We start from the raw sequence: 461,373 nt of genomic DNA, 5'->3' as shown, positions 1-461,373 counted from the left end.
GCCAACAGTTCGGGCATTTTTTTCATATGTTCGTCCATCGACGTTCCGTCCGATAGTTCATTGATCAACTGTTTGGAACGGACCACAGCGCGAGGTCCACCTTTCAACATCTGCTCAAGCAACTGAAGGATGAACCTATCCATATCTTCTACCGACTCGAAAACCCGATCGGCTAAACCATTTTCATATGCCTCGTTCCCATTGAAATGTCTTCCTGAGAAAATCAATTCCTTCAGCCGCGAAGCTTTCATACGTTTCATCAGCAAAGGCGTAATACTGGCGGCTACCAGTCCAAGTCGGGTTTCACTCAACGAAAAGCGGGCATTGGACACTGTATAAGCTATATCACAGGCGGCCAACAATCCGGTTCCACCACCGAATATATTACCGTATGCTGCTCCAACGACTACTTTCGAACTTCGATAGATAGCCATTAACATGTGAGTGAGCAAGCGGCTGTCCTCCAGATTTTCAGCTTCACTTAGAGTAGCTGATTCTTTCATCCAGTTCAGATCGGCACCGGCACAGAACGATTTTCCCTCACCGCGAATTACCACAAAACGGTAAGAAGGCTGTTCCTCTGCCCATTGAAAAAAACGGTGCAACTCGACAATCAGCTCTCGGTTGAGCGCATTATGTACTTCACTTCGGTTTAACCAGAGGTTCAACGTTTTTCCTTCCGGTCTCACCACCAGGGTTTGGTAATTTTCCATAGATCAATGCTTACGCAAATCAATCAGGTTATGCAAATACAGATTTCTCTGTTCATCTCTTTTTGTCAATCCTTTCAACACTAAGCCTACATACGGTAAATACCTGTTTTGGGTTCACCGAACTTCCGGTTTAGTGAAACGGAAATAGCCAATCCCAGCACACTGCGTGTTTCGGTCGGCTCAATAATGCCATCATCCCACAACCGGGAAGTGCTGTACAAAGCACGACTCTCTTCTTCGAACTGACTGACCAAATCAGGTGCGCCGCTCTTTCCGCCTTTCTTGCCGATAGACTGTAGCACCTGGGATGCCTGCTCTCCTCCCATCACTCCAATACGGGCGTTGGGCCACATAAACAGGAAATTCGGATCATACGCCCGGCCCGCCATTGCATAATTGCCGGCACCATATGAACCACCAATAATCACTGTAAAACGAGGGACATTGGCCGTAGCCACCGCATGAATCAGTTTCGCACCATTGCGGGCAATGCCCTCCTGTTCATATTTTTTTCCGACGATAAAGCCGGTAATGTTCTGCAAAAACAACAACGGAATCTTCCGGAAGTTGCATAATTCGATAAAATGAGCCGCTTTTAAAGACGCCTCCGATGTTAGAAAACCGTTATTGGCAATAATGCCTACCGGGAAACCCATTATTTTGGCAAAACCAGTAATAATAGTGGTTCCGTAACGCTCCTTAAATTCCTGGAACTTGCTGCCATCGACCAATCGGGCAATGATTTCGCGCATCCTGACCGGCTTTTTCAAATCGACAGGAGCCAGACCATACAGATCTGAAGCATTGTATAACGGTGCTTCCGGAGGTGTTACATCCAATACCTGCTTATCGGGCAATGGCAAGGTTTCGATGATACTGCGGCACTTTTTCAATGCATCAATATCATTCTCCGCCAGGTGATCGGCCACTCCCGAAATTCCCGTGTGCACTAAGGCACCACCCAGTTCTTCCGCATCCACATCTTCGCCGGTAGCCGCTTTCACCAAAGGCGGACCTCCAATGAAAATGGTTCCCTGGTTCTTCACCATGATAGTTTCATCACTCATGGCCGGGACATAGGCACCGCCAGCTGTACAAGAGCCCATCACGACTGATATCTGCGGAATTCCTTCGGCTGACATACGGGCCTGGTTGTTGAAAATCCGGCCAAAATCGAACCTATCGGGAAATAATCTCGCCTGTTCCGGCAGAAATATTCCTCCCGAATCGACCAGGTACACACACGGCAAATTGTTTTGCATGGCAATCTCCTGTGCCCTGATGTGCTTCTTCAGTGTTTCGTGCACATAAGTGCCACCTTTCACCGTTGCATCGTTGGCAATAATCACCACTTCACGACCATGAATACGACCAATGCCAGTAACAATTCCCGCTGACGGAAACTGGTTGTTATACTGATCGTATGCCGCCAACGTCGAAAGCTCCAAAAACGGAGTTTGTGGATCGATCAGCAAACTGATGCGTTTACGCGCCGGCAATTTGCCTCTGTCCAGATGCTTTTTCACCGCGGGTTCGTGCTCACGTTCAACGGTCTGACGAAGTGCTTCCCGATAGGAACTCAGCACATTCTCATACTCCCCAACCTTTTCTTTAAAGTCGGGTGACTGCTCATCTATTTCGGATCTGATCTGTTTCAAAATTTGCCGCAATATAAGAGTTTCATGTCTTAAATAAATATAAAAGTTTTTTGTTCAATAAAATTTGTACAAAAATGGAACAAAAGGACAGTTTTTTATAAACAGATATTGAAAATCACCCTCATAAATCGAGACATGAGTAACAAATTGACTCAGACCACCTCAAATGAAGTAGAACAGATTAATGAGTTTGGGGATTACGAACCCGTGTTGCCAGCAAGAAGATCAATACAGCAACGGTCAAAGAAAACATTCCGGCATGATAATAACTTCCGGTTTGTGTTTTGCTCAGACTAAAAATCAGGGGAGCAACAGCGCTGCCAAAAACAATCATCGACATATTAAGACCGGAGATAGCCCCCAGATGTTTTCGTCCGAAAAAACGGGGAAACGCTACAGCCGTAAGGACGCTGTATATACCACTGACCACTCCGTTCCCTGCAATCAACACATAGTAGGCCCATCCGTTACCAAGCAAAATCAGGCCAACCGATGCCAATATTCCTCCAGTTGCCATGATTAAAAGAAGATATTTCAGCTTGATAAAGTCACTGATGTAGTTACCAACAATGGAAACAACAACCGAAATAACGGTTGCCGGAAGAAAAATTCCCAGGGCTTTGGATTCGTCCATTCCAACCGTCTTAAAAATGGAAATGATGTGGAAGGTTAACCCTGTAATAAAAAATCCATTATACATGTTGGCAATGGAAACGCCCCAAAACGCTATTGTTTTTCGAGCCTCCTGCAACGTAAACTGTTTCCGGTCCGGCTTAGGCTTCTCGTTCTCAGCTAAAGGTTCTGTTATCTTACCATCAGGCTCCAGTCCACATATTTCCGGGTTGTCCCGAAAGAAAACCAATACAAGGACTGTAAAAAGCAATAGCAAAACGGCCAGCCAACGCCACATTCCGTCCCATTCGAACCGGTTAATTCCCCAAGCCAGAAAAAGCGGTGCCAGCGAGAAACTGAAGCTAACGAAAGCACTGCTCAAAGCATTGGCCATCCCCCGCTTGTGGTCAAACCATTTCATGATCATATTACGGGAAGCCAACGTCATGACCCCCTGTCCGGAAAAACGAATCAGAAAAAATAGAAGGCTCATAACCACTACGGCAAAATAGGACAATGGCATAAACGTAAGTCCTTTCCCCATTAAAACGATAGCCGGAGAAAACGATGCCACTATCAAAGCAAAAGCCAGCATAATGGTCGCTCCGCTCATCACCAACCGAACTCCGTAGCGGTCATACCATTTTCCCGCAAGGGTAAGGAACAGCGAACTGCCGATGGTACCAAACATGTACGCCAAACTGAGTTGATCACGGGATACGTTGAGCTCACCAATCAAATGGTCGGTGAACACGGAAACGCCCATGGTTTGTCCCGGAACGCTGAACAGCATTCCCAATGTTCCCATTAGAACAATAAACCAACCATAAAAAAAGGGCCAGCGATTGGCCTGAAACGGAATTCTTGCGTAGTTCGGCATAGAAAATAGATTAGGATGCAAAGGTATGGAATTGGATTTCTTACGTGCATTTTTTTCCATCGACAGGCCCAGCATTAACGAAAGCTTTATAAGAAGTTTACTTTAGGTATATATTCGTTTCGAAGAGAATGACTAACTGCCTATTTAAGCGGAATAAATGCGGGAATTCTGTTGAAGGAATTATCTTTGCAGTAACTACATCAAACTTAAAACGAAAACATAAAAAGCGAATAAAAGGGAACGGGAATGACAATTTTTCCGGTAAATAAAAATGCATACTTAAATTCCTGTCCATGGCAACAAAACAACAATCCGGATTCAGGTATTACTACCACATTTTAGGATGGGTCCTTTACTTCGGGCTCAACTACATGTTGTTCAATACCTACTTTATTCGTTTCAATCTACCACTTCAACTGGTGATGTGGGGTGCAGTATTCGTTATCTTTTATGTGAACTATCTGTTTCTCATTCCTTATTTCCTTTTTAAAAAGCGATACGTTCTCTATTTGACTTTCCTGGTAATTGTTACGGGAACTATACTGGCGCTAACCTACACTATCAAGATGGACATGATGCCTCCACCAAATTTCGGAGATCGATTACATCAAATGCCATTTCATTCACCCGATATCACCTTTGGAGAACACAACGCACCACCGGGCGGGCCGCGAATGCGTGGCATCTATCTGGATCTGTACAACATGCTGATGTTCATCATGGCAGCTATCGGTATTCGTTTTTTTGAATTTTGGTCGACCGAGGAAAAGCACAAAGCGGAGCAGGAACGGGCACAAGCTAAAACAGAATTATCATTGCTGAAACAACAGGTAAATCCGCATTTTCTGTTTAACTCTCTGAACAGTATTTATTCGCTGGCCTACCGGAAATCGGAACTGACGGCAGAATCGATTCTAAAGCTTTCGGATACGTTGCGCTACATGTTGTATGACGCAGAAAAACATCATATTTCGCTGAAAAATGAACTGGAGCATATCCGGAATTACATCGAACTGCAAAAACTAAGGCTGACTGGTTTGACCGATGTTCAGATGAATATCCAAGGCGTCGTCAATAACAAACAAATTGAACCACTGCTGTTTATACCATTTGTGGAAAATGCGTTTAAGTTTGGTGCCGACGGTATTCACAAATCATTTATTCATATTTTCTTCGACATACACAACGATTCCATCGAATTCCGCATCATAAATAAAGTGGTGAACGAACATCCCAACGAAAGATATAAAGGAACTTCAGGCATTGGACTATATAACACACGAAGACGTCTTGAGATTTTGTATCCTGAAGCACACCTGCTGAAAACGGAGAAAAAGAACGGATTTTTCGAAGTACAGCTAATACTCAACCTGAACAAAAGTTAAGTCGTTGCGACAAAAACGAAACACCGCCGACCGCAAAATATTCCGGGCAACCGGAAAATTAAGCTGAAAGTTAAAGTAAAACATTAGCATATGAATTGTTTGGCAATCGACGACGAACCGCTGGCCCTGAATATTATTGAAGACTATGCCAATAAGGTTCCGTACCTGAACCTCATCGACAAATGCACCAATGCTTTCGATGCGCTGAACATTATGCAGCAGCAAAAAATCGACTTGATTTTTCTGGACATTGAAATGCCGCACCTGAATGGCATCGATTTCCTGCAAAGTATTGAAAGGCGACCATACATAATTTTCACCACAGCCTACCCCGATTACGCCGTTCAGGGATTTGAACTCAATGCAGCCGATTACCTGTTGAAGCCCATCGAATTCAATCGTTTTTTGAAAGCGGTCAACAAGGTTTACGGATTATATAACCTGCAACGGGAAGATGCTGTTAGTGTAGCCCCGGCTCCTCACAGAGAAAATACCGGGACACCCGATTACTTACTGATCAAAGTGGAATATGCTACTGTGAAAGTGGAATTCAACTCGATTTTCTATATCGAAGGATTGAAGGACTATGTGAAAATTCATAACGGCAACAAACCGCTGCTGACCAAAAGCACGATGAAAAACCTCGAAGAAAAGTTACCTTCGAATATGTTTACCCGTGTTCACAAATCGTTTGTTGTCAATTTGTCGCAAATCGAGTCTATCGAAAATAACCGCATTCTCATCAACGGAAGACGTATCCCGATAGGAAGCCAGTACAAAAACTCTTTCTTCGAACTAGTCGACCGGTTCCGGTTGTGATTAGTTGTATTTCCGTTTTTGGAACCAAACATCGTTCAGGGTAAAGTTGAAGTGAATTTTCATGTAGCGCTCCCTGATGAGATTGTTATTGGTTGTTCCCGTTTGTCCGCCTTCCAGCGAAATATTGAGCATACTTCGGTTGTTCCTTAACGGGATACCGATTCCGAACGTCATTCCCATCGAATTGATGGGCTGATTATCGATAATCATATAAGAGCCGGTATAGAATCCTCCCAACCGGTAATGCATCCTTTTGAACCCCCGATCAATCAAACTGGTTCGAGGCGTATAATCGAGTCCAAGTGAATACCTGGAATTGTCCTGAGTACGAATATCCGAATTGTTGAACGAAGCCGAAGACCATTTACTCAGGGTATAATCCAACGCTGCCGAAAAACGATTGCCCTGTTGAAAGGCCAAACCTACTCCGTACTGCCCGGGCATCAAATATTTCTGGTCCGAACTGTATGTCAAAGGATAGGTTGTGCTATTATACACCAGGGTCAAATCATAAGAAGAAACCAAATTGACCTCCGGACCGTAGGTCAATCCCAGGCTATACCGGTTTTTTCCTTTTTCGATGGCGTATTGCAAACCAAAATCGGCGTAGAGATTCCGGATATACTTTTTTGTGGTAACCGTATAATCCGAAAGCGACGAGTTATCACTTCCGGTTTCCACCTGGTTAATGGAGCCAAACAAAACTGAAGTATTTACACCAATGGAAAGATTCTTCGTCAGATGAAAAGCATTGGCAATATAAAACTTGTTGATTCCTCCACTGCCTGTGAAATTCCGGTTATAGGTAGTTCTCGTCCCCTCAATTATTCCCTGGGTATCTATAGTGTAACCAACACTGCTGTAGGGTATAATCCCCAACGAGGAAGCCCACCATGAATTCACACGAAACCCAAACGCGATATAATTGAAGTTTCCATCTATTCTGTCTTGGTTTGAGCCGGAGGATTTATAATCGGTATACTTCATAAACGCTCCAAACTCGTACAAAAACGACAAACTATCAATTCCGGAATAAGAAGCAGGGTTTAGACTGTTCAAAAAAGTACCGGAAGGAAGGGCAATCCCCGCTCCGCCCATAGCCTGATTTGTCCCAAATCCGGGAGCCTCAATGGTACCGGTCCCGAACATGGAATAGGGCGAAGAGGTGATTTGCCCGTTTGCACTAAAGGTAAAGAGTGTAAGTATAAGAGAAATTAATATATGATTCTTCAGCTTCATCCTGCTATCGTCGTTAGAAAGTCATGTAATATATCTTCAGTTTGGGTCCGTTTTCCACCTTCTGGTCGGCCTGAATAACCAACCCGTCGAGTCGGCTCAGGTACTGAGTCGAACCCCAGCTAATCAACAATCCGTTTTCGGTGTTATATAAACCGTCGCTGAATGCATTCTGAATAAAGTCGGTAATATCGATGGTGAATTTGGTATTTTCGTTATAGAGTTCATCCGAGGAAGGGGAAAGGTGTAACGTTGTTCCATCGCTTGACGTAAGGGTGCTGATCGCTGCGTTGACTTTATTGGTCTGGATTAGAATAAGAGAATCCGGAAGAGCCTGCGGGTCATATGTATTGACAACCGGGCTAAATTCCAACTCCGCTTTCATGATAATTCCCTGCTGATTAATCAGCTGAATATCATTCAGGCTAGGAAACCTCATTTTAGTCATTAACCCGGTTCCACACTGCACAAACGTTTCGCCATCCGTCGAGGTGGATGATATGTCTTCCCTCTGGGTAACCAACGATTTCAGCAAAGTTTGGCTCCGATCGGCCTGTATCCGGTTATAGGCCGGATCGACTGACGTATAGGGAAAGTCAGCGTAATAATCGTCCTGCCCGTCTCCATTGGCATTGGGCCGGTGATAATAAACCCGCATCGCCAGATTGGTCGCATCGGCCTTAAAGCCATAAACCACATTGCTTTCCGTAGTATCAGGAACAATGGCAAGGCCGTGAAAGTAATTGACTAAACTGGAACTGGAAGTCATATAATCGTCGTCACCTTCGTTCATTCTGGTAAAGAAATCCCTACCCAGCGCATCATCTATTGGAATGACCAATGAATCACTGGCTGCTGTTCTTTTTAAAAAGTGAACACTCCCAAGCACTTCCGAAGAATAAGGAGTGTTTCGGTTGTTATAAATTCCGTTGTCCCACTCGTTACCTTTCAAACGCTCTGCGATGGAATGAACCGTAATGGTTTGCCACCGGGTTGTGTCGCCGTAATAGTAGCCGTTGTACCGCAGAATCACGACGGTCGAATCGTAAACATTGTCGCTGCTTTCCGAGAATGAAGTGGGAATTCCCAACTCAAAATAGGAAGTAGCCGTTACGGTGCCCAGATTCGGATCCACGTAATGACCAACCAGTGCCGTTCCGGTATTGGAAGTATTCAGTGAATCAATTAATACAGTTGACATCTTAATTTGAAAAGTGTCAATCATCGTAAGTGTGGAACCCCCATCGATAAATTCGCTTCCCATCGTAAATTCGTTCGAACCCACATTGCAGGCTGTCATCATCCAGCTTACGCCGGAAACTACCACAGCACGGAGCAGCCATCGAAAAATCAGATGTTCAAATTTTCGGGGGATCCCGGTTCTCTTCCTACCTTTTTCAGTCATTCGCATATCAAATCTTCAGGATAATCTCGCGAACAAAGCAACCGAATAAATACCGTTCGAAAAACGATAATATACGAACACACAAAATCAGAAGACAAACGGCCATTTTTCTACTATTACAGCCTCCTTCATCCCCGCAAAACCAGTGTTTGACGTTTTGTCGACCAAATTCCTCTTTTTGTCGAGCAAGGCCGGCTGTACATCTACTTTGTTTTTAGCCCTGCCACAACAAGGCTATGTTTGCCTTCGAATGATTAACTGATAAAATGATTTCCCCGATGCGTAAGAAAAAATTCGTATGGTATTTTGCCTTCTTAGTGATTGCTTCAGGCACACTGGTTTCCTGCGGAAACAGCAGTGATAGTGAATTAATAGGTAATTCAGTGAAGTTATCCGATTTCGAGGGTGTTTCAAGAAGTGATGCGGTTGGCTTTACGATTGGCGACCGGGGTTACGTTGGAACAGGTTACGATGGTACCGACCGTCTGACCGATTTTTGGGCATATGACCCAGCTAAAAATACATGGATCCAATGTGCCGATTTTCCTGGTGAAGGCCGAAACGGAGCCGTTGGATTTGCTGTAGGTGATAAAGGATATGTTGGAACAGGTTACGATGGAATTGAAAAACTGAAAGACTTTTACCAATATGATCCGTCAACCAACACCTGGACCCAAAAAGCCGATTTTCCGGGAACAGCCCGTTATGGAGCCATTGGTTTTGGTATTGATTCATTAGGATATCTCGGAACCGGTTATGATGGCAATTACCTAAAAGATATGTATGCCTACAACCCGACAACCGATACATGGAAACACGTGACCAGTGTGGGTGGAAGTAAACGCCGGGATGCTGTGGCTTTCGTGATTAACGGAAAAGCATACGTAGGTACCGGTGTCGACAACGGCATTTACGAAGATGACTTCTGGGAATATGACCCGGCAACCGATACCTGGACGGAAAAAAACAGGTTGTCAGATGCAACAGCCCAGAGCTTCGACGACGATTACGCCATGACCGGTTCGAACCGTGTAGCATTTGCCATTGGCGACCGTGGTTTCGTTGCCACAGGCGGTCAGGGAGTAGCCGGAACCGATATCTGGGAATACAATTCCTCTACCGACCTTTGGGAACAGATACACGATTTTGAAGGAAGTGGCCGCACCGAAGCGGTAGGCTTTGCAATCGGTAATGTAGGCTACATCACTACTGGTCGCAGCAGTAGTTACTATTTCGATGATTTGTGGGGTATTCATCCCGATGATACATATAACGAATATGACTAAACGCAAAACGGTCATCATTTCTGAAATACTGATTGGACTGTCTATAGGAATTCTGTTTCTTATTGGAGTGCAGAAGCATGGAGCGAAAAGAGGATTCGCTGTACAGGTTGTCCGTTACCATAACGAGTGGGGTTACCTCGTTAAGCACAACGGGCAACCTGTCATCGAGCAAACCTACTACCCCGGTCTTCCGGGAAAGATAGCGTTCCAAAGCAAAGAAGCAGCACAAAAGGTTGGACAATTGGTAAAAGATAAATTGGAGAAAGGCAAATTACCTTCAGTACACATGAATGAACTGGATTCACTTCATGTTTTACCAAAGGGTTTTCACCAACCTCCCCCCGGTTTTAAGGCGCAATAATCAATCGAGACCCTTTTATTAGCTCATATATTTCATATCGATCCCGGCGGCAGTTTGTAGTAGTTCTGCCCCGGGATTTTTCTTTTCCCTTTCTACACCTCTCAGATTAAAAATTAAGATTTATTTATACTATTTAAGAAATCCGGACTGGTAATTTAACGAAGTTTGATAAGAACAAAAGTGCAAAAACCGACGAATAAGAATAGATGCATTCTCACAAATCAGTAAGAAAAGCACATTGGTCATCAAACAGGAGATTAACAGACACCTATCTAAATAGTCAACAATAAATCAAAAATGAAACTGATGAAACATCTATTTCTAATCATGTTCCTCTTTGCAGGAATTTCAACGTTTGCGCAACCTGCCAGTCAGTATCGCATCGTGAATAAGATTCATGTGCCCGGAAATAACTTCTGGGACTACCTGACTGTCGACTCACAGGGACATCTCTACGTTTCTCACGGTAACGTTGTTCAAGTCATTGACCCCAAAAACAGTAGCGTTTTGGGTACCATCGAAAATCTGGATGGTGTTCATGGCATTGCCCTGGCAGAGAATCTAAACAAAGGATTTATCTCCAGCGGAAGGGATTCGATCGTCGCAATCTTTGATTTAAAGACCTTAAAGGTGATCAAAAAAGTGAAAGTCACCGGCGCCAATCCCGATGCCATTTTGTATGACCCATTCAGCAACAAGGTATTTACCTTCAATGGAGGCAGTTCCAGTTCCACGGTAATCGATGCTGCTACTGATAAAGTGGTTGCAACCATTCCACTTCCCGGAAAACCCGAGTTTTCGGTCACCGACAAAAAAGGAAAAGTTTATGTCAACATCGAAGATAAATCGATGATAGCATGCATCGATGCGAAGGATTTAAAGCTGGAGAAAAGCTGGTCGATTGCCCCCGGAAAAGAGCCCAGCGGTCTGGCAGCCGATTTTGCTACCGGAAAATTGTTCAGTGTTTGCCATAATCATCTGATGACCGTGTTTGACCTGAAAACCCAAAAAGTGGCGGAGACATTACCGATTGGCAGTGGACCAGACGGCGCCGCATTCGATGAAGGATTGCACAGAGCATACAGTTCGAACGGAGATGGAACACTTACAGTGGTTGCCGAAGACGGAAATCATTTCAAGGTATTGGAAACGGTTCCCACCCAACGGGGAGCACGAACCATGTGTGTTAATCAGAAAAACCACCATATTTTCTTACCGACAGCCGAATTTTATCCATTGGCTAAAGGAGAGCGATGGCCGAAAATGAAACCGGGAACATTTACAATTTTAGAGGTATCACCGCGTTAATCGTTCCCAAAAAATAAATCCAATTAGAAAAGTCACTCAGCCCGGGTGACTTTTTTTGCATTAATGGAAGAATCTTTGTCCGGTACCAGAATAAAAACCAATCTTTTCGATTCACGCTTTTGGTAATAAGATCAGGACCGGCTGGAAGAACTTCCGAACGACTTTGTGAACGTTGTTTCTCCTTTGTGGGCTTTGTGGTTAGTTTTTCTTACCACTAGGGGCACAAAGTTTTCCACCAAGAACCAAAGACAAAAATTGTAGCGTTCGTTTTTTAGCGACTTTTCGGAAAGGTTAAGACCAACACCACCCCAAAAACAGAGAAAACACCAGCAAACAGGAAGGCGATATCTGGAGATAAACTCCAAAGTGAACCGGTTACGGCTGCGCCCAGGAAAGAACCGAAATACTGCAGGCTAACTACGATACCATTTCCGGTTCCCCGCTGTTCGTTATCAATATCGCGGTTTAGCAACATGGGAACGATGGTCGACACAGAAAAGGAACCCGTCATGAGAAGGACCGTTCCGGCGATGATTCCGGGAAACGATTGCCCGTAAAGCAACAGGAATCCAATTCCCTCCAACAGATAAAGAAAGAGCATCACCGGCTTGGCTTTCCCTTTCGATGCCAATCGTGAAAAGAAGGTCAGAAAAGCCATGGCCACCAAAATGGCCGGCGTCAGGATCATCCACATCTGACTGGTTTCGAGCTTCCCTTCCAGCAAAATGGGCAGCATAAAAAAGAAAGCCATCATCAAGAGGTTATTGACTGTGAGCAACAATCCCCGCATAAACGTTTTCCGGTTGAACACCGTTTGGCCTTTTTTCTTTTGGTGGTGTCTTCGACGCACATTCGGATCAACCTGCTTCGTCCCGAATAGTACCCAGATAAGGCAAATCACCATCAAACCAGCGGAAAAGACAAACATCCGGTCGACCTTCAGGAAAATGTGAATCAACGGCCCGATGGTATAGGACAACATGGTAAAGGTTCCCAGAACGGCTCCCAGCCGGGTCAGCTGCTTGTCACGGGTTTCGTCACTTGCCACCGACGATATCCAGGAATACCCTACCGTGACAATGGCACCACTCCCCTGCAACGCCCTTGCAAAAATGAGCCAGTAAACCGAGGGTGCATAAGCAGCCGTGAGCAATCCGGCAATCAGCATTAGCAGACCCGCTACCATCACCTTTTTGTATCCGATGCGATCACTCAGGGCACCGAACGGAATCTGCAACACCGCCTGTGTCAACCCGAAAATTCCCAATGCATAACCGGTCAGCCAAGGAGCTCCTCCTTTCAGGTTCAATGCATAAACCGACAGAAACGGAATGATAATGGACATCGAGAAAAGGCGCATTCCTAACGTAATGGAAAGAACAGAAGTGAGATAACGGGAGGTTTTGCTCATGGCAGGTCTTTTTCAGATATGCGTGAAACGCATCAAAATGATGGGACAAAGGTACTTCTTCCCTAAAAAGATTGAAAACCCAAAGATCCGATTTAAGCATTTGGTAACAGGATTAGCTATGTTCTCAATCTATCGGGTTTCCTTTAGCCTCATTATGTTCCTGTTCCGGTCTTACCCGGTTATGGTCACGTTGTTATCTCTGCAGTCCTACGTATTAACAAACTTATTCGTGGAATTCTGGTAGTACTGCTTCGGCAGATTCAACTCATCGAAGTAAGTAACCGTCAATCCGCGCAGCCCGTCGCTGGTCATATTGCCGTTAGCGTCGTAACCAAAGCTGCCGTTGTCACTGATTCTGTTGTAGGTACCGGAATGCGGCTAAGCCGGTTACCTGCATAGGTATAGCCTAAACTTTCCCGGTTGCTGCCTCCGGAATTCTTCCGGGTCAGGCTGGTGATATTTCCGTTTTTGTCGTACCCCACCGGATTCAAATCGTAGGCACTGGTATTGGCCCCGCTTCCCGAATAGGTGCCGTAATCGCATTGAAACTACTGAAGCTTTTTTAGGATAATAAGAAAAAATCTATTGCTTTCATTGATTTGCCAACATGAGATATTAAGAGCAAGTATGGCTTACAGAACTTGACTGATTTCAAACAAAGAACAAACAAAAAAGCCCGGCATTACCGAGCTTTCTATTTAAATTATAAATTAAAATATGCCTCTACTCTGGCATTTTTATCCATCCATCAGATGGTACATTCCAAAATTTAGATGAAGCTGGCTTATCTAGAAGGATTTTGCTGTGTTTTGGCTGTTCAGGATCAAATTTAATAAAGAATCGATGCTTCACAATGTTATCGTAGTCCTCTGAAACGAGTAGACTCTCTTTGTAGTGGATTCCAGAAACTGTATACTCATAATTAACAGTATAGCCATTTCTAAAATTCATTCCAAAATCAGTTACAATGCCAACAGTAAATCTACCATGTTTCTCTATTCGACTACTTGTCACTTCGCAATATAACATATATACTGCATAGGCAAGTACTAACACTACGATAAACGCAACTTTCTTTTGTTTATTAGTCATTATCATTCTTTTATTTTAGTTCCAGCGACACCTATGGTCGTTCCAGTCATTATCTCATAAAAGTATTTTTGGGCTTCTGTTTCAGAATTTCTTAACATTACTCCTGTTGCCTTATTTTTAGCTATCCCAAAACCATAACCAGCAACAAAATCTAATGCGGCTCGTTCCGGTGTTTTATTTAAACCAACAACATCAATAGAAACCCCTGTTCCTGGTTGCACTTTTACATCGATAGCAGCATCTATTACACTTCCTACACCAGGTGTTAAGAAAGCATCTGTGGCAACCGTGAGAGGGTCAATCTTACCATCATTTGCAATCACCTGAACTCCTGTACTAATAGCTCCTTTAAGAAATGCCCCTTCTGTACTAAAAATTGTGGCTGGAGCTAATTCCGGTGAGGCTGCTACCACTAAAGGAGCAGATACTATTGTCGTTGCTACTACAGTTGCTAATTTTACGCCGCTATCTGTTTTTTCCAAATTTGCACTTTGCTGTTCATTGTGCTGGGCAATCTGATCCATCTCTTCAGATGTATTGGCTCGACTCATATTCTTCATATTGAATCCTAATGCATTTGCCATAGAATTAATCCAGTCAGAAATAGAAAAAACTGAAGGTTCTTTGTCATCATCTGGTTCTTGACCATTCATCCCCATATAATCGATAAATCGGATTGGATTGTCGCAACCATAAAGATATGACGACTGAAAACTGTACTTCTCCGCAAGTGGATCAATCGTATGAAACCTCCCCAACTCCGCATCATAGAACCTGGCGCCGTAATCATAATTTTCAAAGAACTCGTCGTTTAATTCCTTACCGTTATAAAGGTACTTATTTTTGTCCAGATTGTTCTCCGTAAACAGACTGCCAAACGGGTAGTACTCAACCTCCTGGTCGACTACCGCCGTAGTGCCACTGTAGTGGAACGTTAGGCGGGTATTACCCAGGTGGTCTTTCAGGTAATAATAGTACAGCCCAGCCGACGGGTCGTAGTATCCTTCGGAAGTCAGCACCTTCTTCAGGGTGCCGTTTTCGTAAATAAAGGTACCATCGTAGAGCGTGGTAGAAGCAGTACCCGAAACAGTAGCTGTTTTGCTCCACTTATTACCCCCGGCATCATACGTGTAGTCGACCTTATTCGTGGAATTCTGGTAGTACTGTTTCGGCAGATTCAGCTCATCGAAGTAAGTGACCGTCAAACCGCGCAGCCCGTCGCTGGTAGCGTTTCCGTTGCCGTCATAGATGAAAGTGCCACTTTTATAGATTCCATTATACGTACCGGAAATGTGGCTAAGCCGGTTACCTGCATAGGTATAGCCTAAACTTTCCCGGTTACCGCCACTGGAATTCTTCCGGGTTAAGTTTCTGATGTTCCCGTTTTTATCGTAGACTACCGGGCTCAAATCGTAGGCATCGGTATTGGCCCAGCTTCCCGAATAGGTACCGTAGTCGGCTCAGATTAGTCAGTTCAAACTAATGCCAGCTAGTACGACCGTATTAAGATGGATAAAAAACTGATGAATGTTTTCTACATTTCTTTGGATTGTCCTTTAGGGAGTGCTAATTTTCTGTTGCACAAAGTGTCATAAAATAATATATGGGAGTTTCAGCATCTTCATAATGAAAACAAGAACTACCTCTACCTCCACAGAGATGATTTTCTCAAGTATTCTTAGGATACAAATGGTACACATAAAACAAAACCCGGCACAGTGGCCGGGTTTGTAACTCTGAATGTTTATTTCATTTTAAACAAATAGACAAATAATAATGGTTTATTTGTTTTTTTAGGTATAATCCAATCACCTTGAGTCATCATAAGGGTCTTTTCTATCAATTCATCATATTTACGATGGTATCCAATTCTTTTTCCTATTCGTATTTCCTTTATCTCGCCATTCTCAAGTAATATATATACCAATGCGGCTCCATTGACTTCGACAAAGTTTAATTGCTCTCTAAATTTACTTAAAAGTAATTCATTCAAAGAATCAATACCAAATTTATATTCAGGAACTTTGAAGGAAACGTCAATCTTATCCTTATTCAAGTCCCAATATACAGTAGAATCAATCTCATTATTTGTTTCATAGAATACTCCTAAACAAGTAGAATCTGCATCAAAGAAGAGTATGCTATCTTTTTTTTCTGCAATTTGTCCAAAGCTCAACTTCATTAAAATTGAGAATAGGACACAAAGAACAATGCTTTTAATAGTCATATCCAAGTCGTTTCATTACAACATTAGTACGTTTTTTGATTGCTTCATCCACACCTGGTTTTCCATGTCCGTGAGGCAATCCTCTTAAATAGAGAACAACATGTACAAACTCATGAGCTACACCAACAGCCCTATGATTTAAAGTGCCTTTTCCATTAATTATTACTTGAATGTTTCCATCCTGAGATCTTTTACCTGATAATGATTCATTACCGGGTAATAAAGTGACACCAAGATTTCCTTCTATTGTTTTTCCATCTCGTTCACCTAGATTTCTCAATTGTTGCGCAGTTTCTGGCCCAAGATCTCTAATATCAAAATCAGTCGGCGTTTGAAATTCATTGCTTTGAATGTTTCCTTCACTATCCTTATAAGTTTCTTTATCAGATATATTCACTTCCACCATATGTTCATTGCTTGCAATTTCATATAAGTCTTTGAGCACGATATCATCTGAATATTCAGCTTGATCTCGAAAGGACTCCGGATCAATAGTCCCGTTTTTAACGTCGAATTTAACATTTGCATTTTGGTCTAATGAATGGTAAATAGCCAATATCGCATCTGGTGTTGCCTGAATGCTATCGCCATTGATATCAATAAAAAGTACTGGATTATTAGCACCATATTGATATGGAGAAAAATCATAATACTTCTCAGCAAAGGCATCTTGCGTATGAAACCGTCCCAACTCCGCATCATAGAACCGAGCCCCGTAATCATAATTTTCAAAGAACTCGTCGTTTAACTCTTTACCGTTATAAAGGTACTTATTTTTATCCAGATTGTTCTCTGTAAACAGACTGCCAAACGGGTAATATTCAACCTCCTGGTCGACTACCGCCGTGGAACCGCTGTAATGGAAGGTTAGGCGGGTATTCCCCAGGTGGTCTTTCAGGTAATAGTAGTACAGCCCGGCCGACGGGTCGTAATACCCCTCGGAAGTCAACACCTTTTTCAGGCTGCCGTTCTCGTAAATAAAGGTACCATCATAAAGCGTAGTAGAGGCAGTACCCGAAACAGTAGCTGTTTTGCTCCACTTGTTACCCCCGGCATCATATGTGTAGTCGACCTTATTCGTGGAATTCTGGTAGTACTGTTTCGGAAGATTCAATTCATCGAAGTAAGTAACCGTCAATCCGCGCAGCCCGTCACTGGTCATGTTCCCATTTGCATCATATCCAAAGTTGCCGTTGTCACTGATCCCGTTGTAGGTACCGGAGATGCTGCTAAGTCGGTTACCTGCATAGGTATAGCCTAAACTTTCCCGGTTGTTACCTCCGGAATTCTTCCGGGTGAGGTTGGTAATGTTCCCGTTCTTGTCATATACGACCGGGTTCAAATCGTAGGCGCTGGTATTCGCCCAGCTTCCCGAATAGGTGCCGTAATCGGCTACGGTCAGCCGGTTCAGTCCATCGTAAGTAAAACCGTACCCTTTTTTGCTGTTGCCCGACAACCGCCACATGGTTCCGCTGATGTTGCCGTTGTACTGCGCTCCTCCTCCCAGGGTGCCGGTCATATCCGTGTTGTAATACAACTTCATGGCAAACAGCTTGCTGTTGCTTACCGTGGCTGTGGGGTTATTAATTTGGGTCAACCATCCGCGGATGTTATAGGCATAGTCGATGTCCTGGTAGCCGTTGTGAAGCTCTTTCTTCGACATCCGTCCCAACTCGTCGTAGGTAAACTGTGCAACGGTCGTCAGTGAAGTCGTGTTATAACCGTATTTCACATAGGTAGGCCGCCTCATGTGGTCGTAACCATACTCCTCGTTAATCGTAATAGCGGTCGATGACGAAGTTTTCCGGTGGTAAGTTTGCCGCTTAACCGGGTCGCCGGTAAAATTGTAAGCCGTCGATACCCGGTTGTAACCTCCTTCCGGGTTGCGCTGGAACTGTTGCAGTAGCCTACCGTACTTGTCGTAGTAGTTCACCGTATAAAGCCAGGCACCGGTATTCAGCACCTTGGTTTTCACTCCCGTTACCAGCCCTCTGACATTGTTCGTCTGGGTTTGATCTGTGTAAATCGAAGCGTAGGGATACCCCCACGTTGATGGTACAGTATAATTGTCGTAATACGTATAAACTTCCGAGGTACGTGACGCCGGGGTGTAATTGCTGCTGTTGCTCACATTCGTTCTCAGGGTGGCGTAGGCAGTCGATTCGGTACAAAGCCCTGCCTCCACCGGGCGGTTTAAATTATCGTACAACGTGTAATGATACCGGGTAGAACTCACCGCCCGCAATTTGGCATCCTGGCTCAATACCAACCGGTCACGCTTATCATAGATTAAGTATTCCCATCCCGCACCGGGAAGTTTTTTCTCTTTCATCCGTTTCCAGCCATCATATTTATACTGGTAGCACAACTGATCCAGTTCCGTGGAGCTAACACTTCCGTCATCGGCAGTTGCTTTCGGAGGAATGACGCAACATAACAGGTTTCGGTCGTTGTAAACATAGTACGTCGAAAAGGCGGTAGTACCTATGTAGCTACGTTTCAACACAACACGTCCCTGCTTGTCTTTATACTCTACCGTTCTGCTTGTGTTATCCGATTGCGCATTGTTCTCGTCCCAGGTAGTGGTCTTAAACAATGTCCCTGCCGCATAATAACCCGCAGACAGGTTCAGCACATCTGAAATATTTACCGTGTAGCACCTCACTTCATTTGCGCTATTGGTATCATATTCATAATTCACCGTATGCCCCCCTCCTGTCCGGTAGATATTTCCCGGGGCCGACACTTCCAGGACCCTGTTAAGCGGAGACGATTCGAAACGTTTCTGCGAATATGCATAGTCATCATCCGTTGTACCATAATAACCGGTCCAATCAGCGGCCACTGTATCGGAGGGAGCCGACAAAAAAGCCATATTCCGGGCCTTGCCAAAAGGCAAAAAATCCTTTGCCTGACGGCCATAAGTGTCGTAGCGGACAGGAGTGATCAAATCTTTACTCCCGTCGCCTGAAGCTTTGTAGTCGTTAGTTTGTGATAACCGTCCAAGACCATCAAAATACTCCAGGTGGGTGCGTTTTTGAGTATAGCTAAGCGGATCTACAGATGATTCAGTGGTTTTTCCTGATACAAGCACCGTCTCCGTTGCGATATAGTTCTGCGTTGAACTCTGACCATACGTATTTTCTATCCAGAAAATACCAATCAGTAATAGCATTAATTTATATCTTGTTCCCATTATATTTTTACTTAAAAAATTGCCATTTTATTGATTTATTCCACCAGACTGAGTAATATTTACTGTTTTGCTGATTCCCGGCACAGTAATGGTTATTGCCCCTTCCCGGGTGGTTGACGTATTGGCAGGACAAGTGATCTGTATGGTCGCATTACCACTGCCACGATGGATACTGGATACAATCCAGCTCATGCTTGAGCTAACAATCCATCCGCCATTGGAAGTCACAGTACACGATAACGTTTCTCCACTTGCATTAAAAACCAGCGAAGTGGGGGACACACTCAATTGCAAAGACGCCCCCTCCTGTGTAATTGTTACCGTTTTTGTAATCCCTCCGCCAGTCAGAGTAACTACTCCGCTACGGGAGGAGGTGCTGGTATTGGCAGAGCAGGTGATTGAAACTGTTCCATTGTTAACCCCCGAGGCAGGGTTCACCGATATCCATGTCTGGTCATCAGTAGCGGTCCAGGAAACAGTGGAAGTTACTGAACCTGACTGTGTGCCTCCGCTGCTATTAAAAGTCAGGCTCGTTGAAGAAATGGTTAAATCTGCTCCGGTTTCACCATAGTGATAGGTATATCTTTCCTTAATAGCACTGTCATCATCCTTGATCGTCCTTAACCGACCAAAGGAATCATATGCAAAATAAGTGGCAGTACCGCCCGGGTCGGTTTGAGAAGTCATGCCAACCAGGGGCTTGTAGGTATAGATGGTGACCATGTACCTCGAATCATTCATCAGCGAGGACAGTTGACTCTTCAGGTAATTAAGGTCCGTCTGGATATTACTGAAAACGGTACTATTGGTAAATATGTGACTCTGCACGGCTGTTTTTACCGATGAAGGAATATCTGCCTGGGCAATGTTTACAATCCTGGCTACCGGATACATACTGTTGTATCCCCACAAGTACGAAGTGGTTATCCCATTCTTATCGGTCACCTGTAGCAGGTTGCCATAGCTGTCGTAGTCATCGAAATGCATTCCCGGCTGGTAAGTACCATCTACCAGCATCGACAAATCAGAAGGCAGAAGATTGCTTCCGTAATTCTCCACCTGCCCGTCGACTATTCCGGATTCAACCTTTTTTTCTACTTTCAGCTTCACCTGCCTGTTTTCCGATATTAAAGAATTTACCACAGCAGAACTGGTCGTAATACCGGATGGGTGATCGGAAGGATAATAATAGTGGGTTTGCAACAGTTTACCATCACTTCTTCGTTTTTTTACCTCAGTCAACTGTGCGTGTACCGGATTGCCGTAAACATAAAAAGTGGTGTCAATAACATTCCCGTTATCATGATAATAGGTCTCCACACTTTCAGACAGGTAAAACCATTCACTTCGGATGATGCCCCAGTAAGGTGCCTTAAATACATCCAGATAATCCTGGACATTGTTTTCACTGTATTCCACCAAAAATAGCCCGGCAACTCCATGTTCGTTGGCATTATCGGAGGTATAGTGGTTTTCCATGGCATACTTCACATTTCCCGCATTATCTTTTTTGACAACTTTCAGTAGTTTACCCCGTTTGTATGCTTTACTGATGGATTGTGACAAGCCCGATACAACCTGGTCAGGATAAGTTGTGAAGTAGTACTGTGTACTACCGTTTCCCCCGTTTTCGCCCTCCTGTACCATTACATTTTGGTAGCCGATATAGCCGTCGCTACCGAATAACGGGGCACGATTTGAACTGGTCCTCCCGGCAAACGTACAAAACTGCTCATTAAACAAAGTTCCGGTAGGATACAATACCGATACTTCGGCCTGCATTGTACTAAAGTCATAATTGATAGGGCCGTAAATCATTCCACTGGACCGATCGGATTCATCGGCCATACGATAATCATACGTCAGTACTTTATCGTTCCCGTGACTGATTCCGTCGTATTGAACGGATCGTTTCAGCCTGTTCCCTCCTGCTGTCAGATTCTTATTGTAAATAATATTTCCGTTTGCATCCTTTTCGTAAGTTTTGTAGTTAACACTAATGGAAGCAGAGTGTCCCACAGTATAAACCTGAGCAGTGAGCCAGTAAACCCCTGCAGACAAGGCTAGCTCGGTCACTCCACTCGTATTATTCTGTTTGACACTAAATATTGGAGGAAACACTGATTTTACAGGGCTAATCCTCACTTCTCCTTCCTCTTCCAGGGGATAACCATTGTTGCTTATGGCAAAATTCACAACAACCGTCTGGTCATCGGCAAGGGTTATCATTTTATTCACGGCAAGGGTTGTCGAGCCTTCCGGTACGGCTGCGGTCGAAGTAATTGTTCCGGAAGCAACCGGTACAGACGGATTGGCTTCTCCCTTTACATACCCATAATCGTTGGGCTCATACGTATAAGATATCTCTCCTTTCGTCGGGAGTGTAACACTGGTCAAAAGTCCAAGTTTACTGTAATTAGCATCGGGATTCCGGTTTGCGTATCCCTGGAAATATGCATTATAAGAACTGTTGGGAATATTGGACGGCGTAAAGGTGGTGTTGGTCTTGCCATTATAAAAACCCCAGAAATCCTGTGATTTGGAAGAATAAGAAGGAACCGTTACACTCTCATCGTACCCGAATATATAAGGTGGTTTTAATACCTGTCCGTCACTTCCCGATTCAGTTACTCTTTTTAATACAAGCCGACAGGTTTCATTGTTACCGGTATTACCCAGATAATCATAATCGAAACTAAATTTCTTAACCCGCTTATTCTGAGAATCTTTTATGACAATTGAATCTAATGAACAGGAGTTCGATCCTGTGATTCTGTCACTTCTCGCTGTATTACTGTAGAATGAAATATGACAACTCCGGCTATCAATCGAACTTAACTTCCAGGTAGTTACAGGCATAAAAGTTGTTTCCGATACCGAATAAAACATCTCCGGACAACTACCGGCAAAATCTAACAGTTTGAAACGGGTTTCTGATATTCCAGGTAATTTGGCAATCGTTTCCGAGGTATAATTGAATTGTATAACATCACCGGTATTGGTAATTATCTCGCGGAGAAACCAACCGGAGGTGTAAGTCTCGGACTCCGCGATATTACTGGTACTATTAGAATATTCATAGGAAGTCCTTTCCATACCATAATTCACATCAGAGTCTCCGGTGATATGCCCGAAGATATATTTATTCCCTGCTTCATCCGTTATATCCCATCGGTTTGACGACTTATAGATAAGGTAATGTCTGTAGGGATTAGACACATAATTCCCATTATCAAGGTCAATTATTGAGCCTGTAAGGTTATTGGCACTAATAATATAGTCATCCGGAAGGCCGTCATATAATCCGTCGGCAAACATTCTTAATGTGTTCTTATCACTTGATATGCCCGAAGTAAAACTGCTGTATGCTGACGGATTTCCTATAGGATCGGGTATTCCCAGATAGTCCCGGACCCAATTATAGCCATAATCAGGGTCATCATCTGGCTTCCCCCGAACAATATGAGAAATCATACCTCCGGCATTGATACTCCATCCCAGTCCAAGCCAGCCGGCAACTTCTTCAACTTTAAAACCACTGTAATGGTACGAAAGATTGATCGGGAATTTAAAATCACCCTGATTGATTTCATAAACGGGGATATCAACCGATGGTAAGCCGTTGTACAGATTAACCTGGCTGAAATCAAGTTGCTGAAAAGAAGCAACAGAAGGTGAGGGTGGTATGATTACCGGATTGGTCAACAGGCTTTGAGCGTAACCAAAACGACAACTAAACAATACCACTAAAAACAATACAGTTAATTTAAATTTCATGAGTTTCTGTTCAGTTTTATTAAATAATAAGATTAATGTCATTCAGACTTTCCGGAAAAGGAAGAGCCGTTTCAAAAAACATTATCATAAGAAGCTTTTGTACTACCGGAGGCTTCATACAACTCCCCGCCTCCAACCCCTTATAACTACCAGACGAAGATCCTTATAAGGATCGGCGGCGGGTAGTACTAACTACCATCCGTAGGTAGTTACCAGTACCTGCTTCCGGTAGTACTAACTACCAGCCACGGGTAGTTACCTTATCCCTCGACCGGTAGTTATAAGTACCAGACACGGGTAGTTGTAACTTCCCGTTCCGGATACCGGATAACGGGATGTAACGCCGGCAGGAGGTTGTTAACCTCCTACCACGGCGATATCAGCATCCAGCCGGCCGGATGACAGCTCCTTATGGCCTTTCATTATCGACCGTACTTCCACATGATAATCGCCTGCTGCCAGGGCCGGGGCCAGAAAGTGCAGCTCGCCGGGTTTATTCAGTGATATCACCTCCACACGGCTCTCCGTGCCATCTCCGGCAATAAAGAAGATGCCCTGCGTAGGGTCAGCTGCATCGTACTTGAGGTAGCTGCCCCGCAACGTGGCCAATCCGCCCGAAGTGAGCTGGTCGTTCACACTGCCCGTAGCTGCATCCACCAGTTGGTCGATAACCGGACCCACCTTTTCGCCACGAACCTTTTGCGTCTTCACAGAGCCGACCACTTCGCGGAGTTCCGTTCCCGGGCTCAGGTTAAACTTAATACTGTGACGCGAAGGGTCATACGAATCGTCCAGACCGTTAAATACACCCTTAATGCTCATGCTCAGGTTAAATACAGGGGTCGTGATACTGTTGCCCAGGGCGGCCTGTTCACAAATCACTTCCCGTTCCATTTTCAGTACCGCCATAATATCGGTGGCAGTCAGGGTAGAGCCCCGTGTCAGCATCAAATCGATCAATGCATCCTGGTCGAGGCTGATGGCGTTCGTGGTAACGGCCATGTAATCGTTCGGATCGCTTGTCAGATGGTTCTCGAACAATGCGTAGTTCAATACATCGTTTTCCATTATCAGACTGGTTTGGTTATTTATCGATGCCTGTTGCGTGAAACGATCTCGTGGAAAGATTTTTCAGTCTTTTTACCCCTTCCCTAAAGGGTGAATCCTGAAAAATCAAATTTCCCTTTAAACTCCGAATTTCTGCGGGCAAAGCAGTAAACAGGATTCTTTCTGAATCCGATTCGTTTCAAACTACAGGTTGATTAAAATAGTTTGGTATATCTTTCACAGAAGGAAAACAGATTTCCTTCTATCGACAAAAGTTTTGAGAGGACGCGATTATTGAAACGTTGGAGATAAACACGTTCTCCGGATATCCCAATAACCGGATAGGTAGCATTAATAATGAATTGGCGGGAACCGATGATAGGCGGCCCGGGTCGGATGGAGACTTTTAACTTACTTTTTCATATCTTTGAGGTTTAGCGGGAACTGCAATTCCCGGTGAATAAATTAAAGGTTGGCCCTCCGGTTTTCCGGGGGGCTTTTATAGCTCTTTCCTTCATCTTTCAAACAAAGGACCTCTAAATAATACTGATTAGCGTACTCACCCCCGGATACACCGGCAATGAAATGCCAAACATAACGCCTTCATCCTCGATGAAAAGGATATTCATGACCGTTGATTCGCAATCACTTATGGAAACAGTTGCTGCAATTTTTTTTTCATCTGTCCGGCTTTTTATCAAAAAGGTTAAATAATTGGTTCTTCGAATATGTTTACGGCAGGTAAAAGCAGCAAGGTAGGCTTGACCATTAACATATTACAGTTCTTTATACCGAAAATTGCCTTTTGGTTACCCTTTTTTTCCAATTAATTTATAACAAAATTTACACAATCGTCATTCACTATTTCTATCTCCCTATTTTTCTGAATCTTATTGGCCATATTCGACATAAGGTGTTTCTTAGCATACTCATTTCGTATCAGAAAAATCAAGTTTTTTCACCCTGTATCCCTAAAGGGTAAAGCTTCATTTTTCTGTCTTCTCTTCCGTACCCCGGATGCACGATTGAATAAAACACCCTCCACATTCACAAACTACCCAATCATGGTATTTCCGATTTTGAACATAGGCAGGTACATCGCTACCAGGATAAGTGCCACCAATCCTCCCACAAAAACAATCATCAACGGTTCCAGGAGTGAACTCATCAACTGGGTATAGTGATCGATATCTTCGGAATACTGACTATGCAACTTCCGGAAAATGACATCCAGGTTATTGGTCTCTTCCCCCACTTTAAGCAATGCCACCATCCGTTCATCGAAAAGCGAATACGATGCCAGGGCTTCATTGAGCAACATTCCCTTGTAAATCTGGCTTCTGACTGAAACAAGAATTTCTTCCAACGGTAAAAATCCCACCATCTTCCCCACCATATCCAGTGCCGTGATTAACGGCGTTTTGGCCGAGGTCATGAGCGACATGAACTGACAAAAGCGTGCCAGATAGATTTTTAACAGCAACGGGCCCACAACCGGCACGTGAATCACCAGGGAGCTAAGGGTTCGAAGTACCTTTTTGTTTTGCCGGATAAAGAAAACGGTGACGCCGATGGAAATGAATACGAGAAGAATGAGCCACCAGTAGCTTCGCAACCCGTTCGAAATATCAATTACCGACTGTGTAAAGGCGGGTAAGTCTGAATTGAAGCGCTTGAAGGCATCGGCAAACAACGGGACAATGAAGTTCATCATGAAAATAACCACAATAACCGCCGTAATGAGGATAATGAACGGGTACGAGAGCGCCCCGAAAACCTGTTTCTGTAGTTTGATTTTCCGCTCGTAATAGTGTCCCAGTTCCCTGACCACTTCCGGCAGTTTCCCACTCTCCTCCCCGATTTTCACGCTATAATATTCATACAGCGAAAACTGTCCGGTTTGTTCCAGGGCATCCGAGAAGGAACTCCCTTTGATGAGCTTGTTCCCGATATCGGTAAATACCGCTTTCAACCTGACATTGCTCTCCTGGGAGGAAAACAACTCAATGGCGCTCTTCAAATCCAGACCCGCCTGGAGAAGTAAAAATATCTCGGCATAAAACTCCTCCTTCTTCCTGTCTTTCAGCAAGTGTCCTTTCGTTGTGAAGTATTGCTTTAGCAACGAAATATCAGCTCCCTTTTGCCTGTTGGCCTGACGGGTTCCTTGTTTGGAAACAGGCTTCCCTGATTCGATACTGGAAAGTTTAATCGCCATAACCTCTTGCCTCCCATTGTTTAAATTGCGGATAATCTTTGCTTAGTTGAATGGTATATTGCTCGTTGGTAGTAGGTACCTGGAAGGATAGGATGCGAACCAGTCCCTTTGTTCCGGTCACTTCTCCGATGTTCAATTCACGGCTGCTTAACCGGAATGTATCGACATGGGCACCGTAGCTTCTGATAATGTATTCGGGTTCGAATTGATAAGTAATCGTGCTGAAAGCTTTTTTTAAGGTTAACTGCTCATCCCACCAGGCCTCGTTGCTCGTACGCCAGTCGTTTGTAAGTTGGGTTTCCAGAAGCAGCACTCTTCGATCCTCACCGGCATTTAACCGAATTTGCCGGAAAAGCCGGTTGAAATTCATCACGGCCGTGAAACCTATCAGCAACAGAAGGCTGGTCAGCGCGATGGCGATGATCTGCTCCATCAGGGTAAATCCTTTTAGTCTTCTATAGATATTCGTTTGATTGCCTGAATCTCCATCCCTGAATTTGACGCTACTCTCCCCCGGCCCCTCTCTACACGTAGAGAAGGGAGACCGCCCGAAATAATGGCGATCGTGTGAATCTGATTTACTATATAAATGAATCCTGACCATTTCTTACCTCTTTCTTTCGTTCATTTCGTATCCCCGAAAGCACCATTAGGTAATAACGACAGATGCCATGGGCAGAACTTACACCACGAGGCTCACAAAGAAAACTCAAAGACCACTAAGTACTTTGTGCACTTTGTGAACCAGATCAGTGAACTTCCTGGTAAACAGAGTCCCCAAAAGCATGCATACATTATTATATCTATTCGGTTGTATCATCACTGTTTGTTTTTTTCAGTTGACACAATTGTCGCATCTTTATTTGGTAATAGACCGATAAAGCACCATTCATGTGATAACAACGGATGCCATGAGCAGAACTTATACCACAAGGTTCACAAAGAAAACACAAAGACCACTAAGTACTTTGTGCACTTTGTGAACCGTCTTAGTGAACTCTGTGGTAAACTGATCCCCGAAAGCATGCATACCTTATATACCTATTCTGTTGTTTCATGATCGTTCGGTTTTATCTGTTTCAGCAGTTGCCGCTTATACAGTACTTCCTTCTTCTCTTTTTGTATCGCCTGGTAAGTAACGATGTATAGCTTTTTCTTCTCACCGAATGGAGTCAATGTTACTTCGATTACCAAATCGCCATACTCTTCCGATACCGCTTCATAGGTGTTCTGTTCCTGTTGTTTTTCTACCAGGTTGTTGACAGCCAGATAAGCCCGGTGCCGGGAGTACAGCACGGAACTGTTCATGACCTGGTTAAACAGCACGGTTGTCAACCCGACGGCCAGAGAGATGAGAAAAAATCCGACCACCACTTCAATCATGGTACTTCCCCGGAGTGTATGTAAACGTTTTACTGGCATATCGCTACCTGTTTTAGTTGAAATGGTTGATCGGAAACAGAGAAAGAGCCAAATAAAGCAGGTGTACTGGTATTATCGATGATGCCATCGACAATGATATTCTCGTAAAAAGCCCGGGGCGTATCAATGACAAACCGGTTGCAGTATAACCGACCGTCGATACGGCCGGTAAAATGGACATCACCATTCACATAGACCGTTCCGGCCAGGTGATCGTCTTCATCCAAAAACAGCAAATTGTTCTTGTGCTCCTCATTTTTGCCGTTCAACGCTATGCCGCCGATGACGGTACTTTTTTTCCCAAATGTTATCTTCCCGGGCGTCCGGTTATTCAGGCAAACCAGAAAAGAGGGGTAGTTCAGCCGGCAATCCTTCCCAATCGTAATCTCTTTTGTGGCAAAAGCCTGAAAACGCCCTGTCACCTTATCCTCCACCCGAATCACCCGGGCTATCAGGATGGTATTCTCCAATTGGGCACCCGGAGATACAACAAGGGTATCCCTTGCCAATACAACAGCATTTCCTTCCAGCTGAACATTATCCAGGTAAGCAGAACCTCCGCAATTTATCACACAAGTCTTATGATGAAACGAAAACTGATGCAGGCCATTTCTTTCGACCTTGCTAAGCGCTATCACACTGTCCTGCTTTGTGAAGTCGCCATTCAGGTAGGCAGCCGCAAAATCCTGAAAATGTTCTGAAAGAGCCGGCAGCCGGGTATCACTGGGAGAGACATTTCCGTCTACCAGTTTTTCCCCTTCAAACGTCCTCCCCCTGATGTTTCCACTCCGTATTCCCAGATGGGGCAGTTGACATTTACCCATCAATGAACTCTGTCCAACCAGCGATAAATATTTATTCTGATCCGTCAAATACAGGGCGTAAGATGGTTCATCTTCAGCTGCCAACAACTCGGTGTATTCCTTCTCCATCCGGTGCCATTGAGTGCGATAATTCGCTATCCGGAGCATTCCCCAGGGGCGTACCCCTATCTCAACAAATACACTGTCTTCAAAAAGGGTAAGCTCTTTGGTTTCTTCTGGCCGAACAAGGGAAGGATCGGCATGCAACCACTCTGCCGCTGACTCAATTCGATCATTCAGTTCCACATTTTTGATATACTGAACATCCTCTTCATTCCACAACCGTTCCAGAAGAATAAAGAATGAGGACAGAACACTCAGCAACAGGAGGACCAAAATGGCAAAATATAGCGCACCGCCTTTCAACCCATATCCCGGTCTCTTCCTAAATGGCTTATCCCGATATGTTGAAAACAGTATTTTCATTTAAGCATTTACCTAGATATTTTTCATATTTAATGAATCCGTTATGCGAAACTCACTAAACCAAGAAAAATCAAGCTTTTTTACCCTGAATCCCTAAAGGGAAAACTTGATTTTTCAGGACTAGTCCTTTAGGGTCGGGGTAAACGAATTGATAGTTGAATCCGAAACCTGAAAAATGATTCTATACGGTTATTCATTTTTTAGAGGAATGAAACAGTCGATGAAACAAATGCTTTTTCGCTATCTTCTCTCCATTGCGGTACCGCTCCACCCGGACGGAGTCGTTACTGACAAATGTGATTTGTTTCCCATCCAGTTCACCTTTTTTATATTGCTCGATACTTGCCGGCTGTCCATGGAAATAAATCCGGCGCTCTCCATCCAGTATTCCCTTCCGATAGGTTGAAGATTCTGTCAACTTACCTGCCTTATCCCATTTCCGCCACAAACCATCTTTCAAGCCATCTTTGTATTTTCCGGAAATCATTAGCTGGTTATCTCCATCAAACTTCTGGTATAAACCGTCCAGCGGATGCCCAACGACCATTCCCTGTGTATAGTGAATTCCGCTCAGGTAATACCCAGCGTACATTTTGGCCGGATCTCCTTTTGCTGCTTTTTTATTTCGCTCAATCAGAATATTCGCTTCCACCGTACCATTGCCCGATACCACACTGATTTTCCGATGAGTGATTTCCGGGACATCGGAAGTTGACCGGCATGACGTGAACCATAAAACCAGAAAAAAAACAACCGCTAAATTTCTCATTTGACAAATATCTTTTATGATAAATCCAGTTAATTACCTATAGTCATAAAATCTGAAATTAACTCTACTCTCCCCCGTCCCTTCTCTACCAGTAGAGAGGGGAGACCGCCCGAAACCAGGGCGGTGGGGTGAGTCGTATCTCTAACACGAATGAATATTGACCATTTTTTGCCTCGTTTCTTACATTAAGTTCGGAATGGCACATATTCGGATATTTCATTATATCTTTTACTTCATTAACACTCTATTTTTCACGCACCCGGAACCATCTCTTTTTACCCTGGTTTTCCAGCTGAATAGAATCTTTCGCAATGCGGATCACAGTCAGTTCATGCGCTACATCTCCCTTATGCACCAACATATCTTTGGTCCCGACGCGAAGAAACCCCATGACCTTCGCCTTTTGCTTCTCACTCCTTACCATTCCCCGGTAGGTAATCACGGGCCAGTTAACCGGTTGGGAATGCTCATCGGTAGGCTGATGACTCACTTTCGTTTTCACTCTCCCGCCTGAAGCACTTTTTAAAAACGGATCGGGATAATTCAGAGACAGCTTAGGCTTCTCTTCGTTATTGGATACATCGATTTCTTTCGTCACCTGCTTTCTGAAAGAGGAGTTGACCTGTTTCCCATGCAGGTTCGTATAAATACGGTAAAATATCAATCCCCAGATGAGCAGGACCAACGGCAACAAAAGATAGATCAGTTTCTTATTCTTCAACATAGCAGTCAGGTTATTTCATACGATTAGTTGACCCGAACGGTGAGCGTATCGACGCTAGCCCGGGCTCCTACATTCCCCGCCTTATCGACTGAAAGAACAGTCCAGTAGTAGGTCGTCCGATCTGCTAAAGTAATTTGTGCCTGTTGGTCGGATGAAGCAACCGCATCCACCAGTGTCGACAAATTCTTATCGGAATAAACCTTTACCGTATCCTGTGCAATGCCGCTACCCGAATCACTGCTGTTCCATGCAAACTGAACCGACGTGGAAGCAACCGTAGCATTATTCTCCGGAGAGGTCAATACCGGAACGTTGGGCGGCGTTTGATCGATCACCATCGACTGAATGGTGTAGGAAGTTTCCGAGGTCTGATTCTGAGCCTGCACGCCCCAAAAGAACGTGCCTTCCGACAATGTTCCTTCATAGCTGGTTCCATCAACGCTGACTGGCGCTACGACCGTCTCTCCTTCCCAGGAGCCTTTGTATATGGCAATTTGGTAATTATCGGCATTGTACAAGGCATCCCACACAAAAGATATGTCAGTACTGTTGGTAATCTTTGCATCGTGCGGCGATACGAGCTGCACTTTTTGCCGGGTCAAATCGTCACTGCTGTAAATCGTTAAATGTGAAGAGGACCATCCGGACTGATACACACTATTCTCTGCTCTGACCCGCCATTCAAATTCTGCCGGGAATAAACTATACGTGTATTTATTATCCGTTACCAGGGTATCGAGTACTAAATTCTCTGCGTTGGCAAATGATGGAGTGACGATCTGTAATCGGTACGATGAGGCTCCTTTGACCACATCCCAATAAAAAGTCTGCGTAAGAATATCGGTTTCGACCTGATCGGCCGGAGAGACTAGTTCGACCGTACGGTTAGAAATATCGTCCTCGAAAAAGGAATCGCATCCTGCCATCGCAACCAACAATGTCATTCCCAGGATAGTATTCAGAATTCTATTTGTTTTCATGAGGTTCCTCGTTAGATATTGATTCTACAAGTTGAATAGATTGCAAAAAAATGGTTCCAAGCAACCGTTTCCGGTTGGTTCTTTTATCGACTTCCAATTGAAACTGTACTGAGCGAATCTTAGCCTGATGATCATTATTTTCCATATTCGAAATCACAGCCAGTTGCTTTTTAAATGCTCCCTGAAAATTCACATCGATGGTTTCGATCCGAATACCATCGCCATCAAAGACATGTTTTTGAGGAATATCCTTCAGAACAATGCCTGATTTGCTGCACAATTCGTTCAGTTCATCCATCACGAGAACCGAGAAATCCTCACTGTTGGCCTCTCCAAACATGTTGTTGAGTCTTTCGAGATGAGCCTTGAGTTCAGGAACCCGTGTGGCCATGTCTTTTAATTGCACCTGCTGGCTCTTCAATGTCCGGTATTCATGCAACAGGGCAAATGTTTTCGCAAATGTCAACCGGTAAGCCAGCCAGGCAAAAATGACCAGGCCGATCAGTGCCACTATGAATTTCCGTTTATTGGTCCAGTTGCTCAGCATAGCTTAAAATTTAATTTCCAGTTCAAAATTTCCCGTATGGTGCTTCTCGTCTACCGAATACGACACCAGTTCTACCTCTTTCACCCAGTTTTCACTGCGGATCTTTTTTATCCACTGGCTAATCGCTGTCATATGTCTCGAGGTTCCCTCCACGGAAATGGTCTTTTCCTGGTAAAGAATAGCTTTCCCCTCTTTCGGTTTTTGCATCAACGGCTGAAGCTCCATTTTGGTGAGTCGAATCGATCCCGGCAGTGTCGATGCCAGCCTGTCGGCATAAAATGAAAACCGGGTAGATACATCGTTGCCAATGTATTTGTCAACAAAGAATTGTTTCTTTTTCAACTTCGATTCCAGTCCGGACAATTCGGTGAGATAATTTTCATTGTTGGCTACCTGCATCCTTAATCCGGCATACCGGCCGCGCAAATTGTCCCAAACAAAGTAATTTACGGTCAGGAATAACAGCAGCACGCCCAACACAACGATGCCTCCCTTTTTCAGCAAATACCCGTAAGTGTACTCTTCCCGTGGCCTACCCAGCAAGGGGATATCATCCATATCACCAGACAAAAATTGCAGGCAAGCAGCCAAAAGAGCAATTACGCTTGAGGATACCAGCTCTCCTTCTATGGAATATGTAACACGCGACTCATCACTGTTGGCCAAGAACGAATGAAGCTTTCCATCCTTCAGGAGTAGCTTCCAACGTCCGGTGATGACCTCACTGCTTACAGAGGCCAGCAACGGAATGATTGCTGCCACAGGAAACGGCGCAAATTTCAAATCGACTACATTGACACCATTTTTTACGCAAAAATCGAGAACCGTCTGCAAGAGCTCCGTTCGCATAATAGATACCAACTCTCCGGTCCCATCTCCTTTTGCATACCGACGAACGATAAAGTCCGAATCATCTGACTGAAACGAGCTACCATTCTCCGAAACCTGGCCTTCGGACTCAGTATCCCTGATTAATATCCCGACGCCATCGAGATGCAGCACCACCGGGACATCCGGTTTGAAATAGCTTTTAACGGCATCCCAATCACGTTGACTTTCGGTTTGCGAAACAATTTCGATCTCCTTTTTGGTCCGCTTCAGTTCCATTGCCGAAAACCGCCAGTCATCACGGGTGAGAAACGTAATGCCTAACCCGATAACCCGGGACGTCCTCTTTAATATATGTCTGTCAAGATTTAACTTCAAAACGTCTTCCTTATTTAATGATCGTCGGTTTGATAAACAGATCCAGTTTCGACTTTGTATTGGATTTATTCCGGCTCGAAAATAACCACCTAATGATCGGTATTCTAGCCAGGAGTGGCAGTCCACTTCGGGTATCCTTCACTTCCTTCTCTTCCAGTCCTCCCAACAAAATCATTTCCTGATCCTTTACCCGGATGAGGGATTCGAATTTGCGCGAGACCTTTCCGGGAGGTGCATATTCAGAAATACGACTGGTAAAATCCGATTGCTCCACTTTGATATCGAGGGTCACTTCATCGTTGCCCGCCACAATCGGGCGGATGGTTAGCGCCAACTCTGCATTGACAGGTTTATAAGTGGTGGCCACCTGCGACTGCGTGTTGATGGAACCGTAAATGGTATTCATCTCTTCCTTGTAGTATTCGGTATTTCCGATACTCATCGTGGCTTTGTGTCCATTCAGCGTGGATAATTGCGGTGTAGACCGAAGATCGATCACCCCGTCTTCCTCCAGTGCTTTCAGCGTCATATAAAAGTTCGACTTCACTTTTCCCAGGTTCACCCAACCAAAGCCGTTCAGTCCATCAATCAAATTATTAATCGCTTTCGAACTCAGGGTCATATCAACCGATGGAAAAACAGTTCCCTTGGTCGTGACAGGCTTATCGGATAAACCAGCGGTAATTCCAGTGGCCAGCGCTTTGCTGTTTTTATTATCGATAATCAATACTTCAATCAGGATTACAGGGATCAACTTATCGACCTGATGAATAAACGTGGCCAGACGATTAACCCGTTCCTGCGGACCCGAGAGAATAATACTATTGATATCGGGATACTCCTTTATCTCCACACCGGTTTTTAGCTGCAACGGAATAATTTGAACTAACGAATCAACCGTACGGTATTTTAGCTGAATCATCTTCACATCCTGTAAAGCATCAATATTCCGTTTCCCTATCCAATAACGACCGTCAACAATTTTAAACGTCGCATCAGTGCCTGCAAACAATTCATCAATCAGCGAAGCAAACGAGATGCGATCATAATCAATCGACACTTTAGCTGTCAACGGTCCCAACAATTTGTAAGGTTGATGACATACATCAAACAGTTTTTCCACCACCTTGTCTAACGAGGCGTTGGCCGTATGTATTTTCACTGAATCTTTTGTTAACGCCTCAATATCAATGGTTCCGTCAGCAACAGAATGGACATTTCGCCCTGGTGGATGCGGAGTGCGTATGGCTGTCGGTCTCTTTGTCTCTTTGGGTTCCCAGACATAAAAACCACCATCCGTTTTGGTCACCGTAAAACTGTTCTCCATTCCCAGCTTATCCATCGCATCGGTCAGGGGCATATTCTGGATATAGGAACTAATGACTTTTTTACTAAGCTCCGGCGTCACAACAATGTTATTGCCTGTTTTCCGGGTAATTTCTTTGGCCAGGTCCTGTATCGGAACCTGCTCAATCGACATATTGACATGGTGGGAGAGCGTATCCAACTCTACTTTTAACCTGTCGGAAAGGGGTACCGGCGAGTGCTTGTTCTTTCGGATATTGATGATACTGCCTGCCGCCTGAAGATCAATGTCATAATTATCAACCAGGAATTGTAAAATATCCCGTACCCTGACGTGAACGAAATTGTTGGTGACCGTAAAATTGAGCGTCGGATCGATGTTGATGTTCAGGCCCGTTTGGTTGGCAACTCCTCGTAAAAATTCCTGCACCGGGGTAGCATTAACCGTGATATCGATGTTCTCATTGAGCGCCGGAATTTTATTGGATAACGAATCCAGTAATTGAATGACCGGTGTGTTCTCCGTTTGTCCAAGTACAGTTACTGGCCTCGCCATGAAAACCAAAACCAGCATCATCAGGGGTAACAGTAAAAAAAAGCGTTGTCGTAAATTCATATATCGGGATCAGTTCAGTACAGATTCTATCTGCACCAGGTTTAATCTTGTGTTCTTTTCATTTTCTTCTTCTGCAGTTTGCTCAACCGGAAAGAATGGAATACACCTCTTCCAGGGAAGTCGTTCCATCGACCAGTAATTGAAAGGCTTGATCAGACAATGTTTTAATTTTCTCCTTCTCATGATATTCGGTTGCATTCAATTCATTCCTGCGAATCATCTCCCGCAGATCATCATCAATCGTAATCACCTCGTACACGGCAATACGCCCGTGATACCCCGTATAAAAACACTCAGGACATCCCGCAGCCGTAAAATGGCTTTCCGGGAAAACTTCCGGCCGGTAGTTCCAACGTACATCGGTTGCTCTAAACGCTTCTTCTTTTTTGCAGTGCGGACAAAGTTTACGTACCAGCCGCTGCGCGATACTCAACTTTACGGTGGAAGAAATCAGGTAAGGAGGAATCCCCATATCGATTAACCGGGAAATGGTACCCCATGCAGAATTCGTGTGTACTGTCGATAAAACCAGATGGCCGGTCAGCGCCGCCCGAACTGCCATTTGGGCCGTATCTCCGTCGCGAATCTCACCGACCATGATAATATCCGGGTCTTGTCGCAGGAAAGTGCGGAGCGCACTGCCAAACGTTAACCCGATGGCCTCCTTCAACTGAACCTGGTTAATGCCTTCCAGCATATATTCAATCGGGTCCTCGATGGTTAAAATGTTCGTTTCATTGCGGTTCAGCAACTTCAGCGTAGCATATAACGTTGTGGTTTTACCCGAGCCGGTCGGTCCGCTAATCAAAATCAATCCGTTGGGATTTTTTATTCCTTCCAGGTATTTAGACAATTGTACTTCGCTAAATCCCAACCGGTCAATTTGGATCTGAGTAGCATCGCGGTTCAGCAAACGCAACACGACTTTTTCGCCATACAAGGTGGGTAACACCGACACCCTTAAATCGAACTTGACTCCTCCCTGCTCGTAAATGATACGCCCATCCTGTGGCAGCCGCTTTTCAGAGATATCCAGATGCGATTTGATCTTAATTTTATTCACAATGGCCGGATATTCGGTAGTAGGTATCACATACCGCTCTACCAGCTTGCCGTCGATGCGGAACCGGACCCGGCACCGCTCCTCGTAAGGTTCCAGGTGAATATCACTGCTCTTGATTTTGGCCGCTTCCTCCAGGATCATCGACAACAGATCCTTCGATTGGGAATTGAGCCATTCTACATTCTTCCGTTGGTGATTATTGGGATAGTGCCGGTTCAGTTGCCGGGTAATCCAATCCGATGGCACCGGTTTTAACGCCACCTCTTTGCCCAGCAATACCTCCAGCTCGTTTTGCAGTTGCGCAACATCTTTCTCCTCCTCATAAAAGAAATGAAGCTTACCATTGGTGTGTCCCGCCGGAATAATCCGGAGATACCATGCCTGGGCCGTCGATAACAACTGCCGGTGTTCGGTACTTAATTCAAAAACTTCCTGATAATCCATAAATCACCTTTCCAATGTATAGGTCGACCCAATCGACTTTCGTTCCCATCCATAGCAGGGAAAATTGGTATATAATCAGCCCGGCTGCCAGAAATCCGGCAAACGGTATTGTGGCATCTATTGACTTACTTATCCTGGTCACGATTATCCATACAAGCAGCGTTAAAAAGCTAACCAACGAAATGAACACCAGGTAACCGGCGAGCGTAAAGTTTACCCCGATGATGATGAGCATCACCACATCTGCCGGGCCAAAACCCGAAAACAGATCGCCGCTGTTCTTTTTCCCAAACCGTATCCAGGCCCACAAAACGAATACCTGTAACCCGATAGCCACCAGATTAACCGGCCCTTCCCAAAACAACTCTTTTCCGACCAGCAAATAACGTATCCCGGCGGAGAGTATGAACGCTGCCAACAGTAACAAAACCGGTATTTCCCGGGTACGGAAATCAGATACGGCAATGAGAAGCAAAAAGAGAACCGATAACAACAGCAACCCAACCATCAATCCTTGGTGACCTGTTTCAGGTTATTATCCTGGTCAATCTCCCAGACATTGAATACGCCGTCACCATCGAAATCAACCACGGCCGTAGCTTTCGCCTTGAAGGTATTGGCCGTTGCCTCGGTAATAGTTATCTGGTAATTGGCATTCCCTCCGTCGGTGACCAGTTTCTCCTGTACAAAATCGAGTTGGTCAATCTCATTCGTGTATTTCGAATGCAGGTAGAAATAATTCTTTTCCAATGTATACAGATGGTTCAACTGCATCTGCGCCTCCGTACTTTTTGCCCTGGATATCAGCGGCATCAGGTTAGGCAATGCAATCAGCAACAAGATGCCGATAATGACCAGAACAACTAACAGTTCCGGCAATGTAAAGCCTTTCAGCTTCCTTGAGGTGATGGAAAATTTGTTCATCGTATTTTGGTTTATTCGGTGGTTCTCTCCAAATGAAAAGAAAAAAGAGTTGGTTCATCCGCCACAGACAACGCAACTATCTATTAATACCCAAAAGACAGGAATTGTTACCCCCGTTTTTGTTAAAAAATCTCATTATTTGGACTGTTGTACAACCTGAAATTTCATTTTAAAGAAAAGATGAAAGCATTAGCTACCTTTTATCTTCACCCCCCGGGAATACGACTCTTTGTATATGTTTCCCAGGTTGTCAATTGCACCGGTTCCATTCAGCTCCCCTCTCCAAAACCATATAAGGACAAGACCAAAAACCTTGTAAGGATCAGCTCCAAATGGTACGAACCTTTTTCGGAAAAAGGTTATAAGGATCTGACGCAAAACCTTAGAAGGTTTTTTCACAAATGGTTACCTTATTCTTTGGAAGATGGTTATAAGGATCCGACACCGGCAGTTGCAACCTTTTGCCAGGGCGAACGGGTTGCAGCTTTAAATACTGGGATGAGACCGCAGGGTTTATTCGGTGGTTCTCTCCAAATGAAAAGAAAAAAGATATGGTTCATCCGCCACAGATAATTCAACTATTTATTAATACCCAAAATACAGGAATGGTTACCCTGCCTTTCATAAAAATATCTCTATTATTGAGCTTTTGTATAACTGGAAATTTCTTTGTAAAAATCGGCCATTTTTCGATAATAGATTATTTTTCTACCAAATAGCCCTATACTAATGATTACTCACAACTGATAAAACCATAGCTCACTAACAAACAAAATTTTAGACAACTACACAAATCTTTTCGTCTCAAGTGCCAAGTGTCAATAGCCAACACATCGTTAATAAATACCCTTTTCTTGTCGGCATAATTATCTACTTTTTCAATTAATGTTTCGGTTTTTTTTGTTAAAGAAGCCTCCCATTAATGAGAGGCTTCTTATCACTAAATAACACTTTTTCTATAGAGATCTAAATAGTCAAAACTATTTTTTTCAAAAGCTTCCTCCAAGGAGTCTATCCCATTTTCAAATTTAAAATCTCTTTCCCTTTTAGTAATTGGGATAAGCCAGTAAAACTTAACATTTTTTTTAATATCTGAATTTTCAAGGTTCGGCCCATCTAAATAGGGTAAAGAAATCAAACCATAAGAACAGGTCGATTTCTCAACCAAAGGTCTACCAAAATTTACTGTATGCCATAGATCCAAGAAATTGTTTGTTCTATGATAATAGGCAACAATAGTTAACAACTCAATATAAGTATCGTCTTTCTCTTTTGAAAAAAGATGTAGCTCAATGGGGTTTTTATCATCCATCTGAGACATGCAGCATGTTGCATAGGTCCACATCTTTCTTCTCTCCGTCGGTTCAAACTCTAAGATACAAAATTCATTTGGCAATTTTTGATAGGGACCATCCAACCACCTTTTTTCCGTAGCTTTCGCTTTCCAAAAGGACTCATAATGTGCCCTAATAGACGTTTTATAATCAATCAAGTCCATATTTCTTCTTTTGTTGTTTTGAATAGTGGGACATCTTTCCTCCCTGCGAATTTGATTCTCTTGTAGATTGTTTTTGCATTTTAGTTCTATCTTTTGCAAAGGCTTTTCTTTCCCCTGGAGTCATTGCGTAGCCTGGCTTTCCCCCGTTACCATCTCCTTCATAATAATGTTGCACTAGCGGGATAGTATGATCAACAACCTGATCTTTCTCTGCCCCTAAAACTTTTCTATCTGCCGCTGTAGGTGTTCTTCCATAATGTTTACTTCTATTATAGGCTTCCGTCGGAACTTGCACCTTATCACTGCCCAATTCCCCAACTCCACTTTCTACATTTTTTACAGGTGACGTCTCAGTTTCAACAGCATCGTCCGCACTAGTTGAAGAAGCGTTAGCGTTAATATCCTCTGTTACATTAACAGCATCAAGTGCAGGAGCCATAATCATAATTGTTTGATTAAATCCTCTAATCATATCCTCTCCCGGACTTGAATTTGTGTTTCCTGGATGGGGGGCTGAACGACCTGCCTTCATAAGCAAATTCAAATAAAAAGCAACAGCTTGCTCAAAAATTCCTGGTTCTTTCTTCTGAGGGTCACCAGCCAACATCCCATCCGGATCAATAAATCTAATGGGATTATCAAAACCGTATACATACGGGCTCCAACGTCTTGAGACTTCAGATTTGGGATCAACAACACTCCACCTCCCGAGTGCCGCATCATAAAACCTGGCCCCGTAATCATACCAGTCCAGTGTTCCGTTGCCAATAGCATCATCCTGCAGCTCCTTGCCGTTGTACAGGTACTTGTTGTCCGACGAACCTGCTATCTTCAACGCCATACCAAACGGGTAATAATCCGTCTGCTGGGTTACCGTACCCGAACTGTTCACTTCCAGTCGAGTATTACCCAGGTGGTCTTTCAGGTCGTACAAATACACCGGAGTCGAAGGCGTAGTCACCATTCCCTCTTCGTTCAGGATATATTTCAATGAACTTCCCTGGTACACAAAGTTACCGGCATAATACAATGCAGTACCAGAGGGTTGTATCTTCTCAACCTTTGTACCGTCGGCTGTGTAAATATAGGTAATGTTCTGGCTTCCCGCAATCACCTTCCGTGGCAAGTTCAGGTAATTATATTGTATATCTGTCAGACCCTTGTTTGCATCAGTCGTCAGATTTCCGTTTCCATCATAAGTATACTCCGTGGTTTGCGATACACTTTCGGTAAAGCCCACATTGTCGTTGGCCGAGTCGTCCACCTTCTTCAACTGATTTCCCTGATACGTGTAGGAAAGGTTGTCGATGGTGCCTGTTCCTTTCAGTGAACGACTCAAGTTCCTGATGTTACCATTCTGATCGTATAACGAAATATTTACATTGTTGGCATTCGCATTTGTAGTCAGGCTACTTCCTTCACCGTAGTCGGCAGCCGTCAGCCGGTTTAACCCGTCGTAGATAAAACCATAGCCTTGTTTTCCCGTGGGAGACAAGGCCCCACTGTTATACGGTGTGTTCCACACCATACCCGAGATATTTCCGTTATACTGTGGGTTAGCCGTTAGTCCCGAGGGCGTTGTGTCGTAATACAAGGCCATGTTCCATTTCTCCTTGCTGCTACTACTTGGGTTCACATCTGGGTTATTGATACGACTTAGCCACCCGCGAATGTTATATGAGTAGTTCAGTTCTTGTGCTCCTGCACCCGGTGCACCGTGTAACGTCTTCCTCTTCAGGTGACCCTGTTCGTCATAATCCAAAGAGGCAAGCGTCACTTCAGCATTGCTATTCAGTTTGTACTTGATCTGGGTCATCCGCCCCATATGATCATAGCTATAAGTTTCTAATACGGTATTGCTATTTCCAAGAAAGGCCTGTAAAGTCTTGCTCTGCAACACTCTCCCTGTAAAATCATATTTTGAACTGGTTACTTCATAGTTACCACTACTCTGCGGATAAAGATCCTTGAGAGTTTCAATCACACGGTAGCGGTCGTCATAATAGGTTGTAGTCAACAACCAGACTCCTGAAGTCGTCAGCTCATTTCCGTTCAGCACTTTCTTTCGGGTCCCGGTTACCTGGCCCCGCACATCATCGAAATAATAACTGCTGCCGGAACTATCACTGTAACCACTAACATTTGCACTAGAGTTAAAAGTCTTGCAGCCGGGGTAACTGTAACCATCATAGTAAGTCACACTCAGCAGATTGCTCTCCGATATGCCAAACTTACCAGAAAAACTGTTCGACAGCGTATAACCGATACCTGACGTACTACTATACTCATAATAGATTCCGGAATAACTGTCTAGGTAGGACTGAAGACTGGAACGACTATCTGAAAGGCTTTTAATCCCGGTCATCACCGGTCGGTTCAGCGCATCATACTTGATGAACTGCCACTGACCAAGCGCCCGCTGATTACTGTCCTGGCTGGCGACTAAACGATCTCTATTATCGTATACCATATACACCGGACCTTCCCCTGGCAACTTCTTCTCAATCATCCTCTTACGATCATCATAAGTATATTGATAACAATAATCCGCAAGCTCACTGCTACTTACCGTGTTGTCTGCCATAGCATCGGGAGTAAGAACAAAGCGGAGCATTCCCAGGTCATCATATACATATGCAGTACGCGATGGTGTAGAACCATTCCACGCCACCTTCATCACTATCCGTCCTTGTTTATCCTTGAACTCCTCGGTTCGACTAGTATTCGAAGATTGCGTATTGTTCTCGTCCCAGGTAGTGGTTTTGTATAGTGTTGCTGCAATATAATAACCTCCATCGGTTAGCACTCCATTCGTCACCTTCCATAACTTTACCTCGTTAGCTGCGTTAGTCCCATAAGCCTGCTTTACCGGATGCTGGCCAGGCTGCCATGCATATCCAGGAGCGCCTTGTTTGAGAACACGATTCAGAGGAGAACCATCATACTCTGTTTTTGCAAAAGCTGTGGTTCCATCGTTGCTACCGTAAAGTCCCGTATAATAACCTACCTGTCCCACTGAATCAGCAGAAACATAGGAACCATCAGAATTCTCTCCCGGGTATGCCAGAAATTTCATCGCTTCACGTCCCACTGCATCATAACGAACAGGTTTCACCAAATCATCTCCCATTGGAGATGCACCAACCCTTACGGTTTGTTTGGTGCGTCCCAAACCATCTATATACTGAACCGTGCCAATAGTCTTATCGTAAGTCAATTCGCTATTATGGGTTACCCCTGCGGTTTGTACCTCTCTGGTGAAAATATAATTCTCCGTTGAGGTTAATTGATAAGTGATGCCAACAAAATTTCTCAAATTAATCACGAACTCTGAATTAAAGCCTGATATCGGAACTCCTGACGGACCACTGACATACAATCCCCCACTCTGAATATAGGCAGTATAAGTATTTGCCACCAATCCAAGGTTAATATCCGGTAGTGCTGGAGTAGTATTTAAGTCTTTTATCCTTCCCGTTTTCATTGGGCACGACGCAAATCCCGCACTAAATCTCACATCCAACGTATCGTTTTTGATACTTACCGATACAGCTCCTCCACCTGATACCGCGCTTGTCATGAAATCAGTGAAGTACCAGGAAACGGAATAATCCTGAAAGACGTTGGCTAAGCTTATATTTGATGACAAAATAAGGACCAACAACAAATAAAACCTATTTATATATTTCTTACTCATAACTTATCCGCCTTATTTATAGTGATATTCGAAAGATTTAACAAAATTATAATCATTGTCTTGGATGGTCTCGAGCCTGCCAAAACTATCATAATCATAATATGTCTTCAGGCCATTCAAATCCATTTGAGAAATCATCCCAACCAGAGGCTGAAATACATACATCGTTGGCCAACATGAGGGTCTGTCAGATTTAAGTGCTGAAAACAACTGAGATAACAATGATTCAATATCTGACTGATTGGTAGCCTTTCCTAAGACATTTACAAAATTTGAACAAACAAAATCATCTCCCGTACCACTCACACTGGAGAACTGCGCATTCTCAATTTTTGCTACTACATAAGTGTTGTTGTAACTCCACAAATAAGTGGTCGCAATTCCATCCCTGCCAGTAACTTGTCTGAGATTACCATTACTGTCATAATTATCGCAGGTAAACTCTGTGGCAAAACTACCTCCATTATTACTAGTTTTAATGTTCGATAGTGCCACCAATTGACTACTGTTGAACAGACCAAAATTCCGCTCCATACTACTTATTTCATCTGTATTATGAAATCGTGTTTCTTTAACTATATCAGAAACATCGTGATTGGATATCATTTTACTGTAAACAGCTGTGCTGGAATAGTCACTTGGATAGTTATAAACTGTCTTTATTGAGCTTCCGTCGCTGGTATTCTCAGTTATTGTTGATTCAAGATATGTACCATCATATATACCATATGTATAATCGTATGTTTTTACTACCTTATCCGTTCCAGAATAATCTGTAACAATCTTTTTTTGCAGCTTTTTGGTACCGATAGAAACATAGGCATCGAGATAATCATAATACGAATCCATATGTACTTGAGAATAATATGTTCTATAATATTCAGCAGCCGAACCAACCCAATCATAACATTCAAGAGTTCCAGCTCCCAGAGAATGCTTAAATACATACAGTCCTGTTTTGGGATAGGACACTTTAAAGTCTGAATATTGGTAAACCGTTTTTTGCACGGTATCATTTGCATTATTGAGAGAAACTACTGACTTGAGTTGTCCTCGTTCCCAACTATTATCGACTGGATATTGATGACCAAGCTCAATAATACTATTCGCAGAGTAAAGTGGAGCATTATATACAAATGAATAAATCTTCTTTCCATCATCATCCGGGTAATTGCTTTCCTCAACAACATCATAAAATACCGGAGCCCCATTATTGTAGGTAAAAGGTATTATAGGATCGCTTGACAAGTTCGCTTCAGTATCATATTCCCCAACACCACATGCTCCAGACGGGTCGTATCCTACCGAACCTTTGACTTTTGTATACCCAAATTTCGAATAATCTAAGAATGGGGTTAAGTTCCTCGCAGATAAATAGCTAAATTCTTTTTTTATTGGTGAACTATTTGAATTACTCTTATATGCTAGACTTTTAACCCTCAATCCTCCAATAGTACTACCTAAAACATAACCAGGTAAATAATTATTTTCATATTCAAGTTCAAGCCAACCACCTGTAGGATATGTCACCTTATTCAATATAAATGCTTTCGTGGTCGAAGCAATCACATTCCTATCTCCTAAAACAAATGTAGGTATTGTAACATTGAACTGGCCAGGTACCTGGCTCGGAATCAATCCACTATTGTTCGCACCATTAAAATATCCCCAATAATCGACAGATCTATTGTTGCTTAGTATTGAGGAATACACTTCTTTGTATGCAGGTAACTTTACAGATTCATCGTATGAAAAGCTATATTGATCAAGCGTACTGGCACCATTTGATTCGATAACGTTTTCGAGTTTTAACCTTCTCTCATATTTAGTATCAACATTGAGCTCATCCGGGCTTACAAAATACCCCTGAGAAAATTTGGTTTCTTTTATTATCCGATCTGATTTATTGAGAACAATAACATTGTCCAATCTACGTGAACCGACATCAATTCTATCATCTTTCGTATGAAAAACAACACTCCCTCGCTTAAACACAATTGAATCCACACTTAGTCCAGTCACTTGCTCCTCCGGAGCAGAAGTATATGAACCAGTGGAATTCCAGTCTGTAACAATACCAGCAATATCCCCTGGTGCCGAGGCTACCGCCTTATAATAATTCATTGTTTCATGAGCACACCATGTAAAAACTGGTTTTTGACTATAATAGAAATCTACTTCATCAGCCGTGTTGTTGTCAATAATCTTTGTTGGTAAGTAGGATGACCTGAATGAAGCTCCACCGGAGCTTGTTGACACAGTCACTTCACTATTGGCAAAATAATATGAAATACCTTTTGAATCCGTAATAATAAACCCGGTAGCCTCCTGGCTCATATCGGTTGGTATCCGTTCAATTCGTAGTCCCAAATCTGAGGGAGAAGTTTGCAGCTCATTATTAATATCATAGAAAAACATCCCGGATTGCCCATCTACATTAAAATGATACTTCTCTTGTTCATTCTGTGCATACCCGTTTGATAGTTGCCAAACATAATCATAATTGTTGTGGAGTGTGGCAATTGCCTGGCTGGAAGAACGCACGGGAGCAGTGCGAACATTTCGGGAACCATAATAAGATTGTCCTTCTACTGAGATAGCGCCACCAAAGTTAAGTGACCAGCCCAAGCCAACCATGCTTGCTACCTCGTCAACTTTTATCCCTCCAGTATTATAAGAAATACTAATAGGAATAACAATTCGTCCTTGCTTTATTGTATAGATTGGAATATTAATATTCGCTGTCCCACTTGTATAATCAAAGGAAGCATCGGAGTATCTAAACAAACTGGAAATATCAGGCGATTTTTCAATAATTTCCGGTTTCTTATAAAATTCCTGGTTTACAGTCTGGGCTTTAGCGATAAACGGCAAAAACCAAATTACAACCCCTAATAATACTTTTAAGGGAGTCTTAATCTCGTTTGAATTCATATGTTACTTTTTGAAAATAGCGCTTTCTTTTTTGCAATAAAGTCTCGCAATGGACTTTTGATTTAATTATTTACATTACACAGCTCAATAACTCATTAGTATCCTGCTCGAATGATTTTCCCATCGCGAAGCGGTTAGCGATGCTGTCCTGTCGTGAAAACTAATAAGATTCTGTACTGAGTAGCCTCGGTAGTCTCCAGCCTTAAATGTTAGTACCAATATACGAGTAGTGAGTTCTACTTGTATACTCGCAGTAAATGTCATTTATGCTTACATAAGTCCTACAGTCGTATTATTACGTAAGACTAACAAATATGACCAGCAACATCAAAACGGAGTTCTCTGGACACGCAAGGAATGCGTACCTGGGACGAAATGTGTTTTCAACCTACTTTTTCATATCTTTGAGATTTAGCGGGAACGGCAATTCCCGGTTAATAAATTTTGTTGGGCCCTCCGGTTTTTCCGGAGGGTTTTTACTTTTGGCTAAAACATATCACAAGAACCTTTCCGACCAAAGCGATCTCAATTAATCGAAGGGTTGTAAATTCAATGAAATATATTTTAATCTGACAAACTAAATAAAAAGACTGGTTGCCTTTATTGGACCTGTCATCCGCCTAATAGCAGCAATTTCTCTTGGAACCTATTTTTCATTATTAAAACTTTAGCATCAACTAGGTAAAGCTGAATTAATTAATAAAAATAGGTTTATATCAGGTAAGATTAGTAAGGTAAGCTTGGTCATCAACATATTACAATGATTAATACGCTTACACTCGATTTGGTAACCCCCGTTTCTCAACTTTTTTATTTCAAAATTTCGCCAAACAACCATCAACCAATCTTATCCATTATATAACTGTGCTTTAGCGAAACTCTCCACGATAAATGTTTTTTAACACTCCCATTTATTTATCATCTTTTGAAAAAAATATTAGTTGAAATCTTCCTTACTTAAAAGATAGCGCTGTCTTAATAAAGACACTTTCCCTATCTGAACCATTTCCAAAATAAACCGTTTTCCTATTCTAACTATTAGTAGAATAATCGGATGAAGAAGATTGCGACATTGGGCCCAAAAGGAACCTTTTCGGATAAAGCCACAAAAATATTTAGCACTCAATTGAATGAGGAATATGAGATCGAGTACTACCCTTCCATTAAAAAAGTGCTGAATGCCATTGGCAATAAGTGCGATTACGGAGTTCTGCCCATCGAAAACCTGACCGAAGGTTTCGTATCTGTTGTATTGGATTTCCTGGTTTCATCGGAGCTTAAAATTGTCAGTGAGATTATGCTTCCCATACAGTTTTCATTTGTTGGAAAAGCAGCAAATCTAGAGAACCTACAGCATTTGTATGTTCAATACGTTGCCAAAGGACAATGTGCCGATTTTATTGATTCGCTGGAAAACGTGGAAATCATCACGACACAAAGCAATATGGAATCACTTGAAAAAGTAAAGGAGAGCAACCATGCCGATGGAGCTATTGTACCTTCCGATTCCTATTCCGAGACTGAATTTTCCCAGGTAATTGAAAGCGTAAACGATTACCCCAACAATGCCACCCGCTTTCTCGCTTTCACCAGTAATGCGACTATCGACAATTATTCTTCGGATGAAAATTATAGAACTTCCCTGATCGTTATTGACGATAACGACCGGGCCGGCTTACTGGAAAGTGTCATCGTCTCTTTCGCCAGACGAGACATCAACCTGACTGGTATCGTTTCGCGCCCAACGGGACAGGTTTTTGGCAAGTACCACTTTTTCATTGGCTTTGAAGGGCACATCCGGGAAGAAAGAGTGACCGCGGCATTAAATGAGATAGAAACAATGAACAAAATAAAAGTGTTGGGCTCCTATCCGAAATCTGGCATCCAGGATGAATAATGATGTTTCATTTCAAAAAATATTTCGAGATTCTTTCTGACGCATCCTTGAAAACATAACATTCGTTTTCAAATTATGATTGGAATCCCTTATTTTTATATTCTAACGGAATAAATGGGAACAAAAGCCCGACATCTCACATAGGAAAATAAAGGTTCACCGGTAAATCAAAATAAGTAAGAGAAAATTCCGAATGAGTATTCTGAATAAACGAAATATTGTCCTTTTGTTTTGCATGCTGACATTTTCCGGCGTGACTTTTGCGCAAAAGAATCCGCTTGAGCGACTCGATTTCCTCATTGGAGATTGGGTTGGCACCGGAAAAGGCTACAACAATACTCAATCGAAAGTAGAAATTTCCTTTTACTACATCATGAAAGGAAAATTCATTGAAATGAACGCGGAATCGAGGTTCGCATCTGGTGGAAAGAACGACAAAGGCCAGTTTCACCAGGAAAAAGGGTTTTTAAGTTACGACAAGGACCGTAAGCAGATAGTATATCGTCAGTTTAGCAACGACGGCTACGTAAACCAATACTACCTGAACGATACCATTTCAACAGCCCATACCTTGGTTTTCGATACGGAAAAAACCGAGAACTTTGTCCCGGATGGAAAAGCCAGATGGATTATTCAAAAAGAGGGAGACCGTCAACTAAGCACCTCATTCAATGTCGCTTTCCCCGAACAGGAATTCGTCAGTTTTGGCGTACAACAATTGACAAAAAATCCATAAAAAAGCCTGCCGGCAGGAACACTTCCCTCCGACAGGCTTTCACTATATTTTATGTTCTTTTCTTACCAGGAAAGAACCGTTTCGCCATTATTGGCATCCAGTGTCAGCGTTTGTGTGTTGCCTTCACCCTTTTGCAGGCTCACCGCTTTTCTTCCGACTTCTACTGAATTCATTGCATCGAAACCGTGCAATACAATCTCAATTTTGTTGAACTTCGACGTGTAATTTCCTTCGGCTTTGCCAATGGTAATTTTCTTTGCCATCGGATCAAAAGCGAATTCTCTTTTCAGGAAATGACCGTCCTGGTATTGGTAAGTCGTTCCGTCGTCTTCGTAATACAAATATTTATTGGGCTCGGAACCACTGTAAATATGCAGTCTCAGTATGCCATCGCCTTCTTGAGCCGTATTTTGAACGGTCGATTGCATCGGAATAATGGCGCCTGCCTTTACAAATACCGGCAAGTCTGACAGTGGTGCATCAACAATGACCGACTGCCCCCCATCGTATTTTTTGCCTGTGCTCTTGCGGTACCAAACGCCTTTCGGCAGATAAACCCGCCCGAAGTTCTGTTCGCTGGAAACCGGCGCTACGAGAATGGAGGGACCGAAAAGATACTCATCCTGGAAATCCGGGTTGTAAATATTCTTATCGAACGTGTAGTTGATGGCCAGTGACCGGGCAATTGGCATACCCGTTTCGTGCGCCTGGTAGAATGCCGAGTAAATGTATGGCAGTAATTGATAGCGCTCATCAATATACTTTCGTGAAATCGCTTCCACATCTTCGCCAAACGTCCACGGTTCGTGCGCTCGTGAGTTATACTCCGAGTGACTGCGAAAAAACGGAGTATAAGCGGCGATGGAAATCCAACGGGCAAACAATTTGCGATTCGTCGTTCCTCCCATAAAACCACCGATATCCGCACCAACGTACGGAACTCCGGCCAGTCCCATCGAATTGATAAGCCGCGAAGCCAACAGCATATGTTCATCGGAAGCCACATTATCCCCTGTCCAGATAGCCGAGTAACGTTGTATTCCGGCGTAAGCTGCACGGGTGAGCACCAACGGACGTTTACCATCCATCAGTTTGGTAGCACCCTGATAGGTACTGCGGGCCATTTGCATACCATAAACATTGTGGGCTTCCTCCATTGTCCCCTTGTGACCTTCCATATCGAATTCCACCAGATTGGGAACCATATTTCCCCACGAAGCCGGCTCGTTCATGTCGTTCCAGAATCCGGTAACGCCGTCCGCAACCAGTCCTTTGTAAAGATTTCCCCACCAGGTCCGAACTTTCGGATTCGTGAAATCGGGGAAGTTGCAGGTACCCGGCCAAACATCGGCGGACCAATTGGTTCCGTCGGGATATTTCACAAAGCAGTCGTTCTTCAAACCGCTGTCGTAAGCCCAATAGCCTTTTTCCTTCTTCACACCCGGGTCGACAATGGTCACGATATGGAATCCCATGTCTTTCAACGAATCAATCATGGCCGACGGCTTCGGGAAACGCTCTTTGTTCCAGGTAAACACCTTATAGGCGTCCATGTAATGAATGTCGAGGTAAATCACATCGGCCGGGATTTTCTTCTCGCGGAACGTGCGGGCCAGGTTCAATACTTCCGTGTCCGGGAAATAGCTCCAGCGACTTTGCTGGAAACCCAATCCCCAAATGGGTGGCATCTTGATTCGCCCGGTCAGGTCGGTGTATTCTTTCAGCAAATCAGCAACCGAATGACCCCCAAAGAAGTAATAATTCATTTCGCCATCGACCGCACCAAAACTGGAAAACCGGTTGTTCGATGCACCAAAATTGAACGTTGCTTTGTACGTGTTGTCGAAGAATATTCCGTAGGCCAATTGGTTATGCAAGCCAATATAAAATGGCAACGAAGTATAAAGCGGGTCACCGTTCGTGGCATAAGCCGGGTTGTCGGTGTTCCAGTCCACGTAGGCCGAACCACGACGATCGAGGTTACCGGTTTTCTCGCCAAGTCCAATGAACCTCTCATCAGGCTGCAGTTTTTTGTAACAAGTGGTTCCGGTTCCCAGCCAACTGATGCCCAGGCCCGGATCGTCTTCATTCAGCAACTTACCGTCTTTATTGTAAAAACGGACCAGTACCGGATTTTTATTCACCTCTACTTTTAACTCGCCGGTCGATAGCACCAGTTTGTCTTTTTCGTCCTTCACGGAAGTAAATTTTCCCGAAGGCTCTGTAATCACGGCATACGAGGGCGTTGTGCTAAACTCGTTCTGTGTGGCGCGAACCCGAACAACCTCCGGGCCATAAACCGTTAACGAGAGTTTGGCGTTGCCCGCCGAAATCAAAACGCCGTGTGGAGTTTCTTTCCAGGAAGTAAAATTCCCAATCTGTACACTTAATCTTCCTGCTGCAAATGATGGCATGCTCATAACGACTGCAAACATAACAGCAAAAATCGTTTTCCGGATTGTCTTCATGTGTTTTAGTTTATTGACATTTGGCAAACAAGACATATCGATTTCTGATACACATCGCATTGACATGCTTCAAAATTCAATATTTCCTTAATACCAGTATTCTCTTTTTCAGTGATAAACACCGGTAATATTCCACTAAGTTGTCTGGTTTGGCAGGTAGTTGGATGTGCCAGTTCTGAGGATCAAAATTAAGGCTTTGGCTGAATTATCTTTCATAATTTTAAAGAAACCTTTTCATGTGGGCCACACAAATACGCGGTTATTTTTCAGATGTATGTACAAACGGGTCGGTTCTCTTCGAATGTCAAAATAGCTCCAATTGCCCGTCATCCAGGCTCTTCCTCGTTTTCTTTTTGTCGTCAAACACCGTTCGTCCGCCAAAACCTTTCGACTCTTTTCGCTCCTGCTCAATATACTTTTCAAACTTTTCGGGATTGGGAACAAAATCCTTTTCAAGTTTGAACAGTAAATCAGAAAGTTTCTTGATGGAATCCTTCTTTTCGGTCTCCCCGATTTTTGCTCTCCGAACAGCATCCTGCAGAAAATGGATCGATTCGTCATAAACGGAGGTTTGCACCGGGAACGGGTGTCCGTCCTTTCCGCCATGTGCAAAAGAGAAACGAGCCGGATCGTGAAAACGCGAAGGTGTTCCGTGAATCACTTCACTAACCAGGCTCAGCGAACGCAGGGTCTTCGGGCCCAGTCCCCGCAGCAGCAACAAATCATCGAACTTCTCGAACTGGCTATCATAGGCCATGGCCAAAATCGTTCCGAGACGCCGCATGTCCACGTCCGTCACTTTTACATCGTGATGCCCAGGCATTAAAACCTTTCGGATTTCGGGTAACATCCTACCGGGATTTTCTTTTCCTACATTCAGAATTCCTTCACGGGAAGACGCAGCGTCATGCGCTGTCAGATTCAGTATCAATCCCTGATTGTGTCCAATAACCGATGTGTGCGGCTCATCAACAAAGGAAGATACTTTCTCCGAAAGCCAGTGATAGCGACGCGCCATGTTATTCCCCTCGTTCATTCCCTGTTGCACCACAGCCCAGTTTCCGTTCTGCGTCAGGATGAATGAATGCAGGTACAATTGAAAACCGTCTTGGAGCGCTGTATTGTCCACTTTTGCGGTCAGCTTACTGGTTCGCACCAATTCATCTCCGTTTAAACCGGTACGTTCTCCTATTTGCAGCAATTCATCGGGCGTCTTCCGCGAATGCTTTCCCCGACCTCCGCAGACGTAAATTCCCAACTCCCGTGAAACCGGATTCAACGCATGTTTCAAAGCGCCCATCACGGACGTGGTTATTCCTGAAGAATGCCAGTCCATTCCCAGTACTGCACCAAACGACTGAAACCAAAACGGATCACTGATACGCCGGAGAAACTCGTCCGGGCCGTATTCCTCAACGATCGCTTCCGTAATCGCCAGTCCCATCGTCCGCATGCGCTGGTATAACCATGCAGGTACCCGCCCGTAATGTAGTGGCAAATCAGCCTGTCCCAAACGTTTCATTCAACCAATGATTTAGATTAAAATCAATGCTACAAAGTTAAAAACGGTTCGCGTCAAAGCATAAAATTATTCAACCTCAAACACTTTCCCGATAAATTACCTCTAAATGATAGATTATAACTTCAAAAACAACAATGAAAAAACAATAATAAATATTTAAATAAACAACTAAAGGACAATTAATTATCATAAGATCAAACAATAACAAGCAATACTCCTAAAATATTTACCTGGACAATTAAAAATTTAGTCCAACGCATACAAAAATGACGTTTTATGAAATCAACTTCACATAATTCACATTAGTCACATAATAATTATATGATTAATCAAAGCGCTACGAGGCTCAAATTTAAAGGACTCATTTATCTGATTAACTTAACTAATATAAAGTATCATAGCAAATAACCCTCTTACTGGATCAACAGAATAACACTTTCGATAACTCATAAACCTCCTTTATCCATAATTTTAGATTTTCGATAAAACAGGCATTTACTTCTGCCTCATATAATTCTTAACTTTTATTTAGCTTTTTTTAAAGCCGAATCAATTTCCTAAACCACTTTCCATCCGATCAATCCTCATGGGACTGAAGAGGCGAAGCTATAAATCATAACTTAACTTATAGAATATTTATACACGTTGCACGAGCATGACTTTTAGCATGAATTCTCACGCATAGCCTGCCGCTAAAACAAATGCTCCGTTTTGTATAAAGGATTGACGAAAATGACAGTTGGCACCACATATTAAATCCTTTGCATTGTCGCTGTCCGGATCATAATCTCACTAATAACCTGTAATCCTCATGAAATTTCGTTCTCTTTCCTGGGCTGGGTTACTCCTTCTGCCCACGTTTCTCCTGTCATCATGTAGCACTCCACTTAAGAATATTACCTATCTATATAATTTAGGGAAAGCAGACTCCACGTTACAAACCGTTTCGCCGGATATTTACACCATCCAGCCCAACGACAACCTCTATATCAGTATCATCAGTGATAATCCGGAAGCCGCTTCCTTTTTGAATCTCTCCCAACCCGATCGTAATTATACATCAGAATCATCACTGGAACTCATCACCTATATTGTGGATGACAATGGAACTATTGTGCTTCCTTATTTAGGAAAGCAACAGGTTGGAGGTAAAACGACCAACCAGGTGCGAGATGACTTACAAAAGCAGATTAACAATATTATGGAAAATGCTTCGGTCTTTGTTAAACTGGTAAACAGAACGATAACTGTGCTGGGAGAGGTTAACCGCCCCGGCCAGTACCGGGTTAACAGAAATTCGATGACGATTTTTGAGGCTTTGGGAACCGCCGGAGACCTCAGCGATTTTGGAAACAGGAAAGATGTCAGAATTATCAGAGGAGAGGGCGAAGAAAGAAAAATAGCAACACTAAACCTAACTAACAGCGATATAACGCATTCAAAATACTTCTACATACTCCCAAACGACATTATTTACGTACAGCCCAAAAACCGCATCTACGGCGCTAAAACACTTCCTTTCGCGACTCTCTTTACGGCAATATCTACCGCCGTACTACTATATACTTCCTTTAGGCCTTAATCGTTCACTTCATACATAAGACCCAGAAGGAAATTTATACTTCTCTTAATAATTCGCCCAACACTTTCCAGAAAAGAGCACATACATAACGCATGAGTTGGTGTCAATATTTAAGACAATTTCCTCTCTTTTAATCATCTTCTTTTCTCCATTTTTAATAGCTAACTCAATTTTAACATACAAACCTAAATACAATGAAAATAAACAATTACCAAAATCTTGAGCAATTCATACTACCCCAAAAAACAATAAACTATCGAAAATATTTTGCTCTGCTAATCTCTCATTGGAAATGGTTTGTGATAGCAATAATCTTCACTTCTATTGGAATTTGGTTGTACTACAAGTACACCCATCCTATTTACGAAGTCTCCGCCTCAATACTGATTGAAGAGCAGCAGAACCAAAACCCACTAATCACAGCAGCAGATAAACAGCCTAACGTTTTCCAGGGATTTAGTCTCTTCAATGGAAACCAAAATATTGAGAACCAAATCCAAATATTAAAGTCATGGAGTCTTATTTACAATACTCTTGAGCATTTCAACTTTGAGGTCACTTATTCTGAAAGAGGTTTTTTCAGGACAACTGAATTATATCATGATCTACCTTTTGAGATTGAGTTTGATGATAGACATTCACAACTGATTGATACCAACTTTGACCTTAAGTTCCTATCTGACAATAAGGTCAAAATAAAAACAAAGAGTAGAAAGGCCATCCGTTACGACTATCTAAGAAAAACTGAATTATCCGAACCACATGCTGTAAATAATAGTCGAACATTCGACATTGACGAGCAAATAAAATCTGCCGATTACTCATTCAGAATTATCCCAATTTCATCTCTTCCTTTACAAGGGAGATACCGCATCAACTTTAACTCATTAAATGAGTTAACGAATGAATATTTGGAAAAACTAACCGTTTATCAGGTATCACTAAAGAGCAGTATACTAAAACTTAAAACAACATGTGAGAATACCGAAAAAGGGATTGCCTTTCTGGACATGCTTATGCGGGTTTACCAGGAACATAATTTAAAAAAGAAAAATACTATTGCTACTAAAACTATTTTCTTCATAACATCTCAACTATCGGAGGTTCGCGATTCTCTGAAAGCCTCACAAAAAATAAGAGAGCGGTTTCAAAGTAACAATCAATTACTTGATGTGGGCTACCAATCTCAGCAACTATTGGACCAACTCGTAAAGCTGGAAGACCAAAAAAACCTATTAGAAACTCAACATCAATACTACAAATACCTCGAGAATTACTTGCTCCAAAATGGAGATTTGGAATCACTCGTCGCCCCTTCCACAGTGGGCATTGATGACCCTCTTTTAGTGAATCTACTTCAAGATCTGAACCAACTGAATATTGAATTATCGACACTGGCAGCGACAGTTCATGATCCGGAGTATCCCAGGATGAGACAACTTCGGATCCAAATGGAAACGACCAAACGTACATTATTGGAAAACAGCAGAAGCATCATGCATCAATCTGAACTGACGCTTCAGGACATTTCCAAGCGAACTGACTCTTTAAGAAAACAGACAAGAAGCTTACCTGCTGTTGAACGAGACTACGTTAACATCGAGAGAAGTTATCAATTAAACAACAACAACTACAACTTTCTTCTTCAGAAGTTATCTGAAGCACAAATTGCCAAAGCCTCGAACACGCCTGATAATGAAGTCATCGATCCAGCAAGAATTATAGGAGATAAACCGGTCAAACCCAACAATATCAAAACAGGCATTGCTGCTTTACTTCTTGGCATTTTTTTTCCTTCAACGCTCATTATTATTAGAAACGCACTTGACAACAAAGTGCGAACGTTGGATGACCTAAAACTTTTGACAGATTCGCCAGTCTTAGGGCAAATACCCCATGACGAACAAGTTTTACCTAGTCAAATTCCTTTACTAGAACATCCTAATTCTCCATTGGGAGAATCGTATCGAGCTCTTCGAACAAAACTTAAATTTATACAAAATGGAAATGAACACAACGTAATTGCAGTGACATCAACCGCCGCAGGAGAAGGAAAAACCTTTACAGCTCTCAATCTTGCAGCCTCTTTCGCATTATTGGGAAAGAAAACTGTTTTTTTAGATCTCGATCTCAGGAATTCACGGATAGGGAAGAAGATGGGTTACGAAAGCAATAGAGGAGCGAGCAACTACATTCTCAATGAAATGTCTATCAACGATATAACCTTCAACACTCCACATCCTTATTTGCACATCATTCCAGCCGGAAGCATTCCCCCAAATCCGGGAGAGATGTTGGCTGACATCCAACTTATGGAGCTAACAGCTCTTCTTAAGCAAGAATACGAAACAATAATCATTGATTCAAGTCCACTTCTTGTTGCTGATGTTTTTCAATTCAGTAACCTATGGGATACACTTCTTTTTGTTACCCGTCAGGGAATTACATTGAAACCTGCGGCCAAAAGTGCTTTGCAAGAGATATCCAGTCAAAATACAAATCGCTTAGGATTATTACTTAATGACATATCCATTAACAATCAATTTGACCGTTACAATAACCATTCATATGGTTATGGATATGAGAATAACTACAAGAAAAAAATTAGCAAAGAGCTGAAACCTCAAAGACGCTCACAAAAAACAGAAGTCTAATAACCACTGAGCATCAGCCAAATAAATATCGTGGAAAGAATTATTTCAAAGATTTTAAAAACAGACTTCAATAAAAACGTTCTGATATTATCTGGTGGTACGGCCATTTCGCAGGTTCTCCTGGTGGCATTTTCACCTATTTTGACACGAATATATACTCCGAATGCTTTTGGCTTGTATGCTGTATTCCTGTCCTTAATAGCGATAATTGGCAGCAACATTTGTCTAAAATATGACTTAGCAATCATGCTTCCAAGGAAAGTTGAAGATGTATATAAATTATCTTACTTGGCGAACTACATAAATATAACTTTGTCCACAATCCTCCTCATCATAATCATCATCGGCCACAATTTCATTATGCCGTTGTTACATATTCAACACTCGAATATTTATTTATTCTTTCTTTTGCCACTAGCAATATACTTCGTTGGCTTCAACTCCATTCTGGTTAATTTAAACAATCGTTTAAAAAACTACAAACCCATGGCTGTCTCAAACATAGCTAAAAACGGCACCATGATTCCAATTCAAATTTTCTTAAGTTTCTTAAAAGCATTTTCCCTGAGTGGACTCATCATCGGTCAACTCGCTGCATACCTTTCAGGCAATAGAATATTGAAGATAAATTCGTCTTTCAGTTTCAGACAAATGTTCCAACATAAACTGCACGATTTTAAAAATGTCTCTTTGAAATATCGTGAATTTCCATACTACGCATTTCCTGCAGGAATAGCGAACTCAGCTAGTCTGAACATCGCCAGCCTCTTAATGACTTCGATATATTCGATAAGCTTTGTAGGTTTTTTTGCACTCGCATATAGAATCCTCAGTGCCCCCAGTATTCTCATAAGTCACAACGTTGCCCAAGTTTATTATCAAGAAGCCTGCGAGGAGATTCGAACGAAAGGAAATTGCTATTCAGTATTCAAAAGCACTCTCAAAAAATTGACGATTTTGGCAATTTTTGTTTTCGTCCCATTATTTTTCTCAAGTGAATATCTATTCCCTCTAATATTCGGGAATGAATGGAGTACAGCAGGAACCATTGCCAAATACTTAACTATTGTGTCTGGTGTCAGATTCATCGCTTCAAGCTTATCTTATACTCTCAATGCGGCAGAGAAACAAAAATTGAGTCTGGTAAACAACTCTTTTCTATTAATTACAAACCTGGTTATCTTCTATCTGGGATACATTTTTAAAATCGATTTTATCGATTTCATAAAACTGTACAGCCTCGGAATAAGCTTTTTATATTTAATATTCCTTTTTTCATTTTTCCTCATTGCAAAGAAAACACGAAAAATCCCGGAATAAATAATTTACCAAAAGTCAAAATGGAGAATTTCATATCCGTCATAACAACCGTCAAAAACGGCTCCAAATACATAATTGAGATGTTGGAAAGCGTTAAGAGTCAATCACACAATAATTTTGAACATCTAATTGTAGATGACGGCTCTACAGATGACACGGTAAATAAACTGTATGACTTTCAAATCCGGAATACCGACTATCCGCTTAAAATTTTTCAACCAGGCAATATTGGGCGAGGCAGAGCATTGAATTATGCCGTATCCAAAGCTAGAGGTAACTGGATTGCCGTTATCGATTCTGACGATTTATGGCATCCCGAAAAACTTACCATACAAAGTGCGATTGTACAAAACAACAACGTAGATGCACTATTCACTAATACACAACTTTTCAGTTCAAAGTCAGAAATCATTATACACGAAGCTAGTACTCCAGATGCATTAGTAATCCTAGGACTAGATAATCTACTAAAGCATAACAGATTATCTCATTCGTCAGTTCTTATAAGGAAACAGCTTTGCTGCTATGATGAATCCCGACATTCTCAATTTGATTATGAGCTGTGGCTGCGACTTGCTTCACAGAACAGAATCATTGCCAAAACAAATACAAAACTGGACTTTCACAGAATACACAAGGACCAATCATTTGAAAATACATCAGGGAAAAAATACTATTGGCGTTCCTTTAAATTGAAAACCAAATACACCTTGTCAGAGCGCCGAATTATTATACTGATGTATAACACTTTTAAGTTATTTTACGACCTCTTCCTACCAAGAAATATTCGTTTAACGGTTAGAAAATTACTTAATCCAATAAACTAACTCATGCTCAGCAACTTTACCATCGCATACAACTCTTTTTACTTTACTGTCGCGACCATTGTCTTGTTCTTAATACTGCTATTTTATAGCGACTACAACTACCGGAGACAGACAAATATATTTCTCATCATATCTACCTCTGTGCTTTATATCCTAATATTTGGAAGTAGAGATTGGAATATTGGAAGTGATACATACAGATACATATATACAATGAATAAATTCTCAAGTCTATCTGCACTAAAACTCTATCAAATAAGAGATTTCGGAATTTATAGCATTTCTGTATTTCTAAATACAATAACATCAAATAAGCAAGCAATTTTATATACCATGGCAATACTTTACGTGATACCGCTTGCATTTGCATTCATAAGTTTAAAAACGGACCATACATTCTTGTTATTTTTTTGCTTTGTTAGTTTCTTCTTTTTCAAAAGCATGGGGGCAAACATTTTGAAGCAGGGGGTTGCAATTTCATTCTTTCTACTTGCCATTGTACTAATAACTAACAATTACAAACCACACCTACCGATAATATTCATGTCCGTCGCGTTTTTGTTTCACGCCTCAATTCTCATCCCGATAACATTTTTTCTGGCATCTAAGTACATCAAAAAAGTTCAGATACCACTTATTGTCTACCTACTTGCAATTATACTCTCTTATTTAAATACCGATTTAATCAAATTCTTGAATTCAGTTCCACTCTTAAGTGAGCTTGTCAATGACCGATTACAAAGCTACATGCTGAGTACTAATATTGCCATATACAGAACCGGCTTCCGACCAGACTTTGTAATATTCAATTCGATATTTGTTTTGGTCGGCTTATATTTCTATAATCAACAACGCATCAAAATATTCTATCCAAACTATAAACGTTTCTTATTTTCATATATTCTAACCAGTTCGGTCTTTTTTCTCATGTTTCATATTCCTTACTCTGACCGTTTTGGTGTACTATCATGGGTATTTATTCCTTTTCTGCTTAGTCCTTTTCTATCTAAGTACGGAGAATACAAATACGGCCCTCTAAAGCTATTCGTCTTCAGTCTATTATCATTTATTCTTCTTAATATCGTCTATTTCAAAAACCAAATATAATTTTCTCAGAAAAATCTAAACATCCCCTTCTAAAACCAACTGAAATGAAGATTGTGATTATCGCCAGCAACGATTTCTCACTGATTAACTTTCGTAAGGAGCTAATCCTGGAGTTTCGTAACCGCGGCTTCGACATCGCTGCAGCTGCCCCATCTGAACTTCCTATCGTAAGTCGGGAGTTGAACCGGCTTGGTATCAAATATTATCCACTCACACTCCGTAAAAATGGGAGGAATCCGTTCAGAGACATACTTTTCTTTTTCTCGTTGTTGCGTATTCTCATAAAAGAAAGACCCGACTATCTTCTTACATACACCATTAAACCTGTCATTTACGGGAATCTGGCAGGTCGTTTTTTTAAACATCTGAGGCGCTATTCTATCATATCAGGTCTGGGATATATAGCCAGCGAAAGTGAGGTCAATTCCAGAAAATTGGTTTTGCGTATTATCGATATTCTCTACCGTGCAAGCCTAAAAAACGTCGATGGATTGTTCTTTCAGAATTACGAAGATGTGGCTTTCTTCCTGAAAAAGGAATATATCAATTCACCAGCCATAGCACAGGTAACCATGGGCTCAGGCGTTAACACACGATACTTTAGTCGGGAACCGCTGCCGCATGGTATTTTCCGTTTTCTGCTTGTTTCACGACTTTTACGCTCCAAAGGAATTGCCATTTACGCCGATGCGGCAAGGATCGTGAAAGAAAAGCATCCAACCGTAGAATTCGAAATACTCGGTGGTTACGACTTAAGCTGTGAAGACGCTATCACCCCCGAAGAGGTCCAGAACTGGGAACAGGAAGGTCTTTTTCACTACCGCGGAACCACCAGCGATGTGCGGCCTTACCTGAAAGACTCAACCGTTTTTGTGCTTCCCTCCTACTACCGTGAAGGAATTCCCCGCTCGATTATGGAAGCGATGGCCACAGGACGCCCCATCATCACTACCGATGCCATTGGCTGCCGGAACACGGTGAAACATGGACAAAATGGATTACTTGTGCAACCACGCGATGTGAAAGGTCTGGCCGACGCTATGATTTACATGGTGGAACACCCCGAAGAAGTGAAAGCCATGGCTGACAAAAGCAGACAAATGGCTGTGGACGTTTTCGAGGTAACCGAAGTTAATAAAGTGCTGCTCGAATACATGAATTTAGGAGTACATGTACCGGTATCTTTTCAAACCTTTGCTTGATTTTGTGCTGGCTTTGGCTGGTATTATCCTGCTTAGTCCTGTCTTCCTAATTGTACTTATATGGTTGACTATCTTGACCAAAGGCAATCCGTTTTTCATTCAGGAAAGGCCGGGTAAAAACGGAAAGCTATTCCGGCTTTACAAGTTCAGAACCATGAACAACAAACGGAACAAAGAGGGTGAACTGCTGGCCGATCACCTACGAGTAACCCGGACCGGCAATTTCCTGCGTAATTCCTCACTCGACGAAATTCCCCAGTTAGTGAATGTGTTGAAGGGCGAGCTGAGTTTAATAGGCCCCCGCCCGCTGCTGAAACAATATCTTCCGTTGTACAACGAACGCCAGGCAAAACGACATGACGTAAAACCGGGGATTACGGGTTGGGCACAGGTAAACGGAAGAAATGACTTAAGCTGGGAAGAAAAATTCGAATACGATGTGTACTACGTTGAGCACCTGTCGCTCAACCTCGATCTGAAAATACTTTATCTCACTATTACCAAAGTATTCAAAAGGGAAGGAATTTATGCTCCTCACCGCGAACGAATGGATTATTTTAAAGGAACCACCACATGATAATTAAAACACTGAAGGCCGGAACCGAATCTGATTTTCGGGAATGGCAAGGGTTATGTGCGAATATAACCGACTGCGACATTTGCTTCTACCCGCAATATGCCTTGCTAAGTGAAACAAATGACGAAGGAGAAGCAACCTGCTTTGTTTATCAAAAACATGATAATGACTATATCCTGTTTCCCTTCCTGAAAAGAAAAATCAACAACATCAGCTTGTTCTCCCAGCTCAGAGAAACGTATTACGACATTGTATCGCCGTATGGCTACGGAGGCTATCTTAGAAGCGACGGATGTACAACTCCGATTGACGATTTCCTCAAAACCTTTCATATGTATTGCCAGGACCAACACATTGTTTCCGAGTTTGTGCGTTTCCATCCCTGGTTGAAAACACACGAAGGTTGCGACATAGAAATAGATGTCAGCTTATACAACCAGGTCGTCGCCATCGACACAGCTAAAACTGCAGAAGAAATGTGGAGCGATTTCGATCGAAAATGCCGCAACCGAATCCGAAAAAGTGCCAAAGAAGGTGTCACCATCGAGATAGATAGTTCACCGAAAGCTATCGAAGTATTTCTACCACTATACACCGAGACCATGTCTCGAAATGAAGCGAATCTTTACTATTATTTCTCAAAGGATTACTTTCGAAACATGGTGAAACTGCTGGACGGTAACATCACCTTTTTCCACGCCCGCCTTAACCATGAGATTATTGCATCGATTCTTGTTATTACCGGTGGTGCATTTGCTAATGCTCATTTGGCCGGCACAAATACAGCCTATCTTCATCTCTCGCCCATGATGGCTCTCTTTCATGAAGCCGCCATTTGGGCCGGCAAACAAGGTTATCGTTACTTCATATTAGGAGGTGGTCGGTCATCTTCTCCTGATGACAGCTTGCTGAAAATGAAAACCAAATTTGCCAAAGAGACGATTTCGTTTCACACGGGAAAAAAGATCCACTTACCCGAGGTTTACAAAGAGTTATCGCACCTGAAAAAAATCCATATCCAACAAAACAAACTGGATATTCTACATACAGAATATTTTCCCGAATACCGAAATATTCGCTTTCACTCACCTACTTATTCATCTGCATTATAAAAACCGATAGTCATATGGAAACAGAGAGAGATAAAAACTGTCAGTTTGCACATGCTGAGGAGATGTTTGCCAAAGACCCCATCGGGTTACGAATCAACTTAGCCATAGTTGCTTTTCTACGGAAAATCAAATTTTACTTGTATTTCCGCAAGGTCAAATATTTTCTGGGATTCCGGACCCATTATTCCGGAGCATCCGCAACCCCCAGGCTCATTACAGAACCGAAACCACAAGTTGTCAAAAAACCAACGGGCCCGCTTAGACAGGGTGATTGGGTAAGAATCAAATCGAGAGAAGAAATACTGGAAACCATTGACGAGAATAACAAGCTGGAAGGATGTGTCGTCATGCCCGAGATGTGGCAGTACTGCGGCACCGAAACCAAGGTAGTCAAACGCGTTGAATACTTCCTTGACGAAGCCAACTACAAAATGAGGAAGATGCGAACCACTGTTTTATTGGAAGGTTTGCATTGTTCCGGGAAAATGCCCGGCTACAAAGCCGTATGCGACCGAAACTGCTTTTTCTTCTGGAAGGAAGCGTGGCTGGACAAAATCGATGCTCCGATAAACGAGAAGCCTCTGAACATAGATGCGAACCAATAAACAGATCAAATCGAAACGAACACAAACCTCAACAGATAAGCACAATGGAGAAGAAAATATGGTTATCATCTCCCCATCTAAGTGGCCATGAGTTGCAATATATCGTTGAAGCAATTCAGACCAATTGGGTGGCTCCTTTGGGCCCCAATGTCGATGAATTCGAGCAAGTGTTGGCCCGCTACAACCAGGTGCAGGATGCTGCAGTGCTAAGCTCCGGCACTGCAGCGTTACACCTGGCCTTGATTATCCTCGGAGTAAAAACCGGTGACGAGGTACTCGCATCCACGCTTACCTTTGCAGCCACCATCAATCCGATTCTTTATCAGTGTGCTCACCCCATTCTTGTCGAAAGTGAACCCCAAACCTGGAATATGAGTCCTAATTGGCTGGAAACAGCCATAAAAGCGCGGTTGAAAAGAGGAAAGAAACCCAAAGTCATTATTCCCGTGCATGTTTATGGTATGCCAAGCAAAATGGACGAAATCATGGAGATTGCCAATTATTACCAGATTCCGGTAATAGAAGATGCGGCAGAAGCATTGGGCAGTCGCTATAACGGACAGGCACTGGGTTCTATAGGTGCAATGGGAATTCTCTCATTCAACGGGAATAAGATTATCACCACTTCCGGCGGAGGAGCGCTTTTATCAAACGATAAAAAATTAACAGCGAAAGCCCGATTCCTCTCCACACAGTCCCGCGATCCAGCTCCGCACTATCAGCACAGCGTTATAGGCTATAACTACCGGATGAGCAATGTAACAGCAGGCATCGGACTCGGACAAATGGAAGTCATCGACCAACGTGTTGTTCAACGAAGGAAAAATCAGCTATTCTATCGCAAATTATTTTCCGGTATATCGGGAATATCCTTCCAGGAAGAGCCGGACGCTCGTTTCTTCTCCAACTACTGGCTGACGGCTATTACTATCGATGATCGTCAAACCGGAGGTATCACCTGCGAGATACTTCGAAAAGCATTTGCAGCAGAGAATATTGAATCGCGACCACTATGGAAACCGATGCATCTGCAGCCGATCTTCCGCAGATATCCATTTTATGGTGACGGAACATCGGAAAGATTATTCCGCAAAGGACAATGTCTGCCCAGCGGTTCCAACCTAACCGACGAAGACCGGTTACGCATCGCTGGTGTTATTAATCGCTTATTCGACAGGAAAGAGATTCGCCATACAGCTATCCCATCCCAAAATACAGAATCACTAAAGTAAAATTCACAATCAAAAGATTATCAGCATGAAATAAAGCTCTACTCTTCCATTAACTGAAAGTTCTAAAACATTATACCAAACACTCCCTCCCTCAGGATAATGCAAAGAATTCCCTCATTATCTAATTTAAGTTACCTAAATTCGCTATGCTTCGCCTACTCCAAAAATTCCTGGTCCGACACATTGTCCCGCGTGGTCTGGTGTTAGTCATGGACCTGTTCGTCACTGCTATCAGTTTCGTTCTCGCTTATCTCCTCCGGTTCAATCTGGATCCCGCCGTTGTTGATATACAACGGGCAACGAGTCATTTCCTGGTTGCTCTTCCGGTTTACATCGGAGCCTTTCTGTTCTTTGGTTCATTCAGTGGAATCATCCGACATACAACTATTCAGGATGCTGTTAAGCTGGTTTTGGCCATGTCAACGGGAGTCACTACCCTGTTGTTCCTGTCCACTGCCGCGCGAACTTTTCCGGATATGAAATTCCTCGTGATTCCCTATTCAGTTATACTCATTCACTATTTCACCACCACTGTTTTATTGGTGGGAAGTCGGATGGCTGTTAAGGGAACTTACCAATACTGTTTTCTCCCGAGCAGCCCGCTCAAACGAGTAATGCTATTCGGTGCGGGAGAACTCGGACTCATTACGCTCAACGTATTGGAACAAGACCATATTTCTGGCTATAAAGTTGTTGGATTCATCGATGACAAACGAACCCTTAACGGGAAAACGCTCAACGGCATCCCCATCTATTCTGCCCGCCAGGCATTTCGTCGGGTGGTGAAAGCCGAACAAGTTCAGGAAATTATTATTTCTATCAATCAGCCCAATATTTCGCCGACGCGGAAAAAAGAGTTACTGGAAATGTGCCTGGATAATAACATCCAACTAAAACAAATTCCTGCCGTAAACGATTGGATGAACGGCCAACTGAATTCCAAACAGATCCGAAATGTCATGATCGCCGACTTACTTAGCCGAGAGGCTATTCATCTGGAAATCGACAAAATCAAGGAAGGCCTCAAGGATTCGATCATTCTGATAACCGGTGCAGCCGGTTCAATTGGCTCCGAAATTGTGCGTCAGCTCATGGCTTTCGATATCCGTCATGCCATTCTGTATGACCAGGCTGAGACACCACTGTATGATTTGCAAAACGAACTAAAAGTAAAATTCCCGAAAACTTCTTTCGACCTCATCATTGGTGACGTACGCGACCCGTTCCGCCTTTACCAGGTATTCAATAAATATCAACCCGATATCGTTTTCAATGCCGCAGCCTACAAGCATGTTCCACTAATGGAAGCACATCCTTACGAGGCTATTCGGGTGAATATCGGCGGAACACTATTGCTTGCCGATTTGTCGGTACAGTTCAAGGTGAAAAAGTTTGTGATGTTATCGACCGACAAAGCAGTCAATCCCACCAATGTGATGGGAGCATCCAAACGAATTTGCGAAATATACATTCAGGCATTATCCCAAAAAGAAGGTATTACCACCCAATTTATCACCACACGCTTTGGCAATGTACTTGGTTCTAACGGATCAGTTGTTCCGCTTTTCCAAAAGCAAATTGAAGAAGGAGGTCCCGTTACTGTCACTCATCCCGATATCACCCGTTTCTTCATGACCATACCGGAAGCTTGTCAATTAGTTCTCGAAGCTGGCTTCATGGGCAAAGGCGGCGAGATTTATGTGTTCGACATGGGTAAACCGGTGAAAATATACGACCTCGCAAAAAGGATGATCTCGCTTTCCGGGTTTGTTCCTGAACAGGACATTGCCATCAAATTCACGGGATTACGCCCCGGAGAGAAACTCTATGAAGAACTTTTGGCGAACAAGGAAAATACGCTGCCTACCCATCACCCGAAAATCATGATTGCCCAAGTTCGTAAGTATCCTTACGACGAGGTAAATGAAAGCATCAGAGGGCTGCTTGCTGCTGTTCAACTCGAAGATGAAGAAAAACTAGTCAATCGCATGAAGTTATTAGTTCCGGAATTTATTTCTCAAAACTCTCGATTTACCAAATTCGACAAGGAACAACCTGTTGGTCCGCGTTTAGAAAAAAGCAAAAGAAAGTCCAAAAAGAAAATACCAATCACCTGAAATACCTAACACTTAGAACTTAATTCTTCCCAAATACATCCTAAAACCAATTTCGTTGTCTGTCATCCGGAATGCAGCTTCCCAGGCTGCGTTCCGGATTTTTTTATGCTATTTTTCAGACAGAGCGACTTTCTGTTCAGATACATTCCACCCTTCCGCTACCAATCTCACATCTTGCATGTCGACCTGACCAAACTGCTGACTCAGATCTAAATTGACCTCCTTCTCCTCGCCTGGTAACAAAGTGAAATAATTTCGATTGAAAAAGACCGGTAATACCAACTCACCCTTTTTCTCATTCACTATTTTTAAACGAATAAAGAAAGCAGTCTCCTTGCCGGGATTCAGAATGTGCATGCTGTATTTTCCTTCAGCCGTTTTTTCCGTTTTCACTTTTACAGAAGTCGGTTTTAACTGATCCAGCTGCTCATACGATTTGGGATTCTTCGATAGCCAGTAGAGATTCTCATCAACGTCCTTTCCATCTTTGTCTTTCAATGTCAGCTTCAGAAAGTAAACTTCGTCTGGATCCTCAGCTGGCAGTTTTACTTTCTTCAACAACGTCACCGAATTCGCATCGACATCCGTTTTGACCGATTGCTCGCCCAACTCTTTCCCATGAATGGAATAAAGTGTTGTTATGGCGGTCAGACCTGATCGCTTAAACGGTGTTTGATTCACAACGCATGCCACAGAATCATTCAGATTCAACTGAATATGTACCGGTTGTGCTGCTTCTTTGTAACCAAAATATCCGCCGGTATAATCGAGATAGTAATCGTAGAAGAAACCCCGCAAAGCCGTCCACGGATTTTGATTTTTCCAAACCAACATACCGGTGTAATCACTCCACATCCGGAAGTTAAAACCTTCCTGAAGTGCCCGGTACTGCTCATAGCTCACAATTTGCGCCTTTCGGCAGAAATCGTTGATGTCTTTCACTTTCCCATAGCGGTCTGGGAAATCGTGTAAAGGAATGTATTTATGGTATTTCCACGACTCAGGAACCCGGTTACCTTTCGGTGGAACCAAATCCTTGGCAGGAATAAATTTCTTCAGCGATTCAATGTTGGTCATCCCAATGGAACCAATCTCCGGATTAAACGGATAAGATTTTGTTTTAAAAATCCAGTCAGGCTCCAGAATGCCATAAGGCCCGTCCCCATTTCCGCCAATCGTATTCCGCATCAACTGTGTCCCCGTCGATTCTTCCAGATAAAGTCGGGTTCCGTCCGTTTGTGGAATGACATCATCCCGCAATGCCGCATTGATATCATCAGCCGGCGTATATTCATTTCCACCGCACCACAAGTAAAGGCTCGGATGGTTTCTTAGCATTTTTATCTGGTCTTCGGCTGATTTCAGGAAGAGAGAATGATCATCCGGATAGGCATGCCGACGCACCTGCGATTCCTTTTTGAGCGGATCAGGCCAGCGACCGTTGCAATCGCCGGTTACCCAAAACTCCTGCCACACCAGCAAACCGTATTTGTCACAAGCATCGTAAAATTCAGGCCGTTCAGTGATGGAACCTCCCCAAACCCGAATCATATTCATGTTCATCTCTGCATGCATTCTAACTTCCGCGTCATACCGCTCCTTCGACAACCGCAGCATCGCATCCGACGCAATCCAATTTCCTCCTTTGATGAATATTTTCTGTCCGTTCACCAGAAATACTCGTGCTCCAACTTTCTCGTCAAAATAACTGCCTGTTTCCCGAATGCCAAATCTTACCGGCTGTTCATCAGAAACTTTTCCATCCTCCACGAAAGAAACCTTAAGCGTATACAAAGGATGTCTTCCCATTCCATTGGGCCACCATAGTTTCGGGTCGGTTACCTTTATTTCATCCAGACCAACTTCCTTTTCCTGGTAAGGTTGCAATGTTACCTTACGGGAATAAGTCTTCCCGTTAAGGGTAACCTGCAACACACCGCTTTGCTTGCGGTTCGTGGCATTTTTCAACTCCGAAGAAACCTTAACAAACGCAGGCTCCTGTTTCGCACCCGGTGTTCTTTTTCCGGGAACACGAGTTATTACATGTGGATTCAATACATCAACCGCGCCGGTAACCTCCAGGCTGACCTTGTCCCAAATTCCGGTATTGCGATCATGCATTGGGCAGATCCAATCCCAGCCGGCTGTGCATTGCATTGTCACATTCCGGGCGATGGTTCCGTCTCCGCCTTGCCCACGCGATGCATCACCTTCTGGCGAAGGAGGTTCGACCAATACCGCCAATCGGTTCACTTCACCCTGATGGTACAAACCGGTGATGTTGTATTTTTCCCGTAAGAACATTCCTTCGTGGGTATCCTTATTCACTCTTTTCCCGTTAAGGAAAATATTAGCCGCATAATTGATTCCCCTGAATTTCAACCAGACCTGTTCGCCCTGTTTCACGTTCAATTCAGGCAATTCGGTATAAAACCAATAGGTGTAATAGTCTCTTCCGACATCGTGAATGTCCGGTATTTCTTTGTTGTTCAAACCCACAAATGGATCGGGCACCAAATGATTGTGCAACAGCGTGGTTAACACGGTACCGGGAACGACAGCATCCATCCAGCCGGTGCGCTGATAGCCTGGCGAAGTAATCACAGTACCATCCACCCGGACGTCGACTTTTCGTTTGGCCACCCAGTTCGAATCCAGGCTAATATCATGCTGTTGCGCTTTCGCCGAAGGCAAATAAATAACACTGAAACACAAGAAAATAAACAGGAAATACGTTCTCCTCATAATTAGTTAGTTTAAGCGTACAAATGGATAAAATTCACGGAGACAAAATATGGAATCGACGGTGAATCCAAATAACATTTAAAAAGTAATTGCTTTCAACTTAACAGGAATGTCATACAGGACAGGGGTATTACGAACCCAATGGTTTTCAACTTTCTTAAGCAATATAAATAACGGAATCTCAACATGTAATACAACATATTTGCCATAACCCGAAAGGACTGTATATTTGAGGCGCATGTGCAAAAAAGAAGAGTAACTGCAATAACGTAAGGTAACCTATGAAAAAACAGCAACTTCACCTACAGGAGGAACAAGTTAATTTAGTTATTAACAGAATGTTGGCGATTGGAGGAGAATCATTGAATGTTTCGTCTGCCGGAAGCCTGCTGCGCGAAATCATTCTGGCATCGGAAACGGGCGCGACCCGGGAAGAGATGCTTCAGTTGATTTGCGGGATCACACATTTCGACACAAATGACGACCGCACTCAATCCATTTATAAAGCAGTCTGCGAAGAACCGTTTGAACAGACCTATCATCCGTTTGAAAATACAACGCTCATCAACCTAAGAAAAACGCTTGGTGATATGCCCGAAGGAGACTAAGCCGGGACATATTCAGCGGATTTTTTCACAGATGAACAACTTTTCCGGAGCGGGCACTCTCGCGGGCAGCATCCAATATTTCGACAACAATCAGGTTGTTTTCCAACGATGATAGATCGGTTGGTTTGACCATGATATCACCTCTTATCACTGCCTCAAACCAGGCAAATGGGTCGTTATAAGGTGCCGGCCTTTCGGAAAGCTCTTTCTTTGTCTCAGCATTTTCTCCTGCTAAGCGGTAGTCAAATTCATGCCGGTCGGCTGCAAACAGCTCCCCTGTGCGGCCATAAATCTGCATATCTTTCCGGCTGAAAGGCCAGTTCCACGAAGCCTGAATGATTCCCTGCGTACCCGGATAAGTTAGGATGATGGTCGCTTCGTCGTCCACGTTGGGATAAACATCCGGTTTCATAGTTTGCAACGTAGCTGAAACGGTCAGTGGCTTTTGATTTTTCATTAGCCAGGTAATGAGATTGGCTCCGTAACATCCAAAATCAACCACAGCCCCGCCCCCATTTTGTTTCGGGTCAGTCAACCAGGCAAGAAATTCCGGCTGTACTTTGATCTCCTTCGGCCCCTCGTGACCGTCACAAACAATCACTTTGCGAATTTCACCCAGTTTCTTTTCATCCACCGCCATTCGATAAGCCAAATGATTGGTTGGATACCAGGTTGTCTCATAATCAGTCACCAACTTGATTCCGTTTTCACGAGCCAGACAAGCCATCTTCTGTGAATGCTCTCCATTCACGGCCAACGGTTTCTCTACCATCACGTCAATGTGCAGTGGTGCACAAACTTCCACCACGTGTAAATGATCGAATATTGGTCCGAAAGCAGTTACACCGTCCGGCTTGGTTTGAATAACCATTTCCTCCAATGTTGGATAAACCATGCTCATCGGGAATCCATACTGTTTTGAATATCGTTCGGCCACTTCCCGGTTGCTTTCGGCAATCCCTACCACTTTTACATCACCTTTTTTCATCGCATCCAGAATCCACCCCACGTGACCATGAGTCAGCCCGGCAATGCCCAATTTTACGTGAGGCATTTTTTTCTCCTGTGCAGAACTTTGATTTACCATCAGTGTAAAAATGATTAGAATAACAGATATCAGTTTTCGGTTCATCGCTTAGTGGTTAGGTGGTGAAATAACAATAACCGAAATGTACGAAAAGAGACGGGGATCTCAATAAAAAAATGTCCGGCTTAACCGGACATAATTTTCACTCAAATATTTCGATTCGGCTATTTACCACCATTTGCTTTCAAATCATCCAAACAGTTTTGATCGAGCGTCGGAATTGGATTGGTTCCGAACAAATTCCCCACAACACCTCCGCTTTCAACTTGCCAATTCATCAAACAATTCGAATTATCGCAATGGTGCAGATGAGATGTGTCCTCATGATCGGTTTGCATCGGCGAACCATTGTTAACCAATCCCAGAACATGTCCAAACTCATGTTCATAAACAGTTGCTTCCAGAACATATCGCTGAGGGTCTGTTGGCTGAGCAGTTAATGATTGAATCGTCTTTTCAAATATGGCGACTGATGTGTTTCGATACGTGACCCCCAACACCTTCGATTTGTCCGTGTCTTCGGTATATCCGCCATCGAGAAACAAAAAATATCCAGCCAGTTTCTGACCTTCTGTAAAGTTGGTCCTATTGTTCTCTTCTATCTTCGCTATGTCATCCAGCGTGTACGTAGTCTTTCCTCCGGGCGCTATTTGCGTATAAATGAACGAAATTCCGGAAGGCTTATTCAAGCGGTTTTCCAGAAATGTTTTCAGTTTCGAAATTGCATCAGCGGTTGGTTTGTAACCATCCATGTACTGTATTTCAACAACCAGTTGAGTGTAAGTATCGGATGCCAGGAATTCATGTGCCGAAGCCCCCGGCCCAAGGTTATGATTGAATGAACCGTTGGCTGGAGCAAACGGATTGACGGAGGTTGAAGGCGCATTTGAATTGTCGGAAGAACACGCATTCAACACCAAAAGTACAGCAACCAAAAGAAAGCCGGATGTAATCTTCCGACGATATGGGTTAAGAGCAAGTTTACGCATGTTTTAATTAATTATCTATCCGGAATGTTAAACGGGATTTCATGTAAAAATGTTTTGACAGGAGATTGTTGTAAACTGAGAATGTTTATTTTCGGACACCAAAGACCGGAAATAACCAAAAGCAGAAATGATATGCCAATAGTCGATCTTTCCAAACCCATTCAGTACAACCCGAATGACCCGTGGTTTATGAAAGTAAAAGTTAAACATAAACCACACGGGAAAGCCAGGTGGCTGATCCGATTACTGGGACTGCCTTTTAAACTATTCCCCAAAGGCTTTACCGGATGGGCTGATGACACCATAACGAAAATGGGCGTTCATGCCACCACGCATATTGATGCCCCCTGGCACTACGCGCCAACGACCAACGGTGAAAAAGCCAAAACAATCGATGAAATGCCACTGGAACTGTGTTATGGCGACGGATTGGTTATCGACATGGAACACAAGGCCGATTTCGATCCCATCACGATAGAAGATATTACTGATTTCCTGACTCAAAATAATCTGAAACTCAAAGAGGGAATGATTGTCCTGGTCAAAACCGGAAGAGATAAATTCAACGGGACCAAAAATTTTCACAAAATCGGAACAGGCATGGGTGCCGAAGCCACCGGATGGCTGATCGATAAAGGCATCAAAGTGATGGGAATCGATTCGTGGGGCTGGGATCTGCCTCTTCCCCATATGATTGAAAAAGCGAAAGAATCGGATAATTCGGAGTTATTTTGGGAGGCCCACCTCGTCGGAAAAGACAAGGAATATTATCATATGGAACAGCTGGTCAACCTGGGAGCTCTCCCCTATTCCGGCTTCAAGGTCGCTGTTTTTCCATTGAAGATTGTCGGAGCATCTGCCGCACCTGCGCGGGTTGTAGCAATTTTTGAATAGGTGAAATATTAATTTGGTAACAGTTAATTATCAACGATGCATCAGCAAATCTACACCATCCGCAATGGCAGACCAGAAGAGTTTGATACTTTAGGTCAAATCATGGTCGAAGTTTATTCCCAACTGGAAGGATTTCCGAAACAATCGGAACAACCCGAATACTACAACTTGCTGGCCAACATCGGGAAATGGACGAAGAAACCACACACTGAACTTTTGATAGCCGTTTCACCGGAAGGTAAAATTGCCGGGGGCGTTGTTTATTTCAGCGATATGCGATATTATGGTTCCGGAGGCACCGCCACGCAGGAGAAGAATGCATCGGGCTTCAGGTTACTGGCTGTTGCGCCTTCCTTCCGGAAACAAGGCATCGGCAAACTTCTGAGCAATGAATGCATTCGAAAAGCCAAAGCTCTAAAGCAGGAGCAAGTAATTATTCACTCGACCAAAGCGATGCAAGTAGCCTGGAAAATGTATGAAAACCTTGGCTTCGAACGTTCAGAAGATTTGGATTTTATGCAGGAAGAGCTTCCCGTATTCGGCTTTCGCCTGAAATTAAAATAACCTCCGTTAAAGTCCCACGGCAAAGGTTTGGTTGATAATATTCGGATATTTAAGTACCTTATAAAGATAAAGCCAAACCAATAAACAAAAACAGTATGGGACTATTTTCATCGCTTTTGGGCAAAGCCGGAACCGTGGAACCGGAAGAGCTCTTGAAGAAATACGAAAAGCTTTTGATTGAAGGCGAAGGTATTGAACTCGGATTCAAACTATACCACGACGTATTCATCTTTACCACCAAACGATTAATACTAATCGACAAACAGGGACTAGCCGGGGATAAGGTCGAATACAAATCCATCGCTTACAAAAATATTTCGAAGTTCAGCATCGAAGCTCCCAATGCATTCGATCCGGATGCTGAACTGAAGATTTGGGTTGCCGGAGAACAAACGCCCAGTGTTAAGAAACAGTTCAACAAATCAGTGAATGTGTACGACGTCCATCACGTGCTGGCATCGTATGTATTGAAATAAACAACTGATACTTCTATAGCTAAATCTACTTCAGGTTTTATGAAGAAACTAATCGTTGTCTTCCTGACTTCATTGTTCTTTTTTTCTTCCTGTAAAACAGGAAAAGAAACGCGAATGAACCAATGGAAAGAAGAAATTCGGGAAACTGAGCAGACATTTGCCGAGATGGCTCGGAAAGAAGGTATTCCCAAAGCATTTCTCACCTATGCGGACGATAATGCAGTCATATTGCGCAATAAGCAATTAATCAAATGGAAACAGGCAATACAGGACTTTTATTCCCGACAAATAACACCTAAAGAACAAGTTAGTCTCACCTGGAAACCTGATTTTGTGGATGTTTCCTCATCAGGCGATTTGGGATACACCTATGGCAGTTATCAATACACTGTGACCGACTCGCTGGGAAACACGAAAACATCCGAGGGAATTTTTCACACAGTTTGGAAACGCCAGTCCGATGGTTCGTGGCGTTTTGTTTGGGATTAAATAAAGAGTTTATCCTCCTTTGATTGATAATTCATTCCCTACAACAACTTTTGTTCATTTTCTCCGTTCAAAATAAACACGGGGAGAAAAGCCCAAATTGGCTATATACCTTGGATGAAGTAGAATAACAGCAGATCGATTTATGACTCATTCAACAGAGATGAACAGTACGAATTTTAATTATGAACTTTATTTCGATTTGTCACCCGACTTATTGTGCATCGCAGGATACGACGGATATTTCAAGAAAATAAATCCAGCCGTTTCAAAGTTACTGGGATATAGCATGGAAGAATTGTATGCCCGCCCAATTAATGACTTTGTATATTGTGCCGATAAGCATGCTACGGATAAGGCACGGGAGGAGCTTACCAGGGCAAAACCACTTCTTCATTTTGAAAACCGGTATAAAACCAAAAGTGGTGAGATTGTATGGTTATCCTGGACTTCCTATCCAATTGAAAGTGAAAAACTAATCTTCGCTATTGCTAAAAACATTACTCATAAGAAAAGACAGGAAGCCGATCGAAGCGCTTTGCTCTCCCACCTATCCAGCTCCAACAACGATTTAAAACAGCTAACTTACACCACCTCACACGATTTGCGAGCGCCCGTTAACAATGTACTGGCGGTACTCGATATGCTTGATATTTCGAAGTTTACCGACGAAGAGGCTATTGAATTAGTTAAGATCTTAAAATTATCGGGCGAATACCTGAAAGAATCGTTGGATAATTATGTCGATGCTTTAAGCGAAAAACATCAGGCTCATTCCCGTTTAGAAGAAGTAAATTTGAGCGAAACACTGAACAAAGTGCGTAAATCGATACATTCATTAGTCGAGACATCCGGGACATTTATTCATGCCGACTTTTCAGCTTTGAATACCATCCGGTTTAACCGGACATATATGGAAAGTGTATTCCTGAATCTGATGACGAATTCAATTAAATACGCCAGATCCGATAGTCATCCGATCATTCATGTTCGTTCAGAAAAAGCCGATGGAAGAGCTCTGTTGACATTTAGTGACAACGGTTTGGGATTCGACATGGAAAAAGTGAAAGACAAAATTTTCGGTTTGCGTCAGAAATTTCACGACCATAAAGAAAGTAAAGGTATTGGATTATACCTGGTACACAACCACATTACCAGTCTGGGCGGAAAAATCGAGGTTGAAAGCGAACCCAACAGGGGAACCACTTTCACCATGTCCTTCAAGGCCTAATCATATCTGCACGCTCATCAAATACCTGAAATTAGTTTAATTTTATCCGCTGATCCTGGCTTGCGTCCTGGAAATATAAACACAAATAGATAAGATGATGAACAAAACAACGAGCTTGATTTTGGTTTTCTTTTTCTTCATCGCCGGAGTAAAAGCACAGCCGGAAAAGACAGATTACGGCAATAATCCCAGGGCTGGCCATTATGCTAACGTGAATGGAATACAACTTTATTACGAAACATACGGAAGTGGTGAGCCTTTGGTTATGTTTCACGGCAATGGAGGTTCCATTAACGCTTTCCGTAACCAGATTCCTTTCTTCGAAAAACATTACCGCGTGATTGCTATCGACAGCCGTTTGCAAGGAAAATCGGGCGGTTCTCCCGATACGATCTCCTACCGGCTAATGGTTTCCGACTTCAATGCCCTGATGGAACAGTTGCATGTCGATTCGGCCTTTGTGCTCGGTTGGAGCGACGGCGGTATCGATGGTTTGCTTCTAGCTATTGAACACCCCGACAAGGTAAAGAAACTGGCCATTTCCGGCGCCAATACGGTTCCCGATTCGACAGCTGTTCCTTATAAGGATATTCTGGATATGAGAAATTTTGTGGAACATGATAAGAAGGCAACACCAACAGTCATTGCTCTCAATAAGATGATGCTGTACCAGCCTCACATTTCCGATCAAAATCTTCATACAATAAAATGTCCGACACTGGTGATGGCCGGCGATCACGACATCATCAAGCCTTGTCACACGATTCGGATATTCAAGGCCATTCCCAAAGCAGAGTTGTGTATTTTCCCCGATTCGAACCACGGTGTTTGTATTCAACACCCGAAAGAGTTTAACGAAACGGTGGAGCGTTTTTTCAGGAAATAAAATTTCGACAACCCAAAACGGATAGAACATTCTTATCATTATTAAAAAAAGTTAAACAGGTGACGAAAAAGCTATCTCACCAAGTATACGAAAACAAAAGACATTATTACTTGTTCGTTTAATCGGCACGCCTTCCGAAAACGAATAAAAGATAATATCATGAATGTATCCGAGCAGCTTCTTCATATCTTAAAACAGGAAGGAGTTCAGCACATTTTTGGTGTCGCCGGAGATGCACTGAATCCGCTTATTTCTGCAATAGCAAAGCAAGACACCATCGAATGGATAAGGGTAAAACACGAGGAGAATGGTGCTTATGCCGCTTTTGCACAAGGTGAATTGGGCAACAATCTGGGTGTTTGCGCCAGCACGGTAGGGCCGGGAGCCCTTCATTTAATTAATGGACTCTACAATGCCAAAAAAGAACGCTCTCCGGTATTGGCCATCACCGGTCAGGTTCCGGTTGCTGTGCAGGGCACCAATTTCCACCAGGAAGTAAATCTCGAAAAGGTATTTGCCGATGTGTGCGGTTACCAGGCCATCATTCGCTCGCCTGAACAAGCGCCCAAAATTATCCTCAAAGCGATACGAACGGCGGTGAATGAAAAATGCGTTTGCCGGATTGAACTGCCGGCGGATGTAGCCATGATGGAAGCCGAAAGCGAAGAATACATTCAACATGCATTTCGCTCCAATTCAGTCGTCCTTCCTCCCGACACACAATTAGAAGAAGCATCGAAATTAATTGCCGATGCGAACAAAACTGGTATCCTTGCAGGAGCAGGTTGCCGGGGAGCTAAAGAAACCATAGAGGCATTTTCCAACCGAATAAACGCCCCGATCACTCACACGCTGAGAGCTTCGGACATTTTTGACCACTCGATGGAAAATGTGGTCGGGCTAACCGGTTTAATCGGCAATCCTTCGGGATACAAAGCCGTTATGGAACCCGATTTACTCATCATGCTCGGCACCGATTTTCCCTACACTGATTTCCTGCCAAAGGAAACCAATGTTATTCAGATTGATATACGTCCGGAAAACATTGGGAACCGAATACCTGTAACGTTGGGGCTGCACGGAGATGTTCGGGAAACGGTAGCACTTCTGCTGGAAAAATGCCCGGAAAAAGAAGACCGCAGTTTTCTGGAAGACCTGAAGAAGGAATTTCGCGAATGGAAGAAATCGATGGAGCAAAAAGCCGATGACAAGCGGGAGCTCGAGCCCATTCACCCGGAGATATTTGCCCGGAGCATCAGTGAGCAGGCTGCCGATGACGCCATCTTTGCACTCGACACCGGTACCTCAGTTATCTGGTCGTCAAACTTCATGAATTTTCATTCCGAAAGAAGAATGATCGGTTCGTTTAACCACGGCTCCATGGCCGTCGGTCTTCCCGCTGCCCTCGGCGCTCAATTTCAGTTTCCCGAAAGGGAGGTATGGGCGATGGTTGGTGACGGAGCATTCAACATGACCCTCCACGAATTTTCTACGGCTGTAAAGCACAATCTGCCCATCAAGGTCATTGTGTTTAAAAACGATGAGCTGAGCTTCGTTAAAATCGAAATGGAAGAAGTAGGTCTGGCGCCCAACCTCGACGCGCTGCACGTCGACAACTTCGACTTTGTAGCCTATGCACAACTTTGCGGAGGTGACGGCATCAAAGTAGAGCATGCCCGCGACGTTGAAAAAGCAGTGGCAATGGCCAAAGCTTCTAAAAAGCCTTTCATCATCGAAGCAATCGTCAACAGTGGCGAGTTGTCGCTTCCACCCCGAATTGGTTTAACCGAAGCGACCGGTTTCGGCCTTTCGAAAGTGAAAGAGATCATTCAGTCGCTGGGCGGAAACCGGAAACAATGGGAAAATCTGAAGAAAGAAATAGAAGGTTATTTTGACTAAAACACAGATATGAGAAAATCCATCACGCTGACAGTGATAGCGACCGTCGTTGTACTACTTGGGCTAAGCCTGATAAAATACCCGATATACACACTCATCGGCATTGTTGTCTTTTTCGTGGGTGTCGGCATTTACGATTTGGCACAAAAGAAACACTCCATTCTCCGGAACTTCCCGGTAATTGGTCATGCCAGGTATCTATTCGAAATGATTTCTCCCGAAATTCATCAATATTTCATCGAGTCGGATACCGATGGTAAACCTATCGACCGGAACCATCGGGCTTATATTTATGAGCGTGCCAAAAAACAAAACGAAACACATCCGTTTGGTACCGAACTTGACGTAGAGGAGGACAATTTCAAATGGCTACAGCACAGCATCTATCCGGCTCCAAAACTGGATAAACCACCCCGGGTTACCGTTGGCGGAAGTGCTTGTCAGCATCCATATTCAGCCAGCCTGTTTAATATCTCGGCGATGAGCTTTGGAGCGCTCAGCAAAAATGCGGTGATAGCACTGAACAAAGCGGCCGCTGCCGGAAACTTTTTCCACGATACCGGCGAGGGTGCTATTTCGCCCTATCACCGGCAGGGCGGAGACCTGGTGTACGAAGTAGGTACGGGTTACTTTGGCTGCCGGACCGATGACGGACACTTTTCTCCTGAAAAGTTCGAAAAACAAGCGGCTCTTGACGAAGTAAAAATGATTGAGATTAAGCTCTCTCAGGGAGCCAAACCAGGCCATGGTGGTGTATTGCCGGCGAAGAAAAACAATGAAGAGATTGCGCAAATCAGAGGAGTGGAACCTCACACCACGGTTCTTTCGCCTCCAGGACACAGCGCTTTCAGTAATGCCCGCGGTCTGCTGGAATTTGTTCAGCAGTTGAGAGAACTCTCAAAAGGCAAGCCGGTCGGGTTCAAGCTGAGCATTGGCAGCAAAGACGAGTTTGTTGAGATATGCCAAGAGATGGTTGAAACAGGCATCAAGCCCGACTTCATAACCGTTGACGGCGCGGAAGGTGGTACCGGGGCTGCCCCCATCGATTTCTCCAATTACGTGGGTATGCCCTGGGAATTGGCACTGGTTTTCGTAGTGGATACACTCCGGGGATTTAACCTTAAAGATGAAATCAGGATTTTTACGGCCACCAAAATATTCACGGCTTTCGACATATTCAAAGCACTCAGCCTGGGTGCGGATGTATGCAACTCGGCACGCGGTATGATGCTGGCGCTGGGATGCATTCAGGCACTAAAATGTGATACCAATGAATGTCCCACCGGCATTACGACCAATAAGCCTGGATTAATGAAAGGATTGGTCGTGGAAGACAAATGGAAACGGGTGAAAAACTATCAGTCTGAAACCCTCAATGATTTTCTGGAACTATTTGCTGCTGCTGGCTGTAGCAGCCTTGAACAACTACACCGGGGATTAATATACAAGCAAATACAGGGAAAAGTAAAAACGTACGAAGAGCTTTACCCTACAATTGAAGCGGGAAGTTACCTGAAAGAACACCATTGATATTCTGCAAGATAAAAGACACACCACATCTATAAAACAAGCCGCCGGATAGTTATCCGGCGGCTTTCGGCGACTTTTAAACGTTGTATTAAACCAAATAAAAATAGTCGCTATACCTTGTCACATTTCTAATGTCCATTCAACCATATTACTTTCAATGAATCTTAAAAGAGATATCGCATAAACTGATCTTCTATATACCTCGCAAAATCCATCTTCTCAAAACTGTATAATGAATAGAAATTGAAAAAAGATAATTAACCCGATCTTTTTGACGAACACACTGAATTTTTTGATGAACGTACATATCCGGTATGCGAATGGAAATCTTGAAGAGCAAAATGAGTCATCTTGAAATAGGTTGGCTTGAGTATTTTTAGATTTTTTTCTACTTTAGTCCTAAACAGCTAAATTTTGAAGCATCCATCAAATTGCTTGGTTCATCACAGAAACATAACAGATTAAGCGTATAGTTAAACATCTTCAACCGACAAACTATAACTATCTCATTCAAGACTTATGAAAAAAGAAATTCTGCAATTCGGAAAACAGTTCCTGCTCACCGCCCTCATCATGTCCCTTTGCTTACTGCTCTTCGATTTATGGGACCCGATGAAACAGATGATAACCGGAGACTTCGATTCAGGAAAGGACCTTACCTCTTACATTTCGCTAAAAACCGATATTCCGGTTATTGTAGCGGTATCCATTGTTATGGCCAGGGCCAGTATGCGCAGGAAAAAAGCCGCAAAAAAGTAAAACAACGAACCAAATCCAACACTATGAAAAAGTTATTATTTCTCTCAACGTTCTTGTTTCTATCAGTCATCGCCACAGGACAAGTCAAAAGAATCGCGGAACAATTTCCAATTACAACGATAAAATCCACTGAGTTTATTGCTGCCGACTTCCAACCTCAAAAAGTGAAAACAGCATATAATTTGGCGCTGAACTTAAGCTACATTCACCATATCTCACATGGCTTAAAAGACAAATGCCTGACATTGCCACTCGCAATGATTGACGGCAAACCAGTCCCCGAAAAAGAGCTAAAAAAGCTAAGGCTGGGTGGAATCAGCAATTATGACTTCCAGTCAGGAGCCATTGCAACAGCTCTTTTATGGTAGCCGCGGCGCCTACGGAATTTTTAAAATTGTATTGAAAGAATAAATGGCCAACTTATCTGCCATGAAAACAAAAATCGCTCACCTCGTATCCTTCGCCATTATCGGAATACTAATTTTCTTCATCTATCGTTCTTACTCCAACGAGAACGACTCGATGGTGCAACTCCACGCTTCCGCACATCTGGAGGGTCACCACATTGTGATTGCCAATCAGGATTCGTTTGACTATCTGCACATGCAACTAATGGTAAATAAATACTACAAGATAACCGGCTACAATCTGAAATCGGACGAAACGTGTTCCATTGGCCAGGTAGAGTTTTTTCTGAATCCCCGACGAAGAATGCCATTGAACGTGAAACCTGTGAAACTTTCCATTTGGTGCAATTTGTACAACGGGAAAAAAGGATATTTCACTGCGGATTTGAAGTGAACTGAAAAACAAAGAAAGAAAAATGAAGCCCAACAGCTCGAATTAGATAATCCTGGAAACGTATTTGGGTTAATTCGAATCATTCCTTAATTTAGGCTACACTTCTAACTAAACCTTCTTGGAATGAATCTATTAGCGCAAACCATAGCTGGGTCACTTCTGCTCGCAGGAAGCGGTCTGTCTGCTCATGCTGGAAATCCGCCAGCCACTCGCCCCAACGTCATCATTATTTATTCGGATGACCAGGGTGCCATCGATCTTAATTGTTTTGGTGCCACTGATTTAGTGACACCCAATATGGACAAGTTGGTAGAAAGCGGTGTCAAATTCACTCAGTTTTACGGAGCGCCAATCTGTTCACCATCTCGGGCAGGATTGCTTACCGGGAAAACACCACAGAGAGCTGGCGTTCCCGGTAATGTTAGCGCAAGAAGTCTCGAAGCCGGAATGCCGGGAAGCCAGTATACCATTGCCGAAATGTTTAAAGATGCAGGATACAAAACGGCGCACATCGGAAAATGGCATTTGGGACACGCCAAAGACAAACAACCGAATGCCCAGGGATTCGATTATTCATTTGGTCATTTTGTGGGCTGTATCGACAATTATTCCCATTTCTTCTACTGGGACGGTCCTAACCGGCACGATTTGTATCGAAATGGAAAGGAAGTGTTTTACCCGGGCCGGTATTTTCCCGACTTGATGGTTCAGGAAGCTTCGAAATTCCTGGATGAAAATAAAGACCATCCGTTCTTTATGTACTATGCCATGAATACGCCACACTACCCCTATCAAGGCTCGCCAAAATGGCTAAAATATTACCGGGAGAAAGGAGCGAAATACCCGCGGGATCTGTACGCAGCTTTTATTTCGACCATGGACGAAAAAGTAGGCCTGCTTTTGAATAAGTTGGAAGAACTGGGCTTACGCAAAAATACCATCATCGTTTTTCAGTCGGATAATGGTTATTCTACCGAGGAACGGGCGCATTTCGGCGGAGGAAGTGCCGGCGTTCTGCGCGGTTCTAAATTTAGTTTGTTTGAAGGAGGAATCCGGGTTCCGGCAGCGATTAGCTGGCCAGCCCGATTGAATGCCGGCGAGGTACGTAACCAGGTCGCTGTAAATGGTGACTGGATGCCAACATTAGCCGAGCTATGCAAAATCAAACTCGGCACCCATAACCTTGACGGGAAAAGCCTCGTCCCCATCCTGAACGATAAAAGGCACCCGACATTGCACTCTGCTTTCTGCTGGCAGAATGGAAAACACTGGGCGGCGAGAAATGGCAAATGGAAGTTGCTTGGCAACCCCGTGATTTCCGGAGAGAAATTTGCACCGAAAGATTCCCTGTTTCTGGTCAATCTGGAAACAGATCCGGGAGAAATGACGAACCTCACAACACAATTTCCGAAAAAAGTACAAGCGCTAAAACAACAGTTCGAAAGCTGGCAAAAACATAATCAGGAAGATTAGCGATTTTTTTTAGAAATCAGTAAACGAAGTTCCCATGGTTCCTACGATTTATTGGAATATTTATCAATAAGCTGTGCTTTCTCAGAAACATTTGAGATATTGCCGCCACCAAACGTGACTCAAAAAAAAGAGGAAAGTCATTAATTGATCTCAATTAGATCAATTTTCTCAATAAAAGAAATATGGAGTTTTTCAGAATAATTAAAGTAAAAACAACGGAACAACTCATTCAAAAGCACATACAATTAAGCAACCTCGAGAAGATTAGCAATGAACTATTTGCGATTAACAATCCCGAAGGTGATAAATTGAAAATTGGTGGAATATGGGGAGAATTTACATTGAGTATAAGCCAAATAAAGGGTGGAGTTCGATTTGCTCTTTTGGAGTGTCCTAATGCACTGTGCTGGACCATTACAACAGGATACCCACCCGACAGGGACTCAATAGTTATACATTTAACCATCAATCGTCAACGAAAACAGTCCGAATTCATTGATGAAATTAACGAGTTTTTAAACGATCATAGTTTTTCATTGGAAAAATTTTTTTCAGAATTACAGGAATGAATAAAATGAAGTGGGCGGGGTGTAGCTTGCGCTTTCAGGCAAACTGAAAATGATTATCTTTATTTGAACATAAGCATTAAATCACTCTCCTTTTCAGGAAACGTATGAAACAAAAAGTATCCCTGGTCTTGTCGGGTGGCGGAGCCCGTGGAATCGCTCACATTGGCGTAATTGAAGAACTGGAAAAACAAGGACTTGAAATCACCTCCATTGCCGGAACTTCGATGGGGGCACTGGTAGGTGGCGTTTATGCCCTGGGCAAAATGGAGGAGTACAAAAAATGGCTCTACACGCTCGACAAATTCAAGGTCTTCAACCTGGTTGATTTTACCCTGAGCTCGCAGGGACTCATCAAAGGCGACAAGGTGCTGAACAAGATGAAGGAATTCATTCCTGATGCCAAAATTGAGGAACTGCCCATCCACTATGCCGCTATTGCGGCTGATATTCTGAATAAGAAAGAAGTCGTTTTCCGGAAAGGAAGTGTATTTGAAGCGATACGAGCATCCATGGCCATTCCAACTGTTTTCACGCCTGTAAAAACAAAAAACGGTTTGCTGGTCGATGGGGGCATTATCAATAATATTCCGCTCAATCACGTTAAACGGGAAAAAGACGATCTCCTGATTGCCGTCAATGTAAACGCCGATGTTCCGGTAGACAAACCTGCCGTTTCGAAAAAAGAAGAGAAGAACAACCGGTCGGTTTACCAGGAAAAAATAAAGGAATTTTACCAACAGTTGCATCTTTCGTCATCAGACAACAAAGAAGAGAAGCTGGGATATTTCGATCTCATCAACAAAACCATCGCGATGATGACCTACCACATCGGGCAAGCCAACCTGAAAAATCACCCGCCGGATATCTTGATGGAAATATCACACGAATCTTGCAGCACGTTTGATTTTTACCGGGCTAAAGAGCTGGTCAGTATGGGCAGGCACGCCGCACAAAAAAGCCTGAAAAAGTACCGGGAAGACAGTTCTAAAGCTAAATCTCATTAGTTTCAATGATTTTCTGTTTTTATCTTCCGAAATAGATCTACCATTACATACCCAGTTGTCGTTTTACTAATGTAACCAAAAGGACATATTCTCAAAACCCACTCCACAATTTAAGACTCAGCAATGCAAATAGTCAGATAAGACCACCTGTTCCACAATTGCAAGAACAAATAAAAAAGATTAAATCTCCACTACTTTTCCTATTTCAATGAAAAACAAAAACGCAGTGTAATTCGAGATTACTACTAAAGAAATAGGAACATATTCAGCCACTTAATACTTTTGAGTCTCTACCATCAAATACATAATGAAAAATAAATACAATAGATAACGGGAAACTACGTTATAATATGAATGTCTGAAAGAGTAAACACTGGACAGTAACTCACCGCAAAAGCAATTATTAAGAACTGTAAATTAACTATGCAAGAAACATCGCAAATGAAATACTCGGTTCAATTGAGTTTCGAAGAAATCGGTCTGCCACCTTTTGAAGATATTTTAGTATTAGGGAAGAGATGCTCACAGGGGAAAATTGGTGTTAACAAATCATTTGAGTTTCTAATCCCAAACGAGTTTAAAATGTTTGAGATTGATGATGAAAACGTAGAAGCCGTATTTATCAACAAGAAGATTCTAAAAAAAATGGATGAGAACAGAATCATCAGGGTACTTCAGTCGAAAGTCTTCCCGTTTATATCCGATAATGAAATCTTAAAAGTAAATTTCAAATTGAAAATATTTTACGATGCAATTGAGGGAGAGTTCTAAATGAAAATTGATCAGTTCATAAACCGACGTTTTACAAGCGTACATCCCTACGACGGGATCAATATTATCGAGAGTAAATTATTGGAGAATGGGTTCCTGGTCGTCATGGATGAAAAAATGAATTTTTGTGGAATCCTTACCCCGACAGACCTAATTAGGCGCCCGCATAAAATTGTTATAGACTGCTTAACTCCCAAAGAGGCCATCGCAGCAGATGCAACTATAACTGACGCCATGGAAAAGTTCGAAAAATGCAAATGCTCCATTCTTCCGGTCCTCAATGGGGAAAATTTTGCAGGAATTATCTATAAAAACGAACTAATCAATGCTCTCAGGAACAAAGTTACAGAACTATATAAGCGTTCGATGATTTCAGAAAATATAAAAACGTCTTTTTTACAAAGTCTTTCTCATGAAATCCGCACTCCTATGAATTGGATACTTGGTTTTCTGGAAATCATTACGGAGATGGATGAAGAAGAATACCGACGAGAAGGGAGAAATCATTTGGAAATTGTACAAAAAAGCGCCAGCAAGTTCCTTCAGATCATGAACGACCTGATCAACATATCAATTATAAATTCGGGGGATGATATTCGGGTTGAACATGAGCTGATTGACATTGATGAATTGTTTAATGAGTTGAAAACATACTTCGAAAAATCAACTCCGATTTTACTAAACAGAGAAGTCCAAATAGTGATAAAATATGCGGAAACTCCATTCCGCATATACTCTGATGGAAACAAAATAAAACACATCCTCTACCATTTAATTGATAATGCCATCAAACATGCCCGAGCGCAAACAGTGGAAATAAACTATCTTATTTTTCAAAAAAATCTTTTACTCCAGGTTTCGAATCACGGACAGCCTATTCCTGAAGAACGACAGGACAAATTATTTGAAATGTTCGAAAAACAAGATATTAAAAACGAAGACTACATGAGCAGTGGTTTAGGAATCGGCTTATCATTGGTTAAAAAACTAACTGAATTGCTTGGTGGCAATATTAGCTTTGTTTCGAATGAATTACAGACCAAATTTTCCATTTCAATACCTTATGTCCAGGAAGCCGAATCCGGTCAAATTATCTTGTTACAACCGGTCAATAAAGAAGCTGGCACCCCAATTCTCCCTATCGATCTGTCTATTTGATATTTTTGTGATATCTTTGTTTGCCGCAAGAAAAAACACCAGACTATGCAAAGTGACCAAAATAAACTACGGTGGCAGATTGTTCTCATAATTGTAATGGCTTTTTTCGCCATCTGGAACCTGTACACCATTTTCATGAAACCAAACGTTTTACGGCACTACGGGTGGCTGGGTATTTCTGTTGCCATCATTGCGGGCACTTTCGTGATGAGGAAAGAAATAAAAAAACGGATGAACCAGAAAAAATAAACCGGAAGTCATGCTATGTTTCGATGGCTTCCGGCTCTCTTATTTCGTGTGGCTAAATATCCTTACTCCGATTCAATTTCCCGCAGCAATTCCCGGGCGGCATCGCGCAATGGCTTCTGTTTGACACGCCAAATCATAATACCGACACCCAGTCCCCCCACCAGACAGGCAAGATAAAACAACTGAAAATCCCATATCGACATCGAACCATCCTGATGCCCATCCAGCGAATGAAATACAAGGCCCATATCGACCAACAAAACAGGTATCAACGCATACAGCTTTTTGGGTTGGAATAAGCGGTAACGCTCGGCAGCTTTCTTCAACATCACCATCGTTGGCAGCCCGTAATCAATCGATTTATACTCATCCTGAAATCCTTTGAATATAATTGCAAACACAAGAAAACCCACTACATAACAAACACCTCCGACCCGGTCACCCCAGGTCAAATCATGGTCGGGATTCACAACAAACACCAGCAGGTATAGTAACGACATCCCGCCCATCAGCCATTGAAATATGCGCGAAATACGAACATTTCGGGCATCTTCTTTTTTCAAGCCTGACATCAATCTGTTGATATCCAGCAAGTGATTGTATTTATCGCTAATATTATTTTTTGTATTCATGACAGGTCTCAATTTTAACATGTAACACTCTTTTCCTGCCGTCTCCGACAGCTTTTCCAACATCATGCATCGCGAACAAGCTTCTCTTTCAGCTGATTCTTAATCCGGTGAATTTTCACTTTCACGTTCGGCTCGGTAATACCAATCACGTTGGCAATTTCCTTCATGGCCAATCCTTCCAGCAAAAGCGAAATCAGCGCTTTGTCGATAATCGAAAGCTGGTTGAGCTCTACCTGCAGCTGTTCGAACAAAGCTTCCTGTTCCAGTTTACCTTCCAGCTCGCTATGATCGTACAGGATATTCATCGCCGAACTGTCCGTGTTGATCATCAGTTTGGATTGCCGGTACGATTTTCCGCTGAAGCTGATGGCCGTATTAACGGCGATGCGATAAATCCAGGTATTGATCGACGATTCTCCCCGAAATTTGTCGAGGCTTTTCCAGATATTCACCAATATTTCCTGGTACAAATCCTTCTGTCCTTCGGCGTTGGAATGATAGTACCGGCAGATTCGCACCAACCGCTCTTCATTCTCGGCAATCAAATCTTTAAAGTGTTCCTCTTTGGTGTGCATGAATGTTGGTTTTGCTTATTTAGTCAGCCCGGTTGTAAAAGGGTTACATTTTTTCTTTACAGGAAATATCCTGCCCATCATGTGAGATATATCAACGCAATTTTAAGCATTCTTAAAGAAAGAGTCTCGGCCAGATTTAGTAAGTTTGCAGAACTCCTTTAATTTAAACAGTTAACAGGGGTGACAATAATACATTGATAATTAAATAATCTGCCGGTGTTTTTTTTCGGAGTATTATCGAACACATTGCCTTATCTTTTCCTCGTCGTTCTCTACGTCGTAGGATTGGGATCGTGGTTGTTGGGTAAACCGAATGTCGAAGAAAACACAGTAGATTCAATCGCGGCAAACACGATTAACATTGCAGAAGAAAGTGATGTAACTTCCGGGGATACCGTTCATTTTTTCAGTGACATTGCAGGCATTCATTTCGATCAGACAGAAATGCAAGTATCTGAAGAAAAGTCCTACACCGCTGGAATTGTGCATAAAATAGTGGACGCACCTACTCAGTTTCCGAAGCATCATCTCGCTTTCCGTTTATTCTCCCGGCCTCCGCCAATCTTTGGCTAAATCATTCCCAAAGTTCTTCCTTCGAGAAGAAAGTAATTGTTTGAATTATAATTGACCGACAGGACAGTTCGCCATATTCCTGATAATCTGTATTTTTGTATGGCAGTTGTCCACAAAGCAGCAACAAATGATTGGCCTTTTAGGTATCAGCCATAAGACGGCATCCCTGGACATCCGGGGACAATATACATTCCTGACAGAGGAAATTCAGCCTTTTTACGAAGAGGTGCAACAGGCTACGGACATCACCGACATGGTGGTGCTGTCGACCTGTAACCGGACGGAGATTTATTTTTCACAGAGTAAATATCCGTCAAAGAAAGCTTTTGAGCTCATCTTAGCGCAAGTCAACCAGTTTAAAAAACCGGAAAATTCACACGCCGAATATTTCTACCGGAAAAAAGACGAAGATGTTGCCCGGCATCTGTTCGAGGTTATTGCTGGTTTTGATTCCATGGTGATTGGTGAAGATCAGATTATTGGACAGGTGAAAGACGCTTACCTGCACTGCACCAAAGCCAACATGACCGACGCCGTGTTGATGCGGCTTTTCCAGAAATCATTCGAAGCAGGCAAACGCGTACGTACCGAGACTGCCATCAAAGTAGGTGCAACTTCGGTGAGTGCCGCAGCAGTCGAAGTTTGCAACAACCTGGTTGACGACCTTTCGCAAAAAAAAGTACTCCTCATCGGTGCCGGTGATACGGCCGGAATAGCACTCCAAAGCCTTGTAAAAAAAGGCGTGACCGATTTTTCAGTGAGTAACCGTACCCTTGAAAAAGCCGAACACCTGGCAAAACGCCACAACGGTAGTACCATTCCTTTTGAACATTACCCCAATCACCTGGCATCGCACGATATTGTCATGGTGGTAACTTCTTCACCTGAATATCTTATTAACCAGGAAATGGTTGCTACCGCGAAAAAAGAGCGGAACGGACACGAACAGATTTTCATCGATTTGTCGGTGCCCCGGAATGTGGAAGAAAGTGTGGGAACGTTACCCGGCGTGCAACTATTTGGTGTCGACGACCTGAAGCAGAACATTGCCGAAAATACCGAAAAGCGCTTGGTGGCAGTTGAAAGTGCCCGTCCCATCATCGACGAGGTGGTAGCCGAGTTCTGTGATTGGTATGCCAGCCGTTCGCTGCGTCCGGCCATCAAGGCTATCAAAGCCAATCTGCAGCGGGTCAACCAGGAAGAGCTGAGCGGTTACAAGAAGATTGATTCGGAAGATGTACAGCGCCAGGTAGATGAATACACCAATCATCTCACGCAGCGTTATGCCCGCATCCTGATCAAAAACCTGAAGGAGATTACCGACAATGGCCGCGACGCTGAATCGTTACGGGTGATTAACGAACTATTCAAGGTAAACGAATAAACCCATTCCGGCCCCGACCGGAATCAACCCGATGAAAGCTCTTATTTTATGAAAAATAAAACTGTCAGGATAGGAACACGCGGAAGCCAGCTTGCGTTGTATCAGGCGAATGCCGTAAAGGAAGCGCTCGAATCAACTTATCCGGACCTGCCCGTCGAAATCAAAATCATTCACACCAAAGGAGACAAAATACTGGATGTCGCCCTTTCGAAAATCGGTGACAAGGGATTGTTTACCAAGGAAATCGAAATGGCCATGGTGGCCGGCGAAGTCGACTTAGCGGTTCACAGTTTGAAAGACCTCCCTACTACCCTTCCGGAAGGATTGAAACTGGCTGCCGTACTCGAACGCGCCGAATACCGTGACGCACTGGTCAGCCGCGAAGGGAAAAAGCTGGATGAACTGACGACCGAAGATATTCTGGCCACATCAAGTCTGCGCCGCCGGGCTTCGCTCCTGCGACATAACCCGAATTTTCAAATCAACGATATTCGCGGCAACGTCAACACCCGTCTTCGCAAGATGGAAGAAGGCTACTGCGATGTGATGATCATGGCCGCTGCCGGTTTGCAGCGTATAGGCCTCGACGATTATATCACCGAAATCCTGGAGCCCGACCAGCTGATGCCGCCGCCATCGCAGGGTATCATCGCCATCGAAACCAAAGAAGACGATACCTGGATTAACGAACTGATGGCCGGCATCAACCACGAAGAAACCTGGTTGGCCGGAACCGCCGAACGTGCTTTTCTGCGCACGCTCGAAGGCGGTTGCCAGGTGCCCATCGGCTGCTATACCCGCCGGGAAAACGGGCAAATGACCATTACCGGCTTCGTATCATCAGTAGACGGGACAGAATACCTGGAGGATTCCCTCACGGGAAATGAAAAAGACGGTGAGCACCTCGGTATCCAACTGGCTACAACGCTGCTGGAAAGAGGCGGAAAAACCATTTTGCAGAATATTCGTCCGGTAGAATAGCAGAAAGAAGGAAACATGAGTCATAGCCAATTGCAACATAAGGTATTTATCTCCACCCGGCCCAAAGGCAAGTCGGAGGACCTGAAGCGATGGTTCGCCGCAGAAGGCGCCACGTTATTGGAACTCCCGATGATCGAAATCCAACCGGTTCCGCTAAGCGGAAAGATGAACAATACGCTGGAGCACCTGGACGAATTCGATTGGTTGGTATTCACCAGTCCCAACGGCATTCGCTGCTTTTTTGAACAGCTAAAAACCGTTCAGGGCAACTATTCCCTGCCGGGAAAAATGAAGATTGCCACGGTCGGAAAGAAAACAGCGAGCAAGTTGACACCATACAGCCACTCTGCCTGTTTCATCAATCACGGACAAACCGGCGATGAATTTTCGGAAGAGTTGTATGAGCAAGTTTCGGAAGGCGAAAAAGTGTTGCTGCTGGTTGGTAACTTAGCCCGTCACCTCATCGAAGAGAAACTTGCCGGCAAAGCAAAAGTCGAACGACTGGAAGTATACCAAACCGTGATGCCGGAAGTAATGAACGAAGATATTCTGCGACGTATTGAAGCAGACGATTACGAGCTGATCATCTTCACCAGTCCGTCGGGCATCGATAACTTCAGACAACTGACAAAAAATACGGTGGCATCTTCCGCTTTGCGGCTTGCCTGCATTGGGTATACCACAGCCAAAGCGGCAGAAAAACACGGAATCGCCCCCGTTGTGGTCGCTTCCATGAGTAATTCAGAAGGATTAATGGCCGCCATTGCCGGTCATTACAACATAGCATTTAACGAATAACATAAAAAATCAATTATTATGGCATTTCCTACCACTCGTCTGCGCCGTCTGCGCAAAACACCGGTTCTGAGGAACCTGGTTCGTGAAACCGTTTTAACCCGCGACGATCTCATCATGCCGCTTTTCGTTTGTCCGGGTACCAATGTCCGCAATCCCATCAAATCGATGCCGGGCAACTACCAGTTGTCGGTCGATCAGTTGGTGGAAGAGTGTAAACGTCTATACGGTATCGGCATCCAGGCCGTTCTCCTTTTCGGGATACCCGAACACAAGGACGAAACCGGTTTGGTAGCCTGCGAGCACAACGGCATTGTACAGCAAGCTACCCGTGCCCTGAAAAAGGCCGTTCCGGATTTGTACATCATTGCTGATATTTGCAACTGCGAATACACGACGCACGGTCACTGCGGAACAGTTGTCGATGGCGACGTAGACAACGATCTTACGCTGGTTACACTGGCCAAACAATGTGTTTCGCTGGCCAACGAAGGCGTCGATATGGTCGCACCAAGCGATATGATGGACGGCCGCGTAGGCGCCATCCGCCAGGAGCTCGATAAAAACGGTTTCCATAACCTGCCCATCATGGCTTACTCGGCCAAGTATGCGTCGGCATTTTACGGACCGTTCCGCGATGCCGCCGAAAGTGCGCCGCAGTTTGGCGACCGCCAGACCTACCAGATGGACCCGGCCAATGCCAACGAAGCATTGCGCGAAGTAGCGCTGGATATTGAAGAAGGTGCCGACATTGTGATGGTGAAACCGGCCTTGAGCTACCTCGATGTGATTCAGCGGGTGAAAACCAATTTCAACATGCCCATTGCAGCCTACAACGTGAGTGGCGAATTTTCGATGGTGAAAGCCGCCGCCGCCAACGGCTGGATTGATGAAAAACGAATTGTACGCGAGATACTGACTTCCATCAAACGCGCCGGTTCCGATATCATCATCACCTACCACTCGCAGGATATTGTAAAAGATTTGTAAGACAAGTCAAAGATTAGATAGTCTGGCTCCCGGGTTGTAAAAGCCCGGGAGTTTTTTGTTTTTAGCCATTGAGTTTTCAATTGCCCCGGGCTTTAGCCCGAGGAACAAGGGCCCCCCATAAACACCGGAAAGTTGTTCTGGGCACCGGCCCAATATCCCGAGAGGGATTAAACCATTCATCACCGCCGGTGAAACCGGTGGAACACCAATCTCCTTAATCTCCAACGCCGAAGGTGTTGAATTATTCAAGCCAACAATATCGTTGTTCAACCCGCTTCGGGGTTGTTGCAAAAAACGAGGCTTCTCAACCCCCAATTCCATTGGGGGTGATGAATATATATCCGGCGCTGCCGGAATAAAACACTTGGAAATAATTGGGCTAAAGCCCTTTTAGTATTGAGGGTCCCTCTGCCCCATGGCTGAAGCCATGGGCAATTGAATCTACCCAATTATCCGGCTTGACTCTTCTCCAACGTTTAAAACATTGGAAAAAGATTGCCTACAAAAAAAACCGCCCAACCATTTACGGTCAGGCGGATTCAATCTGTTGAGCAATATATCGAATCGAACGTATCTATATGTATTTAGTAACCAGCTACCGGCATCAAGCAGCAGCCGAATCATCATCGGCCAGGCGCTTTTTCACCACCGCATTATTATCGGCAATAATTTGCGTCAATGTGCCGGCTAAACCACCATATTTGGCTTCGTCATTCCCCGAAACAACCCGGAGATACGGCACCAGCTTTTTGTTAATGACGAGGACAAGCTGTTTTTTCAGTGTAGTAGCGTTAGCCGTTTTGCTATCCAGGTCCTTTTCGGATTCATAGGCTGTACGGACATTCTCGAAATCATCCTGGGCAACTTTCAGCGAAGCAATCAGTTCGGCACATCCCGAAACTGCAGCAACAGACGTTTCCAGGCTGGCATCGGACAGTTCTTCCAGCAACGAACCGATCAGCGACGACTCGGTTACATAATTCTCCTTGATAATTGACAAACTATACCTGTCGAGTATAGCAAACAGCTTCTCAGCGGCTGTCCGGACCAATGGGTCGGGATGACCGAGCGCTCCCTGTACCAAATTATACAGCAAGCGGAATTGATTATCGCGGACTTCATCTTTTTCATCGAGTTCCGATTCGGCTTTCGAGCGATTAATCGCTGTGAGAAGTTTCTTTTCACCCGCATCCACGAGGTTAAAAATGGTGGTCAGGTGGGCATCATCGGCTATACCTGCGCTATTCCAGGCATTGATCATGCGTTTAGCAGTGCCGTCTACTTCGGCATTTCTACTTTTGTTGTTAATTTTTGGAATCATAAATCTGATTTAAAAGTTAAATTTCATTTTTTGGTTTGTCAATCCGTCTGGTAAAACACCCTGTAATTGATTTATTACTTAACAGATACACTAATTTATGGTAAATATCCGAAAAATCATAGCTATTAGCCATTCTATTGTTTATCTGTAGTCGATTCAACTATATTCGCCCCTTTCAGTCCATTGCTTTTATTCGCTTCGCCATAAACAGGCTATACACAAACGTGCGTGCCACGTCCAATCCATTAGAGAAGCCTTGCACAAATGTGCGTGTGTCGTCTAATTCATTAGGAAAGCCATCAACAAATGTGCGTGCCTCGTCCAACTCTCAGGGAAGACGTACACAAACGTGCGTGCCTCGTCCAATCCATTAGAGAAGCCTTGCACAAATGTGCGTGTGTCGTCTAATTCATTAGGAAAGCCTTTCACAAACGTGTGTGCCTCCTCCAACTCTCAGCGAAGACATACACGAATGTGCGTGCCCCGTCTAATCCACAGGGAAGCCCTGCACAAATGTGCGTGGCTGAATCCACCAACATTTCACCCAGGTCTCACTTTCGTTTTATGATAAAAAACGTTACTTTCAATGGCGAAAAACCGATGGATGATAAGCAGAAAACCAAACGATGAAATCCAATTCACCAATGACTACTTTTGAAAGGACATAATAAGTACACGATACATCCCGGTATGGAGGATTAAGGACAATGTCAGACACACCTATTATGAACAATGAATTGTCTACAAGCTAGATATTAATATAAAAAGTTAAAATGAAAGAAATTTATGAAAACTATATCAAAGCACTGCAAGAAGAAGAAAAGCAGCAACTTGACGAAAACCAGGATTTAATATACTCCTTCATTGATTATTGTAAAGATTTTGGAGTTAAACTTTCATTAGGCAATTTTCATTACGACCGAACAATTGGGATAATAGCCGAATATCCAGAAATAGTAAAAAGTCTTCACCCTAACCTTAATGTAGATAAAGAAAATCTAGTTAATTACACTCAATTAGAAAACGAATTCAATCAAAAATCATTCAACTCTGGTTATTTCTACTCAAATAAAACAATTGCAATGGCAAGTCATTTCTTCAGAAGAAATTCCCGCAAGCATAATGGTTTTGCTCCACGTTTTATTGATATCTTTTGTTATACAAACTATCCTGAATGTGAAAAATTCATTTCCCTTGATTATGATCGACTAAGGGTAAACATTGACTCGACAATGTGTCTTGAGCGCGATACATGGTATGGTGCAAAATTTAATAGAAAGATAAATGAAATTCCAGATGGCATCGTGAAATTAAGGCCTCCTCTAGAATTTGACTCAATGGATATTGATATACACTTTGCGAATGCATATTCTTTAGATATTAAGTGGTATACAAGTAATAATATCAAAACTTTTCAACTAGAGGAGTTCAAGCAAGAAAACTCTCAGGTCAACATTGATGGCAAAAAATATCACCCAGTAAAATACCTACATGCGGAATATGATTTATTAAAAAAAACATTTAGACATTTCGATGGTGCTATTCATTTTTACACAGAAAGAGAATACTTAACAAGAAGGGATTCCGATTTAAACCACAATGACAAATTTGAATCACATATAAAGACGCTTTCAACTAAATTATTTAAACTTAATGGAGCAATAAGTATCGACAACTGGGTTGAACTATCAAGTCATTTTCTTACTGGTAATGCTTTAGTTTTCGAGTACTTTGAGGGCCAGCTACCATCTAGAATTTTGGAATTAATTGAGTTAATAAGAAATAAGAATTAGCATTCCTATAACACTTTGACAAATGCCATTGCTGGCATCTGCCAAGACTTAAGACTCATGCACCCCACTACGACTTTTCCAATTCCTGCTCAAATGAGTGATTTCGCCAATATCAAATACCTATCAGCCAACAGAAACCATTGCAGATGCCCCCAATCATTCCTAACTTGTTCTGTGAAAAGCAATCTGACAACAGAACCGAATGATTGAAAATGTATGATCCCAGCCGACACCACCGAAGAAGCATCCGTTTAAGGAACTACGATTACGCCGGGAAAGGGCTATATTTTATTACGCTTTGCACGGCTCAGCGGAAGAACCTATTTGGCCGGATTATCAACGGAGAGCTGTTGCTGAATCCATTGGGAGAAATAGCCAAGGAAGAATGGGCCAAAACACCCGAAATCAGGAATAATACCTCACTGGGCGAATTCATCATCATGCCCAACCACATGCACGGCATCATCAGCATCGATTATCAAATCAGCAACCCCGGAAAGGATGAAATCGGAAAATTTCATTCCCCATCCCACACCATCGGCGCCATCATCCGGGGCTACAAAGGAGCCACCACCAAACGGATTCATCAGCTCATTCGGGAAATAAAAGAAAGCGGCGGCGATAGGACGGGCGAATCGCTATTCGAGCCAGATACGGGCGAATGGCTATTCGCCCCAAAGGAAAATCCCACTTCTCAGGAGAGCGAATTGGCCGAATTGGATACGGGCGAATTTCCAATAGATCGGGCTAAGGAAGGATTGGATACGGGCGAATTGCAATTCGCCCCAACGGCGCTCCTATCGGGAGAGGGCTCCATCTGGCAGCGCAACTATTACGAGCATATTATCAAATCAGAAAAAGCTTACCGGAATATCTCCAACTATATCATCAATAATCCCGCAAACTGGAAGAAGGATAAGCTGAAATAATCGACCGGCCCGTACGGGCGAATCGCATTCGCCCGAAAAGAGAATACCGCCCCTAAAAAGAGCGAAGCGAAATCCGAACGGGATTCGGAGGAATTGGGCGAATATCAATTCGCCCCGACGGCTTATTCTCTATCATCTACTTTCCATCCTTCCCATTAAATTCCCCAGTCGACTGAAACAACAAAAATATTACAACCCCGAGCCGGCATATTTGTTATTTTTGTGGATTAAACGAGCGGAAATAAAATATCATATACATGGAATTTACCAAAAGCATACAGGCCTTTCAGGAAGCGCTGGAGTACATCCCCGGCGGAGTGAACTCACCGGTGCGTTCGTTCAGGAGCGTGGAAAGCGATCCGGTCTTCATCGAAAGTGCCCAAGGCTCCAAAGTCCGTGACATCGACGGCAACGAATACATCGATTATGTAGGTTCGTGGGGACCGATGATTCTCGGTCACTCCCACCCCGACGTGCTGAAGGCATTGGCCGAAACCATACAGAAGGGCACCAGTTTTGGCGCTCCCACCCTGCTGGAAACCGAAATGGCCAAACAAGTGCGGAAGATGATGCCGTCCATCGAGAGTGTGCGAATGGTGAACTCGGGCACCGAGGCCACCATGAGTGCCCTGCGCCTGGCCCGTGGCTATACCGGCCGCGATTTGGTCATCAAATTCGAAGGCTGCTACCACGGTCACAACGACAGTTTCCTGATTGCTGCCGGCTCCGGCGCTTTGACTTTCGGAACACCCAATACACCGGGCGTCACCACCGGAACAGCACACGACACACTCACGGCCCAATTCAACGATTTGGATTCGGTTGCCGCCCATTTTGAAAAACACGGCGACAACATTGCCGCGCTCATCATCGAGCCCGTTACCGGCAACATGGGCGTGGTGGTTCCGACGAAAGAATTCATGCAGGGCGTCCGCGACCTGTGTACAAAACACGGAGCACTCCTCATTTTCGATGAAGTAATGACCGGTTTCCGTGTAGCCAAAGGCGGCGCACAAAGCCTGCTGGGCATTGAGCCCGATTTAACGACCTTAGGGAAAATCATCGGTGGCGGATTGCCGGTCGGCGCTTATGGTGGTAAAAAAGAAATCATGGATCACCTGGCACCGCACGGCCCCGTTTACCAGGCCGGAACCCTTTCGGGAAATCCGCTGGCCATGGCCGCCGGATTGACGCAGTTGCGATTGCTGGACAACGACTCGATGATTTATGACGATCTGGAGCGGAAAGCCGGCATGCTGGAAGAAGGCCTGAAGAACAACCTCCGCAAACTGGATTTCCCGGCCGTGGTGAACCGCGTCGGGTCCATGTTTACCCTCTTCTTCACGAAAGAAGAGAAGGTGACCTCCTTTGCCGATGTGATGAAATGCGATACGAAGGTCTTCTCCGATTATTTCAAATACTCGCTGGAAAGCGGCATCTACATGGCGCCGTCGCAATTCGAAGCCGGCTTTGTTTCGGCCGCTCACAGCGACGAAGACATTCAGCGCACCATCGAGGCCAGTTACAACGCATTGCAAAAAATCAAACAGAAAGGCTAATACCCTGATGCAGACAAACCCGACCGAATCCACTTTATTACGTACCCTGAAAGGCGAACCGACCGAGCGGCCCCCGGTGTGGTTTATGCGCCAGGCCGGCCGTGTGTTGCCCTCCTACCTGGAGATTAAAAAGCAATACACGTTCTGGCAGATGATGCAAAATCCGGAAGTGGCGGCCCAGGTAACCCTCCTTCCGGTAGACGATTTAGGCGTCGATGCGGCCATCCTGTTTTCAGATATCCTGGTAGTTCCGTACGCTATGGGCATGGGCCTCGACTTCACCGACGACGGTCCTGTTTTTGAAGAGCCCCTCGCCTTCCGGGAAAACCCGGTTGCCGGCCTCTTTCCCGATCCGGCGAAACTGGATTACATCTACGCCGTGATTGACGAAATCAACCGCACCAAGCCGGCTAACATCCCGCTCATCGGCTTTTGCGGGGCACCGCTCACCGTGCTGTTGTTCATGCTGCAGGGATTGGGACGTAAAGGTGATTTCCCGGATGCGATTCGGTTTATTTACGAAAATAAGGAAACCACAAAGCAGCTGATTGACGCCCTCACGGAGATGTCCATCGAGTACATCAAGGGACAAATCGCCCATGGCATTGATGTGTTTCAACTGTTCGATACCCACGCGGGCCTGCTACCATTCGATGTTTACGAAGAACTCTTTTTGCCGCCCGTGCGGAAAATCGCGCAGGTAGTCCGCGAAGCCGGACTGCCGTTCATCTTCTTCCCGAAAGGAATAGGTACCGGGTTGGCCGGTATTTCACCCGAAGAGGCAGATTTCCTCAGCATCGACTGGCAAACACCGCTGACTACCGCCCGAAAACTGGTCCATTCCGAAATCGGGCTGCAGGGGAATATCGACCCGCGGCTGCTGTTTGCACCGCAGGAAGAGATCGAAAAAGAACTGAAAAAATACCTCCGCTTTGGCGCGGAAAATCAAAACTGGATTTTCAACCTGGGACACGGCTTTATGCCCGGCATCCCGTTTGAAAACGCCCGCTTTCTGGCCGACTGGGCAAAGAATGCCGACTGGAAACGGTCATAAATGCATCAAGAATGAATAACGAATTATTAGAAAAATACAACCGTCCGGTACCGCGTTACACTAGCTATCCACCGGCCAATTTCTTTACCGAAAGCTTTACCGAAACCGATTATCGGAAAGCACTGGCTGAGTCGAATGGCTGGGAACCGCAAAACATCTCGTTCTATTTCCACATTCCGTTTTGCCGGAAAATGTGTTTTTTCTGCGGCTGCAACTCCTTCCCCATGAAAAAGGATGAAACCGTGAAGCGATACATGGAGGCAATGAAGAAGGAGGTGGAAATGGTGAAAGAATACATCGGCCCCGGACGGAAAGTTTCCCAAATTCACTACGGCGGTGGTACACCCAACGCTATTCCGGTTCATTACCTGGAAGAGTTGAACCAGCTGTTGTTCGATAATTTTTCGTTCATCGAACAACCGGAGATTGCCATCGAATGCAACCCGGCCCATCTCGACGAAGAGTCGGTAAAACGATTAAAAGGAGCCGGATTCAGGCGCTTCAGCATCGGTATCCAGGATTTCGATATCGACGTATTGAAAGCCGTTAACCGGGATCCGTCCCAACTTCCGGTGGACGAACTGATTCAACTGCTGAAAGAGGGCGACGAACCGGTAGATGTGAACCTCGATTTCATTTACGGCTTGCCCAACCAAACCGTCGACAGCTTTATTTCGGCCATCGAAAAGGCCATCACGATGAAGCCCGACCGGTTGGTCACTTTCTCGTACGCCCATGTTCCGTGGGTGAAGAAGAGCCAAAAACGCCTCGAAATGATTGGTCTTCCAGGCAACGAGGATAAGATTGCCATGTTCGACCGGGCCAGCGAACGGTTGATTGAAAGCGGTTACCACGCCATCGGGCTTGACCATTTCGCGTTAGCCAACGACGAACTGACCATTGCCCACAAAGAGCGCCGGTTGCACCGGAATTTCCAAGGCTACTGTACCCGCCGGACCACCGGACAGGTTTACGCTTTCGGCGTATCGGGAATCAGTCAGCTGGAACAGGTATATGCACAAAACAGTAAATCCATCAACGATTATATGCAACAGGTGGAAGACGGTCACTTGCCGATTGCCAAAGGTTACCGACTCAACGACACCGAGCGCATTGTTCGCGAAGTGGTGACCGAAGTGATGTGCAACCGGCAGGTTCGCTGGGACGACATGGCTGAGCGCTGCCGCGTTTCGGAAGATTCCGTCCGGTCGGCTGTGGCCTACGAAGAAACAAAACTTGATGAGCTGCAAACCGATGGTCTGATTCAATTCGATAACGAAAAAATACACGTCACCGAGGAAGGAAACCTCTTCATCCGCAACGTGGCCGCCACGTTCGACCCGTTGATGGGCGGCGAAAATGAATCCAAGTTCTCCAAACCAGTCTGACAAATGAGCAATACACAAAATACCGATGTCATCATTATCGGCGCAGGCCTCACCGGTCTGACCACCGCCCATTACCTGAAAAAGCAGGGTAAAAATGTTCGTGTCATCGAAAAGAATACCCACACCGGGGGGGTGATTCAAACCGTACAGGAGGATGGCTTTACGTTCGAAACCGGGCCGAATACCGGAGTGCTGGGCAATCCGGATGTAGCCGAACTCTTCGAAGAACTGCAGAAAGACGTGACACTCGAAACAGCCGATCCAGCTGCCAAACGACGCCTCATATGGAAAGGAAAAGACTGGCATGCGTTACCTTCCGGCCCTATTTCGGCCATTAGCACGCCCCTCTTTACCTGGTACGATAAGTTCCGGATTCTCGGCGAACCGTTTCGGAAGAAAGGTACCAAACCGAATGAATCGGTGGCCGATCTGGTCCGTCGCCGGATGGGAAAAAGCTTCCTCGATTATGCGGTCAATCCGTTTATCTCGGGTGTATATGCCGGTGCCCCGGAATACCTCGTCACCGAGTTTGCCTTGCCCAAACTGTTCAACCTGGAACAGAACTATGGCAGCTTTGTGGGCGGCGCCATGAAAAAACGGAAAGAGCCCAAAGAGCCGCGGGATGAAAAAGCGACCCGCGAGGTTTTCTCGGCCAAAGGAGGTCTCGCGTCATTGATTAAGGCGCTGGAAAAGTCAGTAGGACTGGAAAGCATTACGCTGGGTGCCGAAAACACACAGGTTCAGCCGGACCGGGACGGATTCACCGTCACGACCACCGCAGATGGAGAAACACAAACCATCCGGGCACCCAAGGTTATTTCAACCGTTGGCGGACATGCATTTGCCGGTCTTTATCCATTTCTAGCAGATGAGGAACTGGCTCCCTTCCTGGAACTAGAATACGCGACTGTTTCGCAGGTCATCCTGGGATTTAAGAACTGGAAAGGAATGCCGCTCAATGCCTTTGGCGGCCTAATTCCCGCGAAGGAAAACAAGAATATGCTGGGTGTACTATTTACCTCGTCGTTCTTTCAAAACCGTGCACCGGAAGGTGGCGCTGTCTTATCGGTCTTCATGGGCGGTATCCGCCATCCGGAGATGATTGATTACAGTGACGAGCGAATTCAGCAGGTGCTGGAAAAGGAACTGGTCCCGATGATGAAACTGACGGAACTGAAACCGGACCTTCAGCACATTTACCGCTACCGGCACGCCATTCCGCAATATGGTGCCAGTTCGAAAGAACGCTTTGAGATGATCGATCGCCTGGAAGGAAAATATCCCGGGTTGATTCTGGCTGGAAACATCCGGAACGGTATTGGGATGGCCGATCGCATCAAACAGGCACGAATGATAACCGAAAAAGAAATTTGATGAAAGAGACAGCCCGGATAGCGGAGCTTTACAGCGAATTGCAGGAGAAAATGTGCGCCCGCCTCGAACAGGCCGACGGCAAAGCCACGTTCAGTCGCGATATATGGAAAAAAAACATTGGCGGTGGCATGACGCGGGTAATTGCCGGCGGAGATAAGATTGCCAAGGGAGCCATTAACTTCTCGCACGTGGAAGGCATCTACAGTGCCCAAATGGAAAAACTGCTTGGCGAAAAAGCTTCGGCATATGCGGCTACCGGGATCTCCTCCATTCTGCATCCGGTAAACCCAAACGCTCCGATTATTCACATGAACGTTCGCCATTTCAGTCTCGACAACGGCATACAATGGTTCGGCGGCGGCATCGACCTCACACCGCATTACATCGACAAAGCCGGAGCACAGCAATTTCACCGGAAACTGAAGGAAATCTGCGACCAGTATTCACCTTCGTTCTATCCCGATTATAAAAAATGGGCTGACGACTACTTTTTCATTCCTCACCGTGATGAAACACGGGGCGTGGGTGGTATTTTCTTCGACCGGTTAAAACCCACCGAAGAGGTACCTTTTGAAAAGTTGCTGCAATTCACCATCGATTTGGCGAGTGCGTACCCGGAAATGTACGCCAGACAACTGGACAAATATGCCGATAAGCCATTCACCGAACGAGAAGAAAAATGGCAGCGAATGCGGCGTGGCCGATATGTGGAGTTCAACCTGGTATATGACCGGGGAACCAAGTTCGGGCTGGCCTCGGGTGGAAATACCGAAAGTATTTTGGTGAGCATGCCACCGGAAGCCGTTTGGGAATACAACTACACACCGGAATCCGGTTCACGCGAAGCAGAAACCCTTTCGTTACTGAAAAAAGATATCGACTGGGTGAACTGTTTAACAGATTAACTTGTTTCCTAAACAAAAATTTAACTACCTAAAATTGCTTTCATGGCCGTAAAGAAAACAGCTGTTCTCCTGATGAATGTCGGAACACCCGACGAGCCGAAGGTTGGCAGTGTTCGTCGCTACCTGTTTCAGTTCCTCAACGACCGAAGGGTGATTGACATTCCCTGGCTACTGCAAAAGATTCTGGTGAACCTGATCATCGTTCCGTTCCGGGCCCCAAAATCGATGAAATTGTACCAGCAACTTTGGACTGAAGAAGGCTCGCCACTGGTTGTTTTTGCCAACAGCGTTCAGGAAAAACTGGAAGCACGCCTGCCGGGAGGTGATAAGGTATTCGTGGCCATGCGATACGGTAATCCGTCACTAAAAGCCGCTTTGAAGCAAATTAAGGAAGGCGGATTCGAGCGCATCATCCTGCTGCCCCTTTTCCCGCAATACGCTTCCTCCTCCACCGGAACTGCCATCGAAGCGTTCTGGGCGGCTGTACGGAAATGGAATGTCATTCCCGATGTACAGGTCATTAGTCAGTTTTACGACCGTCCAGATTTCATTCAAGCTTTCGCCGAACGCATCCGTGAACAAAAGCCGGAGGAGTACGACCACATCATCTTTTCCTATCACGGTCTCCCCTTGCGTCATCTCGACAAATCACACCCCGGCATCAGCAACACTACCTGTACCTGTCATGAAGCGATGCCGGCACACGGGACCTTCTGCTACAAAGCCGCCTGTTATGCTACTTCTCGCAAACTGGCAGACGAACTCGGACTCAAACCCGGTGATTATACGGTCTCCTTTCAATCGCGCCTATCGGACAAATGGATCAAACCGTTTACCGATAAATTATTAGAAGAACAAGCCAAACAAGGCGTGAAAAAGCTATTGGTGGCAGCTCCGTCGTTTGTCGCCGACTGTCTGGAAACCCGCGTGGAAATCGGCATCGATTACAAACGCTTCTTCACCGGCAACGGTGGCGAAACACTCACGATGGTGGAAAGCCTCAACGACCAACCGCTATGGATTGATGCACTGGAAGCCATGGTGAAAGAAAAGATGAACTAAAACCCAAGCTTATATTGACAAGATAATTGACACGGTTGTCAAAGTTTTTGATAAAATCCGTGTAATACACAACATACTATCACTTGATATACATGCCCTTATCGATAAGGGCATTTTTTTTGATTAACTTTTCCAAAGAATTAAGCTGGAAAGCTTCAGCACGAAATCCTGTTGAAGCACTGAGGTACGAATAAATCAAATCAGTAGCGACTGCTCAATTGAATCAAACAAACGAGTAAAATAGAAAAAAATGGATGTTATCTTTTTCAAACTCGCTTTACGGAATATTTTGAAAAACAAAATGAATTCCATTATTAATATTTTGGGATTCTCTATAGGAATTGCAGCTTGTCTTTTTCTATTTCTGTTTGTAAAATATGAATTTAGTTTCGATAAGTTTTTCCCAAACCATAATCGAATTTATCGGGTAGTCAGTACAACCAAGACTAACCGGGGCGTCTCATCATCTGCATTTGTATATTATCCGGTGGCACCCGATATGAAATCAGAAATACCTGGAATTGATGCATATTGTCGTGTGACCATGGAAAATCCTGCGAAGGTATATTCTGGTAACGCCCTTTATTCAATAAATAATCTTCGTTTTGCGGATGACAATTTCTTCCCTTTTTTCCATTTTAAATTGCTCACAGGAAATCCAACAACTGTACTGAACAATGCAGATAAAATTGTACTGAGTGAACATACAGCCAAACAACTATTCGGAAATTCCAACCCGATTGGTAAAACACTCAAATACAACCATAAATTACTCACGGTTACCGGAATTGCGGCCAATCCTCCTCGCAACACCCACCTCACTTTTGATGCTATTATCTCATTAAAATACATCGGACAAAGCGATGATTACAAAGGATGGGATGGCGGATGGACAATGCTTTCGTACCTGGAACTCTCAAAGGGCACTTCCCCTCAACAAATAGAGAAGGCATTTCCGGATTTTCTTCAGAAAAAGATTAATGACAAATGGAATCGTTCGGGGTGGTCCTATTCTGCATCATTGCAAAATATTGAAAATGTACACTTATCAGATGGCTCCATTCAATACGATTGCTCTTCAAATCGCAGCAAAAGCAGCATCTATATTATTGGCAGTATCACCCTGCTGATTTTATTACTGGCCATAGTCAATTATATTATTCTATATACCGCCCAGAGACTTGCAAAAAAGAAAGATTTGGGTCTTCTTAAAATCTTTGGTGCAGAAAAATACGCACTGATATTTCAGACTTTCATTGAAGTCCTGATATTAACAGCGACCGCTTCGTTAGTGGGAATTATCCTCCTTCAGGTGTTTTTACCTTTCCTGAATACCTACCTACAAACGACTGTCTCTATGCAGGAATCAGTCTTATCTATAGTAGTCTTTCTACTAATTATCATTTCTCTTTTATCACTTGTTGTCTCCTTTTTTTCATCAAGAAAAGTGATAAAAACAAAATCAATTGAAGCATTAAAGAATACAACAATGACGGACGTATCCGGAAAAATGAGAAACAGACTACTGGTTTCTTTTCAATTTGCCGTCGTCATTCTTTTGCTTGTTTCCGTTTTTGTCGTAGCCAGACAAAACAGTTTTTTATTGAATCATGAATTAGGTTTTGACAAGAATAATGTTCTTTCTGTCTACTCTGACGACGAATTCATCAACAATGAACTGAATGGGTTCAAACAGGATTTACTCCAATTAGCTTCTGTTCACGCCGTAAGCCTAAGTAGTCAGCCTGTAGGTAACGGATTGACCGCAAATGGATACAAATTGGAAGGAGAACAACAGCGAACTATCATAAATGCACTCTACACCGATGCAGACTTTTTTAAATGCTTCGACGTCCATATTATTAGAGGCAGAAACTTCAGGGAAAATAAAAGCCTCGACAAAAATGCCGTATTGGTTAATCAACAGCTGGTAAAAAGGGCCGGATGGAAAAACCCAATTGGTAAAGAAATTGACCGTGATGGAAAACTAAACGTGATTGGCGTCGTAAATAACTTCAATTTCAAACCATTGACCAGCAGTATCCAGCCATTAATCATCATGTCAAATCCATCGTGGGATGGATGGGGCTACCAGGTAGTTAACGTTCGTTTTCAAACAGCCGATATACAAAGTTTGCTCCATCAAATAAAGAAACTCTGGACGAACAGGTTTCCGGAAACTCCTTTTCAGATTTCATTTCTCGATGATGCGTTGGCATCCAACTATCAATCTTATCAGGCCCAGCAAAAGACTATTGGTTTTTTCAGTTTACTGGCTATGTTCATTGCCCTAATCGGCCTGTTTGGTCTGACCGTATTTACAACGCGCCAGCGTACCAAGGAGATCGGTATCCGTAAAGTTAACGGGGCGAAAGTTTCAGAGGTAATGACCTTGCTCAATATGGATTTTATCAAGTGGGTCGCTATTGCTTTCCTAATTGCCACGCCGGTTGCCTGGTTTGTCATGCATAAATGGTTGGAAAACTTCGCGTACAAAACCAGTTTGAGCTGGTGGATCTTTGCCCTGGCTGGCATACTGGCATTAGGAATTGCCCTATTTACCGTTAGCTGGCAAAGCTGGAAAGCAGCAAGGAGGAATCCGGTGGAAGCGCTGAGATATGAGTAACGAAATCCCGAATGAAGCGTCGCGGTAGAAGCATTGCGATATGAATAACTAAACAAACAAAATGCACAGATCATGAAAAAATTGGTTCTTATTTACCGATCGATCGCCAGGAATCTGAAACTCTCACTAATCAACGTATTAGGGATGGCTTTGGGACTTGTCTCTGCCGGCATCATTCTTGGCTATGTGCATCAGGAATTTAATTACGATTCCGAAAACCCGCATTCTCAGGAAATCTACCAGGTTATTGAGAAAGACGGCGAACATTTAAACTCCTATACCTATGCACCATTAGCGGAAGCATTAAAATCCAACTTCCCGGAGGTAAAAGCAACCACCCGAATCGGTTTTTTCTACGGATATCTGGCTTGCTCTGCCGGTGAAAATAAATTCAATGAAAACCAGGCCATTTTTGCTGATCCTGACTTTTTCAGCCTGTTTTCATTTCCCATGGTGAAAGGAGACAGGGAGCAATGCCTTCAAACACCCGATGCAGTCGTATTATCAAAAACTGCTGCTAAAAAATACTTTGGCAATAAAAATCCGATTGGGCAGCACTTACTAATCGGCGGGAATAATGAATTCACAGTCACCGGTGTTTACGACGATTTCAAAACCAATTCGAACTTCCGGGGGAACATCGTATTGCCACTAAAAAAGATATCTCAACTGACCCAGATATGGGTCGAACCAAGCTGGAAATACGAAAGTGATATATTCACTTTTGTCCGCCTGGCTGACAACACCAAGGTGCATGAATTCTCTGCAAAAGCGAAGAATCTTATTTCAAAATTCATCCCAAGCAACAAAAACGAACTACTACTGCAACCGTTAACATCCATCCATGTCGACCATAGGACAGCATGGGAATCAACGCCTCAGGCCAATGTGAAGTATCTGTACATATTAGTCGCTGTTGCGATTATCATTCTCGTCATTTCTGCGGCGAATTTTCTGTTTCTGTACATCGGCACCATGAGTCAGCGAAGTACTGACACTTCTATCAAAAAGGTTTGCGGCGCCTCAAGAACAACTCTGTTCAAAGAACATCTGCAGGAAGTTTCGGCCATGATGTTTCTCAGTCTTAGTGCGGCAATCCTCCTGTTTGTGTTCTATCGCGGTTACCTGACAAAAGTTTTTCCTCTCTTACCCAACATTAATCTTTTCGATTGGAAGCTCAGCATTATTCTCCTGATTACTGTATTTCTTGCGTCTTTATTACCGGCCATCTATCCATCCTTTATTCTGGCTTCACAGAAACCCGCCAGTATTTTCAGGAACCAGGGCATCTTCATACCAGGGAAATTCAAGCTGATCAATTTACTTGTTATTGGCCAGTTCCTACTAAGTATCATATTGCTTATCAGTACTTTTTCCATCCATAAACAAACGAACTACCTGGAGAACAAAAAGACCGGATATGCAAAAAACGAACTGTTAACCATACCGCTCAACATGCACATCGGTGAAGGAATCTACAGCGACAAGTTTGATGTATTTGCGGGTGAGTTAAAGAAGTATCCGGGGATTAAAAATGTAACGATGGCGTTCTCTTCACCCGCTTCAGTGGAAACAGATGAAGATGCTCCCAGCTGGGAAGGAAGAACCAAAGATCAGAAAGTAGAGATGAATTGGGCCTCGGTATCCTATGATTATTTCAAAACTCTGGGAGTTGAAATCGTGGAGGGACGAAGTTTCAGCCCCAGTTTCCCTTCTGATGTTACCAGTTTCGATACCCATAAAAGTGCTTACATTTTAAATCAAAGTGCAGTGAAAGCAATGGGCATCACCAATCCCATCGGTAAAGAATTTGAAGTATGGGGATTTAAGGGACCCATCATTGGTGTTGTTCGGGATTATAATTTCCGTTCGTTGCGTTCGGGTATTACACCCATATTTTACCAGATGAACCCGTTCTACCTGAATGAGATTATCGTCCGGATAAATCCATCTGATCCTGCTGTTTTATCTGACATCAGAACGGTGTGGGATAAATTTGTTCCGGAATATCCGCTGGAGTTCAAATTCGTCGACGACCAGATCAAAACCTTATACCGACCGGAACAAAACCTGGCCGGTACATTGAACCTGTTTGCCATAATGGCCATTCTCATTGCCTGTACGGGGCTTTTCACGCTGACTGTATTATCAGTCCTTCAACGTACCAAGGAGATCGGTATCCGCAAAGTAAACGGTGCCAAAGTTTCCGAAGTGATGACCATGCTCAACAAAGATTTCATTAAGTGGGTGGGGATCGCCTTTGCAATTGCCACACCCATTGCCTGGTTAGCCATGAACAAATGGCTGGAGAATTTTGCCTACAAAACCACTTTAAGCTGGTGGATTTTTGCCTTAGCGGGAATACTGGCATTGGGAATTGCCCTGCTCACCGTCAGCTGGCAAAGCTGGAAAGCGGCGACACGTAATCCGGTGGAAGCGCTGAGATATGAATAATTAGTAATTAATAATTAGTAATGAACAATGAGTGAAAATGAGAATGTAGTATTAACCAAGTCGTACAATTTTGCTGTCAGGATTGTCAAAATGTACCAGCATTTGTCCTCTAAAAAGGAGGAATTTGTTCTGAGTAAGCAAATTCTGAGGAGTGGGACTTCTATTGGAGCAAATATAGAAGAAGCGATTGGTGGTATCTCTAAAGCTGACTTCAGGGCTAAAATGAGCATTGCCTATAAAGAAGCCCGCGAAACTGATTATTGGTTAAGATTATTAAAAGATACTGATTACCTGAAAGTAGAGTCATTTAATTCGACCAGGAATGACCTCAATGAAATACTCAGATTACTGTATTCGATTGTAAAGTCATGCACGTAACAGTCAATTACTAATTATTGATTATTAATTATAAACGGCTGGCAAAGCTGGAAAGCGGCGACCAAAAACCCCGTAGAAGCGCTGAGATATGAGTAACTTTAATGAGAACCTAAAAATATGATCATGAAAACTCAAATCAAATTTAAAAAGTACACACTAGTTGTCATGATGGCAACATTGCTTTCGTGCAACGGATTTGCTCAAAAGGGCACTCCAACAATAATCAAAACCTTTGATATGAATCAACCGGGAACATTGAATTCCCAATCTTCCGGTGGAGGGATTGTCGTCGAAGGAACCGACCAAAACAAAGTGATTGTGGAGGCATTTGTCCGGAAAAACGGGAAGGTATTATCACCTACAGATCCGTCACTCGCTGATGTTCTGAAAGATTTCAATCTGGATATACAGAAAAATGGTTCGGTCATCACGGCAAACGTTGAGCGCAAACGAAATTTCAAATTTTGGAACAACGTCGGCATTTCTCTAGAGATCATCGTGCCGAAAGAAATGTCCTGCAATGTAGCGTCCAGCGGCGGTGGATTAAAAATATCAGATGTAGATGGGACCCATGACCTGGCAAGCAGCGGAGGTGGAATACGAATAGAAAACGTTACCGGAGCCACAAAGGCAAGTTCTTCCGGCGGAGGTGTTCAGGCTATCAATCAGAATGGTGATGTTCGCTTAAGCTCCAGCGGAGGCGGTGTAACTCTGGATGAAGGTCACGGAAGTGTTTATGCACGCAGTTCCGGCGGAGGTGTACGCCTGAAGAATGTGCACGGAGATGTGGATGCCAGTAGTAGCGGAGGCGGTGTAACTGTCACTGGTGAAACCGGAGCTATAAGAGCTACATCCAGCGGAGGTTCTGTACATGTTAACATCAGTAATTTAAGTAAGAAACTTTACCTGGCATCCAGTGGCGGTGGAGTTGACGCAACGATTCAAAATGGAGACAAGTTGGGTATGGATCTGGATTTGAAATCAGACAGAGTGCACATCGACCTGCATAACTTTTCCGGCACATCAGAAAAAGACCGGGTAAAAGGAACGATGAACGGTGGCGGAATCCCCGTTTACATGCATGCGTCCGGTGGAAACGTCAATGTGCAGTTTCAGGACTAAATTAAAGATAAAACTGAAAGGCAGCGACAAAATCAGACCGAATCAACACGATACAAATAGCTGAAAGAAATCATAATAAGAAATCAAATGCTCAACCTTTCCAATATCAAAATGGCCCTTCGGAATGCGCGAAAAAACAGTGCATTATCATTTGCCAAACTTTTCGGAATCAGCATCTCCTTTGCAGTGATTTTGTTCGCTGCCGGTTACGTCTATTACGAAACCAGTTTCGACAAATTTGTTCCCGACAAGGACAAGATTTTCCGCATTTACATGAAAGGAAACCTCAACGGAGATGAGGCTGATTATGCGGTAACCAGTGCCGCCATGGCAGAAACTGTGGTTCATGACATTCCGGAAGTTACTGAGGCAACGAGGCTCCGACCTGACAGAAATGCCGATATCCATTACCACGACGAGATAATCAAAGGCGGTCCGTTGCTCTTTGCTGATCCGAATTTCTTCTCATTTTTTCATCTTCCGGTTAAAAAAGCATCTTCTAATCTGTTTGGCTCGAAAAATGATATTGCGATATCCGAAAGTTTGGCCATTAAATTATTTGGCAATGCCGATGCCGCATTGGATAAAGTGGTCAAGTTGATGGACGAAGACTGTGTAATTACAGGTGTATTCAAGGATTTTCCCAAAAACTTTCACTTGCAATATCAGGTTGTTCAGTCCATTGAAAAATCCCAACCTGAAAAACAGGATCTAGGTTCTCAATCATACTATACCTACATCAAAACAAATACAGCAAACCCCGATGTTGATAAGTTGAGCTTTCAACTAACCAAAACCGTCTACACGCACAGCATGCCTGAAATTGATGGAGACAAAGCGAAAACATGGGATGATATGAAGGCGAATGATTCGCTTTATCTCTTTTATTTGGTGGAACCGCTAACAGCCATTCATTTCAGCAATCACAAATTCGACCCGGCTGTTACAGCCAGTAAAACATATGTATACGGGGCCATCATTCTGGCCTTACTGGTCTTGCTAATTTCATCTATTAATTTCACGAATCTCACCATTGCCAATTTATCCACTCGCCTGAAAGAGATTGGCATTCGGAAAACGACAGGTGCTTTTAGCGGACAAATTGCCTCACAGTTCCTGTATGAATCATTGATTTTCTGGACGATTGGATTTTTTCTGGCTATCTTACTCTATGAAGTGGGCGGAAAACCACTGGCTCATTATCTGAATCTGAGTGTTGAAATTTCGCCGATTTTATTGATAAAGATATTCCTGCTTACTTTCCTCGCGTTGTTGCTATTTAACATGCTAACAAATATTTTGCCCATCTACTATGTATCCAAAAGAAAGGTGCTCAATCTCTTAAAGGATGAAAAAAATAGTCACCACCGCTTTACCGTCAAGAACAGTTTTGTTTTCCTGCAATTTGCACTGTCAGCTCTGATCATTCTCAGCTCCATCATTGTGCAAAAGCAGATTAGCTACATGGTGAATAAAAACCGGGGATATGATGGCAACAACGTTCTCATGTTCAATCTGTACGGCATGAAAGATGCCAACCGCAAAAGCTTTATCAACGACCTGAAAACCTATGCCGCCATAAAGGATGTTACCACCAGCGATGTCAATTTCGGGAAAGATGACCCAGGCATGACTAGTGCATACTTCGAGACGCAAAACGAAGATAATTTTGTACACACTAGCGCCATGCAGGTAGACGATGAGTTCCTGAAAACATTTGGTTTGAAGATGAATCAAGGACGTTTTTTCGATACGAATCACCCTACTGACGATAAGGCCGTCATCTTAAACCAAACCGCTGCTAACGAATACAGAAAAAAAGGTTCTCTAATCGGGAAAGAACTGTTAATGAATAATTCCCGGTTTCGTATCATCGGAATTATTAGCGACTTCAACTATCGTTCGCTCTATCACAAGATTCAGCCCTTGATAATGCTGAGAACAGAAAACAACGGACATATCTTTGTCAAATACCGGACAAATGAACTATCCGATGTGATTGCTATCCTGCAGAAGCAATGGAAAAAGTACAACATTAGTCAACCTCTTCAATATGAATTTCACAACGCTGTCCTGGCTAGTCAGTATGGCAGAGATCAGCAGGCAAAAAAGCTATTACTCATTCTGTCCATCCTTTCGATAGCCATTGCGGCGGTCGGTTTGTATGCCATCAGTCTCTTTACCATCATCAGCAAAACCAAAGAAATTGGTATCCGAAAGGTAAACGGCGCTAATATCTCGGAGGTAATGACTTTACTGAACAAGGATTTCGCCAAATGGGTAGCCATTGCTTTTATTGTAGCTACACCGATTGCCTGGTATGTCATGAATTTATGGCTGGAGAATTTTGCTTACCGAACCGGACTCAGTTGGTGGATATTTGCCCTTGCCGGGATATTATCCTTCGCTATTGCTCTGCTCACGGTCAGCTGGCAATCATACAAGGCTGCAACCCGCAACCCGATAGATGCGTTGCGGTATGAATAAAAATAATGGACAATTAGAAATGAGAAATGAACAATCTTTCTCATTTGATTTAGCAAAATGATAACGACCTCAAATAGAACTATGAAATGATTGGATACTATATAAAAACGGCTTTGCGGAACATGCGAACCAATCCGAAATTCACATTGATCAATGTGGCCGGATTTGCATTTGCTATTTCTGTTAGTCTGGCTATCACTCTTTTTCTGTTAAAAGAAAATTCATACGATCGCTACAACAAAAACTACCGCCAAATCATCCGGCTCACCGATGCAAAAAAGAATTCCAGCGAAATCGACTACCGGGTAAAAGACATTCTTCTTCAGCATTTCCCGGAAGTTAAACATGCGTGCTACGTAGACTGTTACAATAACTCGGTTGAAATAAAATACGGAAAGGAAGGAGTTTATTTGCATGCGGGGGCCATGTCGGTTGATCCGCAGTTCTTCAATATGTTTTCCGTTCCGGTTCTTGCCCAGCAAACCACTACTCCTTTTCAGGATAAAAATTCGGTAGTCATCACAGAACGTACAGCTAAAAAGCTTTTCGGGAACCAAAATGCATTGGGAAAGGAACTGGAGGTTTATGACATCTATCCGGTAACCGTCAGTGCTGTCATCAAGGATTTTCCAGCCAATTCCAGTTTCACGGCCAACTTTATCCTGAATGCTCAGAACGATAATTTTAAGTTCAAGCAAGCTATAGGAAACTCAGACGATTTGAGTACGTACCGATGGCCTTTTGAAATCTATGTGCAACTGAAGAAGAATGAAAAGCCGGAGCAACTCATCGCGAAAATCAATGCGCACAAAGAATTGCTAAAACCGTATGTTGAAAAAGCCGGATTCCTGCCACTGAAGGATATTTATCTGCATGATCCAACCACCGGTGGGTCGAACCGGAAAGGGAATGCCAAATTGTTGCAACTGTTTGCCGCCATTGGTCTTATCATTCTCATTCTGGCCGTTATCAACTACATCAACCTCACGGTTGCACAGCAGGCCAAACGAACCAAAGAAAGCGGAATCCGCAAAACCATTGGAGCCAGTAGGAAACAGATCATCGGTCAGATGGTAGCCGAATCGACGCTGATAAGTCTTACCGCGTTTCTTATTGGGGCACTCCTGTTGCGGTTCATGCTTCCGATGTATGAAATTGCCTTCAACACGAAACTTGATTTCAACATTCTGTATCACTTCCCGAATTCCATTGTTCTTCTCTTTTCCATTCTGATTTTAGGATTAGTGAGTGGCATCGGTCCCGGAATTGTTTTATCAGGTATTAATCCGGTAAAGATCTTAAGTGGCACAACATTCATCTCCGGAAAGAAAAATTACCTGCGTCAGTCGTTGACCGTGTTTCAATTTGCCATCTCGGTGATACTGATCGTTTCGGTGCTCATTGTTCGGCGCCAGATTCAATACGTCAAACATCAGGATTTGGGATTCAATCAGGAACAACTGTTACGCCTCGACATTCCCTGGCTGAAGGACCAGGACATGAATAAAACGTCGGTCCTCGCGAGCGAACTGAAAAAGTCGCCTTACATCAAAAATGCGAGTGTAAGCCAGGGAGTCCCGGGAGATATCCGGTTAGACCTCGGATATAAAAACGAGTCTGTCCCCACCATCATGGCCGACAGTTCATTCATCAAAACCCTGGGGCTCCACATCATCAAAGGAAGAGTCCCGCAGACTAGCGATTTTGGTAAAGTTTGTCTTATCAATGAAGCAGGGTATAAACATTTCGGATTCACAAACCTGGATAACAAGCGTTTTAACAACTACGGAGGCTATGACATCATCGGTGTTGTCAATGATTTCCACTACAGTTCCATGCGAAAACCTATCGGGCCAGCATTTATCATTCTAGCTTCCAAAGGGTACGCAAATGCAATTAGTATCCGGCTGTCTGCTAACCACATTGGTGAAACCATGAAGTTTATTCACAAAACCTGGCAAAAAGTTATGCCAGGCTATCCTTACAAATATGAGTTCTACGACGACTGGTTCAATTCCATGTACAAATCCGAAGAACGGCTGGCACAAACCATGAGCATCTTCGCACTACTGGCCATCGTTATTTCGTGTATGGGTATGCTGGGACTGGCCATCTTTGCTGCTGAACGACGAACCAAAGAAATCGGTATCCGTAAAGTCAATGGCGCCAAAGTTTCAGAGGTAATGGCTATGCTGAACAAAGATTTCATCAAGTGGGTAGGCGTTGCTTTTATTATTGCAACGCCTGTTGCCTGGTATACTATGAATTTATGGCTGGAAGACTTTGCCTACCGAACCAGCTTAAGTTGGTGGATTTTTGCCTTTGCTGGATTACTGGCTCTGATGATAGCCCTACTGACAGTAAGCTGGCATTCGTACCGGGCTGCGACCCAAAATCCAATTGAGGCTTTGCGATATGAATAAAAATAAAGAAACGAAAATTGTAATCGCTCACATTCAAATTTGCGAATCATGATACGATACCAGATACGACTGATACTTCGAAATTTTAAAAGACAAAAGGGTTCTTTCTTCATCAATATGGCTGGACTTTCGGTTGCTTTTGCCTGTGTTATCCTGATTTCCATATGGGTGAAAGATGAACTGAGTGTCGATAAATTCCATAAAAACGATCAGCAACTTTACCAGGTACTGCAAAACCAACAATCAGGAGACCAGATCATCACACAAGGATGGACACCCGACATGCTAGCCAGAACCCTGGCAGAAGAAATGCCGGAGGTAGAAATGGCTGCCGCCGTTACTCCATCATCTTTTTTTGGAAAATTCGCCCTTTCAACCGGAGGAGATGATATTATAAAAGCAGCCGGACAATTTGCGGGAAAAGATTTTTTCAAAATGTTCTCCTACGGTTTAGTACAAGGAAACGCTGGACAGGTTCTGACAGATAAAAATGCAATTGTCATTTCGAAAAAACTCGCCATGGCTTTGTTCAACACAACGGAGAATGTCATAGGAAGAACCGTTACCTGGCAATTGCTCAATTTCAAAAAAGAAGTTGTGGTCTCAGGTATTTTCAACGGAATACCCAAAAATTCCTCAACGCAATTTGATTTTGTACTACCGTTCGAAGCCTGGCTTTCACTTTCGAAAGAAATAGGCCGGGGCATTCAGTGGGGTAACAATGCTCCGCTTACATTCCTCCTTTTGCATAAGGGCACGAATGTGGACCAATTCAATCACAAGCTTGCCGGTTTTATGAAAACCAAAATAGCAGGCTCAACCGATGTCCTGTTTGCCGTTCGATATTCCAGCGAATACCTTCACGGGAAATACGAAAACGGAATACAATCCGGCGGAAAAATAGAGTACATAAGGCTTTTCTTGATCGTCGCACTGTTTATTCTGCTCATCGCCGGAATCAATTTCATGAATCTGTCCACCGCTCAGGCTTCCCGCAGATTTAAGGAAGTTGGTATAAAAAAAGTAATGGGCAGCAAGCGAAGAGCATTGGTACTGCAATTCATGGGTGAAGCCGTTGCCATATCAGTACTGGCATTATTTCTTTCATTCGCCCTGGTTGCCCTATTCCTGCCTCAATTCAACCAGATTACCGGAAAACACCTAAGCCTGAGTTTTCATGCTGGTTTTATCCTGCCAGTCTTTATTTTTAGTCTGATAACCGGTATGTTATCTGGTATTTATCCCGCGTTGTATCTGTCCGGATTCAATATTTTAAATATTCTGAAAGGAGAATCTTCGAAATCTTTCAACGAGCTTTTGGCTCGCAAAGGACTTGTTGTCTTTCAATTTAGTATATCGGTCATTCTCATTGTTGTCATGTTGGTTACCTATAAACAAATTGAATTTGTCAGGAATAAAAATCTTGGCTACCAGAAAGACAATGTCTTATTCTTCAGCAAAGAAGGAAATATAGCTCAGAAACAGGAAGCCTTTCTATCCGAAATCCGAAAAATACCGGGAGTCATCGATGCGTCCACAATGGGTGGAAACTTACTGGGAAGTTTTTCAACAACGTACGGAGTCGGCTGGGAGGGGAAAGATCCCAACACCGATATACGGTTCGAAGCAATTCCAGTGGATTATCATTTACTTGAAACAATGAAAATTCAAATGAAGGAGGGGCGTAGTTTTTCAGATAAATACGGAGACGAAGCAAATAAGATAATACTGAACGAAGCGGCGGTAAAAGTAATGGGTCTTAAGCATCCCATTGGCCAGACAATTCAATTCTGGGGGCAGGAAAAACAAGTTATTGGTGTTGTCAAGAACTTTAATTTCCAATCACTACATAGTGCGATCGCCCCGGCAATTATTCGGCTGGACCCGGGCAAAACATTAAATGTGATGGTCCGGATTGACCACGCGAGAGAAAAACAGACTCTTGCCTCGCTTAAAAAACTTTATGACGATTTTAATCACGGATACCCGTTCGATTTCCAATTTATGGATGCAGCCTATCAGGCACTTTATGTCTCAGACCAACGAGTATCTTCCTTGTCTCGTTATTTCGCAGGCCTTGGAATCTTTATATCGTGCCTGGGACTATTCGGTCTCGCCACCTTTGCTGCCGAACAACGGTCTAAAGAAATCGGCATCCGTAAAGTGAACGGTGCCAAAGTTTCGGAAGTAATGGCCATGCTGAACAAAGATTTCGTCAAATGGGTGGCCGTAGCTTTTGTAATTGCGACGCCTGTTGCCTGGTATGGCATGAATTTATGGCTGGAAGACTTTGCCTACCGAACCAGCTTAAGTTGGTGGATTTTTGTCTTAGCCGGATTCCTGGCTCTGGTTATTGCTTTGCTGACAGTAAGCTGGCATTCTTACCGGGCTGCGACCCGAAATCCAATCGATGCTTTGCGATATGAATAATCTGACAATTAATCCGTAATATGCATACAACCGAATAATCAATTCCATAACCTGACAAAACGTGAAAAACCATGAAGACTAACAGATTTTTTTTACTGATTGCACTTCTGTTCAGCGTCCTGTTTTCGGCAGAAGCACAGCAAGCAAAAGTAATTGTCCCTGATTTGTCGACAGTTCAGGACAACCAGAAATGGTCAGCGTTTAACCACGGAATCTCTTATAACGGAAATGTGCACATGGATGCGAAACCGGGAGATGGTTTGCTCATTCTGAATGGTGTTGAATTTCAAAACGGCACCATCGAAGTGGATATCAAAGGGAAAAATGTTCCGGGGCAAAGTTTTGTTGGTCTGGCTTTTCATGGCGTAAATGACAGCACATTCGATGCCGTTTACTTCCGTCCATTTAATTTCAGAAATCCGGAAAGAAACACACATTCAGTGCAGTACATTTCTGCCCCACAATACGGCTGGTATAAACTCAGAAGCGAGCATCCGGGAGAATATGAAAATAATGTTACGCCTGTACCCGAGCCGGATGAATGGTTTCATGCAACGATTCAGGTTGCCTATCCGGAAGTGAAAGTTTATGTCAACCATTCATCTAAACCTTCATTAGTAGTTAATCAAATCAGTACACGGGAAAAAGGATGGATTGCCTTTTGGGTTGGCAATAATTCAGAGGGATGGTTCAAAAACCTAGAGATTAGTCCGGAAGCAAACTAACCTAACGCTTGATCAATGAATATCCTGTATCATTTCCATATGACCATCCGGACACTCAGACACAACCTGAGGCCCACTCTCCTTCTTCTCATTTCCATGTCGGTCGGATTGGTCACCTTCATCCTGGTTTCCGGATACGTATCCTACGAACAGCAATACGACCGGGTATTTCCCTATGCCGGAAATATTTATCGTATTACTACCGATTTATATTCCGATGGCAAACTTCAGATTTCCATCCCCGAATGTGAACGGGATATGGGAAGTTCATTGAAAAAAACGTACCCGGAAGTTACCGAAACCGGATTTCTGGCTCAAACCAATAATCCGCAATACAAAATCGGTGAGAATATTTTCAAGGATACCAAAGTCTATTTTGCTTCGCCGGGCCTGCTGAATATCTTCTCTTTTCAGCTGCTACAGGGTGATGGCTCCCGGGTTTTGACTGCTCCCTATACGGTTCTTCTATCGGAATCGACAGCCAGAAAGTATTTCGGCAACGAGAATCCGGTTGGCAAAACCATTACCAAATATCCGGCTTTTGAATACCAGGTGGTCGGTGTTTACAAGGATATTCCCCGGCAGGCGCACTTTCATCCCGATATGCTGCTGTCGTTTCACGACCAGATGCATCTTCCTCCTCCCATGAAAGCACCGTGGGGAGAAACCGATTTTTACACTTACCTGAAAGTACATCTAGGGACTGACTTGCAAGCTTTGGAGCAGAAGATGAACCAACTGGCGATGGCGCATAAAAAGGATTATTTCGAGAAAAATAACCAGTTGCATGTGTACCATTTGCAGCCGTTGAAAGATATTCATCTGAACTCACATCTGAAACAAGAGCTGCAAACCAACGCCCGAGCCGATTACCTGTACATTCTGCTCATCATCAGCTTGCTGATTGTATTGGCGGTCGGACTCAATTACATTCATTTTTCTTTTACCCGGGCGCTCAATCATGCCTCAGCAACCGGATTGAAAAAGGTTTTTGGTGCCAACCGGAAAACACTCATTGGGCAATCGTTGACCGATTCGCTCGTCATTCATTCGATAGCAACAGCAGTTGCTTTCCTGATCTGCATATTACTTCTACCATTTATCCAAAACCAGTTTGGCATCACGCTCGATTTCTCACTGCACAATCGGTTATTCTGGTTTGGTTTGGGAAGCATCCTCTTAATAAGCATGATTGTTAACGGCATTATTCCCGGTTACCTGATAGGACGATTCAGCAGTCTCGATCTGTTTAAACTCAAATACAAACCGCTGATGCCCGGTATTTCCTTCCGGCAATTGTTTGTCGTTGGTCAATTTGCCATTGTCATGGTCATTATCACTGGGATTATCGGCATCAACAAACAGGTGAACTTCCTGAAAGAAAAAAACAAGGGATTCAACCTCGAAAACACCATCGCCGTTAAAGTTCCTCAAAACTTCCTTCGAACCTCACAACGCATCAACAATCTGGATGCTTTCGAACAAGACCTTTTACGGAATCCCAGCATATCAGGTATTACACAAAGTAACCGGATGCCGGGAGAAACAGCTGCCTTTAACTTCAGCTTTGCGGAAAAAGGAACCGAACGGTCAGGAAAAGCAGCGGTTCTGGTGGCCGGTGTCAACTATCTCAAACTTTTCGACATCAAACTTTTAGCCGGAAACGATTTTGAGCCACACGCCGAAAATGTCGACGAAGGTTGCATCATCAATCAATCGTGCCTCAACTTTTTAGGTTATAAGAATCCGCAGGAAGCAGTGGGCAGAGTTCTAAAACTAACGGACGAGAGTGCCCTGCAAAATATCGAATTGAAAATCAGGGGTGTTTGTTCAGATTTCAATTTCCAGAATATGCGTGAACATCCCGGTCCGATGATTCTTTTCGACTGGACGAAGAACATGATATGGGGCAACTATTTTGTGAAGCTCAAGCAGGCCAATATAGCTTCTGTCATCCCGTTTATACGGAAGAAATTTCAGGCTACATTCCCGAATTATCCGTTCGAATACCTGATACTGAATGATTTTTACAATCAACAGTTTTTCAAGGAATATCAACTACTCAAAATGCTGCAGGCGTTTGTTCTGGTGGCCATTCTCATCAGTACCATCAATCTGTTTGCCATGGCCTGGTTTATTGCCATTGCCCGAACCAAGGAAATCGGCATCCGTAAAGTGAACGGGGCCAAAATATCGGAAGTGATGACGATGCTCAACAAAGATTTTGTGAAATGGGTAGCCATTGCCTTTGTCATTGCCACGCCGGTTGCCTGGTTCGCCATGAATAAATGGCTCGAGAACTTTGCTTACAAAACCAGTCTGAGTTGGTGGATTTTCGCGTTAGCCGGAATACTGGCCATTGGAGTTGCCTTGCTCACCGTTAGTTGGCAAAGCTGGAAAGCAGCTGCCCGAAATCCGGTAGAAGCATTGCGAAATGAATAGCAAAATCTGTCAAAAAATAAGATAGTAATCGTCTGATTATCATACACAGCCCCCAACAAAAGCAATAAACAAATCTCTGAAAATAAACTAACTAAATCGTACGGCATATTAATTGAATTGTGATTGTAGATGCTTTATCAAACCGATCTTAACCTGATTAATCTGCATTCAAATGAACGGGCTCAACTGGAAAATATCTCTTCGCAATCTCTGGCGAAATAAAACATTCACACTCATCAACGTTCTCGGACTTACACTTGGCTTCACTGCCTTTATCATCGTATTCCTGTTTATTCGCTACGAACTGAGCTGGGACAAAACCAATGATAAGTACAACCGAATTTACAGGGTGCAGCGGCATTACTCCAGGACCGCATTCGCCATGGATGGGAACGATATATCGCCCCACACTTATGCAGTCACGGCTTCCCTTTTGGAAAAATATCCGGAGTTTGAGCGGGTCACAATCCTTCGTGAAAATTCCGGAAAGTTTCTCTCAGCCGACAGGGAAAACCAGTTTTATGACGAAACGGGTATTTGTGCCGATTCCAACTTCTTTGATGTTTTCACCTATCACTTTATAGAAGGTTCCCCAAAAGGAGCCCTCAACGCTCCTTTTTCCATTGTGCTCTCACAAAAATTGGCCGATAAATTGTTTAAAGGAGAAAAAGCCCTTGGAAAATCAGTGACCGTTGAAAAGAAATTCGATGCGAAAGTAACCGGAGTATATACCGATCTTCCTTTCAATTCCAGTCTGCGGCCATCTTATATTATCTCTTTTTCCACGTTGAAACGGACGGTCAACATCGGACGTGACGATCGTTGGACGGGTGACTGCATGTGCTATGCCCTACTCAAGCCGGGAGTCGATTACAGACAGACAGAGCCGAAAATAAGAAACAGCCTCGCGGCATTTAAAGGCCTTGAATACGAGGAGCTACAACTTTGTCCGCTATCGAAGATCCACCTCAGCTTTAACAATCGGAACGATTATTTTATCGTCCTATCCTTGTTTGGACTGATTGGCTTCTTCATTCTTCTCATGTCGGCGTTTAATTATATGAACCTGACCATTGCCCAGGCATCAACGCGAGGCAAAGAGATTGCCGTAAAAAAAATCAACGGCGGCAACCGGTGCTCCCTGGTGTTCCAATTCCTCGGTGAAACACTTGTGTTGACGACCACTTCAATTGTGCTGGCCTTTATCATTACGCAACAAGCTCTTCCTTTTTATAATAGCATTGTACATACCCATCTCCATTTCGCCCTTATTCAAGACTGGAAAATTATGCTCCTGTTCATTCTCGTTTCTGTAGTTATAGGTTTGCTTTCAGGCGCATATCCGGCTTTGTTCATGTCGTCGCACAAAATCGTCTCACTATTCAGCGGTGAGTACTTTAAAGTTGGGAAAGAGAACTTTAGCATCCGAAAGATACTGGTCACTTTCCAGTTTGCCATTACCATTTTCCTTATATGCATTGGTTTGTTTTTTACCGCACAGATCCATTATATGACGAACAAAAACCTTGGATTCGACAAAAACAATCTGTTATATGCACGACTCACATCATCGGTGAACGACCTAAACTTCGAAGACTTGCGGAACCGACTGCTACAGCATCCCGAAATCATCAATGCTTCTATGTCAAAAACACTGCCCTTTGTCAATTTGGGCGGCGGCATGACCAACTGGGAAGGAGCAGCTCCCGATGAGAAAATTAGTTACCGTCCCAATTGGGTTACTTACGATTTTGTCAGGAACATGAAAATTCCGATTATTGAAGGACGGGACTTCTCCCGGGAATTTCCTTCCGATATCGATCATAGTTGCCTCATCAACGAAACAGCCCTGAAGTGCTTTGGCTGGAGCGACCCGATTGGAAAACGCATTCACAACGGCCAATGGACTGTAGTCGGTGTCGTAAAGAATTATATCTTCAAGGATATGCACAACGGAGTAGAACCCGTTGCACTTATATTAACTTCGGGCAAGATGTCGGGTGACTGGGTCTTTGCCTTCCGTTATACAAACGGAAACCGTGACAAAGCAAAACAAATCCTGGTCAACGAATTCAAACGGTCTTTTCCAAACGACCCGTTTGAATTCCATGATATCGACAACGCCTTCAAAAACGAGTCAACCTTCAAAATATACCATGTAATTAGAAATTCAACCCTGGTTTTCACGTTCTTCAACATCGCGATTGCGACTATTGGATTACTTGGTTTGGTATCATTCACCACTCTTCGCCGTAAAAAGGAAATCGGCATCCGGAAGATTAATGGAAGTTCCGTTTCCCAAATCTTCTACGCCTTGAATAAAGAGTTTTTTATCCTTTTGGGGATATCGATTTTAATCGCCTGGCCGGGAGCTTATCTTATTTACAACATATTTCCCGGAGCTTTTAAAATCGCGCTGCAACCCTGGATACCGCTCTTCTCGGTTCTAATCATTCTTGTCATTGTTGTGGTTACCACTGGTTACCAAACCTACAAAGCCTCAACACAAAATCCGGTAGAAAGTCTGAGATACGAATAAATAGCATAACATAATAAGATGTTTGTCGCTTATGCTATCAACAATTAGCCTTATTTAAATTCTGCAATATCGATTTATAAGAGGCTGCTATGTCCTAAAAATAACACGCCCCTTTTGTTGTTAAAAGAAAAAACGGTAGCTTTATTTCCAATTCGACCAAAGCATAGCTATCTAGCACACCAGCCTGCGCTTATACGTTAATCTTATCTTTCATAAGGTTTGAATAGTTTACATAAAATACCTATAAAATGAAGAAAAAAGCATTATTAATTTTGAGCTTCTTCCTGGTGCTATCAGTTGCAAAGGCTCAAAAACCATCTAATTTTTACACGACTAAACTTTCCAACGGATTGGAAGTACTGGTTATTGAAGACCACAGCGTGCCATTAGCTACCGTTGAAATCACAACCAAAAACGGCTCCTACACCGAACCGCCCGAGTTCAACGGATTAAGCCACCTGTACGAGCACATGTTTTTTAAAGCCAATAAAGACTATCCCAGCCAGGAAGCCTTTATGGCCAAAGTTCATGAGCTCGGTATTGTTTTCAACGGCACAACCGGAAACGAGCGGGTAAATTACTTCTTCACCCTTCCCAAGAGCAAATGGACGCAAGGTTTACACTTCATGAATTCCGCCATCCGTTATCCCCTGTTTCTTCCGAAAGAAATCAAAAAAGAAAATATTGTTGTCGATGGCGAGTTTCAGCGGCTCGAATCAAATCCCTTCTTTTTGTTATCCGATTCAATGAAGCATGTACTGTGGGGGGATTTATATTCTCGTAAAAATCCCATCGGTATCCATCACATCATCAGGACTGCTACACCTGAAAAAATGCATACCATTCAGCATAAATATTACTGGCCCAATAATTCCATGCTAATCGTTAGCGGAGATGTCAACCACAAAGAGGTGTTCGCTAAAGTTAAAGATATTTTCTCCAGTTGGAAACCCTCAGGTTTTGACCCGTTTAAGAAATGGCCCATCCCCGAATTCCAACCGCTTGATTCCACCAACTATTTTGTGGTTACATCACCCTACGCACGTGTTCCTATCATGATGTTAGAATGGCAGGGACCCGATACCCGTCGCGATGTGCATGACACGTATGTGGCCGATGTTTTCTCTACTATCCTGAGTCAAAACTCAAGTAAATTTCAAAAAATGCTGGTCGATAGCGGATTGGCCCTGCAGGCAAATGTTGGTTACCAAACACTAAAACATACCGGACCGATTAGTGCTATCGTCGTTCCTAATCCAACGAAAGTAGCCGCCTGCGCCGAAGCAGTGAAAAAACAAATTTCCATGTGGGACTCGCCCGACTATATTACGGATCAGCAATTGGAAAACGCCAAACGTCAGCTCGAAATTAACCATCTTCAAGAGTCGGATGTAACTTCCGATCTGTCGCATACGATGGCTTATTTCTGGTGTTCAGCCTCTTTGGACTATTACTACAATTACATCCCGAACATCAAGAAAGTGACCAAACAGGATCTGATTAATTATGTCGACAAATACATTAAAGACAAGCCCTACGCTGCCGGATTGCTGATTAATACCAAATCGGAAGCCCTGTTGCATCCTGCGACTTTTTGGAAGAAATAATCACAATTGCCATTATCAAAATTAAAACACTATGAAAATTCAAAAATATATATTCGTTATGTTGCTTGTGTCCTTATCACTGGGGGTACAGGCCGGAAATTCGGTAAAAGAAATGACGGTAAATGGCTTGAAGGTTGTTTTTATGCCGTCGTCGAAACAAACCGTTGCAGCGATTATGTTCTTCAAAGGAGGAACTGCAAACTATGATGAAAAACAGCAAGGAATAGGGGCGTTAACCCTGGCTGCTACTTCGGATTGTGGCACACAGAAATACGCAAAAGATGCCTTTAAGAATATGGCCGACAAATACGGTGTTAGTGTAAACGGTTCAGCAAGATATGACTACGGAGCCATTAGCATGGAATGCGTTAAACCCTATTTTTCAGAGGGATGGAAGTTGTTTTCGGAAGCTGTCAATCATCCCGTATTCGAGCAAAAAGAACTGGGCTTATTGAAGCAAAAGCTGATTGCCGGTATTCAAAACAGGAAAAGCAATCCGGATAATACACTGTCTGATATGTGTATGAAAAATACATTTCAGGGTACACGCTACGCCTACCAGGTTCCCGGAACGGTTGAAACAATGAACGCTTTCACACAGGATGATGTTAAAAACTATTACAACAAACTGCTAAATACCAACCGAATGGTACTGGTTGTTGTAGGAAACCTTAAAGAACAGGACATCAGGAAAATGGTCGAGAAGGATTTCGGCAACTTGCCATCAACTCCGGTTAAGCCAATGCCTGCAGCCATTGCAACCACCATCGATACCAACTCGCTGCATACCGAAAGCCGGAAATTGTCGACCAATTACATCCAGGGAATGCTGGGCGCACCAGCCTTTACCTCTCCCGATAGCTATGCTTTCCGGTTAGCTTTCAATATCCTGAGGAATAAACTATTCGAAGAAGTAAGGACCAAACGCAATCTGTCGTATGCTCCGCAAGCTTTCTCTTCCACTGGTTTTATTCCCTATTCTGCAGTATATGTCACAACAACCAAACCGAATGAAGCGGTAACCGTAATGGTGAACGAAATGGATACTTTGAAAAACGACGGCTTTACCGACGTCGATTTGAGAAATTCGAAAAGTGAGTATACTACTTACTATTTCATGGGAAAACAATCGACCTACAACACGGCCTACTCGTTGGGAGTTGCCAAAATAAAAGGTTCCATAGATATGACAACTCACTTTATCGACCACATTGATGCAGTGACATTGCCGCAAATGCAAAAAATATTCACCGAATATGTCAATGGAATTAACTGGAACTATCTTGGCGATGAATCAGTGATTGACAAAGACGTTTTCAATAGAAAAGTCGAATAGAAAAGCATCGTTTATTCAAACAAAGTCAGCCGATAGACACCCTTTCTGTCGGCTGATTCTTTTTTATAACTGCCAGTCGTTTTTATTTTTGGCTTTGCTGCTCACCGGTACGGTTTCCAAATGTTCGGCAAGGTTGCGAACCAGTTCATTAACCGAACCGTCCTCGTTTAACCCGAAACGACTAATGCTGGTGTTCTCCGGCGCATCCCAACGGGAGTAAGAACCATTGTCGAGATTGTGCAGCACTGTCCAAAAAGCGCGGATTAAACCTCCGTGGCTCATCGCAAACACCTTCTGTCCTTCGTGCTTTTCCTTTAGCAGGGAAAGAAAAGCATTGGCCCGCATAATCAAATCTTCAGAGGTTTCAGCTTCTTCCGGCAAATCCATCTCTTTCCAGTTTTTAGGAAACGGCTTTCCCTGCCAATCCGCCAGGTAACGTTCCCGTAAAAGCGGCTCGGAAATAATCTCTTCTCCGGGATGAAATTGAAGAACTATTTCCGTCGTCTTCATCGTCCGTCGCAGATCGCTGGAATATATCACATCGAACTCTTCATTCTTTAAATATTCAGCCAAAGCTCTGGCCTGCATCATTCCTTCTTCGCTGAGGGTTCCGGGAGTTTGTCCCTGGCAAATTCCTTGCGCATTCTCTACCGTCTCACCGTGTCTAATCAGCCAAAAATCAATCATTATTTTTCTTTTGCTTGTTCGCCAGCTAAGGAAATCAACATTCGTGTGTTAAGTGCAAAATTATCATCAACACTACCTTAAATCACGAAAAGTCCGCCACACGAAATCATTTCTTCTCTATACTTTTAAGCACTTCGGTGTAGTGCTGCATATCTTTATTATCCGGTTCCGCCAGGCGGTATATCGTCAGTATTTTCTCGAGGTGAGGAATATCTTTCTGCGCGGCCAACTGTTTGGCATACGAGTAACAAACAATGCCGAGGAAGCCCCCCAGACGCTTGTAGGCCATGCGCTGCATCGTATTCGGTTCTGTAGCCATTTTTTCGTGCAAAGCCGAAATCTCCTTCTTCCACCAGTTTTCGTCTTTCGAAAACAAAGATTGAAGGAACAGCTGCCGCCGGTTGAATTCAAACTGCAGGCTGGCTGTTAACTGCGACATTTGTTCCCGGTAGGCAGGCCGGCGGGCCAGTTCGTTTGTCAGGGTATCGAACGAACCAGCATTGTCAAAAGCTTTCACCGATGCCATGTTGCGGGAGATACAGGCAGCCTGCAACAGGGCTCCTGCTCCGGCCAAGGAATCGATTCGTACCTGCTGTGCTTTAACGTACGGCCGAATCTGCTGCTTATTGTCTTTTTTTCCGGATTGAGCCGACAACCGGAACCAGCCAAACACGTTTGTTAACCGGCTTTTATCCGGCCAGGCATGCGACGCTTCCGTCAGCTCGATATGGACGTTGGAAGGTGTCAAATCCGGCTTGAGAATATACTGAACCATCTCCGGGAAATTGAAATCATCCATCCCAATGAGTCCCATAACAGGGCAGCTTATAGTCGTCAGTTGGTCCGGACTGGCGAAAGCACCACAGGCCATTACCCCGTCAACCGGATGATTCGCCGCGTACCCCAACATCATTCGCGCCCCTCCGGAGAAACCAGCCAGGTAAATTTCTTTCCCTACCGGGAAACGTTTTTGCACATCGGCAATCAATTGCTGCATCTCCTCCATGTAGTGCGGGTCGTCATTCTGAATGAGATTGGAAGCCACCAACACAGCCGGATAAGTTGTGGCCGCTTCCTTCAAATGTTCCATTGCCGTTTGTCCCGAGCCATGCGGATCGATGGCAACCAACAGTGGTAAACGAGTATCCGCTGACGAACGGGCAGGAACAAAAACCTCGTAGGTATGCTCCGGGTTCGATTGGCAGGAATCGGTTCCTTCTACCGCCGGAACCGGTTTACTACTTTTATTAGTAGAATGGCAGGCAAAAGTGACGCCCGAAAGGGATAACACTAGGAATAATTGGACAACAGAAACAGGACGCATAATTCTCATCATGATTTTTTCGATGGCTAAAGGTAATCAAACCACACAAAGGAGATCCTTCTTCCGCCTGCCTAAATCCCCCTGCCACCAGGAAAGAAAAAGAAATATTAAATTTTCTCGCCCGCTTCCCAGTTTGTATTCTTATTCTAGTCCGGGCTTTCCATAATTTTCTAATTTCGCAGCCTGACTAATTACCTGCATTTCACAAGACATCCGAAACGAATAAACGGTTCGAATGAATGCTTTTTTAAGCTCCTCCTGGAACAGCTCACACTGTTACTGTTGAAAATTCGTAACTCCTTCAAGTCTTTGCACCGGGATGCGGGAATTTTAACTTAATTCTATGAAAATAAATAATTTCACCCCAAAAGTTTTAGCCTTTACTTTGGGACTTTTTGTAATGGCATTTGGCGTAGCCCTGTCGGTAAAAGCCAACCTTGGAGTTTCGCCTATTTCTTGCGTTCCGTATGTTTTTAGTTTGAAATATCCGCTGACACTGGGCGAAACCACCATCATTATGAATGTCTTCCTCATTTTGCTACAAATGGTATTACTGCGAAAAAGGTATCAACTGTTCCAACTGATTCAGTTTCCTGTTATCTTCCTCTTCGGCATTTTCATTGATTTTACCCTGCATCTCATTTCATGGCTTAACCCGGTCAGCTATGCAGGACAGGCTTCCACGTGCCTACTAGGTTGTGTTATCCTGGCATTTGGCGTGTTTCTTGAAGTAAAAGCAGGACTCACTTATCTGCCCGGCGAAGGTTTGGCAATGGCCATTACCCAAACATTTAAAATTGAATTCGGAAAGACAAAGATTGGTGTCGACAGTTCGCTCGTATTAATTGGCATCGTCAGTTCGTTAGGTCTTTTGTCCGGAATCAGTGGAATCAGGGAAGGGACAGTTGCTGCAGCCGTACTGGTTGGTTTTATTGTCCGGTTCCTTAACCGAAAGATTAACTTCCTTGATGTATGGCTGAATATTAAACCGGAAGAAGAAAAGGCAACCCCCAACAAGGATGTCAAAGGACCGGTTGCTCCCCACCTGGTAATTACCATTTCGCGTGAATACGGAAGCGGCGGTCGCGAAATAGGAAAAGCGGTGGCCGAAAAGCTGGGATTGAAGTTCTATGACAAGAACCTGATTGAGCTAACGGCAGGGAAAAGCGGTTTCACCCGCGAGTACATCGAGCAACACGAACAGAAATTGGCGCATACCCTGTTGTACGATTTGTACGAACAGGAATATGCCTACATCAACGAACGCAAACCTCCGCTGAATGCTTTATTCCTGGTACAAAGCAAAGTCATCCGCGAAATCTTCCGGAAAGAATCCTGCGTGATTGTCGGGCGATGTGCCAATTTTATACTGAAAGACCAGCCGGGCTGCGTCAATGTATTTGTTCACGCCAACGGCGAATTCAGGAAAAACAAAATAGTAAACGAATACGGTGTTCAGCCCGACAAGGCCGACAAGGTGCTGGAACGGACAGACCGAGAACGTTCGAACTACTGTACGCACTACACGGGCAAAGTATGGAACGACGCAACCAACTACCATCTCACGGTCGACAGCTCGCTGCTGGACATCGAAGCTACAGCCGACCTGATTGTCGAAACCGTGAAGGCGAAACAGCTGACACTGGCTTAACCGCAAATGATCTTCACCACCGGGCTTGTCACTACGCAGGTCCGGTGTTTTTTTCTTTTTCCTGGAGAGAATTACAGGGTAAGATTCGCGGCATTTGGGGCAATGCACACACCGGTACAATGAATTAACACATATTTTACCCCGAAGTGAACCACCGGACGTAATTTTGCACAAAAATTTCAATCGGTGAACACAGACAAACTAAAAGGCCACTCAGCCCTGCTTGCCGCCCTGTACCGGAAAGGACCTGTCACCTGACTGAAGTTCGCCCAGCCACTTTCCACGGGGGAACCGGGTGCCAACCTGCCATAAAACTACCTGCTTCATACTTATATCGTATCTAACAGATAATTTCCCCTCAAAATTTTAATCCTGATTATTTTCAATTTTAATTATGGTTAGAATAATTTTTAATCTGGATTAAATTATATTTTAATCAGGATTATTTCATAAATTAGTAATTATAATCAAAGTAAAATAACTAAACCTTTCTACCAAAACCATGGCACTTCAATACAAAATCATCTCGACCGTAAAACGCGGAGCAGCTGAGGATAACGTAAGAATCTGGTTTCCCAAGTTAACCGGCTCCCGTAAAATCGAACTGCAACAAGTTGCTGAGATAATGGAAAAACGCTCGACAGCATCGGAAGCTGACATTCAGGTGGTAATAACGGGCCTGGTGAATTTAATACCCGAGTTACTGCTTGACGGCAATACGGTAAAAATCGATAACTTTGGTTCCTTCCGGTTGCACGCAAAAGTGAGTACCGAAGATTCACCCGATAAGGTAACGTCGCGCAACATTAATGACTTGCGGATTAGTTTCCTTCCTGATAAGCGAATAAAGCAAGCGTTGAAACGGGCTAATTTCAAGAAAAAGAAGGAATAAATTACCGCTTCCGTGCACGAGACAAAACCCGTACGCCCATTAAAATAAAAATACCACCGGCCAGCCATGCTACCACCACATTGTCGTTAATGAGCTGTCCTCCGGAAAAGAAAATATAAAATCCGAGCACAGCCAGCAGACCGCCAATGGTAAAGTTGACATAGGCATACTTCTTCGAACTCCGTGGAATATAAATCCAGTGCGGATAGGTTCCTCCGGTAAAATAGCCATCTACATACATCTTACTAATCCATTCAAGATGTTGGTCGATGTAACTTCCGGTTTCCGTTTGCCGGTCAATCTTGCTCACCTGCCACATTTCAGTTGGGGTATTCCGGAAAGCGGCATAGTTGGGTGATAACTTTTTCAATTCGCTCAGACTTTCATCGACAGCGAGCAAATCTTCCCATTTCACGTTCCGGACGAAATCGCTTTCACTCCGAATCGCGTCGCGGCTCAATAGAAAAAGTTCGCCCCGGGGAGTCCGGTAGGCGAACGTCACCGGTTTCTTTTCGCGAACAACATGATACGTAGTAATAAAGGGAGATATGGAACGCATAATTTTCATAACCAATTGCTTTTAAGCTTTTACTAATTGCTACGAGTAGAGGCCCCGGTTAGGTTTCGGCATATACCGTTAAAAAGGAGTAAAACATGGTGAATTAGAAGTCGGCACAAAAAAGCCCCGGATATCGACTTTGTATCCGGGGCCAAATTCTTTTTTTTTGATAGAAACTTATTCGTCCCAATCGAGCCAGGCCGAAACCAGCCAGAAATTCATTTTGTCTCCCTCGCGGGGTTGTGCTTTGGGAATGCTGAAGGTAATCTGATGCGTGCCGGCTGCAATGGAATCCAGCGGAATAGTAACCGGTGGCACATCCGTTCCGGGGCACCAGTTGGAGCGCGAGTAATCGGACGAGGCGATCGGCTCTTCCATCTCTTTTACTTTGTATTTGCCCGCTTTCCAATCGAGGTATTGCACCTTTCGCTTTTCGAGCCAAACGCCGGAGCTCGGATTAAATCGCCGGAATGATGCACAGTCGGTGCGCCAGGGAATGAAATCGTATACTTTTTTCCCGTCCAGCGAGATGATGTTTTCCTTTTGCACAAACTCGTCACCGCCATCATCGCCTCCATGCCCTGTAACGATGTACTGCAAACGGACATTTTTTGCCCCTGACGGGATGTCGACATTCACATTAATGTTCTTCCGGGCAAAAATATCCGGGTACCCTTGCGGACCGATGTAATAAACGGTATTCAGCACCGGTTCGGCATGGGTTGGCTTTTGTGCGTCGCAGGGAATATCACTTTCGTCGAAGTCGAGCGTGGCACTCAGCTGGTAGCCTTCCTTCGTCCAGGTATCCACCCACACACCAATCCACACGTCGCCTTCCAGCTGCGAGATACGGTCGGTGACATCTTCTTTCCACTGAACTTCCTTCGCCCATTTGTCGATGTAAACCGGCTTCCGAGCCGATGTCGAATCGCTGTAAAAGCCTACGCCAAACGGCGTCATAAAACGCATGAGTTCAAGAACCGGCTGGTAATCGTCGCCAGCAACGATGCCTTGCAATCCTTCCAGTTCTTTTGCCGGCTCAGGAAAGCTCTTCTTACCCGTCCAGATATTCAGGAAGTTCGTCGACGAATTCTGAGGAATCACAAATAGCGAACCGGACTTGTCCCACCGGTCGCCATGTGATTTCAGGGTAACCGTTGCCGTTACTTTCACCGACCGTTGAAAATTAGGCACATGGATTTTCTCCAGCAACAAGCGTCCGTCACCCAGATGAATGATACCGTTGGCATCCGGTTGAACGCTGTCTTTTGGGTATTTTCCCGGCACAAAATTGACTACCTGGTTATCGAAAACCAGATACGTTTGGTCGCCTACGGCCGGTATTTGTTTGGGCCCGCACGACGATAGCAGCAATAGAGCCAACAGATAAAGAAAGCTTCTTTTCATAGGATTCAACAATTGTTTGGTTAAGAATATTACAATTCAAAATCGAGTTTTCGCACCAGTTCAATGCCCTCCGGCGTTACCTCGGCCTGCATCGGGATAATTTCAACTCCTTCCCGGTAGGCCTCTCTAAGTGCCTTACCATATTCCGGGTCAATCTCATCAGCCGGGCCAAAACGTTCTACATCCATGCGCTGGATAATGTAAAGCATCACCGCACGCATCCCCTGTTTCTTCACTTCCATTAGTGTATTCAGATGCTTACGCCCGCGGGTGGTTACAGCATCCGGGAAAAGTGCATCAGGTCCCACTTTCATGGTTACATTCTTTACCTCAATGAAACAGGTTTCTCCCTCTTTTTGCGCCATCACATCGAAACGACTGTCGCCGAATTTCACCTCCCGTCTCACAGTCTCATAACCGCTCAATTCGGGAATTCGGTTATTACGGACTGCCTCAAAAGCAATTTTATTGGGATTGTTGGTATTAATTCCGACCCAACGTCCGTCAATTTTAATCATCTCCCAGGTGAATTTTGTTCTTCTTTTCGGATCGTTCACCGGTGTAAGGTGCACCTCCGCCCCATCTTCCAGGCAACTTTTCATTGTTCCGGAATTGGTACAATGGGCCGTTACTTCAGTCCCGTCATCTAATTTTACATCAGCCAAAAACCGTTTGTAACGCTTAATTAAACGACCATGTACCAGTTCTTCTCCAAATCTCATGTATTACTGTTTTTCTCTTATTTGTATTACAACTACCGATATTTCCTCCTGATAGGCTAACGATATGTTCAAAACTACACAATACCTTGTTTTCCATAGAAAACTTTATAAAGTTTGTGCGTCCGCCCAGATACAGTTTGATGAAAAATTTACCTCAATCGCGGAGATTTTATTAATCAAAATGTTATTTTTTTGTGGGAAGACTGTTTTAAATCAGGAGAATGCCGTAACTTGAAGATGTACATAAATAAAATCTAACCCTTTTCAATAGCATGCTTTACCCCCAGACAACTGAAAGACGAATGAGACTTCATCCGGTTACATTACTCTTTTCAGGTCAGAAAGAGACAGAATCCAAATTTAAGAAACAGTATTTCAGCGATTCGTTACCACAATTTCGGTTTGCGTTTCTGCTGTTAACGATTCTGTATGCCGGATTCAGTATTGTTGACTACCTGTATATTCCCAATCGCTTAACAACGTTCCTGTTCATCCGGTTTGGTATTGTACTGCCCCTGATGGCCGGGACTTTGTTTCTTTCCTATTCCCAATATTTTGAAACAGTATGGCAGGGCTTATTGACCCTTTGTTACATTGTTGCTGGTGCCGGGATTAGTTATATGCTCATTCTCGAGCCGGAGAACTTTACTTACTATGGTGGTCTCATGCTGGTATTTGCCGCAGGGTACTTCTTCATTAAACTGCGCTTTTTATATGCTTCCATAGCCGGATGGATTGTACTGATAGCGTTTGTTGCTGGAAAACTCATTGCACAACAGACGTTCTCGGAACTATTGGTCATCTCTATTTTCTTCTTCACTGCTATGAATCTGATTGGCATGTTCGGCTCCTACTACCTTGAATACTACTCAAGAAGGAACTTCTTTCAGCATCAGCAAAATCTGGAGCAACAAAACTTGCTCAATGAGGCTCACCAAAACCGCGAAAAGGAAGTTCAACAGCGCACGCTCGAGCTCAAACAAAGAAATAACCGGTTGGAACACGAACTGGAACGCAGTCGGATTATCGAAAACGAATTGATTCGTGTAAAAGAAAAAGCGGAAGAATCCGATCGATTGAAAACAGCTTTTATCACCAACCTAAGTCACGAACTGCGGACACCACTAAACTCCATTATCGGATTTGCTTATTTGTTGTCCGACGACGATATTGAACAGAAAGAACGCTTCGAATACCAACGAATTATACATCAGCAAACTGACCAGATGCTCAGCCAGATCAATGATATCGTTGAAATTTCGAAGATTGAAAGCGGAAGATACGAGATCGACTTTGTTCAGTGCAATCTCAAAGATATATGCCTGGATGTTACTGAAACGATGAGAAAGCAACTGCTGCCTGAGGTCGGGCTGATTATTGATGAAAAATCGGAAAATCAAATCATTCCTGATGTTAAAACCGACTGCGACCGGTTGACTCAAATCCTGAAGCAATTGATTTCGAATGCGATTAAGTATACGCAAAAAGGAGAAATCAAGGTGGGATATGGCATCAACCAACGGGAGCGCCTGCTGGAATTCGATGTCAGCGACACCGGCATTGGCATTTCGGAAGAGAACCGGCAGAAAATATTCCAACGCTTCACTAAACTCGATCCGTTTGCCCAGGGAACCGGATTGGGACTTTCGATATGCAAAGCGCTTATCGAGCAAATGGGTGGCAATATCGACCTGGAATCGAGTCCCGGAAACGGAACGACTTTCCGGTTCAGTATTCCTTATGCACCTGTTGAAGCGCCGGTTAGTTAGCTCTGAGTTACCTTTAACCAGGCGCTGAATTGCGCATTATCAGACGGTGAAGCCATAGGCAAAATCCCTTCGACAATTTTCCCGTTAATTATTTTGGCTGGAAACCGAGACATTTGTTCTGTCATATCACGGTTGAACTTACCCGGTTTGCCAAAATTTATTTCCCAACGTCCTGCACTTTCAGGAGAAATCAATTGGCGCAATTTTAGCGTCAACGCTCCCATGTTGTAACGACAATTGATTTCCAAACAGGGATGCAACCGAAGGGAATTTTCTGCATCACGATAAAACAACAAATCAACTCCGAGCCAACCATGATATTGCCTCGAAAAATCACTTTCGGAAAGAGCCTCTTGCAACAAATGCCTGACAACCGGCAAATAAGTAGACAAAAAGCTAATCTCCTCAATCGAGAGACCGGGAGGTTTTTCACGAATATAATTCCCATGGTAACGTCCGGAAGCATCAGTTAAAAAAGAAGTCTGTCCGCGATAAGCAACCTCTCCCTTCCCTTCCGAATAGAATTGCAATGACAAATCGGCCACCTTGTCAAGCCTCGGTTCTACCATCACGAAGCCCTGCTGTTTCAAAAATCCTGAAATAACCTGATGATTCGATTGGTTGAACTCATTTTCTCTCAGCATTTGAATCCCCCTTCCTGAGGCACTCCATGGAGATTTTACTACCACCCGTCCCCACCGACTTTGCAACGCGATGATTTCATCTATTTCGGTGCAGGAAACCGGACATTTGTCTTCCGGTAACAACCAGTCGTTTTTCCCGACAACGTTTAAAACTTTCTTTAATACCCCGGCTGCTGCCTTCCGGCTGTATATATCACGAGAATTTTCCGTCCAATCGGCTACCGGCAAGCTTTTAAATTCGTTGGAACAACCATTTTTCAAAGGTCCCAACCTTTTGTGAACCGCAGGACTCCATCCCCACGGATACAAAAATCCTTTCGGTTGCTGACAAAACTTTTGATCAGTGAGTGCCGCATTTTCTTCCAGGAATGTTGGAAGCTCCTTCCCTGTTCTTTTCCATAAGTTTACAAAATCTTCAGAGGGAACTTCGTGAACCAAAACAACATCCCTGGAAGAAGCGAAGAACATCAGCAAAGTGCTCAAATCCTTTTCAAACTGAATCAATCGTTTGGGAGGCATATAATTGGGATCGCCATTCGCAATCGCCAGCTCATTCGTCGGATTATAGAGGTATACATCGGAAAACATGGAACAAAAGTACAATGATAAAACCAGAGTATCTCTCGCCAAACAATACAAGAGCCTTCTTCCTCCTCAACGCAAGAATTTCACACCTCAGGAAGAAAATCAAGACAAAACATCTGCTCTTTCAGAGGCTTTTATACAATTCATAATAATCATTTCTCATCCGGGGCAGGTCAAATCGCTCCTTTACAAGATTTCGGGCATTCTGCACAATGAACTTTGCATAATTGCCGTCATTAAGAACTTTGAGCACTCCTTCGGCTAAGTCGTCTTTATCTTTTATTTCAGTAAGGTAACCTGTTTCATCAGGAATAACAGCTTCTGCTATACCTCCGGCTTTGGTTGTAACCACCGGCACTCCCACAGCAAATGCCTCATAAATGGTTAAGGGAAGCCCTTCGTCTTTCGACGTCATTAGCAACAAACTCAACTCCGAAAATATCTGTGGAACATCTGTCCTAAAGCCGGCAAATATAATGTGCTCTTCAATATTTTTTCTTTTACAATAAGCTTGTAATTCCTCTTTTAGTTCTCCGTCGCCAACTATCACAAACTTTACTTTTTTATTGGTCTTCTGAAGAATCAATTCGGCGGTGTCAATAAAGGTAAAAAGATCCTTCTGCGGAGTAAGCCCGGCAATGTTCCCCACCAGCAAAGTGTCATCCGACAAATGGTACTCGTTTCTTAAAGCGCCCGCATTTTTCTGCGAAACAAAAAAGCTAACATCAATACTGTCATAAAGGGTTACCACTTTGTCCATATCTTTCGCAATACCTTTGAAAACATCTCTCACGGCATTTGAAACACAAACAATCTTATTGACTCGCTTATGGTTATACTTTATTCGCTTGAAAATATTCTTAGCTATCGGATTGTTTCTCTTTCTCGAATAAACCAGTTTAACGTCCGGATACTGTCCAATGATGAGCAATATTAATGAGAAAGCCCTTGAATCGTGAACATGCACAATATCAATTTGCTCATCCCGAATTACCTGCTTAATTTTCTTTCGGAAAGACGTGGCTAATTTCGTATCCAGAGGAGCCGTATAGTAGTTAATATTTCGGCTCCGACATTTTTCTGAAAGGACGGACCCCTCCTGGCAAAGAATAGTTTGTTGCACGTCTGTCATCGGCTCTAGTAACCCATGAGTGGTCAACATCTGCGCATCTCCGCCTCGCCACTCTTTGATGGTTGAAATATGTAAAATATGCATCTCACCCCCTATGAAGTTATCTTAAATATATTGTCTGCCTCTGCTCAAATAATTCGATGATTTTGTCGTAGTAGTTCTTCCATCCCAAAAATCTCCGGGATGCAAAGCTAAAATTATTTTGCATTCCTCTCCGCCAAAATAATTAACCTTACATTGGTAAGTCTTATGCCTTAACATACATTTGCATTATTTAGTAATGATTTCGGATTGACTTTTATGTATCAAATACTTGTCAGATAGGAAATTCATAAAAATTCAAAAGAGACAATAAATGAATCTCACACAATATATAGTGCTGATTAATTTAGAAATGAAAAAAATAATACCCGTAAAATGAAAACACCTCCTTTTTTGATATGCCATCATCCATTCGCCTCGGAAGACGAACCGGCTGAATTTATTTTGCACAATGCCCATCCCCGTTTTCTCGCGAAAGCGGAAGCGCTCGATTTCGAAGAACTGGAAACCCGCCCCGATAAGCCTTTCGGCGACGTTCTGTATATCAACAGTGAAGGAACGATGGAAATTTACCGACTGACAATCAGCGAGTTTTACGACCGGGCTGATGATAACGATTTTCTACAGGTATTGCTCCAGGGCGGACACGATTTCTATGTGAGTTACCTCGATCAGGTGGCTGAAGATGAAGGCGAAAAGCCCGGACATCCTGTTAAAGATTTCAACAAAGAACTTCCGGGATTGAAAATCCTCCAGGCTCCTGATAGAATCACATTGGTTTATAATGGCCTCGTTGCAGACTTTAACAGTGAAGAGGAACTGGATGAATTTCTCGAACAGGATTTAGGAATCACACAATCCATGCTCGATCAGGGAATCATCAACAAATTTGAATAAATTCCTCAAAAACATTAGCCCCCGGCATTTCATTCAAATGCCGGGTTTATTTTGCCTTAATCAACGCGATTACCCCCTCCTATCTGATTTTTCTGATATAAAAAAGATTGATTTCCTAATCCAAGTCCCCTTTTTTACTTTTCACAATCCTTACATTAATATTAAATATTTCATTTTTACATTACATTTTGTCATGCATTTGGCGGTTTTTTAAAGAAATATGTATATTTACAACAACAAAAGCTTTCAAAAAGAGTTATTATAGATATCAGATAAATGAATTATTATGTGTGGAATTGTCGGTGTATTTGACCTGAAAGTAGATTCGCAGCAGCTGCGACCACAGGTTTTGGAAATGTCCAAGAAGATTCGCCATCGCGGTCCGGATTGGTCCGGTATTTTTTGCGAGGACAAAGCCATTTTGGCTCACGAAAGATTATCCATTGTCGATCCTTCATCGGGGGGACAACCGTTGTACAGCAAAGACGGTAATTTGGTTCTGGCTGTGAATGGTGAAATTTATAATCATCAGGGGATTCGCGACCGCTACAAAGACTCATACGAGTTCCTCACCAAATCAGATTGTGAAGTAATTCTTCCCCTTTACCGGGAAAAAGGAAAAGAATTTCTGGAAGAGTTAAACGGAATTTTTGCCTTTGCTCTTTACGATAAAGAAAAGGATGAATACCTGATTGCCCGCGACCACATTGGTATTATTCCATTGTACATGGGCAGGGATCAGCACGGAAACTTTTATGTTGCCTCCGAGTTGAAATCGCTGGAAGGCGTTTGCAACAAGATTGAGGAATTTCTGCCGGGCCATTACTGGTCAAGTAAGGAAGGCGAAATGAAACGCTGGTACCAACGCGACTGGATGGAGTATGACAATGTAAAAGACAATCCTGCCTCCATCGACGAGCTACGCGACGCTTTGGAAGCAGCGGTTCACCGTCAGTTGATGTCCGATGTACCTTACGGCGTATTGTTGTCAGGTGGCCTCGATTCGTCGGTTATTTCCGCTATAGCGAAGAAATACGCGGCACACAGGGTGGAAACGCAGGATGAAAAAGATGCCTGGTGGCCACAGTTACACTCTTTCGCCATTGGTTTGGAAGGTTCGCCCGATTTGGCTGCGGCACAAAAAGTAGCCGATCATATTGGTACCGTTCACCATGAAATTCACTTCACCATACAGGAAGGATTAGATGCGGTGAAAGATGTGATTTACCACCTGGAAACCTATGACGTAACTACCGTACGGGCTTCCACTCCGATGTATCTCATGTCGCGGGTCATCAAATCGATGGGCGTAAAAATGGTGCTTTCCGGCGAAGGTGCTGATGAAATTTTCGGTGGCTACCTCTACTTCCATAAGGCACCCGATGCCAAATCTTTCCACGAAGAAACCATTCGAAAACTAAGCAAACTGCACTTGTACGACTGTTTGAGAGCAAATAAATCATTAGCTGCCTGGGGAGTTGAAGGACGTGTTCCATTTCTCGACAAAGAATTCCTGGACGTAGCTATGCGCCTGAATCCGGAAGAAAAAATGGCGAAAAATGGCCGTATGGAGAAATGGGTAGTTCGTAAAGCATTTGAGGATTATTTGCCGGATAGTGTTGTATGGCGCCAAAAAGAGCAGTTCTCCGACGGTGTAGGCTACAGCTGGATTGATACACTGAAATCAATTGCAGCTGAGGAGGTGACAGACGAACAATTGGCCAACGCCAAATTCCGTTTCCCGGTTAATCCGCCGATGTCGAAAGAAGAATATTTTTACCGGGCCATTTTCAGTGAGCATTTTCCGTCGGACCAGGCCGCTGCCTGTGTTCCGTCGGTACCGTCAATCGCTTGCAGTACAGCGGAAGCACTTGCTTGGGATGAGTCATTTCGGAGCGGTGCCGACCCGAGTGGGCGTGCGGTGAAAAATGTTCACCAACAGGCTTACGAATAATAAAAAATCTGACCCCAAAATTAGTTTATCAACAGCTGCCCGTTCCTGCTTCGGGTGGCTGTTTTATTTTTGAGGCAAGTCCTTTTCCATCAAAACACTTAATGTCCCGTCTATAATGGCTGTTCCGGTTTCACGGAAACCAACCTTTTGGTAGAATTTCCGGGCTGCCATTTGTGGTTCTGATGTCTCCAGGTGGAATTTCTCATAGCCACGCGATACGGCCTCATTCTCCAATTGAACGTATAATTCCCGCGCCAGTCCCGTTCCCTGGTAATCCGGATCGACACGCATTCGCTTAATTTCAGCCAAATGCCCGGTTGTTTTCCGAAAAGCTCCCATCGCCACAATCCTACCTTCTTCGTCGCCTACCAGGAAATAGCCATTATCGCCACCATATATCGTATCCAAATAGGGTAAATCATTGTCCCAAGGCCCTTCTCCCCGGTACATTCCAATAGCCTCGAGCGCTTTTTTATGCAATGCTACTACCTCATCGAAATCCTCGTTGCGGTACTTCCTGAATTTTACCATCGTGCTTTCTTCAATTAACTGGATTCACTCCTATTAAAGTCTATTTCATCCAGATTGTTTAGTCAACTGCCGAGAATGTTTCGATAGCAAACATTGAGAAAGTATTACCTGCATAAAACCAGAAACCCCTCCGATTAGTTATCAGAGGGGAGCACGGTTGAATACTAACAAAACACCCAAACTTGTTAATATTCCAACTCTTGACACTAAACAAGAGCTGCCGGTTTTTCTCCTGTCAAAAGAGGGTACCAGCGAACCCAATTCACATAAATATCAACATGCCAAAGATTTGCTACCGTGATATGCCCAATACCTGAGGTACACAAATCACCCAACCGGTAATCCGGCTATTGGACTTAATAACAGAAATACGATTGACGAATCGCCAAAAAGAGAAGAGGTTTGAGCCCAATAAATCAATTAGCGCTGTCTCCACGGCATTATCAGCATTTTAATAAAATTGCCAAAAAGAAAACCAATGATTGCCCCGACGGCCATACCCGTTCCAAACGGTATTTCGGATGATGCGAACAACTCCAAAACAAATCCGCTCCCGGCACAAAACGCAACCGTGATACCAACAATGCTGCTTTTTTTATCATTGACTGACATGATTAGTTCAATAGCAAGTAAAAAAATAATATGTTAGTTAGTTTTCGATAAATAAAAATAACACACTCTTGGATATTTAGCAAATTTAAGATAAGCTAGAGGGTTGTTTTTTGTCAATTTTCAACAACTTATTTTTCATAATATTATACGTTTAACGAAAGGATCCGCACATTCACGTAACAGATCAGTACGTTCATCAAAAATTTGGCTATTTTCTAATATTTTTTTTAACACACCGTTTGTAATCCCTCTAAGAAAAACAACAACTCAACAACTTGCCAAATTAAACTGAAATAAAAAAACCCCTCCGAACCAGATTAGTCAGGAGGGGTGGTCAAACGAAAATGGAAACATTTGAGCCTGCTACGCTTCCATTGGACCGATACTAAAAACGTTATTATGTCTGTCATCGATTATCTACTCTCTCATGCAGCCCTGAAGATGCATCAAAAAAGATAACAACTCTTTGCAATTACTATCAGCATTTATGAAATCATCCGAGAAAAAACTTAGTCATTCCCGTCAGACATGGTCTTAATAGTTTGTTTTCCTGAAGATAAGACAAGATATTCATTTTTCAAAATATTGTTTATAGAATATCTAAGATTGTTATAACACAGTAAAGAAATTGAATCAACGCCGTACCCTAATAATAACCGTTGCAGCTAGTACTTCTAAAAACGAAAGCGGAATCCCAGACAGGAACTCCGCTTATAAAAACCTAAAAACTTTGCGAAAAGAGAGATTGGCTACTTATTATTAAACGTACAACAACCTGATTTATTGATATGAATCAAAAAAAAATCAAGTTGGCACACATGGTAGCCTTATTTCAATAACCACATTGTTCCATTAATATTATCATCGCCATTGAATTGTCTCGCAACAGCATCCTGCACATTGGCAGCATTGGTGTTATATTCATCTTCGGGATACATCCAACGCACCGGAACCTGGCCATTATTTCCAACCGCACCGCCGGTCAGAAATTTTGGATATCCTGTTCGGCGATGGTTATAAAACTGTTCCCAGCCAGTCTGGAAATAAAACTGGATATATTTCTGCGTGATAATGTACCGAATACGCTCATCGAAAGTCGTAGCATTATCAAAATTAACCATTGGTTGATTCAGGTATTCAGCGATAGCATCATCTCCCAAATATGCAGCATATTTTTCTGCATACTTTCGGTAGAAAAGAAACGATGCTTTGATTCCTTCATTATAAAAGGCCTTTGCTTTCGCCAAATCGCCACCTTCAATCCAGCCACGAACCGTCGCTTCCGCCAGAATAAACTGCAGCTCTTCGTACCCCATCAATTTGTGAGGCTCGTTCACCGGGTCGTCAAAATAACGCGGATTCACCATGGAAACATATCCTTTGTTTCTCTCGTCGGAAATCGCACCGAATGTCAACGTAGGATCGGCACCACCATATGCGTCAAAATCGTTTACAGGAAGACCTGCAGATACAGCATTCGGATTCGGTTGACAGAAAACAAACAATCTTGGGTCCTGGCGGTCCTTCAGCAGTTGAACGAAAGTGGAATCCATCCCGACCGAGCCGAATTTACCCAGGAACTCAAAATAGCGGCTTCCCTTTTGGTCAAGATAAACCAGTTGGCCAGCATCGTCGATACTCTCCATCAACGGCTCGTTTTGATAGATATTCCGAAAACGCGCCGGAATATCCAACGTAGCATCATTCGCTTTATTTGAGAGGTTCATCAAAATACGTAACCGGAAAGAGTTAATCAGCTTACGCCATTTTACAGGATCACCTCCGTAGATAATATCTCCGTCAATATAGGTTACACTTTTCAAACCTTCATTCGCGGCTTTCAGTTCATCCAGCAAAGCCGGAATAATCTTCGATTGCTCATCGTATTTTGGTGCATATACCCCATCTGTTTCCCCTTTTAAAGCATCGGAATAGGGTATATCCCCAAACCGGCGGGTCAACTGGTAAAACTGATAAGCACGGAAGAAATGAGCCAGATAAGTGTATTCAGGTGTACCCTGCTTGTCTGCCTCTTCCATCATCTTTGTAATATTCCGAAGCTGATTGTAGCGGTCAAAATTATCGCGATCCCAGGTATAGTATTGTTCGTTGCTGGCCCCATCGGAGCTAACCATTACCCGCGACGCAAACATCGAACCGGTTCCCTGCCCGTCGAACGCATTCCATGCTATATCTTTCAACAGAAGTTTGGGATGGGTAACCGGAGCATTGTTAGGATTATCATTAATATCCTGCAGTTTCTCACACGAAAACAGCGTGCCGGCCAACAGGAAGAGTAATATCGATTTTTGTAAGAATTTCATGATTTGCATTGATTAGAATTTAACACCCAGTCCAAAACCAACATACCGTGCCGAAGGATCCTGCAAGTGATCATCATTACCAAAGTCAGGATCAATCAACTTTGCTTTTTTCCACATAGCGAGGTTCCGGCCAATCAGCTGCACATACGCTTCTTTTACAACCGTTCCGGCAAAAAGTGAGGAGCAATCGTACTTAATTGAAGCCTCACGGAGTTTGATAAAAGAAGCATCGAAAGTATTCACTCCTAACCCCTTCGCACGATAACCATACGTCATCGCCCAGTTAGAATACTTCAGTCCTTTCTCATTCCTGGCGAACACTCTGGTATCCGAAACAATATTACCGTCAGTGTCATACTGAACATCACCGCTGACCACGGCAACTCCGTCCGGAACATAGAGCTTACCTGCATATTCAGCATCGCGGTTGGCTACCGACTCCGGATGCTTTCCACCCCACCAGAGTTTAGCAACGGTAAGGGAAGGCATAATTCCGCCTACGCGACCATCAACCTGTGCGTTGAATTGCCAGTGTCCAACGGTAAACGTATTATTAAAACCAAACTGCCAATTCGCATTGAGATGGCCCAATTTCCGTGCAAACGGGTCACGGATAGGCAAACCACTCGCCTGATCGATAATAGTCTGTCCGTCGGGAGATTTTTCCCAAACAGTGGCATAATAGCTGTCTACACGTTCGTCTTTGTGCAGATAACCAAACTTATCAGCACCGCCGTAAATTTCGCTGAGCACCTTCTTGTTGGTAGACCAGTTAATCGCCATGTTCCAGCGCATTTTGCTGGTCAGTACAGGAACTACGTTCACCATCAACTCCACACCGGTCGTGTTATACACGTTGCCGTTTACCTTGCGGGAATCAAATCCGGACGTAATAGAAATCGGTAGATCGATGATTTGGTTTTCGTCTTTTACCTGGTAATAGGTCGCATCAATACTCAGCCGATTTTTGAAGAGTCCAATATTTCCACCTAGTTCCCATGACGTAGATTTAGCCGGCTTAATTTCACTGTTGGCCAAACCGGACGGATATGACATACCGGGAGTCGAACCATACATCGCAGTATTGGAGTAAGTATTGTACAGACTGTACACGCTCAAATCGGTCGATACCTGTGCCCAGGTTGAACGCACCTGTGCATGACTCATCCAGGAAGGTAATTTTGCAATGTTGTCGAAAACAAAACTACCCGACACCGAAGGATAGAAATACGAGTTGTTATCGACCGGAAGCGTCGATGACCAGTCGTTACGACCTGATACCGTTCCGTAAAATGCTTTAAACAGCTCGATGTTCACACTACCGTATACACTCCGGGTTGCCTTCTTTTCAATTCGGTTTTCAGCTTTCACCGGCCCCAGGCTGTTACCCAGGTTAAAAAGCCCACCTGTAATCAAACCATCCGTAGAAGCATATTGGTAGTCGTAATCGTAGCTAAAAGAAGAAGCTCCGGCAAACGCATCAAGGCTGAATTTATCGGAAAAGCTCTTCGTATAAGTTGCCAGAACATCGAAGTCGTAATAGTTCCACTTGGTTTTCCAGTCCTCAAAATTTCCCAGCACACTGTTCCCGTAATAGAGGTAACTTTTCGGTGTTTTCCGGTTTTCGTACTGAAAACGGTTTCGTACCGCACCACGCGCCTGTATAGATAAATTAGGCAGAAGCTGGTAATTTAGCGACACATTACTGTTGATAACGTTCCTGTCATAACCTTGCGTACATTCATAAGCCATGAAATACGGGTTATTGTACCACAGATAATTCCAGTTGGCCTGCTTGTAGTTTTCGCGACCTTTCATCCAGTAATCACGCATATCACGAACGTCAACATCGTAACCCATCCACACCACAATCGTGTACATGTGGTTCAGCGGGCCATAGCCGTGGCGAGGATAATTATCGGTGTACACTTTGTTATACGAAAGCTTGGCATCCAACGTCAGGTTATTCGAAATCTTATAGTGCGAGCTCATGTTGATGCCGGTGCTTTTCAACGAAGAGTTCGGCACCATACCTTTTTGATACATATGGCTTCCCGACAGGCGGACAGAACCTTTGTCGTTAGAAGAGCTGATGCTGAAATTGGAATTGGATACGATTCCTGTTTCCAGGAAATTCTTCAGGTTATCGGGATGCGAAACCCAGGGCGTTGCGACACGTTCGTACCGGTTCGAGTCATCGTATTTTGTTCCTTTCACCGGCCCTTTCCATTGAATCAGCTCGCCCGTTTGCAAATCTTTAATCGGGCTGTTCCACTGAACGATTTTGGTGCCCTGATCCAGCTTCGGTCCCCAAATCAAGTCGTCATCGTGAATACCGCCGCCGGCTCCATCGACAAATTTGTACTGTCCGTTGGAACCGTTACCATATTCGCTTTGCACTTTCGGAAAAGCGACAAATCCGGCGGAGAACATTTCGCTGTTGCTGACGGAAATATTCAGTTTCCCTTTAGCCGCTGTTTTTGTGGTAATCATGATAGCGCCATCTTTACCCCGTGAGCCGTATAAGGCCGAAGCTGCTGTGCCTTTCAGCACGTTAATGCTGGCAATATCATCACTCGAAATGTCATAAAAGTCAGTCGAGATAGGAATACCGTCCAGTACTATCAATGGCTTTTTCCCGCGAAGGAGAAAATCAGGTGCCTGAAATAAACCAGTTTTGGTGTGAACAGTCAACCCGGAAACTTTTCCCGCGAGGGTATTCATCACGTTCACATCTTCCACCTGGGTAAGTTGTTTACCGGTTATCTCCTGCGTAGCATACCCAAGGCGCTTCTTCTCGGTTTTAATCCCCAATGCGGTGACAACTACTTCGTCAATTGCTTCAGTATTTTTCTTCAGGACAACATTAATGGTTTTCTGTCCATCGATGGGAATTTCCTGAGGCTTGTATCCGATAAAGGAAAATACCAGCACGCCTCCACCCGGCGCCTGAATGGTATAGTTTCCGTCGATATCGGTTATTGTTCCGTTGGTGGTGCCTTTTATCACCACATTCACGCCCGGAATCGATTCTCCTTCCGGACTTTTAACAGACCCTTTTATTTCTGTTTGCGCAAAGGCCTGTTGTCCCGTAAGGAATCCCAGAAAGGCCAGAAACAGAAAAAGCTTTTTTTTCATATCTTTAAAACAGTTAATAAATAGGTTATTTGAAATAGCTTATTTGCATAAAAAAGGGGTTGTTGCAGCAACCCCTTTTGTTTATTTCATATTACATATCCTTCAGTTTTACCTGGTTAAATTGAGCTAGCAGCGCCTCCGGATTTCTCCTGTTTTGCTGAAGAGCATCCTCGAAACTTTGGCTTCTCTCGCTGAGGGCCGCAATGGCAATGGTCAGGACTCTTTCGAGACTTTTGCGGGCATTCGCCGAATTCATTTCACCACGCGCTACCTGTTTTGAATAGTATTTGTCAATCTTCCGGACGGCGTTGTATATCGATGGTTTGCGAATCACAATGCGCGTTGCCGGATTTCCCGGAGCAATCGGTTCCTTATCGGTATAACTTTCGTTGAACATATCCTTCAACGGCTCGAGTGGTGCGTCGAAACGCTCTCCATTTTCAACCGGAGACTTTCTCTTTTGATAACTATTCAGATCCGGAGAATAAAACTCCCACTTATAAGCTCTCGCAACCGCTTCCTTTTCTGCCGGATGTTTGGTTTTGAATTTCGTTCCGTTCGCATTTGCTGCAAAATCCTGTCCTAACAGCATATGCAACGGCAAGACGAACAGTAAAATCAACAATACCCCTTTCATTTCGATCAGTTTTAGTCAAAAATCTTTAAATCAGGCGGTAAAAACAGCATCATATACATCAGCCAGCATTATTTTTACCGGTTCAAAATTACGGCGGGAAAAACTGGAACGTATTAATTGCACCTTATTTAGTTATGACGAAAGCATTGAAAGGTTATGAAGAATCTATTTCAGAATTAAGTCAAAACTGTTAACAATCGATAGTCTCCATCCAAAACAGGTTGAAATACTCCCGAAGTAATTTTCTCATTTGCGCCAATCTTATTAAAACTTTACCCGGCTTTCCTCCGAATGGTTATTTTAGCCGCCAATAACAACAAACCAACTGTAGTATGAAGTCTTTCGCCACCTTGCTCACCCTTTCTATCGCGCTTCTGTGTATGGCCTGTCAGCCCGTTCCAAAAGCCGTCCGACCCGTCGAAGTGATTCCTCAGCCCTGGCAGCTGACCACCAAAGAAACGCCCGACTTCATTCTAAAGACCTCAACACCGGTTATTATTTCCGATTCCACCATGCTTCCGGCAGTGGAACAGTTGCGGCGTACAACCAAAATGAATCTTCCTGCCAGCTTTGCCAGCAGTTCACCTACCGGGAAGAAAGTCATCCGTTTTCAATACAATCCGGCGCTCGACTCACTCACCAACGAGGGTTACACCCTTTCGATAGATCAAAAACAGGTATTAATACAATCGTCCGGGGCAGCCGGGCTTTTCTATGCGGTCGAAACCATCCGGCAGCTTCTTCCGGCAACGGTGGAAAAAGATACGCTTCCGGCACTGGCGCTTCCGGCTGTCGAAATCACCGACAAACCCCGCTTCCGGTGGCGGGGCATGCACCTCGATGTGTCGCGCCACTTTATGCCCGTCGATTTCATTAAAAAGTACATCGACTACCTGGCCATGCACAAACTCAACGTTTTTCACTGGCACCTGGTCGATGGCATTGGCTGGCGAATCGAAATCAAATCACATCCCAGGCTGACCGAATGGGGCGCCTGGCGGGTGGTTAAACCGGGGAAAATGCCCTGGCAGGATTTCGAGGTATGGAAACCGGGCGATAACCGTCCGAAATACGGCGGCTTTTATACCCAGAAACAGATCAAAGAGATTGTTGCTTACGCGAAAAAGCGCTTTGTTACCGTGGTACCTGAAATTGAGTTACCCGGCCATTCCGAGGTAGTTTTTCAGTGTTATCCGCAACTGCTCGGCAAGGATAAAAACGGGAAACGACTGCCGAACACCGGTGTTTACTGCGCCAGCAACCCGGCGAGTTATCAGCTGCTGGAAGATGTCATCGACGAAGTGGTTCAGCTCTTTCCGTCGAAATACATCCACATTGGCGGCGACGAGGTGAATAAGAGTAACTGGAAGAAATGTGTTTCCTGCCAGAAGCTGATGCGCGAAAAGCATCTGACGCCCAACGGTCTTCAGAGTTACTTCATCAACCACTTCGACAAATACCTGAAATCGAAGGGACGGAAGCTCATCGGGTGGCACGAAATCCTGCAAGGCAAGCTCTCTCCCACGGCCAGCATTATGTATTGGGGCGGCGAAGACGGCGTGAAACGGGTACTCGACAAAGGCCACCCCACGGTGCTGACAACCGGTTCGGTGCTCTACTTCGACCATTACCAAAGCCTCAGCGATAACGAGCCCAGGGCATTTGGCGGTTATTCTCCGCTAAAGAAGGTATACGATTATGAGCCGCTGCCAAAAAATGCCACACCGGCTGATGCTTCGCGCTTATTGGGCGTGCAGGCCAATGTGTGGACCGAGTACATGCCCAATGCCAAACATGTGGAATATATGGTGTTTCCGCGCATGGCCGCGCTGTCGGAAATTGCGTGGCAACAAAAAGGAACCAAAAACTGGCACCGTTTCCAGTCCAAAATGGAACGAATGCTGAGCCGCTACAGGGAACTCAACATCAACTATGCACCGAGCGCCTACCGGCCAACCATTAACTTCTCGGTTAGCCCGGAAAATAAGAAACTGAAAGTGGACATCACCACCGAACTTCCGGCCGGCATTATTTATACAACCGATGGCTCAGTGCCAACGCTCAACAACGGCATACATTATACCCAACCGTTTTTGCTCGACCACTCCACTACCGTGAAGGCGATTTCGGTAAAAGACAGTGTTGCTTTGGTGAAGCCGGAAATCAAAAAGGCCATTGTTCACAAAGCACGGGGAGCGAAAGTGATATTGAAAAGCAAGCCAACGGCCCAATACAGCGCACACGGCGGACAAACACTGACCGACCTGGATTTTGGCGGCGACAAATGGGGCAACGGCAAATGGATTGGCGTCATTGGGAAAGATTTCGACGCCATTGTTCAGCTCGACTCGGTGATGAACGTTCACGAGGTGGGCCTGAATTGCCTGGAAGATTCGGGCGCCGGCATCCGCTTCCCGGTAGGCATGGATGTATGGTTATCGGAAGACGGGCGAAACTACCGGCATGTGAAAAGTTGGAAACAAGCCGAACCGGCGAACCCGAAAACATCGCCGGAAATAAAGGTAAAAACCATCAGGGTTGATTTCCCCGAACAGGCGTGCCGCTACATCCGGGTAAAAGCAAAATATGCGCATGTTCCGCACCAGGGCGTATTTATTTTCACCGATGAGATTGAGGTGTACTAGGCAAGGCCGGTGAGCGCCAACAAAACTGCACTGCAGCGACTTCCCGGGTAACCCGGAATGGTTCCTGCCAAACAGTGACGACCACCGGGGCAACAAAAGAAGGCGAATACGCCCTGTTGGAGATTCCTCCGGGTGCTGAAGAATGCGAACACAACCTGCGGGAGGTTCCTCCGGTTACTGAAGAAAGCAAATACACCCTGCAGGAGATTCTTCCGGGTACTGAAGAAGGCGAACACAACCTGCGGGAGATTCCTCCGGGTGCTAAAGAAGGCGAACACAACCTGCGGGAGATTCCTCCGGATGCTGAAGAGGGCAAACACAAACTGCAGGAGATTCCTCCGGACGCTGAAGAGGGCAAACACAAACTGCAGGAGATTCCTCCGGACGCTGAAGAAGGCGAACACAACCTGCGGGAGATTCCTCCGGGTACTGAAGAGGGCGAACACAACCTGTGGGAGATTCCTCCGGTTACTGAAGAAGGCGAACACAACCTGCAGGAGATTCTTCTGGGTACTGAAGAGGGCGAACACAACCTGCAAGAGAATCCTCCGGACGCTGAAGAAGGCGAACACACCCTGCAGGAGATTCCTCCGGACGCTGAAGAAGGCGAACACAACCTGTAGGAGATTCTTAATAATAAAACCAGATCGTCCGGTAATCGTGGATATTCTCGCCGCGCGAAGCCAGCTCTTCCAGGTAGTCGTAAATGGGCACATCCACGTAGTTATAGGGCGGAATGGGCTTGATATTCTTTTCCCACGGATGGAACTCATACACCCGGGAGCCGTCCGGCAAAATCATCACCAGGCGCCTGTCCTGGCCGGCACGCAGATGGTTTTTTCCCAAACGGGGAACATTAAACACCGGCTCATCGGTGCGGTCGAGGCCGGGCAGCAGACGAGCCTCTTCCTTTCGCTCCTGCAGAATGCGGGCAATGGGCACCATGTATTGCTTCGTCTCTTCCTTCCCTTTCATGTTGAAGGTGTAATACGGGTCGACACCGATTGATTTCAAATCCTTGCGCAGTTTGGCAGTTTCGAACCGTCGCGAATTCTCGACCGTAAACACCTGTTGGTTATAAACACTGATGCCCGCTTTCCGCAGTTTCTGGACAGCATGCATGGATTCAGGCGTAATTTCGTACGAATGTTCGAAATGCGTAACGATGGACAGGTGCAACCGGGGCGGCTGGTGATATTTGGCCAGCATGGCCACCAGCTCGTCCGTAAAACGCATGGGCAGAACCACCGGCGTGCGCGAGCCAATCCGGATACGGTAGATATGCTTCTTCTCCGAAAGGGTCGCCAGGATATTTTCAAGCTGCGCATCGCGCATCACGAGCGGGTCGCCCCCGGTAATCAGCACATCACCGATGCTCTTATGCCGGTCGAACCACGACAAGGCATTCTGTAACTTCTCTTTCGATGCCATGGCCCTTGGTTCGAGCACCCGTTCAATCTCCCAGTTTCGCTGGCAGTATACACAAATCTGCGCACAGGTGTTGTACGGTTTCATAATGGCAATCATGGGATAACGGCGGGTCACCAGGTCGACCGGAGAGCAATCGTGCTCACCCATAAAATCGAATGACAATTTTCGTCCCGGCCGGAGCTCGCTCATTTTATCCACGTACTCTTTGGGCGGAATCACCTGCGCCCGGATAGCATGATCGTATCCAACCGAGATTTGCGAATCCATCAGGCTAAGATAATAGGGCGTGATTCCGAAAGCAATATGATTCTGCACGGCACGGTCGATCGTTTCCTGCTGTTCGGCCGAGAGCTCAATCAAATCAGCCAGCGGTTTCGATGATCGAATCACGTTTCGTATCTGCCATGTGTAACTGCCCCAGTCTTTTTCAGTACCCTTGAAGTGCCGAAGGATGCGCGAGCGATTTTCGGTTCGCCAGCCAATCACTTCCTCTTCCAGTCCGGAAGGATATTTCTTGAAATATTTCAGCATGCCGGAACCCATTTCGTCGAGGATCTCCGTTCGCAAGTGAGCCGCCTCCCGGCCTTCCATTCGGAGGAAGTCGGGGATTCCTTTCTCCACCTCTTTATCTTCCAGGTAAATATGTGACTTGCCGGTTACGCCGCGAAAAAGGTTGATAAACTCCAGGATAAACCCGACCGATATCTTCTCTTTCAGCTCGGTTCGTTGATTCCGGGCTAATTTCCACAAACTATCCAGCGCCGAGAACTCGGTCCGAAACTCGTTGATTGGCCCAATGATACTGCGCAATACCCGTATGCACTCGCGCACAGTCGATTTTTCGAGAATATGCAGCTTATTGTCCAAATCGAAAACCTTCCGCTCGGTCCGGTCCAAATAGGCATAAAAGCTATCGCGGGCCTGTTCCAAATCGTCTGCTTCCGCTAAAATCCGGTAAATATCGTTATTGGCATCCCACAACCGTTGCAAATAGCTCTCATAATCGACATCGAAATGCGATTTAAACAGGCTTACATCATCCGAAAAGATATCATCCTGCACCTTGCTTCCTGCCCATTTCAATTTCGGTACTACCTGTTTTTCCTCTCTCCTGCCGACAGAACTTTTCCTCTTATTCACTGCATGCACCATGACGTAATCTTTAAAGGTTAGCAAAAAGAAATTTCCACCTAAACACTGCTTTATACAATTTACTATAAATCTGATGATAAAGCAATTGAAAGAGTACCCCTAAAATAATTCGTTTCAGCGCTTCGCGGGAAAAACCAGAACAGAAGAATCAGGCTTTTTGAAGCGCTCTTTTCCGTTTATAATGATGGTAGACAGGATAGCCGAACACCGCCAGCAGGATAACCGCTGTACCGGCATAAAAACCGCCGGTCATCTGTTCCGACTCGCCGAAGATAAAAAAGGCCAGGAGAATGCCGTAAATCGGTTCGAGGTTAATGGTCAGGGCAACAATATACGCGGACAACTCGCGCATCACGTCAACCTGAACCGCGAACGCAAAAGCCGTACAAACAACAGCCAGCAACAGTAAATAAAACAGGTCCATGCCGGTCATCTGCAGAGAGGAAAAGTTTAGTTGTCCGCTCACCGCCAGAAACACAGAGATACCGGCAAATCCGCCCAGCATCTCGTAAAAACTAATGACCGACGCGCTGTTATGGGCAATCAGCTTTTTATTCAGCACAGTGAAAAGCCCGGCCAGGAATGCTGAAGTCAGGGCGACTAAGATTCCAGCCGTATACTGTGTCTCGAAACGGAACACCATGTAGAGTCCCGCGATGATCATCAACCCGATAAATATATCGAGCAGGTTCAACCGACGGCGATAAAACAACGGCTCCAGGAAACTGGTAAACAATGTAGTGGAGGCAAGACAACCTAATGTTACCGAAACATTCGAGATTTTAATCGCCCCAAAGAAGGTAATCCAATGCGCCCCAACAATGAGCCCGACGCCCAGAATCTGCAGTAAATCCTTCCGGGAAACGCGAAAACTCTTCTTCCGGATACGGAAATAGAGATAAAACGAAACAGCTGCAATGAGCATGCGGAACCATACCAATTGCGGGGCTGGCAACGTAATCAATTTCCCCAAAATCGCAGTGAATCCGTATATCAGGACCACAAAATGCAACTTGAAATGGCTCCTCAGCGTTTCGCTTTTCATCGTCAGGTTATCTGTTTCTGCAAAGGTAATGCTGAATGGCAACTGCCAAAATAAATTTACATCCGGCAGACAAAATTTTATTCCTACTTCAGAAACTTCTCACGGCGCTGCAGATTGGTCAATCCGGCCAGGAGGAAAATCACGCTGCCAACGGCCAGGAAGATCCGGTTCTTTTGGGTAATCTGACTCCAGATTAACTCGTTCATATTGTCCGGAATGGAGAACGGATTCAGGAAGACATTCCACTGGGTACGACTAAGGACATCGCTCAGTATTAACAGCGCAATGCCGACGATGACCATGATAACCGCTGTTCCGTTTCCGTTTTTCACTACCGTTGAAACCATGAAGGACATGCAACCGAGGAAAACCACGGGGAACATCAGCTGAAATGACATGGAAAAAATGGGAAACGGCACCAGCGCATAGTAACCCAGCACGCAAAATACCATTAAAAACAGCCACACCAGGACGAATATCATCACCAGGCGGACCAACCATACTTTGTACCGGTAATCGGGTATCCCGAAAAGGATTTCCAGGATACGTGCGTCAGCGTCGTTCTGAATGCCAAAAGCAGTAGGATAAAAGATGAGCAGCACCGCCGGGAAATACAAAATTCCATAAACCGACGACATGGTGTAGCCCGGCTCGTTAAAGACCAGATTAATGGCCAGCAGAATGTAAAAAACCAGCGATGCCAGGAAAAACCACAGGAACCGTCCGGCAAATATGATTTTCATGTTGTACCGCGCCATGCGAACAATCAAATCCAACCAGCGGTTTTTCACGATTCTATCGATATATCTTGTATTCATCTTCAAGCGTTCATTTAGTTGAACTGAATCAACTGTTTTCTTTCTGAATTCCTTTCAATAAGCACAAATAAGCCTCCTCCAGTACCGGTTTCACCACTACGGCATCCGGAGCCGGTTGAGTTGCAGAGATGTACCGGACTTTAATCTGGTCGCCATCGCGCATATGGTGTACTACCCGGTCTTTTCCTTCCATGGCATCAAACTCTTTTGCCGGAATCAAGAATTGCCAAACCAAGCCATCGGCCAGTTTCAGCATGTTGTTGGGATGACCCGTATAACGCAGTTCACCGCGGTTGATGACAGCTACCTGGTTACACGAACTGGAAATATCCTCGATGACGTGTGTCGAGAAAATGACCACGCGCTCACGACTCAATTCTACCAACAGGTTCCGGAAACGGATACGTTCGCGTGGATCGAGTCCGGCAGTCGGCTCATCGACAACCAGAATGCGCGGCAAGTGCAACAGGATTTGTGCTATTCCAATCCGTTGCTTCATTCCACCCGAAAACGAACCAATTTTGTCGTCTTTCTTATCCCAAAGATGAACAGCTTCCAGTACATATTGAACGCGCGCTTCACGTGCCTCTTTGTCGGACAAGCCTTTCAGCATAGCCTGGTAATCGAGGAATTCCCATGCTGACATATTTTCGTACGTACCAAATTCCTGCGGAAGATAACCAATCAGTCCCTGCAGCTCTTCGCGCTTAAGCTGTGTATCCACACCGTTGATCCAAACCTTACCGTAGCTTTGGTCGTAAATTCCGCAAATCACACGCATCATCGTTGATTTACCGGCGCCGTTCGGTCCCAGCAAGCCAATCATACCGGTACCTATTTCGAGTGAAACACCACGCAATGCCTTGAATGGATCGCGTTTGCGACCGATAACCGGGATTTGTTCGACCAGTTTGAAGAACAATCGGCGCAGGCCGGCAAAACGACCTTTTAACCGTTCGATGTTTACCTTGTCGCGATACAGTTTGTCGGCCGTTACTTTCACCGCCAGAACGAAATACCACAGCACGGCGATCATCACCACCGAACCGATGTTTTCCCATTTCAGATAAAACAGCACCAATGCCACTGCCGGAAGTCCCCAATACAGCAGGCGATGAATGATAATTCCCATTTTCACAGGCCGGTCTTTTCCGCTTTGCGCGGAAGAATAAGCCAGCAGCAGTTGTACTCTACGCCAAATGGATAACGACATCAGGAAAACAAAGTGCGCCATGACGAACATCCACCAACCGCTGTCGAGATAAGAGAACGTGAAATAGGTCAGGAAGCCCAATAGCGGCAATTCCCAGACAAAATCGTCGAAATCGCGCCACGAATGGTACGTTTTCAGTTCGCCTTTGCGTTCGCGAATGTTCCGGTTACCCTTCCATTCACGGATAAACCGGTTGCCTCGATCGTAAATCTTCACGAGGTTCTGTATCCTGATTTGAATCGGCACATCCGAATCGATAACCGTTTCGGTGGCTTTTCGCAGACTATTTTTCACGAACCAGGTAGTTCCCGGAATCAATACAGTCAATCCAACCAGATCGACCATCTGCCACATGAATGTATCCACTTTCGTGAAGATGAGAATACAGCCACCTACGTAAAGCAAAATCTGAAGGATTTGAATCCGGAGATCGAGCTTGCGCACCCAGTCAATCGCATTTTCCAGGCCAAAATAGAAGGTCGGTATGAAAATAAGCGTCAACAATGTACTGACGCTTAGGCCGCCGATTACGGTAATAGCGAACGGTGCACCAATTGCTCCGACATATTCATTATCGCCCATCGCCAGTGGCAGCATGGCCACGATAGTGGTAATAGCCGTAATCAGAATCGGGCGAATACGCGACATTCCGGCCGTAATCAGGGCGCGTTCTTTCCGGTAACCACGCTTCCGCAGAATACCGGTATAGTCAATGAGAATAATTCCGTTGTTCACAACAACCCCAAGCAATATCAGGAAGCCCGTTAAGGTATTTGCATTAAACAGGCTATTTCCGGTAAAAATGAGTGCAAGGAATGATCCGATGGCCGCCAACGGGATGGAGAACATCAGCACAAAAGGTGTAGACAACGACTCGAATACCGAAGCCAGAATCATCAGGATCAGGATAAAGGCCGCCAAAATCAGGAAATAGAACTCCTGCAAATCATCTTCTTCATGAATAACCTGGACAGCAACACCCGAAGGCAGGTTGTAATTGGCTACGATCTGGTCCACTTCCACGCGGTAAGCATCGAGCAAGGTCTTCGAATCCTGCGCCTCGTCGATGAAACGGTAGCGCACTTCAATCTGTTTTTCCTGGTTCACCCGGTCAATTTGTGCGTACCCGGAAGAGAAAACCACATCGGCTACCGACTGCAATTCGTGGGTGCCACCATTCGCATCAGTAATGAGCAAATGCCTTAAATCATCGGCCGAGCGTTCTTTCTTGTCCTTCGCGTCTTCATCACGAATAATGATATCGTATTCGTCGGTTCCCTGTTTGAATGGAACGTTGGTATTGATTTCCGGATTGAAGGAATTCAATTCGGAAGCGATATTGGACAAAGGAATGTCGTAAGCAGTCAGCAGCAGCGGATGAAACTCGAGATGAACTTCCGGCCGGTTGTCGGAATAACTGACCTGCACCCGGCGCATTGACTCCAAACTTTCGAGATAATACTGAAAATCGGAAGCCACATTCTTCATGGTTTCGAAATCCTGTCCTTTGATAAGAATGCGTTCCCAGTTGGTTCCCACTCCCAACAAACGCATGAAGCTGGTTCCGCCTCCACCAAAGGAACCGCCACCTCCGCCACCGCGGTTTCCGGCGGAAGCCGGTTCTTCATCGACACTTATTTCAGCGCCGGAAATATTTTCAACGCGATTTTCCACATCGCTCTTGATTTCGGCAATGCTCCGTTTGCTGGTCTTCTTGTAGTCGTCTTTCAGCGTAACTGTAACGACCGCGTTATCTTCTTCAATTTTACTAACCACATCCTGCTTTTCCTCAATCGGTTCGAGACGGCTTTCGATTTGTGAAACAACCTTGTCGGTCGATTCAAGCGTTGAGCCCGAAGGCATGGTCACATAAATCTGAAAATCGTTGGTCTCAACTTCGCTGAGGTTATTCACGCTCACCGCCAATACAATAAATATGGTCAGGAAAAAGAAAACCAGTGCACCGATAATCGTCCGGGCCGGACTTCGGAGCGTATTCTTCAACACCATCACATATCCCTGAATCAACGGGTTCCGCATGGAAACCTGGTTGAAGTTGATGGAGGTACTCTTCTTCCTGGAAAGGAAATAGTGGGCCATCATGGGCACCAGCAACAGCGCCACAAACAAACTGATGGTAAGCGTGGAAATGATAGAAACCCCCACATTTTTCCCGATAAGGCTAATCAGATAGTTGTCGGAAAAAAGGAAAGGCAAAAATACCGTGATAGTGGTCAGTGTAGCCGCTACAATCGAACGCCACACTTCTGTAGTACCCTGAATGACTGCCTTCGCCGGAGGAAGGCCCTGGGATCGTAATCGGTATATGTTTTCGAGCACGACGACGCTATTGTCGAGCAACATCCCGATGGCCAGCGCCATTCCCACCAAAGTCAGACTATTGATGCTGATATCGGCCGCGTAGAAGAAGTTGAACGCCGAATACACCGAAATGGGAATGGCCAGAGCAATGACCGAAACCAACTGGAAGTTTTTCAGGAAAATCCAGAGTACAAGCACGGCCAGAAGTCCACCCACCAGCGCCAGTTCAATAATCTGGTTGATGTTGTCCTCCATGGTTTGCGCCGTGTTGTTCTGGACAACAATCTCAATATCTTTCGAAGCCAGTTTTTCATTCAGCTTCTTAACCACATCCAGCGTTTTGTGCGAGACATCAATCAGGTTCGCCTGGGCATCGTTCACCAACCGGACTGTCACCGCATCCTTTCCGTTGACACGGGAATAAGAGGTCTCTTCCTTCACACCGAAATAAACATTCGCCACATCCTTTAGCAGGATGGGACCGTCGGCAATCACCAGGTTTTCCAGCGACTTGATATCGGTATACTCGGCATTGACATGCACGATGTACTGCCGGTTCGATTGATACACATTTCCGGCGAAAGCCCGGGTACGATAACTCTGGGCAATTTTACTCCGAATAGTGGCCGGCGTAATGCCATACGCCTCACACATCGCCTTCTTCAGTCGCACTTCAACCGATTTCTCCCGGCCACCATAAGCCGTTACACCCGCAACTCCGTCGATGTTCTCCAGCTCAGGTACAACCTCCTGATCAGTTTCATTTCTTACCCTGTCGACACCACCAGAACCGCGCACCTGAAGCTCCATGAACTGGTTGTTCATCTGGTCCAGATCCACCTTCATCACGGTTACCCGGAATTCTTCAGGAAGCGACTGTTTTGCTTCATCAATCTTCTCCTGCAGCTTCAGATAGGTATATTTGAAATTGACGTTCTTCTTGAACTCAACGACAATGGTCCCCCGTTGCGATTGTGCTGTCGACTGCAAATTCTCGATTCCCTGCATGGTTCCAATCGCTCCTTCCAAAGGAATGATGGCCTGGTTCTCCATGTATTTGGGGTCCACCTCTGTCTGAGTATTCACCTGAACGAAAAGCACGGGCAGCTCAGCATTAGGAAACAGCTCCATCGGGAGATTTTGCCAGGAGATATATCCCAGCAAGCTCAGCCCGATGAATAACATGCTGATAAGGGTCTTTCTGTTTATAATAAATTTCATTCGTTCGCAAGTTTAGCTTGTCCGAAGGCCTGATTCGGTGCCTTTCGGACCGTCCTTATCCCGGTATTCGTCACTCCTCTTCGTCGGTCACTGTATCCAGACTACGAATCGTTTTTCCGGTAAACAGATCGTACACACATGGAATTACCACCAATGTCAGAATGGTGCTGGTTACCAAACCTCCGATAACCGCCAATGCCATCGACGACCGCAACGAAGCGCTCTCTCCGAAGCCAAATGTCAGCGGAAGCAACGCTAATATCGTCGTCAAACTTGTCATGATGATCGGACGGATACGTTGCTGTCCCGCCACCGCGATAGCCTCCCGTTTACTCATGCCGCCGCGCCACAGTTGGTTGATGCGGTCGACGAAAATGATGGAGTCATTGACCGCAATTCCCACCAGCATAATCACACCGATTAGCGCCATAATATTGAATGGCTGTCCCATGATGAAGAACAGCAACACAGTTCCAACCAGCGAGAACGGAATAGTCAGCAGAATAACGAAGGGATGAATCAGCGACTCAAACTGAGAAGCCATGACCATATACACCAGAATAATGGACAAAAGGAGCGCAAACTCGAGACTATGCATCGAATCCTCGCGCTTTTGCTCTTCGCCGGCAATTTTGATTTTATAATCGTTGGGCAACTGCATGCCGGCCAATTTGCTGCGCATCTGACTCACAACTTTATCCAGCGGCACGTTTTTATCCAAATCGGCCATCACCTTCCCAATACGGTTTTGGTTAAGACGATAAATCTCTTTCGGCGAAACCGATTCCTTCAGCCTGGCGATTTCATCTAACCGGATAACTTGTCCGTTGCTGTTGAGCTCAATATTATGAAACTGACGTAAACTCATCTTTGGAGTATGAATAGTGATGTCGCGCATTTCGCCTCCCTTCTCCATCTGCCCTGCATCCTGTCCTTCCAATTGAGCAGTAATCTGGCTGACCACCTGCTCCACACTGAGGTTATGCATTCCGGCCATCAAGCGGTCGACTTCCACATCGACTTCCGGATAACCGTCTTCGATGTTCGTCCGCATATTGTACAATCCGGGAATATCCTGTACCCGTTTCATCACCTGCCGGGTGAGTGTATCAATCACGTTCAAGTCTTCTCCCTGCACTTCCACCACTACCGGCGCATCTTGCGTACCCAAAATGCTTTGCAGCGCTGTTTCATCCTGCACGAAGTTGACTTCAAACTGCGGATTATCTTTGTACCATTGCGAAACCGCTTCCACCACATTCCGTGAATTGTATTTCGCGTTCGGCTTCAGCACGACTTTTACCTCAGCCGTATTTTCTCCTTCAAAAACACTTTGCGTTGTTTCGGACAAATCAGAACCCGGACCGATGCGGGAATAAATAGACTGTACATTGTCGCCCAACAGTTCTTTCAGCAGAGCTTCCATTGAAGCAACTCCTTCCGACGTTCGCTCGAGCGGTGTGCCTTCGGGCATTTTTACCTCGATGGTGAATTCGCGACTATCGGCTTTGGGCATAAACTCGCTTCCGATAAAAGGATAAAGCAAAGCTGAAATAACCAGCAGAGCAATTCCTCCGCCAATCACCCACCACCGACGTTCCAAAATCCGCGACAGGAAAGTTCCGTATCCTTTTACCTGAACGGAACGAAACTTCAATGTTGCTTCTTTCTTCCGGTAGATGCGGTGATACATCATCGGAATCAGAAATATGGCTACCACCAGTGAGGATAGCAGCGAGAAAGCTACCGTCCACGCCTGGTCGCGGAATAACTCGCCTGAAGCGCCGTGCAGATAAACGATGGGCAGGAAAACCACGATGGTCGTCAACGTTGAAGCCGTGATGGCTCCTCCCACCTGCGCCGTACCAACGATAGCCGATTCGCGCACAGACAAACCGTTTTCGTGATTCCGGAAAATATTCTCCATCACTACAATGGCGTTATCGACCAACATACCGGCTCCCAACGCCAAACCGCCCAACGTCATAATATTCAGGGTTAACCCATTAAAGTACATCAGGTTGAAAGTGGCAATAATCGATATGGGAATCGCCAAACTGACGATAAGCGTGGTTCCAAATCGTCTGAGGAACAGGAACAACACAAACACAGCCAGTACAATACCGATGAGCAGGGTGTTCTTCACCTCATTAATAGCACTCTTGATAAACGTTCCCTGGTTGCTCACTACCGTGAAGTGGTACCCCGGAAGCGCTTTGGTAATCTTGGCCAGTTCTTCGTTAATATCCTGAACTGCTTTTACGGTATTGAACCGCGTTTCCTTGTAAATCGCCAACCCAATACAGCGCTTCCCGTTAACACGGACAATGTTTTCAGGCTCTTTATTCTGATAAGAAACATGAGCTACTTCCCGCAAGAAAATAGGCGCTTTCTGCATTGTCTCACTGCCAGCCACCGGCGCTTTATAACCGACAACCAGGTTGTTGAAGTCGTCGATATCGCGCAGCATGCTCACGCCTTTTACGATGTACTGCATACCGGTTTCGGTAATGGAACCACCGGAAATACTCCGGTTGAAAGCCTCGATCTTCTGACTCAGTTCGTCCATCGTCAGGTTGAAAGCTTCCAGTTTATACGGATCCGTGTCAATGCGTACTTCCCGCTCTTCCTGTCCCGCCAACTCTACCTCGGCGATACCTTCCAGCCGAATCAGTTCGTTCCGGATATAGTTTTCAGCCACTTTCCGCAAGTCATTCATATCGGTAATCGATTCGTTGGAAAGACCAACAATCATCACCGGCGCTGTATTCGGATCGTGCTGAGTAATATTCAGCTCATCAATTTCGCTGTTCTGCGAGTAGTTGGACAAAGCTTTCTGCAAATCCAGAAAAGCTTCGTCCATATCTTTTCCCCACGCATATTCGACCGTTACCTGCGCCGAACCCGTGCGGATAATCGAAGAAACCTGTGTGACTTTGCTTTGGCGGATGGCCAGCGCTTCGATGTTTTTCACAAACAGCGTTTCCATCTCTTCAGGCGGACGTTCACCCGATTTTATCTCCACGTACAGGCGCGGCGAGTTCAAATCGGGAAACAGGTCAATTCCCAGTCGTTGGTACGAGATGATACCGAGCAACAGGATTGCCAGTACCGCCATCAGCACCGTAACCGGATAATTCACCGAAAAATTCGTTAGTTTTCTCATAGAAATATGATTTTCCTGGTCAGCGGAAGCTGCCGGAATAACTACTTAACTACCTTTACTTTCGACCGGTTACGTAATGTCTCAAAACCTTTGGTTACTACCCGGTCGTTTGCTTTCAGGCCGGAAGTTACCTGCACCTCGTTCGCATTTTCCAGTCCGGTTTCGATAACCCGCTGCTGTGCCGCACCTTTCACGACGATATAAACGGTTTTTCCGCGGTTACCCGAAACGATAATGTCTTTGGGAATGACAATAGCACTATCTCTCCGCGCTACCTGTATATCAGCTTTCACAAACATTCCGGGACGCAGTTTCAGGTCGGGATTATCGATGCGAATTTTCCCAATGAACGTCCGGGTTTCGCTGCTCACAACCGGCGACAGTTCACTGATTTTACCCGAAAGGGTATCTTCCGGAAGGGTATAATTGGTAATATCAACGTCTTGTCCGACCTTCACGACAGAGAGGTTTTTCTCGGGCAGATTCACCTCCATATTGAGCGTGTTGTAATCCATCAGGGTAGCCACCGCTGTTCCTGAAGCGACACGTGTTCCATTGGTGTAATCAGGTAAGTTGACCAAAATTCCGGTAAACGGAGCCCGGATATCCATCTTCGCCAACTGCAACTGCGCGTTTTCGTAATCCTGCTTTGCCTGGCTCAGTGATACTTCCGAGTTTTTTACTTCACGAAGGGTGACGCCACCTTTTTCGTAAAGCGACTGCTGCTTCTCATGCTCCAACTTGGCAATCTCGTAATTCAGCTTCTTGGTTTCGAGCGAAACTCCGTTTTTGTATTCCTCATCTTCCAGCTTAACAATTGTTTGCCCCTTCTGCACCTTATCACCTAAACGGAAAGGGTGTCCGGTTTTCGGATTGCGTTGCAGGTAATAGTCACCGGCCATCTCCGTGTTTAACGTGGCTTCGCTTGCTGCCTTCGTCGTTCCAGTCGTGCTGACATACTGCACAATCGAGCTTTTCTTCACATCTTGAACTGAAACCGGAATGGCCAGTTCGTTATCCGTTTGGTTATTCTGATTGCCGCATGCTGCCATTACAGGTAAAAGAGCAGCGAGCAGCCATTTATTCGAGATCTTCATGTTTCAAGATTTTTCAGGAATGGTTATTTCGTTTGGCTATCGCGATATTCTTTTAGAAATTCTTCCGGTACAACCGATTTTTTTGTTTCGAAGTCGTATAGCGTCTGTACCTTCAGGTTCAGCAGCTCAATCCGGTAATTAATGAGCGATTGGGCATAAGCCATTTTCTTCTCCGAAAGCTGTGTTTGATACAAGTTCAGGTCCATACTACTCAGGTCACCATTCTGGTAACGCTCCAGGTTGATATCGTAAGTCATCTGAGCATTCTTCTCTGTGATTTTAGCAATTCCAATCTGGTTCTTCATGTTTTGAAGTCCCCGCACCACCTGGCGAATATCCAGTGTAATCTGAATTTTCTCGTTGTTCAGGTTCAGTTCCTGCGTTTTTATTACAGCTTGTTGCGCTTTAATATTCGCTTTCTTTTCCCCCCAATCCCATAACGGAATATTGAACGCCACATTCACTCGAGGGTTGCGCGTCGGATTTTTATACACATCCTTCAACTCCTGATTATCACCCAATAAACCGTAAGTAACATTAACACTCCCACGGAATTCATTGGCTGCCTTCACCTGAATCAGGTCGAATTGCGAGTTCTGCACGCTAATCTCCCGCTGACGAATCTCCATGCGGGAAGCCAAACCGTGCTGAATCGCTTTTTGCTGATCTACAGTTACAGGTTTCACTTCCACATCGGTCATCACGGTGATATCTTCATAAATATCCATGCCGATGTATTGCTTGAACTGGTCTTTGTAATTCTCCAGGGTTACCCGCTGGTTATCCCGGTCAGAGCGTGCTGTCTCCAGGTTCACCTCGGCCTGGTACAGCTCCTCCTGAGCGGCCAGTCCTGCATCCACCTTGTTTTTGATAATATCGTAACTCTTCTGAGTATTTTTGTATTCATCTTCTTTAATGTTCAGGCTCATTTGCGCCAGGTACACATTGTAGAAGAACTGGGATACATTCTTCTCCAGGTTCAACCGTTGCATGGCATAGCTCAACATGGCATCTTCGTTGTCCAGCTCCAGCTGTTTCAGTTCCATTTTCTGCCGGTTATAGGTGAACAACGGTTGTGTAAGACTCAAATACAAGTTGTTATAAAATGATTTGTCCCGAACACCTGTGTACTCACTGTAACTGTTTCGCCAGCCAAACTGGTTGTTAAGCGAAATAGTTCCATCTGTGAATAAAATCGGTTGCTCAACCGTAAATGTTCCATACGTTTGGAAATTCTCGGTAGTATTCCACTGTGAAATCAAATCGTTGAATTCCCGACTTTGGTTGTACTGGAGAGGGTTCAAACTCAGTGAAAACTGGGATTTCATTGATGCCCGCTTCGCATTAAGCGACTCACTGGTCCGTTCCAGGTTCAGCCTCGAGGCTATCAAATCAGGACTATGTTTTACGGCAATAGCCATAGCATCATCGAGGGTCAGTATTTTTTGCGCATGCAATGGCAACGTCACTCCCAGCAACAACAATAAAAAGAGATACTTTCGTTTATTCATGGATTTACAGGTTATTTTTCTTTGACCAGTTTCACAGCATCGGCATAAACGATACTGGCATCGGTTTTATTCGTTAATTCAATTTTCGCGGTATCAGGTGAGAAATAGTAAGCTCCCAGTTCAACCCAGCCGCCACCGGTGCTTTTAATATCAACCGCCGGATGATCTTCTCCATCATCGTGATGAATGGTGTAAGTGTATTCACCTTTATCCTCACCCCGCCAACGCATATTGATTTTCGGGACGTAGGCATATACGGTGTAGTACCCGGACTCCTTAACCGGAACGTTCCAGATAGCTTCGCGGTCTCCGGTTCCTCCTTTGGTGTAATACGCCGACCGAACCGTTTTCCCATAGAAATTGGTATTGGTCGTTAAGGTCCATTCCACCGGCGGACGCCAGAAGTTCAAACCTTTGTACTTCTGATCCTCGTTATCCACGAGCTGAGCCTCAAAAATCTTTTTCAGGAAACTACTCGACTCGGGTTGTATCAATTTAAATTCAGGATCTTCATTGTCAACAATCGTTTCATTTGGAGCTGTTCCGTCCTCATAATCGATCACCTCTTCTCCGTTAAACGGAGTCCGTTTTTCGTCCAGCTCAATTTTCTCAAAACGCTGCGTCAAAACAGACGGAATATTAGCTGATGCGAAGGTGTTGGTCATCATCATGCGGGGTTCTTCGTTGAGCAAGATGCCAACCCGTTTGGTTTGATGAGGCGCGATAGCAACAATCCGCTCCACCGTTTCTTCATCTCCGCCTCCACCAAAACGTCTTCCTCTCCGGCCCTGTCCTCCCAAACGGAAGGTAAATTTCACCACACCGGGTTCTTTTCCGGTATTCGACAGGTGGAATGTCACCATGGTCGGCGTGCGGTCGCCATCCTTTACTTTAACAGCTTCCACATCGGTTACCAGGTAGCCTGGCAGCTCTTTCGAATTGTACCATGAGGAAAGATAATCGTCGAGTTGCAGATTGAACGAAGAAGCCAGATCGGTTTTCAGATCATTGATACCGGTTTCCCGGAAACGGCTTTTCTCCAGGAAGGAGTTCAGCACATTGTCGAACTTATCTTCCCCGGCAGCCGCCTTCATCAGCGCAAACAGGAATTCACCTTTCGTTTGGATGATGTTATCCACTATATCCGGGTCCTCTTGGTCCTGCAATACCCGCGCAAACGATTTATCCTGAAGCTCCATGTTCCCACGCTCATCGCTCGACATTCCCATGAAATTACGCATGAATCCAGGCTGATCATCTGCCGTTCGTTCAACCAGATACGATTCGAGCACGCGATTCATGATAGGATACTTCGGCGAATTGATCTCATTCGCATAGGTGTAATAATCGGGAAATAGAAAATATGGATTCGGATTGTCATCAAAGTTCCGTCCGGGTCCTCCGAACCGCATACGGAATCCGCGGCCTTCATCCTTTGCCAGGAGAGCCCGGTTCACAAAATCACGGAACAGATTTTCCTCCGACTCCCGTTCTGTAACACTTTCATTGGTATGCCGGCTCCGTCGCTCCGCCCAGCGTTTCGACAAAGCGAAGTTCGCTCCGGAAACCATGTAACCACCCTCCGGCAGGAAGACCATTTCGGGTTGTACCTGCTCACGGGCAACCGTCCACAAATGCGAATAAGAGTAAAATTGTACCGGTACTTCCACCAGCTCGAGTCGATGAAACGGATACCGGAGTTGCAATTTCGCCTCGAACGTATTTTTCAAATCACGAATAACCGGTGCCAGTGAATCCTTCACTTCCGTGAAGAACTCGTCGAATCGGTTATGTCCTTTCAGGTAAGTTAGGCTGTACTGAACGCTGTCGACCGTGATGGAACGGGTTTGGTAATTTCCCATCACCAGCGAAATTTGTTGCAAAGGCTCTTTATCACGGAAAGTGATTTTACCGTCAGCCCCAATTGTTTTTTCGCCCTGCGACAACACTTTCAAACTATCGTTCGCCGGTTCTACGGTAAGTGAGAAACGAGTGAATTCCTTGTGCAACCAGCCCAATCCTTTTGAGGAGTAAGGAATTCCGGGCATCGGGTACCAGCGGGTTTCAGGAGTCAACAGCACATAATTGCTTCGTACAAATGCGTGCCGCTTATCGATGGTCGCATTGTCATCCAGGGTAATCTTATCGAGTCTTTCCCGGTCGTAATCCAGGTAACACAGCGACTCGTCAATGGTGCCGGCATATTGCACTTTTACCTGCAATGAATCACCCGGTGCGACAGCATTTTGCGGTTTAATTTTCAGCAACTGCTGATCACGTTCGTATCCGGCACCTTCCACATTTGTCACCTTCAAGCCGGGATTCAACGTCAGAATGATTTCTTTCACCGGTTCACTGGTCGTATTTTTCAGTTGCATATCAGCAGTAGCGGCAATCGAATTTCCGTTATGCTTCACGTCCAAATCACAACGGGTCATTTGCATCACCGGAGCGTTAGCGTACTGGTCATTCAATGCAATCATTTCCTTCCGGTGATTGTCGAACTGACTCACCCGGTTCACATAAAAAAATCCTAGTACCAGCGCAAAAATCAGCGAGCCGGCTCCGACAACGGTCACAACTCCGTTTACGGTTTTCGATTGATTCAACCGCTTCAGCAACAGAATGGTCAGACAAATGAAGCCAACACCGAGGAAGAAATAGATTCCGCGTTGCATCAGCAAGCTGTTCAGGTTACCAAAGCCCACGAAGTCGGACCAGGTTAGTGGCAACCGGTAAGCCATATAATCGAACAGGAAATGGAATTTTCCTTGCAGATAGAAAAGCGTTGCAGCGATATAGCCCAACAGCAGGATAAAGGTCAACGCTTGGTTCCGGATAACCGACATCAGTAAAAAGGCCAGCCCCAAAATGAACAGCAATGTAGGCACACTTACCAGGAAGAAATAGTAAAAATAGGGCATCAACCGAAACGCACTATAGGGCGAAATCAGGTTGAAAACGGCCACCATCACCAGCGCGACTACATTTAGCAACAAGAAAACATACAGGTTCCCCAGTGTTTTCCCGATAACGTAATCGGCATTCGACATGGAACGCATGTAGATAACCTCCGTGGTGTCGAGCTTTTTATCCCTTTTCAGGAAGTCGGATGCCAGAAAAATGGCGATAATGGCCTGCGCCATATTAATAATGTACAGGTTCATGAACGGAACCTTAGCAGGCAGCGCAACCATATCGTCGAACGGAAATCCGACTTTAGTTTGATAAAAGAGGTTGAAAAAGAAGACAAATACCAGCGCCAGGATGGCAAAAATCCGGAAAAACCAACTGCGGAACAGCGTTTTGGATTCGTATGTGGCTACGGTACGAATATGGTGAAGTGATGCCATGATCGTTGTTTCTTTAGCGTTAGGATTTTAAGATAATAACCGGCAGACCCTTATTCTTCATGCCAGCGTTGATTTAGTTCATGCTCCATGAAGTTCACGTAAGCATGCTCTAGGTTCGGTTCAATCTGTTCCCCGGCGTAACCATTCACGTCACGGGCAACCACCTGTACTTCCCAGCCGGACTCAGCCGGAATAGAAGATATAATGGGATACTTTTCCTGTATCTCCTGGTATTCCGTTTCGGTAGCCGAAATCTGCCACACATTTCCACGGGCCATTTCAATCAGCTTATCCGGAGCACCATGATAGGCCAGAGAGCCTTGGTTCAGCAGGGCCATATCGGTACAAGTACTGGAAATATCGCCCACAATGTGCGTGGAAAGAATGATAATGACTTCCCGCTCACTGATAGACGATAGCAAATTCCGGAAACGGATGCGCTCCTCCGGGTCGAGTCCGGTAGTCGGCTCATCCACGATGATGATTTTCGGTTCGCCAATCAGTGCCTGCGCAATACCGAGACGGCGTTTCATACCACCTGACAGCTTGTTGGCCATGCGGTTACGGGCTTCATACAGCCCAACCTCTTCCAGCATCTGTTCTACCGCACTCATCCGGGCTTTCCGTTGTTTGATACCCGCCAGACGAGCACTATAATCCAGGAATTCCCAGGTAGTTAGTTTCGCAAAGAAGCGGAAGTCCTGGGGCAGATAGCCCAACATATTCCTGATTTCGCGACGATGCTTCTGTAAATCGAGGCCATTGACCAGCACCTGCCCTTTCGAAGGTTTCATCAGGGTAACCAAAATGCGCATCAGGCTCGATTTACCGGCACCATTGGGACCGAGCAGACCAAACATGCCGTTTCCGATCTCGAGCGATACCTCTTTCAGAGCATGATTCCCATTCGGATAAATCTTATTCAGATCTTTAATCTCAATGTTCACACGTGTAGTTTTTGAAGTGTTAACAATCGATTTTGTATTAGCTAATTCTCGAAAAACGATCCCTGCGATGTGAAATACATTCAGATGTATAGCGCTGAATAAGCTTTTAGTCAGAAGCTTGCATTTTCACAGGAAAGGAACGTCTTAGAAAGATTAGTTTCTTTGATACTATTGGTAGTAAAAGGTTTAAAAACGTTACATAATAAATTTAACGGATTTTAAAGGTAATCATAATTTCATCTTTAACCACCTGAAATTCAACGAATCGATAAAAAGAAAAAAGAAAAATCAGCTAAAACACATGATTACAGTTGGTAAGCCGTATTTTTGCCCCGAAATTAAGATTAGACAAAATGAAACGAACATTAATTTCTATCATCCTATAATACACAAATGAGGATGGTTAAAATTGATGTGAGTTCCTGAATGTGTAGAGACTTTTTGAACATTCAGGAATCAAAAAATTTCAGACAGATGAAAACTGGTAAATATCTTCCTATATTTCTATTTTTTGCCGCCTTTTTCCTCTATACGGCTGGTATCCGCTACAATCCGATATACATTCTCGATGAATCGAAAAATGTGGAATGTGCCCGGGAAATGTTTACCCGTAACGATTTGATAGTTCCTACGTTTAATGACCGGTTGCGCACCGACAAGCCGCCATTGCACTATTATTTTATGATGGCCGCTTTCAAAGTTTTTGGGGTGAACGAATTTGCTGCCCGTTTCTTTTCGGCTATCATGGGAGCACTGACGTTGCTTATCACATTTTTGTTTACCCGAAAATATGCCGGAGAAAAAACGGCCCTGCTTACCTGGCTTATCCTTATCACATCGCTGAATTTCTCCATCGAGTTTCATTTAGCGGTCCCCGATCCCTATCTTATATTTTTCATGACGTTAACCCATTGGGCTTTTTTCGAGTTCTACCAAAAACGAACATGGCCCTGGCTCATCACGATGTACGTATCGCTTGCCTTGGCAATCCTCGCCAAGGGACCTGTTGCTCTTGGCTTCGCCGGCCTAAATGGGTTGCTGTTTTTAATTCTGAAACGCGATTTCCGCTGGCAGACCATCAAACAATTCCGCTTGCTTTTGGGAGTTGTCGTAACCGGAATCATAGCCATTCCGTGGTATGTTAAAGTTGGGTTGGCGACTAACGGTGAATGGACACGCCAGTTCTTTTTCAAACATAATCTCGACCGTTTTTCCAGCGAAATGGAGGGACACGGTGGCTTCTTCCTGTTGACCGCTGTTTTCGTCTTACTGGCCTTTCTCCCGTACACTGTTTTTCTTTTTCAGTCCTACCGGGAAGCATTTCGCCAACGCAAAAGCAACGACTTGATTTTGTTTGCAATGATTGTTTCGGTGGTCATCATCGTTTTCTTCTCGATATCTTCCACACAGCTGCCCAACTACCCCATGCCGGCTTATCCGTTTGTAGCCGTGCTCATTGGTTATTACCTCAGCAACGTCAAACTAAAAATGAAAGGCCCGTTATGGATCAATCTGGGCGTTGGTTTACTCATCCCGATTGGCGCTTTCGTTGCCATGAAACTGGATAAAAGTCTTGTTCCGGTAGCCAACCTGGCCTGGTTATTTTTGGTGATTCCTGCCGGAGCCGCATGGGCATTGTACGATTTCTACAAGCAACGCAGTCAACAGCGAATTTTCACGGCACTTTCCGCTGGTTGGATCATGGCCGGACTACTCTTTTTCCTGGTAGCCTTCCCGGCAGTAAACCGGCAAAATCCGGTACAAAAAGCGCTTACGGTGATGGATACCAGTCGCCCAGTTGCATTCTACGGACGATTTAATCCAGCCTTTGCCTTTGCCCTGAAGAAACACATACCCGAAATGAAAACGCCGGAAGAGGTCAGTACTTTCTTCCAGAAGCACCCGAATGGTTATCTCATCTCAATTACAAAAGTACAGGATGAATTGAAATCGCTTCCGCTAAAAGAGATTGTTCACCAGAAGGATCTGTTCGAAAACAAGACTACGCAGGTTTATCAATGGGTAAAATAGAAAGCTCAAGCCTGTAGGTTCATGCTTTCGCCCTTGACAACGAGGTACCAGTGATCGGGTTTCATTTCGTGTTTTAACAGGAAATACTGGCCATTCAGAGTCTCTACCTTGAAGTAATTGGCAGCAGGCCATTCGGCGTGACTGTCGGTCTGATACCAGCGATCGAGTATTTCTTTGATGTCGAAACAGATATTGCCCCAATAAAAACAAATGGGGTATTCGTCTGCTTTGTAGCCGGAATAACACTCAACCTTAACCGGTATCAAATCGTTCATCGTGCCAAACTAATTTTGGTCGTTCATCATCAAATCTCTTAGTTCCATCGCGTTTTTCACAGCATATCCTTCAAAATCGTTATTGAAGAATACCCAAACTTCTTTTCCCTCATTTATCCAGTTCTTTATTTTCGTTGCATATTCCTGTAACTCTTCCGTGCGGTAATCGGTAGCATACAACTTTACATTACCATGAAGACGGAGATAAACGAAGTCGGCAGTAACCACCTCGGCCCACGGATAGCGTTTCCCTGAATCGGCCATCACAAAAGCCATATTATTTCGCCTAAGCAAATCAAAAAATTCGTCGCGCAACCAGGAATCATGTCTTACCTCGATGGCAAACTGATACTCACTAAACTGTTCACCCAGGTAATTCAGAAAATCGGTTAGCCTGGGCAAATCATAATGTAAACCTGGCGGAAGCTGAATCAACACTGGCCCCAGACGTGTGGCCATGGTATCAAATACATCGAAGAAATTCAGCACAGCTTCCTCAGCATATAACAAACGTCGCTGGTGTGTAATAAAACGACTCATCTTCGGACAAAAGCGGAAGTTTTCCGGCGTGCGGTCCATCCATCCGGAAGCAGTTATCTTTTTAGGCAAGTGGTAAAAGCTGGAGTTCAGTTCCACGCAATCGAACTGTGTCAGATAATGTTCAAGGTATTGGGCCGGTTTCACTTCCGGAGGATAAAACACACCATTCCAGTGCTTGTAGCTCCATCCCGAAGTGCCGATATGTAAGTTATTGAAATCCATCTCACCAATCTTTTTTTTCGCCGCTACCGGTAAAGTTATGAAATCGGGAGGGGAATCTGTAATTCACCACCGGTGCATTTTGCAATCCCTTTCCACTGCCAGTAGCTCCGCATCAACAGAGCTGAATAGTAGAGTAATGAAAATCTGACAATTTCAAGATTTCAGCATCTCCTCAACAAGTTTTTCTGTCCGGTCTACTAAAAGCGCATAAGCTTTTTGCATCGCATCTTCAAATGTAGTCTCATCGTTTTTAATCGCCTCAACAGCAACGATGGGCAAATCGTTGATTTCGCCAGATGTTAATTCGCAAATACCGGACACAACGCCGAAAGGTTTATTGAATTGCAGAGCCCGTTCCATGGTACCCTTGACCACTTTTCCTTCCAGTGTTTGTCGGTCGAATTTTCCTTCGCCCGAGATGAGCATATCGGCTTCCTGCAGCAGCTGATCGAAGTGCAGAATTTCCATGATGGTTGTTATCCCTTTCTGTGGTTTTGCTTTCAGGAAAATCATGGCACCGGCTCCCAATCCGCCAGCAGCACCTGCTCCGGGAATGTTAGCCACATCAAACTTCCACTCCTGTTTTATCAATTCGCTAAAATGCTTCAAGCCACTGTCCAGCATTTCAATCTCTTCCTGATTAGCCCCTTTCTGCCTTGCAAAAACATACGCGGCTCCATTCGTTCCGTATAACGGATTTTCTACATCGGTAACCAATACAAACTCCGTATTAGCCACTTCCGGATGGACTTCACCACGAATGGACACAATCTTCTCCAGAGAAGAACCTATTGGCTTTAGTTCGTTGTTATTCTTATCGAAAAAACGGTACCCCAATGCCTGCGCAACACCCAGACCACAATCGTTCGTTGCACTGCCCCCCACAAACAGGTAAACTTTTCGGGCACCTCGCTGCAAAGCATCAATAATCATTTCACCCGTCCCTAGTGTAGTTGTGGAAGCGGCATGTTGTTCCTCTTCCTTCAACAACAGCAAACCGGAAGCTGAGGCCATTTCGATATAAGCCGTATCCTCCTGCAAACCGTACCATGCTTTCACTTTCCGAAATAAAGGCCCCGTCACTTCGTGATAAATTCGCTTGAAATGAAGTTTCGATTCGATGGTTTCCAACGTCCCGTCACCACCGTCGGCTAAAGGCAACATATCGACCTGTGCCAAAGGTATCACCTTCAGAATTCCCTCCTTAACGGCATTACAAGCCTCCATGGCAGTCAGGGAACCTTTGAATTTATCAGTGGCAACTAAAAACTTCATCAAATTAGCAACTTACCGTCTGTTTCTCCAGAATTTAGCTTTCTTCAATAATTTTACGAACGGTACTTCTGTAACAATTCCAGCATTTTCCGATCGAGCTGGTTACCGCGGAAGTTTTCGTATTCCACATCTTTCCGGCCTGAATTGAAGATACCGAAATCGCCCTTTAGGTTCCAGAGGCTCCATCCCCAGCCCATTTCACGCCACAGCGAAAGAAAGTCCTCCATCCAGCTCAGGCAGATTTCATGCGGAGTATATTTATAACATCCCCATTCGCCCACATGCACATTAACCCCTTTCTTCATCAACGGACGCCAGGGATCGATCTTTTCCTTTCTGAGCACTTCTTTATTCCAGCTTTTACCGTTCTTGTCAGTAAACGGCCAGGATGGCTCCGGCCAACTATCGGGAGTGTAACCGGGAACCCAACTCGCCCAGTAGTGTGAAACCTGCATCGGGTCGTAGCCACGACAACTCTGCACGAGACCCAGTTCTGCGATTTCCGGAACCGGATCGCGTCCCACATTAATTCCGTCAGCAAATATCAGACGTCCCTTGTCTTCCTCACGAATGGCTTCCACCAGTGCTCTAACAACACGAGCATAGTTTTCGTTCGATGTGACGGGAGGCTCATTGATTAGGTCGAAACTTAAACGACGGTTCGGAATTCCTTTGTAACGCCGGGCAATATAGCGCCAATGGTAAATGGCCGCCTCAAGAGCTTTCTCCTTCTCGGGCCCATAGAACAAATCGATGGGTTCCAGTCCCCGACCATTGATGCAGTAGCCCGGAATCCGGTGAAGGTTCATATTGATATGAACATTATATTGATGTCCGAAATTCACCGCTTGGTCGATATCAAGGAAGACCTTTTCGTTGATATCCATCCATTTGTCCACTTCCGGTTTTGACCAGTTCCAATACGACATGGGCAGACGGGCAAAATTGAATCCCAGCTCCTGCATCAGGGCAAAATCCTCTTCATCATATTTCCGGTTGGGTTGATTTCCCGAAAACTTGGCCAACAGATTAAAACCATACCAGCGGGGGATCTTCCCCGGGCGAATATCCCTTGCTTCATCGAAAGCCAAAGCACTGCCCGAAGCAAGGAGTGTTCCGGCTGTTGCCAGTCCGGCTCGTCTCAAAAAGTCGCGTCTTTCCATCGTATGTTGGTTTTGTTAGTTCAGCTTATCAGGAAATCGTCTTTTTCTACGCCTAACTTATATTTCCTTTCAGAATATTCCCTTCAGCATCGGTTATCAGGTAAGGCATCCAGTATTCCAACGCGGCAGGGCCTTCGGGAAGTTTATCCATGTGCAACAACTCAGCTGCAGTAAGCCAGCCACCGACGGACGCATCTTCCAACAGCTCCCTGGCTTTGTCAACATCTTTACGTACTCCCAAACCTGCGAGATAGAGCAACGCCTGGTTAAAACGGGCCATTTCATCGCCACTGTCAGCCAGTTCGGTTAATTGCTCCAGACAAGCTTTAAAATCAGGTCCGTTCAACTCTCCTTTTTTCAGGAAAGTGGCCTTATTCAATTTAGCCGCGCGCAATCCACCATCCGCAGCTGTGTTCAACCATTTCCAGGCATCCGCCGGATTGCGTTTTTCCAGTTCAGGCAAGACCAATAAGGTTGCCAACAGGTTAGCTGCCGGCAGGAATCCGTCTTTCGCTGCCGGCTCCAGAAATGAAATCGCTTTCGAATAGTCGGCCTTCTCATCTTCTCCCGAATACAAACGCCCCAGCATAAAGCGCGACTCATTATCGCCGCCATAGCCACCTTTGGCAAAACATTCGGCCGCCTTCACCGGATCGGCTTCCGTTCCTTCGCCATCCAGATAAAGTTCGCCAAGCGTTCGCCAGGCTTCAGAGAAACCACTTTCGGCTGCTTCGCGGTAAAGCGCAAAAGCTTTTTCCTGATCTTTCGGGACACCTTCGCCATAGAAGTACATTCCGGCCAGATTATATTTGGCTTCCACAGAGCCTTCCTCAGCAGCCTTCTCAAACAATTGAAATGCCTCTGAATAATTTTTCTCCAAACCTTCGCCCATGTAATAGAGCACACCAAGGTTATATTCGCCCAAAGCAAAACCACTGTCCGCCGCCTTCTGATACCATTTGGCCGCTTCTTCCAGGTTCACCTCAACGCCTTTGCCCTGATGATAGGCGTTGCCTAAATTATTCATGGCTTCCGGAATATCTTTTTCCGCCGCAAGGCGATACATCTCCACAGCTTTTTCCACGTTGGCATCTGTTCCCCGGCCAGCTTCGTAAAGCACGCCCAGATTAAACAGAGCCCGGGCATAACCTTCGTCGGCTGCTTTTTGGTACCAGTTAAATGCCTTTTCGGGATTTTTCTCTACCGTGATGCCATTTTCGAAGTAAACGCCTACACGGAACATGGCACCGGGCACGCCTTTCTCAGCCGCATCCATAAACCACTGGAAAGCTTTTTCCTTATCGGACCAATAGCTCAGTCCTTTCTCATGCAGAATGCCCATCAGGTAGGTAGCACGAGGATGCCCGGCTTCGGCCGAACGACTGAAATAATCGGCCGCAGCATGCTCGTCTTTCTCGGTGATTTCTCCGGCCAGGCAGAGACTGGCGTAGCGGTATTGCGCCTCAACGACCCCCTTATCCGCCGCACGTTTGGCATAGTCAACAGCTTTCTTCGTATTTACTTCAACATTCTCACCCTTTTCATACAGATATGATAACCGAAGCATGGCCTCGGCATTACCGCCCAGTGCAGCTTTTTCGAGCCATTCGGCACCTTCCGATTCTGCTTTTTCGAGGTATTGGTTCGCAATAATTTCCTGTGCTGGCGCATACCCTTTGTCGGCTGCCACCTGGTACCATTCGTGCGTTTCGCCCAGCTCGTCCAACAGGCGTCCAAGCAGAAACATGGCCTCCATAAAATTGGCATCGGCCGCTTGTTCCAGGTATTTCTTCGCCAGTTCGATATTTTTCTCAACCCCCAGTCCTTCGAAAAGTATTTTTCCCATTTTCATGGAAATATCAGCCGGCAGAGGATCATCAATTTTTGAGAACCAATGATAAGCCAGAGCATAATCCTGCTCCGTTCCCCTTCCTTCGTAATAGAAACGACCGACTTTACCGCAGGCTTCCGGATAATCTTTTTCAGCGGCTTTCAAATACCAATCAAATGCTTTTGACAATTTTACGGGCACCGACAATCCTTCTTCGAAAACCTCCCCGATTTTATACATCGCCGGAGCATAGCCGGCCTTCGCCGATTCGTACCAGTTATCAACGGCCTCTTCCAAATCGCGACGGCCGCCTTTCCCAATACGAACCAGTCGTCCGAAATTATACTTCGCAATAATGTCTCCCCGCTCAGCTCCCCGTTCATACCACTCAAAAGCTTTCTCATCATTCTCCTCGAGGCCGATGCCGGTTTCGCGCATTTCTCCGATGTAGTTACAACCATCGGCACCGCCCGCACGGGCCGATTCGAGAAACCATCGAACCGATTTAGTGGCATCTTTTTGCCGGTTCTCGCCCGTATAATACCACTTCCCAATGGTTAGGGCGGCATCCGAAAAGCCATTCTCCATCAACTTCCCGAAAGCTTCGTATGCCGTCTCCCATGAGTTCTCCTGCTCATAGAAGTCGAGGAATATCATTGCTGGCTTATAACCGGTAACGAACGCTTTTTCGATGCGTTTCAGGCCTTTTTCCGCCTTGCCTCTCTTCAGCAATTCCAGACCTCGCAGAAATAATTTGTTTTCGGGGAAACTATTTTCAGTCATTGTTTATCGATTTAACAGACTCTAAAAATAACGTAACCAGTTAACAGAATGAAAAGGTTCAGTAGAAATTCTGTCATGTTTTTTTTGAGAGGCTGCTTCTTCGTTCACCATCTTTCCGATAATTTCGTTTTATTTTTCCTGCCGAATCGTTGAAAGATTTGAAGCCAATATCCCAGTCCTTCTCATCCAATACAGCTTACAACAATGAATCATACTCCCATGACGCCAACCGGTACCAGGGCGTTGGTGGCCGGCCCACACCAGGGTGTAACCACCGGTGGGGATCGTCCGCTAAGAGGTGGGCAGACTTCGCTGAGTGGTGGGGATCGTTCGCTATGTGGTGGGCGGACTTCGCTGACTGGTGGGGACTGTTCGCTATGTGGTGGGCAGGCTTCGCTGACTGGTGGGGACTGTTCGCTATGTGGTGGGCAGACTTCGCTGACTGGTGAGGAGACTTCGCTAAGAGGTGCGGAAAAACCGCCCGGATGAAAAAAGATATTGGCCGCAGTATTGCGGATATTTCGAACAACCGGTTAATTTTACCCGAAACATCAGGAGCATGGAACCACTGAAAATTATTGACCGTTACTACCGAAAAAATACTCAGGCATACCAAATTCTGGTCACTCACAGTCATTTGGTTACCGAAAAAGCGTTATGGATTGCCCAGCGTCATCCGGAACTCAATCCCGATTCGGATTTTATTGCCGAAGCCGGCATGCTGCACGATATCGGCATTATTAAAACCCATGCTCCCGATCTCGGATGCCACGGCGAACTTCCCTATTTGTGCCATGGTTATTTAGGGCGCGAAATACTGGAAACAGAAGGCCTGAACGACCATGCCCTGGTATGCGAACGTCACACCGGAGTGGGCATTACGGCAGAAGAAGTGGTAAAGAACAAACTCCCTCTGCCTGAACGTGATTTTGTTCCGGAATCGGTAGAAGAACAAATCATTTGCTTTGCCGATAAATTCTTCTCCAAAAGCAAGGACCTGAAAAAAGAAAAATCGCTCGACGAAATCAGAAAATCAATGGGGCGGTTCGGACAGAAAAATATTAACCGTTTTAACGAATGGTGCGAATTATTCCTGTAAAACAGGAACAATAACAACAAAACAAAAGGCAGGAAATCTCCTGCCTTTCTTCCTTACCTAAACTTTCTATCAGTGACTATGTTCGTGCTCTGCCCCTTCGAAGTACAAAGCGGCAAATTTATCGACTACATCGTTCATCATCCCGATGTATTTCAAATCAGTAGTTTGCTTCGCCTTCATGGCATACACGCATAATTCGTGCAGTAGTCCCAGCATTTTTGTATTCTTCTTTTGTTGTTCAGGCTCGTCGCTCAACTTGATACGCTGAAACATAAAGTACTGTGTCGCGGTATCCTGTATTTTGGTTGCATGCTCGTCTTTATTGGTTACCCAACGAACCAACTGGTTATAATTAACAGGAGTTTCACCTGATAATTGGGTTACCATTTGCATACTTTTTTCCACTGTATGGATGTCTTCTTTTAGCAGCTGAATACGAAGCGAATCGCCATAAATTCCACAGGGAATTTCACAGTGGGCCTTCGCCTCACCCGAAAACATAGCAAGAAGAGCGAATAGGGTAATAAACACCAATTTTTTCATAATATCAGGTTTTAATCGTTAGTTAATTTGCGTACTATTAACACGGTAAGTCATTCATTGTTCAACAATAACAGAATACAGCTGTTTGAAAACAAAAAACAAAGCTTGGCACTAACTAAACGACAACGGGGACGCATATTTTTCTCATTAAGCCTGATAATTATCGGATTAGTGATTGCGTTTGTCATGCCTCGTTTCAGCAGACGAATTCTGATGTACCGCACACCGGGGTACGACGATTACAAACTTTTCGATAACCAGAAAATTGACACCGGTAGTGTTGAGCCATGGTCTGTGCTTCCAAAGAAAAGCCAGATTCCGCTTAGCGAAAAACAGAAACTCTACCTTGCAGCGGGCCACACTTTTAGCTTTGTAGTTGTTCACCAAAACCAGATAGCTGAAGAATACTACTCGCAGGACGCGGGTGCTAAATTCCGGCCCAACTCATTTAATCTTACGCAGGGAATTCTTTCCTTACTGGTCGGAAGCGCCATTCAGGATGGCTACATTAAAAGCGTCGACCAGCATGTCAGTGATTTTTATCCGGAGTTCTATGAGAAGATGAACCAGGGCATTACTATCCGGAACCTTCTGGAAATGACATCCGGACTACAACCTGCGCAAAATATGATCAAACGCTGGCCCTTTTCCCTTCAGGCTTATTATGCCAAAGACCTGAACAAACGAATCCTGAGAATGAAATCATTGGAGCCGCCGGGCGAAACCTGGCATTTTACCAGTGCCAACGCGCAATTGCTGGCCATGGTCATCGAAAGGGCCTCAGGTATGAAAATATCAGACTACCTTGAAAAGAAACTCTGGATTCCCCTGGGATGTGCTGAGCCGGCTCTTTGGTCGGTTGATGACGCCGGAAATGTGAAAGCATTTTGTTGCTTCTTTGCTACCGCGAAAGATTTAGCGCGTATTGGTCAGCTTATTCTGAACGAAGGCTACTGGGATGGCAGACAAATTGTATCGCGGGATTACCTCAGAAACATGATTACTCCGGTAGAAGGATTGCGCAATGCCGCCGGCAAAGAGGTTAACAGCTGGGGCTGGTACTGGTGGATTACTAATTACCGTGGGCGGCAGGTTATTTTCAGCCGTGGTCAAATGGGACAATACCTGATTATCGTTCCAAAAGAAAACATGATCGTTGTGCGTCAGGGCGAACTAGGCTCGCCCGATTTCACGCGCATCAATATTCCCGAACTATACCAGTTGCTTGACATTGCATTTCAAACGTCCGGCGTGGTTCTCTGAAAAGATATCCTAATTATTATCGTAGAAACTTTGACGTTTGTTCAGTTTCAAATCCTTCAGCAGCGCCGAACTGGCCCTGATGGTGAAACTGTAACTTCGGCGGTATCCGAACGGAATCAGGTTGAGAGACATCTGCCAGCAGTGCAGGTCGCGGAACACATTAAATTGCGTAAACGTCACCTGGTTGTTGCCAATATCGTAGCCCGATGAAAAGCCGATTTTCCACTTTTTCGTCAGGTTCACGTTACCCGAAAAATCGACCGTGGAAGTAATATTAGCATTTATGTCGGGCCTGGTTTTACTGTACCGGAAGCTGTAATCGAGGCGAACATCCCACGGCAAATTGAAGTCTGCATACTCTGGGTATTCCCCGGGCAGAATTTTTCCCTGTCCATCATCCACCGCTTCCTCGCCCGGGGTTTTCCCGTTCTTATCATCGTTTTTCTTCGACTTAAAAGAAAGGCCAAATGAAAGGTTTGCCGATGTCAGACGAGCTAACTTACCCGTCTGGTTCACTTCGAAGGTATTGATACGTCGCCCGTCGACCATGGCATACGGATCGAAAATAGCCCCAAAGTTGATGTTGGTTCCCGCCACTTTGGTCCGGCCTCGCAAACTGATGTTCGATAAATTCAATGAATCGGCTGCCAGATTATACGAGCCACTCAGCGAAAGCTGGTCGAGAAGCTTGATTTTTTTGTAAGCATCCTTGCTGGTGGTATCTTTCTCCGACTTCAGCTTTTTCATTTCCAGCGTATTGTTCAGGCTAAAGCCGATGGAACCGGAACGTCCGCTTCCCGCCGTACCGTAAAGGGCACCATCGTGATACGGATACCTGATTAATTCAGGTCTTCCAAGGGAGTCATAAACAGCCACAGTTCCGTACATGCCATAGCGAGGATCACTGAAATCGGGGCGCATACTGAAGCTGATACTGGGCGTCATCACGTGCCGGATACCCTTGATTTTGCTGTTCGGATTTTTCGGAACATACGTACCATACAACTTGGTAGACGCTCCCACGCTGAACGAATAATCGTAATCGCGTGTAAAGCCGTATATGGTATCGGTAACCTGTAATCTATTGGTATCGTAATTATAATCTTTCCGTATTTGTTTGGTGTACCACCGCTCGGTATAGTTAAACGACGGACTAACGGTAAAGAATTTCAATGCCTTGAATGAAGTGCTAATCGGGATATTCTGCTTAATTCCGTTTTCCCAGTCGGTAATAAAAGAGGAATTCAGCAGGTCGTATTCCTTCATGTTGGTCCGGTTCTGAATATCGGCCGTATAACTCACACCAATCTTCTCGTACCACTTTTCCCTCCCTGCACGGTTCTTCGACTTGAACGGATATATACGATTCATATTGATCGTCATCTGCGGCAGCGTCAGGCTAATGGTCGTATCACGACTGTTCTGCGAATGTCGCAGGTTAGCCGACATGGAAAACGGCGAATTTTCCCACCGCTTGGTATATGAAATACTCGACTGTTTGGTGTTTGTCAGGTAATTCTGTGTTGAATACGAGTTGTTTTGGTCATACGAACTGGTAGAGAAGTTCACACTGGCACTGAACGTCTGGTTTGGACTGGCCTTGGGGTCCATCCGGTGGCTCCACGTAATGGCAAAATCATTCTGCGTTTTGTACCCGGGAAGACCTTTGTCACCAAAAACGTTCTTGTAATATTTCAGGTCAAAGCTTCCGCTGAACTTGTATCGAAGCTTGTAATTGGTATGAAATTTTATTCCCCGGGAGCCTTTCGAATAAATATCGCCTCGAAGCGCCACATCGAAATAGTCGCTGGCCGCCCAGTAGTAACCGAAATCGCGCAGGAAGAAACCACGGTTCTTCTCTTCACCGTATGAGGGCATCAGAAAACCGGAAGAATATTTCGGCGAATTCGGAAAGAATCCAAACGGAATAATGGCAAAATAAAGTGGCAAATCCTCCACCACCAGATAAGCCGGACCAGTGATGATCTTTTTATTGGAAATTACCTTGGCTTTTGTCATTTCCAGGTAAAAGTGCGGATGTTCGGCATCACAGGTCGTGTATTTACCATTTTTCAAACAGTAAGTCGAATCGTTAACCAGTTTGGTTCTTTCGGCCTGTACATAACCTCCCTGCTGTTCGGTGGTCACACCAAATACAATTCCCTTTTTTGTTTTGAAGTTGTACCTAATCTTATCTGCCTGAAACTCTTCGGAACCTTGCTTGAAGTTGGGTTTTCCCTGAATGGTTCCCGTTGAGTCGGGCATACCGACTGCATACACTTCGCTGCTATCGAGGTTCAATTCGATGTAAGCCGCCTTTAATTGAATATCTTTATAATTGACCTGGGCATCACCATACATGAACACCTTTTTCCCGGTGATGGAAAAATCCAGCGAATCGGATGCTGTATAGGTGATTTCTGCGTCAATGGATTGTACTTGCTGTGAAGATTGCTGATCTTGCTGTTGATTCTGACTCAGCGAATCAGGAACCGAAGAAACATTGGTTACGGGCTGCAGCCGGGGATTCACATTACCCGAGCGCAACTGAGGTGTTTTCCGTTCAACCGGTTCCTGAGCATAAGCCATCAACGAATTAAACAACAGGATGACAAAGAAAAGATATAATCGATGATTTTTACCCAAAATCGTGTCTATTCAAATACGTTTAACCTACCGAATCAGCGATAAAATTATGTAGTGCAAAAGTAAAAAAACCTCCTTTAGAATTGGGGTCTCCCTAAAAATTATTTAATCTTTCTATTTTTGTAGTAGTTATGATAAAGCAAGCGACAAAATGTACATTATAAATTCCCTCTACCTCAATAAAATAAAAGATCTGAAAAAGATCGTCCTTCTCTTAATGGGAATGGCCGCTCTGTTCACGGAGCCCGCTTTTTCCCAGCCGGGAAACGATCCAAACTACAAACTGAAAACAGTTGTTTTGGACGCAGGTCACGGCGGTCGCGACCCCGGAGCCATGGTCGGAAAAAAGATGGAGAAGGATATAGCTCTCGGTATTATTTTAAAATTAGGTCATTATATCGAGAAATACATGCCGGACGTTAAAGTCGTGTATACCCGCGACGGCGATTTTTTTGTTCCATTGTACAAACGTGCTGAAATCGCCAACAAAATAAAGGCCGACCTATTTATCTCCGTTCACGCGAATATTTGTGGTACGCCGTCTATTCATGGTACCGAAACCTATGCGCTGGGATTGCACCGAACAGAAGACAACCTCGAAGTTGCCAAGAAAGAGAACAGCGTAATTTTGCTCGAGAAGGATCACACCACACGGTACGAAGGTTTTGATCCCAACTCCTCGGAATCATATATTATGTTTGAATTGGTTCAGAATGAATTCCTGGACCAGAGCCTGATGTTCGCTTCCGATGTGGAAGACCAGTTCAGAACCAGGGCTGGAAGACGTGACCGCGGCGTTCGCCAGGCGGGTTTCCTTGTACTCCGCGAAACATCAATGCCCAGCGTATTGATTGAAACCGGCTACATGAGCAACAAAAAAGAGCTGAACTACCTCGAAAGCGATAACGGAAGAGCCATTATTGCATCGGCCATATTCCGGGCATTCCGAAAATACAAGGAAACCATCGAGGCACGCAGCAAGTATCACACACAGCTTGTTGAAAACAAAAAGGAGGAAGTCAAGCCCGCCATCGACTCGTTGGCTGTTTCCAAACGGGACACTGTTGACCTGTATAAAGGAGTCGTATTTGCCATCCAAATCGCCGCTTCCAAACGAGAACTGAAACTCGAACCGGAGAATTTTAAAGGGGTCAAATATCTGTATCGAATCAAGACAGACGATATTTATAAGTACCTCACCAGTGCATCGACCAACGAAGATGATGTGCAGAATCAACTGCAAGAGATTCAGAAAAAGTACCCGGATGCTTACGTGGTAGCATACGAAAACGGACATCCGGTTTCCATGCAAAAGGCGCGAAGAAAAGTCGCTGCAGAAGCATCAAAGTAAAATAGTGCTTTTTTTATCAGGATTTTCCTTTTTACTTTTGTTTAGACTCTATATCAATCTTAGCCACGCATGAAAATTAGTAAGACCACAAAAATCGGTATACTCACTGTGGGTAGCCTCGCGATACTTATCTGGGGAGTCAACTTCCTGAAAGGACGTGACCTGTTCAAATCAGAGAAAATATATTACGCCCGGTATCATAACGTTGGCGGCCTCGAAGCCTCATCGGATGTAAGGCTGAACGGCTTCAAAGTAGGTTACGTCAGCGACATCTATTTTAAGGAAGATCGCTCCGGTGATCTCATGGTCAAACTGGCCATCAACAAGAACTTCGAAATCCCTAAAGGAACCGTAGCTGAAATTGTCAGCACAGACCTTCTGGGCTCACGTTCCGTAAAGTTGACGATGGGAAAAAGTCAGCAGTATTACCAACCATACGATACACTTCGTACTTCCGTGGAGGCTGACCTGAAGCAACAGGTAAGTGAGGAGTTAGCCCCGATTAAAGCAAAAGCTGAAAACTTGCTAGCCTCGCTCGATTCAGCGATTACTGTAGTTACCTATGTATTTAATGACAAAACCCGGGACAATCTGCGGGAAAGCTTCGCCCACATCAACAATACCATTCTTAATCTCGAACAAACATCCAGGAACCTGAACTTGCTGGTTGCCGCCCAGAAAGAAAACATGGCCTCGACCATCACCAATTTGAAAACGATAAGTGAGACGTTGAACAACAACACCGACAACATTAACAATATCATGAAAAATCTGTCGAACGTAAGCGACACACTATCAGCACTGCAGCTGCAAGCCTCGTTGAGCAAGTTCGACGATATGCTCACCAACCTGGATGAGATTATGACCAAAGTGAATAACCAGGATGGAAGCCTGGGATTACTGGTAAATGACCCGATGCTGTATAACAATCTTAACCGGATAACTCAAAACCTGAACCGGTTGTTGATCGATTTACGTCAAAACCCGAAACGTTTTATCCACTTCTCAGCGTTCGATCTGGGCAAAGAAATTTACCTTACCCCGAAGCATACTTCGCAACCTAATGAGAATGTGAAATTTAGGGTTCTATTGGTAAGCAGCACTTCAGCAATACCTATGGAATCAGCTCTATTTAAGCCATTTAATGATGTTGAAGAGGTCAAATCAGGTAAGTACTTTAACTATTTTATCGGGAATACCTCATCGATTGAGCAAATTAGAACCATTTTAAATAAGGCACAAAATGTCTTTCCCGACGCCTCGATCGTGGCATTCAAAAATGGGAAAAAAATCAGATTAGAAAGAGCGTTAAAAAAGGTTAACAAATAAATTTCATTCCAATTTCATTTTTTTTAAATTCGATAGCTGAATAAAATCGGAAATAGCCTCCCGGTAACCGAGCCTGCCGCATCACTACCGGGAAGATTCCAAAAACCAGCTTAGCGAATGAATTCACAAAAATCTACTTACCAAGATTTTGTGGCTCATGCTAGAACTCAAACAATTGACTACTAGATAGTTAATTTATTTTTGTTTTTTTACTTTTTTAATAAACTGAAGTCTAAACCGATACTAAAATGCAAGAGTCGATGGAATTTTTTTCAGGCTAATTTTTTATAACCTTTGTCTTGGGAAATGGAAATAATAACAAAGTTGAACTTCTTTTAAGCCTGCTGCCTAAATGAACAACGACCATGAAAAGGCCTGGGAAAATTGCCTCAGGATTATTAAGGACAACGTTCCTGCCATTAGTTTTCGGACATGGTTTGAACCTATTGTTCCGGTAAAATTGGAAGAGAATGTATTGACGATTCAGGTACCGAGTCCGTTTTTTTACGAGTACCTCGAAGAGCAATACATTGACATTTTACGTAAGACCCTGCGAAAAGAGCTCGGGACTGGGGCCAAGTTGGAATACAGTGTTGTGGTGGATAACAACAATACTGTTAACAGCAAGCCTTATACCGTGAAGCTGCCGACAAACAACAACAAGAAGATTAAAAACCGGCCGCTTTCAGCTCCCCTCACGCAAGAGGAAAAATCTATCAAGAATCCGTTCGTGATTCCCGGCATCCAGAAGTTGCACATCGATCCGCAACTAAAAATGGATAATACCTTCGATAATTTTGTGGAAGGTGAATGCAACCGGCTGGCCAGGAGTGCCGGTTTCGCGGTAGCACAAAACCCGGGAGGAACAGCTTTCAATCCCCTGATGATTTACGGTAATTCGGGACTTGGGAAAACCCATTTAGCGCAAGCCATCGGGATTGAAGTAAAAGAGCGGTACCCCGAAAAAGTAGTGCTCTACGTAAATGCCAACAAATTCCAGACACAGTTTGCGGAAGCGACGCGGAACAATAACCGTAACGATTTCCTGCACTTCTATCAAATGATTGACGTATTGATTATTGATGACGTGCAGGAATTCGCCGGCAAGGAAAAGACACAGGAAACATTTTTCCACATCTTTAACCATCTGCATCAAACCGGAAAACAGCTTATCCTGACGTCGGATAAGCCGCCGATTGAACTGAAGGGACTGGAACAGCGTCTTTTGTCGCGATTCAAATGGGGATTGACTGCTGATTTGCAGATCCCCGATTTTGAGACCCGCATGAACATCTTGCGGAAGAAAATCTACAAAGACGGTATTGATATACCCGAAGAAGTCCTCGAGTACATTGCTTCGCATATCAATACCAACGTCCGTGAACTGGAGGGAGCCTTGATTTCGCTCCTCGCCCAGGCAACCCTGAACAAAAAAGAGATTACGCTCGATCTGGCCATCAAGATGGTGAACAAGCTGGTGAAAAATACCCGGCGCGAAATCTCCATCGATTTTATTACAAAGGTAGTGTGTGACTATTTTGGTATGCCAATCGACAGCTTACAGGCCAAAACACGGAAACGTGAAATTGTACAGGCCCGGCAGATTGCCATGTTCTTTTCGAAGAGCATGACCAAATCGTCGCTGGCGTCCATCGGTTCGCAAATTGGCGGAAAAGATCACGCGACCGTGCTACATGCCTGTAAAACGGTGAGTAATCTGAAAGATACGGACAAAAACTTCAGGGTATACATCGACGAAATTGAACGCAAGCTGAAGATGTAATGCTTCATTAAGTGATTAAAAAAGCAGGCCTCCGGGTCTGCTTTTTTTTATATTTTCGTGTCCGTAAAATATCGCAAATCCATGCACTACCTGCTACTAAGTATTTTATCGTCGACGCTTATCTTTTTCATATTCAAATTCCTGGAAAAGTACAAAGCCGACCTGTTTCTGGTCATCCTGCTGAATTACATTACCGCGTCGGTATTAGGATTCCGGCTGGTTCCTCATTTGCCTTCGGTAACCACGATTATCAAAGCTGGCTGGCTGCCCTATGCCCTATTAATTGGTATCCTCTTCATTGCCATCTTCTTTTTGATAGCCCGCTCTTCGCAAAAGGCCGGGATTACCATTACGGCGTTGGCGGCCAAACTCTCGATGGTCGTACCCATTCTCTACTCCATCCTGTTCTTTGGCGAGCGGGTAACCATTTTCCGGATAATCGGAATTGTCACCGCCATCCTGGCCGTACTTTTAGCTATCTATAAACGAAACGGAAAAACCAACTGGAATGCCGTTTTATTGCCAGTCGTCATCTTTCTGGGTACCGGAGCTGTCGATTCGATGGTGAAATATGTGCAACAGGTTTATGTTCGGGGAACCACAACAGCGGTCTTTACCACTATCCTGTTCGCTACTGCAGGAATTATTGGCTTAGTGGTAACCCTCTTTAAACGTCCCGGCTGGAAAGAGTTCTTTCGTCTTCCCGTTATTGCCGGAGGAATTTTCCTGGGAGCAGCCAATTTCGGTTCGCTCTATTTCATGATTCATGCCCTTTCGTACAGCGGATTGGCCAGCTCGGTGGTTTTCGGTCTGAATAACATGTGCATCGTTGCCTTCTCTACTATTCTCGGCATGCTCTTCTTCCGCGAAAAGCTGAGTACTGTTAACTGGACCGGGATTATTCTCTCATTCATCAGTATCTTTATCCTCGTTTACATTTGATTCATGGAAACAACCGATACATATCTGACCATTGCCGAACCATCAGAAGGACTTTACAAGGATAAGGGTAGCAAGTTTATCGCTTACGCTTATCCCGTTTTCACGGAAGAAGAAATCAAGGAAATTCTGAACGAGCTAAAAAAAAGTCATCACAACGCTCGTCATCACTGCTACGCCTGGCGACTGGGAGCCGATATGGAACGTTACCGGGCCAACGACGATGGTGAACCTTCGGGCACCGCTGGTCGTCCCATTCTCGGACAAATTCGCTCGAAAGAGCTCACCAATATCCTGATTGTCGTGGTTCGCTATTTTGGCGGAACGCTGCTCGGCGTGAGCGGGCTCATTAAAGCTTACGGAACCGCCGCCGAAGATGCACTTGAGCAAGCCGAAATCACCGAACGCGTTGTGGAAGATTTGCTTGAAGTGAAGTTTGAATATCCTGCGATGAACGACGTGATGACCATCATCAAAGACGACAACCTGGAACAGCTGGAAACGCAGTTTGAGCTGTCGTGCCGCATTGTGCTGGCCGTGCGTCAGTCGTTGAGCGAAACCATCACCGAAAAGTTATCGTCACTGGAACAGACTAAGGTCGAATACATTGGGGTTCGATAAACAAATTGTGAATAAATTTTGAATTGAAATTGAAATATTTCAAAACCAGTTTCCCTATCTTTGTCTCTAATGAAAAAAGATCAGCCATTAGCAATTGATGACATTCGGTTGTACGAACCATTTCGCTTTCGAAATAAACTCAGGCGATGGGAAGGGCGTTCTCTTCATTTCTTCGCAGATCGATCATTTCGACTAAAGATATTTCTTTCAAAAGAAACCAACAGAGCCATTTTCAATTGGAACTGTTGGTTTTTTTTTGTCCGCAATTTTAAAACACCATTCAATAACTTGTAAACGTAGCTCCAATGAACGCACAAAATCTGATTTCAATTACCGACTTTTCGAAAGAAGAATACATGCGCATCATGGAATTGGCAGCCGATTTCGAAGCCAATCCCGACCAGCGACTTCTTGACGGAAAAGTGGTAGCCACCCTTTTCTTTGAACCATCCACCCGAACCCGCTTAAGTTTCGAAACGGCCATTAACCGCTTGGGTGGAGAAATCATTGGTTTTACCGATTCGTCATCTTCCAGTGTCACCAAGGGGGAATCATTGCACGACACCATCAAAATGGTGAGTAACTACGCCGACCTGATTGTGATGCGTCACCCGCTGGAAGGAAGTGCCCGTTACGCTTCCGAAGTGTCGGACGTGCCGGTCATCAACGCTGGTGACGGTGCCAATCAGCATCCCACTCAAACCCTGCTCGACATGTATTCTATCGTGAAAACGCAGGAGACGCTCGACAACATCAACCTGTTTATGGTAGGTGACCTGAAGTACGGCCGGACGGTGCACAGTCTGCTCATGGCGATGTCGCATTTCGACAACCCTATTTTCAACTTCATCGCTCCGCCGGAACTGGCCATGCCCAATGAGTACAAAATGTACCTTCAGTCGAAAGGCCTGCGCTATTTCGAGCACACTGAGTTCACCGACATCATCAGCGAAGCCGATATTATTTACATGACGAGAGTCCAGAAAGAGCGCTTCCCCGACCCGGTTGACTACGAAAAAGTGAAAAACGTTTACATCCTGCGCAACAAAATGCTGAAACACACCAAGGACAACCTGCGCATTTTGCACCCGCTGCCCCGCGTGAACGAAATCCATACCGATGTAGACAGCAATCCGAAAGCCTACTATTTCGAACAGGCCCGAAACGGCGTTTACACCCGTATGGCCATTATCGCTCATTTGTTGAACCTGAAATAATTCCCGAACACAATGAAAAAGCAATTAAACGTAAGTGCCATTAAGCAAGGTACCGTTATCGATCATATCCCCACCACTGCCCTTTTCAAAGTAATTTCCATTCTGAAGCTCGACGAATGCAAAGACATGGTCACCTTTGGAAATAATCTCGACAGTAATGTGATGGAAGGAAAAGCCATCATCAAGGTGGAAAACCGTTTCTTCAAAGACAAAGAGATCAATAAAATCGCACTGGTAGCACCACACGCCAAACTCAACACCATCAAAGACTACGAAGTGGTGGAAAAATACGTCGTCGAAATTCCGGATGAAATTCAGGATATCGCACGTTGCTTCAATCCGAAATGCATCACGAACAACGAAAATATCGACACGCATTTCGAAGTAATTTCCAAATCACCGGTAGCTTTGAAATGCCATTATTGTGAAAAAATCACCCATCAGGATCAGATGGATATCAAATAGAATTATCATCTTTGGACTTCCGGTTGAACCGGAAAACGAAATGCTAATTTTTTGATACTATGCAAACTGATTTTCAACATATCCTGAATGGCATAAAAACGCTGTTCGATGCATCGAAGAGCCGTGAGCAACTACTGGCCGACATTTGCGCCAAACTGAAAGAAGAGGTCTACCATTACGATTGGGTGGGCTTTTACCTGTTGAATGAAAGCAACAACGAACTAGTATTAGGTCCGTATGTTGGCAAACCGACGGAACACACCCATATCCCGGTAGGAAAAGGCGTGTGTGGACAGGTAGCCGAAAGCGGTGAGAGTAAAGTGGTGCAGGATGTGAGTGCCGAAAACAATTACATTGCCTGCAGCATCGATGTACAAAGTGAGATTGTGGTTCCGGTAATGAAAAACGGAAAATTCGTGGCCGAAATCGATATCGATTCGCACTCGGCCGGCCCGTTTACCGATGAAGATGAGCAATTTCTCGGAACCATTTGTAAAATGGTTGCCGAACGGTTTTGACGAGCTGACCGGATTCGGTCCTGAAAAAAAAAATAGAATTTTACCCGAAATGAAGGAGGCCCGTTGCCTCCTTTTTTTTCGTCGGAAACAAGCCGTCTGCGCCGAAACATAAAAGTATTACCTCAAAAACATGTTTGAACGGGTATCTTCCATTCAGAATAATCCTAAAACATGTTTGCTCAGACATATTCGGTTAAGAATAACGCCAAAACACATTTGCTCAACCACATTCTATTCAAAATAATGCCAAAACATACTTGCTCAGACGTATTCTGTTCAGAATAACGCCAAAACATGTTTGCTCAGACGTATTCTATCCAGAATAACGCCAAAACATACTTGCTCAGACATATTCTGTTCGGAATAACACCAAAACACATTGGCCCGGCATATTTTCGGACAAAAAAACAGCTGCTCCAATCCTCGTTCTACCTGCAAGTGCGCAAGTAAAAGGACTAAAACAGCTGTTTTTGCTTTTCTGTGGAGAACTGCCGGCTAACGAATGCGGTCGATGGAGCGGACCAGCGCCTCGTCGCGGCCAATGCTGCGAATAGCCAGGTATGTCAGCACCACAGCGATCAAGGGCATCACCAGGCTGGGTTCAAAGCTGAATTTTCCACCGAGCAGTTTGGCGCTGTGCGATGCGAAATAGTAGATAACGCCCGACAAGCCAATCATCAGCAGGATATTGAAAACCGACAGCCGAATCTGACGAATCCGTTTCTTGAAGGAGAAAATAGTAACCAGGTTCACCAGCACAATAATTCCCAGGAAAACCTGAATAGCAAGACCGCCGTAGAGAATCTCCGGGTCTTTGGCTCCCTGCAGGTAAATTCCCGCTTTGTCGAAAACGTAAATAGAACCGTCGCTCCCGACTATTTCGGCAAACGGCACAAAAAACAGGGCCACTATTAACAACAGTGCTCCCAACAGATAAATGGACTGTATTCGTTGTAACATGGTTATTCTTTTTCCTGCAAAATTAATCTTTCGCCGCTAAGCATCAACAGAAATCGACCGATTAGTTATTGTTCAAAATCAACGGCAGACCGTTATCTCCGGCACCAATCACAATCACCTTGGAGTTTTGTGAATTAGCCAATTCCAACGTCGCCTCAATACCGCGCTGCTTCAATATTTTATCCGTCAACGATTTATTGATGATATCGTTGTACGCGGCGATACCTTCAGCCTGAATCCGTTTCCGTTCAGCTTCGCTTTTCTCTTTCTCCAGACGGAATTGATAAGCCAGCGCTTCCTGCTCCTGTTTCAGCTTGCTTTCAATCGCCATTTTAATCTCGTTAGGCAGATTAATGGAGCGAATCAACAGAGCACGTAAGTCGATGTTATTTTGCTCCATCACTTTCCGGGCTTCATCGATAATAGCGGACTCCACCTCTGACCGTTTGGTCGAATAAATCTCCTCGGCAGTGTAGCGGCCCGCTACGCGCCTGACAGTTGAACGAATTTCAGGAATAATCAGCTGGTCAATGTAGTCCTTACCGAAGGTTTCGTGCAGGTATCCAATGCGATTATGAACCGGATTGAAACGAATGGAAACGTCCATTTTGATGGACAAACCATTTTTATCGAGCACGTCCATTGTTTCTTCACGCTTCTTTTCCTTCACGTCATAAACGAAGAGTTTGTTCCAGGGAGCAATCATATGGAATCCGGGGAGATAGACATGTTCCTTATCCAATCCCGTCGAAAACTTCCGGAAGATAACGGCGCGTTCGCCAGGTTCGATAGTAAAAAACATACTACTACTGAAAAAAACAACAACGACAACAACAATAGCAGCAAGAATAAGATAGGATCGTTTAAAATTCATACGGTTATTTTAAGTGATTAGTTTGAAATTTCTGTTTGAAACGAAAAATGGTCAGGTCAGTCAAAAAATACTGAAAAAGCAGGTAATTCGTGGCTTTGAAATTATGATTATTTTTCGATAGTTTTGGATATATAACAATTTTGAACAAATCTATGAAAAAAATAAAAGCATCTGAGCTTATTATCAATCCCGACGGGACTATTTTTCATCTACACCTCAAACCTGAGAATCTTGCAGAAAACATCATTTTAGTGGGAGATCCGGGACGTGTGAAGCTGGTTTCCTCATTTTTCGATAACATTGAATCGACATCCGAGAACCGGGAATTTGTATCGGCTACCGGCACATTTCGCGGCAAGCGGATTACCGCTTTATCGACGGGAATCGGAACCGATAATATCGACATTGTAGTAAATGAGCTGGATGCGCTGGTGAATATCGATTTGGAAACCCGTACCATCAAAGAAGAGCATACGGCGTTGAACATTGTTCGGATTGGCACATCGGGTGCACTTCAGGGCGATATTCCCGTTAACAGCTATGTTGCTTCGCAGCGCGCCATTGGTTTCGACGGTTTGATGAACTTTTACGCCGGACGTGAAACTTTTGCCGATGTCGAATTCGAAAAAGCTTTTAAAGAACACACGAGTTGGAACCCGCTGTTGACTTCACCGTACGTAGTCGAAAGCGATTCGGAGCTTTTCAGGAAGATTGTCGGGGAAGATATGGTACCGGGAGTAACTATTTCGGCACCGGGATTTTATGGTCCGCAAGGCCGCGAGCTTCGTCTGCCGACCGCTGATCCGGAATTGAACGACAAAATTGAGTCTTTCCGTTTTAACGGAATGAAGATAACCAACTACGAAATGGAGTGCTCGGCCATTTACGGACTGAGCCATCTGCTGGGTCACCACGCCCTCACTATTTGTGCCATCATTGCGAACCGCGTAACGCGAGAAGCGAATGAAAACTATAAACCAGTGATTAAAAACCTGGTGGAAACCGTGCTTGAACGAATTGTTATGTAAATCCGAACAATGGATAAGCAGTTACAGGCCATGATTTCGCTGCTGGAAGACCCGGAAAAAACGGTTTATGAAGCAGTGCTACAGGAGTTGATGGAAATTGACCCATTGTTAATTCCCGAGTTGGAAATAGCCTGGGAAAATGCCAACACCCTTCAACAACAGGATCGGCTGGAAAAAGTGATTGCGCACCTCCGGTTCCGCAAAGTAGCTGACCGTCTGAGAAAGTGGAATGAATCGGAACTCCCCTCCTTTCTGGACGGCTGGATCATTGTGAGTCAAATTCAGTATCCCGATCTGGACTCGAAAGACGTGGAGACCCAGGTGCAGCAAATTGTCACAGATGCGTGGCTCGAGATGAATGAGTCGTTGACTTCGCTCGAAAAAACCACCATCCTGAATCATGTGCTTTTCGAACTGTATCATTTCGATTTAAATGTGGCTAATTTTGGCGCGCCGCAAAACTGCTTTATCAACGATTTACTTTCATCAAGAAAGGGAAATCCGTCCACGCTGACCTTATTCTATTGCCTGATAGCCCGGAAACTGCAATTACCGATTTATCATTTGAATTTGAAGCGGGTATTGTTTTTGGGCTATTACGATCCGGAGATGTCGAAGGAAGCTTTTGGCACCACGTCTTCTCCGATCCTTTTCTACATCAATCCGGCAAACAAAGGAGCCATCATTGGTCACAAGGAGATGGATTACTATCTGAGTCGACAGCAATTGGAAATGGGTTCGGACATTATGATGGACGACCGTTTTTGTCTGAAAGGACTCATTGATAGTTTGCAGGATGCCTACCGGGCAACAGGCGATGAAGAGAAAATAAAACAGCTGGATGTATTAAAAGAGATTATCACCGCATAAAAAAAGAGCTTCGAAAATTCGAAGCTCTTTTTTGTATCTGGTATTGTTACTTATTTCGCATAATTCACTGCACGTGTTTCACGAATCACCGTGATTTTCACCTGTCCGGGATACGTCATTTCATCCTGGATTTTCTTGGCGATATCGTACGAAAGCTCTTCAGCCTCCTTATCAGTCAGCTTGTCACTTCCCACAATCACGCGCAACTCACGACCGGCCTGGATTGCATAAGTTTTCATAACACCCGGATATGCAAGCGCCATAGCTTCCAAGTCCTTCAGACGCTTGATGTACGACTCAACAGCTTCACGACGGGCACCCGGACGAGCACCTGAAATCGCGTCACAAACCTGAACGATTGGTGCCAGCAAGCTGGTCATCTCAATCTCGTCGTGGTGAGCACCAATGGCATTGGTCACAAGCGGCTTCTCTTTGTATTTTTCGGCCAGCTTCATACCTAGAATAGCGTGTGGCAATTCCGGCTCGTCATCCGGCACTTTACCAATATCGTGCAACAGTCCGGCACGCTTGGCCTGTTTCGGGTTCAACCCAAGCTCAGAAGCCATGATGGCACACAGGTTGGCGGTTTCGCGCGAGTGCTGCAACAGGTTCTGTCCGTAAGACGAACGATATTTCATTTTACCGATCAAACGAATCAACTCGGGATGCATTCCGTGAATACCCAGGTCGATACAAGTCCGTTTTCCAGTCTCGATAATCTCCTCTTCAATCTGCTTCTTCACCTTGTTCACGACCTCTTCAATGCGGGCCGGGTGAATACGTCCGTCTGTTACCAGTTGGTGCAATGCCAAACGGGCAATTTCGCGGCGTACCGGATCGAACGCTGAAAGTACAATGGCTTCCGGCGTATCATCGACAATAATTTCAACACCGGTAGCTGCTTCCAACGCTCGGATGTTACGTCCTTCACGACCGATAATACGACCTTTGATTTCGTCGTTCTCGATGTGGAAGATGGTAACTGAATTTTCCACAGCTGTTTCAGTGGCAACCCGCTGAATAGATTTGATAACAATCTTTTTGGCCTCCTTATTGGCAGTCATCTTGGCTTCATCCATAATTTCCTGGATGTACGACATTGCCTCGGTTTTGGCCTCATTTTTCAGTGAGTCGGTCAATTGAGCTTTTGCTTCTTCAGCAGACAAACCGGAAATCGATTCCAGTTGTTCCACCTGCTGTTTGTGCATTTTGTCCAGCTCTTCACTCTTCTGCTCAACCATTTCCATCTGAGCGCTCAGATTCTCGCGAATTACCTCTACCTCTTTCCGGGTAGTTTCAAATTCCTTCACTTTACGCTGCAACTCTTCTTTGCGTTGCAGGAAAGTGCTTTCGCGCTGTTTCAGTTTGTTCTCAGCACCGGTAATCCGCTGATTTTTCTCGTTGATATACTTTTCGTGCTCCGACTTGAGCTGAATAAATTTTTCTTTTGCCTGGAGCATCTTCTTCTCCTTCAGCATCTCGGCCTTGGCTTCGGCCTCGCCGATGAGTTTGTTTTTCTTTTTCTTAAGTGCCTTGTCCCAAACATAGTAGGAAATCACTCCTCCTAATATTAAGCCAATAACACCAGCTATGATTGTCATTGTCATGTCACAATTTATTAATAGTTCAATTTTACCAAAAAACCCGCAATTTCAACTTCTCTCAATCAAATTCCTTAATTGAAAGAAGACAAAATGCGGGCAAATATCATTAATTAAACTGACTTAATTAACTTTCCTTTTCCAGATATTCTGCTAAAAAATCGTTTAGTTCTTCCAGTTCTTCAACCAATGGCGAAATATCATTTCGTTTCTCAACTTCAAGCATCTGAATCACAAACTGCAAAGTTGCCATCGACAAACAATCCTGGCTGTCTTTATTGGCATAGCGCTGCTTGTATTGCAGTACCTTGTCGTTAATAATTTTCGCCGCCTTCCGTATCTTTTCCTCGTCGTTGCGGTCAATTCGCAACGGATACCGACGGTCGGCTATATTAATATTGATTGAAAGCTTATCTTCCATTTCAGCAGGTGGTATTACTTATTCAACATAGCAATACACTTATCTATTTCCCGCACTATTCGGTTAATCTTGATACGGGCATCGTGCGATTGACCATCAGACGCCAGTAACGACTTAGCAAATTTCAGTTGTTCGTTTCTTTCAGCCAACTCTTCGTTGCGACTGCTCAACAACCTGATTTGGTCCTGGAGTTGAACCTGTTCTTCCAGGAGACGATAGTTCTCACTTTTCAACGTTTCACAACGCCGAATAAGCTTATCGATTTTCTCCTTAAACTCTCCTAATAAAACAGTTTCGCGTTCTGTCATACTTCAGGATTTCCTACACAAAGTTAATATTTTAATCAAATCGAAAAAATTTCATTCCACATAATACTAGTATGGTCGGTGTAAAGTTTTTATTTTCGTGAGATAAACTGAAAGGGAAAGAGAATGAAGCTATTTACCCCGCTTTTTGTGCTGCTATGGATATGGTCATTTCAGATTTATGGTCAAGAGGCCCCTCCACCACCCGATGAACCACAGACGTTGATTCCTCCCATCAAACCGCCGATTTCCCTTTCGGGTAATTTTGGAGAACTACGCCCCAATCACTTTCATTCGGGACTCGATATGCGGACCGGCGGTCATACAGGCGTTCCGGTTCATTCGGTTGCTGATGGGTATGTTACGCGTGTTGCCATCTCTCCCACCGGCTATGGCCGTGCTGTTTATATTAATCATCCAAACGGAATCACTTCGGTGTATGGCCACCTGGAGCGCCTGATGCCACGTTTACAAAGATATGTAAGACGAATTCAGTATAAACGTGAACAGTTTGCTGTAAACCTTACCATTCCCCGTGATTCGTTTCCGGTGAAACAGGGAGATGTCATTGCCTGGTCGGGAAATGCAGGAAGTTCAGGAGGTCCGCATCTGCATTTCGAAATCCGTGACACACAAACTCAGCGCCCGCAGAACGGCTTGAAATGGCACTTCCCGATAAAAGACAATATGCCACCCAAAATGATTTCGCTTTACGCCTATTCCTTTCCTTCAACCGGCATGTACAATCACAAGCGATACTCAACCGTCTACTATTCGTCGGAATATCACCTGAAAGGAAATCCGGTTTTAAAAGTGAGCGGTCCGACTGCCTTTGGTATACAGGCTGTCGATTACCTGAATGCAAGCTGGAGCAAATGCGGTATATACAGCGCGTTACTGGTGGTCGATCAGGATACCATCTTCGGTTTTAAGATAAACGATATCTCTTTTACTGAAACGCGTTACGTGAACAGCCTGGCTGACTATGCCGAGCGCGAACGATACGGACGTTGGGTTCATCGGCTCTTCCGCCAGCCGGGAAATAAGCTCGACATATACACCATCGATAAAAACAACGGCATTGTCGATTTCACGGATGACAAGATCCACCAGGTGAAAGTAATTACCGCTGACGCTTATGACAATAAGTCAACACTTGAATTCCAGGTGCAAAGCACACCGCCCGATAGTACACAGCGACAGAATAACGGCGCCCGGATATTTTCGTACGACAAAGACAATTACTTTCAGGCAGATAACCTGAAATTGAAAGTACCTGCTGAAGCCTTGTATGATGATTTGGCATTTCATTTCAAGGAAGAAGCCACACCCGATGGATGCTATGCCCCCTTGCAGGAAATTCAGGATAAATATACGCCGCTACAAAAGCCTATTCGCGTGTCTATTAAGCCGGACAGTCTTCCTGATTCGCTGGAAAGCAAAGCACTGCTCGTCATTCTCGACCCGGATGGCCAGAAATGGAGCGCCGGTGGTGGATATTCCGATGGCTGGATCGTAGGTTATCCGCGCTATTTTGGAAATTTCAGCGTGGCAGTGGACACCGTTCCTCCGACGATTCGTTCGCTTAGTATTAAAGAGCACAAACACCTCGTAAATCCAAAGCACATCCGTTTCAGAATCAAAGATAACCTTTCGGGAATCGCAACCTACCGGGGCGAAATCGACGAAAAATGGGCACTATTTGCCTACGATCCCAAATATGACTTACTAACTTACACGATTGACCCGACCCGTCTGGAAATGGGAAAAACCCACCAGTTGAAACTCACGATTGCCGATGCAAAAGGAAATCAATCGGTATATACGGCAACCTTCTACAAATGAAAGAAAGTATTACCGCATTAGGTCTAATGTCAGGCACTTCGCTCGATGGAATCGACCTGGCATTGTGCCGTTTCGAACTTAGCAAATCGGGCTGGTCATTTGTCATCGAGGCTGCCGACACCGTTCCTTATTCTGCTGAATGGCAGAAAAAACTGAGAGAAGCGGAAAAAAGTACAGCGCAGGAAATCTTGCTACTTCATAACGAATATGCACGGTATACCGGAGAAGTCATCAACCGATTTCTGCAAGGAAAAACGGCACCGGAACTCATCGCATCGCACGGTCACACGATTTTTCATCAGCCTGAAAAACAGTTCACGTTTCAACTGGGAAATGGAACGATAATCGCTGCCGAAACCGGTATTAAAACCATTGCCGACTTCCGGAATATGGATGTAGCATTAGGGGGCCAGGGAGCTCCTCTCGTCCCGGTAGGCGACCTAATTCTTTTCAGCGATTATGAGTACTGTCTCAACCTGGGTGGCTTTGCCAACATCTCATACGAAGAAAAAGGACAACGCATTGCCTTCGACATTGGTCCCGCCAACATCGTGCTCAATTATCTGGCCCAACAAAAGGGACAGGAATACGATATGGATAGCCTCATCGCAAAAAGCGGACAGGTAGATAATGCTCTGCTGAACGAGCTGAATAACTTGCCCTTTTACGCAGAAAAACCACCCAAATCGCTGGGCAAAGAGTGGCTTGACGGCCAACTCATTCCGTTGCTGACGAAAAGTTCTCTATCGCTACCCGACCAAATGAGGACGCTTTATGAACATGTTGCTATTCAAATTGGCCAGGCCATCCGCCATCCGGGAAAAATGCTGGTTACCGGAGGTGGCGCACACAATCCCCTGTTGATGAATCGCATTGCCGCATGTTCTAAAGCAGAAGTCATTATTCCCGAGAAGGAGATCATCGATTTTAAGGAAGCACTCATCTTTGCCTTCCTGGGCGTATTGGCCAACCGGCAAGAAATCAACTGTCTTTCTGCTGTTACCGGAGCTTCCCGCGACAACACCGGCGGTACCATTCATTTACCATAAGACAGAGAAAACCTAACAAATATCATATAAAAAGGTCGTACAGTGCGCATTTGCCGCAGTAGCGCATTCATTTATTTTCCTATTTTTGTCAAAAACGAAAAAATTCCTTTCTATTATGCTGAAGAAAACGCTCTTACTGACTAGCCTGATTTGGCTGGCGCTGCAGGTTCACGTAGCCGACGCCTGTACCAACTTTTTGATTACCAAAGGTGCAACGGTCGATGGCTCAACCATGATAACCTACGCAGCTGACTCACATACACTTTACGGAGAAATGTATTTCTGGCCGGCAGCCGATCATAAGCCGGGCGAAATGGTCGATGTCACTGAATGGGATACCGGCAAATTTCTGGGAAAAATCCCTCAGGTTGCCCATACTTACCAGGTAACCGGAAATATGAACGAACATCAGCTTTCCATCGGTGAAACAACTTTTGGTGGCCGCGAAGAATTGCAACACCAACCCGGTGCCATTGTCGATTATGGAAGTTTGATTTACCTGACGCTTCAACGTGCCAAAACAGCTCGCGAAGCCATTAAGGTAATGACCAACCTGGTTGCCCAATACGGATATGCCAGCGAAGGAGAATCCTTCTCGATTGCTGACCCGAACGAAGTGTGGATTCTGGAAATGATTGGTAAAGGTGAAGCTGAAAAAGGTGCGGTTTGGGTAGCTCGTCGCATTCCCGACGGATACATTTCCGGACACGCCAACCAGGCTCGTATCACCACTTTCCCGTTGAACGACCCGGATAACTGCCTATACTCAAGCGATGTGATTTCGTTTGCACGGGAAAAAGGATGGTTCGACGGAAAAAACAAGGACTTTAGCTTTTCAGGAACCTACGCTCCCGTAAATTTCGAAGGCGCTCGTTTCTGCGATGCACGTGTTTGGGCTGGTTTCCGTAAAGTTGCCAGCAACATGGACCAATATCAGGACTATGCCATGGGTAAAATTATTCACGGAGCCAACGGTTATGCAACCAACCGCATGCCGCTTTGGGTAAAACCTGATACGTTGTTAACAGTAAAAGACGTGATGGGCATGATGCGCGACCACTTCGAAGGAACTGCTTTGGATATGACCAAAGATCCAGGTGCCGGTCCATTCAAACTGCCTTACCGCTGGCGTCCGTTGACCTGGCAGGTTGATTCGACGACTTACGTCAACGAGCGTGCTATCTCAACTCAACAAACCGGCTTCTCGTTCATCGCTCAAATGCGCTCTAAATACCCCGATCCAATTGGTGGCATTATGTGGTTTGGCGTTGATGATACCTATTCTACCTGCTATATGCCGGTATATTGCGGTATTCAGAAAGTTCCGGAACCTATTCGCGTAGGAAACGGCGACATGCTGACCTGGTCTGACAATTCTGCTTTCTGGGTATTCAATACCGTATCGAACCTGGCTTACCTGCGTTACGATTACATGATCAAAGACATTCAGAAAGTGCAGAGTGAACTCGAAACCAAATTTGTCGATTTCACCCCTGCAGTTGATGAAGCTGCCATGGACCTCTGGAACAAAGGCGAGCACGATATGGCCCGCAAATTCTTAACGGAATATTCCGACAAGCAGGTGAACCTGACAGTGAATCGCTGGACACAGCTGGAGCATTACCTGATTATCAAGTACAAGGATGGTAACATCATGAAAGAGAAAGATGGTAAGTTCGAGCGCAACGAAAGCGGTAAACTTCCGGTGATGCCAGCTCAACCCGGTTACCCGGAATGGTGGTACCGCAACGTGGCCAAGCAAACCGGTGACCATTTAAAAGAAAAATAAGCTGAACGCAAAAGTGGATTTTGGAGCTAATATTTTACGATTCAGAAAAAAATCCATATTTTTGCCGCGAAATTTCCGTACGTAATCTCTGGCAGAAAACCTGTTAATATTGCGTTCGTCAACTATCTAAAATAAATACGATGGATCTCATTAAAGTAGCAGAAAACGCATTTATAGGCGAACAGAAAGAACTTCCGAAGTTCGGTCCTGGTGATACCATCACGGTACATTACAAAATCCGTGAGGGTAACAAGGAGAGAGTTCAGAATTATCGTGGTACGGTAATTCAGATCAAAGGTTCCGGTTTGACCAAAACCTTTACTGTTCGGAAAATATCGGGTAACGTAGGTGTGGAAAGAATTTTCCCGTTCAACTCTCCTTTCATCGACCAGATTGATGTAAACCGGAGAGGTAGCGTACGTCGTGCCCGCTTGTTTTACCTGCGTGGCCGGACTGGTAAAAAAGCCCGGATCAAAGAGAAAAGATTCTAAGATTTACACTGTTATTAAAAAGGCTTTCCTATCGGGAAGCCTTTTTTTGTATACAAATAATTGGTTCCTATTTACGATTGGTAAGGGAATGATTCTTCCGAATAAAAGTCTTATATAAACAAGTATCCGACAGCTCAAACCGGATGAAATGTTTAAGAAAAGGATCAGGTTTTATCGTATTGTAAACGGGTTAAAATATCTAATTTAGCCCAAACAATTTAACTCAGACATTATGGCTTTCCTACCGAAAGAGCGGGTCTTTTCCCTGCGATGGTTCATCGACTACATGTACATCATTGTCGGCTCGTTTATTCTGGCCGTTGGATTTGTCTATTTCATCTCGCCCCATAAAATTGTTCCGGGAGGCGTATACGGTATTGCCATCATCGTGCACTATCTCACGCATGGGCTTTTTTCCTTCTGGCCCGAAGGTGTTCCCATTGGTCTTTTCGGATTAATATTGAACATACCGCTAACCTATGCCGGAATCAAAATTCTGGGTCCCCGCTTTGGTGTCAAAACCATTGTCGGATTTGTCCTGTCATCCGTTTTTATGGATGCCATAACCTACATGCGTGTAGACGGCGATGCACCGTTGGTTCACGATGTACTGCTCTCCTGCATCTTCGGAGGGGTGCTGATTGGTTTCGGATTGGGGTTGATTTTCAAATCGAAAGCAACTTCCGGTGGCTCCGATATAATCGCCATGATTATCGCCAAATACACCAACATGCCACTCGGACAGTTGATGATTTATGTCGACTCGACCATTGTTTTGATGGCATTGCTTGCATTCAAAGACTGGCAGATTCCTCTTTACAGCTGGCTGGTCATTTACATCACCGGAAAAGCCATCGACCAGACCATGGCCGGGGCCAATTACAACAAAGCGCTCATCATCGTTTCCGACAAACATGACGAGATAAAGGATAAGATACTGGTCGATTTGGAACGTGGCGGTACCTATCTGAAAGGCGTTGGCATGTTTACGAACCAGGAAAAGGAAATCATCTTCACGGTAGTAAGCCGGCGCGAAGTAGCCATTCTGGAAGAGCACATCAATCTGGTGGACCCGGACGCTTTTATTACCATCATGGACGCCAGTGAAATTCTTGGAGAAGGCTTCCGCTCGCTACGCACGAAAATGAGCGACCAATAGCATAAAAGCACATTACAAAGGACAACAGTTTACCTCTTGCTACGAAAAAAGGAACAATAAACGATGCTTAGCTGCACGTTATTGTTCCTTTTGTTTTCTATAAAAGTGACCTGTCTGTATTTTTCTGAAATGTGGCGCGTTCTAATTATTCCCGGCCTGAGGCACGAGGCATCTTACCCAATCCACCTCAAAGTAATGTGGTAGATTTTGGTGATGCACTTCCTCGTGCACGCTCGAAAGGAGATTCAGGAACATATTATCAAACGAAGAATCAACCTTGCTCTGATGAACCACGGCATTGTTGATTTTCCACGTTAGTGTTTGTCCGTCCCATTCGAGTCGATATACGTGAAACTTCTTAAAGTTCAATCCGGTAATCGTTTGATGTTGCCAAACCGGTTCTCCTTTAATTTCGCGGATAACTCCCATGCTCACCTCATTTTTGCCACTGCGCAGAATATCGATCTGCGGAAACGCTCCGTCGCCTTTCAACGAGAAAGCCGACACAATCTCGGCACACGGATTCACGCGTATCTTCGCCTCTATAATACCTTGTTTTATCCGGAAACTGTTGCCGGTATTCAACATCGAAGAGGTATATTGGAATTCTGCAGGAATCAATCCGTACTGTGGATTCCAACGCATTCCTTTCGACTCTTCCTTACGGGTAACAATCGATAAAATTCCGCCATGTACCTGGAGATTCTCTTCACCGTTCAGGCATTGCAACTCATCAGCTTGCGAGTAGTTGTTTCCAAAAACTTCCTTACCAGGATAAATCCCTGAATTCCAACGCTCGAAGTTAACGCCGTCGCGGGTAAACTCATCATCGAAAGCGACTTGCCACTTATCGAAAAAATTGAGCTCTCTCGCTTTATGCAAAGCAAAATATTTCTTAATCAGCTCACTGTTCTTCAGCTTAGCCAATTCCTGCTCCAGCTTAAAGTCTTCCGATTTCTCATAGCGCTTCTTGTCTTTCAGGAAGGCAACCCGCTCCCGGAAACCTTCGTCTTTCACCAGGTCTTCCAACTCGTTCAGCCGCTCAAGTTCCTTCGAATCGTGCACCCGCTGATAATTGAGATATTCGCCTGATTTGCTGAACTTATGGTAAAATTTGATTTCCGGATCTTTGCTTAATTTTTCATATTCCGCCAGCAAACGGTAATCACCGGTAGTTTGATAGCGCTTACTATTTTTCAGAAATTTCTCTCTTTCCAGGAACTCATCCGACTGCACCTCTCCGCGCAACTCTTCATAGCGCTGAGTCAGATTCTGTTTCTCAACCGTTTTCAGGTTACTGTACTCACCCGATGCGAGAAATTTCTCGTAACGCTTAATCTCATTTGGGTCCGAAGGCTTCTCTCCACTCTCCTCCGCTTTCATATACAACCGATAACTGTCGGAAGCGAGCGTGTTGTAATACGATTTCAGTCGCTTATCATTTTTCAACGCCTCAAACTCCTTTCGTTTGGCAGCTTCGGGAGAATTATTGTAATGGAGCTTCTCCACGTCTTTCCGACGTTTGGTAAACTCTGGAGTGGTTACAATTTCTTTGAGTTCGTTAAACCGGGCCAGCTTGTCGCCTTTTTCAATCTTTTTGAAGCGCGCCAGTTTCTCTGAACTCAATGTTTTGAAATACTGTTTCATCGACTTGGAACGACTTAAGTGTTCCAATTCACTCAGTATTTTTTGCTCATGGCTCCCTTCAAATTTCAATTGGGTCAGCTCTTTTTTCCGGGCCCTGAACTCAGCAGATTTTAGTTCAGCATCCAGCTCACGGTAACGAGCCAGTTCGTCCGATTGCTCCAATTCCTGCAGCTCATCGCGCATGCCCAGCAACTTGTTCCACTTTGCATCAATTTTTGCCGTACCCGGGATGAGTCCCAGCTTGTATTTCAAACTAAAACCTGACATATTTTATACTGATTTCGAGCGTGTAACCGGATAAACCGGCTTTTTTAATTAGCTTATGTTATCAACTATCTAACGTGAAAACGATTCAAATATTTCGTTTCGGGGCCACAATTTAGAACTTCCCTCTGATTTAAAAAGCTAATTTTGCATAATTTTAAATGGAAATCGAACGACCATGGCAACACAACTTCCCGAAAGTTTTACCCAACGAATGCAAGCTCAGTTGGGGGATGAATTCGAAGCATTTCAACAATCGCTTTCGGAAGCAGCTGTCAGTTCCATCCGGGTCAATTCAGCGAAAAGCAAAAATCCGGTAAACGGAAAAGCTGTCCCCTGGTGCCAAACCGGTTTCTATCTTGATGAACGTCCTTTCTACACGCTTGACCCGTTTTTACACGCCGGTGTCTATTACGTCCAGGAAGCCAGCTCCATGTTTCTCGAACAGGCTTTCTGTCAATTGCCTAATGAGCCATTAAAAGTGCTGGATTTATGCGGTGCTCCGGGTGGTAAATCGACTCACATTGTTTCTCTCCTTCCGGAAAACAGTCTGCTCGTTTCCAACGAAGTCATCCGCAGCCGGGCAGTTATTCTTTCCGAAAATCTGAAGAAGTGGGGAAATCCCAATATTATAGTCACGAACAACGATCCGAAGGACTTTGCCACATTCGAAGGTCAGTTCGATGTGCTGGTCGTAGATGCTCCATGCTCCGGCGAAGGTCTGTTCCGGCGCGACGAAAACGCCATCGCTGAATGGTCGCCCGAGAATACGACGCTTTGTGCCCAACGACAACAGCGCATTCTCGCCGATGTTTGGCCGGCATTGAAGCCCGGAGGTGTACTCATTTACAGCACATGTACATACAATCCGGGCGAAAACGAAGAAAACCTGAAATGGTTGAACGAATTTGCCGAAGTCGAAAATACTTCCCTTCCGGTGAAAGCAGATTGGGGCGTTACCGAAACAGAAGCAGCCGGGCTTTCGGGCTACCGGTTCTATCCGCATAAAACCAAAGGAGAAGGCTTTTTCATGGCAGTTGTCCGCAAGTTGGACGGCGAAACGTCCCGCATACCCAAAAAACTGAAGAGTGCTGCCTTCTCTGTTGCATCAAGTAGTGAGAAAGCTCTGGTTGAAGGCTGGCTTACCGGCGATAATCTCGACATATTCAAACTGAACGAAGCGCTGTTTGCTTTTCCTTCGAAATACGCTGCCGTGTTAACCTGGCTGCAAAAAGGCCTGCGGATTGTACACGCGGGCGTCAAAATCGGGGAACAGAAAAAGAAAGAGGTCGTTCCGGTACACGAACTAGCGCTTTCTCCCATCCTGCAAAGAGGCACATTTCCCGAAATCGAATTAACGCTGAACGATGCCATCAAATTTCTGCACCGCGATGAAATCCGGCCCGAAGCGAAAGAACGCGGCTGGCACCTACTCACCTACCAGGATATTCCGTTAGGATGGGCTAAAAACCTGGGCAATCGTTTCAACAGTAACTATCCAAAAGAGTGGCGCATCCGGATGGACATTACCGAATACATGGCCGGAAAACTGGAAGAAGAAAAAGCAAAGTTTCCGATAAGATAAACATTCGTAACAAGACGCCAGACAATAGAAATTTCTCCAAAATTCGGTTAGCGATCCACTCTTCCTCTGCGAATCGATGAAAAAATTGAGACGTTAAGTTAAACCTTCATCTGGAATCCTTATCCAATTACATGTCATTCAGACAATAGTGCAAAAGATCTACAATTCTGAACCATTCAACGTTTCACCTCAACTAAACACCGAACAATGAAAAAAAGAAGCATCCACTATTATATGCGAATGTTGCATCGCTATGTAGGCTATTTCGTATTAGGCTTTACCCTCATCTATTCCATCAGCGGAATCATTCTGGTTTACCGGGATACCGATTTCCTGAAAAGGGAAACAACGGTAGAGAGAAAACTCCCCGTAAATCTTGACGAAGCGGCATTAGGCAGCGAGTTACATATGAGAGGTTTCAAAATCATCAAAACGGAAGGTGACCTGCATTATTTTGCCAACGGCACCTATAATAAGGCCACCGGAATAACCAGTTACACGGTCAAAGCACTTCCTACGATTCTTTCGAAGATGAACTCAGTTCATAAATCAGTCAGTCAAAATCCATCACACCTGTTTGCCACGGTCTTTGGAATATTACTACTCTTTTTAGCCGTCTCGTCTCTGTGGATGTTCAAACCCCAAGCAAAAAGCTTCAAGAAAGGAATGATAGTCGCAGGCTCAGGTGTGGTCATTGCCGTTGTACTTCTGTTTATCTAAAACCCATTGCCATTCCATCAATTGTTGTGTAAGGGAAACTAAAAATGGAGGGGTGAGTGTCGTTTTTTCAAACCTGCACATTCCAGATCCATGTCGTAAACATAAGATTTACAACCTCATTCATTAGCCAATATTTTAAAGGCCAATGCCGGGGTACTGGTTGAAATTTCATAAATTTGAGTGAGAGACCTGCTAAGGCATTAACCAAATTAATTGCTAACGATGAAACATTCCCATTCTAATGCCATGTCGATGAGCCGCCGTTTCTTTTTAAAATCCTCTTCAGCATTGGCGGCATTATCATTTATTCCCAACAGCTTAAAAGCCTTCTACCAGGATGTCCGGGAAAAACTCTTCGTCAAAAAGCAGATGATCCCCATTCAGCTGGAGATCAATAAAAAACCCTATTCACTGACGATTGACAGCCGGGCGACGCTTCTGGATGTGCTCCGGGAAGAGTTAAACCTGACCGGCAGCAAAAAAGGGTGCGACCACGGTCAATGCGGTGCCTGTACCGTACACATCAACGGGGAACGGACCCTGAGTTGTCTGACCCTGGCGGTGATGGCCCAGGGAAAAGCCATCACCACCATTGAAGGATTGGCCGACGGAGACAACCTGCACCCGATGCAGGAAGCGTTCCTTGAGAACGACGGTTTCCAGTGCGGTTACTGCACTTCCGGGCAAATTATGTCGGCCGTTGCCTGTGTCGATGAGGGACACACCGGTTCCGTAGAAGAAATCAAGGAATACATGAGCGGTAACCTCTGCCGGTGTGGTGCTTACAACGGCATCACCAAAGCCATCCAACAAGTATCCAAATGAATTGTCCATGAAAAATTAACCCGATGAAACCTTTCGAATATACCAAACCCAAAACCGTCCGCGAAGCGTTATCCTCAGCAAACAAACATACTCAATACATTGCCGGTGGCACCAACCTGGTAGACCTGATGAAGAAAGAGATTGATGAGCCGGACCAGGTTCTCGACATTACCGCTACCCTGCCCGATACCATCGAAGAAAAAGACAAGGGTGTGGTCATTGGAGCCATGGTTCGCAACACAGCCATCGCGGATAACAAAGCTATCAAAGCCCACTGGCCGTTACTCGCCAAAGCGATTCTGAAGGGAGCTTCACCCCAGATTCGCAACATGGCTTCGGCCGGAGGAAACCTGTTACAACGTACCCGCTGTCCATATTTTTACGACTTGACACTTCCGTGCAACAAACGAAAAAATGGCTCCGGTTGCGGCGCCTTAAAAGGGAATAACCGGATGGGTGCAATTATTGGCTATTCCGATGCCTGTGTGGCCGTCCATCCCTCGGACATGTGTGTAGCACTCGCCGCTCTGGATGCAAAAGTCAATATCCGGAAAACTGATGGTTCGGAAGAGACGATGAACTTCCTCGATTTTCACCGGTTGCCCGGAAACAATCCCGAAAAGGATAACAACCTTCCGGAAAACGCCTTGATTACTTCCATCTTTGTTCCGAAGAACAACTTCAGCAAGCATTTCGAGTACCTGAAACTGCGCGACCGTGAATCGTACGCTTTCGCCCTGATTTCGGTAGCAGCTGCCTTGGATATGGACGGGAACCAAATCAGCGAGGCACGGCTGGCATCAGGTGGTGTAGCACACAAGCCCTGGCGCTGGACAAAAGCAGAAGATTTCCTGAAGGGAAAACAGGCAACTGCCGAAAACTTCGCCGAAGCTGCGCGAATTGCAGCTGAAGATACCGCTCCCCTATCGACAAATGCCTTCAAAGTTCCATTACTGAAAGGTGCGATAGAAACTGCATTACACACTTGTCTCACGAATAAAGCATAAGGTGATGAGCTACTTTTTTGACTCGAAAAACACGAAACAAATGCCGAAAGGTCGTGTGGAAGGGATTGCGAAGGTAACCGGCAAAGCAAAATATTCAGCAGAATATGATATTCCTGATGTAGCATACGGAGTGATGGTCGGAAGTACCATCGCCTCCGGAAGAATTCTGAAAATGCAGGTGGAAGAAGCGATGAAGGCTCCCGGCGTGATTGATATTCTTTCGCATGAAAACAAGCCTTATGTATCCGGTTTCTCCGGAATGAAAGAGATGCCGGACAATCGGTTCGGACTACCTATTTTCTATACCGACAAGGTTTACTACAACGACCAGCCCATTGCCATGGTGGTGGCAGAAACCATCGAGGATGCCATGTTTGCCGCTTCGCTGGTTAAAGCGGAATACGAGGAAGCAATACCCGAAACGGACTTCGCAAAGAAAGTCAAAGAGGTATCGCTGAAAGAGACCGAAAACGACCGGGGCAGCGTTGGAGCGTGGGAAGATGCTCCTTATATAGTCGACCAGAATTACACCATTGCGACGGAGGTTCATAACCCAATGGAGATGCATGCCACCATTGCGCAATGGAAACCGAATGACAAACTCCTACTGTACGATAAAAACCAGGGGGTCAACCGGGTGCAGTCGGTCATCAGCAGTTTGTTCGATATTCCAACGGATAACATTCATGTGATCAGCGAATTTGTTGGAGGTGGCTTTGGAAGCGGCTTACGTGTCTGGCCTCATACCATCGCTGCAGTAATGGCTGCCCAGCAGGTTAAACGTCCGGTGAAAGTGATGCTCACGCGTCCGCAGATGTTCACCATGGTAGGCTACCGGCCTGAATCGTGGCAACGGGTAAAACTGGGAGCCGATAAAGACGGTCAATTTATGGGAATCATCCATCAGGCCAGGAACAACTCTTCCAAAATACAGGGCTTCTCCGATGGAATTACCCGCGTCACCCGCAAAATCTACGGCTTTAAGAATGTGAAAACAGAGGAAGCCATCGTCGACCTCAACTTACCCATGCCGACCTGGAACCGCGGTCCCGGTGATACAACCGGTTGTTTTGGTGTGGAAAGTGCCATCGATGAATTGTGCCACGAGCTGAAACTGGACCCGGTGGAAGTTCGCCTGAAAAATATCGCTCCTTACGAAATGGAAACCGGTCTGCCGTGGTCGACCAACTATCTGAATGAGTGCCTGGAGAAAGGTGCCGAACTCATTGGCTGGAAGAAGCGTAATCCCGTTCCCGGTTCCCTGAAAGAAGGCGATTACAAAGTTGGTTACGGCGTTGCCGTGGGCATGTGGGGCTCCGGCCGTTCGTACACCGGCGCCTCCATCGATATGCAAAAAGACGGAATTATCACCGTTCGCACAGCAATGACGGACATCGGGACCGGAACAGGAACCGGCATGCAAAATGTAGCCCACACGGTTACCGGTATTCCCAAAAGCAAAATCAAGATCGAGCTTGGAGATTCAGACTTCCCAAAAGCCCCAAGCCAGGGAGGTAGCCGGGGAATGGCCTCCGTCAGTAGTGCAGTTTATGCCGCCAGTCTGGCACTGAAACAAAAGGTGGCGGGTTATGCATGGCCCGATAAAGATGCCAACGCCTTGAATATAGATGACATCTCGTTGTCCGATAAAGGCATTAACTATAAGGACAGTTTTGTTCCTTATGCCGATATTTTCAGTAAGAATAATCTCAATGACATCAAGGTCGAGGAATTTGCCGGACCGGGTGAAGAGCGCAAAAAGTATGGATTCTGCTCTTCCGCAGCACATTTCTATAAAGTGAAAGTGCACGAGAAAACCGGTAAAATCAAAGTCGATCGAATGGTGATTGTCGTCGATGCCGGACGGATTATTAATCCGAAAGCAGCCGCCAATCAAGTGATTGGTGCCGGTGCCGGTGGTATCGGTATGGGCTTGCTGGAAGAGCAGCTCGTCGACTCCAAAACCGGCCGGTTGATTGGAAACGATTTGGCAGGTTATCACTTTGCCGTCAATGCCGACGTGCCGCTCATCGAAGTTTCCTTTATCGGCAAACCCGACCCGAACATCAATCCGTCCGGAGCGAAGGGCCTTGGCGAAGTAGGCATCATTGGAGCAGCGCCGGCCATTGCCAACGCTGTTTTCAACGCTACCGGGAAACGGGTACGTGACCTACCCATCACGGTCGAGCGATTTTTCAACGCATAAATAAATTGGAACTGATAGAGAGGCCGGCAATTTTTCTGCCGGTCTTTTTTCTATGAAAGTCAATTAAAGTAACCTTACGGTAATAACGAAGAATGCGCCGCTCAGAAAATTTACCACAAGGATCACAAAGAACGCACAAAGTCCACAACGGAGTCCGGGTGTTTATTAAAAAAGATTCCCGTGACTGCATCATCTAATTTTTATAAATTGATTTAAAATTAGATGATATCCCAAAAAACTAACCTAAACGCAATGAATGAAAATGAATTGTCTAAAATTGCTTTTGAAGCAGGGCTTAAGGTTCATAAGGCACTAGGACCTGGTCTACTGGAAAGTGCTTATGAAGAATGTCTATATTTTGAGCTTTATAAGTTAAATCTAAGAGTAGAGAAACAAAAGGCTTTACCGTTAATATACGAAGAGGTGAAACTGGATGCAGGTTATAGAATTGACTTACTGGTTGAGAACAAACTCGTCTTGGAAATAAAATCTGTCGAAGCGTTGAATGATTTACATTTAGCACAAATTCTAACTTACCTCAAGTTGAGTCATAGTCGCCTTGGATTACTAATGAATTTCAATACTGTTTTATTCAAAGACGGAGTCCGGCGTGTAATTAATGGTTCAATTTGAAATGATGAATAATTCTTACCGAAGATCGATAACTCTACCACTGATAAGCTCGTCTTTCGGGCTCTGTTGAAAACTTTGTGCTTTGTAGTAAAAAACTAACCACAAGGAGCACTAAGATTTTTCACAACGTGGTCTTGGTGTCCTTTGTGAAAAATCTTCGTGTACTTTGTGGTAAAGTGAGTATCCGAATGAAAAATCACCGTTAACTTTCCTTTTCATCGAAGAAACAAGCATGTTCATCGAAAAAAATTGCCTGCAAAGCCCGGTTGAATTTACTTTGGTTACAGATTGTTTAACCACTAAATTCAATAGCCATGAAAACAAAAATGCTCCTGTTAACTCTCCTGCTTGCCGTAATCGTCAGCAGCTGTATCGTCAAGTCGCTTCATCCTTTCTATAAGGCAAAAGATGTCATCTTCAAAAAGGAACTGATAGGAACCTGGCTCGACCAGGAATCGAATAAATGGACCATTAAGCAAACAGTACATCATCCAGGAGGGCCAATTCCGGGCAATCCTGCCGATTCGTTGCAGAATAATTATTCGGTTTCGTATACCGATAAAGATGGCACATCGAAGTTTGTCGTCCATCTGTTTCAGCTCAACCACCAGCTATACGTCGATTTTTACCCGGACGATCTCAATGTTCCTGATCTAACCGCTTTCCATTTGGTAAAGGCACATAGCATTGCCCAAATAGGAATATCGAAAGACAGTTTGAGCATCAAATGGTTCAACGAGGCCTGGCTGGCTGATTTGCTTAAAAACAATAAAATCCGTATCTCACATGAAACTATTCACAAAAAGTATCAGGATGATTCCTATATCTTAACGGCATCGACGGATGAGCTGCAAAAGTTCCTGATAAAATACGGAAACGACCCGAACGCTTTTGTAGATAATCCCGGTGCTAAAGACAAGGAAGAAATCATGTGTTATTATTTGAAACGGGTACAGCCATGAGCTTCGACAAAATAAAAACGATCTACCGGAACAGGTTGGTACAACACATCCTGTTCTGGTTGGTTTCGTATTACGTTTTGCTAAACCTGTTTACCCCTTCCGGGAAAATTGAAAAGATTGACATTATCTATACGGCCCTGTTTCTAGCTACCATCATTCCCGGTATCTATATCAATCTATCCATTCTGATACCCCGGTATTTAAGCCCCAAAAGATATTTCCTTTACGGAATACTACTGGTAGCAGTCATCGCGACCTCCGCCGGTTTTAACCTGCTCTTTTTCGATAAATGGGTTAGCTACCTCTTACCTGGATACTACTTCATTTCTTATTACGAGTTCTTCGATATCATCAAATTTGTGGTGGTATTTATCGGGATTACCAGCCTGCTCAAGCTTTCCAAAGGTTGGTTCGAACTGTCGGAAGCCAAACACCGCCTGAGCCAGTTGCAGAAGGAAAAGGCAGAAACCGAGCTGAAAGCATTGAAGGGACAAATCAACCCGCATTTCCTGTTCAACAGCCTGAACAGCATCTACTCACTTGCGCTGAGCCATTCCGAAAAAACACCGGAAATTGTATTGAAGCTTTCCGACATCATGCGGTACATCATTTACGAAGCCAATGTCGACCGGGTTATATTATCCAAGGAAATACAATACCTGAAAGATTACATCGAACTGCAGAAACTGCGGACCGACAACCGGGCAACCATTACCTTTGAAATAACCGGTGACCCGGAAAATGTCCGGATTGCCCCGTTACTCTTTTTCCCGTTAATTGAAAACAGTTTCAAACACGGCATCAAAGGTGCTACCAGCCAATCGTTTGTTCATATCGATTTGCAGATGATGGAAGACCACGTTACCTTGATCGTGGAAAACAACAAGGGCATAACCGACGACGTGGAGAAAAAGGAATACAAAGGAATTGGATTAGCCAATGTGAAGAAGCGGCTTGAAATGATCTATCCCGGCGCCCATCAGCTAAAAATTACAGACGGTGAAGAAACCTTCAAAGTGGAACTAACCATCAACCATGTCAAATGAAAATCAGGTGCTTAATTGTTGACGACGAACCGCTGTCGCAGGATGTACTGAAGAAATACATCGCCGACAGCCCCATGCTCGAACTGGTCGACATTTGTTTCGATGCGTTTGAGGCGAACGACAAGTTGCAGAACGACGATATTCAGCTCATTTTTCTGGACATCAACATGCCCAAACTTTCGGGAGTCCGGTTCGTTAAAACATTAAGTAACCCGCCGCTGGTTATTTTTACTACCGCCTACCCCGAATATGCCATCGAAGGATTTGAAGTGGATGCAGTTGATTACCTCGTCAAACCATTCTCGTTCGAACGATTCCTGAAAGCCATCAACAAGGCGGCGGAGAAAATCAATTTCGCGAACATGAAAACAGCGGCAGGCAACCGGTTTATTTTACTCAAGGCAGATAAGAAGGTATACAAGGTCAATTTCGACGAGATAGATTATCTGCAGTCGTTTGGTGACTACATCAAAGTATTCACCACTGAAGAGTGCCTGGTGGTTCACGATACCGTCAAAAATATGCTGGAACAATTGCCTGCAGAAGAATTCCTGCGCATTCACAAGTCTTACATTATCGCGCTAAGCGAAATCCAGTACATCGATGGCAACCAGGTGAAAATAGCCGACCAGCTCATCCCGATAGGAGCTAATTACAAAGATGATTTGCTGAAAACCCTCGGAGAAAAACCGTAGGGTATAGAAAACAAACAGGGAACCAACATATCGTGGGGTTGAAATCCCTGTTCGACATGATGATTCCCTGCTTAAAAGTTAAGCTTATCGCTTAAAATTCCTTATTGCTTTTCAGGTCGGTCAGTTTGCCCTGATGGCACAACTGAAGTTCCCTCTTAAGTTCCGGTTGATTTCTTTTGGTCTGTTCTGCCGGGTCGAGACTAGTCAGGTCCGGTTTTCCCGCATTTACCCAGGCCGTGTACCAGAAATCGGCTGTTTCTATGATTGAACTCCGAAGCTGTTTCTCCACCATTCCGTTCAACGCCTTGTTGTAAGCCTTGGCATAGGCCACCGAATGGATGGGCTGATGATACTTATTTCTACGGATTTTGCCCGAAGCATCCCGCTCGAACACATCCCCTTTGAAGTGTTTCTTCAGTTCCCGGTCGGCCAGCAACAGCGTATCGGCCAATTGGTGCGAATGGCGGAGAATCTTCCACACCTCCTGGTGAATATTCTTGATATACTTCGCCTGACCGCAGTTGTAGTTGTATTGGTCACCGAACATTTCGGGCAGTTGCGATTCCCAGAAGGAATGAATCCCCCGTTGGCCGGTGAGCTGACCATCGTGGTTCACCGACGTATGCAACGGCATGTGGGCATCGCCGATATAATGCCCCAGGTCAGCCGCCAAAAACAGAATTTCGTTTTTGCTCTTTTCCTTAAAGGCGGTGGTCAACTTCTTCATCATGTCCTCAATGTACCAGGGCAATATTCCGTTCTTCTGCAGAAACTCCGGTGAATATTTCTCTTCTGCCTCCTTCAGGGTAGCCGGAAGACTATCCAACGCTCCATAGTTTTCCATGTCGATATAATGCCGGGGTTTTTCCGCCTGGTAACGCAACGTATATTTACGGATATCCGGAACTGTCGACTCCGTAGTCATGAAGTCGATATGATTGAAAAAGAAAGTCTGCATGGGAGCAGGAAGTGCTAACACCGCAGCGCGGTCGATGTGTTCGTGCCCAAAGGTTCCCCACGACATCAGGAAAGGTGCCAGGAAGACAAAGGGAACAATCCGGCTCCAGTAACTCTTAAAAAAACGTTTCATTCTTGAAAATTTATATCCATCGAAGATTTCTGGTTCCAAAACTAATCCAAAGTTGCAATAATCGTTCTCTATTAAGAATTATTTAAAATAATGGTCATCTCTATAACGCTTACGCCCCCTCCGGATACTCAAATCAAATTTACTGGCAACGAACTTATTAAGATAAGATATCCGAAGAGAAAGGGAAATAACGGGGTGAGGAGTGTGTCCACCTCATTTGTGACGAAATATTAGTATTTTGAGGCAAAATCAAACTAACAAGACGAAGATGAATCAGAAAAATCACAACAAAGGGATCAAACGTCGCGACTTTTTGAAGACCAGCGCTGCCTTTGCCGGTACCGCCATGTTCATGGGAATGGGAACATCCCGGTTATTCGGTGCGACCGGTCTGTCGGAAGTATCTATTGAAAATGTCACGCTGAACAATGGTGTGAAGATGCCCATCCTCGGGTTCGGAACCTACGGACTGAACGGTGAAGTATGCAAGGATAGTGTTGCCGATGCGATTTCACTCGGCTATCGTCTGCTCGATACAGCCACGGTTTACCGGAACGAAGAATTCGTGGGTGCCGGCATCAGGCAAAGTGGTATTAAGCGTGAAGAACTGTTCATTACCTCCAAGGTGTGGGTCGATGATTCGGGTTATGAAAAAGCGAAAAAAGCCTTTCAAACATCGTTGGACAAGTTGGGAACCGACTATCTCGACCTCTATCTCATTCACCGGCCACGCGGCGATGTAAAAGGTTCGTGGAAAGCAATGGAAGAGCTATATAAGGAAGGCAAAATCAGGGCGATCGGGGTCAGTAATTTCGAGCCACACCAGCTCGATGATTTGATGGCCGGTTTTGATGTTACGCCCGCCGTCAATCAAATCGAATCGCACGCGTTCTTCCAGCAGAACAAAGCCCATGCCTACATGAAGCCGCACAAGATACAAATGGAAGCCTGGGCTCCTTTGGCCGAAGGCCGCAACGGACTCTTCACCAACGAAACGCTGGCGGCCATTGGCAAAAAGTATAACAAAAGCAATGCACAGGTGAGTTTACGGTGGCATTACCAGCGAGGCATCATTGCTATTCCGCGCTCGTCGCAGAATGCACACCGGATGGAAAACCTCAACATTTTCGATTTCGAATTGACCGAATCCGATATGCGGACCATTGCCCCCCTCGACCTGAACAAAACGCAGTTCCCGGAGTGGAGCTAAGGATGTCATCCCTCAGAGGGATGACATCCTTTAAGAAGCGCCCGGTTCAATTACATAAAAAACCACATGAACTTACCTCCCTACGATACGTTCCCGAACATTTCGGGTGACAAAGTCTCCCTGCGACAAATTCTACCGTCCGATATTCATGCCATTATTGATATATCCTTCTATGACGCCGTCAAAGCTTCAACCACGGAAGAAGCGACGGAAATGCAGGAGAAAATCGAAAACGATTACCAGGAAGGTAACTCCATCCACTGGGGCATTATCGATAATGCATCCGGCCATATCGTTGGCACGTGTGGTTATTACCGGGGATTCTACGGAGGCGCAGGAGAACTCGGGTGTGTTCTGCTGCCTCAGTTCCGGGGACAAGGTTTTATGACCGCCGCCCTGCAACTGGCCATTAACTTTGGCATTGAGCACATGAAGCTCAGCCGCATCTGGGCGGCCACAGCAACCGAAAACCATAGCGCAAGAAAGCTATTCGAACGACTCAACTTCAAAGAGGTAAGAGATACACCGGACGGAGAAGTTGAGTTGGAGTTGGTGCGAGAAACATGATTGCCCGTCATAATCTACTCACCCAACCCTCTCTAACATAGAGAGGGGCAATTCAGACGCAGTCTGGATGGGGTGAGTAGAAATCATCAGCCAATCCATAATCGAAGCATTATACCGCGTAGCGGTTTGGGTATTGTAGAACAGAGGCGATAAGCGCTGACATTTCCCCGTAGGGGATGCACCAATCATCAATTCCGGTTAAAGGTATTTTTAATGTATAACTCCTACGGAGTAACCCACTTCAATTCAACGCTCGGCTACAATACCGGATGCCCTGCGGGCAATCGCTCTCTTGGTTACTGGTAAAGACGGATGATCCGAATCCGTCCCGGTTGGTTTGGGTAAACATCAACCGTCTCATCCGACAAAATCTTTTTCTACTCACCCAACTCTCTCTAACATAGAGAGGGCTTGAGACACTGCAAGTTCTCTACACTATAATTCCAAAATATAAGAATTTCACCAGCAAAGCTATTGGAACCGAACGTTGATGGAACCACCGGCCCCGCCCCTCTTTACTCGTAGAGAGGGGCAATTCAGACGCAGTCTGGATGGGGTGAGTAGAAGTATGCGGCCACTCAATTAGCCAGCGAATAAATTTCCACTCCGGTTCATCTCTTTTCTCCTGCCCGGCTTCTTCTCAGGCTGCCCTGGCATTATCTCCATTTGTCCACAAACCCGTGTGCATAAATAGCCACTGCCGCACATTCGGTTTGCAATAAGTTTTGTTAATTTGACCAGCATAAAACGGACTCCTGGAATTGAACCACATCAAAATGTGAAACCCGGAAGTCCGGATTGCTATAGACTCGACAGACCAGATTTAAAGTGATAAACAAAAATGATATATGATGAAAAATCTATTGTTCTTAGTTCTTGTATTCGGCTTTTATTCAGCATCTGCACAAATATCCTTCAGGACCGGGAATTCGCAGTTGGATTTGGATTTAAATGTCATCAATGCACATGCCAGTGCCGATTTTGGCACCTTTAAAGCAGATATGAATGTATCGTACAACGTTGCCGAAAAGAAAATCGACTATATGAGAGGGAGCTTACACATGGCACCTGGTGAGATATACCTGGCATTGGAAATCTCGAAGATAGCAAGAGTCCCGCTGGACAACGTCATATCGGCCTATAGAACCAACAAAAGCAGAGGCTGGGGTTATATTGCCCGACAAGTAGGTATCAAGCCCGGCTCAGCCGAATTCCATCAACTAAAGAATAATGCAGGTTCAAAGAAAGGGAATGGAGCAGGCAAAAAACCGTCCCATGCAAAAATGAAAAACAAGGACAGAGGGAATTCGTCAAAGCATAAAAAGCATTAACACTTTGCAGAGCAATGGCAGAGAAATAGCAGGCCCGACCGGACAGGGTCCAACGGGCTTTTCTTGTGCCTAAAAACCCTCTTCAAAAACTTATACGGTTCTCTTGTCATCTTTATACGGTTCTCATCAAATCTTTATACGGTTCTCCCTACCTCCTTTATACGGTTCTCCCTACCATCTTAATACGGTTCTCGTCGGAGCTTAATACGGTTCTCCTTTCCGCTTCCTCCTGAGAAAGGTAAAAAACGAACTGGAATAAGCAGGCAGTGACAAAGCACGAAGGGAAAGTCGGGAGGGAAAAAGGGACGAAAAAACTCCCGGAACTGGCGGGTTCCGGGAGTACATAAGTGGATTAACGAGGAGTGAACGAAGCCTTGGCAACGGCTTCTTTCATCTCCTTACCGGGACGAAACCGGATGTTCACCGCTTTGATTTTATCGGCGGTACATTCGGCCTCCGTGTCGACACCTTCGCTGCTAACGGTTAACAGGAACGAGCCCCAGTCGCCCATTTGCACCGTGTAACCATCGAGCAACGAGCTAATGATAACGGTCTGCAATTCGTCCAGTACCAGGCTGGCTTCTCCACGGCTTAAAGTCGTGTTCTTACTAAGCGCTTCAGCTATCTCCTTTTCACTCTTCTGCCCTACCCGTTGCGGGGTGATGTACCATCTTTTCGGAGCTTGCAGATCGCGTGGGTTTACACGCTGGGTCTTACTATATAATATAGACATATTAAACGTTTTAAAAGATTACTGGAAAATCCGGTGATAACCCGGAATTGATATCTTGGTTGGCAAAAAAGCAGGTTGGCTAGCGGCGCTCAGGTACTCCACTCACGACGAATAAATACCGGCATGGAATTACGCAATGTGGTCGCAAGTGGAGTTCGGCTTTCGATTTAATTGTCATAATCTGTTGGTTTCTTTCGGAATATAAATTAGGAATAATTCTTCAAATCATACCCTTAAACTGCCGAACAACATATCAAAATGTTCGAAAAATAAATCTTCTGCCTTGCTTTTACTCCGCCGTTTTCGTCCTTTTTAATGCTGGTTATCAACTTTAAGTTAATAAATAGCCCATATCATGCGATGGGGATATGGTATGTTTTTGCTAATTTGAACGTCGTAAAACTGGCGGATGAAATTAAGCCACACGATATGATGAAATCAGAATACTAGGAAAAATATCGATTCGATATAAAAGATTACTAACCAACACTAAAAAAATATGGCAGACAACGAAAAATTGAGAATGAAATTCAAATTGCATCAGCTAGAATTCGAGTTAGAAGGGGATCAAGAAGTAGTAAAAGAACAATTTGAAACCTTCAAGTTATTTATCACAAATGACTTGTTGCCAAAGATCAATGTGCAAACGTTACAGGAAGCCGAGCCGATAGAGGATAAACCTATTCCGCAGATAGAACAGCATGCCAATACTGTAATTGACCTGAATGAAATTCCAACTTTACAAGATGTAAAATTAAGAGACTTAGCCAAGAATGAAACGGATTGGCTGTTGGTTTATATTTACTATGCTTCTGAGGGAGGAACTAAGGAATTTACTCGTGCCAACCTTTTACAATTATATAGAGATAGTAATAGGTATACGGACAATAAAAGAAAGAGCTTGTCCCAATACATCAAAAATATTGTAAAAGCTCAGTACATTAAATCTACCAATGACACAAACTTTATCCTATTGGAGAAAGGAAAAATGAAAGCTCACGAAATATTTGATGGAAAATCGAAAAGCTCGATGGGCAACAAAGTCGTATCTACGACAAAAAAAATCAGTATAACCAAAAAGGAAAAATCAAATAGAAAGCAAGTCAGCGTAAAACAAGGATTTAAACTTGATCGCAACTTAAATTTACACCCAGAAGGGAAACAAAGTTTGATGGACTTCGCAGAGGGCTATAAGATGAACTCTATGAAAGAGCGTATTTTAGTCATAGTCTACTATTTAAAAGAAATTCTTGAATTGGAATCTATGAATCCAGATCACATTTACACAGGGTTTGAGAAATTGAATATTCGCGTTCCCAAGAGCCTTTATCAATTGATTAGCGATACTAAAAACAAAAAAGGATGGCTTGAATTTGACACGATGGAAAACATTGGATTATCCATACAGGGTAGAAACGCTATAAAATATGACCTAGCCAAACACGAATAGTGAATGAAAGAGCTTGAAACATTTATTGAAAAAGTTGAAGATTTTGACCAACTGCCTTCAAGTAAGCAAATAGATTTATTTGCTTATTTTCTTTTAATCAAAGAAAAAAAAGACGGCTTTATTGCTAAGGATATCTTAGATTGTTTTTTTTCGTCACATCTTCCACCATACTCAAATATCCCATCATACTTATCATCGAGATCAAAAGGTAAAGGGAAAAAGTTTATCAAGAAAAACAGTAACCGATATTACCTCGAAAGAACATTCAAACAATCCTTAGATGAACAAATAGGGGCTCCTGCTCTGCCCTCTGAGGTACATTCAAACTTTTTCCCAATAGAGTTATTCGACAATACAAGGGGATATTTAAAGACAATAGCCAACCAATCCCTAGCAAGTTATAACATAGGCATATATGACGGTTGTTCTGTTTTGACTCGAAAACTCATCGAGATTTTAATTATTGAGTGTTTCGAAAGGCATGGTAACGAGAGCCTAATAAAAAGAGAGGACGGCAATTTCTATTTCCTCAGCGACCTTATTGCGGAGTTTCTTAAAGAGCCTGCATGGAACGTTGGAAGAAATGCGAAAACCAGCTTACCTAAGATCAAAAACATAGGTGATAAATCTGCCCACAACAGGAGATACATTGCACGCAAGAATGACTTAGATGACATTAAAGATGACGTAAGAATTGTTATCGAGGAGTTGATTCACCTAGTTGATTATGAAAACTGGAGAAAATAACAACCGTACATAAAAAAACAACCAAACCCATACGCCATGAAACACACCGGTAACTTACTCATTCTCGCACTCCTCTTCCTGGTCTCCTGCCAGCAAAAGGCAGAGCAGCGGGGTCAATCGATGTACTCTTTCCCGGAGCAAACCCAATCGCGTTGGATTAGCTTTGAGAACCCGCACGGCGAAAAAGGCAAAGGCGGCATGGAGAACTTTGGGGCGAAAGGACATCCGCAGGATAGCATCGGCGCCGGCGCCACCCGGGTGTTAATGGACATCAAAGGCAGCGGCGTCATCAACCGGATGTGGGTGACCATCAACGACCGGAGTCCGGAAATGCTGCGTTCGCTTCGAATCGATATGTATTGGGACGGTGAAAGCAAACCGGCCGTCTCCGCTCCTTTCGGCGATTTCTTTGGCGTAGGTTTGGGCCGGATGACTGCTTTCCAGAATGAACTGTTTGCCGACCCGGAAGGGCGCTCGTTCGTTAGTTTCATCCAAATGCCATTCAAAACCGGGGCAAAGATTACACTCACCAACGAATCGGACCAACCGGTTTCGGCCCTGTTCTATGACATCGATTACCTGCTGACACCCTGGAAAAAGGACAACCTCTATTTCCACTGCTACTGGAACCGGGACACCGCCACCACGCCGGGTGTCGATTATACCATCCTTCCCGATGTATCGGGCAAAGGCCGCTTCCTGGGAACCAACATCGGGGTGAATGCCAACCCGGCCTACGGAGATTCGTGGTGGGGCGAAGGGGAAGTGAAAATGTACCTCGACGGCGATACAAAATATCCCACACTGGCCGGAACCGGAACGGAAGATTACATCGGTACGGCTTGGGGCCAAGGCCAATTCATCACGCGGTACTCGGGCTGCACCATTGCCGACAGTAAAAACAAGCAATGGGCCTTCTACCGCTATCACATCCCCGACCCCATCTATTTTGATTCCGATTGCCGGGTAACCATTCAGCAAATCGGGGGAGCTCCGAAAGCCCAGGTAATCGACCTGCAGAAAAAAGGAGCAAATCTGATACCGGTGACCATCCACGATGGCCGTACGCTGCATCTCATCTACAAAAAGGATACGGTAGTGAATCTGGCAGCCATCCCCTATAATGGTTGGACGAACTTTTACCGCTCCGACGATGTCTCCTCTACCGCCTACTTCTATCTCGATCAACCAACAGACGATTTACCGCCCTTAAAGCCGAGAGCATACCGGGTATATCATTTAAAAGCGGGTAAGGAATAAGAACATTTCAAAGCCCAACGTCAAACCAAATAACTTGATGTTTGCGAGTTTTCCACTACATTTAGGTTCCTAACTAAACACCAAACGTTATGGCTAAAAACTCACGCAGGCAATTCCTGGCCCAGACGGTACCCCTCACCATCGGTGCGGCGATGGGAATCACCCAGGCAAATGCGATGGGAAGCGCTACAGCTACTCCATCTGAAAAGAAGAAGAAAGTGGTAGTGGTTGGCGCCCATCCGGATGACCCGGAAACCATGTGCGGCGGCCTCATGGCCTTGTACGCCGATGCCGGGCACGAAGTGGTTTCGACTTACCTAACAAGAGGCGAAGCTGGTATCGAAGGAAAATCGCACGAAGAAGCGGCTAAAATCCGCACCGCCGAAGCACTAACGGCCTGCAAAATTCTGAAATGTCGCCCTGAGTTCCTGGGACAAATCGACGGAAATACCGAAATAACGAAAGAAAGATACGCACCCATCTATGATTTCCTGGAAAAGGAAAACCCGGATATCATTATCACCCACTGGCCCATCGATACGCACCGCGACCACCGGATTTGTTCCAACCTGGTGTACGATGCCTGGTTACGGATGAAAACCAAACCTTCGCTCTATTTCGGTGAAGTGATGACCGGCGCTCAGTCACAGAACTTCACGCCTACCGATTACATCGATATCACCAGTGTGATACAGCAAAAACACCAGGCTTGTTATACCCACGTCAGTCAGAAAGTCGACGAATGGTACCCGAATGATCATGCGAGAATGGAAGTATTTCGCGGAATGGAGTTCGGATGTGACTATGCCGAAGCATTTGTACAGCACGTAAGAAGTCCGGAGAATAACCTGAAGGAAACTTGATGATCCAACTACCCGTTTCTATTGCCCTTCGAAAGTAATGCACGGCATCCGCAACGTGGGCGATACAGAACTGAAATACCTGGTGATAAAGAAGTATCGGAAGTAATAGGGCTTATCAGGTCCCTGGACATAAATTTCACAGTTTACTCTACTACAATTAATAAAATGAAATACTTGCCAACCATCATATTATTAACGATAGTTGTACTCAACGTATTTTCACAGACCAATGAAACGATTAAACAAGATTCAACTAATTACGGTGAGTCGATCATAGATTATTTTGAAACTCCTCCTGAATTCCCGGGCGGGATGGATTCCTTGTGGTGTTTTATAGAGACTAATCTTAATTTCAATATAATTAATTCGCAGAAAGATTTCGGAAAAGTCTATTCGGTCTTTGTGATAAAAAGCACAGGGCAAGTATCAAGCATCAAAATAAATCCAGAATACACCCGCCGCGCTCCCGGATTTTTAAAAGACAGTATAATTGAAAACGAAATCAAACGGGTCTTACAGCTAATGCCACGTTGGACTCCCGCAACACAAAGAAATATTCCAATTAGAATAAGCTTTTCACTCCTTTTTCAAATCCCTTATACCGATTTTAAATGTAAACAGCTAAGTAATCCCACAGCCCGCTATTGGAAGGTTGATAAACCTGCCCGGTTCGTATATAAAGGCGTAAAAGATACCCGGAAAAGCATAGCGATGTTTGTCAGTGAACACATGATTTGGCCAAGTCAGGATGATTGTGTCGGGAACATCTTAGTCAGGGTATTGGTAGATAAAACAGGAAAGTTATCTGATTATACAATTATCAGAGGTCTTGATGGATGTCGCGGATTTAATGAAGAATCTTTGCGCCTGATCAAATTAATGCCTGATTGGACCCCCGCGGAAATTAATGGGAAACCTGTAAAATCATATTATATAATTCCGATTAAATTCATGTTTTAGCCAACACCTAAAATCTTTACTCCAACTTTCTCCATTTTTTTAAGTCCATATAACTAGTCAACTCCGTCTTTAAGCATCGTTTGATTTTCTTTCGAATGGTGAGTTTGCCAGGTATTGTCATCGTTCAGTCAGATGGTTGTCACGCCACACTTGCTAAAATGCAGGACATCTAACGTTCCACTCATTGTATATCCAATGTCCCAGTGTCGTTTGGGTCTTCAGGAGCTCTTTCACTGTACGGTTCAATATGAATCCCGATATGGGTCTGGCGCCCGAATTTCGCCCGAATCGACCTTTCGATGGCCGTGGCAATATGGTGCGATTCGACCACCGTCAACGTTTTTTCAACCTTGACGTGTGCCTCGATGGCGATGATATCACCAATCTTGCGGGTCCGTACCTGGTGAAAATCTTTCACACCGGGGGTCGTCCGGATAATCCCGGAAATCACCTCCTCCGTCTCGTCAGGCAGAGCCTCCTCCAGTAGCTCCCGGATACTGGGATGGGCAATGTCCCAGGCCACCTTCAGAATAAAAAAACTAACAATAACGCCCGCAATCGGATCGAGAACCCGCCACTTTTCCCCCAGCAGGATAGCCCCCGAAATGCCCAACGCGGTCCCCACCGAAGAAAACGCATCCGACCGGTGATGCCAGGCATTGGCAACCACGGCCCGACTGTTGACCCTTGAACCGATGATCTTTGTATACCAATACAAGCCTTCCTTGCTAACAATGGAAATCAGCGCTGCATATAACGCAATATAACCCGGTTGTTCGATGACGACGCCATGAAACGACGCCACTATTTTCCTGGCTCCGGTCCATAAAATCCCGATGCCCACAAACAGCAACGCAAAACTGATAAGCATTGTGGCAAAGGTTTCATACTTCCCATGTCCGTACCGGTGATTCTTATCCCTCTTTTTCCCTGAAATCCTCACAAAAACCAGTACGATTATATCGGTTATCAGATCCGACAACGAATGGACGCCATCGGCCAGCATCGCTGAACTTTTACCGACGACTCCAGCGACGATCTTTCCGGCTGTCAGCAGCAGATTGACTGCCGAACCAACCAATGTGACATGCTGAATGGTTCTGACTCTGTTCTGTTCCTCCATCGCAGACTATAATGAGTTTATCAACCTGACAGGTCTGAGAGCCCCGGACACAGAGGACCTGTTACCTTGACTCCTCACCCGGCTCATCCGGTTCTCTGCCAGGCATAACACTTTAGATGTAAATTTACGTTTTTTCGCTGTTAGGTGACGTACGCATGAGGTGAGTCTGCATACATTTAAACTCTCTTCATCAAATCCTTCAGCACCTTTTGAGCCAGCTCCTTCTTACTTTGGCGGCCATTCAGCCGGTAGCGGGCTGCCACCACCGGTCCGGTCAGTAATTGGATAAGGCTACTCAGGTTGCTCCATACCTTCGGAGCTACGCCGATGATTTGGGCGATGGTATCGAGGTACGTCAGCGTTTGCACCCGCATCGGATTGACTTTTCGTTCCTCACAAAGCTGACGGTGTTTCTCCACTTCCCTTTCCATTAACTCCGGAGACGGAAGCTGCGTATGCCCGGCAATCACTTCGGCAATGTACCTTCCCTGCATCTCGAGGGCCGGTAGAATCGGGCCCACAATATAGCACATGCCGCACATGGCAAGATTCGGCGTTACCGGAGAAAATATCTGCTGATACAAGGGAACGTAGTTGTTCTCCACTCCCGTGAAGGCCGGTTTCATAAAAGGGATATCAATCTGGTAGCCGGTGGCGAAAATGAGGGTATCCACCGTTTCGGTGCTGCCATCTTCAAACGTGACCTCATTGCCGGAAACCGATTGGATCACCGGCTTGACGTCCAGCTTCCCTTGTTCCAACCGTTTCAACAACAAATCATTCGGCACAAACCGTTGTTTCTCCAAATCGAGAGAGTGGTCGGGTGTCCCAAAATATTGCCGGATGGCCTCATCATCATACTGTTTGTAAGCCTTCATCAGCTTGCTTCGGAAAGCTTTTTCCCGCACTGCTTTCGGCAGGCTGGCCGACAATTTGGTCAGCTGCAAATCATACGCCTTGTTATCGATGAACCGGGGCACCAGCCACGACGGGCTCCGCATGGAGAAAAACGTCCCGGAAGCTACATCCGCTACTTCCGAAGCAATATCGATGGCACTGCTCCCCGCTCCCACGACCAGCACCTTCTTGCCTTCGAAGCTTTCCGGCGAGAAATAGTCCCGGCTATGCAAAACCTTTCCGGGAAATGTGTCCAGTCCGTCAATTTCCGGCATGGATACTTTCTCGTGGCGGCCATTGGCAATAATCAGCCAGTCGAATGTCTGTGTTTCGCGATTTCCACCCGATTCAACCTCAATAATAAACCGTCCGTCCGGTTGTTTGTCAGCACGAATAACGCTTGTATTGAATTGAATGTATCGGGTCAGGTTGAATTGTTCGGTGTAGCTCTTCAGGTAATTTGAAACGACTTCCCGCGAAGGAAAATCAGCGACCTCCTTTTCAAACGGGAAATCAGAAAAGGCCATCATCTGCTTCGAGGTATTGGTAATCAACGAGCGGTAAGCCGCCGTGTCGCATTCCTGCTCTTTTTCGTTGATCTTCCATAATCCCCCAAACCGGTCACTACGTTCAAAAACGACCGGCTGAATACCGTATTCCAATAAGCTTTTCAAACAGGTCAGGCCGGCTGCTCCGGCCCCGATGATGGCCACACTTTTCATGTGTTTATCTTTTCACTAATTCGTTTCTGTAATCGGCGTATCAACACCGTGTTTATTTATCTCCGTCACCCGGCAATAGTTCCTGAAGTTTCTTATCCATCCCCAACCCTTTGGCTATTCCGGCCACGACAAAAAACACCGCTTTTTGCAACCAGATAGGAATTCCGTATAACCACGTATCACCCAACTGCGCCAGTATCGCCATGTGAAAAATATTGGAAGGCGTTCCTTTCGGGGATGCTTTCCCGGCAGCCGCCAAGGCATGATTAAGCCGTAATGCTTCTTCGAATTGTTTGGCCGGCGTTACTTCCACGGTGTACGTCACTGGTTCGGACGATTCATTCCAGAAGGTATGCGGACATTCGGGTTTCACCAGGTAAGATTCGCCGGACGCTAGCGTTAATTGCTCTTTGTTCTTGCCGACAATCAGGTTGAGTTGCCCTTCCACCACACGAAAATGCTCACTAAAATGGCCGTGGTAATGATACGGCGCCCGGTTCATTTGCCGCGCTTTCATGGTACTGCGGATTTTAAACAGCTCGCCGTTGCTTTCCGCCGTACTGACCAATATTTCAACCTTCACACCCGTGACCGGGTTCTCCATTTTTCGTGTCATCCATTCAGGCTTGTTGTGCAAATATAGAAAAATCGGATAAAGGAGCTCGGCATCTGAATTCCGGTTTCAATCGACCACCAAAATCACGCTGTGTTCCATTAAATGTGCAGGCGAATAGTGTCCTTTGGGTTTTCTTTGTGTTCCTCGTGGTTAATTCTTTTACCACTAAGAGCACTAAGTTTTTCACAAGGCAAAAGATGAAAGGCCGAACAGCGTTTAAATTGACTACCGGTGCTTTCAGCCTCAGCAGTCAAACACCGGTATCTTCTTGTATCTTTATCCTGAAATAACGAAACCAACCAACATGTCCATTCAGTCCGAACTGACTCATCAGCTATACCATCAGGGCATCGATTTCGTGCAATTTGTCGATGTTTCGAACTTACCGGAAGAACAAAACATTGCACTCTGCACCACTTGCCTGCGCTGTCTGGTGATGTGCCCGTGGACGCAACGGTATGCACAACAACTCACCAAGTTTCGTTAAGAGACAAATGAACTTCTTAAAATTTCAAACAAATGTTTTCTTCCCATTTAAACAAACAAATCTTAGTAATAATTTGAGAATATCACCTAAAAAAGGTACTTTTCTCTAAATTTTACTAAAATTGACAATTGCAACCTACATAAAGAAACTTTTATCAGAGGAAGTATACTCTTTTTCATTGGAGGAGATTCGCCGGGTTATCGGAAAAACAGAAATTCCTCTAAAAAAAGAGCTCGAACGTTTAACGGAAAAAGGAGAAATCGTCAATCTCCGAAAAGGATTTTATCTAATCATAACTCCGAGATATTCTTCAGCCAAGAAACTCCCCATTCAGCTCTATTGCGATAAGCTTTTTAACTACCTGAAAAGAAATTACTATGTAGGTTTATTCTCAGCAGCCAGGTTTCACGGTGCCAGTCATCAACAAATTCAACGGGATTACCTGATGACTGAAAAACCAAAATTGAACGATATATCAAAAAATAATATTGATATCCGTTTTTTTACGACAAGTAATTGGTCTGACAAGAATATTCAAATAAAGAAATCAGATGCAGGAATTTATCGGATTTCAAGTCCGGCCCGGACCATTGTCGATTTAATACATCACCAAACAAAATTAGGCGGAATCAACAGGATGCTTGCCACCATTGAGGAGCTGACAGAGGAATTAACCCAAGATGATGTAGCGGAACTTTTAAGCTGGTATCCAAACAAAAGTACATTGCAAAGATTGGGGTTCCTCCTTGAGGAGCTCGAAATGTATGAGAACTATCAGGAATTGATATTTAATCACTTAAAACAAAAGAACTTTTTCCCGGTATTGTTAATTCCCGGGTCAAAAAAAAAGCCGGGTGCCGTGTATAATAAGTGGAAAGTAGACGTCAATGTGAAATTGGAAAGCGATTTATGATACCCAAGCCCTATATAGCCCAATGGCAGGAACAGGCACCATGGACTGAATTTTCGCAGGTCGAACAGGATTTGATTATTTCCCGAACGTTAGTGGAAATATTCTCGGACGATTTCTTACACGATAATCTGGCGTTCAGAGGAGGAACTGCTTTGCACAAGTTTTACCATCATCCTGCACCAAGATATTCTGAAGACATTGACCTGGTTCAAATCAAACCAGGCCCGGTAAAACCAATAATGGAACGGCTCAATAAAGTGATTACGTTTTTTGACGAGCCGAGAAACACACAGGTGCGGGGACATGGAGCAAGGGCTTTATACCGTTTTACATCGGAATATGAAGAAATAAGGATGCGGTTAAAGTTAGAAATCAACTGCAAGGAGCATTTAAATATATTAGGATGGAGCGATTTTCCCTTTGAAGTAGAAAGTGAATGGTTCTCGGGTAAGGCCAGGATACGAACCTATTCAATCAATGAATTACTGGGAACCAAGTTGCGTGCATTGTACCAGCGAAGCAAAGGCCGTGACTTATTTGATCTGGATTATTCAAGGCGAAATGTCGACCTGAACAACGAGGAAATCATCACTTGCTTTAAGGAATACACGTCGTTTGCAACTGGCAAAAAGCCGCCGAGCAGGAAGGAGTTTTTATTGAATATCGAAGAAAAAGAAAATAGTGCGGTGTTTACAGGTGACATGGAAGGCCTTTTGCGGCCTGGAGTTACGTACAATCAAAGTGAAGCTTTTAAATGGTTAAAATCAGAATTAATAGCACGCATTTAATTGAACCCACCGGTACATGACAAAGTTTTCACACAACCATTAAGCCAGTATCACTGCACCACCTGTCTGCGCAGTCTGGTGATGTGCCCGTGGACGTAGCGGTATGCACAACAGCCGGTAAAGGCATGTATGTCGTAAGAAAAAGTATGTCCCCCGAACATATTTCAGGGTGCCCCGCACCAAAAAGTATGTACCCGGAACATGTTTTAGGGTGCGCCGTTTAAAAAAGTATGCATGCTCAACATATTTCCGACATCGCTCCGGAGAAAAATATGTATCCTCAACATATTTCAGGGTGCCCCGTTTGGGAAAGTATGCATGCTTAACATGTTTTAGCCACTGCTGCGGGTCTATTCGGGTCTATTCGGGTCTATTCAATGAACTGTGCGAAGGCTTGATGAACCAACCACTGTCAGGGTACAAGACCACTGACAGGGATTTGGCTAACCGGTGGGGACCGTTCGCTGTGTAGCGGGCAGTTGATGTCCGGAACATTTTGGCCTTTTTTGATTAAATTCGGCCTTCATGGAAAGCCTTAAAAACACACTCCTCCTGCTATCGCAATATGGCATGGGCACCGGCGACGAAGCGCTGGGACTGCAACTGGTAACCAACTATCTGAACCTGATGAACGAAGAGGCGGAACCGCCCCGTTTCGTTGCCCTCTATAACGGCGGCGTCAAACTAATTTGTGAAGGTTCGCCGGTGATTGACATCCTGAAGGAGCTGGAGCAAAAAGGCGTGAAACTGCTGGCCTGCAAAACCTGCCTGCGGCATTTCGATCTGATCGACAAAATGGAAGCGGGAATCGCCGGTACCATGATGGACATCGTTCAGTTGCAAAAGGTCGCCGACAAAGTGATTAGCCTGTAACTGGCTTTAACCTGATGGTCGCAGGGCACCGATAACAGAAACGTTGATGCATTGCACATATCAGAACTCATTCTTTTATAAACATCGTTTGTCTGTCCTTTTGTCTTGCCACAAAAGGACCAAAAAGTCAAGTCAAAGTGATCCTTCAACCCGCGTCACGATTTTGTCTTTGCGAGCCCACATCCTCTAATCCCCGCACAAAATCATTCCCGCTGTCGCCGGCCCGGCCTACTTTGACTGGCCCACGCACCTTCCGATAAAATCGTTTTTATCCTGCATTGTGCGCAATATCTATTTAATCCCGTAGGGATGACATATTGGTAGCCCCGGGTGTCAACCCGGGGATATGGAATATAGGAGGGAAAGCGGTCGTGCGATGGTTCCGATTGAAAAGGTTGGGTTGTTTCGAACGCAATGGAGATGTAGTTTGTCCGTCCTTTTGCCTTTTAATAAAAAACGCTACTTTCAACGGTGGAAACGAAACCGCGAAGCAGGACATATGAAAACTCTGAGCAAGATGAGAGCCTCCCACCGAACGACGATGAAGATATGTTTGTGTCTTCTCCTGCCCTTTTTTTCCATTCATGCGGCCCGGGCACAGGAACGGGTGAAAGCTGGCGTTGAACTGGATGTGCTGCCTTATTTGACCGGAGGGTACTTTGGTGCCGCCTGGGCAGGGAAAGGACACTTGCGCACCCGGGCGCTTTTTGCCAAAGTGCATATGCCCGACTTTATCGTGCGGGATGGATTTACGAACAATACCATCCGTTCGTATGCCTTGCTGGAAGATTATTTTCTGAAAAAAGAACAGACCGGTTTTTGGCTGGGTGGCGGCCTTGTTTTGTGGGATGGAAAGATTCAAACCAACCAACGGCTCGAAACGGCATCGTATCAAACTTATCTTTTGAACGGAAGCATGGGGTATATCTTCAATCTTTCGCAGCGGTTTTATCTCAGTCCGTGGGCCGGATTGAGTCTCCGCGTGGGAGGCGACCGCCATATTCCGGTTGATAATAAAACCTATGACCCGCCACTCCTCGACCCGGAAATGTCGGTTAAGTTTGGATATCGGTTTTGAATGGCTGAGAAAATTGATCGGAAACTACTCTCACTGGTGTAACTTTGGGCCGCCCTGTTGGCTCTCCTCAACCTCGCTAGCAATAAATCCTCCGTGCCTTGCGTTTGTTTTATGATAAAAAATGCTAATTTGAGCTTCCTAAACGTGAGAAAATAATGGCATACAAAATCATAAAACAAAAGCCTGACCAAACGTGAGATATATTTATATCATGATTTTTAATGGTGCTCTTTCCAATCCTATTTGGAGTATAAATCGCGCCTCTTCTTGCCCCCAAAAGAAAAAACACACAAAATTGTAATTACGTTAGCTTATATTAAAAATACTACTGCCAAAAGTTCAAAACAACACTAATTAAAAATTCGATCACATGATTATAGGACTCATTTTAAGATACATAAAAACATACCAAGGGATAAACTATATTCCGATTACTTCTAAAGACAATTTTTGTGGTTTTGTCGGCAATAATGGCATTGGCAAAAGTACGATACTTGAGGCATTAGATTGTTATTTCAATGATAAACCATGGAATTACAACATAGTAACCAAACGAAGTGGGTTATCTGTCACCAAACCATTGATTACTCCAATATTTTTAATTGAAAAAGATAAGATTGGAGCAAGTAATAAGCCAGCATTTGAAGCTTTAAGTAACACCGTATGGACTATCACAGAAGATGATGTAAATAACGCTCATCGAGTCCATATTAAATCATTTCTCAATCAAAGGGAATTACTTTCAAGAGAATATAATTCGGATGACTATTTCCTTATTCCTTTAGGGGTAGATTATAATAATGATTGTGCTTTAAGCATTTTTAATTGTAACAAAACTGCACTAGCATTATTACCGGACTTATCTCCTGAAACTAATAGCCTAAATATTGACCAGTTAAATATTCTCAAACCGCTCATTGAAGAAGTAAAAAACGTATTTCAATATATCTATATCCCGAAAGACATAGATCCAACGACTTTTACTAAGCTTGAAACGACCGAGATTCAAGCTTTAATGGGCGAAAGTTTAAATGAAGTCCTTGAACAGAGGGTCCCGCAAACGCAAATATCTGAGATAAATAGAAGCCTAAATGATTTTTTGACTAATCTTTCTCGTGAACTGGGTAATTATTCTTTTAGAACTCCGACTGATAGGCAACAGAATCTAAGGAAGAATGACATTTATAGATTGATCATTGAGGCTTTTTTTTCTATTCGAAAACTTAATAAAAGAGAAGGAGAACATTGGCTAGAGATATCAAGTCTAAGTAGTGGCGAGAAACAAAAAGCTATAATAGAAGTTACCCACAGTTTAATAAAAAATCACAGGGAGAATAGTGACAATCTATTAATTGGAATTGATGAACCAGAAAGTTCACTTCATATGTCTGCTTGTTTTGAACATTTCTTAAAAATGAGTGAAATCTCGATTTCAACCCGTCAGTTTCTATTTACGACCCATTGGTATGGATTTCTTCCTATAATTGAAAAAGGAAGTGTTACTGCAATCACTAAACCGAACTCAAATCATCTCTTTGATTTAATTAGTCTTGAGAATTACCGAGAAATGGTAAAACAACAGATAAGAGAATCCCGAGGAGTTTTACCATACGATATAAGATTGAAAAGCATGAATGATTTCATCCAATCAATTGTATCTTCAATATTGGATGACAATCCTTTTAATTGGATTATTTGCGAAGGCAGTTCTGAAAAGATTTATTTTGATTTTTATTTCGCTGATTTAATAAATGGCTCCAATCTAAGAATTATTCCTGTTGGTGGAGCAAATGAGATAAAACGTATTTATGAACACCTAGTTGTTTCAATTGATGAGTTTAGACGAGAAATAAAAGGCAAAATTGCTTTTATTATGGACACTGATGCAGATTTGCTGCAGTTTGAAACTAACAATACATCAAATGTTTTCATTAAACGATTAATCAACAAGGAAGGAGATACACATCTTATTAATATTAATTCAAACCCTAAAGCACCGCCAACAGAAATTGAAGATTCTCTAAATGGCAAAGCATTCTACCAAGTTTTAAAAGAGTTTAAAAGTAATTATGAAGAACTCCTGTCATTTGTTGAAGAAGACGATACCAAAGAAGAGGTGGTTTCTTTTTATGCTTTAGACTTAAGACCAAGTGAATATCAAAACTTAATACGATTTTTTGATTCTGACAATAATAAATATGATTTTGCAAAAAAATACATTGACGTAGTAAAATCTGAAACAACCAATTACGAAGTCATGAATTGGATAACTGAAATTAAGGATTTTTTTAATCAATAATGTGAGCTAACAATTGCACATTCTATTACGGCTATTATGCTCAATCGTTCACCTATTTCAGATACGCCTACTACAACCGCTACTTCTCATCCAAATAGCTAAATTCCCGCACCAACCGAAAACCGGTTTCGTCGTTTCGCGTTGCTAATGATGGCATGCCTCCGAGGGATGACATCCTTTTTTGCCACCGCCAAAGCATTACCGATTAAATTTCTTTAACAAAAGAGTTGTAATGGAAACTCAACTTTTTTCCGGGCCATATGTCTCAGTATTATCATTCAGAACAATCTTGAGGAGACGAATATGAAAAGATTTTCAATGCCTGGTCAACTGAAATACATTCTTGCCATTGTGTTTTTGGCAAGCCCGTTTCTTTCCGGCAATCTACTGGCCCGGGATAACCATCACCATCCATGCCTGCAAATGAAGGATTCGACCCTGATGAAGCGACAGGAAATGATACACTCCCGGAGTCATATGGTGATGCCGTTCGACATGAATAAAGTCACCCATTACTTTATCAAAACCAACAACGGCGGCGTTTTACGGATCAAGGCAAAAGACCCGGCAGATACGTTGCAAATTTCGCTGATCCGAAAACACCTTCACAAAGAAGGAATCTTGTTTTCGAAGGCCAATTTTAAAGACCCAAAAACCCTTCACGGGATGCATATGCCGGGACTCAAAACACTTTCGGGAGCAAAAGGCAAGTTTACGGTTGACTATCAGCAACTGCCGGACGGCGCAAAGCTCACATTTGCTTCGAAAGATGCTGCCGTCATCGATGCGCTTCATGTATGGTTTGATGCCCAGTTGAGAGACCACGGCAGCGATGCCAAAAGTAAGGAATAGATACTGCTAAGGATTTGCGATGGTGGCCTTTTAAGGAAATCTTATCGGCTTGCGTTGGATGTTCAGGTTTAAGAATGAAATGCCTGCCAATCATGAACCGAGTTGCCCATAGGGCATCAGGTATTGTAACAGAAATATCGCATCGGAAGCCTTTACGCCGTAGGTGTTACACGTTATTATTTATCTAATCGGACCGGAAATAGGTATATCCCCTACAGGGAAATACCTGCGCTCGTTGGCCTGAGGCTACAATACTGCAACCGCTACGCGGTATTCGTCGGTGGTCATTGCACGAAATGGTCATTTAGAGGTTGGTGTGTACGTGTGGCGCAGGGACTTTATATTCAATCATGACCGCTCCGATGTGCTCGGGGGTGCGCCTCTGTCTCTGGCTGTGTTCTTATCCCGGGGTGGCGTCGTTCCTCCTTACCCCGGGCTATGAAGATTTTACCCCTCCGGGCCGAAAAGCATTTCGCCCCTTCGTCCTTCCCCGCAACGACGAAGCCTATCGGCGTAAATCCGTGAATAAAATCCGTAGCCATCCGTGGAAACTTACGACAACCGCTGCTTGTAATCCGAATAACTGAACTCCCGCATCAAGTGAAAGCCGGTTTCGTCGTTCCAGATACCGATAGCCGGATGGGCCACGCCGTTGAACATGGTCGTTTTCACCATCGTGTAGTGAATCATATCCTCAAAGACAATCGAATCGCCGGGTTGCAGCTCTTCGTCGAACGACCAGTAGCCCACAAAGTCACCGGCGAGGCAAGAGTTTCCGCCCATGCGGTAGGTCGGTTTGCCATCCACCGGGTCAAAGTGTGCGCCCTGAATACGCGGCTTGTATGGCATTTCGAGGCAGTCGGGCATGTGAGCCGTAAACGACACGTTGAGCACCGCCGTCCGGATGCCTTTGTTTTCCACTACATCCACCACGGTCGATTTCAGCACACCGGTTTCCCAGGCAAACGCACTGCCCGGTTCCAGGATCACCTGCACATCCCATTTTTCGCGGAAAGCTTTCAGGAGGTTAATCAAATGCTGCGTATCGTATCCTTTGCGGGTCATCAGATGGCCGCCGCCCATGTTCACCCATTTTACGCTGGGAAGGAAACGGGCAAAACGCTCTTCGAACGCCGCCAGTGTTTTCTCCAAATCAACCGAGTTCGATTCACACAACGTATGAAAATGGAGGCCTTCTACCCCTTCGGGCAACTCGTCACCCAGTTGTGATGATAAGATACCCAAACGCGTTCCCGGCGAACAGGGATTGTACAAATCGGTATCTACTTCCGAGAATTCGGGATTGACCCGCAAGCCCACGGATATCTTGCGCGAATAGTTTTTCACGGCCGGCAGGAACCGCTCCAGTTGCGAAAGGGAATTGAAGGTGATGTGTGATGAACATTCGAGCACCTCGTCGAAATCGTCCTCTGTATAAGCAGGCGAATAGGTATGCGCCAGCGACTTCATCTCCTCCACTGCCAAACGGGCCTCGTACGCTCCGCTGGCCGTTGCCCCGCTGATGTATTCGCGAACAATAGGGAAAGCGCTCCACATGGCAAAGCCTTTAAACGCGAGAATGATATCCACACCCGCCGCGTCTTTCACGCCCCGGATGAGTTCGAGATTTTTCCGCAACAAACCTTCGTCGAGCACATAACAGGGCGAAGGAACTTTACTCAGATCGATAGCCATAACTTAACTGCCGTAATTATTCAAATGAAGCAGCAAAGTTACGTTTTTCCCGGTAGGATAGAACAGGAAGGAAATAGATAAAAACAAACCGGGCACCAGCAACGACAGAGAGTAACGTTATAAAGCAGGAAGTCGTTGCGGCACCCGGTAGTATTGAATAGGCCTTTCGTAAAAATCGGGGTTGGGTTTTGATCAGAACGGTCAAATTGTAGCAGTCGCGTTTTTTCCCCTCCAAACCTCCCCGAAAGGGGACTTTAAGTCTCCCTTCAGGAATGGTTTTTAGGGGTCTAATCCAGGTTACTGTTAAATTCTCAATTCCAATCTTTTCAACCAGACCTTACAGAAAGTCCCAGGTGGTTCTATTTTACGTCCGAAAAGTACTTCATGAACTGGGCACGTTCGTAAATCATCGGTTTGTGCACGTTCTGCTGGCTCAGTTTGCCAATCAGTTCACTTACTGAGTTGTAGTTGTGTGCTTTCATCCAGTTGGTCATATCGGTCAGCATTTGCGGAATGATGCCCATTCCGTTTTTGTAGATAGCCGAAGCCAATTCCACTGCGTTGGCACCTACCAGTAGGTTCTTCAGGATGGTTTCTCCATCGTGGATACCGGTCGAAGCCGCCATGTCGCAGGCCAGTTTTCCCTTCAGGATGCCAATCCAGCGAAGGACCATGGCATTCTCGTCGGGGTTGCTGTAAATGACCGACGAGGTGATCTTCATCTTCTCGAGATCCACATCCGGGCGATAGAAACGGTTGAACAGCACCAGCGATGAAATTCCGGTTTCCGACAGTTTGATGGCAAAGTTGGCCATCCCCGAGAAGAAATTGCTAATCTTCAGGGCCACCGGAATGGTGATGTGCTGTTTGACGGCTTCCACAATGTCGAAATAGATCTGTTCGATATCGGTACCGGTATAGTTCCCGTCGGAAGGCATGATGAACATGTTCAGTTCGAGCGCGTCGGCACCCGCTTCCTGGATGCGGCTGGCAAATTCGGTCCACTCCGATGCCGACACACAGTTGATGCTGGCGATGATCGGGATGGACGTCTTCTTCTTGCTTTCGCGAATCAATTCCAGGTAATGGTCGATGCGGTGTTTTTTGGTGTAGAACCCGATGTAGTTTTCCACGTCGTCGTACGAGCCATACATGTTGTTCATGCGCTGCTCATCGATGTCCATCATGATCTGCTCTTCGAAAAGCGACTTGAGCACGACAGCTCCTGCGCCGTTGATTTCCAGCTTTACGACATTCTCAACCGAATCGGTCAGGCCGGAACTGGCGGCGATAATGGGATTGCGCAAATCCAATCCCATGTATTTTGTCGAAAGATCGGTCATTGTCTTTAATTTTTATAAGGTTGCATTAGAACTAACATATTCAAATTTAGGATTTCGAAAGCTACATGTAAAGCCTCCGCTTGCTCACCCCTAAATCCCCTGAAGGGGACTTTAAGCCGCCCCTTTAGGGGAGGTTTGGAGGGGTGAATCGCTCGGAGTTACCAATCGAAATTGTGATTTGAATACTTCATTCTCCACAACCTCGGTTAACATTATTTTTCAGACAAATATTTATCGATGCCCATGGCCGCTTTGTGACCGTTGGCAATACCGTGAATGACATCAGGTCCCTGGATGATATCACCACCGGCAAACAACCATCCGGCACTGGTTTGGAAATCGTCGTTTACGAGGATACGACCACGTTGATCCATATCCAGCTGCTCTTTGAACGCTTCCGGCAGGTAGGAAAGATCCATTCCCTGACCGATGGATTCAACCACCATGTCAGCCGGGAAGAACTTCTTCTGCTCTTCGTCGAACTTCGGAGCAAAACGACGGTTCTCGTCAAATACCGAAACACATTTTACTACGTGCAAGCCTTTCAGCTTATCGCCTTCGGTTTCGATTTCAACTGGTCCCCATCCCGGATCGATAACGGCGTTCTCTTCGCGGGCTTCGATTACCTCTTCCCGGTCGGCCGGCATAATGTCTTCCGATTCGAGCGAAGTGGCCAACACACCTACTTTACCGTATTTCTGTTTCTGCAAGCGGGCCAGCGAACGGGTGATATCCATCGCTACGTTACCACCACCGATTACCACGATATTCTCTTCTACCGGAACTTCTTTGCCCAGCACGATATCACGCAGCAAATCGACTGCCTGGTAAACTTTCGGATGGTCGGTTCCGGGTACGCGGGTACTGCGTCCCATGTGCAAACCGGTTCCTGAGAAGACTGCGTCATACTGGTTGTGCAACTCTTCCAGTGTGATATCCTTACCGATGGTCACATTGTATTTAATTTCAACGCCCAATGAAAGGATGTAGTTGATATCCTTGTCGAGCTGTTCGTACGGCAGACGATATTCCGGAATACCGAAACGCATCATACCACCGGCAGCCGGCAATTTTTCGTAGATGGTACACTGGTAACCCATGAGGGCCAGATAATGTGCAGCCGACAAACCGGAAGGTCCTGAACCGATAATAGCAACTTTCTTCCCGGTAGGTTGCAAGTTCTCGGTATTGAGAATTTTCTTGTACTCCTCTGCCGGGTTCTGGTCAGCGATGTAACGCTTCAGCCAGCGAATTGACAACGGATCGCCATGGTGACCAACGGAACAAACGGTTTCACACTTGTGGGTACAAATACGACCGCAAATTTCAGGCAGCGGGTTGGTATCGTACAGCACGCGCAAACCTTCGTTCAAATCGTCGTTACGGATGGCCTTGATGTACTCCGGAATTCCCATGTGAGCAGGACAGGTAGCCACACAGATACCACATTCCACACAACGGTCGGCTTCCTGCTCAGCTTGCTCTTTCGAGTATCCCTGTACGATTTCGATGAATGACTGGTCGCGTTTTTCCGGTTCCAGTTCTTCCATCGCTTCGCGTTTCGGATTGTACAGTTCGTAGCCGTTACCCGGTTTCTTGTAACCTTTCTCGCGGTTGTCCCACGATTTGTTCTCAGCTCCGGGTACGAAACGGAAACTATCCGGATCTTCATCTACCCAGGTATATTCGTTACTCAGCGAAAGCGAATTGGTGGTACAAACATCCACACACAGACCACACCAACAGCAGCGTCCGTAGTCTACACGGGGACGCAAACCACTGTCGCCATCTTTGGTATCGACACCTTCAACAGGCACCAGGTCGATGGCAGCATTCTGACAAATGGACTCACAAGTACCGCAGCCAATACATTCGCTGATATCATTCTTATGAAATCCCCGGTACCGGTCGGCGGCCTCACGGTTCAGCGGATCCTTGATGGTCACGGGTTCGCGGACCACATGTTTCCAGGCTGTGAACGGGGACAGTATATCATTTAACTTTGCCATAATTATCGTTCAATTTCAGGTGGATACGTATGCAATGAAACCATTAATCCGGCCACATCGGCGATGTTGGCATTCACAATCATCTTCTCGAGGAGGGCCACAGCGTGCGTATAACTCGGTCCGCGTACATTGATTCGGCGTGGGTATTCCGTTCCGTCCGAAACCATATAGTAACCGTACTCACCGCGGGTACATTCAGCGCGACTGTAAGTCTCGCCGGCCGGCACTTTCCAGTGCAGTACGTTCGGAGTTTTCGCACGGATGTCACCCTTATCGGGAATCTTCGTCATGATCTGACGAATCAAATCGACGGTCATCAGTAAGTCGCGACGACGAACATCAGCACGGGTGTAGATATCAGAATCTTTTCCTACGACCGGTTCGAAATCAAGTTCCGGATATTTCAGATACGGGTTGTCCTTGCGAACATCTTTGGCCACACCCGCTGCACGGGCATTAGGACCGGTAATTCCGAAGGGATTGATCCAGGCCGGGTCGATAACGCCCATACCAACGGTACGCTTCTTGAACACGGCGTTGTCGAACATTACCTTCTTCACGTCCTTCATGAACTTCTCGATTTCGTCGAGGTTCTCAGTCATCCGCTGACGGAAACCATCAGGCAGCAAACCGCGAACACCACCAGGCAGCATGTACATGTGATAAATACGGCCTCCGGTCAGTTCCTCAAAGCGATCCAGAATCAAATCGCGCAGGTAAATCGTCCATTGTCCGATGATACCCTGTCCGAGGGAACCAGCTTGTCCGCCAATCCATGCGAGGAAACTCTGCAGACGAGACATCTCTAACACGAGGGTCCGCAACCATTCGGCAGCTTCCGGTACTTCAATGCCGGCCAGCTCTTCCATCGCGGAAGCGAAACAGTACTCATTAAAATCGGGTTCAGGAACCGCTACACGGCATACAATCGGGAAACACTGAATGTATTTCCGGCGCTCCATCAGCTTTTCGAAACCACGGTGCAGATAGCCCACGTGTGTTTCGCAATCCATTACTTCATCGCCCAGCAAAGTCAGCTCCAGCGACATATTTCCGGTGATACCGGGGTGCTGAGGGCCGTGCCAGATTTTCATGAACTTGTGCGAATCGTAATCCACGTCAATCTTGCCCTCGCTATTTTTTTCGGGGAAGAGGGTTCTGTCCTCATTCCATTTCAGCAGCTTCTTACTCATTGGGATAAAGCTTTTTCTTCATGTATTCCGCCGGATCGTGTGTTTCGCGTCCCGGACGGGGGAAATACGTTTTCTCCGAATACTCTTTGGTATCGAAATCGCGCCGGTAAGGCGGAATTTCTTCCCATCCCTCGAGGATGAACGGCTTGTCCACGTCCGGACTGCCGGGGAAGTTGATACCAAACATTTCGCGCAATTCGCGCTGATATGTGCGAGCCTGCTCCCACAAGTGGTGGATGGAGTACATCTCAGGGTTTTCGCGGCTAATCATCACGCGAACACCCAAATCCACTTTCTTTTCAGGATGGTGAAGCAGGTAAGTCAGCTGAAAATGCTCGTCTTCAATCCAGTCGACTGCCGTAAGCAGCACCAGGTGAGCGAAACCTTCATAGTCCCTCAGGTGCGTAATCAAGCCAACAGCCACCTCTTTTGAGGCAATCAGAAAACCGAGGTTTTCCCGTTGCTGGTGATAGCTGACCACCTGAAAGTGCTTTTGCAGATTTTCTATAATCGTTTGCATAATCTTCTTTTTTACAGGTTCAAACCAGTTTACCAGTTATAATCGGGCATATCCCAGTCCTTGATGATTTTCTTCTGGTTGCCTTTGTACCACTCGAAGTTCTCGGCATACTTGTTGGCTCCCTCTCCTCTTCCTTCGCGGATGATATGCTTCAGTTTATCGAAACCGGCCAGCAATGCTTCCGGACGCGGCATACAACCAGCGATGTAAACGTCAACCGGCATGTAATGGTCGAGACGGTTAATGGTGTTGTAACTGTCCCAGTACATTCCGCCGTTGATGGTACAGCTTCCAAGCGCTACCACAAATTTGGGGTTCTGCATCTGTTCGTAACTGCGGACCACACGTTTCAGGGTTTTCACCGAAAGGTAACCGGAGATAACGAACACCGAAGCCTGACGGGGTGTCGGCCGCCACTGGATACCAAAACGGTAAGCGTCGAAACGGGGCGTCATGAGCGGGCGCATTTCAATCGCACCACACCCGGTTCCGAAACCAAGCACCCAGAGTGATTCGCTTCGGGCCCAGTTGGCAAACTTTTCGATGATGCCACTGGCCGACTTGCATGATTTGGGACGCGCATCACAGAAGTAATCCTTCAACGGATCCACCTCAATTGGATTACCTTCCGGTGAGATGACGGTCCTTTTTTCTATATATTCTTTACCCATGTCAACTAAGCTTTAAAAGTATTTGACTACCAGGATGGCGGCCACCCCAATTAACAGCGGGATACCCAGGTACCACCGCACCGACTGGTCGACACGGAAACGCGGGTAAGCGATTCCAACAAATACCGACCACATGTATATGAAGAAGGTTTTGATAACCAGTTCGCCCCAGTTGGTAGCACCGCCAAACAGCAGGTTCATGAACAGGATGAGCTTGGCTGCCGGGAAAATGGCCCGGTTGAGCTGCAGGACACCCAGCAATGCTGAATGGTACTCGGTTGGCGGGCCAATCGGAATTTCCTGCGGTGCAATAACCACGTCGAATGGTGAGCGTCCCATCATTGCCAGGAACGACAGCATCATCGCGATAGCAGCCAGCGGATTGGTAAAGAGCGTCCAGTGAAGGATGCTTCCCTGCTGAGCAGCGACGATTTCGTGAATATTCAGGGTATGATACTGAACAGCCAGAGCCAAAACCCCCAGCGTCAGCGGAAGTTCCATGGCTGTAGTCTGTGCCAGTCCGCGTGAAACACCCAAAGCAGAATAAGGGTGACCACTTTCGCCGGCTCCCAGTGCCATTCCCAGTACACCAAAGAACTGGAAGTAGAGCACAAAGGTTAAGTCACCGGCGAACGAGAAGTTATCGAATACCGGCGAGCCGTAGATAACAGGCAGGAAGAGCAACAAGCCAATTCCTCCGGTTAACCGGAAAACCGGGCCAATGTAATACATGATCCCATGGGTAATCCGGGTACGGAATGTATAGTTCTTAATTAAGTCGATGTATGGCTGGTAAAACCGTATGCCATGCCGGCGCCCTACCCTGGCTCCAATCTTGCGAACCACACCGGAAAGAATCAATCCGTAGTTGGTCACAATAAACAGGGTGAGCAGCGCATATAGTATTTTCGTTACAATAGTTCCCATTTAAAAACCTCCAAATGATATTAGGTAGATGATAACGATGAATGCCATAATGTGAACCATATAGGTCTGTCCGTCACCGTTGTAGATTTTCCGGAATTTATCGCCTGCAGCGTGCGCCCATTCGGCAACACCTTCCCACCAGCCGGTGATTTTCGGTTCTACCAGAATACCAAGGGCTTTGCGGTAGTGCGCATAGAAATTATAGGCGTAATGTGAAGTTTCCGGTTTGAACGGACGCTCAGCAGCAAATACAATGTTGAACTGTTTCACTTTCTGTGCCCGGCGGTTATTAATGATTAGCCAAACCAGGGCGACCAGGAAGATGGTTATCACGATATAGAAGATGACCAAACCATTCCAGTAACCATAAGTACTGGTGGCATGCTGGCCGGTCCACTCCAGCGCTCCTACCGGGAAGTATGGCGTGATGATCTTACCAATCGGCTTGAGCAATGAGTTCGGGATAGCTGAGAAGTACAGCAATACGCCAATAATCATGTATTGCGGAACCAGCAACCAGAACGGAGCCTCTTTTACTTCACGATGCTCGTCCTTCAACTGACCGAGAAAAACGGTGTGAATTAACCGGAAGACATAAAGGAAGGCTACAATTCCTGAGAAGAAAATCAGGGCTCCCTGCAGGTACCATTGCTTCATCATGATGGCGTTGTAGAAAATCCACTTTCCGGAGAAACCGGATAACGGTGGCAAACCAGCCAATACGATGATACCGATGAGTACCGAGAAGAATGAGAACGGCATCCGCTTAATAAGTCCTCCCATGCGGTACATCTCTTTTGTTTTCACGCGCCATACAACTCCGCCAATAGCGAGGAAGAGCAACGATTTAAACATGAAGTGAGTCACCGAAATAGAAATGGCTGACAACCATCCCAGGTGCGACATCAGCGACAGACCGAACAGGATATAACCGAGCACGCCTACACTGGAGTAAGCCAGCAAACGCTTGGCATCTTCCTGGAAAGCAGCCATTAGGTTACCCATGACGGCGGTGATGGCACCAAGCCAGCCCAGCAGGTAAATCACGCTGACGTCTCCTCCAATCAATTGGTCGCCCATGGCCAGGAACAATGTTACCAGACCGAAAACACCAGCTTTCAGCAGGATGGCTGACACCATGGGAGAAACATCTGTTTCTGCTTCGGCGTGTGCACCCGGCAGCCAGATATGCAATCCAAGTGACGCGGTTTTCGTCATAAAACCAACTGCCAGCAGAATGAATACCCAGGTCGGATAAACCAGCACATGTGAAAGCGTACTCATATCGAGGTTGAACTGTCCAACCGAAGCGATGGCAAAACCAGCCAGCATCAGGTAAGCTCCTCCCATCGAGAAGATCATGTAACTCAACGCGTGCGGCATCGATTTCTTACCACGAATGATGAGGAAATAGGAACCAACGGTCATCACTTCCCATGCGTAGAAGAATGCGATGGTGGTTTTTGCTTCAATCAGGCCAATCAAACCGGCAAACATCATCAGGGCAAACGGATAAAATCCGCGACGCTGACCTTTGTAAGCATAACCGGCAATCAGGGTTACGATACCTCCCACCATGAAGATGGCGCCAAACACCGCTCCAAAACTGGAAAGTGTTGGGTAGAGGTAATAATAGTAGTATGCCATGGCCAGAATAGCCAGGGTATTTTTTACATACACCGGAAGGAAGTCAATCAGCACGAATGCCAGAGCGACCGCCAGCGGGATGTAGTTAATCACTTTTGCATAAGGATGAATCGAGCTAACGAAATAGCCAATCACGAAGGTGGCAGCTCCGAAGACAACTACCGGCAATACCTTGTTCCATTTTACTTCGAAAGAAGGCAGTTCCGCATTGTCCAGTTTCAGTGCATAGCCCAACCAGCGGAAGAGGTAAACACCTTCGAGCAATGAGCCAAGCAGCACGCCAATAATCCAGAAATACTGGTTTGAAGAAGCCAGCTGCAGCATCATATCCCATTTTCCGAAGAAAGAAGGGAACGGAGGGAAACCAATCAACGTGAAAACGAATACGCCGAAAAGAATCATCAGCAAGCGGTTGTTACGTAATACAGCCCACTCTTTGATTGACGAACGCTTGACGATTCCGGAAATCCAGAACAATCCGGCTTTCGCCAGGAAGTGACTAATCAAAATGCTGTACGCGATGAACGTAGTGCGATCACCCAGGAATTCAGAAAGTCCCAGGATGGTCACCAGCAAACCAACTTGTCCGATAGATGAATAACCCAACAAACGATTCGGGTTGGTTTGTTTCAGGCCCATCAGGTTCGAACCAATGAAGGTAGCCAGACCAATGCCGGCCAAAACCATATGGAACTGCGGAGTTCCCAGCGGCAACAGTTTGTACATCACGAAGAATGATGCAGTGGCTGTTCCGGCCGAAATCAATGCAGCAATGCCCGAATCGGCACTTTCGTATACATCCAGTCCCCAACCGTTAGCCGGGAAAGGTTTCAGTTCGAGTACAATGGAAATCAGTACAAAGAAGACAGCCACTCCAAATCCTTTCACCGAAAGGGAATGAACGGCCAGGAAATCATCGATATTCAGGGTACCGGTAAAATAGTACATGAAAATGATTCCCAGCAACAGGATTCCGGAGATAATTCCGGTGGCCAGCATGTATTTAAAGCCAGCGGCGATGGTCTTCAGGTTTTGACTGAAGATAATCAGACCGGCCGTTGCGATGCTGCTGATTTCGAGAAATACAAACAGGTTGAACAAGTCGCGGGTCATGATGATCACATTCAGACCGAGAATCATTCCCATCAGGGTGACATAACCGTTCGAACCAATTTTCTTCAACTTATCCCAAAGATAAACCGCTCCGAAAAATCCGGCCACGTTTATCAGGGACGTAAACAGTGCTTCCTCTTTTCCCATCAACAGGTTGATGGAGAATGGCGGTTGAAAGCCTGCGGTATAAATATACTCGGCAGCCCTGTCGTACAACCAGAAACCGGCCAGCCATTCGAGGGAAATGAAGGATGCAAAACCGAGCGCCAGCAGTGAGAGGAAGCCAGCCGATGAGTTCATTTTCTTACCAAACAAACCCAGGCCAAACGCAACTCCCAGCAACGTAGCGATGATGTAGATAGGTGCTACCATTTCAAGTCTTTATAATTTTGAATGTTCAACGTTTTCTTTTCGTTATGAAGCTTCATGGCGTAAACCAGCATCAAAGCGGTTACACCCAGGCCAATCACGATAGCTGTCAATACCAGCGCCTGTGGCACCGGGTCAACAATCTTATGTGCGGTATCGGTTTGCAGATCGGGCTGGTTCAGAATCGGAGCTGTCTTGTTTCTCACGTAACCCAGCGCCACAATAATAATGTGTGTGCCCGTGTCGAACAGTGAGAAACCGATCACCATCTTCAGGATATTCTTCCGGGTGAGAATGCCCCAGATTCCGATCAGCAGAATCAGGAAACCAACGACCAGACTGATATATTCTATACTAAAGAGTTGCATTTATCCTTCTTTTTGAGATTCTTTCAGATTACGGACGATACCGGTCAGTTCAGAACCAACTTTCAGTCCGATAAGAATGTAGATAATCGGGATGGCGCCGGCACTCAACAGCGTACCGAATTTTCCCATCGCCAGGATATGGTTATCAAGGAATCCGCCGGCCAGCAGAACACCTAACAGGCCGATGAAAACAAAGGAGATTCCCGAAATCGATTCAACCACCGAAATCACTTTGTGGCTGAAATGTTTCTGCGGTCGTGACAACAGCAGGAGCGCAAATGCCGATGCAATGACTGCACCTCCCTGGAAACCTCCACCCGGAGTTAAGTGTCCGTTGATGAAAATGTACACGCCTAAAAGCAGAATCATGGGAACCAGCAACCGTGAAGCCGTTACCAGGATTTCTGTCGATTTGAAGAAAACCGACCGGCTATCTTTCGTATAGGTTTCCGAAGCCTTCAGAAAAAGGCCGATAACCGCAGAGGCCAGAAACAGGATGGTTACCTCACCCAGCGTATCGAAACCACGGTAGGTAACTACCACCGCCGATACGAGGTTGGCTGCTCCCACCTCTTCTTTTCCGTAGTTGGCATAATGCTCAGCAACACCGGTCAACGCGTCTTTCGCTTCGTACGAGTGCAGAAGTGGAAAAATCGCTGCGGCAAATCCGAGCAATACCAGCAGTATTAAACTATTCCTGAGCATTATTTCGTCTTATTTTATTATACACATAGAAGAAAATGAGGGTTGTCAAACCACTTCCAATCGACGCTTCGGTCAGCGCCACATCAGGAGCAGCCAGCAACACGTACAGCACCGATGCAAACAGACTGGTAACACCTGCCGCAATGATGGCTGTTTTCAGGTCCTTATTATACACCGCGATGACAGCGGCCACCAGCATAATAATTCCCAGTACAATGGCTATAATCAGATAAATCATTGGGCATCGTTTACAGGTTCAACTTCTTTGTTTTCGATATCCTCTGCCAGACGGTCAACCGTTGTCTTATCCGAAAGCGGCACACCCGAACGATAAGCATTCCGTGCCAACACGTGCGATGAAACCGGGTTGGAGATACCAACAAACAGCATCAGGATGACCAGTTTTCCGACCCATCCGGGGAAAATGAAAATCAATCCCAGCAGGGTGAGGACAGTTCCGAAGGTTGACGCTTTGGTTCCCGTTTGGATGCGATTGTATAAATCGGGCATCCTGACCAGACCAAGCGCTCCAATTAAAAGAGCAATCGAGCCCATCAGGGTAATCACAGCGCCAATTATTTTCAGTATTTCCATATCACAAACTTTTTTCAAGGAATTTGGCCACAACAATTACCCCGATGAAACTCAGCAAGCCGTAAACGACAGCCACATCAAGGTATATAAGCCGGTTGGCGAAATACGATATCAGGGCAATCAGCCCGATGGACGCAATGGTCATTACATCGAAGGCAATCACGCGATCAGCGGTATTCGGGCCTTTGATGAAACGGTAGAGCGAAAGCAGTACCGAAAGCAGAATCAGCACCACGCTGATGGTAAGAATTGTGTTAACCATAAATCACCTCCAGGTATTTTTCGAATTTCTGAACAATGTCTTTCGTAGCTGCCTCAACATCCTTATCTTGTACATCGATCCAGTGGATGTAGAGGTACTTCTTCTCGATAGCCAGAGTAAAGGTACCAGGCGTAAGTGTGATGGAATTGGCCAGAATCATCCGGGCCATTTTTGATTTCAGTTTGGTCTTTACCTTCACAATCCCCGGGTTGATGGGAAGCTTTGGAGAAATCACCCGGCGGGTAACATCCAGGTTCGATTTCACCAACTCAAACGCAAAAACGAAGAGATAAATGAAGGTGTAAAGAAACGCTTTGGGGGTAAGCCGCATATCGGCAAACACGTCACAACGCGCACAGAAAAACATCGGAATAACCAGCGAAACGATTAAACCGGTGACGATAATGGGCGTCGTAAAAGTGCCGTTTAGCAACAACCAAAATCCAAACAGAATCAAGAAAGAAATTCCTATGTTCTTAAAATTCATTGGTTTGTTGTTTTATTTAATAACCTAAATATCTTGATGTAATAATACCTACATATATGGATGCTTATAGGAAATCGAATATGACATTCAGAAAGTCAAAAAACCAAACATACATATGTTGAAATAGCCTTGTGTACATCTGTAAATAGATGTATGTTTACGCGCGAATTATCACATGAAACGGAGAAATTGTAAGGAGCTGAATGATTGACAATAGCACAAAAACATCATGCCTTTTATGCCAGAATAAGTCAGCCTGTTTTGAAAAACTATCGGAAGAAGAGTTGCTTTCGGTCGATGAAAGACGGGTTGAATTGCACTATCGCAAAGGGGAAGTTATCGCCAAACAGGGCTCATTTGTCACCCATATATTATTCCTGAAAAAGGGACTCACTAAAATCTATCGGGAAATCGATAAGGACAATAACCTCATTCTGAATTTCTACCCGAGTGGCAAACTGATGGGGCTTTCGTCATTGTACATGAACAGCATCCTGCAGTTCTCCATTGCAGCTGTCGAAGATTCCGTGATTTGTGCCATGGATATCCACATTTTTGAGAAGTTCGTGCGCCAAAACGGTCAATTTGCGGCATCCATCATTCATGCCATCAACCAACACTTTGCACACCGTACCGAAAAACTAGTCTCGCTGACACAGAAGCAGATGAACGGCCGTTTGGCAGAAGCATTTCTTTTCTTCGCCGACCAACTTTACAGAAGCGATTCGTTTCACCTCTCTCTTACACGGAAAGATATCGCTGAATTTACAGGGATGTCCGTGATGAGTGTGGTACGGGGAATCAAGGACTTCAAAGAGAACGGAATTCTGGAAGACAGCAATGGCGATATCACCTTGCTGAAACGCGACATGCTGGAAAAAATCAGCCAAACCGGTTAGTCCACTATTTCCACGACTTTTTAATAATTAAATCAAAACCCGAGTTTGTCGCCTGATTGGTTGCCTGCAGATACAACCAACGCAGAATTTGGTATTCCAGGGTAATCTTTTCCGGCGCAATAATTTTAGTCTTCTTATCGAGAGCAAAAGTCCGCTGATACCCCAGGTACAGGTTCCTGGTAATGTATTTTCCAACGGTAACGCTGCTGGATGACCAGTTTTCACCTCCGGAAATCTCCAGCACATCGAGGTTGAGTGTCGACTGCAGCGCATCTTTCAACACCGACGACACCTGACCTAGCGCCAAATTCTTTGCCACACCGGATGCACTGTTCACGCTCGAGCTTTGTGCTGAAGTAAGCTGATTGGATGACCGTCCAAACAGAATATACGACAGGGCATCTTGCTCGGTAATTTGCTGACCATCGAGACGAAACTCAAAGTTTGGTTCAAGCGCTCTTCCGGTTATGTGCAGAGTAATTTTCCTCAGCTGTTTCTCTACGTCTCGGAAGGAATAGGCAATGGTAAAATCAACCATCGGGTTAATCTCATCGCTTCCCGTAAAGGTTAAACTACCCGATTCAAAATCGAATCGTTTGCCATACATCTTATAAAACCCGCGCTGCACACTTAGTGTACCAAAAAGATCAACCGGTTTTCCTTCCTTCACTGCACGTAAATCTCCTTTCAGTTCAAAGTTCATGTCCTTCCCTTTGATCCAGAAGTTTCCGGGAATGCTGACCGTAAAAGTTCCAGTCAGTTGACGATAAAAATCAACTGACTGGAAAGCTGAAATCGTATCATTTACAGTCACCTGTTTCTTACCGGTTGTATCCGTTACCGACGCATCGTTTATGGCCTGCACTAACAACGGCGGATTTGGATCGTTCGATTTTACCGCCATCCTGGCTCGCAGGGCATCTGCATTCAAGTGTGCCTCTTCAACAGTCAGATTTCCGGAGAATTTGGGCTGCTGCGGAGTTCCCTCCAAAAGCATATTTGTATTGATAACCGCATCCAGCAGGTCGGAATTGGCCACTGAGAATTTTTCACCACTGATATTCAAATGAATGTATTCCGGCTCAGCCCCCAATTGCGATTTCAGCTTCACATAACCATGCATTCCCAGGTATCCCTTTCCGGATTTCATCCCAAGGGTATCAATGGAGAACCGGTTTCCCTGAAGCCCGCTTCGTAGTATAATATTCCGATAGCTCAACCCGTACTCTTTATCGTCAAACTGCCCGTTATCAAGATGTACGTGCCCACCAATCTTGACATCGTCGATGGTATTCGAGAGCTGCACATTGGCCGAAAACAGTCCGCCAACTTTCATGCCCTGCTGAGCAATAAACCGGTTAAAACGTGCTATTTCCAGACTATCAATCCGCAGGTAACCATGCACCGGTTCGGTTTTCCGAAGCAGGTAAATGCTGTCGGCAAATGAAAGATGCAACGGGAGATCCAACTCCGCGGTCAGGAGAGAATCCTTTTCACCCAGCACACCCAACTGCAATTTCAATCTCTCATCCTGAAAATTCACATCAGCTGCAATTTGTTTCAGACTGATGGTGTCGAGCGCCGGCTTTTGAATATCCAGGAAACCCTGTATTTCCGGTTTGGTGCCACTACCAGTCAACCGGATTCCGGACGAAACAATTCCTTTTAAGTTTTGCGGAACACCTTTGAAAGGAGGAATTTGCGACAAATCAACATTATCGAGAGACAGGTTTAAATCTTCATTCCCATGAAAAGCGAAACGGCCGTCCAGCGCGATTTTTTGCTTAGCCGACGCCAATACCAGGTTCCTCACCACAATGGAATCACCGGACGGAATTATCGAAGTCGAATCGCTTCCTCCATTCCATTCCGAGTGGATCAAACTCAAATGGAGTCGCTTCAAATCAACCCGGAGAGCATTCTTAAAAAAGACGTTTGCTGCCAAATTTGCCTTCAGCGAATCATTCATCACCAAATCAACCTGATTATCCAGACGTCCATTTTTAAATTGAGTTTTCAGTCCTAACGATTGCATGGCAATACCGCCGATATCCATCGAGCTAGCCTGCAAATCGGCTTTTCCGCGGTAAAGACTGTCCTGAAGTAATGCCTGGACTTTTCCTGCCAGCACCCCCACTGTAATGGAATCATACCGGAGATGTTGCAGATCGATATTTCCCGCAAACCGGAGCGAATCAGCCGGACCGGTTACTCTTCCGGAAATGGTACCGGTCATTTTCGATGGCGGCAATCCGAGTGGTTTGGCCAGACTATTAATATCACGAGCCTGAACAGTCAACGAAAAGTCGTTACTCAAATGAATGTTCCCCTTCCCCTTCGCGAACAGATGAAAGGCCGGAACCTCGAAGAGCAGGCTATCCAATTGGTAATTGCCAGCATTGTAACGCATCCGGGTATGAAAATCCGTCACCGGTTGCCCCAACAGAATCGTATTGTTTGACCGTATTTCCGCTTGTGCTTTCAAATCGTTCAATTTCATCCCTGAGCCCTTCAACCGAAGATCCAGATTCACATCTGATTTCAAGGAATCTTTCGGCAGGAAATCAGCCAGGTCGACATGCCTCAACCGGGCATTAATTTGGTAAGCAGGATGGGTAAACAGCTCTTTAAGATGAGCTGTACTCTCTATCTTTCCAAGCCATGCATCCGCATTCAAACGAGCATCTACATTCCCGGCTCGTTTGTCCAGGTTCACGGAGAAATTTTTCACGGTATAACCGGAATAGTGAGCATCGTTTAACTGTCCATCCAGCTTAACACGATTGGTTTTTATGTCAAAGCCATCACCAACGACGGCAAAACGTCCGGAAATCAATGAATTCAACGTGCTATCTCGCGTCCAGGTTGCTGCATTGATACTGTCGATTTTTAGGTGAAAGTTGTACTGCGGATTCGTGCGCAAATCTTTGAACCAGCCCTCGAGGGCAAGGCGCTGCTGTGCCTCATGAACCTTGAGTTGCATCTGGTTTTGCTGCATGCCTCCTTTCAGCAAAAGCTGAATATTAGGCTTACCGTAAAGAGGCTGCTTAATAAACGGCTGCAAATCCGCCAAATCAAGCGGTTGAAAAGCCAGCTGCAAATCAGCTAAATTGAGTGAATCGAGCGGCAACATTCCGTTACTGGTCATCCGCGAACGAGTGGTTTGAAAGTGCAGATCGCTCCACTTCAACCGCCGTTTCACCATCTCCAGTTTTCCCGTCAGGCTGTCGATTACTGCATCCGGTTGTTGCGTTTGCAGGTGAAACTGCTTTAGATTTAGCGCCAAGTCTTCCGGTTCGAACCGGACAGATAATGCTAAGCTAAGCGCCAATTTGCGCGGAATAATCGCGACCGTGTCAATCGGGACGACCGTTCCCTGAAAGTCTTTCAGACGAAAGTCGGATATATTAACCGTCCAACTACTTCCGCTTTTCGATGTCGAATCCGGCTGCACTTTTGTCGCATCTGCCGGAAAAATGTGCTCCAGGTTCCAGGTCGAATCTTTTTTCTGCACAGCAAAAACACGAAGTTGCGCCAACCCGACGTAATCAACGTTCACGTTCTTTCGGAGGACAGACGCCAGAGAATATTTTACTTCCAGCTTTTGAAAAAACAACAATGTTGTATCATTCCGCGAAAGCGAAAAATTCGTCAGGTAAAAATCTCCCAAAAGGTTTCCCCGGATGGAATCGAGTTTCACTTCAGCATGCAGCATCTCGCTCCCTTTTGACGACACGACGGATGCCAGCCATTGATTCAGCATCCCGGTACGGATCATCAGCAGTCCGGCAAGAATCAGAATAATGATTCCGCCAACGATCCAGCTTACTATTTTCACGATTCTCCTTACCATATTAAAATGCCTGTCCGATAGAGATGAAAAACTGCGTTCGAAACTTATTCTCAAACACTGGTGTCGCTAAATCCAACCGAATTGGGCCGATAGGCGTCTTCACCCGAACTCCCAATCCGACATCATATTTGAGGCCTCCCAAGTTGTAGTTAAATGCTTTGGGCCACACATTTCCAAAATCCATAAAAGCGGCGCCTCCAAAGATTTCGTAAACCGGAAAACGAACTTCTGCACTTCCTTCCAGCACACTGTTACCACCAATCGGCACCCCATTCTCGTTTACCGGCGAAACCTGATTCCGGCCCCAACCCCTCAATGAGTTCGCGCCTCCGAGCAAGAAACGGTCTTCCAACGGACTTTGTCTGTCTCCCTTTATCGGCCGAATAACACCGGCCCGTAACCTTGCAGCAAACACCCAATTCTCGTTGAACGGAATATAGTGCCGGACGTCTGATTCTACCTTGACGTAGTGATATTTCGACTGAAAACCAACGCCCATGTACGTCACGTACGTGTCAAGCTTCCAGCCGTCGGTCGGATCGAAAACGTCGTTGGTTGTATTTCGGCTAACGCCTACAGTGATTCCTGATTTATTGTGAATCGAGTCCTGCGGATTGACCGTTGAATCGACGGCTGCCGCAGCTTTATTGGTCAGCCGGTCTTTTTCCAGCGAATACATCAAATAGCCGGCAGTACCGGAAGAAAATGTTTGCTGAAATGTGACGCCGGTTCCCAGCCGGTCGACTTCAAAACCGGTTTCATTTTCACGGATATAAAACGGGTTCAGGATAAAATCGAGGTTATCGCGAAAAATATCAGGCTGAATGAACTTGGTGTCAAAACTGAACGGGAGAAAATGAGAGTGCTTCCCATTGAAAATCAATCGCCGGGCGCCTCCCAGAAAATGTAACCGGGTAACTTCAGCCGATACCCTGATCCGATCTTCCGAACCATATCCCACTCCGGCCTGCAACGACCATCGCGGATTCTCTTTCAGATACACGGTAATGGGAATACTGTCGCCCTGAATGCTATCGGTCTGTGCCCGGACAACCACATAGCTGAACAGTTCGGTATCGAAAAGCTTTTGTTGTGTTAGCTGCAGCTGCTTTTGCGAAAAACGGTCTCCAGGAGAAAACTTGAGTTTGTTACGAATAAATTTCTCCGGAACCAGTGAATCTCCTTTAAGGGTTACTTTTCCGAACCAAGCTTTTGGACCCGGTTTCACCCGAAACCGGAGATCGACAGAATGTGCCGAAGTATCGACCTGAATATCACGCTTCACACTCACCAATGGATAACCTCTATTGGTATAAGCACTGGTCAGTTTGTCTTCCGACTGGTAAACATCCTGATCGACAAATCTTTTTCCTACCTTGACAGGAAACTTCTTTTGCGCGTCATTTATAATAGTTGAATCTAAATGCAACGAATCATTGTGTACTTTCACCTGATTAATGAGGTAAGGTTTCCCCTCTTTAATTTGGATCATGACAGTGATTCTCCTACCCACCCGGTTCGAATCCAGGGAATAATGAATCGCCGGATGCAAAAAACCATTTCGCTGATAATAGCTTTTCAACCGCTCGATATCGTCGTCAAGCGTATATTTAGAAAAAGTCGGCCCCGGCTTCCAAAACTGTAACTTATCGAGAAATGTCGGACTTTCGGTGTTCATTTGCCCGGCAAGGTCTTCGTTGCTCAGCGTGGTATTTCCTTCGAATACCACCTTCTTAACTACCGTTTTTGTTTGAGCGAATGACTCAAACGGCAAGAGAAGAATAAACGTCAATAAAATAACCCTGAAGACTCCCGGCATATAAGTGATTTTGATCGATTTCAAAAGGGTGAACCAATCGCTGAAGTGACGACAGTGAAACACTGCTGTAATCACCCATTTTAAACGGTTGAGACACTAATTTAGTTCAAAAAGTGCCAATCGGGAAATAGGCTTGAGAAGACTTGCTGAAAAATAAATGATGAAGCCAAAACCAGCACAAAAAAAAGAGCCGCCTCAGAATGAGACAGCTCTCTTATCTTATTATCGTCGAATTTTTTACAACTCCAAATCAACGTCATACAATTCATTCCATGGTAAACCGTGTTGGTTCAGTTCTTCCAGGAACGGATCCGGATCGAATTGCTCAACATTGTATACGCCGGGCTTTTTCCATTTTTCCTGCATAAACATCATGGCACCAATCGTCGCCGGAACGCCTGTTGTATAACTAACAGCCTGCATGCCAGTTTCCTTGTATGCTGCTTCGTGGCTGCAGTTATTGTAAATGTAATAAGTCTGCTCCTTACCGTCCTTCAATCCGCGGATACGACATCCAATTGAAGTTTCGCCATGGTAATTCTCGCCCAAATCGCCGGGATCGGGCAATACAGCTTTCAGGAACTGAATCGGAACAATCTCCTTCCCTTCGTACATGATGGGCTCAATACCAGCCATACCGATATTCTGAATCACCCGCAGGTGCGTCAGGTACTCCTGGCCAAAGGTCATCCAGAAGCGGGCCCGTTTGATGGTCGGGAAATTTTTCACCAACGATTCCAGCTCTTCATGGTAAATCAAATAGGATTCTTTCGGGCCAATATTCGGATAATTCAACGGCTTATGAATTTCGTGTGGTTCGGTCAACTGCCAATCGTCATTTTCCCAGTATTTTCCTTTCTGGGTCACCTCACGAATATTGATTTCGGGATTGAAATTAGTAGCAAACGCTTTACCGTGATCGCCGGCGTTACAATCGACAATGTCGAGATACTGGATTTCGTCGAACACGTTTTTAGCCGCATGCGCAGTGAAGATACTCGTCACACCCGGATCGAAACCGCATCCCAAAATAGCAGTCAGTCCCGCTTCTTTGAAACGATCGTGATAAGCCCACTGCCATTTATACTCGAATTTGGCTTCATCCTTTGGCTCATAGTTGGCGGTATCGAGATAGGAAACACCCGTTTCGAGACAGGCATCCATGATCGTCAAATCCTGGTAAGGAAGAGCGACGTTTACCACCAAATCAGGCTGAAACGAACGAATCAATTTCACCAGTTGCGGTACACTATCAGCATCCACCTGAGCCGTTTGGATCCGGTTTCCACCAATTTTTTCAGCAATCGCATCACATTTTGATTTGGTGCGGCTTGCCAGCATAATTTCCGAAAATACCTTTGGAAGTCCGGCCATTTTGTGAGCAACCACTGTTCCTACACCTCCGGCGCCAATGATCAAAACTTTACCCATCAAAAATATCTGTTTATTTAGGTTCAACAATTCTAAAACAGCGCAAAGTACGCATTTTTTCAAGGCAAAAAGATAGGGAATTTAAAACAAGAATGAAACCGCAGTATCCAGAACATCGACGGAAAATTGAACAAACAACGAAAGTCAACTGTCACAATTATTACCAGACAGTTACAATTTGTTAAATAGTCACTGAATTTTAATCAGTTAAAATATCATATAATCGAAAAAGTTACGTTGTAATGAAACACACCCTTTCAATTTAGTACGTAATTTATGGATGTCGGAGTGAGCAAAATGTTGGAAGAATGGAAGAATTTTTTGGATCATTCCCGTGACCCTGAGTTCCTGCTAACCAGTCGCGGAGAGTTGGTCTATTGCTCTCCGTCTGCCTTTCAAATTGCGAATTTACGTTCGTCTGATTTACCGGCAACGGCCGACAACTGGCTGCAACTTATCCACCATTCAGAGCGTGAAATCTTGCTATCGAAAGTTAAAAGCGCTTTCGAGACTACTTATGTTCCCGTTCCGAAAACTATAACAATCACCAACTCCAAAGGGGATTCCGAGAAATATTTTGCTGTTTCGCAGCTCATCTCATCAGCCGATGCTGATATGAATTTGCTACGGGTCACCTTGCGGGAAGATAAAACCCGGCAAAACCAATCGGATGAAAAGCAAGAACTGCTGGATAAAATTATCGAGTTGGTCAACGGTGACACTTCCCTCGACAGAAAATTAAATGAGTTTCTGCGCCTGACGTGTCCTCAACCGAATATCAAAAATCTCTTCATATACTTTAATCGAAAGAATACAGACAACCCGGTTTACACCTGCGCATCGGAAAAAGAGCAGTTTCAGATTGTGACAGAGCAAAACAAAGCGTTCATCAATATCTGGAACGAGTTGCTCTATCACCTGAAACCGGCAAAAGAGAAACTTCATATCCAACGCCGGGAACTACCGGAAAACATTGCTTCCAGGCTAAAGGAAAAGAGAATTGACGAGCTTTATATTTTCCCCATTGTACCACAAAACAACGTGGCTGCCTACCTGGGGATTATACCGGATAAACCGCTCACTTTCGACGAATCACTGTGGGAGGAAATCAGTCGTGTGCTTTCACTCGCCTGGCTTATAGACAACAAGCGCAAGCGACTTATTCATTATAAAGAGAAATTGGATTGGTTGCTAGACACTTCCGGACAATGGTATTGGGAATACAATCCATCCAAATCAAAGTTTGTCATCGATAAGCACTGGATGATAAAGTGCGGCTATGCGCAGAATCACTGGCCGAAAGAGGAGTTTATCCGCTATGTCCATCCCAACGACCGCGATGCGTTTATCAATCAGTTAGAACTTTCTTCTGAAACCCGCAACCAGTTTTTCGAGACTGAATTCCGTTTTCAAAAATCAAACGGAGAATACCAGGCGATTTGCTGCAAAGGAAAAACCATGTTCAGTCACTACTCGGGCCGCCCCCGGATTGTGGGCGTATTAAACGAAATTGTTCCATTCGAAACCGTACAGGAACGCTTCGAGCAGGTTTTTCAACTCAGTCCTTCCTATATGGTCATTACACAAATGGCTACCGGAATAATTGTCGATGTCAACCAGCGCTTCCTTGACCTTATCGGGAAAACGAAAGACAAAATAATTGGTACCGACTTTTTTAAGTTGGGATTCATTTCGCAGGAAACCCGTGAGAATATTCGGGAAAAATTGCTGCGGAAGAAAAAAGTTACCAATGAAGAAATCACCATCGAAGTCGGAGAGCAAAAAAGATTTGGATTGTATAGTGCTTCAATCTTCATGAGTGATGGAGAAATGCTGGTGCTGTCCTCTGTCCAGGACTTTACCGAACAGAAAAATATCAGCAACGAACTCAAACAACACCGGGAAAACCTCAATGAATTAATAAAGCATAGAACCGTTGAACTGAACAAAAGCAAACTTTATTACGAGACGCTCATACAGGAGATGACGGACTACATTTGTCACTCCCTTCCCGATACGACTATACTGTTCGTCAACGATGCCTATTGCCGGTACCTCGGTCAGCGCCGGGAGAATCTGATAGGAAAACAGTGGATACACTTCATCCCTGACGCTTCAAAGGATTACATCTATGAACAAATCAAAATAATTAAAGAAACCAAAAAGGTCCACACATTCGAAATCAATGTACCAGCAAGGAATGGGAAACCGGAAACCTGGGTACAATGGATCAACGTCCCGATTCTGGACGAAAACGGTGAAATAAGTGAGATCCAATCCAGTGGCCGCGACATAACCAACATCAAACAGATACAAGCCGAATTAAGTGAAGCCAAAGAGAGAGCAGAAGCGTCAGGAAGGCTTAAATCCGCATTCCTGGCCAACATCTCGCACGAAATCCGCACGCCGATGAATGTCATACTTGGTTTCACCAATTTACTTATTGACAACGATCTGGATGAGGAGGAACGCGAGGAATTTGCCGGTCACATCACCAATAATGCTAATTTGTTGCTCCGCGTACTCGACAATATTTTGGAAATCTCCCGGATAGAAGCCGGATCTACCGCGATTGAGATAGCACCGTGTGATATCAATAAAATGCTGGAAAATCTTTGCCTGGAATATGAGAAACTGGCAAAACCTGGCGTAAAAGTATATAGTCGTCCTTCGCTCAAAGGTCCTTTCTCCTTCATGACCGACAAAAGACGCATGAAGCAGTTGCTCACCAACTTAATGGACAACGCCGTTAAATTTACCAGTGAAGGACATATCGAATGCGGATACAAACTACATCCAACTAATCATAATTTCGATCAAATTGAGTTTTACATCAAAGATACCGGAATAGGTGTCCCTTCCGACATGGTTCCTTTAATCTTTGAACCATTTCGGCAAGCCGACAACAGCCTTACCAGGCAATTTGGTGGAACCGGACTGGGATTATCTATCGCTAAGAAATTAGCCGAACTACTGGGCGGAACCATGAATGTCAATTCAGTTCCGGGCAAGCAAACAATTTTTTCCGTTACTTTTCCGTTTCAACCTTCAAATCAGGAAACAACAAAAAAGATGATACATAATACTGCCGACAATAAGTATCACTTTGTGCCCGACTGGCAACAGCACAAAGTATTAATTGTGGAAGATGTGGAGTCGAATTACCAATACATTTACAGTGTTCTTGGTAAAACCGGAATCCAAATTGTCTGGGCTTCAGATGGCAAAGAAGCAATTGAATATTACAAACAGAATCCGGATATCGACATGATTCTGATGGACATCAAACTTCCGATTATGAACGGTCTTGATGCAACGCAAAAGCTCAAAAGACTAAATCCCGACATACCGGTGATTGCCGTTACAGCCTATGCCATGGCCGAGGATAAGGAGAAGTGCCTGGAAGCCGGTTGCGATGATTTCATTGTCAAGCCCGTCAACCGCTTTGAATTGCTGGCCAAGATTGAGAATCACTTCGAATCTCAGGAATCATAACCGGCTTTTGCAGTGTTGGAAACCTAAAAATAATCAAATAAAGAGTTGACCTAAACCAAAACAAGACAACCTAAAGGTATCCGAATGGCGTGGTATACTCAAAGCTTTTGATCGAGGAAAAAGTGCTTTATTTCAAAAACACTGAAAATAAACGTTATATTTGCACTGATTCTGATTTGAGATTAAGCGCACATATACTAATTCCACTTTCGCATTAGTTATTCACTGCTCTTTTTAAGATCCCGTTTCGGTACCGTTTTGCACGATCCGGCAGTAGCCTGCTGGAGACCGATCAATTTAACGAACCGAATTTCAGTAATCAACATACATCTGATGATTCCGTGTAACGGAAAAGACTTGTGAAACAAAGTCAGCTTTTACAATCGGAATACAACTAACCGAATTATTCGGCATTACGAAAGGAAAATACAAACAGTCAGGTATATTATCAATTAAATTTATTTATGGGTAGATCACAAGAAACTTTCAACAAAAAAGAAGTACGAAACAAAAAAGAGAAGAAGAGAAAAGAGAAAGAAGCACGTAGGCAAGCCAGAAAAGACAATGACAAGAAAAGCAGCCTCGACGATATGATTGCTTACGTTGATGAAAACGGTATGATTACGGATACCCCTCCGGATCCGGACAAGAAAACCAAGACAAAAGCCGAAGACATTGAGATCAGCATTCCTAAGAAAGAGGAAATGGAACAGCTCGATCCGATCAGGAAAGGAAAAGTGACCTATTACAACGATTCCAAAGGTTATGGTTTTATCAGGGATACCGAAACACAGGAGAGTGTATTTGTCCATGTAAACAATGCACTGGACGAGATCAATGAAGGCAGCAAAGTTACCTTCGAAGTAGAACCTGGCCCTAAAGGTCCGGTTGCCGTCAGGGTAAAATTGCTCGATCAGTAATTTACCGTAGCACGCGTTAGTTGGAACAAAGCACTATGGCTGGTTCACTGACTGTTTTCCGGCAAATAACTTCGTTTCTGACAACAGGAGACAACAAAACAACTTCAAAAAATAAGCCGTCACCCGAAAGACAATTCGTACCAGGTGACGGCATTTTTTTTGCACTAAACCTGACTGTTCCCGGTTCGCCAAATTACAAAGCCCACTTATTTCAGTTGAAAGCGAACTTTCATTAAATTCCCTCGTAATATTTTTCACGATTGGAAACGTTGTTCAATGGAAAAACAAGAGATTGCTGCGGCCCGACTAAAAAATCAACAAATCACTTCACCAACTGAGACATCTCCCTCTGAGATAGTGAAATGGCTTGGAGCCATCCAGGCACAGGATCTGCCCATGGCATTATGGGCTATCGGGCTAAGAACATTTGATTCAACTCATGATTCGGTACGAGAAGCATTCAACAAAGGAGAAATAATCCGCACTCACCTGATGCGTCCAACCTGGCATTGCGTTTCAGCTGACGACATATACTGGATGCTTGAGTTGACCGGTCCTCAAATAAAAACAGCACTCAATGGACGCCACAAATCTTTAGGCATAACCGATGGAGTGCTGAAGAAAGCGAAGAACATCTTCATCAAACATCTGGAGAAAAACGGCCCGTCGTCCCGCACCGAACTGGTGTCTCTGCTGGAGAATGCAGGCATTCCGAACGAAGATAACCGTGCAGCACACCTCCTGATCCATGCTGAGCTGGATGCAATTATCTGCAGCGGTCCCCTGAAAGGTAACAAGCAAACCTATTCTTTGCTGGAAGAAAGGGTTCCCAATAAAAAGAGACTTTCGTACGAAGAAGCTTTATCAGAACTCGCCATTAGATATTTTACCAGCCACGGCCCGGCAACGTTGGATGATTTCGTTTGGTGGTCAGGATTGAAAAAGAACCAGGCAAGTCTCGCACTTGAAATGACTAAAAGCCAATTACATTCAGCAACAATCCATTCGAAGGATTACTGGTTTTCCCAAAATCAAACGTTTTCCCAACCAGACAACGAATCTGTTTTTCTCCTTCCTGCATTCGATGAATTCATTATCAGCTATCGCGACCGAAGTGCCGTCATCCCTTCAGAACATTATAAAAAGGCTATTTCCCGTAACGGTTTATTCTGGCCTGTGATTGTAGTAAACGGACAAGTTGAAGGATTATGGAAAAGGACGATTAAGAGAGATAGCATCGACATCGCAACCGATTTCTTTCAGACAGTCGACCAATTTGTTATGTCACAAACAGAGAAACAGAAACTAGCTTTAGCTGATTTTCTCGGAAAAGAAATGAACAGCTAAACGATTTCTTTACACTCCCCATCATAAAATTAGGAAGTGGTCAAACTTTATTTATAAAGGAGTTGTTTTTTCATCAGGAGACCTGCCTACCCCAAGCTGACCTGGAATTAACATTCAATACTAATTAAAATTCAACGAGATGAAGAAAATTCTTTTTTTAACCGGTGATTTCGCAGAGGATTACGAAACCATGGTCCCTTTCCAAATGCTTGTAATGGTAGGATATGAAGTTCACGCTGTTTGCCCCGGCAAGAAAAAGGGCGAAACGGTTAAAACAGCCATCCACGATTTCGAAGGCGACCAAACCTATTCAGAGAAACCCGGACACAATTTCGCCCTGAATTACAGTTTCAAAGATGTTAAGGCTGAACAGTACGATGGATTGGTAATTGCCGGAGGAAGAGCCCCGGAATACCTGCGCTTGAATAAAGAGCTGCTGGAAGTTGTAAAGCATTTCTTTACTGCCGATAAATCCGTAGCTGCCATCTGCCACGGAGCACAGATTTTAACAGCGGCCAATGTTGTAAAAGGAAGAAAGCTGACTTGCTATCCGGCCGTTGGCCCCGAAGTAAATCTGGCGGGCGGCGAATACCAGGACATCCCGGTAACAGATGCTTATGTTGACGGAAATTTGGTTACGTCGCCGGCATGGCCCGGTCACCCGGCATTCATCCGCGAGTTTTTGAAAGTAATGGGCGCGAAGATTGAAATCTAGACCGCTCTACATAATAAATTTTGAGAGGAGACCGGTGAGACTCAGAAAGATGATTCTTGCCGGTCTTGTCATTCCCCGGAAATAAATCAATGCCGGACATTACCTATCTTTGAGCCGGTAATTAAAATAGATTATTATGTTTATTGCAGTCTTAGTATACAAAGTGCCAATTGAGGAGGTGGAAAAACACCTCAACGAACATGTTGAATTTCTGAAAGAACAATACGAGGCAGGAAACTTCATTGCTTCCGGAAGAAAGGTACCACGTACCGGCGGAGTGATCCTCTCAAATATGGACTCAAAAGAAGAACTTGAAAAGATACTGTCGCAGGATCCATTCCATATCAATGATGTCGCTGACTATGAAATCGTCGAATTTGTCCCTACCATGACAAGTAAAGAACTCGAATTCCTGAAACAGCGATAAAATGAATAAAAAAGACCAGAGTTGTTTGATCCGGATTAACATCCGGCCCAAACAACTCTGAAGTCTATCTTTGGAAAAAAATATTATTCAGTCAAGCCATTTCTACCTTCCCAATAAAAATGTAACCGGAACATCCAGTCGTTTGTGCCAGGAACGTTCCGAATGATCTGCACCGTCAAATTTCAACGTCTCCCAATTCGATTTGGAATATCCCCGCTCCCGCATGACACTATCCACTTTCTGTTGAAGAGGTTCATACATCGCATCGAGGGTTTCAGTACCATAATCGAAATAAATACGATGTGAATCCGGCGATGGCAGATGCTGTCTCATGTAGTCAACAAACGCATCGGGAATGGGATTATCTTTCAACGAAAATGTTCCAGGCCAATGTGTCGACATACAAGCTGCCCCACCAAACACATCCGGGTACTCACAAATTGCATACATCGAAATAAGCCCTCCCATGCTAGATCCCATCACGAAAGTATGTTGTGGATCGGTATAAGTAGAATACGTACTGTCGATGTACGGTTTCAACTCCTTAACCAGAAATTTCAGGTAGTTATCTGACTGTAATCCGATCGGGAATAAGGGTATGTTTTTAGCCTGCCACACTTTATGAAGCAATGAATCCTGGAAAGAAACCGGTAAAGACTCAAAAGGTTTCTGCGGAAAATAATCACCGTGACGGTCCTGTCCTGTATTCCAAATACCCACCACGATGCATGGTTCTATCTTTTTCTCACTCATCAGCTTGCTCACAACCTCGTCAACGCACCACGCTTGTTTATTCCAGGTCGTTGTCGAATCGAACAGCATCTGACCATCGTGCATATATAGCACGGCGTACTTTTGATGCTTGTTGTATCCTTTCGGAAGCCAAATATCGACATTGTGGGCTGCAATATAGTTTGACGGAAATTTAGTTATCCTTTCCATATGTCCGCTGCAGACTTTGGGCATTGGATCTCCATGAAGCAAATCGGCGTACCGCTTTTTCAAATCAACAAAGTCACGTATTTGTTTCCAGTATTCCTGCTGATTCTGAATATTTCCATGCCAATCCGGATCAGGCAACTCTTTCCGGGTTTCAGACCACGGCTTATTCTTAAAGAAATCCTCATCAATTTTGCTGCCTTTCAGTTGAGAAAATGGGGCCAGAAAAATATAACCATCAAATAACTGGCTCAATGTAAAATTGGGATAACCCATGCTGTAAGAACTGCTGTCGGGCAAATCTCCCCACGGTGTTCCAACCAGGTCAAAACCAACCGATCTGTCGTGATTCAACTGCATCAGCTCTTCAATCTTTCCGTTGGCAGGGGAACAAAGCGAGGGAGTTTTGCCCGGTTTATTGTAAAACGGGCAGTGCAACAAAATATTAAAAACCTTGCCGGGATAATTTTGGTACAACCGGTTACCCAGCCATTCTTCATTACCGCTTTTGTACTTCGTAAACGCATGCGCAACTCCCACCAGCAGCAAGGCTTTTTCATGCCGATCCAGCACCTCTTTTTTAACTATTTCAGCACGAAACTTATCCGGGGTTCCTTTATAAAAAACCTTCGCCATGTTCTCAGGTGTCCGTTGTCCGCTGAATCCCTGCCAATGATATTGGTAGCTGAGATTCAATATTCTGAATTTTCGGGCATTGGCAGGCAAGCTTCGATTGAAAGTCCACGCAGCTTTGTATATATTCTGGTAGGCCTTGTAAGCCCATCCAACATTGTAATAGTACATCATGTCACGCGCCACCTGAGGATTGTATTGTGGCGCTGTGATTAACGAATCCAAACGCGACTGCATTTCCGCAGCACCGAACTCCATTCCCAGGTTGTACACACCTGCCTTGTATAATTCAGGAATCAAACCGGCCACCATATTAAGGTTATTCTGCACGGCATGGTCCTCTCCCAGCATAACGATATCATACTTCAAAAACTTATGAATGATATAGTCTTCCGGACTTTCTTTCAGATATGAAAAATATTTGGCTGCTGAAACTTTCAGTGGCTGTGCATCGACCTGCTGAAGAAAAATGATCAGCAACAAAAGAATGCCTGATAATTGTTTTCTCATCTTTCGGATTTTAATGAACATCAAATCATGCTTACCTTATAACTCAATGATGTATGGAGTCAGCGGAGGAATATTCAACGAAGACTCAAAATTGATCTTGTCTCCCGTTAAAATGTTCGTTCCTTTTCGCACTCCTTTCAGTATCTCATCAAACCGCGTTACGTCCAGTGACTGAGCTTCGGTATTGTTGTTTAGAACTACCATCACTTTGTCGTTTCCCGCGATACGGAAGTAAACATATACATTGTTCTTGGGAACAAAATGCACCAACTTCCCGGATGCAATAGCTTCGCTGTTTTTCCGCCAGTTCAGTAACCGCGTGGAAAAGTCAAGCGCTTTTTGCTGTTCAGTCGTCAGGTTCTCGTCTTTAAAAACATTGACTGTATCGCTGGCCCATCCACCGGGCATATCTTCCCGGATAACTCCATCAGGCTTCAATCCTTTCATCAATATCTCGGTGCCATAATACCACTGCAGTATGCCGCGAGTGGTCGCCAAGAAACTCAGCGCCAGTTTTAACTGGTCATAATCACCATTTAAGTCTCCCAAAATCCGGTCGACATCATGGTTATCCGGAAAAATCATGTTCAATTCGGGGTGGCCGTATAAATAATCCTTCGTCAACGTATTAAAAACCTCACTTACATTGCCTCCTTTTTTGAAAGCACGAAGGGTAGCATAATAAAGGGGGAAATCAGTAATGCTATTTAAATGAGACCGATAACCATCCGGATTCGTTTCTTTTCTGTTCCAGTAAATTTCGTGCGAAACATCAGTTGCCCAGACCTCTCCAACAACAAACATTCCGGGATATTCTTCCTCAATACGTTGTCTCCATCTGGCAGAAAAAGTTTTGGAAAAATAAGGATAGGTATCGATTCGCAGGCCATCCAAATCGGCGTATTCCACCCACCAAATCGAATTCTGAATCATGTATTTTGCCAGAATCGGACTGTCCATGTTCAAATCAGGCATGTTGGTATCAAAATAGCCACGAACCTGGCTTTTCATATCCGATTTAGAAGCATATGGATCCGAAATTGTCGCATTACTAAAAATGCATCGGCCAATACTGTCCATACTATTAATCCAGGTTGGAGACGGCATATCTTTCATCCAGTAATGTACAGAACCACAATGATTAAACACCTGATCCATGATGACTTTCAATCCTTTCTGATGGGCAGCGTTGACAAACGCTTTGTAATCGTCATTTGAGCCGTAACGTTTATCGGTTTGGTAAAAATTCGAAATGGCATAACCATGATACGTATAAGCCGTCTGGTTGTTCTCCAGCAAAGGCATGGGCCAGATGGCTGTCATTCCCAATTTCTTGATGTAATCGAGATGTTCGGTCATTCCTTTTAAGTCACCACCATGCCGGCCGTAATTAATCGAGCGGTCAGCCTTTTCGGCATATCCGGCTACTGTATCATTGGTTGAATCGCCATTCGCAAACCGATCAGGTGTTATCAGGTAGATGGCATCATTCTCCCGAAAAGGAGTCTTAACGTCAGCATGCTCGCGACGTTTTTTCAGTTCATACGTTCGATCAATATTCCCGCTTTTTGTTCGAAACACAATGGGAAACTTACCAGGCTGAGCCGTCTTTGATACCTTCAGGTTGATAACCAGGTAATCTTTGTTCGGCATCGGTTTTATATTTGCCAGTTCTACTCCTGGTTTATTAATGGAAACCGAAGCTGAAGCAATATCTTTTCCGTAGACCAGTAATTGCAGTGTCGGATCGTGCATTCCTGTCCACCAGAAAGGCGGCTCAATTTTATCGACTCGTGCCTGTTGGGCAAAAAGGACAAACGAAGAAAATAAGAAAACGAAAAACAGTGCTGTTCTTTTCATTGGTTTAAAATTTGGAATTCGTTATTCATTTTTCAATCCTGCTACTGATCTGCAGTTCTCAAATACGAATAAACGACATCCAAAGAACAAAACGAACTCATTTTCACAGACAACCAAGCTCGAAGCACGAACGACAATTAGACCTAAAAGCCGGTTATTCATGCAATATTCCTGTTGTTTGTGAAAAACAGAAAGGCACACTGACCTTTTTGCCTAATTTTATCATTCAGAAAACTGAGTCGATGGAATTTTACTCAATTACTCAAAATATCGCCCGAAGAACCGGGATTCCCCGATGGGGATTGCATTTCATCTACTGGGTGCTATGGGGCTGTTTTTGGGGTGTTATGTGGGGCACCTTCGATAACAATTACGAAAAAACCTTCTATATTCAACTGCTGGAACTTCCATACAAACTCATTTTTGTTTACAGTATTCTCTATTATTTCATGCCCGTTTACCTGGAACGTCAGCGCTATCTACTCTTCATTTTATATTATTTGCTGATTCTGGCTTCTTTAAGTATCCTGGTAAAATTCACCTGGTACTTTTTCATCGAGTCCATTTATTTCCCCGAGCGCCCACACAGCATGCTCCGGCTGACCGATCAGCTGAATATTATTCTGACCCTCAATACAGCGATGGTCATCCCCTTTGGCATCAAACTAACTGAATACTGGCTGTTTCAGCAACAGAAAAGCAGTCGACTGGAAAAAGAAAAGCTCCAGGCAGAGCTAAAATTTCTAAGGACACAGGTCAATCCTCACTTCTTATTCAATTCTTTAAACAGTATTTATGCGCTTTCGCTGATGAAATCAGAACTGACTTCAGATACGATTGCCCGGCTGTCGGAAATTATGCGTTACCTAATTTATGAAGCAGACGCCCCGAGAGTGAGCATTGACAACGAAGTGGAATTCATCAAAAGTTATATCGAGTTTGAAAAAATCAGGTTAAACGAAGAGGTTGATATTTCTTTTTCTATGGTAAATGATCGCACGGGAACAATTCCTCCGCTACTCTTTATCCCACTCATCGAGAATGCTTTCAAACACCTGAAGGCTTTCGGAGCAGAAAAACCATGGATTGTCATCCAAATGGAGTTGAGCAACGAACGAATGAAACTTCTGGTGGAAAACAGCGCTGGCAATGTCTCCGTCAAAAAAGAAAATGGTGGTATAGGTATCAGTAACCTGAAGAAAAGACTGGAACTGCTTTACCCGAATCACTATGAACTTTCGCTAAAGCAGGAAGACGAAGTTCACTACGCTATGCTAAGCATTACTGACAAGGAACTTTCTCACCCCCAACCGAAATTGTAAATTACCAGTGAATGAAGATCAGATGCCTCATAGTAGACGACGAACCGCTAGCCCGTGCAGTGCTCCGCGATCACATCAGGAAAATCGATTTTCTCGAACTCGCGGGTGAATGCCGAAATGCACTGGAAGCCACTTCTGAAATACTGAAAGGAGGAATCGACCTGGTCTTTCTCGACATCAATATGCCGGTCATGTCAGGGATTGAATTGGCCAAACAAATCAAGGAAATGCCGACGCTGATTTTTACGACGGCTTATTCAGAACATGCATTGGAAGGTTTTGAGCTGGATGCCGTCGATTACCTCGTTAAACCCATTACCTTCAATCGTTTTGTTCGTGCAGTCAATAAAGCCGTCAAATGGCTTTCCAGGAATGATAACAGCTTAAAGGAAATGGAAGAAGCAAAAGAATCCGTCGCTCAAGCAGACGAGAGCTTTGCCTATTTCAAAGTGGAAAACAAAATGGTTCGTCTTATGCTAGCCGACATCATCGCGGCCGAAAGCCAGGGGCATTATGTGAAAATCTACACAGCAAAAGAGAATCACCTGGTTTATCAAAGCATCAGTCAACTGGAAGAGCGTTTACCTTCCGGCATCTTCATTCGCTGTCACCGTTCCTTCATCATTAACATTCGGCACATCAGGGCAATGACCTATCATCATATCGAAACAGATATTTTGAAAGTCCCTATCGGAAGAAGTTACAAAGCTTCAGTCCAACACATTATTGCGAAATAGAAAACATATATCATCTTGACGTTTACAAATCAACATTCTACCTTAGTAGAACGATAAACTTTCTTACGAACTCCTAATCATGAATACCATGCGAAACCTGTTGATTTCACTAATGATATTTCTGGGCATTGGTGCCATCGCCGGCGGCTTCGCATTGATTATTTCACCATCTGGTCAATTACTCGAATTGCCATTATCAATTTTGGAAAATTCACCTTTTCACAGCTTTCTCATCCCCGGAATCATACTACTTTCCATACTTGGGGTCTTCCCACTTTTGCTCGCCTTCGCTCTGGTGAAAAAACCCAAATCATCCCTGGCCTCCAAAATTAATTTCTTCACCGACATGCACTGGGCATGGTCATTCAGCATATATACTGGCTTTGCACTCATAGTATGGATACAGGTGGAAATGGTAATCATCCAGTCAGTTCATTGGTTGCACACATTTTATATGCTATATGCTGTAACCATTCTGTTTGTCGCTCTTCTACCACCTGTTAGAAGCAACTATAAACTTTAGCAAACAAAAATCATCGCTCTCCTTTTAACTCATTTTGATTTCTCTTCATACATCATCCCCTTGTTTTCCACTCCGAAAAGCATAATTTTGTGCCAAATTTCACTCGATGCAAATACTGTCTCCCAACGAATTTCTTGACAAAGCAGAAAATACTCCGGTAGTTGACGTTCGCTCTCCGGCCGAATACGCCGAGGGACACATTCCGGGAGCGGTAAACATTGCCCTTTTTGGGAATGAAGAACGAGCCGAAATTGGAACAATTTACAAGCAACAGGGAAGAACGGAAGCCATTGAGCGCGGTTTGGACATTGTTGGACCGAAGATGTCCGGGTTTGTGAAGGAGGCTCAAGCGTTAGCGGGTAATGGAGAATTGTTGGTTCATTGCTGGCGTGGCGGCATGCGTTCGGAAAGTATGGCCTGGCTGTTTGAGCGCATGGGCATTCAGTGTTTTACATTGAAAGGAGGCTATAAGGCATATCGCAATCTACTGCTGGATGAATTCGCCGCAATTCCAAACTTAATTGTACTGGAGGGATTTACTGGTAGTGGGAAAACGGAAATGATACAGGAACTGGCCCGCCAGGGCGAGCAGATTCTCGATCTGGAAGGGTTGGCCAACCACCGGGGTTCGGTTTTTGGCGGCGTTGGACAAGCCGACCAGCCTACCACTCAACAATTTCAAAACGATTTACTAGCAGCTTTGCGAAAACTCAACTGCGAAAAACGCATTTGGGTCGAGGGCGAAAGCAAAAGCATCGGGCACGTGTTTTTACCTGATCCCTTCTGGAAAGCGATGAATCAGGCCCGAATCATTGAAATAGAGGTTCCGGTGGAACAGCGCATTAAACGAGTTGTCAAGGACTACGGACAACTGGAAAGATCCAGAATGACAAACGCCATTAACTCACTGCATAAACGTCTGGGAGAAGAACGGACAAATCTCATTCTCGAGTTGTATCAAACGAATCAGTTGGAACAGGTGGCTGCGATGTTGCTCAACTACTACGATAAAGCCTACCGATACAGCCGGGATAAATACAAAAAGAGCTACGCAAGCATCGATTTGAGCGGAAAAAATATTCGTGAAGATGCCACGAAGCTGGTGAAGAAAGCAAACGAATTAAAATTATAGAAGGAAAATGGAAAAAGGTTCAGATAACAAAATACCAGTTGAACCCCTTAGGCTCACTCAATATTCGCATGGAGCGGGATGTGGTTGCAAGATTTCTCCAAAGGTTCTTCGGAACATTCTAGCCGAGACGAAAACCGAAGTTGACGATCCCAATCTGTTGGTTGGCAACGGAACACTTGACGATGCGGCGGTGTATGCCATCGATGATGAAAAAGTGCTCATATCTACCACCGATTTCTTTACGCCTATCGTTGACGATCCCTACGATTTTGGCGGCATTGCATCGGTGAATGCGATCAGCGACATTTACGCCATGGGTGGCAAACCTTTGATGGCCATTGCCATTTTGGTTTGGCCGGTAGACAAGCTTCCTGCCGAAACAGCGGGCAAAGTTCTCGAAGGAGCCAAACGAGCCTGTGCACAAGCTGGTATTGCCATTGCCGGCGGTCACAGCATCGATGGCCCGGAGCCTGTCTTTGGATTGGCCGTAACCGGAATCGCTTCGCGTGACCACGTTAAAAAGAACAGTTCAGCGAAAGCCGGATGTGAACTGTACCTTACCAAACCATTGGGCGTTGGCATTTTAACGACTGCACAAAAACAAGGTCTTCTGAAAGAAGAAGATTTGGACGTCGCCCGCAACTCGATGATTACGCTGAACAAGATTGGTCAGGAACTGGGGGAATTGGAGGGAGTTACGGCCATTACCGACGTAACCGGATTCGGATTACTGGGACACCTCTCTGAAATTTGTGAAGGAAGTAATCTGAGTGCCACTGTAGAATTGGCTAAAGTCCCGGTGCTGAATAATCTTGATTTCTATATCAAACATAAAACCTTCCCGGGAGGAACATTTCGGAATTTCGATAGCTACGGGCACAAGATTTCTCGTCTGACGGAAGAGCAAAAAGTAGTGCTGTGCGACCCACAAACCAGTGGAGGACTTTTGGTCGCGGTTGATCCGGTCCACCGGGATAAATTTCATGAAGTGACCGAGCGATATGGAATGCAGTTGGAGGCTTTCGGCGTTTTAACCGAACCGAAAGAATTTGTTGTGGAGGTAAAATAAGCCGGCGAAACAATCGCAACCAGAACTAACAACAGCCATTTCCTCCTGCCAATACTCCCGGATGGTGACGGCTGTTGTATTCAAACTGCAATGTGACATGCTCGATGCCATATTCATGATGCAGCAGTTCTTCGATTGTATGTCGTACTTCAATGGTTTGGCTGGTTGGAAGATCATTTTGCAGATTGACATGCGCTTCAAAATACAGACTGCCTTCGGATAACGCCCAGGAATGAAGATGATGCACGTTATTTATTTCCGGCAACGTTTCCAGTTTCTGCTTTGCTTCCACCAAATCAACTTCCGAAGGCGTAAACTGCATCAGCACGGAGGTCGACTCTTTCAGCAACCCTATGGTATGGTACAAAATATATACACTGATGATGACTGTCACCAACGGGTCGATCCAGTAAATCTGCCAAACCTCAATCACAATGGCACCAATAATAACAGCCAGCGAGGTAAGCGCATCGCCTAACAAATGCAAATAAGCAGCCCGAACGTTAATGTTACTTCCTTTGTCTTTTTGCAGAAGAAGCACTGAAATGGTATTCGCTATCAATCCAATAATTCCGAGCCACAACATAATGCCACCATCCACAGGAGTCGTGTCAGCAAAACGCTGAGCTGCTTCCACGATCAGGTAAACCGAAATCGCAATCAGGGCCACTGAATTGATGAACGCCGCCAATATTTCGCTTCGCCGAAAGCCAAACGTCTGACGGGGAGTACCCGGCTTTTTTCCAAGTCGGTAAGCAATCCACGCAAGCAACACAGCCACACCATCACTCAAATTGTGCAATGCGTCCGAAATCAGCGCTAAACTGTTAGAAAGAATTCCTCCCACAATCTGAGCAGCTGTTATGAGAAAATTCAAAATAATCGTCAAAAAAAGCTTCTTCCCGGTCATATTATCAACCGAAGCTTGCTCATGGTGATGATGGCTATGATGATGTGAACTCATATGAATGCAAATTTAAAAAAACCCCGGTTCCATCGAACCGGGGTTGTAACCCTTAAAACACCAACGCAAAGGAAATCAATCAAGAATTAAACCAACTAACCTAACTTAACAAACCATAGAAAAAACTACTGTACTCATTATCTGTAACGTAACGGGGGTGAAAAAGTTTATAGATTAGCATGAAATTTGCAACTGAGACTTAAAAATTTTTCCATGCTGAAAACTTCAACGAAAGTGAAAAACCGAGCTTGGGAAAACTTCAAAAGAACCATGCATAATCCTTCGATTTTTTCTATTTTCAGACAATTAAAACAAACTCAAACCTGAAATCCATGAAACAATTAAAACGACTGATTATTGCACTCCTTGTTATATTACCACTGATTGGCAAATCACAAAACGTAGTATTGAAAACTATCGACGATGTACGTTTTTCAAAAATGATACACGGAGAACGTTTCGGTCTTCAGAATCTTTCATTGAAAGACATTCAGGGCTCTCCCTTTCTAAACGACCAGTTTGTAAAGGGGACCGTCGTCACAACCAAAGGAGACAAATACGTTGACGTACCGATGCGATATGACCAATACCAAGATGAACTCCAGTTTGAGAAGGACGGAAAGCCAATGACATTTTCTCCAAAGAGTATCGTAAAAAGAGCCGAATTTGGTGACCGAACATTCACATATACCAGTTACCAGTTCACTGGTAATAAAACAAAAGAGGGATACTTCGAGATTTTGGCCGACGGTAATGTCAGACTCCTGGCACAGCACACCATCAAGTTCTTCGACAAAGAAAAGGAGAAACCCTACGTTGATCCAAAACCAGCCCGTTTTGACTGGCCTATGGAGGATTTTTATATTCAGGTAGGCACTTTTCCCGCTCAACATGTCACCAAGAAAAAGAATTTGCTGGGAGTTTTCCCGAAACACAAGAAAGAAGTGGCAGAGTATTACAAATCCAACAAACTGTCACCCAAAGACAAAGAGGATTTGATAAAGCTGGTTAATTATTACAATTCCCTGAACTAATACGCCCGATTAATGGACTATGTTCTTATCACTATCAGTGCCATCCTGATGTTGGTTGGCCTGATAGGTTGCATTCTGCCTGCATTACCCGGTCCCACCCTTTCCTATCTGGGCCTGGTTGTCCTCAGTTTTTCCGACAGGGTAACCTTTTCCACTCGGTTTTTCATCATCTGGGGAATTGTTGCCCTGGTGGTTACCATTCTCGACTATGTGATTCCTATCTGGGGAACCAAACGATTCGGCGGTAGTAAATACGGAGTCTGGGGCAGCATCATCGGACTGTTCGTTGGACTATTTTTCCCACCAATCGGCTTCATTCTCGGTCCATTTGCCGGAGCCATCGTCGGCGAAATGTACGCAGGAAAGCGCTCCAAAGAAATGTTTCGGGCAGGATTTGGTTCGTTCATCGGATTCCTGGTAGCCACTTTCATCAAAATTCTGATTTCAGGCACGATGTTTTTCCTGTTCTTTAAAGGACTTTTCTGGTCCTGAACAATTTTGACAGGAAAAAAAACGAATGTCCAAATCCGGAAATTTCAGTTTATTTTGAACTATATCTCTCATTGTAACGTATATAATAGTACCCCCTTCAATAATCCACGTTACAATATTCACTTATGAGAGGATTCATTTCATTTTACCGCAAACGCATTCTCAGGATAACAGAGTTCCTGGTAATTTTTTTGATTGTTCCGATTTTGTTGTTTACAAAGGTCATCGACGTCTCCTTTTTCCCTATACTTCTTCTGGGAGCAATTATTTTTATGATTCAACTCATCCGCGATCCATCTTTTCGTCTTAAGCGACTATGGAACTGGGGAAAAGCCAGAAAGTCTATCGGACGCATCCTTCTCTACTTTGTTCCGGTGGCATTACTCATGACGTTGGTCGTCTATTTCTGGGAACCGGATCACCTGTTTTACCTACCGAGAAATCACCCGTGGCTCTGGTTAGGGCTACTCGTGTCCTACCCGCTTTTCTCTGTCATTCCGCAAAATATTGCTTTCCGCGCTTTCTTTGTTCACCGCTACCGGAAACTGTTTCAAAGCAACAGCACCATTATTCTGGCCAGTGCCACCATGTTTGCCTTTGGCCACATCATCTTTCACAACTGGTTGGCCGTTGTTCTCACGTTTATCGGCGGCATTCTCTTCACCAAACGATACATTGAAACCAAATCACTGGTCGCCAGCATTATTGAACATTCTCTTTACGGCGTATGGCTCTTCACCTGTGGATTGGGCGTGTTTTTTACCGAACAGGTTGTATAAACCTATATTTAGGGAGAAAAAGCTCAGTTTAAAAACATTATCTTTAACGATGTAGTTACCAATTATCCAAAATTGTTGTGTGAACGATGTCTACCCCATCTGAAAACAAACTGAATATGAATCAACTGATTGAAAAATTTGAACGGTTTGTCATCTGGGCGATGCTTCTTCTTCTCGGAATCGTCGTCATCGTCTCGGTATTCGAGTTCGCTGTCCTGATTTTCAAAGTAATTTTCATTGAACCACATGAGAATGCTATCGCTTTCGACATCAACCATCTCGATTCAGTTTTTGGCTTATTTTTCAGCATCCTGATTGGACTGGAATTATTTGAAACAGTGAAAGTTTACCTGAAAGACAATATTTTCCACGCCGAGATTATCCTGCTCGTAGCTATCATTGCGGTTGCCCGAAAAGTCGTGTTGCTCGATTACTCAGACACAAAAGGCCTAACCATGCTGGGAATTGGCTTTATTATTCTGTCTCTGGCAACCGGCTATTATTTATTGAAAAAAGGGAACAGAATCAAAAATGGAAAGAAAGACGTGTAAGTAGTGGGGCTGCAGGTGTGCACAGCCCCATATACTCGGTTAGGTCCGGAATGGATTTTTTCACCTAATCCTCCCCCAAACGGGAACACGAGGTTAGGTCGCCCATATTTATTTATCCGGCTCCGAAGATAGAATAATTTTTACTTGGAACAATATTAAATATGAGCATTTTGGTTGCACTTATACCTGATAAAAGTTACGATATCTTCCGGCGTGCCGGCTGCAACCACTTCTCCTAAACGACTAAAAAACTGCACGTCCGGCTCATCCATGCATGCGAGAATGACGGGCTTTTTCATTTTGATAGCCATGCTCACTTCCGACGATGTTCCGGGGCCTAGTCCGATAGCAACAACCACCTCCGACGAAAGCACGTTAACAGCATTCCGAGCGTGACCGATGCCGGTAAAAACCGGAATTTCGACATATTCAGACATTCCCTTTTTATCACTTCCCGGAAGGATACCAACGGTTAATCCGCCAGCTTTGGCAGCGCCTTTCATTGCGGCTTGCATGACTCCTTCCGCCCGGCCACCTGACAATACAACGTAACCAGCTTTAGCTAGAGCCGCACCGGTTGCTTCTGCGAAAGCACAGACCTCTTTTCCGGCCGATTCGCCGGGTCCCATAATTCCGATAATCGTTTTCACTGAATTATTTTTTGATACCAGCAGACAGAAAAAACTATACGTCCAACAGCGTCACGTAATCCTTCAAAACCTGACTACCAGGTTCTTTTATTCTTTTCCCGAAATCCTCCAGCCAGGAAACCATGTCTCTTTCAGCCGCCAGTGATTGCAGGACAGGGAGAGCTTCCCGCATCATCAACGAAAGTCCGGGCATTCCTTTGGAAGCCAGGTAATCCTCTTCTGACTTATACAATGCACAATACATCGCTTTTAGTTCATTAATTCGACCAAAAGCTTCACGCGTAAACCCCGAATCACGCAATACGCGGAAATACTGATACAACATCTGCGGCTGCGAGATGGCATACTGGTATGAATGTTTAGTCGACGCTCCGTTAATCATATTAAAGGCAGCCTCTGCTTCCAATACATGTTTGGATTTGGCGTAGGCCATGGCCAGGTTGAACCAGTCGTGACGGGCATTGGCCAGCTTACAGGCTTTTTGAAAATAGTTGATAGCCTGATCAAACCGCTTCAGTTTATACATCGCCATCCCGGCAATCTGCAAAGCTTCCAGCCGAACTTCTTTGTTGGTCGATTTGAGCAACAAACGAACTTTACTGAAAGCCTCCTCGCGTTTACCATCGTGATACAACTGCCAGGCTTCCCTGATTTTTCGCTCGCGGTAATTCTTTCTGATATTTAGTGGCATAGGAATCTTTTTTTTAAAACTACAACCTTCTCAGCCGAGGTGAGCTACTTCGCTCTAGGCATGATTCGAGATATATTTGTCCAGCACTTCCTGCTTCATGTTACGCTCCATATTGAACGTTCCCTGCTCTTCTGCCAGCACTTCCCAGGTAATCTTCACTTTTCGGAAACAATTGGAGGCAACGTCCGGTTTTCCCAAATCATCATAAATCCAGCCAAGCTGATATAACATTTCCGACAGGATTTCCATTCCGGCAATACCGGGCTTCCACAGCTCCTGAAGATTCTTTCGGAATTCATTGTCTGAAAAAGAGAGATAATAATCCGGATCATTATCCAGCATGCCTTTCAAGGAGTCGGTCGCGTAATGCAGTGCTCTTTCGCTTTCGCCTTTATCGCGAAATCCCAGCAAAGCAGCAATCACCCGGCCAAGCTCTTCAAACTGGCGCACCAGAAAATCTTTACGTTGAATACCCATGGAAATGATATTTTATAACGAAAGTAAGGAATTTTTACCATGAAAATACCAGGGCCAATCACCAACTATTGGGGATACCTTAGCTTAGGTGTAGCAGGGGTAAGTTTCGAACCTGATCAAATGACCTTCGAACTTGGTTGGTTGAGCTTCCGCCTCGATCAAATGAGCTTTGAACTTAGTCGGTAGAGCTTCCGCCTCGATCAAATGAGCTTTGAACTTAGTCGGTAGAGCTTCCGCCTTGAGCAAATGAGCTTCGAACTTCGCCGGTTGAGCTTCCGCCTTGAGCAAATGAGCTTCGGACTTCGCCGGTAGAGCTTCCGCCTTGTGCAAACGAGCTTCGAAGTTACTTGCTTAAAAAACAGAGATGCCCAGTTTGGTCGTAAAACGTTCCAGCGCCTCCATGGCCAGCACCGAATTGCCCGACACATCCAGTTCGGGGCTCCAGACGGCAACACTCAGTAACCCGGGAATGATCCCAACAATTCCGCCGCCTACACCACTTTTACCAGGAAGACCAACGCGAAAAGCAAACTCTCCGGCCTCGTCGTACAAACCGCAGGTGAGCATTAAGGATGCCAAACGTTTGGAGCGACTTTCGTTCAGGATCTGTTCTCCGGAGTGAGGAACAATACCATGATTGGCCAAAAACAGCAGGCTGCGCGAAAGGTCGCGGCAACTCATCGATAGCGCACACTGGTGAAAATAAATGTCCAGCAGCTGATCCACTTCATGATGAATATTGCCAAAGCTCTTCATGTAGTAGGCCAAAGCCCGGTTCCGGTCACCGTGAATCCGTTCCGATTCGGCTACTTCGGCATCGTAATCAATCGCGTCATTCAGCGTTAGCATGCGCACAAACCCGAGCAGCGACTGGCGTGGATTGGGCAGAAAATCCATCAACATATCCGAAACCACGTGTGCTCCGGCATTGATGAACGGATTACGGGGATAACCGCCTGTAGTTTCCAGCTGGGTAAGCGAGTTAAACGGTGTCCCGGAAGGCTCACGTCCGACCCGTTTCCATACCTCATCGCCTTTTTCGCGAAAAGCCATGACCAGCGTAAATACCTTGGAGATACTCTGAATAGAAAACGGCACATCTGCGTCACCAATAACATATTCCTGGCCGTTCAACAGCGAAACCGACATACCAAACTGCCGGGCGGGAACTTTGGCCAAAGCCGGAATATAATCGGCGACGTTGCCCTTGCCATAAAACGGTTCTACCTCGCTGGCAATTTCGCTCAGTATAGCCTGTAAATCGATGTGCGTCATGAAATGCTAAATTAGCTGATTCACCTTTCCCGTAAAGGATTTTCATCTGTTTCTAAACAGTCTCTTTACAGGGAAAAAGCTGATATTCCCCCACCCTTTTTTTGGTGAAAAATCACTAATCGGAAAAACTGTATCGAATCTTGGGTGAACGATAATCTCTTGTTAAATTTAAAGCTGATCAAAAAAATAAAAGCAGATGTCGAAAATACCTACACGCGAAGAAGCAATGGAGTTGCTGAAGCAGTATAACGATTCGGACAGCCTGGTCCGGCACGGAATGGCCGTAGAAGCCGTGATGAAACATTTTGCCGAAAAGATGGGTGAAGACCAGGAAAAATGGGGCATCATTGGCTTAGTCCACGATTTGGACTACGAAAAATATCCGGAGCAACATTGCACCATGACGCGCCAAATTCTGGAAGAACACGAATGGCCGGAAGATTACATTCGAGCCATCATGAGCCATGCCTGGGGAATGTGCACCGATGATAAACCGGAACTCCCCATGGAAAAAGTGCTGTACGCCACCGACGAACTGACCGGACTGATTACCGCCGCAGTTTATGTTCGCCCATCACGCAGCATTCTCGACCTGACCGTCAAATCGGTAAAGAAAAAGTGGAAAACCAAATCGTTTGCTGCCGGCGCCAACCGCGAAGTCATCATGCAGGGAGCCGAAATGCTGGGCATGCCATTGGAAGAACTGATGGCCGAAACCATTGCCGGAATGCAAAAAGAAGCCGATGCACTCGGACTTCGCGGAGAGCTCTGATATTCTCACAGCATTTCCGGAAAGTTTCGACTAACTTAGTCTCATCATAACTAAACCAATACACCATGCATTTCAGAAAAATGGCAGGCGTTGTTCTGCTCTCATTGTTTTCGTCATTCGTTATGGCACAAAAAGATTATCAACCCACGCCCGGCAACCTGGAAGCCCGTCAATGGTTCCAGAATGCCAAATTCGGAATGTTCATCCATTGGGGCGTTTATTCCGTGTTGGGTGACGGCGAATGGGTGATGAACAACCAGCATATCGATAAGAAGACGTACGAAAAGCTTCCGGCTTTTTTCAATCCCATCGCCTTCGATGCTGCCGAATGGGTAAGAATAGCCAAAGAAGCCGGGATGAAGTACATCACGATCACGTCCAAGCACCACGATGGATTCTGCATGTGGGACACGAAGCTGACCGATTGGAACATCGTCGACCGAACACCATACGGAAAAGATGTACTAAAGCAACTGGCGGATGAATGCCACAAACAGGGCATTAAACTTTTCTTCTACTATTCCCAGCTCGACTGGTACCAAAATAACTATTACCCCAGGGGAAATACCGGTCATTATTCCGGTCGGCCGGAAAAAGGCGATTGGTATGCTTACCTCGATTACATGGACGGTCAGTTGACCGAATTGCTGTCCAATTACGGTGACATTGCCGGTATTTGGTTCGATGGCTGGTGGGATAAACAGGATGCTGACTGGCGGCTAAATAAAACATACAGCCTCATTCACAAACTACAACCGTCATGTCTCATTGGTAGTAATCATCATCAGGCGCCGAAACCGGGAGAAGATTTCCAGATGTTCGAAAAAGATTTGCCCGGCCACAACACAACCGGTTTTAGCGGCGAGTCGGAAATTGGACAATTGCCATTGGAAACATGCGAAACGATGAATCATTCATGGGGGTTCAACCTACAGGACAATAATTACAAATCAACGAAAGACCTCGTTCATTACCTGGTAAAAGCTGCCGGATACAATTCCAACTTCCTATTAAATGTAGGCCCGATGCCTAACGGGAAAATACAACCGGAATTCGTGAAAACACTTGGGGAAATCGGGAAATGGATGGACCGGTACAGCACAACGATATACGGAACCCGGGGAGGTCCTGTTTCGCCACATAGCTGGGGTGTAACTACCGTGAAAGACAACAAGGTTTTTGTACATATTCTCGATATGCAGGATACTAACCTCCTGCTCCCGGATTTTGGTAAGAAGGTGAAAAAAGTCTATTTCTTCGATGACAACACGCCGGTAAACTTTCAGCAGAACAAATTCGGAACAACGCTCAGTATTCCGCAAAACAAAAGAAAACCTTACGATACCATTCTCGTCATGGAAATTTGAAAAAGCATACATATGAAACAAAAAGAGGCTTTCCGCATCTGGAAAGCCTCTTTCTTTAATCGTTATATGCTGTTCAGTTACTCAGCTGGTTTATTTCCCAATAAAATCTGGTTAATCAATTTCTCGAACATAGCCTTGGTTTCCTCTTTGCTGCGAGCAATCCCGCTCGTCATGGTCGGTTTACCATCCATCGGGACCCACAAAAATGCAGGAATACCACGGATACCAAATACAGCAGCCAACTCCTGTTCTACCTGGGTATCGACTTTGTAAAACTGTACTTTACCGGCATATTTCTTTGCCAGTTCATCCAGAATAGGAGAAGCTTGCTTACACGGTCCACACCAATCGGCGTAAAAATCGATGATGCAAGGTTTGCTTCCTTCGTATTTCCATTCATTCGGATTTTTCTCATAGTTCATCACCTTCTCCAGGAACATGGCTTTGGTCAGCTTGACTGGCTGAACATCTGCGTCACCCTTCCCGTTACCAGGTACTGCTGCCATCACTCCCTGAGCCATAAAGGCAACCAACGCAACTAACACAAAAATTTTCTTCATAATACTTCGAACTTAATATCTTACTTTCTCATTCAGAAACGTCTCAATCGCTTCCAATATTGTTTTACATATCTACATTAATACATTTATCATGCCAAATATGTTCAGCCTTTAAATGCCTCAATGCGCTCTAAATCATCCCAAAATAACAAAATAATACCCGGGAAATCAACTCTCCCGGGTATTTTTAATGCTAATGACAATTATTTTTTTTAACAAAAATTCTTAGGGACATTAAAAACAGAAGATTTTCAGCTTTTTATTCCTGCATTTTTAACAGTTCTGAATAGAGATAATACCCACCGTCGAAAACAACGTGGGCATTAGCAGGTAATTGTTCAAGACCGGCAACCTCGACGAAACCATTATTCCGATATCCCGGTTCAACCTGAATGTGCCCGAAAGTAACACTCCCTGACTTTTCCGGATCATCTTCAGTATAGAACAGTATTGAATTGTTGTTTTCGTCATAAATCAAAGCAGCCTCCGGAACACATTTTGCCATATGAGCGTCCACCCGAATCATGGCAGCGACAAACATGCCCGGCAAAAGTTTATCCGGCAACTCAACAGGTTGGAGTATTACGTTTACCACTTTGGCTGTTTGTTCGACCATCCCACCAATTGCCGTCACCTTTGCAGCATAAGGCTTATCGCCCAAATTAGAAGGAATGAACATGACATTCTGTCCCACTGAGATTTGGGGAATATCCTTCTCCAAAACCGAAATCTTCAACACCAACCGGCTTAAATCCAACACTTCGAATAGCATCTGATCGGGTGAAAGGATTTGCCCGACAGAGAAATTAATTTGATTGATTATCCCATCAATCGGACTAACAACCGGGATTTCACTCTGAATACCATCATTCATCAATTTCTCAGGCTCAATGCGTAACAAACGCAAACGCTCGTGCAGCGATTGCGCGGTTGCCTTTTCCGACAGATAAGAAGCTTTCGCTTGTTCCAACTGCTTCCGCGAAGAAATATTATCGACTTCCAGTTGCTGCAGACGCTGATATTCTTTTTCCAGCATCTCCAGGGAGTAAACACTTTTCAGGTAATTCTCCTGCATCGTGATCAACTCCGGGCCGGTCAGCATAGCCAACACCTGTCCACGCTTGACTTTCTGCCCCATTTTTACATGAATGCGTTTCACACTGCCCGATGAAAAGGAATTGATTCGTGCCAGTCCATCTGGGGGTAACGCCACCATTCCCCTGGCCGGAATCACGTCCGACATATTTTTCTCCATCGGCTGACCAAACGTTATATTGGTATGGGCAATCTGTTCACGACTCAACTGCAACTGTCCGGAAGCGCCGGCTTCCTTGTTGTTACCGTTTTTATTTCGGCCACAGGCTGTAAAAATCAGCACGACTGTGGCAAGGATGATAAAAAGTTGATTTCTCATGGCTATTTTGTTTCCGGGGAACCCATTACTAAATTCAATTGTAAAACCGTCTCATTGTATTGCTGAAGGATATTGAGATAATTGAAATGCGACAGAAAAGCTTCGCCAGCCATTTTAGAAAATCCGACATAATCGGTTTGCCCCAACTCCCGACTCTTGACAGCAGCTTTCAGCAGTTCCCGGGCTCGGGGAACAATCTCTGATTCATACATATTCACGCTTTTGGACAGCTGCTGCAATTGCATAATCAGCTGCTTTTGAAGCGCCCAGTCTTGTTGCTGTTGCTGGGCTGCCTGATACGTCAGTGACTCACGCTCCAGCTTCAGTGCTTTGGTCTTCGACGTTTGCGACCAAAACCAGATAGGAATCTCGAGGCCGACACTCCAGCCGTCATATCCTTTGTTTCCATCGAAACTCTGATCGAAATACCCGACAGAGAAAGCCGGAGCCCAGTTGTTCCCGGCAACCTTGACTTCCGCATTTTTCAAGGACACATTCTGCAACATCATGCGATACTCCCATGATGTCGAAGCCGTATCGGGCAACAGACCAACAGGCTGAAAATGCTCCAATTCAGCAGTTACAGGCAAAATCCGTTCTTCGGAGTACAACAAGACCTGCAACTGTCCCAGCTGTGTTTCAAAATTTGTTTCGACGGCCAACAACTCTTGCCTGTACCGCAATGCTTCGGCTTTTAACAGGTTATACTCGCTGAGGCCAATGGCGCCACTTTTCAATTGCCTGTCAGCAGCTTTTTCAAGCGCTCCAAACAAGCTGTCACGTCGGCGAAGCAACCGAAGTTTCTCTCCCGCAATCTGGCTGCGAGAGTATAGCATCTTCACCTGCGTTGTCAGCATCGATTTTTCTCTTCCGAGCGCTAGTTCACTTTGACGGATATTTTCGTTTGCCAGGCGGGCATTGGCCCCGTACATCGTTGGAAATTCAAAGCGTTGCCGCACCTGAAAATTGTAGTCGTTATAATTGGTATTTATCTTTCCCTTGTCATACTGAAGCATAACCGGATCCAGTGAAAAAGATGATTTCTTCATCGCTTGCGCCCGTTTCACCATCATCGACTGCGCTTTCACCGAAAGGTTATTATTCAGCGCCATCTCCACTGCCTGGTCCAGCGTAACCGTTTGGGTCGGCTCCTGTGCCCAGCTTTTACCTACCGGGAAAAGTAAGAGCAGCAGAACAACCGTAACCACCGGTTTCTTTTTCCGTTTTAAAAGCTTCTTCCACTCGCCTGAATGAAACAGGTAATAAATAACCGGAAGAATCACCAATGTCAGGAATGTGGAGGTGATCAAACCTCCGATTACAACGGTAGCCAGCGGCCTTTGAACCTCGGCCCCCGCAGCTGTAGAAACCGCCATCGGTAAGAAACCCAATGCATCAGTTGAAGCCGTCAGCAATACCGGACGCAAACGCATACTCGTTCCTTTCAGTACACGCTCATAAATATCGGTTACGCCTTCCTGTTCCAATTGGTTGTAGTAGGATATCAAAACGATACCGTTCAACACCACAATTCCGAACAGGGCAATGAAACCGACACCAGCCGAAATACTAAAAGGCATTCCACGAAGGAACAAAGTCCAAACACCTCCCATAATCGCCAGCGGAATGGCTGTGAAAATCAGAGTTGCCTGTTTCAATGAGCTAAAAGCAAAATAAAGCAGGATGAAAATCAGCACCAGTGCGACCGGCACAGCAATCGATGAACTCTTCTTTGCCGATTGCAGGTTTTCGAACTGACCACCGTAGCTGAAATAATAACCCGGCGGCAACTTAACTCCGGCCTGCAGTTTGTTATTAATTTCGTTGACAAACGACTCCACATCGCGGTTCCGGACATTGATACCAATTACAATCCGGCGATGAGTGTTGTCACGACTAATTTGCATCGGGCCGTTCTCCATGGTTACGGTTGCGACCTGACTAAGCAGAATTAATTCGCCCCCCGGCTTATTAATCCGCAAACGCTCCAAAGCCCTGATATCTTTTCGGTAAGCTTCGTCCAAACGAATAACCAGATCAAATCTTCGCTCACCTTCAAATACCAAACCGGCTTTTTCGCCCGCAAATGCAGTCCGTATGACATTATTCACATCAGTAATATCGAGGCTGTAACGGGCCAGTTTATCCCGATCAAAACGAACCATCATTTGCGGAAGCCCGGTTACTTGTTCCACACGTACGTCGCCGGCTCCCTGCACATTCTGAATTATCGTCGCAGCTTCGTTTGCTTTCTCGAAAAGCAGATTCATGTCATCTCCGTAGATTTTCACAGCCACATCTGCTTTTACACCGGTCATCAACTCATTAAATCGCAACTGAATGGGTTGAGAAAAATCGAATGAGGCTCCGGGAATTACATCCAGTGCTTTCTTCATTTTGGCCACCAATTCTTCCCGATTATCGGCACTCACCCATTCCTTCTTGTCCTTTAAAATGATCATGATATCGGCATCTTCTACCGCCATCGGGTCAGTTGGAATCTCTGCTGTTCCAATTTTCGATACTACGGTTTTCACCTCCGGAAATTGATTCAGAAGAATCTTTTCAACCTGCGTAGTAGTTTTGATGCTTTGTCCCAGTGAAGCCCCCGGCGCAATGGTCATCTGGCAGGCCAAATCGCCCTCTTCCAGTGTAGGCATAAATTCACCCCCTAACTGTGAAAATGAGAACATGGTTGCCACAAACAAAACGATGGTTACCAACAAAACCATCACTTTGTGTCTCAACGCCCATTTCAATACCGGCTGATGTGAACGGTTCAAAAAATCAATGATCCGGTCGGCCAGGCTATGTTCTTCTTTAACCTTCCGGGAAAGAAAAACAGCGCTAATCATCGGCACATAAGTCAACGACAATATCAATGCTCCCAGCAATGCAAAACTGACCGTTTGCGCCATCGGCTTAAAGTTCTTTCCTTCAATGCCGGTAAAAGCAAGAATCGGCAGGTAAACAATCAGAATAATGAAAACGCCAAAAGCAGCTGAACGTCCAACCCGGTGCGTGGCCGTCGAAACAGTGTCGTCCATTTCGGCGGCCTTGAGTATTTTGCCGTTAAATCGCTGATGTAGTAAGTAGACAATTCCTTCTACCACAATAACGGCACCGTCGACAATGAGACCAAAGTCGATGGCCCCCAGGCTCATCAGGTTGGCTGTCACCCCGAAAATGTTCATCATAATGAACGCAAACAACATGGAAAGTGGGATAACCGACGCCACGATAAGTCCGGAACGGTAATTTCCAAGCAATAAAATCAGAATGAATATGACGATGATACCTCCTTCCAACAGATTTTGCTTGACGGTATCAATCGTTTTGGCAATAAATTGCGAACGGTCGAGATATGGCTCGATTTTCAATCCTTCGGGAAGGCTTTTCTGAACCTGGGTTATTCGTTTCCGAACCTCTTTGATTACCTGGGAAGTGTTGGCTCCTTTGAGCATTAAAGTGATACCACCGACTGTTTCTCCCTTACCATCTTTAGTCATTGCGCCAAAGCGCGGAGGTGATGAAAGTTTTACGACAGCCACATCCCTAATAAACAGCGGATAACCATTAACATTCTTGATAAGAATGTTGCCTATGTCTTTCTCGTCGCGCACCAGCCCCTCGGCACGGATGTAATACCGGTGCGGTCCCTTCTCGATATAACTTCCACCTGTATTTTCGTTATTCCGCACCAGCGCGTTGTAAATCTCGGTGATGGTTACATTCATTCCTACCAAATCGCGAGGCTTCACGGCGACCTCATACTGTTTTACCTCACCACCAAAACTGCTGATTTCAACGATTCCAGGGATTCCGGCCAGTTGCCGTTTCACGATCCAATCCTGAACTGTACGGATTTTCATCGGATCAAATGCCTTCTCATACCCTTTATCAGGAACCAAAACATACTGAAATATCTCACCGAGTCCGGTGGTAATGGGCATCATCTCCGGGGTGCCATATCCGGTAGGAATATCCTGTTCGGCCCTTTTGATTTGCTCACTCACCATCTGGCGGGCAATGTGCGTATTGATTCGATCTTCGAATACGATGGTTACCACCGAAAGGCCAAAACGCGAAATGGAACGAATCTCCTTCACACCCTGAATATTGGCCATCACTACCTCGATGGGGAACGTGATAAACTGCTCAACCTCCTGGGGTGCCAATGAGGGAGAAACCGTTGTTACCTGCACCTGATTATTGGTGATGTCAGGAACGGCGTCTATGGGTAATTTGGTAAAGTTGTAAATCCCCAATCCAATCAGAGCAAGGGTCAATAATCCGATGACCAACTTATTTCTGATGGAAAATTCAATAATTCTATCAAGCATAGGAACATCTGTTAGGCTAATTTCACAAACAATTATTCGACTGCTTTGACGAAACGTTCATCTTCTTCAACTTGTCGCTATCAAAGTTAGCTTCCGGAAAAGGATTCAAGCCAACAAGCAGCCTTTGGTTATGAGAGCTGATCATATCAGACCTCATTGCAGTTTTAGGTTAAAGTCCAGTTTTAGTCAAACAAAACACGTACATGTTTTCACATTTGCATTTTTCATGACAAACAATTGAAAACAAGCACAGTCAATAGAAAATTAATAATTTACATTCTGGAGTTCCTGTGGCGCAAACAAATAGTTCATTGCTAAAAACCAGCTTCCTGATTTGCTTTAATTCCGGGCAAAATTCTTTCATTATTAGCATTCGTTTGGTCAAGTTTCAACTACTCAATTAAACAAATCAAATAAGGAAGAGGGTTGTTAGGTTTAGAAACTATTGAACCAAAAGTTAAAAAATTTAGCATAACAATACAAGAGCTCAGGCTTATGTAGACTGATTACAGCAAAATAAAATAGCTGCATTGAGATAAAATTGCCAGTCCTCCGCCCTCAGTATCATGATAGTCATACCAAATGTTTTGCTTAATTTAGGTGAATAATAAATCGGAAACTGCAAAAGCAAGCACATCCAAACTACATACTTGCAGTCATAAGCAGTTAAACCACTTCGATAATTTATTGTTTCTGACATCGACAAAAGTTTAAGAGCCAACAGGTATGAAAAATCCACACATCAAAAAGCGCAATACCCGAAAAAAGAAAGTCTCTCAAAAAGCCGGTCTTCCACCTGGCAGCATGGTTTTTATTGGTGACAAACACGAAGAAGCCCCCGAACTAACCATCATCGATTATGACGCTTCGAAGTATGAAGTAAATACCAAAGCTACCCTGCAAGATGCATTGATGCGGAAAGAGACCAATCCGGTTAGTTGGATTAACATCGACCAGCTGCACGATGTGGAACTGATGGAAAAATTGGGTAGCCATTATGAGATACATCCTCTTTTGATGGAAGACATCCTGAATACAGATTTGCGTCCGAAAGTAGAAGATGAAGATGAGTATGTGATGCTGAGTTTGAAAATGCTTCAATACGAAGAACAAACTGACAACCTAACAACTGACCAGGTCAGTCTCATTCTCGGCAAAAATTATGTTATCAGTTTTAGGGAAAAGCCCGACAATATTTTTGAACCGATCATCAACCGCCTTTCGTCTTCCAAAGGAAGCATCCGTTCGCGTGGAGCTGATTACCTGTTTTATTCGTTGACCGATGTAATCGTCGACAACTATTTCACCATTATTGAGAATATCGGGAACCAGTTGGAAAAACTGGAAGAGCGAATTTTTAACCACCCGGGAGAAGATGCCCTGCAGGAAATTCATCGCATCAAGAGCGATTTACTACAGCTCAGGAAAATAACCTATCCGATTCGCGAATCGATGCGAAAGCTGGAAAACGATGATATTGATTTAATTGAAGACAAAACCCGCAAATATTTCACCGACATTTACGAGCACATCGTTCAAATTATCGAAACCATTGAGTCCTACCGGGAAGTTGTTTCCGGGCTGAAAGATTTGTATCTGTCAAGCATCAGTTATCGGATGAACAAAGTGATGCAGGTGCTCACCATTATTGCTACCATCTTCATCCCGCTCACATTCCTGGTAGGTGTTTACGGAATGAATTTCGAAAACATGCCTGAACTTCACTGGAAGTACGCCTATTTCGTGCTATGGGGCATCATGATCAGTATTGTGGTTATTCTCTTTTGGTATTTCAAAAAGAAAAAGTGGATTTAGCAATTGAGTCGAACGCATATTAAAATGGCTTTCATCTCCGGGATTCGTTGATTTTTGCTGATTCTATAATTCTCGCTATATTCGGTGCCGCGCCTATCGCTGTGCATAACCTGTAGTTTATGAAAAAAATAAAGATAGACCTCCACTGGCAAATTCTGATTGCTCTTGTACTTGCAGTTATCGTTGGTATATTTTTCAAACCCGTAGTTCCCTATGTGAGCTGGATGGGTGATATTTTTCTCAGGTTACTGAAAATGATTGTCATCCCACTGATTCTCACCTCCATTATTTCGGGGATATCCAGCATTGGCGGGCATGGAAATTTTGGCCGACTTGGTTTAAAAACCATTGCATATTATGTAGTAACAAGTATGTTGGCTATTTCGACCGGTTTAATCCTGGTCAATCTGGTAAAACCGGGTATCGGTGTAGATATTACAGCGATTGAGAATGTTGACAAGCTGCAGATTCAGCACAAAAGTTTCAGCGAAACGCTCATTGACATTGTTCCTGACAATATTTTCAAAGCAATGGTCGACAACGAATTGTTGTCCATCATTTTTGTTGCCATCATCATTGGGATATTCCTGGCCAAACTGGGAAGTCAGCACCGGCAACTGTTGGTCGACCTGTTTACTTCCGGCTTCGAGCTGTTCATGAAGATTACCATGTTCATCATTAAGCTGGCCCCTTACGGAGTGTTTGGTTTGATTGTAAAAGTAGTTGCAGACCAAAAAGATTTTGGCGATTTGGTATACCGGCTCGGAGCCTTTATGCTGACCGTCCTCGTCGCGCTGTTCATTCACGCTTTTATCACGCTGCCACTACTGGTTAAATTTGTGGGGCGGGCAAAGCCGTTTAAGCACATGAAAAATGTGACGACACCTTTGTTGACGGCTTTTTCCACTGCTTCATCGGCTGCTGCGCTGCCTTTGAATATGAACGACACCCACGAAAATTCGGGTGTTTCGGAAAAGATTACCAATTTCACGCTGCCGATTGGTGCCACGGTCAACATGGATGGCACTGCCATCTACATCGCCGCCGTCGTCATGTTTATCGCGCAGGCACAGGGAGCCGCCATGGGCTTAAAAGAACAGTTCATTATTCTAATCACGGCTCTGCTGGCCAGTATTGGCACGGCTGCCATCCCAATGGGCAGCCTTGTGATTATCACGATCTTGCTGAATGTCCTGGGATTGCCTTTTGAACTGATTGCGTTGGTTCTTCCGGTCGACCGGATACTGGATATGTTCCGAACCGCAACCAATGTTTGGAGTGACTCGTGCGGTGCGGTCATTATCGCCAAATCGGAAGGAGAAGAACTGAAAGTATAAAAAGAAAAAAAGCTGCCTTTCCAGACAGCCTTGTTCCTTGTTATTCTTAAAGTTTCTATTGTATAATCCTCCGCGATGATCTGGGATGAATGTGACGCTTGATCTCTTCCGGCAGATAATCTCTCGCCTTTTCGGGATGAACTTTCGCAAACACCTCTGGGCACGCATTCCAAATATCCTCCAGCGCCTCCCATAAATCATTTTCGGCACGAACGCTTTCGCTTGTACTAACCTCTTTTTCATGAATGGTTTCGGCCAAATCGACCTCCATACGTTGCAGGTTTTCAGACAACAACCGGAAGTCGTCAACAATTCGGCCCGGAAATCCACGTTCTGTTAGTTCAGGCAAATGCAGATTGATATACCGGATCAACCGGGAAATTCCTGATTGAACTTCCCAAAAACGTTTCTCAGATATTCCGTCACGTAACAAACTGATGTTACCATATTCGTCATCGTGCTCTTTGCTAACATCATTTGATGAACGCAAATACATCTCTGTAATATTAAGCAACGGACGAAGGTGTCCGGTCATTATCAATAACTTCTTCTGCTTTTCAGCCACTTTTCTGTCAAACAAATCCAAATCCGGCAACTCCCGAATGGCATTTATCCTTTCTTCAAGTGCTTCCTCAAACTCCTGATTAAAATCGGACGAATAATGCTCAAAGTCATCATGGTCCCGCTGATAAGTCTGATAAATATACTCAGCTACCAGGGGCATATCATCCAGCGTAAATTGATACTTCAATCGCGTCATCACAAGTAATCGTTAGTTTTTCCACATACTATTAAAGTACAGACAGGCTACCGGAAAAAACTCTCCTCCCCCTGAAAGAGAAACGAAGCCTGTCAAACACACTCCATCTCCATTCGTTTTCAAAAAGAAATCTGACAGGATTTATGCCGGAATAGAATAAAGAATCAACAAAAAAGATTGTCTGCCTTGAGTACAATCAAAAAATATTCAGTTTCACTGAAAACGAGTATTTATATGTAAAAAAATAAAAGGGAACGAAAGACCTGGGGACGTAATCGCCAATAACTTAATTAAGCTGCAAACAGTGAGTAAACTGTTTCAATTAACTACAGGAAGTAATAAATTGCCCAAAACTTATCGCATCATACAGTTGAATAAAAAACGAACGTCACCGGGATCTCGTTACCCTTTTATTTAATCTGGTCTATACGAAAGAACGCTAATTAATATTTCGGTTTAATCTGTTAGTTCTTAAATTTACGGCAAGCATTCAACAAAGTCAACGAAAACACGCAAAAGATGAAGCAAATAGCTTCCATTTGAGAATTTTCTGCATGCAGCATTGAAACCTCTTGCGCGGTTATACGTTATGATGAATGACCAACCAGACCGAGTTAGTCAAGAATCGTTAATTTTACGGATGGAACAGTTTATTAAAAATCTCCCAAAAGCCGAGCTACACCTGCATATTGAAGGTAGTTTTGAGCCTGAACTTATGTTTAAAATTGCTGAGCGCAACCAGCTGAAATTACCTTACGCCTCAGTGGAAGAGCTACGGAATGCATATCAGTTTACCCAACTGCAGGATTTTCTTGACATTTATTATGCAGGAGCTAATGTTTTACAAACCCGTCAGGATTTTTACGACCTAACCTGGGCATACCTGCAAAAAGCATATGACAATAAAGTACTTCATACCGAGATATTTTTCGACCCACAGACGCATACCTCGCGTGGAGTTCCTTTTCAACTGGTTGCTGAAGGGATTATCGATGCACTGACCGATGGCCGGAAAGAACTTGGCGTTTCGTCCAATCTTATCATGAGTTTTCTGCGTCATCTTTCAGAAGAATCGGCTTTCGAAACACTGAATGAAGCGCTTCCCTACCGGGATAAAATTATCGCAGTAGGTCTCGATTCGTCGGAAAAAGGTAACCCACCCGAGAAATTCGAACGGGTATTTGACAAAGCCCGGCAAATGGGATTTCTAACGGTTGCCCATGCAGGAGAAGAAGGTCCTGCCGAATATGTATGGGGCGCTCTCCAGGGATTGAGCGTTTCCCGCATTGATCATGGTAACCGGAGTCTGGAGGACAATGATTTGGTTGCCCTGCTTTCAGAAGAACAAGTTCCGCTAACCATTTGTCCATTGTCGAACCTGAAGTTGCAAGTTGTAAAAGACATGGCCGACCATCCGCTGAAAACCATGCTGGACAAAGGGCTGAAAGTGACTGTCAACTCAGATGATCCCGCTTATTTCGGAGGATACGTCAACGAGAATTACCTGGCCGTTACCAAAGCACTTGAGCTGAACAAGGACCATTTGTACCGTTTGGCACGAAATTCTTTTGAGTCGGCTTTCCTCCTTCCGGAAGAAAAACAGCGTTACCTGGCCATTCTCGATGCCTATTTTCATAACAGTAACCGGAAACTTTCAAACTGAAGCATCGTACAATCCGGTACATGAAAACGTCACGTTACATACGGTTTATTCCCGTTATCGTTTTAGCGGGAATCATTGCTTCATTTTCATTTCCAAAAAATGAAAATCATAGCAAACAGCCCCAAAAGAAAGCATCGGATATGAATGAAAAAGCTGAATACGATACTGCGACATTTGGTGAAGGTTGTTTTTGGTGTAGCGAAGCAATTTTCAGCGAACTGAAAGGTGTGAAGAAAGCCACTTCCGGCTATTCAGGAGGTACGGTTAAGAACCCAAGTTACCGGGAAGTTTGTACCGGGAAAACCGGGCATGCAGAATGTGTTCAGGTTATCTATAATCCCAAGGTCATTTCGTACCCGGAATTACTCAAAGTCTTCTGGGAAACACATGATCCAACTACGCTGAATCGCCAGGGGCACGACGTGGGAACACAATACCGATCGGTTATTTTCTATCACAACGAAAAACAGAAAGAGTTGGCCGAAGAATACAAGCAAGAGCTGAACAGTGCCGGTATTTGGGATAACCCGATTGTAACAGAAATCACAAAGTTCGAGTCATTTTACCCAGCAGAGAATTATCACCAGGATTATTACGAAAACAACACCAATCAACCTTATTGTCAGCTCGTTATTACTCCAAAACTGGAAAAATTCCGAAAAGTTTTCAAGGATAAATTGAAATAGAATTTTACTGCCTAGTCGATTACCAGATCCGACAGTGAACGTTTCGGAACATGGTGTACGCCGTCTTCATCACGGTAGTAACGTGTATCGTTGTCTTCTCCTACATCTTCAATCTGTATAACCTCTGCGGGCTTTCCGAGTGCAACAACATCCATGATGTCATACCGTTCGGGAATTCGAAAGAGTTCGCGCAATGCCGGTTTGTGAACAGCTCTTAGGACACATCCGCCCAATCCTTTATCGACAGCACCGAGTAGGATATTCTGCATGGCAATGCCATCATCACAAAAACACTGCTCTGCAATTTCCCGGTCGAGTAACACAATAATATAAGCTGATGGACGCTCTCCTTTTTTTGGGCCAGGCCAATCCGTCAGATAACTAGCCCATGCCAGGTGTTCGAAAACCTTTTCGTTCACTTCAGGTTCATGGCAAAGCTTATATTTCAATGGCTGTGCATTCCTTCCGGAAGCGGCATACCGTGTTAGCTCAACCAGATCAAGCAATACTTTCCGGTCGATCCGGAACTCCTCAACAAATCGCCGGTAGCTGCGATTCCTCATCATTAATTCCCGAAGCTTCATAACAATCCGTTTTCGTCAAATTTAAGCATTCATTGGGTAAGGCTCAAGGTTTTAGCCATACAATCCATCATTCCGATTTTTATTTACCTGACAGAATGCTTATGTTTACAGAGCATACGAATGTCTCTTTGACCTATAAGTATCTGATGGATATTGCTTTTCTGATCATCATCGGCATTTTTACCGGTCTTGTTACCGGCCTCACCGGAGCCTCAGGCGTTATGGTTGTGGTTCCTCTCATCCACCTCCTTTTGAAATTTACCATCCACGAAGCGATTGGTACCAGTCTCGTGGTAGATGTGCTGACACCATTGGCCATTGCTTACACTTTTTACAAGAATGGTAATATCGATATGAAGTCGGGTGGTTTTGTAGCGCTGGCTTCCATTATCATGGCATTGGTAGGGGCACGTTTCTCCGATAAAATCCCTGACCATGGGTTAGGTTCCTCTTTTGCGTCCCTGTTGATTATTCTTGCTATCGTTATTTGGATCAATGGTATTCGTCGCGATCGTCACCAGGACGACAGTGACGGACAAGATTCCGAAATTCCTGACATTCCGCTTTGGCGAAGCATAGCAGGAGTGTTATTGGCAGGTGGCAGCGGTTTCATGACTGGCTTTATGGGTGCAGGCGGCGGAACCAATATTCTGCTGATATTACTGTTTGTCAACAGATTTCCGATTCACAAAGCACTGGGAACGTCTATTCTGATTATGTCTTTAACAGCTGCGTCAGGAGTTATTGGTCATGCCAGCATGGGTAACGTTAACATTTCGGCAGGAATGACCATTGCGATGGCCGCTATCTTCACGGGCATCTTCTGCGCCCGTCAGGCAAGTAAAATCAGTGAAAAATCTTTATCGAGACTGATGAGCATCGTCTATCTTGTGTTAGGAATCCTGATGCTGACGATCCAGGTACAAACCAGCTAAAAAAATCCCCCTGACAGAAATGCCAGAGGGAAAGTCTTGTTTATATGTAACGGATTGCCTTTTCTCGATTAGGTTGTATATACTGAGTTGAATAATACATAATCTGTGGTCAAATCACTTCCCCAACCAGTTGCGGTAGCACGTCCGTCGTTCAGGTCAAGCTTAACATAGATGTGTGATTCCCGCAGAAGTTTCTTCATATAATGGCGATCATAATCCTGTGGAGCGCCTTTCTCCAATACCTTAATCTGCGTTTCTTCGTCTCCCAGGTAAAGATCCACTTTCTCATAATCGAAAGGAACACCTGCATTTCCTGCTGCGCAAATAATCCGTCCCCAGTTTGGGTCGCGACCAAACATCGCTGCTTTTACCAGGGATGAGTCCGAAATCGTCCTAACCAACTTCCGGGCTATCAACTCATCAGGAGCATGCGTAACCTGGTACTGCACAAACTTCGATGAGCCCTCTCCATCCGAAACAATCAGCTTGGCAAGGTGAATCATCATGTTTTCCAAATGTTCGTAAAATACCTTACAACCCGGATCTTTCTCTTTGGTCAGCATCTCGTTTCCAGCCATTCCGTTAGCCAATACAGCAACCATGTCATTGGTCGAAGTATCGCCATCAACAGTGATCATATTAAATGAACGATCGACCGCTTTTTTCACCAGGCGCTTCAATAGCTTAGGTTCAATAGCCACATCGGTTACCAAAAATGACAGCATGGTCCCCATGTTCGGATGAATCATACCCGAACCTTTGGCGATACCCCCCAGATTGACTTCATAACCATTTACATCGAACTCGATAAACCCCTCTTTGGCAAAGGTGTCCGTTGTCAGGATGGCATTAGCTACAAAAGAGCCGGCATTCGACTTATTCGTCAACTTGTCGACGTTTTCTTTAATCCCTTCCACAATATCATCGGTCGGGAAAGGTTCGCCAATAATTCCGGTCGATGCAACAAGTACCAAATCCTTGTCGATTCCCAGTTCGTTAGCATAGGTTTCAGCCATGGCTTCAGCACCGGCAAGACCTTGCTCACCGGTACAGGCATTGGCATTTCCAGCATTTACCACAATGGCTTGCGCCTTGCCGTCGGCAATATGTTTGCGCGATACCTTAATAGGCTCGGCAACCACCTGATTCTGCGTAAAAACCGCAGCTGCGCTGGCAGGCACTTCCGAATAAATAAGGGCCAGGTCACGCCGCATCGACTTCACACCGATGTGCGCCCCCCAACACTTGATTCCCCTTACATTCGTAATATTCTTAATCATTGTGTTTCGTTGTTTTGACTCCATCTTATGTTTTTTCTTTTGGCACTAGTTTTCAACAGATGCCTGAAAAGATTTTAGATTAATTGATTTAAAAGATTCATTACGGATTTACAGGAACTTGCTTCAGTCCAGCAGTTTCGTCCAGTCCTAACATGAGATTCATGTTTTGGATTGCCTGGCCCGCAGCTCCTTTCACCAGATTATCAATCGCACTTAAAACAATGATGTTGCCGGTTCGCTCATCGAAAGTTATGAAAATATTGCAATAATTCGATGCCCGCACATCTTTAATGGACGGTGCTTCCGGTGTAATCCGCACAAAAGGATGACCTTTGTAATACCGCAGATACAATGCATTCAGATCGGCTGTCGTCATCTCCTTAAACGGACGCGCGTAAATGGTCGATAAAATTCCCCGGTCGACCGGCAGCAGATGCGGTGTGAACTGCAGGCTAACCTCTTCCGAAGAAAGTTTATTCAGTGTATCCTGAATCTCAATGGTGTGGCGATGTTTCTTCAGGCCATAAGCCTTGAAATTATCATTTACATTCGGGAAATGCGTCACCTCTTTCGGCTTCACTCCTGCCCCGGTAACGCCGGTCTTGGAGTCCACTATAATTCCTCGGCTTTCAATCATTCCTTCGCTCAGTAGCGGAGCCAGTCCCAAAATGGCCGTCGTGGGGAAACATCCCGGATTGGCCACCAATTCGGATTGTTTAATGTTTTCACGATTCAATTCCGGTAAACCAAATACGGCGCTGTCGAAGCCCTCATGATAAACATGCTCCTTCTGGTACCATTCATGGTACACCTCGGGGGAATCGAGCCGGAAGTCACCTGACAGGTCTACGATTTTGAAAGGCTTCTGATGATATTTTTTGACAAAATCCATGGAAACACCATGCGGTAATGCCAGAAAAACCAGGTCAAGGTCAGTCTTTTCCAATTGCGAAGCGGGTTGCAGTACGATATCAACAATTCCCCGAAAGGAAGTATGAATATCTGAGAATTTTTCGCCGGCGCGGCTTTCGGAAGTAATCAACGCAATCTCAACCTCCGGATGGTTAACGAGAATGCGGACGAGTTCGGAGCCGGTATATCCGGTGGCTCCTATGATACCTATTTTTTTCTTACCCATGCTCTCTCAAGTTTTTTAACGAAATCTTCAACACCCTGAGCACCTCTTCGAGCTCCGGATAAGTAATGTTCAACGGCGGTACCAAACGCAGAATATTTCCGGCGGTGGCGTTCGCCAGCACACCATTCTTCAGCATTTCAGCCACGAGCGGCTTCGTTTCGAAATCAAATTCAACACCAACCATCAACCCTTTTCCTTTGATTTGCTTAATGGAAGGTTCATTCAATTCCGACAGTTTATCGTTCAGCCATTTTCCTTTTTCCACGGCTGCTTTCAACAGGTTCTCTTCTTCGATGGTCTGAATGGTCGCCAGGGCAGCGGCACAAGCCAACGGGTTTCCACCGAACGTGGTTCCGTGGTCACCATAGTTCAGCGCCTGGCTCACTTTTTCATTCGAGAGGATGGCTCCTACCGGAACACCGCCGCCAAGTCCTTTGGCCAGTGTCATAATATCGGGCTGTACGCCAAAATAGTCTTTCGCGAACCAACGGCCTGTCCGTCCCATTCCACACTGGATTTCATCGAAGATGAGAACCAGATCTTTTTCGTCACACAAGGCGCGCAAATCCGTAATAAACTGCTTTTCGGCTACGTTGATTCCACCTTCTCCCTGGATGGGTTCGACGATAATCGCAGCGGCTTCGTTATCCACCAGCTTTTTAACCGACTCAATATCATTGAAAGTGGCCTGAGTAAAACCTTGCGGGATGGGTTCGAATCCTTCCTGCATCGCCTTTTTACCCGTGGCAATGGTGGCCAGTGTCCGGCCATGAAATGAACCGCTCATGGAAATAACTGTTCCGCCATGTCCCTTGCTATGAGCATATTTTCGGGCAATTTTAATCGCTCCTTCTACCGACTCGGCACCGCTGTTGCTAAAAAACACGCGATCGAGGCCGGACATTTCTACCAGCCTCTGCGAAAGCTCCGCTTGTGGCCGGCTCAGGTAGAAATTGGAGATGTGAATGAGTTTCCCGGCCTGTTCGCGAATGGCATTCACCACGTTGGGATGATTGTGTCCAACGTTGTTCACCGCGATGCCAGCCAAAGCATCCACATAGCGGTTACCTTCCACGTCCCAGACGGTTGCCCCGTCTCCTTTCTCTAGAACAATCGGATATCGTCTGAAAGTTTGTAAATAATACTTCTGATCGACGTCATGATACGCCTGATTGTTTTTTAACGTCATGATTATTTGATTATAGTTGTGCCAACCGGGTTTTTCCCGATTAGGTCTGATATCTGTTCGGGTTGGGTTCCGTTAATAATACGTGCTGAACCGGCTCCGTCAGCCAGTGCAATGCGACAGGCGTCCATCTTCGGAAGCATTCCTCCCTGAATAACACCATCCTCAACCAATGACGGAATTTCCGCCACATGCAGTTTGTCGATAAGCGTTTCCGGTTTGTCTTTGTCCATCCGTAAACCGTCCACGTCTGTCAACACGATGTACTGCTCAGCATGTAATGCCCCGGCCAGGTGACCGGCAAACATATCGGCGTTGATGTTGTAGTCGTTTCCCTCTTCATCCGACGCAATACAGGTAACAACCGGGATGTACCCTTCATTCAGCAACTGTTCGGGCAACTGCGGATTGATATGTTTTACATCTCCCACTTGCCCCAAATCGAAACTATTCCATTTTCCATCAACCATCTTCCGGTGAAGGCGTTTGGTCGCAATGGCCATCTTTCCGTCCTTTCCGGAGAGGCCAACCGCTTTGTATCCCAAACGATTGACCAGACTGACCAGGCTTCCATTCACTTCGCCCTTCAAAGCCATTTCAACATATTTGAGGGCTTCGGGAGTGGTTTTGCGGTGACCGTCGATGAACTCCGACTCAACGCCCACTTTACCCAGAATGTCTTTAATAAAAGGTCCTCCGCCGTGAACGATGACCACATGATAGCCCTTTTTCGTCAATGAACACATGTGCTCCAGCACCTGCTTCTTCAGTTCATCATCGGTCATAGCATTTCCGCCGTACTTAAACAGAATCAGAGGCTTTTTCCTTTTGATCATAAATTTTAGATTTTCTTATTTCTGAATGCAATACTCATGCACTGATGAAAGGCAATTTTGAATCCGGTAATTTGGTCGATTTTCAACCGGTCAATTGAATAAAAACAATGCAAATTTACTAATAATTCGGCAGTTAGCCATAAGCAGCGCCGTTTGGAGAGGCAGGAAATTGCTGTAGAGGTATCGTTGCGAGCAGGTTACCGGAATTGAAATTTTTTCAAAAATCAGAGGATTTTCGGCCCAATTGGAACCAAATTCCAATAAAAATTGAAGAAACGAAAAAGAAATAAAATACCCCGAATCCCCCATCAAAAATGAAAAGGAAACGGGGTGAATATTTTAGTTGAAAAAGAAGTTTGATTTACCAGAGAAAAATCCAGGCCAGGATGACTACTCCGAGCACAATCCGGTAGTAACCGAAACTCTGGAAAGTGTGTTTCCGAATAAAGTTCATCAGGAAAGCGATGACCAGCAATGCCACAATAAAGGAAACGACAAAACCAACTCCCAACACAAGCAAGTCGTGGCTATTTAACGAAGCATGATGCTTCAGCAACGAGTAACCGGACGCAGCAATCATGGTCGGGATGGCCAGGAAAAAAGAGAACTCAGCTGCCGTTTTCCGGTCAGCTCCCAGCAACATGGCACCAATGATGGTGGCCGCCGAACGGGATGTTCCGGGAATCATGGCCATACACTGAATCAAACCAATGAGCAAAACCGTTTTGTAATCCATCGTAGCGACATCATGAAAACGGGAAGGCCGGTCTTTCCGGTCAATAAAAATCAGGACAAGACCTCCAATAATCAGCATCGTTGAAACCACAACCGGATTGAACAACTTTTCTTCGAGGTAGGAACCAAATGCGGCACCCAAAATCAGGGCTGGCACCACGCCGGCAACAGCCCGGAACCAAATATCAAAAATGCGTTTGTTCTCTGATATATTAAGGCTTTTGGGAATAATCTCCTTCCGGAAATAGTAGATAACTGAGAGGATGGCACCCAACTGAATCACCACATCGAACATGTTGGTGAAACTCTCCTCGAATGTTACGAACTGATTCGCAATAATGAGATGCCCGGTAGACGAGATTGGCAGAAATTCGGTAATCCCTTCAATGATTCCGAGGATAATGGATTTAATAATATCTGTCATGGAAAACGAAATTTTTCATTTGTAACTATTTCCGGTTACCCGAAAAAACAGCTTACCGAATGGAAGACCACCCAAAGCGCCGCCTAAAATACAAAACTGGAAGAAAAGATAAGTTACCCGGCCCAAAATTTAGGAAAGATTTAAGGCCAAACCATTAGAACAATTTGCGTCAATTGCTTTTTTTGAAAATTGTCGGAATAACAAGAACCTTTCTAAAACCTTTATGATCGTTATGAACATTTTCTATATTTATCGGCAACGTTGTCACGTTTCGGCAACGCAGACCTAATCTTCAACTGAATATTAATCCATTAAATAAAAATGATGAAAAACTTGCTTTTCCTGGTGCTTGTCTGGACTGTTGCGACGGTCAACGGACAGACTAACAGTCTGAACCTGATCCCGGAACCGGTTGACGTGGTTCCTGCGGACGGATTTTATGCCCTAACACCCGGCTCTTCCGTTTCCTACAATGCCGATGATGCAAAACATGTAGCCAACATGTTGGTATCAAAACTAAACACTCCAACCGGTTTCGACCTGAAAGAAGAAAAAGGCAGCAATGGGACGATCCAATTCAATCTGAACAAAAAAGCAGATAAAACATTGGGTGATGAAGGTTACACTTTGAATGTAACCCCTAAAGATATAGTCATTTCCGCCAATAAACCGGCCGGACTGTTCTATGGAATGCAAACCCTGCTGCAACTCTTCCCGAAAGAAATTGAAAGCAAAGTAAAAACAAATGCCGACTGGAATGTTCCAGCTGTTTCTATCACCGACTACCCACGGTTTGCCTGGCGTGGTTTAATGCTCGATGTCAGCCGTCATTTCTTTACCAAGAAAGAAGTCGAAGAATACATCGACCAGATGGCCCGGTTCAAATACAACACGTTCCACTGGCACCTGACCGATGACAACGGATGGCGAATCGAAATCAAATCGCTGCCCAAACTCACCGAAGTGGGTGCTTGGCGGGTAAAACGTTACGGACACTTCGGCGATCGTGAAGCGCCCAAACCCGGAGAAAAAGCAACCGAAGGCGGTTTTTATACCCAGGATGACATCCGTGACATCATCCAATATGCCAAAGACCGCTACGTAACCATTATTCCGGAAATAGATGTCCCCGGCCACAGTATGGCGGCCATTGCTTCCTACCCGGAACTTTCTTGTACAAAAGACACCAGTGTTAAAGTAAATCCGGGCTCAAGTTTTGCCAAATGGTACGATGACGGAACGTTCAAAATGTTTGTCGACAATACATTGGACCCGGCAAACGAAGATGTTTACAAATTCCTGGACAAAGTTTTCACCGAAGTAGCTGAACTCTTTCCCAATCAATACATTCATGTTGGCGGCGACGAGTGTTATAAGGGTTTTTGGGAGAAAGATCCGGGCTGTCAGGCACTCATGAAAAAGCTGAAGACTACCGATGTGGAAAAACTTCAGGGGTATTTCATGAACCGTGTGGAGAAAATCCTCGAATCGAAAGGAAAACGTCTGTTAGGTTGGGACGAAATCCTCGAAGGCGGAATTACCCCCAATGCTACCGTAATGAGCTGGCGTGGAATGAAAGGCGGCATCGAAGCAGCCAAAATGGGACACGAAGTGGTGATGACTCCTACCACCTACGCCTATCTTGATTACTGCCAGGGAGACCCAACCGTTGACCCGCCCATTTACGCCAATCTGCGTGTATCGAAAGCTTACAGCTTCGAGCCGGTGCCGGATGGCGTCGATCCCAAGTATATTCTTGGAGGGCAAGGTAATTTGTGGACAGAACAAACCCCGACCTTCCGGTATGTGGATTACATGACATACCCTCGTGCCTGGGCATTATCTGAAGTTTTTTGGTCTCCCAAATCAGCCAAAAACTGGAACGATTTTGCCCGACGTATGGAGAACCAGTTTTCGCGTTCCGATGTTGCTGAAGTGAATTATTCCAAAGCGGTTTATGATGCTGAAATCACCACCCAAAAAGAAAACGGCAAATTGATGTTGGTAATGAGCACTGAAATACCGGACCTGATAATTTACTACACCATCGACGATACCATGCCTGACAATTTCTGTCCGAAATATACCGGTCCCGTTGAACTACCGAATGGCCCAATTACTTTGCGGGTAGTCACCTACCGGAACGAAAAACCCATCGGTCATCTCATCACACTGAAGAGAAAACAGTTGGAAGAACGTGCCGGAAAATAAATAACAAACTCAACAAAATTGAACAAAGGGTTGCAGTAGCCATTGCGCGCTGTAACCCTTATTTTTTAAGACAAATTGTTGTTACAACAGATAATAAACTACTTTGACATTCCGTTATTATACATAACTTATAAAACATAACCCGAAAAACGAAGCACAACCATTGGTACAAAAATCACTGGAACTAAACATTTAAAAGCCATTACCCGTTAACGAAGCGGGAAAACAATAGCAAACCTCTACCGAAATTCCATTAGTACTTGAAAAACAGGCTTCTGATATTAGTTTATCTGCTTTTGACATTCACCGTCTACTCTGAGCCGGCAGTTTCACAAACTGAACGAAAAGCTATGTCCATTGGTGAAGCCAGAGCCGACCGAGACAGCAACTTCATCCCTGATCGTCTCGGACAGTGGGTCGAAGTAAGGGGGCGCGTTACGATTCCTTCCGGACTACTCATGAAAAGCCAGATGATCATTGCCCTCCAGGATTCCACCGGTGGAATAGTTGTCTACAACCGCAACTTCCCTGATTTTCCGGTAAAAGAAGGCGACAGCATTGCTGTGTATGGAAAAATAGGTCATTATTGGGGACTAACCGAGATAGATTCATCCAAAGTTACCATGCTCGATTCGCTACATCGAAGAATCTTACAGCCGATGAAACTGGTAACTCAGTCACTCGAACAAATGGAGGGGAGGCTTGTCAACCTGAAAGCTCGCATCGTCAACGAAGGACGAGGTAACCGGGGAGATTTTTTGATACTGGAATACGACAATGGAAAACAACAGATAAAGGTATTCAGCAGCGACTTCAACAAATCGCTGGTCGAACACTTCAGAAAAGGCGACGTTATCGAGATTACCGGTATTGTGGCGCAGCGGGACGACAGCCCTCTTCAAGACCAAAACTATGAAATATGGGTGCGAAGTAACAGCGATATCCAAATCGTTCAACACAATGCCGACTTCTATCTCAATATTCTGTTATTGGTTTCAGGCCTGGGCGTCATTGTTCTGCTCATTTCCATATTCCTGAAAATAAGGGTCAACCAGCGTACCCGGAAACTGCAGGAATCGGAAAAACGTTTCGTTGCCTTATTGGAAACCACGACGTCCGGAATTATCATCATCGCCGGTGAACGAGTGGTTTATGCCAACCATGCCCTGGAAGAAGTCCTGGGGTTCTCCCGGAAACAACTGATGTCGAAAACCGAGTGCATTAAAGTAGCCCGAAAGAAGCAAACTGAATACCGGTGTTTGTCGGATATTGTAGAAAACTTCGACAAAAATGATATCGAAACGCGGACGATTGTCAAGAGCATCAGCAAATCAGGAAAGCAAGTCTGGCTGGAATTGTCGCTAAGTGATTTTACCTGGCAGGAAAAATCAGCTATTTTAGTAACCGCCACGAATGTCACCCAGCTTAAAGAAACCGAGGAACAAATCGTAGAAATCGGAAATAATTACCAGCTACTGTTTGAAGAAAACCCGCAACCGGTATTTCTGTACGACCTCGAAACCCAAAAAATTACAGCCGCCAACGATGCTGCCATCAAAACATTCGGCTATTCCAAAAAGGAATTTTCTCAACTTACGATAGCGGACCTGGAACCGAAAGACAATTCGGCAGGCATTATGGAAGAAACCTCGAAAAAGTATTCGAAATTTCACCATGTGCACATCCGTCCTTTCTTGCTGAAAAGCGGCCAAGTGGCTTTTATGGAAACCTTCACACGAAGAATCGAGTTTTCGCATCGTCCGTCAGAACTGATTCTCGCTAACGATATTACCGAACATCTGGAAATGGAGGTGAAACTACTGGAAAGCGAACGACTATTCCATACACTGGTCAATCATTCGCCGGTAGGTATTTTTCGCACCGATGCAGAGGGAAAAACCATCTATGTCAATCCACAGTGGTGCAAGCTCTCCGGTATCGACAAGCAATCAGCTTTAGGATACGGCTGGTTGAAGGCGGTTATGCCTGAGGATATTCAAACGGTAAAATACAACTGGAATATCAGTGTCGAAAACCAACAACCCTCACAGGCAGAATACCGCTTCGTCAGGCCTAATGGGAAAGTTGTCTGGGTAATGGGAATGACCATCCCGGAATACAACATGCACCAGAAACTGGTGGGTTATATCGGAACAATTATCGACATAACGCAGCGCAAACAAGCCGAACTGGAACTGGCCCGCAGCCACAAACAAATTGAACAATACAACCGCGATCTCAAGCTGGCAAAGGACAAAGCCGAAGAAAGCGACCGATTGAAAAGCGCCTTCCTGGCGAATATGTCCCATGAAATCAGGACTCCCATGAACGGGATTCTCGGATTTTCGGAGCTGTTGCAGGAATCGGAAACCAACAGCGAACGCCTCGAATACATTCGGATTATTCACGAAAGTGGAACCCGCCTGATGACCATCATCAGTGACCTGATCGATATCTCCAAAATTGAAGCCGGAGAGGTGACCATTTACAAGCAGCAGGTCGACGTAGAAGAGGTGATGAAAGAGCTGCTCGATTTCTTTGTGCCCGAAGCCGAAAAGAAGGGCCTTAAAATCAATTATACCAGCGACCGGAAAAATGATTCTTCCATTCAAATTAACACCGATAAACTGAAGTTATACCAGATTTTAACCAACCTGATTAAAAACGCCCTTAAATTTACCCATGAGGGCGAAATTAACTTTGGTTACACCATTAAAGACAACCGGATAATTTTCTACGTGAAGGACACCGGCATTGGTATTCCAAAAGAAATGCAGGACGAAATTTTTGAACGCTTCATCCAGGCTGAACAAACCCGCACCAAAAACCACGAAGGAGCTGGTCTCGGATTGGCCATATCGAAAGCATATGTTGAAATGCTTGGTGGAGAGATTTGGCTGGAAAGGAATAACGAGGATGGCGCCTTATTCTTTTTCAATCTTCCGTACGAGAGCGGTGATCTGATTTAAAATCACCGTACCTCCGGAAAACAAACATGCTGGTTTCTCCATAAATACTGTCAAAATTCCTTTCCCTTTTTGTAATTTCAGAACCGAAAACTAACGAACAACATCATGAAACTAACGACACTGCTGGGTGGTTTGCTCATGCTTTTCGTGAGCACATCCGGAACCTTCGCACAATCAACTCCAAATCTGGCCGAAAAACTGGGCTACGACAAAAATGCCAAATTGCTAATCATCCATGCCGATGACCTGGGCTTGTCTCACAGCACCAACGCCGCAGTCATCAGTGCGTTTGAAAAGAAAGGAATTACCTCGGGAAGCATTATGGTCCCCTGTCCGTGGTTCCCGGGAATAGCCGCTTTCGCGAAAAACAATCCCAAAGTAGATATTGGCATCCATCTCACGCTAACGTCCGAATGGGAAAATTTCAAATTCGGACCTGTAACATCGAACGATTTGGTACCGAGTTTACAAAATAAAGAAGGCTACTTTTATCCGACGGTTGAAGCATTTGAAACAAATGCCAAACCAGAGGAAGTGGAGAAAGAAATGCGTGCCCAAATCGACCGTGCGATAGTTTTCGGAATCCACCCTACTCATCTCGATAATCATATGGGTTCGGTTATGGTAAACCCTGCTTTTTATCAGATACTAATTAAGTTGGGACACGAATACCGAATTCCTGTGCTAATTCCCAAAGATATGTTGCACGCAGCAGCTCCGCAATTTCTGGAACAGATTGCCAAAGAGAATATCATGGTCGACCATTTATTCATGCTGAATCAAGCGCCTGCAGAAGGGAACTGGCTACAGCCCTACCGGGAGTTTATTGAAAATATGCAGCCGGGCCTTAATCAAATCATCGTCCATCTGGCATACGACAACGATGAGAGCCGGGCAGTCATGATCCATCATGATGACTTTGGTGCGAAGTGGAGACAAAACGATTATGACCTGATGACCAGTGACGAGATGAAAGCTCTTCTCGAAGAAAACAATATCAAACTGGTTACATGGCGTCAAATCCAAAATGTCATGTATCCGGATAGTGAACAATAAAAGCCTTTCCAAGCAGATCAGGAGAATAATAAGTTTCTTTTGATCTGCTTTTTTTAAACAGGTCGGATTCTGTTTTCATTACGTTTCCAGATACTCCCCTCTCCTTCTTACTTCTGAATATCAACAGATTGCCAAACACCTCTTCAAATTTCAACTTTACGGGAATAAAGGTTATCAACACACTTGTCCGGATAATTCTGTAACTGTCGCATTTACAGGTCGGAAACATTTTGTAAATTATTATACCGAACTAAATAGCGATGAAAAATCAACAGAAGAATGTCTCCCCCGGACAAAGAGTAAATGGCACCCCGCATACACAAATCGGCTTGCTGATTGAAACCTGGCAGGGAGAAATTGTTGAGTATACGCCGCAGGTCCGCCAACTTTTCGGAGAAATTCCCGAAAAGGTCGATCTTTTTTTTGCCACTCCGGCCGATTACGAGCATTTTTCCAATCAGTTGGAAGATAATGGTCAAGCTAAACAGCTGATTCGCTCAACTGAAAATAAGATATTGCTAATTCAGGGAATCAGGTACAATGACTTGAACCTTCTTAGTATTGAACCTTTTACCCCCAAGTCACAAACAACACCCCAAAAGCCTTCAATAATTGACTTGCTGGAAGATTTTCCGGAGATCTACATGCAATATACTGCTGAAGGAAAGCTTGTTCATTTGAATAAGATGGGATACAAAAAGCTGGCGGTCTCCCCGAATTATCCCATACAGCAGTTAAACGTATTCGATCTGCTTACCGACAAAAGCAAACAAAAACTACACTGCCGATTAAAAGCAATGGCCAGGGGACAGGAATTCTGTCCTGTTGAGTTGGAATTTATTCACCAAAACGGGGGTATCATTCCGGTGCTGGCCCATTCACATTTGCTGAGTGAGGTAATCGGTGAAAAAGGAAATTTTCTGAGCATCCTGTTCGATATTTCTTACCAGAAAAAGAGTGAACGCCGCGTTGGTGCTATCCGCGAAAAGATAACTGTACTGGCACGTACGGCGATGCATTTCATCCGACTGAACAACACAGATGAAGTATTCAATTACCTGGAAAGTATGCTGAAACCTCACCTTCCGGGATATATTGCTGTATATTTAAAAGTTGACCAGAAAGACAAAAGTTATAACATTCATGCCATTACCGGCATCCCCGACAGAGTGATTGACAATGTAAGTGAAGAACTTGGAGAAAATCTGTTTCAGAAGAAATTTGATCTGACACGCGACATTCAGAATTTTCTATCCCACAGCCGGGTACAAAAACACAAAGATGGCTGGTCGTCCATCACCCGGCAGAATCTTCCGGAGGAACTAGCCAGTAAACTGGAACAAAAACTGTCCATTACCGATGTGTACTCGGCAGGAATTGTACAACAAGGCTCGATATACGGCGGTATTCATTTTCTGAAACAGGAAAGCGCAGCTCCACTCGAGCGAGAGTTGATTGAACCCTTACTCCACCAGGCCAGCATCATACTGCAGCAGCTGGCACTGAACGAGCATCTTCGGATAGCCAAACAACAAGCGGAACAAGCTATGCAGGAAAAAGCAGAATTCATGTCCATCATGGGACATGAAATACGCACACCACTCACATCAGTCATCGGATTGACAGACTTACTCCTCGATCAAAAGCCCAGCAAATCGCAGCTGAAGAACCTGCATACACTCAAGTTTTCAGCGGAAAATCTCCTGTTCCTCATTAACGATCTGCTTGATTTCAACAAGATAGAGGCAGGAAAAATTAAACTGGAGAAAACCATTATCGACCTTCCTGGTCTGGTGGAAGATTTGACAGGCGCTTTCGGGCCATCAGCCAAGCCGAAAGAGGTGGAACTATTATCCGAAATCGGTGAAGATGTTCCCCGCTGGATCAAAGGTGATAAAACCCGGTTAACACAGGTATTGAATAACCTGACCAGCAACGCGGTGAAATTCACAGAACAAGGGTCGGTCCAAATTTCGATTACAACCGAAAAACAGACCGAGCACTACGTTCATCTGAACTTTTCGGTGAAGGACACAGGTATCGGTATTCCGGAAAATAAAATAAGGGAAATATTCAAGCTGTACACCCAGGCCGATGTCAGCACGCAGAGAAATTACGGAGGTACAGGACTGGGCTTATCCATTTGCAAGCGCTTAGTCGATTTAATGGGTGGCAATATAGCTGTCAAAAGCAAAGAAGGCGAAGGTTCGGACTTCCAGTTCACACTACGATTCGAAAAAGTGCCGCCGGAACTCGTCATGCAGGATAAACGAAAGAAACGCCAGGCGGACACAGCAGAGGCAGTCGATTTTTCAGATAAAAGAGTGTTGATGGTGGAAGACAATGACATTAATTATTACCTCACCACTCAGCTTTTCAAAAAATGGAACCTCACCATCGACCGGGCAGAAAACGGCCTGGTGGCACTGAAAAAGATCAGTCGCAATACATACGATTTGATTCTGATGGATATTCAAATGCCGGAAATGGATGGCCTGGAAGCAACACTACACATCCGGAAACTATCGGATGAAAAAATTCAGAAGATTCCGATTATCGCACTGTCGGCCGCTACGATGGACGAAACCCGGCGTAAAGCACAGAGTGTTGGAATGAATGACTTTATGACGAAACCTATCAACCCGGCGGAACTCTATGCCAAATTGGTTCGCTTCCTGGTGACCACCCGTAACGACTAAAAAAGGGCACCGTTTCGGATGCCCTCTGTTATATTCTTCAACGAATCACTATTCAATTTTTCTGGCCATTTTCAGGCCTTCCGTTGTTGTGTAATATTTTGTAATCATATTCGGAACTTCCCAAGAAGGTAACTTTCCCTTCAGCAGATATTGCAAATATTTTTCGGTTACCTGGGCAAAATGAGCTTCATGCCCAACCCGATATTGGTCCGGAATAACCACTTTCCAGGAACGGTCTCCGGTTTTCTCCAACGACAAACCGGTTATCGGCATATCCTGAATCACAGCTTTTTCCAAATTACCGGCAAAGGTTCCCAAATCGACATCTGCGTGAGCCTCAACATACAAGGTTGGCTGATAATTTTCTTCTTCACCCTGCCGGATAACCAAATCGCAAAGCTTACCCCGCATAAACGAATAATGTGTGTCACCTCCTCCTTCGGGCGCCTCGTAGTTCCATTCTACTTTCACCCGCACGTTGACGTCTTTCAGCTGATAGGTCATTTCGCCGTTGGCCATTACCTCCAATTGGTTCTCCACCATGTACTTTTCGAGGTAAGAAGGAAAATCCGGCATACCGGTCACTTTTTCAAATTCATCCGCTGTAAGCTGCGTCGGCCAATGGCTTGACTTTAATATCTGTACGTCTTCAGACTTTAATGCCTGATTGGGGAAACAGGTCCACTGTACCAAATCGACCAAATGCGTTCCCACATCAACCAAGCCTTCTCCCTGCTGCTCTACATCAAAAAACCAGGCTGGCCGTTGCACCGGTTTCCCGGAAACGCGCTTGTAAAAATGATGAACGCTCTCCTCCACTACGGCAGGTTCATCAGGAGTTCCCTTCTGAAGTTCCCCAAAAATATCTGGAAGGCGAGACAGTTCTTTTTGCAGTCGCGTCGTAACTTCGTACCGTTCGGTCATGATATCGTATAACAACACGCCCTTCTCTTCCGCTTTTTTGAAAGCAGCTTTTAACTCCGAAAATTTCTGCGGCGAGATGACCATCGGTTTGTCGGCCAACACATTTAAACCGGCACCAACCGATTGACTGATGTATTCTGTTTTTGCCTGATTATTCCCGGCCAGAACAACCACATTTCCCGGTTTTTCTGCCAGCATTTTCTGCAGAAAGTCCGATCCGGTGAAAACGATCTCATTCCACGAAGTTGGATTTTCAGCCCGGTTATTATAGCCTTCCACCTGAGACAGGTAAGCCTGAACGTCACTCCCCTCGGGTGCAAACACATGAACGTCGGGCGAGATTTGCTTGTACATGGTCTTTTGTACCAGGCCGGCATGGAAGTGGCCGGGATCGAGCACCAAAAGCTTCACTTCTCCGGCAGCACCGGTAAAGGCACTCTCCTGTTTCTTCTCTTTCTGTGTAGAGCCACCACAGGCATACAATGCTACCAAAGCAGCCGCTCCAATCCATTTAAAAACATTTTTTTTCATTGTATCAGGTTTAGTTACAATTCGGTTGTTAGTATTGTTTCCGGAATGATATCGCCGGAGATGAGCTTCATAAAATTATCATAAAACAGAACAAGTTCCAATCAATGCCAGAATCATATTCCCTGATAGTCTTCTGTTTATAATTTTTGTAACTTATATTATCATCTCAAATCCAAACCATGTGCGACCGATATATTTTCGTGCAAAAGGCAGGCGTTATCCGGAAACGGTTTCAGGTTTTCGTACCCGAAAATATACAATGGACACCATCCTACAACATCGCTCCCGGAAAGTACGCCCCGGTCATCATTTCTCAGCAACCGGAAACGCTACTACACTACATTTGGGGCTCTGTGCCGTTTCCCACAAAAGACAAAAACCTATTCGTCAGCCATATTGACGCAAAAGATCTGGAATTGCCTGCACCTAACACTTCCATCCGATACCTCATTCAGCAACAGCGTTGCCTCGTTCCAGCCGATGCTTATATCCAGGGAACTAAGGGACATGGTTTAAGCAAACCATTTCTGGTTTATCTCCGGAAGAAGGCTCGTCCTTTTGCTTTCGCAGGAATCTATGACACCTGGCTGGATGAGATAACTGGTGAACTGATTCATTCATTCGCCATCATCACCACAACCGCCAATGAATTACTCCGAAGACTTCCGTGCGATCGGGCGCCGGTCATCCTCCTTCATGAACAAGAGAAAGCCTGACTCAATCCATCCACTCCGTTAACCGAAATAATGGCCATGTTACAACCCTTTCCGGCCGAGCACATGAATGCCTACCCCATCGCTCCTACCATTAAAAATCCACAGGCAGACGATCCCGGATTGATACATCCTGCAGGCCCGAGACTCCTGTCCGAAAACAAAAACTGATTACAACGGCTTGATCTTTATATTCCGAAAATGTACCTCGTTCCCATGGTCCTGCAACAGGATATGCCCATCCTGAAAGTTCCCGAAGTTCTTGTATTTTTTGTATTTACTGTAGGCGACCAGCGCATTCCACATCTGGTTATTCCTGACATATTCTACTTCTTTTACCCCATTTAAGAAATGCTTCACTGTATCACCGTGAACTTCTATTCTTGCTCGGTTCCAGGCACCAATTCCGTTGAAACGCTTCACCATCTGGGCCGGATCAAAACACTGAGCATTGGCCGGAATCAAATCGTACAAAGAGGCCAGTGTCCGGTTGCCATCAACTCCCAGCTTAGCGTCGGGATGCCGCTGGTCGTCCAACAACTGATATTCACATCCTATCGATGACCCCAGCCCTTTATTCAAACCGGTCTGCACAAAATACTTGATGCCGGAATTGGCTCCTTCGGTAAGTTTGAAATCCACTTCCAGCACGAAGTTCCGATAACGTTGGCTCGTAATAATATCGCCGCCATTAGCCGATTCTTTTCCATCCGATGCATTAACTGTCAAAACTCCATCCGCAATGGACCAACCCTTATCAGGAAAATCTTCACCACGGGCACTTCGCCAGCCATCTGTGGTTTTACCATCCCACAGCAATTGCCAGCCATGCGCTTTTTCCCATTCAGTGAGCTGATTGTTCAGGTAGCTCACCTGTCGCACATCAGGCATGGGTTCACGTTCCGCTTCCAGGTTATCCGTCATGATGCGAATGTTCCGCCAGCGAATTTGTTTGCCGGCACGCGTCTTATCATCGCCAATGGAATGTACCTGCAAAGCGATAAAACCTTCCGGAGTCATGTCATCCACCAGATTGGCACAAGGCACACCGTTTAACCAGGTCCGGATGGTGTTCCCAATGGCTTCGACCCGGTATTTGTTCCATTCTCCCTTTTTGAAAGCGGTTTTTCCTTTCGGATTATACTCCATCGGATAGAGCCAGCCACGACGGGCCTCGTCATAAATACCAGCTGACCATGCCCGATCCGAGTCATCACACTCTACCTGGTAGCCATGTACGCGGCCATTCTGATAATCCGGCGTACTCAAACTGCGAATCTGGACACCCGAATTCAGGCCTTCATCCATTTTCATTTCGTATTCGAGGATAAAGTCGCCATAATTCTTTTGCGTAGCTAAAAAGGAGTTGGGTGAGCCGGTAATCGTGGTTCCGATAATTTCCCCGTTAACTATTTCAAAGGGAGCTGTACCGTTTATCTGTTTCCAACCGGATAAATCGTTACCATTGAAAAGACTCTGCCAGTGACCATTTCCGGCGAAAGCCGGCGCAGATATCAAACAAAGAAGCAGGAAAAAAAATGTGCGTGTTCTCATGTGTTTGGTTTGTTAGTTGATTGGTTAGATGGAAACGAAAATAACAGAAAATCATCGTTTTCCAGTCTCCGAAACGATTTTTTCATTTACCATGAAGCAAAAAAGCAATTATTCCGGGTACGAAATAATTGCTTTTCACAATATAACAAAATGACTACTTAACTCCTTCAGACTGCTTGCATGGTAACCGCTTCGGAGGAAGCTGATTCCCCCTGCTTGTCAACGCTCTTCATAATATAACTATGCGCTGCGTTATCTTCTACTACGTCCTCATAAACAAAAGGTTCCATAGTTGTTTGCGGACGGTAAGGCATTTGTCCCACTTTTTCGCCATCACGCCATATTTCATACCGATCGAGCGGCGACGCACCGGCATAGGCCGTTTGCCAGGTCAAAACCGCCTTTCGGGTACTCCCTTCATTTCGTTGCTCAAGAGCCACTTCACGCGGAGCCGACAGCGGTTTTTGATTCATCTGAAAATAGTTAGTTTCACCATTTTTCACCACATTCGCCATCTTTTCAATCTTTTCCCGGTCGGATTCCGACAAGCTGTCTGGCTCGACCTGGGCAGAAGCCAGATTTTGCGTCAACTGACAATCGCGGTGCTCTTCACTGATGTGACCGATTCCGATAATGGCTGTATGAATGCCGGGAGTTGTGAGCGAATACTGAACCAGTGGAGTGCTGGGCAGCGACGCACTTCCTACAGTCCGAACCACATGTTCCGGTTTGTTCGACCAGGTAGCAGGCTTTGTATACATAGCACCATCCGCAAAAACTTTCATAGCAATGATTCCCATATTTTTGGCTGCTGCCACCGGAATCACATTGTTCTGCATGTTGAAATTCAGCTTGTCGTTAGCATTGATGGCCACCAACATACCGTCCAGCAGTTCGTATTTATCCCGCTGTATCATGGCCATCATCAAAGCAGCATCGTAGTGGCCCGAGAAACCGATGTGGCGAATCAACCGCTCTTCTTTCGGATTCAGCCCCGTCAGGTTGGTACCATCCCGCACATCGCGTAAAGCGGCTAAAGCTCCAATCCGTTCTGCATCCGGGTCCGGATTATCGAGGCCTTCATACACCGCATCCAATTCCTGCCAGGTCGATAAGCTATGAATCAACACCATATCGAGGTAAGCACCTTTCGGATAATTGCCTTTTCCATCGCCAAACATCTGCGAGAGCGAACGACGGACGTCATCCAGTGTTTTTGAACCATCGGGGCCATTGGTACCACTCCGGACACCTTCCACGTTATCGCCACCTTTTGCATAACGAAGGTGTGTTTTGGACGTCAGAAAGATATTCCGGCGAGCCCTTTCCCGGTATCCGGGCAAACCGGGAACCATATCCAGCTTGCGGAAAGCTTTTCCATAATTCATCTGGCTTGGGCCATATACATTCGATGTATCGTAATAATTCACGCCCAGTTTGTGTGCTTTCAGAATAATAGCGACCGGATCGACATCCGACGGCGTCCACTGAATGGATGCCTGACCGCCCAAACCAAGGGTGGTAACTTCAAAGCCCGTACGCCCGAATACCCGCTTCATCGGATTCTCGACAGCCAGACTGCCCCGACTGATATAAGGAATCATGGAAATACCAAAAGCGGCTGTTGCTGAAGTACGGATAAAACGGCGGCGGGAAATGTTTTTGGTTGATTTTGCTGCCATCATGAACAAGTTTAAGTTGTTTTTGAACAATGTTTAGTTAGTGCCTGCAAGAAAACCACATTTTTCAGGTCTTTGATAAGAAAATGTCAAAGACAAGGCTTTCGAAGTTTTTGAATTCAGGGAGTTTACTAATGGTAAATGACCGATTCAAAAACGAGAATAACGCAGTATCTGGCGTTTTCCTGCAAAGACTAGTTAAGCTACATTCCGGGAATTAGAGCCATTCGAACTTCGGCAGACGGGGTAAGTCTCCTCATCGTCATGCCTCGGTTGCTCTCTTTTATTTCTCTCCGGAGACTTCAACTTGTATGAACAACAAAAACACAGGAAAGGTTTACCTTGTCTTCTGTCAATCAAGACAAAGCATAAAAATCAGTACTATCAAAGGGATTAGAGAAATTCGGCTACCGGATGCTCTTCGAAGTAACGATATACCTCGTCATAGTCCTTGGTTTCCATCAGGGCCGCCCGCATGTGCGACGCATTAGGAAAATGATTAAGATAGATTTTATAGAAACGTTTCAGGATATTGAAGTTCTTCTTCCCACCCCAGGTTTGCTCGAAAAGACGGGTATGAAACAGGAGCATATCTACCCGTTCGGAAGGTGTCGGTACCGTTCTTCCAGGTTGAAAGAACCAGGGATCATGAAAGATTCCGCGTCCAATCATCACGCCATCCACACCAGTTTGCGCTACGCGATCCATTCCCTCCTGCCATGAATTCACATCTCCGTTTCCCAGCACGGGAATATTTACGTTGCGCTCGTTGCGTACCTGAACCGCTTTGGCTATTTCGTTCCAGTCGGCCTCACCATCCGATTGTTGTTTTTGCGTACGGCCGTGCAACGTCAACGCTGCCGGATGCGTATCGATTAACTGATTGATCCAACGTTCTGTTTCGTGCTGCCGAATCCCGGTCCGGGTTTTCACACTAACCGGAAGGTGTGTTCCTTCTTTGGCCGCCAGAACAATTTCCTGCGCCAGCGCAGGTTGGTCGATTAAGGCACTGCAGGCGCCCTGTTTCACGATATTCTTTACCGGGCAGCCCATGTTGATATCGAGACCATCGAAATCGTAGTTTTCGGTAATGAACTGCGCCATATTGCGGTAAATCTCCGGCGTTTTTCCCCAAATCTGGGCCACCAGCTTAATATTGAGTCTGCGTAGCAACTCACGCTCCGATTCATTCACAATCAATCGCTCACCAACCCTCTCCCTGCCTACCGGATGGTTCAGGCCTTCGACCGAAGTAAACTCGGTGAAAATCACATGCAACTTCCCCGGATCGGTCATTCTCATCACCACTTCCCGAAAAACCGTTTCGGTCACATCCTCCATCGGAGCCAGGCAAAATACGGGCTCCTCAAACCGGGTCCAGAAATTCTCCACTACTTGCTGCATGTCTCGAAAAACTAAGAATCAATCTTAATAACGGAATGCAAAAATAATCCATCCGCCCGAAACTGCAAACCGGAAGCGGGAACGAAGCGAAAGGTTGGGCTACGGACTACTAAGATTATACCCCCTACGGGGCTATGTTCGCAGCTCAAAACAACGAAGCCTCAGTAAACACAAGGAAAACAAAGGAAACACTGGGTGCACAATATGAATCAATGAATATGGCTGACATATGCGGCTCTGTCAGCACCAACCTGGTAGGGTCACGATATATCGTGACCGGACAGTAAACATTTACGGGTTGCGCTACGCGCTGTACCGTTTCTGTTGTTAAAAGAGTTTTAAGTCTTATGAGCTAAGTCTTAAAAAAATCCATAAAACGCCGTCATTGGTAGGGAGCAAAGAATGAACGACTGCGGCAATCTCTTGTTATAAATTTTCCAGAATGGCTTTCGACCTTTGACATTACAAGATTGCTTCCTCCCCAACGTGTGCCGGGACAGGCTGTAAAACACAATGTCGAACTACTTTTTCCTTATGCCTTTTAACATTTCCTTTTGCCTTTGCCTCTGCCTGAGCCTTCGTCTTTTCTCCCTCTCTCAACTCCACTCTCCATGCACCCTCAACTTCTCAAACTTCTCATCAGCCAGCTCGATAACCCTTTTTTGTTCTTCGGGTCCTGTTACGCAGCTGTCGATCAATTGCTGAAGTTGCTTACTTTGCTCTCCGATTCCGATGCCGGGATCCAATTCTTCATTGGTCAACTCACGAATCATCCGCGCCACTTCAGCCGATGTCGATTCGTTCGCTTTCTTCATATCCAGGTTCAAATAGTCAATCAATGCATTGAAACCACAAAGTGTCCGATCCAAAGCATAGGGCTCTTCGTCAAATCGCTGTCCGTCTAATGGCATAATGGGCATAATGGTCCTTTTTTAAGTTCTACCCGAAAATTTACTAAATAAGGGTAAGGATGGCAAATGGTATTCACACAAAAACCATTACACCTATTCGACTTTAACTTTTACTACCTCTAGTCTTCTGTCAATCTAAAACAGGAGATGCCAATAAACCTGAAATCTGAGACTCCAAACTATTTCAGCTGACTAGGTTCACTTCCTTACCGGAAATAAAGAAACATACCAGTTGATGAATCCACAATACGCAAATTCTGACAAGGGGTTATCACTTTCTTCCATCCGGCTTCTTTTTCCTTCTTTTATTTAAAAGCAATATCGATAAAAATTTACACCAACGCTACTATTCTATCTAATAGCAATTTCCGCTCCCTAATTGAGAACACACCTCAGCAGATATCTTTTAACACGCTATTCCTATCTGTTTTTTATATTGCATATAAATTAAACTGATCGATCAACATAAAGCATATTTGAATAAATGAAAAATACATTTTTGCATTATTTACGCAATTTAAAATGCTTATAAATATATCTACTTAACAAATAAAGTAAATTTGTCTCCACAATTTTTGATAAAAAATTTTGTTTTAGATAATGTTTGAGTGTTGACAAGGCAGCACTTCCCTATTTTGTATAGACTCTGTTTTTTGAAGCTTATCTCATAAATGGGACTGAGGAGGCGAAGCTGTATTCGCTGTTATTCTAAAACACCGGAAAAACAAGACAACTAACAAGTTTATAATCAGCAATAAATTACACTATCCTCCATTTCAATCTCATAAACACTTACACATTCTATCAACGCTTTACAACTTCGGCCAAATACAAAATCAAATTGCTATTCTTACTTTAATACCAGCCACAATGAACGGCAAACAAAACATTACAAGCCAGAATTTTACCAAAATAGTAAAGAAACTTAAGGCCACCGGACAAATCGATACTTATACACAATTTGCTAAAACAATAGAGTATAGTCCACAGTCACTTAACGAGATATTAAAAGGGCGACGGGATGTAACTATCGAGGTGCTACGCAAATTATTTATAACCTATCATATTGATCCGGCAGAAATATTTAATATTAAACCTTTTAATCAAAACAAAGTTAAGGACACGGACAGTCAAACATCACTGCCAACACATCTGTCACTCCAGACAATCAGACTGATTGAAAAGCTACAGACGTTCGAGTGGATGAAAAACTACAACAACCAGGAGTTCTACGATAACCTGCCTACATTCCAAATTCCATGGGAAGGCTCCCCCTCCGATGATTTAATCTGCATTCGCTACAACGAAGATATGATGCATCCAACCCTTCAATACAACGACTGGTTGGTTATTCGCAGCAGACAATCGGCCAAAGAACTGAGTATTGGCAGGATTTACATTATTCTGAGTTCGCATGGCCTGCTTATCAGAAGGTTGAAGAAAATTTCCGGCGACAAGCAGTTTCTTTTGTTGCAAAGCGACAACCTTTACCAAATCAAACAAAAGGTAGAGGTACAGGACATACTGGCAATCTATGAGGTGGAAGCACGTTTTACCCATACGCTTTCCATTCCATCGTGGGAAAACACCAGGCGGCTGAATCATCTATTGGAAGATTATCAGCTTCTGCGCTTAGCTCCCGGGGGGTTAGAAAAACGACAGCACTAACCATTCACTTATGTTTATCATTAACGAAGAAAATTCTCAAACAACCGTTATCCACCAGCATTTGAAGATCATGAAAACCGTATTCCGATTGATAGCAGCGGCTGGCCTTTTTATTCTGGCTTCGTGCACAACGCCGCTGAGGGAGATTACCTACCTGAACAACCTTCAGATCCAGGATTCAGTTATCCAGACCCATCGGGTAACACCTTACCAGATTAGGCCCAACGACAACTTATATATCAATGTCATCAGCGATAATCCCAAAGCATCAGCTTTTTTGAACCTGGCCCAGCCCGACCAGATTTACACCTCCGATGCAGCCATCGAACTCATCACCTACATTGTCGACAGCAACGGGAACATCGTGCTCCCCTACATAGGGAAAGTCCACGCAGCGGACAAAACGGTAGACAAACTGCAAACCGAACTGCAGGACAAAGTGAATACCATGCTGGCCAATTCTTCAGTGCTGGTCAAGCTGGTCAACCGCACCGTAACCGTGCTGGGCGATGTGAATCGTCCCGGGCAGTACACCATGCGGAAAAACAACATGACGGTTTTCGAAGCCCTGGGCCTGGCCGGCGACCTGAATGATTACGGGAACCGCAAAAAGGTACAGCTCATCCGGAAAAACGGGGATGAAGAGCAGGTGACCACCATCGATTTGACGAATGCAGACCTGCTCGCATCCAACAATTACAGTATTCAACCCAACGATGTTATTTACATTCCGCCCAAACACCGGGTATTTGGAGCCAAAACGCTACCGTTTACCACGCTGTTTACAACCATATCGACCGCGGTGCTGTTATATACCGCTTTCTCGAAATAGAAACAGGCACCAATCATTTATTCAACCGAAAGCCGACTCCTCAATATTTCGCATTCAATGAAAGAACAACAACCACAACCGCAACCGGTCTTCATGCCATTTTTCGAACAAGAGGAGAAGATCGATTTCAAAAAATATTTTTTCCTTTTTTTATCGAATTGGTACTGGTTTGTACTGGCTGTGTTTTTCACCATAGGGGCCGCATGGGTATACCACCGGTTCACCAACCCCCTTTATGCGGTATCAGCTTCCCTCCTCATCAACGAGGATAAAGGAAGCAACCCGCTGGAAGGTTCCGGCGGTAGTGGATCGCTCAACGCTTCCGACGTCTTTCAGGGCTTTGGGCTGTTCCAGGGCAAACAGAACCTCGAGAACCAAATCCAGATATTGCAATCATGGACCCTGGTTAGCAAAGCCGTTAACGAGATGAACGCGGAAGTCTCCTATTACGAAGTCGATATGGGGCTGGAAAAAGAGCTGTACAACAATGCCCCTTTCCGGATTGAATGGTTATCCCGGCACCAGCAACTCGTTGGCGCTACTTTCGAATTCGACGCCCAGCCCCACAGCGGCAGGTTCATCCTGAACGTGACCGGGGAAAAGCCTCGAACCTGGGATTTCCGGCACCGGCAAGCCATTCACCAATACAGCGATTACTCGGTCACCCTTCCGGTACGCCTAAATGAAGTGATAGAGAGGTCGGAGTTCGCTTTCCGGATCATCCCGGTCAATGGTGCTACACTGCCCGAAGGGACTTACCGCTTCCGGTTTAACACCCACGGTGCCCTGGTCGATTATTTCCGGCATAGCCTGACAGTAGCCACTGTGAACAAAGACGCCACCCTGCTAAATCTCAAAATGGAGTCGGCCACGCCTTCCAAAAGCATCAGTTTCCTGAACAAACTGATGGAGGTGTACCAACAACAAAACCTCGATAAGAAAAACGAGATGGCCACCCGTACCATCCAGTTCATCTCTTCGCAACTGGGCAGCGTCAGCGACTCGCTGACCGCTTCGGAAAGGCACCGCGAACAATTTCAAAGCCGGAACAATCTGCTGGATCTTTCGTACCAGTCGCAACAGCTACTCGACCAGATGGTCAGCCTTCAGGAACAGAAAGAGCAATTATCGACGCAAAAATCATATTACACCTACTTGCTGAACTACCTGAAATCGAACAACGACCTGAAACAGATTGCAGCTCCCTCTACAGTAGGCATCAACAACCCGATGCTGGTGTCGCTGTTGCAGCAACTGGCCGGACAAACACTGGACTTAACCACACTGGAAACAACGGTCATCGATAAGAACCACCCTACCCTTCAGCAGTTGCGTTCGCAAATCGAGGTAACGAAAAAGGCACTGATAGAAAACAGCCGGACCATGCTGCACCAGTCCAATATGGCCATCGGCGACATCGACAAACGACTGGCCAAACTCCACGGCGTAACGGAAAAACTCCCGGAAGTAGAACGGAACTTTGTGAACATCGAGCGAAAGTACCGCCTCGATAGTGATACCTATACATTCCTGCTCCAAAAGCTGTCAGAAGCCAAAATTGCCAAAGCGTCCAATACACCCGACAACGCCATCATCGACCCGGCTATGCTGGCGGGCAGTGCTCCCATCAGCCCCAACAAACGAATCGATTACCTGCTGGCGCTGTTCCTGGGACTCGCCGTGCCGGGCGCCATTCTTCTCATCAGCGATTGGATGGACGATAAAATCCGCAACGAAGAAGAAGTAAAAAAAATGAGCGACATCCCCGTGCTGGGAAATATTCCACACGCACCGGATGGCGATACGAAAAGAACATCGTTACTCGACACCCCCAATTCACCTTTGGGTGAAGCTTACCGGGCGTTGCGACAAACACTGAAGTACTTTATCAAAGGAAAGAATAAAACAGTACTGGCCATCACCTCCGCCGGCGCCGGAGAAGGAAAAACATTCTCGGCCCTGAGTACCGCCGCCTCATTTGCACTGATGGGGCACTCCACCGTCGTGCTCGATCTCGACCTGCGCCGTTCTACCCTGGCCAAAGAGTTGCATCTGCCAGGTCATATAGGCGTTTCATCTTACCTGGCGGGAACAGACGCCATCGATGATATCGTCTTCAGCAGCCGTCACCGGAACCTGAAAATTATACCGGCCGGAGAATTCCCCCCGAACCCGGGTGAACTGCTGGCCGATGAAAAAATGGGCGAACTCATTAGCACTCTGAAAGAGCGCTTCGATCGCATTGTCATCGACTCTTCGCCGTTGCTGGTCGCCGACCTGTTCCAATACGCTTCCTGCGTAGATGGTTTTATCTTTGTCGTCAGGCAGGGACTCACCCGGAAACCGGCATTGGAAAAAGCAATGACCGATTTGAAAAGGCATCAGTTAAAAAATATCGGTATCCTCTACAATGATGTTATGCAAAGCCGAACGAAAAATGGCTATGGTTATGGATACGGGTATGGGTATGGGTACGAATATGTTTACGGATTCGATCCGAGCGCTAAACAACGGAAAGACGGAAAGATGCGGATCAGCAAGTGGATGAAGGACAAGCTATCGAACGATGCCCGGCACAAAAATCAGAACCGGGAGAATTAAAGGCGAAGCTGGGCGGAGCGATATCCCAAACGTAGCATCCGGGGCGATAGTCTTTCTTAAAACTTAAAACATAACACTTAAAACTTTTCTAACGACAGCAACAAGAGAAACCACAGAAACGGCAAAGCACGTAAACTGAAATGACCGAAGTCTATCGTCTAATATCTGGCATCCTTCATCTTACAACTTAACACTCTCTTTCAACAACAGAATAATGTCAACGGAAAATTACCTGGTGCCTACCCGGGCTATTGTGACAACCTCTTTGCAGGTACATGAAAACCGGGGAACCAGATTATCCATACAGCTCATAGCAAAGGCGCTGGAGGCAGAATGGAAAAAAAACAGAATTCCCTTTTCGCTCCTCAGTTTTCAAGCTGGCCGCACCAACAGCTTCCAGGAAAAAGGAATACATTACGTTTGCTTCGGCAGACTGGTGATCACCCTGTTGCCCCATAACTACCTGGATGACGAGCACCGTCTGGAAATGTATGATCTGCTCGAAAGGCTCCGGTATCCGGTCGGAATGTTGTTGGCCTTTGGTGGACGAAGGTTGTTGGCCGAACGCATCTTCGCCCCCGACCACACGTCGCCGGTCACAAACAGGCAAACGTCGTACGGAAGAATGATGCAGAAGACGGGAAGATGAGAAGGTGAGCAAGGGAAAATATGTGAGTGGGCGATGGGAGAAAAGGCGAAGGCTCAGGCACAGGCGAAGTGGAAAAAATGAGCGAAGCGAAATCCCGACCTTGCGTCGGGGGTGAAAGTCAAAAGTCTCTCGCTGTTGTTGTTTCATGGATTTTCTTAACACTTAAAACTTTTCTAATAACAGCAACCTCTCTTCGGACGCTATATCTGTCATTTTTTTGAACAATAAGTCATTTTAGTCGAATATTTTTATTAACTTAATGATTCAAAAGGTTATGCCAACAACTATTTTTAACCAAATTAAGTGTTATGAATAATTTGATTTCGTTAAACCTAACGCCAGAAGAGGATGAGGCCATCAAACAGGCCATCTCCACATTAAACGCAACCCTGCTCCCGAAGTTAATTACACTAACCAAAGAGGAGCGCATTGAGTTACCCAAGATGGGTGATAAAACACTGGCCTTTACGACCAAGGCCAATGAATATACGGCACAGAATGATACACTGGTGCCTCCTTATTTTTCGGTCGAAGAATTCACAACCGACCTGAATGCAACAACCCGGCTGCGTGGGTATGAACAACAACTGGCTCCGTTGATGCAGGCACTCGACGACAGCATCATGGCAGCCGGTTCCGAGGCCTACCAGGCAGCGCTATTATTCTACAGCATCATTAAAACGGCAGCCGAAAATAACGTTCCGGGCGCTAAAGTCATCGCCGATGAACTAAGCCAGCGATTTAGCTGGCGGACGCGCTCAACTGATGAAGCGGCCGAATAGCTAAACCTGAACCGACCCGGTTTTTTGCATAACCTCCGGGAAGGTTTGTCGCAACGGGCAGAGAATGGGTGACGATGGGAAAAGGCGAAGGCACAGGCGAAGGAAATAGTTGAACGAAGCGAAACAAAAGTCGAAGGTCAAAAAGCCTGCAGTGAGCAACCGCGGCAATCTACTGATGTCAAGGCTTATACGTATTCATCCAACGAACGAAACCATCACAACAACAGTAACAGCGAAGCGTACCCCTAAAGGTAGGAAATTCCACCTCAGGGGTAGGAAATTCCACCTCAGGGGTAGGACGATGCACCCTAAAACAGGAAAAGGCTACCTAAAACATAGAAAAGACTACCCTAAAGGTAGGAAGTTGAACCCCTAAGGGTAGGAAATTCTACCTCCGGGGTAGGACGACGCACCCTAAAACAGGAAAAGGCTACCTGAAACATAGAAAAGCCTACCTCAAAGGTAGGAAGTTGAACCCCTAAGAGTAGGAAATTCCACCTCCAGGGTAGGACGACGCACCCTGAAACAGGAAAATTCCAGGTTAAACACAGAAAAAGCCTACCTCAAAGGTAGGAAGTTGGCCTTTCAAGATAGAAGGCTCAAGCCTAATTAGAGGCAATAACAATATCGAATCAGAACATAAAATGAATAACATCCAACCAATTTTACAAAAGATTGATTCCAATAAAGAAATTGTGGGAATTATCGGTCTCGGATATGTAGGCCTTCCGCTTGCTGTAAACTTCGCAGAAGCCGGCATTAAAGTTATTGGCTTTGACAAAAACCCTGACAAAGTTGACAAAATCAACCATGGCACCAACTACATCAAGGACATCCGAGATGCTGTATTAAGAGAAGTAGTAGATAATATCACACTAAGCGCTACTACAGATTTTAGCAGGATTAAAGAGTGTGATGCATTACTTATATGCGTACCGACTCCGTTGGATAAATTTCGGAAACCCGATATGAGCTATATCGAAAGTGCCTGTATTGATATCGGACGTTACATGAAGCCCGGCACATTTATCAGCCTGGAAAGCACCACCTACCCTACCACCACTGAAGACTTTATGCTTCCAATCATCGAACGGGAAAGCAATTTCAAACACGGAAAAGATTTTTGGCTGGCCTATAGTCCTGAAAGGGTTGACCCGGGCAACAAAAACTTTCATACCCGAAATACACCGAAAGTATTAGGTGCAATGACAAATGAAGGATTGGAAATCGGACAAGCATTGTACACCAAAGCCATCGATCACATTCACCCCGTAAGTTCGCCACGGGTAGCAGAGATGGTGAAAATTCTGGAGAACACCTATCGGCTGGTGAACATTAGCCTCATCAACGAATTAGCACTACTGGCCGGCAAAATGGATATTAACATATGGGAAGTAATAGAAGCTGCCAAAACAAAGCCATTCGGATTTCAGGCATTTTATCCGGGACCAGGAATTGGTGGTCACTGTATTCCACTAGATCCTTTTTATCTTGAGCACATCGCCAAGAAGTATGATTTTGATTTGAGTATGATACATGCTGCCGGCCATATTAATATGCGAATGCCTCATTACATGTATATTAAAATAGCCACTGCACTTAACCAGCACAAAAAAGCGGTCAATGGTAGCAACATTCTCTTTATGGGGGTTGCCTACAAACCCAATATAGACGATGAACGCGAATCTCCGGCACTGGAGATCATGGATATTGTAGCGCACAAGAGAGGTACTGTCTATTACTACGACCCCTATATCAATAATGTTAAAACCCCCAACGGCCTATCTTTTAAATCCATTGCTCTAACAGATGACTTTATTCAGCAGATGGATTGTATCGTGTTAACAACCAATCACGAGATTTTTGACATGAAACAAGTCAAAGAAAATGCTCCGCTTATCGTTGACATGAGAAATATGATAAAAGAGTCAAATGAGAAAACATATAAACTATAATAATTTTAGAAAATCACCAAGAAATAATATCGTTATTCCCTGAAGCACTATAGCCTCATACAAAATAAATAGTTACTGTTCCACAAAAATCAATACACTTGAATACTAATCCAAGCAGAAAAAAAGCAGTAAAGTGGAATTTAATATTTCAATATCTGTCATTTAGTCTTGGGATAATCAAAGGATTCTTGATTGTCCCGATTTATCTAAGCTATATTGATAAAGAAGTATATGGATATTGGCTTGCTACAGGTAGTATATTGGTCTGGATTAACATTATCGACCCGGGAGCAGGCATTGTTTTACAACAGAAAGTTGGCTATGCATTTGGAAAAAAGAATTTTGAAAATCTCAGTAAACTAATTGGCACCGGCATTATAATAGGTACAATTATTTGCGGCATAGCTTTAGCTGCAACTTATTCTCTATCATTCCTAATACCTAAATTAATTGGTTTTGAAAGCTTTGATCAAAAACAACTTATCATTAATGCTTTTAATCTAGGGGCAATTGGAGCATGCTTTAGTTTAATAGCTTCTGTTTTAAAAGGCATCAATTTTGGGATGCAAAACACCAAAATCCCAGGAATCATCGAAATTAGCTCATCATTCTCAGGAATAGTTGTAAACGTGTTGATGCTATATCAGGGGTATGGCTTATATTCAATTGCTTTTATGCTTCTGATAAACGGAGTTCTAACTTGCCTTGGAAATTTAATATACTTGCTTATATCAACATCAAAAAAACATATTCAAATTAAATATGATATTAATGACACCCTTCACTTATTTAGGGAGTTTACTTATACATTCTTTTCAAGATTAATGAATACGCTTACCAGCAATTTTGATTTAATCGTCATTGCTCGCTTTATCGGTCCGGAAATGGTAACCGTAGTGGAAATGACTAGGCGACCATTTAAAATTATCGAGGGCATGCTATATAAACCATCAGTAGTTCTTTCTCCTGCAATATCCCACTTACACGGAGAAAATGTCCCGGAAAAATTACATGACTTATTGATTAAATATTTTCATTATCTGATATGGGCATATTGCTTTGTAATTTCGGGCTTTATTCTGTTCAACAAAGATTTAGTCAGCATATGGTTATCAAAAGACATGTTTGCCGGTAATTTACTGAGCTTATTCATAATACTGGGGATTTCTTTAAAAGGCTTCTTTGCCGGAATAGGAAACCTTAACTTTTCGCTGGGGGATATAAAAGGGAGCAGCAAAACAATCGTTTTTCAAAATCTAATATATGTGCTATTAGTTATAGTTTTAGGAAAATTATGGGGAATCAATGGAATATTATTAGCGCTTGCTCCGGCTGTTTTATTTACTTCTGGATGGTACTATTTATGGAAATTCTACAGAACAGAAATATTGACTCATAAAGAGCTAAATTATGTTGTCAGAAATATCTCTTCTGCAATTATTATCGCCATCATATCTTACTACATCTCAAATCATCTAAATAGCACTTCATGGGTTCAACTAATCATCTCTGCATCTATCTATTCCCTTCTGTTCTTTGCATTTTTTTATTCCATATCTACATATTTTCGTGAATTACTAATAGGCTTTTTAAAAAAAATATACTAAATATGAAGGTATTATTCCTCTCACAAGGAAAACAAATCGAAGATCACCCAGGGTGGCAAGACGCCTTGGAAAAACTAAAATTAGAGGGTGAGATATCCGAATTTACGAACCTACCCTATATTGGATACGCTCAGAATCATGGGTGGGAGGCATTTTACAACGAAGTTGTGACTAAATGTAAGCAAGAAAATTATGACCTTGTTTATTTTCACTATTTTCACTTAAGAGGTAAACCGTCTCCTAAAAAATGTTTACAAAAATTACTGGCGCTTCAGAACCGTCCTGTCATTATAACGAGCTGCGGAGATGGCTTTTCGGATAATTGGAGGAGCCCTGGCTACCCTAATGATTTTAAAGAGATTTCGCAACTGGCAGATATTACATTCAGCACTCAGATCGGAAAAGCTGCAGACAAAATGCTAAAATGGGGAGCGAAAAATATTGTATATATCCCTCACGGCATGTGTCAGGTACGTTTCAAAGCACACAAAATAAATCCGGAAAACCACAATTTTGACTACGATGTTGTATTTATTGGAAGCAGAAATAAAGGTAGAAACTTCATGTCAAGAAATTGGAAAGCTGCAAACGAAAGAGAGAACTTAGTGAAGGCCCTACATCAAAGATATGGTAATAAACTTGGCTTATTCGGAAATGGCTGGAACTATTCTTCATCTCAGGGGCCAGTTCCTTTTAATAAACAACAACACACCTTCATGAAAGGCCGTATCATTGTCGGCGGCAATCCCTATTCTTATTCCGATTACTATGCATCAAACAGACCATTTTTTGAAATATCCTCAGGAATTCCAACCGTAGAACTTAGCGTTCCTCGCCTTAACAAAATATTTAGAGATGGAGATCATGTCTATTTCGAAAATAATTTCAAAGATTTAATAAAAAGAGTAGACCTACTACTAGACAAAGACCCCAATGAGCTTTATTCCCAAGCTGCCCAAGCCGGTCAATATATAGAAGAAAAGCACACTCAGTACCACCGAATGAGATTTAAAATTGATACAGCAAAGCGATATATACAAAATGACTACAAACTAAATGTTAGTTTTCCATTCTTTCTGCCAGAAGTAAATCTTGCGGAAGAATATCAATTCGCCGTTAAAACAAAATAAAAGAACCTTCCAAAACAAAGATATATCACTCTGATTAAAAAGAATTTTAAAATCGACAAAATGAATATTGGCATAGCCGGTCCAATTAAAGTATCATCGCTAAAGGATTATCTGGAAGACCTTAAAGACGGAGACCTAGAGCTCGGATTGGGCGGTACAGCTATAAATATTTTAGTAAAATCTTTATTAGAAGAAGGAAACAAATTAACTGTTTTTACCCTGGACCCTCGGGTCAAGGAAAAATACGCTATTGAGGGAAAAAATTTAAAGATAATCATCGGTCACTTCAGAACATCGAATAAAAAAACCCTCGATTTCTGCTATCATGAACACACGCAAATTAAACGTTTCATAGCAGAAGAAAAAAATAATCTGGATATCGTCAATGCTCACTGGAGTTATGAATATGCTATCGGTGCTATAAGGTCTGGTATTCCTCATGTTGTTACATTTAGAGACAATTCACCAACGATATTAAAACTCACAAAACATCCCTACAGGCTCACCCGGCTTTTCATGGACTTTTGGGTGAGGAAAAAGGCTAGAGCAATCTGTTACAACTCACAATATTTGAAAGATAGGATAAAGCGTCCTGGACTTATCATTCCCAATCCGTTATCAAATAACAGCATTCATACGAAACGTACCTATCCAGGAGAAAATCACATTTTTCACATTTTCTTTATTGCCAACGGATGGAATAAGATAAAAAATCCGGAAGCAGCTATTTCAGGTTTCAATAAACTAAAGAATGAAATTGCTCAAATGCAGCTGCATCTGGTTGGGCAAGATTATGAAAAAGATGGCTCCAATTATAAAACTGCGCAAAAAAAATTCAACCTGAACGACATTCATTTTCACGGAAAGGTATCTCACGAGCTTCTTTTGAAGATGCTCCATGATTGTGACATTCTACTGCACACATCGAGAGAAGAGAGCTTCGGAAATAGTCTTGTTGAAGCGATGGCGCAGGGAATCCCGGTCATTGGCGGAAAAAAATCTGGAGCTGTCCCATGGCTTTTGAATAAAGGGGAAGCAGGTTTGCTGGTCGACGTTGAGAGTCCAGATGAAATTTTTAAAGCTTTAAAAATATTGATTACTTCTCAAAAAGAATACGAAAAATATAGTGAAAAGGGGTTAGAAAATGTCCTACAAAGATTCACCCCAACAACTATTGCCAAACAATATCTATCATTGTATAATACAAGTTTGAAAACCGGCCTATGAAAGTGCTGCATCTTTTTAATCAAATCGAGTTTTCCGGAGCGGAAATCATGTATAGCAATGCTGCGGAATTGTTTCAACAAAACAATATAACCTTGTACGCATTTAGTACTGGAAAAGAAGAGGGAAACTACATTAATGTATTTAAAGATAGAGGTATTAAAACCTGGCACAAGCCAATAAATTTCTACCCACTAGCTTTAAAAGGAATTCGATACTACATCGCTCTGTATAAATTTATAAAAAGAGAAAAGGTTGATATTTTACATATACACAGGAGTAACTTATATTTCGCCGCAGCGGTTTCGCGGATGGCCGGTATATCATGTGTAAAAACGCAACACAGCACATTCCGAAACCGGTGGTTTACTCTCCCCATTGCCATTGTCCGTCGATTAATTTCACGAAATTTATTAGATGTAACTTTCCAAACCATTGGGGAAACGGTTTATAGGAATGAACTAAATTACTACAAAAATCCCTCTGTTCGAATAAACAACTGGATCGATACTGAAAAGTTTTATCCTGTAATAGACGCTCAGGAAAAAATTGCTATCCGCAAAGAATTAGGCATTCCGGAGGACGCATTTGCACTGATTTCAACGGGTAGTTGCAGCCATGTAAAAAATCACAATGACATAATAAAAGCATTGGCAGTAATTAAAACTAAAGCCAACTTTCTATACGTTCACCTCGGTAATGGATCATTGGAACAAGAGGAAAAAATCCTTGCAAAAGAATTGGGAATTGAAAAACAAATCCTTTTCCTGGGTACAAAAGAGAATGTACGGGATTATTTAATCGCTTCAGACGTATTTACAATGACTTCGAAATATGAAGGGTTAGGAAACGCAGCCTTAGAAGCGATGGCCTGCGGAATACCTTGTATTTTGTATAATATACCCGGACTACGTGATTTGGCTGTTGAAGAAAACAATAACATGCTTATTGAATCCAATTTTCAGGAACTTGCGCAAAAAATAATTCACTACCAAGAAAATCCAGTGGTAGTAAAAAAGTATGCTGAACACGCGCTAAAAAATGTTATGAGTAATTACTCCATGCAACGAAATGCCTCAGAAATCGTTTCTTTATATAAAACGATAAGGAAATGATTTCGCTAGTTGTATATAGTAAAAGAAAATAACCACCAAGCAAGTAGACTAATATTTCAACAATGAACGTGTTCCTCTACATAGGAATTGTTATCTATATATTTCTGACAACGACTGTTGCAGCAAAGCTTGGCATCGAGCATGTCGGTAGCTCCGCATCTATTATGCTGCTCCTTTTATTCTTGTATCGGCTAATCGGATTTAAAAATAAAAATTGGTTATATACTTCGAAAGGCGAAATATCGATAATTATAGTCTTATCGATTATAATTACCATCGAATTTATCCTAAATTATACAAGTGCCATAAGAAGTGTCATTTTCTTTCTCATGGTTCCAATGTTTCTCTCAATTTTATTAAGAGAACAAGGTCTCAAGACTAAGATGAATGTCTCCTATATTGTTCTTTTCTTTTTTATAAGCGAATGCCTACTGGCAATTTACGAGAGAATCTTTCAGATCAACGTTTTCCCTTATAAAGATACGATAACTGGGAATACTTCAATTGAAAGTTGGAGCTTTCGAAGTTCTGCATTTTTAGGACACCCTCTGAGTAACGCATTAAGCATTTCTATAATCATGGGATTCATTTTGACATCCAATATAAAACAAATATATAAAACCTCACTGTCTATACTAGGTTACATTGCCCTTTTAAGTTTCAATGCCAGAGGTGCTACTATAATCTGGACACTCATCTTAACATCGCACTTTGCTAATATACTGATAAGCAAGAAAACTTCAAGCACAACGAAAATATCCTACATTGCGATACTCATCATAATCATTGTTTCCATTTCTAGTTTGATATTGAATCATAATTTTGGGGGTCGACTTATACACCGAGACATTATAGATGGGAGCGCTATGACGAGAGTAAAGGTTTTTGACGCTTTTTCATTTATTAACAATACAGACTTTTGGATTGGCAATCCCAATAACTACATTCCCGTGATGGAAAAACTGGGAGCTGCCGGTGTGGAAAATTCCTATATTGTTATAATCATGAACTATGGACTCATAATGTCTGTTATATTGTTCTTCTATTTATTTTCATGGATAAAGAATCAAGTCCAATATCAGACTCTTTATAACAAGGCGATTATTATCGTCTCTTTTATTTTAGTTGGCTCTTTAAATAATGGACTTGCTGGCCCCAATGCCTGGGTCTTCTTTATCCTCTGCAGCCACTCATTTCCTTTTGTTTTTCAACCAACATTTAAACTATTTAATATATCAAAATCCAATCTCAACAAACCATACACATCTATTGATGCAGCACGTAGCAATTTTAATTACTTCTCATAATCGAAAAGACAAAACAATAGATTGCATCAAATCTATTAATGTCAGTAGCCAACACTTAAGGAAAAATCCGGACATTTTTTTAGTTGACGATGGTTCGAGTGATGGCACAAGTGAGGCTTTAAAAAAAGAATTTCCAAATGTATATGTAATTCAAGGTGATGGAAATCTATACTGGAACCGTGGAATGCATACCGCATGGAAGGCAGCCGTAGAAACAAAAATACATAATTTCTACTTGTGGCTGAATGATGATACGATTTTAGCCCCAACAGCATTAACAATCCTACTGCAAGCATCGGCAACATTTCATGATGAAGCCATTATTGTAGGAAGTACCAGCGCAACACACGATCCGTCGAAGATTACCTATGGAGGACGCACATGGAAAGGAAAGTTAATTCCACCGACCAACCAACCCATTGCCTGCAAATACTTCAATGGGAATATGGTACTCATTCCCCAGCAGGTATATCAAAAAGTGGGTATGAATGACCCGGTTTACCACCACTCTCTGGGAGACTTCGACTATGGATTGAGAGCTGCTAAAGCAGGCATTTCTATGATGATAGCTCCAGGAATTATGGGAACTTGTGATGCTCATGAGCAATTACCAACCTGGTGTAACCCGGAAAAAACTTTCAAGAAAAGATGGAAAGCATTCCGCACACCCCTGGGACACAATCCTGAGGAATATTTTATTTTTGAGCGTCGCCGCTACGGACTAGGAGTCGCGTGTTTTCATTATATCACGAACCATCTACGGGTTTGTTTTCCTCAACTTTGGAAAGGTTAATTTCCAAGTTATTAATTAAAAATAATCAGCCAAGTACTAAATCACACTGAATCAAAAACTAATAAGAATGTTAGCCCCCATTTGTCTTTTTACTTATAACCGACTAAAAGAAACGCAGCAAACCATTGCTGCACTTCAACAGAATGATTTGGCCGCTCAAAGTGAGCTATTGATTTTTTCCGATGGCCCAAAAAATGAAAATGTCCGGCCATCCGTAGCCGAGGTGAGAGAATTCCTGAAAACCATCTCCGGGTTTCAGTCTGTACAAATCATGGAATCTCCGGAAAACAAGGGGTTGGCTAATTCCATCATTTCAGGTGTAACACAAGTCATTAAACAATACGGAAAAATAATTGTCATAGAGGATGATTTAATTACTACCCCCAATTTCCTGCATTTCATGAACGAAGCTTTGGATTTTTATAAAAGCGATAAAACAATCCAATCGATTAACGGATTTACCCCACACATTAAAAAGAATAAAGAGGACGTATATTTTCAAATTAGACCGTTTTCATGGGGCTGGGCAACGTGGGGCGATAGATGGGATAAAGAAATTTTTGATAAGAAAAAAATCTGCGTTGAAATAGATTCGGATAAAACTATTTTAACGAACCTAAAAAAAACTTGTGGTGACGATATTCCGAAAATGTTAATGGATTCGCTTCAACAAAAGAACAATTCCTGGTATGTAAGATGGGTTTACGATCATTTTAAGAACCAAAAGTATTCTGTATATCCATCGTCTTCATTTATAAGTAATATCGGTTTTGGCGAGAATAGCACTCATTGCAAAGGAATAAATTCATACGTTTCTCAAAGTGTGGATATTGAAAAAACCGAATTTAAGTTTAAGGATTTTGATTTCCCAGATTCCTCAATTTCAAAAGAATTTTTAAAAAACTTCTCATTCATTAATAAGCTAAAACTTCGCGTTCAATTACTAGGAAGTAAAACCGGAAGAAACGAGCTACTAAGTGAACTCAAAATCAGAATTCATTAATTTCTATGATTAGAAAATTGAAACAACTAAGGAATTTCTACCTCTCTCATATTAAGTGGAGAAAATATGAAATTGGAAAAAACTTCCACGCAGGTCGTGGTGTTTTTCTCTGGGCCAAAAATAATATCACAATTGGAATTAATTTTTATATTGGAAAATACTCCATCATTGAGTGTGACACTAAAATAGGAGACAATGTTATTTTTGCAAATCACGTCTCTCTTGTTGGTCGGTATGACCATCACTACCAACAAATTGGAAAACCGACTCGTTTAGCAAGCCAGATTAGAGAAAAAGATTATAATTGGAAAGGCCTTTATCAAAAAACCATAATTGAAGATGATGTTTGGATTGGATTAGGTACAATCATTTTATCTGGAGTAACTATTGGAAAAGGGAGTATCGTCGCAGCAGGTTCTGTTGTTACTAAAGATGTTGCTCCCTATTCGATCTATGGTGGAAATCCTGCCAAAAAGATTAAAAATCGATTTGATACGGAAGAAGATTTAAAGGAACATATAAAGCAATACAAACTTCAAGGGTTTTAAAATAAAGTCCCTTTCTTAACTAACAGGAAGAGATGAGGTAAAAACAACTTATCAATTGATAAAACCGCCTAATTTCGTAGTTTTGTTTCCCGTTCACAGCCGTGAAACAACCGGAAGCAGGCAGTGCCCATTTGTAGAAGCATTTTCGAAACAGATGAAATTATCAACCACGGACCTTTACCACCAGTCGTTAAATGACCTGACTACTGGAAAACTATTGATTACCACCATCAATGCCCACTCGTACAACGTGGCGCAGCAAGACCCCGATTTTGTGGAAGCCTTGCAGCGAAGCGATGTTCTTCTGCCTGACGGGGTAAGTGTGGCCTGGGCAAAGCGGTGGCTCACCGGCCAACCCGTGAAGAAAATTGCCGGCGCCGACCTGTTTGCCTGGGAAATGAACCGGCTGGCAGCTGCAGGCCAGGGAAAAGTTTTCTTTTTGGGGAGTACAGAAAAAACGCTTGCCAAAATAAAAGCCCGGGCTGCCCGGGAATATCCTAAGGTGGAAGTACATACCTATTCTCCACCCTACAAGCCGGAATTTACGGAGGAAGACAACAGTGCTATGCTGGCGGCTGTCAACGCAGTGCAACCGGATGTCCTTTTCATCGGGATGACGGCCCCCAAGCAGGAGAAGTGGGCCTATCGACACAAAGAACAACTACAGGCAGGGCACATCGGATGCATCGGCGCCGTGTTCGACTTCTACGCCGGCACCGTCAACCGGGCTCCGCAATGGATGCTCAATCTGGGACTGGAATGGTTCTACCGCCTCATCCGGGAACCTCGCCGCATGTGGCGCCGCTACCTGATTGGAAACACGAAGTTTATACTCTCTATTATGAAGGAAAAAGTTCAAATTAGTAAGCATAAAGAAGAAAGACGCTAGACACCAGAGGTAAGAGCGTGAGAAAGTGTGAGCGTGTGAATGGGAGAGTTTCCCATTTTCTCACCTTCCCATATCTAAACTAAACCATCACTTATAAACAACAACTAACCTTCCGTTCCCAATCGCAGACGGAAAAAACAACCTATTTTTAATCAATTAGCCTTCCTCCTATGATCAAAGAACGAGAACCTATTCTGGAGAAGATCAGTGTCGCCAATCAGACGATGCTCAGTTTCCTCTCCTATGCTGGTGCCTTGACCCTGTACCAATGGTTCCTCCATCAGCCCGTCAACTTCACGAAAGAAGAAAAACTAATCGGATTGATTATCCTGCCGTTGTGGTTCCTACTGCTCGAAATTAAAGAGTTGGGACGTATGATTCGGACGACCGGTTATTTGGCCATCTTCCGTAGCTATGCAACCCTTACCATCATCGGAACGCTCATACTGGCTTTGCCGGTTTACCTGATTCCGCTGGATACCGTTAGTATTGATGAACTCCTTTTGTTTGCCATCGTCAGCACGTTTGTGTTGTACGTGAGCAAAATATCGTTCTATACCTTCTTCCGGTACATCCGGAGAAAAGGGTATAATTACCGGATGATCCTGGTGGTGGCCGACCAATACTCCGACCAACTCATCCGGCAAATCGCCGAAACAAGGGACTGGGGATACCGGATTTGTGGTATCATGACCGATGCCCCGGCTATCATCGACTGCTTTGGCGACGACTTTACCATCGTCTCGCCTAAGACCAATATGGATCAGTACCTGGTGAGCCAAACCATCGACGAAGTGCTCTACTGCAAAGGGGAAAGCGATCGCAACGAGATTCAATATATCCTGAACGCCTGTCGGGAAATCGGAGTCGTGTTCTACCTCCAATCTGAATTGAAAACATTTAGAGAGTTGAACCTACGTCTCACCACCCGGAATTACCAGCCACTGTTTGCCTATCAAAATATTCCGGAAAACTACTTCCTGCTGAAGCTCAAACATGCCTTTGATTTTGTGTTTTCATTAATCGTAGTCATCCTGCTGTCGCCTGTTTTTCTGCTCATCGCGATAGCCATCAAGTTTGACGATAACGGGCCGGTTTTCTTTTCACAGGAGCGGGTTGGACTGAATGGACGCCGCTTTCAGTGCATGAAATTTCGTACGATGGTAATAGAAGCCGAAGCGATGAAATTGCAGCTGGTAGGTCAGAACGAACAGCAAGGACCGGTATTCAAAATCAAAAATGATCCGCGAGTTACCCGCGTGGGAGCTTTCCTCCGGAAAACTTCAATGGATGAACTGCCTCAGTTTTTCAATGTACTTCATGGAGACATGTCGGTCGTAGGACCCCGCCCTCCCATCCCGTCCGAGGTAAAACAATATGAGCGCTGGCAGAATCGCCGATTGAGCATGAAGCCAGGTATTACCTGTATCTGGCAGGTTTCCGGAAGAAATAACATCCCATTTGACCAGTGGATGAAGATGGATTTGGAATACATTGATAAGTGGTCGCTGAAGCTCGACTTTAAACTGATTCTAAAAACCATCAAAACAATTTTTACGGCTTCCGGACAATAATAAACATATTATTTTGTTCGTTAACTATTCAGTACGAAAGAACCAAACCAACCGGACCGGGAATATCCGATGTACACAACGACAAACATAACAAGAACAATCTTCACATCGAAGCAGCAGACTTACGGATGTGTAATTCAATCTCCTTATGCACATTAAAACAATTGCTACTACACTGGCACTGCTTTTAGTTCTACCACTCACCGGCGCTGCACAGTCGTATACCAGCCGTTACTACCGGCCCCCGTTTAAGACTTACTGGGAAGCGGGACTCAGCGTTGGCGCCTCCACATACACGGGCCATATCGATAAAGAGAATCCCAACGCTTTGAAGAATCCGTGGAATACCACCATGGATCCAACGATTGGAGGTTTTATCGAATACCATGTCCAACGTTTTTTAGGTCTGCAGGTAGCTCTCTTTTCAACCCGGCTGACCGGTACCTGGAACGAGAACTATCCTTATCCGGTAAACTATGACCCGGCAAGAGACAAATTTCCACCACTCACCTTTATAACGGGTGTGACTTGTTATTCGCTTTCTGCGGTAGGCTACTTTAGTTCCTTTTTTGTCACTTCCAACCCCAAACCCAAACTGGATGTCTTTGCAAAAGCCGGCATCGGGCAGCTCACTACCAACTTGATTGACGCCTGGGAAGGTTTGCCACCGGATGACAACCAACGCCGGATGGTGTATCTTTTCTCAGGAGGCTTGAAATACCATATAGACGATCACTGGCGGGCCGGCCTGGAAGGACAGTGGAATTTGGTGAACACCGACCGGTTGGATGGCCTTAATGATTATCAAATTGAACAAACAGAATATTGGAAATACCCCTATTTCAAAGCCAAGGAGCATTTCATGACCATCCAGGTTAAGGTTAGCTATACCTTTGGAGAACAAACCAAATGGCGCTATTAAACCGGTTTCAGGTTGGAAAAATTGTTAATATTTAAGTGTTAAGACACCAGACTGACTTGCAACCTTTGACCCCAACACTGCGTCCGGGATTTCGCTTCGCTTAACTTTTGCCCTTTTCCTTTTACCTGCGCCTCTGCCTGTCCCTGATCCTTCTCTCCCTTTTTATTGTCGCAAGGCGGCGCAGGACCATTAATACTTCGTTCCACGTCAGTAGCTCCGTGCCCCGAATGGGTTCTACCTTGAGGCGGCGTCATCCCGGCTATCGCCGTTCTTCCTTCCCCAAAGTTTTGGAATGATGGCCCTCAGGCCTTTGACTTTTGCCTTTTCTCACCTTCTCAGCTTTTCAGCTTCAGGTTTCGCTCTGCCCAACTTTCGCCTTTCTCTTTGCCTCTGCCTTTTCTCTCTTTCTCCCAATCACCCACTCTCCGCTCCCCTATTCCCCTATCTGAAAGCATTATAAATCACATCCAACATTTCCTATTTTGAATAACTCCAACTATTTTCACAACATCCATTCATTTTAATAAATGACTATGTGCATGTGAAATGAATGGTTCCCCCTCTAAAACCGAACTTATGAAAAAGGCAGGAAATCTCCTTTTCTCCATGACCACAGCCGTCATCCTCATGACGGTTTTCGCTGTTTCCATAGCATGGGCCACCTTTATCGAGCGCGACTACGGGACAGCTACGGCTCATAAAATGGTGTACAACGCCGTTTGGTTTCAAATCGTTTTGTGGCTGGTAGCCATCAACATCTCCGGCAACGTATTGAAATACAATCTGGTCAACCGGAAGAAATGGACCATCCTGCTGTTTCACATCGCCTTTCTCTTCATCCTGGCAGGAGGAGCCATTACCAGCTATTTCGGCTACGAAGGAATGATGCACATCCGTGAAGGAGCGTCCTCCAACCAGCTGCAACTGAATGAAACCTACCTCACCCTGCAAGCCGATTACATGGGCGTAAAAAAATCGGCATCCAAAGCCATCAGCCTGACGCCGCGGGGTAACAACCAGTACACTGAATCACTGGAAATTGGCGGCATCAAAGTCCGGATGGAAACCGAGCTGTACATTCCCAATGTCGCCGAGAAACTGGTGCCCACGACGAATGGCATCCCCGGCATATCCCTCTTCATCATGGATAGTCGCAAAGGCGGACACGAAAGCGAACTGTTACAGGGAGAAGAAACCACTGTCGATAACCAAACCTACTCCTTCCATTCCGGGCAACCGGGTACCATCACTTTCAGTGCGAAAGACAACCAACCGGCATTCACCAGCACTGATACGGTGCTAATGACCGGCATGATGACCCGGGACACGACCGTATTGCTGCCCGGCGTCCTGCATCTGGCGAAGGAAAAGACCATCTATCGCATGGGCGGACAAGTGTTCGTTATCAAATCATTTCTTCCTTCGGCACAAAAAAGCATGACCAGCGTAGCAGAAAATAACAGCGGCGTGCAGGGACTGGTGGTTTCCCTCTCAACCGACAATCAAACGAAGAGACTCAACCTGCTGAATCGTGACGGTGAAGCCGTTCCGGTACAAACACAACTGGGCGACCTTAACCTCACGGCTTCTTTCGGAGCCAAATCCGTAGAGCTGCCTTTCTCGGTTAAGCTGAATGATTTCATCCTGGAACGCTATCCCGGATCGAACAGCCCATCTTCCTATGCCAGCGAGGTGACGGTTCAGAATCCCGACGGTTCGTCCTTTCCCTACCGCATTTTCATGAATCACATTCTGAAATACAAAGGCTACCGCTTTTTCCAGGCCTCCTACGACCGCGATGAGCGGGGCACCATTCTCTCCGTCAGTCACGACTATTGGGGAACATTTTTCACCTACCTGGGCTATTTGCTCATGGGAATCGGGATGGTCCTAACGCTGATGAACCGGAACAGTCGCGTGCACGCCCTTATCCGGCAAGGTGTTGAAATCAGAAAGCTGAAGCGCAATTCATTGGGGTTCATCATCGTTTTCGTCCTGCTGACCTCTGCTTTACCAGCTTCACTCAATGCCCAAACGCTTTCCGGCAGCAAAGCTCAACACATCAAAGAACTCAACTTGTTGCTGGTCCAAAACCGCAACGGACGTGTCGAACCGTTTTCGACTATTTCTTCCGCGCTAATGCGAAAGATTCATAAAAGCGAGAGCTACCGCGACATGTCTTCCACGGAAGTGATACTGGGCATGCTCGCCAATCTGGCGAAATGGCAACAGGAAAGATTCATTAAGGTCTACAACAAAGAACTGGCTTCACAACTGGGAAGCTCAGGCGAATACATCAGCTTTCAGCAGTTGTTTGAAAACGGCCGGTACAAGTTGCGGGAGCTCGCCAACAACGCCTACCACAAAGAGCCCGGCCAGCGGAACCAGTTCGACAAGGAAGTCATCAACCTCGACGAACGGGTGAATATTTGTTACCAGCTGTTCAATCACTCCTTTCTAAAGCTCTTCCCCTTACCGGGAAATCATAGCGATAGCTGGGTAACCGAACAGACACTGAAGCAAATCGGGAGCAATGAACATACAACCGAACCGCTGACGATTTACACCAACTATCTGCAGGCGGTGCAGCAGGCGCAAACCAGCGGCAACTGGAGCCAACCCGACCAATTACTCCTGGCCCTGAAACAATATCAGCTGACCAATGGTGGGAGCATCATTCCTTCCCAATCGAAAATCAGGATGGAGAATTTTTACAACCAGGCCAACCTCTTTGGAAAACTGGCAATCGTCTACGCCCTGCTCGGCTCGCTGCTGCTCCTGATTCAATTGGTTATCTTCTTCCGCCCGCAAATGAAAACGAGGCGCATCAACCTGGCCGGCATGGTGTTCTCGCTGCTCATCTTCGCTGTTTATACCTTCGGCCTGATTTTGCGCTGGTACATCTCGGGGCATGCACCCTGGAGCAACGGCTACGAAACCATGATTTTCGTGGGCTGGGCAACGGCGCTCGCCGGACTATTCCTTTCGCGCCAGTCGGGCATCACATTAGCCGTCACCAACCTATTGGCCGGTATCATGCTGCTGGTCGCGGGAATGAGCTGGCTCAACCCGGAAATTACACCACTGGTTCCGGTGCTGAAGTCCTACTGGCTGATTGTTCATGTGGCAGTAATTACCTCCAGCTACGGATTCCTCTCCATCGGCGCACTGCTGGGATTCTTGAACCTGTTCCTTATTATCATTCGAAATCCGAAAAACAACCAGCGCCTGAGCCTGCACATCCGTGAAATCACGGTAATGAACGAGATTACCTTAATTATTGGAATGATTCTCCTTACTGCAGGCTCCTTCCTGGGCGGAATCTGGGCCAACGAATCGTGGGGACGTTACTGGGGCTGGGACCCGAAAGAAACCTGGTCGCTGGTCACCATCCTGGTCTATGCCGTGGTGTTACACTTGCGGAAAATTCCGGGAATGAAGAACAACGCGATATTCAACGGTCTGTCGGTATTGAGTTTTGGCTCCGTACTGATGACGTTCGTCGGAGTAAACTATTATCTGTCCGGACTGCATTCGTACGCACAGGGAGAAGCACCGCCAGTTCCCAACGCCGTTTACATCACCGTCATTGTCATCGTGGGGATGATGGTAGCAGCTTACGTGAAGGAAAAGAATTCACCCCTTGCCCGATTGAGTGAGTAACTAAAAAACGAACTTATGTCGCCAAAAGCACACAAAATATACATTGGAACATTTGTCATCATCGTAGTGGTCATCACCGCTGCACTGACCATCGCAGGCTATTCCTACTACACCACGCCCATCGTTGACCGGTTCCATCATCCCGACTACAATCTGCTGAAACCAAGTGGTATTCTGGGACATGGCTACGGCATCGTGGGCACCTTGCTCATCATCACCGGCATCGCTACCTACATGATGCGCAAAAGGATGCGGATATTTTCGCGTTGGGGACGTTTAAAACATTGGCTTGAATTTCATATCTTTCTGTGCACTCTCGGAGCCATTCTGATTCTATTCCACACTTCCTTCAAGTTCGGAGGCATTGTTTCCGCCAGTTTTTGGAGCATGGTCGCCGTTGTCATCAGTGGTGTCATCGGACGTTACATCTATATTCAAATCCCACATACTATCGAGGGTCGCGAAATGAACCTGCATGAAGTACATTCATTGCAGGAGGGAATCGGACAGAAGCTCCGGACCGATTACGGCGTGGAGGAACAGGTTTTTGCTTCGCTGAAGGCAAACCGACGTGCCGCTATCCGGTTGCTGAAAAAAGAGTCGCGAAAAAAGGGCATGCGCGGAAAAGAGATACGCAAAGCCATCCGGTTGCTGAAAACAGAGGATAAACTGACTGGCCGGATCAAACGGCTGGAAAAGATGCAGAACCTGTTCCGGTACTGGCATATCGCACATCAGCCCTTTGCGTTGATTATGCTGATTATTATGGTTATTCATGTAACCGTCACCATATTATTCGGATACCGATGGATTTTTTAGTGGCAGAAATATGGTTGGAAAAATTAGTCTTGTATGGTGGGGTTTTCCTCATCATAGCCATTGTTTTGGGCATCTATTTACTGAAGCTGAGGCGGGAAACACGGCTTGCCGAATCAAAAATTGCGCTGGCAAAGAAAAGCGGCTTGTATGAGCCGGTTTCGCTGCATCCCGTCATTCACGTCAATAATTGCATCAAAAGCGGTGCCTGCGTTAAGGCCTGTCCCGAAACCGATGTACTCGGCATCCGGTCAGGCCGCGGAACCGTCATCAACGCCTCACACTGCATTGGACACGGAGCTTGTTTCCATGCCTGCCCGGTGGAAGCCATCACCCTGAACATTGGAACCGAAAAACGTGGCGTCGATCTGCCCCACGTCAGCCAGACCTTCGAAACTAACGTGAAAGGCATTTTTATTGCCGGCGAACTGGGTGGCATGGGATTGATCAAGAATGCCGTGGAACAGGGACGACAGGCCATCGAGAACATGGCACATCATCTCCCGAAAAAGCACGATGCCGCTTTCGATCTCATCATTGTGGGTGCCGGTCCGGCCGGAATATCTGCTTCGCTAACCGCAAAGAAACACCAGTTGAATTTCGTAACACTTGAACAAGATTCATTGGGTGGCGCGGTTTTCACCTATCCACGTGCCAAAGTGGTGATGACGGCCCCGATGTATCTGCCTCTTCATGGTAAGGTAAAACTCTCCAATACCTCGAAAGCTGAGCTGCTAAATCTCTGGATTTCCGTTTTAACGAAAAATGCCATCTCCATCCGGGAAACGACCAAAGTGGAAAGTATCGAAAAAGAAGGCGACCACTTCAAGGTAACTACTTCCCAAAACGAAAGCCTGACAGCTGCCAGAATATTGTTGACCATTGGACGCCGGGGAACTCCGCGAAAACTAAGCGTTCCAGGTGAAGATTTGGAAAAGGTGCGTTACCGCCTGCTCGATCCGGAAATCATACAAAACAAACGAGTTATGGTCGTTGGCGGAGGTGACTCAGCGGTCGAATCGGCCATGATGTTGTCAGAACAAAATGACGTAACTTTATCATACCGCAGCGGAAGCTTCAACCGGATTAAACCGGGAAACGCTACCAAACTAGAAGCGGCCGTTGCCGAACAAAAACTAACCATCAAATACTTTACGAACGTAGCGGAGATTCAAGAGGAACAGGTCATTCTCAAAAACGGTGAGACCAACGAGACAGAAGTTGTTCCGAATGATCTCATTTACATTTTTGCCGGGGGTGAACTACCCACGGAATTTTTGAAGAAAACCGGCATCACTATCACACGAAAATTCGGTGATGTGATGATGAAACACTAACAACCTGACAAAGCCCATATGAAGAAGGTGCTCATGTGCATAATCGCCCTGATTGTATCGGTTCCTGCCGTTTGGGGACAGATATCTCCCGGCGAGTTAGCGAAGGCACATGCGAACCTGGAAGGCATTCGAAACTGCGTAAAATGCCACGAACTGGGTGACAAGGTAACCAACGAAAAATGCCTTGCCTGCCACACCGAAATTGCCACCCGTATCCAACAACACGAAGGATATCATGCTTCTCCGGAAGTGCAGGGAAAAGATTGCTCCAGCTGCCACAACGATCACCACGGCCGCGATTTCGATATGCTCAACCTCAACAAAACCACATTCAATCATAACCTAACCAGCTTTCAGCTTCAGGGAGTACACAAACGAACTGACTGCCAGGCCTGCCACAAAAAAGAATTCATCACCGATACCAAGCTGAAAGACAAAAAACTGACGTACCTCGGGCTTTCGCAGCAATGTCTTTCTTGCCACCAGGACTACCACCGAAAAACCCTTTCTGATAACTGTACGGAATGTCACGATTTTGAGAGCTTCAAAACGGTTCCGAACTTCCATCATAACCAAACCGATTTTCCCCTGAAAGGGAAACACGCGGAAGTAACCTGCGTTGATTGCCACAAAAAGGAAACCATCGACGGACAGCCGTTCCAGCACTTTGCTGACGTACCGCACGCCAATTGTACCAGCTGTCACGAAGATGTCCACCACAACAAATTCGGGCAAAACTGTACCCAGTGCCACAGTGAACAATTGTGGGCACAAATCAAAGGCATGGCCAACTTCGACCACAACAAAACCGGATTCCCGTTGCAGGGCCTTCATTCGAAAGTCGCTTGCCAGCAATGCCACAAAAACGATTATGCAGCTCCGTTACCACATAATCGTTGCAATGATTGCCACGCCGACTACCACAAAAGCGATTTCACACGAACGAATCCGGCTTCCGATTGTAAAGACTGTCACACGGTTAAAGGATTTCAATTCACCAATTATACCATCGAAAAGCATAATTTGAGTAACTTTAAGCTGAACGGTGCCCACATGGCTACTCCCTGCTTTTCCTGTCACAAGAAAGAAGATCGGTGGCGTTTCCGGAATATTGGCAGCAATTGCATCGATTGTCATCAGAACGTGCATAGTGGATTCATGGATGACCAGTACACGCTAAAGGACGGCTGCAACTCCTGTCACGATGAAAATGCGTGGTCGGAAGTATCTTTCGATCACAGTAAAACCGGATTTGCCTTATCAGGAGTTCACGCTCAAACCAATTGCGGAGCTTGTCACTATGCCAAAGGAGACAACGGAAAAACCATTCAACGGTTTGCCAAATTAAATCCTTCGTGCACCGAATGTCATCAGGATGTTCATCACGAACAATTCGCCAAATACGGCAAAGAAGGTTGTTCACATTGTCACGGATTTGACGACTGGAGTGCATCGAAATTCGACCATAACCAGTCGCGGTTCAAACTCGAAGGCGCTCATGCTTCTGTCAGTTGTGTCTCGTGTCATCCGCAAGTAAAATCGAAAGATGGTTCATATACCAAATACACCTATAAATCCATCGAATGCGCTACCTGTCACAACTAATATGGTTCCTGCTGTTGCCCGTTCAGTTATGGGCACAGTCGCCTCACGGAGACAACTTCAACGTTAAGTGTGAGGTGTGTCATTCTCCGGAAGGATGGAATCTGATTGAACATCCAAAATTTGACCACGATACCACCAGCTTTGCTCTGACCGGTACCCACAAAAGTGTAGCCTGCCGGCAATGCCATGTTTCACTGGTCTTTTCACAGGCACCGACCAATTGCAACGCCTGCCACAACGATATTCATGAAAATACCGTCGGGCCGGATTGCGACCAATGCCACAATACCACAACCTGGGCCGTCAACGACATCATGGAAATACACTTACGAAGCAGGTTCCCATTGACCGGTGCGCATACCATGGCCGATTGCTACGACTGTCACAAATCAATATCGTTGATGCGTTTCGATCCCATCGGGGTGGAATGTTACGACTGTCACAAGGAAGATTTCATGGCTGCGAAAAATCCCGACCATATCGCTGGTGGATTTTCGACCGAATGTACCGATTGTCATTTCATCAATGCCGTTAACTGGGCGTCTGAAGGCTTCAACCACGATTTCTTTCCGCTGACGGAAGGGCACGCTATTAGCGACTGTGCGGCCTGCCACCAGAATGATATTTTTACCGGTCTCTCACCCGAGTGCTATTCCTGTCACGCTCAGGATTACAATAATACCACCGACCCGGATCACGTCACGGCCGGGTTCTCACAACAATGCCAGGATTGTCACACGACGCATCCGGGCTGGAGCCCTGCCACATTTAACCACGACGATTTTTATCCGCTGACCGGTGCGCATGCCGACATCGCCAACGATTGCCTGAAATGCCACGCCAACGGATACAGCAATACACCCACCGATTGCTACGGCTGTCACAAAACGGATTACGACAACACCACCGATCCGAACCATCTGGCAGCGAATTTCCCGACAACCTGCGACGACTGCCATACCGATGTAGCATGGAAACCGGCGACATTCGACCACGATGGTCAGTATTTCCCCATCTACAGTGGAACACACAGTCAGGCCTGGACCTCATGCAGCGATTGCCACACGAATTCGAGCAATTATGCCGAATTCTCGTGCATCGATTGCCACGAACATGAAAAAACCACGACGGATGATCATCACACGGACGTGAGTAACTATGTGTACAACAGCGTAAATTGCTACGAATGCCATCCCAACGGAAGAGCTGGAGATTAGAGAAAAGTAACCGAAAAAACCTTGTTGATGATGAGAAAAGCAATCATCCCGTTCATGGTCCTGGTATTGGCTGGATTCTTCGCTAAAGCGCAGGAAACGAAACAGCTGACCGGAAAAGTCTCATACATCAGCGCACAACATGTTTACGTTCGTTTTACCTCTACCGAAGGAATCAACATGGGCGATACCCTGTATGTCAAATCTAGAGGAAAGCAAATTCCGGGGCTGGTGGTTGTACAGCGCTCTTCCATCTCGTGTGTAACGACCGTTGTTGGCAGTTATTCGCCCAAAATGAATGAGCAGATTCACGCCATTCTCAAGCCCAAAGCCACCATCACCGAGGAGAAAAAGCCTGTTCCAGTTCCCCGGAAACCCGTTGCTGTTACGCCGCAACCGGCAAGGGCACAGCCGAAGTTGATACAGGAAAAATCGCGGTTATACGGCCGTGTTAAACTGGCTTCGTACTCGAACTTCTCCAACACCGATGCAAAAAATCAGCAACGGATGCGGTATTCACTTTCGTTGAATCAACAGAATATTGGCAACTCACATCTTTCATTCGACAGCTACATCACTTACAATCATCGCACAGGTGGCTGGAATGCTGACAACCAAAGTATTTTCAACAGCCTGAAGATTTACAGCATGGCCGTAGGCTATAATTTCAGCAAGAATACCAGTCTTTGGTTTGGCCGGAAAATGAATACCAAAGTTTCGAATATCGGGGCCATCGACGGGCTACAGTTCGAGACCCGCGTCAAAAATTTCACTTTTGGTATTGTCGGCGGTGCGCGTCCCGATTACATGGATTACGGCATCAATACCAACTTGCCGCAGTTCGGCGCATATGTCAGTCATGAAGCGAAGGGAAAAGAGGGAATGGTGCAGACTTCGCTGGCCGTATTCGAGCAGATGAACGGTTCCAATACCGACCGCCGGTTTGTCTACTTCCAGCACAGCAATTCACTGCTAAAAGATTTCAATTTGTTCACTTCGGTTGAAATGGATTTGTACCAGGTAAAAGACAGCGCTCCGACCAACACGCTCGACCTGACCGGATTTTATATTTCGGCTCGCTACCGGGCTTCGCGCAAGGTGTCGTTTTATGCTTCGTACGATGCGCGGAAGAATGTGATTTACTACGAAACCTATAAAACGCTGGTCGACCTGATTACCGATAATGCCACGCGGCAAGGCGTTCGCTTTCGTGTGATGGTGCGACCCATCAATTACCTCATTGTTTCGGCGCAGGCCGGTTACCGTTCCCGGAAAGGCGACCCCGATCCATCAACCAATTATAACTTCTTCATTACGCACAGCAAAATTCCCTGGTTGGAGTCGTCGATGACACTGAACGTGACCAAACTAAAAACGAGTTACCTCGACGGTTTGCAATACGGCGCCAACCTGTCAAAATACCTGCTGAATGGGAAATTGTACGGGTCGCTCTCCTACCGCATCATCGATTATAGCTTTCTCAATTCCAACTCCGGCATCAATCAAAACCTGGCCGGTTGCTCGTTTGCGTGGTATATCATGAAAAAGCTGCAACTATCGATGAACTACGAGGCCACCATCGAAAAGAGCAACGTCTTCCACCGGATGTATTGGGGATTGAGTCAGCGGTTTTGAAAAGATCTTGCACGAAAGCTTTACCATTACATCTTACTCCGTACAAAGGTCAGCCTGGCTTTCTTCCTTCCAAAAATTGAGTAATTATCCTTCCTTTGACACCGGAAAAAAATCAAACCTCACATATGGCTTTGAACTAAAGACCGTCACTTTTTCATCACGAAAGTGAGCGATATAACTCTCTTCTTCATCATTGGAATAATAGGTTACTGATCTTCCTAAGTCGGTCATATACGCAAGAAACCTTCTACTCATCACAAAGTGATCCCCGTCACGAATTGTAACGAATAAATCTCCGTCACTCAGTTCGAATTCACATGTTAGTCTGGCTTCTACTGTCATCCACCTGCGTTTTTGTAGTTCAGCTAAGTGATCCATCACAGATTGATTAACATATACTCTTGTAAGATATCATACAATTTCGACATGAAGCTAATAATACCAATTAAAACTCTCGATATTTAAAATAACTTAACATTTACATTGTTACTTCTTGCTGAAGAAAGTAAAGGACCATCAGGAATGACAAAGGGAATTAGTAGTTAACTAATCATTCATTAACCGGAAAGAGTTCGATTTTCTCAAAAGGTCTGACAGGATCGAGTATGACTATTTTTCGTTCATTAATGCGGGCAATAAGTCGTCCATCATCTGTTTCTGAGAACAACGTGAAATTGCCTTCAATGGGGGCCGTGTATAACTTGAAGGCCATATTCAGAATAACCTCGTCACCATCGGAAATGACAATGACTAAAGCACTATCGATGAACTTAAAATCGCACTGAAATCCTTCTCTTGTCGCCCATTTATGTTTTTCCAATTCATATAAGTACTTCATACTCAATATGATTTTATATATAACGAAAAAACATAAAGGTTATTATGTACGGTATGTTATCAATTGAATTATGAAATCACCACCGAGAAAGAGCAACGTGTTTCACCGAATGTATTGGGGGCTGAGTCAGCGGTTTTGAAAAATAAAAAAGGCTCGAAAAGTCAGGCCTTTTATTTCTAAAGGAGAAAATCCTTTTTATGATACAATTCTACTACTCATAAGCTTTTCATAAAATTTCCTTCCGACCGGAGTAAGTTTCATTTTATACAGTGCAGGATTCTTAGAAAACAGAATATATTCTAAAATTTTCCTACTACTAACTCCATTCTCTTTCAATAACTCCATATCAAAAATATCCTCAACGCTTTCGCTTCCAGTTAAAATAATTTCTTCAAAAACTATCAAGCCTTCTTGCTTCAAATCTTCACTGCCCTTTTGTAATTCAGACCAACAGTAGCCATCATCTTTAATAACACAAAACTCAAGCGAAGTAAGTGATTCAATATCTTGTTCAATTAGTTCCTTATATAGAACTTTAAGGATCTTATCGTGTATCAAATTCAATTCAAAAGCCTCCATAAATAAGTTTTTATTTTAAAGATAACCATTAAAATCTATCTCTCTGAGAATACCCTAGACACCAAACTTTTCATTTGAAATACAAAGAATTACAAACTCAACTTTTTGACTTAAGATTATGAGTTCAGCTTTCCATTTTCTTAAAAGGAATAGTTGGAAGCACTCAAGCAAATCACAAAAAAGAAGAGAAGATAAATGCCCTCTACTTTCGGTACAAGGTGAAGGACGCTAACCCCCTTCCTGCCTGTTTCTCATCCCGTAATACAAGGCATTCAGGTAAATGATCTCAAGTACCAGAATAACCAATACACCGGCCAGGTATAATTGCCGGCTAAAAGGCAAATGAATTTGTGTGGAGATAAAAAACAGGGAAGCCGTAACCAATAATGAAATACTGACCGGTCGTTTTAATCCCGGCAACCGCTCATGAAATACCAGCAACCCCATCATCAGGCTGATAGAAGTTAAATAGGTGGCCACTGCATAGCCCAGCTTTTGCAAAGGTATTTCGTGATGGATTTCAAAAAATGAAGTAAAGCTAACGGCGATGAGGCTAAGTGATATCAGCGTCGGAATATATAACAGTTCCAGCAGTGTAGCACTGAGAAAACCGCTCTTCACCTCCATTTGCGCTACCAGTGTGAAAAATATCCACCAAAGGGTAAAAACAATGGCGATAGCAAGCGCAAAATTCAGCCAGGCCGTAAAATCCAGCTCTTCCATTTTACTGACCCCATTTACCACCCCCAATACCACTTCGCCAAAGATGATAATAGCAAATAAGCCCAGGCGTTCGAACATGCTTGACGAGAGTTTCAGATCGGTTGAGTTGCGACGCAGCATTATATGGGCAACAAAAGGAGGAGCATAATTACAAAGGATAACAACGGGAACAATTAGTTTCAACCATTTTCCCGGGAGCATCAGGCTCAAACCCATTAATGCAAAAGCAATCAGATAAAAAATGGTGTACGGCTTGTTGTACCGCCGGTGAGACTTATCGTAAAAACCTACACTCCACCACATATAGGTGACAAAGAGCTGCATGACCATCAACACAATCGTGATATTGAAATAGCCTTTTTCCGGCGACTGACCAATGACTACGGCCAGTGCCGCGATAATTATCATCTGCCAAAGCGTCATCAACCGGGTTCGCAAGCCCTCATTACCGTGCATGTCGTGATGCATACTTCCATTCAGCCAACCCCAGAAAATCAGGATAAACAAAAAGGCATATCCGATAAAATAATCAACGCTGATATGTTGAGCCAGCTGATGCGTGATCCTCGAAATGGCAATCACATAAACCAGATCATAAAAAAGTTCGAGCCAGCTTACTCTTCGTTCTTGCTGCTGTTCAGCAAATTTTCTGGGAGGTCCCCACCATGCTGCCGATCCGGTTCTTGCTTTCATAGAAATATCTTTTTAAGCGGAATGAATGGAAATAGGTTTCACAGGAACTAAATATACAATGATCTCATCTTTTGTCAAATACAGTCTCTTTTCCCTGGAAAGCATGGTTGTATGGAAAACTCGGCCGAGAGACATAAAAACAGCCACCGCTGTCCTGTCTCATTTTCCTATCTCACAAATTATAAACTAACTGATTGGTAATGCTGTAGTAAAAACGGTCGATGGGAATGACCGGACGAAAATCGTATAAACCATCGAAGGCAACTTGAAACTGAAGGTGTTTGGACATTTGGATATCCAACTGCATCGACGGAGCAATTCGCGGATAGATGATGTCTTTATCAGGAACAAACTGCAAATAATTGATGAACACGAAGTCTGAGTTATCGGTAAGGCGTCTGGTGAATTTAAAACTACTGTTGATTTTAATTTTGTTCCGCAGGATATATTGGTCAGCCGGATTAACCGAAGGATTGACAACGCCCGTATTCCATTTTTCCCTTTCATAAAAAATACCTCCTGACAGATAAATCATGGTCAAACTGTCTCTTTTCAGCTCGAAACGCAAATTGGAGCCCGCCAGCCACCGGCTTTTCATGCCCAGAATACCGTCGTATTGATATTGTGCATAAAATTCCGGGGAGATTTTCTGATTATAATCCATTCGATAGCGGAGGTGCGTATAGCCGGCATCCCACACGTCGGTTTTTCCGGTTCTTGTCAGGCCAAACTGCGCGAGGAGCATCAAAACATCTTTTTTCATGAAATAGGATGTAGACGAACTCGACGTAAAATGCAAGACATGGGTCTGCGATTCATTCAGGTCGAGGCCGGCTTTGATATTTCCATACAACTGATGTTGATGAATACTGTCGATATGGAGCGTCAGCTGATCCACATCCAATATCTGAGCATCAGCCATTTCCGGAAGAATCATTACCGACAACCATAAAAATACGGAAAACAAAAAAGCATAGATTTTTTTTGCTCGTCTACCCGAAATCATATCGTTCATTTAAATTCAACACCGACTACTGACCTGCTCCTTTTCGGGAATGTCCGGAACACGAGGTTATCCTGAGACATCGCCATCTGCAGTTAAAACAGGTTAGATCATTTTTAGTTCTGCTTTACCTGCCGGGCATCTCGTCTACTGTTTCATTAGGACAATATTATCTAAAAAATCGGCCACCGAGTATATTGCGGTCGGAGTTAGCAAGTTGCTAGTAAATTATTGAAAACTGAATAATTTTCAGGGAAACCTTCCGCTATTCACTTTGTGGCCTCGTTGTTAAGCCCTGGTATACCCGGGTATCGCGTTGATAAATATCGTCCCGGAATTGCATGTTCCCCTTTGTATCCGTCCAGGCGGTTAAATACAGCAGATAAACCTCCGGCTGCTTTTTTAAAACGACTTTGGTTGTTTGGCCGGAAGCAACTGTCTGGTCAATTTTTTCCTGATTCCAATCGTCCTGATTGCGTAACAAGTAAGCTGCCAGAGCTAACGGATGTTCCACCCGGATACACCCCGAGCTAAAAGTACGTTGACTACGTTCAAATAACTCCCGGTGGGGTGTATCATGAAGGTAAACGTCATATGGATTCGGGAATATAAATTTGACCGCCCCCAGCGAATTATCGTCGCCGGGTGCCTGGCGATATGCATACCTGGATACCTGTTCATCATTCCAGTCAATATCTTTGGGGTCTAGTACTTTTCCTGCCACGTCAGAAACGGTAATATGCTTCTCATTTAGATAATCGAGATTTTTCAGAACTTCCGGAAGAATATCGTTTTTCAAAACGGTAGACGGAATTGTCCAAACCGGATTGAAGACCAAATAGCGCATGGTGGAATGAAACACAGGCGTTTGCCTGTACGAACGTCCCACAATTACCGGGTAGGTTCCTACTCCTTTATAATTATCAAAAACAGATAGTGAAAAATCAGAGATGGTAACCAGCAGGTAATAAGAAGGCAAACGCTGCGGCAACCATCGCAAACGCTCCATATTAACCTGAATCTGCTTAATCCTCTCCTCCACCGGTACGTTCATCTCAGCCAGGGTTTGAGGTCCGATATTGCCCAACGCCTCCAGTCCATTCCTCTTCTGATAGTGGATGACAGCGGCTCTTAATGTATTATCATAAAAAGTTGAATCTGCATCTGTTATTCCGGAATAATCTCCGGTAACTGTCAATCGCCGCCTGACCATGGCCACTCTGTCATCACTCATACCGGGTGTAATCATTTTCCCGTCCGGAATGCGCTTCCATCCGCCGTTTGCTTCCATCCCGCGGTAACGCTGCAACTGGTATTTCAATCCGTGGTAATACGGTAACATCGAAATCAATTCAGCATAAACCTCTTTTATCGTCGTTCGGGATAAACGGTACAGGTAGTTCAGCGGATTTTTCTCGTTAAGGATAACATGCCATTGCGGATCGATTTTTACCGGGTCCGTTTTTCCCGTCTGAATATGACTAACGTACAACAGGAAAGCATCACTGAGCAAGATGTCCAGTCTGGCGCGATCATGCACATTGCGACTTGAAAGTAATGTTTTTATCCGTTTCAGGTGATAATCGGTTGGCTGTAGCCCATCAACATCGCAATGTTCCAGTTGCGACACAAACCCATTGATCTGCTTCGTTTTTACCCAATAAGGTGCATAATGGTCATGAAGATATGCTTTCTGTAATTCGGATATATTAAAAACTTTTCCTCCACCAACTAATGTCTGTTCACGTATCAGACATTCGATATTTGACTTTATCTCTTCATTCAGGTTGGCTGCTTGTACCCCCGATGAGACAAGTGCCAGGCCGATGGCTAGAATATAATACAGTTTCAACTTCATAAATTACACAACTGAGGAACGGCCTCAATATTAGCAAATTTTGAACCAATAAGAATAGCCGGGTATGGAAAACCCATCAAGAGTATTTTTCAGGATGAATAAGGTAAGGTACTATACCGTTTGAAGGTGAATAAAACAAAAACTGCAAGCTCCTATTGATGCAGAACTTGCAGTTTTCAATGTGAACCCAAGCGGAGAAGTATCGAACTTTTTAGTTGAAGATTATGATGCTGTATTGAGTTTTATGAATGCAGAAACGCAAAGAAAGAAACTCAAACTTTAATTGTCGGAACGATGAAAAGTAACTAACTCAGTAGTTATTTTTTTTGTATAGAAAGATTTTACGTAACTTTAAAACACTTACTCGAATTCAATTGTCAATGAATTGCATTAACCATCCATCCGAAACTGCTGTATCTCAATGTCAGGTTTGTGGTAAGGGATTGTGTGTTGAATGTACCAATAAGTTTTCAAAACCAATTTGCCCGGATTGTTTTTCAGATTCCCGGCAAAAGCAAAAAAGAACAGTTGTAGCTGAGATACTATTGACTCTTTTAATAGGATTGCCCATAGGTATTATCATTGACCTGTTGGTAACTGATACTTATAAAACCCCTGACAGCTTCTGGGAAAGCCATTTTTTCTTAATTTATATGGGGCTTGGCATTGTATCGGGATGGAAAACCTTAACACGGATAACGCCGCAAATATTTCTTTTTCTGCCGGTGCTGGGATGGGTGCTTTATTTTTTTATAAAGGCGGTCCTATCCTTGTTTGTCGGGCTGGTTGCGTTTCCTATACGGATGATAAGGAATTTGTCCCTGTTTTTTTAATAAGTAACATCCTGTTTATTAAAGTTGAAGTTACATAGATATGTAACTATTTTATCATTTCCAGCTTACTTGTCCCTTGTGCTTTTTTTTAGCAAGAAGTAATTCATTATAAATAATTCTCAAAGCCTATCTTACTATTACAATCCATTAAACTTTTGGCCAAGTTATTCATCGCCGTCCGGAAAAGTCAAGGGCGGCTGTTTTTGTTTGTTTTATGTTGCCAGCCGTCCTTTGGATGCGTTCAGTTTGTTTTAAGGAAGAAAAAACAAACGGACATGCACCCTTGACAAGTATCCATCCGGCTCAATTCGGTATGCCAAAATTTAATGGCGTGCCGGAAGCCAAAATAAATCCCAAAGGCATGGGTAACTTCAATGACTAATTTATTTTCGCTTAATGAAATTACAGTTTCTTATTCACGTAAATCAAAGTTGACGGATTTACCAAAAATTACCTGTTCAAAAGATGTATATGATTTGGTTTATCCTTCCTGGATTGTAGATATTGACCACCGCGAGTCGTTTAAAATATTGCTGTTATCGAGGGCAAACCGGGTAATTGGAATCTCAAACATGTTTACCGGTGGTTTGTCAGGAGTAGTTGTTGACCCAAAGCTGATATTTCAAACTGCCTTGAAATGTAATTCAAGCTCGATAATACTAATGCACAACCACCCAAGTGGGAACCTGGAGGCAAGTGATGCCGATTTAAAACTCACAAACAAAATTGTTGAAATCGGTAAAGTACTTGACCTTCCGGTTTTGGACCACATTATTTTTACCAGCGAATCGTATTATTCCCTCGCTGATAAATGGGAAATGTAGCGACCCTCGATAAATTAACGAAAGGCAACTGCCGGGTTGCCTTTCGTGTTAGCCCTTAAAACGGATAAGGATTCGGTCACAGTTTTCTGCTTGGTTGGGCTTTCACCAAATCCCCGTTTTTCACCACAAATCTCTGGTGCCTTCCCCCATTCTTTTCGAACAGCTCAACAACCAGTTGTTTTTTATCAGGGATGGTAAATTTCTGAAATGCAAAAACGGTACTTTCTGTTTCTTTACCCTTTACTGAGGTCAGAAGATTGTATGACCGAACAGGTTTTATAATGGTTTCTTGTATAGCAGTCCGCTTGACCACTTTTTTATCGACAATTTTGAAGACAAGGAAATCAATATCAAATGGGATAGCGGTGGTATTCCTGATTTCGGTATGCAGAAATAAAAGTCCGTTGTGGCTAAAAATCCCACGGAGTTGGAACTCAATGCCAAACTGTTTGCTATTAATATGGTTAATCCGCTTTCGGTTTGTTTTATGGATTTTCTCCATTACAGAACGAACGGCTTGGGGCGACTCGTTCCCCAACTCAGAAAGATGTACCTCTTGCGTATTTTCCGGTTTATTGCCCGGCTTTTTATTGTGAAGAAAATCTTTCATTTCAATGTTCAGCTTTTCGGGGTTTTCCGAATAGTTCACGATAAAGGAGTAAAAACTGCCTTCATCGGTAATCACTGAAAAGTTGGTTTCTTCTTTAAAACCATTAATGGCAGCTTTTATCCTGACCACATTTTCAGCGCCATCGGCTTTGCCTGCAATAATATTGGATGAGCCAAGGTCAATGTAGGAAACACCCGAAGGGAAAATAAGGTGTACCGTTTTGTCAAAGGTCACTTCGATACAATACGAAGGGATAACCCTGTCTTTTGAGATAACTTTGGTAAAACTGTTTTGGGCAAACGATGATAGTGTCAAGGTTACAAGAAATACAAATGTGAAGAATAACTGTTTCATGTTGATGGATTTTTGAATCATACAATCTGGTTTTAATTGGAAGGCATTAACAACAGGCGGTGTCCGGCTTTAAGGGTGACTTTAGGTGTCCGCAGTTTTTTTGAAACATACTGCGAAGCCCCCTGGATAAGACTCCTGCCTACATCGGCAGCCAATTGCTGACCAGCGGTTGTCCCCTGGTTGATGCTGATGCTTGTACCTGCGCCTTGTCCCATTGATGCGGTAACCTCTTTCAGGGCGTTGGTTTCCACAGAGCCGGGAATAAAAATTCCAGGCTGCCCGTCCGTGTCATACACCGAAATTTCCACAGGGATTATCCTGCCCCTGTATTCCAGCGAGCTGATGGTAATATCCAACCGTTCGCTCTGGATAACAGCAATCCCGGTAACCATTTCATTTCCGGGGATTATTACCCCTTCTGCCTTTATCGGTTCCAGCAAACGTATTTTTACATTTTGGCCTGAAACAATTATCTGGTCATTATGGATACAGGCTTTAATCGTATTAGAGGGAATTTTAACCTTGTTATCTCCTGCCGTATAAAAGCTTGTATTGAAAGGCTGGGAATATCTGTTTAAGAAAACGGAATCTTCCATTTGTTGATGAAGTGCGCTTGTTTCATTTATTCCCAGTTTAGCTACATGAACAAGGTTTTTGTTTTCCATTGGAAGTAATTCCATAGCCGGAACGCCTATTTGTCGCCGGTCCGTTTGCTGAATTTTTTCCTGTGTGTTAGGCATATACTTTGCAGCAAATTTGTAACTTTCCTCCATTAATTTGAGTTGTTGTTCTACCCGGCTGACACTGTCAGTGGTTTCTTTTTCTTCCAATTCTGCCTGTAACATTTCAACCTGTTTTTCAAGTTCCATTTCGCGTGAACCTGGCTTTGGATGGTTATAAAAACTGTTTAAATCACTGTTTACTTTTTTGTATGCCTCAGCCGATGACCGGATAGAGGATTGCGGTGCTTTTTGTGAGGCGTTTCCCCCGATGCTGCTGGTGATAATCCTGTTTTTTGCCGTGTCAGTCTTAACGCCGTAATCTTCGAGGGACAATGTTTGCCGGTTTTTCTTTTGCCCGAAAAGTTCCATCTCGTAAGCTGTTTTTTTGTCCCCGATGATTTCGTTTTTTGGTATCGGTAAATCGGTGTTCAGCCCTTTCTTTTCTTTCTCTTGCCGGGACGAAGGCATAAAGATAAAATACATTGCCGCTGCGAAAGCGATGAACATCATCGGGAAAATGACCATCTTTTTGCGCTTCTGCAGTTGTTCCGGGGTCAGTATTTTGCGTTGCCCCGTTTTATTGTTGTTTTTTTTCATTATTTGTGATTTTATGTGAAACCGTGTCCTTGGAGTTCTCCAATATTTTCAAAGGAACAATATGCTTTGGTTCTGAAAGTTTTGGCCCATTTCGGAAAATGTCCGAAACGGAACCCAAAACCAAAACAGTAAATACAATAAGCAAAACCCAAACAGTTAGCTTGCGTTGCCTTTGTGTAAGCTTTTCACAGGCATTCTTTAACCTGCGCCGAAAAGAAGTACTGATGCCGGATATTCCTTCCATTACAGGAATACTATCTGTCCCACGTTGACATATCTTCATTTTCCTTTATATTGAAATTTTCAATGATAAACCCGTGCGGGTTATTGTCGCTGCGCGAAGTATTGCGCAACCGGCAGGATGTAACCAGCCTGCGTTCAGTAACTGTCATTTCCCGGATAATATGTTGCCGTGCATAAACCGTAGCTTCGTAAGGATAGTTATTAAAGTTGCACGAAATGCTGTCAACCCATATCCTTTGGGTTACGTTGCCCGAAATCACCCGGTTGAAATACCCGCTTTCTACCAAGTCTTTGTAAATGGTAAAAACACTTTTGTCCGAGAGGTAAAAGGCACGGTTGATGTTGTGTTCAATGGCATCCTTGTCTGGCGAAAGTGTAAAAAAAAGTTCATGAAAACGCCTGATATGGTCTTTGGCCTCCACCGGCCTGTTTTGTGCCAAATCCTGCGAAAGGGCCAGTATCAGCGATTTTCCCTGGTCGAGTACATAAATTTTTTGACGCTGGGCCTCAGCATAGCTGTACGAACTCCAGAGAGCATAAACAGTTACAATTGTACTGGCACAAACAAAGATGATGGCGAACAGCCGTATCAGCTTAAAACTGCTTTCTATATTCTTTAAAGGTTTAAATTCCATAATTTTAAATGATTCGATTATCGTTTTAATATTTTTCCTGTAATATTCCCGGAGGCAGCGCCAGCCGTTCCAGATGCAACAGAAGCCCCTTTCATTGCAGCGCTGTTTACGTTTCTTCCATAATTTCCCATGCCACCGGCCTGTACAATCCATCCGGCCACACTTGGGATGGTAAAATACCCGACAATTCCGATAAGCATAAAAGTAATGTACACCCCGTCAGTACCCTGTGGGATATAGTTCGGGTCGGCAGCCATTTCTGCAATGTCTTTTTGAATCATCAATGCCTGGAGCTTAGCCAGCACGGAAGAAAAAATATCGGCCACTGGTAGCCAGAGGTAAATGCTGATGTACCGTGTAAGCCAGGTAACAAGTGTATTCTGAAAACCATCATAGACACTGAATGCAAATGCAATTGGCCCAAGAATGGACAGTACAATTAAAAAGAAAGTCCGCAGACAGTCAATTACCAAAGCGGCAGCCTGGAATATCAGCTCCAACAGATTGAGAAAAGCCTCCTGAATAGATTTTTTCAGGTTATACCAGCTTCGCTCGGCATACATTCCGGCGATGGTTACAAGGTCTTTTGGCCCCCATCCCAGTTCATCGATGGCCTTGTCAAATGCTTCATCACTCACAAGGTAAGCTTCGTCCGGGTTTCGCAGCATTTTCTCCCGTTCAATTGTGTCCTTATCCTTTTTCAGTTGTTCCAGGTCCAGCACCTGCGATTCCAGTATGCCGTTTGTCCCTCGCACGATTGGGCTTAATACGGCATTCATTGTTCCAAGGACGATGGTGGGGAAAAACAGGATGCACAGGCCAATGGCAAAAGGGCGTAGCAAGGGGTAAACGTCAATTGGTTCTGCCCGAGCCAGCGACTGCCATACCCGGTAAGCCACATAAAACAAAGCGCCCAGCCCGGCTATACCTTTGGCAACCGCTGTCATGTCCGAACAAAGGGGCATCATTTCGCTATAAAGCACCCGTAGCGCCTGGTGTAAATTGTCAAATGTATCCATAAACAAAAATTTTACCAGTACCGGTCTTCAGCATTTCCGTAAAGCGCCAGTATCCGTGCTTTGTCACCTTCCTGCTCTGCCCGGATGAGCGATATGGAAATGTTCTTGTTGGTATAGTACCGGGTGAGGTTCCGGTAATGTTTCACCGCGTTATAGCACCTGTCAACAATATCCATGCGCTCTTTATCGGTCATGGAAAGCCCGGTACTGCTAATGACGTCTTTCATCTCTTTAAGGGTAGCTGCCCCTTCTTCCAGTAGCTTTGTATAACCAAAGGCAATAGCTCCCAGCTCCTCTGCGGTGTAATATTTATCCTGCAACATCAACTCAAAAGAGCTGACATATATATCGGAAATCTCACCAATCATGAGCAGTGTTTGCTGTACTTTATAAGCGTCTTTTACAAGGTCGTGTACCGCTTTGAGTTTGTCGTAATACTCCTTTCCCTGCTGGTAAACTTTTTTTACTTCCTGAAAGTTTTTTATTACGTTGGATACCGTGCTTGATGTCTGTACAATCTCGTTGGCAGAGTTGACGATACTTTGTGCAAGGTTTACCGGGTCGGTAACCACAAACTGCGCTTTCAGCCCGGATGTGCCAAGCGCAATGAGCAGTGCGGATATCAATAATTTTGTTTTCATACATTGAAGTTTTAAATGTTAATAGGTAGAAGATTCCTGTTTGCTTTCGGCCAGCTGTTTGATGGCCATTTCAATGTTCCCGCCCAGCTTTTCCGTCAGGCGGGTGAGTTCGAGTTTTTCAGTTTCTTCGGTTGTATATGTAAAATATTCCTGCGCAGAAACTTCTGTGGCATAGACTGCGGACTGGACCCCGCCCAGTCCAACCCACACCTCCTTGTATTTCCGGCCGGGGTCGTTGTCCATGTTGATGGAAAGAATCTGTTCGCGTTCTTTTTCGGTCAATCCAAGCAATCCCTGTATTGCATCGAACTTGTTCATATACTTGCGCTGGTCGAGCAGGATTTTGCAATCCGAATTATTGATGATACTTTCCTTTACAATGGGAGAACTGATAATGTCGTCCACTTCCTGGGTGACCACCACCGCTTCGCCGAAGTATTTTCGGACTGTCTTGAACAGGTACCGAATGTACTCGCTCATGTTGGCAGAAGTCAGCGCCTTCCAACATTCTTCAATCAATATCATCTTTCGGATACCTTTCAGCCTCCTCATTTTATTAATGAAAGTTTCCATGATGATAATGGTCACGATGGGGAGCAAAACCTTATGGTCACGGATGTTGTCCAGCTCGAATACGATAAAACGTTTGTTGAGTAAATCCAGTTGCTTGTCCGAGTTCAACAGAAAATCATATTCGCCCCCTTTGTAATAAGGTTCGAGCACGTTTAGGAAATTATCCACGTCAAAATCCTTTTCCCTGACATTTTTCGAACGCAGTTCTTCCCGGTAATCTCCCCTGACAAACTCGTAAAAAGTATTGAACGAGGGAACGGTACTTTTATCTTTTTTTATAAGCCGGATGAAACTGTTCACAGCGTTGGACAAGGCCACTTCTTCCGCTCGCGTGGGGACTTCGCTGTCTTTTTTCCAAAGGGTCAGGATAAGCGTTTTGATGGATTCCCTTTTTTCAATATCAAACACCCCGTCATCGGTATAAAAAGGATTAAAAGCAACCGGGCTGTCTTCGGTATAGGTGAAATAAACCCCGTCTTCGCCCCTTGTTTTATAGTGGATTAAATCACACAGCCCTTTATAGCTGTTCCCGGTATCCACGAGTAAAATATGCGTGCCCTGTTCATAATATTGCCTGACCATGTGATTGGTGAAAAAGGATTTACCGCTTCCCGACGGGCCAAGGATAAACTTGTTCCGGTTGGTGATAATTCCCTTTTTCATGGGTAAATCGGAAATATCCACATGCAATGGTTTTCCGGTGAGCCGGTCAACCATTTTAATCCCGAACGGTGACAGGGAATTTTGGTAATTGGTTTCCCCGGTAAAAAAACAACAGGCTTGCTCTATAAATGTATAAAAGCTTTCTTCTGCCGGAAAGTCTGCTGCATTGCCGGGGATGCCCGACCAATAAAGGGTTGGGACATCGACGGTGTTATGGCGCGGCTGGCATCCCATCAGTGAGATTTGGGAACCCACATTGTTTTTTATCATTTTCAATTCCTGTGGGTTGTCCGACCATGCCATCACGTTAAAATGGGCACGTACCGAAACCAGACCCTGTGCATGGGCTTCGTTCAGGTACAAATCAATCCACTCCTTGTTTACAAGGTTGCCACGCCCATACCGGGCCAGCGACTGCATATTGCGCCCCATCTTTTCAAACCGTTTCAGGTTTTCTTCGTGGTTGTCGATAAACACAAACTGGTTATAGATGTGGTTACAGGGCAAAAGCAACCCTACTGGCGATGCAAACGACAGGCGGCAACTGCTCCTGTCTGTAGAGAGCCGCTCATACCGGCAGTCCGTGGCTACTTTCCCCGGTAAATCGCTCACATCCGAAAGGGTATGCAGACAAAGGGCATTGTCCCCGATATGCATCTGGCCGGGGTCGATACGCATGTCATTTAATACCGGTTTGCTGTTCTGTGAAAGAGCAAGATATTTTTCGATAATACCGCTCTCTTTTTCTGCACCTGCAATTTCCGCTGAGGAAAGCCTTTCCAGTGTTACGAACCCACTATCGTTCATAATGCGTTCAAACTGGCTTACCGCATCCAGGAACCGGTTTGCAGTTTCCTTATCGCTAACCTCCTTGGGGACGATAAAACCCCGGGCAAGGCTGTTGAACGTACTTTGCTGCCTTGAACGTTCTTTGGTTGTCTTTGTCAGCATCAGGTAACAATAGTGGTTCAGGAAAGGCCGTTCGTTAAAATGCCTCTGGAAGCTTCGTGAAAGAAAAGATATTTCTTTTGACTCCGGTATTTCCGGGGTATAATTTTCCTTGCAGAACCAGTCCTGTTTTAATACAACCGAATAATCGGGCAGTACTTTCAGGGCTTTGCACCACGCAGAATGCAATGTTTCATACCCGGCAGCGCTGATGGTAAAGAGTTCGGGCAACCTAACCCTGAAGGCAACGGTAATATCCGCATCTTTTGAAAGGATACAACCATTTTCCACCGCTAGCAGCGGGAATTTTTGTTCCAGTGTGCTTTTTTTTAAAATACTTCTCATTTGGATGAATGTAATTTTAATGCGATTGTTGTAACCTGGCACGACTTAGCAGTTTCTGAACTCTTCGCCGGTTTATCAACCTGCGGGGGTATCGTTTTACCGACTGTAGTTTCATCAGCCCATGGCTGCCGTATTTCCTGTTAAGGGAAAAAGTTTGCCAGATAAGCAATGGGGCGGTAATTAAAGTGAACCCAAAACAAGCAGTTTGCGGAACACCACTCATGTACATCACCATAAAAAGGATGATGATACCAAGCAGCCCACCGGCAAATATGAACAGGTACTGGCTTTTTAGCCCCTTAAATTCAACTGGCTTGTTTATGCCTTTGTTGATTGTGAATTCTGCCATGGCTTACAGGAAAAATGACCTTAAAATGGTAGCTGCCACAATCAGGAAAATACACGCCCCGAACCAGGAGGCTGCAACTTTTGAAGTATCCGGGTCCCCGCTGCTGAACTTGTTGTAAACTTTTACGCCCCCAATGAGGCCAACTACGGCACCGATAGCGTAAATCAATTTGGTGGCCGGGTCAAAGTACGAAGTGACCATCTGGGTAGCTTCCGTGATTCCGGCGCTGCCATCCCCCTGGGCCAGAAGACTGACCCAGGAAAGGACAAATACGAAAAACGAGATTACTTTTTTTACCATTTGCTTGCAATTTTATGCCGGGTAGGCTATACCCGGCGGTTAATACTTGCGCAAACCTATGGTTAAATTGAAAGGCGTTGTTTGGGTGTGGTTAAGGTTTCCCCGGTTGTCGTTGTTTGTCCGGGGGCGGAAACAGATAAGGAGATGATGAAAGAGAAAATGGCATGGGTAGGAAGTTCTTTGTTATCCTTCTTCTTTTAGCCTTTGTTCAAGCTCTTATACCAATAAAAGAAAGCTTCGGGATTCGTCTTTTTTAGTTTGTTGATTTTCTTAAATTCCTGTTCCTCAATGAGCCATTCCCTGATTTCCAACGGATTTTTAAACCTTTCTATTTTCTGGTTTTCCCCGTTATTTATTAAGGTAGTCAGGTAGGCCACTTTCGCTGCGGCTGTTATAGCTTCATCTATTGCAAAACGCTCAACCGTAAAATTTGTAAAGTTTTTAATCCCCAATTGTAGGTGATTGAATTCTTCTGATTTTAAGTTCCTTTCGGCGAGTGTGTAACAAGCTTCCCGGGTATCTTTTAATACATCATCCGTATTTACTTCCAGGTTTCGGTAGCCAATTTCTTCCTGAACCACTTTTGAATAACTGTTCCTGGTTACATCAAGGTCGGTTATCCTGTCAAATAGAAACGCAATATCGTATAGCTGTTTTATGATTTCCACCGGACGGTTCTTGGAGTAAAGGATACCGGTTGTTTTTGGTGCAAATGCGGTTAGTTTATCCCCAAGGATTGCTTCAAACGTTGGCAAAACAACCATTGTGTCTTCGCCTGAAGTTGCCAGCCAATTGTGTTTTAAAGGGTATTCCCTGGTTTGGGGATACGGGTCCGGAGCGTACAATAAATCCAGCAAAACAGGTTCTTCACGCCCATCAACAACGCTTTTATAAAACATTTTAAAATGGCCGACCGGTGCGCCGGGAATATGTTTCCTGTCGTTGTCGTCTTCCCAGCGGATAAACATATCCAACCCGCTTATCTTATCCAGGACGTCCCTGATTTTACTTTCCGCTTCAAGGATAATAATATCTATATCAATCGAAAATCGTCTGGGGGTTTCTGTTGCCAACAGCAATGCTGTCCCTCCTTTAAAAACAAATTCCAAATTATTCAACCGCAACTGTTCCAGGAAAGTCAAAGCATAAATTACTTTTTCAATCAGTTTTGGGTCAATGCGTTTCCCTAATTTACCTCTCAGGTTGGTAATCCATTCTATTGTATGTGATTTTCTATCTATCATAGGGTGTATAATATCGGCACAATCACTGTTTTTTTGCCAGACTTATATTAATTAGTTTTTCAACTTCATTTTCCCTGTTTCTGCGAAGGGCATAACGTTTCATCTTCAGTTCGTTTATTGCAAACTTTTCCATTGCAATATTCATAATAAACTCGGTTTCGTTTTGCTGTGCTGAAAAGAGGTTGGTGTCGGTCAACATGTCAACCAGAAGTTTTTCCAAAGCCGGAATGACTATCTTTTGTGTCTCCATTAAAGGAGCTTCTGAAACCAGGTTTTTGACAATAACAACTTCATCCAGATTTTGGATATACCTGTTAAATATTTCTTCATCCGGGTTCAGAAAGACATTTTTGAGCGTTTCATTGAGAAACCCGAAAACAGGTTCGGAAGCATCTTTTTCCACTTCGACGACCATATAATGTTTAAATGGCTGGTGTTGCATCAAATCGTTCAGCCAGGCGCTGTCCCATACACAAAAAATGATGTATGGAAACTCCCGTTTTATTTTGTTGTGTATTTTTTTTAAAGAGCTTGAAACTTCAGGGTTGAACAGGGATATGCTGCCCAACTCATAAATCCCCTTGGATGGGGTGCTGATTTTTCCCTTTTTTTTCAACTTCGACAAATACACGTTAATCGTATTATCAGACCAATGAGGAAAATCTTCCTTTATTGATGTGACAAGCTTTTGTTTGGAAAGCCTTTCACTTTCTCTGAAGTAATGATTAATATGTTGTTCCAGTGTTTCAGCCAAAATTGTTTTTGTTGCAAATGTAACACTATTCTTTATAAAACTGGCAAATTACGCAACTATTTGCCAATCTTATATCAATGTCCTTCCGCAAAAAACTTCACAAATATTTCCCTAAATCAAACCCCTTCACATCATCAGTTTTGAATTCTTGCCTGGCTGATTTTTTAAGTTCTGCCTCGCACCTGTCCAAAATATCGGCAACCTTTTGTTCCCCGCCTTCCACCTGGCTTATTAGCTGTTTAAGCAGGTCGGTTTTGTTTACCGTTCTGATTGTTTTAGCTGCTTTTATAATGTGAGCCTGTGACAATTCATGCAGGTGCGATTGTATGGATTCTGACATTTCGGACAGGTCGTCAAAACTGGCTCCCGTAGCCAGCACTGGGATAAGTTCAGTATCTTCAAACAGGAGTACGTCCTCTTCATTTTCCTCCTCATCTGGCTTACGTGGTGGCTCAATATCAACATCAATATTTAACCGGGCTTCTTCACGGGTGTAGAATACCTGTTCCATTTCATCTGGTGGAATCATACCTCGTTTATCTGCATTATCCTGGGCAGAACTAACGGTATATTGCCCCAGCCGGGTTTTACTTAGTCCAATAATGCTTTCGCCATTTTTCGGTGTTTCACCTTCAATTTCCACAGGTTTTCCGCCTTTTGTGCTATTAAACAAGAAATATCCTGCCCAAAGGATGCAACAAGCCACAATTACAATCACTGCAATATCATCTGCACCTATCATCATTGAAACGGTTGTTTGATATTCTCATTAAAAAGCCGGATAATTTCATCTTTAAATTGCTCAAAATGTGCTGCGATAATGGCTTCCACATAACCGCCTAAAGTAGCTTTATCCCCTCCAATGGTTGCCATTATGTTTTTGAGTTGGCTAATCAGTTCTTTACTGAGATATACCGTGCTTTTTTCACTTTCGCTTCCCCTTTGAATAAACGTATTGATATAATCGGATATATGGTTTTCCGGTACAGGGGCATCCTTTCTTTTTCGCGAATTATCTGCCGGTGGGTGGTTTTCATCTTTTTTGGGTTTGTTGCCCCCCGAAGCTACCATTTTCATAAACTCGTTATCATCAACTTCTTTCATAGCTTACAATTTCAGGTTTCCGGTAATTTCATTCAGCAATTCAACAATGTTGCTTCCTCGGGCCACTTGTTTGTCTGGAGGAAACAGCGTGGAGCGAAAAGGGCGTTGCCCGGCGCCGAGTATTTCTTTGCGGTAACGTTTGGAATCGGGGACCCTGGTTTTTAACAGGGGCAATTTCAGGTTTGCAATGCCTTTGGAGTAAATATCGTATAAAGCCGTTTTCTCCCGCTTATCGACAAGGTTCCAAAACAGGTACAACTGCTTTTGGGGGTTATCCTTAACCATTTCACTGATTGCCCTGGCGAAATTAAGGCTGCTTTCGAGCACCACCCGGTCGGCGCTTATGGGAACAAGAAATACATCCATCTCTGACAATAATTTATACATCCCTGAGGTGTTGACGGTGCCCGGAACATCGTACAATACCAGGTCAATTGTTTCTTTTGTCTGTCCAAGAAATTCTTTCACAATGTCCATCGCAGAATCGGCGGAAGCCTTTAAAATTGGATAAGCTTTTTTATCCAACCGGGTAAACTGTTCATAAGCAAGGGTTTTTAGCTGCCTATCCTCTGAAACGGTTTCTATTTCCCGTTCCCGCATTTGAAGGATACTGTATTGCGGGTAATCGCAATCCACTACCAATACATTTAACCCTTTCTCATAATGGAGATAACTTGCAGTTAATACGGTAAAAGTTGTTTTGCCAACACCACCTTTCTGGGTGGCATAAGCCATAAATAATGGTTTGTTCATTTGTTTTTCCATTGCTTTAAATGTTTATGGTTTTCATTAAATATTTCAATATTTGGCTGAATATTTATCGTTGTAAATGTGTATTCCAACAAGCGTTAATTCCATCAGGCAGATATTTATTCATACATTCCTTTAATTCTCTGTTCTTTTGTTCCATTGTCAGGATATTTCTTTGCCTGTCCATTTGCTCAGATAACTATCCGTTTCAATAATTAAGCTATTGCACATTTACGCACTTCTGCAAATGCGTAAATAAGTATTTGTGCAATCATCCACATGTTCATTTGTCTGGCAAAAAGCACATTTAACCAAATATTTTTCAAAGTATTTGTCCGCATACAAACACAAATACTCAGGCAAACAAAACTGAAAAAAGGCACTCTTGCCAAGCATTGGTCAAACTGGCCGGCTCTGTCTGTATTTGTCTATTTCATAGAATTTTAACCCTATTTACTTTTGCTGCCATGAATGGAAGTCGGGAACATTGGACTTTTGTCGGGAATTACCAACCGAACGATAGTGAAGGAATATTTGCGTCGGCAAATAGCAAGGTGTGTTTTGAGCCTCCCGAAATATTTTCGGTGGCTCAAAACTTCCGCCTCCTGGAGGCCGGTATTTTTGGCTCCGAAGTCGCAAAATTTTAAAAAATGAAACAATGGTTAAAGCTGAAAGAAAATACAAAGGAGGGCGCAAGCCCAAACCTGACCCGGTTGTGGCAAACTACACGGTCAGGTTTAATGCTGTGGACCATGCCCGTTTTTTGGCATTGTTTGAAAAATCGGGGATGAAAACCAAAGCCCATTTTATTGCCGCCCGTGTTTTTGATGAAAGATTTAAGGTAATCCAAATCAACAAGGCCGAACAGGATTATTACAGCAAACTAAGCACCTTTTACAGCCAGTTCCGGGCTGTTGGGGTCAATTATAATCAGGTGGTAAAAGCCTTCAATACGCATTTTACCGAAAAAAAGGCGTTGGCTGCACTCTATAAACTGGAAAAACTGACCATTGAATTTATCCGCCTAAACCGGCAAATCATCGAACTCACCCAAAAATACGAACAACAATGGTTGCAAAAATAAACATTGGTAGTTCTTTGTTCGGGGCTTTGTCTTATAACCAGGAGAAAGTGGATGCGGGGGAAGCCAAAATTCTTTGTTCAAACAAAGTGCTTTTGCCCACAGACAAATCCCTGACCCTGGCGTTTTGCATGAGAAGTTTTGAAAACCAGCTGCCCAAAGACATCAAAACGGAAAAGCCTGTTATTCATATTTCGCTGAACCCACACCCGGATGATAACCTTAGTGACGGACAACTTTCCACCATTGCGCAGGAGTATCTGGATAAAATGGGGTACGGCAACCAGCCTTTTGTGGTATATAAACATGAAGATATTGACCGCCGCCATATCCATATCGTATCGCTGAGGGTTGATGAAAACGGCAAAAAAATCAATGATAAATTTGAGTTCAGACGGAGTAAGGAAACAACAAATGAATTGGAACGGAAATACGGGCCGCTCCCTGCTGATAAACTAAGCCGCACTGAAACACCGCAACTCCCAATAGTCGATTACAAAAAGGGAAATATCAAGAAGCCAATTGCCAACCTTACCAAAGAACTAGCCGCTTCATACCGGTTTCAAAGCATCGGGGAATATAAAACACTTTTGTCGCTCCACAATATTGGTTTGGAAGAAGTCAAAGGTGAGTTTGACGGCAAACCCTATCACGGCATTGTTTATTTTGCTTTGGATAAAAAAGGGCGAAAAAAAGGCCAGCCGATTAAAGCATCTCTTATCAACGAAAAGGTAGGTGCTGAGTATTTGAAAAAACGTTGTGGCTACAATACACAATCCATCAAAAAAGCCAGACTAAAAGAAACTACGAGGCCGGTTATTGAAACTGTTTTGCGCATATCAAAAACACGGGAACAATTTGCACGGCAACTTCAGAAACAGGGCATTGATGTAGTATTCCGGGAAAACCAGGACGGACGTATTTACGGTGTGACTTTTATCGACCACAACCAGCATACGGCGCTTAACGGTTCCCGTTACGGCAAGGCATTTTCAGCCAATGCCCTTAATGAAAAATTCAGGCAGGAAACTTCCCAAAATACTCTCTTTGAAAGCCCTGAAATAAGGAACAAAGAAGAAGGGGCCGCAAACGGAATCTTCTCATTTATCGATTTCACCGGACAGGGGGAAAATTACGAAGAAGAAGCTTTTATCCGCCGGATGAAACGAAAAAGAAAACGCAAATAAAAAACGATTATGGCACAGGAAGACGATTTAAGGGCATTGGGCAAAATCATCGATTTTATACGGGCAGTCAGTATATTGTTTGTGGTCATACATTTTTATTGGTTTTGCTACGAGATGGTATCTGAGCAGAATCTGGATATTGAAGTTGTGGACAAAATACTGATGAATTTCCAGCAAACAACAGGCTTGTTTTCATCACCACTTTACACCAAACTGTTTGCCAACTTCCTGCTGGGCTTGTCCTGCCTTGGCACAAAAGGCGTTAAAGCCGAAAAAATCACCTGGACAAAAATAAATGTCAGCCTGGGTTTTGGCCTGTCCCTGTTTTACCTGAATTGGTGGATTCTGGAACTGCCCTTACCGGTCACAAGCAAATCAGCCTTATATATATTATCCGTTTCTTCAGGTTTTATCCTGATGCTGGTTGCCGGGACATGGATGAGCCGCCTGCTGAAAAGTAACCTGATGAAGGATGTGTTCAACAGCGAGAACGAGTCTTTTATGCAGGAACAACGGCTAATGGAAAACGAATATTCGGTAAACCTGCCAACCCACTTTGTTTACAACGGGAGAAAGCGCCGGGGATGGATTAACGTGGTCAACCCTTTCCGGGCTTCCATAGTACTGGGAACGCCCGGTAGCGGGAAGTCTTATGCAGTGGTCAACAACTACATCAAACAACAAATTGAAAAGGGCTTTGCCATGTATATCTACGATTACAAATTCCCTGACCTCAGCGAAATTGCTTATAACCATTTATTAACCCACTTAGACGGTTATGAAGTCAAGCCCAAATATTATGTGATAAATTTCGACGACCCGCGAAAAAGCCATCGGTGTAACCCTATTAACCCCGCATTTATGACAGACATATCGGATGCGTGGGAAAGCGCCTATACCATTATGCTAAACCTGAACCGCACCTGGATTCAAAAGCAAGGCGACTTTTTTGTGGAATCACCGATTATCCTTTTGGCAGCCATCATCTGGTTTCTGAAAATTTATCAAAACGGCAAGTACTGCACTTTTCCCCATGCCATCGAATTCCTGAATAAGAAATACGCCGATACTTTTACTATCCTTACCTCATACCCGGAACTGGAAAATTATTTATCCCCTTTTATGGATGCCTGGGAAGGTGGCGCACAGGACCAGTTACAGGGACAAATTGCCAGTGCTAAAATTCCGCTTTCAAGGATGATTTCACCTCAACTCTACTGGGTGATGACAGGCGATGATTTTACGCTCGATATTAATAATCCCGAAGAACCGAAAATACTTTGTGTAGGCAATAATCCCGACCGGCAGAATATTTACAGTGCTGCCTTGGGCTTGTATAATTCCCGGATTGTAAAGCTGATTAATAAGAAGCACCGGTTAAAAAGTTCTGTGATTATTGACGAGTTGCCGACGATATATTTCCGGGGGCTGGATAACCTGATAGCTACTGCCCGGAGCAACAAGGTAGCCGTTTGCCTGGGATTTCAGGATTACAGCCAGTTGACCCGCGACTATGGTGATAAGGAAAGCAAAGTTATCCAGAACACGGTCGGGAATATTTTCTCAGGACAGGTGGTTGGAGAAACAGCCAGGGTACTTTCCGAGCGTTTCGGGAAAATCCTGCAAAAACGGCAGAGTATGACCATTAGTCGACAGGACAAAACCACATCTATCAACACTCAACTGGACAGTATTATCCCGGCAGCAAAAATCAGTAACCTCACACAAGGAGTATTTGTTGGCGCGGTGTCGGATAATTTTGATGAACGGATTGAGCAGAAAATTTTCCATGCTGAGATTGTTGTGGATAATGAAGGGGTAAAACGGGAAATCGCCCGGTATAAACCAATACCTGCAATTGTTGATTTTACCGACAAGCACGGACAAGATATTTTGGAACGGGAAATTCATGACAACTACAAACAGGTAAAAAATGATGTCATCTCAATTGTGGAGAGCGAAATGCAGCGCATTCAGAATGACCCCGGGTTGGCACATTTGGTGAAAGCGGGTAAATAAATCAAATTTATCCAACTTTGAGTTAAAGCTTTTCTATCGAGAATAAAGTTTTTCCCGTAAACTGTTTGAGGTATTTAAGATATAAAATGTGCCTATTAGTATAACACCTTGTACACATAAGGGTACAATTTACAGGCTACACATATTCCAAAAACAGCTTCCAAAAAAGAAAATAAGGATAGAATTCCTGCAACAATAATGGAACTCAGATTTAGGCCAAGAAATGCGGTTAAAAAAATCACAAGACTAAAAATAAATCCAATACGTGCAGCAAAAATTTTCGGTCCTGCATTAATCAATTGTTCCTCAATGGGCAGCCATTTAACGATGCTTTTCGAGGAATTTCCTAAAATACTGTATTTTGAAAAATTACCGCTTCTCATTAGGAAGTCAACAGCCAGAAATGCCGGGATGAACCATTGGCCGGTAAATCCAAAAAGTATTAATAGCAAAACAGTGAAAGCGCCATTTACACGGGCTACTCTTTCATTTATTTTTTTATCCGAAATGGGACATATTGCATATGTTTTCATTTTCTTTTAATTTATTGTTTTTATTCCTTTTTTCTCATTTGTCGTAAGTTTTACATAACCCTGACACTTACTTTGGATTTTTATTTATGATAGAAAACTATTTTTCAACTTTTAGTTGTCTCTGATGATTGAACTCAAAGTTTCCCGATTTAATAAATTCCAGTGTCTGTTCAATGGTTGGCCGGTCGCCCCAAAAAGTGCCGGGATAAATAAACCTGACAATACCTTTTGGATCGATAATTACAGTTGTCGGTCGGTTAATGTATTCGGCATGAACTGAAAAAGCCAGCGGATCGGTGCCGAACTTTGCTCCAACTGTGCCTGCCCGGTCGAGCAGGTGCGGCCACCAAATTCGGCTGGTGTAGGCATCTTTGAACGATTCTTTTGCAAACCAGTATTTTGGTTCAAGCTCTTTTCCCACCATCACTCGTCCACGGTAAGTATCATGTATTTCAAGCGTAAATACCTGGGCACCTGCATTTTCAAAATCATCTTCCATTTCCATTAAATCGTGAAACTCGCCATGGCAAACGGGGCACCAGTCGGCAAATACCCAAATCAATACCACCCATTTATTATTTTTGTAGTTGCTTAATTGCCATTGTTTTCCTTCGGTATCGTCCAAAGTAAAATCAGGCGCAGCATCGCCAGGATTAACGGTTTCAAAAGTTGTTTCATCCAGCGCCTGCCATGCTTCCAGATTTTTTCGGGTTACTCCCATTCTATTTTCAATCTGGTAAATCGCCAGTTCGCACTGGTGTTGAACATCACGGGAAGGGTCGTTCTCTAATTTTTCCCTGAGCAAGTTTAACGACTGTTCCGATTCCATTTGCCCCAATGCAATAACCGCCTGCGACCGCACGATTGCAACCGCATCGTTTTTAACAACACTTTCAAGCTCGGGTATTGCCTGTGTAGCCCGCAAAATGCCCAGTGCCTTTGCACTAACCTGGCGTACATAGGGCGAGGCATGAACCAGTCCGGCTTTAATGGCAGCCGTTTCATTAAGTCCTGCACGCACCAAATCCCTGACCGCCAGCAACCGCACTTTCCAATCGTCGTTATCCAAATCGGCAATGCCATCTTTCTTTAAATCCCGGTCAACGGTCATCGAGTTTTCATCGTTTAAAGGATGAAACGGGTGTGCAGCAAGTTTGGAAAAGATACCCGGAACACTTCTGTTTTTTTCTTGTGCTTTGATATTCATACCAATGAAAACCTGTATTACTATAAGCGGAATAATTATTTTTTTCATTTCAGTCTTTAAAAGGTTAAAACCTTGGCATCACTTTTCAGGTAATCGGTCAGCGGTTTGCCCATTCCTTTTACCTCGAAATTGAGGTTTTTGAGCTCATCGACTACTCCATACGCTGTTGCGCAGGCAATACAGGCCTGAATTTCAACCCCGTCGTTTTGCATGGCTTTTAGCTTTGCCTGAATTTTCAGATTTTCGGAAACCATTTTTGCAGATGGCCCCCAAATTACTATTGTTACTTCTTTGAACCAACCGGCAGTTTTGGCAGCATGTGCATACATTAAAACCATTCGTTCAGCCAGGTAAGGATCATCGCTTGTCCAAACTATTACCAGTTTATCAGACGTGTTTTCGGATTTTTCTTGTTGCCCCATAACTTTTGTTGTATTAAAAAACAAAATTGTGGTTAAAATGGCTAATAAAATTTTGGTTTTCATTTGTATAAGATTTTTGATTTGTAAATAGTATTTCAATAATTATTCGTTAAAGACTGTAGCCAAATCTAGTAATCCATTGATGGTTTTAGTGGGTTTTATTCCCCACGTATCAAAAACAGCATCCGGACTTCGTTGTATCCATACCGAATTCATTCCGTAAGAAATTGCACCGATTACATCAAAAGGGTTTCCTGAAATGAGCCATGAAATGGTTTTGGACGATTTTGATTTTAGTAAAAAATGTTCATACACAGCAGGATTTGGCTTGAACGTTTTAACATCGTCAACACTCACAACATCTTCGAAAAAATGAAGGATGCCTGCATTTCCAAGTAAGCCGTTTACATCGGCAGCGCTTCCGTTTGAAAAAGCAAATAAACGCAAGTTTACCGATTTTAATTTTTCCAGGCTGTCGCGAACATCTGTGAATGCTGGTAAAACCTTGTATTCGCGCATTAAACGGTTCCTTTCTTCAGGTTGAAGATTGCATTTCAATACTTCACAGGTAAAATCAAGGGCATTTCTGTTGCATTCCGAAAAATCAACATAATTTTTCATCAGCCCCCGACGAAACGTATATTCAAGTTGCTTCGCCCGCCAGGAGTCCATAAAACTTATAGCCTTGTCGCCTACAAAAGTATGAACCAAATTTGAAATACCATGCGTATCAATCAAGGTACCGTAAACATCAAATGCAAGGGTTGTAGCCATTCGTAGTTAATATTATTGTTCGTTTTTCAGTTCTCTCAATACAGCCATTAAAAGGCCGGCGCTCAATCGAACTTTGTAATCAGGATTAATGTATTCAAATTGTATTTTCCCGGAAGTATCAACCACAAAAACAGACGGAACCGGAAGGAAGCCATCATTCAATCCATCCGATTTTTCATTCAACATTCCGGAGTATTTTTCAGGCGCTTTAAATGCTATTCCAAGCGACTGGATAAATTTTCCGTCGGCATCGGAATACAAACTGTAATCCAATTTATCTTTCTCATCAGTTGCCTGCAGGTTTTTGGGCGAATCGGGGCTTATGGCCACAATTTGATAGCCCAATTTAACTACTTCGCTTTGCACTCCCTGTATTTCTGAAAGATGGGCATTACAAAACGGGCACCAGCCGCCACGGTAAAACAACAGTACAGTTGGTTTTTCAGCTATAATTGCTGAAATCTTGTGACTGGTCGCATCAGGCGCTTTCAGTTCTGCTTCAGAGATGGTTTCCCCAATAAGCAATGGTGAAATATCTTCGGCTTTTTCTGCGATTTGGGCGCTTGCTGCAAAAACAGCAAAACCAAGGAAAATAAAAATAAGTGATACATTTTTCATTTTATTTATTTTAATGTGTTAATAATCTTCATTATTGCAATGAATTTATTTTGATTGTGGTTAAAGTTACCCTCGATAAGAAGATACTCCTTTTAATAGTATCCACTGGCAAGTCTAACTTTTGTGCAATTTCAATGAATTTCGAACCGTTTAGAAACATGATAAATGGAACACGATATTCATCAGGTAGTGAATCAATGCATTGATTAATATCAATAAGTGAAGGATTAATTTTCATTGATTTTTCATAAACTGTTATTTGCAGTCGCAAGCACTTTCGGGTGCTTTCCATTTAAAGTCTTCAATAACTTTATCAAGCGGAGTATGTGTAATGTGGTTCACGTAGTTGCTAATGGTTTTTTGGCCAATGCCAACCACCAGTTCCAGTACATTTTTTTGCGTGTAACCGGCAGCCAAAAATTTAGCAATGTCTTCTTCAGACGCCCAACCTCTTTTTTTCACTAAAAGCGCAGTAAATTGCCTGAATGTTTCAAGTTTCGAATCTTTCAATGGCAGGTTGGTGCGCAGGGCTTCAATCATTTCTTCAGGCAATTTATACATTTTACCAACCATGGAATGAATGGCCATGCAATAATGGCAACTGTTGTTATAACTAACCGTTAGCCAAACAATGTTTTTTTCAACCGGGCTTAACGAGGTGGCATCGAACAAATCGGCCATTTGCCGGTAGGCTTTTAATACTTCGGGCGATTCAGCCATTATTGCATACAAATTTGGGATAAACCCGTTTTGTTTTAAAGCTCCCGAAAGGGTTTCCTTTGAACCTTCAGGTGCTGTTTCAAGTGTGTGTAATTTAAATTCTGTCATTCTAATTATTTATTTAAAAATTAATTCTAAGCACATGCTTAGTAATATGATAAAAAATTTATTTGATTTGCTTTATTGCAACCGCAATAAAATCGGCTAACTGATTTTTATCCATTGTTTTTTTAGCTACTGAAAGACCCTGCATTACTCCTAGAAAAAAGCTGGCTTGCTTCTCTACATCTGTATTAGGTGATACTTCTCCCTTTGAAACAGCATTCAGTAGGACATTTTTTAGCATTTCACGGATAAAGTCGTAATACCTGTTAATTTCAATAGCAATATCTTCATCTTTATTACCTATCTCAGCAGCTGTGTTTACCACAAGACAGCCCCTCGAACTATCATTCTGGTTAACTTTTTGAACTGAATTTTGTAAAAATTGTTCCAGTTCAGCCAACCCTGCATCTTTTTGTAATAAGACCTGAAACCGGTGTTTCTTTACATATTCCCGATAATTTCGAATGGATTCAACAAATAGGTTTTTTTTGTTCTGAAAAGAAGAATAAATTGAAAACTGGTTAATGTTCATTTCCTTTTCCAACATCCTAACCGATGTCGCTTCGTATCCATAATTCCAGAAAACCTGCATAGCACGTCCCAATACAATATCATCGCTATATGATTTATTTCTTGGCATATTCAAATATTAAAACACAAAACTAAGCAATTGCTTAGATATATCCAAATACATTATATATTTCAAAGAAATTATTTTTCCCAGAATTTGTAATTGACAAGGTTTCAATAAGGAACACCTTTATTCCGTTGGTTTGTAAATGCTTGTACGTACCAGAGTAATTCGTCGATGAAACGGTTGGTTGACAATTCGATTCTTTCGTTTTTAGGATTCAGGCGGTCGTCGAACAATTCACCGATTACCGGAAATGGTAACATGGAAGAAATGGCTGGCATTCCCAATTCACCAACAACTACCCTGAGATGGACAGCCGCCCTCACTCCGCCAAATGAACCTGCAGAATAGGAGGCAATTGCAGATGGTTTAAAATAGTACTCCCGTTGAAAATGGTCGAGCATATTTTTTAAGGCTGGAGGTAAACTATGATTGTATTCGCCGGTAACTATCAAAAATCCATCGGATTCACTTAACATTTTTGAGATTTTTTCCATGGATTCCGGCGCTGTTCCAGGTTTGAATTCTTTATACATTTTGTCGAGCAGCGGAAGTTGATATTCCAGCGGGTCGATGAAATTCACTTTGATATTTCTTTCCTGTAGTTTTTGTTCGAGGTACTTTACTGCTTTTATACCTTGTCTGTCGGTGCGCACCGAACCATAAATAATACTGATTGTATGTTCCATATTTCTTTTTTACGAATTGTCGCTGACTCCACTCTTTCCTGACAAAAAATCTTCCTCCTGTTTCGATGGGCATTTTGCAGAACCATAAGAACAGTAAACACAACAATCTCCGGCCTTTGGACGAAAAACGGTTTTGCAGTTTTCGCATTCATAAAAAAACTGGCAGCCATCGGTGGGCATTTCTTCTGTTTTTTGGTAGCCACAATTGGGGCAGGTAAGGGTTGAAAATGGTGTAATTTCCATTATTCTTTTGTATTTAATAATTCCAGACTAATTTATTTTCACGCTGATTTCACTGATTTTCCCAGAATCGTATTCTACGTTTATCTGCGGTAACTGCGGGGAATAATTAAAATGTTTAACTGCCTGAATTTACTCAATTAATATAAATCTCCAAATCAGGGTGAAAAGTAAACCAGGCATAAGTAAAGTAGTAGCCGTTTTTTTAAACCTGACACTCCTGCAAAACCTTTCGATTGAATTATTCCTTATGCCCTTCATGGCCGCCGCCATGCTCCAGTATGTCATGGAGTGCTTCAACCGTATGTGTATAATCAACATAAGCTTCCACAAATGCCCTGCCTTGTTCTTTTGAATTATTTTTTACTTTGTTGAGTTCGGCTACTTTTTCGTATTTTTCACGAACCACTTTATCGATATGGCTATTCAATTTTACCAAAAAATCATCCACATTACTTTCGGCCAGGGCTTTATCGGTCATTTGAATAATTGGTTTGGTGGTTCCGGCCGGTTTTAATCCGGTGTAAGGAGCGCCTTCGGTTTCGCGGTGCAGGCGGACGAGGGTTTCAAAAAAATGCTTTTCAACAATGGCATAGATTTCCTTATCGCCATTTTTCAAACTGTAAGTTTTGCTGAACAAAGGCATGATTTCCTCTTCCTGTTCATCAGTAATCCATTTCAGCACCAAATTGACGTTATTTGTTTCGAGTGCTTTTTGGGCATCTTTAATTACCGGGCCATCATACGAATCGCAATGGGCAGAAGCGGGAAGTGCAGCAAATAACATTAAAAATAAACCAAATACAATCGGGAGCATTGTTTGCAATTTGCTTTTACAGGATTGAAGTCCTTTGAGACTTTCCGTTCTTAATTTAAACTCTTTTCTTTTCATGATAAAAATTTTTAATTGTTTCGAATTGAAATTTCTTAGCCCAAAAGTACAGGAAGATATATCGTTGTGCGACCTACTTTGTAATGTAGTACCCATTTAATAGGATTTTGAAGTCCCATGTTGTACAATGGGACTTTATCGGAAATGCAAATTTGTTGCTGAATAATAATCGTTTAGCGTTTACGCCTGAATTCGCTGGGGGTCAGCCCGGTAAATTTTTTAAAAACCCGGTTAAAAGCTGATTTGGAATTGAACCCGCACTCAAAAGCAATTCCGAGGATGGAATATTTCCTGAATTCAGGATTGGTAATCCTGGCCTTCACTTCATCAACCCGGTATCGGTTGACAAAATCGAAAAAATTACTGCCAATATTTTTATTAATCACCTGTGATAAATGATGCGGCGGAATATTCAGTTCAGCAGCAAGTTGCGGAAGGTTCAAATCAGGGTTTAAAAAAGGTTTTTTTTCAGCCATGTAAAGTGTGAGCCGATTGGCATACTCTTCAGCATCGGTCTCTTTTAGAGTTGAACCCGCATATTTATCATCTGGTTTGCTGCTTGTTACAAAGTGTCTTTCTTCGGAGTTCGTAAAAATCTCATTCTGCTTTAAGCCAAAATAACCAACCAGGATAATAAATACCGACAAGGCCAACGATAAACTGTTGGTGCAAAAATTCCAGGAAAAAAGATGAAAAACATGATGGATAGCTGCTGCAGCCATTAACAGGGTCCATACTGCCCCAAATGCATAAACCAGATTTCGCAACCATTGGAGGTTAATGTTTTCTGCTGAGGAAAAATTGTCAAAAATTTTGATATCCAGTTTTTTGAAAAGTGCAAGGGAAAGCAAAAAGTAAACCGGCCCGGACAGTGCGGTTAATATCAGAAAAAAGTTAAATACTGCTGACGAACCATGTTCCCCCACAGGGTGGTCCAGTCGGATTTTCCCGGCCCAGCTGGGGAAAAAAGAAACGACAATCAGGAATAAGTTGAATAATACAAAAGGCGTCAGGTGTAAAAAATCAGCAGGTTTAATCCTGTACGATTCAGTTACCAGTGCCCGGATATACCCGTACAGGAATGGCCCGTGCAATAATAACAAAGAGATAAATGCAGCCGATAAAAGCGGATAACCGGTAAACAACCAGGACGCCGACAAACCGTAGGTACCAGTATAAAATCCCAAATACAACAACCAGTAAATCAAAATTTTGTCGTGAAGCGCCTTATTTTTTTTCTGAACGAGCAATACCGTATAAAACAAGGCATTAAAGGCCGCAATAAAAAAAATGTATTTCATTTGCCTGAATTCTTAACTCTTGGTTAGGCAAAAATAGCTAATTATCTGCTGGAATCTATTTTACTTATAAATCTCCGTTTCAGGGTGAAAAGCAAACCACGCAAATGCAAAGTGATTGCCATGTGGCAACGGACGAAGTTCCTTTCCCTTCAATTTCCCTGCAATACATTTTCCTGTAATGCTCCAAACCGAGTTGGTTTCCTTATCAACAAAGCCCTTTTTTGTTTTATTGAAGGTGAGCAGTTTATCATCCAAACGCGGGTCAAAAACGGTAACAGAACCAATTTGTTTCGATTGGGCAATATTGTTTTCATCGAGTACCGATACTGTTTTTTCGGTATGAAAAAATACCACCGCCTGCCCCTCAAAATTGTCGTTTATTGCTCCTTTTTTGCTGATTTCTGAAAGAGGGTAAATTTTGTATTTTCCATCAACTTCAATATCGATTACCCGTTCCATTGCCGGAAGCCTGTCGTCAACCTCTCCATTAAACAAGCGGGGTTGTTTGTTTTCAAGGTTATCGTAGCTGATGTATGGATTGGTTCCGTATTTCCGGGAAATTCCTGTTTCAGTTGAAAGTACAAGTCCGTTGGGGTAGCTTTCAAAAAACTCGGCAATCGAAATGAGCATTGATGGAATAATTTCCAGTTGAGCGCCGGTTAATTCGCCCACCAGCGCTTCGCCCAAAAACTGCTGCCACCAGCTTTCGGTTTGGCGGTCCCACATTACCAGGTCGCTGTTGCGCAACATCCCTGAAACGCCAAAATCGAGAAGGTATTTTTTCCCTTCGAATTCAAGCCGCCGGTCGAAAACCAGGGCCGCGTTACACAGCGGACAATACGTAGCTGAAAACGAAACCCCGTACAATTCATCATTAACAATCTCGTGGTACATCAACACGCTGAGCGGGTAGGCTTTTGCTTGGCCGTTTATTTCGACAGCAATTACCGGCTCATGTTCAAAATAGGTTTCCTGTGCTCTTTCTTTTTCCCAAAATTTTGGGGAATCAATGGGCGGAATACCATCGGGTTTCATCAACGCAGTAAATTCATTAAGCGGCGCAGAATGTTTTGTGGTATCGGTTTTCCAGTTGAGCTCGATGTTTCGAGGGTTGTTTTGTGCACTCATAAAAAACGGGATTGAAATTAGGAACAAAGTGAATGTTTTCATTTTCATAGTTGTGACATTTTAATTTTTCCTTCGCGTCTTTGTGCCTTCGCGTGAACCTTATTCTCTCGCAAAGCCGCTAAGTCGCAAAGTTGTTTGTTTCTATCTCCCGCAGATTTCGCTAATTGTCGCAGATTTTTTTTCTGCGTTCATCTGCGCCATCTTCGGGAAATAATTCTTTGTTTTAGACCAATGCGACGTCTGTTATAATTTCCAATAATGCAGTTCCATCGTGGTGTAGCACATTTTTCATGGTCTTTTCCAACTCTTCTTTTTGCGTCACACGGATTCCCAAAGCCCCGCAACTATTCGCGAATTCAGAAAAATTGGGATTGTGCAGTCCGGTTGCAAACACATCAAAATGCCCGGCGCGTTGTTCTTTGGAGATTTTCCCAAGTTCGTTATTATTCAGTAAAATGAGCTTGATATCCATTCCATATTTTACCGAAGTGGTGAGTTCGGCCATGTACTGCGCAAACCCGCCATCGCCGGCCACTGCAACAATCTGCCGCTTGCCCCGTGTGGCTGCCCATGCCCCTAATGTGGCGGGAAAGGCAAAACCGATTGAGCCAAGGTAACCGGACATTAAAAAGCTTTGATTCCTGCTTTCAAAATATCTGCCGAGAGAATAGGCATTGTTACCAACATCAACACAAACCACTGCATCGGTGTCGATAAGCTTTGATAATTTATCGAAAACAGCAATGGAACTTATTCCTTTTCCACGGTCTTCGAGTAAACGTTTTTGTTTTTCTTCGCGCCAGATTTTCCAGCGTTTGGTAAGTTCGGGTCGTTGGTCAACTTTACTCAAATTACTTTCGAGCCTTTCCTTCATTAAGGAAACGGTTACCGAAATTTCGCCCCAAACCGGTGCGTCTATTTTATGAAATTTACTCAAAGCCATCGGGTCAAAATCAACCTGAATGGTTGGCTTTTTAGGTGTTATGCCGGTGTGGTTACTGAACGAAGCGCCCAAAACGATGAGCAAATCGCTTTCATTCATCATCCATGAAGCCACGGGCGTACCGCTTCTTCCCAGCACTCCGGCGGCCAGCGGATGGTTATCGGGAATTAACCCTTTCCCTTTAAACGTAGTCAATACCGGAGAGTTGAGCTTTTCAGCAAAACTGATAATCGCGTCCATATCGAAACGTGCGCCGTGCCCTACAATAATGACCGGACGTTTTGCATTTTCAATCAGGGTGATTGCCTTTTTGATACTTTCTTCCGGAGGTGTTATTTTTAGCGAACTGATGCGGCCCTCAGGGGTTTGAGCTTTCTCAGCGCCTGCCGGTATTTCCTGTACTTCATCCGGAAAAGTAAGGTGCGAAACATCTCTTTTCAGAATGGCATGTTTAAGAGCAAGGGTCATTAATTCAGCGTGTTTGCTGTTATTCTGAACCCGGTGGTTAAATTCGGCCACGGTTTGAAAAGCCCGCACCAAATCCACTTCCTGAAAATTTCCTGTTCCCACAACCTGTGTTGCCACTTGTCCGGTAAGGGCGAGTATTGGGGCACGGTCAACTTTGGCGTCCCACAAGCCGGTGAACATGTTGGTTGCGCCCGGCCCTGCAATGGAAAAACAAGCTGGCGGCTTTCCGGTCAGTTTGCCATATGCGCTGGCCGCAAAAGCGCCTGCTCCTTCGTGCCGGATACCGATAAATTTCAGTCCGCCCTTTTCTTCCTGTCTTCGCAGGGCATCTGCCAATCCAAGGTTGGAGTGCCCTACCATTCCAAAAACAGTGTCAACACCCCAGTTTACCATTGTTTCAGCCATAATGTCCGAAACCGTTGTTTCGTGAGGTTTTTCTTCAGGCACTCCCACATAAATTCCATCTGCCCGTTCTTCCACCATATAGGCTTCAACACCATCGTCGTAGCCCGGAACTTTGCCCGTGCAGGGATGATAATCCCACCCATGCCAGGGACAGCGCAGAATACCGTTTTCAATACTGCCTTCACCAAGCGGTCCTCCCTGGTGCGGACAACGATTGTCGAGTGCACAAATTTTTCCATCGAAATGCGACAAGGCAATTTGTTTGTGCCCGGCATTTACCGTCATTACACGGTTATCAGCCAGCTCGTTTTTACTTTCGAGAACTTTGTGCCAAATAATTGTTTTACTCATTCCTGAAATTTATTGGTCATTTATAATTGTTCTGCATGTCGGACATTCCATTCCGCTATTCCCTTTTATCAGTTTAATCCCGGTAAGGTTTGAAACCATAAAATCCTGAATAAAAGCGTAGTTCGCCTGATGATTATTTACATCAATTTGTTTGTCAACGTACAATTCACGGATTTGGTTGTCGAATTCCTGATGTCCCCAGCAATTGGGGCAAAGTCCTTCTGGTGTTTTTCCTTTGGTTTCTTGCGCAGGTTGTTTAAAGAATTTAATGAGTTTTTCAATCATAATCTTGTTTTTTTTTCTCCCGCTGATTACGCTGATTTACGCTGATTTTTATTTTTGGTGTACTTATTATTTCTGCGTTTATCTGCGCCATCTGCGGGAAACATTTATTGTTTTAAACCTACAATAATATTCCTGCATATTCAATTCCTGTTAAATGGTGCATGTCGTGGTTAAAGGTGACCAAATCTTCGCGGTTAAATTTATTGAAATCATCGTATCCACAAGCCCGGGAAACTACTTTCATCAGTTCTGTCACTGATATCAGAAAACTACTTAATTGCTTTGCAGAATTTTCAATAATTATTCGTTGCCTAAGGTTTTCTTTTTGGGTTGCTACTCCAACAGGGCAATTGTTGGTATGGCAGGCCCGCATTCCCAAACAGCCAATCGCCTGTAATGCAGAATTGGAAATGGCCACTGCATCAGCACCCAACATCAGGGCTTTGGCAAAATCTTCAGCGGTACGCAATCCGCCTGTAATAATAAGCGTAATATTTTTTGCATCCACTTTATCGAGGTGCTTTCTGGCCCTGGCTAAAGCAGGGATTGTTGGGACATTAATATTATCACGTAGTATTTTTGGAGCTGCCCCGGTTCCTCCCCCACGACCATCGAGAATAATATATTCGGCTCCGGCTTCGAGGGCAAAATCAATATCTTGTTCAATGTGGCTTGCCGCGATTTTAAAACCTACCGGAATGCCCCCGGTTTGTTTCCTGACTTCGTTGGCAAAATCAGCAAAATCCTTTGCCGTGAATAAATCAGGAAAAGCAGCAGGACTAATAGCCGGTTCGCCTTCTTTCAAGCCCCTGACTTCAGCAATTTCACGAGTCACTTTATTTCCCGGCAGGTGTCCGCCAGTCCCGGTTTTTGCGCCTTGTCCACCTTTAAAATGGAATGCCTGTGCTTTTTTAACTTTATCCCAGCTAAACCCGAATTTACCGGATGCAAGTTCATAAAAATAGCGGGAGTTGTTTTCCTGTTCTTCGGGTAACATTCCCCCTTCGCCACTGCAAATTCCTGTTCCGGCCATTTCAGCTCCCTTCGACAAGGCGATTTTAGCCTCCCTTGAAAGGGCACCAAAACTCATGTCGGAAATAAATAGTGGAATATTAAGCACCAAAGGTTTTTTTGCATTTTTACCAATGGTTACTTTTGTATTTACCGGAACTTCGTCGGTTAAAGGGCGGCGGGCCAATTGCGCCGGTAAAAACTGAATATCTTCCCATTTGGGCAGCGTATTTCTGTCAACACCCATTGAGGCTGAAAAACCATGATGGCCAATGTTTTTCAACCCGTTTTTTGCCAGTTCTTTTATATAACCGGTATAAGGTTCGGTACTTTCGGGGTGGGTATCGGCATAAATTCCCTGGTATTTTTCGCGGTTAAAAGGTTGTGGGTATTTTTCCAGAAAAGATTCAATTTCAGTTTCATCTATCCAAACAAAATCCTCTTCAATTTTCGAGTTGAATTTATGAAGAACTTCTTTGTTGTTGTATTCCGAAACCCCGGTATCAAGGCGGTAATCCCAGCCATGCAGCCCGCAAATCAGGTTATTACCTTCTACATGTCCATCAGCCATCAAAGCGCCCCGGTGCAGGCAACGGCCATATAATACCGAAACTTTTTCATCGTAACGTACTATAACCAGGTCGAGTTCTTTTACTACGAAATGGACTGGTTGACGGTCTTTCAATTCAGAAAAAGGAATGAGTATTACTGGTTTTTTCATGTTATATGTTTTTCGCCCGCAGATTTCGCGGATTTGCGCTGATTATTATTTTTTGAGTTCATTTTATTCTGCGTTCATCTGCACCATCAGCGGGAGACATTTGGATGTATTATTTCAATTTTTTAATCAAAGTATCTATACCCGTTCTAAAAAAATCTTTCACCAAACGGTACTGCCCTTCGGCTGATTCTTTTTGTATAATTTCTGAAGTAGCGAGAACTGACCCGTTCCAGCCTGGCATCATCCATTTCCCGGCAGGTAGATTCGAAGGATTATTTGCGATTTCAACCGGATTTTCCGACCAGAAACTGATATAGAAGTATGGTTCAGAAACCATACTGTCGGGAATTGCCCAGCCCATCCCGATGGTTTTTGATGCAGAACCTTTTGCATTCCGGGCAAGTGTGGCAAATGTTCCGGTGTCGAAATGATGCGGCCAGATACGTACCGGTTCAACATCTGTGAATCCGGCGGCAAGTTCATTGATTATCAATCGTGCATTATTCCGGTAGCGAATGTTTTCGGATATTGCATCATCACTTCCAATTGCAAAATATTTACCTTCTTTTAAAGCATCGGTTGACAATTGGTAAGGTTGCTCTGTTTTTAGGCCAGAAATATCAATCCCGGAATTTTGAAGTTTGGTTTTAAACTCCTGAAATGCATCGCCAAATGATTTCCCATCCAGCGGGATTTCAGCCTGAGCATGCTGGTTTTTATCGAGAATTTGTATCGTAAGGTTTCTTAGTTTTACTGCTACCGACCATCCATCGGGGTGCTGATTACCCAAAAGTATTTCCTTTTCCGGAAGATACTGCATGTTAATGTTGCTTCCATCGGGCTTTTTGGGAATAAGATACCTGCCTGCCAGCGCAACAAATTGGGCAGCAAGGTGCTGCTGCCGCAAGTTGTTTTCAATTTCGTGGATAAAGTCAGCCGTTAATTGCTGCCATTTGTTTTTAACTTCCATAAAATAAATACTTTATTTTTCCCCTTAACTTTTTATTTTTCAGCTACAAACAAGGCTGCTACCACACCAAAGACCAGATGTCCGACTATGCTGCCAATGGCAATCAAAGCCATATTGCCTTCAGGTGCCGGAATTTCTCCAAACATGGCGCCCATAACTGCCATCGCTATTTGTGCGAAGACAAATGCTGCGATACCAAAAATAATTCCCTTGAGAACTTTTCCTTTGACTTTCTTAAGGATTGGCAACAGCAAAAAGACATACATCAGGGTAAAAATAATTCCAATCATGAAATGCATAACCCATCCAATAGAAACTGGGACACCCATCATTCCCGAAAGCATTTCTGCTGGGTTCATTTTAGGCATACCCATCATGGGAGCTACAAACATAATCAGACTCATAGCTGCAGTTCCGATAACTCCACCGATAACCGCTTGTGTAATTTTTGTCTTCATAAAAGTTGTTTTAAATGTTAATGATAAAAGGTTGTTTATTACAAAAAATTCAAGATACGAAATAACCGTCGTTAATCATTTCTTTTCCTGACAAATAAAGGTCGAAAACATATCCATACTATGATTTTAAAACTGATATGCTTAACAAAGTCTGTATAAGGAATTATTATTCTATTGCAAATTCTTTAACCCAATCGTTAACCGGTTTTTCCCTTATGATTTCCGGCGAATTAAACTGCACAATCCTTCCTTCGTTCATTATTGTTACAAAATCGCCCAAAGTGAATGCCTCTTTTAAGTCGTGTGTGACCATTACAAAGGTAATTCCCAGTTTTTTGTGCATTTCTTTGAGTTCGTTTTGCAGGGTTCTCTGGGTAATGTTGTCGAGGGCGCCAAAAGGTTCGTCCATCAGGATAATTTCGGGATTGGCGGCCAGCGCACGGGCAACGCCGGCTCTCTGCTGTTGTCCGCCACTTAGTTCTGCCGGATAAGACGACAGTTGCCTGTCGTCAAAACTCATTATTTCAGCCAACGAATTTACCCGTTTATCAATGCTTACAGCGTCATCACCTGAGATTGAAAGAACAAATCCAATATTTTGCTTAATCGTTAAATGCGGGAAAAGCCCTCCCTGTTGAATGGCATAACCAATATTGCGCCTGAGCTGAATTTTGTCCCAGTCAGCTAAATTCTTTCCCAGAACCCTTATTTGACCTGAATCCGCATCTGCCATTCCATTTATTAACCTGAGGAGCGTGGTTTTACCGCAACCGCTGGGCCCGATTATGGTAACAAATGAACCTTTGGGTATCGCCAGTGAAACATCACGCAAGACAGGTGCCCCAGCATTGTATGATTTCGTTACATTTTGTATGTCAATGATTATTTCCGCCATTCACTAATTTATTAACCCGTTTGCTTTTAAAAAGGTTAGTGCAACCTCACCGGGCGATTTTTTCTCAATTTCAACTTCATAATTCATTTGAAGCATGGCTGTATCATTAATCAGCCCTTCCAAACGTGAGAAAAGTCCGTTCAATTCCGGATATTTTTGTTGCGTTTCGTTTCTAATCACAATACCAGCCTGATAGGCAGGAAAAAATAGCTTGTCATCTTTCAATACTCTTAGTTTCATTTGCCGGATACGTGAATCCGTTGAAAAAGCATTAATTACATCCACCGTGTGGTTCTCAAGTGCCTGAAATTTCAGGTTCACATCAAGTTCTACTTTATTTTTAAAGTTGAATGGATAAATTTTATTCAATCCGATAAATCCGTCTTCGCGTTCGAAAAAATCGAATTCAGCGCCAAAAATGAAACTATTGCTTTGGTGCGCCAGTTCAGAAAAAGTATTGATATTTTTATTTTGTGCCACGGCTTCCGGAAGCGCCAGGGTAAACGTATTGTTAAAACCCAAGCGACAAACCCAGTCAAAATTGAATTGTTTCGCATATTCCGCTTTTAAAGCCGAGAACAAACTGTCAGGATGATTGATTTGTGGTTTTTTCAGAACAAATAACCATGCAGTTCCGGTGTATTCGGGATAAATATCTATTTCTCCTTTCAACATGGCCGGATGAATATTGGAAGTTCCACCGCCTATGCCAAATTTGCGGACGACCTGAATATCCGTTTTGTTTTCAATAAGTTGCGAAATGATTTCGCCTAAAATATATTGCTCGGCAGTGGGTTTTGTGGCAACAACAATTTTTTTGCCGGAGGAGTTACCTGGTTTTGACAGGAGCATGAAAATGAACAATAACGCAAAAATTCCCAATCCGAAATATTTCAGAAAACGACTTTTTTTATTCTGTTTTTTCGCTTTTGTTTTCAGTGATTTTTCGATTGCCCCGATTCCTAAATCGGCAGCCAGCGCCAGCAAAGCAACGGCGATTGAGCCTACCAGAATGAGCGAAGAATTATTGGTATTGATGCCCCGGTAAATGGCCTGGCCCAAACCTCCGGCGCCAATAAATGAGGCCAGTCCGGCGAGGGCGATTGTCATAACCACCATGGTACGAAACCCACTCAAAATGGTTGGGAAAGCCAGCGGCCATCGGATGCGTGAAAAAATCTGCCAGGGTGTGGCTCCCATTCCTTTTGCAGCATCGAGCAAAAGAGGGTCAACCTCGTTCAATCCGGTGTAAGTATTTCGGATAACCGGCAACAAGCCATAAATTATGAGTACGACCAGCGCGTTGCCATACCCAATACCAATAAGTGGTATAAAAAGCCCGAACATGGCTATGGATGGGATGGTATATAAAAAATTGACAGTTCCTAATATGGGGCTCCTGAATTTTGGTTTATACAAAATTCCAATCCCGGTTGCAAGCCCAATTCCGGTAATAATAACAATAGCGGCAAGGCTTAACAGAATATGCTGAATAAGCAACTCATACAAGTATTCGTGCCTTTCCTGAACTGTTTTTATTATTTCGGATAAAATGGACATTCTTTTTTTATTGCTCTGCCAGATTCATTTTCCAGGTTAATATTAATCCTTAATCCACAACGAATCCACAAAATAATTGCGCTTGTCGGTGAAATTCTGTACAACTTTAAATCCGCTTTCTTCTGCCAGCTTTTCAATGGCTGACAGGTCGAATTTCCGGGAACGCTCCATAAAAATGGTTTCCCATTGCCTGAAATAGAAATCCTGTTCAATGGCTCCGACATGCACTTTTTGTTCCGTTTTCGAAACCAGGTAACTTTTTACATCACCGGTTTTTGGGTCGTAAATGGTGTGCTGTTCAAATTGTGTGATATCAAAATCTGAATCCAGTTCCCGGTTCAGGCGAACCAGGTGGTTTAGGTTAAACCGCCGTGTGTGCCCATGCGGGTCGTTGTATGCATCCATGATTATTTTTGGCGATTTTTTCAGGTCGAAACCTATCAGCACCTTGTCTCCGGAATTTGTATATGCCGAAAGCTGATTTAGAAACGCATCTGTTTCTTTATCTGAAAAATTCCCAATGTTCGACCCAAGGAAAAGAATGATTTTTGGGATGGAAGCATGACCGTTCAGGTTTTTCAGTTTACGGAAATAATCTCCTGTTTTTGCTTCCACCAGTAAAGCGGGCAATTCGGTTTTCAGGCTTTCAACCAGCTCGTTGTTTGCTTTGGCGCTAATGTCAACGGGTGTATATTGAAAATTGACACCCTTTTCGACCATGTGCTTTAGCAGGATTTTGGTTTTCAATCCGTCGCCGGAACCCAATTCCACAAGGTTAAACAGTTTGTTGCCTGGGCAAATAGCAAGTGTAATTTCCTCTTTTTGACTTAAAAATATCTCGTGTTCGCAATCGGTGAGGTAATATTCAGGCATATTCATAATGTCTTGAAAAATAGCGCTGCCTGCATCGTCATAAAAATATTTCGACAACAGGTATTTTGGGTTTGAGGAAAGCCCTTTTAAAGTATCTGCTGCAATATCAGTTATAAGCGTCTGTTGTTCCATGATTTAATTATTTTGTCTCGCAAAGGCGCAGAGACGCAAAGTTTTTTTTTAAATTTCTTTATTCTTGGCGACTTAGCGGCTTGGCGTGAGGTTTTTCTCCGGCACTCCTGTTTCAAAAGGATTTTCCGGGTCGTTGCTCCATTCAAACCATCCACCATCGTAAACTGAAACGTTGGGCCAGCCCATCAGCCAGGCATTAAACCAGGCTTCGGAACCCCGCCAACCAGTTCCGCAGTAAAAAGCCAGATGCTTATCAGGTGTAATTCCATTTTTTTGCCATATTTCGTCAATTTCGTGAAACTCGCGCGTTGTGTGGTCCACGTTGCGGTAGTTTTCCATGTGGTAGGCATCGCTGCCACAATCCGCAAACACGGCACCGGGAATCCGGCCTTTGGCCTCGATATAATTGTACCCGCTAACTTCACCAATGTATTCGGGCCAGCTACGCACGCAAACCAACTCTGCATGCGATGAAGCCAGCATTTGTTTTGCTTCGGGCGTATCTACAGCAAGCTGAGGTTTTGCGGGTATTTTTACGCCAAAATCAGCCACCGGTTTTTTAGGTTCATCAGTAGTTACCGTTTCAAAACCGGCATCGTGCCACGACTGGAACCCACCATTCAATACCCGAACATCTTTAACGCCTGCATACAACATAATAAATGCATTGCGAATGGCACCAATATCACCGGCAGCGCTTCCCGGAAAATCGTCATCATTATCAGGGTCCATATATTTTCCGTATAAAACAACCGTTGTGTCGGCAGTAATTCCGTGTTCTTCCAATGCTTTTTTAAGTTCTTCAGGCGAACGCCGGTTCCAGGTTTCCGGGGCTTCAAGTGCAAGTGTGTCCATATCAATTGCACCAGGAATATGTCCGCTTAAATACGCGTCACGGTTGCGGTAATGCGAATGAATAACCACATAGTTATCATTGTCATATTCTGCCGGTTTTCCTCCTGAAATCAATTCATTTAACCAATTGGCAGAAACCAGATGCCTGTTACGTTCCAGTTTTTCCATTGGGAAACCAGGGTTGGTAGCCCATTCATTTACAAATTGATTATAAACCGATACGTTTTGATAACCTGATTTTTCAAACCGCTCAGCTACTTTTTGGGTTTCTTCCGACGAATACCCGTAAACAATGATTTCGTGTTCCGGAAGTATTTCTTTGCGGCGGACAATTTCTATCCAATCAATGTATTTTAACCATTTAGCCGGAAGACTTTTTGCTCCGGCAATGTGGCCGCCACGCTTTTCGTTTTTCAACTGCCAGCCGTTGTATGCTTCCACTGGGCGGGCATCTACAATTTTTAATTCATTTGTATTTAACAATCGCAATACTTCTGCTGTTGTTTTTTCAATAACCATAAAAAATGACTTCTATTAAAGTTGTTAAACTTAGTTTGTTTCTCCCGCTGATTTTCGCTGAACTCTTTTTTTAATTTTCTTTATCAGCGTTTATCTGCGCCATCTGCGGGCTATCGTTTTCTTTGTTTCTCCCGCTGATTTCGCTGATTTGCGCGGAAAGTTTACTTCTCCACTATTTCAACACCTTTCCAAAAGGCAACCCGGTTGGTTATACTTTTTGCAAGACCTGAAGGAGTTGGATAATACCAAACTGCATCGGGATTGGTTTTTCCATCCACCACCAAATCGTAATACGAAGCGGTTCCTTTCCAGTGGCAAACGGTGTGTGTTTCGCTGTCTTTTAAAAACTCTTTATTTACTGAGTCAACCGGGAAATATGCATTCCCTTCGACGTTGACAATGTCGTTACTTTCGGCAATTACTTTGCCGTTCCAGATAGCTTTCATAATAATGTTAATTTTAATTTGTTCGTAATTTACTAATTAATTGCCGGGTATCAGGAATTTTTATTCCTTCATTCTCTGAGTCATCCGTTATTACAAAGTTTTTTATTCCTTCGTTATATTTCTTCTGTTCTGGTTTAATCAGAAGCCGCAGCGACTGGTCGTAGGTAAAATAATTCCACGACCAGTTGAGGAATACAAACATGCGGTTTTTTACGCCCATGATGGTAAACAGATGCACAAAACTCCAAAGTACCCAGGCTACAAAGCCCCTCAGTTTAAAACCGGGGAGGTCGGCCACAGCTCGGTTTCGGCCTACTGTTGCCAACGAACCTTTGTTGATGTATTCAAACTTTTTCAATGGTTTTCCGGTTGCCAAACGTTTCAGGTTTTTGGCTAACAACCCGGCCTGTTGAATGGCAGTTTGCGCCACCTGCGGATGTCCGTTGGGATATTTGGGCGTTTCCATTATACAAAGGTCGCCCAGAGCAAAAATACTATCGAACCCTTTTACACAGTTTTCGCGGTCCACCAAAACCCGGCCTCCGCGGCCCAGACTATCCTTTGGCAAGCCGTTCAATACATTCGGCTTTATACCGGCAGCCCAGATGAGTGTTTTTGTATCGAACGAAGTGCCATCAGACAAAGTGGCTGTTGTTCCGTCGTATTCGGTTACCCTGATATTGGTGTGTACTTCAACCCCCATTTTTTCGAGGTATGTCCGCGACAGTTTCGACGAATGTGCCGACAAAGCAGCCAGCAAATTGGACGAACCTTCATATAAAACAATTCGCATTTTTTCCAAATCGATTTCAGGATAATCTTTCGGAAAGATATATTTTTTCATTTCGGCCAGTGCCCCGGCAAGTTCCACACCGGTTGGGCCACCACCAACAATTGCAATATTCAGGTATTTCTCCATTTTATCAGGCGAATCCTGGAGCAACGCTTTTTCAAAATTTTCGAGAATGGTGTTACGGATTAAAATCGCATCGGATGCTGATTTCATGGCAAGGGCATTTTGTTCTATTTCAGCCTGCCCGAAAAAGTTGGTGTCAGCGCCGGTTGCCAACACCAGAAAATCGTATTTCAAAAAACCGATATTGGTTGAAATTTCCTGTTCTTCTGGAAAAATCTGTTGCACCTCGGCTAAACGGTAATGAATGTTTTCCTCTTTTTGCAACACTTTCCGCAACGGAAAAGAAATGGCGCTGGGTTCGAGCCCAGCAGTAGCCACCTGGTACAGCAGCGGTTGAAACTGGTGGTAGTTGTTTTTATCTAACAAAACCAATTGATAATGTTGACAAAGCGATTTCTGAATAAACTTTAATCCGGCAAATCCGCCGCCGACTACAACCACGCGTTTTTTTGCAGTTTCAGGAATATTGGGTATATAATTTTTCTGTGACATATTTTAAGAATTTAAATTTTAATGAGTTGAATGATTGAAACCATTATCAGAACAATGCCAATAATGCGGTTTGTATTGGCCGAAAATTTTTCGGCGTGGATTGCCACTTTTGTAGCAAGGAAGGCATAACCTTTTAAAACGCCCATTTTTGCCAGCCAAACTCCGGACAGAAATAACAAAACCTCCGGAAATGTTGCTGGTAACCATTGCTTTGCAGAAAGCACGGTGGCAGCAAGCAGCCAAAAAAGCAACACTTGAATGCTAACAATATTTAGCAGAACACCTTTCATAAAACCGAATGATTTTTGCGTCTCTTTCCTGATTTTTTCCTTGTTTGTTTTGAACCAGAAAAAAAGGCCTGAAACCAGCAAAACAGCAAAAACGAAATACCGCACTACCGGGTTTCCTTCGAAAAATGGTGATAATTTTGCCCCTGCCAAAAGCGAAGCGAGTGCAAAAAAAACTTCAACAACCGAGGCGCCCTGGGCAATTTGTATTGCGCTGCGTGTATCGTTTTTCAGGGCCAAATCCAAAACCGAAAGGTTAACCAGCCCCAGTGGCACGGCGCCAATTGTTGTGGCCAGCGCGCCAAAAAGAAGAAATAATATGTATTGTGAAATCATAACGTTTTAATTTTATCTGATAGTCGTAAAAAATCCTGAAACCTGACAGGCAACGGAATTTATTCTGCCGGAAACTGCGCAGATTACAGGATTTAAGTTTTTCGAGTCAATCTAAAAAAGAAAACAGCCGTAATGGAGTTTAACTCGCGCAACAACTCAACTTCGAAATATCTTTTCCAAAGGTGATGGCGGCAAGTTTAATGCCTTCGCTTAAAGTTAGGTAAGGATAAAAACTTTCGGATAATTCTTTAACGGTGATTCCAAATTTAATGGCCATACTCAATTGCTGAATGAGTTCGCCACCCTCGGGGGCAACCACTCTTGCACCGATTAATTTGTCGGTTTCGGTATTGCGGATGAGTTTGATAAACCCTCGCATGTCGTTGGCGGCAATGGCACGCGGAACATCTTTCAGTTCCAGTTTTGAAACCTCAAACGGAATGTTTCGGGCTTTGGCTTCCGCTTCGTCCATTCCGGTGCCGGCCACCTGCGGGTCGGTAAAAACTACCCAAGGTAGCGACGAATAATCTGCCCGACTGTCGACTCCTGTAAAGGCGTTTTCAACGGCAATTCTCCCTTCGAAAGCAGCGGTGTAAACGAAGGCCGGGGTGTTGGACACATCGCCTGCAGCGTAAATATGGCGCAGGTTGGTTTCCATTTTGTCGTTGACCAGGATGTGCCCATTTGGGTCGAGTTTGAGACCGATATTTTCCAATCCCAATTTATCGGTATTGGGTTTTGTTCCGGTGGCAACTACAATTTTTTCAGCTTCAAACTGTTTTTGTTCGCCATGTTTTTCGGCTTTTACCTTTATCCTCGCGTTTTCTTCAGTAACGGATGTAAACGATAATCCGGTTTGAATATTCAGGCCTTCGCGGCGCAGGTGCTTCAGCAACTCATCAGAAATATCGGGCGTAAGTTTAGAAAGTACAAACGGCGAGCGCTGCAACAGGGTAACTTTTGTTCCCAGGCGGTGATAAGCCTGGGCAATTTCAAGCGCAATGTACCCGCCACCCAGCACAATCATTGTTTCGGGCTTCTTTTCCAAATCGAACAACGAAACATTGGTCAGGTAAGGCACATCTTTAAGCCCTTCAATGGAAGGCTCCAAGGTTGTAGCCCCGGTGGCAATCAGGAATTTTAATCCTTTAAAGAGCCCACCCCCGGCCCCTCCCAAAGTGAGGGGAGTGACCTCGATAGTTTTTTCATCTACAAATCTGGCCCAGCCTTCCACCATTTTCAAGTTTTTGAAATCGCTCACCACGTCCATGTATTTTTTTTGCTGAAGGGTTGCAACCAGTTTTTTCTTTCCCTGAATAACCTGTGCAAAATCAATGTCAGCGCCGCGTGGTTTTATTCCCTGAAAATTGGAATGGCTGGCATGAAAAGCGGTTTCGCCTGCACGGATTAAATTTTTGGAAGGAACGCAACCTACATTTACACAGGTTCCACCAAAATCCAAGCCGGCATTCACCATCAATGTAGTTAATCCTAAGCTCTCAGCTTTTATAGCTGCCGAAAATGCAGCCGAACCCCCGCCAATAATAATTAAATCGAAGAGCCCATCCCCGGCCCCTCCTCCAGAAGGGATTGGAGTTTCTGCATCCCTCCGGGATTCATTATGAATGATACTTGTGGGCTGACTTTCAGTTGCAGCATGACTATTTTCACTGCTGGTAATTTCTCCCGCCACTTTATAGTGGCCGGTGCTGTCGATGATGGCCGTGATTTCCTCTTTGCTGATTTTTTCGGGGTCGTACTCAAACTTGCCGGTACCCGAAGGATAACTGATATCATTAGCGATGATTCCTTCATTCCCCGAAAACTTTTTGGCTATGGTTTGCGCGCAGTGGTCGCAGGTCATGCCTTTGATTTTGAATTCTGTAAATTTCATACTATTTGTTTTTAAATGTTTTAGCAAATGCTTAAATAATGCTTCAAAAAAATTATTTAACCTCTTTTCCTGCAACTTGATAGCCGGTTGCGTTGATGGATTGAACGATTTCATCCTCCGAGGTTTTCGAGGGGTCGAATTTTATTTCAGCTGTGCCCGTTTTGTAATCGGCTTCGGCTTTGGTAACCCCGTTGAGTTCCTGCGCGGCATGGGCAACGTGGAGGTTGCACGATTCGCAGGTCATTCCTTCAACTTTCAGGTCGAGGGTAATGAGCCCGGTTGCATCCACAGTTGTCGGTTGCTTTTGGTTATCGGGATAGAAAACGTTGGAATAATAGGGAAAGGCCATCATCAGGAATGCCAACACGCTTGCGATTCCCAGAAACTTTTTAGTCTGTATAAACGGGGGTTTCTCCTCTGTTTCGCAGTCGCACTGGATTTCTTCTGCGGTTCGGGGTTTTAATTTTTGGTACCAGGCAAATGCCAGGACTAAAACAGTAATCCCAATTAAATATGGCCTGAAAGGTTCCATCCACGAAAATGCGGATGCCATTCCGCCAACGCCTGAAATAAGCGCCAAAACTGGTGTGATACAGCATAACGATGCAGCGATTGCCGTGAGCACTCCCACTCCGGCAAATTTGTTTGTTGTTTTCATCTGTTTATAATTGTTTGTTTTTAATGGTAACAGATGGAACTCCCATGATTATAATCATTTGCATTTTTGTGAAAGCCTTTCTCATGGTCGTTTCATACACTAACTTTATTTGAATTATTGTTGATGATGTGTTTGAATAAGGGTTGAAGAAGCGCGGTTTGTTCAGGTTTGAGCGAATAAAAAATGGTCTGCCCTGAGCGTCTGGCTTCAACTACATTTCCATCCTTCATTTTACGAAGGTGCTGCGATACGGCCGGAATACTCATTCCCAGAATATCCGAGAGGTCGCAAGGGCAAAGTTCGCCTTCCTCTTCCAGGAGAAATAGGATTTTCAACCGGACTTCGTTGCCGGCGAGGGCCAGCAGGTTGCTCAGTTCGGCTAACGTTTTTTGCGATGATTGCAATTTTTCCCGGCAATGGTTGATTTGCACGCTGTCGGCAAATACCCTTATACATGTTTGATTATTATCCATGATTTGTATGTTTTTTATTTACAGACAGGTTTCATTGAAATTGTTTTCTTATTTAAGCAAATACTTAAATATTGTTTTAAAAAAAGGGATTGTTATAAACCCTTAATGTTTTGTTGAAAAGCTTTTTCCAATTCGTCGCGTGCGGTAAGCCCGTTTTTGGTGTACACCGGTTTGCCGTTGTTGTACAGCGCCAGGTAAGGCACACTCTGGATTTTCATCTCTTTCACCAGTTTTTTGCTGGCATCCACGTTTACCTTTACGACGGTAATTTTGCCATGGTATTTTGTTTTCAGTTCTTCAACCATCGGCATCATGGTGCGGCAGGGCCCACACCAGGGTGCATAAAAATCAACAAACACGGGTTTTCCCGATTCGATAAACCGCGCCAGTTCTTCGTATTCCATTTTATTTTCGGTGTCGGGTTTTGCATCAGGGTCAACCGCTACCGGCAGGTTTTGCAATTCCCAGTCCATAATCCCGTGTTCAAGGTTATACACGTTTTTGTACCCGTTTTCAGACAAAATTTTAGCGGCTTTTTCGCTGCGCCAGCCGGTATTGCAGTACAAATAAATGGGTTCTTCTTTAGGGAGCATCAACAATTTTTTCCGAAAGTCGAGCGCGTAATAATTGAGTTGGCCTGAGTTGGCAATGTGCCCGTTTTTAAACTCGTTTTGAGTACGAACATCGAGCAACACACCGCCCGGCTTTTTTATCAGTTGTTCGAATTGTGCCGGGTTTACCTGTTTATAACCTGCATTTTGCGCAGTAACAGAAAAAAAAGATAAAATGGAAATTGCCATAATGAATACTATTTTTATCATGATTGTTATTTTTTAAGTTGTTTGGTGGAGTAGTCGTTTGAAAGTCAAATTCCTGACAATTAAGAATAAATTGTTTTTGCTTAAGGCCAATTTGCCGAAGCTATACCGATATTTGTAGCAACGGCAATTTAAGAAAGACAAGTGGTAAATCAAAAAGAGAAAATCTGTGTAAAACTATAATGAGTAGCCTTTAATAATTGAATTCGAGTGCCGGTACTGGAAACATACCTTTTAGGTTGCTTTTATCTGCAATTGGTGAAAGTGTAAAGGTGAAAGGCGATAATTCTGGAAGAGTTGTTTGTTTCTGAATGAACTGACATTATTTAATGGCGCTGGTGCGCTGATGTGAGCAACACTATAAAATTCAATTTAAAAGCAGCTATCCGGTTGGGATTTCCGGACCTGACAAACTACTGTTAGGGAACTTTTTTTATAATAAAGATTTGATTTTATCCACAATATCTTTTGCGACTTCACTTTTCGATTTTAAAGGATAATCCTTAATATTTTGCCCGTTTATGAGAATAGAAACTTTATTGGTATCATATCCAAATCCTTCACCATGGTTTGGGCTGTTAATTACAATCATATCAAATCCTTTTTTTGTTAGCTTTTCTTGTGCGTTCTCAATTACATTATCAGTTTCAAGGGCAAAACCAACTGATATTTGATGTGGCATCTTAATCTTACCAAACTCTGCTGCAATATCAGGATTCTTAACAAATTCAACTGTAGCAATATTTCCATCTTTTTTAATTTTGGAATTGGCCTGATGTTTTGGCCTGTAATCTGCAACGGCAGCTGTAAAAATGGCTATATCAACGTCGCTGAAATGTTTTTGACACTCTTCGTACATTTCCAACGCCGTGGTTATTTTTTTTATATTTCTGTCTGGAACTTTTGGCTGGATATTAACAGGTCCGCAAACAATAATCAATTCAGCATTTTCCTTATGCAATTCTTCAGCAATGGCAAATCCCATTTTTCCACTCGATTCGTTGGTAATAAACCGGACAGGGTCTAAATATTCCCTTGTCGGCCCGACAGTTAGTAATATTTTTTTTCCTTTCAGCATACCCTGTAAAAATTAAAGTGTACGGTTAAACCTAAATTCCGAGCCATTCAAATTGAGTGAAACCGTTTTGCAATCACTTGGATAAGCAACTTTATATGATTTTTTGTTTTTCAAAACCTTGATTGCATCTTTATTTTCAAACAAACCTGCACATTCAATAGCTCCAAAAACCGAATATCGGGTAACTTTCAATAAGTGATTTTCAAAGTCAATCGTAAACCAAGAGCCTGCTCCTTCACCTGCCAGCCACTGTGAAGTTGCTGGTATTCCGGCAGCACGGACAGGTTCTTTTAGTGTGCTTTTTAATTTGCTTTTATCAGTAATTGGAGATGGCGCAAAAGTAAATGGCAACAGTTTTGGAAGCATCGTTTTATTTGGAAACGAATTTACATTGTTCATGGGAGTTGGCGTGAGCGGCACCAAAAAATTCAGTTTAAAAGCTGATTTCCAGTCGGGATTTCCTGCACGGAGAACAGTGTTTACAAACCGCGAACAGTTGCTCCCTTTGTATCGGAACGGCCCGTAACGGATGGGGCTGATTTGCTGCATCTGCGAAGCTTTACCGAATGCTTTTTCAAAGTTGATGCGACTATAGGAAGCATGGATATTTCCTTCGCCGTGACATTCTACATTCTGCTGCAATTCAGTTAAAATTTCTTCGAAATTCAAAATCTGTTCTTTGTCCGCTGAAATTTTAGCAACGGTTTTCATTTTTAGTCCGTCATCGGTCATCTCACTACGGACACGGCCATGCTGAAACGGGGTGTGGTAGCGGCCAAAATCGAAATAATTGCATTTGCCGGTTTTATCATCAATCAAAACCAGCGCTGCATGGCCTACCTTGTAATAATGGTGTTTGCTGATACCAATCCGGTTAATAAACCCGTCGTACCAGGCGCCCGATTGTTTGCACCAGGTTTCGGGCCAGGCAATGGCAATGGCAAATCCGGTATGTTTTTTCTGAAAAGTCATATTGAAATGGCTGTATTTACATGGTTGTGCAAATCGAAATAACTCATCCTGAATTTTCCGTTTTCGGGAATTACCTGGGTGATGCTAACGGTTTTTAAACCCCCTTCGCGCTCCATTACCGTATTAATTGAATTGTCACTTGTATGTTTACCGGAGTGAAAACCCAAAATACTTTCGGGCGAAATATTACCGTTTACATTCTTTAAAAAACGGCCGAACCACTGTTTTCGCAGGTTGCGGTGTTCTTCGCTGTAAAGTGTAACCGACGACCAGATTTGCGGTTCCCCGGGATTAAGTTCTTTAAAATGTTTCTTGTTGCCGTCCCAGATAAATTCACTGAAATGGGTGATTTTATTATTCGACGTTTCCACCGTAACAATCGTGAAAGGCTCAACATTCATCAAATTTTTGTTTTCATAAAAATCGACAGGCGAAAGGGAAGAAGATGCCAGTTCAACGAGAATATTTCCGCGGCTTTGCGTGTAATGCGGTTTCTTTTCGTGGGCCACAAAAGCGCCGTTAAGCAGACAACACAACCTTCCATTGTTGTTGGCTGCTATCCACGAACCACCGGCTTTTTCATCTTTCGGAAAACCTGTTTTTGTTTCACCGAGCTCATATATTTGTGGCGCAATGGTTGGCCTGAACGCTTTTTCGTCGCGGTTCGAGGTAAGCACAAAACTGCTCCCGTTAGCATTTGGTATGTAACTTACTGTGCACATTGGTTTTTGCGGTAACGAATGGTTGAATAAGCCACGCCAAAATCTTCGTCGGTTAAAGCCGACAAACCCAGGCCAATGAGGCCGGCTTTGATGATTGCCTGATGGTGGATGCTGTGCTCGATGCAATAGGCAAGCTCGCGGCCCACCGAACTGGCCGTGAAATTATCGTGCGAGCCGTCGGTGGTAAAATCGCCTTCAAATTTTACAGTCTGCCCTAAATCGAGTGTATCGATTCCTTTTAACAACCGGTCGATTGTTTCGAGGGCGATGAGCGGATTTTCTTCAATTTGTTTGTCACGCTGGCGTTTGTCGTAACTGATTATACCAGAAAACGAGCCGGAAACCAACAGCAGGTAAAACTCCAGAATGTGCCGGATGTGCTGCCCGACGGACGAGCCGGAAAGTATTTCCGAATTTTGCGTGTATTGTTCTTTACTGATGAGTTGAAGCATTCCGCTCAACTGAATCAGATTTTCTTTTGCCACTTTTTTCATTTCTTATTACTATTAAGGTTGTTTTTTTGATTTTTATGAATAGACGAAAGTTTTGTCCAATCCTGACAAAATCAATTGCCGGAAATACTTTTTTTAAGGAATATTTTTAACAATATCATCCACTTTCGACCGCTTTTTATAATCCGGGTCGAAATGGCGCCAGATAATTTTACTGTCTGTTCCAATTATGAAAGTTGCCGGAATGGGCAATTGTTCGCTGTCGTCGGAATGGGCATTTTTCATATCAGCTTTCAGGATTTTATTGTAAACGGTTCGTTCAAATTTTGTAGGCCTGAATGCCACATCAAAAGCTTCAGCAATTTTATAATCTTCATCAAAGAGAAGCGAAAACGAAGCCTTGGTTTTATCGGCAGTACGTTTCAGAAATTCCGATTTCTCGGGGGAAATTGCTATAACGCTGGCGCCTTTCTCATAAATTTTATCCAGGTTTTGCTCCAGTGTTTTCAGGTGTTTGTTACAAAACGGGCACCACTGTCCGCGGTAAAAAATGACCACTACCGGCCCCTTTTTTAAGGCTTCGCTGAGTGTGAAAACGTTATCGTTCAGGTCAACTGCCGAAAAATCTTTTACTGTTTCGCCTGGCTGCAATCCTTTTGCTTCCTTAATCTTTTTAAATTGAATCTTTTCCATTTTTTCAAATATTTAAAAAGCAGCGGTTTTTCAAATCGCTGCTTTCTTTTTCATATTAATTTGTTTTTATTGAACTGCATATTCAGCCTGAACGGTAACTTCTACGGTTTTTGCAATGTTGGTGGATGGTTTTCCTTTTACAAAGCTTATCCCGTAGTCGGCCAGCGTAATGTTGAATTTGCTGTTGGCGGCCACATTTCCGCCTTTTACGATAATAGTCCCCATTTCGTGAACTGGTTTTGTTACGCCTTTAATGGTAAGTTCGCCTTCAACATGTGCATCATAAGTCCCGTCGCTTTTAAAATTCACCTTATCGATGTTGGTAATTTTTCCAGTGAGTTTTGCTTTTGGAAACTCTTTTGTATTCAGAAAATCTTCACCGTTGAAATGTTTCTGCATCAGCGCTTTTTCAAATTCAAACCCCTGCATTGGCACGGAGAAAACGATTTCGCCGGTTTCAGGATTAATTGTACTCACCGATGTGGTGTTGTTCGCTTCGATGTTTTCGGCCGGTGTGGTCGAGAAAAATTTAATGTGCGATTTTGAACTCACCAATTTTGACTGGCCTGTGGCCGAAATGCTTGCAAATAATGCAACTACTACTGTTAATAAGACTAATTTTTTCATGATTTTTAAAATTTTTAAATTGTTATTGAATATTTGATTTTTTCTTTGAAACACCCTTCGACTCCGCTCAGGGTGACTGTCACAGTGAGCGAAGTCGAACTGTGATTTTTATTTTGTTACTATATCACTTTTTTCGAGGATTACGTTTTCGTACAATTCAAGGTCCGAGTCGTAAGCTGCACCGGCACGGATTACGCCTTTTATGGTTACGTTTTGCCCCACCTGCAATTTTTCTGCATTCGCGTTTGTTTCGGGTGTAAACGTTGCACTCACTCCGGCTTTGTCGCTGTCAGCTTTCAACAGCACCACTTTTTGTCCGTCGAAATCTTCTGAAATTTTATTTACTGTGCCGGTAATTTCAAGTACTTTCGATTCACCGTTGGCAGCGAGGTATTTGTCATTTGCTGCATTAGCATCGGCGAGGTATTCGGCAACAATTTCGGAGCTGTTCAGGCTGAAATCAGCTTTTACTGACTGAACATCCCGGTGTGGCATGTTAAACATGTACAGGCCAACTGCACCTGCAATTACAACCCCCGCAACTACTGTTATAATACCCAATTTGATAATTTTTCTCTTTTTCATTTTGTCCTTTTTTTTGATTTTTTTTATTCATTTCTTGTTTTATGCCTGAACAGTCGTAAACAATTCAAAACCTGACAACTGAAAGTGAATTTTTTACAACTATTTTCAGAATTAAAAGGCGGGTATAAAACTTATATAAAAAAACCGCAAAGACACTAAGATTTGAATGTTGTTATCTTCATTTTAGTTAGCGTCTTCGCGGCTTTGCGGGATTTAAACAGTTGTTAAGACCCAAAATTCTTCAAACCTTCGTTAAGAAATTTAATATATCCGTCAATACTTGTATCGTACCCTTTGGGTTTGGTAAGCATGTTTCCGTCGTGGTCAATCAGCACATAAAATGGCTGGGCATTGGTCCGAAAATGTGTTGCCTGAAAATCGCTCCATTTGTTGCCAATGGTTTTCACTTTCCTCCCTGTAGTTTCCGAAACATACTGTTCATTTTCAGGAAGCCGGGTTTTGTCGTCCACATAAAGCGAAATCAGCACATAGTCGTTACTAAGCAGGTTTAAAACCGTTTTATCGCTCCATACGTTGTCCTCCATTTTGCGGCAGTTCACACAACTCCATCCGGTAAAATCGAGAATAACCGGTTTGTTTACCTGTTTTGCATAGGCCATTCCTGTTTCGTAATCGTGGAAACAATTGAGCCCATGCGGGCAATGGAATTCATTATCGGAAACCGTTGAAATATTTGCAGCTTGCGCGGTATTAACCGCCACTGCAGAACTTGTATTTTGCAAACTCCAACCTTCGGTATAAAACGATGGAGGAGGAAAACCGCTTATCAGTTTCAACGGAGCGCCCCACATTCCGGGAACCATGTAAACAACGAACCCAAGAACCAAAACACCTGTCATTAACCCGGTAACCGAGGTTTTTTTCTGTTCATCGTCATGCGGAAGCCGTAATTTCCCGAGCAAATAAAAACCAAGTAATCCGAATATCACAATCCATAACGCTATGAAAACTTCTCTGGTGATAATGCCCCAATGGTACGATAAATCAACAGCAGAAAGGAATTTTAGGGCAAAAGCAAGTTCAATAAAACCAAGAATTACTTTTACTGAATTGAGCCAGCCGCCCGATTTTGGCAGCGAATTTAACCACCCCGGGAAAGCTGCAAAAAGTGCAAAAGGTAACGCCAGCGCAACAGCAAATCCCAGCATACCGATAGCCGGACCCGTAACATTGCCGTTAACAGCCGCCTGCACCAGCAAACTCCCAATAATTGGCCCTGTGCAAGAGAAGGATACCAGCGACAAGGTAAACGCCATAAAAAAGATTCCGATTAATCCGCCTTTGTCGGCTGCTTTATCCGATGCGTTTAGCCATTTCGAAGGTAATGTAATTTCGAAAGCGCCAAAAAACGACATTGCAAATACCACAAAAATGATAAAAAATGCCAGGTTCATAATTCCATTGCTTGCCAATGAATTTAGTGCATCGGGGCCCAATGAAAGTGAAATTGTCAAACCCAGTGTTACATAAATTACAATAATTGAAGCAGCATAAATTAACGCATTACGAATACCTTTTGCCCTGGTTTTACTTTGTTTTGTGAAAAAGCTCACCGTTAAAGGGAGCATTGGGAAAACGCAGGGAGTCAGTAAAGCCAGCAATCCACCGGCAAATCCGGCAAAAAATATTGCCCAGATTCCGAGGTTGCTTCCTTCAGGCTCAAACGAACCGGCATCCGGAGCAGCGGCAACAAATGCAGGCCCTTCTTTTACAGTTACTGAGTATTCCCGCGTTTCGGGTGGAAGGCACATTTCGTCGCTGCATACCATAAAAGTTACCGCCACGCCAATTTGCAAACTGTCGCTGGCACGCAGGGCAATTTTCTGGCTAAACGAAGTCTTTCCCTCAAAAAAAGAAACTGTTGCATTATTAAATGCAGGTTCTTTCTTTGTAATTGGGACCGGTTCCTCTGTTTTTCCTATGAGCTCGTAGCCTGAATTAGGCGCAAATTCAAAAGAAGTAGGTACCGGACCATCATTTTTGTCCTGCGCCTGACTATAAATGTGCCATCCTTTTTCAATGTCTGCATTTATTGTAATTCGTGCCGAATCGGGAGCAAAACGGTCTGCTTTCAGTTCCCATTTTACCGGGTCGTAAATTTGGGAGAATCCCGTTACAGAAACCAGTAAAAGGAGTATGGTAGTTATTGTTTTCATCTGTTTAATTGTTCTTATCATTGTTTTCATTTGAATTTGCCCAATAAAAAATCGCTTACATTGGCTCAGTGGCATAAAGAGCAGGATTTTACAGAAGACTTTCCAGCCGCTTTACAAATTCTTTTTTTGGCGCAGCGCCTTTTAATTTATCCACTACCTGCCCGTCTTTGAAAAACAGGACTGTTGGAATATTCATGATACCGTATTTAACGGCCAGCTCCTGGTTGGAGTCCACATCTACTTTTCCAACTACTGCATTTCCTTCATACTCATTGTGAATTTCCTCAATTATCGGTCCGATGGCTTTACAGGGGCCGCACCATTGCGCCCAGAAATCGACCAATACAGGTTGTTTTGATTGCAGCACCACTTCCTCGAAGTTGCTTACAGTTAATTCTTTTGCCATAATTTTTTTATAAAAAAGGCGGAGTGTTTAGTTCCGCCTTTGGTTTTACAATACCTGATTTTTTATTTCGCACCTTTTTTTGCGGTTGTCAATGCTTCGGCAAGTTCTTCGTTGCTTTTGGCAACACTAACTTCATTGATTAATTTTTTGCTGTCAGCATCGAAAAAATAAGCAACACCGGTTCCTTTACGTTCAGCCATTGCTTTGTCGAGACCAACTTTTTTGAGTTCTGCAAGCGATTTTGCTTTTGTTTCATCGGTCGATAAATCGTTCATCACAAACTGAATAGCCATGTCTTTGTTGTTTTCCTTAAAAGTTTCCATAGCCCGCATACCATTGTTCTGACAGGTTGGGCACCAACTTGCCTCGTTAACCACTGCAATAACTTTTGAACCTGTTCCTGCAAAAGCAGAAATTGAAACCAATGCGATAAGAACCACACTTGCGAAGATTGTTTTTACATTTTTCATGATTTTAAAATTTTAAAATTTAACATTATTAAAAAGAACTTTTTTGTCTTTATTTACGGTATAGTCGTGCAGTTTTTTAAATCCTGACAATTATTTTTATTTTTTTTATCAGAAATTTATAACACTATACCCTTCGGCAAACAGGCTGCGCAGGCTGGGGTGTTTTTTAAACTCTGAAAGCAGCGGTACACCAGCTTTTTCCACTTTGCTTTTAACGCCAAACGCCTGTGCGCAATAATCGCAAACGCCGGTAATTTTGTCTTTTAAACCGGAATACAACGCGTGCATTTTGTGGTCTTCTTTTTCCAGTTCGCCTATCCATTTGGTGCCTGCCCCTTCGAAAATAATTTTCAGGTCGTCTTTATTTTCAACGGCTTCGAGCGCCAGCATAAACGCGTTTGATACTTTTCCCAATGCCTCCGCCGTATCGGTGTCAGCATAAATTACGATAGCTATTTTTGCCATTTTGAATGATTTTTAATTTTATATTTTTTTGATTTCAAAGGAATAGACGCTGAAGTGGTTTGAACCTGACAAAAGTGAATAAAAAGGAGGTAAAGTTTTTTCAATAAAAATGGCTGCCCCTTGAAAAGAACAGCCATTATAAAATATCACAACAGCGATTTTTATTTGTTCACAACTACTTTTTTCACGGAAACAGGTTTTCCGTTCGATTCAAGACGCACGAAGTAGATGCCGTTGTTAATGCCCTGAACATTCCAGTTGATATTCCGGTTTTTGTTGGTGTTAAAATGCTGAACGGTTTGCCCGGCAATATTCACAATTGAAACCGAAGTGTTGGTAAAATCCTTATCGTTAAATGAAATGGTAGCCTGGTTGCTTACCGGATTGGGGTAAATATTCAGTCCGGCCTGTTGTTGCAAGCGGTCGCTTATACCTGTAATGGTAAACGAATATTCAGCTTCTGCCGCAAAAACGGTTGCCACTGTTCCACCTGCCACATAAGGAATCCCATCGCCATCCGAATCATTTCCGGTTTCACCGGTTAATTCGGCTTCGGCCAGTAACATTGGGCTGTAAACCTTATTGAAAAATCGGGTGTAAATGGCGGCAGCATCGGTTTGTCCTCCAACTAATGAAGCTTCACGTAAACCGCCACTCAAAACTGCCAGATTAAACGGATTGTACGATGCGGTGTTGTTTCCTTCTTCTGTTCTGAAAATTTGTTCTGATGGAACATAGAATCTGCTAATCAGGAATTGATAAGCTTCGTTTGCAGCATCGAGATAGGCTGAATTGTTGGTAAGCTCGTAAGCTGCATAAAGTCCGCGTGAAATGGCAGCCTGGCTTTCGGCTTTTTTAGCAGATTGGTCGGCGCCGGTTGTTATGTCATATCCGTTGTAAAAACCGCCTTCCGTGTCTTTTAAAGAGCTATATATAAAGGATGCCTGTGCGTTTAATGCGTCGGTAGCCATTGTTGCGAGTGGTGTACCGGCAAATTCTTCTGCAACATTTTTTAAGGCCAGCAAAACATATCCGGCATTTACCGATGAGATTGTATTCCCTTTTGAAACGGCGCCTTCCGCAAGACCGGAAACATCGACAAAAGTTCCTGCCGTTTCGTTATAATGCATTGCCAGTAAGTTTTTAACCAATACCATGCTTGCTCCGGCCATTATATCGTAAGCCCCCATCATTCCGGTTTGCGACATTGGTGCAGGAAACGGATTTCCATCAAAAACAGCATGGTATGCATAATGTTCCGGGTCATTAATTGTTGGGTCCATCATGTTTTTGAAGTGGATTGTCCCCAGCAGGAGTGAAATCTGGTCGAAAAGCTGGCTGCCTGCATCAATTACTTCCAGACCGGATAATTTTGGAGGCAACATTTCGTTTACAGCCGATTCGGTTACGGCTACACGATGTGGAAAATATTTAATCCCGTTTGCCGGGTCGTAAGTAGCGGGGTCAACCATTCCAAGCGAAGAACCATCGTAAGCCAGGTTATTCAGAATAAAAGCCACTTTGTTAATACTTTCGGCAGTAAGTACCTGACCGATAAAGCCGTCAAGATTATTTCCACCGTAAAAAACATTGTTGTTCGGGTCGAAATTTGGGCTTCCAACTGAATCGGGCGAGATAATTCCATCTGCTTCAATTCCGTTATCGTCGCCGTCGTGAAAAGCGCCTAACATATCTTTCGCCCAGTAATATTGTTTCCAAAGCGATTGTCCCATTGCCGCAGGGTTCAATACTTTGCTGAATTGAGAGCGGTCCCAACGCAAAGAGGCGAAATCCATTGCAAAATCGGGCGCCACGGTTTGGGGCAACTGCGGGTTTCCCGATTCAAAATCGGCGAATTGCGGAAACGGGTTCATCGGTGCCATTTGGTTGGCCAACATACTGAAATGCCCGACCATCATCATCATTTCATCGTCTTCTTTAAAACCGTTGACCATGCCACCGGTAAACGAACCATCAAAACCTTCAGGTTCCATGGCTGCCATCTGGCCAATCATCGGGCTCCACATCATGTTCAGCCCAATGCCTGAACGTGAAATTACAGAACCCAGCAGGTAGCGTGAATATTCGTATCCTTCAATTCCGGTTGCATAAGCAATGGAGTCAGGAGAGTTGGGCACCATCGGGTCAAGGTCATCGAGGTTGTAGCCGAGACTTTCGGCAAATGGTTCACCACTCAGAAATAACTCATTGGCCAACAACATTTGGTCGGCTGTGCGGAACAGGTTATCTTTTTTGATAACCAACTGAGCATTTAATGTGGAAATAACCATCAAAAATACTGAAAACAGAGTAAAAATTCTTTTCATGATTTTAAAATTTTAAGTGAAATCTTTTATTAATTACTCTTACAGTCGGTTAAAAAAGGAAACCTGACAAAATTTTTCGTTTTTGCCAGGTTTCCTTTTTTAAAATTGATATTTATTTACAGGCGCTATTCTATTTAAATTCTGTTAATCTCTTACATAATCCATTCTATATTTGCATATTTCTCTTTCATTTTTTCCCAAAATCCATTACTCCAATCCATAACAACCGAGGGATGCCAATCTTTCGGCAAAGCTCTCAATATTGCATCAACCATTTTATTACCGTTACCCTTAATTGGTGAATTAATATCATAAAAATTTATATACTTGTGAACAGGACTGTACAATATCTGAACCCCAATTGCTGTTTCGTGGTTCATGTTTGTAATTGGCACTTTCGGACGTTTTGGGTAGTTCTCGTTCGAAGTCGCTAATGCTTCATCGTTAATATTTATAAATTTAATAAAATCCAATGCGGCAAGGTTAAGGGCCATATTTACAATTGGCTTAGGTAATTCTTTAACTCTGGTTATTACCCAAATTTGCTTTCCATTTTCATTGAAAGTCGCAAATAGATTTTCAAATTCCTTTCTTTTCACGGCTTATTCAATTTCAATTTTATCAATTTCTTTCATTAACCTGTCGGTTTCCGAAAGGGCTACAATTATTTTCTGATAATGCAAAATATCCTCAAATTCGAGTTTGCGGTCTTTGCGGTCTTTCAACCATTTTTGGGCTGGTTGATAACCGCCAATGTAGAAGTTCCAAGCTATTTCGGGAACATTGTCAAAATATTGCGTGTCGTTAATATAAACTGACCCCACCCCGGCCCTCCCCGAAGGGGAGGGAGAAAAGCGTGGCTTGATTACCACATTATCTCCATCAATCGGGTATTGGGTTATGTATTTTTCTACCGTTGGACTTTCTAATAAATGAATTTGTCGAATTTCGCCCCCAAGTTTTACCAATTGCCAAAACGTGTCTTTGTCTTTCGGGTACGGTACTCTCGGAAAATCAATTTTCAAAAATTCCTTGTATTTTTCTCGGTATGTTGGCGAATGCAAAACGGCATAGATGTAATCGAGCAGGTCGATGGGCGCAAAAGTGGTTTTAAAATCGTCGCGCACTTCGGGGCTGTTGACAAAACAAACATTGCCTTCGACTTCTTTCTCCGGAACAAAACCTAATCCCAATTTCTCAGCTATTTGCTTTACAATTACTGTGTTTAGATTGGGCGAACGTGTTGCTGCTGGCTCTATCGTTTGCTGGGCGGTGGTTTCGGTATAAAGGTAGAGGGGGAATACATTTATGCTATCAAGTGAAGAAATCGCATCTTTAGTAACAATCTTATTTGTCACAAAAAAGTTTTGATTATCAGCATTTCTACCAACTTTAACGAAACATAGACCAATATTTTCGCCAATTACAAAATGTTTCATAATTTGAAAAACAGGATATGCTAAAAAACCTCGAACTCTATTTGTAAAATATGTCCATTTTTCATCAAAAGGTCGATAAAGGGAACGAATTAAATACTTGTCATTTAATCCATAATCATTGATATTCTGTTTTGCTAATGAGATTTTTTGGTCTCTACTTTCAGACTTTACTGAATATTTTTGCTTGATTTCAATTTCTGATAAAACCGAGAAATCTTCGACAACCTTTTTAATGTCTTTCTTGGATTCTTGGAATGCAATTGAATCTCTTTTTGAACAAATGCCAACACCATTTGTCGGAAACAAATTGGAAACAGAAAATCCATTTTCATATTCGGCCTTTAATGAATAATCTTTATTCACAAAAAAATATTCTGGTGCTTTGCATGGTAATAATTGCCAGGCAACAGAGCCAATGGAATTCTGAGAAATAAAATCATACTTATTTTGTCGTTTCCCATAGAGGTCAAAATGATTTACTGTGGCAAGTTTACCTTTGTTTTTATTGCCAGTTTTAACGAAGATATTTATGCTGACACCTTGAATAATGTCAAAGACATTCTCATCTGATGACCCATCCATAGAAACCTCTTTTTTTCGTGAGTTTCCATGTAAATCAAGGATATATAGTTTGTCGAAGGTATTCATCAAATTCCAGCGCATTCCTCTAAATGTAGGAGCATCCAGAAACCCATGAGGATTAATTAATGCAACTATTCCAGTGTTGTTTTTTTCTACGAAATGTTGGGCATAGCGGATAAACTTGCAATAATCATCATTGAGCCATTTTGAATTTTTTTCTTTTAGTTTTTCCTTTCCGCCTGGTTCCTTTTTATAATCTTCCATCAGGCTCATTATCCACTCGCCTTTGTTGGCACTTTCACCGCTATACGGCGGATTTCCCATTACTACCATCACCGGCGTGTCTCGTTTAATGTGGTTGGCTTCGTTGGCTTCGGAGCTTAACCAGTTGGCAAAGAGAGTTCCTGTGTCTTGATGGTATTCTTCTAAACTGTTAGTAAGGTAAACTCTAAAACGTTGGTCTTTTGTAGGTTTATAACCTGTTTCAGTAAGCAACAAATCAAGTTTTAAATGTGCCATTGCATAACTTGCCATAAGCAATTCAAAACCATTAAGGCGAGGCAACAAATGCGTTTCCACATAAGAGCTCCAAATGCCTTGTTGCCCTTCAAACTTAAGGTGAATGTGTTTAATAACTTCTGCTAAAAATGTGCCTGTTCCTGTGGCTGGGTCGAGTATTTGAACTTTATGTACTTCTTGCTCCATCTTTTTGCCTTGTACGTCAACTTTTATTTTGGTTTTGCTCGTGTCGGCAAGTCCTTGCGGTAAATCAAATTCTGTTTTTAGAATATCGTCAACGGCACGTACAATAAAGTTTACAACGGGTGCAGGTGTGTACCAAACGCCACGGGCTTTACGCAATTTTGGGTCGTACTCGCTCAGGAATGTTTCATAAAAATGGATGATTGGGTCTTCCATTTTTGTGCTTTTTCCGTAGTTTTTCAAAATCTCCTCTACGTTGCAGGCAATGAAAATACTCACCAAATCGTCAACAATCCATTTTATGCGGTCGTCAACGTCCAAACCTGCAATATAACCAAACAGTTTTTTAAGGAATGGATTTGATTTTGGAATGAGTTCGTAGGCTTCCTGTCGGCTGAAAGTTGCCAGCGACGGGTCGTGCGAACGAGCTGCAAACATTCCGTAAGCAATGGTTTGAGCGTACACATCAGCAAATCCTTTGGGTGTAATATCGTGTATCAGAATTTGTTTGAAAGCGTGCATTTGGTCTTTCAGCGTACTGTCTTCGCTGTTGTTTTCATCGCTTGTCAATGCTTTTTCAATAACCTCAGAAAGAAGGCGGGCTTTACCTGCCATCATTTCGGCCAATTTTTTACTGCTTTTTATGGTTTGCCCAATGTGGGTGCAAAAATCCTTTATCAGATTTTCGAATCGCTCAAAATTCTCCGGTATTGGTTTTATCCCTTTTTCAGTTACTTCTCCAATCGCAATTTTGGTTACAAATTGTCCCTCACGATATAAATGAAAGTCGAGATAGTCTGTAAATATCAAATTATTCAACGATGCTTTGTATCTGTCGAATTGTTCTTTATTACCTGTTTTCTTTGCTCCTTCAAGGTCTTTATCGCCAATATCTTTTGCTTCGATAAATCCAACCGGAATCCCGCCCGAGCGGGACAAGTTATCCTTTTTTGTCAGGATGTAGTCAGGCGCTCCGCAACTCTGTCTTTTCGGTTCGTTTGTCGCCCTTATTGTTGGAACTATATTCTCAATAAGTTGTTGCAAATCTCCACGAAACGTGTGTTCAGTGGCATTGCCTAATTTGTAGCGTTTGTTTATGTTGTCGATGTATTGGTTTAAATTCATTTTAGGATTTTATTTTTCATAAAACCCAAATTTAAAATTAATATGTGGTGTAACTGCAATAAATTAGTTTGAATCGGGATTTTAATTTCCGGTTAGCCTGTACTATTTTATTTTGCATTGCCGCAGATGCGCCAATAAACTGCACCCATTTCACTTTTTTCCAACCCTGTCAATCAGCTCAGCCACCAGCCCGGTCCATCCGGTTTGGTGCGAGGCGCCGATTCCACCGCCGGTGTCGCCGTGAAAATATTCGTAAAACAATACCAAATCTTTAAAGTGCGGGTTTTCTCTGTAAAGCGGATTATTGCCGTGAACCGGGCGGTTTCCATCGGCATCGGGTTGAAAAATTGATATTAATCCATTTGAAATATCTTTAGCAACCTGGTCGAGGTTCACCAGGCGGTCGCAATCCGCCGGGCATGCAGTAATGACCGAATTGCCGTAATATTTGTACAACTCCAGAAGCGATTGAATAAGAAGGTAATTCATGGGCATCCACACCGGGCCGCGCCAGTTGGAATTTCCCCCGAAAAGGTCGCTCCGTCCTTCACCGGGTTCGTATTGAAGGCCGTATTCAGCGCCATCGATTGCAACGGAATAAGGTTTTTCGTGAATTTTCGAAACACTTCGGATACCATGTGGAGAGAAAAACTCAGCCGGGTCGAGCAAAGCATTCAGTAATTTTTCGAGTCTTTTTTTAGGAGTGAGCGAAAGTAAAATGTCTTCCCCTTCATTTAATTCTTCAATGGCTAAATAAGAGTTGTTGGCGATACGGTAGTTACGAAACCATTTAAGCCGTTTCATAAAATCGGGGACATTTTTCAGCCGTTCCCGGTCTAAAACCAGTGTGGCAAAAAATGAAGAAAGGCCAACAAGTGAGCGCACCTTCAGCGGAATGTAGGTTCCGTCGGGTTTGGCCAGGATGTCGTAAAAGAAACCTTCGGCTTCGTCCCATGCGCCGGTCCAGTCTTCGCCCATACGGTTGAGCGATTCGGCGATATAGACAAAGTGCTCAAAAAACTTCGTTGCCACATCTTCGTATGTGTTGTCGGTTTGTGCTATTTCAAGCGCCATATCGAGCATGTTCAGGCAATACATGGCCATCCAGCTTGTTCCGTCGGCTTGTTCAAGGTGGCCGCCACCGGGAATGAACGAACTGCGGTCGAACACGCCAATGTTGTCGAGCCCCAGAAAACCACCTTCAAAAACATTGTTGTCGTTGTGGTCTTTGCGGTTCACCCACCAGGTAAAGTTGATGAGCAGTTTCTGAAATGCTTTTTTCAGGAAATCAACATCGCTATTGCCTGTGTTTTTCTTTTCAATCCTGTAAACCTGTAAACAAGCCCACGCGTGAACGGGAGGGTTTACATCGCTGAATTTCCATTCGTAGGCAGGCAATTGCCCGTTGGGGCGCATGTACCATTCGCGCAGGAAAAGGATGAGTTGGCTTTTTGCAAAACCGGGGTCAGCCATAGCCAGCGGAATGCAGTGAAAAGCAAGGTCCCAGGCTGCGTACCACGGATATTCCCATTTGTCGGGCATCGAAATAATGTCTTCGTTATTCAGGCTGGCCCATTCGTGATTGCGCCCTTTTTTGCGGCTTTCGGGTGGCGGCGTTTGTCCCGGGTCGCCGTTTATCCAGCGCGGAATGTCGATATTGTAATATTGTTTGCTCCACAACATGCCTGCAAACGCCTGACGCTGTATGTTTTTAAGTTCCGTGTCTTCAACACAAAGTTCATTGTAAAAAACATCGGCTTCATTTTGCCTTTTACTGAAAAGAGTGTCAAAATTTTCGGTCAGTGCCTTTTCTTTTAATTTCGATTTTGATAAACGCAACTTGATTTCATGGCTTTTGCCTCCTGAAATATTCAATTCGTAAACCGGCGAAAATTTTGTCCCGTTGGTTTTCCCTTCAAACAAATCGAAATTACGGTTTACCACCGCATCATTTATGGCATCCTTCACAAAAGGATGAGCGTTTGTCAAACCAAATATCCGTTTGGCATTGGTTTCATTTTCGGTGAATAGATTACGTGGATTTTCTTCAAAATAAAAGTAATATTCCCCCAGTTTTGGATGAATAGCTTTTATATATTTTGCATCCTTTTCGGTAATCAATTCCAAACGGGGTTTTTCGTCCGTCAGGCCAAAACTCCATAAATTACGAAACCATAGCGTTGGTAAAACCGAGAGTTCGGCTTCTTCAGTTGAACGGTTGTGTACGGTAATTTTAATTAGAATATCTTCATTATCAGCTTTGGCGTATTCGGTAAAAACATCGAAATAACGGTTTTCATTGAAAATTCCGGTATCCATCAATTCATATTCGCCTTCATCTTTCGAACGGTTCCTGTTCACGCGGACCAACTCTTCGTAGGGAAATTCTGCCTGCGGGTATTTGTACAAATGTTTCATGTACGAGTGGGTGGGGGTGGAATCAAGATAGTAATACAACTCCTTCACATCTTCGCCGTGGTTGCCTTCAGAACCGGTTAGTCCAAACAAGCGTTCTTTGATAATGGGGTCTTTACCATTCCACAGCGCCACCGAAAAACAGAGGTTTGAAAATTCGTCGGTGATTCCGGCAATGCCATCTTCGCCCCAGCGATAAACGCGGCTGCGGGCATGGTCGTGCGGGAAAAAATCCCATGCGCTACCGTCAGGACTATAATCTTCGCGCACGGTTCCCCACTGGCGTTCGCTGAGGTACGGGCCCCATTTGAGCCAGTTTTTTTTGCCTGTATAGTGTTCATCGAGGCGGATTTGTTCCGTATTTTTCATGATTGTATTTTTATTTTTTTAAACTATTTTTTCTCGCAAAGGCGCTAAGACGCAAAGAGCTTTATTTTTATCTCCCGCGGATTACGCTGATTTTCGCTGATTTCTGGTGTACATAGAATTTCTGTGTTTATCTGCGCCATCTGCGGGAAATTATCTTGTTTTATCTCCCGCTGATTTCGCGGATTTCCGCAGAGGTTTTATAAATCTGTTAATTCTTTTTCAGCGTTACTCTGCGGCATCTGCGGGAAATCTTTACCCGTTTTCGGTAAAACCCGGGTAAAGCGTCATTCCCCCATCCACCACAATGGTCGTTCCGTGAATGTAGTCAGCTTCATCGGAAGCCAGCCACACGGCCACAGCGCCAATGTCGGTGGTTTGCCCGATACGTTTGTAGGGAATGAGCCGATTCAGTTTTTCGAGTGCTTCGGGCGTTTCCCAGGCATCTCGGTTGATAGGGGTTTGAATGGCGCCCGGGGCGATGCTGTTCACGCGTATTCCCTTTGGCCCCAATTCCTGCGCCATCGATTTCATGAGTAACATTACACCACCTTTCGAGGCTGCATAGTTGATATGGCCTGCCCACGGAATGATTTCGTGTACCGAACTCATGCAGATAATTTTCCCAACCGCACAGGAATATTCTTTTCTTCCCCGTTGCAGAAACTCGCGGACTGCCTCGCGTGAACATAAAAACTGACCGGTGAGGTTTACGTCAATTACAAACTGCCACTGTGCAAGGGTCATATCCTGAAATGCTGCATCGCGCTGCAATCCGGCGTTGTTCACCAAAATGTCAACCGTGCCAAAATGTTGTTTGGCAACGCGGAACATTTCCTGAACCTGGTCTTCTTTGCTAACATCGGCTTTAACAGCAATTGCTTTAGCAACCGAGTCACTCAGTTCTATCTGGTGTGCCACTTCCTCGGCGCCAGCCGGGTCGGTAACGTAATTCACTACCACGTTTGCACAATCGCGCCCCATCGAGAGCGCTACTTCTTTTCCTATTCCGGAATTCGCCCCTGTTACAATGCAGGTTTGTCCTGCCAGCCGGTGATGCGGATTTTGTCTCATTTTATTTTATTTTAAATATTTATCCTATTTTTCAACAAAGAACAGAAAATGACCATCAGTATCGCGGGCTAAAAATCCCAAATGGGCACCTTCTACAAGCGTTCCAATTTCGACAATACTATCAGACAGCATCGAATATCCATCCTTTTTTAATTTCTGATAAAGCTCATTAATTCCCGACACTTTCAGTGTAGTTTGCCAATACCAAAGGTCGGTGGGTTTTGTGTCTGATGGATAAGGCCGTCCACCGGAAGGTGCGATGTAATCGAGAAATTCAATTCCTATTCCGCTGGCCACTTTCAATCCGGTTATGTTCAGGCGTGCGCCAAAAACCTGGTTCAGGTGTTTCTGTTCGGTTCCGTAATTTATGCTGTTTCCCGCAATATTCAATCCCAATAAATCTCTGTAAAACTGAAGCGAAGACCTCGTCGATTCAATTCCGATGGCTGTATGGTCAATTCCCAAAAACAACTTATCTCCAGCATTTTGCCACTTAGGATTTCCTTTGCCTGCCGGGAAATGTATCAACTCTAAATTGTGCCCGTCGGGGTCGCGAAAGTAAAATGCTGAAATGCCGGCAGCAGCCGGAAGATAACCGGGCAATGTTTGCGGTGAAGTTGAAACATGGGTAACATTATTCTCTACAAGGATTTGATAAGCTTTCGACATATCGCTCACCACAATGGCAATATGCTGAAACCAAAGGTCGTTGCTACGGCTGTCAGCAGGAATTTTTCGTCCAGGATTATTAACAGAATGAAATTCCATCAATTCGATTTGCCCTTCACCCAAATGCAAGCGGGCAACTTCAACTTTGAGGCTTGTATCCTGAATATTAAAAAGATGTTGAATGTTCCCGCCTTTCAGTATAAATACCGTGTCTTTCTGAAATGGCAGAACCTCTGTGTAAAATTTCAATGCTTCTTTCAAATCGGAAACCGTAAAAGATACGCTCCTAATTTCAGTAATTGTTTGAGCATTGAGCTGCAGAAAACTACCAACATAAACTAAAATTATCCAGGAATATCTAAGGAAAATCTTCATGAGATTGGTTTTTAGAATCCGGATTACAATATTTCATTGATAAGGTGGTCGCCAACCCTGAGCGCGTTTGCCATAATTGTTAAAGCCGGGTTTACGGCTGAACTCGATGGGAAAAAACTGCCATCCACCACATACAGATTTTCCACTTCGTGCGCCCTGCAATTGATATTGAGCGCCGAGGTTTTTGGGTCATTCCCAAATCTTATTGTTCCGCATTGATGTGCTGTACCGGCAATCGGAATTTTTTTGCCCAAATAAATATTGTTGGGTAATAAGTGCGTTTCGCAGCCGGTATGTTCCAGTATCCACCGTAATTTCTTTTGCAGGCGTTTATGCCCTTCTATGTTATTTGCAGAATAACTTAATACGATATTTCCATTTTTATCCAACGTAACACGGTTCTCAGGCAAGGGTAAATCCTCTGATGTCATCCAGAAATCGAGCGCGTGTTTTGCCATGTAATCCAGTGTGAGTCCCGGGGCAAAAGAAGGTGCGTCATCGCGAAACATTAGTGCGTCTGACTTGCCCAGCATTTGGATATGACCCATTGGGAAATCGAAATCCTCTGTACCAAAATAATAGTCGTTGATGGCAAATGTTTTACCAAATTTGGTAGGATTTGGTTTGGTTGAAAGTGCAACCATCGCCGAATTGTTGTGTGCCATATAATGACGACCCACCGCATCGGAGCCATTTGCCAGACCCTTTGGGTGTTTTTCATTGGCCGAACGCAGCAACAAAGCGGCACTGTTAATGGCGCCGGCTGAAACCACCACAATATTAGCGGAATAGCTAATCGTTTCACCGTTTCTGATTACCTCAACACTTTTAATTTCTTTACCTGAACCATCGGTAAGCAAACGTGAAACATAGCTATTGGTTTCTAATGTTACGTTCGCATATTTTAAAGCTTCTTTTATACCAACAACATGCGCATCAGCTTTGCTTTCGGTGGGGTCTGGAAATCCATCGAAGCGGTCTAAAACTACTTTTGATTCTCCATTTTCCTCACCGTTTTTAAAGCCAATGGGCAGTGGAAAAGGTTTTAACCCCAATTTTTTTATATCATCAAAGAGTTCCTGAATACGGGGTTCGTGTTCCAGTGGCGGCAAGGAATACGGATTTGTTTCGGCAGGTTCTGTGGGGTCGCTGCCGCGCAAACCATGCACCGAATAGAGTTTTTCCGCTTCAAGATAATACGATGCTAAAACGTTGTATTTTATGTCCCAGGCCGGAGAAATTCCGCCGTGGTGTTTCACTTCATCAAAATCCTGTTCACGCATACGCAACAAGGCAGCGCCATAAACTTTGGTGTTGCCGCCAACACAGTAATGGATTCCGGGGTGAAATGATTTTCCGTCCTTGTCAGTCCAGTTTTCTTTGGCTTTGTAACGCGCTTTCAGGAAAACTTCTTCGGTATCCCAGTTTTCTTTTTCGCGTGGAATATAATCGCCACGTTCGAGGATGAGTATTTTTTTCCCGGTTGGGGCCAGTTTCCTGGCCAGTGTTCCACCGCCAGCGCCTGTGCCAATAATGATGAAGTCGTAATGTTGCATGCGTATAATTTTTAATGTATTTCGATATTTGTTTTATAAGTCGGGAAAAAAGGGTTTCCTGACAAGGGAAATTGTAAATGTCGGACTTTGGAAAGTCCGACTCCCATTCAATTTTTTTGAAGAAATTTTGCCGGGCCAAGAACTTCGTAAGTTGTACAATCGTGCTGATATCCCGAAAGGTGCATCCTCATTGTTGTGCAGTTGCCATTGTGCTCTTTCCGGTACCAAAACCGGTAGAGATATCCTCCAAAAAGCATGGCTGAAACCGGGCCGGCAAAATAAATCCACCAACCCTGCCATTCGCCTGAAGTTAAAGCTGATGCCACTGTACGTGCCGGGTTAATGCTCATTCCTGAAAGTGGGGCAGTAAAAGTTATGGCCAGCGTGAGAAAAACACCCACCATATATCCCGTAAAAGGAGCCAGTTTTTTTGAATTGCTGCTGAAAAGTACCATAACGATAATGATAAACGAGAGCAGAAATTCGGTGGCAAAAGCCGGCCAGTTGCCTTGTGGGCCGGGGATTGTTACTACATAGTTCACTGCCGGGTATGAGATGTAACCAAAGAAGAAACATTTAAAAATGGCAACTCCCAGGAAACCTCCCATAAATTGAAACAGGATATACCAGAAGGTATCCTGAAACGAGATGCGGTGAAGCATGTGATAAGTAAGTGTTACCGCAGGATTCATGTGCGCACCCGAACGTTTTCCCCATTTTGAATATATAAGAAGGATTGCCGTCACGCCCATTGCAAGGCCAATCATCAGTCGCCTTAAAACGGCTGATTCAACCAGGTTTCTATAAGGCAAAGCCGGGTGTTCAACCAAAATGACAAATAAACTTGCCGAAACCATGAACATTCCCAAGGCCCAGGCTTCAATTAAATACGTTCTCCAGTTTTTTTGTAATGTGATTAGAAGTTGCATTAGTCTGAGTTTTTTAAAGCTGTTTGGAATGTGACAACAATTGTATTAACGCGCTAACCGACCATGCCTGATTGACTGTCCCTTTTCCACGTCCCGGATTCAATCCGTCGAATATTTCGGCAATACCGTTGACACAACCATCTTCGTAAAAATGCTGTTGCAAAACTTGAACGGATTCCTTCAATTTCTCCTGTACTTCAGGTGTAAGGCCGAAAACATATAAACAAGCCTGAAAATAGTCGGCTAACAGGAAGGGCCAAACAGTTCCCTGATGGTATGCTGTATCGCGTTCCCACTGATTCCCTTCGTAAACCGGGCGAAAATCCTTGTGTTCGGGCGAAAGGGTCCGTAATCCGTAAGATGTAAAAAGGTATTTGTCAACCGTATCCAGAATGCTTTTTCCGGTCTCCTTATCCAAAATGGGAAAAGAAAGACTAATCGCATAAACCTGGTTGGGGCGGATGGCAGCATCTGCTGATTTATCCAACTGAACTACATCGTTCAAATACCCATTTTCATTCAGAAAATACATTTTAAAATTTTTCTTCAGCGTTTCTGCGGTTTTCTGAATTTTGCTTTGAAAAGGAGTGGGTTTTTCCTGTAATTCATTGGCAAAAAAGAGGTAAACCTGAAGAGCGTTATACCATAGCGCCTGAATTTCCACGGGCATTCCCTGTCGTGGAGTTACCACGTAATCGCCAATCCGTGCATCCATCCAGGTAAGTTGCGAAATTCTCTCGCCACCAGATAAAAACCCTTGTTTGGTAAGATGAATATTATAACGTGTTCCCTTAAAATGCCATTTTATAATTTCTTCGAGGTGATGAAGATTTTCTTTTACAAAATCTGCATCGCCAAATTTCAGGTAATACTTATACAGCGTGTCGAACAGCCAAAGTGTGGCATCGATGGTATTGTATTCGGGCGTGTCTTTCTCGTTATCCGAAAAACGATTGGGCAACATTCCCTTGTCAATGCTTTTGAAAAAAGTGTTCAAAATTGATTTGCTGATTACTTTTTTACCCAGAGCGATACCCAATCCCTGCAAGGCAATCATCGTATCGCGGCCCCAGTCGGTAAACCAGTGGTAACCGGCAATAATGGAGTAACTTTGGGTCGATTCGCGAAAAACGATAAACTGGTCGGCTGTTGCTGCCAAATCAGCAAAAAACTGATTTGTATTATTTTTTGGGTTTAATAGTTTCAATCGTAACAGTTCATCCTGCTTCAATATCTCCGGATTTTGCGCGAGCATTTCAGAAACGTCGGAAAACATCAGGAATATTCTTTCCCCCGGCGACAAATTGATTTCAACATATCCGATTGAAAAAGTGTCTTCGAGAAAATCCTGCCCGCGTTCCTGCTCACGTGGATATTCGTTGTTTTTATGCCAAAAGTAATTTGCGTTAAATTTTCCTGCTGAATATTTAAAGAAAAGAGGCTCTGAATGGTCACAGGCAAAAATCTGAAGCGAACTGTTTTCCATGTCGTAATAATGGCAGAAACTGTCATCCTCTTTGTACAGGCTGTGGTAATCGCGGTAAAGGAACATGGGGTTGAGTTGTAGTTTTGTTTTTTCTGTTCCCACATTTTCATATTCAACAACCGTGGTATTCGAACCGTGAACCATAAAAATAGTTTTTGAAAGGCGATGCCCCCTTTTGTAAAATACTGTTTTAGGAAGGGGGGTTCGTTCAAAACTTTCAATGGTTTTATACCCTTCGGGATATATTACGCCGGGATAAAAATTCGAACCCAGTTCGAAATTCCCGTCATCGGTAACAATGGTCTCTTCCACTTTGGATACCATTACTTTGCGTTCAACCGGAGGATTGAGCGCTGCCACCAGCAAACCGTGGTAACGGCGTGTATTTGCGCCCGAAACCGTGGACGAGGCATATCCGCCAATGCCGTTGGTAACAAGCCATTCGGCAGACAAGGTATTGTTTTTGTTTTCTGTTCTGATATCCAGCATGGGTTAAACTAGTTTTCTTTTAGACTGAATACTGTCAATGAGGTGTTTCCATGAACCGACAAACGATTCGGCCCCTTCTTTTTGCAATTGCCCGGCAAGTTGGCCAATATTTACGCCTTCATTTTTGAAGTCGTCAAGCAATTTATCTGTATCTGTGCAGGATTGTGGCATCGGTTCAACCGCGTTTCCATGGTCGGCAAAAGCCAGCAGGGTATTTTCGGGTATGGTATTTACCGTGAAAGGCGCCACCAGGTTTTCGATATAAATGACATCCGACACGGCCGGGTCTTTGGCGCCGGTGCTTGCCCACAATAACCGTTGTGGTGAAACGCCCAGGTTCATTACTCTTTGTACCCTGTTCGACTGCAGGAATTGTAAATACGCCTCATACGTTTTTTGGGAAGTTGCCAGCCCAAGTTTATTCTTTAATCCGTCGGAAATCTTTTCGGAAACTGCTTTATCCCAGCGACTGACAAAAACTGAAGCAACTGACCGTACATCGGCGGTTAACCCTTTTTCTGCGCGGGTTTCGATTCCCCTCAACCAGGCTTCGGCAGCGGCAAGATATTGTTCTGCTGAAAAAAGCAGGGTTACATTCACCGGAATTCCTTCGGCGATGGCTTTTTCAATGGCGGGCAAACCTTCGGGTGTACCTGGGATTTTAATAAAAGCGTTTGGCCGGTTTACTTTCTCGAAGATTATTTTGGCAGCATTGATGGTGCTTTGTGTATCGTAAGCCAAAACGGGCGAAACTTCAATAGAAACAAACCCGTCAATGCCGTTGGTAAGGTTGTACAAGGGGCGGAACAGGTCGGCTGCGCGCTGAATATCTTCAATGGCAAGTTCGAAAAACACCTCTTCATCGGTAAGTAAATTACCGAGTTGACGGATGGCCCCATCGTAATCCGATGATTTTGAAATGGCGTTGTCGAAAATCGTGGGATTGGATGTTAAACCGGTTACCGATAATTCGCTGATGTACTTTTTTAGTGTCCCGTCGTTGAGGATTTTCCGGGTGATGTTGTCTAACCAAAGGCTAACGCCTTGTTCATTTAATTTTTTGTTGTTCGTGTTCATTTTTAATGTTTTTAATTATTTGTTTGTATAATTTATTCATCCGAAGAAATGGTTTTCAACCAGGTAAATTTTATCCAATCGTCTTTTATGCCTTTCGATGGATGAAAACTTCGCGTTCAGGAAAGTTTTTGTGATTTCCCAGGCAGCTTCCCCGCCAATAACCCGTCCGCCTAAACACAATATGTTCATGTCGTCGTCTTCCACGCCCTGCCGGGCCGAAAAACAATCGTGGATAAGCCCGGCTCTGGTGCCATGAATTTTATTTGCCGCAATTGATGCTCCCACGCCACTTCCACAAATCGCAATGCCACGGTCAATCGATTTATTTACAATGGCATTTGACAAAGGAATTACATAATCAGGGAAGTCATCGTTGGGGTCGTAGTTTAGATTTCCAAATTCAACTACTGTCATGTCAAGTTAAAATTGACGGATAAAGCCTTTTTAGTTTTATCCGAGAGTCTTTTGTCGTAAATTGCCAGTTTATTTTGGCATCTTTATTATTCCGATGGTTTTCCCATGCTTTTGTTTCTGCAATTATTTCTTCCATATTATCAATCCTTCTGTTTAAACATTGACTGCCCAGAACGTTCAATTCAATTTCAGCCATATTGAGCCAGCTTCCATGTTTGGGAGTAAATACAAATTCAAATTTGTCCCAAATCCTTTTTGCTTCCTTTGGCTCAAAGGTTTCATAAAGGGCTCCGGGAGAATGGGTTTTGAAATTATCCATCACTAATGTTATTTTTTCAGCATTTGGATAATCGTCATCCACTATCTCTTTTAAAAGGATTGCCCAATCAACCTTTGTTTTCCTTTCCGTTATTTTAACACGTCGTTTCCCATTCAAAGGCTCGTTCACCATAAATATATTACACGTCCCTTTTCTGGCATATTCGTAATCAATTCTTTTTTCTTTTCCTTGCCCCATCGGCGTTCCAGTCCTGGTTTCCCCGATTAATTGTTTTGGCGATTCATCCATACAAACCACTGGATTCAATTCATTATAGGGACGTTTATAAACATCCAGTACCTTTTCCATATTGGCGACAAACTCACCGTCAGAACCAGGTGGAATTACCCATCCTTTTACTTTCCAGGGTTTTAAGTCGTTTTTTTAAAACGGTACGTACCGTTTCGTGCGAAATGGAATCAACGATTTCCAGTTCAACCATCTTGTCTGCCAACAGCCGTAATGACCATCTGGAAAAGCCTTCAGGCGGTCCACTACAGCTTAAAGCTACTAAATGGGCCTCAAAATCTCCATCCGCTTTCTTTTCATACTCACGGCTTGTTGGTTTTCGCTCCAAAACAGCGTCGAATCCTTCTTCAACAAACCGTTTTTTAATGCGGTCGATGGTTCGCATCCCGACTTTTAGAATTTTACTTATCTCTGAATTAGTGGCTTTTTCAGAGTATTCACCCTCGTCACAATTTAAAAGAACGTAAGCATTTCTAAATTTCTGGGAAGTATGTCGGCCCTTATTAACAATAGACTCCAATTCTTCCCGCTCCTTCTTTGTTAGTGTTACCTTGTACTTTACCATAATCGTTTTTGGCAAAGATACAAATTTTACGTCATATTACAATTGACATGACACTACATCATATTGTAGTTCCAGTAATCTTTTTTTTAGCAGTTTTTTTAGTTCATACCCGCCGTGGTCTGATGCTATTCCAATTTTCATTTTATTAAAAGTTTTATGGTTTATAATTCGCAATAAATACCGTCGTCAGCCAGGTTTTTGCACGGATAACGCCAGGTCATCTCTTTTTCTTCGATTAAATCGTCGGCTTCTTTGGGGCCCCAGGTCCCGGCAGGGTAACCGAATAACGGGATTTCAGGGTTGTTTTTCCATGCATCGAGGACGGGCATTACAAATTTCCATGCTTCAATTACCTCTTCGGTACGGGCAAACAGGGTAGAGTCGCCCTTGATTGAATCGTAAATCAGCCTTTCGTAAGCCGCCGGGATTCGCTGATGTGCCAGGTCGGAATAATGAAAATCCATGTTCACGTTTTGTACTTCAAAACCTGTTCCCGGCACTTTCATACCAAATTTGAGCAGGATTCCTTCATCGGGCTGAATACGTAAAACCAATTGATTGCATGAACTGCAATTGGCTTGTTTCGAGAATAAAAAATGCGGGGTAGCCTTAAAATGGATAACCACTTCGGTAACCCGTGTGGGCAAACGTTTGCCGGTACGGATATAAAATGGTATGCCCCCCCAGCGCCAGTTGTCGATATAGAATTTTAGGGCAGCATAAGTTTCGGTTGTTGAATTCAGGTCAACTCCCGGTTCTTCGCGGTAACCTGCAACTTTTTGGTTTTTAATGGTTGACGCGATGTATTGTCCGCGCATGGCCACTTTTTTCACTTCTTCTGGTTTTATGGGCCGTAACGACTGGAAAACCTTGAGGATTTCGTTCCGGATGGCCTGTGGTTCAAGTGTTGCCGGAGGTTCCATGGCAGTGAAAGCCACTACCTGCAACAAATGGTTTTGCACCATATCGCGCAGTGCTCCGGAACTTTCGTAATAGCCGCCACGTTCTTCAACACCCAGGCTTTCAGAAGAGGTTACTTCAACATGATGAATGTATTTACTATTCCAGAGCGGTTCAAAAATACCATTTGAGAAACGGGTAACCAGCAGGTTCTGCACGGTTTCTTTTCCCAAATAATGGTCGATGCGGTAGAGTTGATTTTCGTTCCAGTACTTTAGTAAAGTATCTTTTAATTTTGTTGCCGATTCAAGGTCGTAGCCAAATGGTTTTTCAATGATAAGCCTTTTCCATCCGTCGTCTTCATTATTCAAGCCAACTTTCGCCAGGTGCACCGGAATCTCGCCGTACAATTTTGGTGGAGTGGAAAGATAAAACACGATATTCCCAGGTATTTTCTTCTCTTTCTGAAGATTCTCCAATCTTTCTTTCAGGTCGAAATAATCCTGACGGTTATCGTAATTCAGTGGTTGGTAAAAGAGCTTTTCAACAAATGCATCAATCTTACCTGAATTGGTGTTTTCGCCGAATTCAATCAATGCTTCTTTCATTTTCTCCCTGTACTGAATATCAGAATAGGCGGTACGCGAAACACCAAGAATGATAAAATTATCGGGAACCTGTTGGTTTACATAAAGAGAGTAAAGGGCCGGAATGAGTTTACGTTTGGCAAGGTCGCCCGAGGCGCCAAAAATAACGGTTGTGAAACTGAATTTTTTATCCATTGCCGTAATATTATTGGTTTTTAGTTTTTACTGCATGTCCGCCAAACTGGTTCCTGAGGGCTGCCAATACTTTCATTGCAAACGACTCGGTTTGCCGTGACTGAAACCTGCTAAAAAGTGAGGCTGTTATAACCGGAACCGGTACATCAAGGTCAATTGCCGCCTGAATTGTCCATCGGCCTTCGCCACTGTCCTGAACATAATCTTCGAGTTTCTCTAATTTTGGGTCATCTTTGAAGGCATTTACTGCCAGTTCCAACAACCACGAACGGATTACACTGCCGTACTGCCAGGCATCTGAAACTTTGTGGAGGTCGATTCCAAACGGTGCTTTTTCAAGAATTTCAAAACCTTCGGCATACGACTGCATCATACCGTATTCGATTCCGTTGTGAACCATTTTTACGAAATGGCCGGCGCCGGATGAACCACAATACACATGCCCGTTGGCCGGTGCAAGGCTTTCAAAAACCGGAGCAGCAAAATCAACTGCCGGTTTATTTCCTCCATACATCAGGCAGTAGCCGTTTTGCAAGCCCCAAACGCCGCCACTGGTGCCGCAATCGAGAAAATAGATTCCTTTTTCGGCAGCTTTTTCAGCCCGTACCTGCGTGTGTTTCCAGTTAGAGTTGCCCCCATCGATAATAATATCATCGGTTGACAGTAAATCCAACAAAACATCGAGGTTCTCGTCAACCGGTTTCCCGGAAGGTACCATTAACCAAATTATTTTCTTTTCAGGAAGTTTTTCGGTGAGTTCTTTTACCGAGGCAGAACCAATTGCCCCAATCTTTTCAAGTTCGGCAACCGGTTTAGGGTCGATATTCCAAACTACTACTTCGTGATTGTGGTTAAGCAATCGTTGTACCATGTTAAAGCCCATTTTTCCCAGGCCGATAAATCCAATCCTCATAATATTTAATTTTTTGTGATTTTTTTATTTAATGGAGTAGTCGGCTAAAACCGTAATTCCTGACAAGGGGACTCGGACTTTTAAGGCCAGTGCAAAGTTTTTCGGTGGATTAGGAAGTCACACTCCTGGTTTAAAATAACAAACTCGAGCCAATGTAAAGCCCGCCAGCGCCAAACTGATTGTTTAACGGGATTTCGTAGTTAACAGTAACCACATTGTTGTGATTGAAAACAAGATAGGGTCCGGTGCCAAAATTGTGTTGTAATTTCTGTTTGCCAGGATTAAAATAAAATGGTCTTTCCTCTTCCGGAACGTTTTCAAAATTAATGTCGTATGGCTGGGTGATGTATGCGTTGTCATAAAATCCTGAAACGCTGGTTTCAAAATTCATTTTCAACAGGCAAAGATTGTCGTTTTTTTTCTTCCACTTGCCCAAAAATTGACAGAGGTAAAAACAAGAAAGGTGTCCAGAAGTATTTTGTCATTTTATACGGATTTATGATTGACTTTTTTTGGACAGGTTTTAAGGCCTGATAACTTCAACAATCAGTTCACCAACATCCACTTTTTTGGCATGAACTTCAACCCGGGTAATTTTCGGGAACCAGAAAGTGCCGCCGTCAATTTGTATAAAAACCCGCTCTAATTCCACTTCCTTTCCATCAACTTCAGTAAAAACACCATATCTCCCGGCGTTGTTTTTTCGAAGCGATAAGGTTCGTTTAGCATAGGAAACAAACTGAAATTCGGCCTTTTCAGGAGTAACATCAAGAAAATTCAAACCGTATGCAAAATGCTGCTGTATTTTTGTTAATGGCTCAATGTCTCCGTTTTTTGTATATTTTATCCAGTAAATTTTTATGGGTTCTTCCAAATTCAAAGTACCATCAGAATTTGTTCTTACTTCGTAATAAATTTCGTTGGCATCTTTGCTACGTCCGATTTTAAATAATGTATTATCATTTGTTTTTCCCGAATCGGCTGCAACCAAACTAAAGCCAAATAGTAGCATAAAAGCTAGCAAAACTGTAAGTTGTATAATACGTTTCATTTGTCATCTATTAATTGTTTGGATAAGAGTCGATAGGTAAGAGCAATCCTGACATGATTTTAGCATTTATTTTAAGACCGTTTTACAATTCGATATCAGGATAAAAAGCAGCAAACGAAAACCAGTAACCTATCATTTGTGGAACAGGTAGAAGTTTTTGTCCTTCACGCGGGCCTGATATAGCCCTGCCAAAAACATCCCAGGTATTCCCTTCATTGTCCGATAATAACGCTGGCAACGGGCTGTTTGTTGTTTGAAACTCAAGCACGGTTCCATCGGCTAATTTTGTGTTAAAAGCCACCATCAGATTGGCTGATTTACTACCGGCAACCACCAGGTTTTTATCATTAAAACCGGCAAAAATCAAATTACCATTGGCGTCGAGTTGATTAAAGCGGAACGCTTTGGCTTTGTCGTTATCGATAACCGCAAGCACGCGTTCTTTTAATGAAACCCGCGAATCGGAATTGCTTACCGGGAATAACAGGGTCCCGTTGGTTTTGTATGACCCATAAGGATAATTTCCATAATTCCGGGTATAGCCTGTGTTTAAAGAGTGGACTTTCGAATTGGGATACATTGTTTTCCAGGTTTTCCAGCTTGTTTCAACCAAATTATAAATAATTGGTTGTGTTCCTTTTAAATCGCCATTTACTGATTTTAGCAAGAGTTGCGACCAATTGCTGTCGGTGGCCCTGTCATACGGAATAATATTTGAATTGTACAGCAGGCCGGAAACGCCAAACGTGGTTTTTTTGTTGCCAAACATCCTGTCCCAGCCAATGCCTGTCCCTGTAAGCGGGCAGTAAATTACAGCCAACGAATGGTTTGGCGTGTCGTCGTTGATGATTTCGTGCCAATCAAGGATTTTGTGCGGATAGGCGCGTACATCGCTGCCATCGGCAAAACCAAGGACCAAATCATCATCGTTCAAGAAACTAACCTCGTTAACAATTATAAATTTCGGATTATCGATAGCGGGTATCCCGTCTTTCCCGGGTCCACCGTCACGCACTTCATTTTTCGGAATAAGCCATTCAGCGCTGGTTTCTTCTTCACCCGGCATTCCAGGGTTGTTATTTCCCATTCCATCATCCATGGCGGTTTCGGAGCATCCTGCAAAAAATAATGCAGTTAAAATTGCTAGAGTTGAAAGTTTTGTTTTCATAGTTTTCTTTATTAATTGTTAAATAATTTTTTCCGGCTAAAGGGTATATTGAATAAAATAGCTGCAGTGAGTTTGTAAGAGGTGGTTAACTGTGTGCCATCCAGTTTGCGGTAAACGGGGATGTCGCCCGATAAGCGGAATGACCAGGCAGGCGAAAAGTTAATGTTTACACCGGGAATCACATACACCCACTGACCGCCCGATGAAGGAAAAACGTTGTCATCGATTAAATCCTCTGACTGACACCTGTACCGGAGTAAGGTTGAAACATCGACCGGCCATTTCAGGAATAAACTGTAATTTAATCCCAGTCCGGCCTGAAATTCGTTACCAAACCGATAGGTTTGGGTGGTATTATAATTTTTATTTTCTCCCGAATAACGAAAGGTGGTAACACCGAACAATCCGAGATTTGGATTTTTCAGAAAGCGGCTCTTGTAGAAATAACTCCAGAAAATGCCGTCAAACGAACCTGAGCCGGGCTGCATATCGGCTGCCATCGTTAATCCCTGGTTATTCCTGTAGTCAGTTCGTCCGGTAGGAAATTTAGGCCCCGTACCTATAATCCAGTCGAAATCTGGAGACATTTCAAAAGTGAGAATTCTGTATTTTACCAGCAAAACGACATCGCCCAATCCCTGGGCAGAGGTAAAATCTTCGCCCGAAAAAGCCTGAATAGTGCGGGTTTGCCGGATAAACGGGACTACACCCGCAAACGACCATCGTTGATTGATGCCATAATTCAGTTCAATAATCGACGATTGGGTAGTGCGGCTGCGCGTGTCATCATCTAATTCTTCTGAAAAACTCACCAGGTCGTGAATCGCATTGTAATCGTATGTAAGCAAAACCTGTAACGTTCTACTTTCGGCAGAGCCGAGGCCCAAACTGCCGCCGAGCGGAACTCCGCCCGAGCAGCAGGTTTGAGCCGAACCTCCCCACGACACAGCCAACAGAAACAAAAATCCAACAGCACTTTTCAAAACAACCAACCCTGTTCTCCCCAAATATCCGTAATATGCTTTGTCAGCGAGAATCATGGCGTATTATCTGTTTACAATTTGTTCTCCCAGTTCAATAAATTGTTTCGGGTTCCTGTACCCGGCGGTTTGTGCAATCAGGTTGCCGTTACTATCGATGAAAATTAAGCTTGGATATCCCCTGATTTTGAATTTTCTTGCCAGTTCAATGCCTTCGCCTTTTTCGCCGTCAACGGCCACATTGATAAAATTGGCATTGTAGAAATTTCCAACCTCCTCACTCGGGAAAGTGCGTGCTTTTAACATTTTACAGGGCCCGCACCAACTGGCCGAAATATCGAGGAAAATCGGTTTGCCCTCTTTTTTAGCCAATTGCAAAGCTTCATCCCAGCTTCCCTGATGGAATGTAATTCCGGATTTCGTACTGTTTTCTGCCTTAATTGTGGGTAAATTGGCAAAGGTTATCATTGCCAAAAGAATTCCTGATAAGATAATTGTCAGTGTTTTCATATCTCAACTTTTTATATTTCATGGAAACAGTCGTCAGGAAAGGTAAATCCTTACATCTTTTCAGAATTTTTTACGCGTGGGCATGTTCATCATTGCTTTAGCCACGTCAAATCATGGTTGCACTGGTTATGAAAAATCCATTGCTTATCTTTGCTTCAGAAATTTTAAATAAGGCACAGGTGAAAGAATCAAAGAAAAGGAGCTTATTAAAAGCTGTATCGTACCGTATTATCTGCATCATTTCGATGTTGCTAATTACATTTTTATTTACAAATAATGTAAATCAATCCATTTATATCACTATCGTCTTTCAATCCATACAAACTGTGCTATATTACCTGCACGAAAGGTTATGGGCGAAAATTCCAATTGCAGCCTGACGTGCTTTATCGTTTCAATACTTTAACAATAAATTTGAACTAATGCTAAAAATTGCTTTGCTTCTTTCCATGCTTTTCCAGGTTGTTGCCACAATACTTGCTGTCAGCCTGATTCGCAAAACAAGGTTCAATATCTCATGGATATTAATATCATGCGCGTTTATCTTAATGGCTTTACGACGGCTGTTTGAGTTTTCCGGTTTCTTTTGGGAATCGAAATTATTTCCAAAAGATGAAATAAACGGTTGGATTGGCGTACTAATTTCCTTGTTTGTTTTTGTGGGCGTAATTTTCATAAAAAAGATTTTTAATCTTCAGGATGAGATTGAAAGGTTAAGGGAAGAGAATGAAAAAAAAATCATATCTGCCGTAATTAATAACGAGGAAAAAGCAAGGCAACGGTTTGCCAGGGAATTACACGATGGAATGGGACCGGTGTTATCATCCATAAAAATGACACTTAGCGCTTTGAATAAGGAGAACTTGACACCGATGAACCGCAAAATTATTGAAACCGCACACAGCGCCGCAAGTAATTCAATTGTTACCCTAAAAGAGATTGCCAATAACATGAGTCCGCACCTGCTAACCAACTATGGCCTAAAACAGGCCCTTGAAACACTGGCGGCTCAACTTTTCTCCCAAAAAAACATTGGGTATGAATTTGATTTTCAAATCGATGAAAAACATCTGTCAGATGAAATGAACATCAATTTCTATCGGATTATTTCTGAATTAATGAATAACAGTTTTATTCATGCCAATCCACAAAAAGTATATTTAGAGATAAAAGAAAAGGATACTTATATTCATATCCGTTATTTGGATGACGGGAAAGGGTTTGAATATAAACCCGAAAACGAAAACTACAGAGACAGGGGAATGGGAATGAATAACATTTTCTCGCGGGCCAAATCACTGAACGGGCATTATTCAATTGTAACGGCTCCGGACAATGGTTTTTCAATCGAGTTCTTTTTTCCGATAAACAAATAAACAATGAAAAAAATTGATATTTACCTTGTTGATGACCATCCCCTTTTCAGACAGGGATTGAAATTATTGCTAAGTAATCTCGATTATATTGCGAACATTTACGAAGCAAATAATGGAGAAGAATTTATAGGAGGGCTAAAGGAAGCCCCGGTGGATATAGCATTACTGGATATTGAAATGCCGGTGATGAACGGAATTGAGGCTGCTAAAAGAGCCAGGGAAATTCAACCCTCCATCAAAATCCTTGCTTTATCCATGTATTCCGACAAAAATTATTACCTGAGCATGATTGATGCAGGCGCTTGTGGATTTCTGCTGAAGAATTCCAATTTTGATGAAGTGGAAAAAGCAATTACAGATGTTTGCAACGACAAAAGCTATATATCCATCGAAATACTGAATGATATTCTGAAATACCCCGATAAAACAAGTTTTAACGTTTTTGACAGTGAATTAACTGAACGGGAAACAGAAGTATTGTTGTTAATCTGCAAAGGACTAACAAACAACGAGATTGCAGATAAGTTGGTACTCAGCAAACGAACCGTGGACAAACACCGTGAAAACCTTTTACTAAAAACGCAATCGAAAAATACGGCCAACCTGGTTATTTATGCCATAAAGAATGGGTTCCTTCAAATATGATGAAAAATATGCTACGTATAAAAACGTAGCCTGAAACTTACGTTTTTAGACTGTTACCTTTCTGGTTTCGTCTGAATACTTTTGTAAAGAAAGTTTTAATACAAAAGTTATGATTGGAACCAACAAGTGTTTAAGAATAATTTTAGTTCAGGGTAAATTAAAATCAACCCGAAGGACAAAATATTTTTTTACTTTTTTAATAGTTTGCTTCGCATCAAAAAGTGGATCTGCGCAGTTTTCGGTTGATGCCCAGTACCGAAACCGATTTGAACTACGGGATGGTTATAAAAAACTCGCAGCAGAGGGGACAAGTCCGGCCGTATTTATCTCACAACGTACAAGAATATCTTTTGGATTCGAAAGCGAAAATTTAAAATTCAGGTTTACACCACAGGATGTAAGGGTTTGGGGCGATGAACAATTAAGTAGCTCTACAGGTGTTTTTGGTGATTATGCTTCGCTCGATTTATTTGAAGCCTTTGTGCAGATTAAAACAGGCGAAAAGAGTTGGTTGTCGGTAGGTCGGCAACAACTGGTTTATGATAATCAACGCATTTTAGCTGCCCGCAACTGGAATCAAAACGGAATAGCGTACGATGCTGTAGTTTACAAATGGAATTCTGAAGACTGGGAAGTTCATGCAGGTGGCAGTTGGAACTCAACCGGCGAGAATGCAACGGATAATCTATACGACCCCAAACGCATTAAATCATTGAATTTTGTATGGGCAAACCATCGCTTTTTGGAAAACTGGGAACTTTCTCTTTCTCACGTGGCTTCGGGTGTAACAAAGTCGGAAACCGAAAATAAGCTTTATTTCAGGCAAACCAGCGGTATTTATTCAAATTATAAAAAAGATGGGTTGACAATCCTGGGAAACCTCTACTATCAGTTCGGGAAAAACAACACAGGACAAAATGTGAGCGCCTGGCTGGCCGATGCCGATATTTCGTATAAGGCCGGGAAAATCACTCCCGGAGTTGGCGTCAGTTATCTTTCCGGCAATAAGAATACAACCGGAGAAACCGACCATCTTTTTGATGTGTTGTACGGTTGCCGACATCGTTTCTTCGGAGGGATTGATTACTTCAGCAATTTTGCTTCGCACACCCAAAAGGGCGGTCTGGCCGACTACTATTTTTATATAGATTATGAATTAGGCCCAAAAACTAGCCTGAAAAATACCGGGCACTACTTTGCCCTGGCACAAACCAATGAAAATACGCCTTCTGATAAAAAATTAGGGTATGAAAACGATATCGTATTAAAACACAAATTTTCAGACTGGGGGGTGTTGGAGAGTGGCTATTCGTTTTTTCTGCCAACAACTTCTTTAAAAACAATTCAAAATGTTATCGATGCAAAGTTTTCTCAGTTTCTGTATGTGCAACTTACCGTGACACCGGTTTTATTCAAAAATTAGAACAAAATAAAATTCATCAAAATATGAAAACAACAAAGAGTATCTTGATTTTAGCAGTCATCATTTTGTTGGCCGCCTGTACTTCAACCAAAAAGAAGGAACAGACCATCAGCCTTTCCGGTGCTTTTGCACTGTACCCGTTGGTTGTTAAATGGAGCGAGGAATACCAAAAGGAAAATCCAGACATTCGATTTAATATTTCGGCAGGTGGCGCTGGAAAAGGTATGGCCGATGCACTTTCGGGCACCGTTGACCTGGGCATGTTTTCACGCGAAATTGCACAGGCTGAAATCGACAAAGGCGTTTGGTGGGTTGCTGTTACAAAAGATGCCGTTATCCCAACCGTAAATGCAGCCAATCCGGTGGTTGAAACACTTAAAACCCGTGGAGTTACACGGTCAGAATTTCAGGCGCTGTATATTGATGCAAAATATTCGAACTGGAATCAGTTGTCGGGAATAACCATCGACCAGCCCATTAATGTATTTACCCGTTCCGATGCCTGTGGCGCTGCTGATACCTGGGCTACTTACCTGGGAGGAAAACAGGAAAACCTGCAAGGAGTGGGTGTGTTTGGAGACCCCGGCCTTGCCGATGCTGTAGTGAAAGATGTAAAAGGAATCGGATTCAACAATACCATTTACCTGTATGACATTAAAAGCGGTAATAAAAATATGGGAATTGAAGTTATCCCGATTGACGTAAACGAAAACGGCAAACTGGATGTAGAAGAAAATTTTTACGACACCTTTGAACAAGTGCTGGCTGCCATTGCAGAAGGAAAATATCCTTCGCCTCCGGCGCGCGAACTCTATTTGGTTGCGAAAGGAAAACCTACAAAACAGGCAACACTCGATTTTTTAAAATGGGTGGTGACAAATGGCCAGAAATATGTGCCGGAAGCTGGTTATGTCCCGTTAACACAGTCAAGACTAGATGAACAAGTTGGCAAATTGAATCAATAAATGGGATAGTTTGAAAAATTAAATATAAAAATATGAACAAAAAAAGGAGGTTAACCGATTTATTGGTTAATATCTGGATGCGGGCGGGCTTGTATTTATTACTGGCCATCCCTGTTTTTATTGGGATAGGGTTATACTGGAAAGCTGCTCCGCTGCTGAGGCACGAGTCGCTCGTAAACCTGCTTTTTTCGGGGAAATGGTTTCCAATGAAAGGGGAATTTGGTTTTCTACCCTTTATTTACAGTTCGGTTTACGTAACCCTGCTGGCCTTTATTCTTTCAGCACCATTGTGTTTGTTCGCCGCCATTTATCTCACTCAGTTTAGTAAACAGCGAATGCTGAATTTTATGCTTCCGGTAATCGATATCCTTGCCGGAATTCCATCGGTTGTATACGGTGTATGGGGAATACTGGTGATTGTACCGCTGGTTTCGGATAAAATAGCACCCTTTTTTGGCACAACAAGTTCAGGGTACAGTTTGCTTGCCGGTGGTATTGTTTTGGCGGTAATGTGTATTCCGTATATGCTGAATATGCTCATCGAAGTTTTTCATACTATTCCGGTTGGGATGAAGGAAGCTTCGCTGTCGTTAGGGGCTACACATTGGGAAATGGTAAAACATGTTATCATCCGAAAGGGTTTCCCGGGAATTATCTCTGCATTTGGACTTGGTATTGCCAAGGCATTTGGAGAAACTATTGCCGTTTTAATGGTTGTGGGGAATACGCTGAATATCACACTTTCTCCCTTTAAGGCGGGCTATCCGCTTCCGGCTTTAATTGCCAATAATTATGGTGAAATGATGTCAATTCCTGATTACGATTCGGCGTTAATGTTTGCGGCTTTGCTGTTGTTTGTTGTGATTCTGATTATCAACCTGTTTTTCAGGTATTTTATACATAAAACTGAAAAGATATGAACCGTTGGAAAATAATTGAGGAATGGATATTTAAAATCATCTCTTTCATAGCTGCTTATTCTGTTGTTATAATATTACTGTACTTACTGATTGTTGTTTTCAATAAAGGATTAAGTGCTTTATCATGGGAAATTGTATTTTCATTGCCTGAAGGAGGTTACTATTTTGGAGGTGGTGGCGGAATCTTAAATGCCATTGTAGGTTCATTTTACCTTTCAATCGGGGCAACCGTTCTCGCTGTATTTATCGGCCTGCCTGCAGCATTGTTTATCAATGTTCAACTAATCCGTTTGAAAAGGACTCAAAATACAATACGTTTTTTTCTTGATGCACTTTGGGGAATTCCCTCCATCGTTTATGGGGCATTTGGATTTGCAGTGATGCTTTTTTTAGGATTAAATGCCTCACTTTTAGCCGGAATAATAACCGTGGCGTTATTAATAACACCCATATTAGTCAGGGCTTTCGACGAAGTTTTAAAGACCATTCCTGTTGAGCTGCAGGAAGCTTCCTATTCATTAGGTTCAACCCGGACCGAAACTGCAATGAAAGTGTTGTTTAAACAGGGTTTCGCAGGTTTTATAACAGCTCTTTTGCTTGCTTTTGGACGTGGGATTGGCGATGCTGCATCTGTACTTTTTACGGCCGGATTTACCGACAATATCCCGGTTGCTTTAGACGAGCCTGTGGCTACCTTGCCGCTGTCCATATTTTTTCAGCTGAGTTCCCCCATCGAAGAAGTTCGGCAACGTGCTTACGCTGCAGCAGTTATTCTTACTGTAATTATTTTAATCATTAGTGTTTCGGCAAGGTTCCTTTCAAAACGCTATTCAAAAAACATTATAAAATGAAACCAATGGCTTTTACATATCAATCAGGTTTTTCATCAGAATGCATGACTATGCAAAACGAAATAGAAATGGAAAAAACAATAAAAGTTACCCCAATGATAGAGATTAACGATTTAACTGTTAAAACCAAAGATGCGGTAATCCTGAAAAACATCAACCTTGAAATTCCCAAAAACAAAATTGTTGTATTACTGGGGCCTTCAGGTTGTGGGAAAACCACTTTGCTTAAAAGCTTAAACCGGCTAACCGACCTGCACAAAGAACTGAAAGTTTCGGGGCAAATTATTATTGATGGGCAGGATATCATGAAAGCCGGACAAAACCTTGCATCCATGAGGCAGAAAATGGGCTTGCTTTCGCAAAGGCCGTTTCCGTTGCCTGCCTCCATTTATAAAAATGTATCATATGGGCTAAAACTAAAAGGAATACGCTCAAAAAAATTAATTGCACACAGTGTGGAAACAAATCTGAAAAGAGTAGGTTTATGGAATGAGGTAAAGGACCGGTTAAAAAGCCCAGCTACCAGCCTTTCAATTGGCCAGCAACAGCGGCTTTGCCTTGCCCGTGGACTGGCAGTGAAACCGACAATTATTTTAGCCGATGAGCCTACATCGGCGCTCGACCCAATTTCTACAAAAATCATTGAAAATTTATTTAAAGAATTAAAGCAGCACTATACCATTATTTTGGTAACACACGTGCTTCGGCAGGCATTACGGTTAGCCGACCATGTGGTATTTATGTATTATGGTGAAATTATTGAACAAGGCCACCCTGATGATATATTAAAGAATCCGAAAACAGCGATTCTGAAAAAATATCTGGTAGATGGAAACTGAAGATAAATATTCATAATTTAACACTAAAAAGGCCGGATTTTTTAAATGTTACGGGAACTTCAGTTTTAAATTCCTTGTAAGCGAATGACGGAATACCAAGGTCGGCCACGAATATTTGGGTTGTTTTAAGAAGCGGAATCAACTCGGTTTTCATGGCTGCCAGCGTAAGAATGGCATCGGGCTTAAAAAGGCTTTCGGAAGTTTGTTTGTTGAATCCTGAGGGTAAATCGAGCGATATTTTTGGGCATTGAAACTGGTTCGCGGTTTCAAGCGCCTTTACGAAAATGGCTGGTAAGGGCAATCGTTGCGAAAATCCAAAATAAGCATCGATAAAGAGTTTTGGATTCTTTTGCTTTTCAATTTTTGCCCCAAATTTCAATGCTTTTTTTAACTGGCTGGCAGGAAGTTCATTCAGATTTTTATCTGGTATGTCAAGAAAAACTTCGTATCCCCAGGCCGCCAAACGTCGGGCAGCAACAAGTCCACCTCCACCGTTGTTCCCTGTGCCTGTGCCAATTAAAATTTCACCTTTTTCAGGAAGAAATGAGGAGGCAAGGCGTGCCAGGTTCAAACCGGCATTTTCCATCATTAACTCAATAGGAAGATTATATTGTCGTACTGCCAGGTAATCCATTTCACGAAATGAATCAATAGGAAGTGTGGCTATTTCGGCTAAGTTTATTTCAGGAAAATTCATAATCAGTAATTATATCCCTGCATTTCGCTTTCGGTAACTTCAAGGCCAAGCGCCAATACAATACGGTTTACAAAATTAAAGTAGGCAACAACCAACGTAGCATCCAGTAATGCGTTATCCGAAATCCCTTCGTTTCGCAGCGGTTGAAGTTGCTGTTCATCTTTATAAATATCTGGGGAAATAGTAAGTTTTCGTGCCATTTCACAAAGGGCAATTTCCCGTAACGATAATCCTGCCTGGTGAAAATCTCTTTTCAGCAATGAAATTTTTTCATCGTTTTTCCAGTAATGGTTTAATGCCTGGGCGTGGTGCATCTGGCAATATTCACAACCGTTGGAAACCGAAACTACCACAGCCATCATCTCACGTTCGGCACGTGAAAGCTCCGATTTCGTGAACATAATTTCCATGTACAAAGCCATGTGGTGCACAATGCTTTCGGGGCGAAGGCTTTGGATTTTATGTACATCGGCCAGTTTTCCACGCTTTTTTACGAGGTCGTCGTAAATTTCTTTTAACCTTCCGGTGGCTTCTTCAGGTTCAATAACCCGGATTCGGTTCATAGTTTCTATGTTAATTTGATTTTATGGTTTCAGTACAATTTTTTCGGTTGGCCAATACCGAGGAATATAACGAAACACAAAATGGAACCACAAAGGTCAACAACATGCGGTAAATATTCATACCTTCAAAAGACAGGCTGAAAATTCCAGGATTATTTATGATATTTAAAATAATACCTACAAGGATTGCTACACGGATTGCACGAATAATTGACTCTTTCTGTGTTGCCAGTTTCGCTATATTTTGTTTTAGTTGAATCATTAATGATGGTGTTCCTGAAGTTTTATTTTGATTTGTTCTTTTAGCTTCTCTGTATCAGTGTTCTCAGATGAAGTTCCATGAAGGTGTTTCTGTATTCCTTCTTCAATGATTTCGCTTTGTTCCTCGTACATAGAGCAGGCATCACACATCATCTTGTGCAATTCGAGCTGAATTTTTTCTTTTACTGTCAGCTTAAAGTGAAGCTTTTTTTCGATTAATTCCGTTGCTTTCAAACAGGAAAGAAACAGAAAGTGCATTATTTTATTTTTCATATCTATGTCAATTAAACCAATTTTTTTCAATGCATTCCCTCAACTGAAGTTTTGCCCTGTGAACGATTTGCCAGTAATTGGACGGAGTGATATCCAATTCCTGACAAATCTCGTCACCATTTTTATCAGAGAGATACTTTAGTTTTACACAAATGCCCCATTTATCCGGCAAGGCAGCGAGACACTTTTTAAGAATATCATGGAATTCATGGTCATCCAATAAATGGTTTTCATTCTCCTGTTCATGCCAGTTTTTTGGTTTGTTAATTTCTTTCCAGTCGCCTTCATCACTAAAAAAATGTGAAAAAGCCTGGTTATCCATGTGTACGGGTTGCTTCACTTTTTTCCGGTAATGGTCTATAATTTTATGGTTTAAAATACTGAACAACCATGTCTTTGGTGAGCTATCACCTTTGAATGAATCGATTTTTTCTGCTGCGGCAAGGAAAGTTTCCTGTACTAAATCGGCTGCCAATTCTGAGTCTGATACTTTATGCAATGCCCAGGAATAAAGCTCCTGCGTATGATTTTCCACCCAAACCGAAAGCGACATCTTTTTTAATATTGTCATGGTCAAATTGTTAAAACAGTTGTAAATATACAAAAGTTCCAACCTATTAGAATAACGATTGAATTTACATTGCGTTAGTAATCAAATTAATCCTAACAAGACGATGAACAGTTATTGCCAATTCAAAAATATGTCTCAAAATAAGTTTTTAAAATATCCTTCATGGAACCGTTTTTTATACCAATAATTTTCGACCAAAGACAAACCCTACCACATCCAGGACAAGTCCTGCAACTGTTTAATAGTCACTAATCCAAAGCCATAATTTCAGTGCATTATAAATTTAAATGTACAAATTATGGACAAAGATTTAACATCCGAAACCTTACTGGTTGCCGAGGAAAAAGAACAAGGCAAACCGGTTGTAAAAGCTGCAACGGGGAAATTCAATAAAGACGGGACTCCCCAAACCGTATCGGCCCGGGAAAAAAGTAACCCGGATTTTTTACGAATCGACAGGCATGGCAATGCACTAGAAAACTTCTTTTCCAATTTCATGCGACAGTGCAAAAATCCCACCCAATTTAGTTTTTTCAAAGTCCCAATCAACAGTGTTTCTGAAATGTCCATTGTTATCGGCGACATCCTGAAAAACGGCTACGAATCGGGTAAAGAATTGCTGGACGAATACCGGGTAAAACCGGAAGACTACAGCAAGAGGCAAAACAAAGAGCAACAGACGGAAGAACAAACCAGAGAGAACAAAACATCTCAAACCAACCGGGACAAGAAGCCAACAGCCATTTCAGAAAATGAAGTGGATTGGGACAGCTTGCAAAAACTGGGAGTCAGTAAGGAAATGCTACAAAAAAGAAAATGCCTGGATACGATGCTGAACTATGGAAAATCCCCTTTGCTTCCCGTAAAAATGGATTTGGATGGGATAAGTGTCGATACCCAGGCAAGGCTGGCGTTCCGTAAGGGAGAGGATGATAAACTGACCGTTGCTGTCCACGGGGTGCGCCAGCAACCTGAACTGGACAAACCGTTTTACAGCCATCAGTTTACCGATGAAGAAAAAAAGGCTTTGCTGGAAACCGGTAACCTTGGGAAAGTACTTGACTTAAAAAAGTCCGATGGCTCCATCCTGCCGGTATATGTAAGTATTGACAAGCTGACCAACGAAATCGTCGCCCTTCGTGCCGATAAAATAAATATCCCGGATGAGATTAAAGGCGTGCGCCTAAACGAGAGACAAAAACAGGAATTACAGGAAGGAAAAGCGGTTTTGGTTGAAAACATGACAGCCCGGAGCGGAAAAGAGTTTTCCGCCTACCTGCAGGTCAATGCCGAAAAGCGGGGGCTGGAATTCATTTTTAACAACCAGGTCCAAAACCAACAAATTAACCTTAGGATTCCTAAGAAGCTCGGAGGGGTAAGCCTCACCGAAAAACAACAAGCCGACCTGAAAGCAGAAAGGACAATTTATGTGCAAGGGCTGACCGATAAAAAGGGGGAAAAATACAATGCCTACATTAAAGTAAATCCTGAAAAAGGGAAGCTTGATTTCTTTAAATGGAACCCGGACAAAGCACAGGAGAAAACACCTGATAATGCCCACAAGACACAGGAAGCCGTCAATTCGCAGGGCAAAACCAACGAGGCCACCAAAAATGTACAAGAACCTCTGAAACCTGGACAAACCCGACCTAACGAGAAACAACAAGGCGAAGAGGCCAAACAGCAAAAATCCAAAGCAAAAGGGCTCAAAGTGTAGAATTGCGGCAATCAAAAAAAATAGCAAAAAATAAAAATATGAAAGCAATATTAGCAGAGAAACCAAGTGTAGCAAAAGAAATAGCCCGGATAGCAGGGGCAACAAAGAGACACGACGGATACCTTGAAGGAAACGGGTATGTGGTTACCTGGGCTTTAGGCCATTTAATTGGACTGGCCAAGCCCGAAGAATATGGCTATGGCAGTTTCCAAAAAGAAAACCTGCCCATGCTCCCCGCAGAATTTATTTTAACGCCACGCAGTATAAAGGCAGGCAAATCGTACCAGTTTGACAAAAGGGCGTTACAACAACTGGAAGTTATCGAATCCGTTTTCAACCGGTGCAACCACATTATTGTAGCCACCGATGCCGGGCGCGAAGGGGAACTTATCTTCCGGTTCATCTATAATTACCTGGGGTGCAAAAAAACTTTTTCCCGCTTGTGGATAAGCAGCCTCACAGATAAAGCAATCAGGCAGGGGCTTAACAACCTGAAAAACGGGCATGAGTATGATAACCTTTACCGGGCAGCCCAGGCCCGGAGCGAATCGGACTGGCTGGTGGGAATGAACGCTACACAGGCAATTACCTTAAATGCGGGGCACGGGCTGTATTCGCTTGGCCGGGTACAAACCCCAACACTGGGAATGGTCTGTAAACGATTTCTGGAAAACAAAAATTTTGTTTCAAAGCCCTTTTGGATTGTGGAAGCAGAACTGAAAAAAGATGGCCTGGTAGTTAAAGTCCCTGTTACTACAGAATTTGAAAATGAAGAAAAAGCAACACAGGTTTTGCAGGTAATCAGGGATTCCGGGCTGTTAAAAGTTACCACTGTTGAAACCAAACAACGTACCGAAAAGCCCTCATTGCTTTACGATTTAACCGCCCTGCAAAAAGATGCCAACAGCAGGTTGGGCTTTTCGGCTACCCACGCCTTATCTATTGCACAGAAACTCTACGAAAACAAACTGATTACCTACCCACGTACCGGAAGCCGGTTTATACCGGGGGATGTTTTTGAAGAAATACCTGCATTGATTTCGACGTTGCACCAGCAACCGGTTTTGGGCGATTATGCGAAAAAACTGAACCCGCTGAATGACCTGTGTGTCAACGATGGAAAAGTAACCGACCACCATGCATTGCTTATTACAGAAAATAAACCTACAGGTTTAAAAAAAGAAGAACAGGCAGTATATGATATGATAGCCGGACGGATGCTGGAAGCTTTCTCCCCGAATTGTCAAAAAGAAATAACTCAGGTTGTATTCAATTGTAACGGCATTGAGTTAAAAGCCAATGGAGCTGTTACCACAACGAAAGGCTGGCGTGCAGTACCGGATACCCGCGAAGAAAACGAAACGGCGCTACCCAAATTTTCCGAAGGGGAACAGCTGCCAATAACCAGGGCTGAAATTCTAAAAAAACAGACAAAACCCAAACCATTGCTAACCGAAGCCGCTTTGTTGTCAGCCATGGAAAGTGCGGGAAAAGAACTGGACAATGCGGACTACCGCAAAATTTTAAACACGGTGGGGATTGGTACCCCGGCAACACGTGCAGCCGTTATTGAAACCCTTTTTACAAGGGAATATATAAAAAGGAACGGTAAATCACTTGTCCCGACCGAAAAAGGGCTCGCCGTTTATGCCGTTGTAAAAGATATGAAAATTGCCGATGTAGAAATGACAGGCAACTGGGAATATGACCTGGCACGCATTGAACAGGGGGCTATCGATGCCGGGACATTTTTGCGGGGAATCCGGCAATACACAACACAAATCACAGAAGAACTGCTCCACAGCAAAATAAGGATAGAAATAAACGATACTCCCGGCGTTGTTTGCCCCAAATGCAAAAAAGGGAAAGTGTTTTTCTATTATAAAGTTGCCAAATGCGACAATACGGGTTGCGGTCTTGTTATTTTTCGCCATGTATGTGGCAGAATACTGACCGACGGGCAAATCAGCCGGTTGCTGTTAAATGGGAAAACCGTAGAAATAAAAGGTTTTAGAAATCGTAAGGGAAATGTGTTCAATGCTGTTTTGGTTTTGGATAAGGATTTTAAAACAGGTTTTGAATTTGTACCCGATAAAAAAGTCATTAAATACCCGAAGTGATACCTGTAAATGATGCTCTGCGGTACTTTGGCGCCTGCTCATTCAAAACTGCGGCGATATCCCCGCTGCGCCGGGGACGCAGCAGTTTTTTTCGTTCACAAACGCCAAAGAACCCCGCATATCCCGGGCAGGAAGGCAAAAGGGCGTTTCACTGTTTACACCGGCTACGCCCTTTCACCACCCTGCTTTTCCGGGAGTGGTTCCCGTTAAAAACCGGTATTCCTGTTAAAGTAGAATTTCTGTTCAATAGTATGATTACTTAATACTCAACAAATCATGGAACTCTCATATTTTCAATTACGCCTTGTCGCTTTCCTGGAAGAAAACCATCCCGATAAAATCAATGACCGGCAATTTATCCGGCAGCGCAGTGAACTGGCTGCAGAGGCTTATTCAGAAGCCATCCGAAACGGGGCAAATCATATTGAAGCAGAGGAGCTGGCTAACGCAGAGTTACTCCGCGGGCTACACTTTTCAAGATACAATACGCTTTTTGAGGTACTGTCCGAAGAATTTTCAGATACGGTAAGCGATGAAAAAATTCAACAGTACGCAGTGGAACTACTGCCCCTGTGCAAAGATGTTTTTGCAACTTATGAACTACACGACAGTTTTGAGGACACTTCAGAATATGAAAAGCTATACACGGAACTAACCGGAAAAATTGTTGCGTATGGCTTATAACAAAAGACAACACCTCCTGGAGAATACACAGGCCATCCGAACACTTTTCCGCCTGGAAAAAGAAAACAGGCAGCCCTCGGGCGAAGAACTGGACACTTTGCGGAAATTTTCCGGCTTTGGCGGTTTAAAATGTGTCCTGAACCCGGTAAAAGATTTAAGTGATGCCATGCGCTGGACAAAATCTGATTTGCCGTTGTTCCCTCTGGTCAGGGAACTGCATAAAGTCATCTATGAAAACAGCACAGACAGGAACCAGTACCGGCAGTTTTACAACAGCCTGAAAAATTCGGTTTTGTCTGCTTTTTACACGCCACCTGAAATTGTAACCGCACTGGCAGATTCATTGAGTAATGCAGGGATAACACCCGGTCGTTTTTTAGACCCCTCTGCCGGGATGGGTGAATTTATGTCGGCATTTAACAAGCAGGAGAAAATAGATGAAACGGTTGGCTTTGAAAAGGATTTGCTCACCGGCAAAATGCTTGGCTATCTTTATCCTGATAGCACAATTAAAGTAGAAGGCTTTGAAAATATCAGGGAAAGCCGCAATAATTATTTTGATTTGGCAGCTTCCAATATCCCTTTCGGGGATGTGGCCGTTTTCGACCCTGCGTTTCATGCTTCATCGGTAATCGCCGAAAAAATGGCAACCGGGGCCATCCACAACTACTTTTTCCTCAAAGCAGTCAAAACCCTTCGGGAAGGGGGCATACTGGCCTTTATTACTTCGCAGGGAGTGATGGATTCTTCGAAAAATCAACCAGTGCGCAACTGGTTAATGGGCGAATGTAGCCTGGTATCTGCCGTTCGTCTGCCCAATAACCTCTTTTCATATTATGCGGGGACTGATGTGGGGAGCGACCTTATCATCCTTCAAAAAAACGGCTACAAACAACGCATCTCCGACCGGGAAGAAGCATTCATCCACAGCCGTCCGCTCTCTTCCGGTATTATTGTAAACGATTATTATCAAGACATGCAGCGAATTGTGCACACCAAGGGGTTTATTGATACCGACCCTTACGGAAAACCAGCCTGGATATACGAACATGAAGGAGGGGTGAAAGGAATTGCAGGGGACATGCAGAAAATGTTGCAAAATGACGTGTCCCGCTACCTGGATATTGGACTGTTTAACCACCATAGTGATAAGAGCCGACAGGATAAAGTTCAATCTAAACCGCCACACCAGACACAATCAGCACAGCAGGGACTAAGCTCTCAAAAAAAAGAAACTAAAAACAACCCACCGCAAACTGTAAAATTGCAACCCGGTGGCGCAACGCAACTCAGCCTTTTTGACCAGTTTGAAGCTGCACCGAATAACCGGAAGGAAAAACCCCAAAAAGAAAATTTTGAACCACGCCCCTTTGAGGGGGAACTGCACCATTTTCTCAGCGATGGCAGCCTTGTAGCAGTTAATGGTTCACAAGTGGGGTATTTACGGAACATAAATGATAAGGGCGCCATTTTTCATCCCCTGGACATCGGGCAAAAACAAAGGAGCATTATTCGTTCTTACATCGAAATAAGGAATGCCTATGAGCAACTCTACTATTTTGAGGCTACGGAGAAAAAAGAAAACCCCGAAATACGAAAATTGCTAAACAACCAATACGATACTTTTGTCCAAAAGCATGGTTTCCTGAATGCCCCGGACAACCTGAAAGCCATTAAAATGGACAAAGGGGCGTTATCTGTTTTGGCTTTGGAGCGATACATTGACGGTAAGGCAGAAAAAGCCGATATTTTCCTCACCCCGGTGAGCTTTTTCAATTCAAACCAGGCAGAAAATATCAGCCCGGAAGAAGCGTTGGCCTTGTCGCTAAACCGGACCGGAAATGTGGATTTGGATTTTATGGCCCGGCAGACAGGTATGGAAATTTCAGAGGTTAAAGAACAATTGCACGGTCATATCTGGTTTAATCCTTTGGTGGGAAGCTATGAAACTGCTGACAAATTTCTGGCCGGGAACGTGGTACAAAAGGCAGGTTTAATAAAAAAATACCTGGAAGAAAATGACGGTAATCCCGCTATTATAAATAAACAGGAAGCAATTGAAGCTTATAGTGCTTTAGAAAAAGTCATCCCTGAACTGATTTCTTTTGAACAACTGGATTTTAATCTTGGTGAACGCTGGATACCTGCCGGGATTTATGAGAAGTATGCCTCTTATTTGTTCGACACCGATGTGAAAGTACACTACCTCCCGAACCTCGATGAATTTTCAGTTGAGACAGGCCATTACACCGCCCAAATCTACGACAAGTTTTGTGTACGCAGCCAAAGCCGTTCGTATAACGGGATGGCGCTCTTAAAGCATGCGTTGCTCAATACTACCCCCAATATTACCAAAACCATTACAATAGATGACAAAGAAGTAAAAGTCCCCGACAATGAAGCTATTCAGATGGCAGGAAGTAAAATTGATGAGATACGGGAAGGTTTTATCAATTGGCTTTACCAGCAATCCCCGGAGTTTAAACAGCGGCTGGCCGGGCTGTACAACAATAAATTTAACTGCTTTGTCCGTCCTGAATATAAGGGCAGCCACCAGTCATTCCCCGGACTGGACTTAAAAGGGCTGGGCATAACGGATTTGTACGACAGCCAGAAAGATGCCATTTGGATGTTAAAGCAAAACAGCGGTGGGATTTGCGACCATGAGGTAGGGGCTGGCAAAACCCTGATAATGTGTTGCGCCGCCTACGAGATGAAGCGTCTGAACATCGCTTCGAAACCAATGATTATCGGGTTGAAAGCCAATGTGCACGAAATAGCGGAAACATTCCGGACAGCTTATCCCCATGCCAAAATACTGTATCCGGGCAAACAGGACTTTACCCCGCAAAAACGTCTGAAAATTTTTCATGACATAAAAAACAACAACTGGGATGCCATCATCCTGACCCACGACCAGTTTCAGAAAATCCCGCAGTCGCCTGAAATGCAGCAACGCATATTACAGGAGGAACTGGACAGCGTGGAAGAAAACCTGGAAGTACTCAAAAACCAGGGGGCCAATGTGTCGAATGCCATGCTGAAGGGTCTGTTAAAACGCCAGTCCAACCTGGAGGTAAAACTTAAAAGTATTGCACACCAGATAGAACAACGCACCGATGATATTGTGGATTTTAAACAAATGGGCATAGACCACCTGTTTGTTGATGAAAGCCATAAATTCAAGAACCTCATGTTCAATACCCGTCACGACCGTGTGGCAGGATTAGGGAATTCGCAGGGAAGCCAGCGTGCCTTAAACCTGTTGTTTGCTATCCGTACCATACAGGCAAACAAGGGCAAAGATTTAGGGACGACTTTTCTCTCAGGGACAACCATCAGCAACTCACTAACGGAACTGTACCTGTTGTTTAAGTACCTGCGCCCTGAAGCCCTGGCCCGGCAGGATATTCATTGTTTTGACGCATGGGCGGCCATTTATACAAAAAAAACCGCTGATTTTGAATTTTCTGTTACCAATCAAATTGTTCAAAAAGAGCGCTTCCGCTATTTTATAAAAGTACCGGAACTGGCTGCGTTCTATTCTGAAATAACCGATTACCGCACAGCCAAAGATGTAGGTATTGACCGGCCGGAGATGAACGAACAGCTTTACCACATTCCACCCACGCCTGACCAGGAAGATTTTATAAAAAGGCTGATGGCTTTTGCCCAAAACGGGGATGCAACAATTTTGGGAAGGGCGCCCTTGACGGAAAGGGAGGAAAAAGCCAAGATGCTGATTGCAACCGATTATGCCCGCAAAATGAGCCTGGACATGCGGATGATAAGCCAGCATTATGAAGACCATATTGACAATAAAACATCGCATTGTGCAGCCAATATTGCCCTTTACTACCGGAACTACCAACAGCAAAAAGGGACACAGTTTGTATTTTCTGATTTAGGGACTTACAAGCCGGGAGAATGGAATGTTTACAGCGAGATTAAGCGAAAGTTATATGAAGACCACGGCATCCCGGCCCATGAAATCCGCTTTATACAGGAAGCCAAAACCGACAAAGCCCGGAAGGAAATTATCAGGGGTATGAACAGTGGGCAGGTGCGGGTTTTGTTTGGTTCTACCGATATGCTCGGCACAGGGGTAAATGCACAGAAAAGGGCGGTGGCCATCCATCACCTGGACATTCCATGGCGCCCTTCCGATTTGGAGCAACGAAATGGGCGGGCAGTGCGGAAAGGCAACGAGATTGCCAAAGCCTTTGCGGGAAATAAGGTGGACACTTTTATTTATGCCGTGGAAAAGTCTTTGGATTCCTATAAGTTCAACCTGCTGGCCAACAAACAATTGTTCATCCGTCAGCTAAAGTCGAATAATATGGGTACCCGCACCATTGACGAAGGCGCTATGGACGAAAACTCGGGCATGAACTTCTCTGAATATGTGGCCATTTTATCCGGGAATACTGAACTATTGGAGAAAGCAAAATTAGAGAAAAAGATTACAGCTATGGAAAGCGAACGCAAAGCCTTCTACCGCTCCCGGAGTTCCTCTGAATACAAACTCAGTGAAATACAGCACGCCATAAAACACAGCAATACAGTTATTGAAGAAATGACAGCCGATTGGCAATTCTTGCAGCGACGCTTACAGAAAGATGACAATGAAAATTTATTAAATCCCGTACATCTGGATGGGTTGAATAATTCCGCTTATGAAGTTGTTGGGGCAAAACTTAACCAGATAAATGATACTGTCAATACTAAGGGCGAATATCAGAAAATTGGGGAGCTTTATAGCTTTCGGCTATTGGTAAAATCAGAACTGTCGGCTAAAGACGGGTCGATTTTTAGCGATGAAAATTACATCAACAACCGTTTTTTTATCCAGGGGCAAAGCGGCATAAAATACACTTATAACAATGGCCGGATAGCCCGGGACCCTAAACTGGCTTCCATGAACTTTTTGAATGCCCTGCATAAAATCCCGGAATTGATAGAAAACCACCAAGTTCAAAATGAAAAGCTTAAAAAGGACATCCCTGTTTTGCAGGAGGTAGTTAACGGGAAATGGCGGAAAGAGGATGAACTGAACAAAATGAAAACGGAGCTTTCGGTACTGGAACGAAAAATTAAGGTTTCACTGGACAGGCAAAACCAGCCCGGGGAAAGTAGTCCGGAGAAAGCTGAAAAGGAAAAAGAGATGGTTGAAGTGGAAGAAAAAAGAAACTTCTACCAGTCTAAGGGATGCAGACTTTAGTTTTACAATCAATCCTGTTTGAGGGCTGATAATGAATCAGATAATATTTAAATCAATACAATTTTTACTATTCAAAAGTTTATTACCCACTATTTTTTATAAAGTCATTTACCTGCTCCACCGTATAAAATGTTTTGCCACCAATCCTTAAATATTTTAAAGTGCCTTTTGAACGGTATCGCTGAAGTGTTCGTTTATTGACATTCAGCAACTGACATAAGTCCTGATTATCCAGTAGTTTTAATTCATTGCCCCTTTGGTCGGTCATAAACCTATCCGTCTTTTGATGGAGTAATTCTATTTGCTCCAATATTCGTTCCATATAGCTTTCAAAATTGTCCCTGTCGATATTCATGATTTGTGAATTTTTAGTTTTTTCATTTCACAAAAATGAGCACGGATAGAAAAACTAATGGGATACTTGCCGGCAAGTACCCCATTAATTTTCATCCAGAAGTTCCAGTTTATTATTAAACTCTGTCACCAGTTCATTCAGAAAAAAGGAACGGGATTCCAAATGAATTTTATTCGCTGACCGGGCAGTTAGCTTTTTTATTGTAGAGTGGTAACCCGGAAGGGGGATATTGAAAGTATGGCTGAAAAAGCCAACCAGTTCTTTTATGGAAATCCTGCCATGGTTGATACTCATTGTAAGGTATAAAGCATAGATTAATTCAAGAAGGGCGCGTTTGCTGGCTGTCCACGTAAGGGGTAATCCTTTATATATATTTAGGTTGCTGGTATTTATGTTATTGCCTTTCCTTAATTTTGTACATTCAATTTCCACTTCAACATAATGAATGAGGTGGTCTAAAAACATTAGCAAATCAGGAACGGGCTTTTTTTTTCAACAATCACAGTTTCCTTAATCCATTCAACAGACAATTTAAGACGGCACCATTCCCGGTATTCTTCTGCCAGACTTTTACCTGGCTGGCGAAAGCACTCTATTAATCCTTCCCACTTATCTATTAATTTTTCCATTTCCTGTGACCGTACATCTACTTTCTCATCAATTAACTCTGCAACTTCATTCAAGAATGATTTTAAAGATTTGTTTTTCATGGTTTTGTATTTATAGGTTTCCATTAAGTTCACGGGGTATAAACTTTGCAGAATCATCACTGTTGTAGTTTATTTAGTTAAATACAAAAAGCGTGCTAAACTTCTAAAACATAAAATTTAATAGAAGGAGGTAGCTTTTAACGTTATTGAAAGGTCATGTTAAATACTGTGGTATTGTATCTTTTGCACCTGCCATTGCCTGCAACCGCTTCACTCCGGTCTTTCGTCCCTCTTTCCCTTCATTCAACAGTTTCGGCATCTCGCGCAAGAGGGGCTCAGGTAATCGCCCCACTTGCTTTTTACCTTCGCTTTATAATGTTTGATAATGGCCAACCTGTGCCTTCGATAGCTTCATTTCAGGTATTTCTCCGATAATCATCGGAGTATTCCTTGCATTCAGCACTCGCCGGCACCCCACACAAGAGTAGCGGCTTCACTTCACTTTGTTCAACCCGCATCCTGACGGACTTCTCTTCGTTATGTTCTGCCACTACACTTGTTTTTGCCGTCCCATGCGAAGTAATTTTTCGGTAATGTTTCCTGGAATTTGCCAGGTGAATGTTTTATTCCTTTCAATTTTTTTATTCTTTTTCCGACCGTAAAATTTAAACTTCCGCCTTTCCGTCGGCCATTGTCATTCCGGTGGCAAAGGTAACCCGTGTGCAGGGGCATACAAGTTCAGGCCTCCGGTTTTGCAAAAAATCTCCACCCGCCAACTGGCGGGTAGTATTTCCCGCAAAAAACTTGCACGCCCCCACACACTTACCTTTTTACGCCACCAAAACAACAACGACCGACACGATGGAAAGACGCATAACTTTAAATAACAGTACTATGAAAAAGAAAAATGTAAATAATTGTTTTGAAAATCCAACTAATGAAAAACAAAACTCCCTCTCCTCCAAAATCCGCATAGGTTTGGGTGGAGGTTCTCCGACATTTAAACATCAATTTGTGAAAATTAATGAGGCTGAATATGCCACCGATTTTGAGTTTTTTATCAAAAATCAGGTTCATGTGGTACACCACATGGATAAGACTACATCCATTTGCAGTTGTTTGGAAAACCGTTGTTTCAAAAAGGACAACACTTCTCCTTTAGATGATGAGACCATTATGAATAGCCTGAACCAGGTTCATAGCGACATTATTGCTTTTAAATACGGCGGTGAGCTTGTTTATTAACCATTTAATACAATTATGATGTTGCTCAAAGATTTACCGAGAGAGTTTAGGGAAAACCATATCTTCAGGTACACCTGTGGAAATGTTGAGTACCAGTGTAAAGCAACCTACCTGCCTTTTGGTTTTCGTGAGGTAACCAAATACGAAGCGATGAAACTGGAAGAAATTTATATTCCCATTATACATCTTGAATGGGAAGCAAATAATACGGAGAAATCAATTTACCAGTCACATTTTATTATGGCGTATTCGGTGATTTGGTGGTTCAACAACCGGGACAGGACTGCATACGATGAGATGATAAACTACTCCGCTTTAGAGGCCGGTTATCTAAACCGGGTAAAAGAGGAAAACCAGCGGCTAAACAGGGGTGTGCAGTTAAATATATTCAGTCATTGAGAAATCTTTAATCATGAAGAAGATACTTTATAACAGGATGTTGAGGATATGGGCTATAAGACTTTTCATAGTTTTTACAGCTTCGCAGATAACAGGATTAGGGGTATGGTATTGTTTTGCCGGGTATTTTGTTTTGATGTTCCTGTTTGAATTCTTTGTAAGGCTGGTATTTTCTTTTGCCGGACTTCTACTTATGATGATGTTATTGCTGACTTTCTTTATTGGATTACTGACACTTTAAAATATCATGTGAAGCGGGCTGTTGCCCGCTACTTTTTTCATGAGCCTGTGCGGGAAAAAAGTAGCAAAAAACCTTTGGGGAGTATCATTAAATGTAAAAAAACAGCATCAGCGTATAGACAAATGGGGACAAGGATTGACATGTTTACGCTTAACCTTCAGCGAGGTAGGATTATAAATAGGTTTGCCAGAGCTGGTATAAAAGCCGGTCTTGCAAGCCTATGCAGAAAACGGAAAACAGGAATATTGAAGAAGCAACCCAAAGGGTCAAAGAAAGGATGCCTTTGGAAAAAATCCGGCGCATAACCAAATACAGGGACTTGTCGCCGGAAGGCTATGAGCAGCTTATCAAAAATGCCGAAACCATTGCTTTGTTAATTCTCAGGACTCTCTTTTCAAAAAAGAGGGAGTCGGAATAGCACAATTTTTGCTAACTTTCTTCATCCTTGATTTTATATATTCAATAATTGCCATCATGAACGATTTAAATCTGTTTAAGCAGTTTGCACCACAAGTGCCAGATTCTTTTAAGGAAGGGAACAATGCAGTTATATATACACGGGTTTCATCGGCAGACCAGGAAGACAACACCAGCCTTGCATCTCAAAAAAAACATTGTGAGATGTATGCCAACAGACGGGGTTTAAATGTGGTGGGTTATTTTGGCGGCACTTACGAATCGGCCAAAACCGACGACCGCAAGGAGTTTAACCGGATGCTGACTTTTGTGAAACGTTCAAAAAATATAAACTATGTAATCGTTTATTCCTATGAACGATTTTCGCGTTCAGGGATTAACGGGGCTTCGATTGCAGATGATTTACTGAAACAATACGGGGTTATTACCCTGGCAACCACGCAGGAACTTGACCCTACTACACCTTCTGGTTCATTTCAGCAAAAAATATTGTTCCTTTTTGGGCAGATGGATAATGAATTAAGACGAGACAAGGTGGTTACGGGCATGCGGGAATTGCTTATGAAAGGCTATTGGGTATGGGCTGCTCCACGCGGTTACAATGATTTAAATAAAGGGAGGGCAACAGAGCGAAAACTTGTTGTTAATGAAGAAGGGAAAATTCTCAAAAAAGCCTTTGAATGGAAAGCTTATAATAAATTCTCTAATGTCGAAATAACAAGGCGTTTAAAAAAAATGGGGGTTGATATGTCCGAAAAGCGGTTAAATACTTTGTTTTTAAATACTTTCTATTGTGGCCTTATCACCAGCAAGATGCTTCCCGGGCAGATAATTGAGGGGAAGCATGAACCGTTAATTTCAAGGGAATTGTTTCTGGCAGTTCATAATATTCGACAGGAAAACAGAAATCAGGGTTTTGTACACGATAAGGATAATGAAAACCTGCCGTTGAAAGTATTCACTAAATGCGATAGGTGCGGCAGCTATTTAACAGGTTACCTTGTGAAAAAGAAGGGGCTATATTATTATAAATGTAATACCAAGGGATGTAAAGTCAACCGCAGTGCCAAAGCAATGCACGATATGTTCGGGGCACTGTTGAAAACTTATAAAATCGGCATAGAAGAATTTGAACTCATAAAGCTTCAATTAGAGGAGCAAATGGCGGTCTTTTTTAAATCCCGGATAGAAGAAGCAAAATCGTTAAAAAACAAGTTGACAGAGACTCAAAGAAAATTGGAAGCCATTGAAGAACGTTTTGTTATCGGGGAAATTGACCGTAGCCTTTATGAAAAATTCCGGCCTAAATATGAAAAGGAATGCTTTGAGATTGAACAGGAACTTGGTAGGACAGGCGGATATAAATCGAACCTCGAAAAGGTGGTAAGTTTTGCTGCGAAAGTATGTCTTAATCCATTGATAATGTGGGAGAAATCAAATTTGACAGGAAAGAGGGTATTCCAGAATCTACTGTTTCCTGAAGGAATTATCTATAACCGTGAATTGGACCATTATCGAACCCCCAGGGTAAACTCATTTTTCTCCCCAATCCCGCAATTGGCAAGGGGTTTGACAGTAAACAAAAAAGGGGATAATGTCAAAACTGACAAAATCCCCGCTTGGGTGATCCCGGGAGGACTCGAACCCCCACCAAGGGAACCGGAATCCCTCGTTCTATCCAGTTAAACTACGGGACCAAACCTTATATGTGCGATATTCACGGTACACCGTGATTTTGCGAACACAAAAATAGCAATATTCTTCAAATGCGAAATCGTGTGTTCCGGATTTTTCTCAGAATCCCAGAAATTATTCGGTCTGTAAGCCAATCATCAGGCGGAAAAACCTGAAAATCAGTGAGGCTATTTCAACAAATAATTAAATAAATCGGGGATGGCGTAATATACAATAGAAAACTATAATTTTGGTAAATATTGCTTAACACGAAATTATGATTTCGCAAGAGACACTTGAACAATTCCGCGAGGAATACAACCAGATTTTGAATTCCGTTGAGACGAAAGGCTTTACAGAGCAACAGGCTTTTGAGCAATGGAAAACACACAACCAAAAAGTGGTAGAAAACAGCCTGCTGTTAGGGCAGTCGTTGGATATGGAGGACGGCGAAATGCGCATGGCAGAAATACTGGCGTTGTTTCACGATATTGCCCGTTTCCGCGAAGTTTCATCTTCACCCTATTTTTCAAAAATAACCGAAACGGAGCATGCCGAAGCCGGCGCCGAGTTGTTATCGTTACTTTCCCCTTTCAAAGAGCTGGAAGCCGCGAAACAAGAGATACTGCAAAAGGTGACGATCTTTCACAACAAACCGGAGCTTCCCAAAAAGGAAAACGAGTTTGTAGTGTATTACCTCAAATTACTGCGCGATGCTGATAAGCTGGATGCACTACGCATGACCGCTGAATTTCTCACCTACCGGGATGTAAAAGTTAGCCCGGCCGACATTTTGCATCTGTCGAAAAGTCCGGCCATTTCGCAGAATATCACGAAAGCGATCATTGAAGGAGTGATGCCGAAGAAAGAGGATATGGTCACCTATAACGACTATGTCCTGCTGCAGCTTTCCTGGGTCTTCGAATTCACTTACCGAAAAACTTATCTGATGCTGAACCAGAGACAATATGTAAAACGTCTCTATGACGCACTGCCCAAAAATGATAGCATCATCGACATATACCGAAAAGCACGCATACACATCGAAAACCAACTTTTCTGATGATGCAACAGATCGTCCACGTTAAAACAGACCAACACAACGGGCTGTATGATATTACCTCGAAGATCGCTGACATAGTAAAAGAGGAAAATATTGAAAACGGGATGGTCAACGTATATGTACAAGGCGCCACCGCAGGTATTATGATTCAGGAAAACTGGGATGACTCCGTTCAGACTGATGTCATCACCTTGCTTCGAAAACTCGTTCCCCCGGGCATTTGGGAACACGATGCCCAGGACAACAACGGAGACGCGCACCTGAAAGCCGGAATTGTTGGTCCATCCGAAACCATTCCGATTATTGAAGGTAAAATGGGATTGTCGACCTGGCAAAACATTTTTCTTTGTGAATTCGACGGTCCGCGAGACGACCGTTCGATTGTGGTAACCCTGAGTGAAAGTCGTTAGCCTATGCCCCGTAAGCTATTCTGTTTGTGTAACGAAGTGGAAGAATCGGAAGTGAAGAAAGCGATCCGGAAGGGAGAGCTCTATTTTGTTCCGGCCGTTTCGGAAGCCACCGGAGCCGGCACTGGATGTGGCCGGTGTCGTTCGCGCATTCAGGAGCTGATTGACGAAGAAAAGAAACGGCTCCCCGCCGTCCGGCAATTGAAGCTGGAACTATAAAGACGGCTTCATTTTATCGTCATTGCGAAGAAGGAGGAACGACGACTGAAGCAATCTCACCAATCCAACACACCGAAATCGTTCCGACCTAATGACTCTAACTTACGTGAGATTACTTCGCCACACTCGTGATGACGGTAACGAAAAAAGAAAAAGGTAGCCTGAAAAACAGACTACCCTTGATTATATGAGTTCACTTCTTTCTACATCAGGAAGCTAAGCAAGACACCGGCAGCCACTGCTGAACCGATTACACCAGCCACGTTCGGTGCCATGGCGTGCATCAGCAAGTGGTTGGACGGATCTTCCTTCAGTCCCATCTGTTGCACCACACGGGCCGAGTCAGGCACAGCCGAAACACCGGCAGCCCCTACCATCGGGTTAATCTTGTTCCCTTTCTTAAAGAACAGGTTCATAAACTTGGCACCTATCACACCTCCGGCAGTCGCAATAACGAAAGATAATGCGCCCAGGATGAAAATCTTAATAGACGAAGGTGTCAGGAAAACGTCCGCCTGTGTAGAAGCACCCACGGTGATTCCCAGCAACATGGTAATGATATCGATCAACGCATTGGATGCCGTTACAGCCAGTCGCTTCGTAACACCCGATTCTTTCAGCAGGTTACCGAAGAAGAGCATTCCCAGCAACGGAAGTGCCGTTGGCGCGATATAAGCCGTCAGCAACAATCCCACAATTGGAAAAAGCACTTTCTCCAGCTTGGTTACCGCGCGTGGAGGTTTCATTTTAATGAGACGCTCTTTTTTGCTGGTCAGCAATTTGATCACCGGTGGTTGAATAACCGGAACCAGAGCCATGTACGAGTAGGCTGCAATCGCGATAGGGCCAATCAGGTTTTTCACTACCTGTCCGTTCGCCATCACATTGATACCGTTGGCCAGCTTCGACGATATAAAGATTGCCGTCGGGCCGTCAGCACCACCAATGATACCGATAGCACCCGCTTCCGGCGGAGCAAATCCCAGCATCAGAGCTCCAATCAATGTCAGGAATATACCGACCTGCGCCGCAGCACCCAGCAACATCAGCTTCGGATTGGAAATCAGCGACGAGAAGTCGGTCATCGCCCCAATTCCGAGGAAGATGAGCGGCGGATACCATCCCTGTACAACACCCTGGTAAAGGTAGTTTAACACCGACCCCGGTTCGTAAATTCCCAGCTGCAGGTTAAAATCAGTTACCTGGAACATTGGGATATTCCCGATAAGGATACCGGTACCAATAGGAATCAACAGCATCGGCTCGAAGTCGTACCGGATCGCCAAAAAGATAAAGAGCAATCCCACGATGAGCATGACGAAGTGTCCCCAGGTAAAGTTCGCAAAACCGGTAAATTCCCAGAAATTAAACAATCCGGAAAGCGCGCCGTCTACATTTTTATATACCTGACCGCTATCGCCGGGCTGCCCAACCAGTTCACCGTTCTGAAATGACAGAACGCGCTGGGGAAGTTGTAGTGTAAAATTCTGAGTTGAATACCCTGAGCGCTGATTTGGGTTGGTGTTTTTCCGAAGATGCGTCAGTTTCTTGGCATTGAAGTCCATGATAAGATGCTCATCGGCTATTCTCCATTTTCCCGTATAACGTTCTTTGGCTGAGTCCATATTAAACGAACCATCACCATTGAATTCAAGGGTTTTAAATCGTTCCACCTTGTCCACGCCGGACCGGGCCGTCACCGTATCGGGGTTGATGATCGGGTTGGCAATGTAGCCGCCCGACCGGTTCACCCACTTTCCTTCCGTCAAATCTGAAGTTTTCAGTTGATTCTGAGCGAAAAGACCGGAAACCGCGAGAAACAGGCTTATAATTGTTAATAGTAATTTATTCATTTCTGCAAGTCTTTTCCGGGTTATGCAATTTCGACCAAAACATCATCCTGAAGAACGCTCTGACC

387 protein-coding genes, 1 tRNA gene and 3 pseudogenes (2 of these 391 only partly in view) are annotated in these 461,373 nt (G+C 44.0%); 187 read left to right on the top strand and 204 right to left on the bottom strand.

Annotation, left to right across the window (positions count from 1 at the left end; all coding sequences use genetic code 11):
* The 3 genes from GJU87_RS05420 to GJU87_RS05410 form a co-directional block, all read right to left on the bottom strand.
* Positions 1 to 713, bottom strand: the 5' portion of a protein-coding gene (locus GJU87_RS05420; RefSeq protein ID WP_153638582.1) for an enoyl-CoA hydratase-related protein. It extends 76 nt beyond the left edge of the window; 713 of the gene's 789 nt are visible here — the first part of the coding sequence; its start codon is at positions 711 to 713; the stop codon falls past the left edge of the window.
* An 86-nt stretch (positions 714 to 799) separates the two neighbouring features.
* A complete protein-coding gene (locus GJU87_RS05415) occupies positions 800 to 2,371 on the bottom strand; it encodes a carboxyl transferase domain-containing protein (protein ID WP_153638581.1) in 1,572 nt (523 codons plus the stop codon).
* 181 nt (positions 2,372 to 2,552) lie between these two features.
* A complete protein-coding gene (locus GJU87_RS05410) occupies positions 2,553 to 3,863 on the bottom strand; it encodes an MFS transporter (protein ID WP_194831452.1) in 1,311 nt (436 codons plus the stop codon).
* A gap of 293 nt (positions 3,864 to 4,156) precedes the next feature.
* Between GJU87_RS05410 and GJU87_RS05405 the strand changes: the two genes are divergently transcribed.
* The gene (locus tag GJU87_RS05405) at positions 4,157 to 5,248 is read left to right on the top strand and encodes a sensor histidine kinase (protein WP_153638579.1); all 1,092 of its coding nucleotides are present in this window, start codon (positions 4,157 to 4,159) and stop codon (positions 5,246 to 5,248) included.
* A gap of 90 nt (positions 5,249 to 5,338) precedes the next feature.
* Positions 5,339 to 6,067, top strand: a complete 729-nt coding sequence (locus GJU87_RS05400) for a LytTR family DNA-binding domain-containing protein (protein WP_153638578.1) — start codon at positions 5,339 to 5,341, stop codon at positions 6,065 to 6,067.
* On the opposite strand, the gene GJU87_RS05395 is transcribed toward GJU87_RS05400, so the two are convergent.
* Positions 6,068 to 7,306: a hypothetical protein gene (locus GJU87_RS05395; protein WP_153638577.1), complete on the bottom strand. Its 1,239-nt coding sequence runs from the start codon at positions 7,304 to 7,306 to the stop codon at positions 6,068 to 6,070.
* A 13-nt stretch (positions 7,307 to 7,319) separates the two neighbouring features.
* The gene (locus tag GJU87_RS05390) at positions 7,320 to 8,708 is read right to left on the bottom strand and encodes a DUF4270 family protein (RefSeq protein ID WP_194831451.1); all 1,389 of its coding nucleotides are present in this window, start codon (positions 8,706 to 8,708) and stop codon (positions 7,320 to 7,322) included.
* A gap of 278 nt (positions 8,709 to 8,986) precedes the next feature.
* Here GJU87_RS05390 and GJU87_RS05385 point away from each other — a divergent pair, with 278 nt between their 5' ends.
* The 3 genes from GJU87_RS05385 to GJU87_RS05375 all read left to right on the top strand — a co-directional run bounded on the left by GJU87_RS05385 (position 8,987) and on the right by GJU87_RS05375 (position 11,663).
* Entirely contained in the window at positions 8,987 to 9,994 is a 1,008-nt protein-coding gene (locus GJU87_RS05385) for a kelch repeat-containing protein (RefSeq protein WP_153638575.1), read from the top strand.
* On the top strand, positions 9,987 to 10,355 hold the full coding sequence (locus tag GJU87_RS05380) for a DUF4907 domain-containing protein (RefSeq protein ID WP_194831450.1): 369 nt from the start codon (positions 9,987 to 9,989) through the stop codon (positions 10,353 to 10,355). Before GJU87_RS05385 ends, GJU87_RS05380 begins: the two co-directional genes overlap by 8 nt.
* A gap of 306 nt (positions 10,356 to 10,661) precedes the next feature.
* Positions 10,662 to 11,663: a YncE family protein gene (locus tag GJU87_RS05375; protein ID WP_194831449.1), complete on the top strand. Its 1,002-nt coding sequence runs from the start codon at positions 10,662 to 10,664 to the stop codon at positions 11,661 to 11,663.
* Between the two features lie 271 nt (positions 11,664 to 11,934).
* On the opposite strand, the gene GJU87_RS05370 is transcribed toward GJU87_RS05375, so the two are convergent.
* The 21 genes from GJU87_RS05370 to GJU87_RS05270 all read right to left on the bottom strand — a co-directional run bounded on the left by GJU87_RS05370 (position 11,935) and on the right by GJU87_RS05270 (position 37,917).
* Positions 11,935 to 13,074 (bottom strand): MFS transporter, encoded by a 1,140-nt coding sequence (locus GJU87_RS05370; protein ID WP_153638572.1) that lies wholly within the window; start codon positions 13,072 to 13,074, stop codon positions 11,935 to 11,937.
* 308 nt (positions 13,075 to 13,382) lie between these two features.
* On the bottom strand, positions 13,383 to 13,556 hold the full coding sequence (locus GJU87_RS05365) for a hypothetical protein (protein ID WP_153638571.1): 174 nt from the start codon (positions 13,554 to 13,556) through the stop codon (positions 13,383 to 13,385).
* Positions 13,557 to 13,797: 241 nt separating this feature from the next.
* Positions 13,798 to 14,166, bottom strand: coding sequence for a hypothetical protein (locus GJU87_RS05360; RefSeq protein WP_153638570.1), 369 nt, complete (start codon positions 14,164 to 14,166; stop codon positions 13,798 to 13,800).
* Between the two features lie 2 nt (positions 14,167 to 14,168).
* Positions 14,169 to 15,575 carry an RHS repeat domain-containing protein gene (locus GJU87_RS05355; RefSeq protein ID WP_153638569.1) on the bottom strand — a complete coding sequence of 469 codons (1,407 nt, stop codon included), beginning with the start codon at positions 15,573 to 15,575 and terminating at the stop codon, positions 14,169 to 14,171.
* 335 nt (positions 15,576 to 15,910) lie between these two features.
* Positions 15,911 to 16,393 (bottom strand): hypothetical protein, encoded by a 483-nt coding sequence (locus GJU87_RS05350; protein ID WP_153638568.1) that lies wholly within the window; start codon positions 16,391 to 16,393, stop codon positions 15,911 to 15,913.
* Positions 16,383 to 19,589: a DUF6443 domain-containing protein gene (locus tag GJU87_RS05345; protein WP_153638567.1), complete on the bottom strand. Its 3,207-nt coding sequence runs from the start codon at positions 19,587 to 19,589 to the stop codon at positions 16,383 to 16,385. Before GJU87_RS05345 ends, GJU87_RS05350 begins: the two co-directional genes overlap by 11 nt.
* Before the next feature lie 27 nt (positions 19,590 to 19,616).
* Positions 19,617 to 23,366 carry a BACON domain-containing protein gene (locus GJU87_RS05340; RefSeq protein ID WP_194831448.1) on the bottom strand — a complete coding sequence of 1,250 codons (3,750 nt, stop codon included), beginning with the start codon at positions 23,364 to 23,366 and terminating at the stop codon, positions 19,617 to 19,619.
* A gap of 357 nt (positions 23,367 to 23,723) precedes the next feature.
* A complete protein-coding gene (locus tag GJU87_RS05335) occupies positions 23,724 to 24,434 on the bottom strand; it encodes a DNA-binding domain-containing protein (RefSeq protein ID WP_153638565.1) in 711 nt (236 codons plus the stop codon).
* Between the two features lie 1,033 nt (positions 24,435 to 25,467).
* Positions 25,468 to 26,628 carry a type II secretion system F family protein gene (locus GJU87_RS05330; protein WP_153638564.1) on the bottom strand — a complete coding sequence of 387 codons (1,161 nt, stop codon included), beginning with the start codon at positions 26,626 to 26,628 and terminating at the stop codon, positions 25,468 to 25,470.
* The gene (locus GJU87_RS05325) at positions 26,618 to 27,061 is read right to left on the bottom strand and encodes a hypothetical protein (protein WP_194831447.1); all 444 of its coding nucleotides are present in this window, start codon (positions 27,059 to 27,061) and stop codon (positions 26,618 to 26,620) included. The genes GJU87_RS05330 and GJU87_RS05325 overlap by 11 nt, the downstream gene beginning before the upstream one ends.
* A 608-nt stretch (positions 27,062 to 27,669) precedes the next feature.
* Positions 27,670 to 28,050, bottom strand: a complete 381-nt coding sequence (locus GJU87_RS05320) for a hypothetical protein (protein ID WP_153638562.1) — start codon at positions 28,048 to 28,050, stop codon at positions 27,670 to 27,672.
* Entirely contained in the window at positions 28,041 to 29,339 is a 1,299-nt protein-coding gene (locus GJU87_RS05315; protein WP_153638561.1) for a hypothetical protein, read from the bottom strand. The genes GJU87_RS05320 and GJU87_RS05315 overlap by 10 nt, the downstream gene beginning before the upstream one ends.
* Before the next feature lie 193 nt (positions 29,340 to 29,532).
* Positions 29,533 to 30,108, bottom strand: a complete 576-nt coding sequence (locus GJU87_RS05310; protein ID WP_153638560.1) for a toxin-antitoxin system YwqK family antitoxin — start codon at positions 30,106 to 30,108, stop codon at positions 29,533 to 29,535.
* A gap of 244 nt (positions 30,109 to 30,352) precedes the next feature.
* Positions 30,353 to 30,832: a hypothetical protein gene (locus GJU87_RS05305; RefSeq protein WP_153638559.1), complete on the bottom strand. Its 480-nt coding sequence runs from the start codon at positions 30,830 to 30,832 to the stop codon at positions 30,353 to 30,355.
* A 23-nt stretch (positions 30,833 to 30,855) separates the two neighbouring features.
* Positions 30,856 to 31,812, bottom strand: coding sequence for a hypothetical protein (locus GJU87_RS05300; RefSeq protein WP_153638558.1), 957 nt, complete (start codon positions 31,810 to 31,812; stop codon positions 30,856 to 30,858).
* Complete coding sequence (locus GJU87_RS05295) at positions 31,799 to 32,359, bottom strand: hypothetical protein (RefSeq protein ID WP_153638557.1); 561 nt, start codon at positions 32,357 to 32,359, stop codon at positions 31,799 to 31,801. Before GJU87_RS05295 ends, GJU87_RS05300 begins: the two co-directional genes overlap by 14 nt.
* 3 nt (positions 32,360 to 32,362) lie before the next feature.
* A complete protein-coding gene (locus GJU87_RS05290) occupies positions 32,363 to 33,565 on the bottom strand; it encodes a PilN domain-containing protein (protein WP_153638556.1) in 1,203 nt (400 codons plus the stop codon).
* Between the two features lie 10 nt (positions 33,566 to 33,575).
* Positions 33,576 to 35,486 carry a type II secretion system protein GspD gene (locus tag GJU87_RS05285; RefSeq protein WP_153638555.1) on the bottom strand — a complete coding sequence of 637 codons (1,911 nt, stop codon included), beginning with the start codon at positions 35,484 to 35,486 and terminating at the stop codon, positions 33,576 to 33,578.
* Between the two features lie 82 nt (positions 35,487 to 35,568).
* Positions 35,569 to 36,993, bottom strand: coding sequence for a GspE/PulE family protein (locus GJU87_RS05280; RefSeq protein ID WP_153638554.1), 1,425 nt, complete (start codon positions 36,991 to 36,993; stop codon positions 35,569 to 35,571).
* Complete coding sequence (locus GJU87_RS05275; protein ID WP_153638553.1) at positions 36,971 to 37,501, bottom strand: prepilin peptidase; 531 nt, start codon at positions 37,499 to 37,501, stop codon at positions 36,971 to 36,973. Before GJU87_RS05275 ends, GJU87_RS05280 begins: the two co-directional genes overlap by 23 nt.
* Positions 37,501 to 37,917: a type IV pilin protein gene (locus GJU87_RS05270; RefSeq protein ID WP_153638552.1), complete on the bottom strand. Its 417-nt coding sequence runs from the start codon at positions 37,915 to 37,917 to the stop codon at positions 37,501 to 37,503. Before GJU87_RS05270 ends, GJU87_RS05275 begins: the two co-directional genes overlap by 1 nt.
* Before the next feature lie 180 nt (positions 37,918 to 38,097).
* Between GJU87_RS05270 and GJU87_RS05265 the strand changes: the two genes are divergently transcribed.
* Complete coding sequence (locus GJU87_RS05265) at positions 38,098 to 38,490, top strand: hypothetical protein (protein WP_153638551.1); 393 nt, start codon at positions 38,098 to 38,100, stop codon at positions 38,488 to 38,490.
* Between the two features lie 367 nt (positions 38,491 to 38,857).
* Here GJU87_RS05265 and GJU87_RS05260 read toward each other — a convergent pair whose 3' ends face one another.
* From GJU87_RS05260 to GJU87_RS05250, 3 genes are read right to left on the bottom strand one after another with little or no spacing between them, the layout of a single operon-like run.
* Complete coding sequence (locus tag GJU87_RS05260) at positions 38,858 to 39,415, bottom strand: suppressor of fused domain protein (RefSeq protein ID WP_153638550.1); 558 nt, start codon at positions 39,413 to 39,415, stop codon at positions 38,858 to 38,860.
* Positions 39,402 to 43,112: a DUF6443 domain-containing protein gene (locus tag GJU87_RS05255; protein ID WP_153638549.1), complete on the bottom strand. Its 3,711-nt coding sequence runs from the start codon at positions 43,110 to 43,112 to the stop codon at positions 39,402 to 39,404. Before GJU87_RS05255 ends, GJU87_RS05260 begins: the two co-directional genes overlap by 14 nt.
* Positions 43,113 to 43,124: 12 nt before the next feature.
* Positions 43,125 to 46,046, bottom strand: a complete 2,922-nt coding sequence (locus GJU87_RS05250) for a hypothetical protein (protein ID WP_153638548.1) — start codon at positions 46,044 to 46,046, stop codon at positions 43,125 to 43,127.
* A gap of 1,054 nt (positions 46,047 to 47,100) precedes the next feature.
* Between GJU87_RS05250 and GJU87_RS05245 the strand changes: the two genes are divergently transcribed.
* Positions 47,101 to 47,943, top strand: a complete 843-nt coding sequence (locus tag GJU87_RS05245) for a prephenate dehydratase domain-containing protein (protein ID WP_153638547.1) — start codon at positions 47,101 to 47,103, stop codon at positions 47,941 to 47,943.
* Between the two features lie 193 nt (positions 47,944 to 48,136).
* Positions 48,137 to 48,679, top strand: a complete 543-nt coding sequence (locus tag GJU87_RS05240; RefSeq protein ID WP_153638546.1) for a heme-binding beta-barrel domain-containing protein — start codon at positions 48,137 to 48,139, stop codon at positions 48,677 to 48,679.
* A 62-nt stretch (positions 48,680 to 48,741) separates the two neighbouring features.
* Here the strand turns inward: GJU87_RS05240 and GJU87_RS05235 are convergent, their stop codons facing one another.
* Both GJU87_RS05235 and GJU87_RS05230 read right to left on the bottom strand, forming a co-directional pair.
* Positions 48,742 to 51,147 (bottom strand): glycoside hydrolase family 31 protein, encoded by a 2,406-nt coding sequence (locus GJU87_RS05235; protein WP_194831446.1) that lies wholly within the window; start codon positions 51,145 to 51,147, stop codon positions 48,742 to 48,744.
* A 304-nt stretch (positions 51,148 to 51,451) separates the two neighbouring features.
* A complete protein-coding gene (locus GJU87_RS05230; RefSeq protein ID WP_153638544.1) occupies positions 51,452 to 52,669 on the bottom strand; it encodes a DUF763 domain-containing protein in 1,218 nt (405 codons plus the stop codon).
* A gap of 811 nt (positions 52,670 to 53,480) precedes the next feature.
* Between GJU87_RS05230 and GJU87_RS05225 the strand changes: the two genes are divergently transcribed.
* From GJU87_RS05225 to GJU87_RS05175, 11 genes are all read left to right on the top strand, one after another.
* Positions 53,481 to 54,251 (top strand): polysaccharide biosynthesis/export family protein, encoded by a 771-nt coding sequence (locus tag GJU87_RS05225; protein ID WP_153638543.1) that lies wholly within the window; start codon positions 53,481 to 53,483, stop codon positions 54,249 to 54,251.
* A gap of 194 nt (positions 54,252 to 54,445) precedes the next feature.
* Entirely contained in the window at positions 54,446 to 56,905 is a 2,460-nt protein-coding gene (locus GJU87_RS05220; protein ID WP_153638542.1) for a tyrosine-protein kinase, read from the top strand.
* 30 nt (positions 56,906 to 56,935) lie between these two features.
* Positions 56,936 to 58,225 carry a lipopolysaccharide biosynthesis protein gene (locus GJU87_RS05215; RefSeq protein ID WP_194831445.1) on the top strand — a complete coding sequence of 430 codons (1,290 nt, stop codon included), beginning with the start codon at positions 56,936 to 56,938 and terminating at the stop codon, positions 58,223 to 58,225.
* 20 nt (positions 58,226 to 58,245) lie between these two features.
* The gene (locus GJU87_RS05210; RefSeq protein ID WP_153638540.1) at positions 58,246 to 59,052 is read left to right on the top strand and encodes a glycosyltransferase; all 807 of its coding nucleotides are present in this window, start codon (positions 58,246 to 58,248) and stop codon (positions 59,050 to 59,052) included.
* Positions 59,053 to 59,055: 3 nt separating this feature from the next.
* Complete coding sequence (locus GJU87_RS21785) at positions 59,056 to 60,159, top strand: EpsG family protein (RefSeq protein WP_153638539.1); 1,104 nt, start codon at positions 59,056 to 59,058, stop codon at positions 60,157 to 60,159.
* 44 nt (positions 60,160 to 60,203) lie between these two features.
* Complete coding sequence (locus GJU87_RS05200) at positions 60,204 to 61,361, top strand: glycosyltransferase family 4 protein (protein ID WP_153638538.1); 1,158 nt, start codon at positions 60,204 to 60,206, stop codon at positions 61,359 to 61,361.
* Positions 61,330 to 61,938, top strand: coding sequence for a sugar transferase (locus tag GJU87_RS05195; RefSeq protein WP_153638537.1), 609 nt, complete (start codon positions 61,330 to 61,332; stop codon positions 61,936 to 61,938). The genes GJU87_RS05200 and GJU87_RS05195 overlap by 32 nt, the downstream gene beginning before the upstream one ends.
* Complete coding sequence (locus tag GJU87_RS05190) at positions 61,935 to 63,050, top strand: GNAT family N-acetyltransferase (RefSeq protein WP_153638536.1); 1,116 nt, start codon at positions 61,935 to 61,937, stop codon at positions 63,048 to 63,050. Before GJU87_RS05195 ends, GJU87_RS05190 begins: the two co-directional genes overlap by 4 nt.
* A gap of 14 nt (positions 63,051 to 63,064) precedes the next feature.
* Complete coding sequence (locus tag GJU87_RS05185; RefSeq protein ID WP_153638535.1) at positions 63,065 to 63,655, top strand: hypothetical protein; 591 nt, start codon at positions 63,065 to 63,067, stop codon at positions 63,653 to 63,655.
* Positions 63,656 to 63,699: 44 nt separating this feature from the next.
* Entirely contained in the window at positions 63,700 to 64,887 is a 1,188-nt protein-coding gene (locus GJU87_RS05180; RefSeq protein ID WP_153638534.1) for an aminotransferase class I/II-fold pyridoxal phosphate-dependent enzyme, read from the top strand.
* Between the two features lie 146 nt (positions 64,888 to 65,033).
* Complete coding sequence (locus GJU87_RS05175) at positions 65,034 to 67,004, top strand: nucleoside-diphosphate sugar epimerase/dehydratase (RefSeq protein ID WP_153638533.1); 1,971 nt, start codon at positions 65,034 to 65,036, stop codon at positions 67,002 to 67,004.
* A gap of 108 nt (positions 67,005 to 67,112) precedes the next feature.
* Here the strand turns inward: GJU87_RS05175 and GJU87_RS05170 are convergent, their stop codons facing one another.
* Complete coding sequence (locus GJU87_RS05170) at positions 67,113 to 69,749, bottom strand: glycoside hydrolase family 2 TIM barrel-domain containing protein (RefSeq protein ID WP_153638532.1); 2,637 nt, start codon at positions 69,747 to 69,749, stop codon at positions 67,113 to 67,115.
* Between the two features lie 281 nt (positions 69,750 to 70,030).
* Between GJU87_RS05170 and GJU87_RS05165 the strand changes: the two genes are divergently transcribed.
* A complete protein-coding gene (locus GJU87_RS05165; protein ID WP_153638531.1) occupies positions 70,031 to 70,357 on the top strand; it encodes a hypothetical protein in 327 nt (108 codons plus the stop codon).
* A 25-nt stretch (positions 70,358 to 70,382) separates the two neighbouring features.
* Here the strand turns inward: GJU87_RS05165 and GJU87_RS05160 are convergent, their stop codons facing one another.
* Both GJU87_RS05160 and GJU87_RS05155 read right to left on the bottom strand, forming a co-directional pair.
* Positions 70,383 to 71,489, bottom strand: coding sequence for a Gfo/Idh/MocA family protein (locus tag GJU87_RS05160; protein ID WP_153638530.1), 1,107 nt, complete (start codon positions 71,487 to 71,489; stop codon positions 70,383 to 70,385).
* Positions 71,490 to 71,608: 119 nt separating this feature from the next.
* Positions 71,609 to 72,433: a peptidase gene (locus tag GJU87_RS05155; RefSeq protein WP_153638529.1), complete on the bottom strand. Its 825-nt coding sequence runs from the start codon at positions 72,431 to 72,433 to the stop codon at positions 71,609 to 71,611.
* 132 nt (positions 72,434 to 72,565) lie between these two features.
* Between GJU87_RS05155 and GJU87_RS05150 the strand changes: the two genes are divergently transcribed.
* The 17 genes from GJU87_RS05150 (at position 72,566) to GJU87_RS05070 (ending at position 87,183) form a co-directional block, all read left to right on the top strand.
* Positions 72,566 to 73,327, top strand: coding sequence for a cyclase family protein (locus GJU87_RS05150; RefSeq protein ID WP_153638528.1), 762 nt, complete (start codon positions 72,566 to 72,568; stop codon positions 73,325 to 73,327).
* A gap of 36 nt (positions 73,328 to 73,363) precedes the next feature.
* Positions 73,364 to 73,891, top strand: a complete 528-nt coding sequence (locus GJU87_RS05145) for a GNAT family N-acetyltransferase (protein WP_153638527.1) — start codon at positions 73,364 to 73,366, stop codon at positions 73,889 to 73,891.
* Positions 73,892 to 73,986: 95 nt separating this feature from the next.
* The gene (locus tag GJU87_RS05140) at positions 73,987 to 74,367 is read left to right on the top strand and encodes a PH domain-containing protein (RefSeq protein ID WP_153638526.1); all 381 of its coding nucleotides are present in this window, start codon (positions 73,987 to 73,989) and stop codon (positions 74,365 to 74,367) included.
* A 39-nt stretch (positions 74,368 to 74,406) separates the two neighbouring features.
* Positions 74,407 to 74,856 carry a DUF4440 domain-containing protein gene (locus tag GJU87_RS05135; protein WP_153638525.1) on the top strand — a complete coding sequence of 150 codons (450 nt, stop codon included), beginning with the start codon at positions 74,407 to 74,409 and terminating at the stop codon, positions 74,854 to 74,856.
* A 142-nt stretch (positions 74,857 to 74,998) separates the two neighbouring features.
* Positions 74,999 to 76,084, top strand: a complete 1,086-nt coding sequence (locus tag GJU87_RS05130; RefSeq protein ID WP_228491866.1) for a PAS domain-containing sensor histidine kinase — start codon at positions 74,999 to 75,001, stop codon at positions 76,082 to 76,084.
* Between the two features lie 94 nt (positions 76,085 to 76,178).
* Positions 76,179 to 76,970 (top strand): alpha/beta fold hydrolase, encoded by a 792-nt coding sequence (locus GJU87_RS05125; RefSeq protein WP_153638524.1) that lies wholly within the window; start codon positions 76,179 to 76,181, stop codon positions 76,968 to 76,970.
* Between the two features lie 159 nt (positions 76,971 to 77,129).
* Positions 77,130 to 78,869 carry a thiamine pyrophosphate-dependent enzyme gene (locus GJU87_RS05120; RefSeq protein WP_153638523.1) on the top strand — a complete coding sequence of 580 codons (1,740 nt, stop codon included), beginning with the start codon at positions 77,130 to 77,132 and terminating at the stop codon, positions 78,867 to 78,869.
* A 9-nt stretch (positions 78,870 to 78,878) separates the two neighbouring features.
* Positions 78,879 to 80,399: an FMN-binding glutamate synthase family protein gene (locus GJU87_RS05115; protein WP_153638522.1), complete on the top strand. Its 1,521-nt coding sequence runs from the start codon at positions 78,879 to 78,881 to the stop codon at positions 80,397 to 80,399.
* A 519-nt stretch (positions 80,400 to 80,918) separates the two neighbouring features.
* A complete protein-coding gene (locus GJU87_RS05110; protein WP_153638521.1) occupies positions 80,919 to 81,158 on the top strand; it encodes a hypothetical protein in 240 nt (79 codons plus the stop codon).
* Positions 81,159 to 81,181: 23 nt separating this feature from the next.
* Entirely contained in the window at positions 81,182 to 81,526 is a 345-nt protein-coding gene (locus tag GJU87_RS05105; protein WP_153638520.1) for a hypothetical protein, read from the top strand.
* Between the two features lie 61 nt (positions 81,527 to 81,587).
* Positions 81,588 to 81,959: a hypothetical protein gene (locus GJU87_RS05100; protein WP_153638519.1), complete on the top strand. Its 372-nt coding sequence runs from the start codon at positions 81,588 to 81,590 to the stop codon at positions 81,957 to 81,959.
* A gap of 123 nt (positions 81,960 to 82,082) precedes the next feature.
* The gene (locus GJU87_RS05095; protein ID WP_153638518.1) at positions 82,083 to 83,432 is read left to right on the top strand and encodes a sulfatase-like hydrolase/transferase; all 1,350 of its coding nucleotides are present in this window, start codon (positions 82,083 to 82,085) and stop codon (positions 83,430 to 83,432) included.
* Between the two features lie 182 nt (positions 83,433 to 83,614).
* A complete protein-coding gene (locus GJU87_RS05090) occupies positions 83,615 to 84,001 on the top strand; it encodes a hypothetical protein (RefSeq protein ID WP_153638517.1) in 387 nt (128 codons plus the stop codon).
* 104 nt (positions 84,002 to 84,105) lie between these two features.
* A complete protein-coding gene (locus tag GJU87_RS05085; RefSeq protein WP_153638516.1) occupies positions 84,106 to 85,005 on the top strand; it encodes a patatin-like phospholipase family protein in 900 nt (299 codons plus the stop codon).
* A 582-nt stretch (positions 85,006 to 85,587) separates the two neighbouring features.
* Positions 85,588 to 85,776: a hypothetical protein gene (locus GJU87_RS21420; protein WP_228491865.1), complete on the top strand. Its 189-nt coding sequence runs from the start codon at positions 85,588 to 85,590 to the stop codon at positions 85,774 to 85,776.
* Complete coding sequence (locus tag GJU87_RS05075; protein ID WP_153638514.1) at positions 85,777 to 86,934, top strand: ATP-binding protein; 1,158 nt, start codon at positions 85,777 to 85,779, stop codon at positions 86,932 to 86,934. It abuts the gene before it with no gap.
* Positions 86,935 to 86,979: 45 nt separating this feature from the next.
* Positions 86,980 to 87,183 carry a hypothetical protein gene (locus GJU87_RS05070; RefSeq protein WP_153638513.1) on the top strand — a complete coding sequence of 68 codons (204 nt, stop codon included), beginning with the start codon at positions 86,980 to 86,982 and terminating at the stop codon, positions 87,181 to 87,183.
* A gap of 62 nt (positions 87,184 to 87,245) precedes the next feature.
* Here the strand turns inward: GJU87_RS05070 and GJU87_RS05065 are convergent, their stop codons facing one another.
* Positions 87,246 to 87,815 (bottom strand): hypothetical protein, encoded by a 570-nt coding sequence (locus tag GJU87_RS05065; protein ID WP_153638512.1) that lies wholly within the window; start codon positions 87,813 to 87,815, stop codon positions 87,246 to 87,248.
* Positions 87,816 to 87,877: 62 nt separating this feature from the next.
* Positions 87,878 to 88,390 carry an RNA polymerase sigma factor gene (locus GJU87_RS05060; protein ID WP_153638511.1) on the bottom strand — a complete coding sequence of 171 codons (513 nt, stop codon included), beginning with the start codon at positions 88,388 to 88,390 and terminating at the stop codon, positions 87,878 to 87,880.
* A 216-nt stretch (positions 88,391 to 88,606) separates the two neighbouring features.
* Here GJU87_RS05060 and GJU87_RS05055 point away from each other — a divergent pair, with 216 nt between their 5' ends.
* The 5 genes from GJU87_RS05055 (at position 88,607) to hemB (ending at position 93,113) form a co-directional block, all read left to right on the top strand.
* Positions 88,607 to 88,963, top strand: coding sequence for a hypothetical protein (locus GJU87_RS05055; protein ID WP_153638510.1), 357 nt, complete (start codon positions 88,607 to 88,609; stop codon positions 88,961 to 88,963).
* Positions 88,964 to 89,090: 127 nt separating this feature from the next.
* Entirely contained in the window at positions 89,091 to 90,347 is a 1,257-nt protein-coding gene (gene hemA / locus GJU87_RS05050) for a glutamyl-tRNA reductase (protein WP_153638509.1), read from the top strand.
* 48 nt (positions 90,348 to 90,395) lie between these two features.
* The gene (hemC, locus tag GJU87_RS05045) at positions 90,396 to 91,328 is read left to right on the top strand and encodes a hydroxymethylbilane synthase (RefSeq protein WP_153638508.1); all 933 of its coding nucleotides are present in this window, start codon (positions 90,396 to 90,398) and stop codon (positions 91,326 to 91,328) included.
* Positions 91,329 to 91,343: 15 nt separating this feature from the next.
* The gene (locus GJU87_RS05040) at positions 91,344 to 92,126 is read left to right on the top strand and encodes a uroporphyrinogen-III synthase (RefSeq protein ID WP_153638507.1); all 783 of its coding nucleotides are present in this window, start codon (positions 91,344 to 91,346) and stop codon (positions 92,124 to 92,126) included.
* 18 nt (positions 92,127 to 92,144) lie between these two features.
* The gene (gene hemB, locus GJU87_RS05035) at positions 92,145 to 93,113 is read left to right on the top strand and encodes a porphobilinogen synthase (protein WP_153638506.1); all 969 of its coding nucleotides are present in this window, start codon (positions 92,145 to 92,147) and stop codon (positions 93,111 to 93,113) included.
* Positions 93,114 to 93,717: 604 nt separating this feature from the next.
* Here the strand turns inward: hemB and GJU87_RS05030 are convergent.
* Positions 93,718 to 94,434, bottom strand: a complete 717-nt coding sequence (locus GJU87_RS05030; RefSeq protein WP_153638505.1) for a DUF6261 family protein — start codon at positions 94,432 to 94,434, stop codon at positions 93,718 to 93,720.
* 773 nt (positions 94,435 to 95,207) lie between these two features.
* On the opposite strand from GJU87_RS05030, the gene GJU87_RS05025 reads away from it, so the two are divergent.
* From GJU87_RS05025 to GJU87_RS04930, 20 genes are all read left to right on the top strand, one after another.
* Complete coding sequence (locus GJU87_RS05025) at positions 95,208 to 96,227, top strand: hypothetical protein (protein WP_153638504.1); 1,020 nt, start codon at positions 95,208 to 95,210, stop codon at positions 96,225 to 96,227.
* A gap of 212 nt (positions 96,228 to 96,439) precedes the next feature.
* Positions 96,440 to 97,156, top strand: a complete 717-nt coding sequence (locus GJU87_RS05020) for a transposase (protein WP_153638503.1) — start codon at positions 96,440 to 96,442, stop codon at positions 97,154 to 97,156.
* Positions 97,157 to 97,413: 257 nt separating this feature from the next.
* Positions 97,414 to 98,715: a glutamate-1-semialdehyde 2,1-aminomutase gene (hemL, locus tag GJU87_RS05015; RefSeq protein ID WP_153638502.1), complete on the top strand. Its 1,302-nt coding sequence runs from the start codon at positions 97,414 to 97,416 to the stop codon at positions 98,713 to 98,715.
* A gap of 7 nt (positions 98,716 to 98,722) precedes the next feature.
* Complete coding sequence (gene hemE / locus GJU87_RS05010; RefSeq protein ID WP_153638501.1) at positions 98,723 to 99,769, top strand: uroporphyrinogen decarboxylase; 1,047 nt, start codon at positions 98,723 to 98,725, stop codon at positions 99,767 to 99,769.
* Positions 99,770 to 99,780: 11 nt separating this feature from the next.
* Positions 99,781 to 101,157: an oxygen-independent coproporphyrinogen III oxidase gene (gene hemN / locus GJU87_RS05005; RefSeq protein ID WP_153638500.1), complete on the top strand. Its 1,377-nt coding sequence runs from the start codon at positions 99,781 to 99,783 to the stop codon at positions 101,155 to 101,157.
* Between the two features lie 3 nt (positions 101,158 to 101,160).
* Positions 101,161 to 102,531: a protoporphyrinogen oxidase gene (gene hemG / locus GJU87_RS05000; protein ID WP_153638499.1), complete on the top strand. Its 1,371-nt coding sequence runs from the start codon at positions 101,161 to 101,163 to the stop codon at positions 102,529 to 102,531.
* Positions 102,531 to 103,436 carry an oxygen-dependent coproporphyrinogen oxidase gene (hemF, locus tag GJU87_RS04995; protein WP_153638498.1) on the top strand — a complete coding sequence of 302 codons (906 nt, stop codon included), beginning with the start codon at positions 102,531 to 102,533 and terminating at the stop codon, positions 103,434 to 103,436. Before hemG ends, hemF begins: the two co-directional genes overlap by 1 nt.
* 42 nt (positions 103,437 to 103,478) lie before the next feature.
* Positions 103,479 to 104,498 carry a ferrochelatase gene (gene hemH / locus GJU87_RS04990; RefSeq protein WP_153638497.1) on the top strand — a complete coding sequence of 340 codons (1,020 nt, stop codon included), beginning with the start codon at positions 103,479 to 103,481 and terminating at the stop codon, positions 104,496 to 104,498.
* A gap of 250 nt (positions 104,499 to 104,748) precedes the next feature.
* Positions 104,749 to 107,124: an ABC transporter permease gene (locus GJU87_RS04985; RefSeq protein WP_153638496.1), complete on the top strand. Its 2,376-nt coding sequence runs from the start codon at positions 104,749 to 104,751 to the stop codon at positions 107,122 to 107,124.
* 72 nt (positions 107,125 to 107,196) lie between these two features.
* Positions 107,197 to 109,578, top strand: coding sequence for an ABC transporter permease (locus tag GJU87_RS04980; RefSeq protein ID WP_153638495.1), 2,382 nt, complete (start codon positions 107,197 to 107,199; stop codon positions 109,576 to 109,578).
* 27 nt (positions 109,579 to 109,605) lie between these two features.
* Complete coding sequence (locus GJU87_RS04975) at positions 109,606 to 109,956, top strand: four helix bundle protein (protein ID WP_153638494.1); 351 nt, start codon at positions 109,606 to 109,608, stop codon at positions 109,954 to 109,956.
* A gap of 123 nt (positions 109,957 to 110,079) precedes the next feature.
* A complete protein-coding gene (locus tag GJU87_RS04970; RefSeq protein WP_153638493.1) occupies positions 110,080 to 111,078 on the top strand; it encodes a DUF4097 family beta strand repeat-containing protein in 999 nt (332 codons plus the stop codon).
* Between the two features lie 87 nt (positions 111,079 to 111,165).
* Positions 111,166 to 113,565: an ABC transporter permease gene (locus GJU87_RS04965; protein WP_153638492.1), complete on the top strand. Its 2,400-nt coding sequence runs from the start codon at positions 111,166 to 111,168 to the stop codon at positions 113,563 to 113,565.
* A gap of 86 nt (positions 113,566 to 113,651) precedes the next feature.
* Complete coding sequence (locus tag GJU87_RS04960) at positions 113,652 to 115,988, top strand: FtsX-like permease family protein (protein WP_153638491.1); 2,337 nt, start codon at positions 113,652 to 113,654, stop codon at positions 115,986 to 115,988.
* Between the two features lie 48 nt (positions 115,989 to 116,036).
* Positions 116,037 to 118,418 (top strand): ABC transporter permease, encoded by a 2,382-nt coding sequence (locus GJU87_RS04955; protein WP_153638490.1) that lies wholly within the window; start codon positions 116,037 to 116,039, stop codon positions 118,416 to 118,418.
* A gap of 71 nt (positions 118,419 to 118,489) precedes the next feature.
* Positions 118,490 to 119,143, top strand: coding sequence for a family 16 glycoside hydrolase (locus GJU87_RS04950; protein ID WP_153638489.1), 654 nt, complete (start codon positions 118,490 to 118,492; stop codon positions 119,141 to 119,143).
* A gap of 15 nt (positions 119,144 to 119,158) precedes the next feature.
* Complete coding sequence (locus GJU87_RS04945) at positions 119,159 to 121,585, top strand: ABC transporter permease (RefSeq protein WP_153638488.1); 2,427 nt, start codon at positions 119,159 to 119,161, stop codon at positions 121,583 to 121,585.
* 172 nt (positions 121,586 to 121,757) lie between these two features.
* Positions 121,758 to 124,124: an ABC transporter permease gene (locus tag GJU87_RS04940; protein ID WP_153638487.1), complete on the top strand. Its 2,367-nt coding sequence runs from the start codon at positions 121,758 to 121,760 to the stop codon at positions 124,122 to 124,124.
* 248 nt (positions 124,125 to 124,372) lie between these two features.
* A complete protein-coding gene (locus GJU87_RS04935) occupies positions 124,373 to 125,731 on the top strand; it encodes a pitrilysin family protein (protein ID WP_153638486.1) in 1,359 nt (452 codons plus the stop codon).
* A gap of 31 nt (positions 125,732 to 125,762) precedes the next feature.
* Positions 125,763 to 127,067 carry a pitrilysin family protein gene (locus GJU87_RS04930; RefSeq protein ID WP_153638485.1) on the top strand — a complete coding sequence of 435 codons (1,305 nt, stop codon included), beginning with the start codon at positions 125,763 to 125,765 and terminating at the stop codon, positions 127,065 to 127,067.
* 63 nt (positions 127,068 to 127,130) lie between these two features.
* Here GJU87_RS04930 and GJU87_RS04925 read toward each other — a convergent pair whose 3' ends face one another.
* Both GJU87_RS04925 and GJU87_RS04920 read right to left on the bottom strand, forming a co-directional pair.
* The gene (locus GJU87_RS04925; protein WP_153638484.1) at positions 127,131 to 127,754 is read right to left on the bottom strand and encodes a histidine phosphatase family protein; all 624 of its coding nucleotides are present in this window, start codon (positions 127,752 to 127,754) and stop codon (positions 127,131 to 127,133) included.
* Positions 127,755 to 127,860: 106 nt separating this feature from the next.
* Positions 127,861 to 129,090, bottom strand: coding sequence for a hypothetical protein (locus GJU87_RS04920; RefSeq protein ID WP_153638483.1), 1,230 nt, complete (start codon positions 129,088 to 129,090; stop codon positions 127,861 to 127,863).
* A gap of 331 nt (positions 129,091 to 129,421) precedes the next feature.
* Between GJU87_RS04920 and GJU87_RS04915 the strand changes: the two genes are divergently transcribed.
* Positions 129,422 to 130,729, top strand: coding sequence for a cytidylate kinase family protein (locus GJU87_RS04915; RefSeq protein ID WP_153638482.1), 1,308 nt, complete (start codon positions 129,422 to 129,424; stop codon positions 130,727 to 130,729).
* A gap of 502 nt (positions 130,730 to 131,231) precedes the next feature.
* Positions 131,232 to 131,621 carry an HU family DNA-binding protein gene (locus GJU87_RS04910; protein ID WP_153638481.1) on the top strand — a complete coding sequence of 130 codons (390 nt, stop codon included), beginning with the start codon at positions 131,232 to 131,234 and terminating at the stop codon, positions 131,619 to 131,621.
* 1 nt (position 131,622) lies between these two features.
* Here the strand turns inward: GJU87_RS04910 and GJU87_RS04905 are convergent, their stop codons facing one another.
* From GJU87_RS04905 to sfsA, 3 genes are all read right to left on the bottom strand, one after another.
* Positions 131,623 to 132,189, bottom strand: a complete 567-nt coding sequence (locus GJU87_RS04905; RefSeq protein ID WP_153638480.1) for a hypothetical protein — start codon at positions 132,187 to 132,189, stop codon at positions 131,623 to 131,625.
* Positions 132,190 to 132,357: 168 nt separating this feature from the next.
* Positions 132,358 to 133,587, bottom strand: coding sequence for a PNGase F N-terminal domain-containing protein (locus GJU87_RS04900; RefSeq protein ID WP_153638479.1), 1,230 nt, complete (start codon positions 133,585 to 133,587; stop codon positions 132,358 to 132,360).
* Between the two features lie 29 nt (positions 133,588 to 133,616).
* A complete protein-coding gene (sfsA, locus tag GJU87_RS04895) occupies positions 133,617 to 134,309 on the bottom strand; it encodes a DNA/RNA nuclease SfsA (protein ID WP_153638478.1) in 693 nt (230 codons plus the stop codon).
* 302 nt (positions 134,310 to 134,611) lie between these two features.
* Here sfsA and GJU87_RS04890 point away from each other — a divergent pair, with 302 nt between their 5' ends.
* The gene (locus GJU87_RS04890) at positions 134,612 to 136,078 is read left to right on the top strand and encodes a HAMP domain-containing sensor histidine kinase (protein WP_194831442.1); all 1,467 of its coding nucleotides are present in this window, start codon (positions 134,612 to 134,614) and stop codon (positions 136,076 to 136,078) included.
* Here the strand turns inward: GJU87_RS04890 and GJU87_RS04885 are convergent.
* A complete protein-coding gene (locus GJU87_RS04885) occupies positions 136,075 to 137,310 on the bottom strand; it encodes a hypothetical protein (RefSeq protein ID WP_153638476.1) in 1,236 nt (411 codons plus the stop codon). The genes GJU87_RS04890 and GJU87_RS04885 overlap by 4 nt on opposite strands.
* Positions 137,311 to 137,431: 121 nt before the next feature.
* A complete protein-coding gene (locus GJU87_RS04880; RefSeq protein ID WP_153638475.1) occupies positions 137,432 to 138,523 on the bottom strand; it encodes a glycosyltransferase family 4 protein in 1,092 nt (363 codons plus the stop codon).
* Between the two features lie 333 nt (positions 138,524 to 138,856).
* Between GJU87_RS04880 and GJU87_RS04875 the strand changes: the two genes are divergently transcribed.
* Positions 138,857 to 139,378 carry a hypothetical protein gene (locus GJU87_RS04875; RefSeq protein WP_153638474.1) on the top strand — a complete coding sequence of 174 codons (522 nt, stop codon included), beginning with the start codon at positions 138,857 to 138,859 and terminating at the stop codon, positions 139,376 to 139,378.
* Between the two features lie 286 nt (positions 139,379 to 139,664).
* Positions 139,665 to 141,332 carry an asparagine synthase B gene (gene asnB / locus GJU87_RS04870; RefSeq protein ID WP_153638473.1) on the top strand — a complete coding sequence of 556 codons (1,668 nt, stop codon included), beginning with the start codon at positions 139,665 to 139,667 and terminating at the stop codon, positions 141,330 to 141,332.
* Between the two features lie 63 nt (positions 141,333 to 141,395).
* Here asnB and GJU87_RS04865 read toward each other — a convergent pair whose 3' ends face one another.
* The 4 genes from GJU87_RS04865 to GJU87_RS04850 form a co-directional block, all read right to left on the bottom strand.
* On the bottom strand, positions 141,396 to 141,863 hold the full coding sequence (locus tag GJU87_RS04865; RefSeq protein ID WP_153638472.1) for a GNAT family N-acetyltransferase: 468 nt from the start codon (positions 141,861 to 141,863) through the stop codon (positions 141,396 to 141,398).
* A gap of 1,439 nt (positions 141,864 to 143,302) precedes the next feature.
* Positions 143,303 to 144,799, bottom strand: a complete 1,497-nt coding sequence (locus GJU87_RS04860) for a SusD/RagB family nutrient-binding outer membrane lipoprotein (RefSeq protein WP_153638471.1) — start codon at positions 144,797 to 144,799, stop codon at positions 143,303 to 143,305.
* A 12-nt stretch (positions 144,800 to 144,811) separates the two neighbouring features.
* Positions 144,812 to 147,937 (bottom strand): SusC/RagA family TonB-linked outer membrane protein, encoded by a 3,126-nt coding sequence (locus GJU87_RS04855; protein ID WP_153638470.1) that lies wholly within the window; start codon positions 147,935 to 147,937, stop codon positions 144,812 to 144,814.
* 91 nt (positions 147,938 to 148,028) lie between these two features.
* Positions 148,029 to 148,574 (bottom strand): hypothetical protein, encoded by a 546-nt coding sequence (locus tag GJU87_RS04850; protein WP_106542000.1) that lies wholly within the window; start codon positions 148,572 to 148,574, stop codon positions 148,029 to 148,031.
* Positions 148,575 to 148,906: 332 nt separating this feature from the next.
* On the opposite strand from GJU87_RS04850, the gene GJU87_RS04845 reads away from it, so the two are divergent.
* Positions 148,907 to 151,219, top strand: a complete 2,313-nt coding sequence (locus tag GJU87_RS04845) for a beta-N-acetylhexosaminidase (protein WP_153638469.1) — start codon at positions 148,907 to 148,909, stop codon at positions 151,217 to 151,219.
* A gap of 74 nt (positions 151,220 to 151,293) precedes the next feature.
* On the top strand, positions 151,294 to 151,842 hold the full coding sequence (locus GJU87_RS04840; RefSeq protein ID WP_153638468.1) for a hypothetical protein: 549 nt from the start codon (positions 151,294 to 151,296) through the stop codon (positions 151,840 to 151,842).
* A 7-nt stretch (positions 151,843 to 151,849) separates the two neighbouring features.
* Here GJU87_RS04840 and GJU87_RS04835 read toward each other — a convergent pair whose 3' ends face one another.
* The 9 genes from GJU87_RS04835 to GJU87_RS04795 all read right to left on the bottom strand — a co-directional run bounded on the left by GJU87_RS04835 (position 151,850) and on the right by GJU87_RS04795 (position 170,495).
* Positions 151,850 to 153,802 (bottom strand): KamA family radical SAM protein, encoded by a 1,953-nt coding sequence (locus GJU87_RS04835; RefSeq protein WP_153638467.1) that lies wholly within the window; start codon positions 153,800 to 153,802, stop codon positions 151,850 to 151,852.
* 148 nt (positions 153,803 to 153,950) lie between these two features.
* Positions 153,951 to 154,847, bottom strand: coding sequence for a DMT family transporter (locus tag GJU87_RS04830; protein ID WP_153638466.1), 897 nt, complete (start codon positions 154,845 to 154,847; stop codon positions 153,951 to 153,953).
* Between the two features lie 83 nt (positions 154,848 to 154,930).
* Positions 154,931 to 155,665, bottom strand: coding sequence for a hypothetical protein (locus GJU87_RS04825; protein WP_228491864.1), 735 nt, complete (start codon positions 155,663 to 155,665; stop codon positions 154,931 to 154,933).
* A 28-nt stretch (positions 155,666 to 155,693) separates the two neighbouring features.
* The gene (locus GJU87_RS04820) at positions 155,694 to 160,421 is read right to left on the bottom strand and encodes an efflux RND transporter permease subunit (protein ID WP_153638465.1); all 4,728 of its coding nucleotides are present in this window, start codon (positions 160,419 to 160,421) and stop codon (positions 155,694 to 155,696) included.
* 70 nt (positions 160,422 to 160,491) lie between these two features.
* Positions 160,492 to 163,587, bottom strand: coding sequence for an efflux RND transporter permease subunit (locus GJU87_RS04815; protein ID WP_153638464.1), 3,096 nt, complete (start codon positions 163,585 to 163,587; stop codon positions 160,492 to 160,494).
* Between the two features lie 41 nt (positions 163,588 to 163,628).
* Positions 163,629 to 164,684, bottom strand: a complete 1,056-nt coding sequence (locus tag GJU87_RS04810; RefSeq protein WP_153638463.1) for an efflux RND transporter periplasmic adaptor subunit — start codon at positions 164,682 to 164,684, stop codon at positions 163,629 to 163,631.
* 23 nt (positions 164,685 to 164,707) lie between these two features.
* A complete protein-coding gene (locus GJU87_RS04805) occupies positions 164,708 to 166,195 on the bottom strand; it encodes a TolC family protein (RefSeq protein WP_153638462.1) in 1,488 nt (495 codons plus the stop codon).
* A gap of 11 nt (positions 166,196 to 166,206) precedes the next feature.
* Entirely contained in the window at positions 166,207 to 169,548 is a 3,342-nt protein-coding gene (locus tag GJU87_RS04800; RefSeq protein ID WP_153638461.1) for a hypothetical protein, read from the bottom strand.
* Between the two features lie 50 nt (positions 169,549 to 169,598).
* Positions 169,599 to 170,495: an ABC transporter ATP-binding protein gene (locus GJU87_RS04795; RefSeq protein ID WP_106542009.1), complete on the bottom strand. Its 897-nt coding sequence runs from the start codon at positions 170,493 to 170,495 to the stop codon at positions 169,599 to 169,601.
* A 474-nt stretch (positions 170,496 to 170,969) separates the two neighbouring features.
* Between GJU87_RS04795 and GJU87_RS04790 the strand changes: the two genes are divergently transcribed.
* A complete protein-coding gene (locus GJU87_RS04790) occupies positions 170,970 to 172,526 on the top strand; it encodes a glycosyltransferase family 39 protein (protein ID WP_194831441.1) in 1,557 nt (518 codons plus the stop codon).
* Positions 172,527 to 172,531: 5 nt separating this feature from the next.
* On the opposite strand, the gene GJU87_RS04785 is transcribed toward GJU87_RS04790, so the two are convergent.
* From GJU87_RS04785 to GJU87_RS04765, 5 genes are all read right to left on the bottom strand, one after another.
* Positions 172,532 to 172,801 (bottom strand): cytoplasmic protein, encoded by a 270-nt coding sequence (locus GJU87_RS04785; RefSeq protein ID WP_153638459.1) that lies wholly within the window; start codon positions 172,799 to 172,801, stop codon positions 172,532 to 172,534.
* A gap of 9 nt (positions 172,802 to 172,810) precedes the next feature.
* On the bottom strand, positions 172,811 to 173,563 hold the full coding sequence (locus GJU87_RS04780; protein WP_153638458.1) for a DUF72 domain-containing protein: 753 nt from the start codon (positions 173,561 to 173,563) through the stop codon (positions 172,811 to 172,813).
* Between the two features lie 153 nt (positions 173,564 to 173,716).
* Positions 173,717 to 174,838: a glycerate kinase gene (locus GJU87_RS04775; RefSeq protein ID WP_153638457.1), complete on the bottom strand. Its 1,122-nt coding sequence runs from the start codon at positions 174,836 to 174,838 to the stop codon at positions 173,717 to 173,719.
* Between the two features lie 53 nt (positions 174,839 to 174,891).
* Complete coding sequence (locus GJU87_RS04770) at positions 174,892 to 176,001, bottom strand: cellulase family glycosylhydrolase (protein ID WP_153638456.1); 1,110 nt, start codon at positions 175,999 to 176,001, stop codon at positions 174,892 to 174,894.
* Positions 176,002 to 176,053: 52 nt separating this feature from the next.
* Positions 176,054 to 178,615 (bottom strand): SEL1-like repeat protein, encoded by a 2,562-nt coding sequence (locus tag GJU87_RS04765; RefSeq protein WP_153638455.1) that lies wholly within the window; start codon positions 178,613 to 178,615, stop codon positions 176,054 to 176,056.
* 219 nt (positions 178,616 to 178,834) lie between these two features.
* Between GJU87_RS04765 and GJU87_RS04760 the strand changes: the two genes are divergently transcribed.
* The gene (locus GJU87_RS04760) at positions 178,835 to 179,104 is read left to right on the top strand and encodes a hypothetical protein (protein WP_194831440.1); all 270 of its coding nucleotides are present in this window, start codon (positions 178,835 to 178,837) and stop codon (positions 179,102 to 179,104) included.
* A gap of 70 nt (positions 179,105 to 179,174) precedes the next feature.
* Complete coding sequence (locus tag GJU87_RS04755) at positions 179,175 to 179,714, top strand: HD domain-containing protein (RefSeq protein ID WP_153638453.1); 540 nt, start codon at positions 179,175 to 179,177, stop codon at positions 179,712 to 179,714.
* A gap of 69 nt (positions 179,715 to 179,783) precedes the next feature.
* Here the strand turns inward: GJU87_RS04755 and GJU87_RS04750 are convergent, their stop codons facing one another.
* The gene (locus GJU87_RS04750) at positions 179,784 to 180,257 is read right to left on the bottom strand and encodes a superoxide dismutase [Ni] (RefSeq protein WP_153638452.1); all 474 of its coding nucleotides are present in this window, start codon (positions 180,255 to 180,257) and stop codon (positions 179,784 to 179,786) included.
* Positions 180,258 to 180,362: 105 nt separating this feature from the next.
* On the opposite strand from GJU87_RS04750, the gene GJU87_RS04745 reads away from it, so the two are divergent.
* Positions 180,363 to 181,520: a serine hydrolase gene (locus GJU87_RS04745; protein WP_153638451.1), complete on the top strand. Its 1,158-nt coding sequence runs from the start codon at positions 180,363 to 180,365 to the stop codon at positions 181,518 to 181,520.
* Positions 181,521 to 181,529: 9 nt separating this feature from the next.
* Here GJU87_RS04745 and GJU87_RS04740 read toward each other — a convergent pair whose 3' ends face one another.
* The gene (locus tag GJU87_RS04740) at positions 181,530 to 184,166 is read right to left on the bottom strand and encodes a putative LPS assembly protein LptD (protein ID WP_153638450.1); all 2,637 of its coding nucleotides are present in this window, start codon (positions 184,164 to 184,166) and stop codon (positions 181,530 to 181,532) included.
* 151 nt (positions 184,167 to 184,317) lie between these two features.
* Here GJU87_RS04740 and GJU87_RS04735 point away from each other — a divergent pair, with 151 nt between their 5' ends.
* The 8 genes from GJU87_RS04735 to GJU87_RS04700 all read left to right on the top strand — a co-directional run bounded on the left by GJU87_RS04735 (position 184,318) and on the right by GJU87_RS04700 (position 192,389).
* Positions 184,318 to 185,517 (top strand): N-acetylmuramoyl-L-alanine amidase, encoded by a 1,200-nt coding sequence (locus GJU87_RS04735; RefSeq protein ID WP_153638449.1) that lies wholly within the window; start codon positions 184,318 to 184,320, stop codon positions 185,515 to 185,517.
* Positions 185,518 to 185,586: 69 nt separating this feature from the next.
* The gene (locus tag GJU87_RS04730) at positions 185,587 to 186,846 is read left to right on the top strand and encodes an MlaD family protein (protein WP_153638448.1); all 1,260 of its coding nucleotides are present in this window, start codon (positions 185,587 to 185,589) and stop codon (positions 186,844 to 186,846) included.
* 352 nt (positions 186,847 to 187,198) lie between these two features.
* On the top strand, positions 187,199 to 188,629 hold the full coding sequence (dnaA, locus tag GJU87_RS04725; protein ID WP_106542029.1) for a chromosomal replication initiator protein DnaA: 1,431 nt from the start codon (positions 187,199 to 187,201) through the stop codon (positions 188,627 to 188,629).
* A gap of 81 nt (positions 188,630 to 188,710) precedes the next feature.
* Complete coding sequence (locus GJU87_RS04720) at positions 188,711 to 189,571, top strand: EamA family transporter (RefSeq protein ID WP_153638447.1); 861 nt, start codon at positions 188,711 to 188,713, stop codon at positions 189,569 to 189,571.
* A gap of 3 nt (positions 189,572 to 189,574) precedes the next feature.
* Complete coding sequence (locus GJU87_RS04715; RefSeq protein ID WP_153638446.1) at positions 189,575 to 190,189, top strand: YigZ family protein; 615 nt, start codon at positions 189,575 to 189,577, stop codon at positions 190,187 to 190,189.
* 305 nt (positions 190,190 to 190,494) lie between these two features.
* Positions 190,495 to 191,406 (top strand): aspartate carbamoyltransferase, encoded by a 912-nt coding sequence (gene pyrB, locus GJU87_RS04710; RefSeq protein WP_153638445.1) that lies wholly within the window; start codon positions 190,495 to 190,497, stop codon positions 191,404 to 191,406.
* Positions 191,407 to 191,418: 12 nt separating this feature from the next.
* A complete protein-coding gene (gene pyrI / locus GJU87_RS04705; RefSeq protein WP_106542033.1) occupies positions 191,419 to 191,871 on the top strand; it encodes an aspartate carbamoyltransferase regulatory subunit in 453 nt (150 codons plus the stop codon).
* Positions 191,872 to 191,930: 59 nt separating this feature from the next.
* Complete coding sequence (locus GJU87_RS04700) at positions 191,931 to 192,389, top strand: GAF domain-containing protein (RefSeq protein WP_153638444.1); 459 nt, start codon at positions 191,931 to 191,933, stop codon at positions 192,387 to 192,389.
* A gap of 495 nt (positions 192,390 to 192,884) precedes the next feature.
* Here GJU87_RS04700 and GJU87_RS04695 read toward each other — a convergent pair whose 3' ends face one another.
* Together GJU87_RS04695 and GJU87_RS04690 are read right to left on the bottom strand one after the other, a co-directional pair.
* On the bottom strand, positions 192,885 to 193,349 hold the full coding sequence (locus GJU87_RS04695; protein ID WP_153638443.1) for a DUF4293 domain-containing protein: 465 nt from the start codon (positions 193,347 to 193,349) through the stop codon (positions 192,885 to 192,887).
* A 61-nt stretch (positions 193,350 to 193,410) separates the two neighbouring features.
* Positions 193,411 to 194,223, bottom strand: a complete 813-nt coding sequence (locus tag GJU87_RS04690) for a prohibitin family protein (RefSeq protein ID WP_153638442.1) — start codon at positions 194,221 to 194,223, stop codon at positions 193,411 to 193,413.
* A gap of 152 nt (positions 194,224 to 194,375) precedes the next feature.
* Here GJU87_RS04690 and GJU87_RS04685 point away from each other — a divergent pair, with 152 nt between their 5' ends.
* The gene (locus GJU87_RS04685; protein WP_153638441.1) at positions 194,376 to 195,251 is read left to right on the top strand and encodes a nucleoside phosphorylase; all 876 of its coding nucleotides are present in this window, start codon (positions 194,376 to 194,378) and stop codon (positions 195,249 to 195,251) included.
* A gap of 9 nt (positions 195,252 to 195,260) precedes the next feature.
* Positions 195,261 to 196,121, top strand: coding sequence for a transglutaminase family protein (locus GJU87_RS04680; RefSeq protein ID WP_153638440.1), 861 nt, complete (start codon positions 195,261 to 195,263; stop codon positions 196,119 to 196,121).
* A 50-nt stretch (positions 196,122 to 196,171) separates the two neighbouring features.
* On the opposite strand, the gene rny is transcribed toward GJU87_RS04680, so the two are convergent.
* The 3 genes from rny to GJU87_RS04665 form a co-directional block, all read right to left on the bottom strand.
* Positions 196,172 to 197,728 carry a ribonuclease Y gene (gene rny, locus GJU87_RS04675; RefSeq protein WP_153638439.1) on the bottom strand — a complete coding sequence of 519 codons (1,557 nt, stop codon included), beginning with the start codon at positions 197,726 to 197,728 and terminating at the stop codon, positions 196,172 to 196,174.
* A 121-nt stretch (positions 197,729 to 197,849) separates the two neighbouring features.
* Positions 197,850 to 198,143 carry a cell division protein ZapA gene (locus tag GJU87_RS04670; protein ID WP_025863943.1) on the bottom strand — a complete coding sequence of 98 codons (294 nt, stop codon included), beginning with the start codon at positions 198,141 to 198,143 and terminating at the stop codon, positions 197,850 to 197,852.
* Between the two features lie 14 nt (positions 198,144 to 198,157).
* Positions 198,158 to 198,451 carry a hypothetical protein gene (locus tag GJU87_RS04665; RefSeq protein WP_153638438.1) on the bottom strand — a complete coding sequence of 98 codons (294 nt, stop codon included), beginning with the start codon at positions 198,449 to 198,451 and terminating at the stop codon, positions 198,158 to 198,160.
* Positions 198,452 to 198,574: 123 nt separating this feature from the next.
* On the opposite strand from GJU87_RS04665, the gene GJU87_RS04660 reads away from it, so the two are divergent.
* From GJU87_RS04660 to GJU87_RS04640, 5 genes are all read left to right on the top strand, one after another.
* Entirely contained in the window at positions 198,575 to 200,293 is a 1,719-nt protein-coding gene (locus tag GJU87_RS04660; protein WP_153638437.1) for a M23 family metallopeptidase, read from the top strand.
* Positions 200,290 to 201,342, top strand: a complete 1,053-nt coding sequence (locus tag GJU87_RS04655; protein WP_153638436.1) for an anhydro-N-acetylmuramic acid kinase — start codon at positions 200,290 to 200,292, stop codon at positions 201,340 to 201,342. Before GJU87_RS04660 ends, GJU87_RS04655 begins: the two co-directional genes overlap by 4 nt.
* Positions 201,343 to 201,457: 115 nt before the next feature.
* A complete protein-coding gene (locus GJU87_RS04650; protein WP_153638435.1) occupies positions 201,458 to 203,131 on the top strand; it encodes a dipeptidase in 1,674 nt (557 codons plus the stop codon).
* Positions 203,132 to 203,271: 140 nt separating this feature from the next.
* Complete coding sequence (gene rplS, locus GJU87_RS04645) at positions 203,272 to 203,622, top strand: 50S ribosomal protein L19 (RefSeq protein WP_153638434.1); 351 nt, start codon at positions 203,272 to 203,274, stop codon at positions 203,620 to 203,622.
* A gap of 232 nt (positions 203,623 to 203,854) precedes the next feature.
* On the top strand, positions 203,855 to 204,781 hold the full coding sequence (locus GJU87_RS04640) for a YitT family protein (RefSeq protein ID WP_153638433.1): 927 nt from the start codon (positions 203,855 to 203,857) through the stop codon (positions 204,779 to 204,781).
* Between the two features lie 141 nt (positions 204,782 to 204,922).
* On the opposite strand, the gene GJU87_RS04635 is transcribed toward GJU87_RS04640, so the two are convergent.
* A complete protein-coding gene (locus tag GJU87_RS04635) occupies positions 204,923 to 206,695 on the bottom strand; it encodes a family 16 glycosylhydrolase (RefSeq protein ID WP_153638432.1) in 1,773 nt (590 codons plus the stop codon).
* A 175-nt stretch (positions 206,696 to 206,870) separates the two neighbouring features.
* On the opposite strand from GJU87_RS04635, the gene GJU87_RS04630 reads away from it, so the two are divergent.
* The 9 genes from GJU87_RS04630 to GJU87_RS04590 all read left to right on the top strand — a co-directional run bounded on the left by GJU87_RS04630 (position 206,871) and on the right by GJU87_RS04590 (position 216,371).
* The gene (locus GJU87_RS04630) at positions 206,871 to 208,277 is read left to right on the top strand and encodes an rRNA methyltransferase (RefSeq protein ID WP_153638431.1); all 1,407 of its coding nucleotides are present in this window, start codon (positions 206,871 to 206,873) and stop codon (positions 208,275 to 208,277) included.
* 207 nt (positions 208,278 to 208,484) lie between these two features.
* The gene (locus GJU87_RS04625) at positions 208,485 to 208,997 is read left to right on the top strand and encodes a hypothetical protein (protein WP_228491863.1); all 513 of its coding nucleotides are present in this window, start codon (positions 208,485 to 208,487) and stop codon (positions 208,995 to 208,997) included.
* Positions 208,998 to 209,219: 222 nt separating this feature from the next.
* Positions 209,220 to 209,822 (top strand): (2Fe-2S)-binding protein, encoded by a 603-nt coding sequence (locus tag GJU87_RS04620; RefSeq protein ID WP_153638430.1) that lies wholly within the window; start codon positions 209,220 to 209,222, stop codon positions 209,820 to 209,822.
* Positions 209,823 to 209,845: 23 nt separating this feature from the next.
* Complete coding sequence (locus GJU87_RS04615; protein ID WP_153638429.1) at positions 209,846 to 210,829, top strand: xanthine dehydrogenase family protein subunit M; 984 nt, start codon at positions 209,846 to 209,848, stop codon at positions 210,827 to 210,829.
* A gap of 4 nt (positions 210,830 to 210,833) precedes the next feature.
* Positions 210,834 to 213,035, top strand: coding sequence for a xanthine dehydrogenase family protein molybdopterin-binding subunit (locus GJU87_RS04610; protein WP_228491862.1), 2,202 nt, complete (start codon positions 210,834 to 210,836; stop codon positions 213,033 to 213,035).
* Positions 213,036 to 213,287: 252 nt separating this feature from the next.
* Positions 213,288 to 213,668 carry a GxxExxY protein gene (locus tag GJU87_RS04605; protein WP_153638428.1) on the top strand — a complete coding sequence of 127 codons (381 nt, stop codon included), beginning with the start codon at positions 213,288 to 213,290 and terminating at the stop codon, positions 213,666 to 213,668.
* 314 nt (positions 213,669 to 213,982) lie between these two features.
* A complete protein-coding gene (locus GJU87_RS04600) occupies positions 213,983 to 214,630 on the top strand; it encodes a hypothetical protein (RefSeq protein ID WP_153638427.1) in 648 nt (215 codons plus the stop codon).
* Entirely contained in the window at positions 214,627 to 215,676 is a 1,050-nt protein-coding gene (locus GJU87_RS04595) for a sensor histidine kinase (RefSeq protein WP_153638426.1), read from the top strand. Before GJU87_RS04600 ends, GJU87_RS04595 begins: the two co-directional genes overlap by 4 nt.
* The gene (locus tag GJU87_RS04590; protein ID WP_153638425.1) at positions 215,673 to 216,371 is read left to right on the top strand and encodes a LytTR family DNA-binding domain-containing protein; all 699 of its coding nucleotides are present in this window, start codon (positions 215,673 to 215,675) and stop codon (positions 216,369 to 216,371) included. Before GJU87_RS04595 ends, GJU87_RS04590 begins: the two co-directional genes overlap by 4 nt.
* A 91-nt stretch (positions 216,372 to 216,462) precedes the next feature.
* Here the strand turns inward: GJU87_RS04590 and GJU87_RS04585 are convergent, their stop codons facing one another.
* On the bottom strand, positions 216,463 to 217,461 hold the full coding sequence (locus tag GJU87_RS04585) for a zinc dependent phospholipase C family protein (RefSeq protein WP_153638424.1): 999 nt from the start codon (positions 217,459 to 217,461) through the stop codon (positions 216,463 to 216,465).
* A 268-nt stretch (positions 217,462 to 217,729) separates the two neighbouring features.
* On the opposite strand from GJU87_RS04585, the gene GJU87_RS04580 reads away from it, so the two are divergent.
* The 3 genes from GJU87_RS04580 (at position 217,730) to GJU87_RS04570 (ending at position 220,569) form a co-directional block, all read left to right on the top strand.
* On the top strand, positions 217,730 to 218,671 hold the full coding sequence (locus tag GJU87_RS04580) for an aldo/keto reductase (protein WP_153638423.1): 942 nt from the start codon (positions 217,730 to 217,732) through the stop codon (positions 218,669 to 218,671).
* 66 nt (positions 218,672 to 218,737) lie between these two features.
* Entirely contained in the window at positions 218,738 to 219,238 is a 501-nt protein-coding gene (locus GJU87_RS04575) for a GNAT family N-acetyltransferase (RefSeq protein ID WP_153638422.1), read from the top strand.
* Positions 219,239 to 220,086: 848 nt separating this feature from the next.
* On the top strand, positions 220,087 to 220,569 hold the full coding sequence (locus GJU87_RS04570) for a hypothetical protein (RefSeq protein ID WP_153638421.1): 483 nt from the start codon (positions 220,087 to 220,089) through the stop codon (positions 220,567 to 220,569).
* A gap of 352 nt (positions 220,570 to 220,921) precedes the next feature.
* On the opposite strand, the gene GJU87_RS04565 is transcribed toward GJU87_RS04570, so the two are convergent.
* Positions 220,922 to 221,302, bottom strand: a complete 381-nt coding sequence (locus tag GJU87_RS04565; RefSeq protein ID WP_153638420.1) for an HU family DNA-binding protein — start codon at positions 221,300 to 221,302, stop codon at positions 220,922 to 220,924.
* Positions 221,303 to 221,801: 499 nt separating this feature from the next.
* On the opposite strand from GJU87_RS04565, the gene GJU87_RS04560 reads away from it, so the two are divergent.
* The 5 genes from GJU87_RS04560 to GJU87_RS04540 all read left to right on the top strand — a co-directional run bounded on the left by GJU87_RS04560 (position 221,802) and on the right by GJU87_RS04540 (position 226,582).
* Positions 221,802 to 222,752, top strand: coding sequence for a hypothetical protein (locus GJU87_RS04560; RefSeq protein WP_153638419.1), 951 nt, complete (start codon positions 221,802 to 221,804; stop codon positions 222,750 to 222,752).
* A gap of 3 nt (positions 222,753 to 222,755) precedes the next feature.
* Positions 222,756 to 223,499: a hypothetical protein gene (locus GJU87_RS04555; protein WP_153638418.1), complete on the top strand. Its 744-nt coding sequence runs from the start codon at positions 222,756 to 222,758 to the stop codon at positions 223,497 to 223,499.
* A 36-nt stretch (positions 223,500 to 223,535) separates the two neighbouring features.
* Entirely contained in the window at positions 223,536 to 224,759 is a 1,224-nt protein-coding gene (locus tag GJU87_RS04550) for a glycoside hydrolase family 172 protein (protein WP_153638417.1), read from the top strand.
* A gap of 89 nt (positions 224,760 to 224,848) precedes the next feature.
* Positions 224,849 to 225,622 carry a PIG-L deacetylase family protein gene (locus GJU87_RS04545; protein ID WP_153638416.1) on the top strand — a complete coding sequence of 258 codons (774 nt, stop codon included), beginning with the start codon at positions 224,849 to 224,851 and terminating at the stop codon, positions 225,620 to 225,622.
* Positions 225,623 to 225,787: 165 nt separating this feature from the next.
* On the top strand, positions 225,788 to 226,582 hold the full coding sequence (locus GJU87_RS04540; RefSeq protein WP_153638415.1) for an energy transducer TonB: 795 nt from the start codon (positions 225,788 to 225,790) through the stop codon (positions 226,580 to 226,582).
* Positions 226,583 to 226,763: 181 nt separating this feature from the next.
* On the opposite strand, the gene GJU87_RS04535 is transcribed toward GJU87_RS04540, so the two are convergent.
* The 3 genes from GJU87_RS04535 to GJU87_RS04525 all read right to left on the bottom strand — a co-directional run bounded on the left by GJU87_RS04535 (position 226,764) and on the right by GJU87_RS04525 (position 229,940).
* The gene (locus GJU87_RS04535; protein ID WP_153638414.1) at positions 226,764 to 227,705 is read right to left on the bottom strand and encodes a cation diffusion facilitator family transporter; all 942 of its coding nucleotides are present in this window, start codon (positions 227,703 to 227,705) and stop codon (positions 226,764 to 226,766) included.
* Positions 227,706 to 227,881: 176 nt separating this feature from the next.
* Positions 227,882 to 229,324 (bottom strand): NAD(P)-binding domain-containing protein, encoded by a 1,443-nt coding sequence (locus GJU87_RS04530; RefSeq protein WP_153638413.1) that lies wholly within the window; start codon positions 229,322 to 229,324, stop codon positions 227,882 to 227,884.
* A 52-nt stretch (positions 229,325 to 229,376) separates the two neighbouring features.
* Positions 229,377 to 229,940, bottom strand: a complete 564-nt coding sequence (locus GJU87_RS04525; RefSeq protein WP_153638412.1) for a cupin domain-containing protein — start codon at positions 229,938 to 229,940, stop codon at positions 229,377 to 229,379.
* A 304-nt stretch (positions 229,941 to 230,244) separates the two neighbouring features.
* Between GJU87_RS04525 and GJU87_RS04520 the strand changes: the two genes are divergently transcribed.
* The 7 genes from GJU87_RS04520 to GJU87_RS04490 all read left to right on the top strand — a co-directional run bounded on the left by GJU87_RS04520 (position 230,245) and on the right by GJU87_RS04490 (position 237,230).
* Complete coding sequence (locus GJU87_RS04520; protein WP_153638411.1) at positions 230,245 to 230,427, top strand: hypothetical protein; 183 nt, start codon at positions 230,245 to 230,247, stop codon at positions 230,425 to 230,427.
* A 121-nt stretch (positions 230,428 to 230,548) separates the two neighbouring features.
* The gene (locus tag GJU87_RS04515) at positions 230,549 to 231,340 is read left to right on the top strand and encodes a type IV toxin-antitoxin system AbiEi family antitoxin (RefSeq protein WP_153638410.1); all 792 of its coding nucleotides are present in this window, start codon (positions 230,549 to 230,551) and stop codon (positions 231,338 to 231,340) included.
* On the top strand, positions 231,337 to 232,128 hold the full coding sequence (locus GJU87_RS04510) for a nucleotidyl transferase AbiEii/AbiGii toxin family protein (protein WP_153638409.1): 792 nt from the start codon (positions 231,337 to 231,339) through the stop codon (positions 232,126 to 232,128). The genes GJU87_RS04515 and GJU87_RS04510 overlap by 4 nt, the downstream gene beginning before the upstream one ends.
* Positions 232,129 to 232,653: 525 nt before the next feature.
* The gene (locus tag GJU87_RS04505) at positions 232,654 to 233,001 is read left to right on the top strand and encodes a DsrE family protein (RefSeq protein ID WP_153638408.1); all 348 of its coding nucleotides are present in this window, start codon (positions 232,654 to 232,656) and stop codon (positions 232,999 to 233,001) included.
* 517 nt (positions 233,002 to 233,518) lie between these two features.
* Positions 233,519 to 234,079, top strand: a complete 561-nt coding sequence (locus GJU87_RS04500; RefSeq protein ID WP_153638407.1) for a hypothetical protein — start codon at positions 233,519 to 233,521, stop codon at positions 234,077 to 234,079.
* Between the two features lie 370 nt (positions 234,080 to 234,449).
* Positions 234,450 to 236,378 (top strand): AAA family ATPase, encoded by a 1,929-nt coding sequence (locus GJU87_RS04495; RefSeq protein ID WP_153638406.1) that lies wholly within the window; start codon positions 234,450 to 234,452, stop codon positions 236,376 to 236,378.
* A gap of 303 nt (positions 236,379 to 236,681) precedes the next feature.
* The gene (locus GJU87_RS04490; RefSeq protein WP_194831439.1) at positions 236,682 to 237,230 is read left to right on the top strand and encodes a hypothetical protein; all 549 of its coding nucleotides are present in this window, start codon (positions 236,682 to 236,684) and stop codon (positions 237,228 to 237,230) included.
* A gap of 552 nt (positions 237,231 to 237,782) precedes the next feature.
* Here the strand turns inward: GJU87_RS04490 and nspC are convergent.
* The 14 genes from nspC to GJU87_RS04420 form a co-directional block, all read right to left on the bottom strand.
* Entirely contained in the window at positions 237,783 to 238,925 is a 1,143-nt protein-coding gene (gene nspC / locus GJU87_RS04485; RefSeq protein ID WP_153638404.1) for a carboxynorspermidine decarboxylase, read from the bottom strand.
* Positions 238,926 to 239,284: 359 nt separating this feature from the next.
* The gene (locus GJU87_RS04480) at positions 239,285 to 240,268 is read right to left on the bottom strand and encodes a dihydroorotate dehydrogenase-like protein (RefSeq protein ID WP_153638403.1); all 984 of its coding nucleotides are present in this window, start codon (positions 240,266 to 240,268) and stop codon (positions 239,285 to 239,287) included.
* A gap of 212 nt (positions 240,269 to 240,480) precedes the next feature.
* A complete protein-coding gene (locus GJU87_RS04475; protein ID WP_153638402.1) occupies positions 240,481 to 242,277 on the bottom strand; it encodes an FAD-dependent oxidoreductase in 1,797 nt (598 codons plus the stop codon).
* A gap of 2 nt (positions 242,278 to 242,279) precedes the next feature.
* A complete protein-coding gene (locus GJU87_RS04470) occupies positions 242,280 to 243,470 on the bottom strand; it encodes an NADH-quinone oxidoreductase subunit D (protein ID WP_153638401.1) in 1,191 nt (396 codons plus the stop codon).
* Complete coding sequence (locus GJU87_RS04465; RefSeq protein WP_153638400.1) at positions 243,463 to 243,990, bottom strand: NADH-quinone oxidoreductase subunit C; 528 nt, start codon at positions 243,988 to 243,990, stop codon at positions 243,463 to 243,465. The genes GJU87_RS04470 and GJU87_RS04465 overlap by 8 nt, the downstream gene beginning before the upstream one ends.
* A 29-nt stretch (positions 243,991 to 244,019) precedes the next feature.
* On the bottom strand, positions 244,020 to 244,661 hold the full coding sequence (locus GJU87_RS04460; protein WP_153638399.1) for an NADH-quinone oxidoreductase subunit B: 642 nt from the start codon (positions 244,659 to 244,661) through the stop codon (positions 244,020 to 244,022).
* Between the two features lie 12 nt (positions 244,662 to 244,673).
* Positions 244,674 to 245,588, bottom strand: a complete 915-nt coding sequence (locus tag GJU87_RS04455; RefSeq protein ID WP_153638398.1) for a respiratory chain complex I subunit 1 family protein — start codon at positions 245,586 to 245,588, stop codon at positions 244,674 to 244,676.
* A complete protein-coding gene (locus tag GJU87_RS04450) occupies positions 245,589 to 248,720 on the bottom strand; it encodes a proton-conducting transporter membrane subunit (protein WP_153638397.1) in 3,132 nt (1,043 codons plus the stop codon).
* Entirely contained in the window at positions 248,714 to 249,085 is a 372-nt protein-coding gene (locus GJU87_RS04445; protein ID WP_153638396.1) for a sodium:proton antiporter, read from the bottom strand. Before GJU87_RS04445 ends, GJU87_RS04450 begins: the two co-directional genes overlap by 7 nt.
* Entirely contained in the window at positions 249,086 to 249,790 is a 705-nt protein-coding gene (mbhE, locus tag GJU87_RS04440) for a hydrogen gas-evolving membrane-bound hydrogenase subunit E (protein WP_153638395.1), read from the bottom strand. It lies immediately after the preceding gene.
* A complete protein-coding gene (locus tag GJU87_RS04435) occupies positions 249,777 to 250,028 on the bottom strand; it encodes a hydrogenase subunit MbhD domain-containing protein (RefSeq protein ID WP_106542106.1) in 252 nt (83 codons plus the stop codon). The genes mbhE and GJU87_RS04435 overlap by 14 nt, the downstream gene beginning before the upstream one ends.
* Positions 250,025 to 250,384 (bottom strand): monovalent cation/H(+) antiporter subunit G, encoded by a 360-nt coding sequence (gene mnhG / locus GJU87_RS04430; protein ID WP_153638394.1) that lies wholly within the window; start codon positions 250,382 to 250,384, stop codon positions 250,025 to 250,027. Before mnhG ends, GJU87_RS04435 begins: the two co-directional genes overlap by 4 nt.
* A gap of 1 nt (position 250,385) precedes the next feature.
* Positions 250,386 to 250,646 (bottom strand): monovalent cation/H+ antiporter complex subunit F, encoded by a 261-nt coding sequence (locus tag GJU87_RS04425; RefSeq protein ID WP_153638393.1) that lies wholly within the window; start codon positions 250,644 to 250,646, stop codon positions 250,386 to 250,388.
* A complete protein-coding gene (locus GJU87_RS04420; protein WP_153638392.1) occupies positions 250,639 to 251,133 on the bottom strand; it encodes a Na+/H+ antiporter subunit E in 495 nt (164 codons plus the stop codon). The genes GJU87_RS04425 and GJU87_RS04420 overlap by 8 nt, the downstream gene beginning before the upstream one ends.
* 203 nt (positions 251,134 to 251,336) lie before the next feature.
* On the opposite strand from GJU87_RS04420, the gene GJU87_RS04415 reads away from it, so the two are divergent.
* Positions 251,337 to 252,032 carry a Crp/Fnr family transcriptional regulator gene (locus tag GJU87_RS04415; RefSeq protein WP_106542110.1) on the top strand — a complete coding sequence of 232 codons (696 nt, stop codon included), beginning with the start codon at positions 251,337 to 251,339 and terminating at the stop codon, positions 252,030 to 252,032.
* Positions 252,033 to 252,036: 4 nt separating this feature from the next.
* On the opposite strand, the gene GJU87_RS04410 is transcribed toward GJU87_RS04415, so the two are convergent.
* From GJU87_RS04410 to GJU87_RS04400, 3 genes are all read right to left on the bottom strand, one after another.
* Positions 252,037 to 255,870, bottom strand: a complete 3,834-nt coding sequence (locus GJU87_RS04410; protein WP_194831438.1) for a translocation/assembly module TamB domain-containing protein — start codon at positions 255,868 to 255,870, stop codon at positions 252,037 to 252,039.
* A gap of 16 nt (positions 255,871 to 255,886) precedes the next feature.
* Positions 255,887 to 257,704, bottom strand: coding sequence for an outer membrane protein assembly factor BamA (gene bamA, locus GJU87_RS04405; RefSeq protein WP_153638390.1), 1,818 nt, complete (start codon positions 257,702 to 257,704; stop codon positions 255,887 to 255,889).
* 237 nt (positions 257,705 to 257,941) lie between these two features.
* Positions 257,942 to 259,135: a saccharopine dehydrogenase family protein gene (locus GJU87_RS04400; RefSeq protein WP_153638389.1), complete on the bottom strand. Its 1,194-nt coding sequence runs from the start codon at positions 259,133 to 259,135 to the stop codon at positions 257,942 to 257,944.
* Between the two features lie 276 nt (positions 259,136 to 259,411).
* Here GJU87_RS04400 and GJU87_RS04395 point away from each other — a divergent pair, with 276 nt between their 5' ends.
* The 5 genes from GJU87_RS04395 to GJU87_RS04375 all read left to right on the top strand — a co-directional run bounded on the left by GJU87_RS04395 (position 259,412) and on the right by GJU87_RS04375 (position 266,039).
* Positions 259,412 to 262,630 carry a PAS domain S-box protein gene (locus GJU87_RS04395; RefSeq protein WP_153638388.1) on the top strand — a complete coding sequence of 1,073 codons (3,219 nt, stop codon included), beginning with the start codon at positions 259,412 to 259,414 and terminating at the stop codon, positions 262,628 to 262,630.
* Between the two features lie 464 nt (positions 262,631 to 263,094).
* A complete protein-coding gene (locus GJU87_RS04390) occupies positions 263,095 to 263,550 on the top strand; it encodes a cold-shock protein (RefSeq protein WP_153638387.1) in 456 nt (151 codons plus the stop codon).
* 276 nt (positions 263,551 to 263,826) lie between these two features.
* The gene (locus GJU87_RS04385) at positions 263,827 to 264,897 is read left to right on the top strand and encodes a winged helix DNA-binding domain-containing protein (RefSeq protein ID WP_153638386.1); all 1,071 of its coding nucleotides are present in this window, start codon (positions 263,827 to 263,829) and stop codon (positions 264,895 to 264,897) included.
* 139 nt (positions 264,898 to 265,036) lie between these two features.
* Complete coding sequence (locus GJU87_RS04380) at positions 265,037 to 265,612, top strand: DJ-1/PfpI family protein (protein WP_153638385.1); 576 nt, start codon at positions 265,037 to 265,039, stop codon at positions 265,610 to 265,612.
* 136 nt (positions 265,613 to 265,748) lie between these two features.
* A complete protein-coding gene (locus tag GJU87_RS04375) occupies positions 265,749 to 266,039 on the top strand; it encodes a YciI family protein (protein WP_153638384.1) in 291 nt (96 codons plus the stop codon).
* Positions 266,040 to 266,141: 102 nt separating this feature from the next.
* On the opposite strand, the gene GJU87_RS21415 is transcribed toward GJU87_RS04375, so the two are convergent.
* Entirely contained in the window at positions 266,142 to 268,121 is a 1,980-nt protein-coding gene (locus GJU87_RS21415; RefSeq protein ID WP_228491861.1) for an alpha/beta hydrolase, read from the bottom strand.
* 36 nt (positions 268,122 to 268,157) lie between these two features.
* Complete coding sequence (locus GJU87_RS04365; protein ID WP_153638383.1) at positions 268,158 to 269,981, bottom strand: alpha-amylase family glycosyl hydrolase; 1,824 nt, start codon at positions 269,979 to 269,981, stop codon at positions 268,158 to 268,160.
* A gap of 242 nt (positions 269,982 to 270,223) precedes the next feature.
* Here GJU87_RS04365 and GJU87_RS04360 point away from each other — a divergent pair, with 242 nt between their 5' ends.
* The 5 genes from GJU87_RS04360 to selD all read left to right on the top strand — a co-directional run bounded on the left by GJU87_RS04360 (position 270,224) and on the right by selD (position 274,764).
* A complete protein-coding gene (locus GJU87_RS04360; RefSeq protein WP_153638382.1) occupies positions 270,224 to 271,303 on the top strand; it encodes a sensor histidine kinase in 1,080 nt (359 codons plus the stop codon).
* Between the two features lie 11 nt (positions 271,304 to 271,314).
* Complete coding sequence (locus tag GJU87_RS04355) at positions 271,315 to 272,040, top strand: LytTR family DNA-binding domain-containing protein (RefSeq protein ID WP_153638381.1); 726 nt, start codon at positions 271,315 to 271,317, stop codon at positions 272,038 to 272,040.
* A 79-nt stretch (positions 272,041 to 272,119) separates the two neighbouring features.
* A complete protein-coding gene (locus GJU87_RS04350; RefSeq protein ID WP_153638380.1) occupies positions 272,120 to 272,563 on the top strand; it encodes a hypothetical protein in 444 nt (147 codons plus the stop codon).
* A gap of 106 nt (positions 272,564 to 272,669) precedes the next feature.
* Positions 272,670 to 273,695, top strand: a complete 1,026-nt coding sequence (mnmH, locus tag GJU87_RS04345; protein ID WP_153638379.1) for a tRNA 2-selenouridine(34) synthase MnmH — start codon at positions 272,670 to 272,672, stop codon at positions 273,693 to 273,695.
* A 7-nt stretch (positions 273,696 to 273,702) separates the two neighbouring features.
* A complete protein-coding gene (selD, locus tag GJU87_RS04340) occupies positions 273,703 to 274,764 on the top strand; it encodes a selenide, water dikinase SelD (protein WP_153638378.1) in 1,062 nt (353 codons plus the stop codon).
* A 25-nt stretch (positions 274,765 to 274,789) separates the two neighbouring features.
* On the opposite strand, the gene GJU87_RS04335 is transcribed toward selD, so the two are convergent.
* The gene (locus tag GJU87_RS04335) at positions 274,790 to 275,728 is read right to left on the bottom strand and encodes a cation diffusion facilitator family transporter (RefSeq protein WP_228491860.1); all 939 of its coding nucleotides are present in this window, start codon (positions 275,726 to 275,728) and stop codon (positions 274,790 to 274,792) included.
* 332 nt (positions 275,729 to 276,060) lie between these two features.
* On the opposite strand from GJU87_RS04335, the gene GJU87_RS04330 reads away from it, so the two are divergent.
* From GJU87_RS04330 to GJU87_RS04315, 4 genes are all read left to right on the top strand, one after another.
* Positions 276,061 to 276,762: a hypothetical protein gene (locus GJU87_RS04330; RefSeq protein ID WP_153638377.1), complete on the top strand. Its 702-nt coding sequence runs from the start codon at positions 276,061 to 276,063 to the stop codon at positions 276,760 to 276,762.
* Between the two features lie 12 nt (positions 276,763 to 276,774).
* Entirely contained in the window at positions 276,775 to 277,254 is a 480-nt protein-coding gene (locus tag GJU87_RS04325) for a DUF456 domain-containing protein (RefSeq protein WP_153638376.1), read from the top strand.
* Between the two features lie 125 nt (positions 277,255 to 277,379).
* Positions 277,380 to 278,033, top strand: coding sequence for a type II CAAX prenyl endopeptidase Rce1 family protein (locus GJU87_RS04320; protein ID WP_153638375.1), 654 nt, complete (start codon positions 277,380 to 277,382; stop codon positions 278,031 to 278,033).
* A gap of 116 nt (positions 278,034 to 278,149) precedes the next feature.
* Positions 278,150 to 278,584, top strand: coding sequence for a phosphate-starvation-inducible PsiE family protein (locus GJU87_RS04315; RefSeq protein WP_194831437.1), 435 nt, complete (start codon positions 278,150 to 278,152; stop codon positions 278,582 to 278,584).
* A 155-nt stretch (positions 278,585 to 278,739) separates the two neighbouring features.
* Here GJU87_RS04315 and GJU87_RS04310 read toward each other — a convergent pair whose 3' ends face one another.
* The 4 genes from GJU87_RS04310 to GJU87_RS04295 form a co-directional block, all read right to left on the bottom strand.
* Complete coding sequence (locus GJU87_RS04310) at positions 278,740 to 279,234, bottom strand: TIGR00725 family protein (RefSeq protein ID WP_153638373.1); 495 nt, start codon at positions 279,232 to 279,234, stop codon at positions 278,740 to 278,742.
* 34 nt (positions 279,235 to 279,268) lie between these two features.
* Complete coding sequence (locus GJU87_RS04305; RefSeq protein ID WP_153638372.1) at positions 279,269 to 279,925, bottom strand: tetratricopeptide repeat protein; 657 nt, start codon at positions 279,923 to 279,925, stop codon at positions 279,269 to 279,271.
* Between the two features lie 54 nt (positions 279,926 to 279,979).
* Positions 279,980 to 280,402 carry a hypothetical protein gene (locus tag GJU87_RS04300; RefSeq protein WP_153638371.1) on the bottom strand — a complete coding sequence of 141 codons (423 nt, stop codon included), beginning with the start codon at positions 280,400 to 280,402 and terminating at the stop codon, positions 279,980 to 279,982.
* A gap of 351 nt (positions 280,403 to 280,753) precedes the next feature.
* Entirely contained in the window at positions 280,754 to 281,677 is a 924-nt protein-coding gene (locus tag GJU87_RS04295) for a glutaminase (RefSeq protein WP_228491859.1), read from the bottom strand.
* Positions 281,678 to 281,873: 196 nt separating this feature from the next.
* On the opposite strand from GJU87_RS04295, the gene GJU87_RS04290 reads away from it, so the two are divergent.
* Both GJU87_RS04290 and GJU87_RS04285 read left to right on the top strand, forming a co-directional pair.
* A complete protein-coding gene (locus tag GJU87_RS04290) occupies positions 281,874 to 282,449 on the top strand; it encodes an HDIG domain-containing metalloprotein (RefSeq protein WP_153638370.1) in 576 nt (191 codons plus the stop codon).
* A 65-nt stretch (positions 282,450 to 282,514) separates the two neighbouring features.
* Positions 282,515 to 283,816 carry an alpha-L-fucosidase gene (locus GJU87_RS04285; protein ID WP_228491858.1) on the top strand — a complete coding sequence of 434 codons (1,302 nt, stop codon included), beginning with the start codon at positions 282,515 to 282,517 and terminating at the stop codon, positions 283,814 to 283,816.
* Between the two features lie 77 nt (positions 283,817 to 283,893).
* Here GJU87_RS04285 and GJU87_RS04280 read toward each other — a convergent pair whose 3' ends face one another.
* The 3 genes from GJU87_RS04280 to GJU87_RS04270 form a co-directional block, all read right to left on the bottom strand.
* Positions 283,894 to 284,376: a co-chaperone YbbN gene (locus GJU87_RS04280; protein WP_153638369.1), complete on the bottom strand. Its 483-nt coding sequence runs from the start codon at positions 284,374 to 284,376 to the stop codon at positions 283,894 to 283,896.
* 259 nt (positions 284,377 to 284,635) lie between these two features.
* Entirely contained in the window at positions 284,636 to 285,790 is a 1,155-nt protein-coding gene (locus GJU87_RS04275) for an efflux RND transporter periplasmic adaptor subunit (protein WP_153638368.1), read from the bottom strand.
* Positions 285,791 to 285,792: 2 nt separating this feature from the next.
* Entirely contained in the window at positions 285,793 to 290,133 is a 4,341-nt protein-coding gene (locus GJU87_RS04270) for a CusA/CzcA family heavy metal efflux RND transporter (protein ID WP_153638367.1), read from the bottom strand.
* Positions 290,134 to 290,859: 726 nt separating this feature from the next.
* Here GJU87_RS04270 and corA point away from each other — a divergent pair.
* Positions 290,860 to 291,948: a magnesium/cobalt transporter CorA gene (corA, locus tag GJU87_RS04265; protein ID WP_153638366.1), complete on the top strand. Its 1,089-nt coding sequence runs from the start codon at positions 290,860 to 290,862 to the stop codon at positions 291,946 to 291,948.
* A 119-nt stretch (positions 291,949 to 292,067) separates the two neighbouring features.
* Positions 292,068 to 293,285 carry a dicarboxylate/amino acid:cation symporter gene (locus GJU87_RS04260; protein ID WP_106542138.1) on the top strand — a complete coding sequence of 406 codons (1,218 nt, stop codon included), beginning with the start codon at positions 292,068 to 292,070 and terminating at the stop codon, positions 293,283 to 293,285.
* 55 nt (positions 293,286 to 293,340) lie between these two features.
* Here GJU87_RS04260 and GJU87_RS04255 read toward each other — a convergent pair whose 3' ends face one another.
* The gene (locus tag GJU87_RS04255) at positions 293,341 to 294,045 is read right to left on the bottom strand and encodes a hypothetical protein (protein WP_153638365.1); all 705 of its coding nucleotides are present in this window, start codon (positions 294,043 to 294,045) and stop codon (positions 293,341 to 293,343) included.
* A 589-nt stretch (positions 294,046 to 294,634) separates the two neighbouring features.
* On the opposite strand from GJU87_RS04255, the gene GJU87_RS04250 reads away from it, so the two are divergent.
* Positions 294,635 to 295,708: an adenosine deaminase gene (locus GJU87_RS04250; RefSeq protein WP_308788933.1), complete on the top strand. Its 1,074-nt coding sequence runs from the start codon at positions 294,635 to 294,637 to the stop codon at positions 295,706 to 295,708.
* A 140-nt stretch (positions 295,709 to 295,848) separates the two neighbouring features.
* Positions 295,849 to 296,394, top strand: a complete 546-nt coding sequence (msrA, locus tag GJU87_RS04245) for a peptide-methionine (S)-S-oxide reductase MsrA (protein WP_228491857.1) — start codon at positions 295,849 to 295,851, stop codon at positions 296,392 to 296,394.
* A gap of 11 nt (positions 296,395 to 296,405) precedes the next feature.
* Here msrA and GJU87_RS04240 read toward each other — a convergent pair whose 3' ends face one another.
* Positions 296,406 to 296,978, bottom strand: a complete 573-nt coding sequence (locus GJU87_RS04240) for a nitroreductase family protein (protein WP_153638362.1) — start codon at positions 296,976 to 296,978, stop codon at positions 296,406 to 296,408.
* A 101-nt stretch (positions 296,979 to 297,079) separates the two neighbouring features.
* Here GJU87_RS04240 and GJU87_RS04235 point away from each other — a divergent pair, with 101 nt between their 5' ends.
* Positions 297,080 to 297,913 carry a sulfite exporter TauE/SafE family protein gene (locus tag GJU87_RS04235; protein WP_194831436.1) on the top strand — a complete coding sequence of 278 codons (834 nt, stop codon included), beginning with the start codon at positions 297,080 to 297,082 and terminating at the stop codon, positions 297,911 to 297,913.
* A 68-nt stretch (positions 297,914 to 297,981) separates the two neighbouring features.
* On the opposite strand, the gene argJ is transcribed toward GJU87_RS04235, so the two are convergent.
* The 5 genes from argJ to GJU87_RS04210 all read right to left on the bottom strand — a co-directional run bounded on the left by argJ (position 297,982) and on the right by GJU87_RS04210 (position 303,512).
* Positions 297,982 to 299,193, bottom strand: a complete 1,212-nt coding sequence (gene argJ, locus GJU87_RS04230; RefSeq protein WP_153638360.1) for a bifunctional glutamate N-acetyltransferase/amino-acid acetyltransferase ArgJ — start codon at positions 299,191 to 299,193, stop codon at positions 297,982 to 297,984.
* A gap of 100 nt (positions 299,194 to 299,293) precedes the next feature.
* Positions 299,294 to 300,331: an N-acetyl-gamma-glutamyl-phosphate reductase gene (gene argC, locus GJU87_RS04225; protein ID WP_153638359.1), complete on the bottom strand. Its 1,038-nt coding sequence runs from the start codon at positions 300,329 to 300,331 to the stop codon at positions 299,294 to 299,296.
* Entirely contained in the window at positions 300,324 to 301,520 is a 1,197-nt protein-coding gene (locus tag GJU87_RS04220) for an aspartate aminotransferase family protein (protein ID WP_153638358.1), read from the bottom strand. Before GJU87_RS04220 ends, argC begins: the two co-directional genes overlap by 8 nt.
* 2 nt (positions 301,521 to 301,522) lie before the next feature.
* Complete coding sequence (gene argB / locus GJU87_RS04215) at positions 301,523 to 302,353, bottom strand: acetylglutamate kinase (protein WP_153638357.1); 831 nt, start codon at positions 302,351 to 302,353, stop codon at positions 301,523 to 301,525.
* Positions 302,354 to 302,714: 361 nt separating this feature from the next.
* Positions 302,715 to 303,512: an undecaprenyl-diphosphate phosphatase gene (locus GJU87_RS04210; protein WP_153638356.1), complete on the bottom strand. Its 798-nt coding sequence runs from the start codon at positions 303,510 to 303,512 to the stop codon at positions 302,715 to 302,717.
* Positions 303,513 to 303,833: 321 nt separating this feature from the next.
* Here GJU87_RS04210 and GJU87_RS04205 point away from each other — a divergent pair, with 321 nt between their 5' ends.
* The 4 genes from GJU87_RS04205 to GJU87_RS04190 all read left to right on the top strand — a co-directional run bounded on the left by GJU87_RS04205 (position 303,834) and on the right by GJU87_RS04190 (position 312,447).
* A complete protein-coding gene (locus GJU87_RS04205; RefSeq protein ID WP_153638355.1) occupies positions 303,834 to 305,723 on the top strand; it encodes a beta-N-acetylhexosaminidase in 1,890 nt (629 codons plus the stop codon).
* A 350-nt stretch (positions 305,724 to 306,073) separates the two neighbouring features.
* Positions 306,074 to 308,692: a PAS domain S-box protein gene (locus tag GJU87_RS04200; protein ID WP_153638354.1), complete on the top strand. Its 2,619-nt coding sequence runs from the start codon at positions 306,074 to 306,076 to the stop codon at positions 308,690 to 308,692.
* Between the two features lie 105 nt (positions 308,693 to 308,797).
* Positions 308,798 to 309,748 (top strand): polysaccharide deacetylase family protein, encoded by a 951-nt coding sequence (locus GJU87_RS04195; protein WP_153638353.1) that lies wholly within the window; start codon positions 308,798 to 308,800, stop codon positions 309,746 to 309,748.
* A gap of 260 nt (positions 309,749 to 310,008) precedes the next feature.
* Positions 310,009 to 312,447, top strand: a complete 2,439-nt coding sequence (locus GJU87_RS04190) for an ATP-binding protein (RefSeq protein ID WP_153638352.1) — start codon at positions 310,009 to 310,011, stop codon at positions 312,445 to 312,447.
* Between the two features lie 48 nt (positions 312,448 to 312,495).
* Here GJU87_RS04190 and GJU87_RS04185 read toward each other — a convergent pair whose 3' ends face one another.
* Positions 312,496 to 313,902, bottom strand: a complete 1,407-nt coding sequence (locus GJU87_RS04185; protein WP_153638351.1) for a putative oxidoreductase C-terminal domain-containing protein — start codon at positions 313,900 to 313,902, stop codon at positions 312,496 to 312,498.
* Between the two features lie 179 nt (positions 313,903 to 314,081).
* Between GJU87_RS04185 and GJU87_RS04180 the strand changes: the two genes are divergently transcribed.
* On the top strand, positions 314,082 to 314,618 hold the full coding sequence (locus GJU87_RS04180; RefSeq protein ID WP_153638350.1) for an SOS response-associated peptidase: 537 nt from the start codon (positions 314,082 to 314,084) through the stop codon (positions 314,616 to 314,618).
* Positions 314,619 to 314,654: 36 nt separating this feature from the next.
* Entirely contained in the window at positions 314,655 to 314,786 is a 132-nt protein-coding gene (locus GJU87_RS21565) for a hypothetical protein (protein ID WP_255454164.1), read from the top strand.
* Here the strand turns inward: GJU87_RS21565 and GJU87_RS04175 are convergent, their stop codons facing one another.
* The 4 genes from GJU87_RS04175 to GJU87_RS04160 form a co-directional block, all read right to left on the bottom strand.
* Positions 314,787 to 316,169 carry a DUF1080 domain-containing protein gene (locus tag GJU87_RS04175; RefSeq protein ID WP_153638349.1) on the bottom strand — a complete coding sequence of 461 codons (1,383 nt, stop codon included), beginning with the start codon at positions 316,167 to 316,169 and terminating at the stop codon, positions 314,787 to 314,789.
* A 167-nt stretch (positions 316,170 to 316,336) separates the two neighbouring features.
* Positions 316,337 to 317,854, bottom strand: a complete 1,518-nt coding sequence (locus tag GJU87_RS04170) for an aldo/keto reductase (protein WP_153638348.1) — start codon at positions 317,852 to 317,854, stop codon at positions 316,337 to 316,339.
* 387 nt (positions 317,855 to 318,241) lie between these two features.
* On the bottom strand, positions 318,242 to 319,252 hold the full coding sequence (locus GJU87_RS04165) for a tRNA-dihydrouridine synthase (protein ID WP_153638347.1): 1,011 nt from the start codon (positions 319,250 to 319,252) through the stop codon (positions 318,242 to 318,244).
* A gap of 596 nt (positions 319,253 to 319,848) precedes the next feature.
* The gene (locus GJU87_RS04160; protein WP_153638346.1) at positions 319,849 to 320,172 is read right to left on the bottom strand and encodes a hypothetical protein; all 324 of its coding nucleotides are present in this window, start codon (positions 320,170 to 320,172) and stop codon (positions 319,849 to 319,851) included.
* Between the two features lie 861 nt (positions 320,173 to 321,033).
* Here GJU87_RS04160 and GJU87_RS04155 point away from each other — a divergent pair.
* The 24 genes and pseudogenes from GJU87_RS04155 to GJU87_RS04045 all read left to right on the top strand — a co-directional run bounded on the left by GJU87_RS04155 (position 321,034) and on the right by GJU87_RS04045 (position 351,032).
* The gene (locus tag GJU87_RS04155; protein WP_153638345.1) at positions 321,034 to 321,831 is read left to right on the top strand and encodes an XRE family transcriptional regulator; all 798 of its coding nucleotides are present in this window, start codon (positions 321,034 to 321,036) and stop codon (positions 321,829 to 321,831) included.
* Positions 321,832 to 321,841: 10 nt separating this feature from the next.
* On the top strand, positions 321,842 to 322,663 hold the full coding sequence (locus GJU87_RS04150; protein WP_153638344.1) for a polysaccharide biosynthesis/export family protein: 822 nt from the start codon (positions 321,842 to 321,844) through the stop codon (positions 322,661 to 322,663).
* Between the two features lie 57 nt (positions 322,664 to 322,720).
* The gene (locus GJU87_RS04145; RefSeq protein WP_153638343.1) at positions 322,721 to 325,264 is read left to right on the top strand and encodes a tyrosine-protein kinase; all 2,544 of its coding nucleotides are present in this window, start codon (positions 322,721 to 322,723) and stop codon (positions 325,262 to 325,264) included.
* A 214-nt stretch (positions 325,265 to 325,478) separates the two neighbouring features.
* Positions 325,479 to 325,913: a hypothetical protein gene (locus GJU87_RS04140; protein WP_153638342.1), complete on the top strand. Its 435-nt coding sequence runs from the start codon at positions 325,479 to 325,481 to the stop codon at positions 325,911 to 325,913.
* Positions 325,914 to 326,221: 308 nt separating this feature from the next.
* On the top strand, positions 326,222 to 326,695 hold the full coding sequence (locus GJU87_RS04135; RefSeq protein WP_153638341.1) for a hypothetical protein: 474 nt from the start codon (positions 326,222 to 326,224) through the stop codon (positions 326,693 to 326,695).
* A gap of 644 nt (positions 326,696 to 327,339) precedes the next feature.
* Positions 327,340 to 328,650: a nucleotide sugar dehydrogenase gene (locus GJU87_RS04130; RefSeq protein ID WP_153638340.1), complete on the top strand. Its 1,311-nt coding sequence runs from the start codon at positions 327,340 to 327,342 to the stop codon at positions 328,648 to 328,650.
* Positions 328,651 to 328,748: 98 nt separating this feature from the next.
* Positions 328,749 to 330,257 (top strand): lipopolysaccharide biosynthesis protein, encoded by a 1,509-nt coding sequence (locus GJU87_RS04125; RefSeq protein WP_194831435.1) that lies wholly within the window; start codon positions 328,749 to 328,751, stop codon positions 330,255 to 330,257.
* A gap of 2 nt (positions 330,258 to 330,259) precedes the next feature.
* Positions 330,260 to 331,387, top strand: coding sequence for a glycosyltransferase (locus GJU87_RS04120; protein WP_153638338.1), 1,128 nt, complete (start codon positions 330,260 to 330,262; stop codon positions 331,385 to 331,387).
* Between the two features lie 60 nt (positions 331,388 to 331,447).
* Positions 331,448 to 332,614, top strand: a complete 1,167-nt coding sequence (locus tag GJU87_RS04115; protein WP_153638337.1) for a glycosyltransferase family 4 protein — start codon at positions 331,448 to 331,450, stop codon at positions 332,612 to 332,614.
* A complete protein-coding gene (locus GJU87_RS04110) occupies positions 332,611 to 333,726 on the top strand; it encodes a glycosyltransferase (RefSeq protein ID WP_153638336.1) in 1,116 nt (371 codons plus the stop codon). Before GJU87_RS04115 ends, GJU87_RS04110 begins: the two co-directional genes overlap by 4 nt.
* A gap of 866 nt (positions 333,727 to 334,592) precedes the next feature.
* Positions 334,593 to 335,033: a hypothetical protein gene (locus GJU87_RS04105; protein WP_153638335.1), complete on the top strand. Its 441-nt coding sequence runs from the start codon at positions 334,593 to 334,595 to the stop codon at positions 335,031 to 335,033.
* A complete protein-coding gene (locus tag GJU87_RS04100) occupies positions 334,999 to 335,826 on the top strand; it encodes a glycosyltransferase family 2 protein (RefSeq protein WP_153638334.1) in 828 nt (275 codons plus the stop codon). Before GJU87_RS04105 ends, GJU87_RS04100 begins: the two co-directional genes overlap by 35 nt.
* A gap of 67 nt (positions 335,827 to 335,893) precedes the next feature.
* Positions 335,894 to 336,829 carry a glycosyltransferase gene (locus GJU87_RS04095; RefSeq protein WP_153638333.1) on the top strand — a complete coding sequence of 312 codons (936 nt, stop codon included), beginning with the start codon at positions 335,894 to 335,896 and terminating at the stop codon, positions 336,827 to 336,829.
* Between the two features lie 5 nt (positions 336,830 to 336,834).
* Positions 336,835 to 337,038 (top strand): annotated as a pseudogene (locus GJU87_RS21780) (hypothetical protein); the annotation flags it as partial.
* A gap of 117 nt (positions 337,039 to 337,155) precedes the next feature.
* Positions 337,156 to 337,332: pseudogene (locus GJU87_RS21775) on the top strand (DapH/DapD/GlmU-related protein); the annotation flags it as partial.
* 199 nt (positions 337,333 to 337,531) lie between these two features.
* Positions 337,532 to 338,266, top strand: a complete 735-nt coding sequence (locus tag GJU87_RS04085) for a WecB/TagA/CpsF family glycosyltransferase (RefSeq protein WP_153638331.1) — start codon at positions 337,532 to 337,534, stop codon at positions 338,264 to 338,266.
* 170 nt (positions 338,267 to 338,436) lie between these two features.
* A complete protein-coding gene (locus GJU87_RS04080; protein WP_153638330.1) occupies positions 338,437 to 339,840 on the top strand; it encodes a sugar transferase in 1,404 nt (467 codons plus the stop codon).
* Between the two features lie 148 nt (positions 339,841 to 339,988).
* A complete protein-coding gene (locus GJU87_RS04075; protein ID WP_153638329.1) occupies positions 339,989 to 340,762 on the top strand; it encodes an outer membrane beta-barrel protein in 774 nt (257 codons plus the stop codon).
* Between the two features lie 576 nt (positions 340,763 to 341,338).
* Positions 341,339 to 344,425, top strand: a complete 3,087-nt coding sequence (ccsA, locus tag GJU87_RS04070; protein ID WP_194831434.1) for a cytochrome c biogenesis protein CcsA — start codon at positions 341,339 to 341,341, stop codon at positions 344,423 to 344,425.
* A gap of 15 nt (positions 344,426 to 344,440) precedes the next feature.
* Positions 344,441 to 345,244, top strand: coding sequence for a hypothetical protein (locus GJU87_RS04065; protein ID WP_153638327.1), 804 nt, complete (start codon positions 344,441 to 344,443; stop codon positions 345,242 to 345,244).
* A complete protein-coding gene (locus GJU87_RS04060; RefSeq protein WP_153638326.1) occupies positions 345,232 to 346,578 on the top strand; it encodes an NAD(P)-binding domain-containing protein in 1,347 nt (448 codons plus the stop codon). Before GJU87_RS04065 ends, GJU87_RS04060 begins: the two co-directional genes overlap by 13 nt.
* A gap of 18 nt (positions 346,579 to 346,596) precedes the next feature.
* On the top strand, positions 346,597 to 348,183 hold the full coding sequence (locus GJU87_RS04055) for a cytochrome C (protein WP_153638325.1): 1,587 nt from the start codon (positions 346,597 to 346,599) through the stop codon (positions 348,181 to 348,183).
* A complete protein-coding gene (locus GJU87_RS04050) occupies positions 348,162 to 349,400 on the top strand; it encodes a hypothetical protein (RefSeq protein ID WP_153638324.1) in 1,239 nt (412 codons plus the stop codon). The genes GJU87_RS04055 and GJU87_RS04050 overlap by 22 nt, the downstream gene beginning before the upstream one ends.
* A gap of 27 nt (positions 349,401 to 349,427) precedes the next feature.
* A complete protein-coding gene (locus GJU87_RS04045; RefSeq protein WP_153638323.1) occupies positions 349,428 to 351,032 on the top strand; it encodes a hypothetical protein in 1,605 nt (534 codons plus the stop codon).
* Positions 351,033 to 351,116: 84 nt separating this feature from the next.
* Here GJU87_RS04045 and GJU87_RS04040 read toward each other — a convergent pair whose 3' ends face one another.
* The 6 genes from GJU87_RS04040 to GJU87_RS04015 all read right to left on the bottom strand — a co-directional run bounded on the left by GJU87_RS04040 (position 351,117) and on the right by GJU87_RS04015 (position 356,726).
* On the bottom strand, positions 351,117 to 351,410 hold the full coding sequence (locus GJU87_RS04040; RefSeq protein ID WP_153638322.1) for a hypothetical protein: 294 nt from the start codon (positions 351,408 to 351,410) through the stop codon (positions 351,117 to 351,119).
* Positions 351,411 to 351,582: 172 nt separating this feature from the next.
* Positions 351,583 to 351,870: a hypothetical protein gene (locus GJU87_RS04035; RefSeq protein ID WP_153638321.1), complete on the bottom strand. Its 288-nt coding sequence runs from the start codon at positions 351,868 to 351,870 to the stop codon at positions 351,583 to 351,585.
* 195 nt (positions 351,871 to 352,065) lie between these two features.
* Positions 352,066 to 352,449, bottom strand: coding sequence for a hypothetical protein (locus GJU87_RS04030; RefSeq protein WP_153638320.1), 384 nt, complete (start codon positions 352,447 to 352,449; stop codon positions 352,066 to 352,068).
* A 228-nt stretch (positions 352,450 to 352,677) separates the two neighbouring features.
* Positions 352,678 to 353,865 carry a low temperature requirement protein A gene (locus tag GJU87_RS04025; protein WP_153638319.1) on the bottom strand — a complete coding sequence of 396 codons (1,188 nt, stop codon included), beginning with the start codon at positions 353,863 to 353,865 and terminating at the stop codon, positions 352,678 to 352,680.
* A 172-nt stretch (positions 353,866 to 354,037) separates the two neighbouring features.
* Positions 354,038 to 354,832, bottom strand: coding sequence for a DUF481 domain-containing protein (locus tag GJU87_RS04020; protein ID WP_194831433.1), 795 nt, complete (start codon positions 354,830 to 354,832; stop codon positions 354,038 to 354,040).
* Between the two features lie 301 nt (positions 354,833 to 355,133).
* The gene (locus tag GJU87_RS04015; RefSeq protein ID WP_153638317.1) at positions 355,134 to 356,726 is read right to left on the bottom strand and encodes a murein L,D-transpeptidase; all 1,593 of its coding nucleotides are present in this window, start codon (positions 356,724 to 356,726) and stop codon (positions 355,134 to 355,136) included.
* 380 nt (positions 356,727 to 357,106) lie between these two features.
* Between GJU87_RS04015 and GJU87_RS04010 the strand changes: the two genes are divergently transcribed.
* Positions 357,107 to 357,559 (top strand): hypothetical protein, encoded by a 453-nt coding sequence (locus GJU87_RS04010; RefSeq protein ID WP_153638316.1) that lies wholly within the window; start codon positions 357,107 to 357,109, stop codon positions 357,557 to 357,559.
* A 374-nt stretch (positions 357,560 to 357,933) separates the two neighbouring features.
* Positions 357,934 to 358,383 carry a RadC family protein gene (locus GJU87_RS04005; protein ID WP_153638315.1) on the top strand — a complete coding sequence of 150 codons (450 nt, stop codon included), beginning with the start codon at positions 357,934 to 357,936 and terminating at the stop codon, positions 358,381 to 358,383.
* Between the two features lie 76 nt (positions 358,384 to 358,459).
* On the opposite strand, the gene traN is transcribed toward GJU87_RS04005, so the two are convergent.
* The 14 genes from traN to GJU87_RS03935 all read right to left on the bottom strand — a co-directional run bounded on the left by traN (position 358,460) and on the right by GJU87_RS03935 (position 370,249).
* Positions 358,460 to 359,347, bottom strand: coding sequence for a conjugative transposon protein TraN (gene traN / locus GJU87_RS04000; protein ID WP_153638314.1), 888 nt, complete (start codon positions 359,345 to 359,347; stop codon positions 358,460 to 358,462).
* Between the two features lie 32 nt (positions 359,348 to 359,379).
* The gene (gene traM, locus GJU87_RS03995; RefSeq protein WP_153638313.1) at positions 359,380 to 360,666 is read right to left on the bottom strand and encodes a conjugative transposon protein TraM; all 1,287 of its coding nucleotides are present in this window, start codon (positions 360,664 to 360,666) and stop codon (positions 359,380 to 359,382) included.
* On the bottom strand, positions 360,647 to 360,910 hold the full coding sequence (locus tag GJU87_RS21770) for a TraL conjugative transposon family protein (protein WP_373921484.1): 264 nt from the start codon (positions 360,908 to 360,910) through the stop codon (positions 360,647 to 360,649). The genes traM and GJU87_RS21770 overlap by 20 nt, the downstream gene beginning before the upstream one ends.
* Positions 360,911 to 360,920: 10 nt before the next feature.
* A complete protein-coding gene (gene traK, locus GJU87_RS03985) occupies positions 360,921 to 361,544 on the bottom strand; it encodes a conjugative transposon protein TraK (protein WP_153638311.1) in 624 nt (207 codons plus the stop codon).
* Positions 361,545 to 361,561: 17 nt separating this feature from the next.
* Entirely contained in the window at positions 361,562 to 362,563 is a 1,002-nt protein-coding gene (traJ, locus tag GJU87_RS03980) for a conjugative transposon protein TraJ (protein ID WP_153638310.1), read from the bottom strand.
* An 11-nt stretch (positions 362,564 to 362,574) separates the two neighbouring features.
* Positions 362,575 to 363,204 carry a DUF4141 domain-containing protein gene (locus GJU87_RS03975; RefSeq protein ID WP_153638309.1) on the bottom strand — a complete coding sequence of 210 codons (630 nt, stop codon included), beginning with the start codon at positions 363,202 to 363,204 and terminating at the stop codon, positions 362,575 to 362,577.
* 18 nt (positions 363,205 to 363,222) lie between these two features.
* Complete coding sequence (locus GJU87_RS03970; protein WP_153638308.1) at positions 363,223 to 365,733, bottom strand: TraG family conjugative transposon ATPase; 2,511 nt, start codon at positions 365,731 to 365,733, stop codon at positions 363,223 to 363,225.
* Positions 365,734 to 365,749: 16 nt separating this feature from the next.
* On the bottom strand, positions 365,750 to 366,082 hold the full coding sequence (locus GJU87_RS03965) for a DUF4133 domain-containing protein (RefSeq protein ID WP_153638307.1): 333 nt from the start codon (positions 366,080 to 366,082) through the stop codon (positions 365,750 to 365,752).
* Between the two features lie 3 nt (positions 366,083 to 366,085).
* Entirely contained in the window at positions 366,086 to 366,382 is a 297-nt protein-coding gene (locus GJU87_RS03960) for a DUF4134 domain-containing protein (protein ID WP_153638306.1), read from the bottom strand.
* A 197-nt stretch (positions 366,383 to 366,579) separates the two neighbouring features.
* The gene (locus tag GJU87_RS03955) at positions 366,580 to 367,626 is read right to left on the bottom strand and encodes a nucleotidyl transferase AbiEii/AbiGii toxin family protein (protein ID WP_153638305.1); all 1,047 of its coding nucleotides are present in this window, start codon (positions 367,624 to 367,626) and stop codon (positions 366,580 to 366,582) included.
* A 22-nt stretch (positions 367,627 to 367,648) separates the two neighbouring features.
* Entirely contained in the window at positions 367,649 to 368,257 is a 609-nt protein-coding gene (locus GJU87_RS03950) for a DUF6577 family protein (protein WP_308788952.1), read from the bottom strand.
* Between the two features lie 220 nt (positions 368,258 to 368,477).
* Positions 368,478 to 369,125, bottom strand: coding sequence for a hypothetical protein (locus GJU87_RS03945; protein ID WP_153638303.1), 648 nt, complete (start codon positions 369,123 to 369,125; stop codon positions 368,478 to 368,480).
* Positions 369,122 to 369,484: a DUF3408 domain-containing protein gene (locus GJU87_RS03940; RefSeq protein ID WP_153638302.1), complete on the bottom strand. Its 363-nt coding sequence runs from the start codon at positions 369,482 to 369,484 to the stop codon at positions 369,122 to 369,124. Before GJU87_RS03940 ends, GJU87_RS03945 begins: the two co-directional genes overlap by 4 nt.
* Positions 369,485 to 369,487: 3 nt before the next feature.
* Positions 369,488 to 370,249: a ParA family protein gene (locus tag GJU87_RS03935; RefSeq protein ID WP_228491855.1), complete on the bottom strand. Its 762-nt coding sequence runs from the start codon at positions 370,247 to 370,249 to the stop codon at positions 369,488 to 369,490.
* A 643-nt stretch (positions 370,250 to 370,892) separates the two neighbouring features.
* Here GJU87_RS03935 and mobA point away from each other — a divergent pair.
* From mobA to mobC, 3 genes are read left to right on the top strand one after another with little or no spacing between them, the layout of a single operon-like run.
* A complete protein-coding gene (mobA, locus tag GJU87_RS03930; protein ID WP_153638301.1) occupies positions 370,893 to 371,318 on the top strand; it encodes a conjugal transfer protein MobA in 426 nt (141 codons plus the stop codon).
* Entirely contained in the window at positions 371,303 to 372,502 is a 1,200-nt protein-coding gene (gene mobB / locus GJU87_RS03925; protein WP_153638300.1) for a conjugal transfer protein MobB, read from the top strand. Before mobA ends, mobB begins: the two co-directional genes overlap by 16 nt.
* Before the next feature lie 9 nt (positions 372,503 to 372,511).
* On the top strand, positions 372,512 to 374,521 hold the full coding sequence (gene mobC, locus GJU87_RS03920) for a conjugal transfer protein MobC (RefSeq protein ID WP_153638299.1): 2,010 nt from the start codon (positions 372,512 to 372,514) through the stop codon (positions 374,519 to 374,521).
* Between the two features lie 95 nt (positions 374,522 to 374,616).
* Here the strand turns inward: mobC and GJU87_RS03915 are convergent, their stop codons facing one another.
* From GJU87_RS03915 to GJU87_RS03625, 59 genes are all read right to left on the bottom strand, one after another.
* A complete protein-coding gene (locus GJU87_RS03915; RefSeq protein ID WP_153638298.1) occupies positions 374,617 to 375,054 on the bottom strand; it encodes a DUF4395 domain-containing protein in 438 nt (145 codons plus the stop codon).
* Positions 375,055 to 375,151: 97 nt separating this feature from the next.
* Positions 375,152 to 376,309, bottom strand: coding sequence for a redoxin domain-containing protein (locus tag GJU87_RS03910; protein ID WP_153638297.1), 1,158 nt, complete (start codon positions 376,307 to 376,309; stop codon positions 375,152 to 375,154).
* Between the two features lie 8 nt (positions 376,310 to 376,317).
* Entirely contained in the window at positions 376,318 to 376,782 is a 465-nt protein-coding gene (locus GJU87_RS03905) for a DsrE family protein (RefSeq protein WP_228491853.1), read from the bottom strand.
* A gap of 3 nt (positions 376,783 to 376,785) precedes the next feature.
* Positions 376,786 to 377,457 (bottom strand): haloacid dehalogenase type II, encoded by a 672-nt coding sequence (locus tag GJU87_RS03900; RefSeq protein WP_153638296.1) that lies wholly within the window; start codon positions 377,455 to 377,457, stop codon positions 376,786 to 376,788.
* Between the two features lie 12 nt (positions 377,458 to 377,469).
* Complete coding sequence (locus GJU87_RS03895) at positions 377,470 to 378,075, bottom strand: peroxiredoxin-like family protein (RefSeq protein ID WP_153638295.1); 606 nt, start codon at positions 378,073 to 378,075, stop codon at positions 377,470 to 377,472.
* Positions 378,076 to 378,106: 31 nt separating this feature from the next.
* A complete protein-coding gene (locus tag GJU87_RS21765) occupies positions 378,107 to 378,313 on the bottom strand; it encodes an RNA polymerase sigma factor (protein WP_194831432.1) in 207 nt (68 codons plus the stop codon).
* A 17-nt stretch (positions 378,314 to 378,330) separates the two neighbouring features.
* Positions 378,331 to 378,903 carry a carboxymuconolactone decarboxylase family protein gene (locus GJU87_RS03885; protein WP_153638293.1) on the bottom strand — a complete coding sequence of 191 codons (573 nt, stop codon included), beginning with the start codon at positions 378,901 to 378,903 and terminating at the stop codon, positions 378,331 to 378,333.
* Between the two features lie 58 nt (positions 378,904 to 378,961).
* Positions 378,962 to 379,540, bottom strand: a complete 579-nt coding sequence (locus tag GJU87_RS03880) for a TetR/AcrR family transcriptional regulator (RefSeq protein ID WP_153638292.1) — start codon at positions 379,538 to 379,540, stop codon at positions 378,962 to 378,964.
* Between the two features lie 104 nt (positions 379,541 to 379,644).
* Positions 379,645 to 380,223: an NADPH-dependent FMN reductase gene (locus GJU87_RS03875; protein WP_153638291.1), complete on the bottom strand. Its 579-nt coding sequence runs from the start codon at positions 380,221 to 380,223 to the stop codon at positions 379,645 to 379,647.
* Between the two features lie 9 nt (positions 380,224 to 380,232).
* On the bottom strand, positions 380,233 to 380,466 hold the full coding sequence (locus tag GJU87_RS21675; RefSeq protein WP_153638290.1) for a GDCCVxC domain-containing (seleno)protein: 234 nt from the start codon (positions 380,464 to 380,466) through the stop codon (positions 380,233 to 380,235).
* 238 nt (positions 380,467 to 380,704) lie between these two features.
* Positions 380,705 to 381,355, bottom strand: coding sequence for a DUF6448 family protein (locus GJU87_RS03865; protein ID WP_153638289.1), 651 nt, complete (start codon positions 381,353 to 381,355; stop codon positions 380,705 to 380,707).
* A gap of 173 nt (positions 381,356 to 381,528) precedes the next feature.
* Positions 381,529 to 382,656, bottom strand: a complete 1,128-nt coding sequence (locus tag GJU87_RS21670) for an AraC family transcriptional regulator (protein ID WP_153638288.1) — start codon at positions 382,654 to 382,656, stop codon at positions 381,529 to 381,531.
* Between the two features lie 60 nt (positions 382,657 to 382,716).
* Complete coding sequence (locus tag GJU87_RS03855) at positions 382,717 to 383,784, bottom strand: DUF3179 domain-containing protein (RefSeq protein ID WP_194831431.1); 1,068 nt, start codon at positions 383,782 to 383,784, stop codon at positions 382,717 to 382,719.
* A gap of 223 nt (positions 383,785 to 384,007) precedes the next feature.
* Entirely contained in the window at positions 384,008 to 385,951 is a 1,944-nt protein-coding gene (locus tag GJU87_RS03850; protein ID WP_153638286.1) for a thiamine pyrophosphate-binding protein, read from the bottom strand.
* A gap of 9 nt (positions 385,952 to 385,960) precedes the next feature.
* On the bottom strand, positions 385,961 to 386,236 hold the full coding sequence (locus GJU87_RS03845) for a hypothetical protein (protein ID WP_153638285.1): 276 nt from the start codon (positions 386,234 to 386,236) through the stop codon (positions 385,961 to 385,963).
* A 118-nt stretch (positions 386,237 to 386,354) separates the two neighbouring features.
* Positions 386,355 to 387,968, bottom strand: coding sequence for a glutamate synthase-related protein (locus GJU87_RS03840; RefSeq protein ID WP_153638284.1), 1,614 nt, complete (start codon positions 387,966 to 387,968; stop codon positions 386,355 to 386,357).
* 109 nt (positions 387,969 to 388,077) lie between these two features.
* Positions 388,078 to 388,938, bottom strand: coding sequence for a hypothetical protein (locus GJU87_RS03835; RefSeq protein WP_153638283.1), 861 nt, complete (start codon positions 388,936 to 388,938; stop codon positions 388,078 to 388,080).
* A gap of 32 nt (positions 388,939 to 388,970) precedes the next feature.
* Positions 388,971 to 389,396, bottom strand: coding sequence for a DUF6789 family protein (locus GJU87_RS03830; RefSeq protein ID WP_153638282.1), 426 nt, complete (start codon positions 389,394 to 389,396; stop codon positions 388,971 to 388,973).
* Between the two features lie 166 nt (positions 389,397 to 389,562).
* A complete protein-coding gene (locus GJU87_RS03825; RefSeq protein ID WP_153638281.1) occupies positions 389,563 to 390,291 on the bottom strand; it encodes an ABC transporter ATP-binding protein in 729 nt (242 codons plus the stop codon).
* Between the two features lie 3 nt (positions 390,292 to 390,294).
* Positions 390,295 to 391,851 carry an ABC transporter permease/substrate-binding protein gene (locus GJU87_RS03820; RefSeq protein ID WP_153638280.1) on the bottom strand — a complete coding sequence of 519 codons (1,557 nt, stop codon included), beginning with the start codon at positions 391,849 to 391,851 and terminating at the stop codon, positions 390,295 to 390,297.
* Between the two features lie 42 nt (positions 391,852 to 391,893).
* The gene (locus GJU87_RS03815) at positions 391,894 to 392,856 is read right to left on the bottom strand and encodes an L-histidine N(alpha)-methyltransferase (protein WP_153638279.1); all 963 of its coding nucleotides are present in this window, start codon (positions 392,854 to 392,856) and stop codon (positions 391,894 to 391,896) included.
* A 72-nt stretch (positions 392,857 to 392,928) separates the two neighbouring features.
* Complete coding sequence (locus GJU87_RS03810; protein WP_153638278.1) at positions 392,929 to 394,230, bottom strand: rhodanese-like domain-containing protein; 1,302 nt, start codon at positions 394,228 to 394,230, stop codon at positions 392,929 to 392,931.
* Positions 394,231 to 394,391: 161 nt separating this feature from the next.
* The gene (locus GJU87_RS03805; protein ID WP_153638277.1) at positions 394,392 to 394,676 is read right to left on the bottom strand and encodes a DUF427 domain-containing protein; all 285 of its coding nucleotides are present in this window, start codon (positions 394,674 to 394,676) and stop codon (positions 394,392 to 394,394) included.
* Positions 394,677 to 394,689: 13 nt separating this feature from the next.
* The gene (locus GJU87_RS03800) at positions 394,690 to 396,084 is read right to left on the bottom strand and encodes an NAD(P)/FAD-dependent oxidoreductase (RefSeq protein WP_153638276.1); all 1,395 of its coding nucleotides are present in this window, start codon (positions 396,082 to 396,084) and stop codon (positions 394,690 to 394,692) included.
* 11 nt (positions 396,085 to 396,095) lie between these two features.
* Complete coding sequence (locus tag GJU87_RS03795; protein WP_153638275.1) at positions 396,096 to 396,707, bottom strand: LysE family transporter; 612 nt, start codon at positions 396,705 to 396,707, stop codon at positions 396,096 to 396,098.
* A 139-nt stretch (positions 396,708 to 396,846) separates the two neighbouring features.
* On the bottom strand, positions 396,847 to 398,601 hold the full coding sequence (gene merA, locus GJU87_RS03790) for a mercury(II) reductase (protein WP_228491851.1): 1,755 nt from the start codon (positions 398,599 to 398,601) through the stop codon (positions 396,847 to 396,849).
* A 52-nt stretch (positions 398,602 to 398,653) separates the two neighbouring features.
* Positions 398,654 to 399,259 (bottom strand): mercuric transport protein MerTP, encoded by a 606-nt coding sequence (gene merTP / locus GJU87_RS03785; protein WP_153638274.1) that lies wholly within the window; start codon positions 399,257 to 399,259, stop codon positions 398,654 to 398,656.
* A gap of 92 nt (positions 399,260 to 399,351) precedes the next feature.
* On the bottom strand, positions 399,352 to 399,732 hold the full coding sequence (locus GJU87_RS03780; protein ID WP_153638273.1) for a metalloregulator ArsR/SmtB family transcription factor: 381 nt from the start codon (positions 399,730 to 399,732) through the stop codon (positions 399,352 to 399,354).
* Between the two features lie 92 nt (positions 399,733 to 399,824).
* The gene (gene trxA / locus GJU87_RS03775) at positions 399,825 to 400,553 is read right to left on the bottom strand and encodes a thioredoxin (protein WP_153638272.1); all 729 of its coding nucleotides are present in this window, start codon (positions 400,551 to 400,553) and stop codon (positions 399,825 to 399,827) included.
* 430 nt (positions 400,554 to 400,983) lie between these two features.
* Positions 400,984 to 401,628 carry a phosphopantothenoylcysteine decarboxylase gene (locus GJU87_RS03770; protein ID WP_153638271.1) on the bottom strand — a complete coding sequence of 215 codons (645 nt, stop codon included), beginning with the start codon at positions 401,626 to 401,628 and terminating at the stop codon, positions 400,984 to 400,986.
* 12 nt (positions 401,629 to 401,640) lie between these two features.
* Complete coding sequence (locus GJU87_RS03765; protein ID WP_153638270.1) at positions 401,641 to 402,600, bottom strand: DUF6695 family protein; 960 nt, start codon at positions 402,598 to 402,600, stop codon at positions 401,641 to 401,643.
* Positions 402,597 to 403,322: an NRDE family protein gene (locus GJU87_RS03760; RefSeq protein ID WP_153638269.1), complete on the bottom strand. Its 726-nt coding sequence runs from the start codon at positions 403,320 to 403,322 to the stop codon at positions 402,597 to 402,599. Before GJU87_RS03760 ends, GJU87_RS03765 begins: the two co-directional genes overlap by 4 nt.
* Entirely contained in the window at positions 403,310 to 403,816 is a 507-nt protein-coding gene (locus tag GJU87_RS03755; RefSeq protein WP_153638268.1) for a DinB family protein, read from the bottom strand. Before GJU87_RS03755 ends, GJU87_RS03760 begins: the two co-directional genes overlap by 13 nt.
* Positions 403,817 to 403,909: 93 nt before the next feature.
* A complete protein-coding gene (locus GJU87_RS03750; protein WP_153638267.1) occupies positions 403,910 to 404,467 on the bottom strand; it encodes a peroxiredoxin-like family protein in 558 nt (185 codons plus the stop codon).
* 66 nt (positions 404,468 to 404,533) lie between these two features.
* On the bottom strand, positions 404,534 to 405,094 hold the full coding sequence (locus GJU87_RS03745; RefSeq protein ID WP_153638266.1) for a YceI family protein: 561 nt from the start codon (positions 405,092 to 405,094) through the stop codon (positions 404,534 to 404,536).
* 108 nt (positions 405,095 to 405,202) lie between these two features.
* The gene (locus GJU87_RS03740) at positions 405,203 to 405,679 is read right to left on the bottom strand and encodes a hypothetical protein (RefSeq protein WP_153638265.1); all 477 of its coding nucleotides are present in this window, start codon (positions 405,677 to 405,679) and stop codon (positions 405,203 to 405,205) included.
* A gap of 224 nt (positions 405,680 to 405,903) precedes the next feature.
* A complete protein-coding gene (locus tag GJU87_RS03735) occupies positions 405,904 to 407,856 on the bottom strand; it encodes a thioredoxin family protein (protein WP_153638264.1) in 1,953 nt (650 codons plus the stop codon).
* Between the two features lie 88 nt (positions 407,857 to 407,944).
* Entirely contained in the window at positions 407,945 to 408,262 is a 318-nt protein-coding gene (gene trxA, locus GJU87_RS03730) for a thioredoxin (RefSeq protein ID WP_153638263.1), read from the bottom strand.
* A gap of 62 nt (positions 408,263 to 408,324) precedes the next feature.
* Positions 408,325 to 408,732 carry a hypothetical protein gene (locus GJU87_RS03725; protein WP_153638262.1) on the bottom strand — a complete coding sequence of 136 codons (408 nt, stop codon included), beginning with the start codon at positions 408,730 to 408,732 and terminating at the stop codon, positions 408,325 to 408,327.
* 108 nt (positions 408,733 to 408,840) lie between these two features.
* Complete coding sequence (locus tag GJU87_RS03720; protein WP_153638261.1) at positions 408,841 to 409,197, bottom strand: DsrE family protein; 357 nt, start codon at positions 409,195 to 409,197, stop codon at positions 408,841 to 408,843.
* 161 nt (positions 409,198 to 409,358) lie between these two features.
* Entirely contained in the window at positions 409,359 to 411,524 is a 2,166-nt protein-coding gene (locus GJU87_RS03715; RefSeq protein ID WP_153638260.1) for a T9SS type A sorting domain-containing protein, read from the bottom strand.
* A gap of 152 nt (positions 411,525 to 411,676) precedes the next feature.
* Positions 411,677 to 412,123 (bottom strand): hypothetical protein, encoded by a 447-nt coding sequence (locus GJU87_RS03710; protein ID WP_153638259.1) that lies wholly within the window; start codon positions 412,121 to 412,123, stop codon positions 411,677 to 411,679.
* A gap of 3 nt (positions 412,124 to 412,126) precedes the next feature.
* A complete protein-coding gene (locus GJU87_RS03705; RefSeq protein ID WP_153638258.1) occupies positions 412,127 to 415,372 on the bottom strand; it encodes a type ISP restriction/modification enzyme in 3,246 nt (1,081 codons plus the stop codon).
* Between the two features lie 150 nt (positions 415,373 to 415,522).
* Positions 415,523 to 418,156, bottom strand: a complete 2,634-nt coding sequence (locus GJU87_RS03700) for a glucosidase (protein WP_153638257.1) — start codon at positions 418,154 to 418,156, stop codon at positions 415,523 to 415,525.
* A gap of 252 nt (positions 418,157 to 418,408) precedes the next feature.
* Positions 418,409 to 419,227: an SDR family oxidoreductase gene (locus GJU87_RS03695; protein ID WP_153638256.1), complete on the bottom strand. Its 819-nt coding sequence runs from the start codon at positions 419,225 to 419,227 to the stop codon at positions 418,409 to 418,411.
* Positions 419,228 to 419,251: 24 nt separating this feature from the next.
* On the bottom strand, positions 419,252 to 420,271 hold the full coding sequence (locus tag GJU87_RS03690; RefSeq protein ID WP_153638255.1) for a VOC family protein: 1,020 nt from the start codon (positions 420,269 to 420,271) through the stop codon (positions 419,252 to 419,254).
* 23 nt (positions 420,272 to 420,294) lie between these two features.
* On the bottom strand, positions 420,295 to 421,827 hold the full coding sequence (locus tag GJU87_RS03685) for a GMC oxidoreductase (protein WP_194831430.1): 1,533 nt from the start codon (positions 421,825 to 421,827) through the stop codon (positions 420,295 to 420,297).
* A 107-nt stretch (positions 421,828 to 421,934) separates the two neighbouring features.
* On the bottom strand, positions 421,935 to 422,756 hold the full coding sequence (locus GJU87_RS03680) for an MIP/aquaporin family protein (RefSeq protein WP_153638253.1): 822 nt from the start codon (positions 422,754 to 422,756) through the stop codon (positions 421,935 to 421,937).
* A gap of 13 nt (positions 422,757 to 422,769) precedes the next feature.
* Positions 422,770 to 424,731 (bottom strand): amylo-alpha-1,6-glucosidase, encoded by a 1,962-nt coding sequence (locus GJU87_RS03675; protein WP_153638252.1) that lies wholly within the window; start codon positions 424,729 to 424,731, stop codon positions 422,770 to 422,772.
* A 3-nt stretch (positions 424,732 to 424,734) separates the two neighbouring features.
* On the bottom strand, positions 424,735 to 425,808 hold the full coding sequence (gene tal / locus GJU87_RS03670) for a transaldolase (RefSeq protein ID WP_153638251.1): 1,074 nt from the start codon (positions 425,806 to 425,808) through the stop codon (positions 424,735 to 424,737).
* Positions 425,809 to 425,844: 36 nt separating this feature from the next.
* A complete protein-coding gene (locus tag GJU87_RS03665) occupies positions 425,845 to 426,222 on the bottom strand; it encodes an RpiB/LacA/LacB family sugar-phosphate isomerase (RefSeq protein ID WP_153638250.1) in 378 nt (125 codons plus the stop codon).
* Between the two features lies 1 nt (position 426,223).
* A protein-coding gene (locus GJU87_RS03660) for an IS630 family transposase (protein ID WP_153638249.1) occupies positions 426,224 to 427,355 on the bottom strand; the annotation gives its coding sequence in 2 pieces (ribosomal slippage) (positions 426,224 to 426,926 and positions 426,925 to 427,355; 1,134 coding nt in all).
* 161 nt (positions 427,356 to 427,516) lie between these two features.
* Positions 427,517 to 429,037, bottom strand: a complete 1,521-nt coding sequence (zwf, locus tag GJU87_RS03655; protein WP_153638248.1) for a glucose-6-phosphate dehydrogenase — start codon at positions 429,035 to 429,037, stop codon at positions 427,517 to 427,519.
* A 10-nt stretch (positions 429,038 to 429,047) separates the two neighbouring features.
* Complete coding sequence (gene gnd / locus GJU87_RS03650; RefSeq protein ID WP_153638247.1) at positions 429,048 to 429,950, bottom strand: phosphogluconate dehydrogenase (NAD(+)-dependent, decarboxylating); 903 nt, start codon at positions 429,948 to 429,950, stop codon at positions 429,048 to 429,050.
* Between the two features lie 130 nt (positions 429,951 to 430,080).
* The gene (locus GJU87_RS03645; RefSeq protein WP_153638246.1) at positions 430,081 to 430,341 is read right to left on the bottom strand and encodes a hypothetical protein; all 261 of its coding nucleotides are present in this window, start codon (positions 430,339 to 430,341) and stop codon (positions 430,081 to 430,083) included.
* A gap of 132 nt (positions 430,342 to 430,473) precedes the next feature.
* Positions 430,474 to 431,001 (bottom strand): DUF4833 domain-containing protein, encoded by a 528-nt coding sequence (locus GJU87_RS03640; protein ID WP_153638245.1) that lies wholly within the window; start codon positions 430,999 to 431,001, stop codon positions 430,474 to 430,476.
* Between the two features lie 82 nt (positions 431,002 to 431,083).
* Positions 431,084 to 432,169 (bottom strand): DUF3179 domain-containing protein, encoded by a 1,086-nt coding sequence (locus GJU87_RS03635; protein ID WP_153638244.1) that lies wholly within the window; start codon positions 432,167 to 432,169, stop codon positions 431,084 to 431,086.
* A gap of 11 nt (positions 432,170 to 432,180) precedes the next feature.
* A complete protein-coding gene (locus tag GJU87_RS03630; RefSeq protein ID WP_153638243.1) occupies positions 432,181 to 433,209 on the bottom strand; it encodes a hypothetical protein in 1,029 nt (342 codons plus the stop codon).
* A gap of 6 nt (positions 433,210 to 433,215) precedes the next feature.
* Positions 433,216 to 433,659: a thioredoxin family protein gene (locus GJU87_RS03625; RefSeq protein WP_153638242.1), complete on the bottom strand. Its 444-nt coding sequence runs from the start codon at positions 433,657 to 433,659 to the stop codon at positions 433,216 to 433,218.
* Positions 433,660 to 433,772: 113 nt separating this feature from the next.
* Here GJU87_RS03625 and GJU87_RS21760 point away from each other — a divergent pair, with 113 nt between their 5' ends.
* The 8 genes from GJU87_RS21760 to GJU87_RS03585 all read left to right on the top strand — a co-directional run bounded on the left by GJU87_RS21760 (position 433,773) and on the right by GJU87_RS03585 (position 440,678).
* The gene (locus GJU87_RS21760) at positions 433,773 to 434,039 is read left to right on the top strand and encodes a DUF2061 domain-containing protein (protein WP_373921472.1); all 267 of its coding nucleotides are present in this window, start codon (positions 433,773 to 433,775) and stop codon (positions 434,037 to 434,039) included.
* Between the two features lie 42 nt (positions 434,040 to 434,081).
* Complete coding sequence (locus GJU87_RS03615) at positions 434,082 to 435,035, top strand: sensor histidine kinase (RefSeq protein ID WP_153638241.1); 954 nt, start codon at positions 434,082 to 434,084, stop codon at positions 435,033 to 435,035.
* Positions 435,036 to 435,038: 3 nt separating this feature from the next.
* The gene (locus GJU87_RS03610) at positions 435,039 to 435,680 is read left to right on the top strand and encodes a response regulator transcription factor (RefSeq protein ID WP_194831429.1); all 642 of its coding nucleotides are present in this window, start codon (positions 435,039 to 435,041) and stop codon (positions 435,678 to 435,680) included.
* 109 nt (positions 435,681 to 435,789) lie between these two features.
* A complete protein-coding gene (locus GJU87_RS03605) occupies positions 435,790 to 437,103 on the top strand; it encodes an alginate export family protein (protein ID WP_153638240.1) in 1,314 nt (437 codons plus the stop codon).
* Positions 437,104 to 437,126: 23 nt separating this feature from the next.
* Positions 437,127 to 438,068, top strand: coding sequence for a PstS family phosphate ABC transporter substrate-binding protein (locus GJU87_RS03600; protein WP_153638239.1), 942 nt, complete (start codon positions 437,127 to 437,129; stop codon positions 438,066 to 438,068).
* Between the two features lie 32 nt (positions 438,069 to 438,100).
* A complete protein-coding gene (pstC, locus tag GJU87_RS03595; protein WP_228491850.1) occupies positions 438,101 to 438,988 on the top strand; it encodes a phosphate ABC transporter permease subunit PstC in 888 nt (295 codons plus the stop codon).
* Positions 438,985 to 439,839, top strand: coding sequence for a PstA family ABC transporter permease (locus GJU87_RS03590; protein ID WP_153638238.1), 855 nt, complete (start codon positions 438,985 to 438,987; stop codon positions 439,837 to 439,839). The genes pstC and GJU87_RS03590 overlap by 4 nt, the downstream gene beginning before the upstream one ends.
* Before the next feature lie 68 nt (positions 439,840 to 439,907).
* Positions 439,908 to 440,678 carry a phosphate ABC transporter ATP-binding protein gene (locus GJU87_RS03585; RefSeq protein ID WP_228491849.1) on the top strand — a complete coding sequence of 257 codons (771 nt, stop codon included), beginning with the start codon at positions 439,908 to 439,910 and terminating at the stop codon, positions 440,676 to 440,678.
* 10 nt (positions 440,679 to 440,688) lie between these two features.
* Here the strand turns inward: GJU87_RS03585 and GJU87_RS03580 are convergent, their stop codons facing one another.
* From GJU87_RS03580 to GJU87_RS03560, 5 genes are read right to left on the bottom strand one after another with little or no spacing between them, the layout of a single operon-like run.
* A complete protein-coding gene (locus GJU87_RS03580; RefSeq protein ID WP_153638237.1) occupies positions 440,689 to 441,375 on the bottom strand; it encodes an NAD(P)H-hydrate epimerase in 687 nt (228 codons plus the stop codon).
* 2 nt (positions 441,376 to 441,377) lie between these two features.
* On the bottom strand, positions 441,378 to 441,938 hold the full coding sequence (locus GJU87_RS03575; RefSeq protein ID WP_153638236.1) for a peroxidase-related enzyme: 561 nt from the start codon (positions 441,936 to 441,938) through the stop codon (positions 441,378 to 441,380).
* A gap of 10 nt (positions 441,939 to 441,948) precedes the next feature.
* Positions 441,949 to 442,200, bottom strand: a complete 252-nt coding sequence (locus GJU87_RS03570) for a hypothetical protein (protein WP_153638235.1) — start codon at positions 442,198 to 442,200, stop codon at positions 441,949 to 441,951.
* Positions 442,200 to 442,472: a hypothetical protein gene (locus GJU87_RS03565; protein ID WP_153638234.1), complete on the bottom strand. Its 273-nt coding sequence runs from the start codon at positions 442,470 to 442,472 to the stop codon at positions 442,200 to 442,202. Before GJU87_RS03565 ends, GJU87_RS03570 begins: the two co-directional genes overlap by 1 nt.
* 7 nt (positions 442,473 to 442,479) lie before the next feature.
* Positions 442,480 to 443,043 carry a sigma-70 family RNA polymerase sigma factor gene (locus tag GJU87_RS03560; protein WP_153638233.1) on the bottom strand — a complete coding sequence of 188 codons (564 nt, stop codon included), beginning with the start codon at positions 443,041 to 443,043 and terminating at the stop codon, positions 442,480 to 442,482.
* A gap of 298 nt (positions 443,044 to 443,341) precedes the next feature.
* On the opposite strand from GJU87_RS03560, the gene GJU87_RS03555 reads away from it, so the two are divergent.
* The 4 genes from GJU87_RS03555 to GJU87_RS03540 all read left to right on the top strand — a co-directional run bounded on the left by GJU87_RS03555 (position 443,342) and on the right by GJU87_RS03540 (position 452,785).
* Entirely contained in the window at positions 443,342 to 444,760 is a 1,419-nt protein-coding gene (locus GJU87_RS03555; RefSeq protein ID WP_153638232.1) for a DUF3945 domain-containing protein, read from the top strand.
* Positions 444,761 to 444,798: 38 nt separating this feature from the next.
* Complete coding sequence (topB, locus tag GJU87_RS03550; RefSeq protein WP_153638231.1) at positions 444,799 to 446,880, top strand: type IA DNA topoisomerase; 2,082 nt, start codon at positions 444,799 to 444,801, stop codon at positions 446,878 to 446,880.
* 276 nt (positions 446,881 to 447,156) lie between these two features.
* On the top strand, positions 447,157 to 447,564 hold the full coding sequence (locus GJU87_RS03545; protein ID WP_153638230.1) for a DUF1896 family protein: 408 nt from the start codon (positions 447,157 to 447,159) through the stop codon (positions 447,562 to 447,564).
* Entirely contained in the window at positions 447,554 to 452,785 is a 5,232-nt protein-coding gene (locus GJU87_RS03540; protein WP_153638229.1) for a helicase-related protein, read from the top strand. The genes GJU87_RS03545 and GJU87_RS03540 overlap by 11 nt, the downstream gene beginning before the upstream one ends.
* A gap of 82 nt (positions 452,786 to 452,867) precedes the next feature.
* On the opposite strand, the gene GJU87_RS03535 is transcribed toward GJU87_RS03540, so the two are convergent.
* The 3 genes from GJU87_RS03535 to GJU87_RS03525 all read right to left on the bottom strand — a co-directional run bounded on the left by GJU87_RS03535 (position 452,868) and on the right by GJU87_RS03525 (position 453,850).
* On the bottom strand, positions 452,868 to 453,140 hold the full coding sequence (locus tag GJU87_RS03535; RefSeq protein ID WP_153638228.1) for a helix-turn-helix domain-containing protein: 273 nt from the start codon (positions 453,138 to 453,140) through the stop codon (positions 452,868 to 452,870).
* Between the two features lie 84 nt (positions 453,141 to 453,224).
* The gene (locus tag GJU87_RS21755) at positions 453,225 to 453,605 is read right to left on the bottom strand and encodes an RteC domain-containing protein (protein ID WP_153641344.1); all 381 of its coding nucleotides are present in this window, start codon (positions 453,603 to 453,605) and stop codon (positions 453,225 to 453,227) included.
* A complete protein-coding gene (locus tag GJU87_RS03525; RefSeq protein WP_153638227.1) occupies positions 453,605 to 453,850 on the bottom strand; it encodes a hypothetical protein in 246 nt (81 codons plus the stop codon). Before GJU87_RS03525 ends, GJU87_RS21755 begins: the two co-directional genes overlap by 1 nt.
* Before the next feature lie 834 nt (positions 453,851 to 454,684).
* Here GJU87_RS03525 and GJU87_RS03520 point away from each other — a divergent pair.
* The 3 genes and pseudogenes from GJU87_RS03520 to GJU87_RS21750 all read left to right on the top strand — a co-directional run.
* On the top strand, positions 454,685 to 455,035 hold the full coding sequence (locus GJU87_RS03520; protein WP_153638226.1) for a hypothetical protein: 351 nt from the start codon (positions 454,685 to 454,687) through the stop codon (positions 455,033 to 455,035).
* A 15-nt stretch (positions 455,036 to 455,050) separates the two neighbouring features.
* Positions 455,051 to 455,434 (top strand): hypothetical protein, encoded by a 384-nt coding sequence (locus GJU87_RS03515; RefSeq protein WP_153638225.1) that lies wholly within the window; start codon positions 455,051 to 455,053, stop codon positions 455,432 to 455,434.
* Positions 455,435 to 456,149: 715 nt separating this feature from the next.
* A pseudogene (locus GJU87_RS21750) lies at positions 456,150 to 456,983 on the top strand (recombinase family protein); the annotation flags it as partial.
* 733 nt (positions 456,984 to 457,716) lie between these two features.
* Here GJU87_RS21750 and GJU87_RS03505 read toward each other — a convergent pair.
* Positions 457,717 to 457,789, bottom strand: a tRNA-Arg gene (locus tag GJU87_RS03505).
* Positions 457,790 to 458,043: 254 nt separating this feature from the next.
* Here GJU87_RS03505 and GJU87_RS03500 point away from each other — a divergent pair.
* Genes GJU87_RS03500 through GJU87_RS03490 form a run of 3 tightly spaced genes read left to right on the top strand, consistent with a single transcriptional unit; the run spans position 458,044 to position 459,455 of the window.
* Positions 458,044 to 458,829 (top strand): HD domain-containing protein, encoded by a 786-nt coding sequence (locus tag GJU87_RS03500; protein ID WP_153638224.1) that lies wholly within the window; start codon positions 458,044 to 458,046, stop codon positions 458,827 to 458,829.
* Positions 458,829 to 459,239 carry a secondary thiamine-phosphate synthase enzyme YjbQ gene (locus GJU87_RS03495; protein WP_228491848.1) on the top strand — a complete coding sequence of 137 codons (411 nt, stop codon included), beginning with the start codon at positions 458,829 to 458,831 and terminating at the stop codon, positions 459,237 to 459,239. Before GJU87_RS03500 ends, GJU87_RS03495 begins: the two co-directional genes overlap by 1 nt.
* 3 nt (positions 459,240 to 459,242) lie before the next feature.
* Positions 459,243 to 459,455 (top strand): (2Fe-2S)-binding protein, encoded by a 213-nt coding sequence (locus GJU87_RS03490; RefSeq protein WP_153638223.1) that lies wholly within the window; start codon positions 459,243 to 459,245, stop codon positions 459,453 to 459,455.
* Between the two features lie 203 nt (positions 459,456 to 459,658).
* On the opposite strand, the gene GJU87_RS03485 is transcribed toward GJU87_RS03490, so the two are convergent.
* The gene (locus GJU87_RS03485) at positions 459,659 to 460,771 is read right to left on the bottom strand and encodes a sodium ion-translocating decarboxylase subunit beta (RefSeq protein ID WP_194831609.1); all 1,113 of its coding nucleotides are present in this window, start codon (positions 460,769 to 460,771) and stop codon (positions 459,659 to 459,661) included.
* Between the two features lie 557 nt (positions 460,772 to 461,328).
* Positions 461,329 to 461,373 carry the end of a biotin/lipoyl-containing protein gene (locus GJU87_RS03480; protein ID WP_106542169.1) on the bottom strand. It continues 381 nt past the right edge of the window, so only the last 45 of its 426 coding nucleotides appear in the window; its start codon lies off the right edge, out of view — the gene reads right to left on this strand; its stop codon occupies positions 461,329 to 461,331.

The organism is Prolixibacter sp. NT017, from assembly GCF_009617875.1.
In the GTDB taxonomy this organism is placed as follows: Bacteria; Bacteroidota; Bacteroidia; order Bacteroidales; family Prolixibacteraceae; genus Prolixibacter.
Note: the sequence above shows the minus strand (reverse complement) of the source record. Positions and strands in the feature narration are given on the sequence as shown.

Excerpts from the sequence above, each read along its gene's own strand:
- GJU87_RS05410 (WP_194831452.1), bottom strand. The coding sequence starts at position 3,863 with ATGCCGAACTACGCAAGAATTCCGTTTCAGGCCAATCGCTGGCCCTTT.
- GJU87_RS05405 (WP_153638579.1), top strand. The coding sequence starts at position 4,157 with ATGGCAACAAAACAACAATCCGGATTCAGGTATTACTACCACATTTTA.
- GJU87_RS05400 (WP_153638578.1), top strand. The coding sequence starts at position 5,339 with ATGAATTGTTTGGCAATCGACGACGAACCGCTGGCCCTGAATATTATT.
- GJU87_RS05395 (WP_153638577.1), bottom strand. The coding sequence starts at position 7,306 with ATGAAGCTGAAGAATCATATATTAATTTCTCTTATACTTACACTCTTT.
- GJU87_RS05390 (WP_194831451.1), bottom strand. The coding sequence starts at position 8,708 with ATGACTGAAAAAGGTAGGAAGAGAACCGGGATCCCCCGAAAATTTGAA.
- GJU87_RS05385 (WP_153638575.1), top strand. The coding sequence starts at position 8,987 with ATGCGTAAGAAAAAATTCGTATGGTATTTTGCCTTCTTAGTGATTGCT.
- GJU87_RS05380 (WP_194831450.1), top strand. The coding sequence starts at position 9,987 with ATGACTAAACGCAAAACGGTCATCATTTCTGAAATACTGATTGGACTG.
- GJU87_RS05375 (WP_194831449.1), top strand. The coding sequence starts at position 10,662 with ATGAAACATCTATTTCTAATCATGTTCCTCTTTGCAGGAATTTCAACG.
- GJU87_RS05370 (WP_153638572.1), bottom strand. The coding sequence starts at position 13,074 with ATGAGCAAAACCTCCCGTTATCTCACTTCTGTTCTTTCCATTACGTTA.
- GJU87_RS05360 (WP_153638570.1), bottom strand. The coding sequence starts at position 14,166 with ATGACTAATAAACAAAAGAAAGTTGCGTTTATCGTAGTGTTAGTACTT.
- GJU87_RS05350 (WP_153638568.1), bottom strand. The coding sequence starts at position 16,393 with ATGACTATTAAAAGCATTGTTCTTTGTGTCCTATTCTCAATTTTAATG.
- GJU87_RS05345 (WP_153638567.1), bottom strand. The coding sequence starts at position 19,589 with ATGGGAACAAGATATAAATTAATGCTATTACTGATTGGTATTTTCTGG.
- GJU87_RS05340 (WP_194831448.1), bottom strand. The coding sequence starts at position 23,366 with ATGAAATTTAAATTAACTGTATTGTTTTTAGTGGTATTGTTTAGTTGT.
- GJU87_RS05335 (WP_153638565.1), bottom strand. The coding sequence starts at position 24,434 with ATGGAAAACGATGTATTGAACTACGCATTGTTCGAGAACCATCTGACA.
- GJU87_RS05330 (WP_153638564.1), bottom strand. The coding sequence starts at position 26,628 with ATGGCGATTAAACTTTCCAGTATCGAATCAGGGAAGCCTGTTTCCAAA.
- GJU87_RS05325 (WP_194831447.1), bottom strand. The coding sequence starts at position 27,061 with ATGGAGCAGATCATCGCCATCGCGCTGACCAGCCTTCTGTTGCTGATA.
- GJU87_RS05320 (WP_153638562.1), bottom strand. The coding sequence starts at position 28,050 with ATGCCAGTAAAACGTTTACATACACTCCGGGGAAGTACCATGATTGAA.
- GJU87_RS05315 (WP_153638561.1), bottom strand. The coding sequence starts at position 29,339 with ATGAAAATACTGTTTTCAACATATCGGGATAAGCCATTTAGGAAGAGA.
- GJU87_RS05310 (WP_153638560.1), bottom strand. The coding sequence starts at position 30,108 with ATGAGAAATTTAGCGGTTGTTTTTTTTCTGGTTTTATGGTTCACGTCA.
- GJU87_RS05305 (WP_153638559.1), bottom strand. The coding sequence starts at position 30,832 with ATGTTGAAGAATAAGAAACTGATCTATCTTTTGTTGCCGTTGGTCCTG.
- GJU87_RS05300 (WP_153638558.1), bottom strand. The coding sequence starts at position 31,812 with ATGAAAACAAATAGAATTCTGAATACTATCCTGGGAATGACATTGTTG.
- GJU87_RS05295 (WP_153638557.1), bottom strand. The coding sequence starts at position 32,359 with ATGCTGAGCAACTGGACCAATAAACGGAAATTCATAGTGGCACTGATC.
- GJU87_RS05285 (WP_153638555.1), bottom strand. The coding sequence starts at position 35,486 with ATGAATTTACGACAACGCTTTTTTTTACTGTTACCCCTGATGATGCTG.
- GJU87_RS05280 (WP_153638554.1), bottom strand. The coding sequence starts at position 36,993 with ATGGATTATCAGGAAGTTTTTGAATTAAGTACCGAACACCGGCAGTTG.
- GJU87_RS05275 (WP_153638553.1), bottom strand. The coding sequence starts at position 37,501 with ATGGTTGGGTTGCTGTTGTTATCGGTTCTCTTTTTGCTTCTCATTGCC.
- GJU87_RS05270 (WP_153638552.1), bottom strand. The coding sequence starts at position 37,917 with ATGAACAAATTTTCCATCACCTCAAGGAAGCTGAAAGGCTTTACATTG.
- GJU87_RS05265 (WP_153638551.1), top strand. The coding sequence starts at position 38,098 with ATGAAAGCATTAGCTACCTTTTATCTTCACCCCCCGGGAATACGACTC.
- GJU87_RS05260 (WP_153638550.1), bottom strand. The coding sequence starts at position 39,415 with ATGGACTTGATTGATTATAAAACGTCTATTAGGGCACATTATGAGTCC.
- GJU87_RS05255 (WP_153638549.1), bottom strand. The coding sequence starts at position 43,112 with ATGAGTAAGAAATATATAAATAGGTTTTATTTGTTGTTGGTCCTTATT.
- GJU87_RS05250 (WP_153638548.1), bottom strand. The coding sequence starts at position 46,046 with ATGAATTCAAACGAGATTAAGACTCCCTTAAAAGTATTATTAGGGGTT.
- GJU87_RS05245 (WP_153638547.1), top strand. The coding sequence starts at position 47,101 with ATGAAGAAGATTGCGACATTGGGCCCAAAAGGAACCTTTTCGGATAAA.
- GJU87_RS05240 (WP_153638546.1), top strand. The coding sequence starts at position 48,137 with ATGAGTATTCTGAATAAACGAAATATTGTCCTTTTGTTTTGCATGCTG.
- GJU87_RS05235 (WP_194831446.1), bottom strand. The coding sequence starts at position 51,147 with ATGAAGACAATCCGGAAAACGATTTTTGCTGTTATGTTTGCAGTCGTT.
- GJU87_RS05230 (WP_153638544.1), bottom strand. The coding sequence starts at position 52,669 with ATGAAACGTTTGGGACAGGCTGATTTGCCACTACATTACGGGCGGGTA.
- GJU87_RS05225 (WP_153638543.1), top strand. The coding sequence starts at position 53,481 with ATGAAATTTCGTTCTCTTTCCTGGGCTGGGTTACTCCTTCTGCCCACG.
- GJU87_RS05220 (WP_153638542.1), top strand. The coding sequence starts at position 54,446 with ATGAAAATAAACAATTACCAAAATCTTGAGCAATTCATACTACCCCAA.
- GJU87_RS05210 (WP_153638540.1), top strand. The coding sequence starts at position 58,246 with ATGGAGAATTTCATATCCGTCATAACAACCGTCAAAAACGGCTCCAAA.
- GJU87_RS21785 (WP_153638539.1), top strand. The coding sequence starts at position 59,056 with ATGCTCAGCAACTTTACCATCGCATACAACTCTTTTTACTTTACTGTC.
- GJU87_RS05200 (WP_153638538.1), top strand. The coding sequence starts at position 60,204 with ATGAAGATTGTGATTATCGCCAGCAACGATTTCTCACTGATTAACTTT.
- GJU87_RS05195 (WP_153638537.1), top strand. The coding sequence starts at position 61,330 with ATGTACCGGTATCTTTTCAAACCTTTGCTTGATTTTGTGCTGGCTTTG.
- GJU87_RS05190 (WP_153638536.1), top strand. The coding sequence starts at position 61,935 with ATGATAATTAAAACACTGAAGGCCGGAACCGAATCTGATTTTCGGGAA.
- GJU87_RS05185 (WP_153638535.1), top strand. The coding sequence starts at position 63,065 with ATGGAAACAGAGAGAGATAAAAACTGTCAGTTTGCACATGCTGAGGAG.
- GJU87_RS05180 (WP_153638534.1), top strand. The coding sequence starts at position 63,700 with ATGGAGAAGAAAATATGGTTATCATCTCCCCATCTAAGTGGCCATGAG.
- GJU87_RS05175 (WP_153638533.1), top strand. The coding sequence starts at position 65,034 with ATGCTTCGCCTACTCCAAAAATTCCTGGTCCGACACATTGTCCCGCGT.
- GJU87_RS05170 (WP_153638532.1), bottom strand. The coding sequence starts at position 69,749 with ATGAGGAGAACGTATTTCCTGTTTATTTTCTTGTGTTTCAGTGTTATT.
- GJU87_RS05165 (WP_153638531.1), top strand. The coding sequence starts at position 70,031 with ATGAAAAAACAGCAACTTCACCTACAGGAGGAACAAGTTAATTTAGTT.
- GJU87_RS05160 (WP_153638530.1), bottom strand. The coding sequence starts at position 71,489 with ATGAACCGAAAACTGATATCTGTTATTCTAATCATTTTTACACTGATG.
- GJU87_RS05155 (WP_153638529.1), bottom strand. The coding sequence starts at position 72,433 with ATGCGTAAACTTGCTCTTAACCCATATCGTCGGAAGATTACATCCGGC.
- GJU87_RS05150 (WP_153638528.1), top strand. The coding sequence starts at position 72,566 with ATGCCAATAGTCGATCTTTCCAAACCCATTCAGTACAACCCGAATGAC.
- GJU87_RS05145 (WP_153638527.1), top strand. The coding sequence starts at position 73,364 with ATGCATCAGCAAATCTACACCATCCGCAATGGCAGACCAGAAGAGTTT.
- GJU87_RS05140 (WP_153638526.1), top strand. The coding sequence starts at position 73,987 with ATGGGACTATTTTCATCGCTTTTGGGCAAAGCCGGAACCGTGGAACCG.
- GJU87_RS05135 (WP_153638525.1), top strand. The coding sequence starts at position 74,407 with ATGAAGAAACTAATCGTTGTCTTCCTGACTTCATTGTTCTTTTTTTCT.
- GJU87_RS05130 (WP_228491866.1), top strand. The coding sequence starts at position 74,999 with ATGACTCATTCAACAGAGATGAACAGTACGAATTTTAATTATGAACTT.
- GJU87_RS05125 (WP_153638524.1), top strand. The coding sequence starts at position 76,179 with ATGATGAACAAAACAACGAGCTTGATTTTGGTTTTCTTTTTCTTCATC.
- GJU87_RS05120 (WP_153638523.1), top strand. The coding sequence starts at position 77,130 with ATGAATGTATCCGAGCAGCTTCTTCATATCTTAAAACAGGAAGGAGTT.
- GJU87_RS05115 (WP_153638522.1), top strand. The coding sequence starts at position 78,879 with ATGAGAAAATCCATCACGCTGACAGTGATAGCGACCGTCGTTGTACTA.
- GJU87_RS05110 (WP_153638521.1), top strand. The coding sequence starts at position 80,919 with ATGAAAAAAGAAATTCTGCAATTCGGAAAACAGTTCCTGCTCACCGCC.
- GJU87_RS05105 (WP_153638520.1), top strand. The coding sequence starts at position 81,182 with ATGAAAAAGTTATTATTTCTCTCAACGTTCTTGTTTCTATCAGTCATC.
- GJU87_RS05100 (WP_153638519.1), top strand. The coding sequence starts at position 81,588 with ATGAAAACAAAAATCGCTCACCTCGTATCCTTCGCCATTATCGGAATA.
- GJU87_RS05095 (WP_153638518.1), top strand. The coding sequence starts at position 82,083 with ATGAATCTATTAGCGCAAACCATAGCTGGGTCACTTCTGCTCGCAGGA.
- GJU87_RS05090 (WP_153638517.1), top strand. The coding sequence starts at position 83,615 with ATGGAGTTTTTCAGAATAATTAAAGTAAAAACAACGGAACAACTCATT.
- GJU87_RS05085 (WP_153638516.1), top strand. The coding sequence starts at position 84,106 with ATGAAACAAAAAGTATCCCTGGTCTTGTCGGGTGGCGGAGCCCGTGGA.
- GJU87_RS21420 (WP_228491865.1), top strand. The coding sequence starts at position 85,588 with ATGTTTGAGATTGATGATGAAAACGTAGAAGCCGTATTTATCAACAAG.
- GJU87_RS05075 (WP_153638514.1), top strand. The coding sequence starts at position 85,777 with ATGAAAATTGATCAGTTCATAAACCGACGTTTTACAAGCGTACATCCC.
- GJU87_RS05070 (WP_153638513.1), top strand. The coding sequence starts at position 86,980 with ATGCAAAGTGACCAAAATAAACTACGGTGGCAGATTGTTCTCATAATT.
- GJU87_RS05065 (WP_153638512.1), bottom strand. The coding sequence starts at position 87,815 with ATGAATACAAAAAATAATATTAGCGATAAATACAATCACTTGCTGGAT.
- GJU87_RS05060 (WP_153638511.1), bottom strand. The coding sequence starts at position 88,390 with ATGCACACCAAAGAGGAACACTTTAAAGATTTGATTGCCGAGAATGAA.
- hemA (WP_153638509.1), top strand. The coding sequence starts at position 89,091 with ATGATTGGCCTTTTAGGTATCAGCCATAAGACGGCATCCCTGGACATC.
- hemC (WP_153638508.1), top strand. The coding sequence starts at position 90,396 with ATGAAAAATAAAACTGTCAGGATAGGAACACGCGGAAGCCAGCTTGCG.
- GJU87_RS05040 (WP_153638507.1), top strand. The coding sequence starts at position 91,344 with ATGAGTCATAGCCAATTGCAACATAAGGTATTTATCTCCACCCGGCCC.
- hemB (WP_153638506.1), top strand. The coding sequence starts at position 92,145 with ATGGCATTTCCTACCACTCGTCTGCGCCGTCTGCGCAAAACACCGGTT.
- GJU87_RS05030 (WP_153638505.1), bottom strand. The coding sequence starts at position 94,434 with ATGATTCCAAAAATTAACAACAAAAGTAGAAATGCCGAAGTAGACGGC.
- GJU87_RS05025 (WP_153638504.1), top strand. The coding sequence starts at position 95,208 with ATGAAAGAAATTTATGAAAACTATATCAAAGCACTGCAAGAAGAAGAA.
- GJU87_RS05020 (WP_153638503.1), top strand. The coding sequence starts at position 96,440 with ATGTATGATCCCAGCCGACACCACCGAAGAAGCATCCGTTTAAGGAAC.
- hemL (WP_153638502.1), top strand. The coding sequence starts at position 97,414 with ATGGAATTTACCAAAAGCATACAGGCCTTTCAGGAAGCGCTGGAGTAC.
- hemE (WP_153638501.1), top strand. The coding sequence starts at position 98,723 with ATGCAGACAAACCCGACCGAATCCACTTTATTACGTACCCTGAAAGGC.
- hemN (WP_153638500.1), top strand. The coding sequence starts at position 99,781 with ATGAATAACGAATTATTAGAAAAATACAACCGTCCGGTACCGCGTTAC.
- hemG (WP_153638499.1), top strand. The coding sequence starts at position 101,161 with ATGAGCAATACACAAAATACCGATGTCATCATTATCGGCGCAGGCCTC.
- hemF (WP_153638498.1), top strand. The coding sequence starts at position 102,531 with ATGAAAGAGACAGCCCGGATAGCGGAGCTTTACAGCGAATTGCAGGAG.
- hemH (WP_153638497.1), top strand. The coding sequence starts at position 103,479 with ATGGCCGTAAAGAAAACAGCTGTTCTCCTGATGAATGTCGGAACACCC.
- GJU87_RS04985 (WP_153638496.1), top strand. The coding sequence starts at position 104,749 with ATGGATGTTATCTTTTTCAAACTCGCTTTACGGAATATTTTGAAAAAC.
- GJU87_RS04980 (WP_153638495.1), top strand. The coding sequence starts at position 107,197 with ATGAAAAAATTGGTTCTTATTTACCGATCGATCGCCAGGAATCTGAAA.
- GJU87_RS04975 (WP_153638494.1), top strand. The coding sequence starts at position 109,606 with ATGAGTGAAAATGAGAATGTAGTATTAACCAAGTCGTACAATTTTGCT.
- GJU87_RS04970 (WP_153638493.1), top strand. The coding sequence starts at position 110,080 with ATGAAAACTCAAATCAAATTTAAAAAGTACACACTAGTTGTCATGATG.
- GJU87_RS04965 (WP_153638492.1), top strand. The coding sequence starts at position 111,166 with ATGCTCAACCTTTCCAATATCAAAATGGCCCTTCGGAATGCGCGAAAA.
- GJU87_RS04960 (WP_153638491.1), top strand. The coding sequence starts at position 113,652 with ATGATTGGATACTATATAAAAACGGCTTTGCGGAACATGCGAACCAAT.
- GJU87_RS04955 (WP_153638490.1), top strand. The coding sequence starts at position 116,037 with ATGATACGATACCAGATACGACTGATACTTCGAAATTTTAAAAGACAA.
- GJU87_RS04950 (WP_153638489.1), top strand. The coding sequence starts at position 118,490 with ATGAAGACTAACAGATTTTTTTTACTGATTGCACTTCTGTTCAGCGTC.
- GJU87_RS04945 (WP_153638488.1), top strand. The coding sequence starts at position 119,159 with ATGAATATCCTGTATCATTTCCATATGACCATCCGGACACTCAGACAC.
- GJU87_RS04940 (WP_153638487.1), top strand. The coding sequence starts at position 121,758 with ATGAACGGGCTCAACTGGAAAATATCTCTTCGCAATCTCTGGCGAAAT.
- GJU87_RS04935 (WP_153638486.1), top strand. The coding sequence starts at position 124,373 with ATGAAGAAAAAAGCATTATTAATTTTGAGCTTCTTCCTGGTGCTATCA.
- GJU87_RS04930 (WP_153638485.1), top strand. The coding sequence starts at position 125,763 with ATGAAAATTCAAAAATATATATTCGTTATGTTGCTTGTGTCCTTATCA.
- GJU87_RS04925 (WP_153638484.1), bottom strand. The coding sequence starts at position 127,754 with ATGATTGATTTTTGGCTGATTAGACACGGTGAGACGGTAGAGAATGCG.
- GJU87_RS04920 (WP_153638483.1), bottom strand. The coding sequence starts at position 129,090 with ATGATGAGAATTATGCGTCCTGTTTCTGTTGTCCAATTATTCCTAGTG.
- GJU87_RS04915 (WP_153638482.1), top strand. The coding sequence starts at position 129,422 with ATGAAAATAAATAATTTCACCCCAAAAGTTTTAGCCTTTACTTTGGGA.
- GJU87_RS04910 (WP_153638481.1), top strand. The coding sequence starts at position 131,232 with ATGGCACTTCAATACAAAATCATCTCGACCGTAAAACGCGGAGCAGCT.
- GJU87_RS04905 (WP_153638480.1), bottom strand. The coding sequence starts at position 132,189 with ATGAAAATTATGCGTTCCATATCTCCCTTTATTACTACGTATCATGTT.
- GJU87_RS04900 (WP_153638479.1), bottom strand. The coding sequence starts at position 133,587 with ATGAAAAGAAGCTTTCTTTATCTGTTGGCTCTATTGCTGCTATCGTCG.
- sfsA (WP_153638478.1), bottom strand. The coding sequence starts at position 134,309 with ATGAGATTTGGAGAAGAACTGGTACATGGTCGTTTAATTAAGCGTTAC.
- GJU87_RS04890 (WP_194831442.1), top strand. The coding sequence starts at position 134,612 with ATGAGACTTCATCCGGTTACATTACTCTTTTCAGGTCAGAAAGAGACA.
- GJU87_RS04885 (WP_153638476.1), bottom strand. The coding sequence starts at position 137,310 with ATGTTTTCCGATGTATACCTCTATAATCCGACGAATGAGCTGGCGATT.
- GJU87_RS04880 (WP_153638475.1), bottom strand. The coding sequence starts at position 138,523 with ATGCATATTTTACATATTTCAACCATCAAAGAGTGGCGAGGCGGAGAT.
- GJU87_RS04875 (WP_153638474.1), top strand. The coding sequence starts at position 138,857 with ATGAAAACACCTCCTTTTTTGATATGCCATCATCCATTCGCCTCGGAA.
- asnB (WP_153638473.1), top strand. The coding sequence starts at position 139,665 with ATGTGTGGAATTGTCGGTGTATTTGACCTGAAAGTAGATTCGCAGCAG.
- GJU87_RS04865 (WP_153638472.1), bottom strand. The coding sequence starts at position 141,863 with ATGGTAAAATTCAGGAAGTACCGCAACGAGGATTTCGATGAGGTAGTA.
- GJU87_RS04860 (WP_153638471.1), bottom strand. The coding sequence starts at position 144,799 with ATGAAATTCTTACAAAAATCGATATTACTCTTCCTGTTGGCCGGCACG.
- GJU87_RS04855 (WP_153638470.1), bottom strand. The coding sequence starts at position 147,937 with ATGAAAAAAAAGCTTTTTCTGTTTCTGGCCTTTCTGGGATTCCTTACG.
- GJU87_RS04850 (WP_106542000.1), bottom strand. The coding sequence starts at position 148,574 with ATGAAAGGGGTATTGTTGATTTTACTGTTCGTCTTGCCGTTGCATATG.
- GJU87_RS04845 (WP_153638469.1), top strand. The coding sequence starts at position 148,907 with ATGAAGTCTTTCGCCACCTTGCTCACCCTTTCTATCGCGCTTCTGTGT.
- GJU87_RS04835 (WP_153638467.1), bottom strand. The coding sequence starts at position 153,802 with ATGGTGCATGCAGTGAATAAGAGGAAAAGTTCTGTCGGCAGGAGAGAG.
- GJU87_RS04830 (WP_153638466.1), bottom strand. The coding sequence starts at position 154,847 with ATGAAAAGCGAAACGCTGAGGAGCCATTTCAAGTTGCATTTTGTGGTC.
- GJU87_RS04825 (WP_228491864.1), bottom strand. The coding sequence starts at position 155,665 with ATGAATACAAGATATATCGATAGAATCGTGAAAAACCGCTGGTTGGAT.
- GJU87_RS04820 (WP_153638465.1), bottom strand. The coding sequence starts at position 160,421 with ATGAAATTTATTATAAACAGAAAGACCCTTATCAGCATGTTATTCATC.
- GJU87_RS04815 (WP_153638464.1), bottom strand. The coding sequence starts at position 163,587 with ATGAGAAAACTAACGAATTTTTCGGTGAATTATCCGGTTACGGTGCTG.
- GJU87_RS04810 (WP_153638463.1), bottom strand. The coding sequence starts at position 164,684 with ATGAAGATCTCGAATAAATGGCTGCTCGCTGCTCTTTTACCTGTAATG.
- GJU87_RS04805 (WP_153638462.1), bottom strand. The coding sequence starts at position 166,195 with ATGAATAAACGAAAGTATCTCTTTTTATTGTTGTTGCTGGGAGTGACG.
- GJU87_RS04800 (WP_153638461.1), bottom strand. The coding sequence starts at position 169,548 with ATGGCATCACTTCACCATATTCGTACCGTAGCCACATACGAATCCAAA.
- GJU87_RS04790 (WP_194831441.1), top strand. The coding sequence starts at position 170,970 with ATGAAAACTGGTAAATATCTTCCTATATTTCTATTTTTTGCCGCCTTT.
- GJU87_RS04785 (WP_153638459.1), bottom strand. The coding sequence starts at position 172,801 with ATGAACGATTTGATACCGGTTAAGGTTGAGTGTTATTCCGGCTACAAA.
- GJU87_RS04780 (WP_153638458.1), bottom strand. The coding sequence starts at position 173,563 with ATGGATTTCAATAACTTACATATCGGCACTTCGGGATGGAGCTACAAG.
- GJU87_RS04775 (WP_153638457.1), bottom strand. The coding sequence starts at position 174,838 with ATGAAGTTTTTAGTTGCCACTGATAAATTCAAAGGTTCCCTGACTGCC.
- GJU87_RS04770 (WP_153638456.1), bottom strand. The coding sequence starts at position 176,001 with ATGGAAAGACGCGACTTTTTGAGACGAGCCGGACTGGCAACAGCCGGA.
- GJU87_RS04765 (WP_153638455.1), bottom strand. The coding sequence starts at position 178,615 with ATGACTGAAAATAGTTTCCCCGAAAACAAATTATTTCTGCGAGGTCTG.
- GJU87_RS04760 (WP_194831440.1), top strand. The coding sequence starts at position 178,835 with ATGACGCCAACCGGTACCAGGGCGTTGGTGGCCGGCCCACACCAGGGT.
- GJU87_RS04755 (WP_153638453.1), top strand. The coding sequence starts at position 179,175 with ATGGAACCACTGAAAATTATTGACCGTTACTACCGAAAAAATACTCAG.
- GJU87_RS04750 (WP_153638452.1), bottom strand. The coding sequence starts at position 180,257 with ATGAAAAAATTGGTGTTTATTACCCTATTCGCTCTTCTTGCTATGTTT.
- GJU87_RS04735 (WP_153638449.1), top strand. The coding sequence starts at position 184,318 with ATGTACATTATAAATTCCCTCTACCTCAATAAAATAAAAGATCTGAAA.
- GJU87_RS04730 (WP_153638448.1), top strand. The coding sequence starts at position 185,587 with ATGAAAATTAGTAAGACCACAAAAATCGGTATACTCACTGTGGGTAGC.
- dnaA (WP_106542029.1), top strand. The coding sequence starts at position 187,199 with ATGAACAACGACCATGAAAAGGCCTGGGAAAATTGCCTCAGGATTATT.
- GJU87_RS04720 (WP_153638447.1), top strand. The coding sequence starts at position 188,711 with ATGCACTACCTGCTACTAAGTATTTTATCGTCGACGCTTATCTTTTTC.
- GJU87_RS04715 (WP_153638446.1), top strand. The coding sequence starts at position 189,575 with ATGGAAACAACCGATACATATCTGACCATTGCCGAACCATCAGAAGGA.
- pyrB (WP_153638445.1), top strand. The coding sequence starts at position 190,495 with ATGAACGCACAAAATCTGATTTCAATTACCGACTTTTCGAAAGAAGAA.
- pyrI (WP_106542033.1), top strand. The coding sequence starts at position 191,419 with ATGAAAAAGCAATTAAACGTAAGTGCCATTAAGCAAGGTACCGTTATC.
- GJU87_RS04700 (WP_153638444.1), top strand. The coding sequence starts at position 191,931 with ATGCAAACTGATTTTCAACATATCCTGAATGGCATAAAAACGCTGTTC.
- GJU87_RS04695 (WP_153638443.1), bottom strand. The coding sequence starts at position 193,349 with ATGTTACAACGAATACAGTCCATTTATCTGTTGGGAGCACTGTTGTTA.
- GJU87_RS04690 (WP_153638442.1), bottom strand. The coding sequence starts at position 194,223 with ATGAATTTTAAACGATCCTATCTTATTCTTGCTGCTATTGTTGTTGTC.
- GJU87_RS04685 (WP_153638441.1), top strand. The coding sequence starts at position 194,376 with ATGAAAAAAATAAAAGCATCTGAGCTTATTATCAATCCCGACGGGACT.
- GJU87_RS04680 (WP_153638440.1), top strand. The coding sequence starts at position 195,261 with ATGGATAAGCAGTTACAGGCCATGATTTCGCTGCTGGAAGACCCGGAA.
- rny (WP_153638439.1), bottom strand. The coding sequence starts at position 197,728 with ATGACAATGACAATCATAGCTGGTGTTATTGGCTTAATATTAGGAGGA.
- GJU87_RS04670 (WP_025863943.1), bottom strand. The coding sequence starts at position 198,143 with ATGGAAGATAAGCTTTCAATCAATATTAATATAGCCGACCGTCGGTAT.
- GJU87_RS04665 (WP_153638438.1), bottom strand. The coding sequence starts at position 198,451 with ATGACAGAACGCGAAACTGTTTTATTAGGAGAGTTTAAGGAGAAAATC.
- GJU87_RS04660 (WP_153638437.1), top strand. The coding sequence starts at position 198,575 with ATGAAGCTATTTACCCCGCTTTTTGTGCTGCTATGGATATGGTCATTT.
- GJU87_RS04655 (WP_153638436.1), top strand. The coding sequence starts at position 200,290 with ATGAAAGAAAGTATTACCGCATTAGGTCTAATGTCAGGCACTTCGCTC.
- GJU87_RS04650 (WP_153638435.1), top strand. The coding sequence starts at position 201,458 with ATGCTGAAGAAAACGCTCTTACTGACTAGCCTGATTTGGCTGGCGCTG.
- rplS (WP_153638434.1), top strand. The coding sequence starts at position 203,272 with ATGGATCTCATTAAAGTAGCAGAAAACGCATTTATAGGCGAACAGAAA.
- GJU87_RS04640 (WP_153638433.1), top strand. The coding sequence starts at position 203,855 with ATGGCTTTCCTACCGAAAGAGCGGGTCTTTTCCCTGCGATGGTTCATC.
- GJU87_RS04635 (WP_153638432.1), bottom strand. The coding sequence starts at position 206,695 with ATGTCAGGTTTTAGTTTGAAATACAAGCTGGGACTCATCCCGGGTACG.
- GJU87_RS04630 (WP_153638431.1), top strand. The coding sequence starts at position 206,871 with ATGGCAACACAACTTCCCGAAAGTTTTACCCAACGAATGCAAGCTCAG.
- GJU87_RS04625 (WP_228491863.1), top strand. The coding sequence starts at position 208,485 with ATGAAAAAAAGAAGCATCCACTATTATATGCGAATGTTGCATCGCTAT.
- GJU87_RS04620 (WP_153638430.1), top strand. The coding sequence starts at position 209,220 with ATGAAACATTCCCATTCTAATGCCATGTCGATGAGCCGCCGTTTCTTT.
- GJU87_RS04615 (WP_153638429.1), top strand. The coding sequence starts at position 209,846 with ATGAAACCTTTCGAATATACCAAACCCAAAACCGTCCGCGAAGCGTTA.
- GJU87_RS04610 (WP_228491862.1), top strand. The coding sequence starts at position 210,834 with ATGAGCTACTTTTTTGACTCGAAAAACACGAAACAAATGCCGAAAGGT.
- GJU87_RS04605 (WP_153638428.1), top strand. The coding sequence starts at position 213,288 with ATGAATGAAAATGAATTGTCTAAAATTGCTTTTGAAGCAGGGCTTAAG.
- GJU87_RS04600 (WP_153638427.1), top strand. The coding sequence starts at position 213,983 with ATGAAAACAAAAATGCTCCTGTTAACTCTCCTGCTTGCCGTAATCGTC.
- GJU87_RS04595 (WP_153638426.1), top strand. The coding sequence starts at position 214,627 with ATGAGCTTCGACAAAATAAAAACGATCTACCGGAACAGGTTGGTACAA.
- GJU87_RS04590 (WP_153638425.1), top strand. The coding sequence starts at position 215,673 with ATGAAAATCAGGTGCTTAATTGTTGACGACGAACCGCTGTCGCAGGAT.
- GJU87_RS04585 (WP_153638424.1), bottom strand. The coding sequence starts at position 217,461 with ATGAAACGTTTTTTTAAGAGTTACTGGAGCCGGATTGTTCCCTTTGTC.
- GJU87_RS04580 (WP_153638423.1), top strand. The coding sequence starts at position 217,730 with ATGAATCAGAAAAATCACAACAAAGGGATCAAACGTCGCGACTTTTTG.
- GJU87_RS04575 (WP_153638422.1), top strand. The coding sequence starts at position 218,738 with ATGAACTTACCTCCCTACGATACGTTCCCGAACATTTCGGGTGACAAA.
- GJU87_RS04570 (WP_153638421.1), top strand. The coding sequence starts at position 220,087 with ATGATGAAAAATCTATTGTTCTTAGTTCTTGTATTCGGCTTTTATTCA.
- GJU87_RS04565 (WP_153638420.1), bottom strand. The coding sequence starts at position 221,302 with ATGTCTATATTATATAGTAAGACCCAGCGTGTAAACCCACGCGATCTG.
- GJU87_RS04560 (WP_153638419.1), top strand. The coding sequence starts at position 221,802 with ATGGCAGACAACGAAAAATTGAGAATGAAATTCAAATTGCATCAGCTA.
- GJU87_RS04555 (WP_153638418.1), top strand. The coding sequence starts at position 222,756 with ATGAAAGAGCTTGAAACATTTATTGAAAAAGTTGAAGATTTTGACCAA.
- GJU87_RS04550 (WP_153638417.1), top strand. The coding sequence starts at position 223,536 with ATGAAACACACCGGTAACTTACTCATTCTCGCACTCCTCTTCCTGGTC.
- GJU87_RS04545 (WP_153638416.1), top strand. The coding sequence starts at position 224,849 with ATGGCTAAAAACTCACGCAGGCAATTCCTGGCCCAGACGGTACCCCTC.
- GJU87_RS04540 (WP_153638415.1), top strand. The coding sequence starts at position 225,788 with ATGAAATACTTGCCAACCATCATATTATTAACGATAGTTGTACTCAAC.
- GJU87_RS04535 (WP_153638414.1), bottom strand. The coding sequence starts at position 227,705 with ATGGAGGAACAGAACAGAGTCAGAACCATTCAGCATGTCACATTGGTT.
- GJU87_RS04530 (WP_153638413.1), bottom strand. The coding sequence starts at position 229,324 with ATGAAAAGTGTGGCCATCATCGGGGCCGGAGCAGCCGGCCTGACCTGT.
- GJU87_RS04525 (WP_153638412.1), bottom strand. The coding sequence starts at position 229,940 with ATGACACGAAAAATGGAGAACCCGGTCACGGGTGTGAAGGTTGAAATA.
- GJU87_RS04520 (WP_153638411.1), top strand. The coding sequence starts at position 230,245 with ATGTCCATTCAGTCCGAACTGACTCATCAGCTATACCATCAGGGCATC.
- GJU87_RS04510 (WP_153638409.1), top strand. The coding sequence starts at position 231,337 with ATGATACCCAAGCCCTATATAGCCCAATGGCAGGAACAGGCACCATGG.
- GJU87_RS04505 (WP_153638408.1), top strand. The coding sequence starts at position 232,654 with ATGGAAAGCCTTAAAAACACACTCCTCCTGCTATCGCAATATGGCATG.
- GJU87_RS04500 (WP_153638407.1), top strand. The coding sequence starts at position 233,519 with ATGAGAGCCTCCCACCGAACGACGATGAAGATATGTTTGTGTCTTCTC.
- GJU87_RS04495 (WP_153638406.1), top strand. The coding sequence starts at position 234,450 with ATGATTATAGGACTCATTTTAAGATACATAAAAACATACCAAGGGATA.
- GJU87_RS04490 (WP_194831439.1), top strand. The coding sequence starts at position 236,682 with ATGAAAAGATTTTCAATGCCTGGTCAACTGAAATACATTCTTGCCATT.
- nspC (WP_153638404.1), bottom strand. The coding sequence starts at position 238,925 with ATGGCTATCGATCTGAGTAAAGTTCCTTCGCCCTGTTATGTGCTCGAC.
- GJU87_RS04480 (WP_153638403.1), bottom strand. The coding sequence starts at position 240,268 with ATGACCGATCTTTCGACAAAATACATGGGATTGGATTTGCGCAATCCC.
- GJU87_RS04475 (WP_153638402.1), bottom strand. The coding sequence starts at position 242,277 with ATGGCAAAGTTAAATGATATACTGTCCCCGTTCACAGCCTGGAAACAT.
- GJU87_RS04470 (WP_153638401.1), bottom strand. The coding sequence starts at position 243,470 with ATGAGTAAGAAGCTGCTGAAATGGAATGAGGACAGAACCCTCTTCCCC.
- GJU87_RS04465 (WP_153638400.1), bottom strand. The coding sequence starts at position 243,990 with ATGCAAACGATTATAGAAAATCTGCAAAAGCACTTTCAGGTGGTCAGC.
- GJU87_RS04460 (WP_153638399.1), bottom strand. The coding sequence starts at position 244,661 with ATGGGTAAAGAATATATAGAAAAAAGGACCGTCATCTCACCGGAAGGT.
- GJU87_RS04455 (WP_153638398.1), bottom strand. The coding sequence starts at position 245,588 with ATGGGAACTATTGTAACGAAAATACTATATGCGCTGCTCACCCTGTTT.
- GJU87_RS04450 (WP_153638397.1), bottom strand. The coding sequence starts at position 248,720 with ATGGTAGCACCTATCTACATCATCGCTACGTTGCTGGGAGTTGCGTTT.
- GJU87_RS04445 (WP_153638396.1), bottom strand. The coding sequence starts at position 249,085 with ATGCAACTCTTTAGTATAGAATATATCAGTCTGGTCGTTGGTTTCCTG.
- mbhE (WP_153638395.1), bottom strand. The coding sequence starts at position 249,790 with ATGCTCAGGAATAGTTTAATACTGCTGGTATTGCTCGGATTTGCCGCA.
- GJU87_RS04435 (WP_106542106.1), bottom strand. The coding sequence starts at position 250,028 with ATGATTTATCTGATTATAGCCATTGTACTGGGAATTATTATGCTGGTG.
- mnhG (WP_153638394.1), bottom strand. The coding sequence starts at position 250,384 with ATGGAAATACTGAAAATAATTGGCGCTGTGATTACCCTGATGGGCTCG.
- GJU87_RS04425 (WP_153638393.1), bottom strand. The coding sequence starts at position 250,646 with ATGGTTAACACAATTCTTACCATCAGCGTGGTGCTGATTCTGCTTTCG.
- GJU87_RS04420 (WP_153638392.1), bottom strand. The coding sequence starts at position 251,133 with ATGAATTTTAAGAACATAGGAATTTCTTTCTTGATTCTGTTTGGATTT.
- GJU87_RS04415 (WP_106542110.1), top strand. The coding sequence starts at position 251,337 with ATGATTGACAATAGCACAAAAACATCATGCCTTTTATGCCAGAATAAG.
- bamA (WP_153638390.1), bottom strand. The coding sequence starts at position 257,704 with ATGCCGGGAGTCTTCAGGGTTATTTTATTGACGTTTATTCTTCTCTTG.
- GJU87_RS04400 (WP_153638389.1), bottom strand. The coding sequence starts at position 259,135 with ATGGGTAAAGTTTTGATCATTGGCGCCGGAGGTGTAGGAACAGTGGTT.
- GJU87_RS04395 (WP_153638388.1), top strand. The coding sequence starts at position 259,412 with ATGGATGTCGGAGTGAGCAAAATGTTGGAAGAATGGAAGAATTTTTTG.
- GJU87_RS04390 (WP_153638387.1), top strand. The coding sequence starts at position 263,095 with ATGGGTAGATCACAAGAAACTTTCAACAAAAAAGAAGTACGAAACAAA.
- GJU87_RS04385 (WP_153638386.1), top strand. The coding sequence starts at position 263,827 with ATGGAAAAACAAGAGATTGCTGCGGCCCGACTAAAAAATCAACAAATC.
- GJU87_RS04380 (WP_153638385.1), top strand. The coding sequence starts at position 265,037 with ATGAAGAAAATTCTTTTTTTAACCGGTGATTTCGCAGAGGATTACGAA.
- GJU87_RS04375 (WP_153638384.1), top strand. The coding sequence starts at position 265,749 with ATGTTTATTGCAGTCTTAGTATACAAAGTGCCAATTGAGGAGGTGGAA.
- GJU87_RS21415 (WP_228491861.1), bottom strand. The coding sequence starts at position 268,121 with ATGAGAAAACAATTATCAGGCATTCTTTTGTTGCTGATCATTTTTCTT.
- GJU87_RS04365 (WP_153638383.1), bottom strand. The coding sequence starts at position 269,981 with ATGAAAAGAACAGCACTGTTTTTCGTTTTCTTATTTTCTTCGTTTGTC.
- GJU87_RS04360 (WP_153638382.1), top strand. The coding sequence starts at position 270,224 with ATGGAATTTTACTCAATTACTCAAAATATCGCCCGAAGAACCGGGATT.
- GJU87_RS04355 (WP_153638381.1), top strand. The coding sequence starts at position 271,315 with ATGAAGATCAGATGCCTCATAGTAGACGACGAACCGCTAGCCCGTGCA.
- GJU87_RS04350 (WP_153638380.1), top strand. The coding sequence starts at position 272,120 with ATGAATACCATGCGAAACCTGTTGATTTCACTAATGATATTTCTGGGC.
- mnmH (WP_153638379.1), top strand. The coding sequence starts at position 272,670 with ATGCAAATACTGTCTCCCAACGAATTTCTTGACAAAGCAGAAAATACT.
- selD (WP_153638378.1), top strand. The coding sequence starts at position 273,703 with ATGGAAAAAGGTTCAGATAACAAAATACCAGTTGAACCCCTTAGGCTC.
- GJU87_RS04335 (WP_228491860.1), bottom strand. The coding sequence starts at position 275,728 with ATGAGTTCACATCATCATAGCCATCATCACCATGAGCAAGCTTCGGTT.
- GJU87_RS04330 (WP_153638377.1), top strand. The coding sequence starts at position 276,061 with ATGAAACAATTAAAACGACTGATTATTGCACTCCTTGTTATATTACCA.
- GJU87_RS04325 (WP_153638376.1), top strand. The coding sequence starts at position 276,775 with ATGGACTATGTTCTTATCACTATCAGTGCCATCCTGATGTTGGTTGGC.
- GJU87_RS04320 (WP_153638375.1), top strand. The coding sequence starts at position 277,380 with ATGAGAGGATTCATTTCATTTTACCGCAAACGCATTCTCAGGATAACA.
- GJU87_RS04315 (WP_194831437.1), top strand. The coding sequence starts at position 278,150 with ATGAATCAACTGATTGAAAAATTTGAACGGTTTGTCATCTGGGCGATG.
- GJU87_RS04305 (WP_153638372.1), bottom strand. The coding sequence starts at position 279,925 with ATGCCACTAAATATCAGAAAGAATTACCGCGAGCGAAAAATCAGGGAA.
- GJU87_RS04300 (WP_153638371.1), bottom strand. The coding sequence starts at position 280,402 with ATGGGTATTCAACGTAAAGATTTTCTGGTGCGCCAGTTTGAAGAGCTT.
- GJU87_RS04295 (WP_228491859.1), bottom strand. The coding sequence starts at position 281,677 with ATGACGCACATCGATTTACAGGCTATACTGAGCGAAATTGCCAGCGAG.
- GJU87_RS04290 (WP_153638370.1), top strand. The coding sequence starts at position 281,874 with ATGTCGAAAATACCTACACGCGAAGAAGCAATGGAGTTGCTGAAGCAG.
- GJU87_RS04285 (WP_228491858.1), top strand. The coding sequence starts at position 282,515 with ATGCATTTCAGAAAAATGGCAGGCGTTGTTCTGCTCTCATTGTTTTCG.
- GJU87_RS04280 (WP_153638369.1), bottom strand. The coding sequence starts at position 284,376 with ATGAAGAAAATTTTTGTGTTAGTTGCGTTGGTTGCCTTTATGGCTCAG.
- GJU87_RS04275 (WP_153638368.1), bottom strand. The coding sequence starts at position 285,790 with ATGAGAAATCAACTTTTTATCATCCTTGCCACAGTCGTGCTGATTTTT.
- GJU87_RS04270 (WP_153638367.1), bottom strand. The coding sequence starts at position 290,133 with ATGCTTGATAGAATTATTGAATTTTCCATCAGAAATAAGTTGGTCATC.
- corA (WP_153638366.1), top strand. The coding sequence starts at position 290,860 with ATGAAAAATCCACACATCAAAAAGCGCAATACCCGAAAAAAGAAAGTC.
- GJU87_RS04260 (WP_106542138.1), top strand. The coding sequence starts at position 292,068 with ATGAAAAAAATAAAGATAGACCTCCACTGGCAAATTCTGATTGCTCTT.
- GJU87_RS04255 (WP_153638365.1), bottom strand. The coding sequence starts at position 294,045 with ATGACGCGATTGAAGTATCAATTTACGCTGGATGATATGCCCCTGGTA.
- GJU87_RS04250 (WP_308788933.1), top strand. The coding sequence starts at position 294,635 with ATGATGAATGACCAACCAGACCGAGTTAGTCAAGAATCGTTAATTTTA.
- msrA (WP_228491857.1), top strand. The coding sequence starts at position 295,849 with ATGAATGAAAAAGCTGAATACGATACTGCGACATTTGGTGAAGGTTGT.
- GJU87_RS04240 (WP_153638362.1), bottom strand. The coding sequence starts at position 296,978 with ATGAAGCTTCGGGAATTAATGATGAGGAATCGCAGCTACCGGCGATTT.
- GJU87_RS04235 (WP_194831436.1), top strand. The coding sequence starts at position 297,080 with ATGTTTACAGAGCATACGAATGTCTCTTTGACCTATAAGTATCTGATG.
- argJ (WP_153638360.1), bottom strand. The coding sequence starts at position 299,193 with ATGATTAAGAATATTACGAATGTAAGGGGAATCAAGTGTTGGGGGGCG.
- argC (WP_153638359.1), bottom strand. The coding sequence starts at position 300,331 with ATGGGTAAGAAAAAAATAGGTATCATAGGAGCCACCGGATATACCGGC.
- GJU87_RS04220 (WP_153638358.1), bottom strand. The coding sequence starts at position 301,520 with ATGACGTTAAAAAACAATCAGGCGTATCATGACGTCGATCAGAAGTAT.
- argB (WP_153638357.1), bottom strand. The coding sequence starts at position 302,353 with ATGATCAAAAGGAAAAAGCCTCTGATTCTGTTTAAGTACGGCGGAAAT.
- GJU87_RS04210 (WP_153638356.1), bottom strand. The coding sequence starts at position 303,512 with ATGACAGATATTATTAAATCCATTATCCTCGGAATCATTGAAGGGATT.
- GJU87_RS04205 (WP_153638355.1), top strand. The coding sequence starts at position 303,834 with ATGATGAAAAACTTGCTTTTCCTGGTGCTTGTCTGGACTGTTGCGACG.
- GJU87_RS04200 (WP_153638354.1), top strand. The coding sequence starts at position 306,074 with ATGTCCATTGGTGAAGCCAGAGCCGACCGAGACAGCAACTTCATCCCT.
- GJU87_RS04195 (WP_153638353.1), top strand. The coding sequence starts at position 308,798 with ATGAAACTAACGACACTGCTGGGTGGTTTGCTCATGCTTTTCGTGAGC.
- GJU87_RS04190 (WP_153638352.1), top strand. The coding sequence starts at position 310,009 with ATGAAAAATCAACAGAAGAATGTCTCCCCCGGACAAAGAGTAAATGGC.
- GJU87_RS04185 (WP_153638351.1), bottom strand. The coding sequence starts at position 313,902 with ATGAAAAAAAATGTTTTTAAATGGATTGGAGCGGCTGCTTTGGTAGCA.
- GJU87_RS04180 (WP_153638350.1), top strand. The coding sequence starts at position 314,082 with ATGTGCGACCGATATATTTTCGTGCAAAAGGCAGGCGTTATCCGGAAA.
- GJU87_RS21565 (WP_255454164.1), top strand. The coding sequence starts at position 314,655 with ATGTTACAACCCTTTCCGGCCGAGCACATGAATGCCTACCCCATCGCT.
- GJU87_RS04175 (WP_153638349.1), bottom strand. The coding sequence starts at position 316,169 with ATGAGAACACGCACATTTTTTTTCCTGCTTCTTTGTTTGATATCTGCG.
- GJU87_RS04170 (WP_153638348.1), bottom strand. The coding sequence starts at position 317,854 with ATGATGGCAGCAAAATCAACCAAAAACATTTCCCGCCGCCGTTTTATC.
- GJU87_RS04165 (WP_153638347.1), bottom strand. The coding sequence starts at position 319,252 with ATGCAGCAAGTAGTGGAGAATTTCTGGACCCGGTTTGAGGAGCCCGTA.
- GJU87_RS04160 (WP_153638346.1), bottom strand. The coding sequence starts at position 320,172 with ATGCCCATTATGCCATTAGACGGACAGCGATTTGACGAAGAGCCCTAT.
- GJU87_RS04155 (WP_153638345.1), top strand. The coding sequence starts at position 321,034 with ATGAACGGCAAACAAAACATTACAAGCCAGAATTTTACCAAAATAGTA.
- GJU87_RS04150 (WP_153638344.1), top strand. The coding sequence starts at position 321,842 with ATGTTTATCATTAACGAAGAAAATTCTCAAACAACCGTTATCCACCAG.
- GJU87_RS04145 (WP_153638343.1), top strand. The coding sequence starts at position 322,721 with ATGAAAGAACAACAACCACAACCGCAACCGGTCTTCATGCCATTTTTC.
- GJU87_RS04140 (WP_153638342.1), top strand. The coding sequence starts at position 325,479 with ATGTCAACGGAAAATTACCTGGTGCCTACCCGGGCTATTGTGACAACC.
- GJU87_RS04135 (WP_153638341.1), top strand. The coding sequence starts at position 326,222 with ATGAATAATTTGATTTCGTTAAACCTAACGCCAGAAGAGGATGAGGCC.
- GJU87_RS04130 (WP_153638340.1), top strand. The coding sequence starts at position 327,340 with ATGAATAACATCCAACCAATTTTACAAAAGATTGATTCCAATAAAGAA.
- GJU87_RS04120 (WP_153638338.1), top strand. The coding sequence starts at position 330,260 with ATGAAGGTATTATTCCTCTCACAAGGAAAACAAATCGAAGATCACCCA.
- GJU87_RS04115 (WP_153638337.1), top strand. The coding sequence starts at position 331,448 with ATGAATATTGGCATAGCCGGTCCAATTAAAGTATCATCGCTAAAGGAT.
- GJU87_RS04110 (WP_153638336.1), top strand. The coding sequence starts at position 332,611 with ATGAAAGTGCTGCATCTTTTTAATCAAATCGAGTTTTCCGGAGCGGAA.
- GJU87_RS04105 (WP_153638335.1), top strand. The coding sequence starts at position 334,593 with ATGACGAGAGTAAAGGTTTTTGACGCTTTTTCATTTATTAACAATACA.
- GJU87_RS04100 (WP_153638334.1), top strand. The coding sequence starts at position 334,999 with ATGCAGCACGTAGCAATTTTAATTACTTCTCATAATCGAAAAGACAAA.
- GJU87_RS04095 (WP_153638333.1), top strand. The coding sequence starts at position 335,894 with ATGTTAGCCCCCATTTGTCTTTTTACTTATAACCGACTAAAAGAAACG.
- GJU87_RS04085 (WP_153638331.1), top strand. The coding sequence starts at position 337,532 with ATGAAATTATCAACCACGGACCTTTACCACCAGTCGTTAAATGACCTG.
- GJU87_RS04080 (WP_153638330.1), top strand. The coding sequence starts at position 338,437 with ATGATCAAAGAACGAGAACCTATTCTGGAGAAGATCAGTGTCGCCAAT.
- GJU87_RS04075 (WP_153638329.1), top strand. The coding sequence starts at position 339,989 with ATGCACATTAAAACAATTGCTACTACACTGGCACTGCTTTTAGTTCTA.
- ccsA (WP_194831434.1), top strand. The coding sequence starts at position 341,339 with ATGAAAAAGGCAGGAAATCTCCTTTTCTCCATGACCACAGCCGTCATC.
- GJU87_RS04065 (WP_153638327.1), top strand. The coding sequence starts at position 344,441 with ATGTCGCCAAAAGCACACAAAATATACATTGGAACATTTGTCATCATC.
- GJU87_RS04060 (WP_153638326.1), top strand. The coding sequence starts at position 345,232 with ATGGATTTTTTAGTGGCAGAAATATGGTTGGAAAAATTAGTCTTGTAT.
- GJU87_RS04055 (WP_153638325.1), top strand. The coding sequence starts at position 346,597 with ATGAAGAAGGTGCTCATGTGCATAATCGCCCTGATTGTATCGGTTCCT.
- GJU87_RS04050 (WP_153638324.1), top strand. The coding sequence starts at position 348,162 with ATGCGCTACCTGTCACAACTAATATGGTTCCTGCTGTTGCCCGTTCAG.
- GJU87_RS04045 (WP_153638323.1), top strand. The coding sequence starts at position 349,428 with ATGATGAGAAAAGCAATCATCCCGTTCATGGTCCTGGTATTGGCTGGA.
- GJU87_RS04040 (WP_153638322.1), bottom strand. The coding sequence starts at position 351,410 with ATGGATCACTTAGCTGAACTACAAAAACGCAGGTGGATGACAGTAGAA.
- GJU87_RS04035 (WP_153638321.1), bottom strand. The coding sequence starts at position 351,870 with ATGAAGTACTTATATGAATTGGAAAAACATAAATGGGCGACAAGAGAA.
- GJU87_RS04030 (WP_153638320.1), bottom strand. The coding sequence starts at position 352,449 with ATGGAGGCTTTTGAATTGAATTTGATACACGATAAGATCCTTAAAGTT.
- GJU87_RS04025 (WP_153638319.1), bottom strand. The coding sequence starts at position 353,865 with ATGAAAGCAAGAACCGGATCGGCAGCATGGTGGGGACCTCCCAGAAAA.
- GJU87_RS04015 (WP_153638317.1), bottom strand. The coding sequence starts at position 356,726 with ATGAAGTTGAAACTGTATTATATTCTAGCCATCGGCCTGGCACTTGTC.
- GJU87_RS04010 (WP_153638316.1), top strand. The coding sequence starts at position 357,107 with ATGAATTGCATTAACCATCCATCCGAAACTGCTGTATCTCAATGTCAG.
- GJU87_RS04005 (WP_153638315.1), top strand. The coding sequence starts at position 357,934 with ATGACTAATTTATTTTCGCTTAATGAAATTACAGTTTCTTATTCACGT.
- traN (WP_153638314.1), bottom strand. The coding sequence starts at position 359,347 with ATGAAACAGTTATTCTTCACATTTGTATTTCTTGTAACCTTGACACTA.
- traM (WP_153638313.1), bottom strand. The coding sequence starts at position 360,666 with ATGAAAAAAAACAACAATAAAACGGGGCAACGCAAAATACTGACCCCG.
- GJU87_RS21770 (WP_373921484.1), bottom strand. The coding sequence starts at position 360,910 with ATGGAAGGAATATCCGGCATCAGTACTTCTTTTCGGCGCAGGTTAAAG.
- traK (WP_153638311.1), bottom strand. The coding sequence starts at position 361,544 with ATGGAATTTAAACCTTTAAAGAATATAGAAAGCAGTTTTAAGCTGATA.
- traJ (WP_153638310.1), bottom strand. The coding sequence starts at position 362,563 with ATGGATACATTTGACAATTTACACCAGGCGCTACGGGTGCTTTATAGC.
- GJU87_RS03975 (WP_153638309.1), bottom strand. The coding sequence starts at position 363,204 with ATGAAAACAAAATTATTGATATCCGCACTGCTCATTGCGCTTGGCACA.
- GJU87_RS03970 (WP_153638308.1), bottom strand. The coding sequence starts at position 365,733 with ATGAGAAGTATTTTAAAAAAAAGCACACTGGAACAAAAATTCCCGCTG.
- GJU87_RS03965 (WP_153638307.1), bottom strand. The coding sequence starts at position 366,082 with ATGGCAGAATTCACAATCAACAAAGGCATAAACAAGCCAGTTGAATTT.
- GJU87_RS03960 (WP_153638306.1), bottom strand. The coding sequence starts at position 366,382 with ATGGTAAAAAAAGTAATCTCGTTTTTCGTATTTGTCCTTTCCTGGGTC.
- GJU87_RS03955 (WP_153638305.1), bottom strand. The coding sequence starts at position 367,626 with ATGATAGATAGAAAATCACATACAATAGAATGGATTACCAACCTGAGA.
- GJU87_RS03945 (WP_153638303.1), bottom strand. The coding sequence starts at position 369,125 with ATGATGATAGGTGCAGATGATATTGCAGTGATTGTAATTGTGGCTTGT.
- GJU87_RS03940 (WP_153638302.1), bottom strand. The coding sequence starts at position 369,484 with ATGAAAGAAGTTGATGATAACGAGTTTATGAAAATGGTAGCTTCGGGG.
- GJU87_RS03935 (WP_228491855.1), bottom strand. The coding sequence starts at position 370,249 with ATGGAAAAACAAATGAACAAACCATTATTTATGGCTTATGCCACCCAG.
- mobA (WP_153638301.1), top strand. The coding sequence starts at position 370,893 with ATGGTTAAAGCTGAAAGAAAATACAAAGGAGGGCGCAAGCCCAAACCT.
- mobB (WP_153638300.1), top strand. The coding sequence starts at position 371,303 with ATGGTTGCAAAAATAAACATTGGTAGTTCTTTGTTCGGGGCTTTGTCT.
- mobC (WP_153638299.1), top strand. The coding sequence starts at position 372,512 with ATGGCACAGGAAGACGATTTAAGGGCATTGGGCAAAATCATCGATTTT.
- GJU87_RS03915 (WP_153638298.1), bottom strand. The coding sequence starts at position 375,054 with ATGAAAACATATGCAATATGTCCCATTTCGGATAAAAAAATAAATGAA.
- GJU87_RS03910 (WP_153638297.1), bottom strand. The coding sequence starts at position 376,309 with ATGAAAAAAATAATTATTCCGCTTATAGTAATACAGGTTTTCATTGGT.
- GJU87_RS03900 (WP_153638296.1), bottom strand. The coding sequence starts at position 377,457 with ATGGCTACAACCCTTGCATTTGATGTTTACGGTACCTTGATTGATACG.
- GJU87_RS03895 (WP_153638295.1), bottom strand. The coding sequence starts at position 378,075 with ATGAAAAATGTATCACTTATTTTTATTTTCCTTGGTTTTGCTGTTTTT.
- GJU87_RS21765 (WP_194831432.1), bottom strand. The coding sequence starts at position 378,313 with ATGAAAATTAATCCTTCACTTATTGATATTAATCAATGCATTGATTCA.
- GJU87_RS03885 (WP_153638293.1), bottom strand. The coding sequence starts at position 378,903 with ATGACAGAATTTAAATTACACACACTTGAAACAGCACCTGAAGGTTCA.
- GJU87_RS03880 (WP_153638292.1), bottom strand. The coding sequence starts at position 379,540 with ATGCCAAGAAATAAATCATATAGCGATGATATTGTATTGGGACGTGCT.
- GJU87_RS03875 (WP_153638291.1), bottom strand. The coding sequence starts at position 380,223 with ATGGAACATACAATCAGTATTATTTATGGTTCGGTGCGCACCGACAGA.
- GJU87_RS21675 (WP_153638290.1), bottom strand. The coding sequence starts at position 380,466 with ATGGAAATTACACCATTTTCAACCCTTACCTGCCCCAATTGTGGCTAC.
- GJU87_RS03865 (WP_153638289.1), bottom strand. The coding sequence starts at position 381,355 with ATGAAAAGAAAAGAGTTTAAATTAAGAACGGAAAGTCTCAAAGGACTT.
- GJU87_RS21670 (WP_153638288.1), bottom strand. The coding sequence starts at position 382,656 with ATGAAATACATTTTTTTTATTGCGGCCTTTAATGCCTTGTTTTATACG.
- GJU87_RS03855 (WP_194831431.1), bottom strand. The coding sequence starts at position 383,784 with ATGAGTGCACAAAACAACCCTCGAAACATCGAGCTCAACTGGAAAACC.
- GJU87_RS03850 (WP_153638286.1), bottom strand. The coding sequence starts at position 385,951 with ATGAGTAAAACAATTATTTGGCACAAAGTTCTCGAAAGTAAAAACGAG.
- GJU87_RS03845 (WP_153638285.1), bottom strand. The coding sequence starts at position 386,236 with ATGATTGAAAAACTCATTAAATTCTTTAAACAACCTGCGCAAGAAACC.
- GJU87_RS03840 (WP_153638284.1), bottom strand. The coding sequence starts at position 387,968 with ATGAAAAAACCAGTAATACTCATTCCTTTTTCTGAATTGAAAGACCGT.
- GJU87_RS03835 (WP_153638283.1), bottom strand. The coding sequence starts at position 388,938 with ATGGAAGTTAAAAACAAATGGCAGCAATTAACGGCTGACTTTATCCAC.
- GJU87_RS03830 (WP_153638282.1), bottom strand. The coding sequence starts at position 389,396 with ATGAAGACAAAAATTACACAAGCGGTTATCGGTGGAGTTATCGGAACT.
- GJU87_RS03825 (WP_153638281.1), bottom strand. The coding sequence starts at position 390,291 with ATGGCGGAAATAATCATTGACATACAAAATGTAACGAAATCATACAAT.
- GJU87_RS03820 (WP_153638280.1), bottom strand. The coding sequence starts at position 391,851 with ATGTCCATTTTATCCGAAATAATAAAAACAGTTCAGGAAAGGCACGAA.
- GJU87_RS03815 (WP_153638279.1), bottom strand. The coding sequence starts at position 392,856 with ATGGAACAACAGACGCTTATAACTGATATTGCAGCAGATACTTTAAAA.
- GJU87_RS03810 (WP_153638278.1), bottom strand. The coding sequence starts at position 394,230 with ATGGTTATTGAAAAAACAACAGCAGAAGTATTGCGATTGTTAAATACA.
- GJU87_RS03805 (WP_153638277.1), bottom strand. The coding sequence starts at position 394,676 with ATGAAAGCTATCTGGAACGGCAAAGTAATTGCCGAAAGTAACGACATT.
- GJU87_RS03800 (WP_153638276.1), bottom strand. The coding sequence starts at position 396,084 with ATGTCACAGAAAAATTATATACCCAATATTCCTGAAACTGCAAAAAAA.
- GJU87_RS03795 (WP_153638275.1), bottom strand. The coding sequence starts at position 396,707 with ATGATTTCACAATACATATTATTTCTTCTTTTTGGCGCGCTGGCCACA.
- merA (WP_228491851.1), bottom strand. The coding sequence starts at position 398,601 with ATGAAATTTACAGAATTCAAAATCAAAGGCATGACCTGCGACCACTGC.
- merTP (WP_153638274.1), bottom strand. The coding sequence starts at position 399,259 with ATGAAAACAACAAACAAATTTGCCGGAGTGGGAGTGCTCACGGCAATC.
- GJU87_RS03780 (WP_153638273.1), bottom strand. The coding sequence starts at position 399,732 with ATGGATAATAATCAAACATGTATAAGGGTATTTGCCGACAGCGTGCAA.
- trxA (WP_153638272.1), bottom strand. The coding sequence starts at position 400,553 with ATGATAAAAATAGTATTCATTATGGCAATTTCCATTTTATCTTTTTTT.
- GJU87_RS03770 (WP_153638271.1), bottom strand. The coding sequence starts at position 401,628 with ATGCTGAAAGGAAAAAAAATATTACTAACTGTCGGGCCGACAAGGGAA.
- GJU87_RS03765 (WP_153638270.1), bottom strand. The coding sequence starts at position 402,600 with ATGACTTTTCAGAAAAAACATACCGGATTTGCCATTGCCATTGCCTGG.
- GJU87_RS03760 (WP_153638269.1), bottom strand. The coding sequence starts at position 403,322 with ATGTGCACAGTAAGTTACATACCAAATGCTAACGGGAGCAGTTTTGTG.
- GJU87_RS03755 (WP_153638268.1), bottom strand. The coding sequence starts at position 403,816 with ATGAAAAAAGTGGCAAAAGAAAATCTGATTCAGTTGAGCGGAATGCTT.
- GJU87_RS03750 (WP_153638267.1), bottom strand. The coding sequence starts at position 404,467 with ATGGAAAAGATTCAATTTAAAAAGATTAAGGAAGCAAAAGGATTGCAG.
- GJU87_RS03745 (WP_153638266.1), bottom strand. The coding sequence starts at position 405,094 with ATGAAAAAATTAGTCTTATTAACAGTAGTAGTTGCATTATTTGCAAGC.
- GJU87_RS03740 (WP_153638265.1), bottom strand. The coding sequence starts at position 405,679 with ATGAAAAAGAGAAAAATTATCAAATTGGGTATTATAACAGTAGTTGCG.
- GJU87_RS03735 (WP_153638264.1), bottom strand. The coding sequence starts at position 407,856 with ATGAAAACAATAACTACCATACTCCTTTTACTGGTTTCTGTAACGGGA.
- trxA (WP_153638263.1), bottom strand. The coding sequence starts at position 408,262 with ATGGCAAAAGAATTAACTGTAAGCAACTTCGAGGAAGTGGTGCTGCAA.
- GJU87_RS03725 (WP_153638262.1), bottom strand. The coding sequence starts at position 408,732 with ATGAAAAATGTAAAAACAATCTTCGCAAGTGTGGTTCTTATCGCATTG.
- GJU87_RS03720 (WP_153638261.1), bottom strand. The coding sequence starts at position 409,197 with ATGGCAAAAATAGCTATCGTAATTTATGCTGACACCGATACGGCGGAG.
- GJU87_RS03715 (WP_153638260.1), bottom strand. The coding sequence starts at position 411,524 with ATGAAAAGAATTTTTACTCTGTTTTCAGTATTTTTGATGGTTATTTCC.
- GJU87_RS03705 (WP_153638258.1), bottom strand. The coding sequence starts at position 415,372 with ATGAATTTAAACCAATACATCGACAACATAAACAAACGCTACAAATTA.
- GJU87_RS03700 (WP_153638257.1), bottom strand. The coding sequence starts at position 418,156 with ATGAAAAATACGGAACAAATCCGCCTCGATGAACACTATACAGGCAAA.
- GJU87_RS03695 (WP_153638256.1), bottom strand. The coding sequence starts at position 419,227 with ATGAGACAAAATCCGCATCACCGGCTGGCAGGACAAACCTGCATTGTA.
- GJU87_RS03690 (WP_153638255.1), bottom strand. The coding sequence starts at position 420,271 with ATGAAGATTTTCCTTAGATATTCCTGGATAATTTTAGTTTATGTTGGT.
- GJU87_RS03685 (WP_194831430.1), bottom strand. The coding sequence starts at position 421,827 with ATGCAACATTACGACTTCATCATTATTGGCACAGGCGCTGGCGGTGGA.
- GJU87_RS03680 (WP_153638253.1), bottom strand. The coding sequence starts at position 422,756 with ATGCAACTTCTAATCACATTACAAAAAAACTGGAGAACGTATTTAATT.
- GJU87_RS03675 (WP_153638252.1), bottom strand. The coding sequence starts at position 424,731 with ATGCTGGATATCAGAACAGAAAACAAAAACAATACCTTGTCTGCCGAA.
- tal (WP_153638251.1), bottom strand. The coding sequence starts at position 425,808 with ATGAACACGAACAACAAAAAATTAAATGAACAAGGCGTTAGCCTTTGG.
- GJU87_RS03665 (WP_153638250.1), bottom strand. The coding sequence starts at position 426,222 with ATGACAGTAGTTGAATTTGGAAATCTAAACTACGACCCCAACGATGAC.
- zwf (WP_153638248.1), bottom strand. The coding sequence starts at position 429,037 with ATGGATAAAAAATTCAGTTTCACAACCGTTATTTTTGGCGCCTCGGGC.
- gnd (WP_153638247.1), bottom strand. The coding sequence starts at position 429,950 with ATGAGGATTGGATTTATCGGCCTGGGAAAAATGGGCTTTAACATGGTA.
- GJU87_RS03645 (WP_153638246.1), bottom strand. The coding sequence starts at position 430,341 with ATGAATTTTGAAACCAGCGTTTCAGGATTTTATGACAACGCATACATC.
- GJU87_RS03640 (WP_153638245.1), bottom strand. The coding sequence starts at position 431,001 with ATGAAACGTATTATACAACTTACAGTTTTGCTAGCTTTTATGCTACTA.
- GJU87_RS03635 (WP_153638244.1), bottom strand. The coding sequence starts at position 432,169 with ATGAAAACAAAACTTTCAACTCTAGCAATTTTAACTGCATTATTTTTT.
- GJU87_RS03630 (WP_153638243.1), bottom strand. The coding sequence starts at position 433,209 with ATGATTCTCGCTGACAAAGCATATTACGGATATTTGGGGAGAACAGGG.
- GJU87_RS03625 (WP_153638242.1), bottom strand. The coding sequence starts at position 433,659 with ATGAAAACACTGACAATTATCTTATCAGGAATTCTTTTGGCAATGATA.
- GJU87_RS21760 (WP_373921472.1), top strand. The coding sequence starts at position 433,773 with ATGGTTGCACTGGTTATGAAAAATCCATTGCTTATCTTTGCTTCAGAA.
- GJU87_RS03615 (WP_153638241.1), top strand. The coding sequence starts at position 434,082 with ATGCTAAAAATTGCTTTGCTTCTTTCCATGCTTTTCCAGGTTGTTGCC.
- GJU87_RS03610 (WP_194831429.1), top strand. The coding sequence starts at position 435,039 with ATGAAAAAAATTGATATTTACCTTGTTGATGACCATCCCCTTTTCAGA.
- GJU87_RS03605 (WP_153638240.1), top strand. The coding sequence starts at position 435,790 with ATGATTGGAACCAACAAGTGTTTAAGAATAATTTTAGTTCAGGGTAAA.
- GJU87_RS03600 (WP_153638239.1), top strand. The coding sequence starts at position 437,127 with ATGAAAACAACAAAGAGTATCTTGATTTTAGCAGTCATCATTTTGTTG.
- pstC (WP_228491850.1), top strand. The coding sequence starts at position 438,101 with ATGAACAAAAAAAGGAGGTTAACCGATTTATTGGTTAATATCTGGATG.
- GJU87_RS03590 (WP_153638238.1), top strand. The coding sequence starts at position 438,985 with ATGAACCGTTGGAAAATAATTGAGGAATGGATATTTAAAATCATCTCT.
- GJU87_RS03585 (WP_228491849.1), top strand. The coding sequence starts at position 439,908 with ATGGAAAAAACAATAAAAGTTACCCCAATGATAGAGATTAACGATTTA.
- GJU87_RS03580 (WP_153638237.1), bottom strand. The coding sequence starts at position 441,375 with ATGAATTTTCCTGAAATAAACTTAGCCGAAATAGCCACACTTCCTATT.
- GJU87_RS03575 (WP_153638236.1), bottom strand. The coding sequence starts at position 441,938 with ATGAACCGAATCCGGGTTATTGAACCTGAAGAAGCCACCGGAAGGTTA.
- GJU87_RS03570 (WP_153638235.1), bottom strand. The coding sequence starts at position 442,200 with ATGATTCAACTAAAACAAAATATAGCGAAACTGGCAACACAGAAAGAG.
- GJU87_RS03565 (WP_153638234.1), bottom strand. The coding sequence starts at position 442,472 with ATGAAAAATAAAATAATGCACTTTCTGTTTCTTTCCTGTTTGAAAGCA.
- GJU87_RS03560 (WP_153638233.1), bottom strand. The coding sequence starts at position 443,043 with ATGACAATATTAAAAAAGATGTCGCTTTCGGTTTGGGTGGAAAATCAT.
- GJU87_RS03555 (WP_153638232.1), top strand. The coding sequence starts at position 443,342 with ATGGACAAAGATTTAACATCCGAAACCTTACTGGTTGCCGAGGAAAAA.
- topB (WP_153638231.1), top strand. The coding sequence starts at position 444,799 with ATGAAAGCAATATTAGCAGAGAAACCAAGTGTAGCAAAAGAAATAGCC.
- GJU87_RS03545 (WP_153638230.1), top strand. The coding sequence starts at position 447,157 with ATGGAACTCTCATATTTTCAATTACGCCTTGTCGCTTTCCTGGAAGAA.
- GJU87_RS03540 (WP_153638229.1), top strand. The coding sequence starts at position 447,554 with ATGGCTTATAACAAAAGACAACACCTCCTGGAGAATACACAGGCCATC.
- GJU87_RS03535 (WP_153638228.1), bottom strand. The coding sequence starts at position 453,140 with ATGAATATCGACAGGGACAATTTTGAAAGCTATATGGAACGAATATTG.
- GJU87_RS21755 (WP_153641344.1), bottom strand. The coding sequence starts at position 453,605 with ATGTTTTTAGACCACCTCATTCATTATGTTGAAGTGGAAATTGAATGT.
- GJU87_RS03525 (WP_153638227.1), bottom strand. The coding sequence starts at position 453,850 with ATGAAAAACAAATCTTTAAAATCATTCTTGAATGAAGTTGCAGAGTTA.
- GJU87_RS03520 (WP_153638226.1), top strand. The coding sequence starts at position 454,685 with ATGAAAAAGAAAAATGTAAATAATTGTTTTGAAAATCCAACTAATGAA.
- GJU87_RS03515 (WP_153638225.1), top strand. The coding sequence starts at position 455,051 with ATGATGTTGCTCAAAGATTTACCGAGAGAGTTTAGGGAAAACCATATC.
- GJU87_RS03500 (WP_153638224.1), top strand. The coding sequence starts at position 458,044 with ATGATTTCGCAAGAGACACTTGAACAATTCCGCGAGGAATACAACCAG.
- GJU87_RS03495 (WP_228491848.1), top strand. The coding sequence starts at position 458,829 with ATGATGCAACAGATCGTCCACGTTAAAACAGACCAACACAACGGGCTG.
- GJU87_RS03490 (WP_153638223.1), top strand. The coding sequence starts at position 459,243 with ATGCCCCGTAAGCTATTCTGTTTGTGTAACGAAGTGGAAGAATCGGAA.
- GJU87_RS03485 (WP_194831609.1), bottom strand. The coding sequence starts at position 460,771 with ATGCTCATCGTGGGATTGCTCTTTATCTTTTTGGCGATCCGGTACGAC.